The organism is Rothia sp. ZJ932 (assembly GCF_016924835.1).
In the GTDB taxonomy this organism is placed as follows: domain Bacteria; phylum Actinomycetota; class Actinomycetes; order Actinomycetales; family Micrococcaceae; genus Rothia.
Window position 1 is genome coordinate 230686 of the sequence record NZ_CP070480.1, and the last position, 461373, is coordinate 692058.

415 protein-coding genes, 12 tRNA genes, 2 pseudogenes and 3 riboswitches (2 of these 432 cut by a window edge) are annotated in these 461373 nt (G+C 53.6%); of the genes and pseudogenes, 284 read left to right on the forward strand and 145 right to left on the reverse strand.

From position 1 onward, the window contains the following. The 4 genes from JR346_RS01065 to JR346_RS01080 all read left to right on the forward strand — a co-directional run. A protein-coding gene (locus JR346_RS01065; protein WP_205482591.1) for a hypothetical protein crosses the window boundary here: on the forward strand, positions 1 to 166 show its 3' portion. 368 nt of this gene lie to the left of the window's left edge; only the last 166 of its 534 coding nucleotides appear in the window; its start codon lies off the left edge, out of view; the stop codon is at positions 164 to 166. Continuing rightward, positions 163 to 681, forward strand: coding sequence for an amino-acid N-acetyltransferase (locus tag JR346_RS01070; protein ID WP_204877589.1), 519 nt, complete (start codon positions 163 to 165; stop codon positions 679 to 681). Before JR346_RS01065 ends, JR346_RS01070 begins: the two co-directional genes overlap by 4 nt. Positions 682 to 760: 79 nt before the next feature. After that, entirely contained in the window at positions 761 to 1273 is a 513-nt protein-coding gene (locus JR346_RS01075; protein WP_205482592.1) for a hypothetical protein, read from the forward strand. A 10-nt stretch (positions 1274 to 1283) separates the two neighbouring features. Continuing rightward, positions 1284 to 1598, forward strand: a complete 315-nt coding sequence (locus JR346_RS01080) for a hypothetical protein (protein ID WP_204877587.1) — start codon at positions 1284 to 1286, stop codon at positions 1596 to 1598. A gap of 45 nt (positions 1599 to 1643) precedes the next feature. Here JR346_RS01080 and JR346_RS01085 read toward each other — a convergent pair whose 3' ends face one another. Continuing rightward, the gene (locus tag JR346_RS01085) at positions 1644 to 2603 is read right to left on the reverse strand and encodes an A/G-specific adenine glycosylase (protein WP_205482593.1); all 960 of its coding nucleotides are present in this window, start codon (positions 2601 to 2603) and stop codon (positions 1644 to 1646) included. A 90-nt stretch (positions 2604 to 2693) separates the two neighbouring features. On the opposite strand from JR346_RS01085, the gene JR346_RS01090 reads away from it, so the two are divergent. Beyond that, positions 2694 to 3530 (forward strand): hypothetical protein, encoded by an 837-nt coding sequence (locus JR346_RS01090; RefSeq protein ID WP_205482594.1) that lies wholly within the window; start codon positions 2694 to 2696, stop codon positions 3528 to 3530. 102 nt (positions 3531 to 3632) lie between these two features. Here the strand turns inward: JR346_RS01090 and disA are convergent, their stop codons facing one another. The 3 genes from disA to JR346_RS01105 all read right to left on the reverse strand — a co-directional run bounded on the left by disA (position 3633) and on the right by JR346_RS01105 (position 7573). Then, on the reverse strand, positions 3633 to 4703 hold the full coding sequence (gene disA, locus JR346_RS01095; protein ID WP_204877584.1) for a DNA integrity scanning diadenylate cyclase DisA: 1071 nt from the start codon (positions 4701 to 4703) through the stop codon (positions 3633 to 3635). Between the two features lie 35 nt (positions 4704 to 4738). Continuing rightward, positions 4739 to 6145 carry a DNA repair protein RadA gene (gene radA, locus JR346_RS01100; protein WP_204877583.1) on the reverse strand — a complete coding sequence of 469 codons (1407 nt, stop codon included), beginning with the start codon at positions 6143 to 6145 and terminating at the stop codon, positions 4739 to 4741. Between the two features lie 105 nt (positions 6146 to 6250). Further along, the gene (locus tag JR346_RS01105; RefSeq protein ID WP_205482595.1) at positions 6251 to 7573 is read right to left on the reverse strand and encodes an aromatic acid exporter family protein; all 1323 of its coding nucleotides are present in this window, start codon (positions 7571 to 7573) and stop codon (positions 6251 to 6253) included. Between the two features lie 278 nt (positions 7574 to 7851). Between JR346_RS01105 and pstS the strand changes: the two genes are divergently transcribed. The 4 genes from pstS to pstB all read left to right on the forward strand — a co-directional run bounded on the left by pstS (position 7852) and on the right by pstB (position 11986). Next, complete coding sequence (gene pstS / locus JR346_RS01110; protein WP_205482596.1) at positions 7852 to 8961, forward strand: phosphate ABC transporter substrate-binding protein PstS; 1110 nt, start codon at positions 7852 to 7854, stop codon at positions 8959 to 8961. Positions 8962 to 9082: 121 nt separating this feature from the next. Continuing rightward, positions 9083 to 10057, forward strand: coding sequence for a phosphate ABC transporter permease subunit PstC (gene pstC, locus JR346_RS01115; protein WP_205482597.1), 975 nt, complete (start codon positions 9083 to 9085; stop codon positions 10055 to 10057). A gap of 3 nt (positions 10058 to 10060) precedes the next feature. Further along, positions 10061 to 11161, forward strand: a complete 1101-nt coding sequence (pstA, locus tag JR346_RS01120) for a phosphate ABC transporter permease PstA (protein WP_205482598.1) — start codon at positions 10061 to 10063, stop codon at positions 11159 to 11161. 45 nt (positions 11162 to 11206) lie between these two features. After that, positions 11207 to 11986: a phosphate ABC transporter ATP-binding protein PstB gene (pstB, locus tag JR346_RS01125; RefSeq protein ID WP_204877578.1), complete on the forward strand. Its 780-nt coding sequence runs from the start codon at positions 11207 to 11209 to the stop codon at positions 11984 to 11986. Positions 11987 to 12882: 896 nt separating this feature from the next. On the opposite strand, the gene JR346_RS01130 is transcribed toward pstB, so the two are convergent. The 3 genes from JR346_RS01130 to JR346_RS01140 all read right to left on the reverse strand — a co-directional run bounded on the left by JR346_RS01130 (position 12883) and on the right by JR346_RS01140 (position 15656). Next, complete coding sequence (locus JR346_RS01130; RefSeq protein ID WP_204877577.1) at positions 12883 to 13893, reverse strand: inorganic phosphate transporter; 1011 nt, start codon at positions 13891 to 13893, stop codon at positions 12883 to 12885. After that, complete coding sequence (locus tag JR346_RS01135) at positions 13894 to 14511, reverse strand: DUF47 domain-containing protein (protein WP_204877576.1); 618 nt, start codon at positions 14509 to 14511, stop codon at positions 13894 to 13896. It abuts the gene before it with no gap. 428 nt (positions 14512 to 14939) lie between these two features. After that, positions 14940 to 15656, reverse strand: coding sequence for a hypothetical protein (locus JR346_RS01140; RefSeq protein WP_205482599.1), 717 nt, complete (start codon positions 15654 to 15656; stop codon positions 14940 to 14942). 401 nt (positions 15657 to 16057) lie between these two features. On the opposite strand from JR346_RS01140, the gene JR346_RS01145 reads away from it, so the two are divergent. Beyond that, positions 16058 to 16130: transfer RNA gene (locus JR346_RS01145), tRNA-Lys, on the forward strand. A gap of 88 nt (positions 16131 to 16218) precedes the next feature. Here the strand turns inward: JR346_RS01145 and JR346_RS10560 are convergent. Continuing rightward, positions 16219 to 16434: pseudogene (locus JR346_RS10560) on the reverse strand (helix-turn-helix domain-containing protein); the annotation flags it as partial. A gap of 113 nt (positions 16435 to 16547) precedes the next feature. Between JR346_RS10560 and JR346_RS01155 the strand changes: the two are divergent. Continuing rightward, entirely contained in the window at positions 16548 to 16787 is a 240-nt protein-coding gene (locus JR346_RS01155) for a helix-turn-helix transcriptional regulator (protein WP_205482600.1), read from the forward strand. 25 nt (positions 16788 to 16812) lie between these two features. On the opposite strand, the gene JR346_RS01160 is transcribed toward JR346_RS01155, so the two are convergent. Further along, a complete protein-coding gene (locus JR346_RS01160) occupies positions 16813 to 17502 on the reverse strand; it encodes a hypothetical protein (RefSeq protein WP_205482601.1) in 690 nt (229 codons plus the stop codon). A gap of 188 nt (positions 17503 to 17690) precedes the next feature. Between JR346_RS01160 and JR346_RS01165 the strand changes: the two genes are divergently transcribed. From JR346_RS01165 to JR346_RS01235, 15 genes are all read left to right on the forward strand, one after another. Beyond that, the gene (locus JR346_RS01165; RefSeq protein ID WP_205482602.1) at positions 17691 to 18872 is read left to right on the forward strand and encodes a hypothetical protein; all 1182 of its coding nucleotides are present in this window, start codon (positions 17691 to 17693) and stop codon (positions 18870 to 18872) included. Between the two features lie 6 nt (positions 18873 to 18878). Beyond that, positions 18879 to 19196: a hypothetical protein gene (locus tag JR346_RS01170; protein ID WP_205482603.1), complete on the forward strand. Its 318-nt coding sequence runs from the start codon at positions 18879 to 18881 to the stop codon at positions 19194 to 19196. Positions 19197 to 19238: 42 nt separating this feature from the next. Continuing rightward, complete coding sequence (locus JR346_RS01175) at positions 19239 to 20108, forward strand: RNA polymerase sigma factor (protein ID WP_205482604.1); 870 nt, start codon at positions 19239 to 19241, stop codon at positions 20106 to 20108. 402 nt (positions 20109 to 20510) lie between these two features. Further along, complete coding sequence (locus JR346_RS01180) at positions 20511 to 21704, forward strand: peptidoglycan DD-metalloendopeptidase family protein (RefSeq protein ID WP_205482605.1); 1194 nt, start codon at positions 20511 to 20513, stop codon at positions 21702 to 21704. Then, on the forward strand, positions 21701 to 22312 hold the full coding sequence (locus JR346_RS01185) for a hypothetical protein (RefSeq protein WP_205482606.1): 612 nt from the start codon (positions 21701 to 21703) through the stop codon (positions 22310 to 22312). The genes JR346_RS01180 and JR346_RS01185 overlap by 4 nt, the downstream gene beginning before the upstream one ends. A 5-nt stretch (positions 22313 to 22317) precedes the next feature. Then, the gene (locus JR346_RS01190) at positions 22318 to 22857 is read left to right on the forward strand and encodes a hypothetical protein (RefSeq protein ID WP_205482607.1); all 540 of its coding nucleotides are present in this window, start codon (positions 22318 to 22320) and stop codon (positions 22855 to 22857) included. Positions 22858 to 22866: 9 nt separating this feature from the next. Then, positions 22867 to 24381, forward strand: coding sequence for a hypothetical protein (locus tag JR346_RS01195; protein WP_205482608.1), 1515 nt, complete (start codon positions 22867 to 22869; stop codon positions 24379 to 24381). A gap of 19 nt (positions 24382 to 24400) precedes the next feature. Further along, the gene (locus JR346_RS01200) at positions 24401 to 24949 is read left to right on the forward strand and encodes a DUF6668 family protein (protein WP_205482609.1); all 549 of its coding nucleotides are present in this window, start codon (positions 24401 to 24403) and stop codon (positions 24947 to 24949) included. A gap of 119 nt (positions 24950 to 25068) precedes the next feature. Continuing rightward, positions 25069 to 25401: a hypothetical protein gene (locus tag JR346_RS01205; protein ID WP_205482610.1), complete on the forward strand. Its 333-nt coding sequence runs from the start codon at positions 25069 to 25071 to the stop codon at positions 25399 to 25401. Positions 25402 to 25523: 122 nt separating this feature from the next. Continuing rightward, positions 25524 to 26240, forward strand: coding sequence for a hypothetical protein (locus JR346_RS01210; protein WP_205482611.1), 717 nt, complete (start codon positions 25524 to 25526; stop codon positions 26238 to 26240). Then, the gene (locus JR346_RS01215; RefSeq protein ID WP_205482612.1) at positions 26237 to 28234 is read left to right on the forward strand and encodes a hypothetical protein; all 1998 of its coding nucleotides are present in this window, start codon (positions 26237 to 26239) and stop codon (positions 28232 to 28234) included. The genes JR346_RS01210 and JR346_RS01215 overlap by 4 nt, the downstream gene beginning before the upstream one ends. Continuing rightward, positions 28234 to 29778 carry an SCO6880 family protein gene (locus JR346_RS01220; RefSeq protein ID WP_205482613.1) on the forward strand — a complete coding sequence of 515 codons (1545 nt, stop codon included), beginning with the start codon at positions 28234 to 28236 and terminating at the stop codon, positions 29776 to 29778. The genes JR346_RS01215 and JR346_RS01220 overlap by 1 nt, the downstream gene beginning before the upstream one ends. Positions 29779 to 29809: 31 nt before the next feature. Beyond that, a complete protein-coding gene (locus JR346_RS01225; protein ID WP_205482614.1) occupies positions 29810 to 31396 on the forward strand; it encodes a hypothetical protein in 1587 nt (528 codons plus the stop codon). 39 nt (positions 31397 to 31435) lie between these two features. Continuing rightward, entirely contained in the window at positions 31436 to 33190 is a 1755-nt protein-coding gene (locus tag JR346_RS01230; protein WP_205482615.1) for a type IV secretory system conjugative DNA transfer family protein, read from the forward strand. Positions 33191 to 33198: 8 nt separating this feature from the next. Beyond that, positions 33199 to 34038 (forward strand): hypothetical protein, encoded by an 840-nt coding sequence (locus JR346_RS01235; RefSeq protein ID WP_205482616.1) that lies wholly within the window; start codon positions 33199 to 33201, stop codon positions 34036 to 34038. 99 nt (positions 34039 to 34137) lie between these two features. On the opposite strand, the gene mobF is transcribed toward JR346_RS01235, so the two are convergent. Next, positions 34138 to 39264: a MobF family relaxase gene (gene mobF / locus JR346_RS01240; protein ID WP_205482617.1), complete on the reverse strand. Its 5127-nt coding sequence runs from the start codon at positions 39262 to 39264 to the stop codon at positions 34138 to 34140. Between the two features lie 750 nt (positions 39265 to 40014). On the opposite strand from mobF, the gene JR346_RS01245 reads away from it, so the two are divergent. Continuing rightward, complete coding sequence (locus JR346_RS01245; RefSeq protein ID WP_205482618.1) at positions 40015 to 40419, forward strand: hypothetical protein; 405 nt, start codon at positions 40015 to 40017, stop codon at positions 40417 to 40419. Positions 40420 to 40924: 505 nt separating this feature from the next. Here JR346_RS01245 and JR346_RS01250 read toward each other — a convergent pair. From JR346_RS01250 to JR346_RS01265, 4 genes are all read right to left on the reverse strand, one after another. Then, positions 40925 to 41287 (reverse strand): hypothetical protein, encoded by a 363-nt coding sequence (locus tag JR346_RS01250; protein WP_205482619.1) that lies wholly within the window; start codon positions 41285 to 41287, stop codon positions 40925 to 40927. 353 nt (positions 41288 to 41640) lie between these two features. Then, a complete protein-coding gene (locus JR346_RS01255) occupies positions 41641 to 42117 on the reverse strand; it encodes an HNH endonuclease (protein ID WP_205482620.1) in 477 nt (158 codons plus the stop codon). A gap of 94 nt (positions 42118 to 42211) precedes the next feature. Further along, positions 42212 to 42565 (reverse strand): hypothetical protein, encoded by a 354-nt coding sequence (locus JR346_RS01260; protein WP_205482621.1) that lies wholly within the window; start codon positions 42563 to 42565, stop codon positions 42212 to 42214. Positions 42566 to 42567: 2 nt separating this feature from the next. Then, the gene (locus JR346_RS01265) at positions 42568 to 42804 is read right to left on the reverse strand and encodes a hypothetical protein (RefSeq protein ID WP_205482622.1); all 237 of its coding nucleotides are present in this window, start codon (positions 42802 to 42804) and stop codon (positions 42568 to 42570) included. Between the two features lie 169 nt (positions 42805 to 42973). On the opposite strand from JR346_RS01265, the gene JR346_RS01270 reads away from it, so the two are divergent. After that, complete coding sequence (locus JR346_RS01270; protein ID WP_205482623.1) at positions 42974 to 43336, forward strand: hypothetical protein; 363 nt, start codon at positions 42974 to 42976, stop codon at positions 43334 to 43336. A gap of 16 nt (positions 43337 to 43352) precedes the next feature. Further along, a complete protein-coding gene (locus JR346_RS01275; RefSeq protein WP_205482624.1) occupies positions 43353 to 45641 on the forward strand; it encodes a S8 family serine peptidase in 2289 nt (762 codons plus the stop codon). A 179-nt stretch (positions 45642 to 45820) separates the two neighbouring features. Here the strand turns inward: JR346_RS01275 and JR346_RS01280 are convergent, their stop codons facing one another. From JR346_RS01280 to JR346_RS01300, 5 genes are all read right to left on the reverse strand, one after another. Further along, the gene (locus tag JR346_RS01280; RefSeq protein WP_205482625.1) at positions 45821 to 50422 is read right to left on the reverse strand and encodes a helicase-related protein; all 4602 of its coding nucleotides are present in this window, start codon (positions 50420 to 50422) and stop codon (positions 45821 to 45823) included. A 401-nt stretch (positions 50423 to 50823) separates the two neighbouring features. Then, complete coding sequence (locus JR346_RS01285) at positions 50824 to 51273, reverse strand: TnpV protein (RefSeq protein ID WP_205482626.1); 450 nt, start codon at positions 51271 to 51273, stop codon at positions 50824 to 50826. A 420-nt stretch (positions 51274 to 51693) separates the two neighbouring features. Further along, positions 51694 to 52191 carry a single-stranded DNA-binding protein gene (locus tag JR346_RS01290; RefSeq protein ID WP_205482627.1) on the reverse strand — a complete coding sequence of 166 codons (498 nt, stop codon included), beginning with the start codon at positions 52189 to 52191 and terminating at the stop codon, positions 51694 to 51696. A gap of 99 nt (positions 52192 to 52290) precedes the next feature. Then, the gene (locus tag JR346_RS01295; RefSeq protein WP_205482628.1) at positions 52291 to 52665 is read right to left on the reverse strand and encodes a hypothetical protein; all 375 of its coding nucleotides are present in this window, start codon (positions 52663 to 52665) and stop codon (positions 52291 to 52293) included. Next, entirely contained in the window at positions 52658 to 53311 is a 654-nt protein-coding gene (locus JR346_RS01300) for an AAA family ATPase (protein WP_205482629.1), read from the reverse strand. Before JR346_RS01300 ends, JR346_RS01295 begins: the two co-directional genes overlap by 8 nt. A gap of 118 nt (positions 53312 to 53429) precedes the next feature. On the opposite strand from JR346_RS01300, the gene JR346_RS01305 reads away from it, so the two are divergent. From JR346_RS01305 to JR346_RS01325, 5 genes are all read left to right on the forward strand, one after another. Beyond that, positions 53430 to 54158, forward strand: a complete 729-nt coding sequence (locus tag JR346_RS01305) for a hypothetical protein (RefSeq protein ID WP_205482630.1) — start codon at positions 53430 to 53432, stop codon at positions 54156 to 54158. A 216-nt stretch (positions 54159 to 54374) separates the two neighbouring features. Next, positions 54375 to 55178: a class F sortase gene (locus JR346_RS01310; protein WP_205482631.1), complete on the forward strand. Its 804-nt coding sequence runs from the start codon at positions 54375 to 54377 to the stop codon at positions 55176 to 55178. Positions 55179 to 55288: 110 nt separating this feature from the next. Then, positions 55289 to 57064, forward strand: coding sequence for a hypothetical protein (locus tag JR346_RS01315; protein ID WP_205482632.1), 1776 nt, complete (start codon positions 55289 to 55291; stop codon positions 57062 to 57064). Positions 57065 to 57279: 215 nt separating this feature from the next. Then, positions 57280 to 58581: a hypothetical protein gene (locus tag JR346_RS01320; protein ID WP_205482633.1), complete on the forward strand. Its 1302-nt coding sequence runs from the start codon at positions 57280 to 57282 to the stop codon at positions 58579 to 58581. Positions 58582 to 58810: 229 nt separating this feature from the next. Further along, entirely contained in the window at positions 58811 to 59626 is an 816-nt protein-coding gene (locus JR346_RS01325) for a DUF3800 domain-containing protein (protein ID WP_205482634.1), read from the forward strand. Positions 59627 to 59917: 291 nt separating this feature from the next. On the opposite strand, the gene JR346_RS01330 is transcribed toward JR346_RS01325, so the two are convergent. The 11 genes from JR346_RS01330 to JR346_RS01380 all read right to left on the reverse strand — a co-directional run bounded on the left by JR346_RS01330 (position 59918) and on the right by JR346_RS01380 (position 68896). Continuing rightward, the gene (locus JR346_RS01330) at positions 59918 to 60409 is read right to left on the reverse strand and encodes a hypothetical protein (protein ID WP_205482635.1); all 492 of its coding nucleotides are present in this window, start codon (positions 60407 to 60409) and stop codon (positions 59918 to 59920) included. Positions 60410 to 60861: 452 nt separating this feature from the next. Further along, entirely contained in the window at positions 60862 to 61494 is a 633-nt protein-coding gene (locus tag JR346_RS01335; protein ID WP_205482636.1) for a hypothetical protein, read from the reverse strand. Positions 61495 to 61768: 274 nt separating this feature from the next. Then, on the reverse strand, positions 61769 to 61960 hold the full coding sequence (locus JR346_RS01340) for a hypothetical protein (RefSeq protein WP_205482637.1): 192 nt from the start codon (positions 61958 to 61960) through the stop codon (positions 61769 to 61771). A gap of 484 nt (positions 61961 to 62444) precedes the next feature. Continuing rightward, positions 62445 to 63575: a DUF262 domain-containing protein gene (locus tag JR346_RS01345; protein WP_205482638.1), complete on the reverse strand. Its 1131-nt coding sequence runs from the start codon at positions 63573 to 63575 to the stop codon at positions 62445 to 62447. A 4-nt stretch (positions 63576 to 63579) separates the two neighbouring features. After that, positions 63580 to 64302, reverse strand: coding sequence for an adenine-specific methyltransferase EcoRI family protein (locus JR346_RS10565; protein WP_205483795.1), 723 nt, complete (start codon positions 64300 to 64302; stop codon positions 63580 to 63582). After that, positions 64299 to 64625, reverse strand: coding sequence for an adenine-specific methyltransferase EcoRI family protein (locus tag JR346_RS01355; protein WP_205482639.1), 327 nt, complete (start codon positions 64623 to 64625; stop codon positions 64299 to 64301). The genes JR346_RS10565 and JR346_RS01355 overlap by 4 nt, the downstream gene beginning before the upstream one ends. 161 nt (positions 64626 to 64786) lie before the next feature. Then, positions 64787 to 65545: a hypothetical protein gene (locus JR346_RS01360; RefSeq protein ID WP_205482640.1), complete on the reverse strand. Its 759-nt coding sequence runs from the start codon at positions 65543 to 65545 to the stop codon at positions 64787 to 64789. A gap of 92 nt (positions 65546 to 65637) precedes the next feature. After that, on the reverse strand, positions 65638 to 66717 hold the full coding sequence (locus JR346_RS01365) for a hypothetical protein (protein WP_205482641.1): 1080 nt from the start codon (positions 66715 to 66717) through the stop codon (positions 65638 to 65640). Between the two features lie 199 nt (positions 66718 to 66916). Next, a complete protein-coding gene (locus JR346_RS10455) occupies positions 66917 to 67717 on the reverse strand; it encodes a tyrosine-type recombinase/integrase (protein WP_205482642.1) in 801 nt (266 codons plus the stop codon). A gap of 441 nt (positions 67718 to 68158) precedes the next feature. Beyond that, on the reverse strand, positions 68159 to 68416 hold the full coding sequence (locus JR346_RS01375) for a hypothetical protein (RefSeq protein WP_205482643.1): 258 nt from the start codon (positions 68414 to 68416) through the stop codon (positions 68159 to 68161). A 126-nt stretch (positions 68417 to 68542) separates the two neighbouring features. Continuing rightward, the gene (locus JR346_RS01380) at positions 68543 to 68896 is read right to left on the reverse strand and encodes a hypothetical protein (RefSeq protein ID WP_205482644.1); all 354 of its coding nucleotides are present in this window, start codon (positions 68894 to 68896) and stop codon (positions 68543 to 68545) included. 298 nt (positions 68897 to 69194) lie between these two features. On the opposite strand from JR346_RS01380, the gene JR346_RS01385 reads away from it, so the two are divergent. The 3 genes from JR346_RS01385 (at position 69195) to JR346_RS01395 (ending at position 71483) form a co-directional block, all read left to right on the forward strand. Next, complete coding sequence (locus JR346_RS01385) at positions 69195 to 69950, forward strand: MOSC domain-containing protein (RefSeq protein WP_205482645.1); 756 nt, start codon at positions 69195 to 69197, stop codon at positions 69948 to 69950. A gap of 81 nt (positions 69951 to 70031) precedes the next feature. Continuing rightward, positions 70032 to 70541, forward strand: coding sequence for an asparaginase domain-containing protein (locus JR346_RS01390; RefSeq protein WP_205482646.1), 510 nt, complete (start codon positions 70032 to 70034; stop codon positions 70539 to 70541). Positions 70542 to 70607: 66 nt separating this feature from the next. After that, positions 70608 to 71483: a hypothetical protein gene (locus tag JR346_RS01395; protein ID WP_205482647.1), complete on the forward strand. Its 876-nt coding sequence runs from the start codon at positions 70608 to 70610 to the stop codon at positions 71481 to 71483. On the opposite strand, the gene JR346_RS01400 is transcribed toward JR346_RS01395, so the two are convergent. Together JR346_RS01400 and JR346_RS01405 are read right to left on the reverse strand one after the other, a co-directional pair. Beyond that, positions 71480 to 71737 carry a hypothetical protein gene (locus JR346_RS01400; RefSeq protein WP_205482648.1) on the reverse strand — a complete coding sequence of 86 codons (258 nt, stop codon included), beginning with the start codon at positions 71735 to 71737 and terminating at the stop codon, positions 71480 to 71482. The genes JR346_RS01395 and JR346_RS01400 overlap by 4 nt on opposite strands. Before the next feature lie 378 nt (positions 71738 to 72115). Further along, positions 72116 to 73672 (reverse strand): MFS transporter, encoded by a 1557-nt coding sequence (locus JR346_RS01405; RefSeq protein ID WP_205482649.1) that lies wholly within the window; start codon positions 73670 to 73672, stop codon positions 72116 to 72118. A 118-nt stretch (positions 73673 to 73790) separates the two neighbouring features. On the opposite strand from JR346_RS01405, the gene JR346_RS01410 reads away from it, so the two are divergent. The 12 genes from JR346_RS01410 (at position 73791) to JR346_RS01465 (ending at position 86778) form a co-directional block, all read left to right on the forward strand. Beyond that, entirely contained in the window at positions 73791 to 76028 is a 2238-nt protein-coding gene (locus JR346_RS01410) for an ATP-dependent DNA helicase RecQ (RefSeq protein ID WP_205482650.1), read from the forward strand. 4 nt (positions 76029 to 76032) lie between these two features. Beyond that, a complete protein-coding gene (tadA, locus tag JR346_RS01415) occupies positions 76033 to 76563 on the forward strand; it encodes a tRNA adenosine(34) deaminase TadA (RefSeq protein WP_255521903.1) in 531 nt (176 codons plus the stop codon). A 210-nt stretch (positions 76564 to 76773) separates the two neighbouring features. Next, positions 76774 to 77469 carry a TetR/AcrR family transcriptional regulator gene (locus tag JR346_RS01420; RefSeq protein ID WP_240333975.1) on the forward strand — a complete coding sequence of 232 codons (696 nt, stop codon included), beginning with the start codon at positions 76774 to 76776 and terminating at the stop codon, positions 77467 to 77469. A gap of 35 nt (positions 77470 to 77504) precedes the next feature. Further along, positions 77505 to 77595 (forward strand) — tRNA-Ser (locus JR346_RS01425). A 313-nt stretch (positions 77596 to 77908) separates the two neighbouring features. Next, positions 77909 to 78547, forward strand: a complete 639-nt coding sequence (upp, locus tag JR346_RS01430; protein WP_204877569.1) for a uracil phosphoribosyltransferase — start codon at positions 77909 to 77911, stop codon at positions 78545 to 78547. Positions 78548 to 79163: 616 nt separating this feature from the next. Then, positions 79164 to 79940, forward strand: coding sequence for a winged helix-turn-helix domain-containing protein (locus JR346_RS01435; RefSeq protein WP_204877568.1), 777 nt, complete (start codon positions 79164 to 79166; stop codon positions 79938 to 79940). A gap of 57 nt (positions 79941 to 79997) precedes the next feature. Beyond that, complete coding sequence (locus tag JR346_RS01440) at positions 79998 to 80786, forward strand: alpha/beta fold hydrolase (RefSeq protein WP_205482651.1); 789 nt, start codon at positions 79998 to 80000, stop codon at positions 80784 to 80786. Between the two features lie 150 nt (positions 80787 to 80936). Further along, complete coding sequence (locus tag JR346_RS01445) at positions 80937 to 82934, forward strand: BCCT family transporter (RefSeq protein WP_204877566.1); 1998 nt, start codon at positions 80937 to 80939, stop codon at positions 82932 to 82934. 124 nt (positions 82935 to 83058) lie between these two features. Continuing rightward, positions 83059 to 83955 carry a sulfurtransferase gene (locus JR346_RS01450; protein ID WP_204877565.1) on the forward strand — a complete coding sequence of 299 codons (897 nt, stop codon included), beginning with the start codon at positions 83059 to 83061 and terminating at the stop codon, positions 83953 to 83955. Next, positions 83956 to 84384 (forward strand): SufE family protein, encoded by a 429-nt coding sequence (locus JR346_RS01455; protein WP_204877564.1) that lies wholly within the window; start codon positions 83956 to 83958, stop codon positions 84382 to 84384. An 88-nt stretch (positions 84385 to 84472) separates the two neighbouring features. Next, positions 84473 to 84979, forward strand: coding sequence for a histidine phosphatase family protein (locus JR346_RS01460; RefSeq protein WP_204877563.1), 507 nt, complete (start codon positions 84473 to 84475; stop codon positions 84977 to 84979). 398 nt (positions 84980 to 85377) lie between these two features. Beyond that, complete coding sequence (locus JR346_RS01465) at positions 85378 to 86778, forward strand: RbtT/DalT/CsbX family MFS transporter (protein WP_205482652.1); 1401 nt, start codon at positions 85378 to 85380, stop codon at positions 86776 to 86778. A 75-nt stretch (positions 86779 to 86853) separates the two neighbouring features. On the opposite strand, the gene JR346_RS01470 is transcribed toward JR346_RS01465, so the two are convergent. Next, a complete protein-coding gene (locus tag JR346_RS01470) occupies positions 86854 to 87858 on the reverse strand; it encodes a sugar-binding transcriptional regulator (protein ID WP_204877562.1) in 1005 nt (334 codons plus the stop codon). A 114-nt stretch (positions 87859 to 87972) separates the two neighbouring features. Here JR346_RS01470 and JR346_RS01475 point away from each other — a divergent pair, with 114 nt between their 5' ends. The 6 genes from JR346_RS01475 (at position 87973) to JR346_RS01500 (ending at position 95273) form a co-directional block, all read left to right on the forward strand. After that, positions 87973 to 89109, forward strand: coding sequence for a zinc-binding dehydrogenase (locus JR346_RS01475; protein ID WP_204877561.1), 1137 nt, complete (start codon positions 87973 to 87975; stop codon positions 89107 to 89109). 40 nt (positions 89110 to 89149) lie between these two features. Further along, positions 89150 to 90847: a dihydroxyacetone kinase family protein gene (locus JR346_RS01480; RefSeq protein ID WP_204877560.1), complete on the forward strand. Its 1698-nt coding sequence runs from the start codon at positions 89150 to 89152 to the stop codon at positions 90845 to 90847. A gap of 88 nt (positions 90848 to 90935) precedes the next feature. Further along, complete coding sequence (locus JR346_RS01485) at positions 90936 to 91394, forward strand: ribose-5-phosphate isomerase (protein ID WP_204877559.1); 459 nt, start codon at positions 90936 to 90938, stop codon at positions 91392 to 91394. 78 nt (positions 91395 to 91472) lie between these two features. After that, positions 91473 to 92975: a mannitol dehydrogenase family protein gene (locus JR346_RS01490; protein ID WP_370592520.1), complete on the forward strand. Its 1503-nt coding sequence runs from the start codon at positions 91473 to 91475 to the stop codon at positions 92973 to 92975. 99 nt (positions 92976 to 93074) lie between these two features. Next, entirely contained in the window at positions 93075 to 94463 is a 1389-nt protein-coding gene (xylB, locus tag JR346_RS01495) for a xylulokinase (RefSeq protein ID WP_204877557.1), read from the forward strand. A 69-nt stretch (positions 94464 to 94532) separates the two neighbouring features. Continuing rightward, a complete protein-coding gene (locus tag JR346_RS01500; protein WP_204877556.1) occupies positions 94533 to 95273 on the forward strand; it encodes a GolD/DthD family dehydrogenase in 741 nt (246 codons plus the stop codon). An 88-nt stretch (positions 95274 to 95361) separates the two neighbouring features. Here the strand turns inward: JR346_RS01500 and JR346_RS01505 are convergent, their stop codons facing one another. The 3 genes from JR346_RS01505 to JR346_RS01515 all read right to left on the reverse strand — a co-directional run bounded on the left by JR346_RS01505 (position 95362) and on the right by JR346_RS01515 (position 97527). Then, positions 95362 to 96831, reverse strand: coding sequence for an FGGY-family carbohydrate kinase (locus tag JR346_RS01505; RefSeq protein WP_205482653.1), 1470 nt, complete (start codon positions 96829 to 96831; stop codon positions 95362 to 95364). 141 nt (positions 96832 to 96972) lie between these two features. After that, a tRNA-Ser gene (locus JR346_RS01510) sits at positions 96973 to 97064 on the reverse strand. Positions 97065 to 97436: 372 nt separating this feature from the next. Further along, a tRNA-Ser gene (locus JR346_RS01515) sits at positions 97437 to 97527 on the reverse strand. Between the two features lie 119 nt (positions 97528 to 97646). Here JR346_RS01515 and JR346_RS01520 point away from each other — a divergent pair. The 5 genes from JR346_RS01520 (at position 97647) to JR346_RS01540 (ending at position 103224) form a co-directional block, all read left to right on the forward strand. Beyond that, positions 97647 to 98642, forward strand: a complete 996-nt coding sequence (locus tag JR346_RS01520; RefSeq protein WP_205482654.1) for an NAD(P)H-quinone oxidoreductase — start codon at positions 97647 to 97649, stop codon at positions 98640 to 98642. Between the two features lie 97 nt (positions 98643 to 98739). After that, complete coding sequence (locus JR346_RS01525; protein WP_204877553.1) at positions 98740 to 101001, forward strand: carbon starvation CstA family protein; 2262 nt, start codon at positions 98740 to 98742, stop codon at positions 100999 to 101001. Further along, entirely contained in the window at positions 101002 to 101229 is a 228-nt protein-coding gene (locus tag JR346_RS01530) for a YbdD/YjiX family protein (protein ID WP_204877552.1), read from the forward strand. 172 nt (positions 101230 to 101401) lie between these two features. Next, complete coding sequence (locus tag JR346_RS01535) at positions 101402 to 101872, forward strand: dehydrogenase (RefSeq protein WP_204877551.1); 471 nt, start codon at positions 101402 to 101404, stop codon at positions 101870 to 101872. A 173-nt stretch (positions 101873 to 102045) separates the two neighbouring features. Continuing rightward, positions 102046 to 103224, forward strand: coding sequence for an acyltransferase (locus JR346_RS01540; protein WP_205482655.1), 1179 nt, complete (start codon positions 102046 to 102048; stop codon positions 103222 to 103224). 189 nt (positions 103225 to 103413) lie between these two features. Here the strand turns inward: JR346_RS01540 and JR346_RS01545 are convergent, their stop codons facing one another. Further along, a complete protein-coding gene (locus tag JR346_RS01545) occupies positions 103414 to 104049 on the reverse strand; it encodes a response regulator transcription factor (protein ID WP_204877549.1) in 636 nt (211 codons plus the stop codon). Between the two features lie 10 nt (positions 104050 to 104059). Continuing rightward, entirely contained in the window at positions 104060 to 105367 is a 1308-nt protein-coding gene (locus JR346_RS01550; RefSeq protein ID WP_205482656.1) for a sensor histidine kinase, read from the reverse strand. A 197-nt stretch (positions 105368 to 105564) separates the two neighbouring features. On the opposite strand from JR346_RS01550, the gene JR346_RS01555 reads away from it, so the two are divergent. From JR346_RS01555 to JR346_RS01565, 3 genes are all read left to right on the forward strand, one after another. Next, complete coding sequence (locus tag JR346_RS01555; RefSeq protein WP_240333976.1) at positions 105565 to 106635, forward strand: FtsX-like permease family protein; 1071 nt, start codon at positions 105565 to 105567, stop codon at positions 106633 to 106635. A 62-nt stretch (positions 106636 to 106697) separates the two neighbouring features. After that, positions 106698 to 107447: an ABC transporter ATP-binding protein gene (locus JR346_RS01560; RefSeq protein ID WP_204877546.1), complete on the forward strand. Its 750-nt coding sequence runs from the start codon at positions 106698 to 106700 to the stop codon at positions 107445 to 107447. Positions 107448 to 107557: 110 nt separating this feature from the next. Next, a complete protein-coding gene (locus JR346_RS01565; RefSeq protein WP_204877545.1) occupies positions 107558 to 108409 on the forward strand; it encodes a CoA ester lyase in 852 nt (283 codons plus the stop codon). Between the two features lie 109 nt (positions 108410 to 108518). Here JR346_RS01565 and JR346_RS01570 read toward each other — a convergent pair whose 3' ends face one another. Both JR346_RS01570 and JR346_RS01575 read right to left on the reverse strand, forming a co-directional pair. Then, complete coding sequence (locus tag JR346_RS01570) at positions 108519 to 108749, reverse strand: hypothetical protein (RefSeq protein WP_204877544.1); 231 nt, start codon at positions 108747 to 108749, stop codon at positions 108519 to 108521. Between the two features lie 177 nt (positions 108750 to 108926). Beyond that, a tRNA-Thr gene (locus JR346_RS01575) sits at positions 108927 to 109001 on the reverse strand. A gap of 270 nt (positions 109002 to 109271) precedes the next feature. Between JR346_RS01575 and JR346_RS01580 the strand changes: the two genes are divergently transcribed. Continuing rightward, positions 109272 to 109949, forward strand: a complete 678-nt coding sequence (locus JR346_RS01580; RefSeq protein ID WP_205482658.1) for a thioredoxin domain-containing protein — start codon at positions 109272 to 109274, stop codon at positions 109947 to 109949. Between the two features lie 302 nt (positions 109950 to 110251). On the opposite strand, the gene JR346_RS01585 is transcribed toward JR346_RS01580, so the two are convergent. Continuing rightward, on the reverse strand, positions 110252 to 110392 hold the full coding sequence (locus tag JR346_RS01585; RefSeq protein ID WP_204877542.1) for a hypothetical protein: 141 nt from the start codon (positions 110390 to 110392) through the stop codon (positions 110252 to 110254). A 257-nt stretch (positions 110393 to 110649) separates the two neighbouring features. Between JR346_RS01585 and JR346_RS01590 the strand changes: the two genes are divergently transcribed. The 5 genes from JR346_RS01590 to JR346_RS01610 all read left to right on the forward strand — a co-directional run bounded on the left by JR346_RS01590 (position 110650) and on the right by JR346_RS01610 (position 114315). Further along, entirely contained in the window at positions 110650 to 111459 is an 810-nt protein-coding gene (locus JR346_RS01590; RefSeq protein WP_370592519.1) for a carbon-nitrogen hydrolase family protein, read from the forward strand. A gap of 26 nt (positions 111460 to 111485) precedes the next feature. After that, complete coding sequence (locus tag JR346_RS01595; RefSeq protein WP_204877541.1) at positions 111486 to 111806, forward strand: acylphosphatase; 321 nt, start codon at positions 111486 to 111488, stop codon at positions 111804 to 111806. A 63-nt stretch (positions 111807 to 111869) separates the two neighbouring features. After that, a complete protein-coding gene (locus tag JR346_RS01600) occupies positions 111870 to 112664 on the forward strand; it encodes a spermidine synthase (RefSeq protein ID WP_205482659.1) in 795 nt (264 codons plus the stop codon). 50 nt (positions 112665 to 112714) lie between these two features. Further along, positions 112715 to 113425 (forward strand): hypothetical protein, encoded by a 711-nt coding sequence (locus JR346_RS01605; RefSeq protein ID WP_205482660.1) that lies wholly within the window; start codon positions 112715 to 112717, stop codon positions 113423 to 113425. Positions 113426 to 113532: 107 nt separating this feature from the next. Further along, positions 113533 to 114315: a di- and tripeptidase gene (locus tag JR346_RS01610; protein ID WP_239478944.1), complete on the forward strand. Its 783-nt coding sequence runs from the start codon at positions 113533 to 113535 to the stop codon at positions 114313 to 114315. Between the two features lie 471 nt (positions 114316 to 114786). Here the strand turns inward: JR346_RS01610 and JR346_RS10570 are convergent, their stop codons facing one another. The 3 genes from JR346_RS10570 to purB form a co-directional block, all read right to left on the reverse strand. After that, the gene (locus tag JR346_RS10570; RefSeq protein ID WP_205483798.1) at positions 114787 to 115194 is read right to left on the reverse strand and encodes a transposase family protein; all 408 of its coding nucleotides are present in this window, start codon (positions 115192 to 115194) and stop codon (positions 114787 to 114789) included. 509 nt (positions 115195 to 115703) lie between these two features. Beyond that, positions 115704 to 116726 carry a hypothetical protein gene (locus JR346_RS01620; protein ID WP_205482661.1) on the reverse strand — a complete coding sequence of 341 codons (1023 nt, stop codon included), beginning with the start codon at positions 116724 to 116726 and terminating at the stop codon, positions 115704 to 115706. Positions 116727 to 116894: 168 nt separating this feature from the next. Continuing rightward, complete coding sequence (purB, locus tag JR346_RS01625; protein ID WP_204878053.1) at positions 116895 to 118334, reverse strand: adenylosuccinate lyase; 1440 nt, start codon at positions 118332 to 118334, stop codon at positions 116895 to 116897. 241 nt (positions 118335 to 118575) lie between these two features. Here purB and JR346_RS01630 point away from each other — a divergent pair, with 241 nt between their 5' ends. From JR346_RS01630 to JR346_RS01655, 6 genes are all read left to right on the forward strand, one after another. Then, positions 118576 to 119103 (forward strand): hypothetical protein, encoded by a 528-nt coding sequence (locus JR346_RS01630; RefSeq protein ID WP_205482662.1) that lies wholly within the window; start codon positions 118576 to 118578, stop codon positions 119101 to 119103. Between the two features lie 13 nt (positions 119104 to 119116). After that, the gene (locus tag JR346_RS01635) at positions 119117 to 121198 is read left to right on the forward strand and encodes a hypothetical protein (protein WP_205482663.1); all 2082 of its coding nucleotides are present in this window, start codon (positions 119117 to 119119) and stop codon (positions 121196 to 121198) included. 35 nt (positions 121199 to 121233) lie between these two features. Then, the gene (locus tag JR346_RS01640; protein ID WP_205482664.1) at positions 121234 to 122361 is read left to right on the forward strand and encodes a histidinol-phosphate transaminase; all 1128 of its coding nucleotides are present in this window, start codon (positions 121234 to 121236) and stop codon (positions 122359 to 122361) included. Between the two features lie 189 nt (positions 122362 to 122550). Further along, entirely contained in the window at positions 122551 to 123723 is a 1173-nt protein-coding gene (locus JR346_RS01645; protein ID WP_204878049.1) for a thiamine pyrophosphate-dependent dehydrogenase E1 component subunit alpha, read from the forward strand. Positions 123724 to 123728: 5 nt separating this feature from the next. Next, entirely contained in the window at positions 123729 to 124736 is a 1008-nt protein-coding gene (locus JR346_RS01650) for an alpha-ketoacid dehydrogenase subunit beta (protein ID WP_370592590.1), read from the forward strand. 11 nt (positions 124737 to 124747) lie between these two features. Then, entirely contained in the window at positions 124748 to 126211 is a 1464-nt protein-coding gene (locus JR346_RS01655) for a dihydrolipoamide acetyltransferase family protein (protein WP_205482665.1), read from the forward strand. A 450-nt stretch (positions 126212 to 126661) separates the two neighbouring features. Here the strand turns inward: JR346_RS01655 and JR346_RS01660 are convergent, their stop codons facing one another. The 6 genes from JR346_RS01660 to JR346_RS01685 all read right to left on the reverse strand — a co-directional run bounded on the left by JR346_RS01660 (position 126662) and on the right by JR346_RS01685 (position 131626). Next, positions 126662 to 127696: a hypothetical protein gene (locus tag JR346_RS01660; protein ID WP_204878047.1), complete on the reverse strand. Its 1035-nt coding sequence runs from the start codon at positions 127694 to 127696 to the stop codon at positions 126662 to 126664. Next, the gene (locus tag JR346_RS01665; RefSeq protein WP_205482666.1) at positions 127696 to 129018 is read right to left on the reverse strand and encodes a sensor histidine kinase; all 1323 of its coding nucleotides are present in this window, start codon (positions 129016 to 129018) and stop codon (positions 127696 to 127698) included. Before JR346_RS01665 ends, JR346_RS01660 begins: the two co-directional genes overlap by 1 nt. A gap of 48 nt (positions 129019 to 129066) precedes the next feature. Further along, the gene (locus JR346_RS01670; protein WP_204878045.1) at positions 129067 to 129780 is read right to left on the reverse strand and encodes a response regulator transcription factor; all 714 of its coding nucleotides are present in this window, start codon (positions 129778 to 129780) and stop codon (positions 129067 to 129069) included. 239 nt (positions 129781 to 130019) lie between these two features. Continuing rightward, positions 130020 to 130823 (reverse strand): hypothetical protein, encoded by an 804-nt coding sequence (locus tag JR346_RS01675; RefSeq protein WP_205482667.1) that lies wholly within the window; start codon positions 130821 to 130823, stop codon positions 130020 to 130022. Then, positions 130813 to 131475: a sugar O-acetyltransferase gene (locus tag JR346_RS10540; RefSeq protein ID WP_205482668.1), complete on the reverse strand. Its 663-nt coding sequence runs from the start codon at positions 131473 to 131475 to the stop codon at positions 130813 to 130815. The genes JR346_RS01675 and JR346_RS10540 overlap by 11 nt, the downstream gene beginning before the upstream one ends. A gap of 4 nt (positions 131476 to 131479) precedes the next feature. Continuing rightward, positions 131480 to 131626, reverse strand: a complete 147-nt coding sequence (locus tag JR346_RS01685; RefSeq protein WP_205482669.1) for a hypothetical protein — start codon at positions 131624 to 131626, stop codon at positions 131480 to 131482. Positions 131627 to 131743: 117 nt separating this feature from the next. On the opposite strand from JR346_RS01685, the gene JR346_RS01690 reads away from it, so the two are divergent. Continuing rightward, on the forward strand, positions 131744 to 133468 hold the full coding sequence (locus tag JR346_RS01690) for a long-chain-fatty-acid--CoA ligase (RefSeq protein ID WP_204878041.1): 1725 nt from the start codon (positions 131744 to 131746) through the stop codon (positions 133466 to 133468). A 70-nt stretch (positions 133469 to 133538) separates the two neighbouring features. Here JR346_RS01690 and nagA read toward each other — a convergent pair whose 3' ends face one another. Both nagA and JR346_RS01700 read right to left on the reverse strand, forming a co-directional pair. Next, entirely contained in the window at positions 133539 to 134645 is a 1107-nt protein-coding gene (nagA, locus tag JR346_RS01695; RefSeq protein ID WP_204878040.1) for an N-acetylglucosamine-6-phosphate deacetylase, read from the reverse strand. Positions 134646 to 134647: 2 nt separating this feature from the next. Next, positions 134648 to 135373, reverse strand: a complete 726-nt coding sequence (locus JR346_RS01700; protein ID WP_205482670.1) for a GntR family transcriptional regulator — start codon at positions 135371 to 135373, stop codon at positions 134648 to 134650. A gap of 103 nt (positions 135374 to 135476) precedes the next feature. On the opposite strand from JR346_RS01700, the gene nagB reads away from it, so the two are divergent. Continuing rightward, a complete protein-coding gene (gene nagB / locus JR346_RS01705) occupies positions 135477 to 136274 on the forward strand; it encodes a glucosamine-6-phosphate deaminase (protein WP_205482671.1) in 798 nt (265 codons plus the stop codon). Between the two features lie 5 nt (positions 136275 to 136279). Continuing rightward, complete coding sequence (locus tag JR346_RS01710; protein WP_205482672.1) at positions 136280 to 137290, forward strand: alpha/beta hydrolase fold domain-containing protein; 1011 nt, start codon at positions 136280 to 136282, stop codon at positions 137288 to 137290. Between the two features lie 126 nt (positions 137291 to 137416). On the opposite strand, the gene JR346_RS01715 is transcribed toward JR346_RS01710, so the two are convergent. The 8 genes from JR346_RS01715 to JR346_RS01750 form a co-directional block, all read right to left on the reverse strand. Then, positions 137417 to 138322, reverse strand: a complete 906-nt coding sequence (locus tag JR346_RS01715) for a DUF4862 family protein (RefSeq protein ID WP_240333977.1) — start codon at positions 138320 to 138322, stop codon at positions 137417 to 137419. Between the two features lie 86 nt (positions 138323 to 138408). Then, entirely contained in the window at positions 138409 to 139095 is a 687-nt protein-coding gene (locus JR346_RS01720) for an N-acetylmannosamine-6-phosphate 2-epimerase (RefSeq protein ID WP_205482673.1), read from the reverse strand. Positions 139096 to 139100: 5 nt separating this feature from the next. Continuing rightward, positions 139101 to 140033 carry an ROK family protein gene (locus tag JR346_RS01725; RefSeq protein ID WP_205482674.1) on the reverse strand — a complete coding sequence of 311 codons (933 nt, stop codon included), beginning with the start codon at positions 140031 to 140033 and terminating at the stop codon, positions 139101 to 139103. A gap of 96 nt (positions 140034 to 140129) precedes the next feature. Then, entirely contained in the window at positions 140130 to 141050 is a 921-nt protein-coding gene (locus tag JR346_RS01730; RefSeq protein ID WP_204878033.1) for a dihydrodipicolinate synthase family protein, read from the reverse strand. Between the two features lie 109 nt (positions 141051 to 141159). Further along, positions 141160 to 141990: an ATP-binding cassette domain-containing protein gene (locus JR346_RS01735; RefSeq protein ID WP_205483804.1), complete on the reverse strand. Its 831-nt coding sequence runs from the start codon at positions 141988 to 141990 to the stop codon at positions 141160 to 141162. Between the two features lie 58 nt (positions 141991 to 142048). After that, positions 142049 to 144148, reverse strand: a complete 2100-nt coding sequence (locus JR346_RS01740) for a dipeptide/oligopeptide/nickel ABC transporter permease/ATP-binding protein (RefSeq protein ID WP_205482675.1) — start codon at positions 144146 to 144148, stop codon at positions 142049 to 142051. A 6-nt stretch (positions 144149 to 144154) separates the two neighbouring features. Then, complete coding sequence (locus JR346_RS01745) at positions 144155 to 145108, reverse strand: ABC transporter permease (RefSeq protein WP_255521904.1); 954 nt, start codon at positions 145106 to 145108, stop codon at positions 144155 to 144157. A 183-nt stretch (positions 145109 to 145291) separates the two neighbouring features. Then, positions 145292 to 146896: an ABC transporter substrate-binding protein gene (locus JR346_RS01750; RefSeq protein WP_239479086.1), complete on the reverse strand. Its 1605-nt coding sequence runs from the start codon at positions 146894 to 146896 to the stop codon at positions 145292 to 145294. Positions 146897 to 147094: 198 nt separating this feature from the next. On the opposite strand from JR346_RS01750, the gene JR346_RS01755 reads away from it, so the two are divergent. The 4 genes from JR346_RS01755 (at position 147095) to JR346_RS01770 (ending at position 150853) form a co-directional block, all read left to right on the forward strand. Beyond that, positions 147095 to 147883: a FadR/GntR family transcriptional regulator gene (locus JR346_RS01755; protein WP_205482676.1), complete on the forward strand. Its 789-nt coding sequence runs from the start codon at positions 147095 to 147097 to the stop codon at positions 147881 to 147883. A gap of 232 nt (positions 147884 to 148115) precedes the next feature. Then, positions 148116 to 148973, forward strand: coding sequence for a MetQ/NlpA family ABC transporter substrate-binding protein (locus JR346_RS01760; protein WP_205482677.1), 858 nt, complete (start codon positions 148116 to 148118; stop codon positions 148971 to 148973). Between the two features lie 192 nt (positions 148974 to 149165). Beyond that, positions 149166 to 150179 (forward strand): methionine ABC transporter ATP-binding protein, encoded by a 1014-nt coding sequence (locus JR346_RS01765; protein WP_205483808.1) that lies wholly within the window; start codon positions 149166 to 149168, stop codon positions 150177 to 150179. Next, complete coding sequence (locus JR346_RS01770) at positions 150179 to 150853, forward strand: methionine ABC transporter permease (RefSeq protein WP_204878028.1); 675 nt, start codon at positions 150179 to 150181, stop codon at positions 150851 to 150853. Before JR346_RS01765 ends, JR346_RS01770 begins: the two co-directional genes overlap by 1 nt. Positions 150854 to 150949: 96 nt before the next feature. On the opposite strand, the gene JR346_RS01775 is transcribed toward JR346_RS01770, so the two are convergent. Both JR346_RS01775 and JR346_RS01780 read right to left on the reverse strand, forming a co-directional pair. Beyond that, on the reverse strand, positions 150950 to 151651 hold the full coding sequence (locus JR346_RS01775) for a hypothetical protein (protein WP_205482678.1): 702 nt from the start codon (positions 151649 to 151651) through the stop codon (positions 150950 to 150952). Between the two features lie 5 nt (positions 151652 to 151656). After that, entirely contained in the window at positions 151657 to 152370 is a 714-nt protein-coding gene (locus JR346_RS01780) for an HAD family phosphatase (protein ID WP_205482679.1), read from the reverse strand. Positions 152371 to 152410: 40 nt separating this feature from the next. Between JR346_RS01780 and JR346_RS01785 the strand changes: the two genes are divergently transcribed. From JR346_RS01785 to JR346_RS01835, 11 genes are all read left to right on the forward strand, one after another. Then, the gene (locus JR346_RS01785; protein ID WP_205482680.1) at positions 152411 to 152983 is read left to right on the forward strand and encodes a histidine phosphatase family protein; all 573 of its coding nucleotides are present in this window, start codon (positions 152411 to 152413) and stop codon (positions 152981 to 152983) included. A 58-nt stretch (positions 152984 to 153041) separates the two neighbouring features. Continuing rightward, a complete protein-coding gene (locus JR346_RS01790; protein WP_205482681.1) occupies positions 153042 to 153653 on the forward strand; it encodes a histidine phosphatase family protein in 612 nt (203 codons plus the stop codon). Then, positions 153650 to 154096 carry a VanZ family protein gene (locus JR346_RS01795; RefSeq protein ID WP_205482682.1) on the forward strand — a complete coding sequence of 149 codons (447 nt, stop codon included), beginning with the start codon at positions 153650 to 153652 and terminating at the stop codon, positions 154094 to 154096. Before JR346_RS01790 ends, JR346_RS01795 begins: the two co-directional genes overlap by 4 nt. 140 nt (positions 154097 to 154236) lie before the next feature. Continuing rightward, positions 154237 to 155028 (forward strand): DeoR/GlpR family DNA-binding transcription regulator, encoded by a 792-nt coding sequence (locus JR346_RS01800; protein ID WP_204878022.1) that lies wholly within the window; start codon positions 154237 to 154239, stop codon positions 155026 to 155028. Further along, on the forward strand, positions 155025 to 155987 hold the full coding sequence (locus JR346_RS01805; RefSeq protein WP_205482683.1) for a 1-phosphofructokinase family hexose kinase: 963 nt from the start codon (positions 155025 to 155027) through the stop codon (positions 155985 to 155987). Before JR346_RS01800 ends, JR346_RS01805 begins: the two co-directional genes overlap by 4 nt. Before the next feature lie 100 nt (positions 155988 to 156087). Beyond that, positions 156088 to 158148 (forward strand): fructose-specific PTS transporter subunit EIIC, encoded by a 2061-nt coding sequence (locus JR346_RS01810; RefSeq protein WP_205482684.1) that lies wholly within the window; start codon positions 156088 to 156090, stop codon positions 158146 to 158148. A 48-nt stretch (positions 158149 to 158196) separates the two neighbouring features. Beyond that, positions 158197 to 159894 (forward strand): phosphoenolpyruvate--protein phosphotransferase, encoded by a 1698-nt coding sequence (gene ptsP / locus JR346_RS01815; protein WP_204878019.1) that lies wholly within the window; start codon positions 158197 to 158199, stop codon positions 159892 to 159894. A 119-nt stretch (positions 159895 to 160013) separates the two neighbouring features. Continuing rightward, positions 160014 to 160292, forward strand: a complete 279-nt coding sequence (locus JR346_RS01820) for an HPr family phosphocarrier protein (RefSeq protein WP_204878018.1) — start codon at positions 160014 to 160016, stop codon at positions 160290 to 160292. Between the two features lie 245 nt (positions 160293 to 160537). Continuing rightward, the gene (locus JR346_RS01825; protein ID WP_205482685.1) at positions 160538 to 161638 is read left to right on the forward strand and encodes a peptidoglycan bridge formation glycyltransferase FemA/FemB family protein; all 1101 of its coding nucleotides are present in this window, start codon (positions 160538 to 160540) and stop codon (positions 161636 to 161638) included. A 132-nt stretch (positions 161639 to 161770) separates the two neighbouring features. Continuing rightward, positions 161771 to 163903: a threonine/serine exporter ThrE family protein gene (locus tag JR346_RS01830; RefSeq protein WP_205482687.1), complete on the forward strand. Its 2133-nt coding sequence runs from the start codon at positions 161771 to 161773 to the stop codon at positions 163901 to 163903. A 13-nt stretch (positions 163904 to 163916) separates the two neighbouring features. After that, entirely contained in the window at positions 163917 to 165698 is a 1782-nt protein-coding gene (locus JR346_RS01835) for a threonine/serine exporter ThrE family protein (RefSeq protein WP_205482689.1), read from the forward strand. Positions 165699 to 165706: 8 nt separating this feature from the next. On the opposite strand, the gene JR346_RS01840 is transcribed toward JR346_RS01835, so the two are convergent. After that, a complete protein-coding gene (locus tag JR346_RS01840; protein ID WP_205482690.1) occupies positions 165707 to 166393 on the reverse strand; it encodes a uracil-DNA glycosylase in 687 nt (228 codons plus the stop codon). 76 nt (positions 166394 to 166469) lie between these two features. On the opposite strand from JR346_RS01840, the gene JR346_RS01845 reads away from it, so the two are divergent. From JR346_RS01845 to JR346_RS01870, 6 genes are all read left to right on the forward strand, one after another. Then, on the forward strand, positions 166470 to 166805 hold the full coding sequence (locus JR346_RS01845; RefSeq protein WP_205482692.1) for a DUF3263 domain-containing protein: 336 nt from the start codon (positions 166470 to 166472) through the stop codon (positions 166803 to 166805). A gap of 104 nt (positions 166806 to 166909) precedes the next feature. Continuing rightward, the gene (locus JR346_RS01850) at positions 166910 to 167494 is read left to right on the forward strand and encodes a LytR C-terminal domain-containing protein (protein ID WP_205482694.1); all 585 of its coding nucleotides are present in this window, start codon (positions 166910 to 166912) and stop codon (positions 167492 to 167494) included. 330 nt (positions 167495 to 167824) lie between these two features. Further along, a complete protein-coding gene (gene groL, locus JR346_RS01855) occupies positions 167825 to 169453 on the forward strand; it encodes a chaperonin GroEL (RefSeq protein WP_204878011.1) in 1629 nt (542 codons plus the stop codon). A 403-nt stretch (positions 169454 to 169856) separates the two neighbouring features. Then, positions 169857 to 170951, forward strand: a complete 1095-nt coding sequence (locus tag JR346_RS01860; RefSeq protein ID WP_205482696.1) for an SGNH/GDSL hydrolase family protein — start codon at positions 169857 to 169859, stop codon at positions 170949 to 170951. Positions 170952 to 171067: 116 nt separating this feature from the next. Further along, positions 171068 to 172204 (forward strand): 23S rRNA (uracil(747)-C(5))-methyltransferase RlmC, encoded by a 1137-nt coding sequence (gene rlmC, locus JR346_RS01865; RefSeq protein ID WP_205483809.1) that lies wholly within the window; start codon positions 171068 to 171070, stop codon positions 172202 to 172204. 580 nt (positions 172205 to 172784) lie between these two features. Then, positions 172785 to 173861 (forward strand): isochorismate synthase MenF, encoded by a 1077-nt coding sequence (locus tag JR346_RS01870; protein WP_240333978.1) that lies wholly within the window; start codon positions 172785 to 172787, stop codon positions 173859 to 173861. A 16-nt stretch (positions 173862 to 173877) separates the two neighbouring features. Here JR346_RS01870 and JR346_RS01875 read toward each other — a convergent pair whose 3' ends face one another. After that, entirely contained in the window at positions 173878 to 174669 is a 792-nt protein-coding gene (locus tag JR346_RS01875) for a 4'-phosphopantetheinyl transferase superfamily protein (protein WP_205482707.1), read from the reverse strand. A gap of 85 nt (positions 174670 to 174754) precedes the next feature. Between JR346_RS01875 and JR346_RS01880 the strand changes: the two genes are divergently transcribed. Then, positions 174755 to 175750 carry an RNase H family protein gene (locus JR346_RS01880; RefSeq protein WP_205482709.1) on the forward strand — a complete coding sequence of 332 codons (996 nt, stop codon included), beginning with the start codon at positions 174755 to 174757 and terminating at the stop codon, positions 175748 to 175750. Positions 175751 to 175931: 181 nt separating this feature from the next. On the opposite strand, the gene JR346_RS01885 is transcribed toward JR346_RS01880, so the two are convergent. The 4 genes from JR346_RS01885 to JR346_RS01900 form a co-directional block, all read right to left on the reverse strand. Next, positions 175932 to 176222: a WXG100 family type VII secretion target gene (locus JR346_RS01885; protein WP_204878006.1), complete on the reverse strand. Its 291-nt coding sequence runs from the start codon at positions 176220 to 176222 to the stop codon at positions 175932 to 175934. A 283-nt stretch (positions 176223 to 176505) separates the two neighbouring features. Then, entirely contained in the window at positions 176506 to 177960 is a 1455-nt protein-coding gene (locus JR346_RS01890) for a cell wall metabolism sensor histidine kinase WalK (protein ID WP_205482718.1), read from the reverse strand. Between the two features lie 14 nt (positions 177961 to 177974). After that, the gene (locus tag JR346_RS01895) at positions 177975 to 178679 is read right to left on the reverse strand and encodes a response regulator transcription factor (RefSeq protein ID WP_370592542.1); all 705 of its coding nucleotides are present in this window, start codon (positions 178677 to 178679) and stop codon (positions 177975 to 177977) included. A gap of 98 nt (positions 178680 to 178777) precedes the next feature. Beyond that, entirely contained in the window at positions 178778 to 179011 is a 234-nt protein-coding gene (locus JR346_RS01900; RefSeq protein ID WP_205482720.1) for a hypothetical protein, read from the reverse strand. Positions 179012 to 179122: 111 nt separating this feature from the next. Here JR346_RS01900 and JR346_RS01905 point away from each other — a divergent pair, with 111 nt between their 5' ends. Then, entirely contained in the window at positions 179123 to 179653 is a 531-nt protein-coding gene (locus JR346_RS01905) for a DUF3027 domain-containing protein (protein WP_205482722.1), read from the forward strand. 138 nt (positions 179654 to 179791) lie between these two features. Here the strand turns inward: JR346_RS01905 and serC are convergent, their stop codons facing one another. After that, positions 179792 to 180913, reverse strand: coding sequence for a phosphoserine transaminase (gene serC / locus JR346_RS01910; protein ID WP_205482732.1), 1122 nt, complete (start codon positions 180911 to 180913; stop codon positions 179792 to 179794). Between the two features lie 318 nt (positions 180914 to 181231). Here serC and JR346_RS01915 point away from each other — a divergent pair, with 318 nt between their 5' ends. The 3 genes from JR346_RS01915 (at position 181232) to JR346_RS01925 (ending at position 183591) form a co-directional block, all read left to right on the forward strand. Further along, positions 181232 to 181924, forward strand: a complete 693-nt coding sequence (locus tag JR346_RS01915) for a metal-dependent transcriptional regulator (protein WP_204878001.1) — start codon at positions 181232 to 181234, stop codon at positions 181922 to 181924. A gap of 450 nt (positions 181925 to 182374) precedes the next feature. Further along, positions 182375 to 182545, forward strand: a riboswitch (cyclic di-AMP (ydaO/yuaA leader). A 2-nt stretch (positions 182546 to 182547) separates the two neighbouring features. Further along, the gene (locus JR346_RS01920; RefSeq protein WP_204878000.1) at positions 182548 to 183141 is read left to right on the forward strand and encodes a C40 family peptidase; all 594 of its coding nucleotides are present in this window, start codon (positions 182548 to 182550) and stop codon (positions 183139 to 183141) included. 207 nt (positions 183142 to 183348) lie between these two features. Then, the gene (locus tag JR346_RS01925) at positions 183349 to 183591 is read left to right on the forward strand and encodes a hypothetical protein (protein ID WP_204877999.1); all 243 of its coding nucleotides are present in this window, start codon (positions 183349 to 183351) and stop codon (positions 183589 to 183591) included. A 1-nt stretch (position 183592) separates the two neighbouring features. Here the strand turns inward: JR346_RS01925 and JR346_RS01930 are convergent, their stop codons facing one another. Next, on the reverse strand, positions 183593 to 184483 hold the full coding sequence (locus JR346_RS01930) for a DUF4031 domain-containing protein (RefSeq protein ID WP_205482734.1): 891 nt from the start codon (positions 184481 to 184483) through the stop codon (positions 183593 to 183595). Between the two features lie 179 nt (positions 184484 to 184662). Here JR346_RS01930 and JR346_RS01935 point away from each other — a divergent pair. Continuing rightward, positions 184663 to 184735 (forward strand) — tRNA-Arg (locus tag JR346_RS01935). 79 nt (positions 184736 to 184814) lie between these two features. On the opposite strand, the gene JR346_RS01940 is transcribed toward JR346_RS01935, so the two are convergent. Further along, on the reverse strand, positions 184815 to 185489 hold the full coding sequence (locus JR346_RS01940) for a hypothetical protein (RefSeq protein WP_205482736.1): 675 nt from the start codon (positions 185487 to 185489) through the stop codon (positions 184815 to 184817). A gap of 88 nt (positions 185490 to 185577) precedes the next feature. Here JR346_RS01940 and JR346_RS01945 point away from each other — a divergent pair, with 88 nt between their 5' ends. The 5 genes from JR346_RS01945 to JR346_RS01965 all read left to right on the forward strand — a co-directional run bounded on the left by JR346_RS01945 (position 185578) and on the right by JR346_RS01965 (position 194379). Further along, complete coding sequence (locus tag JR346_RS01945; protein WP_240333979.1) at positions 185578 to 188220, forward strand: UvrD-helicase domain-containing protein; 2643 nt, start codon at positions 185578 to 185580, stop codon at positions 188218 to 188220. Positions 188221 to 188307: 87 nt separating this feature from the next. Then, the gene (locus tag JR346_RS01950) at positions 188308 to 188916 is read left to right on the forward strand and encodes a hypothetical protein (protein WP_204877996.1); all 609 of its coding nucleotides are present in this window, start codon (positions 188308 to 188310) and stop codon (positions 188914 to 188916) included. A 205-nt stretch (positions 188917 to 189121) separates the two neighbouring features. Further along, positions 189122 to 190288: an ADP-forming succinate--CoA ligase subunit beta gene (sucC, locus tag JR346_RS01955; RefSeq protein WP_205482738.1), complete on the forward strand. Its 1167-nt coding sequence runs from the start codon at positions 189122 to 189124 to the stop codon at positions 190286 to 190288. Between the two features lie 38 nt (positions 190289 to 190326). Continuing rightward, positions 190327 to 191250 (forward strand): succinate--CoA ligase subunit alpha, encoded by a 924-nt coding sequence (gene sucD / locus JR346_RS01960; protein ID WP_205482740.1) that lies wholly within the window; start codon positions 190327 to 190329, stop codon positions 191248 to 191250. Between the two features lie 1365 nt (positions 191251 to 192615). After that, positions 192616 to 194379 carry a choice-of-anchor M domain-containing protein gene (locus JR346_RS01965; RefSeq protein ID WP_205482742.1) on the forward strand — a complete coding sequence of 588 codons (1764 nt, stop codon included), beginning with the start codon at positions 192616 to 192618 and terminating at the stop codon, positions 194377 to 194379. A gap of 116 nt (positions 194380 to 194495) precedes the next feature. On the opposite strand, the gene JR346_RS01970 is transcribed toward JR346_RS01965, so the two are convergent. The 3 genes from JR346_RS01970 to JR346_RS01980 all read right to left on the reverse strand — a co-directional run bounded on the left by JR346_RS01970 (position 194496) and on the right by JR346_RS01980 (position 197298). Beyond that, positions 194496 to 195617 carry a VIT1/CCC1 transporter family protein gene (locus tag JR346_RS01970; protein ID WP_205482744.1) on the reverse strand — a complete coding sequence of 374 codons (1122 nt, stop codon included), beginning with the start codon at positions 195615 to 195617 and terminating at the stop codon, positions 194496 to 194498. A gap of 402 nt (positions 195618 to 196019) precedes the next feature. Next, positions 196020 to 196526 carry a Dps family protein gene (locus JR346_RS01975; RefSeq protein ID WP_204877990.1) on the reverse strand — a complete coding sequence of 169 codons (507 nt, stop codon included), beginning with the start codon at positions 196524 to 196526 and terminating at the stop codon, positions 196020 to 196022. Positions 196527 to 196638: 112 nt separating this feature from the next. Continuing rightward, positions 196639 to 197298: an HAD family phosphatase gene (locus JR346_RS01980; RefSeq protein ID WP_205482750.1), complete on the reverse strand. Its 660-nt coding sequence runs from the start codon at positions 197296 to 197298 to the stop codon at positions 196639 to 196641. A 48-nt stretch (positions 197299 to 197346) separates the two neighbouring features. Between JR346_RS01980 and JR346_RS01985 the strand changes: the two genes are divergently transcribed. The 4 genes from JR346_RS01985 to JR346_RS02000 all read left to right on the forward strand — a co-directional run bounded on the left by JR346_RS01985 (position 197347) and on the right by JR346_RS02000 (position 202509). Then, complete coding sequence (locus tag JR346_RS01985; RefSeq protein WP_205482752.1) at positions 197347 to 197883, forward strand: hypothetical protein; 537 nt, start codon at positions 197347 to 197349, stop codon at positions 197881 to 197883. 397 nt (positions 197884 to 198280) lie between these two features. Next, positions 198281 to 200875, forward strand: coding sequence for an ATP-dependent chaperone ClpB (gene clpB / locus JR346_RS01990; RefSeq protein WP_205482760.1), 2595 nt, complete (start codon positions 198281 to 198283; stop codon positions 200873 to 200875). A 227-nt stretch (positions 200876 to 201102) separates the two neighbouring features. Next, positions 201103 to 202074: a Sir2 family NAD-dependent protein deacetylase gene (locus tag JR346_RS01995; protein WP_205482762.1), complete on the forward strand. Its 972-nt coding sequence runs from the start codon at positions 201103 to 201105 to the stop codon at positions 202072 to 202074. Between the two features lie 222 nt (positions 202075 to 202296). Further along, positions 202297 to 202509, forward strand: coding sequence for a DUF3073 domain-containing protein (locus JR346_RS02000; protein WP_204877984.1), 213 nt, complete (start codon positions 202297 to 202299; stop codon positions 202507 to 202509). A 175-nt stretch (positions 202510 to 202684) separates the two neighbouring features. Here JR346_RS02000 and JR346_RS02005 read toward each other — a convergent pair whose 3' ends face one another. From JR346_RS02005 to JR346_RS02030, 6 genes are all read right to left on the reverse strand, one after another. Next, complete coding sequence (locus JR346_RS02005; protein WP_205482764.1) at positions 202685 to 203347, reverse strand: ABC transporter ATP-binding protein; 663 nt, start codon at positions 203345 to 203347, stop codon at positions 202685 to 202687. Between the two features lie 12 nt (positions 203348 to 203359). Beyond that, positions 203360 to 204493 carry a hypothetical protein gene (locus tag JR346_RS02010; protein WP_205482766.1) on the reverse strand — a complete coding sequence of 378 codons (1134 nt, stop codon included), beginning with the start codon at positions 204491 to 204493 and terminating at the stop codon, positions 203360 to 203362. Further along, positions 204480 to 205418: a hypothetical protein gene (locus JR346_RS02015; protein ID WP_204877981.1), complete on the reverse strand. Its 939-nt coding sequence runs from the start codon at positions 205416 to 205418 to the stop codon at positions 204480 to 204482. The genes JR346_RS02010 and JR346_RS02015 overlap by 14 nt, the downstream gene beginning before the upstream one ends. Before the next feature lie 1062 nt (positions 205419 to 206480). Next, entirely contained in the window at positions 206481 to 207617 is a 1137-nt protein-coding gene (gene purM / locus JR346_RS02020; RefSeq protein ID WP_205482768.1) for a phosphoribosylformylglycinamidine cyclo-ligase, read from the reverse strand. Positions 207618 to 207650: 33 nt separating this feature from the next. Then, entirely contained in the window at positions 207651 to 209336 is a 1686-nt protein-coding gene (gene purF, locus JR346_RS02025) for an amidophosphoribosyltransferase (protein WP_205482770.1), read from the reverse strand. A 195-nt stretch (positions 209337 to 209531) separates the two neighbouring features. Further along, the gene (locus JR346_RS02030; RefSeq protein WP_204877978.1) at positions 209532 to 209897 is read right to left on the reverse strand and encodes a hypothetical protein; all 366 of its coding nucleotides are present in this window, start codon (positions 209895 to 209897) and stop codon (positions 209532 to 209534) included. 95 nt (positions 209898 to 209992) lie between these two features. Here JR346_RS02030 and JR346_RS02035 point away from each other — a divergent pair, with 95 nt between their 5' ends. Then, positions 209993 to 210256 (forward strand): type II toxin-antitoxin system Phd/YefM family antitoxin, encoded by a 264-nt coding sequence (locus JR346_RS02035; protein ID WP_205482772.1) that lies wholly within the window; start codon positions 209993 to 209995, stop codon positions 210254 to 210256. A gap of 287 nt (positions 210257 to 210543) precedes the next feature. Here JR346_RS02035 and JR346_RS02040 read toward each other — a convergent pair whose 3' ends face one another. The 4 genes from JR346_RS02040 to JR346_RS02055 form a co-directional block, all read right to left on the reverse strand. After that, entirely contained in the window at positions 210544 to 210927 is a 384-nt protein-coding gene (locus JR346_RS02040) for a sterol carrier family protein (RefSeq protein WP_204877976.1), read from the reverse strand. Continuing rightward, the gene (locus JR346_RS02045) at positions 210927 to 211931 is read right to left on the reverse strand and encodes an asparaginase (protein WP_205482780.1); all 1005 of its coding nucleotides are present in this window, start codon (positions 211929 to 211931) and stop codon (positions 210927 to 210929) included. The genes JR346_RS02040 and JR346_RS02045 overlap by 1 nt, the downstream gene beginning before the upstream one ends. Before the next feature lie 103 nt (positions 211932 to 212034). Beyond that, a complete protein-coding gene (locus tag JR346_RS02050) occupies positions 212035 to 215292 on the reverse strand; it encodes an MMPL family transporter (protein ID WP_205482787.1) in 3258 nt (1085 codons plus the stop codon). A gap of 30 nt (positions 215293 to 215322) precedes the next feature. Further along, positions 215323 to 216003 carry a TetR/AcrR family transcriptional regulator gene (locus JR346_RS02055; RefSeq protein ID WP_205482789.1) on the reverse strand — a complete coding sequence of 227 codons (681 nt, stop codon included), beginning with the start codon at positions 216001 to 216003 and terminating at the stop codon, positions 215323 to 215325. A gap of 200 nt (positions 216004 to 216203) precedes the next feature. Between JR346_RS02055 and purD the strand changes: the two genes are divergently transcribed. Continuing rightward, complete coding sequence (gene purD, locus JR346_RS02060; RefSeq protein ID WP_205482797.1) at positions 216204 to 217487, forward strand: phosphoribosylamine--glycine ligase; 1284 nt, start codon at positions 216204 to 216206, stop codon at positions 217485 to 217487. Positions 217488 to 217571: 84 nt separating this feature from the next. Next, positions 217572 to 218504, forward strand: a complete 933-nt coding sequence (locus JR346_RS02065) for a phosphoribosylaminoimidazolesuccinocarboxamide synthase (RefSeq protein WP_204877972.1) — start codon at positions 217572 to 217574, stop codon at positions 218502 to 218504. Positions 218505 to 218586: 82 nt separating this feature from the next. Here the strand turns inward: JR346_RS02065 and JR346_RS02070 are convergent, their stop codons facing one another. Further along, entirely contained in the window at positions 218587 to 219306 is a 720-nt protein-coding gene (locus tag JR346_RS02070) for a FadR/GntR family transcriptional regulator (RefSeq protein WP_240333980.1), read from the reverse strand. A 120-nt stretch (positions 219307 to 219426) separates the two neighbouring features. Next, on the reverse strand, positions 219427 to 221106 hold the full coding sequence (locus JR346_RS02075) for an L-lactate permease (protein ID WP_204877970.1): 1680 nt from the start codon (positions 221104 to 221106) through the stop codon (positions 219427 to 219429). Positions 221107 to 221626: 520 nt separating this feature from the next. On the opposite strand from JR346_RS02075, the gene JR346_RS02080 reads away from it, so the two are divergent. The 3 genes from JR346_RS02080 to JR346_RS02090 are packed head-to-tail and all read left to right on the forward strand — an operon-like array spanning position 221627 to position 224681. Continuing rightward, a complete protein-coding gene (locus tag JR346_RS02080) occupies positions 221627 to 222424 on the forward strand; it encodes a (Fe-S)-binding protein (RefSeq protein ID WP_204877969.1) in 798 nt (265 codons plus the stop codon). Further along, positions 222424 to 224040 (forward strand): lactate utilization protein B, encoded by a 1617-nt coding sequence (locus JR346_RS02085; protein ID WP_205482801.1) that lies wholly within the window; start codon positions 222424 to 222426, stop codon positions 224038 to 224040. Before JR346_RS02080 ends, JR346_RS02085 begins: the two co-directional genes overlap by 1 nt. After that, complete coding sequence (locus JR346_RS02090) at positions 224040 to 224681, forward strand: LUD domain-containing protein (protein WP_204877967.1); 642 nt, start codon at positions 224040 to 224042, stop codon at positions 224679 to 224681. The genes JR346_RS02085 and JR346_RS02090 overlap by 1 nt, the downstream gene beginning before the upstream one ends. A gap of 113 nt (positions 224682 to 224794) precedes the next feature. Here JR346_RS02090 and JR346_RS02095 read toward each other — a convergent pair whose 3' ends face one another. Beyond that, positions 224795 to 224980 carry a hypothetical protein gene (locus JR346_RS02095; RefSeq protein ID WP_205482803.1) on the reverse strand — a complete coding sequence of 62 codons (186 nt, stop codon included), beginning with the start codon at positions 224978 to 224980 and terminating at the stop codon, positions 224795 to 224797. A 312-nt stretch (positions 224981 to 225292) separates the two neighbouring features. On the opposite strand from JR346_RS02095, the gene JR346_RS02100 reads away from it, so the two are divergent. Together JR346_RS02100 and JR346_RS02105 are read left to right on the forward strand one after the other, a co-directional pair. Continuing rightward, entirely contained in the window at positions 225293 to 226300 is a 1008-nt protein-coding gene (locus JR346_RS02100) for a hypothetical protein (RefSeq protein WP_204877965.1), read from the forward strand. Between the two features lie 94 nt (positions 226301 to 226394). Then, the gene (locus JR346_RS02105; RefSeq protein WP_205482805.1) at positions 226395 to 228527 is read left to right on the forward strand and encodes an MMPL family transporter; all 2133 of its coding nucleotides are present in this window, start codon (positions 226395 to 226397) and stop codon (positions 228525 to 228527) included. 87 nt (positions 228528 to 228614) lie between these two features. Here the strand turns inward: JR346_RS02105 and arsB are convergent, their stop codons facing one another. Then, on the reverse strand, positions 228615 to 229691 hold the full coding sequence (gene arsB / locus JR346_RS02110) for an ACR3 family arsenite efflux transporter (RefSeq protein WP_304621685.1): 1077 nt from the start codon (positions 229689 to 229691) through the stop codon (positions 228615 to 228617). A gap of 147 nt (positions 229692 to 229838) precedes the next feature. Between arsB and JR346_RS02115 the strand changes: the two genes are divergently transcribed. Together JR346_RS02115 and JR346_RS02120 are read left to right on the forward strand one after the other, a co-directional pair. Then, positions 229839 to 230141 (forward strand): metalloregulator ArsR/SmtB family transcription factor, encoded by a 303-nt coding sequence (locus JR346_RS02115; protein WP_239479083.1) that lies wholly within the window; start codon positions 229839 to 229841, stop codon positions 230139 to 230141. Continuing rightward, the gene (locus tag JR346_RS02120) at positions 230138 to 230548 is read left to right on the forward strand and encodes a low molecular weight phosphatase family protein (protein ID WP_205482807.1); all 411 of its coding nucleotides are present in this window, start codon (positions 230138 to 230140) and stop codon (positions 230546 to 230548) included. The genes JR346_RS02115 and JR346_RS02120 overlap by 4 nt, the downstream gene beginning before the upstream one ends. Before the next feature lie 84 nt (positions 230549 to 230632). Here the strand turns inward: JR346_RS02120 and JR346_RS02125 are convergent. From JR346_RS02125 to JR346_RS02150, 6 genes are all read right to left on the reverse strand, one after another. Beyond that, positions 230633 to 230709 (reverse strand) — tRNA-Pro (locus JR346_RS02125). A gap of 135 nt (positions 230710 to 230844) precedes the next feature. Further along, entirely contained in the window at positions 230845 to 233751 is a 2907-nt protein-coding gene (locus JR346_RS02130) for an FAD-binding and (Fe-S)-binding domain-containing protein (protein WP_205482815.1), read from the reverse strand. A gap of 89 nt (positions 233752 to 233840) precedes the next feature. Continuing rightward, a complete protein-coding gene (locus tag JR346_RS02135) occupies positions 233841 to 235646 on the reverse strand; it encodes an ABC transporter ATP-binding protein (RefSeq protein ID WP_240333982.1) in 1806 nt (601 codons plus the stop codon). 6 nt (positions 235647 to 235652) lie between these two features. Then, a complete protein-coding gene (locus JR346_RS02140; RefSeq protein WP_205482817.1) occupies positions 235653 to 237491 on the reverse strand; it encodes an ABC transporter ATP-binding protein in 1839 nt (612 codons plus the stop codon). Between the two features lie 189 nt (positions 237492 to 237680). Then, a complete protein-coding gene (locus tag JR346_RS02145) occupies positions 237681 to 238628 on the reverse strand; it encodes a metallophosphoesterase (RefSeq protein ID WP_205482819.1) in 948 nt (315 codons plus the stop codon). A gap of 2 nt (positions 238629 to 238630) precedes the next feature. Continuing rightward, complete coding sequence (locus JR346_RS02150) at positions 238631 to 240754, reverse strand: transglycosylase domain-containing protein (RefSeq protein WP_205482828.1); 2124 nt, start codon at positions 240752 to 240754, stop codon at positions 238631 to 238633. Between the two features lie 172 nt (positions 240755 to 240926). On the opposite strand from JR346_RS02150, the gene JR346_RS02155 reads away from it, so the two are divergent. The 3 genes from JR346_RS02155 to JR346_RS02165 all read left to right on the forward strand — a co-directional run bounded on the left by JR346_RS02155 (position 240927) and on the right by JR346_RS02165 (position 242685). Continuing rightward, on the forward strand, positions 240927 to 241124 hold the full coding sequence (locus JR346_RS02155) for a hypothetical protein (protein ID WP_205482830.1): 198 nt from the start codon (positions 240927 to 240929) through the stop codon (positions 241122 to 241124). Between the two features lie 99 nt (positions 241125 to 241223). Then, a complete protein-coding gene (locus JR346_RS02160; RefSeq protein WP_205482832.1) occupies positions 241224 to 241703 on the forward strand; it encodes a RidA family protein in 480 nt (159 codons plus the stop codon). Beyond that, positions 241696 to 242685, forward strand: a complete 990-nt coding sequence (locus JR346_RS02165) for an NUDIX hydrolase (RefSeq protein ID WP_205482834.1) — start codon at positions 241696 to 241698, stop codon at positions 242683 to 242685. Before JR346_RS02160 ends, JR346_RS02165 begins: the two co-directional genes overlap by 8 nt. 91 nt (positions 242686 to 242776) lie before the next feature. Here the strand turns inward: JR346_RS02165 and JR346_RS02170 are convergent, their stop codons facing one another. Next, on the reverse strand, positions 242777 to 243454 hold the full coding sequence (locus JR346_RS02170) for a Crp/Fnr family transcriptional regulator (protein ID WP_168614842.1): 678 nt from the start codon (positions 243452 to 243454) through the stop codon (positions 242777 to 242779). Between the two features lie 271 nt (positions 243455 to 243725). On the opposite strand from JR346_RS02170, the gene JR346_RS02175 reads away from it, so the two are divergent. Beyond that, a complete protein-coding gene (locus JR346_RS02175; RefSeq protein WP_205482843.1) occupies positions 243726 to 244913 on the forward strand; it encodes a MarP family serine protease in 1188 nt (395 codons plus the stop codon). Positions 244914 to 244950: 37 nt separating this feature from the next. Here the strand turns inward: JR346_RS02175 and aroQ are convergent, their stop codons facing one another. Both aroQ and acs read right to left on the reverse strand, forming a co-directional pair. After that, positions 244951 to 245388 (reverse strand): type II 3-dehydroquinate dehydratase, encoded by a 438-nt coding sequence (gene aroQ / locus JR346_RS02180; RefSeq protein ID WP_204877953.1) that lies wholly within the window; start codon positions 245386 to 245388, stop codon positions 244951 to 244953. A gap of 173 nt (positions 245389 to 245561) precedes the next feature. Next, positions 245562 to 247505 carry an acetate--CoA ligase gene (acs, locus tag JR346_RS02185; protein WP_204877952.1) on the reverse strand — a complete coding sequence of 648 codons (1944 nt, stop codon included), beginning with the start codon at positions 247503 to 247505 and terminating at the stop codon, positions 245562 to 245564. A 156-nt stretch (positions 247506 to 247661) separates the two neighbouring features. On the opposite strand from acs, the gene nth reads away from it, so the two are divergent. Both nth and JR346_RS02195 read left to right on the forward strand, forming a co-directional pair. Beyond that, positions 247662 to 248588, forward strand: a complete 927-nt coding sequence (gene nth / locus JR346_RS02190) for an endonuclease III (protein WP_204877951.1) — start codon at positions 247662 to 247664, stop codon at positions 248586 to 248588. Beyond that, positions 248578 to 249396 (forward strand): CoA pyrophosphatase, encoded by an 819-nt coding sequence (locus JR346_RS02195; protein ID WP_240333983.1) that lies wholly within the window; start codon positions 248578 to 248580, stop codon positions 249394 to 249396. The genes nth and JR346_RS02195 overlap by 11 nt, the downstream gene beginning before the upstream one ends. Before the next feature lie 35 nt (positions 249397 to 249431). On the opposite strand, the gene JR346_RS02200 is transcribed toward JR346_RS02195, so the two are convergent. Next, positions 249432 to 251204 carry a bifunctional 3'-5' exonuclease/DNA polymerase gene (locus JR346_RS02200; RefSeq protein WP_205482845.1) on the reverse strand — a complete coding sequence of 591 codons (1773 nt, stop codon included), beginning with the start codon at positions 251202 to 251204 and terminating at the stop codon, positions 249432 to 249434. Between the two features lie 153 nt (positions 251205 to 251357). Here JR346_RS02200 and JR346_RS02205 point away from each other — a divergent pair, with 153 nt between their 5' ends. The 7 genes from JR346_RS02205 to JR346_RS02235 all read left to right on the forward strand — a co-directional run bounded on the left by JR346_RS02205 (position 251358) and on the right by JR346_RS02235 (position 255804). Then, entirely contained in the window at positions 251358 to 252782 is a 1425-nt protein-coding gene (locus tag JR346_RS02205) for a CpaF family protein (protein WP_205482853.1), read from the forward strand. Beyond that, positions 252776 to 253486: a hypothetical protein gene (locus JR346_RS02210; protein ID WP_205482855.1), complete on the forward strand. Its 711-nt coding sequence runs from the start codon at positions 252776 to 252778 to the stop codon at positions 253484 to 253486. Before JR346_RS02205 ends, JR346_RS02210 begins: the two co-directional genes overlap by 7 nt. Positions 253487 to 253499: 13 nt before the next feature. Beyond that, the gene (locus JR346_RS02215; protein WP_205482862.1) at positions 253500 to 254051 is read left to right on the forward strand and encodes a type II secretion system F family protein; all 552 of its coding nucleotides are present in this window, start codon (positions 253500 to 253502) and stop codon (positions 254049 to 254051) included. A 269-nt stretch (positions 254052 to 254320) separates the two neighbouring features. Beyond that, positions 254321 to 254569, forward strand: a complete 249-nt coding sequence (locus JR346_RS02220; protein ID WP_240333984.1) for a DUF4244 domain-containing protein — start codon at positions 254321 to 254323, stop codon at positions 254567 to 254569. A gap of 107 nt (positions 254570 to 254676) precedes the next feature. Further along, positions 254677 to 255105 carry a TadE family type IV pilus minor pilin gene (locus JR346_RS02225; RefSeq protein WP_240333985.1) on the forward strand — a complete coding sequence of 143 codons (429 nt, stop codon included), beginning with the start codon at positions 254677 to 254679 and terminating at the stop codon, positions 255103 to 255105. A gap of 35 nt (positions 255106 to 255140) precedes the next feature. Beyond that, complete coding sequence (locus JR346_RS02230; RefSeq protein WP_205482864.1) at positions 255141 to 255449, forward strand: hypothetical protein; 309 nt, start codon at positions 255141 to 255143, stop codon at positions 255447 to 255449. Continuing rightward, a complete protein-coding gene (locus JR346_RS02235; RefSeq protein WP_205482865.1) occupies positions 255439 to 255804 on the forward strand; it encodes an Rv3654c family TadE-like protein in 366 nt (121 codons plus the stop codon). Before JR346_RS02230 ends, JR346_RS02235 begins: the two co-directional genes overlap by 11 nt. Before the next feature lie 49 nt (positions 255805 to 255853). On the opposite strand, the gene JR346_RS02240 is transcribed toward JR346_RS02235, so the two are convergent. Continuing rightward, positions 255854 to 258310: a DEAD/DEAH box helicase gene (locus JR346_RS02240; RefSeq protein ID WP_205482867.1), complete on the reverse strand. Its 2457-nt coding sequence runs from the start codon at positions 258308 to 258310 to the stop codon at positions 255854 to 255856. A 137-nt stretch (positions 258311 to 258447) separates the two neighbouring features. Here JR346_RS02240 and JR346_RS02245 point away from each other — a divergent pair, with 137 nt between their 5' ends. From JR346_RS02245 to JR346_RS02255, 3 genes are all read left to right on the forward strand, one after another. Beyond that, on the forward strand, positions 258448 to 258903 hold the full coding sequence (locus JR346_RS02245; protein ID WP_204877943.1) for a pyridoxamine 5'-phosphate oxidase family protein: 456 nt from the start codon (positions 258448 to 258450) through the stop codon (positions 258901 to 258903). A gap of 124 nt (positions 258904 to 259027) precedes the next feature. Then, positions 259028 to 259516 carry a GyrI-like domain-containing protein gene (locus JR346_RS02250; RefSeq protein ID WP_205482876.1) on the forward strand — a complete coding sequence of 163 codons (489 nt, stop codon included), beginning with the start codon at positions 259028 to 259030 and terminating at the stop codon, positions 259514 to 259516. Between the two features lie 202 nt (positions 259517 to 259718). Further along, complete coding sequence (locus JR346_RS02255; RefSeq protein WP_204877941.1) at positions 259719 to 260615, forward strand: rhodanese-related sulfurtransferase; 897 nt, start codon at positions 259719 to 259721, stop codon at positions 260613 to 260615. A gap of 73 nt (positions 260616 to 260688) precedes the next feature. Here JR346_RS02255 and JR346_RS02260 read toward each other — a convergent pair whose 3' ends face one another. After that, a complete protein-coding gene (locus tag JR346_RS02260; RefSeq protein WP_205482878.1) occupies positions 260689 to 260829 on the reverse strand; it encodes a hypothetical protein in 141 nt (46 codons plus the stop codon). 237 nt (positions 260830 to 261066) lie between these two features. Between JR346_RS02260 and JR346_RS02265 the strand changes: the two genes are divergently transcribed. The 5 genes from JR346_RS02265 (at position 261067) to proC (ending at position 267914) form a co-directional block, all read left to right on the forward strand. After that, the gene (locus JR346_RS02265; RefSeq protein ID WP_205482880.1) at positions 261067 to 262731 is read left to right on the forward strand and encodes a methyltransferase; all 1665 of its coding nucleotides are present in this window, start codon (positions 261067 to 261069) and stop codon (positions 262729 to 262731) included. Positions 262732 to 262736: 5 nt separating this feature from the next. Further along, a complete protein-coding gene (locus tag JR346_RS02270; protein ID WP_205482882.1) occupies positions 262737 to 263180 on the forward strand; it encodes a pyridoxamine 5'-phosphate oxidase family protein in 444 nt (147 codons plus the stop codon). Positions 263181 to 263323: 143 nt separating this feature from the next. Next, positions 263324 to 266113 carry a type I DNA topoisomerase gene (topA, locus tag JR346_RS02275; protein ID WP_205482884.1) on the forward strand — a complete coding sequence of 930 codons (2790 nt, stop codon included), beginning with the start codon at positions 263324 to 263326 and terminating at the stop codon, positions 266111 to 266113. A 115-nt stretch (positions 266114 to 266228) separates the two neighbouring features. Next, positions 266229 to 267038 carry a sugar phosphate isomerase/epimerase gene (locus tag JR346_RS02280; RefSeq protein WP_204877936.1) on the forward strand — a complete coding sequence of 270 codons (810 nt, stop codon included), beginning with the start codon at positions 266229 to 266231 and terminating at the stop codon, positions 267036 to 267038. 42 nt (positions 267039 to 267080) lie between these two features. Then, on the forward strand, positions 267081 to 267914 hold the full coding sequence (gene proC / locus JR346_RS02285; RefSeq protein ID WP_204877935.1) for a pyrroline-5-carboxylate reductase: 834 nt from the start codon (positions 267081 to 267083) through the stop codon (positions 267912 to 267914). Between the two features lie 82 nt (positions 267915 to 267996). Here proC and JR346_RS02290 read toward each other — a convergent pair whose 3' ends face one another. Continuing rightward, positions 267997 to 268668, reverse strand: a complete 672-nt coding sequence (locus JR346_RS02290) for a TrkA family potassium uptake protein (protein WP_204877934.1) — start codon at positions 268666 to 268668, stop codon at positions 267997 to 267999. After that, positions 268661 to 270055 carry a TrkH family potassium uptake protein gene (locus JR346_RS02295; protein WP_205482886.1) on the reverse strand — a complete coding sequence of 465 codons (1395 nt, stop codon included), beginning with the start codon at positions 270053 to 270055 and terminating at the stop codon, positions 268661 to 268663. The genes JR346_RS02290 and JR346_RS02295 overlap by 8 nt, the downstream gene beginning before the upstream one ends. 143 nt (positions 270056 to 270198) lie before the next feature. Between JR346_RS02295 and JR346_RS02300 the strand changes: the two genes are divergently transcribed. The 13 genes from JR346_RS02300 (at position 270199) to JR346_RS02360 (ending at position 283237) form a co-directional block, all read left to right on the forward strand. Continuing rightward, positions 270199 to 271392, forward strand: a complete 1194-nt coding sequence (locus tag JR346_RS02300) for an acetoin utilization protein AcuC (RefSeq protein WP_240333986.1) — start codon at positions 270199 to 270201, stop codon at positions 271390 to 271392. Between the two features lie 249 nt (positions 271393 to 271641). After that, positions 271642 to 272943 (forward strand): helix-turn-helix transcriptional regulator, encoded by a 1302-nt coding sequence (locus JR346_RS02305; protein WP_205482894.1) that lies wholly within the window; start codon positions 271642 to 271644, stop codon positions 272941 to 272943. 36 nt (positions 272944 to 272979) lie between these two features. Beyond that, entirely contained in the window at positions 272980 to 274974 is a 1995-nt protein-coding gene (locus JR346_RS02310) for a FadR/GntR family transcriptional regulator (protein WP_205482896.1), read from the forward strand. 403 nt (positions 274975 to 275377) lie between these two features. Continuing rightward, entirely contained in the window at positions 275378 to 275476 is a 99-nt protein-coding gene (locus tag JR346_RS02315; protein ID WP_005504750.1) for a 30S ribosomal protein bS22, read from the forward strand. 126 nt (positions 275477 to 275602) lie between these two features. After that, the gene (locus tag JR346_RS02320; RefSeq protein WP_204877930.1) at positions 275603 to 275869 is read left to right on the forward strand and encodes a glutaredoxin family protein; all 267 of its coding nucleotides are present in this window, start codon (positions 275603 to 275605) and stop codon (positions 275867 to 275869) included. A gap of 20 nt (positions 275870 to 275889) precedes the next feature. Then, the gene (locus tag JR346_RS02325) at positions 275890 to 276561 is read left to right on the forward strand and encodes a histidine phosphatase family protein (protein WP_205482898.1); all 672 of its coding nucleotides are present in this window, start codon (positions 275890 to 275892) and stop codon (positions 276559 to 276561) included. A 60-nt stretch (positions 276562 to 276621) separates the two neighbouring features. Next, the gene (locus JR346_RS02330) at positions 276622 to 277224 is read left to right on the forward strand and encodes a TlpA disulfide reductase family protein (protein WP_204877928.1); all 603 of its coding nucleotides are present in this window, start codon (positions 276622 to 276624) and stop codon (positions 277222 to 277224) included. Further along, positions 277217 to 277963, forward strand: coding sequence for a cytochrome c biogenesis CcdA family protein (locus tag JR346_RS02335; protein ID WP_204877927.1), 747 nt, complete (start codon positions 277217 to 277219; stop codon positions 277961 to 277963). The genes JR346_RS02330 and JR346_RS02335 overlap by 8 nt, the downstream gene beginning before the upstream one ends. A gap of 10 nt (positions 277964 to 277973) precedes the next feature. Next, a complete protein-coding gene (locus JR346_RS02340; RefSeq protein ID WP_205482900.1) occupies positions 277974 to 279584 on the forward strand; it encodes a cytochrome c biogenesis protein ResB in 1611 nt (536 codons plus the stop codon). 23 nt (positions 279585 to 279607) lie between these two features. Beyond that, on the forward strand, positions 279608 to 280657 hold the full coding sequence (ccsB, locus tag JR346_RS02345) for a c-type cytochrome biogenesis protein CcsB (protein WP_239479080.1): 1050 nt from the start codon (positions 279608 to 279610) through the stop codon (positions 280655 to 280657). Between the two features lie 280 nt (positions 280658 to 280937). Then, positions 280938 to 281555: a hypothetical protein gene (locus JR346_RS02350; protein WP_205482902.1), complete on the forward strand. Its 618-nt coding sequence runs from the start codon at positions 280938 to 280940 to the stop codon at positions 281553 to 281555. Between the two features lie 60 nt (positions 281556 to 281615). Next, complete coding sequence (locus tag JR346_RS02355; protein ID WP_205482904.1) at positions 281616 to 282677, forward strand: hypothetical protein; 1062 nt, start codon at positions 281616 to 281618, stop codon at positions 282675 to 282677. 251 nt (positions 282678 to 282928) lie between these two features. Then, the gene (locus JR346_RS02360) at positions 282929 to 283237 is read left to right on the forward strand and encodes a hypothetical protein (RefSeq protein ID WP_205482906.1); all 309 of its coding nucleotides are present in this window, start codon (positions 282929 to 282931) and stop codon (positions 283235 to 283237) included. 99 nt (positions 283238 to 283336) lie between these two features. On the opposite strand, the gene JR346_RS02365 is transcribed toward JR346_RS02360, so the two are convergent. Further along, positions 283337 to 283738: a PLD nuclease N-terminal domain-containing protein gene (locus JR346_RS02365; RefSeq protein WP_205482908.1), complete on the reverse strand. Its 402-nt coding sequence runs from the start codon at positions 283736 to 283738 to the stop codon at positions 283337 to 283339. Positions 283739 to 283808: 70 nt separating this feature from the next. Between JR346_RS02365 and JR346_RS02370 the strand changes: the two genes are divergently transcribed. After that, on the forward strand, positions 283809 to 284090 hold the full coding sequence (locus JR346_RS02370; protein ID WP_204877921.1) for a DUF4229 domain-containing protein: 282 nt from the start codon (positions 283809 to 283811) through the stop codon (positions 284088 to 284090). Positions 284091 to 284200: 110 nt separating this feature from the next. Here JR346_RS02370 and JR346_RS02375 read toward each other — a convergent pair whose 3' ends face one another. The 3 genes from JR346_RS02375 to JR346_RS02385 form a co-directional block, all read right to left on the reverse strand. After that, positions 284201 to 285124, reverse strand: coding sequence for a 1,4-dihydroxy-2-naphthoate polyprenyltransferase (locus JR346_RS02375; RefSeq protein WP_204877920.1), 924 nt, complete (start codon positions 285122 to 285124; stop codon positions 284201 to 284203). A 44-nt stretch (positions 285125 to 285168) separates the two neighbouring features. Beyond that, positions 285169 to 286338 (reverse strand): AMP-binding protein, encoded by a 1170-nt coding sequence (locus tag JR346_RS02380; RefSeq protein WP_205482910.1) that lies wholly within the window; start codon positions 286336 to 286338, stop codon positions 285169 to 285171. 99 nt (positions 286339 to 286437) lie between these two features. Next, positions 286438 to 286839: an iron chaperone gene (locus tag JR346_RS02385; protein WP_240333987.1), complete on the reverse strand. Its 402-nt coding sequence runs from the start codon at positions 286837 to 286839 to the stop codon at positions 286438 to 286440. A gap of 193 nt (positions 286840 to 287032) precedes the next feature. On the opposite strand from JR346_RS02385, the pseudogene JR346_RS10350 reads away from it, so the two are divergent. The 5 genes and pseudogenes from JR346_RS10350 to JR346_RS10470 form a co-directional block, all read left to right on the forward strand. Next, a pseudogene (locus JR346_RS10350) lies at positions 287033 to 288685 on the forward strand (DNA methyltransferase); the annotation flags it as partial. A gap of 64 nt (positions 288686 to 288749) precedes the next feature. After that, a complete protein-coding gene (locus tag JR346_RS02390) occupies positions 288750 to 289952 on the forward strand; it encodes a type IIL restriction-modification enzyme MmeI (protein ID WP_205483820.1) in 1203 nt (400 codons plus the stop codon). After that, a complete protein-coding gene (locus JR346_RS10460; RefSeq protein WP_205482911.1) occupies positions 289946 to 290260 on the forward strand; it encodes an AAA family ATPase in 315 nt (104 codons plus the stop codon). The genes JR346_RS02390 and JR346_RS10460 overlap by 7 nt, the downstream gene beginning before the upstream one ends. Then, positions 290257 to 291258, forward strand: coding sequence for an AAA family ATPase (locus JR346_RS10465; protein ID WP_205482912.1), 1002 nt, complete (start codon positions 290257 to 290259; stop codon positions 291256 to 291258). The genes JR346_RS10460 and JR346_RS10465 overlap by 4 nt, the downstream gene beginning before the upstream one ends. Then, the gene (locus JR346_RS10470; RefSeq protein ID WP_255521941.1) at positions 291222 to 292169 is read left to right on the forward strand and encodes an AAA family ATPase; all 948 of its coding nucleotides are present in this window, start codon (positions 291222 to 291224) and stop codon (positions 292167 to 292169) included. The genes JR346_RS10465 and JR346_RS10470 overlap by 37 nt, the downstream gene beginning before the upstream one ends. Before the next feature lie 318 nt (positions 292170 to 292487). Here the strand turns inward: JR346_RS10470 and JR346_RS10475 are convergent, their stop codons facing one another. From JR346_RS10475 to gluQRS, 6 genes are all read right to left on the reverse strand, one after another. After that, complete coding sequence (locus tag JR346_RS10475; protein ID WP_255521059.1) at positions 292488 to 292616, reverse strand: hypothetical protein; 129 nt, start codon at positions 292614 to 292616, stop codon at positions 292488 to 292490. Between the two features lie 16 nt (positions 292617 to 292632). Continuing rightward, positions 292633 to 293577, reverse strand: coding sequence for an exonuclease domain-containing protein (locus tag JR346_RS02410; protein ID WP_205482914.1), 945 nt, complete (start codon positions 293575 to 293577; stop codon positions 292633 to 292635). 330 nt (positions 293578 to 293907) lie between these two features. After that, a complete protein-coding gene (locus JR346_RS02415) occupies positions 293908 to 294861 on the reverse strand; it encodes a 1,4-dihydroxy-2-naphthoyl-CoA synthase (protein ID WP_205482916.1) in 954 nt (317 codons plus the stop codon). Positions 294862 to 294950: 89 nt separating this feature from the next. Continuing rightward, on the reverse strand, positions 294951 to 296447 hold the full coding sequence (gene putP / locus JR346_RS02420; protein ID WP_205482917.1) for a sodium/proline symporter PutP: 1497 nt from the start codon (positions 296445 to 296447) through the stop codon (positions 294951 to 294953). Between the two features lie 179 nt (positions 296448 to 296626). Continuing rightward, on the reverse strand, positions 296627 to 297625 hold the full coding sequence (locus JR346_RS02425; protein WP_205482919.1) for a DMT family transporter: 999 nt from the start codon (positions 297623 to 297625) through the stop codon (positions 296627 to 296629). After that, positions 297618 to 298568 (reverse strand): tRNA glutamyl-Q(34) synthetase GluQRS, encoded by a 951-nt coding sequence (gluQRS, locus tag JR346_RS02430; RefSeq protein WP_204878062.1) that lies wholly within the window; start codon positions 298566 to 298568, stop codon positions 297618 to 297620. The genes JR346_RS02425 and gluQRS overlap by 8 nt, the downstream gene beginning before the upstream one ends. Before the next feature lie 236 nt (positions 298569 to 298804). Here gluQRS and JR346_RS02435 point away from each other — a divergent pair, with 236 nt between their 5' ends. Then, positions 298805 to 299719, forward strand: a complete 915-nt coding sequence (locus JR346_RS02435) for an MBL fold metallo-hydrolase (RefSeq protein WP_204877910.1) — start codon at positions 298805 to 298807, stop codon at positions 299717 to 299719. A gap of 113 nt (positions 299720 to 299832) precedes the next feature. On the opposite strand, the gene JR346_RS02440 is transcribed toward JR346_RS02435, so the two are convergent. After that, the gene (locus tag JR346_RS02440) at positions 299833 to 300915 is read right to left on the reverse strand and encodes a phosphatase PAP2 family protein (protein WP_205482926.1); all 1083 of its coding nucleotides are present in this window, start codon (positions 300913 to 300915) and stop codon (positions 299833 to 299835) included. 188 nt (positions 300916 to 301103) lie between these two features. On the opposite strand from JR346_RS02440, the gene JR346_RS02445 reads away from it, so the two are divergent. The 5 genes from JR346_RS02445 (at position 301104) to JR346_RS02460 (ending at position 305533) form a co-directional block, all read left to right on the forward strand. Further along, positions 301104 to 302126: an o-succinylbenzoate synthase gene (locus tag JR346_RS02445; RefSeq protein WP_204877908.1), complete on the forward strand. Its 1023-nt coding sequence runs from the start codon at positions 301104 to 301106 to the stop codon at positions 302124 to 302126. Positions 302127 to 302414: 288 nt separating this feature from the next. After that, entirely contained in the window at positions 302415 to 302549 is a 135-nt protein-coding gene (locus JR346_RS10480; protein ID WP_255521058.1) for a hypothetical protein, read from the forward strand. A gap of 239 nt (positions 302550 to 302788) precedes the next feature. Further along, positions 302789 to 303313: a DUF805 domain-containing protein gene (locus JR346_RS02450; protein ID WP_204877907.1), complete on the forward strand. Its 525-nt coding sequence runs from the start codon at positions 302789 to 302791 to the stop codon at positions 303311 to 303313. A gap of 52 nt (positions 303314 to 303365) precedes the next feature. Beyond that, complete coding sequence (menD, locus tag JR346_RS02455; RefSeq protein WP_205482928.1) at positions 303366 to 305042, forward strand: 2-succinyl-5-enolpyruvyl-6-hydroxy-3-cyclohexene-1-carboxylic-acid synthase; 1677 nt, start codon at positions 303366 to 303368, stop codon at positions 305040 to 305042. 110 nt (positions 305043 to 305152) lie between these two features. After that, the gene (locus tag JR346_RS02460) at positions 305153 to 305533 is read left to right on the forward strand and encodes a cupin domain-containing protein (RefSeq protein WP_204877905.1); all 381 of its coding nucleotides are present in this window, start codon (positions 305153 to 305155) and stop codon (positions 305531 to 305533) included. Positions 305534 to 305618: 85 nt separating this feature from the next. Here the strand turns inward: JR346_RS02460 and JR346_RS02465 are convergent, their stop codons facing one another. The 3 genes from JR346_RS02465 to JR346_RS02475 form a co-directional block, all read right to left on the reverse strand. After that, positions 305619 to 306392: an amino acid ABC transporter ATP-binding protein gene (locus JR346_RS02465; RefSeq protein ID WP_205482930.1), complete on the reverse strand. Its 774-nt coding sequence runs from the start codon at positions 306390 to 306392 to the stop codon at positions 305619 to 305621. 51 nt (positions 306393 to 306443) lie between these two features. After that, on the reverse strand, positions 306444 to 307241 hold the full coding sequence (locus JR346_RS02470) for an amino acid ABC transporter permease (protein ID WP_205482936.1): 798 nt from the start codon (positions 307239 to 307241) through the stop codon (positions 306444 to 306446). Positions 307242 to 307312: 71 nt separating this feature from the next. Next, positions 307313 to 308092, reverse strand: a complete 780-nt coding sequence (locus JR346_RS02475) for an ABC transporter substrate-binding protein (RefSeq protein WP_205482938.1) — start codon at positions 308090 to 308092, stop codon at positions 307313 to 307315. A gap of 261 nt (positions 308093 to 308353) precedes the next feature. Here JR346_RS02475 and JR346_RS02480 point away from each other — a divergent pair, with 261 nt between their 5' ends. From JR346_RS02480 to JR346_RS02495, 4 genes are all read left to right on the forward strand, one after another. Beyond that, positions 308354 to 309052 (forward strand): demethylmenaquinone methyltransferase, encoded by a 699-nt coding sequence (locus JR346_RS02480; protein WP_204877901.1) that lies wholly within the window; start codon positions 308354 to 308356, stop codon positions 309050 to 309052. Between the two features lie 42 nt (positions 309053 to 309094). Next, positions 309095 to 310147 (forward strand): polyprenyl synthetase family protein, encoded by a 1053-nt coding sequence (locus JR346_RS02485; RefSeq protein ID WP_240333991.1) that lies wholly within the window; start codon positions 309095 to 309097, stop codon positions 310145 to 310147. A 328-nt stretch (positions 310148 to 310475) separates the two neighbouring features. Further along, positions 310476 to 312056 (forward strand): sodium-dependent transporter, encoded by a 1581-nt coding sequence (locus JR346_RS02490; RefSeq protein ID WP_204877900.1) that lies wholly within the window; start codon positions 310476 to 310478, stop codon positions 312054 to 312056. Positions 312057 to 312058: 2 nt separating this feature from the next. Then, a complete protein-coding gene (locus tag JR346_RS02495; RefSeq protein ID WP_204877899.1) occupies positions 312059 to 312199 on the forward strand; it encodes a methionine/alanine import family NSS transporter small subunit in 141 nt (46 codons plus the stop codon). 143 nt (positions 312200 to 312342) lie between these two features. Here the strand turns inward: JR346_RS02495 and rarD are convergent, their stop codons facing one another. Beyond that, a complete protein-coding gene (gene rarD / locus JR346_RS02500) occupies positions 312343 to 313272 on the reverse strand; it encodes an EamA family transporter RarD (RefSeq protein WP_240333992.1) in 930 nt (309 codons plus the stop codon). A gap of 177 nt (positions 313273 to 313449) precedes the next feature. Next, positions 313450 to 314802, reverse strand: coding sequence for a DUF6882 domain-containing protein (locus JR346_RS02505; RefSeq protein WP_205482940.1), 1353 nt, complete (start codon positions 314800 to 314802; stop codon positions 313450 to 313452). A gap of 202 nt (positions 314803 to 315004) precedes the next feature. On the opposite strand from JR346_RS02505, the gene JR346_RS02510 reads away from it, so the two are divergent. Next, on the forward strand, positions 315005 to 316309 hold the full coding sequence (locus JR346_RS02510; RefSeq protein WP_205482942.1) for an SseB family protein: 1305 nt from the start codon (positions 315005 to 315007) through the stop codon (positions 316307 to 316309). Positions 316310 to 316322: 13 nt separating this feature from the next. Further along, entirely contained in the window at positions 316323 to 318722 is a 2400-nt protein-coding gene (locus JR346_RS02515) for an MMPL family transporter (protein ID WP_205482944.1), read from the forward strand. Between the two features lie 224 nt (positions 318723 to 318946). Here JR346_RS02515 and JR346_RS02520 read toward each other — a convergent pair whose 3' ends face one another. Together JR346_RS02520 and JR346_RS02525 are read right to left on the reverse strand one after the other, a co-directional pair. After that, positions 318947 to 320425, reverse strand: coding sequence for a catalase (locus JR346_RS02520; RefSeq protein ID WP_304621686.1), 1479 nt, complete (start codon positions 320423 to 320425; stop codon positions 318947 to 318949). A gap of 101 nt (positions 320426 to 320526) precedes the next feature. Continuing rightward, a complete protein-coding gene (locus JR346_RS02525; protein WP_205482946.1) occupies positions 320527 to 321015 on the reverse strand; it encodes a Fur family transcriptional regulator in 489 nt (162 codons plus the stop codon). Between the two features lie 315 nt (positions 321016 to 321330). On the opposite strand from JR346_RS02525, the gene JR346_RS02530 reads away from it, so the two are divergent. Next, positions 321331 to 323811, forward strand: a complete 2481-nt coding sequence (locus JR346_RS02530) for a sigma-70 family RNA polymerase sigma factor (protein ID WP_205482948.1) — start codon at positions 321331 to 321333, stop codon at positions 323809 to 323811. A gap of 22 nt (positions 323812 to 323833) precedes the next feature. Continuing rightward, positions 323834 to 324712, forward strand: a complete 879-nt coding sequence (locus JR346_RS02535) for a M48 family metalloprotease (RefSeq protein ID WP_205482955.1) — start codon at positions 323834 to 323836, stop codon at positions 324710 to 324712. A gap of 105 nt (positions 324713 to 324817) precedes the next feature. Here the strand turns inward: JR346_RS02535 and JR346_RS02540 are convergent, their stop codons facing one another. After that, the gene (locus JR346_RS02540; protein WP_205482956.1) at positions 324818 to 325309 is read right to left on the reverse strand and encodes a YajQ family cyclic di-GMP-binding protein; all 492 of its coding nucleotides are present in this window, start codon (positions 325307 to 325309) and stop codon (positions 324818 to 324820) included. Between the two features lie 247 nt (positions 325310 to 325556). Here JR346_RS02540 and JR346_RS02545 point away from each other — a divergent pair. Then, a tRNA-Tyr gene (locus JR346_RS02545) sits at positions 325557 to 325638 on the forward strand. Between the two features lie 275 nt (positions 325639 to 325913). Next, on the forward strand, positions 325914 to 326309 hold the full coding sequence (gene trxA / locus JR346_RS02550) for a thioredoxin (RefSeq protein ID WP_204877890.1): 396 nt from the start codon (positions 325914 to 325916) through the stop codon (positions 326307 to 326309). Between the two features lie 183 nt (positions 326310 to 326492). On the opposite strand, the gene JR346_RS02555 is transcribed toward trxA, so the two are convergent. After that, the gene (locus JR346_RS02555) at positions 326493 to 327488 is read right to left on the reverse strand and encodes a DNA-3-methyladenine glycosylase (RefSeq protein WP_205482958.1); all 996 of its coding nucleotides are present in this window, start codon (positions 327486 to 327488) and stop codon (positions 326493 to 326495) included. A gap of 48 nt (positions 327489 to 327536) precedes the next feature. Between JR346_RS02555 and JR346_RS02560 the strand changes: the two genes are divergently transcribed. The 10 genes from JR346_RS02560 (at position 327537) to JR346_RS02605 (ending at position 336135) form a co-directional block, all read left to right on the forward strand. Continuing rightward, positions 327537 to 329147: a DUF2079 domain-containing protein gene (locus JR346_RS02560; RefSeq protein ID WP_205482959.1), complete on the forward strand. Its 1611-nt coding sequence runs from the start codon at positions 327537 to 327539 to the stop codon at positions 329145 to 329147. Between the two features lie 380 nt (positions 329148 to 329527). Continuing rightward, the gene (locus tag JR346_RS02565; protein ID WP_205482969.1) at positions 329528 to 331399 is read left to right on the forward strand and encodes a DEAD/DEAH box helicase; all 1872 of its coding nucleotides are present in this window, start codon (positions 329528 to 329530) and stop codon (positions 331397 to 331399) included. A gap of 257 nt (positions 331400 to 331656) precedes the next feature. Next, a tRNA-Thr gene (locus JR346_RS02570) sits at positions 331657 to 331728 on the forward strand. A gap of 32 nt (positions 331729 to 331760) precedes the next feature. Next, positions 331761 to 331834 (forward strand) — tRNA-Met (locus tag JR346_RS02575). A 1-nt stretch (position 331835) separates the two neighbouring features. Then, positions 331836 to 331907 (forward strand) — tRNA-Thr (locus tag JR346_RS02580). A gap of 128 nt (positions 331908 to 332035) precedes the next feature. Further along, the gene (locus JR346_RS02585) at positions 332036 to 332500 is read left to right on the forward strand and encodes a MaoC family dehydratase N-terminal domain-containing protein (RefSeq protein ID WP_204877886.1); all 465 of its coding nucleotides are present in this window, start codon (positions 332036 to 332038) and stop codon (positions 332498 to 332500) included. A 5-nt stretch (positions 332501 to 332505) separates the two neighbouring features. Next, complete coding sequence (locus JR346_RS02590; RefSeq protein WP_205482971.1) at positions 332506 to 332964, forward strand: MaoC family dehydratase; 459 nt, start codon at positions 332506 to 332508, stop codon at positions 332962 to 332964. A gap of 309 nt (positions 332965 to 333273) precedes the next feature. Beyond that, positions 333274 to 334485 (forward strand): MFS transporter, encoded by a 1212-nt coding sequence (locus JR346_RS02595; RefSeq protein WP_205482973.1) that lies wholly within the window; start codon positions 333274 to 333276, stop codon positions 334483 to 334485. Between the two features lie 40 nt (positions 334486 to 334525). Beyond that, positions 334526 to 335617 (forward strand): UDP-N-acetylmuramate dehydrogenase, encoded by a 1092-nt coding sequence (locus JR346_RS02600; protein ID WP_204877883.1) that lies wholly within the window; start codon positions 334526 to 334528, stop codon positions 335615 to 335617. A gap of 110 nt (positions 335618 to 335727) precedes the next feature. Beyond that, positions 335728 to 336135 (forward strand): PGPGW domain-containing protein, encoded by a 408-nt coding sequence (locus JR346_RS02605; protein WP_205482975.1) that lies wholly within the window; start codon positions 335728 to 335730, stop codon positions 336133 to 336135. Between the two features lie 70 nt (positions 336136 to 336205). Here the strand turns inward: JR346_RS02605 and asd are convergent, their stop codons facing one another. Continuing rightward, the gene (gene asd, locus JR346_RS02610) at positions 336206 to 337345 is read right to left on the reverse strand and encodes an aspartate-semialdehyde dehydrogenase (RefSeq protein WP_204877881.1); all 1140 of its coding nucleotides are present in this window, start codon (positions 337343 to 337345) and stop codon (positions 336206 to 336208) included. Between the two features lie 205 nt (positions 337346 to 337550). Between asd and JR346_RS02615 the strand changes: the two genes are divergently transcribed. Further along, positions 337551 to 337754 carry a helix-turn-helix domain-containing protein gene (locus tag JR346_RS02615; protein ID WP_205482976.1) on the forward strand — a complete coding sequence of 68 codons (204 nt, stop codon included), beginning with the start codon at positions 337551 to 337553 and terminating at the stop codon, positions 337752 to 337754. Then, positions 337751 to 338209, forward strand: a complete 459-nt coding sequence (locus JR346_RS02620; protein ID WP_204877879.1) for a HipA N-terminal domain-containing protein — start codon at positions 337751 to 337753, stop codon at positions 338207 to 338209. Before JR346_RS02615 ends, JR346_RS02620 begins: the two co-directional genes overlap by 4 nt. A gap of 245 nt (positions 338210 to 338454) precedes the next feature. On the opposite strand, the gene JR346_RS02625 is transcribed toward JR346_RS02620, so the two are convergent. From JR346_RS02625 to JR346_RS02655, 7 genes are all read right to left on the reverse strand, one after another. Next, positions 338455 to 339030, reverse strand: coding sequence for a dihydrofolate reductase (locus JR346_RS02625; protein ID WP_205482978.1), 576 nt, complete (start codon positions 339028 to 339030; stop codon positions 338455 to 338457). Next, positions 339030 to 339851: a thymidylate synthase gene (locus JR346_RS02630; RefSeq protein WP_205482980.1), complete on the reverse strand. Its 822-nt coding sequence runs from the start codon at positions 339849 to 339851 to the stop codon at positions 339030 to 339032. Before JR346_RS02630 ends, JR346_RS02625 begins: the two co-directional genes overlap by 1 nt. A 63-nt stretch (positions 339852 to 339914) precedes the next feature. Beyond that, entirely contained in the window at positions 339915 to 342116 is a 2202-nt protein-coding gene (locus JR346_RS02635) for an acyltransferase family protein (protein ID WP_255521943.1), read from the reverse strand. Between the two features lie 209 nt (positions 342117 to 342325). Then, positions 342326 to 343321, reverse strand: coding sequence for an NUDIX domain-containing protein (locus JR346_RS02640; protein WP_205482984.1), 996 nt, complete (start codon positions 343319 to 343321; stop codon positions 342326 to 342328). Positions 343322 to 343514: 193 nt separating this feature from the next. Continuing rightward, on the reverse strand, positions 343515 to 345722 hold the full coding sequence (locus JR346_RS02645) for an RNA degradosome polyphosphate kinase (RefSeq protein WP_205482985.1): 2208 nt from the start codon (positions 345720 to 345722) through the stop codon (positions 343515 to 343517). A 48-nt stretch (positions 345723 to 345770) separates the two neighbouring features. Continuing rightward, positions 345771 to 346784 (reverse strand): mycothiol synthase, encoded by a 1014-nt coding sequence (gene mshD / locus JR346_RS02650; protein WP_205482987.1) that lies wholly within the window; start codon positions 346782 to 346784, stop codon positions 345771 to 345773. A 99-nt stretch (positions 346785 to 346883) separates the two neighbouring features. Next, entirely contained in the window at positions 346884 to 347567 is a 684-nt protein-coding gene (locus JR346_RS02655; protein WP_240334028.1) for a winged helix-turn-helix domain-containing protein, read from the reverse strand. 151 nt (positions 347568 to 347718) lie between these two features. On the opposite strand from JR346_RS02655, the gene JR346_RS02660 reads away from it, so the two are divergent. From JR346_RS02660 to JR346_RS02670, 3 genes are all read left to right on the forward strand, one after another. Beyond that, positions 347719 to 348477 carry a hypothetical protein gene (locus tag JR346_RS02660; protein WP_205482988.1) on the forward strand — a complete coding sequence of 253 codons (759 nt, stop codon included), beginning with the start codon at positions 347719 to 347721 and terminating at the stop codon, positions 348475 to 348477. A gap of 296 nt (positions 348478 to 348773) precedes the next feature. Then, positions 348774 to 349454 carry an FABP family protein gene (locus JR346_RS02665; protein WP_204877871.1) on the forward strand — a complete coding sequence of 227 codons (681 nt, stop codon included), beginning with the start codon at positions 348774 to 348776 and terminating at the stop codon, positions 349452 to 349454. 2 nt (positions 349455 to 349456) lie between these two features. Continuing rightward, complete coding sequence (locus JR346_RS02670) at positions 349457 to 350593, forward strand: folate-binding protein YgfZ (protein WP_205482990.1); 1137 nt, start codon at positions 349457 to 349459, stop codon at positions 350591 to 350593. Between the two features lie 98 nt (positions 350594 to 350691). Here the strand turns inward: JR346_RS02670 and JR346_RS02675 are convergent, their stop codons facing one another. Further along, positions 350692 to 351723: a 6-phosphofructokinase gene (locus JR346_RS02675; RefSeq protein ID WP_204877869.1), complete on the reverse strand. Its 1032-nt coding sequence runs from the start codon at positions 351721 to 351723 to the stop codon at positions 350692 to 350694. 621 nt (positions 351724 to 352344) lie between these two features. Further along, positions 352345 to 353544: a pyridoxal phosphate-dependent aminotransferase gene (locus JR346_RS02680; RefSeq protein ID WP_205482991.1), complete on the reverse strand. Its 1200-nt coding sequence runs from the start codon at positions 353542 to 353544 to the stop codon at positions 352345 to 352347. A gap of 387 nt (positions 353545 to 353931) precedes the next feature. On the opposite strand from JR346_RS02680, the gene JR346_RS02685 reads away from it, so the two are divergent. The 11 genes from JR346_RS02685 to JR346_RS02735 all read left to right on the forward strand — a co-directional run bounded on the left by JR346_RS02685 (position 353932) and on the right by JR346_RS02735 (position 363334). Continuing rightward, a tRNA-Trp gene (locus tag JR346_RS02685) sits at positions 353932 to 354004 on the forward strand. Positions 354005 to 354075: 71 nt separating this feature from the next. Beyond that, a complete protein-coding gene (gene secE / locus JR346_RS02690; protein WP_205482993.1) occupies positions 354076 to 354333 on the forward strand; it encodes a preprotein translocase subunit SecE in 258 nt (85 codons plus the stop codon). An 82-nt stretch (positions 354334 to 354415) separates the two neighbouring features. Continuing rightward, entirely contained in the window at positions 354416 to 355252 is an 837-nt protein-coding gene (gene nusG / locus JR346_RS02695; RefSeq protein ID WP_205482999.1) for a transcription termination/antitermination protein NusG, read from the forward strand. Positions 355253 to 355559: 307 nt separating this feature from the next. Further along, a complete protein-coding gene (rplK, locus tag JR346_RS02700; protein WP_204877864.1) occupies positions 355560 to 355988 on the forward strand; it encodes a 50S ribosomal protein L11 in 429 nt (142 codons plus the stop codon). Positions 355989 to 356115: 127 nt separating this feature from the next. Beyond that, positions 356116 to 356811, forward strand: a complete 696-nt coding sequence (rplA, locus tag JR346_RS02705; RefSeq protein ID WP_204877863.1) for a 50S ribosomal protein L1 — start codon at positions 356116 to 356118, stop codon at positions 356809 to 356811. A 942-nt stretch (positions 356812 to 357753) separates the two neighbouring features. Next, positions 357754 to 358296, forward strand: a complete 543-nt coding sequence (gene rplJ / locus JR346_RS02710) for a 50S ribosomal protein L10 (protein WP_204877862.1) — start codon at positions 357754 to 357756, stop codon at positions 358294 to 358296. 127 nt (positions 358297 to 358423) lie between these two features. After that, positions 358424 to 358801: a 50S ribosomal protein L7/L12 gene (gene rplL / locus JR346_RS02715; protein ID WP_204877861.1), complete on the forward strand. Its 378-nt coding sequence runs from the start codon at positions 358424 to 358426 to the stop codon at positions 358799 to 358801. 328 nt (positions 358802 to 359129) lie between these two features. Beyond that, a complete protein-coding gene (locus tag JR346_RS02720; RefSeq protein ID WP_205483001.1) occupies positions 359130 to 360623 on the forward strand; it encodes a glycoside hydrolase family 32 protein in 1494 nt (497 codons plus the stop codon). Positions 360624 to 360899: 276 nt separating this feature from the next. Next, positions 360900 to 361460 (forward strand): PTS glucose transporter subunit IIA, encoded by a 561-nt coding sequence (locus tag JR346_RS02725; protein ID WP_240333994.1) that lies wholly within the window; start codon positions 360900 to 360902, stop codon positions 361458 to 361460. 204 nt (positions 361461 to 361664) lie between these two features. Further along, positions 361665 to 362297: a GNAT family N-acetyltransferase gene (locus JR346_RS02730; protein ID WP_205483004.1), complete on the forward strand. Its 633-nt coding sequence runs from the start codon at positions 361665 to 361667 to the stop codon at positions 362295 to 362297. A gap of 50 nt (positions 362298 to 362347) precedes the next feature. Continuing rightward, the gene (locus tag JR346_RS02735) at positions 362348 to 363334 is read left to right on the forward strand and encodes a LacI family DNA-binding transcriptional regulator (RefSeq protein WP_205483013.1); all 987 of its coding nucleotides are present in this window, start codon (positions 362348 to 362350) and stop codon (positions 363332 to 363334) included. Between the two features lie 19 nt (positions 363335 to 363353). Here JR346_RS02735 and JR346_RS02740 read toward each other — a convergent pair whose 3' ends face one another. From JR346_RS02740 to moaA, 4 genes are read right to left on the reverse strand one after another with little or no spacing between them, the layout of a single operon-like run. Then, positions 363354 to 364565 (reverse strand): molybdopterin-binding protein, encoded by a 1212-nt coding sequence (locus JR346_RS02740; RefSeq protein ID WP_205483015.1) that lies wholly within the window; start codon positions 364563 to 364565, stop codon positions 363354 to 363356. Next, positions 364562 to 365155 carry a molybdenum cofactor guanylyltransferase gene (locus JR346_RS02745; RefSeq protein ID WP_205483024.1) on the reverse strand — a complete coding sequence of 198 codons (594 nt, stop codon included), beginning with the start codon at positions 365153 to 365155 and terminating at the stop codon, positions 364562 to 364564. Before JR346_RS02745 ends, JR346_RS02740 begins: the two co-directional genes overlap by 4 nt. Positions 365156 to 365160: 5 nt before the next feature. Further along, positions 365161 to 365427, reverse strand: a complete 267-nt coding sequence (locus JR346_RS02750; RefSeq protein ID WP_204877854.1) for a MoaD/ThiS family protein — start codon at positions 365425 to 365427, stop codon at positions 365161 to 365163. A 5-nt stretch (positions 365428 to 365432) separates the two neighbouring features. After that, entirely contained in the window at positions 365433 to 366539 is a 1107-nt protein-coding gene (moaA, locus tag JR346_RS02755; protein ID WP_205483026.1) for a GTP 3',8-cyclase MoaA, read from the reverse strand. Positions 366540 to 366651: 112 nt separating this feature from the next. Here moaA and modA point away from each other — a divergent pair, with 112 nt between their 5' ends. The 62 genes from modA to JR346_RS03065 all read left to right on the forward strand — a co-directional run bounded on the left by modA (position 366652) and on the right by JR346_RS03065 (position 432033). Beyond that, a complete protein-coding gene (gene modA / locus JR346_RS02760) occupies positions 366652 to 367407 on the forward strand; it encodes a molybdate ABC transporter substrate-binding protein (protein WP_204877852.1) in 756 nt (251 codons plus the stop codon). Then, positions 367408 to 368229 carry an ABC transporter permease gene (locus tag JR346_RS02765; protein ID WP_240333995.1) on the forward strand — a complete coding sequence of 274 codons (822 nt, stop codon included), beginning with the start codon at positions 367408 to 367410 and terminating at the stop codon, positions 368227 to 368229. Positions 368230 to 368232: 3 nt separating this feature from the next. Next, positions 368233 to 369567 (forward strand): molybdopterin molybdotransferase MoeA, encoded by a 1335-nt coding sequence (locus JR346_RS02770; protein ID WP_205483029.1) that lies wholly within the window; start codon positions 368233 to 368235, stop codon positions 369565 to 369567. Positions 369568 to 369647: 80 nt separating this feature from the next. Beyond that, on the forward strand, positions 369648 to 370082 hold the full coding sequence (gene moaC, locus JR346_RS02775) for a cyclic pyranopterin monophosphate synthase MoaC (protein ID WP_240334029.1): 435 nt from the start codon (positions 369648 to 369650) through the stop codon (positions 370080 to 370082). Beyond that, positions 370075 to 370587 carry a MogA/MoaB family molybdenum cofactor biosynthesis protein gene (locus tag JR346_RS02780; protein ID WP_240333997.1) on the forward strand — a complete coding sequence of 171 codons (513 nt, stop codon included), beginning with the start codon at positions 370075 to 370077 and terminating at the stop codon, positions 370585 to 370587. The genes moaC and JR346_RS02780 overlap by 8 nt, the downstream gene beginning before the upstream one ends. Beyond that, positions 370577 to 371062, forward strand: coding sequence for a molybdenum cofactor biosynthesis protein MoaE (locus tag JR346_RS02785; RefSeq protein WP_204877849.1), 486 nt, complete (start codon positions 370577 to 370579; stop codon positions 371060 to 371062). Before JR346_RS02780 ends, JR346_RS02785 begins: the two co-directional genes overlap by 11 nt. Beyond that, positions 371056 to 372240 (forward strand): ThiF family adenylyltransferase, encoded by a 1185-nt coding sequence (locus JR346_RS02790; protein WP_204877848.1) that lies wholly within the window; start codon positions 371056 to 371058, stop codon positions 372238 to 372240. The genes JR346_RS02785 and JR346_RS02790 overlap by 7 nt, the downstream gene beginning before the upstream one ends. A 76-nt stretch (positions 372241 to 372316) precedes the next feature. Next, complete coding sequence (locus JR346_RS02795; RefSeq protein WP_205483038.1) at positions 372317 to 376039, forward strand: nitrate reductase subunit alpha; 3723 nt, start codon at positions 372317 to 372319, stop codon at positions 376037 to 376039. Next, a complete protein-coding gene (gene narH, locus JR346_RS02800; protein WP_205483046.1) occupies positions 376039 to 377673 on the forward strand; it encodes a nitrate reductase subunit beta in 1635 nt (544 codons plus the stop codon). Before JR346_RS02795 ends, narH begins: the two co-directional genes overlap by 1 nt. Before the next feature lie 3 nt (positions 377674 to 377676). Next, positions 377677 to 378477, forward strand: a complete 801-nt coding sequence (gene narJ, locus JR346_RS02805; RefSeq protein ID WP_205483053.1) for a nitrate reductase molybdenum cofactor assembly chaperone — start codon at positions 377677 to 377679, stop codon at positions 378475 to 378477. 4 nt (positions 378478 to 378481) lie between these two features. Then, positions 378482 to 379282, forward strand: coding sequence for a respiratory nitrate reductase subunit gamma (gene narI, locus JR346_RS02810; protein ID WP_205483054.1), 801 nt, complete (start codon positions 378482 to 378484; stop codon positions 379280 to 379282). A gap of 48 nt (positions 379283 to 379330) precedes the next feature. Beyond that, complete coding sequence (locus tag JR346_RS02815) at positions 379331 to 380548, forward strand: nitrate/nitrite transporter (protein WP_205483055.1); 1218 nt, start codon at positions 379331 to 379333, stop codon at positions 380546 to 380548. A 200-nt stretch (positions 380549 to 380748) separates the two neighbouring features. Then, a riboswitch (glycine riboswitch) is annotated at positions 380749 to 380867 on the forward strand. Continuing rightward, positions 380868 to 380975: riboswitch (glycine riboswitch) on the forward strand. Between the two features lie 59 nt (positions 380976 to 381034). Further along, on the forward strand, positions 381035 to 383878 hold the full coding sequence (gcvP, locus tag JR346_RS02820; protein WP_204877842.1) for an aminomethyl-transferring glycine dehydrogenase: 2844 nt from the start codon (positions 381035 to 381037) through the stop codon (positions 383876 to 383878). Positions 383879 to 383928: 50 nt separating this feature from the next. Further along, the gene (gcvT, locus tag JR346_RS02825; RefSeq protein ID WP_205483056.1) at positions 383929 to 385044 is read left to right on the forward strand and encodes a glycine cleavage system aminomethyltransferase GcvT; all 1116 of its coding nucleotides are present in this window, start codon (positions 383929 to 383931) and stop codon (positions 385042 to 385044) included. An 84-nt stretch (positions 385045 to 385128) separates the two neighbouring features. Continuing rightward, positions 385129 to 386610, forward strand: a complete 1482-nt coding sequence (locus JR346_RS02830; protein ID WP_370592535.1) for an L-serine ammonia-lyase — start codon at positions 385129 to 385131, stop codon at positions 386608 to 386610. Between the two features lie 324 nt (positions 386611 to 386934). Further along, on the forward strand, positions 386935 to 390432 hold the full coding sequence (gene rpoB, locus JR346_RS02835) for a DNA-directed RNA polymerase subunit beta (RefSeq protein WP_205483061.1): 3498 nt from the start codon (positions 386935 to 386937) through the stop codon (positions 390430 to 390432). Positions 390433 to 390512: 80 nt separating this feature from the next. Continuing rightward, complete coding sequence (locus JR346_RS02840; RefSeq protein ID WP_204877839.1) at positions 390513 to 394403, forward strand: DNA-directed RNA polymerase subunit beta'; 3891 nt, start codon at positions 390513 to 390515, stop codon at positions 394401 to 394403. 181 nt (positions 394404 to 394584) lie between these two features. Beyond that, positions 394585 to 396645 carry a neutral/alkaline non-lysosomal ceramidase N-terminal domain-containing protein gene (locus JR346_RS02845; protein ID WP_205483070.1) on the forward strand — a complete coding sequence of 687 codons (2061 nt, stop codon included), beginning with the start codon at positions 394585 to 394587 and terminating at the stop codon, positions 396643 to 396645. A 524-nt stretch (positions 396646 to 397169) separates the two neighbouring features. Then, the gene (gene rpsL / locus JR346_RS02850) at positions 397170 to 397544 is read left to right on the forward strand and encodes a 30S ribosomal protein S12 (RefSeq protein ID WP_168614562.1); all 375 of its coding nucleotides are present in this window, start codon (positions 397170 to 397172) and stop codon (positions 397542 to 397544) included. Next, positions 397544 to 398014, forward strand: coding sequence for a 30S ribosomal protein S7 (gene rpsG, locus JR346_RS02855; RefSeq protein WP_204877194.1), 471 nt, complete (start codon positions 397544 to 397546; stop codon positions 398012 to 398014). Before rpsL ends, rpsG begins: the two co-directional genes overlap by 1 nt. A gap of 76 nt (positions 398015 to 398090) precedes the next feature. Continuing rightward, complete coding sequence (fusA, locus tag JR346_RS02860; RefSeq protein WP_205483072.1) at positions 398091 to 400208, forward strand: elongation factor G; 2118 nt, start codon at positions 398091 to 398093, stop codon at positions 400206 to 400208. Positions 400209 to 400411: 203 nt separating this feature from the next. Further along, entirely contained in the window at positions 400412 to 401602 is a 1191-nt protein-coding gene (tuf, locus tag JR346_RS02865; RefSeq protein WP_204877192.1) for an elongation factor Tu, read from the forward strand. A 188-nt stretch (positions 401603 to 401790) separates the two neighbouring features. Beyond that, positions 401791 to 403182, forward strand: a complete 1392-nt coding sequence (brnQ, locus tag JR346_RS02870; RefSeq protein WP_205483075.1) for a branched-chain amino acid transport system II carrier protein — start codon at positions 401791 to 401793, stop codon at positions 403180 to 403182. 198 nt (positions 403183 to 403380) lie between these two features. Further along, on the forward strand, positions 403381 to 404985 hold the full coding sequence (locus tag JR346_RS10360) for a GMC oxidoreductase (protein WP_239478697.1): 1605 nt from the start codon (positions 403381 to 403383) through the stop codon (positions 404983 to 404985). Between the two features lie 10 nt (positions 404986 to 404995). Then, positions 404996 to 405643, forward strand: a complete 648-nt coding sequence (locus JR346_RS02880; protein WP_204877190.1) for a hypothetical protein — start codon at positions 404996 to 404998, stop codon at positions 405641 to 405643. A 407-nt stretch (positions 405644 to 406050) separates the two neighbouring features. After that, positions 406051 to 406359, forward strand: a complete 309-nt coding sequence (gene rpsJ, locus JR346_RS02885) for a 30S ribosomal protein S10 (RefSeq protein WP_168614567.1) — start codon at positions 406051 to 406053, stop codon at positions 406357 to 406359. 16 nt (positions 406360 to 406375) lie between these two features. Next, on the forward strand, positions 406376 to 407032 hold the full coding sequence (rplC, locus tag JR346_RS02890; RefSeq protein ID WP_204877189.1) for a 50S ribosomal protein L3: 657 nt from the start codon (positions 406376 to 406378) through the stop codon (positions 407030 to 407032). Positions 407033 to 407037: 5 nt separating this feature from the next. After that, positions 407038 to 407658, forward strand: a complete 621-nt coding sequence (rplD, locus tag JR346_RS02895) for a 50S ribosomal protein L4 (protein ID WP_204877188.1) — start codon at positions 407038 to 407040, stop codon at positions 407656 to 407658. After that, positions 407658 to 407963, forward strand: coding sequence for a 50S ribosomal protein L23 (gene rplW / locus JR346_RS02900; RefSeq protein WP_204877187.1), 306 nt, complete (start codon positions 407658 to 407660; stop codon positions 407961 to 407963). The genes rplD and rplW overlap by 1 nt, the downstream gene beginning before the upstream one ends. A 41-nt stretch (positions 407964 to 408004) precedes the next feature. Next, entirely contained in the window at positions 408005 to 408841 is an 837-nt protein-coding gene (gene rplB, locus JR346_RS02905) for a 50S ribosomal protein L2 (protein WP_204877186.1), read from the forward strand. 12 nt (positions 408842 to 408853) lie between these two features. Then, entirely contained in the window at positions 408854 to 409135 is a 282-nt protein-coding gene (rpsS, locus tag JR346_RS02910) for a 30S ribosomal protein S19 (RefSeq protein WP_204877185.1), read from the forward strand. A gap of 61 nt (positions 409136 to 409196) precedes the next feature. Then, positions 409197 to 409562 (forward strand): 50S ribosomal protein L22, encoded by a 366-nt coding sequence (gene rplV / locus JR346_RS02915; RefSeq protein ID WP_204877184.1) that lies wholly within the window; start codon positions 409197 to 409199, stop codon positions 409560 to 409562. Continuing rightward, complete coding sequence (rpsC, locus tag JR346_RS02920) at positions 409563 to 410369, forward strand: 30S ribosomal protein S3 (RefSeq protein WP_204877183.1); 807 nt, start codon at positions 409563 to 409565, stop codon at positions 410367 to 410369. It abuts the gene before it with no gap. Then, positions 410370 to 410786 carry a 50S ribosomal protein L16 gene (gene rplP / locus JR346_RS02925; RefSeq protein WP_204877182.1) on the forward strand — a complete coding sequence of 139 codons (417 nt, stop codon included), beginning with the start codon at positions 410370 to 410372 and terminating at the stop codon, positions 410784 to 410786. It begins immediately after the preceding gene. A 3-nt stretch (positions 410787 to 410789) separates the two neighbouring features. Then, on the forward strand, positions 410790 to 411023 hold the full coding sequence (gene rpmC, locus JR346_RS02930) for a 50S ribosomal protein L29 (RefSeq protein ID WP_204877181.1): 234 nt from the start codon (positions 410790 to 410792) through the stop codon (positions 411021 to 411023). Between the two features lie 5 nt (positions 411024 to 411028). Beyond that, a complete protein-coding gene (rpsQ, locus tag JR346_RS02935; protein WP_205483084.1) occupies positions 411029 to 411301 on the forward strand; it encodes a 30S ribosomal protein S17 in 273 nt (90 codons plus the stop codon). 446 nt (positions 411302 to 411747) lie between these two features. After that, on the forward strand, positions 411748 to 412119 hold the full coding sequence (rplN, locus tag JR346_RS02940; protein WP_204877179.1) for a 50S ribosomal protein L14: 372 nt from the start codon (positions 411748 to 411750) through the stop codon (positions 412117 to 412119). Positions 412120 to 412122: 3 nt separating this feature from the next. Continuing rightward, positions 412123 to 412458, forward strand: coding sequence for a 50S ribosomal protein L24 (gene rplX / locus JR346_RS02945; RefSeq protein ID WP_204877178.1), 336 nt, complete (start codon positions 412123 to 412125; stop codon positions 412456 to 412458). After that, entirely contained in the window at positions 412458 to 413018 is a 561-nt protein-coding gene (gene rplE, locus JR346_RS02950) for a 50S ribosomal protein L5 (protein ID WP_204877177.1), read from the forward strand. The genes rplX and rplE overlap by 1 nt, the downstream gene beginning before the upstream one ends. Positions 413019 to 413094: 76 nt before the next feature. Next, entirely contained in the window at positions 413095 to 413493 is a 399-nt protein-coding gene (gene rpsH / locus JR346_RS02955) for a 30S ribosomal protein S8 (RefSeq protein WP_204877176.1), read from the forward strand. 26 nt (positions 413494 to 413519) lie between these two features. Beyond that, positions 413520 to 414056 (forward strand): 50S ribosomal protein L6, encoded by a 537-nt coding sequence (rplF, locus tag JR346_RS02960; protein ID WP_204877175.1) that lies wholly within the window; start codon positions 413520 to 413522, stop codon positions 414054 to 414056. A 2-nt stretch (positions 414057 to 414058) separates the two neighbouring features. Beyond that, entirely contained in the window at positions 414059 to 414418 is a 360-nt protein-coding gene (gene rplR, locus JR346_RS02965; RefSeq protein WP_204877174.1) for a 50S ribosomal protein L18, read from the forward strand. After that, positions 414418 to 415116: a 30S ribosomal protein S5 gene (rpsE, locus tag JR346_RS02970; RefSeq protein ID WP_239478695.1), complete on the forward strand. Its 699-nt coding sequence runs from the start codon at positions 414418 to 414420 to the stop codon at positions 415114 to 415116. Before rplR ends, rpsE begins: the two co-directional genes overlap by 1 nt. Further along, on the forward strand, positions 415116 to 415325 hold the full coding sequence (rpmD, locus tag JR346_RS02975; RefSeq protein WP_204877173.1) for a 50S ribosomal protein L30: 210 nt from the start codon (positions 415116 to 415118) through the stop codon (positions 415323 to 415325). Before rpsE ends, rpmD begins: the two co-directional genes overlap by 1 nt. A gap of 2 nt (positions 415326 to 415327) precedes the next feature. Then, on the forward strand, positions 415328 to 415783 hold the full coding sequence (gene rplO, locus JR346_RS02980; protein ID WP_205483086.1) for a 50S ribosomal protein L15: 456 nt from the start codon (positions 415328 to 415330) through the stop codon (positions 415781 to 415783). Between the two features lie 233 nt (positions 415784 to 416016). Continuing rightward, positions 416017 to 417327 (forward strand): preprotein translocase subunit SecY, encoded by a 1311-nt coding sequence (secY, locus tag JR346_RS02985; RefSeq protein ID WP_204877171.1) that lies wholly within the window; start codon positions 416017 to 416019, stop codon positions 417325 to 417327. Next, the gene (locus tag JR346_RS02990; RefSeq protein ID WP_205483094.1) at positions 417324 to 417887 is read left to right on the forward strand and encodes an adenylate kinase; all 564 of its coding nucleotides are present in this window, start codon (positions 417324 to 417326) and stop codon (positions 417885 to 417887) included. The genes secY and JR346_RS02990 overlap by 4 nt, the downstream gene beginning before the upstream one ends. 125 nt (positions 417888 to 418012) lie before the next feature. Further along, positions 418013 to 418846, forward strand: a complete 834-nt coding sequence (map, locus tag JR346_RS02995; protein WP_205483100.1) for a type I methionyl aminopeptidase — start codon at positions 418013 to 418015, stop codon at positions 418844 to 418846. A gap of 28 nt (positions 418847 to 418874) precedes the next feature. Then, positions 418875 to 420059 (forward strand): 23S rRNA (adenine(2503)-C(2))-methyltransferase RlmN, encoded by a 1185-nt coding sequence (rlmN, locus tag JR346_RS03000; protein WP_205483108.1) that lies wholly within the window; start codon positions 418875 to 418877, stop codon positions 420057 to 420059. A gap of 284 nt (positions 420060 to 420343) precedes the next feature. After that, on the forward strand, positions 420344 to 420565 hold the full coding sequence (infA, locus tag JR346_RS03005; RefSeq protein ID WP_005505018.1) for a translation initiation factor IF-1: 222 nt from the start codon (positions 420344 to 420346) through the stop codon (positions 420563 to 420565). A gap of 129 nt (positions 420566 to 420694) precedes the next feature. Continuing rightward, positions 420695 to 420808 carry a 50S ribosomal protein L36 gene (gene rpmJ / locus JR346_RS03010; RefSeq protein ID WP_168614911.1) on the forward strand — a complete coding sequence of 38 codons (114 nt, stop codon included), beginning with the start codon at positions 420695 to 420697 and terminating at the stop codon, positions 420806 to 420808. Between the two features lie 160 nt (positions 420809 to 420968). Continuing rightward, positions 420969 to 421337, forward strand: a complete 369-nt coding sequence (rpsM, locus tag JR346_RS03015; protein ID WP_204877167.1) for a 30S ribosomal protein S13 — start codon at positions 420969 to 420971, stop codon at positions 421335 to 421337. A 71-nt stretch (positions 421338 to 421408) separates the two neighbouring features. After that, positions 421409 to 421813: a 30S ribosomal protein S11 gene (gene rpsK / locus JR346_RS03020; protein ID WP_204877166.1), complete on the forward strand. Its 405-nt coding sequence runs from the start codon at positions 421409 to 421411 to the stop codon at positions 421811 to 421813. A 147-nt stretch (positions 421814 to 421960) separates the two neighbouring features. Continuing rightward, a complete protein-coding gene (locus tag JR346_RS03025) occupies positions 421961 to 422956 on the forward strand; it encodes a DNA-directed RNA polymerase subunit alpha (protein WP_204877165.1) in 996 nt (331 codons plus the stop codon). A gap of 114 nt (positions 422957 to 423070) precedes the next feature. Then, the gene (gene rplQ, locus JR346_RS03030) at positions 423071 to 423754 is read left to right on the forward strand and encodes a 50S ribosomal protein L17 (RefSeq protein WP_205483109.1); all 684 of its coding nucleotides are present in this window, start codon (positions 423071 to 423073) and stop codon (positions 423752 to 423754) included. An 83-nt stretch (positions 423755 to 423837) separates the two neighbouring features. Further along, entirely contained in the window at positions 423838 to 424764 is a 927-nt protein-coding gene (gene truA / locus JR346_RS03035) for a tRNA pseudouridine(38-40) synthase TruA (protein WP_204877163.1), read from the forward strand. 282 nt (positions 424765 to 425046) lie between these two features. Beyond that, positions 425047 to 425490, forward strand: a complete 444-nt coding sequence (gene rplM / locus JR346_RS03040; RefSeq protein ID WP_204877162.1) for a 50S ribosomal protein L13 — start codon at positions 425047 to 425049, stop codon at positions 425488 to 425490. Between the two features lie 34 nt (positions 425491 to 425524). Continuing rightward, a complete protein-coding gene (gene rpsI, locus JR346_RS03045) occupies positions 425525 to 426022 on the forward strand; it encodes a 30S ribosomal protein S9 (RefSeq protein ID WP_204877161.1) in 498 nt (165 codons plus the stop codon). Between the two features lie 201 nt (positions 426023 to 426223). Next, positions 426224 to 427246, forward strand: a complete 1023-nt coding sequence (ppk2, locus tag JR346_RS03050; RefSeq protein ID WP_205483111.1) for a polyphosphate kinase 2 — start codon at positions 426224 to 426226, stop codon at positions 427244 to 427246. Between the two features lie 22 nt (positions 427247 to 427268). Further along, complete coding sequence (gene glmM / locus JR346_RS03055; RefSeq protein WP_205483113.1) at positions 427269 to 428627, forward strand: phosphoglucosamine mutase; 1359 nt, start codon at positions 427269 to 427271, stop codon at positions 428625 to 428627. Between the two features lie 272 nt (positions 428628 to 428899). Continuing rightward, positions 428900 to 430882, forward strand: a complete 1983-nt coding sequence (locus JR346_RS03060; RefSeq protein ID WP_205483115.1) for a PTS mannitol transporter subunit IICBA — start codon at positions 428900 to 428902, stop codon at positions 430880 to 430882. Then, positions 430882 to 432033 carry a mannitol-1-phosphate 5-dehydrogenase gene (locus tag JR346_RS03065; RefSeq protein ID WP_204877157.1) on the forward strand — a complete coding sequence of 384 codons (1152 nt, stop codon included), beginning with the start codon at positions 430882 to 430884 and terminating at the stop codon, positions 432031 to 432033. The genes JR346_RS03060 and JR346_RS03065 overlap by 1 nt, the downstream gene beginning before the upstream one ends. 171 nt (positions 432034 to 432204) lie before the next feature. Here JR346_RS03065 and mscL read toward each other — a convergent pair whose 3' ends face one another. Together mscL and coaA are read right to left on the reverse strand one after the other, a co-directional pair. Continuing rightward, entirely contained in the window at positions 432205 to 432591 is a 387-nt protein-coding gene (mscL, locus tag JR346_RS03070; RefSeq protein ID WP_204877156.1) for a large conductance mechanosensitive channel protein MscL, read from the reverse strand. Between the two features lie 149 nt (positions 432592 to 432740). Beyond that, on the reverse strand, positions 432741 to 433694 hold the full coding sequence (gene coaA, locus JR346_RS03075) for a type I pantothenate kinase (protein ID WP_205483117.1): 954 nt from the start codon (positions 433692 to 433694) through the stop codon (positions 432741 to 432743). 132 nt (positions 433695 to 433826) lie between these two features. Here coaA and glmS point away from each other — a divergent pair, with 132 nt between their 5' ends. The 3 genes from glmS (at position 433827) to JR346_RS03090 (ending at position 437189) form a co-directional block, all read left to right on the forward strand. Beyond that, positions 433827 to 435710: a glutamine--fructose-6-phosphate transaminase (isomerizing) gene (gene glmS / locus JR346_RS03080; protein WP_205483118.1), complete on the forward strand. Its 1884-nt coding sequence runs from the start codon at positions 433827 to 433829 to the stop codon at positions 435708 to 435710. Between the two features lie 136 nt (positions 435711 to 435846). Continuing rightward, positions 435847 to 436260, forward strand: a complete 414-nt coding sequence (locus JR346_RS03085) for a holo-ACP synthase (protein WP_204877226.1) — start codon at positions 435847 to 435849, stop codon at positions 436258 to 436260. Positions 436261 to 436265: 5 nt separating this feature from the next. Continuing rightward, on the forward strand, positions 436266 to 437189 hold the full coding sequence (locus JR346_RS03090) for an ADP/ATP-dependent (S)-NAD(P)H-hydrate dehydratase (protein WP_204877153.1): 924 nt from the start codon (positions 436266 to 436268) through the stop codon (positions 437187 to 437189). Between the two features lie 109 nt (positions 437190 to 437298). Here the strand turns inward: JR346_RS03090 and JR346_RS03095 are convergent, their stop codons facing one another. The 3 genes from JR346_RS03095 to JR346_RS03105 all read right to left on the reverse strand — a co-directional run bounded on the left by JR346_RS03095 (position 437299) and on the right by JR346_RS03105 (position 440964). Next, positions 437299 to 438777: a sugar transferase gene (locus JR346_RS03095; RefSeq protein WP_204877152.1), complete on the reverse strand. Its 1479-nt coding sequence runs from the start codon at positions 438775 to 438777 to the stop codon at positions 437299 to 437301. Between the two features lie 186 nt (positions 438778 to 438963). Beyond that, complete coding sequence (locus tag JR346_RS03100) at positions 438964 to 439749, reverse strand: phosphatase (protein WP_240333999.1); 786 nt, start codon at positions 439747 to 439749, stop codon at positions 438964 to 438966. Positions 439750 to 439758: 9 nt separating this feature from the next. Continuing rightward, positions 439759 to 440964: a glycosyltransferase gene (locus JR346_RS03105; RefSeq protein ID WP_240334001.1), complete on the reverse strand. Its 1206-nt coding sequence runs from the start codon at positions 440962 to 440964 to the stop codon at positions 439759 to 439761. A 99-nt stretch (positions 440965 to 441063) separates the two neighbouring features. On the opposite strand from JR346_RS03105, the gene alr reads away from it, so the two are divergent. The 5 genes from alr to tsaD are packed head-to-tail and all read left to right on the forward strand — an operon-like array spanning position 441064 to position 445228. Next, a complete protein-coding gene (gene alr, locus JR346_RS03110; protein ID WP_205483122.1) occupies positions 441064 to 442326 on the forward strand; it encodes an alanine racemase in 1263 nt (420 codons plus the stop codon). Continuing rightward, entirely contained in the window at positions 442323 to 442892 is a 570-nt protein-coding gene (gene tsaE, locus JR346_RS03115; protein ID WP_205483129.1) for a tRNA (adenosine(37)-N6)-threonylcarbamoyltransferase complex ATPase subunit type 1 TsaE, read from the forward strand. The genes alr and tsaE overlap by 4 nt, the downstream gene beginning before the upstream one ends. Positions 442893 to 442932: 40 nt before the next feature. Next, positions 442933 to 443622 carry a tRNA (adenosine(37)-N6)-threonylcarbamoyltransferase complex dimerization subunit type 1 TsaB gene (gene tsaB / locus JR346_RS03120; protein WP_205483135.1) on the forward strand — a complete coding sequence of 230 codons (690 nt, stop codon included), beginning with the start codon at positions 442933 to 442935 and terminating at the stop codon, positions 443620 to 443622. Beyond that, positions 443619 to 444134: a ribosomal protein S18-alanine N-acetyltransferase gene (rimI, locus tag JR346_RS03125; protein ID WP_205483137.1), complete on the forward strand. Its 516-nt coding sequence runs from the start codon at positions 443619 to 443621 to the stop codon at positions 444132 to 444134. Before tsaB ends, rimI begins: the two co-directional genes overlap by 4 nt. Continuing rightward, positions 444131 to 445228, forward strand: a complete 1098-nt coding sequence (gene tsaD, locus JR346_RS03130; protein WP_205483143.1) for a tRNA (adenosine(37)-N6)-threonylcarbamoyltransferase complex transferase subunit TsaD — start codon at positions 444131 to 444133, stop codon at positions 445226 to 445228. The genes rimI and tsaD overlap by 4 nt, the downstream gene beginning before the upstream one ends. A gap of 105 nt (positions 445229 to 445333) precedes the next feature. Here tsaD and JR346_RS03135 read toward each other — a convergent pair whose 3' ends face one another. Both JR346_RS03135 and JR346_RS03140 read right to left on the reverse strand, forming a co-directional pair. After that, positions 445334 to 446470, reverse strand: a complete 1137-nt coding sequence (locus JR346_RS03135; protein WP_205483145.1) for a glutamate--cysteine ligase — start codon at positions 446468 to 446470, stop codon at positions 445334 to 445336. An 88-nt stretch (positions 446471 to 446558) separates the two neighbouring features. Next, entirely contained in the window at positions 446559 to 447935 is a 1377-nt protein-coding gene (locus JR346_RS03140) for a class I SAM-dependent methyltransferase (protein ID WP_205483147.1), read from the reverse strand. 181 nt (positions 447936 to 448116) lie between these two features. Between JR346_RS03140 and groES the strand changes: the two genes are divergently transcribed. The 8 genes from groES to guaA all read left to right on the forward strand — a co-directional run bounded on the left by groES (position 448117) and on the right by guaA (position 458496). Beyond that, positions 448117 to 448410: a co-chaperone GroES gene (gene groES / locus JR346_RS03145; RefSeq protein ID WP_204877143.1), complete on the forward strand. Its 294-nt coding sequence runs from the start codon at positions 448117 to 448119 to the stop codon at positions 448408 to 448410. 42 nt (positions 448411 to 448452) lie between these two features. Next, positions 448453 to 450048, forward strand: coding sequence for a chaperonin GroEL (gene groL / locus JR346_RS03150; RefSeq protein ID WP_205483149.1), 1596 nt, complete (start codon positions 448453 to 448455; stop codon positions 450046 to 450048). A 154-nt stretch (positions 450049 to 450202) separates the two neighbouring features. Continuing rightward, entirely contained in the window at positions 450203 to 452245 is a 2043-nt protein-coding gene (locus tag JR346_RS03155) for an acyltransferase family protein (protein WP_205483151.1), read from the forward strand. Positions 452246 to 452384: 139 nt separating this feature from the next. Further along, the gene (guaB, locus tag JR346_RS03160; protein WP_204877140.1) at positions 452385 to 453902 is read left to right on the forward strand and encodes an IMP dehydrogenase; all 1518 of its coding nucleotides are present in this window, start codon (positions 452385 to 452387) and stop codon (positions 453900 to 453902) included. A gap of 89 nt (positions 453903 to 453991) precedes the next feature. Next, positions 453992 to 455119 carry a GuaB3 family IMP dehydrogenase-related protein gene (locus tag JR346_RS03165; protein WP_204877139.1) on the forward strand — a complete coding sequence of 376 codons (1128 nt, stop codon included), beginning with the start codon at positions 453992 to 453994 and terminating at the stop codon, positions 455117 to 455119. 108 nt (positions 455120 to 455227) lie between these two features. Continuing rightward, positions 455228 to 456202, forward strand: coding sequence for an SURF1 family protein (locus JR346_RS03170; protein WP_205483152.1), 975 nt, complete (start codon positions 455228 to 455230; stop codon positions 456200 to 456202). Between the two features lie 23 nt (positions 456203 to 456225). Continuing rightward, positions 456226 to 456780: a DUF3817 domain-containing protein gene (locus tag JR346_RS03175; RefSeq protein WP_204877137.1), complete on the forward strand. Its 555-nt coding sequence runs from the start codon at positions 456226 to 456228 to the stop codon at positions 456778 to 456780. Positions 456781 to 456903: 123 nt separating this feature from the next. Further along, complete coding sequence (gene guaA, locus JR346_RS03180) at positions 456904 to 458496, forward strand: glutamine-hydrolyzing GMP synthase (protein WP_205483154.1); 1593 nt, start codon at positions 456904 to 456906, stop codon at positions 458494 to 458496. 463 nt (positions 458497 to 458959) lie between these two features. On the opposite strand, the gene JR346_RS03185 is transcribed toward guaA, so the two are convergent. Both JR346_RS03185 and JR346_RS03190 read right to left on the reverse strand, forming a co-directional pair. Continuing rightward, on the reverse strand, positions 458960 to 460762 hold the full coding sequence (locus JR346_RS03185) for an alpha-glucosidase (protein ID WP_205483156.1): 1803 nt from the start codon (positions 460760 to 460762) through the stop codon (positions 458960 to 458962). A 27-nt stretch (positions 460763 to 460789) separates the two neighbouring features. Then, positions 460790 to 461373, reverse strand: the 3' end of a protein-coding gene (locus JR346_RS03190; protein ID WP_205483159.1) for an alpha-glucosidase. 1132 nt of this gene lie beyond the right edge of the window; the window shows 584 of its 1716 coding nt (coding positions 1133-1716); its start codon lies off the right edge, out of view — the gene reads right to left on this strand; its stop codon occupies positions 460790 to 460792.

The window sequence follows — 461373 nt, forward strand, 5'->3', positions numbered from 1 at the left end:
TTTTGAGGGCGAAGCAGCTGATAGGTGTCGAGAGATTCTCAGTGATATAGATGCGCGAGAGAACTTTATAGCAATGGCGCTGCGGGAGCAGAGAGACGAAACAGTTATTGCTAATGATAGAAAACTGTGTGAGGCTTTTATTACCGGGCTAGAGTTAGTTTCATGACTGATCTTCTTGTGCGTTCTGCGACTGTTTTTGATGTGCCTGCTATTGAGGGTTTGGTGGCTCCGTTGGCGCAGCAGAAGATTCTGATTGCTAAAGAGACTGTTGCCTATTATGAGGGTATTCAGGAGTTCGTTGTGGTTGAGGTGCGTGAGGCGGACGGCTCAGCTCGGGTGGTTGCGTGCGGTGCTTTACATGTGATGTGGAGGGATATCGCTGAGGTGCGCACGCTGGCGACCAGCGCGTCCTACCGAGGTAAGGGGTTGGGGCGGATGCTTGTTGCCGTTTTGTTGGAACGCGCCCGCGACTTGGGGGTGAAGCAAGTTTTTTGTCTGACCTTTGAGGTTGCTTTCTTTGAGCGTATGGGTTTTCGGGTGATGCCTGAGCAGTCGCAACTAGACCCTGAAATTTTTGCTGAACTGTTGCGCTCCCCAGATGAAGGAGTGGCGGAGTTTCTGGATCTTGCCCGCGTGAAGCCTAATACTTTGGGCAATACCCGTATGATTATCGACCTCTAGCGCGGATTTTTTGTCTGTTAGACTGATAGGAACCATAGTGACCTAAAGCTCATCATAAATGTAAGGATGTGATTGCGCTATGGCTTATGTGGATTTGAAGGGGCAGCCACAAAAACGTGCCCGCCTGGTTACGATTACCCTGGCGGTGATGTGCTTGGTAATTGTTATACCAATGGTTCTTGTCTCTGTACTGACGATGTCTATTATTACCCCGCCGACTTTTGAGATGCGACAAGGCGCGGTCGAGACAACCGCCCGAGGCAAGAGTGAAGACCAGCAGTGCTGGATGGTTGCAGACCACCTGAAAAAAGACAATATCTTTGGCGCTGAAGTTCTCTCGGTGCGCTACGAAACATCGTGGTGCGCTGAGAATGATGAGATCACAAATATTTCAGCAAATTATATTATTGAACGACGCTTCGGCAAGTGGGCGATTGAAGCGCCAGAGGTAAAAGTACTCGAAAAAACCGACCGCTCAGCCCTTGTTCAGCTGACTGCGCCCCTTTCTTTCAACTCAGCCATCTACTCCATGGGTGGCGATATCGGACGCTCCTACGAGCTACATTCAGATGGCACTGCTGAGTATAAGTGAGGTAGAAAAAATGACTCAAACACTACCCTCAGGTAACATCCGCTACCCCAGTGATAAGATGCCTCATCGCGAGGAGCTCACCTTCGCACGTGCGCGCCCTGGGTTCTTCGCTAGCTGCTGGTATCCGTTGCTTTACTTAGCCTCATTCGCCATCGGTGGGCTGGTGCCCATCATCGTGGTTCTGGTGGGGCTCTATAAAAACGGTTACCAGTACCCCAGCCGATATCAGGTTTACTACCCCCTATATTTCTGGGGATCGGTTCTTCTTGCCCTGCTCTACATGATTTATCTGCTTTACAGCCTTCCCATGAGTTTAGGCGGCTAAGACAACCAACAATCGCCTTCACGGGGTGTGCAAGAGACTGTAAAGCTAGAGTGAAACGTGCCCCTCGTATTCGCGGGTAAGACCGTCGTTGAGTAGACCTGCGTAGCAGCGTTCAATTTGTTCAGGTGATGAGTTGAGCGCTGCTAACTTTTTAACCGCTGGCACCAGCTCTTGCGGTATGGCAATGTCCACGCGTCCGCCCGTTTGCAGTAAGGACGCGGGCACCGGCGTAACTGCTGCGCGCAACACCGCCATCATTGCCCCGCGTAGCTGACGGTCGGTGCCCTGCCACGCCTGACCGGTGGGTACATAGTCAGCCTCGGGTTTACCCGCAGCCACCCAAGCGCATAGATCCGCAACCGGGCAAAGCTCGCATTTGGGGGACTTAGCGGTACAGATTAGCGCGCCGAGTTCCATCGTCGCTGCATTCCACAGCACCGAGGTTGCCAAATCAGCGGGCATGAGAGATTCCGCCAGACGGGTTTCAGCGATATTGAGAGACTTATGAGGCAGAGCCTTACCCTCAACTGCTCGGGCAAAAACCCTACGAATATTGGTGTCAATAACTGTGGCACGCTGACCGAAAGCAAACACAGATATAGCTGCTGCGGTATATGTTCCAATACCGGGCAAAGCTAACAACTCATCGTAGCTGTGGGGAACCTCCCCACCGTGCTTCTCAACAATAGCTTGCGCAGCAGCGTGCAACCGCAACGCTCGCCGGGGGTAGCCTAAGCGACCCCACGCGCGCACCGCTTCACCCGACTCAACCGCCGCTAAATCAGCTGGAGTCGGCCAGCGGTCCATCCATGCCTCCCACACCGGCAAAACGCGCACCACCGGGGTCTGCTGCAACATAAACTCGCTTACCATCACCTGCCAATCGGTGCGATCATCAGCACGCCACGGCAAATCACGGGCATTGGCTTCAAACCAAGAATTAATACGTTCGTGCAACTGTTCTACGCGCGCACGGTCAAGAGAAAAGTCCGAAGAAGAGGTCATCACGTCCACACTCTAAACCATCTCAGTAACCTGCTACAAAGTGCGCTGTTTAAATGTCTCATTCAGCATAAAAACCGGTACTCTATATATATGTCTGAACACGATTACGAAGAACTGAACGGATCTCAAGCAGCACCCGTTGGCGAAGAGACTTACCGTAAGCGCCGCATCGCGGCTGCCATTGTTGCTATTCTTGCTATCCTGCTGCTCATCTGGGGCCTTACCTGGCTCTTTGGCAAAATAATGGGTGGCTCCTCTGATGAGAACGCTGCCGGTGCGGCCAGTACTTCGGCGTCTTCAGAACCCTTTGATAGCTTCAGCGCACGTCCGTCTGAATCGGACGAGGCTACCGACAAAGCAACAGATGAGGCTGAGGCAAGCGAGTCAGCTGATGCAGAAGCTACTGCTGAACCCAGCAATTCCGATGAAGCAACTGTTGAGGCTACCGAAACCGCAGAGCCCACTGCTAAGGCAACCGTAGAAGAAACTGTTGAACCCACCGTTGAAGCAACCCCGACTCCCACTGAGACTGTCGCCGTTGCTCAGGCATGTTCAGCAGCTAACATGAACGTGGTTTTGACTCCCAGTCAGACCACCTACACCGCAGGTCAGAACCCCTCTATGGCACTGACCTACACCAACACTTCAGCTAACCCCTGCGAAATTCCTGCGGCGGCTCAGGCAGCGGTTATCAACATTACCTCTGGCCCTGCCCAGGTATATAACACTGCTACCTGCAACCTTTCACCTGCAACCGTAGCTGAGCTTGAAGCCGGTCAGGTCGGTCAGGCAGCTTTCACATGGGATCGCACCCTGAACTCGCTGGGTTGCAACAACCTGCGTAACGTTCAGCCCGGTCACTACTGGGCAACTGCAACCGTGAACGGCGTAACTTCACAGCCCGCTCGCATCATTATTGCTGGCTAAGCGCGTGCAGTAATTTTCACGCATCTTCAAAAGGCTCCCCGAGACACTGTTTCGGAGGAGCCTTTTGAGTTTCTTACAGGTTTATTGAAGTGCGGCGGTGCCTTACTTAAACTGTTCAAGCAGTAAAGTCTCCGCCATTCGTGAGAGAGATTCACGAATGATGCGCGCCCGCTGTTCACCGATACCGTCGACAGTACGCAGCTCATCGATGGAGGCTGACATGAGGGCGGGGATTCCATTAAAACGGTTAACCAAGCGAGCAGCCACAGCACCGGGCATATTCTTAATACCCGAGAGCAGGCGGTAACCGTGAGGGGCGAGCAGAGCATCGAGGTCAGCTGAATCAAAACCACATGCCTTCGCGATGGCTTCAATGCTCACAATGTCTTTGTCTCCTAAACTCACCAACGCCTCTACCGAGCGGGTAATCTGCTCGCGGGTCGTATCGATGGGGGAGTAGTCCTTCAAAATCAGCTTGGCATCAGGCAAGCTGTGATTAATGAGTTCCTCTAACTGCAAAGAGACGAGCCTGCCGTGAGTGCCCAACTCCAGGACGTAGTACCCGGCTTCTAACGAAATGCGGCGTACCATCTCCATCCGTTGAACCGCGAGCACCACATCGCGTACCGTTGCGCTACCTTCAATCTCAAGCGCTGAGAGGTTATCGAGTACCTGCTCTAGGCGGTTGCGGTAGCTTTCAAGGGTCTGAATAGCTTGGTTGGCGCGGCTCATCAGCGACTGAGTATCTTCTACCGTGTACCGCTGCCCGTCAACGTAGACAGAAATCATTTGGGTGGAGGCACTCACCGCTATCACGGGAAACCCCGTTTGCTGGGCAACGCGGTGGGCGGTGCGGTGGCGGGTACCCGACTCATTGGTTTCCAAGGTGGGGTCGGGCATCAGCTGCACTGCGGCATTGAGCAAAATGCGCGCGTCCTTATCGCAGATGATTGCGCCGTCCATTTTTGAAAGCTCACGTAAACCCGTGGGGGTAAAAGCGGTGTTGATTTCAAACCCGCCCGATGAGATTGAGTTAACCGTTTTATCTGAACCGAGAACAATGAGCGCACCGGTATGACCGCGCATGATGCGTTCTAGGCCTTCACGCAGTTCGGTGCCGGGCGCTATGCGGGCGATGGTTTTGAGCAGACGCTCACTATAAACAGTTAGCACCTATTTAGTATACGGGGGTGAACACCGCATGAGCCTTAGCCTGTTTGCGGAAACAGCAGAGCAATAGCTTCTTGCAGGGAGGCAACCTCGCGCACTGCCACTCCGGCGGGTACCTCGCCCACGCCAGAGGGCGAGGCGGGCACAATGACGTGCGTGAAACCTAACCGGGCGACTTCTGCGATGCGTTGGCGAATACCGGGCACTGCACGTACCTCACCGGCAAGACCTACTTCACCGAAGACTGCGAGTTTGCGCGGCAGGGGTTTATCTTGGGCAGCTGATGCTAGCGCCATGACGGCGGCTAGATCAACGGCGGGTTCTGAAATTTTCGCGCCGCCCACCGTTGAGATGTAGCAGTCTAGCTTGCCCACACCAAAACCTGCGCGTTTTTGCAGCACTGCCAATAGCATGGCGATGCGTGATGAGTCTAAGCCCGAGGTTGCGCGGCGTGGTTGAGGGGTAGCTGACTGATCGAGTAGCGCCTGAATCTCAGCCAGCAGCGGGCGGCGTCCCTCCATAGTTACGGTGACGCAGGTGCCAGAGACAGGGTGGGCGGTTCGCGAAACAAACAAACCGGAAGGGTCGGTCACCGGCGCAATACCGTCTTCGTGCATATCAAAACAGCCGACCTCATCGGTGGGGCCGTAGCGGTTTTTGATAGCGCGCAGCATACGAATGGCTGAGTGCTTATCGCCCTCAAACTGGCAGACAACATCGACCAGGTGCTCCAAGAGACGCGGACCAGCGATGGTTCCCTCTTTGGTGACATGGCCAACCAGCAGGGTACACATGTTGCGTTTTTTGGCGGCGGCAATAATGGACGCGGCAACCTCGCGTACTTGCGTCACACCGCCGGCACTGCCCTCAACCTCTGTGGACGCGAGGGTTTGCACGGAATCTACAACCAGTAGGGAGGGATTGACCTCTTCAATGTGAGCAAGGGCAGTACCTAGATCTGTTTCACTAGTCAGGTACAGGGTCTGAGCTACTGCTCCAATGCGGTCAGCGCGCAGTTTCACCTGGGCAGCAGATTCCTCGCCCGTCACGTAGAGAACGTTGTGGGTGCGTCCTTCATGCGGGGTGCGCGCGAAAGTTGCAGCCACATCGAGTAAGAGGGTGGATTTACCAACGCCGGGTTCGCCCGCCATCAAAATAACGGCACCGGGCACCAAACCGCCGCCCAAGACCCTGTCAAATTCGGGATTGCCCGTAGACATGTAACGGGCGATTGTTGAATCAACCTCAGCAATAGGTTTCGCAGGAACCTGCACCTTTGATGCCACGGTTGTTTTTGCGACAACACCGCCGCCAGCTTCTTCTACGGTGCCCCAAGACTGGCACTCACCGCAGCGACCCACCCATTTAGCGGTGGTCCAACCACACTCAGTACATTTGTATGCATTGGCAGAACGGGAACGTTTAGTGGTTGCGCGAGGAGTCATAGAACAACCATAGAATAGGCGACCGACAATTTAGGGCGTTTTCGCTCTGGGAAGTTTTCGTACCCAAGAAAGCCACACAAAGCGCTCTAATCCTAACGACCTTTTCTACCTGCTGTCAGTTGTTGAATCTTTAGAGTTAGCTGCCCGCGTGCGTAAAACCGTGTTAATAGCAGCGGTATCAACCGGTTGCTCCGCCTCTTCCTGCGGTACATCGTGCAGGAGCGACTCAACGCGTACCGCGCTTGTCTGCGGTGCTGCAATGACCGGCAGAATGTTGGTCTTGGGTGCTCGCTCGGTAATTGACTCACCCAGCGGCACTAGTTGATCTACCGCGTCCTCGTGGCTGAGACCCGTGACCTCTAGCAGATCAACCACGAGCGGTCTGGTCATCAGCACCAAAGACTCACCTTCGAGGGTTTCTACCTTCATCTGATGGGGTTCGAGAGTCGCTGCGACGTGTTCAAGTTCGGTACGTGCTTTGTGCATCATGCCGCGTCGAGTTTCGCGTTCTTTCGCACTCATACCCTCACCGAGAGTGTGTACGGCGTTGCCAATATCTACAAAAACTTGGGCGAGAGAATCAACTGCCGTGGAGGAAAGCTGCACGTTTTCTAGGGTTGATGCCATGCGTCGGTTCAACACACGGGTATTGCGAATCGCCAGGTCGGTAGCCGAGAAGCGCTTTGACAGGGTTTTGAGCTCACCCTGTTGAGACTTACCCACGATCGAGAGCTTCGCCAGACCTATAGCGGTCACAACATCAGCTTCGCACTTGTTGAACAGCGGTTGGAGCTGTCGCGCCTCAGAAAGTGCCAACCAGGCAGCCTTACCATCGTATTCCTTCATGGCTTTTGCCGAAGAGTAGAAAACATCAGCAAAGGCATTCATGAGGGCGGACGCGTTACGCCGGGGTTCTTTGCGGGGATCTTTGGGAAAAATGAACATGAGCAAAAAGGCGCATAAGCCACCCACCACGCCATCGAGACTGCGGGCAAAAACCCCGTCAGGGCTGGGCGGTAGCAACACCACCAGCGTTGATTGCAGTCCCATCTGAATGGTGAACAGAATGCCTTTATCGAGAAAACGGGCAATCTGAATAGATATAAACAATACAAAAGTTGCCTGCCACATACCCTGCCCCATGAGCAACATCAGCACATCGCCAATGGCAATACCCAAAATAACGCCCAGCGAAACCTCAAGAATACGGCGCGCGTGGGTGGCGCCCGAAACATAGCCCAAAGAAACAATTGCTGCTGTTGCCGCAAAGATAGGCTCATGGTGACCCAGGAACTGCTCTGCAATGTAGTAGGCACCCACACCCGAAGCCACAATTTGAAGTGACTGAAAGAAATCTTTGCGTACTCGGGCAATACGAGTAGAGAGTTCATCACGCAGGCGGGTCTTAACGGCAGCAGAATCTGGCATACCCCCAGTTTACCGAGGTCATCGCACCGGCACCGGCTGATGAGACGCACAGCGTACAAAGGCGGTGGGGTACCCGCCAGCGAATGCGCGCGTCCCCCCCATACTCCCGCAGAGATGAAGACCTCTTACTCTTAAGTTAACTTCTTGTTTACCCGTTAAAACCCATCAGGTCACCTGGCGCTCCTAGAGTTTATTTCCGATGGTGATACAAAAAACACCGTGATCCTCGCTCGACTCGTTATCGAGACACGCAGTTTTACAGCTAAGGAAAAGATTTCGTGAAAGCTTTGGGAATAGCGCGCTGGGGCGCATTTGCAGCAGTAGGCGCACTGGCGCTCACCGCTTGCGGTAGCGACAACGCAACCGGCGCCGCAACTGATAACTCTAATGCAGGTACCTCATCTGTATCAGGCACCCTTTCAGGCATCGGTGCCTCATCACAGCAGGCAGCAATCACCGCATGGCAGTCAGGTTTCTCCTCAGTAGCTTCAAGCGCAAACATGCAGTACTCGCCCGATGGTTCAGGTGCAGGTCGCAAGGCACTCATCGCTGGTGCAGCTGATTTCGCTGGCTCAGACGCTCACCTCAATGAAGAAGAGTACAACAGCTCCAAAGAGGTCTGCGGCCCCGACGGCGCAATTGACATACCCGTCTACATCTCCCCAATCGCAATCGCCTTCAACCTCCCCGGTATTGACTCACTGAACCTTGACAGCGAAACCATCGCCAAGATCTTCAAGGACGAAATCACCAACTGGAACGACGGCGCAATCGCAGCTCAGAACCAAGGCACCGAACTTCCCGACCTCAAAATTACCGTTGTTCACCGTTCAGATGACTCAGGCACCACCGAGAACTTCACCGACTACCTCGCAGCAGCATCAAACGGCGCCTGGGACAAAGAAGCTGACGGCAACTGGCCCGGTAACTACGCAGCAGAAGCTAACAAGGGCACCAGCGGCGTAGTAGCAACCACCACCTCAACCGAAGGTGCAATCACCTACGCTGACGCATCAGCAATCGGCGATCTGGGCAAGGCAAACATCAAGACCGAAGACGGCTCATACGCAGAGATCTCAGCTGAAACTGCAGCAAAGACTGTAGAAAACTCAGAGCGCATCTCAGGTCTGCACCCCAACGACATGTCAATCGATCTTGACCGCACCCCCGCAACCTCAGACGCATACCCTGTAGTTCTCGTTTCCTACCACATCGTCTGCTCCAGCTACGATTCGCAGGAAAAAGTTGACCTGGTCAAGGAATTCGGCAAGTACGTTGTCAGCAAGCAGGGTCAGCAGGACGCAGCAGAAGCAGCGTCATCAGCGCCCCTCACCAGCGCACTGACTGAAGACGCCAACAAGGTATACGACGCAATCACCGTCAAGTAACAACACACCTGCAGCACCGTCATGCGGTCGCTCTACACTTTCACCAGGTAGGCGGTCTCATTATGCACGAAAATAAACCTTTTGATTATCGGTCACAAACACTAGAGGCGGCAGTCCAAACATGTCTATAACCTCAGAACAGCCGACTGGACCAGGAACAACCCGCACTAAAACGGGTAGCCTCTCCAACTTGAGTGGTCACGGGAACCCAGCAGCAGACAAAATTTTCTCTGGCATCTCACTGGCAGCAGGCGTCCTGATCCTCGTTGTTCTAGCAGCGGTAGCTATCTTCTTGGTCGCTATGGCATCAGATACGTTCGCTGCCGACCCCGCCGATCTCACCGGCGGTAAGGGCTTCGCCAACTACATCTGGCCCCTGGTCACCGGTACCCTCATCGCAGCAACTATCGCGCTGATTCTTGCAACCCCCATCGGCGTGGGCGTAGCGCTGTTTACCTCGCACTACGCACCGCCCAAGTTCGCTAAGACCATCGGCTACATTATCGACCTTCTGGCAGCGATCCCCTCAGTTATCTTCGGCGCTTGGGGCGCATCCGTCCTAGCACCGGCAGTTGTTCCCTTCTACAACTGGCTCGCAAAATACTTCGGCTTCATTCCAATCTTTGAAGGCCCCGCCTCACAGACCGGTAAAACTATCCTCACCGCGAGCGTTGTTTTGGGCATCATGATTCTACCGATTATCACCGCAATGTGCCGCGAAATCTTCTTGCAGACCCCCAAACTTCAAGAAGAAGCAGCCCTCGGCTTAGGCGCAACCCGCTGGGAAATGATCCGCATGACCGTGTTCCCCTTCGCACGCGCCGGCATCATTTCATCCGTCATGCTCGCACTCGGTCGCGCACTGGGCGAAACCATGGCAGTCACCCTAGTACTGGCAGGTGGTCCCTTCAAAGCGTCTCTGATTCAATCAGGTAACCAGACGGTCGCCTCAGAAATCGCCCTGAACTTCCCCGAAGCATACGGTCTGCGCATGTCAGAACTTATCGCAGCCGGCCTGGTGCTCTTCATTATCACCCTGCTGGTCAACGTACTAGCACGCTTCATCGTGAGCCGCTACAACACAGGAAACGAATAAACCATGAGCCTAGTAGCTACCAGTTCCTCACGCCTCACCTCATGCCAGGCACCTAAGTGGCTGGTACCGGTTATCGGCTTGTCAGCCCTGATCTTGGGTGCTGCACTCTCAGCCCTCAACGGATTCAACCTGGGGCTGTGGGCACTGTTCACCTTCCTGATTTTCGTGACTGCAAGTCCGTTTGCAATCGGCGCTATCGAAGGCGCTCGCAAGGGTAAGGACGCGTTCGCCCGCATCTTAGTCTACGGTGCTTTCTTGCTGGCACTAATCCCCCTGATTTCAGTACTGTACGTGGTTATCGCCAAAGGCGTACCCGGTCTTTCATCCAACCTGCTCACCACCTCTATGAATGGCGTGACCGGTGTACACGATAACAGGGCAGCAACCGGTGAAGCTCCGATTCTCGGCGGTATCTACCACGCAATCATCGGTACCCTCGAAACCACCCTGCTCGCTACCCTCATCTCGGTGCCCGTTGGTCTGATGACCGCCATCTACCTAGTGGAATACGCCACCGGCGGTATTTTGGCGCGCTCTATCACCTTCTTCGTAGACGTGATGACCGGTATTCCCTCCATCATTGCGGGTCTGTTCGCGGCATCCTTCTTCACCTGGGCATTCAACGACCCCTCAATGCGCATGGGCTTCGTTGCCGCTCTAGCGCTGTCAGTGCTCATGATTCCCACCGTTGTTCGTAACGCAGAAGAAATGCTGCGCATTGTTCCCAACGAGCTACGCGAAGCGTCCTACGCTTTGGGCGTCCGCAAATGGCGCACCATCACCAAGGTCGTTATTCCTACCGCGATCTCGGGTATCGCATCGGGTGTTACTTTGGCGATTGCCCGCGTGATTGGTGAAACCGCTCCGATTCTGGTGACCGCAGGTTTCGCGACCTCCATCAACTGGAACGCATTCGGCGGCTGGATGGCGACCCTGCCCACCTACATCTACTACCAGATCATGACTCCGACCTCACCGAGTTCGGCAGCAATCTCAGAGACCCGCGCCTGGGCGGCGGCTCTGGTGCTGATTGTGATCGTGATGTTGCTGAACCTGATTGCGCGTCTTGTTGCTAAAATGTTCGCACCCAAGACCGGCCGCTAAAGATCACCTACAATTTCAGGATTTTAGAGAAAAAGGAAAACTACAGTGTCTAAGCGCATCGATATTGAAGATTTGAATGTTTACTACAGCGACTTCTTGGCGGTAGAGGACATCAACATGGTGATTGAGCCGCGTTCTGTGACAGCGTTCATTGGTCCTTCTGGCTGTGGCAAGTCAACTTTCTTGCGTACTTTGAACCGTATGCACGAGGTTCTGCCCGGTGCTCGCGTTGAGGGTAAGGTTTTGCTGGATGGCGAGAACCTGTACGGCAAGGGAGTTGACCCGGTAGCTGTGCGTACCCACATTGGTATGGTGTTTCAGCGTCCTAACCCTTTCCCGAGCATGTCGATTCGTGAGAACGTGCTGGCGGGCGTGAAGCTGAATAATAAGAAGATTTCGCGTACTGATGCGGATGGTTTAGTGGAGAAATCGTTGCGTGGCGCTAACCTGTGGAATGAGGTGAAAGACCGCCTGGATAAGCCGGGTGCTGGTCTTTCAGGTGGTCAGCAGCAGCGTTTATGCATTGCGCGTACGATTGCGGTGAAGCCTGAAGTTATTCTTATGGACGAGCCGTGTTCGGCGCTTGACCCGATTTCTACTTTGGCTGTTGAGGATTTGATTAATGAGCTGAAGGAGGAGTTTACTGTGGTGATTGTGACTCACAATATGCAGCAGGCGGCTCGTGTATCTGATAAGACTGCGTTCTTCAATATCGAGGGTACGGGTAAGCCGGGTAAGTTGATTGAGTATGCGCCGACGCAGGAGATTTTCAATAATCCGCGTGAGAAGGCTACTGAGGATTACGTCTCGGGAAGATTTGGCTAAACACAAATTTTCCGAGTGAGCGAGGAAATAAAAATTTGTGTTTAGGCTCGGAGCATGGCGAAGCGGCAACGAGAGAAGCGCGTGAGCGTAGCCAACTCGTAGCGGGAGCCCCTGCGTGTGGGCTGAACTAGAAAATTCCGAGTGAGCGAGGAAATAAATTTTCTGTTCTAGAGGCTTATTCATAGGGGGGTGTGTCCTAACCCCCTATGAATAAGCCTTCCATTTTTGGAGCAGAGGGAGAATAACATTGAAATTAGCTGCCGCAACACGGGAGATTAGCAGTACTGCACCCCAGCGAGAAAGCTAATAAAGTGGTAAAAGAGATGATATTTTTTTGAAGAACATGGCAACCTCACAGGTTGGTAGGGGTAGAAAACAGGTGGAAATCGACCACGTTATCTAAGGGAGTAAAGTAAAAGGTTCAGAATAAAACTAAGATTCATCTGTTACTTGTATCATGCTTATGGATTTAGTGTTTTCAATGAAATTATTGAATTTTTTATTTGTACTGTTGTTCTTGCGAGACTTATTCATAAGGGTCGAGGCAAGCAGCTGAAGACGGCCGCTCGTCAAGCGCTAACTGGCTTCTAGCCTCGCAAGCTCGTCTGGCTCGGAATCTTCGCGGATTTTATCCCCTTGCCTGGCGTGAATTGCCTCGCTGCATCGCGAAGCGGCGGCTCCGGCAAGAGGGCTGTTGGTGGGTGCGCGTCCGTTGGAGGTCGCCCCTTATGAATAATCCTCTCTACTTCCCGATTTTTGTTTTCTCGCTTGCTTCTGAAAATCGTGAATGAGCGAACTTCTTGCATGAGCCTCCACCTTTGGGTGGAGCTTTTTCCTGTATGCGGTGTGGACTTGACCTGCTAGCCGGGGGGGATCGCGCGTCCTAATGCTGGTGTTTAGACCAAGGGTGAGAGCGCCAGCATGATGATAGCTGAGAGGCAGAAGGTTGCTGGTATGGTGGCTGCCCAGGTGATGAGTACATGACTGATGATAGGTAGGCGTAGGGCGTTGAAGCGTTGGTTGACTCCGGCACCGACTACTGAGGATGCGGCAACGTGGGAGGAAGAGACGGGTGCGTTGAGCGCTAGCCCGCCAAAGAGCATGACGCTTGCTGTAGTTAACTGTGCGATGGCTCCGCGAAAGGGGTCTATGCGGACCATTCGGGTTGAGATAGTGCGTCCGATGCGCCAGCCCCCGAGCACGGTGCCGAAGGCGAGAACGATGCCGGTGATGATGAAGCTCAGTGCCAGTACTGAGGGGGTTAGTTCATAGTTAGCTGCGGTGAACATGAGCAACAGAAGAATGGTTGCTTTTTGTCCGGTTTGAATGCCGTGTCCTAGCGAAATTGCTGAGTTGGAGAGTGAGAGGGCATACCTCGATAGGGAATTGACGGCGCGGGGGTAGGAGCGCCGCGCGATAGCGTAACCGGGAAATACGAGTGCCCAGGAGGCGACGAATACGAGGGCGGGTGCTAGCAGCAGGGGCAGAAAGACGAGCGTCCAGAAGCTCTGGTGGAAGACGTCCTGGTGGTGTAAATTGACTGCGCTGGCTGCCCAAGACGCGCCGAAGAGACCCCCGATAATAGCGTGGGTTGATGATGAGGGCATACGCAAGAACCAGGTGAGCAATCCCCAGAGGATAACGCTGATGAGGGTAGCGATGAGCATTGCTAGACCGGCTGAGGTGGAGGGGACGTTGATCCACCCTTGGCTGTAGTTGGCAAGTACAAAGCCGGCGAGGAGTACTCCTACGAGGTTGAAGAAGGCACTCACGGAGACAGCCCGCATGGTGGTGAGGGCACGTGAGCGCACGGCGACTGCTACGGCGTTGGGTGCGTCGTGAAAACCGGTGATGATGAGGTGGACGGCAAGTAGTAGCACGCCTGAGGTGAGCAGGGTGAGGGTCACTTACGACTCCTGCACGATGATGCGCCCGATGTCGGTGGAAACATCACGCATTGAGTTTGAGGTTGCCACCAGCTGCCTGATGAATTTGGAGGTTTTTTGGTAGCGGTCGTGTTTGTAGGAGTCGATGATTTCGGCGTCGTAGACCTCTGCGGTTCGCGCTGCTTGTTTGGTGATGCGTAGCATGTCGATCCAGTATTCATCGAGACCGTGGAGCTCACCCATGCGGGGAATGATGGCGGCGGTGAGCACCGATTCGCGTTGAATAATGTCGAGCAGGGTTGTTGCGTGCGGGGTGAACCTGTCAATTTTGTGCAGGTTGAGAATGTGCGCTGCGCTGGTGAGGTGCTCGACTGCGCGGTTGAGGTGTAACGCTAGTGAGTACATGTCTTCGCGGGGGATCGGCGTTGCGAAGGAGCTGCGGGTTGTCGTCATTGTTTCGAAGAACTTGTTGGTGGTTTGGGTTTCGTGGTCGAGCATCCGGTCAAAGAGTTCGGAGTACTGATCGGGGGTTGAACCCAGCATTTCAGAGAGTAAAGCTGCTGCGTCTGCGACTTTTTTGGCGAGGTCAGCAAGTGATACGAGGGCTGCATTCTGGTGCGGAAAGATGCGCTGAAGCATGGTGAAAGCCCTTTGCAAAGAACAGGTTAATACGAAACGCCTTCAACGATAACGTATGAAGGTTAATAAGTTGCTGTAGCGGGTAGGGGGAGGACGCGCGTGATGGGGCGTCTGCCCTGTGTAGTTAAATGGGGCGGTAGGGGTGCAGTGAGCAGAGTGTGGTCACACCGGCATGCTACCGCAGAACCCACCGAACCTCTTCATCTGTGACCAGAAATTGACGGTTGCGGATGCATGATGCCCCGCTTCTGCGATAAGAAGCGGGGCATGATACATATGAAAGTTTAGGGGCATCGGACTGGGAGCGCCTCTCGGCGGAAGGCCGCTCGTAGCGGCTAAAAAATGGAGCCCGGGGCTACCTATTAACAGCCCGACACCTGATAACCAGTTTTCTAGTTTTGGGTGTGGGTGTCAAATTATGCGGCAGGTTAGTCTAGAGTTCCTAGGCGCCATTTTGCTGCGGCTGCTTCTAATTCTGCGGCGACGGTGGTGAGCCTGTTGGCTCCTGCGCGTAGGTTGCGTGCTTTACGATCTACTTCTTTGCGTACTTCAAGGGAAGGTTCTAGCGTCGGCGGGTTGTTAGCTGGCTGGGGTGCTTCAGGGGAGCTATTGATAGTCTCCCCAAAATGCAGGTGGTGGGCGACCGCGTCCTGACCCAAAGCTACGACCTTACAGAAAGCCGCGAACCGTTCTAAGGCAACATCGAATTCGCCGGTATACGCGCCGGTGAGAATAGTGTCTACGGTGCTGACGATTTCGCGGTCGGTGGGTGGATCAGCAACGCCGGAGACCACTCGCGAGACTTGGTCTGATTCCATACCCAGGGTGTAATAATGGCTAATCAAACTTGGATTTTTGCGGATGGTGTGCCGCAGCGCGTACATGCGCCAGAGCACACCGGGTGTAGAGACTGCGGCGGCCTGCGACCACATCTCTGCAATGGTTTCTAGCCCGTAGTGATCGGTGAACTCCACGAGACGGGTGATGACAGTGGGATCGGAGTGGGTACGCGCGCGTCCTAGAATAGCGTGGGCTGATTCGTAGGCAGCAGCAGAGATGAGGGCGGGATCGGCTCCGCCTAGTTGGTTGGCGAACTTTTCGGGGCCAAAGACGATGGGTTTGTGGTGTCTGGGGTGGGCGCTCATAGGATTTCTAGTTTAATACTATTGCCTTAGAGGTGGTGCAGGGTTCACTCTGGGCTATCGGTGGGTAATGGGGGGGCTATTCACGATTGCGGTGAAGATAAGCGCGGCTATGGCTCCACCTAGGGTTTGCCCGGCGAGCACCGCTATTTGCAGTTGGGTGGCAAAGACGGGGGACGCGCCACCCTGATGAAGCCCACGAAGGTTCCTGGTAGGGCGACCAGACCTCTTGCTTTTGTCTGATCAAGATAAGGGGGGCAGAACCTCAGCGATTCATTAGAGCACACAGCGATGAACAGCCGGGTGCCAGTCAGATCATGCCCCCAGCATCGTACGCCCGGAGCCTCGTTTGAAAAGTAGTTTTCAAGAGTGTATAGTTGTGTTCGCTGACTTTGTCAGTGGATGCGCCTTTAGCTCAGTTGGTAGAGCATCGGACTTTTAATCCGTGGGTCGTGGGTTCGAGCCCCACAGGGCGCACATTGTCACCCCGTTCCGGCGATGCCGGGGCGGGGTTTTCTGCGTCTGGGCTGAGAAGCGGGATGTGAACTAGGCTCCCAAGTAGGTCAGCTAGGGTGATTCCCAATGCCGCGGCGATGGTGCCGAGATCATTGATGGAAAAGGCATTGATGCCACGAAGCTTCTTAGAAGCGTTCGATGGGGAAATGGAGAGAATTGTGGCTAGGTCTTTACCTGTTAGGCTTCGTCTTCCCATCCACGCTTTGATTTCATCGCGAATGGCAAGCTCGAACTCTGACACGGGGGAAGTCGTTGACTTGGGCATAAGCTTTCTCCTTTGTTCTTCTAGGAAGATTTTACACCTAGAAAGACAAAAAAGGAGTTAAAAGTGCAGTAAATTTCTTGCTCAATGTCTCTTAAGGACATACCATGTAGTTTATGGACATTCGAGAAGAAGTTACACGAGAAACCATCGCCCGCAACGTCCGCCGAGCCATGTTCGAAGCAGAGCTAACCCAAGCAGCCCTCGCAGAACAAATGACCATCACCCGCGAGACTCTGCGCCACCGGCTCAGCGGCAAAAAACCCTTCACCACCGACGAACTAACCCAGATAGCAACCGCTACCGGCGTATCCTTATCTGAACTGGTCCGCGTAAACGAAGCGGTGGCAGCATGATTCATGGCTATAGCACAAAAATAAACTATCTGTCTTCAGGGGCTTTATCCTCAAAAGATTCTCTTCTCAGCAGCTCCCTGAAATCGGCTTCCGTTAAAGAGCGAATCGTTATCTCTCCCGCTGAGGCATCACATGTATGCCCTAAGGTCTCGGTTCTGCGCCAAGAACCATCGTCCTCATTATCTTCAATAGAATTTCTGGTCGCAGTAGGGGAATCATTGGGAGGAACCGCCTGTTGTAAGGCGTTCCTTTTTTGGATTTCTTTCGCCAAAACTTGCTTGATGCCTCCATAGAGGGCACCTATGCCTAGAACCATGCCATAGATGAACCACTCAATGAAATACAAAAGCAGCGACAAGTAGAACACCGCAGAAAGCCCTCGTCTCCATCTAAGGTACTGCTGATATAAAGCCGGTGAAAACTCATCGTGAATTTGATGCGAATAAACGTACAGAGTTGGACGCTTATGATGTGGTCCATAATCTACCTCGGAAGAAACCATGAACACGCTTCCTTGGGGCGGCCACATCCCATGAAACCAAGCATCTTGTCTCAGTAGCTTTCCTTTTTGTTTGACAAAAGCCTTCTCGCCTCTGTGTGCATATTGATAAACGTTTTTAACTTGAATAATTTTCATCTGATGATCTCTTGCATACAGGTGAGCACCGTGCATGTAATCCACGCGAGTTGGGACACGCAATATGGGTTTCTTCATCTTTACTCCTAACAAATAACTAGTTCTTTGTCAGTTTATAGCTGCTGACAAGAAAAGAAAGCATAAAAGTCAATTGCAGGTTATAAACATCAATAATTTTTCGTGTTTTTGTTCGCGCTCTGGCTATCAAACAGCAATGCAGAACATCAACTCAGTCTCCTGAGCTCACTAGCAGGACGTGAACCAATATGACACTTGAACACATCTCCTGGGCCATGAAACAAGACATCAAAGGCGCAGAATACAAAGTACTCCTACAACTAGCCAACCGATGCAACGGCCGCGGAATCTACTCCCAAGGACAAGAAATACTCGTCGCCACCACCGGCTACAAAGAACGAGCAATCCGCGAAGCTATCAAAAGCCTGCGCGACCTAGACCTGCTACACACCGAACGCCAACGCAGCGAATTTGGGATAGGACGCTCTGCCGACCTCATCATCTTGCACCCCTCAAACAACAGGTACACCCTGCCTGACTACATCGAATCACCCGAAGAAATCGAGTACCTCCGACGCTCCCGCGCCGAAAACGAGACCTTCGGTGAATGGGGTATTTGCCCTAGTCAGCCCCTACCGGCAGAAAATGCCGGTAAAGCAAAAGAGCCTGTGGATAACTTCGCCCCAAAAAACGTTTTGCCTAGTCAGCCCCTACCGGCAGAAAATGCCGGTAAGCCTAACCTTACCGGCACTACAGTGCCGGTAGAAAACGCGATTCTGCCGGTAGAGCAAAAAAGCGCCTTAATAGGAACCGCGCGCGCGACGCGCGCGTTAAAAGGAAATCTTTTGACTGATAATCAATCAATCAGTCAATCAGTCACCTCAAGTACAGGCGCGCGAGAAAAAATGACTGACGGACTGACTGAAGCGAACCAAGCTTTGAAGACTTACCCGAGCCAGCCCATCGGCACCATGCCCGCAGAAGTCGCCCAGCTCCAGCTGCGAACCGCAATCAACCGCACCACCCCCGGCCTGCTGGATGCCGTGGACACCGCAACTCTCGATGCCATCATGCGCCTGCTGGTTAGCCGTGAAGAGCGCCGAGGCAAGCAGGTTCAGAATCCTGTCGGCTTTTGCATCCGTGCTATCGCCAACGAGCCTGGCGGTATCGAAGCGCTCACCGCCCTGGCTACCATCGAACGCTACACTGCCCAAGAAACCCAGCCAGCCTACGCCCCTGCACCGCTGCCCTCAGCTCCCGTTGCCTTCTGCCAGATGCACACCCGTGAGTACACCGGCACCTGCCCCCTGTGCCTCAAAGAATCCACCGGTGCCCTGACTATCGTCAGCCCTGAGATCCCAGCAGATCCTGAAGCTGGTAAAGCCTTCCGCGACCAAATCCGCGCCCGCCGAGAGCAGAAAGCAGCCTAAGAAGCCATGACCGAAAAACACCAACCCCCACGCACCATCGAAGAAGCCCTCAACCTTGCAAGCAAAGACCCGAACATCGAAAGCAAAATCAAAAGCTTCGAACACCTGCGTCAGATGCCCCCTTTGAGCTACGGCACTGCTGCATCGGTGCTAGAAGCACGCACTATCCGCTACATCCTCATGAGCAATAACCGCGAAACCATTCTCATGCACACCGCCCGGCAAATAACCCACCCTCAGCTGTGGTACGCCCTCGCAGGAATCCCTGACCCGACCGTAGATTCATCCAACGCCCTCTGGAAACACCGACAGCCTCGACACTAACCCCCACCAAGGCTCTCACACGCATAGTCACGAAAGAAAACCATGCAAACCATCACCAAGCCCACCATCAAGACCCCAGCTCACGCTCAATGGGACGAAGACATGCTCACCAGCTGGCAAGAAACCAAAGGCATCATCGCCTCCATCCTCTACCGCCACAACAAACACTCAGAGACCGAAGACGTCCACCAAGACACTTTCCTTCGTGCCCATGAGAACCTGCATAGCTACAATCCAAGCAAAGGCACCTTCAAAACATGGATCAAAACCATCGCCTACCACCAAGCTCTCGATCACATCACCGCCGCCCGCCGTCAAGCAGCACGCACCGCTACCCTGCCTGAAACTACAGAACTAGCCGGGCACAACACGCTTGAAACAGAAGCCTTCGCCTATGAACAGGCTCTTATCACCTACGCCGAACTCTCTCACATCATCGCCTTGCTCACCCAGGCACTCGGGTCGCCAGTACCGGTGCATCACACAGTCAACCTCCTTCTCACCACCGAAACCCATAACGTAGCAACCATCGCATCAGAGCTGGGCCTCAGCAAGAGCGCGCTCTACAAAACCCAGCAGCGCGTGCTGATGTATGCCCAGACGATTGCTAAGGCGCTAGATATGCACTTCCATCGTCTCGAGCAGAGCATGCGCAACCCCCAGCAGTATCAGCCCATCTACATGCACGAAGTCGTCTCTTGTCTACCTCAAGCACCTGTAAACAGCGCGCCCCATTTTAGTCATGAAGTGACCTTAGCCGTGCTAGAAGCTGGGCATGTAGAGAACCTTGACCTTCAAGCACTTGCTGATGCTCAAGGATGGTCACTGCCTTACACACGCAGGTGCGTTCGTGAGACAACCATGCTTTTTGCTGCGGCTTTGGCAATTATTGAACGCGGTCAGCTTTCATGAGTCATCCGATCGTGGGCTTCGGCTGAGCCCATCATGTGGAACAGTATTGAACAAAACAGTTCTAAACAAAACACCATAAAACATAACAAAACAATATAAAACACAACAGAACACCATTGTTCTAAAATATTTCCACAAAATCAGCGCTTACCAGTACATAGATAGTGACACCTGAAAAAAGTACCCTCACAGGACTCACTAACCTATGACAGAAAAACTATGCTCCCTATGCGTGGGAAAATTACCACCCGAGCCAGAAACTATCTGCCTAGCCGCTGACACCACCTTGACCCTCTGTAGCTGCTGCACTACACGCATCAACACACTCCAAGGATTCACCGGCTCTCGCATCAAAGCTGTTTCTATCCTCATCCACGAAATTCACCACAAACTGGTAGACCAATGATGAAAAAAATCATTGGGCTATTGCTGGCTTTGGTGCTATTTGTCTTCTCCACCTTCTTCGTCCTCATCATTCTTCTTGGCGGTGGAAACAACGCACAACAAGCCTCAGCTTCCACCTGCAAACCAAGTACTAGCACCTCAACCCCTAGCAGTCAGGCATCAGAAGACACCCCTGAGGACTTAGCGGAAAAGACAGAACCAGAACCCGAAGAAGAAAACACTGAATCCTCAGCACAAGCCGAGGAACTTATCAACGTCCCTGAAGAATACAAACAACCCATCAAGGACGCAGCTGCCTACTCCGGTTTACCTGAAACCATTGTTGCTAAACAGATCAAACAAGAATCTGGGTTTGACCGCTTTGCTGGCTCACCAGCTGGCGCTAAAGGCCCTGCCCAATTCATCGACTCAACATGGGCTGCATACGGCAACGGCGGGGACATCTACGATATTAAAGACGCCCTAGCCGCTTACGGACGGTACATGAAGGACTTAGCCCAGCAGATAGAACCTTTGGCTAAGGGGGATAAGACCCTACATCTGCACCTGACCTTAGCAGCCTACAATGCCGGCCCCGGCGCGGTCTTGGAATACGGGGGCATCCCTCCATACCCAGAGACTACTCACTACATCGAGGTCATTACTTCCGGCGCTCAAATTGAAATGTCAAGCGGCTGCTCTAACGCAGGTAGCGCTGGCGCATGGGACGGTGACTTAGGTGATGGGGAGTGGACGAACCCTTGCCCCGGCTGCATTTTTACCTCCGGTTATGGTTTACGTGAAATCTTCCCTCCAGGGGACTGGCGCAATAACCACGTAGGAATTGACCTTGCATCACCAGGTGCCGGTCGTAGCCCAGGAACAGTTATTATCGCCCCCACCGACATGAAAGTTGTTGGTTTTTTGCCCAACGATGGTTGCGTGACTACCAAACAAAATGGTGCTCCGGGCTTCCAATTCAACTTCTGCCACCTTGATTCTTGGAGTGTCTCAGAAGGACAAGAACTCAACCGTGGAGACATTATCGGCATCGAAGGTGGACGCGGCGGCGGTACCCAATGGGCTTATGATACGCATCTTCATTTTGAAATTTACAACCCCGAATCACCGGTTCCAGCTTGGCCATACAACGGTCACAACTTGAACCCTGAACCGATACTCAAAGAGAAAGGCGCATGGGTAGAGTCATGAAAATAGCACCAATGCTCACACTGATAGCAGCAACTACTTTCGCCGTGGTTGGCTGTAGCTCACCGGATAAACCGGAAGAAGAACCCAGCCAAACCCCTGAGCCTATCGTCTCAGCAATCACCTATCAGGGGGCGCCATCATCTCATGCTGCCTCAGAGATAGCAGATGGAACCTGCTTCAGTACAGAAGGCGTAGACAGGACTGATCCTACAGAGGTCGCTCGGGCTTTCACCTTGATTTCTTACTGCTGGGATTCTGTGCACGACCGTACCACTACAGCTGCCACGCTGCGTGCTAAAGACCTGATGAATGAACAATGGGTACAGAATCTCGTAGAGCCCGAACGTAATGCGTATCAAAGCATGTTCAATACCGCTTATCAGCATCAGAGCTACACCAGCGTTCATGCTGAACTTGCTCCTACAGATTTGAACTCATCTGAAGGCGATCGCGTTACACGAGTTTTCCTTGTGGATTTCACGTGGCAAGGACGAGATGGGTCTGTGGGTAGCTCAGTGCGTCTTATCTCCACGGTCTATGTAGAGAAAAACGCTGAAGGTAAGTACGAAGTGACCGGGCAGCAGATGCACGGTTTTGAAGAAAGATAGTTTTGATGATGAAAGAAGACTTGAAACCGCAAGGGCAAGAGATAACACCTGCTGGTCAGCAAAAACTAAAGCTCAACGGCACCTTGATCGTTATTGTTTCAAGCATCGCACTGGTGCTTGTCTTACTAGCTCTGGTGCTGCCTACATTTTCTGGGGGTAAGAGTGAAGAAACAGCTGCACCTAGCGGCACACCAGCAAGTAGCGTATCGCCCTCTCTTCACAGCCTATGGAGCGAAAAATCTCAAGATCAAGCGAAAGTGAAAGCCGCTTTAGTCGTCGAGAAGTTCTATGCCACGTATGAGAACCCTGCCGCCTGGCGCGATGCATTAGCTGGGTACGGGACTGAGGACTTCACCACGAAAATGCAGCGTAGCGATCCGTCTTACTTGCCTGAATTGAATGTTGTGGGGGTCAAAGAATCTTCATACCCTACCGCTCATACCGCCGTGATTATCGTTGACACAACGCATGGAGCGATTGAAGTCAAAATCATCAAAGACACAACTGATGTTTTGGTTTCATCTCTTGCTCCGGCCGAAGGATAAACCGATTCCATGAATACTAAAGAACAGACACCCAAAACACCGTTTTTAGCGCCGTTTCCTGTCATCACTATCTCTTTGACTGACACGAGCATCAGCGTAACAACACAAGGTGCCCTAGAAGATCAGAGTCGTTTTTTCGTTGCTGGTGAGTACACCAATGATGAACTCAACAGCATCGGTGCTGAACTTACCTCCAATCTTCTATCCCAGCTGCTGCTAGATGAAGATGTCCGCGTTGATTTGTACGACCAAAATCAGCAAAAACACCATATGTGGTACAGCGCTGAAAACAAGGCACTTTACCCGCTTGAAACTCCGGGGCTGCTTCCTAAAGGCTCGAAAATTGCACCTTATACGCAAGATAGTAAGGTCGGCAAGATTCCGATTATTGGCCCAAGAATAGCCGCTCTTCCTCGTGAGCAGCGGCTTTTACTGGGAATTATTGCCTCTTTCGCTCTTGCTATCGTTTTAGTATTGGGTGCTAAAAATTTTCTCGGTGCTACAGATTCACAGAAGAGCACTTTACCGCCTGCGGCCCAGCTTCCTGTAACCGCTCCGGCTGGATGGGATACCTACGCTGATTACGCGGTGGATGCTGATAAAGTCTCACCCTTGCTGGTCAATGATGAGATTTTGTACGCGCATAAGGACAACATCATGCGTATCTCCGCAGATACCGGTGAACTGATTTCCCAACACCCTGCCAACAACAAAATTAGTGCTTTGAATGTGGTTTCTGGGCTTGGTGAGAACGTTATCTCTGTAGAAAGCTCCGGCACTAAGGCCTCTATCGGCACTATCGGCGGGGAAATGACGGCTCTTGAAAAGCCTGAAGAAGCAACCAGCATTACTTGGGTTTCTGGTGTGCCAGTCTACCAAGGCGTCGGTTTCGTCTGGGTTCCAGATAAAGACGGGAATTTGAGCAAGTACATTGCCCCGGCAGATAGCAAACCTGCGGTGATTGACGGCAAAAGCATTTGGATGGTTTCAGATAAGGAACCTTTGGCTTGGCACATCACCACAGATGCTCCTGAGCTTCCTGAACCGGTAAATATCCCGGTAGCAGAGGGCTATGACTACCAAGGGCTCATTACTGGTATCAACAACCACATCATTCTCGGCTTTGGTAAAGACCTGAACACGCAGGGGCTGATTGAGATTATTGATGCTACCGGTCCAGGGCTTTTGGAAAACCCCCGCACCCTTGACGCTAAAGCATCTAAGCAGATGCTTGATATCGATGTGCAACGTAATTTGGTGCTTTCACAGGGCACTTTCCTTGATGTGGAAAGCAACGAAGCAATGAAGGTATCTTCTTCTGCTCGTTATGGTGCTGGGTACGCATGGACTACCGGCTTAGAGTCTCAGCGCGTTTCCCCTGATGGTGAAGTTGTTGCTTGGAACGGTAGTACGAACGCTGTAGTGCCTGCTGCTATTGATGCTGCCGGGCGCGCAGTGGTGGTGTACAAGCCTAATACTTCTGAAGCTGGCACCAAACTTTATGTTTTGCAAAAGATTGATTAGTGAAAGGAGACGATAAGTAATGGTCTTGTTTACTCGTAAACCCGTCATGGAGCGCGTAGCCAACCCTCTAGCTTTGACCCCGGTTGTTCAAGAAGCGCCCGAGCAAATGAGCACTGACGAAATTATCGGCTCGGCATCGGCTACTCACTTTACTGGCGAGTTCCCTGCCCCTGAGGGGGTAATGCTGGTGCCGGTTGCTGGGGGAGTGGGCTTATCTACTTTAGTGAAAGCATCAGGCGGGATGCTGCAAGAGCCTGATGATGGGCATATTGCTTCTTCTGCGATTCTTGTTGCTACTACTGCCGCCACTCACCTCGCGCGGGCGGCCTTTGTGCTGCGGCGTGGATATGCCGATAACGGTGCAAATGTTATTGGCGTTGTGTTGGTTCACGACCGCCCGCATCTTTCTAAAGCCACGGTTAAAGAATCCCAGAAAGTTATTCGTATGACGAAGCATGGCTGGGTGATCCCGTGGGTCGCTGATTTACGAGAGCCTGGGGTTTCCTTAGTGAAGTATCCCAAGCGTTATCGAAAAGTTGTGGAAGAGCTCGCGCGTGTTACTCGTTAGGGCGCTTTGAGTATTTTCCGCTTATCAGGTTGTAGCTAGTACGCCTCTAAAACATTTTTTAGGGGATGCTAGCTACATTTATTTATCCCTCAATGTGTATGTGTAAGGAACACAAAATTATGAAGAATCTCGTTGTTCGTATGGTGACTTTGAAGAACTCTGCTGTTGCTGCTTTCGCTGTTTTGTTCTCGGTATTGAACGTGTCGGCGGCTTCGGCTATTGATTTTGCTATGGAGCTGCCCCCTGGTCTGGATCGTATCACCGTTGTGCTGGGGTGGATTATGGCAGGTGTTGGTTTGTTCTTGCTGATTCAGTTCATGCTTGGTATCGGTTCAGCAGGTCGCGCGCGTTCACGCGGTGAAGAGGCAGTGGAGCCTCCTTTGAAGCCGGCTATTGCTGGTGCTTTTCTCTTGGGCGTTCCTACCATCTGGACTCTTCTGACCGGTCTGTAACAGGCCCTTCCCCGACTATGGGGCTTGTGGTGCCTTGGGTTATTGCCCCTGAATCATTTGCGTTGTTCAGGGGCAATAACTGGCTTTTACTTTTTGTTTTTCTCGCTTGAAAGATTCTCTTCATGTCTCATAAATACCTCAGCGCTTTGAGCGCATTAACCCTTTTAGTTTTGAGTGCCTGTGGTAGCTCACCGCAAGCTTCTGATAGTCAGGCTTCTTCACCTGCTGCTAGCGATGGTTCTGGTTTTGCTTATTCTTGTCAGCAGTCTTTGGTTCTGGCTGGAGATGATGCTGTTGAACAGGTTTTTTCTGATGCTCAGTGGGAGATTGGACCTTTAGGTTTCCCTGTTCCTTATTCTTCTACTGCTGGGGGCTGTCAGGTTCTTGACTCTGGTGTCAGGGCTGGTTTTGCGCATACTCAGCAGGGAGCTTTGCTCGCGGCTATTACTGTTGTTGCTGGTTATAATCCCGGCGCTACCCAAGAGCTTTTTGATGATTTTGACGCGAAGATAGCACCGGGTCAGGGGTATGAGAAGTTGCGTGCCCAGGCGCAGGAGAATGTGCAGAAGCAGCCGCGTTTGCTGGGGTCAGATGATGTAAAAGTTATTGGTGCTAAAGTGCTGGGGTTTGATTCTGAGTACGCGAGTTTTGAAATTCTTATCAAAGACAGCAAAAGCCCTGTTGTGTATGCCGTTACCGTTCCTTTGCAGTGGGTCGATGGTGATTGGAAACATCAGGGCTCTACTACTTCTTATTACTACGATTCTCGTCTTATTTCCGGGGCTATCGGTTCGATGGTTTCTTTCCCGGTGATTTCTCCTGAGCAGGTGGAGCAATGATGCCTGAAGTATTAAAACAATTTATTAATGGGGCCTTTGACTCGTGGCTCGGTAAAGCCTTGGGTTGGCTGGTGAACATGATGTACTCCTGGGCATCTGAGATTAATCATTTTTTGATGACTTGGTGGATGGGTCTTAAGCCTTTGGGTTCTGGTCCTGGTTCAACTCTTGAGCATGCCCAACATCTGACGGCTTTTATGATTCCTTTGGTGGGTATCGCGGCGACTTCGGTTGCTTTGGTGAAGGCTGGTAAGGGCGGTCGTGAAGATGTGGAGCAGATTTCTGGTGGTTTGCTGCGGATGCTTTTTGTTTCTGCGGCCTCTATAGGTGGCACTTCCTTACTCATGGCTTTTTCCTCTGAACTGGCTCCGTGGATATTCGAAGGAATGACTGTTGGAGCCGGTGATGATGCCCGCCTGATGGGTGCTTCGGTCGAGTTCTCTATTGAGAGTATGGCTGGTGGCTTTTATTTGCTGATGCTGCCTTTTACTTTGCTTGCCTCTGTTGTTCAGGCGTGTATGGCGGTGGGGACTGATATCGCTGCTGGTGTCTTATCCGCGATGTTGCCTATTACTGCTGCTGCTTCGGTCAATGTTAAGGGGCAGGAAGCGTTTTCTAAGCAGCTGGGTTGGATTTTGGCGTGTGTGAGTTTCAAGCCGGTTGCTGCGCTTTTGTACGGTATCGGCGTTGCTTTGATTGAAGGCGGCACTTTTATTCCTAGTGTGGTCGAGGGCGCTGATGGTGATACTGCTGGGCCTGTGGTGACTGGTGTCATTGGTTTTATGACGATTGTGGCGGCGTGTTTTTCGTTGCCTGCTTTGGTGAAGCTGATTCATCCTTCTCCTAGTGTGTTAGGTTCTGGCGGTTCGCGTTTTATGTCTGCTGTTGGTGGTGTGGCTACTGGGGCGATGATGACGAAGCTGAGTTCTTCAGGTGGATCTGTTACTTCTTCCTCTTCTGGTGGTTCTTCTTCTGGTGGTTCGGCGTCGGGCGCTTCAATGACTGCCGGTTCATCGGGTGCTGGAGCCGGTGCTGCTGGTGCTGGCGGTTCAGCTGCGGCGGGCGCTGCGGGCGGCCCGGTAGGTATGGCTGCTGCTGCGGCGTTGAGTGCTGGCAAAGAAGGCGTAAAGAAGATTGCTGATGGTGCTAAAGCTGTTGGTAAGGCTGTGAAGGATGGTGCTATTGGTAGTCGAGATGCTGGTGCTGGTGGCGCTAAGGAAGCAGTTGAACCTGCGGCTGGTGGTTCTTCTTCTGGTGGTTCTTCTGGTGCTGCTGGTGGTGGTGCTGATGAACCGACCAAGGTCTTACCCGAGCTACCAGCTGAATCAGCCGGTGGCAGTAGCGCTGATAGTGGCTCGGCAAGTACAGCGCCACAAGGGACTGCATCCAGTAGTGCTGGTGGTGCTGATGAACCGACCAAGGTCTTACCCGAGCTACCAGCTGAACCAGCCGGTGGCAGTAGCGCTGATAGTGGCTCGGCAAGTACAGCGCCACAAGGGACTGCATCCAGTAGTGCTGGTGGTGCTGATGAACCGACCAAGGTCTTACCCGAGCTACCAGCTGAACCAGCCGGTGGCAGTAGCGCTGATAGTGGCTCGGCAAGTACAGCGCCACAAGGGACTGCATCCAGTAGTGCTGGTGCTGCTGATGAACCGACCAAGGTCTTACCCGAGCTACCAGCTGAACCAGCCGGTGGCAGTAGCGCTGATAGTGGCTCGGCAAGCACAACACCACAAGGAGCTAACACCTCACCAACCCCAGCAAGCAACAATCCTGCCCCCAAGGGAGCAGGAGCTTCCTGGGGTAAGGAAAACAAACCCTCTAAGCCCACCCCAAACAAAAAAACAAAAACTGCTTCACCTACTGGAGCATCATCCTCACAAGGCTCACGACGAGCCTCACCACAAGAAACAGCTTTTCACGTACAAAACCTTGTACGTGCTCTAGCTGATGAAACAGCAGAGGGCATCAACCCCGAAGGAGCTGACCACTAATGAGCACAACAGCTGATGAACACCGCCCAAAATTCGGCAACATTATCGAACCAGCCTCCGCAGGCTTCTACGGCGTACCCGAAGAAGTCTCAGACTACGGTGTACGACGCGTTGTACTGCTGTTCGTCTTATGGTTCATCTTAAGTTTTGTCCCTGTACCCCTTATCCAACACAACGCTATCTGGATTATCGCCGCCCTAGCTGCGTTCTACGCGGATCAAATCCGCCGCAAACTCAAAAAAGGCAAAGACGGCCGCTACGATTGGGAAGAAAAAATGCTACGAAAAATGTTCGCTAAAGCAAAAGCAAACCGCTGGACTGAATACCGCCCCGGCCCCTCATCAGACCTACCGGACGGCTCATACCGCGCCCCCGGACTATTAGCAGCAACGCAAATGCAACAATACCAAGAATCCTACGGAAACGACTACGCTTTTTTGTGGGATCCGGGCCGGAAAAGCGGAACTGTCTTTTTCTCAGTTTCAGCACCGGGTCTTCAGCTACTTGACCAGTCCTTCATCAATTCCATGGTCGCCCAGTGGGCAGCCTACCATCGAGCAGCTGGCATCCAGTCTTCTATCTTGCAAGTTGCAGCTATTACCGAAAGCACGATGGATACCGGAACTCGCCTCCCGCAGGCCGTTGGCCAGTTCCGCTCCTACGCAGGAGATCACGAAGTCCCTACCGTGGCACGTGAGGTCATTGATGAAGTCATCGATATCGAAAACCAGCAAAAACCGCGTGTAGAACATATTGTGTCCATGACTTTCTCCGCTAAAGCTATCCCCGAATCCGGTCTGCCGGTACGTAACGCGGCGACTTTAGCAGAAGAAATCTCCACCGTAATGCATGGTTTTGCTGAAGGGCTCTCAGCAGCCTCCAGCGGAACCGTTTCTATTATGGACGCTCAATCAGTGATCGATTACTACTTCACCGCCTACAATCCGGCTAAAGATACGGCAATTGATCAAGCCCGCCAAGAAGTAGATGGGACCGGTTTGGTGTGGGAAAATATCGGACCTGATTACCATAACGTGCACGAGGATTACTACGAGCATTCTCATTTTTTCTCAAAGTCCTTCCAGATGTGGCGTCCTCCCATGAGCCTCTTCCAAGAGAACGCTTTGCAGGAGCTCTTAGGCGCAGATAGGAAATTGACGAAGAAGCGTGTCACTATTTTCTTCCGCCCTTTGCCCCCAGATAGCTCGCAGAAACAGGCTCTAGAGGCAGTGAACAACGCGCGGTTCTTTCGTGGGCAAAAAGGCAATAAAGGCGGTTCCAGCGCTGCGGCAGTTACCGAAAAAGCCCAACGTACCGAGAACGAGATGGGCGATGGTGCTTTGCTGGTGCCTTTTTCGTTGATTGCTACCGTCACCACTGATAACCCAGATAAATTTCCCAACCTCAGTGCCGACCTTAAACGTCGTGGCTCTACGGGCATCATGATTCAGCTGCGTGAGGCAACTATGTCTCACGATGCTGCTTTTTCTATGGGTCTTGGGGCTGGTCTGGTTCCCATTGATTTCAAAATGAGCGCCCGCTAACTATAAGAAAGAACCTAAAGATATGTCTTTGATGGATAAACTGATTGATTTCTCGTCTCATCTTTACAAGGTGGGGTCAAGGGACGCTAAAAAAGTTGCCAGCACTGCTGTAGCCGAGAAATATGAGCCACTACCGACGCTGGATACCCGTGGTTTCCGTCGCCCCGGTGGGGGCTACGCATTCGTGACAGAAGCACCAGTGGAATTTTCTGCTTCCTCACAACAGGTCGCCGGGTTCTTCCCCTTCTGCGTAGGGTCATCATCCCCGATGATTGGTGTTCCCCTAGGTCGCAACCTGATCTCTGGCACTACCGTCACTGGTGATCCCATTAGCTACTACCTGCAAAAGCTTATCTCTGCGCCTTCTGCCATGGTCATGGCGCTCAATGGTCGAGGTAAGTCCTCACTCGTGGTGCGTATGGCTTTGGGTATCGCAGATGCAGGTTTTCACTGTATGGCGCTGGGCGACACTAAAGGTGAATACCGCCAAGTCGTCCAAGAGCTAGGGGGACAGATTATTGAAGTGGGCCCAGAACTTGATGCGGTCAACCCTTTGGACGCGGGTCCGCTCTGGGAACGCCTACCAGAAATCCAAGCCATTGATGCTGCTCACGGTACTCGCTACGCCCAACAGTTGATGGCTCAAATCCACACCCGTCGGCTCTTCACCGTCCAATCGCTTTTCAAAGTATCAGGAGACAAAACCGCTAAAGAAGTCGCTAATGACTCTATGCTTCTTTCTCTGGGTATTCACGAAGCAGCTGAGCGGGCTTTTGCTGAGAACCCGCCGCGTCAGCCTTTGTTAGAGGATGTGCGTGCGGTCATTATTGAAGGCACTCCGGCGATGCGCCGTGCATTGCTGACCGAAACGGAAGAAGAATACAAGGTTGCCGCCAAGCCGATGATTATGGCTTTGAACCTCTTTGACGCTGAGGGACCTTTTGGTGACGTCTTCGCCCGCGCAACCACTACCCCCATCCGTGTTGATCGCAGTGTTGATATTGATATTTCAGCGGTGCGCGAGTCCCAAAATCGTAATCTTCTGGCGGCGGTTCAGATGGTGTGCTGGTCTTATGGGCAGGCTGCTATTGCTGCGGCAAAGACCTTATCGAAGGTCGGGCTCATGCGAGAGTCACATTACTTTTTGATTCTTGATGAGCTATGGCAGATCCTTGAAGCTGACCCTCAGCTGGTGCGTTATATCAATGAGTACACCAAACTCAACCGCACTATCGGTTTGGGACAGATTCTGATTACTCACTCACCGAAAGACCTAGTGTTTGAAGATCAGGAGCTGACCTCTATCGCTAAGGGCTTTATTGAACGTTCCCCCATGAAGTTCTACGGAGCTTTGGCTAAGAACGATATGGAATCCTTGCACGATTCAATGCCGATGACGCTGGCTGAGAAAAACCAGCTGGTGGCTTGGTCACCTGAAGGTGTGATGGATCCTGTCACACGTAAGGTTTCACCTCCTATCGGTCGAGGCAAATTCTTGATGAAAGTCGGTCAAGGCCCTGGTGTGCCTTTCCAAGTCACCTTGACCAGCAGCGAACACCGCATCCACGATACAAACGAGGCATGGGCTCAAGCCTTTGAGCACGCCGGAACCTTGTAAGGAACACTTGGCGTACAACAACTGAAGAAATGAAAAAATATGAAGTCACGCTCAACCTTATTCTTAGTGATCTTGTTGGTTGGCTTCGGCGGTATATGGCTTGCGCTTCAAGGCGGGGCTTACCTAGGGGGTACTGTTGCACCGTCTCAGTACCCCCTAGCGGGTCTTCTTGAAGTGCTGACCGGACGCCGCAAAGCTAACACCTACACCTGGGTATTCCTTGCCCTTGTGCTTTTAGCCTGTATTTTCTTGATCTCACAATGGCCTAAGGAAGAAAACAGCGCTAATCAGTTCAAAACAAAGTACAAGGACGTTGCCTCTTCCTTAGGGCACGATGCAGCATTGAAAGCAGCACGCGAGACCTTAATCAATACCTTGCCGCCTTCTGATCCTGACCCGGCACAAGCCCGAAAAGACGCCTGTGAGTTCGTCAACCGACTTCCAGAGAACTACCTGATTTACTCGATGGGCACCCTCACTGGCGAAAAAATCTATGGTGAAGCTAAAGAATCAAAACTGGTTCTTGCTCCTACTCAGGCTGGTAAAACAGCTACTCTTGGCTCTAACTTTGTCTTAGACGCTGCTGGTGCTGTGATAGCTACTAGTACCAAAGCCGATTTATTGATGATTACTGCTATACCAAGGGCTGCAAAAGGTAAGGTGTACGCCTTCGACCTTGATGATATTTCAGGGTGGAAGTGGAAAGTGAAATGGAACCCTGTGATAGGGTGCGAAAACTTTGAGGTTGCTTTACGTCGCGGGCAAGCCTGGGCTGGTGCTAAGCCGATGGGTAATGTCAAAGGCGGGGACTGGTTTTCCTCTAAAGCCGCTGCTGTTCTCGGCCGGTTGCTGCACGTGGCGGCTATTTCTACCAGAGATTTAGGCGATGTCATCCGCTGGTCTAATAATCTACGTAACCCCGAACCGATGGAACTGCTGCGCGCTCATGCTGATAAGGCTGCTCCCGGTGTGCTGGGGTATTTGCAAGCTACAGCAGACTCGCGTGCCGGTGAAACCATTGATTCTATTCAGCAGACCCTGTCGGATTTGTTGGAGCCTTTGAGCCCTCAACGCATTTTGCAACAGCTGGTGTGCCCGGCAGAAGAATCTTTTAGTATCAGGGAGTTCCTCGAAGAAGCTAACACGATCTATCTCATTTCTGACACTGCAACTGGCATTGATACCGGCCCTTTGGTCTCGATGTTCGCTAACGAAGTTGTCAATGAAGCACGAGATCTATCACAAGAGAAATTTGGTGGTCGCTTATGGCCGGCTTTCCGAGCGGTTTTAGATGAAGCGCCTAACCTTGCTGCTTTTCCTAAGATGGACTCTATTATGTCCGATATCAACGGTCGTGGCGTGGAAGTAATCTTGATCGGTCAAGCTGAATCTCAGCTAGAAGATCGGTGGGGTAAAGAAGCTGCACGCACTATTAAGGGCAACTCGGTGGTGAAATACTATCTGCCTGGTTTGGAACTTGAGACGATGAAACCTGTAGCTGAAGCTATGGGAAAGTACGACAAACGCAAGGTCACCACCTCTCATGCCTCTGGTCGTACTGGCACTTCACGTTCTTACACGAGCGAGAGGCGCAATATAGCTGAAGCCTACGAACTGACTCAGCTTCCTCGGTTTACAGCGATGGTTCACTACAAGAACTTCAAACCAATGCATGTGAAACTAACACCCTGGTGGTTACGTGAGGATGCCAAGACTATCAAAGAGGGTTGGGTGAAAGCGCATGAGATCTGCGGTAAAGCGTCGAAGCCTTTTGCTGAGACCGGATTAGATTAGGGGCATACATGATGGATGATGAAGATTATGGGTATGAGCTCGCACCTGAGGGCATTGATCTAGAAACCGGAGAGATTCATGACGGTAAAGAAGACCCGGCAGAAGATTTCTTCAATGCTCTTGATAGTGAGCCTTTCGCCGGTGAGATAGCGCCCCCATCAACCTATGACCAGCACGAAGAGGTTCCTAATGTTCCGGGGCAATCCATTAGCTCTGCGGTCTTAATGATGCAGGTCGAGGAAACTCGCCAAGAAACCGCTGCGGCTTTTGAACGCCTTTCACGGCTCGAAACTGATGTAGAGGTTGCTTTAGAGAGCATTGATGCTCTGGTTAAAAAAATCGGTGATGGTGAGGGCAAGAAAAAACCTCGCGTGTATAACTGGCGGCACCAAGACAACCGGCAGACGCGCACACAGATGTGGCAAGAGCTCAAAGAGTTCGTGGATTGGCTCAATCATGAGTATTTTGCCCACGATATTGTGTATGCCATTCCAGGATGCTGGTACAAGCATAGTGACGCTGTACATGTTTTGAGTGCCTTGTGGGGATCATGGTTGCAGGCGTATCACTCTTCCAAAGAGTTCCCTAACAGTGAGGCTGCTGGTTGGCACATGCAGTTCTTGTGGCCCATGCTGGATAGGCTCAAAGGCTCTTTGCAGCCTTGTATTGAAAATGAGGGGCGGCACGTTGTTCGCTCGCCGATCTACAAGCCTACTGATGAGGGCTTTGAAGAGTACATTACCCAAGAGGGGCACCTACCGGGTTTCTACAAGCCTAGCGAGCTGATTACTCGTTTAGCCGCCGGGAAAAAAGCTACTACTGGCTCTGGACAAAGGAAAGATACCTAGATCCCGTTATGAACAGGGGGCGGGGTAACACATTGATATGTGTTACCCCGCCCCCTGTTTTTCTGTTTAAGGGGCTTGCCCTATGGCGTTGCCTTCTTTTTATAGCTGACGTCCGCGTTGAATACGCGCGGGGTCGGTCACTGGCATGGTCGGGGCAGGTTGCTGAGGTGCCGGACGCTGCCCAGTAACCTGCTGCACTTTATTCTTCAGCTCCTGAGCCCTCGTAGAGGGCACAACCGGTCCAGATGTACTACCAGTAGTAGCTGCGCGACGCGCGGCAGAGGCAGCTGTAGCCTTTTGCACCACACTCACCTGATGTTTGGAATCAGCCCACGCTGCTTTAGAGCGTTCCAGCATTTCATGAGACTGACGGTAGGCAGGATGATTCAGCAACCACTGTTTTTCCACACTAGGCAACTCGTGGGTGTTGTACTTATCGGCATAGTTTTCATACAACACATTGTATTTCTGCTCATGGAACTTGGCAGTAGCCTTGTCCCCGGCTTTCTTTGCTTCAATCATGGCCTCAAACGAGGCGCTCATGATAGCCACATCAGCCTGAGCACTCTTGAGAATCTGCTCGCCGAGGGTTTTGAGATGAGCATCCATTTCTTTCACACAACCGCGCGCTACATTCTCGTCCGTCAAAGCACGCATCAGTACAGTATCACCGTACTTTTTCATGAGCTGCTGCGCCTGAGCCTGCACCTTGCGGCGCTGCTGCTGACGGATACGCTCAAAATCAATATCCATAAGATTCAACGGCTTCAACTCCCTTTCATACTGAACCAACAACTGGGCATCTGAGAGCTTATACTTTTGGGCATAAGCAAACTCAGCCTCAGCGTACTCAAAACGAGAACTTTCCTGAGACTTCCAAGAAGAAGACAAACGAGAGCGCTTGTGAACATTAGCCACAGCATCCGCTAGATACTTCCCACGCTCAGACTCACGGTATTTCTGAGGAACAGCGACCGGCTCACTATCGGCAATCTGGTACTTATGGCGATAAGCCTCAACCTCAGCAGCCACACGATACCAATGCTTCGCATTACGCTTTGACGCTGGCACCTGGCCTAGCGCCTGCGCCCACACAGGACGCGTCACAGAGATTTGACGTCCGCGTAATTCTAAGAGCTCTGCAATCTGACGGCGGTGCTCACCGAGTACCTGACGGTATTCATCCTTGATATAGGGATCACGTTCCCACGAAGAATCCAAGGTATGCACTGATACCCCACCACGCACAGTCACCTGAGACTTGGTAGAAGTAGTATCAAGACGCGGCAACAAAGACTCACGTACTTGCTTCTCCAGCACCAAAGCCTGGTGAATACTCATGTGAGAACCAGAGCGCGGAATTTCACCACGAACAATGCGTTCTACATGCATCTGCTCACCAGAAGACCACCGACGACGGGCGATCTCCATCTGCATTAACTCAACGCGCTCATTAATTTCAGCGTAAAGTTTGGGATTATCCTCGTTGGCACGTAAAGCAGCAGCAGCCCTAGACAAACGCTCACGCAACTCATTTTGAGGGGTCAAAGCAAAGGGACGAGAAGCCCAGTTCGGGTCTTCCAGTACACGCTCACGCAAAGGTTTCGTCAAAAGCGCAGAACGCTCAATCAGCAAATCAAGGTGCTTATCGCTGAGAGCAGCCAAAGAACTACGCGAAGTATTCTCACGCTTTTGTGCATCATCAACACGTATATCCTGCACACGCCAATACATCACAGCAGCATAATCATCAGCATTATCAAAAGCACGAGACTCATAGGCACGCTTGAACAGCTGCTCGGGGTCGATACCTTCCTTATACGCATCAGCAAGCTCGTGAGCTAACGCGCCCCAACCATCAGATGAGATAACAGTTTTCGCTAGATCTTTACCGACCGCATGGTGCGCTACCTTCGCCATAGCGTCCTTCATCGCTTCATCAGTGAGGTCTTGGTAAATATCTAGACGGTGGGCAATATCGCGGTTTTCACTAACAGCACGTGCAACCTCTTCATGGAACGACAAAGAACGATCGTAATTACCAGTAATGTTCTCCAGCACTTCATCGCGCGTGGTGTCTTTATCCGTCAGAACGTAGAGACGGTTGCTCTCGCGCCCGCGAGATAAAGCAACGTAGGCTGCTGAACGTTCAGTGGAATTATCCACCATCGCATGAACAGTGTCCACGGTCGCGCCCTGAGCACGGTTAATGGTCGATGCATAACCAAGCTCCACATACTCACGTACATAAGCATCCGGAACAGTAACCGTACCGTGACCAGCAGCGTTCTTCAGCTGCAAAGAACCGTCTTCATGGACTTGGCTAACAGTCCACAAATCACCGTTTTTCACGAAATCTTTGCCCCGGTTCATGGTGATTTTACGGTTATTGAGGCGGGTCACGACAAGATCCCCTTGGTGGATACGTGAGCCGGTATGAGCAAGCACAAAGTTATCCCCAGAGACCCACCCCATATCAACTGCCCGCGCCTGAGCCCGCTCGTTAAGCTCAGTTACCAGTTCATTCGTGCCAGCAAGCATCACGGAGTTCTTGCCCTGGTCTTTATCCTTGGCCCATGCCGCAAACACGTTATCAACCATGATATCTTTGGCGCCAGTGGTAACGCGCCCATTATCTAGATACCACTTGAAAGGCTTATCTGCACCACGCACAGCAGGCTCACGCAACTGCAAAGAAGCTGCTGCTTCTTCTTGGTTTTTGAAGCGGAAAACATCTTCGAGGTAGACCGCCCCGACCTCACGCTCAATCAAACGAAGCGCACCACCAGAACCAATAGCTGAAAGCTGACGGTAGTCACCAATACCGCGGATAACTGCACCGTTGAGCTCAGCAATCTTGACGAGCTTGGCAAGTTTGGGGGTGGATACCATGCCGATCTCATCGACAAGAAGCACATCTCCGGCTTTGACAGTGGGCATATGGAACAGGAATTTATCGAGGGTGTCTGCTTTGATCCCCAGTTCTTGTCGCATCACAGCCGCAGCCGCTGCGGTAGGTGCAAGACCAATGACTTGATGCCCTGCTGCCTGAGCGGTTGCTACCGTGAGCTTGGAGCTAGTGGTCTTACCAGCACCTGCCGGACCGATACCAATACTCAGAAGTTTCTCGCTGGTGAGAAACTCACGGGCCATTGCTTGCTGAGATTCAGAGAGCTGCGCACCTTCGGCAGTGAGCTTTTTCAGCTGCGATAAGAATAAGTCTTCGGTAGCTACAGGGATAACTTTTGTATGCGCTGCGGCGTTGAGAATTGTCTGTTCTGCTTCAAAAATATTCCGAGAACTAAAGATCTGGTAGTCAGCGCGCAAGTAGACACTGGTGCCGTCAGAACGCTTGCGGTGAGTAGGCAAAGGCATCGTCTGGAAGTTGTTCATCGCGATGCTTTGTTGCTTGACAGCCTCAACCGCGGAGTCGAAAAATTCTTTATCAACACCGGCTCCGCTGGTGACATCACGGAAGTATCGTTGCGCTTCAGCTTCAATGTTAGGTACACGCCAAGTACTGCGGGACTCTTCAAGACGGTCGATAATTACCTTGGCATGTTCCTCTAAAGGAGTTGCAATCGTTTGGGCAATATCAGCAGCAATAACGTCTGCTTGTTCTGCTGATGCCTGTCGCAGATTCTCTAAAAGCTCTTCACCCACTGGTAGTTCTACTGCGTTTTCAAGGGACTTCACCCACTGTTCGTTGAGCTCCTGCAAAGATTTCGCCTCAGATTTAGCAGGACGAGTGGCGATAGTAGCTTGCTGCTGAAGGAGAGTACGCTGCCTAGCATTAGGTGCGTATCCATGCTCTTCAAGGAACTGTTCTTTAAGCTTCTGGAACTCTTTTTTGATGTCTGAGCGACGTGAAGAAAAGTGCTCAATAGCTTCTTCGCTGATGCCTGCAAGCTCATAAATCTTCTTGCCGCGCTGCTCTTTAGCGACAAATTCCAGGCCTAAATCTTGGTGGATGTGCTGGGCGATGCGGGAGTTATAAACCTCGGATGCTGTCACATTGTAGGAGTAGAGCATACGTCCGTCGACGGTGAGCCAACGCTTGTCTTGACCCATGACTTTGTTAGCAATGACTAAGTGATCGTGGAGGTTCGGGTCTCCATGACGGGAGTCGTAATGACGGAATTTGGTAGCGATAATTCCGCCTTGTACTTCTTCTTGAGCTTTGCCGTTGTAGCCTCGGCGGGTGTAGATAACGTTCTCTTCGAGGTAGGCAACAACGTCTTGAATGGCTTTTTCGTGGGCAGCTTCAATACCCTTTCGTAGGGTTTCATCCCCTAGTCCCCAGGCAATAGAAACTGATTTTGAGGGGGTGAATACCATGTCAAAGCCGGTGATAGTTTTTTGCTTAGGGGTGCTCTGCTCCGCCATCCATTTGCGCAGTTCGACTTCGTTTTTGGGTTCGCGTGAGTGCTCTTGACGGAAGGTAGTTGCTGCTGCTTGGAGCTTGATTTCACGTAGTTCTTTGGCTGTAGGTTGGCGGTCTTCTAGGCGGAAGATTCTAGCTTTTTCGGCTTCGACTGCACGTAGGTAGGGGGTGTCTGCTCCCTTGTAGGTGCGTTCGGCGGTGTCGTTTGTTTTGTCTTTTTTGTTCTGTTCTTGGGCTAGTTTTTTGCCGTAGGCCTTGGCTATGCGCCATTGATGATCGTTGAGTCGGTAGCGGTTGATGAACTCTTTTTTGAGTGCTTCTACGGTTTTGGGGTCGGTGATGTCGAGGTCTTTGGGGTACTTGGTGAGGGTGTGCCCTTCTTGACGCAAACGCTCCAAATGCTCGCTAACACTCTGCTGAGTGATGGGATTTTTACGGTCGCCTTGAAGCTGTTTCCCGATCTCCTCTTGCGTCACTCCGCACCTAGCACGGTGTACATACTCCCACTCTTTAAGGGCGAACTCCACCCGCTTTTCTTCCCACCCCTGCACTGCAATACGCCCCTGCTTCGCCCCACGATCAGCGAAAATCTCCATTAGCTTCTCAGTCTGCATAGGCAAGGGATTACCCGAGAATAGGATGCTCATATCCTCTTCAGAGACGGCACCACCAAGACCCAACATGGAGGCACCAGAACCTACAAACTGCCCCGGTGGAAGACCCTCAACGGTGTAGTAATCACCGATTTCGCGACCCTCAGCGCGCAAGGCATCACCACTGGCCACCTCGTGGGTGTAGTAGGTGTAGCCGTCGCCCGCCGACAGCTTATGCAGGGTCATCATAACTACTATTCTACATGTTTTTATTATGAATGACTCATAATACAGGCTCCTGAGTCATTCAATGCATGAGGTGTGACAAAAAAGAGAGGCAAAAGCCTGGGAGCTTGCGAACAGGATCGGTGTAGCTGTCTCTCCTTTTTTCTGTCCGAAACCCTTTTCGCGATTTTGCACGGGAGACCAGCCTGTGTGGGAAAATCTGCGTAAAAATGGGGGAGCTTGCGGAGGAATTTTGAAGTAGATTTTTGCATCAGAGCTGAGGTTCTTGTGGTAAAGCTGTGGACAACTTATGCACGGGGGAGCTTGCGGAGGAGTGTAGTTGTCCATGGCTTTTCCACAAGTAGTGCATGATTCTATGAGAGCCGCCAGTGAGGAACGAACGATTAGCGGCTCTCATAAGAATCATGTGCGTATCCGTGTCGAGGGTGTAAAATCGAAGCCGCGCCGTAAGGCGCTGGTGGTCCCTTGCTGGCTGTGACCGTTGGGTCTATCGGGAGGGACTACCTTATTTTGTGTGGGGACTCAGTTTGTTGCACTCGAAATCTTTATCGTTACCTTGTCGATGTCTACTCCCATGTTTTCGCTGATGATTTCTGCAAAAATCTCGTAGCTGGTTTCTCTGAGGTAGTCGATGATGTCCCCGATGTTCGTGAAGTTGCGATTACCTACTATCCAGTGCGCTATCTCTGTAGTTTCCTCGTAGGTGAACTCTAGGATTTGCTCTAGGTTCTGTTTCAGTCCCTCGGTTGTTTTGTGGGTGATGAAGTACTGCCAGCTCCTACCGGCTGGCAGCTAAACCCACCGACACCTCAACAACCTAGCGTGTTCTGCGCACCGGCAACCACGCCAGCGGCGAAACCGGCTCCGGTGAGGAAGAAAAAGCTCACAGATAAAGAAGGAGCCGCAGCCGCAAAAGCCGAAGGAATCATCTTAGGCAAAGGCGGACGCGACTTTCGTGTAGAGCTTTCTGTACCCCTGCAATGGGAATCTGTAGATGAAATATTTGACGATGAGGATGATTACTACGACGATGATGCGGCTTTGATTTTCGGTGAAGAACCAGAATACGATGAGACAGCGGCAGATGAGGATGAGACTCCACCACCAGCATCTTCGCAGGGGTTTATCGATGAGTTGGAGGATGATGGGTTCTTTTAGGGACGCGTTGTACTGGAAGCTGTAACGCAATGGGAACGAGTCGATTTAGCTGTAGTCGACACTGGCTTTCTCCCCGCCCGTGAGGGCGGGGCTTCCACCCTCAAACATCGGGTGAAAGTTTGAGTGTGAAAAACCATGCCTATAAGATTCGGGAGAAGACCACCTGCGAGTTACCTCAGAACGTTCAACACGGCACGAAGAGGGAAGCTGCCCTTAGACAAGGTGACTCCAGTAGCAGGTGGACTCTGCAAGGGGACTGGGGTGTTGTGTGAGGACAGCTTCATGGGATAGGGAAGTATCAGATACTTGCGGCTGATGCCTTTTGCGCAGCGATGTTGATTTAGCGGAGCTTCAATTTGAGGGCATGAAAAAGCATCTTGCAATGTAATTGCAAGATGCTATCTGTTGGATGTTTCTAACTCTTCAGCAGGTTTTCACTCCAAGGGCGCGCTGCACCTTTCAGACGCTGTGCTTTCTTAAGCGTCGGCTGCCTGTGGGTAATCAGCTATGCGGTTTTAGGCAGGTAGCTATCTAGGGCATCGCGGATGACATCTGAAGGTTTGAGACCCTGGTCTTTGGCGTAGCTGGTGAGGCGCTCTTTGATGTTAGGGGTGACGCGGGCGTTGACGGTAGGGGATTTGCCGTGGACGGCTGTGGATAGAGCAGGACGACCGCGAGTAGCTGCGCGAACAATCTTTTCTGCTTGTTCTACTCCCTCGGGGGTTCGGGGCAGAAACTCTGTCCTGTCGAGTGCTTCGAAGAAGTCGTCAGATTCTGCCCATGCTGAGAGTGCTTTGCCGATTTTTTCATGGTCGGCCAAGGTTAGGTTGCTCATGTCCATATTTTCAAAATCTGAGTAAGTGGTCATGTTGTCTCCTTGGTGTTACTGAAAGGCCTTGGTGTAGGTTTTGCCGCGTAACTTCATGCAGTGAAAAATAACGATGTCGGGTGCGACTTGATAAACCATGACTTCGAGCAGGTCGCCGTTTGGTGCTGGTCCAATGTAGAGATCTGGGTCTGGTAGGGAGCGGATTCGAGATTGGTCAAACTGGGGTTTATGGCGCTGGTAGTTGTGTATAGCGTGGAGAGCGTCAGCCTCTGTGTATCCGTGTTTGCCTGCACTTGGTAAGAAGATAACCTTCATGGGATTAATGTATCACAAATTTATTGCTGTTCTACATTTGGGAGTTTCACCCTAAGCCCAGCTATCTGCTCACTGCTTTAGAAGAGCGTTTGCTGTCCAGCGATTGAACCTTTCATGAGCTGGTCAATAAGATCTTGACTGTACCCCTTGCGCTTGATGTAGTCTCTAATTTCCCGCGCTGCCTGCGCACGCTGCTTTTTACTGCTGCGCTGATTCGATTGCAAATTAGAACGACCACGACGTGCGCGATCCGCCATATTTTCTGCTCGCGTGCCGAGAACCAGATGCGTTGATCCATCCCTACTCGCCCTAACACATAAAGTGTTGTCACATTTGTGCAGCGCCTGCGCCCCTTCTGGCAATTGGGCATCTTGGGATAGAAGTAATAATACATATCGGTGTGCTTTGATGGGGGAATCTTTTCCTGTGACCGGATCTTTACGCCAGAAAATTCCGTACCCGTCATTGCTAATGGCTCCTGTCCAAATCCAGCAGCTGGATAGGTCAGGACCTTTGACGACATGCCTAAAAAAGCGCTCCTTCTCTTTGCTCATTACTCCATCTATCTGCTGCGGTGTATGCCTTAAAAGAAGTCTGACCGGTGTAGCTTCTTTTGGGTAGCTACACCGGTCAGTTTTCAGTTTTTTCTTAGGCTGCCGCCAATCCTTTAAAAAGAAGTTCTCTAGCTACCTCTGAAGTGCTCTCGCCTCGCTGATGAGCCATATCACGGATGGTGGAGTTCAGCTCTTCTGGTAGTCGTAAATGCAGCATTGGTGACGGTTTTTTCTTTGTATCATCAAGTCTGCGGCGTCCGCGAGCCATTTTTGCCAGCTCTGCGGGGTCATCAGTTCCTGCAATTTCTCTAAAAAGTGCCTTTGCTGACTCTGCGGCCTCTTGGTCGTAGAGGTGCTCCCCGTCGGGGTCGATGGTGTAGTCACCGTTCAGTGCTTCATCAGCGCGCTGTTCCCAGTAACTTTCGTCGCGAATAAGTGCCTTTTCCATTTCTACTTCCTCTTCCCTGTATCTATTGCGTGATAAATCAGAAAATCTTTTCCATCAAAGCTGGCGATGACTTCAATCAATCTATCTGTTTGCCCGTGTGGTGGCCCGATAAAAAGCAGTGCCTTATTGCCTCGCCGGTCAATGATTGGCTTTTTCTCAACGGCGTGTGTGGCGGCGTAGAGTGCATCTTCCTCTGATATGCCATGTCGTGCTGCCGAAGTGGTGAAATTGATGACCATACAGTAATTATATCTCATAATTGAGTGACAATAAATATTTTGAAGCAATAGATTTATTACCCCCCTTAGGGGTTCTGGCGCGCTACAAGATTTAATATAGTATCTACATTATAAACATATATCTAAAACTTGATTAAGAGGAGGCTGCCACAACCACGGCAGAACCATCATGAAGAACACCAAAAACAACACCGCTCGCCGCAAAGCAATAGAAGCTGCACAAGCCTTCCAAGAAAAAGAAAACCGACTCCTAGCACTAGCTGAAGACTACTTCAGCATCTACGAAACCAGCGGAGCAGCAGCAATCGACAAGAAAATCGAAGAGCACGAAACAAAAATTCAGCAACTACGCAAAGAACTTGTAACCATCATCCAAGGCACTGAAGCAGAAAAGTCCCACATCGTAGCGCGATTCAAAGAAGAGGGCATCAGCCAACAAGAAATCTCGCAGCGCATCTGCCTAGCACCTTCTGAAGTGCGCCAGCTCCTCAAAGAATCACCAAGCCAAGAGCCCCACGAAATAGCAAACTAAGTCTGGAGAACACTTCATGAAATACCGCGTCAAAAAGCTCCGCCAACCTCTGCTGCTCTCCCTGACAACCCTCAGCCTTCTAGGAGTAATCACCCCAACAGCATCAGCAACACCGACAAAAGACATCCAGCAAGCCGTAGAGCACCTTGCAACAGATAACTCCAGCGTCATAGAGCTCACCGACCGACTCGTTGTCACCTTCAAAGAAAGCACCAGCGACCAAGAAAAAGCTGAAGCTCTTCACGAAGTCTCACGCGAAATCGACACCGTTTCACAAACAACAATCGTCAAAGACAAAGTAGCTGAAGACACTACAACCGTAGTCGTACAGACCGACACGGCTTTAGACCCAGCACAACAGCAAGAAGCCATTACCGCTTTAGAAGAAAACCCGCAAGTAGAGACTGCTGAACCAGACAAAATCGTCAAAGCAGTAGCCTCAGCTGCTCAATCCGAACCAGGTTATTCCTACCTATGGGCCTACGGCGCGAACTACGTGAACCCCGTCCCTGCTTGGAACCGCGGATATACAGGAAAGAATCAAACCATCGGTATTATCGATACTGGCTGGACGTCTCACCCAGATCTATCTGCTCCTGTGGCATCCTACGACTTCGTATCTTCGCCCTACATCTCCCGAGACGGCAACGGGCGCGATCCTGACGCGCGAGATACTGGAAACCTCAACGCTAACGCCAATTGGCACGGTAGCTTTATCCAAGGACAGCTGGCTGCAAAAGTCAATGGCAGCGGCATCGCAGGTATAGCTCATGATGCAGATATCGTGCACGCACGAGCTCTAGGAATCTACGGCACAGGCTACGTTTCAGATATTGCCGACGCAATTATCTGGGCAGCCGGTGGCTCAGTGACAGGAATCCCGAACAACCACCGCCCTGTAAATGTCATCAACGCTTCTTTAGCTTATCCTTCCAACCAGTGCTCATCGACCATGAGCCGAGCAATCAACTTTGCATTGTCAAAAAATATTCCAGTAGTGGTAGCCTCGGGAAACAACGGTGGCAATGCTTCCTACTATGAACCTGCAAATTGCTACCGAGCGATCGTTGTCGGTGCTTCCACCTCATGGGGAGCACTTGCTACATACAGCAATTACGGCTCGATGCTAGACCTCGTGGCACCAGGGGGAACAACTGGCATAGATATCTACTCCACTACTAATACTGGCTGGAGCTTATTGGGTCTTCCTAGCTACGGCAATAAAAATGGCACCTCAATGGCCGCGCCTTACGTCACCGGAACTATTGCTCTAATGAAGCAAGCTAATCCCCATTTGACTGTCGAGCAAATCAGGAAAATCCTTGTGGATACTGGCAAGCCGGTAGCTGGCTACCGACAGGTGAACGCTGCGGCTGCGGTAGACGCCGCGGTCAAAGCTGTCCCGCCTAGCCCCAGTTTCAGGGCAAGCTCTGCCCCTAGCATCAAGCCGGAATCAGGTATTGCATCTGCTTATTACCGCTATGGTGGGCAAGGTCGATTTGGTGCTCCTACTGGTAACGAATTTCCCTCGATCTTAGGGGGAGCTATCCAGCATTTTGAACGCTCGATGTCACTTTACTGGACACCACGCTACGGGGCGCATCCAATGTACTGGGCCGGGGCAATTGGAAATACATACCGATTGGCAGACTACGAACGTGGATATGGATATCCCATCACAGATGAAATAGCTGTCCCAGGTGGTAGCACACAAAAATTTGTTGACAGCAGCGGACGCTTCACCTCTTTGTACTGGGGAGCATCCCACCACCGTGTACATAAAGTATGGGAAGCTGGGGCAATCGGGGCGAAATATACTGCCGAAGGCGCAGCCGCACGTTTTGGTGTACCTCATGAAGATGAAGTAGCAATTCATCATGGTGTACGCCAAACATTCATTCATGGAAGCAAAGAAACACGCTTCTACTGGAGCCCACAAACAGGTGCTCACAGCATTAACGGTCAAGGAGCAATCTTTCATCATTGGGTATCCCAAGGCGGTCTGAATACGGATGGGTTCCCCACGACCGATGAAATCGCTATCCCGGGCGGCTCCTACCAGATCTTCTCCACAGCAAGGGGCACACAAACAGGATACTGGTGGTCTGAATCCACTGGATCCCAACGGCTTAACACTAATGGCGCTATCTACTGGCACTGGCGCAATAACGGCTATACCTCGGTCTTTGGCTATCCAGTCTCTTCAGAAGCACATATCGGCAATGGAGTATATCAGGTGAAATTCTCAGGCGGGCAGGCCATCAACTGGTCTGCTAATGGCGGCACATGGGTAAGCCGCTGGTAAAAAACACAAAATAATAATGCGGTGCGCAAAAAAACACTACTGCGCACCGCATCGTGCAAAAGCACTAACCGTCTCATGATGCTTCGAGGATTAAAGGACGCTCGGTGCTTTTGCTGAGTCTTTATGATTCCTACTGATTGATGGAATGCCCAAGACTTCAAAGCATTCTTGCCTCAATCTTACATCATCTGCTGGCGGGGCTGACTCTGATGAATCTCAGGGGCAATCTTCATCTCTTGCGGGATCGTCTGCGAACCACTACGGCGCGTAATTACTTGATTCACTTTCACTAAAACATCTTGAGCGAAACACGAAACAGACCCACCAGCTTTAGACTTTGAAGACGCTAGATGCGATTTCTGATAGGCTTTGTGCTCCTTTAACACTTTCTGGTACTCGCGACGAACTTCTTCTAATTCTGCGGCTCGGTCAAAAGAAGTACCTACACGAGAACGTAGACTATCTAGCGTCTTACGATCACAGGTGAGCTCTGACTCCAAAACCTCAGCTCGATGAGGAAGACGCTGCACCAGATTCTCCATACGAGTGACCAAACCCAAAGACGGCGAACTAAATTCAGCAAGTGAAGACTCTACTCGTAAATGCTCAGCTCCCACTACGCGAATATCTACCGGCGTTTGAGCCATTTCACTGTAATTACGCTTGCCTAATACTGCCTTGAACTCTAGACCTCCAAGAGATGCGAAAGTACCCAAATCCGTTTCACTCACCATAGAAGGACGCCGGCTGGAAAGTTCCCGTTGTGCCCACTGCCCCATCTGGGCAAGAGCATCAACACGCTTATCGCCCGACCAATCATTCACACGCATCGTGAAAAGATCACCAGCAGTAGAACGTAGCTTCGGAAGAATCCGCTGAATATCCTCCAGAGCTTCTTGCCGGCGCGGAATAGATGAAGCCAAGGAAGAAACCTCGAATTGTAGCTGGTTCTGCTCGACCCTATGACCACTTTCTGAGAGCTCTAGCTCGGTCAATTTACGCCGCAGATCAGCTTTCCTCAGCTCCAGCGGATTACCAGAAACTTCAGCTTTAAACCGCTCGTAATCTTCAGCAGAAGAACCGATATCCTCAATCGTGCGCTCGGTCAACGTGCCAGAAAGCAACTGATTAATGAATTTCTTTTTGCGCTCTACTGTTTGCAGCATCACCACATCTACACTTTTTTCCGTGCATACGTGAGTCAACATGACTTCATCATTTTGGTTGCCCTGGCGCAGGATACGCCCGTTGCGCTGTTCCATATCTGCTGGTCTCCAAGGAACATCCAGATGCACCATATGGACAAGGCGATCTTGGATGTTAGTACCGACCCCCATTTTCTTCGTTGAACCGATCAAAACAGCGACTTCTCCACTGCGGCATTGCTCAAAAAGACGGGCTTTTTGAACGTCATTTGCTGCCTCATGGATAAAGCGGACTTTCTCCTCAGGGATACCCTGCATAACGCACTGGTCTTTGAGCTCCTGATAAACAGAGAATTTGTCCTCTGACGGTGCCCCTAAATCACAGAAGACAATCTGCAAAGCGCCCTTGCGATCATGGATAGATTGCCCATTGCCCGCTAGATACTCTTGGTGCTCATATTTGCGATAGACCTGAGCCAAAAGCTGGGCAGTACGAGTAGCTTTCGTGTCCATATGGGGGACGCTTAAAGCAGGGTCAATCAATCGCGTATCAAGAGCTAGCTTCCTACCATCGGAAAGAATCACCAAAGGATTATCTGCACCCTCAGAAGGACCACCAGAGAGCTGCTTGAGACGGTAATCCAAATGCTTAGAGAAGATTTTCTGCATATCATTTTGAGGTAGAACCAGCACCTCTGGGGCTCGCTCGCCTTTGGAATTAAGAGCAATATCAGGAGTAGGTAAATCCAAATCAGAGGCCAGTTTCACATCTCCAAAAGAGCGGAACATTGCTGAGAGCTCCGGGACATTCTGAAACTGCGCGAAGCGAGTTTTCAGATGGTAAGAATCTCCACCTGCTACCGTCATTTCCATAGCCGACACAGTTTGACCGAAAGTTGCTGCCCAAGAATCAAAATCAACCATATTATTTTGTTCTAGAAGCTGCGGGGCTAAGAACCGTTTCATGACATGCATCTCAGCAATAGAGTTGGCAATCGGTGTGCCGGTAGCTGCGGTAATAACGCGATCCCCATACTCCTGTCGTAAATATTGCACTTTCATGTGCAAATCTGAGGCTTTAGAAGCCCCTTCAATATTCGCATCTGAGATATGCGAAACGGTCTTGAGATTTTTAAATTCGTGCATCTCATCGATACATAAATAATCAATCCCTGATTCCTCGAACGAAATACCATCGATCTTTGGTGCATTCATCAAGGTTTTGCGCTGTTCTTCATCGCGTTGAAGAGTCGCTTCAATCTGCTTGATACGGCGGGAAGCAGCCCGTCGTGCCGCGTCATTGGCACGTTCATTGAATCGCTCAATACCTTCCTTGGTAAGAGCAACTTCTTGGCCAATGTACTGGGCCTTACGTGCGTTAGATACCCCAACACGGGTGAAAGCAGAATGCGTCATAATGACCGCGTCCCAGTTACTGGTAGCAACCTTGGCCACAAAGCTTTTGAGGTTCTTCTTTGTAACTGCTTCGCTAGAGCCAAGAAGTAGCTTGGCTTGGGGGTACATGGTCAACCATTCACGCCCGAATTGTTCCAGCATGTGGTTAGGTACGACAACACAAGGCTTATTAACCAATCCCAAACGCTTCAGCTCCATAGTGCCCATCACCATTACCGCTGTTTTACCTGCTCCCACTTGATGGAAAAGACCTACACTAGGTTCTTGAATCATACGTGCAACAGCAGAGCGTTGATGGTCCCGAGGCGCGAAGGTTTTCACCAGCCCCGGTAAAGAAAGATTCTTACCTGCTTTGCTGTAATCGCGTGGCGCAAGATTATTGAACATACGGTTATATTTTTGCGTCAGATGTGAAGCACGTTCGGGGTCTTCCCATAGCCACGTGCGGAAGCGTTCACGGATTTTCTCAGCCCGTTCTAAAGCTTTTTGGGTAGCTACCTGATTGAGTACTCGCTTGCCTTGCTCATCGAGTGATGAAACAGAGATTTTTCGTTGCTCTGCGATGTATCCCAAAAGTTTGTAGGGTGGGTAATGCTCGGTGCCCCAACCGCCCCGGTTATATTTTGCCCCTTGATAGACCCACTGGGCACCAGAAATGCGTTTCATGATTCCTCGTGTATCTCCTAGGACTTCACGGAGGAACTGCTGGTGGTATTTTTCATCAATCCATACAGCCCCGATTTTCGCATCGATTTGTGATGCCGTTAGATCACGCGGGATGACAGGAATAAGAGCTTGAACATTGCGTTCAAAACGTGGATCTTGCGCTGCGGCGTGTTGGGCTTGTTCCAGTTTCTGCCTGACGTCACCTGAGAGGTATTCTTCGCGAGTGAGGTAGATGGGTTTTTCAGGGTGTTGTGGATCAAGGAAAATACGGTCATCGAGGCGCTGGATGCTTTCTTGCTCGCTAATATTAAGCAGCTTGCTGATGTAAGGTAAATCCAATTGCCCGCGCTGGTCAAGGCATAGCGATAAGGCATCATCGATGTTATCGGCGGTAGTTGCTACCGTGCGCGGTTCTAGGACGCGGTGCAGCATCAAATCCGAAGGTTTAGCACTTTGCGTTGTGTTATCAAAGCCTTCCAAAGCGGTGACGAAAGCTCCGTAAGGATCCTTGGTGAGCAAAGACATCACTGGTGCGCTGCGACGAATGATATTGCCGTTGGCGGTTTGACTCTGGGTGTACCGGTTAATGGGGCCGTAGCGCTGTACGTATTTCTCGTAGGAGTCTTTCAAAGCAGCGCGGGAGGCTGTAATAGCTGGGGTGTCTACACTTTGCCTAGCTTCTTGCTCCAGAAGAGCTCGTCCGTGGTCACGTAAAGAGAGCAAGGCCGATAGTTCTTGACGCTGCGTGGAAGGTACTTTCAGTGGCTGCTGGATACCCTCGCTATAAATAGTGAAGGTTCCATCGCCTTGGTCGGTGATGTGCCCTTCCATGAGTTTTTCGGTGGATGGAAGCAACGGGACGCCGGGGGCAATGGTTGAAGGAGCAGCACTGTAGGTGTACCCGGCTTCTTGCGCTGCGGTGATGTCTTTGTGGATTGCCTGGTGAAGCAAATGGGCTGTTTGGGAAAGATCGCTGCTGATAATGGTTTCTCGAATATTGCCCCACCTATCTAGCCCATAATCGGCAGTGCCTAGAAGTCGGCTGGGGTCATCAAAATAGTCATTGCGGTAGTAGATGTACTCACCATTTTGTTTTTCAGATACCGTTATCCACGTATCGCTGAGTGGCTTTTGGTCTGCGGGGCGCTTGCGGAAGATAAGAACGTCGGTCATCACTGATGTTCCAGCTGAGCGGCTGAAAGCTTTTTCTGGTAGGCGGTAGGCACCAAGTAAATCAGCTGTTTTGTAGATTTCTTGTCGGGCTGCGGGGTTTTTAGTGTCCATTGTGAAGGTGCTGGAGATAACCGCGACGACACCACCGGGTTTGGTTAGTGCTAGGGACTTGATGATGAAGTGATTGTGCATTGAATGCCGGTTGGCATTGTGCTTTGGGTCGTGAAGAATGCTCTGGCTGAAGGGGACGTTGCCAATGGTCGCATCGAAATAGTTTTCAGGGATGAAGGTATCTGCAAAAGACTCTTGGCGGATTTGCGCGTGGGGGTAGATCTTTTGAGAGATTGCCGCGCTGATAGGGTCTAACTCAACACCAGTCATATCAACGGCCTGTGGTGCTAGTCCGATGAAGGTTCCTGCTCCTGATCCCGGTTCCAGGACGCGTCCTTTGTTGAGGCCGAGTTCTTCAAGAGCTTGCCAGATAACGGACGCGTATGCAGGGTCAGTGTAATGAGCGTTGAGTGTTGTGCGGCGGGCTGCTGCGTATTCTTCGGGGGTTAGCGCTTCTTGGAGTTCCGCGCGTTCTGGTTCGAACTCTTGGCGGGCTTCATTGAAGATTTCGGAGAGCCCGACTGCTCCCCAGCCTGACCATTTAGCGAGTGTGGCTTTTTCTTCTAGGGTGGCTGGCCGGTTTTCTTCTTCTAGGGTGTGCAATAGGGATATTGCTTTGAGGTTGGCGTTAAAGCGTGCTTGCACTTGGCTCGGTGCAAGCACGCTTTGTGTTACTGGTTGGAATCGGTGGTGGGCGTCTCCAGTGGTAGTGCTTCCTGCCAGCCCTCGTCCGGGTCGTCGCTCCAGCCTACTTGTCCCGGCATCCAGTATTGGATTCTGTCGCCCAGCATCTTCGTTTCCGGTTCCTGATGCAGCTGCGGTGTTTCCCCGGGCTGTGTCTGTTGCTCGTTGGTTACTTCCTGCGTGGTCGGCATCAGCATTTCGTGGCTCACGATTTCCTGTGCTTGAAGCTTGGACATGTTCAGTCTCCCCAGTTTCTCTAGGAAGGTTTCCTCCGGTAGATCCTGACCAGCTAGTTGCCTGGACAGTTCCACTACTTTCTCGTGTGCTTGTTCGCCTAGGTTGTGGAAGAAGTTCGGGTCCTGATTCAAGATTTCTTTGGTTGCTTGTGGTGCTAAGAGCTCCCAGTTTTTCTGGGCTTGCCTGCCGTACTCGTTCATTGATTTCCTCCTGGTCGGGTGAGAATAAGTATTCGAAGAGGTCTACTTGACCGTCGATGACGTGGGGCTTGCGGCGCGGTGCCATTGGTGTCTCCTTGACCTAGATGTGGGTAGGTAACACCAAGTTAAAACAAAATTAAGATATGAAAATGATTTACTTATCTATTTATTGATTTAGGGGGATGAGTCCGAAGAAGAGGTTAAGGACAAAGGCTGACATGAAGATGATGAGATACCACAGAAATAAGTACCCCATAAGAGTGCGGAAAGCGGGGATCCAGCCTAAAACCGGGATAAGTATCAAAGGAAAGCCGATGATAGACCCAGCCAGTCTCAGCCCCTGATTGAACTCATGCCAGATTGACCCTAAGGACTGCTTCTGGGGAGGTGGCTGGTGATAAGGCCTGTATTCCATGATTGCTAGCTCTCTGGTGTGTATCCACGCAGCGGTGGTTGCTGCTGGCTGGGGAGGTGTCGGGTGGGAAAATTCGCTGCTGGTGCCGCTGGTGCCGCTGGTGCGCTAGGAGACTGTGTGGCTTTATGAGGACGCTTGATCTCGATGTCTGCAAAACGGCTGCTGGGGCCCATCTCATCAACCATCACCACGTTCCAGCGTTTGGTGTCATCACCCTCTGGGCGGCTACGAGTAACCAGCTTGCCGGTGACGATGACGCGGTCTCCACTGCGGTAAATATCTGCCTGACGCTCAATGTAGTCGTTATGTTTGGTTGACCCGGCAGAGCGTAGTTCGATAGGCATGTAAGTGGTTTCCCCGTCAACATAGCCTTGCTCGGCCTTGGAATAGTACTGAGGGGTGGAGGCTACTGTCATTCGTAGTACGGCTGCACCGCTTTGGAGGTACTGAATGGTCGGGGTTTTGGTGATATTTCCGGTGATGGTGATGGGGATATCGTGCATGAGATGCTCCTAGGGTGAAAGGGGGAGGTGTGGTGTTGTGTTTAGAACAAAACAAAACTGTTTAGAACACAACACCACAATATTGTTTAGTTAATGTTCCTATTCCTCGATGAAGGGGACATCCGCTCCAAATTCTTCTTCAAGAGGTGCGAAGAAGTATCGCTCAAGCAATTTTGCTTGGGATATGTCAAGAGCATCGGCGGCGTGAACCATCAACGCCTTTTGAGATTTGGTGGCTTGGATGGTGTAAACACCATTTTTCCTACCTGCTTTAGCTCTGGCTCGTAGTCTCTGCTTGGCATCCTGGGGGAGTGCAGAGGGTGCGGGGGTATCTGCTAACTGCTCGGCAGTGGTCTGAGATGCTACCTCTTCGCTACGTTCGCTAGGTGCTTGCTGGGTTTTCCACGGGGCATCTTTTTCGACACCAGAAAGGAAAGTTTCAGCAAACTCCTCGCGGGATCTTCTTTTAACCATTGAATCTTCCTTGTTCGAGAATTTCGGCTGCCAAAAGCTGCATTTCAGCCTTGGCTTTATTGTCCTTGCTTTCTAGGACAGAAAGTCCTTCTTCAAGGACTGTTTGGTAAGCCTTGCGATGATGAACCACGGTGTTTGCTACACGCATGTATTCAGGGGTGTCCTTGAGATACGCGCGGGCTTCTGAGACATCATCAGATAAAGCATGTGTTGAAGCTTGCGCCACAACTATCAAAGGCTTGAGGTTTTCGTTGAGTACCTGAACCGTTTCAATGAGTGAGACCATGTCAAAAGTAGCGTCAAGGTCGGGCTGTGAGGTGCGAGTGGGTATCAGCATGATATCTGCAACGAGCATTGCTGAACGCAGTTCCTCTGAATCTTTGCCCGCGGTGTCTACAAGTACTACATCGTAAGTGGTCTGGAGCTGTTGCAGGGTTGAAGCAATGCGTCCCTCTTTGCGAATGATGAAGAAGGGCTGGTGTCCTGCTGCTTCTCTATCGTCTCCCCAGCGTGAGACGGTGCGAATGGACGGGTCAGCTTCGACTATGGCAACGCTTTTGCCAAGTTCCTGAAGCGCAACAGCAAGGTTGATGGTCAGTGTGGATTTACCAACTCCACCTTTTTGGTTTGCAATCAGTAGAATCATGCAACCAGTATAACAATAAACAATATAATAGGCAACAATATAGAACACAACAAAACAATATTGTTCTACTTCTTCTTGTTGTTAGCTGGGAAGCTGAGAACGAGCTGCAACCTATAAAATGGCTGGTAAGACTCGTGAGATGACTAGAGAAAAGCTACAGATGAAAATAAGAACAGCCGACTTCATGGCGTGGTGTGACCGCGTATCCCCTGGTTCTAATGGCAGAAAAATTAGCCACATGGTAGGGGTTTCCCCTGCCACGTTCTCAGCCCGGAAACAGGCAGACTCCATGCAGGCTGAGTCGGTAGTGGCAATGTCTAGGCATCTAGGACTGGATCCCGTTCAGCAGCTTGGCTCTTTTAAAGGGTATGAATCCTTGCTTGGTCTTAGCGCCCAAGATATCAGCTTCGCAAGACTTGCCCCTTTGATAGAGGCTAGTGCCGTCTATCAGGAATTGCTGGCTAGAAAAGCTGACCTGAAATCACCGGTGAAAAAAATAGCCGGTTCACAAGATTCACAACGCCGCTGGCTGGATGACATTCACCCAGATTGGCGCACTGTTGAAATAGCGCGTGTCTTAGGCACGCAGCAAAGCTATATCTCTCGCCTTATTAGCAGTAACAAACTCACCATCTCGCACATTCTAGGAATCGCTGGTGAATACGAGGTGTCTCCTCATGTGGGTCTAGTAGCTATTGACTTTCTCAAGCCGGAAGAGCTGAAAGTTGATGGGGTGGGGGTGGATCTTCTTCAACAGCTACATCAGGCACGCAATCAAGAGCTGCTAGTTGTTGCAGAGAACTCGAGCCGATACTTACTTGATGAGCTGCGCAATTTGATGGTGTAGTGCTTCCTGCTGTGGGTACGAATATTTTCTTACAGTAAAAATCAAAATAAAGATATAAAACAGAAAAGTGTGTGTATTATTGGTGTTGTGGGGTTGTAAGAAAACACATGCCCCTTACAACCACACACCGTGGGAAAGCTAACCACCAGCACTGTGAAAGATGCGATTGGGCAGGCAGTCCCTACCATACCCAACAGAACGGAGGTGACCCCCCCCATGACAACGAACAAAAACCGCGTCACTAACGCCCTCATCTCCTGCCTAGCTATCGCCTCCATCGGCACCGGCACCCTCGCGCTAGACCACTGCCTCGATGGGCAACACGACATTCTCCAAAGCATCGCTCTAGCGCCCTCCTACGGCACTAAAGACTTCTACGAATCACCGACCACAGCCACAGATTCCCCAAACCTCACCGTCACAGGTCAAGCAGCTAGCCCCGTAGCAGCAGATAGCCAGGGCATGCCAGCAGATGCCACCACCACCATCACCCTTGAGGGCATATCACCCGGTGGAGGAATAGGCCCAGCAGAACACAACTGGGACGTACTAGCACCCCTAGAACTATCTATCCCAGAAGTCAACCTCGTTATCCCTATCGTTGAATCCCCACTAGTAGAGGGAGCAAATACCAATGAATACGAGATGGTTTTACCGGTTTCTTACCAGGCAGGGTGGCTCAATACCTCAGCGCCCCTAGATGCGACAGAAGGCACAACCACCATTGCAGGGCACGTGAACTGGTCTAACGGCAACTGGGCACCGATGTCGAATCTCTACAAGGTCAAACCCGGAATGATTGTCCGCACCACCTCAGCAGAGGGCACCATCACCAAATGGCGTATCGACGATGAAGAGCCACAAACCGTCAAATGGGAAGACTTCTCCACCCACTACAGCATTGAGGCAACGACCGGCCCGAGAAAACTGGTTCTTGCTACCTGTGACGGGGTAACCAACAGCTATGGCGTCACTGTTTATGACTCAAATTATGTCGTAACCGCTACCGCCATCGAATAGATTTCCTGGGCAGGCTCACCAGCTTGAACAGGGCAAATAATGCACAAGCACAGAGGCACCATGCACTAAAGGGTGCTTGTGCATAGCACTCACTGAAAGGAAATAGAGCATTGGCTACGACCAATATCTACCGTAAGGCTACCGCTATCGGTGGCATGTCACTGGCCTTGGCCGGAGGAATTGCTCCTCTTGCTATGACCGCAGCTCACGCTGCACCTGTTGCGATTGTTGACCAAGTTCAGAACAATCCCGGTGCAATGGATGATTCTGCTTTCTGGAACCGCTTCCAGCTCTCTAATGGGGACTACGCATTCTGTAACGGTGACCCCCAGGATCCGGCAGCATTGAATGCTTTTGGCTACGATGACGATAACTACCGCACTGTCCATGGGGCTTTCACTGCCCTTGGTAATACCGCGTGGAACGATGAGCAGGGTAAGGCTGCTGGCTACCTGCTTTCTAAGTACGGCGCTGACCTTAGCGTAGATCCTGCTGCGGTTCAGTACGCGGTGATGTCTTTGGCTTCTCCCTACTACCCCGGTTCAGCTGTTGGTTTGACTCAGGGGCAGATTGACAAGGGCGAAGAGCTCAAGGCTGAGGCGCTGGCTAACTACGGGGCATACGTAGACTTCAAGCTGGCAGAGCCAACCATTACTATCAATCACGAAGCCCGCACTGCGACCTTGGTAACTAACCTTTCTGGCGGCAACTACTTTGTGACCTATACCCTTACCGGTCTGGGTACTTTTGAAGACGGCACCCAGTCCAAGACTGTTTCTGCTGATACCGCAGAGATTGCCATCTCTATTCCTGCTGATGCTCAGGCTGGTGATGTTGCTGTTAGCGCAGATGTCTCTAATATTCCTAATACTGCTTTTATCATCTTGGAAAGCCCTGATCACCAGGATCTTTTCATTGCTGGTAAGACGATCTCTGCAACTGCTACTGCTGTAGCAGCATTTGCTCCTGTAGTTACTCCTGACCCTCCTGTAGTTACTCCTGCTCCTAAGGCTCCTGAGGTTACTACTGTTGCATCTGATGATGTTCAGCTGACCGACGGCAAGGCCGAAATCTGGGACACTGCTAAGGTTACTGGTGATGTTCCCGAGGGCGCGTACATGAGCGTGAAGCTCTACAAGCTCTCAGATTCCACTAATCAGAAGAAGGTGCTGGCCGATAACCCCCAGTGCACCGATGATTCTCTGGTTGCCGAGACCAAGCGCATTGATGTGACCGGTGCAGGTGACTACACCACCGAGAAGATCACTGTTACTTCTGCTGGTACTTACGGTTTTGTTGAGACTCTTTACGATAAGGACGGCAATATCCTTGACCAGGGTCTGTGTGGTGAGGAATCTGAGACCGTAGTGGTGACTGAGGCTCCGAAGCCTAATGAGCCTACTCCTGCTCCCACCCCTATTGAGGTGAAGGTGGAGAACAACAACTCGAACGAGAACAACAACTCCAACGAGCAGTCCCAAACCCAGAACCAGAGTCAGGAACAGTCCCAGTCCTCTGAGAACACCAACACCAACACCAACACCAACAACGTTACCGTCAATAACGCCGTGAACGTTGCCATGGAACAGGCTCAGAAGGCTAAGGCCAACTCCGATTCTGTTTCCACGACCGAGCAATCCCAGGCTCTAGCCAACAGCGGCGGCAACGGTTCCTCAACCCAGACAGAGGCAACTGCCAAGACCAGCAGCACTAACGCATCAGCTACCTCAGCAGGTGCTTCCGCTGCCTCTGATCGTTCAGTAGCAGCTAAGACCGGTATCGCCTCTGAGACCTCAGCTCTTGGTCTCTTCGGCGGTCTTGCAGCTGTACTGGCAGGGTTTGGTCTGGCATTCCGTAAGCGTATCGCTAGCTTCTTTGCCAAGTAGAAAAATCTTCCGTTACAAGCTATTGCGATGATCATGACAAGTCCCCTTACGGCTTGTAATGTATCAGCTGGTAACGAAAGCACCGAGTAGGTGAGTGATGAATGAAGGGAAGGCCTGAGTATCTAAGCGAAAGGAGCTTTATGCTCAGGCCTTTCTGCACTTTGATTCCTACTCTTAGATACCACTACTTCACCTGAATGGATAAGGAAAATCTGATGAATCTCAAGAAAATCTCTGCTACAGCCCTGAGCGTTGGTGCTCTGTCCCTGATGAGCTTGGGCGCTCTTGCCCCTGCTGCACAAGCTGATACCGTCCCCTCTTCTTCTTTTAACTCCTACACTGCTTCTAATGGTCTTTCTTCCTCCTATCACATCTATGATGCGGGTGTGGATTACTCTAAAAATCCTGGTGTGGTCTTCTATTTTGATGGGGACTACTGGAATACCAGTCAGTCAAAGATTTGGGATCCGAATAATTCTGATTTGATTCGTATGGCTCAGGTAGCGAACGAACGTAATATGGTCTTTGTTCCTGTGATTTCACCGGATCAGAATGCTGGTGGTGATGGTATTACTTGGTGGGAGGATGCTGATGCTAATGGTGATTTTTTCCGTTCCTTGGCTTCTTCGTTGATTGCTGAAAAGGGTTTGAACCGTTCCCAGGTGTGGACGATTGGGTATTCAGGTGGTGCTGAGTTTCAGACGTTTGAGCTGGCTGTAGATCGTCAGGGCAGTTGGCGTACTGGGGGTGGTTCCATCATGGTTGGTGGCGGTGGCTCGAATGGGTTGCAGTCTTTGGCTGCTGCTAGTGATTTGGTGATGCCGATGCATTGGTGGGTTGGTCAGAATGATGGTGAAGGGGTGACGTGGCCTGCTACTTGGAGTGCTTATGGTGCGGCGCATCAGGGTAAGGCTTTTTTTGAGGGGGCTGGGTTTACTCATACGGTTATGCATGTTATTCCCGGTGTGGATCATTATGGGTATGATTTCCCTGAGATTTTGCGGGCTTCTTTGGATGCTGCGGGGGTGGGGGTTGTTGAGCCTGCCCCTGTTGAGACGGTTGTTCCGGTTGAGGCTGGGGCTCCTGTTCCGGTTGAGACTGCACCGGTTGAGCCTGCTCCGGTAGTAACTGGGGCTCCTGCTCCGGTTGAGACTGGGGCTCCTGCTCCGGTTGAGACTGGGGCTCCTGCTCCGGTTGAGACTAAGACCCCTGTGGTCTCAGAGTCTTCTGCACCTACTGACGCTAGCGAGTCGGTATCTTCTGCTCAGACTGCTGAGCAAACTACTGAGAATAATGCAGCTGAGAGTTCCGTCAGCTCAGCCAAGAGTTCTGTAGTTGAAACTGTTACCAGTGAGCAGGGTTCTACTGCTGAGGCACAGAGTGAAACTGCCGCTGGTGCTGAGCGGAGGGTGCTAGCTAAAACTGGCATCAATACCGGTTCTATGCTGGTGGCTCTTGGTGTGTTGCTGGCTAGTGGTGCTGTGGCTGTGTGGGCTTCTCGTGCTCGTCAGGCATAAATCTGGTGAGTTGTCTTCACAGTAGATAGCTTTACCGTGAGGTACCCCTAAAAGGTTCCGTAGTCTCACCCATTAGTGTGAGTCTGCGGAACCTTTTGGATTTGTTTCCTGTAGGTGCGACAGTGGCCTGGAAGTAGTGTTGACTTCCTCTGCCCCGTTCACGGGGCAGATTCCTAACAGCAACCACGCTCTGTAGAATGATGTCATTCGCCTAAGAGATGAGTGAAATTTGCATTATTACTACCTTGCTGAAGAACACAGTTTCAAGAGCTGCGACTGCTCGCTGACTAAAAGATGCAGCACGCGTTCTAGCTCTGATATGGAAGAGATCTTTGCTTTCATTGATGAGTCAGAGCGCGATAAGACCCACTACTTTATGGGCGCAGTAATTGCTTCTGCCTCGCAAGTTCAACAGATAACCGCTGCAATGGATAGCATCATGGAAGAGTTCTCTCAACGCTTCTCGTCTCTGACTCCAAATACCGAGTTTCACGGTAGCGAGATGATGAATGGATATGGCCCATGGAAAAAGGTGGCTATTCGTGCGAAGCTAGCGATGTTTCGGAGAGTATTCACTGCAATCCATGAGGCTGGGGCGAGAGTCTTCGTCGAAGGTATCCACTATGCACAACTTCACCCCGTAGCCAATGCGCACTTGAGTCCTCGCGAACGTGCCTTTAGTCACCTGTTTGAACAGATCAACCACTATGGGACGCCGGATAACTTACTTCAAGTCATTGCTGATGAGCACCATAGCGCTGAGACAAGCCGTAGCAACTTTTCGAGGTATCGGACAGAAGGAACATACGGGTATAAACCGAACCGGCTGGAGGGGATTAACCCTGAGCTTCGCTTTGTGGATTCCCAAAATCACAGACTTCTTCAAGCCTCAGATATGGTCACGTATATCTTCAATAGGCTGCGTACCGTCGTTGAAAGTGATAAGAGAGCAGGCTTGGAGAAGCGTAAACTATGGGATATTTTTGATCATTCCCGATTGATCTATAGTCCTTCAGAAGGTCGTGGGAGGATATGGCCTCGGTGACGCACAAAACCCCCGCTAGAAGCGGGGGTTAGGGCAATGTGGGAGTCCCGTTGCTTTGGGAGTCCTACGCTCCCTATTATTGCATGTACGCTCCCAGAGTTCAATATGATTTTCTGACTGTATCGCTGGCTGGGGGCGAGTTCAGGGGTGCGATCTGCCCGGCGGTTTATACCCCGTCAAGCGCCGCTCCTGCCCCCGGTGTGGGTGAGGGTGTTTACCTGAGCGAAGACTATGCACAATCTTAGAAACGATGCCCCGCGCGACCAAAACGGTTGTGCGGGGCGGTTTTATTTAATAATAAGTCGAAACTAGACCATTCATTCGCTTAAAAGTCAATCTCACATCTTTCATAATGTCGTAGACCACATCAGTTGTTAGAAAATCATCGCGACCGCGGGGAGGGGTTTTCATCTGAGGCGCACCAAGCACCGTTGAGAGGGCAACAGCAAAAGTGCAATCCTTAAAAACTTTGGTCTTGGTACGCTTTCGGGCGGTTAGCCCCTGTACCGCTAGGAGTTCTTCATTACCGGGTTCATTGACCCAGAAGAAAGGCATAACACGCTTGATTTGTTCCAGTAGGAAGTCGCGTGGAGGGTTGGGGAAGTTGGGGTATTCTTCCCGAGCGCGTGCGTATTCATGCACGAGTTTATCTGCCAAATGGTTAGCCACATAGTCCATCTCGGCGTTGAAAGTTTCAGCTTTGAGGAACTTGTCGAAGTAATTTTCGTGGTGTCCCTCAAACATGTAGTAGGTGCCGTAACCGTCCTCGAAACGTAATTCCATGATGATTTCCTTTTCGGTTTGTGCTTGTCCCCTTGCCTTCTTGGCTTTGGGGCTGGTCGGGGTTTTCCTCTCCCTGACACTTATTACTATACATTATATTCAGTAGGTGGTGTAAGCCCAAACCAAAAAACTTTCAAAAATTATTTCCCCCTCACACCAGCCCCCGGAATAGAAGCCCGCCACGCCTCCAAATGCGCCCGCGTCCACGCAGGCTTACCATTGACCACATACCCCTCATCGGGGATAGGATACCGCTCCCGCGCATACTTAAAACTCGACCCGTTAGAATACCCAGCCACCAAAGCAGCTGTCGTGCCCGTAAAAAGCTCCACCATAACCCCTAATCCTCTCTGCTATGCTAGTAAATGTCCTTTTCGGGACGTGCTCCCCGCGTAGACGGGGATAACCGCGTCGCCTGCCATTTTCCTTATTTGCAGGCGGCGCATCTTTTTTCACTCAAAATCAATATCGCGGGTCTTTTGCAAATGCCGCCGCGACTTATGCCACCGCTCAATTCTGGCTACCCACCACACCGGGATAGGCTCCGCCCCTGTCATCACCTCAAAATCAGGCTCAGGCAGCTTATACCCATAGACTGTATCTCGTGAAACCCCGAGCATTTTAGCGATACCCGGCTTGCTTACAAGCCCCACCTTATGAGAATAAGCCCCAGGCGTTGTCGCGCTTGCAATGATTTCCACGAGTCGCGCGGCGTTCTCAGGTGTCCAGCCCTTGACCTGATTGACTCTGATATCTGGTGCTAAACCAAATTTTTTACCCACTTGCTCAGCCCATGACCCGGCATTTTTACGACCGGCTCTCGTCACGATTTCTTTCGCCCCTACGTACAGGGTTGGATCCTGCCCGTCCCATGGTGTGGACCATGAGGTGAGTTTTTTGCGGGTTTGCCAGGCTTGCATGTACCACTCGATTTGCTCTTTGCTGTAGCCTACCCCGTGTTTTTGGCTTCCTGAGATTTTCACTAGCGCCGGTAGGGGGTAGGTGCGTAGGCGGCTGATGAGGGTGGCTGGTTTGATTCCTGCGTGTTGTGCAGCTTGTATTGAGGATAGGTATTGCTCTGTCATGGTGGTTTCCTTTTCGGTGTGGGTTGTCGGGTTTCCCTCTCCCAGACACTTATAAATTTACATGAATGATGGGTTCTTTTAGGGACGCGTTGTACTGGAAGCTGTTCGGGTGATTATGTCCAGTTGTCGTCAATTACTATGCCCGCGAGGGGCGGGGAATCCACTCTCAAACCATTTTGAAGCACATGCTGGAGAGCTGAATCGACACCTTGGCATGGGCGCAAGTTAACACAGTGCCCCGGCAACCGAAGTGGTTGCCGGGGCGGTTTTTCCTTTAGCGCCAGGCGTTGATGTCTTCACCGCACATCAAGTTATTGAGCTGGTCTACAGAGCAAGTTTCGAGAGTCAGTCCATGCTCTACCAATTGTTCAGCCATATACTCAATTGTCTCTTCATCGACGGGAGGTTCTGCCGGTGCTAAGAAGTCGGTGAGTTCCGCAATCGTAGTTTCAATTCGGGTTTCCATGTAGGTTTCCTTTTCGGTTTGTGCTTGTCCCTCACCTTTTGGTGTGGGGCTGGTCGGGGTTTTCCTCTCCCTGACACTTATTACTATATATCATGTTTAGTGGGTGGTGCAAGCCCAAACCAAAAAACTTTCAAAAATAAACCTGCCCACCGCTCCCCCCCCCTCAGGAGCTGTGGGCAGCTTTTTCTTTGCCCAGCCTAATCAAGTAAGCTCGCCGCCACCGCATCCGCATCAGAGGAATAGAAACAACTACAAAAATGACGCTTGAGCACTGTAGGGTCATATGCCACATCTTAGAGTGCTTGCTCTAGGGGCGTAAGCGATAGATAGAGATTATCTTGATACCGGACTTGGAAAAAGTGAACTGTTCCCCATCTGTTGGACTAACAAAATAAACACCGATAGATGGGGAGCAGCTCAGCGACACCGGGGCTGTTTTTGTGCCTAAAGATTTTATGTCTTCACCAGATTCAGATTTACCTTTTTATCTGTTGCCTTTGGTTCGGTTGCAGGTTATACAAAGCATTTGGCAGTTATCAGATGAGGTTTTTCCACCTTCTGACCAAGGCGTTATATGGTCTGCTTCCATCTCTTCAATTTCGAACACATGATTTGACTCCTCAGCGCAGGATATACCGGCATAAGCACAGCAACTATTTTGGCGCTCATATGCTTCGGTTTTTTGCTGTGGTGAAAAAGCCCTGATATTGAGGAATTTTTCATCTCCAGTGAGCACGAAGGGGTAGATACCTGGTTTCTTCGTTACGTCATCATCGATCATTAGTTCTTTCACCCTGGTTTCAAGCTCGTCAGGGTTTAGCTGCTCATCTTTGAACTGGTCGTATAGGACGCCCCAATGGACATTTTTAAGCTCTTTCCGTTTTTTGGGGAATGTTCTTTGCGCCCATTCTATGACTTCTCTGAAATAACTCCAGAGCTCTTGAGCATTCAAGTCGTGCTGATGATCTGACATATATTGTTCAATAGCACCATTTGATTTCCATGCGAGGGCTGTTTCTAAAAGCTGCTGACGTTTAGGGTCTGCCGTGACGTAGTTAGTTGCTAGTAGGTGTGCTGCTTGTTTCGGTCTGGAAAATTTAGCTTTTGCATCTGTGAGCCAGGTTCCAGTGTAGACAGCATTACGCAGCTCTTGGTCGGTGAGCTTTTCCCCTGCAATGTTTATGGTTTTAAACCACTTGAGCTTTTCTGATTCTGTTCCAGTGCATTTGTAGACCATGAGCTTGTAGTTAAGAATCTGCTCTTTTTGGTCCTTGGTAAGGTTATGGAATGCCTTTCGGTAGCCGTCTACGTCAATAGAGAAGTCTCCTGAAATATACTGACAGAAACTGATGGTGCGTTGTTGTCCATCAAGCACTTCGTATGTTTCTTTTCCCGTATCATCCACATTTACGGCCCAGTACATGATGTTTAGGGGGAAGTCTTGCCGGATGGTCTGGATAACGGCTTCGCGCTGTTTGGGGTCATAGACAAACTCGCGTTGGTATTTGGGGCGAATATCGAGTTTTCCGTCCATGGCGTTTACGCCTAGTTCTTGGCTATCGTTGTAGCCTTTCACGATGTCTCGGATGGTGAGTTCTTCATGGGTAATATCCATCGGTCTACCTCTCTAAGTTTTTGTTTCGGATGACAATCCGGAAGTACTTGCTGTGCCCGTTTATTGTGAGATCTTTGCCGTCATTGCCTTTGCGGAATTTAACGATTTCGAACTGTTCGGGGTTGTAGTACTGGAGGTAGGTGAGGGGGACTCCCATGGTTCCGGCGTAACCGTCGGGTATTTCGTTGTATCGAGCTACTTCGATAGCTTCGTCATTATCGTAGGTAGGGTATTCTTCGGGGGTGTAGCGTTTGACGAGGGTGAGTTCTTCGTGGCGTTTTGTGGTGTCGAGATTGGTGAACCAGTAGACACTGCCCATGGAGAGATAGCGTTTGCCATTTTCTACTTTGATGCGGCTTTTGGTTGTGGTGTGGGTGTAGTCATCGGGGACTTGGAACCATTTTGTGCCGCCGTTGTTGTAGCCGAGCCAGAGTTTGTTTGCTTTGATGAGAGGGTAGATTTCCTTGTAGGTGATGGCGTTTTGGTTGCCGAGGACAAGAAATTTTTTCTCGTGGGAGATAAGAGTATGAATGTAGTCTCTGAAGAGCGAAAAGGGTGGGTTGCTGACAACGATGTCAGCTTCTTGCAGTGCTTTGATACATTCAGGGGAGCGGAAATCTCCATTGCCTTGTAGCAGGGTGATGACGTTCTTATCTGAGGTGAGGAGAGCTTCAACGTCTGCTAGGTCTTGGGTGCCGGTTTTGTTGCTGTCGGGGATGTGGGTTATTTCGACTTTGTAGGCTCTAGAAGGTGAGGAGCTCTCTCTCTCTCTCTCTCTCTCTCTCTCTTAAGAAGATCTAGCTGTTGGTAAGCGATAGGGCTATCAGCATAGCTAGTGGCGATAAGTTTCTTGAGTTTCAGGTGCTCAAAGTTCATCGCGAAATATTTGAAGAAGTTACTTTCGTAGGGATCATCGCAGTTGCAAAGAACCGTTTTTCCGGCGAACTCTGATCGGTAGTGCCTAAGCTCTTCTTCAATATCTTCTATCTGGGTATAGAACTCATCTTTTTTCTGTGCGTTTGCACGAGATAAGGACTGTTTTCCTGCCATAGAACACTCTCCTAAGACGTGTGGGGGGTAAACCATCTGATTCTATCTCATATATACGATTCCTAGCCCATTCTTGCTTATAGCTAGTCAGGCAGCCTGACTTTCCTCCCCTCCCTTTATGGGAGAGGTTTTCACACTCGAACTTCGGCTTATCTAAAGGGTTATAGATACGTTGTTTCCACCTGTTCAAAGGGGATAAGAGAAAGATAGAGATTATCTTGATACCGGAATTGGAAAGACCCGCCTACATCAGCTACGGCTGGTCCTGAGCAGGTCAGTAGATAAATGCTGTAGGGGCCTGTTGAGCGAAAAAGTTCTTGTACGGTGCGGTTCTGTTCCTCTAGCTTCTTTTTCGCTTGAGTATCGTGTGGATTGGCCTCTACATAGGCTTCGAGAGCAGGGTCGTACTGCGGTGATACTTTCTTTGTCGCTACAAGATAGGGTTTTACTTTTCCTTCTTGGTCGGAAACGTAGGCAATACTGCAGGGATTGGCTTCGTTGAGGTTTCCCCAGTTGGTGAGTTCTCCTCCTTCTTCGCTGAGTACCCCTGGTGAGTAATCTACGTGACCTGCGATAAGGCTTGCTCCTTGAGTGGAATGTATCTCTTCACTGGGTGCATAAAGTATTCCATCATTGGTATCAGCATCGGCCGGTAGCGTGGAGCTTACGGCGAAGCGTGCCTGGGCGTTTATGGCTGGGATACTCCAAGTGTTGGGTTCAAGCTCGGGCAGGGAACCAATAGACGGGGCTTGGCATTGTACTTTTTCGTATTCGGTATCCGGTTCTGGTGCTGTGGCTACAGTAGGAGTGGACTGCAATGTTGTGGGGGTGGGGATGGGGGCTAGGACTAGCAAAATAATGGAGGTTAAGGCTGCTAGTAAGGAGAGGGCTGATGCTATGTAGAGTTTTTTCTTGCTCATGCTGCGGGCTTGGTTTCTCTGGGATGTGGGGTTAAAGAATAATAGAGCCGGTATGCGCACCTGAGGTGTGCTCATACCGGCTCGGCTAGTTATTAATTTGAGGTGCTGGTCTGGTTTTTGTTTTTGTGTGCTTTGCTGAAATGCAAGAAGATGAATCCGGCAATGGTGGTGGCACAACCTGCGAGGAAGCCTGCCAGTCCGTAGAAGAGACTGGTCTTCATCGTGGTTTGGGGGAGTACCTCAATTTCCTCTGCGGTAATTTTTGCTCCGCCGCCTGCCTTGAATGTTGCAGCGGGTACTTTGCGTTCGGTGGTAGTGGTCTTACCAGTAGCTGCATCTGTTACACGTTCTACAACTTTCGTTTCACCTTTTACGGGGTCGGTGGTGTATTGGGTATTGACGGTATTGCCGGTTGCAGTATCGCGATAGGTTGTGCTCACCTGCTGTGCGCCGGTGGCTTGGTCGATAACTTTATTCTCGGTGACTTCACCGATGGGCGCGATATAGGTCTGTCCGGTGGGGTCGGTTGCTAGTTCCTGCTCGGGGTTAGCAGCAGTTAGTAGCGCCTCGGTGATGGGTGCTGGTTCTGCTGGTTTTTTAGACTTTGCTGGTGTCTCGGGTTCAGTGGGTGTTGTTTTAGCTGGACTGGGAGTAGCAAGAGGCTTGGTATCGGTAGGAGCTGGTCGCGAGCTTTCTTCAGCTTCTGGCGTTTTAGGCTCTGCTGGTGTTTCGGGGTCAGTTGGTGCAGAGGGAGCCGGGTTTAGTGGCTTAACCTCAAGGTGTGTTGGTTTGGAATCGTCTGTATCAGGTTCGGCTGGTGTTTCAGGTTCGGCTGGTGTTTCGGGGTCAGCTGGTGCCGGGTCTAGAGGCTTAACTTCAAGATCAATTGGCTCTGAATCGTCTGTATCAGGTTCAGCTGGTGTTTCGGGCTCTGCTGGTTCTGCTGGTGCCTTTGGTTCGGCTGGTGCCGGGTCTAGAGGCTTAACTTCAAGGTCAACTGGCTGCTCAGCAGATTCCTCAGGCTTCTCGTTATTAGCTTCAGCTGCAATTTCAGTAGTAGCAGTAACGGGAAGATTCTCGGGGGAATCCTCAGCTGCATACGAAGGGGTAAAAGCTGATGCAATAAGGGCTGCTCCAGCTGCCGAAGCCGCCCATGCTTTCTTGGAACTCATCGTCAGTTCTCTTTCTCTCGAATGTTTCGTCTTAGGATGAAGCTGCCGTGATATCTCTTTGAGAGCTCGCGGTGTCATCTACGTTTATCTACTGAGAACTGCTCTTTTTGTGGAACAAGGTAGCCTGTAAACAGAACAACACTGAACAGTATTGTTTTGTATCAAACAATACTGTTCAGTGCTGTGTTATTGTGTTGTTCTATATTGTTGGTAGAAGTTTCACAGCATTTACTAAAGATTGCTCAGAGATACCGATATACAGCTGGGTAGTTACAATGTCTGCGTGCCCTAAGAGGTCTTGCACCGCGCGGATATCCCCTGTAGCGGCGTAAGCCTTTGTTGCAAACCAGTGGCGAAGTTGGTGAGGAGTGTATGCAGGGCCAATCATCTTTTTAATGGTTTTGGCGACGTTGTCGCTGGAACGGTGCCCTTTGAAGCGTCCTGGGAAGTAGTATCCATTGCTTTTGAGTTCTAAAAGAGGTTTGAGAGATCCATGGACTGGGATGACTCTGGTGATGCCACCTTTACCTTTTACTTTAAGCCACCCATCTATGTAGTTGCTGGTGTGCAAAGAAGCTATCTCTGTTCTTCTAAGACCGGCATATGCTGCTAGAAGAATCATGAGTGTTTCTGCTGAGGTTGTGGCTTTGGCTATCGCTTGGGCTACCGTTTCATCTGGTATTGGTCTGGCTTTATAGCGCGGGGTTTTGATTGATAAAAGTAGTTTGGTTGGATTATCTAATCTGCTCCCGGTGATTTCTAGGTAGTGGTAGAAGCGGCGGACGCTGGCTAGTGCTGCTTTGCGTGTGGCTGGTTGCCAGTTTGGGTTTGAAAGCCAGATGCTGAGTTCTTCATGAGTGAGTGTTTCCCAGTCATGATTGGGGTAGCTGTGTTGGAGGACGTTCAGCCAGTAAAGACGGGTTTTGATGGTTGATTCTGTGCGTCCTGCTGCTTGGAGCCAGCGTGTGAAGAGCGAGATTTGTATTTCCCAGTTTTGCATTGCCTTTTTCCCTGTTTTGTCAGATAATGATGATTTGACCGCTGGTGTGGTCTTAGATTGAGAAAAATAAAATTGGCTGGAGCCAACTGGGATATTTCGTATCCTTCGTTAGCTCCAGCCTTTTTGGTTCTTGGCTCGGGTCTGCCTTATCTGTCTTTGAATGTAGGCGCATGCAAAATTATGAGGTTTTCTTGGCTGCTGCGTCTTTGATACTTATGCCGTAGGTGCGTCTGATCCAAGAAGCAGTGTTGCGTGACCATCTTCGGTCGCTCGGGGTTGCTGAGAAGTGTATTGCTGGTTTATCCGGGTGACTTGTGTGAGTTGCTTTGTAGTGACCGCCTTTTGTTCGTCTGACGTCGAATCCGAAGCTGGTGAGGCGGATGACCATTTCATGTCCGGTGTTTGGGTATGAATTTGACATAGTAGTAAGTCTTTTATGCTTTAGATTCTAGTGACGGTAAAGATATTCTTCTGCTTATCTGGTTGGTCAGGGCAGAGTGCATACCCATTTTTTTCAAGTGTAATTTCTAGGATATAGCGGTAGTTATCGTCTGATAAGAAGGCTATATCTGCGAGGTACTTACCAGTTACCGGGTCAGTAATCCTTGCTGTGAAGAGGTCAGGCGCGGTGGAATCTAGCCGTGAGTAGTAGTGCTTGGGGTGACGGGTAAGCGTGAGGGTGTACTTGGTATTAGACATGAGGGCTCTTTCGGTGCTGACGGTGAGGTAAGGAATCTTTGCGGTAGTTGAGATAGAGGAAAAGCAATAGCGCTGCGTTGAGGTTGATTATGATCACTACGCTGATGATGAGGTAATAGACAAACATTATGCGTTTTCGGCGGGTAGTGCTTGGGCTACATCGCTATGGAGTATTTCTTCATAGGGGTGGTTGATGTATTCATGGATTCTTTTGTAGTCTTTGGTGCTGTGGTGGTCGATGTAGAGTTCTATGTCTTTGGCGGTCTGTTCTCTTTGAGTGAGGATTCCCGCGTCGAGTAGTGCTAGGAGCGCGACGTTGACTTTGAAGTCTTCTAGGGTTTTGGGGTATCGGTGCGTGGCTTCTTCGGCGGTGTTTTTTGCGCCTATGAGGTACGCGCGCATTACTTCTACCTCGTGTTCGAGGATGCGAATGATGAGCTCGTTTTTGTTTTTGATTTTTGTGTTGATGTTGCAAGGCATGGTTATTCACCTTGTTTCTTTGTGTGTTCTACGGCGCGTTTAGCAGGTATTTGAAACAGCTCGGAGTATTGTAGTGTGAGTGCTGTTTTGAGTATGGCGATGTATGTTGACATGACGTATCCGTGGGTCGTGGGTTCGAGCCCCACAGGGCGCACAAATAATAACCCCGCGTTTCGCCTAGTCAGGCAAGGACTACGCGGGGTTTTCTTGTGCTCAAAACTGCCCCCGTGAACACACTGTGAACACCTTTGCCAGATACTTTGAAAGGTTCTCCCTGTGGTCGCGTACACTAAAACTCATGACCGAAACACTGCATGTTGTCTCTGCCGGGTTCTCTCATCTGAAGGGTACCAGCCATCAGCCACGTCACCTGGTTGAACTTACCGATAAAGGCGTAATCGGTGACCGCGAATTGTGTCTGGTTGATCCGGTGCAAAAACGGGTGTTGCGTACCGTGCAGAACCCCGCCCTGCTAAAAGTCATCACTGAGGTTGCCGATAACAGGCTAACGGTCTCCTTCCCCGATGGTAAGAGCTATACGACCCCGCTTGTTGAGACCGGTGAGGTTATTGTTTGTGATTATTGGGGTCGTAATGAATCAGTTCATCCCATTGCCGGGCAACTGTCTGAAGTCTTCACTTACTACCTGGGGCGCCCCGTTCTTCTGGCGCGGGCAGAACGCAATATCGTCTACGGGCGTCCTCTCACCATCATTGGAACAGCCTCCCTCAAAGAGTTAGGTCAGCGCTTGGGGGCGGAGAACTTCGAACAGCAGTACGCTCGCTTTCGCGCGTCCTTGGTCGTTGAAACCAGTGAGCCTTTTATAGAAGAAACCTGGCAGGGGTGCTCTTTCGACCTCACTGCAAAGCGCGGGATACTTGCCCAAGACAATTACAGTGTCAACATCGCCAACCCTGTACCTCGCTGCGCAGTCATTGACTACAACCCGGCAACCGGTGAGAAGGACGCGCGCATCCTGAAAACCCTCGCGTCTTTTCGCCTGCTCAACGACAAGGGAGAACCCTGCTTTGGCGTCTTTGCCTCCCTCCGTTGAGATCCTGATTAATCGTCGAGATCCTGTTTTAAAACAGGATTTGAGCAATTAAGTCAGGATCTCGGCGTATAACTAGTAGGTATGACTATCAAAAGCGTAGAAAAAATTACCATACTGACCACCGGTGGAACCATCGACAAGGTGTACTCCGTAGCCGGTGAGCTTGAGATTGGTGATCCTTCGGTTCCGCAGCTGCTGACAGCCGTACTGACCGACGTTGAGTTTGAGCTGATTCCAGTGCTGGCAGTTGACAGCCTTGATATGACTGATACCGACCGTGCGCAGTTAGTCGATGCACTCGAAGGCGTAGCTACCGATCATGTCATCATCACCCACGGCACTGATACCATGCCCGAGACCGCCCGCTACCTGCTAGAGCACGCGCGTCTTGAAGGCAAGATTGTGGTTCTTACCGGTGCGATGCAGCCTGCTTCTATGCGTGTTTCGGACGCGGGGTTTAACCTGGGTGCGGCTGTTGCTGCTCTTAATCTTTTGGACGCAGGCGTGTACGTGAGTATGTCGGGCAAGATTTTTAAGGGTGCCACCGTGGTGAAAGATCGTTCTCGCGGTATTTTTGGCGTCCGCCCTTAGCGTTTGTATTGCCCATCACTTAATGTAGCGGATATGGTTAATAAGTCACAACGAAAGCAGGATTTTATGAGTAGCGCACCGCAGTACCCTCTACCGCCTGAGGGTTTTGAGCAGAATCAGCAGTTTTCGGAGGGCGCGGATGCGTCTGCTCAGGGTCGCTTCGTTGTTCCGCGTACTGTTCGCGCGGCCTTCACAGCTATCTGCGTGTTGGGTGTTCTGTATGGCGCTCAGCAGATTTATGGCGTAATTCTTAGCAGTAATCTACCCTCTACTCGTGAGGCATCTGAAACGTTAGGAAGTGGTTTCACCACAGCAACTAACATTGCAGCTGCTTTGTTCAGCTTGGGTTTTGTGATTCTGTTTTTTGTGGTGGCGTGGTTTGTGAAGGCAGGCGCGCAGTGGGCTCGTATTGTGGCGATTGTGCTCTCAAGCCTCTCCCTCGTATCGGCTGTGGTGGGTTTGCTGCTCATGCCTTTGCTGAACAGTTTGATGGAAAGTGTTGCATCGCAGGTCGATGTACAAGACTTCAGAGAAGTTCAGACACTGATTAGTGATCCGCTCGCTATTGGTATGAGTATCGTGGCAGCAGTCCTTTATGTCTTTGTGATTGTTACTCTCTCACTGCGTCCTTCAAGTCAGTACTATCGGGCGATGCGCGAGCAGAAGATGATGAAGCTACGTTTAGCTCATCAGACGATGTATAACGCGGTTTATAACCCTCCTGCTGGTTCATCCGGTCAGCCGGTGCCGCCCCGCGACTTTGTGCAGGGTTACGCACCCGCCGCAAACCAAGGTTCCACTGCGTCTCAGCAGAGCTGGCAGACCTCACACTCTGAACCTCACTCCTCTCAGGGGGCAGTGCCGCAGGCACCTACGCAGCGCCCTGACCAATCACCCCAAAACCAAGGAAACTACCGCGCACCGGGAGATTCGGCTTTTTAGAGTTCTACTTTTTGACCGGTCTTTTTGTAAGAAAGACTATGTGTCAAACTCTCAATCCTGAAATCGTAGAGAAGAGCGGGATAAGCTAGAGCATGGGCATAGTTTGATGCGAAAGTGTATTCATCTATTTCACCGGTGAGAAGCTCAACAAGGCTACTATTATAGACATCAAAGGGGTAGCCAATGAGCCCGTCTGATTCCCAGAAAACAACCGCTGCCTGCATATGCGTGCTAATTTCGTCGAAGGTTAACATTGACCGAACCACATAGGCAAAAAGCGGCTGCAGGCGGTGCCTGCCGAAGAAAACTCCAGTAAGCTGGGGTGAACCCCACTAGCTCTGTCTCAATGTTTAGACTGAGCTCTTCTTTGATTCCTCGTAGCGCTGTGCAGGTTGGGCTAAAACCAGAATCCGAGCCGATACCGGCAGGCAGAGAAACCTCCGCCACAAAGTGAAGGGCAATTCTTGCGTCGTTGGGGCTGCAATCTGAACCACGAACACTACCTGCGATGAATGTCTTTCCACACCGGGTAAGAACCATCTAGAAGCAAAATAACTAGTAAAAGGTAAAGAATGATGCTTTTGAGATGATCTTTCTATATGTGGTGCGTTGGGGCAAGTCACGGTGCATTTTTAGTGCCCTGAACCTTGGCGTACCGTATTATCACGCGCTTTCGGCAGGCTTTTCAGGAGGGTCAGGGCGCTGATGATACCGGCGCTGCACAGGGCGACCGCCACGATTGATGAGTAGCCTACACCGAGCGAGAAGGCATTTTGGGCGCTGCTGATGAGGGCGCTCGCTGCAGGTTCTGGGTAGCGGGTTGCCGCGTCCATTGCACCGCCGAGGGTTTCTTGGGCGATGTGCTGATCGGTGGTTGAATAGCCTGCGGGTACTTGCACATTGAGTCGGTAGATGGCGGTCAGCGCTGTGCCGAGAATCGCTGCGCCCAGGACGCTGCCGAACTCGTAAGCAGTTTCAGAAACGGCTGAGGCAGCGCCGGCTTTGTTGGCGTCTACTCCGCCGATGATGGCATCGTTAGCCAAGGTTTGCGCCGCACCATTGCCCAGCCCTAAGAGCATGAACCCGAGCACGAAGATGAGAAAGGACGCACCGGTAAAGCCGCCGGCAGCAACAAAAGTGTAACCGGTAACGGCTAGCGTCAGCGCTGCGGCAACGAGGTGGGCAGGTCTAAAAGATTGAGCCAAACGCACCACGAAAAGACCGGAGAAGATAGAGCAGAGAACACCCGGTAGCATGGTGAGACCAGCCTGCATGGGGGTAAGCCCCACAACGAGCTGCACGTATTGGGAGTAGAAAATCATGAAGCCTGTCATGCTAGTCATGGTGATGAGATTGCTCAGCAGCCCCCCGGTGAAGGTCTTTGAGTGAAACAAAGACATATCGAGCATGGGGTTCTCTAGCTTGTTTTGTCGCCTCACGAAAGCCCACGTAGTGACCGCGCCTACGAGGGCTGCGGGGTAGATGCTGAGGTGCTCTAACCCCTCGGTAGCACCCACTTTCAGCGCGTACACCAAACCGAACATTGCTGCCATCACCAACATAATGCTCAGCGGATCAATGGATCCGGGCGCTTCCGAGCGGGAATTAGGCACCAACAGAGGCATAAGAATCAAAGCGGGAATCAGGATCAAAGTAGCAATGAAGAAGATCGAACCCCACCAAAAATGCTCCAGCAAGAACCCGCCCATAACCGGTCCCAAAACTGCCCCGGCGGAAAAGCCAGATGCCCAAATAGCAAGAGCCGCACGACGCTGGTTGGGGTCAAGGAAAATATTGCGTAAGAGCGAAAGGGTAGCGGGCATCAACATCGCGCCAAAGAAGCCTAATGCTCCACGCGCCGCAATCAGCCAAATCGCGTCCGGAGCGAAACTTGCAAAAGCCGAAACCACCGCAAACCCCACACAGCCAACCAAAAGCAGGGTGCGGCGTCCTACCTTATCGCCTAGAGCACCCATCGGTACTAGCAGGGCAGCAAGAACCAGCGGGTAGATATCAACCATCCACAAAAGCTGCGTGCCGGTAGGTGCCATGACCCGTGAAATTTTGGGCAGCGCGAAACTGAGCACTGTATTATCAACTGAAATCAGTAGAACCGGCAGCATCAGTACAGCAAGTGCTAGCCACTGTTTGGTGCCAGCACGCAGGGGAATGGTGGTGGTGATAGGCATATTGCCCAGTCTACTCGCGTGCAGCTGTGACCCCGGCTATGCGTTGAGAGTGCATTTTAAGACATCTTTTGAGCTAAAAACCTGTCTTAAATTGCGCTTTCGGCTACTGTGAATAGTGATGACTACCGTACAAATACCCTCTTCAGATTCTCTTTACCACCGGGCACTTGAGCTCCTTCAACGCCTGACCAATAATCCTGCTGCCCGGTTTCACGCGGGTCAGTATGAAGCGATTGAGTCGCTGGTTCTACACCGCCGTAGGTCATTGGTGATTCAGCGAACGGGGTGGGGTAAATCGGCGGTTTATTTTCTGTCGGCGCTGTTGATGCGTGAGCAAGGTGCTGGGACTACCCTTATTGTTTCTCCTCTCTTAGCGCTAATGCGTGACCAGGTGCAGGCTGCCGCTCGTGCGGGGGTACGCGCCGCGATGGTAAATTCCTCGAACGTCACGGAGTGGGATGCGATTGCCCAGCAGATTTCTCGCGGCGAGATAGATGTTCTGCTGATTAGCCCCGAACGCCTGAATAACCCCGCCTTTTTGAGGGACTGGATGCCTCACCTTCTGCCTTCTTTGGGCATGTTGGTGGTGGACGAAGCTCACTGTATTTCTGACTGGGGGCATGACTTCCGCCCTGACTACCGCCGTATTCGTACCCTGATTGAGCAGCTACCGTCTCATGTGCCGGTGTTAGCGACAACGGCAACTGCTAACGAGCGGGTGGTTCAGGACGTTATTGAGCAGCTTGGCACTCACGCCTTGGCTCCTCAAACTGGGCAGGGTAGCTGGGCGGACTCGTCCGCTATGGTAAATTCCGTCCCGGAAAATACGGTGCCCGGTGACGTTTTTGTACTGCGTGGCCCGCTGACCCGTGATTCTTTGCGGTTGGGGGTGTTGAGTCTTGATCACTCAGAACAGCGCCTTGCCTGGTTGCTAAGCCACCTCAATGAGATGCCCGGTTCAGGCATTATTTATACGCTCACCATCTCGGCAGCAGTTGATACTGCAACCGCCCTGCGCGCTGCGGGCTATGAGGTGTACGCCTACACCGGTCAGACTGATACCGAGGAGCGCGAAGAACTCGAACAGGCGCTGAAAGAGAACCGCCTGAAAGCTCTGGTTGCCACGAGTGCTTTGGGTATGGGGTTCGATAAGCCAGACCTGGGTTTTGTGGTTCATCTGGGCGCACCTTCGTCTGCTGTTGCTTATTATCAGCAGGTTGGTCGCGCAGGTCGCGGTGCTATTAACGCTGATGTGCTTTTACTGCCTGGTTCAGAAGACAAAGAAATTTGGGAGTATTTCGCGGCGGCTTCGATGCCCACCGCCGAGAACACCGGGGCAGTCTTGCAGGTTCTGAACGAGGCACGGTCGCAGGGGCAGGCGCTGAGCGTTCCTGCCCTTGAGGCAAGGGTAGATATCAAACGTTCCTCCCTCGACTTGCTCCTAAAGGTCTTGGCAGTCGAAGGTGCTGTTCAACGCGTAGAAAAGGGCTGGGCTGCCACCGGCGCACCCTGGCATTACGATCGCGAACGGTATGATCGGGTGGCTCAGACGCGAGTTGCAGAGCAAAACGCCATGCTCGACTACATCAGCACCACACAGTGCCGTATGCAGTACCTTGCCTTTCAGCTTGATGATGAGAGCGCAACCCCCTGCGGGCGCTGTGACACCTGCGCTGGCACCTGGTACCCGACGAATATTACAACGGACGCCCAAGAACAAGCCCGCGGCGCACTAACCAGCGAGGGGCTAGAGATCGCTCCGCGCCGTCAATGGCCAAGCGGTCTTAATAACCTGGGCGTATACGAAAACGGCAAGCCCCTGCGCGGCAAAATACCGGCAGAACACCAGGCAGAACCCGGCAGAGCACTTGCCCGACTCACCGATTTAGGGTGGGGCAACCAGCTCCGCGAAATCTTCACCAACGCCGAACAGACCCCCGAAAAAGACGCACCCCTTTCTGATGAACTAGGACGCGCCTGCATCCGCGTACTGGCAGCCTGGGACTGGCAAGCACGCCCCACCGCCGTTGTACACCTGCCCTCACCCGTGCGTCCAACCTTGACGGAATCTCTAGCACAAGGGCTCTCACGAACCGGCAAAATACCCCACCTCGGTGCTCTACATCAGCTCTCAGCAGGGCACTTTGGGGGTAACAGTGTTTTCCGCTGCGCGGCAACAGTACATTCCTACGCCCTCCCCGAGACGCTAGAAAGCTACCTCAACGAATACAACCCCGACATCCTGCTGGTCACCGATCTGATCGATTCACGCTGGTCAATAACCGCAGCTGCCCGCCTCCTCAAAGTGGGCGGCGCTCGCAGCGTCCTTCCCTTCGCCCTTGCAAGTACCCACTAACACCATGACTGAACCCACCACTTCGCAACCGGTGGCTCCCGGTAGCTACCTTGCCGCCCGCCGTGCCCGGCAACCGCACCATGAGCAGTGGATGCGCCAAGCGCTAATGCAGGCTCGTCAGGCTCTAGAACACGCAGATGTTCCCATCGGCGCTATTGTCGTGGACGCTCATGGTGAGGTGATAAGCCGCGGCTATAACCAGCGCGAAGCCCACCAAGACCCCACAGCCCACGCTGAAGTTATAGCTTTGCGTGAAGCTGCTCGCGTCACCGGCTCGTGGCGGCTTGATGGGTGTACCCTCGTCGTTACCCTAGAACCCTGCCTGATGTGTGCGGGCGCGATCTTGCTGGCGCGCGTCCCCACCGTTGTCTTTGGGGCGTGGGAAGAAAAGATGGGTGCTGCTGGTAGCGTCTATGACACTTTGCGCGATGCGAAACTTCCCGTGCGAGCTGAGGTGTACTCAGGTGTTCTTGAGGAAGAGTGCGCTGATCTTCTGACTGATTTTTTTATGGGTAGGCGAGAGCCTAGACCGTAGTTGGCACGCGCTTTGGGCACCGCAGAACCGCAGGAGAGGGCGCCGGGCGCCACAGTCGAAAAAATCTCCCCTAAGTTACTGGCAAGTAACACCGCATCGTTGCCGTCTGGGGGTATAATTTTTGAAAAATAACCCCAGTAATTTCAAATACTGAGGTTTCAGACCACGCACGCTCACTTGAGGTGAGCAACTTTCCCTCAAAGGTGAACCGTGACAGAAACCCCTCTCTACACCCCCGACGAGCCGTACTCACAGCGCTCTCTTTACTCTTCTATCCCGGCGGCAAAACCCCCGAAGACCACTAAAACCCAGCTCAAACTCTTCGAAGCAGCCCTAGAAATTATGCGAGAGAAAGGCTCTGAGGCGACTACCGTTGAAGAGGTTGCTGAGCGCGCCGGAGTTTCAAAAGGCACGGTCTACTACAACTTTGGGTCGAAGAAGACCATTGTTGATCAGCTACTGAAGTACGGCTCGAAGCTGCTTATCAACGAGATCAACAGAGGCAGGAGCGCAGACGATACCCGCGAGGGTCTAGAGATTGCCTGCCGCTCAGCCTTTGAATTTTTGGGGGAGCACCGAGGGTTCGCCCGACTATGGATCTCTGAGGTTTGGCAGAACCCCGAAGAATGGTCGCCCACTATGCGCGAAGCTCGCAATCAGGTAGTGGTTGCTATTCGAAGACTCGTGCAGTTGCTTGCTACCCAGTACACTGTTGATGCCACCCGCAGTCCCGATACCGTGGCGGTTGCTCTCTTTGGTGCGGCTTTCATGCTGAGTATGGACCAAGAAGTTCACAACGCTGATCTTGGTGTCGCTGACGCTACCCAGGCAGCTATGTTGGTGATTGACGGTTACATTACTGGAATCCACCCCACTTTTGTGCACCTCAATAACGCGCGTATTTGAGTATTGTTCGGGTTTTCGGTAAGCTCATAGACGCTGGTGACGTGTCCGAGCGGCCGAAGGTGCAACACTCGAAATGTTGTGTACGGTAACCCCGTACCGAGGGTTCAAATCCCTCCGTCACCGCCAGATAAGACCCCGCGTTTTACCTAGCCAGACTGGGAATCGCGGGGTTTTTGTATGCCCAAAACCACCCCGTGAACGCAAGAGCGCTACTTCACTCGTCCTTGCCGGTGTGACCATGTTCTGTTCAGAGGTGACCAGGTTCTGCCCAGGTGACCACGATAAACCTGCTCACCTGGGCAGAGGGTGGTCACACCGGGTAAATCGTGGTCACTAGTGACAAAAGCTGGTCACACGGGTGAGGTAGGGGGTATAGAAAGCTCGGTGCGGACGCGCTACTCAGTCGGTGGGTGCTACCGGACGGTGGTAGGTTTGTTGTATGCGTATTAAAGTTCTTGACCACCCGCTGGTGGACCACAAAATTACCGTGTTGCGCAGTAAAGATACTGCCTCACCGATTTTCCGTCAGCTCGTTGACGAGCTGGTGACTCTGCTTGCTTACGAGGCTACCCGTGAGATTCGCGTAGAAGACCGTGAAGTGGAGACCCCGGTGGCGAAGACTGTGGGTAAGCACATTTCGTCTCCTCGCCCCCTGGTGGTGCCGATTCTGCGTGCCGGTTTGGGTATGTTGGAGGGTATGACCCGCCTGATTCCTACTGCTGAGGTTGGTTTCTTGGGTATGGCTCGTAACGAGGAAACCCTCGATATCGTGACCTACGCCGAACGTCTGCCTGAGGATCTTACCGGCCGTCAGGTCTACGTTCTTGACCCCATGCTGGCAACCGGTGGAACCTTGATTGAAACCATCAAGTTCCTGCGTAAGCGCGGAGCAGAACACATCACCTGCCTCTGTATTCTGGGTGCGCCTGAGGGCATTGAAGCTCTTGAAAAGGGTGTGGATGGTCTCGAAAATATTGACCTGTTCCTCGCTGCTCAGGACGAGCGCTTGAATGATAAGGCGTACATTGTGCCCGGTCTGGGTGATGCTGGTGATCGTCTCTACGGCGTTGCTGAGTAATTATAATCGGGTAGCCGATCTATAGGTGGCATGCCGGGAAAAGTGGGTCGAGCGGATGCGTCTGCTCGACCCATCTTTTGTTGGTGGGTGGGTGCCTGTGCGGTGGTTATGGCTGAGCATTTCTGTGCGTGTGTTTCGCCGTGAGGTGCGCTTTGTGAGCAAAGTGGCAATCTGATGCTTTCGGTGGAGCGTCGGCTCAAGGCTCTTCTGTCTGAAACGTATCTTCGAGCGGTGCATCTTGTTAACGTGAAGGGGGTAAAAATTATTGTTCACTCTTGACAAGTTAGCTGTGTGTATCTCTCAGCACTGTGTATTCTTGTAGTTGGGTAATATTTCACGTGAGAGGCTGTAACGCTAGAGCAACTCTCGGTATCATGTGAATATGTATGCATTAAATATTCGCTGAAATATTTTGTAACACGAGCAAAAAATGCGCATACAGTTCAGCATGAGAAAAAATGATAATTGTTACTTGATTTATTGGGCTAATCAGAGTTCGATAAAAGAGCAACACACACGCAAAATTATTACGCGGTTAGCGCCCAACTGTACTAAAAGCGCAGCACCCCATTGGTGGGGCTAATGCGTTTTTGAGTCACACGAGAGCAGGAGAAAAATGTCAGGTGCACCTGGATACGTTCATATTTCCCAGCGCGGTCGAACCGGTGCCCATCAGGCTGCACCCGGCGTCGCGCGTTCTGCTAAGTCATACCCGGCTAATCTGCGTCCCATGACTGCCAGCGTGCCGGAGCCTCCTGCGCCCTCCAAACTCGCTGCTGAGTCTGAGGCGCGCGGGTTCGTGCTCTACGTGGGATTGAGCGAAGAAGCTGCTGCCGCCAAAGGAACGTCCTTGGTGCGAATTGTTCAGGATCTTCGTGCTTACACCCATAACTTGGTGTCTGAGGCTGAATCGTACGCTGCGGTTGCTCTTGCGCCTACCAATGCTGAGGGTAGCGACCTTGAGGTGGTTCGCAATGCTTTGGGTGATCCCACTGCCGTTCATCACGCACCTGAACCTGCTGCACCGCGTCAGGGTGGTATTTTCTCTTCTGACTCAAAGCCCACCCACACCACCGGTGTGCTGATTGACCTCTCGCGCCGTGAAGTCTTTTTAGACGGTGAGCTACTGAACCTCACCTTCAAAGAATTTGAGCTATTGAACTACCTGGTTGAAAACGGTGCGCGCACCGTTGCTCGTGAGGAACTACTGCACAGCCTGTGGCACGACGCTGAAGAGGTGCCGAATGAGCGCACCATTGATGTGCATATCCGCCGTCTGCGTTCGAAGCTGGGACGTCTCTCGAATACCGTTCGTACCGTGCGCGGTCAGGGCTACCGGTTCTATGAGCATCCTGAGGTTGTTATCTGGGCAGCTCCTGAATACTCCATCTAAGTCTCAGAAGACTTCCAGCGTGGTAGATTGCTGTGCCTCTTGGGTAGGCTAGAGAGCATGAGTGAAACAGACTTTCAGATTGCATCTTCAACCCTCGGCAGCGGCTTGCAGCGCGTAGCTTTTTTGCACGGGCTTATGGGGCGGGGTAAAAACTTCACCCGTATTGCCCGCGGTCTGGGCGATGATTTCACCGTTTTGCTCATGGATATGCCCAACCATGGTGCTTCGGGGTGGACGCAGGATTTCGACTATGCGCGCATGGCTGACCTGGTAGCTGAGAATCTGCGCAAAGGCTTCGCGCACGAGAGCCCGGTGGATATTGTGGGACACTCGATGGGCGGTAAGATCGCTATGCTGCTGGCACTGCGTCACCCCGAGCTGGTAAACCGTCTGGTGGTCATGGACATCGCGCCCAACGATTCAAAGGGTAGTTTTACGGTGCTCTTGGATTCTTTGTTGAGCTTGAACCTCAAGACCCTCACCTCCCGCAGCGCCGCTGGGGACGAGGTCTCCGACCGGGTGCCTGACGCTGGCGTCCGTGGTTTTCTACTGCAGAACCTTGCCCGCGGTCAAGACGGTTTCTACTGGGAGCCGAACCTGGGGATGCTGCGCGAAAATCTGGACGCGATTATGGGCTGGGATGCCCCCGACGAGGAGCCTTTTGCCGGGCAGGTTCTGTGGGTTGCCGGTGGAAATTCTAACTACATTCAGCCCGAAGATACCCCAACTATGCGTGCTCTTTTTCCGAAGGTTCGCAAGATTACGGTGAAAGGTGCTGGACACTGGGTACACGCCGATAAGCCCGACGCGGTGATTGAGATACTGTCGGTGTTTTTAGGCAAATAAGCACCCATTACACAGCTAAATACGGGTAAAACATCCCGCGAACGCTGGTTTGCGATGTTCTTGATGCGGCGTCATAAACAGTGGGTCTTGAAAGTGCGGGCTATATACTGGGCTACTGGTTCGTGTACTTTCTTCCTCGAGGAGCTCGTTATGGCAGCAGAAAAAACGCCGCCTTCAGTAGCAGATGTAACTACCGGCCCGCCCGGAAAACCAGCAGCAACACGCGCACCGGGCAAACTCAGTAAGCTCGGACAAGTCATGTACCCACACAATATTCACCCGGCGCTTGTACCCGGTGTCTCTATTGAAGATCAGCGGGTCAGCTACAGAATTGACAAGCCCATTCTTATTACCGTGGGGGCGGTCATCATCGCTTTCGTGGTGTGGGGTGTGATTGCACCTCAGAGCGTGCTTGATACATCAACTGTGGCTCTCACCTGGGTAATGCAGAACCTGGGCTGGATCTTTACCAGCATTGCCGCGGGACTCATGGTCTTTTTATTGGCGCTGGCGGCTAGCCGCTACGGAAATATTCCGCTGGGTCTTGACGGCGAAAAACCTGAGTTCTCCACCGCGTCGTGGGCAGCTATGCTCTTTGGCGCGGGCATCGGTATCGGCATCATCTTCTTTGGCCCCTACGAGCCTCTCTCTTACTACCTCAGCCCCCGTCCTGGTGCCTATGATGCAGCAACGGCGGAGGCAATCACAGGGGCAATGGCTCAGGCAGCCCTGCATTGGGGTTTTAACGCTTGGGCTATCTACGCCATTGTGGGGTTGGCAGTTGCTTACGTTTCTTACCGGCGCGGACGTGTGCCACTCATGAGCTCGATTCTCGCCCCACTTTTTCCCAACCACCGCAATGATTCGCTGGGATCGCGCACTATCGATGGGTTGGCTATTATTGCCACCCTTTTTGGTACCGCAGCCTCGCTCGGCATTGGCGCCCTGCAGATTGCTCGCGGTGTTGAAATTGTCTCTGGCTGGTCACCTGCCGGTAACACCATGGCGCTCATTATCATTGTGGTACTGACTATCGGCACCATTATTTCTGCGGTCTCCGGCGTCTCTAAAGGCATTCGCCTGCTCTCGAACGTCAATATGACGCTCGCTATCGGTCTGGCAATTTTCTTCTTCGTTGCAGGTCCCACCGCTTTCTTACTGAACATTATTCCGGCAACCATCATCGAATACGTGGGTACTCTGCCCGATGCTTTGAGCGCCAACATGGCAGAGTCAGAAGAAATGGAAGCATTCCTTTCTGGCTGGACCACCTTCTATTGGGCGTGGTGGGTGAGCTGGGCACCCTTTGTCGGCGTGTTTGTTGCTAAGATTTCGCGCGGACGTACGATCCGCCAGTTCATTCTGGGCGTACTGTTTATTCCCTCCACCATTATCATTCTTGCCTTTACGATTCTGGGTGGCACCACCATCTGGTTACAGCGTGAATCCAATGCTGTTGCACCCGATGGAACCGCGGCGTCCATGCCTGCTCCGCAAGAAATTTTCTTCGTGGTGCTTGAGCAGCTGCCCGGCGCACAGTTCGTTGCTCCGCTGGTGATTTTCATGCTGGCGATCTTCTTCATTACCACTTCAGATTCAGCGTCACTGGTAAACTCGCAGCTTTCGCAGAAGGGCAACCCTAACCCCAATAAACTCGTTACTACTTTTTGGGCACTATGCATGGCAGGTATCGCCGTGGTTATTCTGCTGACCGGTAACCAGAACGCCTTGCAGGGGTTGCAGAACCTAATTACCATTACTGCTCTGCCCTTCTCGGTGATACTTATTCTCATGTGCGTTGCACTGGTTAAAGAATTGCGTAATGACCCGCTGAGCATTCGCCGCGACTACGCGCGTACCGCCGTTGAAAAGGCTGTGGTACACGGTGTGAGCGAGCACGGTGACAACTTCAAAATTGCCATTGAACCCACCGACCCCACCAGCGAATACGCCACTGGCGCTGACTTTGACTCAACGGCAGAGGAAGTGACTGAGTGGTATACACGCACCGATGAAGAGGGCAACCCGGTCAAATTCGACTACACCCACGGTGTGTATCTGAACGAGGACGGTCAGCCCGTCACCAAAGAAAACCAAGTGCTAACCCCCGAAATGTTCGAGGAATACAAGAACAGGCACAAACGTTAAGCCTCTCACCACCGCACCTCCACAAGCGGCGCAACTATTCGTTATGAATATTTGCGTCGCTTGAGTGGGTTATGGTGAAGTTAGATACAAGCACCGCATCACGTCACTGAAAGGATTTTTGCACATGAGTATCGCAGCTGATACCAACGAGAAGTTTGTTCACTATGCCCACGGGGAACGTCTAGTTTCTACCCAGTGGGTCGAAGAAAACATCAGCACCCCCGGCCTGGTAGTACTCGAATCAGACGAGGACGTACTTCTCTACGAAACCGGTCATATTCCCGGCGCCCTCAAAATTGACTGGCACACCGAACTCAACAACCCCGTCACCCGCGACTACGTGGACGCTCAGGGCTTTGCTGATTTGATGAAAGCCAAAGGTATCTCACGCGATGACACTGTGGTCATCTACGGTGACAAGTCGAACTGGTGGGCAGCCTACGCCCTGTGGGTTTTCACTCTCTTCGGTCACCAAGACGTCCGACTCATGGACGGCGGCCGCACCAAGTGGGTTGAAGAAAACCGCGCCCTCACCACCGACAAGCCTGACGTTCCTGCCACTGACTACCCCCTGGTAGAGCGCAACGACGCACCCATCCGCGCCTTCCTACCCGAGGTCAAAGCCAACATCGGCAAGCTACCCCTGATCGATGTTCGCAGCGCGGACGAATACACCGGCGCTCGCACCCACATGCCCGGTTACGCTGAAGAGGGCGCTCTGCGCGGCGGTCACATTCCCACCGCTCACTCGGTACCCTGGGCTAAAGCAGCCAATGAAGATGGAACTTTCAAGAGCTTCGATGAACTCAAAGCCCTGTACATTAAAGAGCTGGGCTTGGCTGACGCCGATGACATCATCGCCTACTGCCGTATTGGTGAGCGCTCATCACACACCTGGTTCGTGCTGAAGTTCCTGCTGGGCATTGACAGTGTGCGTAACTACGACGGTTCCTGGACGGAATGGGGCAACGCTGTTGCCGTACCCATCGTCAAGGGCGAAGCACCCGGTGAGGCTCTATAAATGACCAGCGAACTCACCGGAAAACTGGCAGAAATCGCCGCTGAATTTGCGGAGGTAGCTGCGTCCGACCGCCTGCAACTGCTCTTAGAATTCAGCCAGTCTTTGCCGGTGCTACCCGAGCGCTACGCCGATCACCCCGAGCTACTTGAGGCCGTACCCGAATGTCAGTCACCGATTTTTCTCATTACTGAGGTTAATGACGGGATTGTTAACCTTTTCTTCTCAGCGCCTGCTGAGGCACCGACTACCCGCGGTTTCGCTTCTATCTTGCATGAAGCGCTGGACGGTCAGAGTGTAGAGGACGTACTTGACGTACCTGAGGACACTGCCTTGCGCCTTTCGCTGACCGATCAGGTGAGCCCGCTACGACTGAACGGTATGAGCGGTATGCTGGCGCGTATTCAGCGTCAGGTGCGCGAAAAAATATAAGATCAGTAGCTTTTCTTCTGACTAAGGGCGCACAAAGGGAAATCTCCGAGAAGAGTTTTTGTGCGCTCTTGCCTACCCAAGGAGCACCATGAACGCCACCAAACTGCTGATTATTATGCGCCATGCTGAGGCGGACTGGGGTCTTGACGACTTCAACCGCCCGCTGACCAAGCGCGGGCATGCTCAGGCACCGCAAGTAGGGCGCTGGTTGCTGGAGAAGGAGTACGTGCCCGAGATGATTGTTTCTTCGGCAGCTTTGCGTACCCGTCAGACAACAACATGGGTTTCTGAGGGGCTGGGGGAGAAAGCGCCGACCGCATCCTTGGATAAGAACCTGTATAACGCGCCCGCACGCAAGCTGGTGTCGGCTATCAATAGTGCCCCTGAGACGGTACAGGCGCTGATGCTGGTTGCTCACCTGCCGGGCGTGCAGGACGCCGCCCTGCAGCTGGCGCGCAGCGATTCGGACTACGATGCGCTGATGGACGCCTCCTACGGGTTCGCGCCCTCATCGGTGGCGGTCTTTGAAGTAACTGATGAGTGGGCAGCCCTCGACACAGCCTGCACCAAGATGATTGATTTCAAGACCTTCTAATGGTCTCTGTTCCGTGTGCTGGTAGAGCCTCCAGCATGAACAATCTTTACTGCTGAAAGATGAGCACCTAGAGCGGTTTCAAAAATATACCCCCATACTCCCTTTTGAGGAGTGAAAAAATGAAGCCCCGCAGTTCCCGTGGGAACTGCGGGGCTTTTCTTCGCATACGGTACTTTTCTTTTCGCCACCTGTGTAAAGTTCCCTCTTATTAACCTGCATTGCTAATCAGTTCCTGAAAATATGTTCTGAACACTTGTGCTTTAGAATGTTTTTGTCTAGTGTGAGACTTGCATGGGCATGTGTGGGGCGTCACCGACGAAGGCGATCAACCACTGTGCAATACATAAAGTATGTGAGTCATGCCTGAGTCGTAGGCAAACATAAGAGAAAAGAACGAAATGGCGTCTAAACTGCAAAAACAGAGGGTTGAGGGCCCTTTCCTCGACAGAATTGGCATTCCTGGTGTTCTCAAATGGGGGTTCCTGGGACTTCTTATATTTCAGACTGGTCTCGGTGTAGAAGCCAACTTTATTACTCCGCACCTGGTTGAAGTTCTTGGTAGTAAAGAAGCTACAGCTTCATACATCATTACCGCCTACTCGCTGGCGGCTCTTATAGCCAGTTACCTCTCAGGTGTGCTTTCTGACCTCATGGGTCCTAAGAAAGTCATGATTATTGGTTTCGCTTTGTGGGCTATCTTCCAGGTTTCCTTCCTTTTGTCATTGGGCACAGGAAATTATTGGCTAGTTGCTGTTACCTACTTCTTCCGTGGTCTGGCATACCCGCTGTTCTCCTTCTCCTTCCTTGTGTGGGTGAATATTACTGCGATGAAGTCTATGGCTGGCACTTCTGTGGGCTGGTTTTATGTAATGTTCACAGGTGGTCTTCCCACTATCGGTTCGTTGGTTGCTATTGCATCGATTTCTGTGTTCGGAGGCGGCACAGCAGGTGAGCATGGAGCGATGTGGGTAGCGCTTGCGCTGGCGACTGTTGGTGCTCTTATGGTTTTCTTGGGATGCCGCGCTGAAAACGGTAACAAGCGCATTGCCCCCGCACATGAGTCGACCTCAACCGTTTTACTTTCGGGTATTCGCTTGCTCTTCTCGAACTCAAAGGTTATGCAGGGTTTCTTAATTCGTTTGATTAACACTGCCCCCCAGTTTGGTATGTTCGTCATTCTCCCTGTTGTTATTGCTGATGAACTCGGTTGGGGTCAGTCGCGTTGGCTTTTGATGACCACCTTCATCTTTGCAGGCAATATTCTTTTCAACGCTTTCTTTGGCAATGTTGGAGACCGCATTGGCTGGGTTAACACCGTGCGTTGGTTTGGGGTTTTTGCATCGGCTATCGGTCTGTTGTTGTGGTGGTATGTTCCGCATATGGTCCCCGCTGGTTCCACCTGGGGCTACGTTGTTTCTGTGGTTGCCGGTGTTACCTTTGGTATCTGCTTGGCAGGTTTTGTTCCGATGGGAGCGATTATGCCTGCTAACGCCCCCGAGCACCGTGGTGCAGCAATGGCAATGTATACAACTGCTGCAGGTGGTGCTGCATTCTTGGGTACCTCGGTTGTTTCAATCGTGCTCAGCGTTACCGGTGCTTTGGGGTGGGATCCCTTCATGCAGAAGTCAGCTGTTATCTGGGCGTTTGTTGCCTTGTACGGTTGTGCGTTCATTATGGTAGGTAATCTGCGTACAGAGCAGGACGACCCTGTGAAGCGTCAGCAGATGCGTGATGCAGACACTGCGGCACTTGAGATCCTTGCAGCTAATAAGCAGCGCACCGATATTAGAGAAAGCTAAGAACGCATATTGATAAAAGCCCCTGAGCACCCTATGTGGGCATCTCAGGGGCTTTTCTCTGCACCTGGTGCGGTCTTAGCTATTGAGGTGGGTAAGTATATCTTTTGCGGTTGCTTCGTCTGTAACTAACTTTTTGAAGGTGCCTAGCTTGGTTGCAGCAATGATCGATTGGACTTTTTCTTTCCCTACAGCAATAGCGACGCTGTGAGGAATTGCTTGAAGCTGTTCCAATGGGATGCGAATCGTTCTGTCGCTTCCTGTGTAAGGGAGGTCATTACCTGCTTCATCAAAGAAGTGCAAACAAACATCACCTACTGCATCTGTTAGTTCCCCTTGAGGGATATCAGAGGCAATTGACGTTCGCCGGGTTGTAACAGCTCCGATTCCGACTAGGGCACCCTGTGCGTGTTTCCAGTGAGCGATTGTTTCTTGGAAGGAAGCATCTTCGTGAAGAGCTTTGTACATAAGTGGTGTAGGTATGACGCGGGCGAAAATAGGGAGATGTCGACTGCCGGTTTTCTGTGCCATTGTTCGAACGATTTCATTGGGCTGGTGCCACGGTTCTGGTTCGGATACACCGCCCACGGTGGGTATCAGGGTAACTCCTGTGAGCGGGGGTAGGTTCATGTGGGAGATTCCGTATATTGCTAATCCAGATGCTACGGCTAATGTGCTCCCGTGTGTAAGTTTCATATCTGCGATAGCGGTGAGTACGGCATTTTCCATGCCGGGACCCATGGTGGAGTCTTGAATTCCAGGAGAAAGGTAAACCTTGTGGAGGTTGAGTGCCTCGGCAAGCCGTTCGGCTAAGAGTTCATTAGACTTTGCGTCCGGGTGGATGACGTTGATCTGAACGATTCCCCGTTCCTTTGCCTGAGCTAACATGCGGCTTACTGTTGGGCGCGACACGTTGAGGCGTTGGGAAATCTCTGCCTGGCTGAGGTTCTCGGTGTAGTACATATTTGCAGCTGCAAATAGATGGTCTGAGTTGTAAAAATCTGTAGGGTTGGTGTCCATGGCGGCTCGCAAGGTGGTAGAAGGGTTTATCTTATGGATAATTCTAAGGGTTTTGTCATTCAAGCTCCGCACCGCTAAAAATTCTTAAGAACATTTGTGCTTGACATTTGTTCTCGGGGTGGCAGAATTGGTGTTGTATGCAACACACAGCAATCAAGGCTATAAAGGAGATCAGCGATGACCGCGACCCTACCCGAAACCATGCAAGCAGTTGTAGTGAAAGGTCCCGAGAACTACGTTCTTGAGACAGTGCCCGTACCGACTATTGGCGATACGGATCTGCTCATCAAAATCGACGCTGTCGGTATTTGCGCTTCTGACCTCAAATGCTACCACGGCGCACCCAAGTTCTGGGGTGATGAGAACCGTGCACAATGGGCAGAAAACGACCGCATCGCGGGTCACGAAATCGCCGGTACTATCGTTGCGGGTTCAGCTGAAACCCTGAAGAAGCACACTGACGGCAAACCTTACGAACTGAACATCGGTGACCGCATCGTCATCGAACAGATCGCTCCCTGTGGTGAATGTCGCTACTGTCAGCGTGGCGAGTACTGGATGTGCGGTCCCCACGATATGTTCGGTTTTAAGAACTGGGATGGCGGTATGGCTGAGTATATGCTTGTACCTTCTCTGGCACGCGTCCACAAAATTTCAAAGGACGTAGCACCCCAGCACGCAGCGTTCGCGGAACCTCTGTCCTGCGCCCTACACGCGGTCGAGCGCGCCAACATCAAGTTTGAGGATGTTGTTGTTATTGCAGGTGCCGGTCCTATCGGTCTGTCTGCGCTGATTGGCACCCGCCAGAAGAACCCGCTGAAGATTGTTGTTCTTGATATGGCGGAAGATAAGTTGGCTCTGGCAAAGAAGCTGGGCGCTGATGAGGTCATCAATATTAAAAAAGTTGACGCTGTCCAGAAGATTAAGGATATGACCGATGGCTACGGCGCAGATGTTTACATTGAGTGCACCGGGCATCCCTCAGCTGTTCCGCAGGGTTTGAACCTGCTACGTAAGCTCGGCACTTACGTTGAATACTCGGTCTTTGGCTCGGATGTCACCGTTGACTGGTCCATCATCTCCGATGACAAGGAACTTAACGTCTACGGTGCTCACCTAGGTCCGCACACCTGGCCTACTGCGGTAAAGATTATCGAATCCGGCATCTTGCCACTGGATGAAATCTGCACTCACCAGTTCCCGCTGGAAGAATTCCAAGCTGGCTTGGACACCGTGGGCGACTCACAGGGCGATTCCATCAAATGCACAATCGTTCCTGGACTAACCGAGACTGTCAACCAGCTCAAGAAGTAGTTTACAAGCGAAGAAATAGCATCACCGAGAAAGGCCAACGATGACCAAGCTCTACAACGATCCAGCAGAATTTGCCGACGACCAACTCGAAGGCTTTTTGGATTTGTACTCTGACCGTCTGGTAGGCGTCCCTGGTGGTGTTATCTCTCTTCCTCCCAAAGAACCTCAGGTCGCTGTGATTGTGGGGGGCGGCTCGGGTCACTATCCCGCTTTCGCGGGCCTGGTGGGGCCTGGCTTTGCATCCGGTGCTGTAGTGGGCAATATCTTCACCTCACCGTCAGCCGCTCACGTGTACTCAGTTGCTAAGGCGGCAGACCAAGGCAAGGGGGTCATCCTTACCTTCGGTAACTACCAGGGTGACAACATTAACTTTGGTATCGCCGCTAAGATGCTCAACGCTGAGGGTATCGACACCCGTATTGTGGTGGTCAAGGACGACATCGCGTCCGCACCCGAGTTCGACAAGCGTCGCGGTATCGCGGGTGACTTTACCGTTTTTAAAGCAATGGGCGCAGCGGCCGCTGCCGGTAAGTCTATTGACGAGGTCGAGCGCATCGGCAACCTTGCCAATGAAAACACCCGTACTCTGGGTGTAGCTTTCTCAGGCTGCACTATGCCCGGTGCGGATCAGCCACTTTTTACCGTTGCTGAAGGTCAGATGGGCGTTGGTCTTGGTATCCACGGTGAGCCTGGCATTCGTGATGAAGCTTGTGCCTCTGCAAAAGAGCTAGCAACCATGCTTGTCGATGCCGTTTTGGCGGATGCACCTCAGGGTGCGGGCAAGCGTATTGGTGTGATTGTCAATGGATTGGGCGTTACCAAATACGAAGAACTTTTCTTGCTCTACCGCACGATTGCGCCCCATTTGCGCGCAGTGGGTTACGAGATTATTGACCCCGAAGTTGGTGAACTCGTGACCTCTCTAGACATGGGCGGCGTATCGCTGACCGTCTTCTGGCTTGATGGTGAACTTGAAGAGACCTGGACAGCTCCAGCTTATGCTTGCGCCTACCGCAAGGACGCTAAGCAGCTTGAAAGCATTGAAAAGACTTACACCGCTAAGTCCGCAACCGTCGATGCAGAATCGATCATTGAGGCCTCTCCGGCAGCTGCAGCAATCGCCGCTAAGGTGCGAGAGGCTGCCTTAAGCGTCGCTAATCTGATGAAAGAACAGGAACACTACCTGGGTGAAATTGACGCAGTAGCGGGCGATGGCGACCACGGTCGCGGTATGGTGCGTGGTGCAGAAGCCGCCCTCGAAGCCATTCAGAATGCCCCCGATAGCGCCGGTCCCTCGCAGTTGCTTAAACTCGGCGGACGGGCTTGGGCAATGCTGGCAGGTGGAACCTCAGGTGTTTTGTGGGGAGCGTCCCTTGAAGCAGCGGCTAATACTCTGGCAGACGATGCTGAATCCTTTACTCGGGATCAGGCGGCTGCAGCAGTTCAGGCTTTCGCAGATTCAATGGTGACCCTGGGCGGAGCTCAGATTGGTGATAAGACCCTGCTCGATTCTCTTCTACCTTTCACCGAGGCTTTGCGTGATTCTGAGGCAAACCTTCCTGATGCTTGGGCTGAGGCTGCGAATCTAGCAATTCAGAAAGCAGAAGAAACATCAGCGCTTTCTCCCAAGAAGGGACGCGCTCGCCCGCTAGCCGAAAAATCCATTGGTAACCCAGACCCGGGTGCTATCTCCATGGCAATGATTTTGACTCACGTCGGCACATACTTCCGTTCCTAAAGACTGCCAAGGGTATTCCGGTAGCTCTACCGACCCATCGCTCACGAAATACACGTATGCCACAGGCATAGAAGAAAGGTTGATAAAGATGGCTGAAGACCTTCGACTCATTGTAGGTTGCGACGCCGCCGGTCTGACTTACAAGATCGCGATTAAAGAACAACTCGAAGCTGACTCACGCGTGGCATCCGTACTGGATATTGGAGTGGGCACTGGCGAACACACTCCCTACCCTTCTATAGCTATTGCGGCTGCCGAAAAAATTGCAGCTGGCGAAGCTGACCGCGCAATCCTGATTTGCGGTACCGGTCTTGGCGTAGCGATTTCTGCCAATAAGGTTAAGGGTATTCGCGCTGTTACCGCGCACGATTCTTTCTCCGTTGAACGTTCCATCCTGTCAAATAACGCACAGATTTTGTGCATGGGTGAGCGTGTAATAGGTAAGCATCTTGCCCTGCGTCTGGCTAATGAATGGATTAGCTACACCTTCGATGATTCCAGCGCTTCTGCTGACAAGGTCAAAGTGCTGACCGACTACGAGGGCTAATAAGCCCGAATTTTTCTACGTTTAGATAAACCTCAGATGCATTCACTGTTGTGGGTGCTCGTATATAGGAGATCCACTGTGAAACTGAACCAGTCAAACCTCGAAGCTATTAAAGAAGAAGCTTCCGCCAAGTTATCCGAAGGCTCAACCTTCTCGATTCCCACCTACGACCGTAAGAATCTGAAGCCATCTATCGTTCACTTCGGTGTGGGTGGCTTCCACCGCGCTCATCAGGCAATGTATCTTGATGAGCTGTTGAACAAGGGGGAGACCACCTTTGCTATTGCAGGTATGGGCGTTTTACCGCACGACGTAAAGATGCGCGATGTGCTCAAAGAACAGGACTACCTGTACACCTTGATCGCTCGTGATCCGCAGGGAAATGAGGACATCCGCGTTATTGGTTCAATCGTTGATTACGTGTGGACTCCTGAAGACCCTGCCGGTGCTGTTGAGTACCTAGCTCAGGAAAATATTAAGATCGTTTCGCTGACTGTGACCGAGGGCGGTTACAACTTCAACCAAGTCACTCACGAGTATGATCTGACCACTCCCGCAGTCGCTGAGGACCTCAAAGATCCCGAGAACCCCCGCACTACTTTCGGTTTGGTGGTTCAGGCGTTGAAGCTGCGCCGTGAGCGAGGTATAGCACCCTTTACCGTAATGAGCTGCGATAACATTCAGGCTAATGGTCACTTGGCATCAAAGATGTTTACTGCTCACGCTCGTGCGCTTGACCCCGAATTGGCGTCCTGGATTGAAGAGAACGTTCCTTTCCCCAACTCAATGGTTGACCGTATTACTCCCGCGACCACCGATGATGACCGCGCCTATGTTGCTAAGAAACTCGGCTATGAAGACGGTTGGCCCGTAGTCACCGAAGACTTCATTCAGTGGGTTCTGGAAGAGAACTTTGCAGACGAACGTCCTGCCTACGAGAAGGTGGGCGTGCAGGTAGTTGATGACGTTGAGCCTTATGAGAAGCTAAAACTTCGTATGCTCAACTCATCGCACCAGGGTCTGTGCTACTTTGGTCATTTGGCGGGTTACCACTACGTTGATGACGCGGTCAACAACCCGCTGATCGAGGAACTGCTCCTGCGTTATATGCGCGAAGAAGCAATGCCTACTCTGGATGAGCTGCCTGACACTAACGTCGATCAGTACGCTAAGACTCTGATAGAGCGCTTCACCAACGAGGCTATTAAAGACACCGTTCCCCGTTTGTGCGCTGAGTCCTCTGACCGCATTCCCAAGTGGCTGATGCCCGTTGTCTTCGACAACCTCAAGGACGGCGGCAAGGTTGAACTCTCCGCTGCCATCGTCGCGTCCTGGGCTCGTTATGCCGAGGGCACCGATGAAAAGGGCGAGGCAATCAACATCGTCGATAATGCTGAAAAGAAGGTTCGTGTCGCAGCTCAAGCTCAACTGAGCGATGACGAGCTTGCCTTCCTGTGCGATAAGGACTTCTTCGGTGATGTCGTCAACGACGAACACTTCACCAAGCCCTACCTTGAGACTCTGCGCTCACTACACAGAGTGGGCAGCATCAAGACATTGGAGAAAATCCTCGGCAAGTAATGTCCGTGCCCAGCCTTCTATGGTGTAGCGCATCTTGCTGGGCTCGAACATCCGCTGTCGAGTTCAGCCTTTTCTTTCCCGAGATATAAGGATTTAGTCATGACACAGTACGTTCTAGGGATCGATTCATCTACGCAGTCCTGCAAAGCGCTGCTTGTGAATGCTGAGACCGGTGAGGTCGTGGACGAGCGTCGTGCGTCTCACCCCGTTGGCACCGAAGTAGACCCCCGAGCCTGGGTAGAGGCACTTCATGACGTCACCCAAGACGTGCTGCCCAAAGCTGATGCAATCTCTATTGCCGGTCAGCAACATGGCATGGTCCTACTGGATGAAAACAATGAGGTAGTGCGTGATGCACTGCTATGGAACGATACGCGATCTGCTGGTGAAGCTGAAGAACTCACCGCCTTTTTGGGGGGCCCTCAGCGAGCTGCAGAGAAGGTGGGTAGCGTGCCGCTTGCCGCTTACACCGCAACCAAGTTGTTGTGGGTACGTAAAAACGAACCCGAAAATGCGGCGCGTGCTGCCAAGGTTGCTCTGCCCCACGATTACCTGACTATGCAGCTAAACACCGACAAAAAACTGTATACAGATCACGGTGAAGCATCAGGTACCGCCTACTACAACCCGACTGAGCGACAGTGGGACGCTCCGGTCGCATCCTGGGCTATTGGTCATAAAATCCAGTTGCCCGAGCTAGCAGAACCTGCGCAAGTAATTGGCAAAACCGAAAGTGGCGCGCTAATTGCACCGGGCACTGGCGATAATATGGGCGCGGCACTTGGCTTGGACCTGCAAGATGGAGATGCCGTAGTATCTATGGGCACTAGTGCTGTCGCTATGATGCTTTCAGACGTGCCTGCTGCCGATTACAAATACAATGTTTCTGGTTTTGCCGATGCCACCGGAAAGTATCTACTGCTTGCCTGCACTCTCAACGGCGCACCCGTCATGGACTTCGCCTGTACAACCTTGGGTGTAGACCATGACGAACTTGCTCAGATGGTACTGCATGCTGAATCCGGTGCTAAAGGCGCGGTGTTTATTCCATACATTACCGGTGAACGAACTCCTAACTTGCCAGAGGCACGTGCTCACTTGGGAAACATTGGCCCCGGTCTCGAACGCAAAGATATGGCACGCGCTATGGTTGAAGGCTTAGCGTGCTCTGTGCGCGAAGGATTAGAAAAAATTGTTGCGCAGCGCGGCGCTGAACCTGACCGCATCCTGCTCATTGGCGGCGGCGCAAAATCTAAAGCATTCCGTGAGGTTCTGGCGCAGGTGCTAGGAATTGACATTTATGTACCTGAACCTGCAGAGTTCGTTGCTTTGGGCGCTGCGCGTCAAGCAGCGTGGGCACTATCTGGTAAGCAGGCTCCCCCTACCTGGGGTAAAGCCGAAATGACCAAGATAAGTGCAGAGAAGCGCCCCTCGATTTATCGTAATTATATTTCTTATCGTAACGAGCTCTACCCTCAGGTGGCTTAGAGCCATCCAGCGTCTACTGCTGACCAAAACACCAGAGCTTTCACCCCCATATGTTCAAAGGAGAACTTCATGACTGATTTCTCAGGAAAAATCGCTATCGTCACGGGCGCAGCGTCCGGTATTGGGCTAGCAATCTCTACCTACCTCGCTGAGCGAGGCGCGGTTATCGCGGGAGTCGATCTTTCCAAGAGGGTTCGAGATATAGTGGCTGACCTGACCGGGCAAGGACATCTAGGTATTGTGACTAACCTCGCGAACGAGGGGGCCGCGGCCGCCGCTGTAGAAGAGGTAGAGCAGAAACTCGGTACTCCGCATATTCTGGTCAATTCAGCCGGAGTGGTGTTCTTGGACGCTGCCGAAAAGCTCTCTGCCGAAGACTGGAATAAAACTATTGCAGTCAACCTGACAGCTTCATTCTTCATGGCACAAGCTGCTGGTCAAGCAATGCTTAAAGCCGGTTATGGACGCATCATAAACATGGCATCCCAAGCATCTGTCATCGGACTAGACCAGCACGTTGCCTACTGTGCCTCCAAAGCCGGGGTTGTAGGTATGACGCAGGCACTATCACTGGAGTGGGCGCCCCGCGGAATCACCGTGAACGCTGTATCACCGACTGTCGTTGAGACTCCCTTGGGTAAGAAAGCATGGGCGGGGGAGAAAGGTGAGAAGGCAAAAGCTGCTATTCCAGTGGGTCGGTTTGCCCAGCCAGAGGAAATAGCAGCACTCGTCGGGTACCTAGCCTCAGAAGAAGCGGCGATGATAACCGGTTCGAATATGCTCATTGATGGAGGCTTTACTGCTCAGTAATATGAATTAGCATAGATATACTTTGAAGCCCCGCAGTTTCCACGGGAACTGCGGGGCTTCAAAGTGTTTTTGGCGTAACAGCGAGAACTTACGGTTGCATCGCACGTAGTTGATGTTGAATATCAGCTGTGACAGTGTACAGCTTGCGGTAGTGGGAGTAGAGTTCCTCATAAGCTGTAACGTGAGTTGGTTCGATGATGCGCTCTACTGGGTTCCATTCGTCTAGCGAATGGACAGCGCCTAGGGCTTGAGCCACCATAAAAGCATCACCGTAAGATGCCCCTACGGACTCGCGGCGAAGCTCTTGAGCGCGTCCAGTCACGTCGGAAACAATCTGAGGCCACAGATCAGAGGTGACCCCGCCACCGGCAGCTGCAATGGATTCAATCGATGCCCCGGCTTGTTCCATTACTTCAATATTGTGCCGCACGGCAAAAGCAGTCGCTTCAAGCAAGGAGCGGTAGATGTGACCGCGACCGTGTCTCAGGCTCAGCCCAATCATCACGCCGCGCGCATCGGGGTCTTGAAGAGGGGTGCGCTCACCGGCAAAGTAAGGCAGAGTAAGAAGCCCCTCAGAACCCGCAGGAACTTCTCGTGCAGCATCCACTAATGTGGCGTAATCGCGTTCACCGGAAATATTGCGGAACCAATCAGTTAAAGCCCCTGACGTAGCTAGACCGCCGGCAATGTTGTAAGTACCTTCCCGAGTGCCGGTGGTACCCCACATTGAAGCATGATGAATACGATCAGGTGAATTAGCCACCAAAAACAGGGTGGTACCGTACATCAAAAAGAGCTGGTTATTTTTAATGGCACCCACAGATTCTTGCTCAGCCCAGGCATCCACCGTACCGAATATAACTGGAATACCGGCGGTAAGCTCAGGCACCTCAGGGGTGGTCGTTGTTTCACCGCAGATATCGTGGCTCCACCCTAATCGGGGTAATACAGTACCGGGTGCTACTTTCTCAACCATGTGGCTGTCCCACTCGCGGGTGGCTGGGTCGTACAGTGGAGTACACTGGCTGGCGGAATGGCGGTCAAGCACGTATTCACCAGTGATGCGCTTAATGATCCATGAGGACGGCATGTAAAAGCGGGCGCCGGACGCGAATACATCGGGAAAACGCTGGGCGAACCACCTGAGCTTTGGTCCACCTGCTTGGGTGGTGAGCTGAGAATCGTAATTCTCTAGCAGGTAATCCTGCCCCCAGAGACTGGAGAGTTCCGCTATCTCGTCACGAGCACGGTAATCAATGCCGTAGAGAGCAGCTGGAGCTATCGGAACATCGTTGGCGTCCGTGACAGCGATGCACGGGCCCATGCCCGATACTCCGATGCCTTTTACGGTGACGTCATTGCGGGTAAGTAAAACACTGTAGAGAGCCTTGAATTCATCCCACCAGATATTCATATCCATCTCTACAAGCCCCGCCTTGCCGCGGGTGATGGAGTGTTCTTGAACCTGGGAATCAATGACAGCGCCCTTGCTGTCAACTAATACGGCTTTAGTGCTTGAAGTGCCAACATCTAAACCAAAATATACGGGAGTGCTCATAGTGCAATTCTAGTGATGCGAGCCGGAATACTAAGAGATTTGCTGGCGAATGCTTCCTAAAGGCGGGGTGAACGGCGTTATAAGGAAGCATATGCAAAAGCCCTGTCGCTTCTTTATCAGAAGTAACAGGGCTTTTGTTATTGGCGGAGACGGGGGGATTTGAACCCCCGGCCGAGTTTAACCCCGGCCCTTCATTAGCAGTGAAGTCCATTCGGCCGCTCTGGCACGTCTCCTCGCCGCATTGTTATTGAAAGCTTTCGTCAACTTATTGCTCAACCGCAACACAGCGTTACCCACAATACCGTATGAGGGTGAGTTGGTCAAAGTCGTTAGCTGCCAAGCTCAAAATAGCCCTGAAACACCGTGCTCAGTAGCGCCTGTCGATTACCTTCGATCCAAAAAGTGGAAAGTGAAGTATCGTGACTTATCAGCCGGCGCCGCAGTAGCAGCCCCGCAGGCTCAATTGAAGGTGAAAAGAAAGCACGCAACGCCCTCACGGTGGGCATTATTAGGTACCTTCGTCCGGGGTATTGTTCGTGGCTGCTGTGAATTTAAGAAATTAAACCAAAAGCCCCGCTTTTTGTAGGAAAAGCGGGGCTTTTTTGTGGCGGATGGTAAGGGATTTGAACCCTTGAGACGGGGTTGCCGCCTACTGGTTTTCAAGACCAGCTCCTTCGGCCGCTCGGACAACCATCCAAGTTAGGTGCTGAAAGCACTTGAAATAGTATTGCACAGTTGCTCTAGGGTTTGCAAAACAAACGGGGGTATCGTGGTTAAAGCCACGTTGGGTGTTGAACCTGAAGGAGAAGAGTTCTGTGAAAGCCGTTATCGAGAATGAGCACGGTGCGCCGGGCGTCCTTGAAGTAACTGAAACTGATAAGCCGCAGGTAGGGGCGGGGCAGGTGCTGGTTCGGATTGCTGCCGCAGGGCTTAATCGGGCGGATGTTGTGCAGCGCAAGGGGCATTATCCACCTCCTGCCGGTGAAAGCAAGATATACGGACTTGAAGCTGCCGGCGTCATTGAAGAAGTTGGTGCGGGCGTCCCCGCCAGCCGTGTGGGGCAAAAGGTCATGGTATTGCTAGCTTCGGGTGGTTACGCAGAATATGTGGCGGTGGACGCGCGTTGCGCCATCGATATTCCTGAGGGGCTGAGCTTGGTTGAAGCCGCCTGTCTGCCAGAGGTTGCTGCCACCGTGTATTCCAACCTGGTGATGGTTGCCGGTGTATCTACTGACCCGCGGGATAATGCGGGCAAGAGCGTTCTGATTCACGGTGGTTCTGGTGGCATTGGTGCTCATGCCATTCAGCTGTGCGTAGCCTTGGGACTGCGAGTTTTCTCGACCGCCGGAACGTCTGAAAAATGCGACTATATTGAGAGCCTGGGTGCTGAACCCATCAACTACCGCGAGCAGGACTTCGAGCAGGTGGTTGATGAGAAAACTGAGGGTGCAGGGGTCAACTTCATCTTCGATATGGTGGGTGGCGCTTACCTGTCTCAACACCTGCGCGCGCTGGCACTGGACGGCTCTATGGTGACCATCGCAGTGCAGGGTGGAAAAGTAGGGGAGTTCGACCTGTCACTTGCCATGAAAAAACGCCTTAATATTTACGGGCGCACCTTGCGTGCCCAAAGCCTTGATTATAAGGCGCGCGTCCTTGAAGGAGTAGAACAGTACGTGGTGCCCTTGGTTAAGGAAGGGAAAATCAGCCCGAACCTCCACAAAACATTCCTGTTTGGCGAGGTTGCGGCGGCGCACGAATATTTCGATTCTGGTCAGCACAGGGGCAAAGTTGTCTTGGTGATGGAGTGACCCGAACATAATGAGTCGTCTGCCTGGTTGTTGTCAGCGATACACAGGTTTATTCTTGGGGTAAGTCACATTTATTTTCTCACCCTAAGGAGAACCCGTGAGTCACCACACCCGGGCAGACGTCGTGCTTGACGATCGCCCACCAGCATACGTTGAGCTAGAGATTCTTCATGAAGAAGACAAGAAATGGACCCCCAAGAAAATTGCTCTGTGGGTCATTATTGCGTTAATCGGCGGTATTAGCTGGACCATGCTGGCTATTGTTCGCGGTGAAACCGTGAACGCTATCTGGTTTGTTTTTGCCGCTGTTTCAACCTATTTCATTGGCTACCGTTTTTACTCAAAGTACATTGAGAATAAGCTGACCGAGCCTGATGACCGTCGTGCAACTCCTGCAGAGTATGACGCCGATGGCAAGGACTACGCTGTTACTGACCGCCGTGTGCTCTACGGTCACCACTTTGCGGCAATCGCTGGTGCTGGTCCGCTGGTTGGTCCCGTTCTTGCAGCTCAGATGGGTTACCTGCCCGGCACTATCTGGATCATTGCTGGTGTTATTTTTGCTGGCGCTGTTCAGGACTACTTGGTGCTGTTCTTCTCCATGCGCCGTGGCGGACGTTCGCTGGGTCAGATGGCGAAAGAAGAGCTCGGTCCTATCGGTGGTTACGCAGCGATTCTTGCAACCCTCGCTATCATGATCATCATTACCGCGATTCTCGCGCTGGTGGTTGTGAACGCTATGGGCGAATCCCCCTGGGGTGTTTTCTCTGTCGGTATGACCATCCCGATTGCGCTGTTCATGGGTGTTTACCTGCGTTACATTCGTCCGGGTAAGGTCAACGAAATTTCGATTATCGGCTTTGTACTGCTGATGATTGCGATTATCGGCGGTGGCGTTGTTGCTGACACTGAGTGGGGCGTACAGTACCTCACTTTGGAGCGCACTACCTTGGCTTGGGCTGTTATTATCTACGGTTTCATTGCGGCTGTTCTGCCCGTGTGGTTGCTGCTGGCACCTCGCGATTACCTCTCAACCTTCATGAAGATTGGTACTATCTGCCTGCTTGCTATCGGTATCATCGTGGTTCGTCCCGAGATCACTGTTCCTGCTTTCTCTGAGTACGCTTCTCGTACTGATGGCCCGGTCTGGTCTGGTGGCTTGTTCCCCTTCCTCTTCGTTACCATTGCCTGCGGTGCGCTTTCAGGCTTCCACGCTCTGATTGCTTCGGGTACTACCCCCAAGATGGTTGAGAAGGAACGCCAGACCCGCTTTATTGGTTACGGTGGCATGCTTATGGAGTCCTTCGTAGCTATCATGGCGCTGGTTGCTGCTTTGACCGTTGATCGTGGCATCTACTTCGCCATGAACTCCGCTGCCGGTGTAACCGGTGGCACTGTTGAAACCGCCGCTGTTTTCGTGAACTCTCTCGGTCTGACCGGTGTGAACGTCACCCCCGAGCTACTGCAGACCACAGCTGAGAATGTGGGCGAGCACAGCATCGTCTCGCGTACCGGTGGTGCTCCCACCTTGGCTGTGGGTATGGCAGGTATCTTGCACAACATGATGCCCGCGTGGGATCTGATGAGCTTCTGGTACCACTTCGCGATTATGTTTGAGGCTCTGTTCATTCTGACTGCTGTGGACGCAGGTACCCGCGTTGCTCGCTTCATGTTGCAGGATACTCTGGGCAACTTCTTCCCCAAGTTCCGCGATCACAACTGGCGTGCTGGTGCATGGTTCGCTACCGCGGTGATGGTTGCTGGCTGGGGTGGCATCCTCATTCTGGGTGTTACCGACCCGCTGGGTGGTATTAACACCTTCTACCCGCTCTTCGGTATCGCTAACCAGCTACTGGCTGCTGTTGCTTTGGCTGTTTGCCTGGCAATCGCTGCGAACAAGGGTAAGTTCAAGTACCTCTGGATTATTGCCCTGCCGCTTGCCTTCGACCTGGTTGTGACCGTTGTTGGCTCGTACCAGAAGATCTTTTCTTCTAACCCCTCTGTGGGTTACTGGGCTAACCACTTCCGCTACAAGGAAGCTCTTGCTGCCGGTGAAACCTCGCTCGGTGCCGCTCAGAGCGTTGAGGCTATGGAAGCGGTTGTGCGTAACACTATGGTTCAGGGTATTCTCTCCATCGTGTTCGTAGTGCTGGCGCTGATCGTGGTGATTACCGCGGTGATTGAGGTTCTAAAGGCGAAGAACGGTCACGCCATGAAGTCACACGAGAACCCCTACGTTGAGTCAGAGATTTACGCTCCTGCGGGTATGTTTGTCACCCCCAGCGAGAAGGATCTCGAAGCTCAGTGGCGCGAATACTACAAGAGGCACCCTGAAAAAGAATTAGCGAAGGGGCACTAAATGAGTCAAACGGTAACACCCGGCGGCGATGGCACGGTAGAGAAAATTAAGTCTTTCTTTACCGTTGCTGGTCGTATGTGGAACGGTTTTTCGGGTGCGGATAAGTACCACAAGTATTTAGCGCATCACCGCGCGACTGGCTGTGAGCACGAGCCCATGACGGAGCGTGAGTTCTGGCGGGACTACACTGACCGTCAAGACAAAAATCCTGAGGGGCGTTGCTGCTAGCTGATATCCGTTAGCTATGTAAGAGTGCGGACGTGCGTTGTGGGCTACTGCGGTAGTTGCACGGCGCGCGTCCTTTTGTGTTTTGGAAAGAATCATTGACAGACCGTCACTAAAAATATTAGGCTTGCCTAAGTAAACTAGTGGTGAGTGGATAGTCTTGAAAGGGGGAGCCATGGGGTTCAAAGGTTACCTGCAGAAGCGTCGCGACGATGCTGATCTGGGGCAGGGGCTGTGGCGGCGTAACCACGACAGGTTTGTGCGCGGTCTTGACCGTTTTCATCAGATTCTTGAGCGTATGCCTTCAGAGCAGATGATTGATCTCATGGTGCCCGAAGCTAACGCGCTTGCTGATTTGTTGCCGCGCGTGCGTGCTGTTGCCGAGCAAGCCCACCGGTTAGCACCGAGCGACGGGGCAGATATTCCCTACTCACCCAACGGTACCTACTCAGATCTGAACCGTTCTCTCTCGAAAGCCGGCAATTCCTTGGCTCTGTGTGCAGAGGCACTCGCGATGATGCGTTGCTCCGGTGAGTGTAGCCTTAACTGCGCCGGTAAGATTTCTGTGGCTCGCAGAGTTACCACCGTTGAGGAACACGTAGCTGCTGCCGAGGTGCTGGTTCAGGCGGCGGTCCTCGAAAAGTAATCTGCCTAGAGCTGTACATACTCACCTGCGTGTGAGTTGCGTGAACCCTGAGGCTTTAGTGAGCTGTGCTAGCTTGTAGTAGCACTGTTGCTGAGTTTCGGCTCGGTATAAGAGATGGGGATCTTTTACAACAGCGCACTTAGCTACATTGACCGGTACACCAGGGGGGAAATGTGAACCGTTACGGGCACATTGATGCCATGCGCGCTTTTGCCGTGCTACTCGTTGTTTTCTCGCATGCGGGGCTCAGCTTTGTGCCGGGTGGTTCTGGTGTCACCATATTTTTTGTAATTTCAGGTTTTATTATTACCTACCTGCTGTTGCGCGAACGCGAAAAGACCGGTGGGTTTGGTATCGGCGGTTTTTATATGCGCCGTCTGATTAAGATTGCACCGCCGCTGGTCTTGATTATCGTTATTCCCACCCTGCTGTACATGGCATCTGGCGGTTCAGTAGATATTCTTGATTTCTTAGGGCAGATTTTCTTCTTTCTCAACTGGCGTTACCTTGACTCAAATATCAACGTTTTCCCAGGTACCCACGTCACCTGGAGTCTTTCTATTGAAGAGCAGTTCTACCTGGTTTTCGCACTTATTTGGCTGGTGGCGGTCAAGAGCAAAAACTACCTGAAAATCATTACCCGACTTTCGATTGCTGTGGCACTGTATTCCTTTGCTGCGCGCGTCCTGCTGTACTTGGCAGGTGCATCGAACGACCGTATTTACTTTGGTACCGATACCCGCGTTGAGGCAATAGCCATTGGCACTCTGACCGCTATTTGGTATTTCAAGCACCGTTCAACGGAGTACCTGCGCGGAACTGAATACACAGCCCGCCACGGTTATGAGGTGGTGCCGGGGGAGGCGCGCGAACGCTCTATTCCTGTACTGGGCCAGACCTACATCCCGGTGGTCGCTGTGGCACTGTACTTGGTGTCGCTGGTGATCCGCGATGAGGCTTTCCGTGAAACCCTGCGCTATTCCATGCAGGCGATAGCCGCCGCCCTCGTGATTCTATGGGGGCTCACCGAACGCCGCGGCGCACTAGGACAGAAACTTCACGACGCGCTGCAATGGCGCGTGCTACAAGTTCTGGGACTCTCCTCATACAGTATCTACCTGCTGCACGATGTGGTGAATAAGGCCTTAGAACCCTACTTTGAGCACCTGCCCGTGCCCGTGTCACTGCTGGTTTTGGTGGTGCTGGGAATCGCCGGTGGCGTAGCTATCTGGAAGTTCATTGAACTCCCTGCCCAAGCATTCAAAGACCGCCACTTTGCCTCAGCAAATACAAAAGCTGAGATGGCAGCTACATCAGAGCGCAACCAGCTAGAAACCCGCGAAGCGCCCTAAACCCAGGCTAGGTCAGACTGGGCATCAAGATATAGAAAGCTCGCATCATCTGTTACAAATGGTGCAGTCTTTTTGTGTTGCTGCTTTCTTTAGCTCTTCACTGCCCCGTAAAAATTGTGCAAAATGCCCCCAATTTTCTGTGCGGATCGGGGTTATTTTGCACAAGATGTGAGCGGCAGACGTGAGGCTCTAGAGTAGACCCTCCTCGCGGGCGCGGGCAATGGCGCCGGTGCGGTTATCGACCCCCAGCTTGCTATAAATATGCACCAGATGGGTTTTCACCGTTGCCTCAGAAATAAAGAGCTGACGCGCCAGCTCCTTGTTGGTAGCGCCGGTGGCAAGCAGGGCGAGTAGCTCTTTCTCACGGGCACTAAGCGTAACGTGCGACCGTTGCATGCGGGTCATAAGCGCCGAGGCGATATCGGGTGACAGCGTATTTTTGCCTGCGGCAGTGTTGCGAATAGCCGCGTGTACCTGTTCCGGCGGTGCGTCCTTGAGTAAATAGCCCAGAGCACCTGCCTCAAGGGCTGCAACAATATCTGCTGAGGTATCAAAAGTGGTGAGAATAAGGACGGGCGGACCACCAGCCGCAGCAAAGGCAGCAGTGGCGTCAATACCGTTGAGGGGCTTCATCTGAATATCCATGACGATGATGTCTATAGCGGTGCCAGCTGCGCTTAAGGAATGCGCGGTCGAGAGCGCCTCAGCTCCGTCTGCTGCCTCAGCTACGACTCGAATATCGTCGAAACCTGAGAGTACAGCACGCAGCCCTGCGCGCACGATGGGGTGGTCATCGACAAGCAAAATGTTGAGTGTTTGTTGCATAGTGGTGAGCCTATTTCTGCTGGGTGAGGGGTATGTGGGCGCTGATAACGGTGCCTTCACCTGGGGTGGAGTCTACCGTGAGTGTGCCACCGAGGGCGTGGACGCGGGTGCGTAGTGAGGTGAGCCCGTAGCCGGTGTGCCCGGTAGTATCTGCCAAGGCAGAGGTGTATTCGCTCAGTTCAGCGGGCGTGAATCCCCTGCCGTTATCGAAAATATCGAGGGTGACTTCGTTTGCCCAAATGCCGAGGGTAACGGCGCTGTGGGTGGCGCGGGCGTGCGCCGTGATATTGGCGAGTGACCCCTGGCCGATGCGTAAGAGCGCCTGGCGGGTTTCTGCCGGTAGGTGCTCATCTGAGGTTTCTTCGCCGTGAACTCCATCGACGCGCAGGGTGCAGGTCAGCGGTGTGCCTTTAGCGAGTTCCTGCGCTTGGGTGTCTGTGCAGAGGCGACGCAGGGCTGGAACCAGCGCGGTGTCGAGGGCGGGGGAGGCTAGATCGTGAATGAAGCGTCGAGCCTCCGCGAGGTTTTCGTGCGCTGAGGTTTCAATGAGGTGCAGAGCGTCAGCAACCTCGCCGTTGCGTCCCTGCTCAAATGCTGCTGAGGTGGCGCGTGACATGAGCACGATAGATGACAGCCCTTGGGCTAGAGTGTCGTGAATTTCGCGGGCGAGGCGTTCGCGTTCTTCGAGTCTGCCCGATTCGTGTTCTTGTTGGGCTAGCTGTGCTTGGGCGGCGCGCAGCTGATCGGCGATGCGTGCTTGGCGTAGCGCGTCCTGGTGGAGCGCCCTGTACGCGAAGCTCATAATAACGGCGATAAGCGCACCTAAGACCGGTCCCAGAATAACGCCCGGACTGAGCGTTACATCAAGCGGCGATTCTGTGCGCAGAAAAGGAAAACCCACCGTGAAGACTGTCAGCGCGAGAACAGTGAAAAGAGCTGTACGGGTGGGTAGAACATGTAGCGCTAAGAACATGAGAGGGAACACCAGCCAGGTGAACCCGGCGCTCATGACCATCAGCACCACCCACAATGCCACTACGCATCCCAGCCATGCTGATGCGAAGGGGCGAGGGTTAAAGCTGGTGCGTCCCTGCCTTATGGCTCGCGCGTACCGGTTCTCTAACACGGTACCCACCACATAGAACACACCCAGGGCGACAGCGCCGTGGGTTGCTCCCACTTTGGCAACCGTTGAAAGGTGAGAGTCCTGAAGGGAGATTGTGACCCCCGCGGCAAGAAGCACCGCGAACATGATATGCAAGCTCACCCGCAGGCTCTGCAAAACGGCGGCTCCGGTGGTGGGGATTGAGCTAGACATGGTTCTAACTCTAAAACACAATCTTCGCCCACCGGCACCGTTAAGGTGGCAGAAGTTCTTTATCAACCAAAAGGTTGATAGGTGATTCAACCTTCTTCGCGATGTAAATGCAGCGCAAACCGCGAAGAATAAGAGGGGTAAAGGTTACTAATTTTCAGAGAAGACGGAACAAAATGTTTTTGGGTATCAGAGATATCGTGTTTGCGAAGGGGCGTTTTGCCCTCATTGCCTCTGTGGTGGGGCTGATTACCCTACTGCTGGTGATGCTCACCGGGCTAACCGGTGGGTTGGGCAGCCAGAACACTAAAGTTCTTGAGGATATCAACGCTGATCGGTGGGTTTTTGATACCTCCGGTGGCGCTGAAATTTCTTTTTCAAATTCGAGTATCACCGCTGAACAGGCGGACGCGTGGGCTACAGGTTCCGGCGTTGATGCGGTGACTCCGGTGGGGGTTATACAGGGCAACCTTGAAGCTGAAACATCAATGGGTGTTGCGGTAGTGGGGGTTCCTGCAGATTCTGATCTGGTGACCCAAAAGGTGGGTGCCTCCGGTGGCGCGGTTCTTACCCCTCGCGACGGGGAACTCATCATTTCTTCGCAGATCGCCGCAGACACCTCAGCTGATGTGGGAGATACCGTCACTGTTAGCGGGCAAGAACTTACCGTTGCAGGTATTTCAAACGATACGTTCTACTCCCATACCCCGGTTGCCTGGACCTCCACTGCCACCTGGCAGTCACTGGCACACGTTCCTGCTGACACCGTGGGCACAGTGCTTGCTATCAAGGGCACCGGTGACAGCGCAGACTATGAGCAACTCGCGTCCGCAACGAATACCAGCGCGGTAAGCACCCGTGATGCCTTCGCGGGGCTTTCTGCCTACTCCTCAGAAAATAAATCCCTGGTCACCATGCAGGGCTTTCTCTACGGTATTTCGGCGCTGGTTACGGTTTCCTTTCTGACAGTGTGGACTATTCAGCGCACCCGCGATATCGCCGTTCTGCGAGCGCTGGGCGCATCAGGTAGCTACCTGCTCAAGGACGCCCTCTTCCAAGCCGCAGTGGTTCTTGCCACGGGAGCACTAGCTGGGGCTCTGCTCGGCTGGGCGCTAGGGCTTGTTGCCAGCGGCACCGTACCGTTCCAACTGGACGCGAGCACCGTCCTAGTACCGGCAGTCGGCATCTGGGTTCTCGGCATCGCAGGGGCGCTCATTGCAGTGCGCCGCGTCGCTAAAACTGACCCCCTGCTAGCACTCGGCGGCAACTAACCCCACCACCAACCACACCCCTAACACCACAAGAGAGACCCCAGACACGAAAGAAGAACACCGTGAGCACTCAAGCAGAACCCGCTACTTTCACTTCCAACCACCACACAACCGCTGCCCTCACCCTAGGCAACGTCACCCTCGAATACCCAGACGGCGTAGACGCCCACGGCAACCCCACCAGCGTCCGCGCCCTCGACAACGTCAACTTCACCGCCCACCCCGGCACCTTCACAGCCCTCATCGGCCAGTCTGGCTCCGGCAAATCGTCCCTTCTCTCTGTCGCATCAGCACTCATCACCCCAACCAGCGGGCAAGTACTGGTAGGCAACACAGACATCTCCCACGCCACCGACGCTGAACTCACCACCCTGCGCCGCAAAGAAATCGGTATCATCTTTCAACAACCCAACCTCATCGCCTCCCTCACCGCAGAAGAACAGCTCATCCTCGCCGAACACATCCGCGGGGCACGCGGCAAAGAACTCAAAAATGCTCGCGCTCGCGCTCAAGAACTTCTTGAGCTGGTAGGGCTGAAAAACCAGGGGAGCAGACGTGTTCACCAGCTATCAGGCGGTCAGCGTCAGCGCGTGAACATCGCCCGAGCACTCATGGGCAACCCCACTCTCTTACTCGCTGATGAACCCACCAGCGCCCTCGACCACGAACGTTCCGTTGCCATTGTTGAACTACTGCAAAACGTAACCCGCGAGTTCGGGGTAGCAACCATCATGGTCACCCACGACGTTGAATTCGCAGAAGCCGCTGATACGGTTGCCACCATGAATGACGGCAGGTTAAGCCTTCAATAAGTTTCTGCGTCAACTGCTGCGTTCACTGACATCCAGATGAGAAAAGCCCTCTGTTCTACTATGCTTAAAAGCGGTTTGCACACTTACTGACGAGGTACAGGTTCTTTTCGATGGTCACTTTTCACCGTAATGAGCGCGCAGCGTCACTGCCAGCGCGTCTTTCACGCTCATGGATGTTCGTTTCAGCCGCAGCCGAAAAAGACAAGATCGCTGCGGCACTAGAATCTGAAGCCGATTCTATTTTGATTGACCTCGAGGACGGTTGCCCGCCCGAGAAAAAGGATTCAGCTAGAGAACACGTGATTGACCTGCTCAATGGCGGGGTTGAGGCGTGGGTTCGCATTAACAAGTTCGGAACCGACCACTGGCACAAGGATGTCACCGAGCTACCCAAGGCTAAGGGTCTGCGCGGGGTGATGCTCGCCGAGGTTGAAGAAGCTAGTATGGTGACTCGCACCGCGATGATGATGCCTCCAGGCACCCCTATTATTGCTCTGATTGAGTCTGCTATCGGTATTCTCAACGCCGTTGAAATTGCGCGCGCTCCCGGTGTTTTCCGCCTGGCCTTTGGTATCGGCGACTTCCGCAAAGATACGGGTATCGCAGCTGACCCGCTTTCCTTGGCGTACGTTCGTACCCAACTGGTGCTCGCTTCCCGCGCCGGTGAACTACCCGGTCCGATTGATGGTCCATCAGTGGGTAAGCACGGTGCTGAGCTGGTTAAAGACTGCTCAGTGACCTCTGCCGCCGGTATGACTGGTAAGCTCACCCTCGACCCCGCCCAAGTAGAAACTATCAACGTTTCGCTGGCACCGAGCGAGGACGAGATCCAGTGGGCGCGCGATTTGCTACAGAAGCAGGAGGGCGATTCGATGCCCAAGGATGGTTCTTACCTGCCCCGCCTAGCACGCGCCAAGAAGGTATCGCAGCTGGCAAAGACCTACGGTTTGTGGCGTAGCTAGTCTCTTTTGAATAACCCAAGATCTGAGGACGCGCCCACCAACCCCATATGTACGGGGTGAGTGGGCGCGTCCTTGTGCTTATAAGGTGCTGACCTAGGCGCTTACCGGGTTATTCTCCGGTGTGGGAGTCCTGAGAGTACCCGATGAGGTAGGCGATAATCCAGGAGGTCACCAGGGAGATGCAAATGACGGCGAAAAGGGAGCCGTCGTGGGTGAAGATCCAGCGGAAGAAAAGCCACAGCCCCGTCATGGGAATCAGCACCGTAATAAAGAGGGCAATAAACCACGGCGTAATAGTAGATGGGGTACCGCGACCGATGCCGAAATAATCTTTGAGCATGCTCTCCAGTGTAAAACAGCTCCCTGTGAGAGAGCAGTTAAGTTATCCCCGTGGTTGTTGTTTACGGTTCTCCGTATTTTAAACGCGGGGAACCATAAACAACCATGGGGGATAACTCAGTGCTGGTTGAGTACAAAGACAAACGCCCCCACCGAGTGACGGTGAAGGCGTTGAATATGGAGCCCCCAGTCAGATTCGAACTGACGACCTTTTCTTTACGAGGGAAATGCTCTACCCCTGAGCTATGGAGGCGAACGCTTGCGCGAACGAAGTCACTTTATCAGAAAAGTCTTACCTGCCGCCACCTACCTGGTAGCCCGGACGCGACTACTGGCTCCGCGCGTCCGCGCAACCAACCGGGGGGGGGGGAGGCGACACGGTGATGAGTTCAAGTCATATAAACTCAGATACCTCAGGTTGAAAATGTGCAACGATGAGTAAGAGGCAAAATGCCTACCGGCTGCGTCTGCACAGCACAAAGAAACAGAAGAACCCACGAGAACGAGAAAAGGTAATAGAACCATGAACACTCGCCTAACCCGCAGAACCCTTTTGACAGCTGGCGCAGCAGTGAGCGCCCTTGCCCTAGCTGCCTGCGGTAAGACTGAAAAAATCGCCACCCCTGAGAGCCCGGCAACCCCCACCGGCGAGGGCGTCTACACGCGCAGTGCCGACGGCTTTCACCTGAACTCAAAGGTAGAAGCACCCACCGTGGTTCTCTACAGTGATTTCCAGTGCCCCTACTGCGCTAAAGCTGAACCCACCTATATGGAAGCGGCGCAGGAACTTAACGGGGTTATGAATGTAACCGTCAAGAACTTCCCCCTGCCTATGCACGCTAATGCTGTGCCCGCCGCGCTCGCCGTCGAAGCTGCTGAGGCGCAGGGCAAGCACGTTGAGATGGTGCAGCTGGTATTCGAACACCAGGACGAGTGGAAAGATCAGTCTCTTGAAGAAGCCCGCACAACCTTTAGGGGTTACGCTGAAGAACTTGGTCTAGACCTTGAAAAGTACACCGCGACCTTTGAAGATAACGCAACCTTGAAGCTGGTTGAAAAAGACTTTGAGTCAGGACGCGCCGTAGGAGTTTCTGGCACACCTCAGTGGGTGGTCGGTGGCACCGTGGTCGAGAGTGTTGATTCGAGTACGAGTAAAGATGATATGGTAGCTGCTTTTAAAGAAGCAGCGAATCTGTCATAAAGCCCAATATAAGAATTCACTGTAAAAAGAAGTGTTGGGCTGTGCCACGAATGCAGAGGTAAAAGCCTCTGGTGTTCGCGGCACAGCCCAACGTTTGTGGTTTTGGGTCTAAAGCAGCACTCCGTGACAGCATCAGCATTGCGGTACACAATGCCAGTACCAGTGCTCCTGTCATCAAAATAGGCACCGTATGTGGCTGATATTTTCGTGGGTAATACTCACTGATTGACGCTCGTACCTGCTGGTTGCGGTAGCGAAAACCTAGCCTACAAGCTCAACGATCACTAGGGACGGGACGAGAGCTAGGACGTCAAGCGCAGCTGGACGAGAATGAGCCCGAAAAGCGCCAGGCAGGTGTGTGCCCACGAGATCGAGGTGTGTTCGGGCTGTAAATCGGTGTCTTGGTGTAGGGGATCGCGGGAGGTACGGTTAAGTCGCATCACTGTTCAGAACCTAGAACGAGAGGTAGATAGCGGGCGCTGCGAGAGTGCAGACGATGCGACGAGCAGGGGCGTTTCGGGGGTCTGGTTCTGTGCCGTCTTTGAAGAGGGCGCGGGTGAGTCAGTTGCGTGAGTTGTGGTGCGAATGGGTTCTCTTGGGCGCGTCTTATAGGGCGGGTTTGACGCTTTGTCATTGGGGTGTGACATCAATTATATAGAATAACAAAATACCTTATTTTCTCTTTGAGGAGCCGTTTACTATGTCTTTGCGTGTAGCTCTAGCTCAGATTTCTAGTACTCGCGATGTTAGTCGGAATATTGAGCTGGTGCGGCAGCGGGTTGCTCAGGCTGTTGAGTACGAGGCTGATCTGGTGGTTTTCCCTGAGGCTGCGATGCTGAGTTTTGACGGTGCGCTGCCGGAGCTTACCCAGCAGTGGCACCTGAAGTGGGAGGAGGCGCTGCGCGAGATTGCAAGGGAGTACGGTGTGGCTGTAGCTGCCGGTGGCTTCGCTCCGGCGGGGGAGCGTGTGCGTAATCAATTGTGTTTTGTGACCCCCGAGGGCGAAGAGAGCGTCTACACCAAGATTCACCTCTTTGACGCTTTTGGTTTCGCTGAATCTGACACTGTTGAGGCGGGTGAAGAGTTGGTGACCGGCAACTGTAAGGGTATTACCGTAGGGTTGAGTGTTTGCTATGACGTGCGTTTTCCCAAGCTTTTTGCTGAGTATTCGCGTCAAGGCGCGCAGGTGCAGATTGTCAGCGCGTCCTGGGGTGCAGGAGAAACCAAGGTAGAGCAGTGGCGGGCACTGACTACCGCCCGGGCCCTTGATTCCAATAGCTTTGTGGTGGCAGTGGGGCAGTCACACCCGATCACCGCTGACCAAGAATTTGACCCTGAGAGCAAGGCGCCGTTGGGAGTGGGGCGCTCGCGCGTCATTGATCCTTTTGGACGTGAGCTGGTAGAGCTTGGAGAGTCTCCGGCTTTGCGTTTGGTTGAGCTGGATCTTGATGCGGTAGAGAAAGCCAAAGAAGAGTTACCGGTGCTCGAAAACGCTAAACTCGGTTACTAAGGCTGATTTTTAGGGAGGAGAAGATTGTGGGATTTTTTGATGTATTTTCAGGTAAAGACTCGACCCCACAGAACATTGAGGCGCAGCTGAATGCAACGGTGTCGGGCAAGGTGCAGGGGGTAGGGTTTCGCTGGTGGACTGCTGGTGAAGCGAAGAACCTTAAGCTTGTGGGGTATGCCAAGAACCTTGATAACGGCGATGTGGAGGTGGTTGCTCAGGGTGCGCGTGAATCGTGCCAGCAGCTACTGGATGTTTTGCAATCTGGTGATACTGCCGGTCACGTCGAGTCGGTGACCGCAGATATTTCGCAGCCTACCGGAACCTTTAAGGGTTTTGGTACTTACTAGCTTCGATATAAATTTCAATTGTTTCTCACCGCATCAGCCGCTTTACCCGAAAGAAAACCTGCCATGAGTTCAAAAAATAAAAGCGTTCAACTTTCGGTATCTGGTCTGAGCGCCCAGATTCTGCCCGATGGCATGAGCCCTGACGGTTACGTGCTTGAGATTGGGGGTGCGGAGCAGTCGCACGTTGATTTGGGCGATCCGAGCTTCATTTTCTACGAGTACCTGCGTCGAATTGGTAACGTCATTGACCTGCTGGCAGCCCCCGGTGATCCGTTGCGGGTGGCACATCTAGGTGCAGGTGCGCTGACCCTGGTGCGTTACGTTCAAGTAACCCGCCCCGGTTCACCCCAGATTGCTGTGGATATTGAGCGTGAGCTGCCCTCTCTCGTCCTTGACGCTCTGCCCTTACCCGCCGGTAGTCGCTGCCAGGTATTAGTAGAGGACGCCCGCGCCGCCCTACCGGCACTCACACCCGCGCTCGGTGCGGCACCGCAGGCTATCATCCTCGATATTTTCTCGGGCTGGAGCGCACCCGAACACCTCGCTGATGAGGGATTCTATCGGGAAATGAAAGAGGTTCTCGATGCAGAGGGCGCACTGATTATTAATGTCGGCGATGATGCTGGGCTCAGCTTCTTTACAGCCCAAGCGCGATCGCTACTCAACGTTTTTGAACACCTCTGGTGCCTTGCGCCCACTGTCATGCTCGACGGCAAACATGCGGGCAACCTTGTACTCGTTGCAAGCCACCACGAGCTAACCGCCGACCTTAAAACCGCGCTCATCGGGCAGGGCCCACACCCGGCGTCCGCCCTCGACACCTGGCAGGTTCAAGAACTCATAGATGAGCTCAGCTAACTGAACCCACTACTTTTACACAGAACTACCCACACCGTGAAGGGGTACCCGTGAAAACCTCAATTTCAACCCTGGCACTCATGAGTCTTCTCGTCCTTAGCAGTTGTGGACAAAGCGCTACAGAAGCTGACACCGCAACAGCGTTGGTGAGCCCTTCAAAGACTGCGGCAGCGTCATCAACCCCGAGTACATCACCTAGCGGATCAGCCCAAGAAACAGCGCCGTCATCGGGTGGGGAAGCATCAGCCTCTGCTAGCCGTAAAGCACCCACTATCACCGAGAGAACCCTACCGGCAGGTGCCCCCGCTCAGAATGAGCAGAACGAACAGGGGCAGGGCGACCAGAAAAAGAAGAATGAAACTGAGAACACCGCTGTTCTTCTGCCGGTGTACACTCTGAGCAACGGGCAAAAAATGGCGACGGCGTTGAGTCCCAGCGGTAACATCGCCTGCGAAATTTATGTGGATCGCGCCCAGTGTTCGGTACTGTCGCTGAGTGAATCAGCTCCACATGTGCCCGGTCAGGTGGGGGTTCCGGGGTGGTCGTATGCGGTAAACACCCAGGGTGCAGTTTATGATACCCAGCTTGCCCAGGCACCGCTGGCGACGCTCTCAGATACCCGTGGTCAGGTGTTGCAGTACGGCACCCGCGCAGGGTGGAGCCAGTTTGAACTGTTGAGCGAAGAAACCGGTATGACTCTGCGCGATACCCGCACCGGTCACGGGGCAACCTTCAACAGGGACGGCATCACCACCTTTTAGAGGGTTCACCTCGTGACGAAATTGTCAGTGCAACCGTCTATAGAAGTAAGCTGATAACGTAGAATTCACATCAAGTGATACAACAAACAAAGCGAAGGTGTAACACGATGTTCGGCAAAATGTTTGATGCAAAGAGCGCTTTTGATGAGAACGGCCAGCCCAAGCCTGCTGTCACCAAGGTCATTGATAGCGTGCTGAAGATCCAGCGACCCATGGTGGTTGGCATGGTCAAGAAGCTGCACGAAAAACACCCTAACGAGACTCCCGCTCAGATCGCTGAGCGCCTTGAGAAGTCATACCTGCGTGATATCACCGTCGGTGGTGGCGCGGTGGGGGCGTCAGCATTCGTGCCCGGCATCGGTACCGTAACTTCTGTTGGTTTTTCCGTTGTCGCTGTGGCAGGTTACTTGGAACGCACCGCCATCTACATTCAGGCAATGGCTGAATTGCACGGCGTCCAGGTCAATGACCCCGAAGAGGGTCGCATGATGGTCATGGCGCTCATGCTCGGTGAAGACGGATCAAACCTCATGAGCTCCATTCTTGCTCAAAGCACCAAAGCCGGTGGTGTCTCTAGCAAGTGGGGCATGATGATGGGCAAGAGCAATAACAGCGGTAAGCTCTTCAGCGTTGAAAAGACCATCCGTAACATGTTTATCAAGCGTTTCTTGACCAAGCAGTCCGGCGCTTTGCTAGGTCGTGCACTGCCCTTCGGCATTGGTGCGGTTGTTGGTGGCGGCGCTAACCTGGCGCTGGGCAAGAAAGTAGTGAGCGAGGTCGAGAACGCTTTTGGTACTCCTCCTGCGATTTTCCCCGATGAGATTTCAGGACGCGCACCCCGAGTTGCTGAGCCTAAGCAGAATGAAGCGGCAGGCGAGGTCACTGTCTAGTTTCGCCTGCACAAACTGATATGCAAAAGCCGGTTTGGTGCATCCAAACCGGCTTTTGTACACCGAGGCTTATTCAAAAGTCCTACCACCGGCATAAAACACCCCCCACACCACCGCAAACACCCACCCATACACCCCAAGCAGCCGCCTGAAACCAGAATCCAAAACACGCCACATCTTCACCTACGCACCCACACGCTCCACCACCGACTGCAGCCGATTCAGCACCCTATTATTACGCCTGCACTCAGCACTAAGCCTGACCCCTAGGTAAACGCTTAGCCGAAGTGACCAGCCCCAGACCCACATAACCCTTATCCGCCAAAGTCGTCTCATCCAGATACTTCCCCAGCTCCGTGAGCTTTGAAAGCATAAGCATCATGCCTAGCCCCAGGCACCGGATCAGTGATAGCAAGAAGCTTTCCATCGAGGGTACAGATGATCCGGTGATTGAAGCCAGCTCGTTTGTGTTTACCTGAGAAGTTTATTTTTTCGCAAGGGATACGCCAATTCCAAGCGGGAACGAGTGTTCCGTGGCTTACCAGTGAACCTGGTGCATCTAGTGCTTGTTTCAGTGACTGGATCAGCAGCCTCATGAATCTTCACCAGTGCTTTTTCTCTTCTGTTGATAGTCCTTGAAACTGTTGGCTGAGAGACGTTGAAGAACTCTGCTATGAGTTGATGGTGAGGTCGTTGTCGGTGGTAGATCAGTGTCAGGGTGAGAGCTTGGGTTAGGGTGAGTTTTCTGGGTTTTTGTTGGGTTTTCTCTAGGTGAGGTGGGTGTGGAGTGTATCGAATAGGGTGGTGAATTGCTGGTGGGTTAGGTCTGTTGTGGGGCTTGTGGGGCGATGGTCTTTTCTGGTTTGGCTTTGAGAGTATTTGTGATGGTTTATCCTCATGGTTGCCTTCTGGTGGGGTCGTTGTCTAGTTGGTGGGGGTTTGTGTCCTAACCCCCTTATGAATAAGCCTCAAACAACTTTCCACATGTGCAACACTACAGACCATCGATAAACCCGCCCGCCGCCTTAGCAATCGTCCCCCGCTCACTCGCATAAATCCTCAACTTCTGATGCCGAGCCTCCTCCCAACTTAATCGTCAGCAGCTGCCTCAAGGACTTGACTGTTTCCTGGTGGGGTGTCGATAAAGACGAAGTCGGCGGTGCTTGTTTTGCGGGTGATTTCGCGGTGGTTTACTGAGGTGACAGTAAACGGTAGCAGAGCCCCGTTTTTCTTCGGTGGTGTAGACCCCGTCTGTTGCTGCTCTTTGAGGGTCAGCGTCCCAAAGTTCTACTAAACGGTGGGGCGAGGGTGTGCGCCTACTTTTGAATAAGCCTCGCCTTATTGCGTGTGCAGCAGGCACTTTCGGTGTAGGCGAGAAAGCCGCGTCCCTAGTTCTTCTTAAACCTGCCGGATGCTTTCATAAAGGCTCGGGCGGCAAAACGAGCGCCGGTCGCGTGGGTACCCGTGGCGGTTTTTGGGTCAAATTCCGGGTCTGCAGTAACGGGGGCAGGTGCATCTACCTGCTGAGCATGCACCGGTTCAGGAGCAGCAATCTCTGAGGCTTCATCAGGGGAGTCCGGCTCATGAATCACCGGCGACTTAACCGCAGGCTGTGAAGAGGTGGACGCGTCCGCAGAACCCTCTAGCGGCTCTAAACCTGCGGGGAAGAAAGCGGGCGACTCACCTAAATTGTGCCTGACCTGTTCAATGAGCTGGCCGGTAAATTCTCGGCGTACCCGGGCACTGGTAGCAATAGCAGAACCGGTACGCGCCAGCTGCTCACCGGCTTTCACCAGTAAGAAAGTCTTAGGGTTGCGAGAAGCAATAACGCCAGCAGCCCCAAAAATATTAGTTTTGTTGCTACCGGGAACATTCGCCTGAGCCATCGCCTCATCAAGAGAGGCCAGTAGCTCATGAACATCGCGCCCCAACACCTGAGAGGCAGCTTCATCACTGCTAGAAGGGTTCAAACCGTACAGGAGCGCCACTCCGTGAACGTAGGCTTTGACCGCTTGAGCAGACCCCACCTGAGCTGCCGTACCCACACCTTGCCGTGTTGCCTGATTGACGTTGGCAATCTTCTGACCGGCGGCACCCAGGTGCGAAGCTGCACGAGTAGCAGTAGCTACCTTAGGGTTACGGGTCAGCCGACCCACCGCGTTAGGGGTGAATTCGGTGGCACCAGCCTCAGCCCCGCCCACCAGCGTAAAATCGCGGGTGAACACCTTACCCAAGCGCTCAATCACTTGGGCGGGCGTAGCCTGCGGTGACTGCGCCCGTATCTTACGAATACGACGCACCGCTAGCGGCTCACGCACTTCCTGATCCGACTCACCGGTTGCGGGTGTCTCAGGGACGGGGCGGGGAGTGTCAGCTACAGAATCATCGGGTGAAGTAGGGTGCTCAGTCATGCTCTCTATTTTAGAGCACCCACGATTCTTCACCGCAGATTAGCCCCTCAGCAAGAGCACATGTACACCCCACTAAAAACCGCCGGCACTCTCCCACCCACAAATGGGGGAGTACCGGCGGCTCTATACTGAAAATTTACACGGCAACTGGTGCTGTGAGAGCAGAACCTACTGGGCGTAACGCTCGGTAGCGTATTCCAGTAGCTGCGCTGCAATACCGGTGTAGGTATGCGGGGTCAGCTCGCTCAGTCGCTTCTCGGCGTCTTGAGAAAGACCAAGCTCGCCAACGAATTTTTTGAGTCGTGCCGCGTCAACGCGGTGACCGCGGGTAAGTTCTTTCAAACGCTCGTAGGGGTTTTCCATGCCCTCAACACCGGCAATAGCCTCAGCACGCATCACCATCTGAATAGCCTCAGCCAGAACCTCCCAGTTGGCATCCAAGTCATCAGAGATAACGTCGGTAGCAATATCAAGGCGTTCCAAGCCCTTGACTACATTGGAGATAGCAAGTACCGAGTGACCGAAAGCCACACCAATGTTGCGCTGTGACGAGGAGTCAGTCAAATCGCGCTGCCAGCGGGACTGCACCAGGGTTGCACCCAAGGTGTTCAACAGTGAGTTAGAAATTTCAAGGTTAGCCTCAGCATTTTCAAAACGGATGGGGTTCACCTTGTGCGGCATGGTTGAAGAACCGGTTGCACCGGCCACGGGAATCTGACGGAAGAAACCAATGGAAATGTAGCTCCACACATCGGTGCACAGGTTGTGCAATACCGAGTTGAAGTGAGCAATGGATGAGTAGAGTTCAGCCTGCCAGTCGTGGTTCTCAATCTGAGTGGTCAGCGGGTTCCAATCTAAGCCCAGACCGGTTACGAACTCCTCCGACACTTTCTGCCAGTCGGCACCGGGTACAGCCACAACGTGCGCTGAGTAGGTGCCGGTTGCGCCGTTGATCTTACCCAGGTACTCGGTGCGCTCAACGTTGCGAATCTGACGGTTCAAACGGTAGGCGAAAACAGCCAGTTCCTTACCCAGGGTTGAGGGGGTTGCAGGCTGGCCGTGGGTACGAGAAAGCATGGGTACGTCGCGTGCTTCTTCAGCGAGCTTCATGATCTGATTAACCAGCGAACGAGCCGCGGGTAACCACACCTGAGTCACCGCGTCCTTGACACCCAAGGCGTAGGAGAGGTTGTTGATGTCTTCTGAGGTGCAACCGAAGTGAACCAGCGGCTTCAGATGCGCTAGGTTCAAACCTTCAAGACGGTTGCCGATATAGTACTCAACCGCCTTCACATCGTGAACGGTCACGGCTTCAATCTCAGCCAGTTCCTTGACGGAATCAGCCTTGAAATCGGTCACAATAGCACGCAAACCAGCCTCCTGTTCGCTGGTCAGTGGTTCAAGACCGGGCAGAACCTGGTGGTTGCACAGGTAAATAAACCATTCGACTTCAACGTGAATGCGGTCGCGGTTAAGGGCGGCCTCAGACAGGTAGTCAGTCAGGGGTGCGGTGGCAGATTTGTAACGACCATCGAGAGCGCCCAGTGCGATGTTCGCATCGGCAAGTGAGTGGCGGCCAGAGGGTAAGAAGGTGCTGTTTTCAGACATACTCCTATTTTGGCATGAAGCAGGCCGCATCCTTGAACCTGCCACCTGTGGATAGCGCAAACTTGGTACAAAAATCCTGTGGATAACTTTTGTTGCCCCCTACTTATCCACAGATTGAGGCTTCACCCTTGGCAGGATGCGCGCAATTTCTTACCGTAAAGGTACCACCGGTGAACTGCTGCGCCCGCCAAGTATCACCGAGGAACACAAGAGATCATAAATGAAAGAAAAGAGCCACCTCATGACACTCTTTCAGGACGCACTGGTAGCGACGACTGCTCGCGGTGTGGGCTCGGCAGCTACAGCGCCGGTGGTCCAGCACGTGAGCTCTTTAGCGCAGATGGTGCGCGAGTACGCCACCACGCTAAGCGCAGAAACCGTAGCCCAGCAAGAAGCCCTGTACACCAGCGCGCACCGCATTGCTACCAGCCAGAATATTAGCTGGGAATCACGCACCAGCGACCTTTACAACGATCTGGTTCGGGGGCATTTGCAGCGCAACCAGGACGCGCGTGGCACTCTTGAGACGGCAGCAGAACACATTATGGCAGCCGGTGACGTTATTGCCCATCAGCTAGAAGCCCTGGCAATAGATATCAGGCAAGCAGGTGCTGGCGTGGATGCCGCCATCAGTGCCGCAGCGTCTCACGACTCCGTTGAAGACGTACTGGAGGTGTTTGCCGATGCCACGGTGGGCGCTGCCGAGTCAGCCCTTTACCTTTTACTGAATAACCCGCTGATTGACGCTGCTCAGCAGCTTATCCGTTAGAAGGAGCCATCTGGTGTTCACAAGAATCGCTGTTGATACTGAAAAACTTGCTGAATCGAGCGCCAAAATGTCGCGTTCAGCTGATGAATATGGCAATATTGCCGCTTCGCTCACCGACGTATCGATCAGGCTTGCGCTTCTAGCTGGTCTGGATTCATCGGGTGCTGGCGCTCAGGCACTGAAACTCGTAGGATCATGCGCCGCTGGCATTGCCGCTGAGAATCTGTTGATTCACATGAGGGCTCGTTCTTTAGCTCGGGTTCAGGAGAATTATGAAGCGGCTGAGAATGCGGCGCTGACAATCTTCAACGGGGTGCTGGGGCATGATTTCAACCGTCAGGATGTTCGTGTTGCCGCCGATATTTCTGTGGGGTTGAGTGCCGAATACTTCAAACAGCATGCTGGTCAATTCATGTTCTTGAAGGCTAAGGCACTGTGGGATCTCTCAAATATTGCCGCTACGAGCAAAACCCCTTACGCGGTGGCATTTAGCTCTATCGGCTATCTGACCTCGATCACGCTCTTTGGCGCCTCAACATTCTTAGATATTGTCTATGGCGGTAGAGCCTTTGCCCTGCGTAATCTCTTTGATCGGTTGACCGCGATGGGCTATTTGGTAGACGAGATTGATGACATGTTCTACCGAATCTTTGCAGCCGGTGGGGTGTTTATGCCTTTAAACCATCACAGCACGCAGGTCTTTGCCAGCGGTTCCGGGCGAAAACTCTCCAATGATGTGAACGATATAGGTGTTCTTGTGAGGAACTTGAAAGCTGTAGGTGATGAAGCTGAAAATCTCGATACAGTGACCCAGGACGCCGGTACGCTGGTGGGCTATGGCAGAATCGCCGTGCAGAAAGTGGTAGATGAAAACGGCAATATCTCGGCGGTAGTGTACATACCCGGCACTGATATCGCCGAGCTGGGCAAGGGCGATATTCTCGGGTACGAGGGTGCCTTAGAGATGACGCAGATGGATTACGGCACCACCTACGAAGACTCCACAGCTATTACCCAGCTCATTGATCAAGCACTGACGGACGCGGGGGTAGATTCCAGCATCCCGCTGATGATGGTGGGGCACAGCCAGGGCGGCATGGCTTCTTTCAACAGTGCCGCCAACCCTTATCTACGCAGTAAGTACAACATGAAACAGGTGGTGAGCTTCGGCGCCCCCAACGGTGAGAAGCCCAAGGTACCGGGGGTGCAGTACACTGAGGTGCGCGGTATCGACGATATTGTGCCGGTGTTTCAGGCTAATACAGCCGAGCACACTGATGATGGTGATGACCGTATTTACTACGCGAACACTACCGAGAATCCTTGGTCGATCAATCCTTTTCACGGGCATTATCTCGATGGCTACGTCCACGCCCTCAAAAACCCTGAAAGCTCACTGCTGACAGAGAATTACAGTGCTGATGTAGCCTTTGTGGGCGCTCCCGTGGCTGTTTCATCGACAACCATGACTTCGGGTTCAAGGATGCCTCAGAGCACTACCCCTCTGCGACTAGCCGCCCGCACCGTGTCTCAAACTGCACCCATGATGTACCAAACAAGCATGGAGGTTGCCCAGTCAAAGGGGCTTGATGCGGCGAGTGAGCAGCAAGAATGGATTGTTGATGAAAACCAGAAGCGCCAGTGGCACACCTCGGCTGAAAAGGCTGAGGACAAGGCGAACACTAAGAAAAAACTCCAGAACTCACGTGACATTCTGGAAACCGCCGAAACCTACTACAACTTAGCAACGGGCACTAGCAAAGCCCTAGACGGTGCAGACCCTGAGACCTTGCGCCACTTAGAGCCTGATACCGTGCAAGAAACCGTGAAATATCATGTTCCGCGCATCGCCGCGGACATCGTCAATAACCAGCCCCCTGATCGCGTTCCCGCTGACTGGGTGAGAGAGTTCAACCTAGACGCACGGGGGCAGATAGCCGTGCCTGAGCCGGTTGGCGCGTCCGCACCAGCGACGGGTGCAGTAGCTGAACAAGGGCACTGGGCACACCACTTTGAGCCCCTACACCAGCACCAGTTTGCAGACAGTGAGTTGCACGAGGGGCGCCGCGAACCGGCTGTAATAGGCGCACAGTGAATGATTACACTGCTCACAAACCTATAATCAAAAGTATGACTGAGAACAACATGCGCCCCGCCCCTCGCCCCGTTTTTTCCTCCCTGCCCAAGTACGCAGCCGGCAAACCACCGGCTGAGGTAGAGGGGTTAGAACGATTCAAGCTGTCTTCTAATGAGAACCCGTGGGGAGCCGTGCCCGCTGTGCGAGAGGTACTGGCAGATTTTGACCAGACCCACCGCTACCCCGATCCACTCTCTACCTGTCTGCGTCAGGCGCTCGCTGATGAGCTTGCGGTTGATGCTGACGATATTGTGACCGGTGCCGGTAGCCTGGGTGCTTTACAGCAGATTCTCACGACTTTCGCGGGCAGTAACGAGGACGGTAGCCAGGACGAAGTCATTTATGCGTGGCGTTCCTTTGAGGCGTACCCCATCGTGGTGGGTCTTGCCGGGGCTCGTAGCGTGCAGGTGCCCAATACTGCAGAGGGCGCACATGATCTGGATGCGATGGCGGCAGCTATCACTGAAAAAACCCGCATCATTTTGGTCTGTACCCCTAATAACCCCACCGGTCCGGCGGTGACCGAGTCACAGTTGCGCGGATTTTTAGAAAAAGTGCCCGGCAATATTGTGGTGGTCGTGGACGAAGCGTATTTTGAGTTCTGTCAGGCGACCCCGCTCGATGAGGGCGTTGAAGGCCCGGTCAATGGTCTGGACGTCTACCGTGACTACCCGAACGTGGTGGTACTGCGAACCTTCTCTAAAGCTCAGGGGCTGGCAGGTTTACGGGTGGGGTATTCGGTTTCTCACCCCGAGATCACCCAGCATCTGCGGGTGGGGGCAACTCCTTTTGCTGTCTCAACACTGGCAGAGTCAGCTGCGGTGGCTTCCATCGAGCACAAAGATCAGGTAATGGAGCGGGTAGCGCACCTGGTGGTTGAGCGGACGCGCGTGGTCACTGCCCTGCGTGAGATGGGGTACACCGTTGCTGAGACATTCGCTAATTTTGTGTGGTTACCCCTGGGTGAGCGCACTTCCGCGTTTGCTGCCGCTGCTGAGGCGCAGGCTTTGAGCGTGCGAGTTTTTGGTACTGAGGGGGTGCGGGTGAGCATTGGGGAGGACGCTGCTAATACGCGCTTGCTGCAAGTAGCCGCTGAGTTTTTGTCGGCTGAGCGGGGCTAAAGTCCCGGCGAGTTGCGATCGCTATCTTGCTCGTAGTGGGGGCGCGTCCTGAGTATCTGCTGTGTATTGCGCTACGTGGTGCTTTACAAATCGCTATTTTTGAAAAAATGGTCTAATTTTTTTTAAGAAAGGTCTTGATGGGATGCGCGTAAGACACACCCCACCGAGCTGTAAAATATGGAGGGTTATATGCCAATAACACACGCTCATCAGGACGCAAACCCCTGGGGTATTCCGCCGCTGATTCAACTTTTGACGCCCGAGGCGCAGGTTCAGGAGCATGAGGTTTTCAGCGGCTATGTTGCTGATATAGATCGAGAAACTTTGGAGGGGCTGTACCGTTCGATGGCGCTGACCCGCCGTTTTGATGAAGAGGCTACTGCCTTGCAGCGTCAGGGTCAGTTACTGCTGTGGGTTTCGAGTCGGGGACAAGAGGCAGCGCAGCTGGGTTCGACTTTCGCAACTGCTGAAAGCGACTACATTTTCCCCTCTTACCGTGAACACGGTATTGCTTTGGGCCGCGGGATTAAACCCGGTCAGCTGCTGGCGCTGTTTCGTGGTATTGATACTTGCGGGTGGGATCCCAAGAAGCATAACTTCCACCCTTACACCCTGGTGCTCGCAGCCCAGGTGCTTCACGCTACCGGTTACGCGATGGGTCTGAACTTCGATGCAACCATCGCTGAAGAAACCGGTGAATTGCAGACCGGGCAGGGGCAAGCTACCGAGCCGGTAGCGGGGGAGAAGCCTGCTGTTATCACCTACTTTGGTGATGGCTCTTCCACCGAGGGTGAGATTCACGAGTCGATGGTTTTCGCTGCTTCGTACAACGCCCCGGTTCTTTTCTTCGTGCAGAATAACCGCTGGGCAATCTCAGTTCCCTTCGAAACTCAATCGCGTGTACCTATCGCCACTCGCGCAGCGGGTTACGGCTTCGAGGGAATCCGCGTAGACGGCAACGATATTCTTGCCGTTATTGCAGCCACCCGCTATGCACTGGAGAAAATCCGTGCGGGGGAAGGCCCTGTGCTGATTGAAGCTGAAACCTATCGACTTGGTGCCCACACCACCGCCGATGATCCCACTAAATACCGTACCGATGCCGAGCTCACCGAACGCACTACCGTTGAACCCCTCGTCCGCCTTGAAAAGTACCTGCGAGCCCTGGGCACTACCGATGAGTTCTTTGAAGCGCTCGCTCACGAAATAAAAGAGTACGGCAGCTCGGTGCGCGAAGCCGCTCTGAGTTTGCAGAGCCCCAGTTTTGAAGACTTCTTCGACCGCGTCTACGCACAGTCGCACAGCCAGGTGCAAGAAGAAGCCCAGTGGTACCGCACCTACCAAGACGGTTTTGAGGACTAACCCACATGATGACCGAAGAAATGAACCAAGAACCTGCGGTAGAGACCCTCTCGATGGCTAAAGCTATTAACCGCGCCCTGGTCGATGAGATGAGTAGCAACCGTAAGGTGGTTGTGATGGGTGAGGACGTGGGCGCTTTGGGTGGTGTTTTCCGCGTAACCGAGGGGCTCAGCACCCAGTTCGGCACCCAGCGTGTTATGGATTCCCCGCTGGGCGAGGCAGGAATTGTGGGTACCTCGCTAGGTCTTGCCCTGCGCGGCTACCGCCCGGTTGCTGAGATTCAGTTTGATGGCTTTATCTTTCCTGCTTTCAACCAGATCACCTCGCAACTCTCGAAGATGCACGGACGCACCGGCAAGAACTACGAGGTTCCGGTGACCATCCGCGTTCCTTTCGGCGGCGCTATTGGTTCAATTGAGCACCACTCGGAATCCCCCGAGGCGCTGTTTGCCCATACGCCGGGATTGCGCGTGATTACCCCCTCCTCACCTCACGATGCTTACTGGATGCTGCGTAAGGCAATCACCTGCCCAGACCCGGTGCTGTATTTTGAACCCAAGCGTCGTTACTGGCAAAAGGGCGAGGTGAATTTTGCAGATACCACCTTTGACCCCTTCACTGCTGAGGTACGCAGGGCGGGAACGGATATGACCATTGCAACCTATGGCCCTCTAGTGCCTGTTGCTTTGGCTGCCGCTGAAGCCGCTGCTGAAGACGGTCGTAGCGTTGAAGTGATTGACCTGCGCAGTATCTCCCCGCTGGATGTTGAAACCGTGGCAGCATCAGTGAACAAGACCGGACGCTTGGTTATTACCCACGAGGCACCGACCTTCGGCGGCATTGGCGGTGAGCTATCAGCGCGCATCACCGAGCGGTGCTTCTACTCGCTGGAATCTCCCGTGTTGCGTGTGGGAGGGTTCCATATGCCCTACCCTTCAGCCCGTGTTGAAGAAGAATACGTGCCGGGCATCGACCGTATTCTTGAAGCCATTGAACGTTCGTTCACCTACTAAGGCAAGGCATCATGTCACAAATTTTCACATTGCCCGATGTGGGCGAAGGTCTAACCGAAGCTGACATTCTGTCGTGGAAGGTCGCTGAGGGCGACGCCGTTGCGGTTAATGATGTATTGGTAGAGATCGAAACTGCTAAGTCAGTGGTTGAACTCCCCTCGCCCTATGCCGGGGTTGTCGAGGCTCTCATGGCAACCGAAGGTAGTACGGTGGCGGTGGGTGCCCCCATTATTTCTATTGCCGATAGCGCGACAGACCGCGGTGTACCGGTGGCAACTCCGGCAGAATCCGGCGTAGAAGCGCTGGTCGGATCAGGACCGAAAGCTGACCCCGTCAAGCGTCGTACACGCAAACGTCAGGTGCCTGCTGAGCAAGCGCGCCCTGAGTACGATGGCGCACCCCAGCCGGTAGCTGAGAAAAAGCCGGCAGGGGCAGAAGAAAAACGCGGTCTGTTAGCCGGTATTAGTAGCTGGCAAGATCTGCAAGGACGCGCCAGCAAACTGGTGGAGGACGGCAAAGAAGCACTGCTGCGTCGCCCCTCAGTCCAGTCTGCACCGGCACCAGAAAAAACTACCCAGCCTGTACCTCGCCGCCAGACCTTGGCGAAACCGCCGGTGCGTAAGGCAGCCCAAGACTTGGGCGTAGATTTAGCGCATGTGACACCCACAGGTAATAACGGTCAGGTGACCAAGCAGGATCTGCTCAACTATGTGGCGCACATTGCCGAAGATACATCGACAGCAAGCAATGGCGATTTCTGGTCGGCTCAAACCGTGGGCGATGACCGCATCGAGCGCATTAAGGTACGCGGTGTTCGCAAGGCAACAGCCCGCGCTATGTCGCAGTCAGCATTCACTGCTCCGCACATTTCTATCTTTGTCGATGTCGATGCTACCCGCACGATGGAGTTCGTCAAGCGACTCAAAGCCTCGCCCAAGTACCAGGGCGTGAAGGTGACCCCGCTCTTAATTCTTGCCAAGGCTGTTATATACGCGGCGGCTCGCACCCCGCAGGTGAATGCTACCTGGACTGACTCTGAGATTCTGGTCAAACATTTCATGAACTTAGGTATCGCTGCGGCAACACCGCGCGGTTTGCTGGTGCCCAACATTAAGGACGCCCAAAACCTCTCCTTGCGCGAGTTAGCGGTGGCTCTAAACGATCTGACAGTGACTGCTCGCGAGGGCAAAACCCAACCTGCGGACATGTCGGGGGGAACCTTCACAATCACCAACATCGGCGTGCTTGGCATTGATACGGGTACACCGATTTTGAACCCGGGTGAGGTTGGTATTCTCGCCTTCGGCACCATCAAGCAAAAGCCATGGGTAGTAGATGGTGAGGTTATTCCCCGCTGGGTTACCACCCTCGGTGGTTCCTTTGACCACCGTGCTGTTGATGGGGATCTCTCAGCGCGCTTCATGGCAGACGTTGCAGCAATTCTCGAAGAACCTGCACTGCTTCTGGATATGTAGGCTCCCACACTGCCTAACCCCCGGTTACAAGGTGCTGGTGATAACAGGCAGACGTAATAACGTGCCTCCGCCCGCCGTGCATCTCCTACCGTAGACCGCCGCTGAAAAACGCACTCGATGCGGTGCGTATGAAAAACTTCTGGGCACTAAATGAGGGCCCTCACCACTGGTGAGAGCCCTCAAAAAGAAGATGTGCTACCTCAACCGGCTAAGGGAAACTTCCCCAAGTTTTTCTTAGCCGTTGCGTGGGCTGCCATTAGGGTAACAGCTGCTGATGAAGAGGTGGCGATTATCTTTACTCAGAAAATTGGGTTCTAGCTCAGTCCCCCAACGTCGCTAGAACAACACAAAGAGTCCCCCGACTCGTGTTTTTTCTGAATATATCTATTGTGCCAGATACTGCTAAGGGTACGTGTTGTGCCCATTAGACACACTTATGCTGACAGATCCCTAGAAAATTTCAACAGCGCCGGTTTCGCGGTCAATTTCGTAGGCGATGGCGTTGTCTTCATCGTCACCACCGTCGTAGACCACCATAGCGGCAATCGCGTCATCGGCAGGGAAAGCTCGAATGGTGACGGTACCGCCGTCCGTGTTTTTGAGGACTTCAAGGACGCTCGTGGTGAGCGAATCGGAGATGCGCCGAGGCATGGTTTCTCCGAGTTCGTCGAGAATATCGACGCGGATACCGCGCTGGCGGGCTGCCCACGTTGCATCCAGAATTGCGCGGTTGGCGATGTGCCTACCGCGAATGGTGTCGCGCAACTGGGCCTCAGCGAGTTTGAACTGTTCTGCTTCTTCGAGGCTGATAGGTGAGGGGTCGAAAGCAATGCGACTGAGCATACTCTCGGTGAGCGTACGAACCTCAGCTACACGCTGGGAGGCAACGTTACCCAGACCTTCTTCTTCAGCGTGATTGTGCTCAGCTGAGCGCAACAAGCTGGTGGATTGCTCTGTCTGCTGGGTAGCGGCAGCGGCTAAGGAATTCATGCCTTGAGCAACCGCGAGCAGTAGGGCAGGCACCAAAAAGATGGAAAGAAACTCGGCAAGGGTTCGTTCAAAAGACTGGTACCACTGGGCAACCAGCAGCAGCATGAAAAGAAAAACAATCCACCCTACAAATGATCGCTGACGCAGGATCAGAATAATGCTGATGAGCTGAAAGGGCAGAATAACCAGCAAGACCGTGCCGCGCGGTAGAGAGTGAGGCAGTACCTCAAGTAGCCCCTGTACGCTGTACATGGAGAGCAGGGTAATGATGGGCGAATAGACCTCGGGCAGTCTTGTTTTATCAAGCTCTAAGAAGGTCAGACCGAGAGCTACCGCGAAGGTGATGAACGCAAGGAGCATCTTACCCATCGAGTTGCTGGTGTAGGTGGGGTGGGCAATCTGCCAGACCAACATAGAAAGTCCCACCATGATAATGCAAAAACAAATAGCGTAGTTCAGGTACTGGTTACGCAAAAAACTAAATCGAATTGCCATTATTTCTCACCCGGCCACTGCACGGTTACTTTGGTGCCTTTAGCAGGGGAGGAATCAATGTAGACTTCACCACCGACTTCTCGCATGGAGTGCATCATTGAAACGCGCACGCCCATGCGCCTGATATCGATGTCTTTGAGTGAAAAACCGGTTCCTCGGTCAGAGATAGTACAGATAATAAACGAACGGGATTCTGCTGAGCGGCTGGAACGCAGGGGACGGCGGTATTCCGTGCGAATACTGATTTGGGTGGTACGGCTACCGGAGTGACGGGCGCTGTTTGAGACAGCTTCAGTGACGGCATGGACGAAGGCACGCGCCGCAGGTGCTGGCAGGACAGACTCAGAGTCAGCGGCAGGGTAGTTGTGCGGTGCCTGAGAATCGTTGAAACGCAGACGATTGTTCCACGGTGAGATGCCCTCTGCCACTTGTTCAGTGAGCGTCTGAAAAGTGGTGGGCAGCTCGAATCTGGTTTTTGCGGTTTCCTGATCGAGAACCGACAATGCACGCTGAGCCAGTTTGCGCGTCCGCTCAGCAACTAGGCCTTGCTGACGTGAGGCGTCTAGCAGGGTTGCCATTACGTTATCGTGAACGAGCTTGTCGAACTCCTGCAGCTGCTTAGAAATATCGCGGGTACGGTAGACGCGCAGGTGGGCGCCTAGGGTCTCGGTGTAGAGCGTGTCAGCGTTGTGGGCGGCATCAATTACTGTTCCCACAAAACCTGCGAGTAACGTACACGAACCGGCTACGTAGGCAATGTAGATGAGCACTAAACTCGTGTGCATCTCGGTATTAGTGGCAGAGTGCGCACCTACCAGCGAGGCACCAAAAATAGCCGTAAAGCACACGATGCTGAGAATAATACCGCGTGCCGATAAAAGAATGAGCGGTGTCAGTACACCGTAGAGGGGCAGAGTCCACATCCACGAATAGGGTGAATCACCGGGTTCTAGCGCTAGAGGCCACACTATAAGCCCCAGCAGAGCAATCGCCGCTGCCGGGTAGATGAGCGTAGGAAGATATTCTTTGCGCAAGCTGAAGTAGGTCAGTGCCGAAGAATGGATGACGACCAGCAGACCAATAAGGTTGTACCAGCTACTGTAGGTGCCAGGGTCTGCCACCATCTGCACCACAATAACAACGCCGAGCACAGCATAAAAAAGCTCTAAACGGCAGAACAGGGCGAAAGTAATGGACCCCACGAAGCTCTGCCCGTTACCACCCTGCGAACTCACCGGGCGCGGGCGCGTGAAGGTGTCTCGGGTAGACGTCAGACTCAGAGAGCGGGCAAGATCCTTGGTGACATCGGTATTAGTAGCCAATAATTTACTCTTTGCAGGTGGTTGCGCCCTCCGCGGAGGCTGCGGGTCTTAGAGGTAGCGTTCTGCTGAATTAACGTCTTCCATGCTATCAACGAGTCCGTCTTCAATAGCTCGAATGCGAAGGTCGATTTTGGTCGGCGCGGGGCGCCCCACGCGCGCGTACTTCTCACGGATGCGGTCGATATTGGTCTTAACAGCGGACTGCTTAATGCCCATACGGCGTGCCACCTGAACCTGCGCGAAACCCGATGCGTACAGGCGCAGGGTCTCCTGCTCACGCGGGGAGAGGCTGGCCTTAGAGAACTCGTGGTCAGAGTCGATAGCAGCAGCGAGTTCTTTGGTCACCACAGCTTTACCATCTGCAATGTTGCGTGCTTCTTGCAGGGCGTGGTCGAGAGGCTCCGACTTGCGAACTAGACCGAGGGCACCTTGCTTCAGTGCTTCGCGAATGAGGGTAGGGTTCTCCCCGATGCTGAAAATCAGCACCTTGATGCCTGCCTGCTGCAAGAGCTCAACGTTGTTGCCGGGGCGAGAATTATCTTGCAGTGAAAGATCAAGGAGAACAACATCGCACTCGCGCTTAATCTTGCCGAGGTCAGCATTCGCAGGGTCACGGGGGTTACGACCCAAAGCAATCAGTAAATCAATGACGGTGGGTGCAGCAGCTACAAGCTCTACATCTTCGCGTCCCACCGCAACGGCCCGCAGACCTTCGCGAACAACCTCATGGTCATCAACAATTGCAACTTTGGTAATACTCAAAACATCCCCCTATGAATTTCGTACTCAACCATTGACAGAAAAATACGTACACATTACTTACTTATTAGTTTACGGTGCCATTGAGATACACCGTGTACAAGCGTTGTGTACACTATCGGGTGTTGCTTCGCCACACTATAGATTAATACTACCGTTTGTGGCTTTAGACCGGGCGAATACTGCTGGGGGCAGCCTTTGGACGGTAGCCGCGGGTTACTTTGGTTAGTTACCTCACTTTATTAAAATCCGCGCGTCCGTTCAAAGTTTTTGTGATAGCGCAGACCCGCGCTTGCCCCCAGCAAAGAACCAATGAGGGCTGATGCCGAAAGCGCTAGTATCGCCAGCGCATTGACGGACGCGGTGGAGTCCGCTAATCTTTGCACGGCAAAGGGCATCGGACGCGCAAAGTGCGTACCCGCAACGAAACTCAGAAGGGTTGAAAGAGCGATGGTCAGCACCAGCCAGAGCCATACTGCGAGCCCCTGCTTGAAACGGGAGAAGCGGGTGAGTCGAGCCGCTGTGTAGCCGCCCACGCTGAAACTCAACGCCCACAAGGCAAGGCTGACGCCCCACCATACCCACACTGCCTGATCAGTATTATCGGCTGCTAAGCCGCGTTCAAGGGTGGCTGCTACTCCGGTGTACTGGGTTGAGGCGGTGAGGTGCAGTAACATGTCGTACAGCCAGCGCAACCCCAAGAGTGCGGCGCAACCGGTGAGAAAACCTAAAAAGGCGGGGAACAGCCTAATGCCGCGTTGCGCTCTGGCGGCGGGTGAGGTCTGTTCAGTGAAGAGTTCAGCTTCATCCTCCCTCTGACCGTAGTCTTCTGCCTCGTGAACTACCGGGTAGGAGGCGGTAGCTTCAACTGTCGGTTGAGGGGCAGTGATAGGGCGTGTGGCCGTTGAACTGATGGGCTGAGTGGCAGGTTCTTCATAGTGCAGAACGCGCGTGGGCTCATCATCGGTATCAAGGGTGCCGGTGCGATCATCGTCAAAGACGTCGTCCCACACGTAGGTTTCATCATGGCGTTTGCTATCGCTCATCGTTGTTGGCTCCTGTTTCTGCCAGGGTCAGCGAGTGGACGCTGAACGGGTGGGGGTAATCTGGGCGGTCACTCTCGGTAACGGTCTTGATAAGGCGGGCGGGGTTTCCCACAGCTACCGAGTTCGCCGGTATGTCTTTGGTGACCACACTACCTGCGCCAATGACGCAGTTATCGCCAACGGCGACACCGGGGCAGAAAATAGCGCCACCGCCAGCCCATACGTTGTTGCCGATGGTGATGGGCAAACCTGCCTCCCAGTAGGCTTGACGATCAGCAGGGTTGAGCGGATGCGTGGGTGTAAGAATCTGAACGCCCGGTCCCGCCATAAAATAATCGCCAATGTATACGGGGGCTACATCGAGAATGACCGCACCGTAGTTGAAGAAACAGTGGGATCCCACAAAAGTGTTGATACCGTAGTCAAAATCCATGTGCGGGCGAAAAGTGGTGCCTTCACCGACTGAACCCAAAAGTTCTTCAAGTGTGGTGCTCATGCCTTGCTCATCTCGGGCACGGTAGTACTGGGTGTACTGCTGCACCAGATTCTCGGCGCGCAAGGTGATTGCCGAGCAGTAGTCATCGGGACGGTAGGGTTTACCCGCCACCATATCGCGAAAAGCGGGGGAGGGCATCTGCGGATCAACAATCATCGAGCTACCCCTGCCACCACGTCATTGCTACGGTGACCAGCACACCGAACACAGCAAGTATCAGCGTCGCATAGATAAACCGCCGAATGATTTCCCGCATAAGTTCGCGGAACTCCTGATCAGTAATACCGGTCTGTTTTTTCTGAGCCATACCCCCAGTATGGCAGTGAGCGGCGCAAAATAACACTGCGCCGACCCCGAAAACTAACCGCTCCTTAGTACCTGACACGGCAAGACCCCGCCGGTAAAACATGGCACAATTTACCTCATGCAGTCTCAGCAGAACGATACATCTCAAGATTTTCCCCTCGCATCGCGTCCGTGGATTCAGGGCTATAACCCCGGTGTAACCCGCGATGTTCCCCTCTCCGACACATCCCTCAGTCACCTCATGGAACAGGCAGTGCGCGACGCCCCTGACGCTGTGGCTCTCGACTTTTTCGGTGCAACCACCACCTACCGTCAGCTCGGCGACGATATTCGTCGCGTGGCAGAGGGACTGCGTCGTGCCGGTGTTCAAGCCGGTGACCGCGTCGCTATTATCTTGCCTAACTGTCCCCAACACGTTGTAGCTTTCTACGCTGCCTTCCGTTTGGGCGCCGTCGTTGTTGAACACAACCCCCTCTATACCTCTGCAGAGCTACGCCACATGTTTGAAGACCACGGCGCGAAGGTAGCTATTGTCTGGGACAAAGCACTACAGAACGTGCTGGATCTTCCCGGCGATGTTCGACCCACCACCATCATCTCGGCGAACCTCATTGAGGCAATGCCCACCCTCATGCGCACCGCCCTGAAACTGCCCGTCAAACGCCTGCGCGAATCTCGCGAAAAACTTGAGGGCAGCGTCCACGCTCGCGGGATTATCAGCTGGAAGCAGTTGCTAAAAAATGAGCAGATCGACCCGCATCACCACCGTCCCACCGCCCACGATATTGCGATTTTGCAGTACACCTCGGGCACTACCGGCAAACCCAAGGGGGTTATTCTCACCCACCGCAACCTTGAGTCGAACGCTCGCATGGGTGAAGCCTGGATTCAACCTCAGGGCAATAATGTGATTTACGGGGTGCTGCCGCTTTTTCACGCCTACGGTCTGACCCTGGGTCTAACTATTTCTGTGCTGATTCAGGCGCGTCTGGTGCTCTTTCCCACTGTCGATATCAACCTGATTCTTAAAGCACTGAAAAAGACCACCCCCACCATTTTGCCCGCAGTACCTCCCGTGTACCGTAAACTCCTGGATCAAGCGAAAGCTGAAAACAAGACAGATTTGCTCAACGGCATTAACTACGGTGTTTCAGGCGCGATGAACCTGCCGCCCGAGCTAGTGGAAGAGTGGGAATCGTACACCGGTGGCTTCTTGGTAGAAGGCTACGGTCTAACCGAGTGCAGCCCCATTGTAAGCTGTAATCCCCTAAGCAAAAAACGCCGTGCAGGATCTATCGGTCTGCCCTTCCCCTCCACTGACCTGCGCATTGTTGACCCTGATACTCTCGAAGACTTGCCACTGGGCGTTGCCGGTGAACTGCTAGTCAAGGGGCCGCAGGCTTTTAGAGGATACTGGAAGCTCGAAGAAGAAACCCGTAAGAGCATCACCGCTGATGGCTGGTTGCGTACCGGCGATATTGTGACGATGGACGATGCAGGATTCCTCTACGTTGTAGATCGCATTAAAGAAGTAATTATCACCGGTGGCTTCAACGTCTCACCCACCGAGGTTGAGACAGCCCTCAAGCAGCATGATTCTGTGTCGGACGCGGCTGTAGTGGGTCTACCCGCCCCCGGTGGCGGCGAAGAAGTCGTAGCGGCAATTATTCTCTCTGAGGGCTATGCCCTTGACCCCGAGGAACTCAAAGAGCACATGCGATCGCGCGTCACCCGCTACAAGGTGCCGCGCCGCTTTATTGCCTTTGACGAGGACTTCCCCCGCACCATGCTGGGCAAAACCCAGCGTCGTCTGGTGCGCCAGAAACTCGAAGACAAGAAGTAAAAACGTACAAAGCCGGTAGCCCCTCAAGTTCGGGACTACCGGCTTTTGTATAACGGGGCATTGAAGTGTTCTAGTCCGCGAAAGTTGCTACCAACTTTCCCTGCCGATCGAGAAGGTTACCGCCGGCGGGCTGGTCAAAGCCCAACGCGCGGGCAGGAACAGTAGCAGCTGCCTCAATCGCCTCAGGCAGGGAGATTCCCACAGAAACAGCGGTTTCCACCGCACGCGCCAGAGTTAGCGTGCTGCCTGCAATCGCCCCACCCTCAGAGAGCCTTGCCACCGAATCAACCACATCAACATCGAGCGAACCCAGCATGTAATGACCGTCCTGACAACCGGCAGCCGCCATCGCGTCCGTCACCAGCGCAACGCGTCCGGGTGCCATCGCCCACAGCGCTCGCATGGTCGGTGCATGAACGTGTACGCCGTCGCAAATCAGTTCAAGGGTTACATGCTCAGAATCCAAAGCGGCAGCTACCGGTCCTGGTTCGCGGTGCAAGAGCGGGCGCATAGCGTTGAAAGTATGTGTGAGAATAGACGCGCCAGCTTCGAAAGCAGCCTTCGCCAGGGCGTAGTCAGCGTCGGTGTGCCCCACTGCCACAGCAACCCCGTGCTCCACGAAATACCGAATAGCCGCTAAATCGCTATCTGTTTCAGGGGCAATGGTGATTTGCTTGAGATACCCTCCCCCCGCCTCAATCAGCTGGGCTGCCTGGGCAGGGGTAGGAGAAACCAAAAAATGAGGATTGTGAGCGCCCTTGTGCGCGGGAGAGAGGTAAGGACCCTCCAAATGAATACCCACCAGCTGACGCTCATGACTCTTCTGCCTCTCAATCACCTCGCGCAGAGCACCCACCGTTACAGCGATATCCTGCACCGGGTTAGTCACCAAGGACGCAACCAGCTGACCGGTACCGGCAGCAACATGCACATCGAGGGCAGCACCGATAGCGGGAGCATCCTCAAAAGAAATGCCACCACCACCGTGATTATGAATATCAGTAAAACGCGGCGCCAACGTGAGATCAGAACCGTCAAGGGTAGCAACATCGGCTATCTGTGGGACATCACCCTCACCACGGGCCACCTCAGACCCATCGCGCAGATGAACCCAGCCCCGAGCAACATCTGACCCAGCAGAATGCATCACTACATTAGAATAAAGCTGCTCTGACATGCCTATATGCCTTCTCTTTCAACCTTGACTTCAAAATCATAACGGTCTGCACGGTACAGAGTTGTCGTCGCTTCAACCGGTGTACCCTCACCGGTGAAACCCACCCGATGCACAGCCAACGCAGGAGCGCTCAACGGCTGCTCCAAAACCATAGCTTCAGTAGCACTCAACGAGTGAGCGCTAATACGCTGGGTCGCTGAAACAATACGATACCCTGCGCGAGTCAGCTGCTCATCCAACGAACCGGTAGTGTGCGGAGCCTGCTGCGCAAAAGGAGCCCGCAACAAATAAGCCGTTTCATACGCCATCGGCAGACCATCAGCAGTACGCAAACGCACCACCTTATACACCTGAGCCCCCGGCGGCAGACGCAAATGCCGAGCCACCGCGTCCGGAGCCTCCACCAAACCACATTCCAAAGTTGCCGAAGCTGGCTCATGACCGCGCTCGCACATATCTTCGGTGAAAGACGTCAGCCGGGGAGTCTTGTGGATGTTGAGACGCGCGGCAACGTAACTGCCAGAGCCAGCACGGGTATAAATGTCACCGCGCAGGGTCAGGTAGTTGAGGGCGCGGCGCACCGTATCACGGCTTACCCCGAATTTTTCTTGAAGGGAACGCTCGGTGGGCAGTGGGGCGTGTTCTGCTGCCGTAGAAATATAAGAGGTACGCAGCAATTCAGCGAGTTCTTTATACAGCGGCTGCTTAGGATTCTGAGTAGTATTCATTGGTATGCATAGATCTGTAATTGGTTTCGTTAAATTTAGTAAATCATAGATTTTTGTAAAAATTGGTACGTATTTCTTGTGTGTCGTGACTTATAGTTGAAGTATGGAAATTATCATCATGCCCTCAGACAACGAAGTCGGTCGCTACGCAGCCTCACTCATGGCTAAAGAAATCAGCGCGAAGCCCAATGCAGTACTGGGCGTAGCCACCGGCTCATCTCCCGAAAGCACCTACAAACACCTCGCCCAGCTCACCAGCGAAGGTTTGGATCTCACCAACATCAAAGCATTTGCCCTTGACGAGTACGTAGGTATGGACCTTGACCACCCTGAGTCTTACCACAGCGTAATCCGCCGCGAAGTTGTAGAGCGCGTTGGTCTCTCACCCGACAACGTGCGCGTACCCAACGGCATGGCAGAAGACATCGCCGCCGAATGTGCAGACTACGAACGAGACATCAAGGAATCGGGCGGTGTTGATATTCAGCTGCTCGGTATCGGTTCCAACGGTCACATCGGCTTCAACGAACCCGGTTCATCTTTGGTATCACGCACCCGCATCAAGACTTTGGCTCCCAAGACCGTCAAAGACAACGCTCGTTTTTTCGACGGTGATGAATCCAAGGTGCCCGTTCACTGCCTGACCCAGGGTATCGGCACCATCATGGAGGCACGCAAGGTTTTGCTGGTCGCTATTGGCAAAAACAAGGCGAAGGCAGTTGCCGGTCTGGTAGAAGGTCCCATCGGTACTTTCTGCCCCGCGTCCATCTTGCAGTTGCACCCGAACGCAACCATCGTGGTTGATGAAGAAGCCGCATCAGAGCTGAAGAACACCGAGTACTACAACTACGCGCGCGATAACATGCCTAACTGGCAGCGCCCCGAGACTCTCAAAGCGTAGTGGCAATGAAAGCTCTCGCTGGTATAAGTGCTCTAGCGGTTGGTGGTGCGGCGGTCTATCTCGGTCGGTACGCTTTGATGCGTTCTGCCGATGTAGAGGCAGTTGCACCCTCCTTGCGCCATCCCATTCTCTACCTGCCCAAGCACAATAAACTTTCGCTGTACGTGCAGACCTACAATTGGAAAAAACATTTTCCGTTGACCCGTTACGATGGGCTGCTTGATGTTCACGAGGTCACAACAGGTGCAGAGGGGAGTGCCGGTGAACTCGTCTCATTCTTGAACGTGCCCAGGCAGCGTTCCGGACGCGGTGCCGTGGTGTGGTTTCACGGTGGCGGGCATTTGGCGGGCTCTGCTGAGGCAGATCAGATGTACTGTTCCCGCCTGGCTTTTGAGCTGGGTGTTCCAGTGCTGAATGTGGAGTACCGTCTGGGCGGGGAGTTCGCTTTCCCCGCTGATATTGACGATGGTGTGCAGGCTCTGCGCTGGTTGATAGACCACAGCGAGCACTACGGTATTGATTCCCAGAAGATTGCGCTGGCTGGTGCAAGCGCTGGTGCAGGTATTGCTGCCTCTGTCGTTCAGCGGGCTGTCGATGAAGGTGTGCCTGTTGCTTATCAGGCACTGATTTACCCCATGCTGGATGATCGCACCGGTACCCAGCAGGATCACGAGGGACGGGCGCGTTTTATTTGGTCGCCTGAATCCAATGAGCGTGCGTGGGGCATTTATCTGGGTGGGGCAGCAGGTGCTGCTGAGTTGCCCGAGTATGCTGCACCCGGACGTCGCACTGACCTCACCGGCTTGCCTGCCACTTGGCTGGGCACCGGTACTCTGGATCTCTTCTACCCCGAGGACGTGGCGTATGTGAAGAACCTCCGCGCAAGCGAAGTGGAGGTAGAAACCTGCATCATTGAAGGTATGTACCACGGGGCCGATGGCATGATGCCCCTGGCTGAAGCCTCCACGAAACTGTGGAGGTCGATGATTGAGGGGCTCCGGACGGCGGTGCTCTAGCACTGAGTTCAAGCTGCTGGTCACCGGGCAACACCGGCGAATACCGGTCAAAAGACCCCAGAAGGTAAGATTCCATGGAGCGTGATGTTCTATGTCTTACCTTCTGGGGTCTCTCTGTTTACTTGCTTACTTAAGCAGCTGTGTAATGTTGCTAATCATCGCAATGCGCTGGTCTACGCTGGCGGTTTTCGGCGCCTGAATTTTTGCACCCACGTAGCGCGGTGCGTCCGCAACAATCTCTAGGCAGCGAGCTACTTCGGCGGCATCCATCAAAGACGTCGGCTCATCAGCAGTCAGGGGTAGGTGGGCATCTGCCCATTCCCCACCGTACTGATTTGCCTTGTGCCCGGCACCCGAGAACATGAGCCCCTCAAGCACACCGGTATCAACGAGTGCGCGCAGGTGCTCGCTCGGACGCTCACCGTCTTGAGCCTCCACTGCTGAGCGTCCCCAGTTCACAGTGATACCTAGTCCGGCTTGTTGCGCGGCAGCGATCTCAGCATCCAACGACAAGAAACGCTTCTCGCCGGCAATCTCGGGGGAGTAGGCGTCGCAGTGCTCAATCACTAAACGGGTCGACCAGGGATCTTCACTTAGCAGTTCTTCCAAAGACTTGGCGAAAGCCTGCTTATCAGCCTTCACCGAGGGTGCCGAATGAATATGCAGTGCGCTCACCGACTGCGCACCGGTCGCCTGATTAATCTCCTCAGCGACTTCGCGAGCCTGACGCACAAAATCAAGCCCGGCGGTGCGTCCTCCCTCGTCTGTTGATGCCAAACCAAAGACACCGGTTTCACCCACCCGAGCCATAGTGCCCGGAATCAGCGTGATGATCGACTGCGTGAATCGCCCGCGCATCTGTTGCGCCAGCCAGCCGGTCTCAACGTTCAGACCGGTCTTATGAAAAGGAATCTCCAGGGCAGTTGCCCCAGCAATCTGCGCAAGCTGCGCATAAAATTCTTCTTGCTCAGCAACATCAGTGGGCATGGCAGCGTAAGCTCCCACCACTACAGGAACAGATAGATTCGACAATGAATACACCTTTCTCTTTATCTCAATAGGTCATCAAAGAAAAATAAAAACCGCCCGCAACATCCATGCTGCGGGCGGGGTGAACATTACTTAGACAGAGCGTTCTTAAACCAACCGGTAATAGAAATCGGGTGGGTGATAGCGGTACCAACCACTACCGCGTGGGCACCAGCCTCCAGCGCCTGACGTGCCTGTGCCGGGGTATGAATACGTCCCTCAGCAATCAGTGGAATACCGATTTCGGCGGACGCGATGGCAGAGAGCAAATCAAGGTCCGGGCCGTCGGTCTTGGGGCGGGTATCGGTGTAGCCAGCCAGCGTGGTACCGATGAAATCAGCACCCGCTTCGGCAGCTGCCAAAGCTGCTTCCAACGAATCACAGTCAGCCATGACCAGGGCGTTGGAGTTCTCATGCACTCCGGCAACAACCTCAGCCAAGCTCAACCCGTCCGGACGCTCGCGGGTAGTGCCGTCGAGCGCGACCACGTGAGCACCTGCGTTCGCTACCGCCAGGGCGTGGTGGAGAGTGGGGGTGATGAAAATGCCGTCGTGACCGTCTTTCCACAGACCAATGACGGGCACCTCAACAGCGGTGTGGGTGAACTGAACATCGGCTAGACCCTGCACACGAACAGCGGCAGCACCACCCATAACAGCTGATGCTGCTACCTGACCAGTGGTGCGGGGGTCTCGCATCGGTTCACCGGGGTAAGCCTGGCACGAAACAATGAGCTGCCCGGCTAGTTTTTCAATGAGTTCTGAGCGAGTGAACATGGGTTTTACCTCTCAAGAAAATTAGGAATAAGGGTTGCTGCACCAATAATCGGCGCATCGGAACCAAGCTGTGCAGCTACGAGGGGAGTTTCTTTTGCCTGCCCCAAAGCTGCTGCCCTGAACTCTTTTTCAACGATGGGCAGCCACAAATCTCCCAGATTTACCACACCGCCTGAGAGTACAAGTACGTGCGGGTTCAAGATATTCACCAAGTCTCCCAGGGCAATACCTGCGGCGCGGGCGGCAAACTCAATGGCGTCAATTGCTTTTTGCTCACCGGCTCGGGCGCGGGCGGCAACGTCTTTAGTATCGGGTGAGGACGCGTCGCCACCGGTTGCCAGGTAGCGGCGGTGAATGGCGGGTCCGGCTGCTACGGCTTCAAGGTGACCGGTGCCGCCACAGGGGCAGGGAATATCCAGCGCGAGCGGGGAAGAGAAGTGCCCTACATGGCCAGCGAGAAAGTGGGCGCCTTTGAGCGGCTCACCCTGGCTGATGTAACCTCCACCAACTCCGGTGCCGAAGGCTACGAGCAAGCTACTAGGTGCTTCAGCTGCTGCGCCAGCCCACGATTCACCCAGAGCGTGGGCGTGAACGTCATTGACAGCGTAGGTGGGTAAACCGGTCTCTTCGCTGATAATATGCGCCAGTGGTACACCGCTCCAGTCTGTAATAACATTTGCGGCAGTGATTACTTCGCCCTTAGCGCCAATCACACCGGCAGAACCGATGCCAATACCGGTCACTTCGCCACCGCGCGCTGTTACCTGCTCAATAACAGTCAGAGCACCGCGGGCAGTATTACGAGCCAGTTCTTCACCACCAATATCAGCGATGGTAGGAATCTCGTGTCTCTCGTATACCTGACCGTTAGCGTCCACCACGCCGAAAGCTGTTTTAGTGCCGCCCAAGTCAATGCCCACAGCAAATTGTTGAGTCATTGAAAAACCTTTTCTCTTGAAAATGGCAGTGTCGGTGAGTCTTAGACCGTTAGAGAACGAACAAGACTCACCGACACATGATGTAACCGATGGTATTTAGAGTAGACCTGCTGCCTCAACGATGCCGCGAATACGCTCGCGTTCGCTGTCGCCCAAGGTCTCCATGGGGGTTGACATGGTGTTGGATTCGAGAACACCGATGATCTCAAGAGCGGTTTTGAAAGCACCGAGACCCGCTGCGCCACCTGAGACAGTGGGGGTTTCTACAAAGACGATGTTGAACAGGTCAGCCAGGCGGTCCTGCTCTTTACGCGCTGCGTCCCAGTCACCCGCAACAGCAGCGTCGTACAGACGCTTGTAGCCTGCGGGGTCGACGTTGCCGAGACCCGGAACAATACCGTGAGCGCCGGAGAGCATCGCGCCGTCGCATACAACTTCGTGACCGGTGAATAGCGAGAAGCCTTCGATGTCGCGGGTAGCCTGAGCCAGCAGTCGGAATGAAACATCATCGCCCGATGAATCCTTCACACCCACAATAACGCCCTCGCGAGCCAGTTTGGTCAGCAGGGGAACGCTGAGCTTCTGCTTGGTACGAACGGGTACGTCGTAGACAAAGACAGGTACATCAACAGCTGCAGCTACTTCGCGGAAGTGACGCTCTTCTTCGATGGGGTTATCCAGCGCGTAGTACTGGCTGGTGATAACGATAGCATCGCCGCCAATAGCCAGCAGGCGCTTTGCCTCATCAATGACGCGCGCGGTGGTCTGATCGTTGGTACCTACGATGACGGGCACACGACCCTCGTTAGCCTCAATCACGGTCTTGAGCGCAGTTTCACGCTCTGCGTTGGTCAGGTAGGGAACTTCACCGGAAGAACCGAGAACGAACAGACCGTTGACGCCGCCTTCAATCAGGTGCGCAACTGATTTTTTCAGTGACTCAACATCGAGCTGACCATCAGCGGTACGGGGGGTAAGTACCGGGGGAATAACGCCCGAAAACTTGGGATTTGCCATGGTATAAAAAACTCCTTTATTTTACAAAGATATAAAAAGTGTGGTGAAAGCGGCGCACCCACTGTGGCAGTGGTGAATCAGTGGATGCACCGTCGCATCAAAAGCGGAATTAGACGTGCAAGAGGGTGGGCGCTGCGCCCAAGAGCTTGCGAGTGTAATCCTGGGTGGGGTGATCGAAAACCTGCTCAGCAGAACCCTGCTCAACAATCTTGCCCTTGTTCATCACGCAGATGCGGTCAGAGACGTAGCGAACGGTTTGAATATCGTGAGAAATAAAGACCATACCCAAGAAGAGCTCTTCTTTCAGGTCGCTGAGCAGGTTCAGAACCTGCGCGCGAACTGATACGTCGAGAGCACTGGTGGGCTCATCAGCCACAATAATCTTGGGTTCCAAAGCCAATGCACGAGCAATTGCCACGCGCTGACGCTGACCACCTGAGATCTGTGAGGGCATCGCGTCCGCTGCTGACTGCGGCAAACCAACGAGGTTGAGCAGCTCGCGCACGCGACGGTCGCGTCCTGACTTATCGCCAATACCGTGAACATCTAGGGGATCTTTGAGAATATCCTGAATGGTCATACGCGGGTTAAGCGCGGTTGCCGGATCCTGGAAGATGATTGAAATATCAGAACCAAATTCCTTGCGGAAAGCAGCGTTGCGCTTGAGCGCGTTGCGTCCCTTGAAAGTCATCTGACCGTCGGTTGGCTTCTGCAAACCAACAACAACCGATGCCAAGGTTGACTTACCGCAACCAGATTCACCCACGATACCGATGGTCTCACCGCGGCGAATCGACAGTGATACACCATCAACGGCTTTCACGATGTTCGGCTTGAAGATACCGCCGGTACGTGAACGGTGATAGACCTTGATGTCTTTGAGCTCAATAATGGGCTCTGAAACTCGGGCTACTGCCTCGCGACCCTGGGTGTTGAGCATGTTTTCCCCTGCCTCGCTGCTTGCTGCTACTGAGCCGTTTACTGATTCAGTCATTGCCTTAAGCTCCCTGCTTGGTCGAGGTGGTTTCAAGGTGCGATGCCCAGTAGTGGTCTTCTTCGCCTTCAACCGGCACAAAGACGAGCTGCTGGTTGGGGTCAGCACCCTCGCGCAGTGAGCGCGGAGCGAACCGGTCACCCTTGGCGAAGTCGCCGGGGGAAGGCACGGTGCCGGGAATCTGGTAGAGACGCTTAGAACCTGACTCAATTGAAAGAACTGAGCCCAACAGACCACGGGTGTACTCGTGCTTGGGGTTCATCAGCAACTGGCTGGTAGCGCCAGACTCTACAACCTGACCCGCGTACATCACCGAGATGCGGTGAGCTACCTGAGCCACCAGAGCCAAGTCGTGCGACACGAAGATCATGGCGAAGCCCAACTGCTCGCGCAGCTCGTTCAAGAGAGCAATAACTTCTTTCTGAACGGTCACGTCGAGCGCAGTGGTGGGCTCATCGGCAATCACGAGCTTGGGTGAGCGTGAAAGTGCCATAGCAATCAGCACGCGCTGACGCTGACCACCGGAGAGTTCGTGCGGGTAAGAGTTCAGAGTGCGTTCTGCATCAAGCTTTACCAGGGTGAGCAGTTCCTCGGGAGTCTTGCGTCCACCGCGGCGGGTCAGCTGCAACATCTGATCCTTAATCAGCATGGAGGGGTTGAGCGAGCTCAACGCATCCTGGTAAACCATAGAGATCACAGCACCGCGAAGTTTCTGGTACTGATCCTCTGAGGCACCAACCAGCTCCTGACCCTCGAACATCACCGAACCGGTAATCTTTGCCTTCTTATCGAGCAAACCAATGATTGCCAGTGAAGTAATTGACTTACCTGAACCCGATTCGCCCACAAGACCCATAGTCTGACCCTCATGAACGGTGAAGGAGACGCGGTCAACAACAGGGGTGTCGCCGAAACGTTCGGGGAAGAAAATTGAGAGGTCTTTGACCTCAAGAATGACGCGAGCTTCTGAGTTCGCAATCAGACGGTCGCCACGGCGGCTCTCAGCGTCCTTGAGCTGAGTCAAAACACCTTCGAGGTTCTTTGAAGCCAGACGATCCTGATAGCCCTTTTCGCTGATCAACGCACCGGCTGAGATTTCTTCAGCGGTAATCTTGCGCGGAGTATCTGAAAGAGCATCGGTACCAACAGCTTCACCGTATGACTTATCATCAGCAGCTGAAGGAGCAGCGGTGAGAGCACCTGAGGTACGACCACCGGTGTTGTTCTCTTCATCGATCTTGACCTTGCGACGCAGCTTGGGGTTAACCATGGCGTCGGTCATACCCTCAGAGAGAACATTCAGCGCAAGCACGGTCAGCAGGATGACCAAACCAGCGAAAGTGGTTGCCCACCAGCCACCGGCAAGTACGAGCGCGCGTCCGTCAGCGATGACGTTACCCCATGAGGGGCTCGGCGGGCGAACACCTGCTGAGAGGAATGACAGTGATGCTTCCAAGATAATCGCATCTGCAACCATAACGGTTGCGAACACGAGAACGGGAGCGATGGTGTTACGAACAACGTGCTTGAGCAAAATGTAGGGGCGTGCTGCACCCATGACGCGTTCAGCGCGGACGTAGTCTTCGTCCCATGCCGCTAGCACCTGCGCACGCACAACGCGTGCCAGCTGCGGGGTGTAAACAATAGCGATGGTAACGATGATGGTACCCACGGAGTTACCGAGTGAAGCCAGCAGAACAGCTGCCAGAGCGATACCGGGGAACGCCATGAGGATATCCATCAGGCGCATCACGATTTCGGAGATAACCTTTGAACCGGTTGCCGCAATAGCACCGAGAATACCGCCCAAAGCAAGTGCCAGAGCAACAGCGCCCAAACCAACCTGCAAGGACGCGCGGGCACCAAAGACCAGACGCGAGAGAACGTCACGACCCTGACGGTCAGTACCGAAGAGGTATTCACCATCGGGTGCTGAAATGGGGGCACCGGTTGATGCCAGCGGGTCGTGCGGTGCAACAAACGGTGCAAACGCTGCCATCAGAATAATGAGTGCCAAGAAAGTAAGGGCAATTTTTGAGCCCAGGGGGAGCGCCTTGAACCGGATTCCCGGCTGCGAAAGGCGGTCAGCTAAACCTGATCGCATGGTAGGTTACACCGTCCTAATACGCGGGTTGATGAGCATGTACAGAAGGTCAACGACGATGTTCACCAGAACGAAGGCAACCGCGATGGTAATAACTACGCCCTGAACGAGGTTGATGTCGTTACCGGTAATACCGTTGAAGATGAGGTTACCCATGCCGTTGAGTGAGAAGATCATTTCGATAACGACCGCGCCACCCATGAGGTAACCGATGCGCAGACCCAGAACAGTAACGGGGGTGATGAGAGCGTTTTTGAGAACATTCTTGGTAATAACCTGTTTGCGGGGCACACCGTTACCGATAGCGGTGCGAACGTAGTCCTTATCGAGCTCTTCGACCATTGAGGTACGAACGGTACGAATCAAGGACGCACTCACCGGCACCGCCAACGCAAGAGCAGGAAGGAACATGTGGTTGATCCAGGGACCAAAACCAGCGCCGGGGGCTGAAGAACCACCGGAGGGGAACCATCCCAATTCAAGGGAGAAGTACTGGATCAATAGAATACCCAGCCAGAATGAGGGGGTTGCGATGGATGCCATGGAGAAAACGCGGATGACCTGATCAGGCCAGCGATCGCGGTAGAGCGCCGCGACGACGCCCAGAATAAGAGATGCTACCGCAGCGATGACAACGCCCAAGAAGGTGAGCTGCAAAGTCATGGGGAATGCCATCTTGATCTGGTCGATCACGGGCTGAGCCGGGGGGGTGGTCATGCCCAAATCGAAGCGAACCAAGCGTGCAAGGAAGGCAAAGTACTGAACGACGAGGGGACGGTCATAGCCCATCTCGCGGTTGTAGGCTGCCTTCGCCTCTTCCGAGGCACCTTCGCCAAGAGCGATGGTCGCCGGATCACCGGGGGTAAATTGCAAAATAACGAAGACGAGAATGGTCACGCCCAAGAGCATGACAGGAAGGGCAAGAAGGCGCCTTCCGAGAAGTCGAAGAAAGTTAGACAACGGGGTCTCCCTAGACCTAACGCTAGATAGGGGTGTTGCGGTGAAAAAGAAGGTTGCGGCAGATCAACCGATAAAGGTAACCTGCCGCAACCTTCTGTGCACGATTCACGATGGTTGAGAATCAACAAGTATGTGTGGAATGTAGAGTCTCAAGAACCGAAAAACGCGAACTTGCGCGCAGGATTACGCCTGCGTTGAACCAACGTTCTGGAATGACAGACCGGTGGTGGGTAGTGGCTTGAAACCGTTGAGGGTTGAGCCGTCCCAAGCAGTGGGGAGCTTGCGGTGGAAGAGGGGGTACAAAGGCGCGTTCTCGGCGATGATGTCGATAGCCTTCTTCCAGTCTTCCTTGGGATCTTCAGCCATAACAGCTGAGTTCATGAGCTCCTGAACCTGCTTGTACTCGTCAGTGTTTGACCAGCGGAAGCGCTTCTCGGGCCAGGTTGTACCGCGGTACCACCATGAGAGCAGCAAATCGGCGTCATTACCGAATACTGAGGGGTCACCGGGTGCCAGCACAACGTCGTAGTTGCCTGAGTCAACGAAGTCTGAGTACAGAGCAGCTGATGCCTGATCGGAGATGGTGACGTTCAGACCGAGGTCCTTCAGTGATTCCTGAACCAGCTGTGAGCACTGCTTGACCCAGTCGTGGTCGGTGGTGTGAATGGTGAATGAGATACCTTCAGCACCGGCGTCCTTGAGCAACTGCTGAGCCTTAGCCTTGTCGTAGGTGTAGACAGTGGAAGCCTCAACGTAGTCCTTGTGTTCCTTGTGCAGGAAGGAGGTTGCTGCGGTTGCGTTACCGAGCAGAGCGTTGGTGATGACCTTGTCCATGTCAATGCCGTAGAACAGTGCCTGACGTACTTCCTTCTTATCGAAGGGAGCCTTTTCGCAGTTGAACATGAGGAACAGCAGACCGAAAGACTGTACTGACTCAACGTTGACGCCTGAGTTCTCAAGAACCTTAACGTTGTCGTAGGGTACTGACTCGATAGCCTGAACACGCTTTGACTGCATAGCGGTCACGCGAGCTGCTGCATCTGCAAGGATTGACCAGTTCATGGTCTTTGCAAGAGCAGGACGGGGGCCGTTGTAGTCTTCGAAACGCTCGAACTTGATCTCTGCGCCCTTGGTTGCTGAGACAAACTTGTAGGGGCCTGAACCGATGGGGTTAGCGCCGAAGGCTTCGAGGTTGTCAGCTGCTGATGCGGGGGTAATCTGCACCAGTGAAATGCGGTCAGCAAAGAGGGGGAACGCCTGGTTGAGCTTGAACTCAACGGTCTTCTCATCTACTGCGGTGGTTGAATCCAGGAAGTAGAGGAACTGTGCGAACAGTGACTCGGGAGCTGAGAAGCGATTGAAGGTTGACACAACGTCGTTAGCGGTCACGGGTGAACCGTCATGGAACTTTGCGCCATCGCGCAATACTACGCGGTAGGTGGTGTCATCGACCATCTCGGGGTCGCTTGCTGCCAGAGCGTTGTAACGCTCGCGGGTTGCGGGGTCAAGACCGGTCAAACCTTCAAAGATGTGCAGGTTTGCTGCCATGGGGCCTGCGCCTGATGCAACTGCGGGGTCGAATGAGGTTGATACGTCGTAAGCAATACCTGCGTTGATGACGCCGTCTTTGTTGACTGCGTCTGCGCCTGCTTCAGCGGTTGAACCTGATGATGAGTTGTTGTTGCCACACGCTGAAACGCCTGCTGCGAATGCGAGTGCTGCGCTGGCTGAGCCAGCGACCTTGAAGAAGCCGCGGCGGTTGAATGCCGAGGTGATGGGGGTGTTCATGGAAGTCTCTCCTTTGTGACTCATATGAAAGAAGACCAGGGGCTCGCCCCGGCGGGAGGTAGGATGTCCTACCTGATAAACTTCACGTTAGTAACTTAAATAACAAAGCACAAGTGTGTGGCAGTGTGTCGCTTTATAAAAACTTTGGTGCAAAGCGCCAAGAGCGGTGTGTAAAAATAAGATGGCTTTTCATTCTTAGTGAAAGATTTAGAGGTGATTGCGTTGGTGGCTAAAGGCACCGGTGCTACAAAACCCACAGCCCGTGAACGGCAGAAACTTCTGCAGCAACAGATTGTTGATGCTATTTTGCAGCGCAAACTCACGGCGGGTTCACCTCTGCCCCCCGAACATGAGCTGATGGAAGAACTGGGCGCTGGACGAAACTCTATTCGTGAAGCAATCAAGGCGTTGGACGCGGTGGGTATCGTCGAGGTGCAGCACGGCTTTGGCACCTTCGTGAGTAACGACGCGCTGACTCCTATGGTGCGTGCTCTCACCTTTCGCGGGCGTCTTTCGCTTTTTGATAATGGGCGTGAGGCGCTTGAGCTGGTAGATGTGCGTCAAGCGCTTGAAACGGGTTTGATTCCTTTTGTTGTAGCTACCATTTCAGATGATGAGTTAGAACTCGTGCGGGTTGCTGCTGAGGGTATTGAGGCAGCTAGCCGGGGTGGCAGTTCTATTGCGGTGTGGGATCAGCAGTTTCACGCTGCCCTCTTTGCTCCGCTGGGTAACGAGCTACTTTCGGGTCTGCTCGATGTTTTTTGGCAGGTGTACAACAATATTTCTGTGTCGCTCGACGGGGTTGCTCCCGTTGCCGGTAAAGATTTGTGCGAACTGGCTGATGCGCATACCGCCCTGTTTGAGGCAGTCAAATGCAGGGATGCAGTTGCTGCTGTCAATCTAATGACCGCGCACTTTGATGGTATTCGGGGTCGCGTCGAGAAGTGGGCTCGTCAGTTGGAAAGCCAGGCTGCGGTTGAACCGTAGGCACATTAAATAGGTTCCGCTGACCGCCCGCCCAGTAGAGTTTGTTTTTGACGTCGCTAACGTGAATGAATATTACATACTGTGACAGTATGACTTCATATTGCACCCAACACGTGATTTTCGCCCCCATTTAGGCACGAAAAATCGTGAAGCATTCTGCTGCGTGGTCTAATTGATACAGCACGCCGCAACGGCGTCCCTTGCATTTTATTCAGCAGAAAGATTCATAGCCGTGAAGAAATTTGTTGCCTCTTTGGCTCTTGTTCCCCTCGCATTCGGTCTCGCCGCATGCGGTTCAAACTCATCAGAAGGCGAAACCATCAAAATTGGTGTAACCGGCGCCAGCCAGGAACACGAGGCTTTCACCGAAGCAGCCAAAGAAGAGGGCATCTCCGTTGAGATCATTGACCTGGCTGACTACAACAAGCCCAACCCAGCCCTCAAGAGCGGCGATATCGACCTTAACTGGTTCCAGCACCTTGATTACCTCTCAAAGTACAACGTAGAGAACGATGACAACCTGCAGCTGGTTGGTCCCACCGTGATCTACCCCATGGCTCTGTTCTCATCACAGTACGATTCTGTTGAAGCGATCCCCGAGGGCGGCGAAATTGCTATCCCCAATGATCCTTCAAACAGCGGTCGTGCTCTGCTACTTCTTGAAGCTAACGGTTTGGTTGAGTTCACCTCAGAAACTGATGCTCCCACCGTTGATGATGTTGATACCAAGAAGTCCAAGGTGAAGATTTCTGCTGTCGATGCTACCCAGACCGTGCGTTCCATGGGGTCAGTAGCAGGTTCGGTTGTGAACAACGACTTTATTCTCGATGCGGGTCTTGACCCCAACGAGGCACTGGCAATGGATGATCCTGCTAACCCTTCAGCACGTAAGTACGTCAATGCTTTCGTCTCACGCGATGGGGATCAGGACAACGAAACTTACAAGAAGCTGGTAGAAATCTTCCACAGCCAGAAGGTTCAGGACACTGTTCAGGAAGTTTCCGGTGGCACCGCAGTTGAGGTTACCACCGATGTTGAAGAACTGCGCGCTTCCTTGGCTGAGCTCGAAGAAGATCTGCGTAACTCCTAAGTAATTGTGCGCCAGTAAGCGGTAACAGCGCCCCCATCTCTACCCAGGGAGCGGGGCGCGGGTTACCGCTTCTTGCGTTTTGGCTATTGCCTGAATCAGCAGGTAGGCTTGCGCGGGTGCGCCCGCAATTTTGTATAAAGGCAAGGTAAGAAATTGAGCGAAGTTTCCCACAGCGCCGCTGACGCTACGGCGATGGTTGAGCTGAAGAATGTCTTAAAGGTTTTTAAGAGTGGTAAGACCGAGGTTATCGCTGTCAATGATGTGTCGCTGACTATTAACCGCGGCGAAATTTTTGCGATTATCGGTTATTCCGGTGCCGGTAAGTCTACTCTGGTGCGCTTGATTAACGGGCTGGAAGAAACCACTAGCGGTCACCTGTTTGTTGATGGTTTTGAGATTTCGGGTAAGCGCGAATCACAATTGCGCGATGCCCGCACCAACATCGGCATGATTTTTCAGCAATTCAACCTGATGAATTCTCGTACGGTTGCTGCAAATGTTGAGTTCCCCCTGAAGATCGCGGGTTGGGACAAAGCTAAGCGCACTGCTCGCGTTGCTGAGATGCTTGAGTTTGTTGGTCTTGCTGATAAAGCAAAGAATTACCCCGATCAGCTTTCGGGTGGTCAGAAGCAGCGTGTGGGTATCGCCCGTGCGCTGGCAACATCGCCCTCCTTGCTTCTTGCAGATGAGTCCACATCAGCGCTTGACCCTGAGACTACCCACGAGGTGTTGCAGTTGCTCAAGCGCGTCAATCATGAACTGGGCATTACCATTGTGGTCATTACCCACGAGATGGACGTTGTCTCAACCATTGCCGACCGCGTTGCCGTGATGGAAAAAGGACGCGTGGTTGAAACCGGTAACGTCTATGAGGTGTTCTCGGCTCCGCAGACTGCTACTGCCCAGCGTTTTGTGGGTACCACCGTCAAGACTGCGCCCACCGGTGAAGAAGCTGCTGATCTGAAGCACCGCCACCGTGGTTACCTGGTTAACCTTGAAATCACTGAGGGCAATGAGCGGCTGGGGCAGGTGCTTTCACGTTTGGCGGAGCGCCGCGTCCATTTCAATATTGTGCAGGGCGGCCTAGAAACCCTCCAGGGCAAAACCTACGGCACTCTCACTCTCGAATTGCTAGGCGATATCACGTCAATCGACGCTGTTGTTGCTGAGCTTCAAACCGTAACCCGAGTACAGGTGGTTCGCTAATGTCACTGTCAGATATTAAGTGGGAAACTTTCATTCCCAATAAGCTGATTCCGGGGCTGCTTGATACCCTGTACATGGTTGCGGCGACCATGCTCATTGCCGGTGTCATTGGTCTGATTATGGGTGCTCTGCTGTACACGACTCGTCAGGGCAATATTTTGGCTAACCGCCCCGTCAATATTGTGCTGAACTTTATTGTGAACGTGGTGCGTCCTATTCCCTTCATTATTTTGCTGGCGGCTTTGGGACCGGCGACCTCCGCTATTGTGGGTTCGCGTCTGGGCACTAACGCGGCAATCTTTGCAATGTGTGTGGGTGCGGTTTTCGCTATTGCTCGCATTGTTGAGCAGAATATGGTGTCTATTGACCCGGGCGTTATTGAGGCTGCCCGTGCTATGGGTGCTTCAAAATTGCGGATTCTCTTTACCGTGATGATTCCTGAGGCTTTGGGTCCGCTGATTTTGGGTTACACCTTCTTAGTCATTGGTGTTGTTGATATGTCAGCGATGGCAGGTTACATCGGTGGCGGCGGCTTGGGTCAGGTTGCCCTGGTCGATGGCTACCAGCGTTTCAATGACATGATTACGTGGACGGTTGTTGCCGTGATTATCGTGTTGGTTCAGATGGTGCAGCTGGTGGGTAACCTGCTAGCCCGCAAGGTTATGCGTCGATAAGTGGCTTTCTTACTCTGGTGACTGTGTATGTCACCGGGTAATACCAAAGGGTGCCCTCTCTACAGAGAGGGCACCCTTTGAGTTTTAAGATGGGGTTTAGCGTTTTTTGCCGGTGATCCAGTCAGAATCGTAGAAGTCGTCGCCTTCACTTTTGCGCAGGTCGCGTTCTAAGAGCTGCTCGGCAAAATCAGTGGGCCGCATGATGCGCTCGTCATCATCGTGAGGTGAAAAAGCTGCTAATGCAATTAGACCGTACGCTAGAGCCGCAATGAGTAAGCCAAACATACCCAACTCGGCAAAGAAGATACCCCAGGCGCGTGTCACGAGCGGGTTGGGATCTGCAAAGACGGTGGGCACGAGAGCGAAGCTGGTAATCAGGCTAAACACCGACGCGATAACGAGCAGATGCGGTAGCCAGAACCACCGGGCTTTAGCATTTTTTGCCGGTGGGGGAGCGCCGGGCAACCTCAGGCTTTTGAACAGTCTGCGGCGTACCGCAATGATGAGAAAAAGGCTTAAACCTACGGCAATAGCGGTTGCCCCTGCGGTAAAGAAAAAGCCTGACAGCGCTAGCAGTGCTGTGACCAGTGCGCTCACCATGAGGAGGGTGAAGCTAAGACCCGTTGCCATGCGCACGCGCGCGTTCACCAACCGCTGTTCTTCAACAACAAAGTTGGGGTGGGGAGCAGGCTCCTCCCAAAAGGGGCGAAAGAACTCGCGGTCTTCTGCGCTGAGTTCTTCAAAGCGCAGACCGTACTTACGCGGCGGTTGGGGCGTATGAGGTTGCTGGGAACTCACAGCTATTACGCCTTGCGTGCCGCTTTAACCCAGCGGTTGAGGGTCGCGAGAAAATCTGGGTCTGTGTAGGAATCGAAGCGACCCTGACCGGGCGCGCCGGTGTCGCCGTGACCGGTAAAAATTAGGGTGTTAGCGCCTGATTCCTGGGCTGCGCGGGCACCGGTGACTGAATCTTCAACGGTCAGTGTCTGCTGGGAGTCCCCGCCCAAACGCTTGATCGCTTCGGCGTACATATCGGGGGCAGGTTTGGGGCTGGCAACGTCATCAGCGCCTACCCAGGTGGTGAGATAGGGAGCGAAGCCAAAAGCCTGCATCTTGCGAGTCAGCAGGTCAGCTGAAGAATTAGAGGCAACCGCTACGGGCATCACCTTGCTGAGTTTCTTAATGGTGTCAAGAGCACCAGGTATGCGTTCCATACCGCGCTCAATCATGTTCTCTTCGACCTCAAGAACCACCTCAATAATGTGTTTCTCGTGGGCTGCCGCGTCATCGGCAGAAGCACCATGAGGGGTGGTGTTGGCTGCCAGCACGCGAGCGAAATCGAGGGCAGCTGCACCCATGAGTGCGTCCTCATCAGCCTGAGTAAACGTTGCACCGTAGCGCTCAAACAGTTCTGCTTGGGCTGTGAGCCAGGTAGATTCAGAGTCGAGAAGAACACCGTCGCAGTCAAAGACAGCGCAGGTAGGGTACCAATCAGATGAGAGAGAAGTTTCAAACATACTTCTATGCTCTCACGCCGGGCGTGGGATAATAGAGCCTATGCCCAAAAATTCTGCTTCCACTCTCGTTCTTATTCGCCACGGTCAGACTGACTGGAACATTGACCGCCGCTTTCAGGGGCAGGTTGATATTCCCCTGAACGCTACCGGACGCGAGCAGGCTGCTCTTGCTGCCACGAACCTCAGCGAGTTCGCACTGATGCGTCAGCAAACTCAGCCCGATTTTGCGTGGGACGGAATCATCACTTCACCACTTTCTCGCGCCCACGAAACCGGGCAGATTATTGCCGATGCTCTGGAACTTCCCCTGCTGGAGCAGGTAGATGGGTTAAAAGAAAGATTCTTTGGTGATGCCGAGGGCGAAATTGTTGATCGCGAAAACTGGCTACACTTTGAAACTCTCTTTGCCGGGGTAGAACCTGAAACTGAGTTCATTGACCGGGGTATCGAGGCACTAAACGCAATTACCGGTAAACACGCAGGAAAAAACATTGTGGTAGTCAGCCACGGCATGTGGATTTCTAAAGTTATGGGGCATCTGACCGGTGGAGAACACCCCATTCCCGAAAATGCCAGTGTGCTTGAGTTTAACCTCGCATTACTTGAGCAATAAGACCTCCCTTTTCTCTATACCTGAACCCTTCAACCCCTTCCTCCGAAAGGTGCCACCTGTGCCCAGCGTCCTGCCAGAACAACCCACTTCGCAAGAGCTCAGCGGGTCATTGCTCCTGATCCGTCACGGTCAAACAGACTGGAACAAGACAAAGAAAATGCAGGGGCAGGTTGATATTCCGCTCAATGCCGCAGGTATCGAACAGGCGCATGCAACCGGTCAAAAACTGGCAGATGAAGGGTTCAGCTTTGAGGTGCTGGTGTCATCCCCTTTCTCGCGCGCTGCTGAAACGGCTCGTGTCATTGGCACCTACCTGGGGCTGGAGCTGGAGCGCACCTACCCCCAATTAGTAGAACGTGCCTACGGGGATGCCGAGGGCGTTCAGCTCACCTTTGAACAGAGCCGTACTGTCTACCAAGATTTTGCTGGAGTTGAACCTGAAGAGAATCTTTTCAACCGCACCGTGACGGTCTTGCGTCAGATTGTGCGTGATTATCCGGGGCGCCGCGTCATTGTGGTGTCACACGGTTCTGTTATTCGCCGGGCGCTCAGTGCCGCCCAAGGCTTCGAGTGGGTGGAACCAGTCCCCAACGCTACCCCGCTTGAAATTTCTATCTCGGGATTATTCGCTTGGGCAACCGAGAACGAATCGATGCTGCCGCGCCCATGAAACAATCTCTCTCACCATCGCGTTCGGTGACCCAGCTTGCACCGCGCGCTGTTTTTGTGCTTTATCTACTGGTGTTGGGCTTCATCGTGCTGTGGCCCAGTCACGTTGATGACAATACAGCCGGCGGGTTTGTGGATGCACTGATGCAGCGCGGTCACACCGAAGGCTGGTTGCCGCTGTGGTTCACCTACGCCGTTTTGGAATGGCTTTCAAACGTTGTCATGTTTACACCGTTTGGTTTTTTGTTGGTTTGGCTGGTGCGCCCACAGTTGCGTTCTTGGATTCTTGTGTGGGGTTTTCTGCTAACCTGCGCTATTGAAAGCACACAATTTTTTATGCCCGATCGCACCAGCTCATGGCTAGATATTCTAGCGAATACGCTGGGTGTCGCCCTCGGCCTTTTGCTAGCGGTTTTTATCAAACGCTGCGCAAAGCGTCCGTAAAAACCACATGAAAAGCAAAAAACGCACACGGAAAACCCGCTTAATATGACACTATCGCATTGACGGCACCACAAAAACCCACATAAAATCAACCTACAAGAACCAATCGGTTGAATCTCATGAGCAGAGGTTGCACATAAATGTTTGCAGAAGAACGCCGTGCCGAAATAGCTAAGTTGGTATCATCGGCGCGGCGAGTTAACGGTGCTGACCTAGCACGACGTTACGAAGTCACCATGGAAACGGTTCGCCGTGACCTTGCCGCCCTCGAAGCTGAGGGTAAGCTACGTCGCGTCCACGGTGGTGCGGTCACCGTTGAACAGTCCACCTCCGTCGAATCCTCCATTGCCCTGCGCCAGAGCATGAACACCCCCGAGAAACAGCGTATTGCCCAAAAGGCTTATGATCTTTTGCGTGATTCGGACGTGGGGGCTGTTGTTTTGGACGCCGGTACCACTATTGAAATTTTGGCAGATCGTATTGCCACTGAAAACTTCAGTCTCAAATCTGGCTCTGATCGTCTGATCATTACTCATGCTCTTCACATTGCCGTGAAACTGGCTGAGGCAGATGGCATTGTGCTTGATTTGGTGGGCGGTCAGTTGCGCAGAATGACGTGGGCTGCTGTGGGCGCGCGCGCTGCCGAGCACTTTTCAACGATTCGCCCCGATATCGCGGTCATTGGCGTGAACGGTTTGGATGCCGAGTTTGGGTTGAGCACCCCCGGTCTTAATGAGGCAATCGTCAAAACCGCCATTGTTAAATCGGCGCGCCGCGTCGTGCTTTTGTGCGATTCTGCCAAGTTTGGGCAGGAATCGCTAGTGCGCTTTGCGGCTTTTGACGATATTGACACTCTTATTACAGACAAAGAACCCGAGGGTGAGCTTGCGAGTGCTCTCGAAGAATCCAACGTGGAGGTACTTATCGCATGATCGTTACACTAACCGCTAACCCGAGTATGGATCGCACCGTTGAGCTTTCAGGTGTGCTTGAGCGCGATGCTGTTATTCGCGCTGAGCGTGCTGTTGAAGATCCCGGTGGAAAAGGCGTGAATATTTCTCGTGCGTTACAGTCATCGGGGTTCGATACCGTAGCTGTGCTGCCCGGCGATGATGCAGACCCCGTACTGCACCAGCTGGCGGAGGCGTCGGTGCGGTGCCACAACCTGCCCCTTGGTGAGCCGATCCGTTCCAACATCACGATTGTTGAACCCGATGGTACAACCACCAAGATTAACGCTCCCGGTGCTGCCCTTGATGATGCTCAGCAGCAGCATCTGACCCGCGTCCTGGTAGAAGAGGGCATAGGCGCATCATGGCTGGTGCTGGCAGGTTCTTTGCCTCCCGGCGTTGATGGCGGCTACTACCGCTCGGTCATTCAGACACTGCGCGATGAGTTGGGCGACAAAGCTCCGCGTATTGCTGTTGATACCTCGGGGGATGCCCTGCGCGAAACGCTTGCAGATGCAACTGCCCTGCCCAACCTCATTAAGCCCAATGCCGAGGAACTGGCAGAGTTGGTAGGTCGCCCTGAAGCTGCTGAGGAGCTTGAAGAAAGCCCTGAACTGACCGCTCGCACCGCCCGCGAACTCGTAGAACGCGGTGTTGAGAACGTTTTGGCAACCCTCGGAGGCAAAGGTGCTGTGCTGGTAAATGCTGAAGGCGCTTGGCACGCTCAGCACGCTCCGGTGAAAGTGCGCTCAACTGTGGGTGCCGGAGATTCTTCTCTCTCGGGCTTCCTGATAGCTAGCGAACTGGGCAAAACCGCCAGCGAACGCTTGGTGCAGGCAGTGGCTCACGGCTCCGCCGCAGCGTCCTTGCCTGGTACGCAGATGCCCACCCTAGAATCAACCACTCCCGAAGCTGTCACCCTGCGAGAGATTCAGTTTTAAAAGTTTTCCCGGCTCTAAGCCACCTATCATGTCTTCTGCGCCTTGTATGAAGACACCACTATCAAAAGTAGTAAGAGACATCTTCTACAAGGAGGAACACATGTCTGCACTTATCACTACGGAGCTCGTCACTCTTGACGAGAACCTGGGTGCAACGCGTTTCGACGTGATTGAGCACTTGGTGAAATCCGTTGTGAACGCCGGACGCGCTAGCAGCTTCGATACGCTGTACGCGGACGCCAAAGCTCGTGAATCGAAGACTGACACCGGTATTCCCGGTGGTATCGCGATTCCCCACTGCCGCAGCGAAGCCGTTACCGAACCGACCCTAGCGATGGCGCGTCCTCGTCCCGGTGTTGACTTCGGCGCGAAGGACGGTGCAGCAGACCTGATTTTCTTCATTGCAGCACCCGCCGATGGCGATCAAGCTCACCTAAAGATCCTCTCGAAGATGGCTCGTTCACTGATGAAGAAGTCTTTTACGTCTGCACTGCGTGAAGCGAAGACTGAGCAGGAAATCGTTGATTTGGTCAACGACGCTTTGGACGTAAACCCTGACGGCACTGACCGCACTGCAGAGCAGAAAGCTGCCGCTACTCAGATAGCAGCCCCCGCTACTACCGGTGTAGCATCGGTGGCTACTGGCTCGGCTGCTAACGCCTCAGAGGCTCCTGCTGCCCGTCGCAAGATTGTTGCTATCACCGCTTGCCCCACTGGCATTGCACACACCTACATGGCAGCGGACGGTCTGACCTATGCTGCTGAAGACATGGGTGTTGATTTCAAGGTTGAGCCTCAGGGGTCATCGGGTGGCGAGAAGCTGACTCAGGCTGAGATTGATGCGGCTGATGCTGTGATCTTCGCAGTGGACGTGCCTGTGCGCGGACGCGAACGTTTCGCGGGCAAGCCTTACGTTGAGGTTCCTGTCAAGCGCGGCATCGATGAGCCCACTAAGCTCATTGAGACTGCTTTGTCTGAAGCTGATAACCCCAATGGTCGCTGTGTGACAGCTACCGGTGCCGCGGACGCATCCGAAAACGGCGAAGAAGCAAGTTCATGGGGCAAACGCATTTACAAGGCGCTGATGTCCGGTGTCTCGTACATGATTCCCTTCGTGGCTGCTGGCGGTATTATTCTCGCCATTGGCTTCATGCTTGAAGCGATTACCATGCCCAACCTGGGTGATGTCGATCCCGCGGCGATTCTCGATATCAACGGCGAAAGCGGTCGTACCCTCTTCAACCTTCAGGGCGTTCCCCTGAGCCTTTACTTGGGTGCTGCCCTGCACACCATTGGTGGTGCCGGTCTGGGTCTGATGGTTCCTGCCCTCGCTGCTTACATTGCCTACGGTCTGGCACAGCGTCCCGGTATTGCACCCGGCTTCATCGCCGGTTCAATTGCTGTCACCGTGGGTGGTGGCTTCATCGGCGGTATCGTCGCTGGTCTGCTGGCTGGTCTCACCGCGTACACCCTGCAGCAGCTCAAGCTGCCTCGCTGGTTGGGCGCAATGATGCCCGTTGTAATTATTCCTCTGGTCGCCTCCCTCGTAGCGGGCGGTCTCATGCTCCTGATTCTGGGCGGCCCCATCGCGTGGATTACCACCTCACTGAATGAGTGGCTGACCTCCATGAGCGGTAGCTCAGCGATCCTGCTCGGCATTATCCTTGGCCTCATGATGGGCTTCGACTTGGGCGGACCTGTCAACAAGGCAGCCTACCTCTTTGCTACCGCAGGTCTTGCAGCGAACACCGATGCTTCCCGCGAAATCATGGCAGCGGTTATCATCGCTGGTATGACCCCTCCTCTGGGTATGGCACTGGCTACCACCCTGCGCGGCAAGCTCTTCTCAGCACCCGAACGCGAAAACGGCAAAGCAGCCTGGCTGCTGGGCGCGTCCTTCATCTCTGAGGGCGCCATTCCTTTTGCGACTGCTGACCCCGCACGCGTGATTCCCTCATCGATGGCAGGCTCAGCAGTAGCTGGCGCTATCGCCATGGGTGCAGGCGTTGCGTCCCCGGCACCCCACGGTGGTCTGTGGATTATCGGTCTGGCAACCAACATCCCCATGTTCCTCCTTGCAGTTGTAGCGGGTACTCTCGTTACCGGCTTGGTTTATGTAGCTCTCAAGAGCGTTGGTACAAAGAACAAGGTAGATGCATAATTCTCTAGTAGGATTTAGCACAACCGAAACATTTCTAAGGAATATCGAATGACTATGTACAACGGTGTTGGCGTCTACGCAGGTCGAGTAATCGGTCCCGTCCTTCAGATGCCTGAACCCATTGCTGAGCCCGCCGCTAACCTCAAGCTCGCAGCGGATGAAACCCCCGAGCAGGCGGCAGAGCGCATTAAAGCAGCTGCGGACGCGGTCAAGGCAGATTTGTTGGAACGCGCTGAAAACGCATCTCGCGACGGTAAAGCAGTTCTCAAATCAACCTCTCAGATGGCAACCGACCGAGCACTACTCAAGGGCGCTATCAAGCTGGTTGAGAATCAGGGCGTAGCACCCGAGCGCGCAATCTGGGAATCGGCAACCTCATTTGCTGATCAGATGGCAGCTCTCGGCGGTTATATGGCAGAGCGCGTAACCGATATTTACGACGTTCGCGCTCGCATCGTGGCTCAGCTGACCGGTCAGCAGGCACCTGGCATTCCCACCTCAGATGAGCCTTTCATCCTGGCGGCAATTGACCTTGCACCTGCAGATACCGCAACCTTGAACCCTGAACAGGTTATCGCTCTGATTACCTCAGACGGTGGCCCCCAGGCACACACTGCTATTTTGGCTCGTGGGCTTGGTCTGCCGGCTATTGTGGCAGCCAAGGGCGTTACTGAAATCGCTAACGGCACTGTAGTGTACGTTGACTCCAACGAAGGCACCGTCAATACCGAGCCTTCCGAAGAGCACCGTGTAGCGGCTGAAAAGTACGCTAACCGCAAGCCTCTGGCTGACTTCGACGGTACCGGCGTGATGGCAGATGGCACCCGGATTCCCCTCTATGCTAACGTCGGTGACGGCAAGAGCGCAGAGAAGGCTGCCGGTCTCAAGGCAGAAGGCGTTGGTCTGCTGCGCACCGAGTTTGGTTTCTTGGGGTACGATGCTGAGCCTTCAGTAGATACTCAGGCAGAAACCTACAAGTCAGTTTTTGACGCTTTCCCCGGCAAGCATATTGTTGTTCGCACCCTAGATGCAGGTGCAGATAAGCCCCTGCCCTTCTTGAACACCAAAGAAGAAGAGAACCCCGCACTGGGAGTTCGAGGCTTCCGCACCGACTGGACCGTACCCGGTGTTCTGGCACGCCAGCTCGAAGCGATCAAGAAGGCATCAGAGGGCTCAGACACTGACATCTGGGTTATGGCACCGATGATTTCAACCACCTCAGAGGCCCGCAACTTCGCGAATATGCTCAAAGAAGTTGGTCTTGAAACCCGCGGTGTTATGGTCGAAACCCCCGCAGCAGCTGTTAACGCAGAAGCTATCTTGGGCGAAGTTGACTTCGTTTCGATTGGTACCAACGACCTGACCCAGTACACCATGGCAGCTGACCGTCTGCTCGGCGATTTGGCGCACCTGAACAACCCCTGGCAGCCCGCTGTGCTGAAGATGATTAAGCTGACCGTTGAAGGTGCACGTCGCGCGTCTACCACCGCTGGCACTAAGAAGTACGTATCTGTCTGCGGCGAAGCAGCAGCTGATCCGGCACTCGCTGTAGTTCTGGTCGGTCTGGGCGTTGACACCCTTTCCATGAACGCAGGTGCCATCGCAGCTGTTTCAGCGGTACTCAAGAGCGTCACTAAAGAGAAAGCTCAGCAGATCGCTGTTGAAGCGCTCGCGCAGATCTCATCAGCTGAAGCTAAGGCAGCAGCGCGTAAGATGCTCCCCGTTCTTGACGAGCTGGGTCTGTAAGGTCAAAAATCAAATGTAATCTGAGTCAAAAAGCCGGTTTTTACGCCGAAAAGCTGTGCGACCTGCTTTAGACTCAAAGTGGAAGAACATTTCCGCACATTTTCCTAAGGAGAATCATCATGGCAGAACGTATTGCCACCATTGCAAGCCGCGTTGGTCTGCACGCACGCCCCGCAGCTATCTTCGCAGAAGCAGCAGGCGACTTGCCCGTTGAGGTTACCATCGCAGCTGAAGGTGAACCCGCAGACGAGGCAATGGACGCAGCGTCAATCCTCTCACTCATGTCACTCGGCGCTAAGCACGGCGACAAGGTTGTTCTGCGTGCCGAGGGCGAAGGTGCTGATGAAGCACTCGAAACCCTGGTTAAGATCCTCGAAACCGACCACGACGCTGAGTAAATAGTTGACCCTTCATGGTTTTGGCTCCCCGCTGTTGAAAAACGGCGGGGAGCTTTTTACTGCTCAGAATATGCAATCTGCGGGTTGGTTTTACTCTGAAACAATGGTTTGATGGCATAAGCCGATGACCTTCCGGGTAAGGTCACGTTGGGTAAGCTGTAAAGACGCGCCCAACATCGCTAGACTTGTGAAAGATAATCGTACTGTGCGCATTTCGCGCCTTGAGAGATAAGAGTTGAGGCTCCTTGCGAGAATTTACCGCACGCTTTGCAACCACTGAAGAGATTGCTAACTGGGATGCTCATGTCACCGCTAACCCTAACGGCGGTAACTTATTGCAGTCGGCGTCTTTTGCATCCGTCAAAGCTAAGCACGGCTGGAAGCCCCTGTACTTGGTGTACGAAGGCACTACTGTTCGCGAGGGCGAAACTGCGCCTTTTGCTAGCTACAACTTGGTTCTAGAAAAGAGCGTTCCCAGCGTGGGCAAGCTCTGGTACATGATTAAGGGCCCAGACGTGTACAGCGTTGAGGATATCCCCGCTGTTTTGGATGCTAACAAAGAGTTCATCTCAAAGAATAAGCTGGGTGTCTTTGCGGTTAAGATTGAGCCTGATATCGTGGCCTCTGAAGAGACTAATGCTTTCTTAGCGCGTACTGGCTTGGTGAAGTCTTTCAATATTCAGCCCAACGATTCCACCGCTATCTTGAACACTGACATGTCTGAAGAAGACGTGCTGAAGTCGCTGAGTTCGCGTGGACGCAACGCGGTGCGTCGTTCATTGCGTGAGGGTTGCGAGGTTGAGCGTGTTGAGCTGACCGAAGAGAATATGCGTAAAATGTACGCTTTGATGGATACCGTGGGTCAGGGTAGCGCGAACGTTAACCTGCGTTCTTTTGAGTACTACAAGGATTTCTGGACCACCTTTGAAAAGGCCGGTCAGGGTCGCCTGTACTTCACCTATGAAGACGGCGAGCCTTCGGTGGGCGCCTACGTCATTAATTACGGTAACAAGGGCACCTACAAGGACGGCGGTTCTAAGCCACGTCGCAAGCAGTACGGCGATTCGCACCAGGTACAGTGGACGGCTCTGACGGACCTGATGAAAGACCACGGCATCGTGGAGTACGATTTCTGCGGTACCCCGCCGAGTGACCAGCTCAAGAATAAAGAGCACAACTACTACGGTTTGGGTCTGTTTAAGACTTCCTTTACTAAAACCGTAGTCGATTTTGTGGGCGTTTACGATCAGGTCATTTCACCTGCTAAGTACAAGCTGTGGAACTCATTTGCTGAGAAGGTTATGCGTCAGTTGTGGGTTCGTAAAACTGGTCAGCCTTTCTACTAAAATGCGCCCGTTCACCTCTGTGGTGAGCTCATTAAAGCGGTTGCGTTCTCCATAGAGTAATAAGGGTAAGAACGTAGCCGCTTACTCTTTGTACGGGGTAATCATCAGTATTGGTGAGGGAGGGAAAAACCTATGGCATCTACCGATAAGACTCAGCTACAGCAAAAAGCGTACCCTTCTGCTTTCGAGCAGGTTTCTCTTTCACTGAGTTCTGAGGGTGCTTTTGGTAGCTCTGCTGGGCTACCCCGTGCCCGTGATGTTGCGGCGAAGTCTGCTGCGGTTGTAGATAGCAATTCTGAGTACGTTGCTCATTCTTCGGGAACCTCGGTGGCTGAGGGATCTGCGAAGATCCACGGTGCTGAGAACCTCGGTGAGACTGCTGGTGGGGCAGCCGAGTTGCCCTCTGCGTCCTTAGATGCTTTTGGCAGTTCTTTGCCGGCCATTGACCTATCGCGGGTCAAAGACCCCGGTCTACGCGATTACTTACTGAACCACAAGCCTGATTCTACCGGTGAAAATACACCGGATGCTTTCGGTGCTGCCCACGATATGCCGGTGGCGGCTACTACCGAAGATATAAGCCCGTTTGGTCCTGCTGCCACTCAGCAGTCAGAACCTACCCCGCTTACCACAGCGATACCCCTTGCCACCACCACCTTGCTGGTATCAGGCACAGGTATGCAGCAGGCGTCCTACCCCTCAGTGGCACCTGCTACGGCGGGTATTCCGCAGGTAAAATCTGCGCCCAAATCGCCCTCGAAGGTTCGCTCTACTCTCAAATCTTTTGTTCAGCCCGATAAGTCGCTGACTAAGCCGGTGCGCGGTCTAGAGCGTATTTCTCAGCGTCAGTTTGCGATGTCTTCGCGCAAGCACCGTGAACGTTACGTTCGCGAAAAAGAAGAGGCACGCGAGGTTCTGAACTTCACCCTGCGCTTGTCTGAGACCATGTTCCATTACGGCGCGGACGCGATGGATGTCGATTCCGCGATTGTTGCGGTGTGCGCCGCCTACGGGCTCGACGAGGTTGAAGTTGATATTACCAACCAGTCGGTTATCATCAACTACGTTTCTGATATTGACGGTTTGGTAGATTCTAACGGGCACGCCCGCGGCGACTCATTTGAGCGTTTTAGCCACACGGTGGTGCGCGTGGTGCGTTCCTGGTCTGAGAACTATGCGGCCTTGGCAGATGTGTACAAGCTGATCCACGACATCACCGAAAAAGGGCTGAGTCGCGAGGACGCCGACCGCAAACTCAACCGCATTAACAATGCGAAGAAACTGTATTCGCCGATGACGGTGATGATTGCCAACATTGCGGCAGCGGGTACGCTGACCATCGGCATTGGCGGTAGCTGGCGTGCCGGTCTTGTGTCATCTTTGCTGTTTTTGTGCGTCTACTTTATGGATCAGATGCTCAGTAAACTTAACATGCCCAGCTTCTTTCACATGGCGGCAAGCGCAGGTCTTATTACCTTCGCGGCGATTTACCTCGGTGATAGCGATTCGTTCTTAACGCAGTTAGGCATTCCCGTCTCTGCACCGCACATTGTTGCTGCCGGTCTAATTATGCTGTTGCCAACCTTCAAGCTGGTCTCTGCGGTTCAGGACGCGATCAACGGCTTCCCCCTGACGGCGGCGGGGCGTTTTGTGTCTACTGCTATGTCGTTTTTGGGCTTGGTGGTGGGTCTTGCCAGCGGTGTTGCGGCTCTGTCGTTTATGGGTGCCACGCCTTTGGATATTAGTCAGAGTAAGTTTGATACCCCTGAGATGGTCACCAACATTGTGTTTATGACCTTGGCTTCGCTTTCTATTGCGGTGACAACCCAGACCCGTAAACGTACTCTGGGGTGGATTGTCCTTGTAACGGTCACGTCCATGCTGATCTATCACGGCTTTACCGCTGTATTTGGTGCGGGCAGCGGACGCGGCAACACAGCGATTGCTGCTCTGGTGATTGGCTTGCTCAGTACTTTGTTGGCGCACCGCTTTCATGCTCCGCAGGCTATATTTTCTATTCCCTCGCTGACCTTCTTACTACCCGGTCTTTCAATCTTCCGTGGCTTGTATTCGTTCACGGTTGAGGCAGACTCCGTGATGGGTGTGCCCGGCATGGTGACAGCACTGGCGATTATTCTGTCGATGGCATCAGGTGTGGTCTTGGGCGGCTATATCATGCAGTACCTGATTCAGCGGTTTGCGCCCCAACAAAGTGCGACGACCGACAACCTTACTCAGGCTATCCCGCAGGTCATGGATCGATAGGTAGCGTGCGATAGTGAGCACGCAGAACAACTGGGATCCGTTCGCGCCTTCCCTCAGTGAATCCGCCGAGGTGGCTCCTGAGGTGCCTATAACCATTAATGCTACCTACCCCTCGGCTGACCCTCTCATTAATGCTGATGCGGCTATATATACAGGTCAGGCGGAGATAACCAGACAAGCCGCCATCTTGCCTACCGCAAACGATGACGGTCAGCTGCTACCTGCGTCCTACCCCTCGGCTGAACCGGTATCGACAGCCACGGCGGCGCTACCGGTTGTTATCCCTCAGCAGACCAAGCGTCGTGCGCCAGGCAAGGCGGTGCGTAGGAGCATTTCGCAGTTTATGCGAGCTGATCAGGCTCTCACTGCTCCCTTGCGAGGGGTTGCCCGCGTGGCACAAAAACAGTTCACTCTGCGCGCCCAGCGCCGCGAAGAAAGCTTTGTGCGTGAAAAAGAACAGGCACGCGAAGTCCTGAATTTTACGGTGCGCTTAGCTGAGACGATGTTTCACTACGGTGCAGACGCTATTGACGTGGACTCGGCAATTGTGTCTGTCTGCTCGACCTACGGGCTCAACCAGGTCGAAATCAGTATCACCAACCAGTCAATTATCATCAACTACGTTTCTGATATTGACCGAGGGGTATATTCACCCGTGGGTGGCACTGAGGAGGACTTACGGTTCAGCCACACGGTGGTGCGGGTGGTACGAACCCTCTCAGAAAATTATGCGGCGCTCAACGATATTTACCGGCTGATTCATGAGATCACTGAATCTAACCTGCCCATGAAACAGGCAGCTGCCAGACTGACCTCTATTAACGAAACCCCTAAACTGTACTCGCCGCTGTGGGTGCTGCTCTTTAACCTGCTCATTGCCGGTAGCTTCACTCTGGGGGTGGGCGGTAGCTGGCGCGGTGCGGTGGTTTCAATCGTGTCATTTACTGTGATTCATTTTTTGGGGCAGTGGTTGGCTAAGTTTGGTCTTCCCGGATTCTTCATGATGATTTTCAACGCCGCTGTTCTTGCCACCATTGCTCTTTACATCAGTGATGATACCTCGATTTTCTATCAGCTGGGCTTCGAGGTTTCTGCCCCGCACATTGTGGGTGCTGGTCTTATGCTCTTTATGCCCACTTTCTTTTTGGTGTCGTGTGTGCAGGACGCTCTCCACGGCTTTCCGCTGACCGCTGCGGGAAAACTTGTAAGCACCGCTATTTCTTTCTTGGGTCTGGCAATTGGCATCGCAACGGCGGTAGAGATTTTGACCTATGCAGGCGCTAGCGGAATTGATCTACAAAAAGCGGTGTTTACGCCACCGCCACTGTGGGTGAGCATCGTTGGCATGGCGGTGGGTAGCATGGCGTGCGCCGGGGTCACTCAGGCACGAAAAACTAATCTTGCCCTGATTATTGTGGTGTCTTTGGTGGGGCAGGCTGTGTACTACGGTTTTAGCACGGCGACGGGGTTAGAGGTAACCCGCGTCAATGCTGTTTTGGCGGCGTGTACGGTCGGCGGTTTGAGCACTTATTTGGCGTATAAACTTTACGCACCCCAAGTGATTTTCTCGGTCTGCGGCATTATGTTTTTGCTGCCGGGTTTGACTTTCTTTAGGGGGTTGTATGCCTTTAGTGTGCATAACAACGAATCCTACGGGGCAGATGGCATGATCAACGCAGGCTCAACAGTTCTTGCCCTCGCTGGTGGGGTGGTACTGGGGGGTTACCTGATGGAAAACGCCATTGCCCGCTGGGGTAGCAGCGCCCGCGCCCAGCGTAAGAACTTCAACCGCTAAGAATCTTTTTAGGCAGAGGCGGGTAACTGCCAGTTCACGGGTTGGGCACCCTGCTGTATTAGCAGGTCGTTCGTGTGTGAAAAAGGACGTGAGCCAAAGAAGCCCCTGGAAGCACTCAAAGGTGAAGGGTGAGCCGACTCAACACAGGGGTAGCCGCCCAGCAAGGGCTTGCACTTGCGCGCGTCCGCGCCCCAGAGAATACCCACCAGCGGCGTTCCGCGCTGTGCGAGGGCGGTGATGGCGCAGGTAGTGATGGTTTCCCAGCCCTTATTGCGGTGCGAACCGGCGTCTCCGGCACCTACCGAGAGCACTCTGTTTAACAGCATGACGCCCTGATTACTCCAGGCGCTGAGGTCACCGTGGGCAGGCGGGGTGATTCCTAAATCTGTGTGCAGTTCTTTATAGATATTCTGCAAAGAGCGTGGCACGGGGCGAACATCGGGTTGCACCGAGAACGAAAGCCCCATTGCGTGACCGGGGGTGGGGTAGGGGTCTTGCCCAATAACGAGCACTTTCACCTCACTCATGGGCCGCTCAAAAGCTCTGAAAGTGACGGACGCCGGTGGTAGGGTGGCGCGTCCGGCGGCATGCTCTTCGCGTAGAAAGTTGCCCATTGCACGAATATTCTCTTCGACGGGCGCTAATGCGTGAGCCCAGTCGGCAGCCATAATTTCGTTGAGCGGACGCGCGGGCATAGGCACCCCACCTTTCACGGTTGAAAATTTCGCGGTAGGGTACATACGTTACTAGATAGAAGGTGTGGCGGTCTCTATGGAATCTGAACGAGAACCTACCGGTGAAGTGATAGATGCAATGGAGCAACCGTTATCCGATGAGGACGGTTTTGAGGAAAAAACCGATGAAACACGGGAACCTGAATCTGACACTCCAACCTCAGCGCTGACTGATATTGAAGCTGCCATTATTGGGTTAGAGAAAAGACGCTGGAAGTACCCCGGCGCTAAAGAGCAGGCTATCCGCCAGCAGTTGAGCTTGAGCCCTATCGCCTACTATCAGCTACTTAACACCATGATTGACACCCCGCGTGTGATTGCTGTTGAGCCTGCCCTGACTCGTCGCCTGCGAGAGCACCGCGATAACGGATGAATTGGGGGAACGGTCCCCCCCGGAGGAATGTTGCCGCTGCGAACGTGTAGCCTAGAACCACACCTTTTCTTTTTAGAGCCCTTTGCACCTCAGGAGTAGCCTCAATGCAGCAGTTTCCCCGCGACGAATTCGATGATGTTGATGAGAGTTCAAAACGCCGCGGAGCGTACCGTGCGCAGGACCCTCTCGCCGGTGCTTCAAAAACCCTGCTACCTCTTATTGGCGCGGGTCTAGCTTCTTTGCTTTTGGGCGGATTCATGTACATTTACTCTCCACAGACATCGGCACCGGGGGCAGCCAAAACTACCGAGGCGAGCGCGTCCGCATCAGAAAGCGAAATCCCCACCGCCGAACCTACCCCCGAAGACACAGGGGAGCCCGTTATCCTTGAAATCTATAACTCTGGTGGAATTACCGGCGCCGCCTCAGATGCAATGAATCTGATTATGGCATCGACTCAAAACGTCACCATCACCCAGGTCGGTAACTGGCAGGGCACCCCGGTTAACGGTTCTATCGTCTACTACGCTGCGGGCTACGAGGACGAAGCAAACGAAGCCGCTAACACCCTGGAAATCCCTTACATTCAGGAGGACCCGACTCAGGCGGTGCCGGTCATTGCGGTGCTCGGACCAGATTACGTTCTTTCTTCGTTGCGCGTTGATAGCGATCAGACGTCTGGCGAATAAAACCATCAAACTTTCACGACGCGCTTGGTAAAAACTGCCCTAGTGGCTGCGGTCTTCGTGCGCTGTGGGCGATTAAAGGAACCTAAACCCCTTGCTATGTTTGCGCTAGAGGTGGCTCAGGTGCCAAGATTGGAATTAGCACTTGAAGTGTGTGACTGCTAACCGCTGTGCTAGGTGATAGCAGCTACCACGCGCAAAAGTAAACTTTTGTGTGAACGGTGAGGGGCGCGCGTCCTGACGATACAGAAAAGTCAGGGTGTTAGACGTTCCGTCCGTCGCGGGCACCGAACACGCGAACACCGACACTACGTCCAGGAGGGCGAAACACCAATGGCAAAGTTGATTGCTTTTGATGAAGAAGCACGCCGCGGTCTTGAAAAGGGTTTGAATACCCTTGCAGACGCTGTCAAGGTAACCCTTGGCCCGCGCGGTCGTAACGTTGTATTGGAAAAGGCTTGGGGCGCACCCACCATCACCAATGACGGCGTTTCAATCGCTAAGGAAATCGAGCTTGAGGATCCTTACGAGAAGATCGGCGCGGAACTCGTTAAAGAAGTCGCGAAGAAGACCGACGACATCGCAGGTGACGGCACCACCACCGCAACCGTTTTGGCTCAGGCACTCGTCCGCGAAGGCTTGCGCAACGTTGCTGCTGGCGCTGACCCGCTGAGCCTCAAGCGCGGTATCGAAAAGGCTGTTGAAGCTGTAACCGCTGAGTTGCTTGAGTCAGCTAAAGAAGTTGAAACCGAAGAAGAAATCGCTGCAACCGCATCAATTTCAGCCGGCGACAAAGAAATCGGCAAGCTCATTGCTCAGGCAATGGAGAAGGTCGGTAAAGAAGGTGTTATCACCGTTGAAGAGTCAAACACCTTTGGTCTTGACCTTGAACTGACCGAGGGCATGCGCTTTGATAAGGGCTTCCTCTCAGGCTACTTCGTGACCGACCCCGATCGTCAGGAAGCTGTTCTTGAAGATCCTTACATCTTGATCGTGAACTCCAAGATCTCCAACGTAAAGGATCTTGTTCCCGTTCTTGAGAAGGTCATGCAGGCTGGTAAGCCCCTGTTGATTGTTGCTGAAGATGTTGAGGGTGAAGCTCTTGCGCTTCTGGTTCTGAACAAGATGCGCGGTTCTATCAAGTCTGTTGCTGTGAAGGCTCCCGGTTTCGGCGACCGCCGCAAGGCTCAGATGGCTGATATCGCTATTCTGACCGGTGGTCAGGTTATTACCGAAGAGGTTGGTCTTTCACTGGATCAGGCAACCATTGACCTGCTGGGTTCAGCTCGCAAGGTTGTTGTGACCAAGGACGAGACCACCATCATCGAGGGCGCTGGCGATCAGGCTTCTATCGAGGGTCGTGTTGCTCAGATTCGCGGTGAAATTGCGAACTCGGATTCTGACTACGACCGCGAGAAGTTGCAGGAGCGTTTGGCGAAGCTGGCAGGCGGTGTGGCAGTTCTTAAGGCTGGCGCAGCGACTGAGGTTGAGCTCAAGGAACGCAAGCACCGTATTGAGGACGCCGTTCGCAACGCGAAGGCTGCTGTTGAAGAGGGTATTGTTCCCGGCGGTGGCGTGGCTTTGATTCAGGCTGGCGTGAAGGCATTTGAGAAGTTGCAGCTTGAGGGCGATGAGGCAACTGGCGCGAACATCGTGAAGGTCGCTATCGACGCTCCCTTGAAGCAGATTGCTGCTAACGCAGGTCTGGAACCCGGCGTTGTTGTTGATAAGGTACGTGGTCTGCCCGTAGGTACCGGTCTCAACGCTGCAACCGGCGAGTACGAAGACTTGATGGCTGCCGGCATTAACGACCCCGTTAAGGTAACCCGTTCAGCTCTGCAGAACGCAGCTTCCATCGCAGGTCTGTTCTTGACTACCGAAGCTGTTGTCGCTGACAAGCCTGAGCCTGCTGGTGCGAACCCCGCAGCTGGCATGGATCCGGGCATGGGCGGCATGATGTAAGTTACCGGCTTATAACTCAGGACGTCGCATCCCCACTCTCAATGCAACTTTTAGGTTGATGAGGAGAGTGAGGACGCGGCGTCCTTGCTTTTAAGCTCCGCAGCGAGGGGGCGTTTTGCCCGCTTCTGCGCGGGCTGTGGGCAAAAAATATTCCCGGGGTGCCTTGCGGCGCTGGTGCGGATGCGGTGGGCGCGTCCTTGTCTGTCATGGGGGCCTCGGAAAGTTGTGTGGTAGTGCTAAGTGGGTATAAGTGGGGACAAAGACTGTGCGTAAGATACCCTACACAGACACTGATTAAACCTCTATCTCATTTAGACTGGGAGACGTATTCACTGCGTGCGGGTAGGGGAACGTTCACACGCCGCGCACAATCTTTCACTTTCGCGAATCTAGGGGAAATTCTGTGAAAAAGACTTTTACTCTCTCCTTGAGCGCTGTTGCGCTGATGGCATCGGGTATTGTTCCGGCTCAGGCAGCTGAGGCTCAGGAAGCACCTGCTCAGGTTGCTATTTCTGAAGAAGCTCGTCTCAAGATGAATGCAGAAGCTGCGCGTCACTGGTACGGTCAGCCTGTTGGCGAAGTAATTGTGCTTGGCTCAAAGGCAACTGCCCAGCAGTACCAGCGCGGCTACGTTGTTAACTACGCAGTGCAGGCAGACGGCACCACTTACGAATACCAGACCGCATTGAGCAATGAAGTGTATGCTTTCTGGACTGGCGCTAACGGTGGTGCGACGTTCGAGCAGCAGGTAGTGCGTTATGGCTACCCCATGAACACTGAAATCGCTCAGCACAACTGGCGTTATATGTCTAAGGGCGCGCTGACCCGTTTTTACCGCGAGGGTGCGGACGATAGGTACGGCACCATCTTGGCCTACCACCCCGGTGCGGGCAAGGTAATGGACCGTAGCTGGTGGCAGTACGCTGACGACGCTATTGACTGGAACGAATCAGTAGTTCTGGGTGATAGCAACCTTATTCCTAGCAGGAATAGCGGCTACGTTGCGAAGGGTTTGCAGGCAGCCGGCTACTCAGCCAACGAGTACACCGCAGCCGGTGCTGGTATTTCAGCAGTTGGTGCGGGCGGTCAGTCCATCAAGAACATGGTTGTTGATAACGGTGTTGCACTGGGTATCGGTACTCCCTGGGTTGTTAACATCCAGGCTTCAGCGGCTGACGCTGATGTTGATCCGGCAGTTCTTGAGGCAGATTTGCGTGCTACCATCGCTGAGTTGAAGAAGGTTTACCCCCACGCTCGCGTCCTGGTGAACGATGTTCCCTCAGCTAGCGACGATCAGCGTCTGAACGCTTTGAGCGAGCGTCTTGAAGCAGTTTCGGTCGATGCTGGTGCGCGTTTTGTGGCTACCCGCGGTTGGGTCACCCAGCACGGTATTGAAGCTGAAGTTGATCCCGTAACCGGCTACATTTCAGAAGCTGGTCAGACAAAGATTGCTACTTCTATGAAGTGGGCACTGCACTTTGCAATCAACAAGAAGTAAATAGTTTTTATCGCTTCATAGAGAAAGCTTCATCGCGTTCGCGGTGGGGCTTTCTTGCTGTGCGGGTGCTTTGTGCTCAAACGCTGGGGCTGCTTTGCCGTTAGACTTGTGCCGTGATGCAGTGTGATTATTTTGATGCCGGTGTGTGCTCCTCCTGTAACCAGATGGGGGTGCCTTACGCTACCCAGTTGCTTGCCAAAGAGAACGCTGCGTGTGAGCTTTTTTCTCATTGTGAGGGTCTTGTTTGGTTGCCGAGCGCTGTGAGCGATGAGTCAGCGTTTCGTAATAAAGCGAAGATTGTGGTTGCTGGAACAGTTACTGACCCGACCTTAGGTATTGTGGATGCTCGCACCGGGTGTGGCACTGACCTGTCTGGCTGCGGTCTTTATACTTTTGAAATTACACGAATTATGCCGGTGTTGCGTGAGCTCATTATTCGTGCCGGACTCACTCCCTACGATATTCCGGGGCGCAAAGGTGAGCTGAAGAATATTTTGGTAACCGCCAGTGCGAGCGGTGAGGTTATGCTGCGTTTTGTTCTGCGCTCTAAAAAGCTCCTGGTACCTATCCGCCGAGAATTGGCGCGTTTACACGAGGAGATTCCGTCTCTAGCAGTGGTTTCTATTAATCTTTTGCGTGAGCACGTTGCTTTGGTTGAGGGCGATGAAGAGATTGTGCTGACCCAGCGCACCACCCTACCTATGCAGGTGAATGAGATGACTTTGCACCTGCGTCCGCAGTCTTTCTTTCAAACGAACACGGGTATTGCTGAGGCAATGTATCACCAAGGACGCGCGTGGGTTGCCGATGTGCAACCGAAAAGCGTGTGGGATTTGTACTGCGGTGTGGGCGGGTTCGCTTTACATGCGGCAGCAGCGGCTCCGTCGGCGCAGGTTGAGGGTATAGAGATTAGCGAGGAAGCTATTCTTTCTGCCCAGCGCACCGTGGCTGAACAGAACCTTAAGAACCTGCACTTTGTTGCCGGGGACGCCACTGCTTTTGCTGTGGAGTCTGAGCGTACACCTGAGCTTTTGATTATGAACCCACCGCGTAGGGGCGTGGGGCAAGAACTGAGTCACTGGGTTGAAGAATCGGGAATTGATACGGTGATTTATTCATCGTGTAACGCAAAATCTCTGGCTAAAGACCTCACCTTTATGCCCTCTTACCAGCCCGTGGAGGCGAAGATGCTTGATATGTTCCCGCAGACCAGCCACTATGAAATGATGATGCTGCTCAAACGTAGAAGGTAGTGCCTTTCGAGTAGACCTGTGGTCTGATGCTGGCAAGCATGGGCTGAGCGGATACCTTCTGTGAAAAGTGTAGTGACCGGTGGCACTGATGCCCCTGACACGTTCACAAGCGAGGCAGCTGTTGCTTCTACAGGCACGGTGAACTGAGAAAAGGCGAGCGAAGAGGCACACGAGAAGCAGACTTTACTCATGTGGTTGACCTCGGCGATATTAAACACGTTGAGCTGTCGGCGGAACGTTTCCCCAGCACTAACGAGAGGCGGTTTGCCCGCGGCTGTGACCGTACCCGGTAAACTACTCGTAAAAATATTTTCTGAAGCAACCAGCTAAATTGTAGTAACATCAAGGATTTTTGCGGCTACTCTCCATTTTGATGTTGTCGTTATCGGTTTTGGGCAAGGCAGGCAAACCCCTTGCTCGGACTCTCGCACCGCAGGGCAAAAATGTTGCCCTGATTGAATAGTCCACCAACATGTACGGTGGCACCTGCATCAACATCGGCTAAAATAAAGAGGGGGCATTGAATACTGGTGCTTCCTTTTTCTTTATTGTTAGATGCTAAGCCTAGAGGGTGCCTTCGGTGCGTGATACTACCGGCAGTATGCCGAGTTTTTACATGAGCACGGGGCAGGAATCTATCTATAGCACCGGAACCCTGACTCCCGTGACTGAAGAGAACTGTCTTGAGGTTGCAACAGCCCGCGATTCGGTAGTGATGGGGCTGGTGCCCTTCGACCCCGCCCAACCGGCTCGACTGTGGGTTCCCGAAAGTTTTGAACGCGGCACCCTGCCTGTTACCACTGAGAAACCCATGCCCTCACTGGCATCAGTTTCAGGGCAGGATAATCCCGGCTACCGTGCCGCCGTGGCTACGGCGGTAGAATGCATGGGTAAAGGCGAACTCGATAAGGTGGTACTGGCGCGCACCCTCACCGCAGAATTTGACGCTCACCTTCACGCACCCGATGTACTGGATAACCTTCGCGCCCTCCAGCCGCGTGCCTACACCTTCTCTGTGGCGATACCGGGTACCAAACAGTACCTCATGGGCGCGTCCCCCGAACTCGTTTTCAGCACCCATGACGGCGACTTCGAAACTTTCCCCCTGGCAGGCTCAGCGCCACGTCAGACACCAGGTAGCATCGAAGACATGCAAACCGGTGAAGAACTCATGCGCTCTGCCAAAGATCGCGCTGAGCACGCCACCGTTGTTGATGATATTCGCAGGCGCCTCACCCCCCTAGTGGAGACCCTCGAAATTCCGGCAACCCCCACGCTCGTCACTACCCCGCAGCTATGGCACCTGGGCACCCGTATTCAGGGTAATCTTGCCCCCGGCATCAGTTCTTTGCAGGGCGCTCGCGCTATCCATCCGACCCCCGCAATCTGCGGTACTCCTAGAGAAGAAGCACTGGAAACCATTGCTGAGCTCGAAGACTTTGACCGCGGCTTTTTCGGTGGTTTGGTGGGGTACATGGACGCTAACGGCAACGGATCGTGGGCGCTGGTACTTCGCTGCGCTTTGGTAGGCGAGCACAGCGCTACGCTCTTTGCCGGTGCAGGCATTATCAAGGCGTCCGAGCCTGTAAAAGAGCACGAAGAAACCGCAACCAAATTGGGCACCTTTGCCCAGGCGCTGGGTGTCACAAGCCTCTAAGAGACTTTCGCGGGATTCAGCTGGTTCCTAGAATTTCTCGCACCATTTTGGGTGTGGTGACCGGGTGCAAGCTCACCGTCACCGGGGCTGAGGTAGCAACCGATATGTAGTACTCACCCTGCACAAACCATTGCACCTCAAAGTCGTATCGTTCACCGGCAGGCGTAGTGAAGCGGGCGGACGCGCGGGTATAGGGTAGCGCGTCCTGCCCCTGCTGGGTGTGATGTGGGGTGATGACGACGGCACGCGGGTCTACGGAGAGCCCATGCCCGGTGGCTTTGAGAACAGATTCTTTGGCGCTCCACAGCAGGGTGCGCAGTAAGGCTTGGTGGTTCTCGGGCGCTGTTGCCAGTAAATCTTTTTCGGGGTCGGCAAGTGCCACCCTATCGAGGCTGTTATGCAAAGAGCCACGCAATCGCTCAAGGTCAATGCCCAGCAGGATATCTGTAGCGGGGGTAAAGCCACCTACCGTCATGCCGGTTGTTCTGCTCATGTTCAGGTTCACCCCGTTAATGCGGGGTTTACCGTGTTCGGCATAACTGGTACACAGTCGGCAGGTGCGGTCCACCGGTATCTCGGCTGCAGCGGTTGGTTTTACCCCGAGAACAGAAGCTGCCATACATCGCATGAGGGTCTGCTGGGCAGCGTAGGTCATCGCATCATCGGGGTGGGTGAATTCAGCGGCTCGGCGTTGCTCTGCCATACCCACGTAGGCTAGCCAGCTCACCCCGTAACCGGAGCGCAAAATAGAGGGGGGAAGCAGAAAAAGCCTCACGGGCGGTAGCGCTGCGGTTGGGTTCACACTCATACGAGTCATTCTACCCGCGCCAGTATATGAAGGGGCGACGTTCTCGAATACATAAAACGAGTACTTATTCGCTAATGTTAGGCATATGGGAACTCACACACCAATCATCGCTGCTGCTGACGGGTCGGCCCTCGGCAACCCCGGTCCTGCCGGGTGGGCTTGGTATATTGACGAGAAAACCTGGGCTGCTGGCGGCTGGAAGCACGGCACCAACAATATGGGCGAGCTCAAAGCGGTGCTCGACCTATTTGAGGCAACGGCACACGTCCCTCAGCGCCCTCTGACGGTGATTTGTGATAGTAAGTACGTGATTGATTCCCTCACCAAATGGATGCCCGGCTGGAAGAAAAAGGGCTGGAAGAAGTCGGACGGTAAGCCCGTTCTCAATCAGGATTTGCTGAAGGCGTTGGATAAGGCGATGCAGGGGCGAACCTGCACCTTTGAATGGGTTAAGGGGCACTCGGGGCATCCTTTGAACGAGGCGGCGGACGCGCGTGCCAACGCTGCCGCGACCGCTTTCAGTAAAGGTAAAGAACCTAAGACTGGTCCTGGTTTTTCTAGGGCTGATGTGGTGAGTATCTTTACCGGCAAAATTCAGACCGTTGAACCGCGTTCTAAGAGCGAGCAGGAGTCACGCCGAGCTCACCCCACTGCCTACCTCAACGGTGATGCTCTTGATATTGCTGATCTTCAGGCTGAAGAAGAGCACAGCGCCGAGGTCGCGCAGATGGGACCGGAGCGTCTCGCCAGCCACCAAGAAGAGCTACTGCTACGTGAAGAGAATTTCAGTGATGAGCGTAAACTTGACTCTTTCTTAGCCGACGATTTTGTGTGGATTACCCCGCGCGGGGCTATTGTTTCGCGTCAGGACGTTATCGCCCACCGCCACCGCGCCTTTGTGGTGGAGGGGGAGCCCGAGACGGTGAGCTCCACCATTCTCAATGAAAACACCGCCCTGGTTACCAGCCGGGTTTTTACCAAGCGCGGGCACGTCATTCGCACCAGCCTTTGGACGCGCGAGAACTACCGCAACGAAATCGGTGCATGGGTTCTGCGCCACCGGCAGGAGAGCGCCACCTAAACTGCTGCTACACGGTCTGAAAGACTGTCTTTCGCTGTGCTTTTGGTGCAGCGTGCGCTGTGTTGGTCAGCAACTTTCTTTTTCGCATTTCACACTCCCCACATCGCCCCCCCCCCGAGCCTTAGCGCGCGTAGCATGCAAAAGCTCGGGGATCTTGATGAAACCGATTGAGGGTGCTTAGTTAGCCGATGAACATCGCCGCGTTTGCTGATTCGGTATCGGCGTAGTTGATACCCGCCTTATTCAGTGCTTCGTTGATTTGCGCGATAGCCTCTTCAACCTGGCGCTGGGTAGCTCGCCAGTTGGTCAGCACGCCCTGAAAATTAACCGATGCGGCACCCGTCCACGAATTCTGCAAATCCTGTAGTGAGGCAGTCATACCGTTCACCTCGGTGGTAATGGACTCAACGTAACTACGTGCCTGAGCACTTTTAGCTGCAATGACATCTGAATCGACAACAAACTGTGCCATGGTGGTTACTCCTAAATAGTGGTTTATAAAAAGTGCGGGTTCGTGCGAGATCCCCTTGTGAGGACGCTGCCGCTGGCTCTTGCACCCTCAGCCCGCTCAAGAATTGAGGGGGCAAGAACCTTACGGCTTCGTCTTGGTCTCTACGCTAGAGGTAGGTGAATACCGCGCGCCACTGAAAAGAAAAATCTGTGGATAACCCTGCCTCTTTTGAGGCTAAAAAGGGGTTACCCACAGATTCGTGTGTCCACAGTTGGTGTGTGTCCACAATTTTGGCTGTGGATACTTAGGGGATATGTGCCGGTATCTTCATGACAAAGGTAGCGCCGCCGCCGGCTGTATCTTCAATACTGATAGACCCGTCATGCTGGGCAATAATGGCGGCAACAATAGCCAATCCCAGCCCCGTTCCGCCGGTCTCGCGCGTCCTAGATGTATCTGCCCGATAGAAGCGCTGAAAGACTTTTTCGCGGTCTTCACCGTGGATTCCCGGTCCGTGATCGCGCACCTTGAGCACTGAGAGAAGGTTGCCGCGCGCGTCCTTTTCGGCGCCCACAGCGATTTCAAGGGGCGTCCCCTCGGGAGTGTAGCGAATAGCGTTGGTCATGAGGTTGGCAACCACCTGACGCAGACGGGATTCATCACCCATGACTGGGGCACTCACTGCCTCCTCGTCAGGATCGTGAACGCCCACCACTTCAACATCACGTTCCGGTGCTGTCGCAAAAGCGTCCGCCGCGGCATCCTGGGCCAGCTTGAGCAAATCAACTACGGTGTTCTCGTTGACGCGGCGCTCATCGATGCGTGCCAGCGTCAGCAAATCTTCCACCAGCTGCCCCATACGCTTTGACTCAGATTCAATACGCGCCATGGCCTTGCCGACGTCTTCAGGGTTTTGCAGAGCCCCGTGACGGTACAGCTCAGAATACCCGCGAATACTGACCAGGGGAGTGCGCAACTCGTGGGAGGCGTCCCCCACAAACCGGCGCATCTTCTCTTCGGAGTGCTTACGTGTATCAAAGGCCTCTTCAATATGCGCCAGCATCTGGTTCAGAGAAGTCGAGAGGTGCCCCAACTCCGTGTAGGGGTTGTAGTTTGTAATGCGCTGTGAGAGATCGCCGGACGCGATTTTGGCGGCTGTCTGCTCTACGCGGGCCAGGGGCTCGAAGGCGCGGGTAACCAACACCCAGTTCATAGCAATAGCGGCAAACAGCGTCGCCATACCAAAAGCGATAGTAAGCGTACCCACCAAAGCCAGCGTGGCATTTGACTGAGTGAGCGGGCTGGCGATGAGCACCGAGTATTCTTCAGAGTCAGTAGAAAGCGGCATAATACGCCACTGGGTATGCCCCGATACCGAGGGCACAGTAAAGCCCGTCTCTGTGTATCTCAGTACCGCTTCCCTGTTCCAGCGGCCAATCTCAGGGGCTGAATCTGCTCTGTTAGCCGTGGAAAACTGGTGTACCACGTTGCCCTCAGCGTTCAGCAAATACGCGGTATAAGCAAGCCGCGGAGTCGTATCAATCGTGCGGTCCTCGGTAGGCAAGAGGTTACCTGTAATCACCCGAGAGTTCGAAAGAATCTCATCATCAAGCTGACTCGCCAGCTGACTGCGCATAGCACTAATAGCCACCAGTGCTGTCACACTGATAGCCAGAGCAATCAGTAGCGAGCTTAAAACAACCAACTGGGTTCGCAAAGAGAGCGAACCCAGCCGGGAACGAAGGATGCGGTTCTTCATCAGCGCTGTAATTTCTAGTTTTTAGCGGTGCGTAGCAGGTAGCCGACCCCGCGCTTCGTGTGAATGAGGGGCGTTGCCTCGGGGTCGTTATCAATTTTGCGACGCAGGTACGAAATGTAAGACTCCACAATCGAGGCATCGCCGTTGAAGTCGTACTCCCACACATGATCCAGAATCTGCGCTTTTGAAAGTACCCGGTTGGGGTTGAGCATCAAATAGCGCAGCAGTTTGAACTCGGTGGGGGAGAGATCAATCTCGCGCTCGCCACGGAAGACCTCGTGGGCGTCATCATCGAGTACCAGATCATCAACGCGCAGTCGGGAATCTTCTTCTTCGTGAAGCTGAGTGCGGCGCAAAACAGCGCGAATACGTGCCACTACCTCGTCTAAGCTAAAGGGTTTAGTCACGTAGTCGTCGCCGCCCACCGTCAAGCCGGTTACTTTGGCTTCGGTGTCATCTTTAGCGGTGAGAAAAAGAACAGGGAATAAACGTCCGGACGCGCGGAGTTTGCGGGTGACGGTAAAGCCGTCCATATCGGGCATCATGACATCGAGCACCGCTAAATCGGGTGACTCGGTTTGAGCTTTCTCTAGGGCTTCACGGCCGTTGGAGGCAGTAACAACCTCAAACCCCGCAAAGCGCAGGGAGGTCGCTAGAAGTTCTAGAATGTTCGGTTCATCATCAACAACAAGGAGTTTTGCTTCAGTTTGCTTTTTCACGTTACCTATACTCTCCCTTTTAGCTGTGAATTAGCTGGAATAAAGTCTGAGGGAATCTGGTGGTTTACCGCATGCTGGGTGGGTAAAGACTTGTCACGCTAAACGGTTTTGCGTTGCAAGACCAGAAGAACCATCGCAACCATTAGCAGCACGAAGGCAGCTGGTAAAAGAACGAGTGTAATCATCGTGAGCAGTTCCGAGGGGTTGCCTGTAGACCACGTGAGTAGCAGCATGGCAAGGCCGCTGAGCGTGGCGATGACAGCGCATACAGCCCCTACACTGCCGAGCAGTCTAATGGTCTTTGCGTAGGGTAAATCTTTGTGGTGCATCATGTAATAACCCTAGCAAGGTGCTTACCGGCATTTTGAACTTTTCGTGCTTTACTTCTCACTCTGAGAGAGAAAAGTTAAACCTTTGTGCGGTTTTCAGGCTTTAATAGAACTATGTCAGAAAATGCACAGACCACCACCGAAGCTCTCTCGCCCTTTGATCGGGTGGAGGGTGCCGATGAGCAACCCAGTTTGGGCGAGCAAGTGTACCGCCGTCGCACCACCAAAATCGATGACATCATCGCTCATGCCAAGGATGTGGCTTTGCGTGGCATTCTTGAGATTACGGTCGAGAACACTATTGGGTCGGTGTACCACATGCGCGGTGAAGAGGAGCGTTTGAGCACCCACCTGTTTGAGTGTACGATGCCCGGTTACCGTGGTTGGTTCTGGTTTGCGACCCTTTCGCGTGTGCCGCGTTCTAAGCAGGTAACGGTCTGTGAGGTGGGTTTGTTGCCGGGTGATGATGCTCTGCTGGCACCCCAGTGGTTGCCGTGGTCTGAGCGCGTTTTACCTGAAGACTCGCAGGAACACGAGGACGACTTCTATGCAGAGGTCGAAGATGCAACAGATGATGTAACGGACGCTGAGGACGTCGAAGATGTACTCACAGACTCTCTTGAAAACGCTGATGAAGAGCTTTAAATTCACACCGTAATGCTGGGGTTCGTAGCGGCTTGCGCGAGTGGTTGAATCTACAAGGGGCGCATCCGTGAAGAAAAACTTTTTCTTTACGGACGCGCCCCTTTGTATCTCTGTCGGAGAAGCTAGCGATGTGTGCTTTTAGAGGTTTTCTACCACGTAGTCGATGCAGTTCAGCAGTGCTGATACATCATCTGGGTCGATGGCGCTGAAGGTTGCGATGCGTAGCTGGTTGCGACCCAGCTTGCGGTAGGGCTCGGTGTCTACAAGACCGTTAGTGCGAAGTGTCTTGGCGATAGCGGCGGCATCGACGTCCTTGGTGAAATCGATGGTGGTAATAACGTTGGAACGCTCATCGGGGTTAGTCACGAAGGGGGTTGCAAACGGTGAGCGTTCAGCCCAGGAGTACACGCGTGAAGCAGAGTCAGCGGTGCGGGCTGTCGCGAAGCTCAGACCGCCGTTATCGTTGAGCCACTTAATTTGCTCGTTGAGCATCACCAGCGTTGCCAGGGCAGGGGTGTTGTAGGTCTGATTTTTCAGAGAATTATCAACGGCTGTCGGCAGTGACAGTGAATCGGGAACCCAACGATCCGATGCACCAATCTTTTCAACACGCTCTAGCGCGGCGGGGGAGAATAGACCCAGCCACAGACCACCGTCTGACGCGAAGTTTTTCTGGGGTGAGAAGTAGTAAACATCTGATTCACGAATATCAAGGTCTAAGCCGCCTGCGGCACTGGTTGCATCAATAAGAATCAGCGCCTTGTCGTCAATACCTCCAGGACGCGCCACCGGAGCGAAAACACCGGTTGAGGTTTCGTTGTGGGGCCAGGCATAGACATCCACACCCTCTTCAGCGCGGGCTACCGGGCGGGTGCCGGGCTCAGCGGTAATGATTGAAGATTCCTCCAAAAAAGGGGCATTCTTGGTGGCTGAAGCGAATTTAGAACCGAACTCACCGAAGGAAAGATGCTGAGCCTTGGACTCTACGAGACCGAACGTCGCTGAATCCCAGAAGGATGTCGCACCGCCATTACCCAAAATTACTTCGTAGTCGCTGGGTGCTCCGTAGAAAGTCTTTAAACCTTCACGAATCTCGCTCACCAGATTTTTAACGGGAGCCTGACGATGGGATGTCCCCATTAGCTTGGCACCTGCATCCGCCACAGCCTGCACCTGCGCGGCACGAACTTTCGAAGGGCCCGCGCCGAAGCGTCCATCTGCCGGCAGCAGATCGGCGGGAATAGTTGGGAACTCAGTCACTTTTACTCCATTTCGTTGGTGGCCTACGCACTGGGAACGTCGTGAGGGGGCTGCAAAGACCACATGTACTTCTATTGTGCAGGGCGAGTGGCGATAACAAAGACTTATGAAGCGAACCTGAAGAATTTTTCGATATTTGAGACAGCCCACGGGCCAAAGGAGCCATAAAAGAGGAGCATTTTTTTGTTCTGCCCGCGAAAACAGGGTTTAGGTAGCACTAAATAATGGCACACTATAGATATAACAGGATATTTATTCATCACAGAAGATAACCGGCCTACAGTTCTGGTCGGTGAGGAACCGGGAAAAGGTGAGCGCGTGGCGGACTTAATTGATACAACCGAGATGTATCTACGCACAATTCTTGAGCTTGAAGAAGAAGGCATTACACCCATGCGCGCTCGTATTGCCGAGCGTCTTGAGCACTCTGGACCTACCGTGTCGCAGACTGTTGCTCGCATGGAACGTCACGGATTGGTTGAAGTTGCCGAAAACCGTTCTTTGCAGCTGACGGATGAAGGACGCCGCAAAGCGGTTGAGGTGATGCGTAAACACCGTCTGGCTGAGCGTCTGCTGGCTGATGTGATTGGTCTTGATCTGGAATACATCCATGATGAAGCCTGCCGCTGGGAGCACGTCATGAGCGAACGCGTGGAACGCCGTCTGCTGGAGCTACTAGATAACCCAAAATTCTCACCTTACGGTAACGCGATTCCCGGTTTGGAAGAGCTGGGTGATGTTAGCGAGGTTAACGACTCTCGCACGGTATCTATGGCAATTGCAGCTAAAGACTCCTCTGAATCTGACCTTTTCGTGGTGTCGCGTTTGCCCGAGTTTGTGCAGACCGATATCGATCTTTTGGGCAAGCTGACTGACGCCGGCATTGTCTACGGCGCTAAGGTTTCTGTGGTTTCAACGGGTCAAGGCATCCGCGTTAAAGCGGTAGGTCATGATGATGCTCTGACGCTCAGCCACGAAATAGCAGATGCAATCGTTGTAAAACGTTCCTAAGGACAGTGCCACGGGCGGGACTCGGTGCGGACGTGTGTTCCTGGTACTCAGGGGCACGCGTCCTTTGTTTTGCCCTTAGTAAGTGGCGTTATCAAATCGTTACCTTTGAAGGTTTTTGTGACCTTTGACTGCCCTTAAGGGGCCTCTAGTGAGGTTTGCGGGGTGTTGAAGTAACGATTTTTGGTTACGTGACGAAGCTTTCTTAACCGTACTGATGGGCGGGGAAAAAATTTAGGACGATTGTAAAAAGCCTAGTGAAACGACTTTTATGCGGCTTTAGGTAGATCTCTTTGGGTGGCTCGCCCCTTACCTTGCAAGCGGAAATCTATCAAAACTATATATTTTCGTGACCAAAACGTGACAATTGCTCAGAAGCTGTGTAATGTCTTATCTCGTGCTCATCACTGGTCGGATAGCACCTCCGAGAACTGAACGCCTAGTTCTGCCACAGTTCACACATATCGGAGTTTACTTTTATCACTGCTCGGCAGAAGCGGGGGAACCAAATTTTGGTTCCAACTTTAGGTTGAGAACCTAGGGGTTAAGTCATCTTCACCGATGACCGAGTGACTTCCTACTCGAACCCGACAGCTCACCTCGTTCGGCACTGGAGGAAAACTACAATGGCTTCAAAAACTGTACGCAACGCGTCAATCATCGCAATGGCAACCGCAGCAGTTGCAGGTTCAATCGTTCCCGCAAACGCATTCGCAATTGCAGCACCCGTAGAGGCAGCAACCGCTTTCTCAGCTCCCTCAATCACCAACTACACCTCATACAACAACCAGGAAGTTATTTCGGGTTACACATACACTTACGAGGCACCCGTTGAAGCTCCCGCAGCTGAAATCGCAAACGTTGAAGGCACACGTGCAACAGTCCTTGCGGCAGCTCAGAACGGTCTCGGCGGCTCATACGTATGGGGCGGTAAAACCTTCAAGACTTGGGACTGCTCAGGTTTCGTTTCATGGGTATACGCACAGGCTGGCATCAACCTGACCGCTTACACCTACACCATGGCAACCGAGCTGGTTCCCACCTCAACCCCTCAGCCCGGTGATATCGTCTTCACCAACGGCTACGCACACGTAGGCATCTACGTTGGCAACGGCAAAATGATCTCAGCTCTCAACCCCTCACAGGGCACTCTTGAAACTTCAGTAGACGGTGGCGGCTTCATGCCCGTTGACGGCTACTACACCTACGCAGGTCTCTAAACCATAGACTGAGCACTCATGTGTTTCCTTCAGTGCTGACTGGTCAATAACCAGCATTGATATTGTCTTCATAAAATTTATTCTGCGCCTCAACCGCGTTGGAATTGCTCATCGAAATCATAATCGGTGGATGCGGCCCCATAGAACGACCAGCTACGGGCCGCATTTTTTATGCCCAAAAATTTTTACACCGTTAGACTAGAGGTTATGGCTACGCAATTTGAATCTCCCACCTCAAGTTCAGATGAAGAATTTAAGTACATGGCAATCGGTATGCTCGGCGGCGCGATCCCCGGCATCATCATCGGTTTGCTCATGTCAATTCCGCTGGGGCACGCTGCAATGTGGGTGTCAGTTATCGGTGGCATTGGCGTCGTCATCGGGCTAATTGTTGCGCGAGTGCTCTACAAAAAACGCTCGCAGAGCAAGAGTACCGGCAAAAGTAAATAGTTTAGAGGCTTTCTAGTTCTTCTTGTATGTTCAGGCGCGCAGATTCTTCCCAGAGGTTGCGCGCCTTTTCGGTGCTAAAGAGGCATGGTCGCTCTAACGCCTCTTGCAGGAAAGCACGGCGTTCAGCTCTGAACTCGGTATCACTGTAGGCGCTATATTTAGCGCGAATCCCCGCACAGTACCTGCGGTAGCGAGGGCGAGCGGCGGCAAGAATCGCCATATCTGCATCAAGAAAAGCACCTACTTGCTTATAGGTGAGACTCTCTATCTCATCCAATCGGTGGGTTGCAGTTATCTCAATCAGTTGAGCACAAACATCCCACTGAGTAACACTGAGGACCTTGTTTTTAACCAAAGGAGCCAGCATATCGCGGGCTGCTTCGGCTGAAGCCTGTTTATCAGCACTGGGAGTTGCCGTATAGATGATGTTGTGGAACCACGCCGCCAAAAAAATTTCAAGAGGAACCTCTTCAAGAAGCACCTCAAGGTGGGTAAGCATCTCAAGCAGGTGGGCGCTATTGTGATAGGCACGTTCGGGAGCCTGCCACGCATCAAGGAGGTATTCACCCATATCGACAGACTCGGGCAGTCGTTGCGTCCACATCTTGAGCAGTGTCCCACGAATCTTGTGAGGACGTTCTTTGAATGGCACCCGTAACCCCGAGCGGATGAGCGTACGGGTCAGCTCAGTACCTGTAACCTTACGAGCGCCAGCAGTAATTAGGGTGTCGTACAGTTCAGCGGGAATATCGTAATGGTCCATATCAAAAGCCCGCAATGAGAGATGCTGCCGTTTCGCGAAATTGTGCAACTCATCAAGACTCACATCAGATACTAGATGCGAAAATACAGTGCCGTGCGCGGGCCAAACAGGCGGATCAATGAGAATCATGGGTTAAGTGTAGTTTGGGTGTGTCCGGGGTACCGCATATAATGGAGTAGCTTTATGTTTGTAGCTCAGCTGCACGTCAATTTTCCGAGCGTGCGAGGAGATAAAAATTGGGGTGTAGGGGCGAGCGTAAGCGAGTAATCCCCTGAGCGTTAGTTGTGGGGGATACAATATATAAATATGCCTTTGTAGCTCAGGGGATAGAGCACCGCTCTCCTAAAGCGGGTGTCGCTGGTTCGAATCCAGTCAAGGGCACTTTGTCATAGAACCCACCCGTTGTTGTAGCGGGTGGGTTTTTTAGTTTGGCATTGCGTGCAGAGTCTAAACGTATTTCTTATTGTTGTTCTGGTAGCTCTCCGCGGGTGAAGGCGTCTACTTTGCCGCGTACTAGTCGCAGGCAGAGGTAGGCGAGTTGGGCGAGGAGCAGGATGAAGAGTGCCCAGCGGGCGCTGATGAGTGCGGATGCGATGCCCACCACGGAGCCTGCGGGGTTGGCGAGGGCGGCGTTGAGCGCTAGGTTGCCGGTGCCGTAGATAATTGCGAAGAGTACCGGCAGGGGCAGATGTAGGGAACGTTCGCGCAGTGAAAGGTGAGAAGCGAAGATCATGCCAGTCCAGGTCAATAAGCATACAAAAGGCACGATTAGGGCGGCCGAGAGGTGGTAGGTGGCGTACTGTGCGATGTAATCGGGGTCTGTGCTGCCAGCGAATGCTTCTATCTCGTCACGTCCAAAACTGAAGAGTAGTTCTGGCACAGTGTTGCCTGCGAAGTGTGAGAACTGGGGGAGTACCCATAAATAGTTGTAGGCGATTAGTGAGAAGGAGACGATGAAACCTACCACCAGGTACATGTTTGAGGAGGACTTGGTAGGGTCGGCGTAGAGTTCACCCTGCCGGTATCGAGAATCAGCTGCTGACATCTTAGCTGTGGTGCGGGTAGGTGGTGTGGTTGCTTCGAGCTGAGCTTTATCACCGTAGAGACGCTTTTTCTGACTTTTTGAAAGACCCATAGCATCCATTATGCCGTCTGCTGAAAGTTTGTCCCAAGGTGGAGGTGAGGCGGCATCGAATATATCTTCGGTTTACACTTAAAGCACCATGGATCACTTGTTTGATGATGACTTTATGCCCACTTCCCGCTCCAAGGTGCAGAATACGCCCCTTGATGAACAGTCGCGTCCTCATGCCCCGGTAGTGGAGGAACCTCCTTCCGATCCCTACTATGATGCTGTGCCTGCAGATGATGATTTTATGCCTCCGAGTTATCAGGTGGGTAGGAGCAGTTTTGCTCCCGCTGCACCTGCAAGGCATGAGGTAAGTTCTCCGATGGCAGTGCGTTTGACGGAAGGGCTGAACGAGCAGCAGCATGAGGCAGTGGTTCACGCAGATGCTCCCCTGTTGATTGTGGCGGGCGCTGGATCGGGCAAAACCCGTGTATTGACTCACCGCATTGCTTATTTGTTGGCGACCGGACGCGCCCACCAGGGGCAGATTCTGGCAATCACATTCACTAACAAGGCAGCCATGGAGATGCGCGAGCGTATTGCGCAGCTGATTGGGCCCAGGGCGCAGCACATGTGGATTTCAACCTTCCACTCCTTCTGCGTGCGCGTTTTGCGCCGCGAAGCGAAGACGCTGGGGCTCAAGACTACTTTCTCGATTTACGATTCGGCGGATTCTTTGCGTCTGCTGACGCTGATTGCTAAGCAGCACAATCTTGATCCTAAGAAGTTCGCGCCGCGAGCTATTGCTAACAAGATTTCTGGTCTGAAGAATGAGCTGATTTCAGCTGACCAGTACGCTATGCAGGTGAGCCCTTCAAACCCGTATGGGAGCGCGATTTCAAAGGTTTATAGCGATTACACTGCACGGTTGCGCGCAGCTAATTCCCTTGATTTTGATGATCTCATTGCCCAAACGGTGTACCTATTGCGTGCTTTTCCGCAGGTCGCTGAGTATTATCGCAGGCGTTTTCGCCACATTTTGGTGGATGAGTACCAGGACACCAACCACGCTCAGTATGCCCTGGTCCGTGAACTGGTGGGTGCCCACCGTCGTACTGAGGAGCAGGGACCGTACCCGGATGCTTTGCCCCCTGCTGAGCTGACGGTTGTGGGTGATTCTGACCAGTCAATTTATGCTTTCCGCGGCGCTGATATTCGAAATATCACTGATTTTGAGAGCGACTATAAAAACGCACGTACCATTTTGCTGGAGCAGAACTACCGCTCCACTCAGAACATTTTGAGTGCCGCGAATGCGGTGATTGAGCGCAATACAGACCGTCGCCCCAAGAAGCTGTGGACGGCATCGGGCGATGGCGCCAAAATCACCGGTTACGTTGCCGACTCTGAGCATCTTGAGGCGCGTTTTATCGCCCAAGAAGTAGATCGTCTACGCGATGAAAAAGGCGTGGCACCCGGCGATATTGCGGTTTTCTACCGCACCAATGCCCAATCGCGCACCCTCGAAGAAGCCCTCATGAAAGTTGGCCTGCCCTACCGCGTGGTCGGTGGCACTCGCTTCTACGAGCGCAAAGAAATCAAGGACGCGCTTGCCTACTTGCGTGCTTTAGTGAACCCCGATGACGATATCAACGTGCGTCGTGTTCTTAACGAACCCAAGCGAGGCATCGGAGCTAAATCTGAGTCTGTGGTTGCTGACTTCGCGTCACGAGAGCGCATTTCTTTCATGGCGGCAGCCCGCCGCACCGGCGATATTCAAGACTTAGGCGCGGCAGGCTCCAAAAAAATTGCTGCTTTCGTGCAGCTGATGGATGACCTAGCGCAAATCGCAGAAACCGAGGACGCTGCAACCTGTCTTGAAGCCGTGCTGGAACAAACCGGCTACTTACAGGCACTGCGAGAATCTAACGATATTCAGGACGAGACCCGCGTAGAAAACCTCTCGGAGCTGGTGGATGCCGTCCGCGACTTCCAGAATGACAACGAGGGAGCGTCCTTACCTGACTTTCTGGAGCACGTTGCTCTAGTTGCCGATGCCGATCAGATTCCCCATAAGCCCGGTGCCAACGCTGATGGTCACGAACCCAGCGCCGCCCAGATTGCTCAAGAGGCAGAACAGGCGCGCTCGCAGGGTGTTATCACTTTGATGACCCTGCATACAGCTAAGGGCTTGGAGTTCCCGGTGGTCTTTTTGACCGGCTTGGAACACGGGCTTTTCCCGCACCAGCGGGCACTAACTGATGATAGCGAGATGAGCGAGGAGCGCCGTCTTGCCTACGTGGGTCTTACCCGCGCGATGGAACGTCTTTACATTACGCGCGCTGAGATGCGTTCGATGTGGGGTAAGAGTCAGTATAACCCGCCTTCTCCCTTCATTGAGGAGATTCCGCAGGAACTCATTGACTGGAAACGTCGTGGGGGAGCATCCACTGGCGCGGGGTGGGGCGGTAGTAGCTATAGCGGTTACGGTAGCCCCGTTTACTCTGACCGTTTTAGCAGTGCGACCTCTTACGGGAGTGTTGAACGTGAGAGGTTTGGGCGTTCATCAACAGCCGATGCTGCTGGTTTGAAAGCCGCTGCCAAAAATGTCTCCCGTGTGGAACCTCAAAAAGAGATTCCCCTGCTTGCCGTGGGCGATAAGGTTTCGCACGCGAAATTTGGTGAGGGCAACATTATCGCAGTTGAGGGCTCTGGCGATAAAACGGTGGCTAAGGTGCGTTTTGCGGGCGAGGAGAAGCGTCTCATGCTGCGTTATGCGCCTCTGACCAAGCTGTAAGCGGGTACTTAACGCTTCTCAAAAGTAACCTTATGATAAAGAGTGAGCGCACCCGGCGCTTACAAGTTTTAGTAATGAAAGTAGAAAATGCAAGAGGACGCAGTAGCCTCACCGGCAGAAGAATTTACCGAGGTGATGGATGCGGTGACTGATACCCGGTTTCAGATGACCGATCTTACCGATTTGACCTTATTCCGTATTGAGATTGACCCGGATTCGGCTGCTGCCCAGCGTATGGAGAAGGTCTTGGGCGCTAAGTTCCCCCGGTGGGAGGGCGAAGTTACCGGTGACATGACGGGTAGGGAAGTGCTGTACGGTACCCGTCAGATTGTGGCTAACTTGTTCAACCGTGAGAATGTCTTTTTGATTGTGACGCGAGTTGATCAGATTAAGTTGGGGCGTGCTCTTGAGGCGGCGCTGGCGCACGATGATGGGCTGGTGCTCAATGTGTCGGTGAACCGCGCGGTGATTAACCTCAGCGGCCCCGATGCTGCTCGTATTTTGGCGGATAACGTGCTCTTTGAAAATAAGCCCAAGTATTTCGCGCCGGGTATGGCGTTCCGTGTGATGGTTGAGGACGCAGAGTTGATGCTGTGGAAGATCGCTGAGGAGGAGTACCTGATGATTCCCCGAGCTTCTGATACTGCCCCGTTCGTCATCAATATTCTTGATGCCATTAGCGAACACCGGGCGTAAACAGCCAGTAATTTATGCATTTTTTTGCTCGCTTGTTTCTTGATGCGTTAGGGTGTTTTCGCTCATATCGGTTACAGTTGAAAGTAGCGGGACTCTCTGTTCTTTAGCTCTCTTGCCAGGGCCGTGAGCGCAGATTGTTCTCAAGGTAAGAGCCCGGTGCTTTGAGTGTTACCGGGCTGAGACTTCGAAGAAGAAGGATACCCCTGTGGACCTGTTTGAATACCAGGCACGCGACCTTTTTGAGAAGCACGGCGTTCCCGTGCTTCAGGGCATCGTGGCTACCACCCCTGAAGAAGCTAAAGCTGCTGCTGAGAAGATTGGCGGCGTCACCGTTGTCAAGGCTCAGGTTAAGGTAGGCGGACGCGGTAAGGCTGGCGGCGTGAAAGTCGCTAAGACCGCTGATGAGGCTTTTGAGTACGCACAGCAGATTCTCGGTATGGACATTAAGGGTCACACCGTAGAGCGCGTCATGATCGCCCAGGGCGCTGACATTGCTGAAGAGTACTACTTCTCCATTCTGCTGGACCGCGCTAACCGCACCTACTTGGCGATGTGCTCGGTTGAGGGCGGTATGGATATCGAAACCCTCGCTGCCGAGCGCCCCGAAGCGCTTGCTAAGGTTGAGGTCAACCCCGCTGAAGGGCTGAACGAGGCTAAGGCGAAGGAAATCGTCGAAGCAGCTGGCTTCCCCTCTGAACTCCAGGACGATGTTGCTGCTGTTCTCGTGAAGCTGGGCGAGGTCTACGACAAGGAAGACGCGACCCTCGTTGAGGTTAACCCGCTGGTAAAGACTGGCGATGGTAAGATTCTTGCTCTTGACGGCAAGGTCTCATTGGACGACAACGCTGAGTTCCGCCAGCCAGACCACGAGTCACTGGTTGATAAGTCAGCAGAAAACCCGCTGGAAGCTAAGGCTAAAGAAAACGACCTTAACTACGTGAAGCTCGACGGTGAAGTCGGCATCATCGGTAACGGCGCTGGTCTTGTCATGTCAACCCTGGACGTTGTTGCTTATGCTGGCGAAAACCATGGCAACGTGAAGCCCGCTAACTTCCTCGACATCGGTGGCGGTGCGTCCGCTGAGGTCATGGCAGCAGGTCTTGACATCATTCTCAACGATGAGCAGGTCAAGTCTGTATTCGTCAATGTCTTCGGCGGCATTACCGCGTGTGACGCTGTTGCAAACGGCATCGTAAAGGCCCTTGAAATCCTCGGCGATAAGGCAACTAAGCCCCTCGTTGTTCGCCTTGACGGTAACAACGTTGAAGAAGGTCGCCGCATCCTCAACGAAGCTAACCATCCGCTGGTATACCAGGCAGAGACCATGGATTCAGGTGCTGACAAGGCAGCTGAACTGGCTCATACCGCCTAAATTCGCAGTATAGAAGAATCTTAAAGAAGGTTAAAACTATGTCTATCTTTTTGAACAAAGACTCAAAGGTCATCGTTCAGGGTATTACCGGCGGCGAAGGCTCAAAGCACACCGCGCGTATGCTCGCTTACGGAACCAATATCGTGGGCGGTGTGAACGCCCGTAAAGCTGGCACCACCGTTACCCACACCAACAAGGACGGCGAGCAGGTTGAACTCAACGTATTCGGCTCAGTTGCTGAGGCAGTTGAGAAGACTGGCGCTGACGTCTCCATTGTTTTCGTGCCCCCGGCATTCACCAAGGACGCAGTCATCGAGGCTATCGACGCTGAAGTTCCTCTGGTTGTCGTCATTACCGAGGGTATCCCTGTTCAGGATTCAGCTGAGTTCTGGGCACACGCTAAGTCAAAGGTTGATGCTGATGGCAAGCAGATTACCCGCATTATTGGCCCTAACTGCCCCGGTATCATCACCCCCGGTGAAGCCAACGTAGGCATCACCCCCGGTGACATCACAGGTAAGGGCAAGATCGGTCTGGTTTCAAAGTCGGGTACTCTGACTTACCAGATGATGTTTGAACTGCGCGATATCGGATTCACTACCGCCATTGGTATTGGCGGTGATCCCGTCATCGGTACCACTCACATTGACGCTCTGGAGGCTTTTGAGGCTGACCCCGAGACCGAAGCGATTGTGATGATTGGTGAGATTGGTGGCGACGCTGAGGAACGTGCTGCTGATTTTATCAAGGCGAATGTGACTAAGCCTGTTGTTGGCTACGTCGCAGGCTTTACCGCTCCTGAGGGTAAGACTATGGGGCACGCAGGCGCTATTGTCTCGGGTTCATCAGGTACTGCTCAGGCGAAGAAAGAAGCTCTTGAGGCTGCTGGTGTGAAGGTCGGTAAGACTCCCTCAGAGACCGCCCAGCTGATGCGCGAAATCTTCGCTAACAAAGTAAATTAGTTTGGCCTTAAGCCGCTAGGCTCCTGGGGTCATGTATGCCTCCAGGAGTCTTGGTTTTATCTCAGCTGATACTATGTGTTAAAAATAGGATAGATGAAATCGTCAACAAGGTGGGGGCTGACCAGTTCACTGGTCAGCCCCCACCTGTCTATGCCTTACAGGTTAGATTAGGATGTCGCTGAGGTTGAGTTGGGGTTAAACAGACGCCGAAGGGGGTGTTGCCACCGATAACGAAGTTCTGACTACCAGTACGGTTGCCACCGTTAGCCCATGTGAGGGTAATGGTGTCGATAGGTTTGGGGAATGATAGAGTAACGGTACCTTCTTTAGAGGCAGACCTTAGGCTTGTCCTTGTGGCGCTGAATGAGGTGGTGTCGCCACTCGTGGAAATCTTAGCATCGCCAGTAACCCTAGGGGCAGGAGTCACTTTTCCCATCAGGGAGGACTTGACGGTATAAACGTCCTGCCAGCTACCGCCCTAGTCAATGTCACCGATGATAAAAGAGAAGCCGGTGACTGGGGTTGAGAAGCTCATAGTCATGGTGGATTTCTGGCTGCCTCCGGTGTAACCCCTGGCGTCTTTCGCTAGTGATTGGACGAAGAAGTAGTCTGACAACCCGGAGTATGAGGGGTAAGCAATGCTTTCACTACTCTTCCTGGTCATCAGATTTTGAGTGCCAGAGAGTGAAGGACCAGTTGAAGAGACATGGTTAATGGTGAGAACCACCTGACCATCGTTGGCTACAACGCTACCTGAGTGGCTGGTGCTGCCCTTTGCAGATACAGGCGTGCTACGAACGAAGTTGGTCCAAGTGATGCGGGTGGTATGCCTGATGCAGGTAGTAGGACTAGCAGCGTGGGCAGGAACGGCTGTAGCTGAGATGATTACGGGAGCTGCTCAAGCGGCGCCCTTAGCTAGGGATCGACGTGAAATCTTGTTCATTATTTTCCTTTGAATGATGATAACCGCGCGAATGAGTTTTGAGTTTTATGGAGACACGCCGGATCTTAGATTTTAGAGATGCATTAGATTTATCAAAATCTCAAAAATTCTAAGCTACCCTAGCATGTTTGCGTTGTCGGCTTGAAGATTTGACTGGTGCTCAAGATATGAATTGTGGCACTCCCTTGCGCCTTCCTTGAAGGTGGGGGGTGAAGCTAAAATTTCTTGATGCTCGTGCGCTGGACGGATGGTCTGGGGTTGTTTGTAGGGGTTGTGGGTTTGAGATCGAGCGGATTCTGGTGAATTTACTGGTTTGCTTTATGGGAGGTGTGTGCGAAACTATTAATGATAATGATTATCATTTAAATAATGCTGATAAGCATCTCGTTTATCTAACTATCTACCGTGACAAAGGAATAAGCATGCGCGCACTACGCAGGAGTCTGGTGGCCTTGCTGACATTACTGTTGGCAACCCTTTACCTGCCTTTGACTCAGGCCTCTGAACCCCGAACCGAAATTAGCAAAGGTCATACTGACAGTTTTTACGTAGTTACTGACTCGGGAACTCCAGTGGTTAAGGTTGCCAATGGAATCCGCAACGACCTCTATGACCCCAACTCAGTGTTCTTTCTCATTGATAACTCCACCTACGGAACCGACTATAATTTCAAAAACCTAAGCCGCAGTAGCGCCGAAGGCTACTACACTGCCAGCTTCAATGCCAATGGATATTTCGAGCCGGGCTGGAGTGCTCCCGGATTCGCGGATAATGGGTTTGAATCGATCCGCATCGAGTTTACTTCTGTCACAGGTCCAAGCCCTATCGCTCTGTTTGGGAACGACCCGCTGTCTGAAGATGACGAGTACGCTATCCTCCCCGTCCTTGCCGATGGCAAGTACTATATTGAACCCGGCACTAGCCTACCGATTCTGGGGCATACCCACGCTCACTGGTATTTTGAGCGTGCAGGAACCTATACACTCACCGGCCATGCTGTGGGCGTCACTCAAGACGGGCAAGAGCTACGCTCCGAGCCTTTTACTGAAATATTTAAGGTAGAGAAGAACGCACAGGACGCACGTCAGGACCTCCCCTCGTCTTCCCCTAGTGAAGACCCAGTGCCTAGCCCGTCTACTCCTCATCCAACGGAATCCTCAAGTCCTAGCGACCCACCAAACACGATGGATGATTCCGCGCAACCTCAGCCTCACACCCTTGTTACCGAGCCTCGTGTTATTAGTAACGGTCACATCGATCTTTTCAATGTTACTGCCCGCGGGAGCATACTCGAACTAGCAGTTAAGGACGATACCGGAAGCGGAATTAGCTACCGTACCCCCGAAAGTGTGAAGGTGAAGATCGATAAGTCGGCTCTTACCGAACTCCCTGCCTCACGAGCCCAGCAGCTAGCTTCGAAGGGATACTTTATTAGTGAAAACGGCACCTCGCAGCGAACCCTGCCCTTCATGGGCTGGGATACCTCAGCAGTCGCTCCTGATTACTCAGCAATCGATTTTAAATTCCTCGAGGTCACCGGCCCTGGGCGTATTCTTCTCTTCCAAACATCTCTCTTTAGCGGTCTAACGTCACCATTTACCCACGGGGGCTACGAGATGATGAGTGGTTCTGTGATTCACCAAAACCTACCCAGCCATGTGCATACTAATTGGCTTTTCACCGAGCCTGGGGTATATACGGTCAAAGTTCGTGCTCAGGGTACACCTGTCGGGGGAGGTCCTGCGATTACTTCCAATACCGGCATTTACACCTTTGAAGTGGGTTCAGAAGTTACCAGCGCTACGGCATCAGAAGACCCAGAAGGTACTTCTATGGAGGTGCCTCTGCCTGCAACATCGAGTCCGTCAGTAATCAAACCCGCACCAGCTCAGCCTACCGAATCTGCTGGGGTGAAAGTTGCTCCCCCAGCTGTTGTGAGTTCAACTGTTCCAGTTGCGGATCCGCAGCCTACACCCAAAACCCAGGGGGAGGAGAATGCTGGGATTCGAGGTGCCACAGCTGACTCATCGGCGTCCTCAGCTCACGCTTTTATCTCTTCGAAGGCTCCCTCTCACAGCACTTTGCTGGCTCACACTGGGCCCAACGGCGTCATGCTAATTCTGATTATCGGCCTCTTGCTGAGTCTTGCTGGTTTCCTCCTCGTACGTTACCGCCGCCCCAGGTAAAAACCGAGGAAATATTAGAGAAATCAGCTTATACGGTGTGCCCTGCGTACAGAGAATGTGCCTCGGGCACACCGCATAAAGGTTTCCTTAGTCATAGCAAAGTGGGCGGTTGGGATTTATAGGATGGCGGTATTAAAGATGAAGCCCAAAAAGAAAGTCATTAGAGCTGCACCGTAGCCGATGGCTAGCTGACGACCGCCTCTCTTGAGCGGAGAAGCCCCAGCGAGTAGACCAACTATTCCGCCAGTAATCAACAGAGCAATGCCAACTAGCACCATCGAGACTACCGCGGCTAACATACCGGAGAAACCCAGTAGATAGGGGAGAATCGGAATAAAGGCGCCAGTGGCGAAGAAAGAGAAGCTGGAGGCAGCTGTCCCCACATCGCTCCCAAGTACGCTATGGGAGTTGATTTCATGCTCATTTTCGGTGCCCGGCCGAAACGAAAATGAGGGGTCACAGTCGCATGTAAAGTGCCCCAACCGTTCCATAGCTCGGTGCTCGGCAGCTTCCTCGCTCATACCGCGTGCCTTATAAATAAGTTTCAGCTCGTTTTGCTCGATATCAAGGTGCCGAGCAACATCGAGAGTCACCTGAGTGGGGCGAGAAGCATCGAGAAGCTCACGTTGGGAGCGCACCGAAACAAACTCCCCAGCAGCCATTGAGAAAGCCCCAGCCAACAGACCTGCAATACCCGATAAGAGAATCAAGGAACTGTCGACACCGCTGGCCCCCACACCCATAATAAGAGCTGCATTAGAAACCAAGCCATCATTCGCACCAAAAACCGCTGCGCGGAAGTTGCCGGAGAGTTTTTCTCGCCCCTGAATAGAAAGGGCACGGATAATCTCTTCATGGATGGCTTCATCAGCGGCCATGGCTTCGGTCGCATCAGAATCGTTAGCATAGGGGGAACGCCCTTCAGCGCGTTGGGCTAGAGCCAACACAAAGACCGAACCAAACTTCCTCGCCAGCAGCTCTAAGAAGCGGGCGGAAACTGCTGGGCGAGGCTCCGGGCTAGCATGTACGCCCAGCAGGGTACGCCAATGGTCCTGGTGACGAAATTCGGCCTGGGCTACTTCGCGTAAGATTTCAGCCTCTTTTCCCTCAGCCCGCTCTGCTAAGGTAGCGTAAATACGCGCCTCGGAGATTTCCTCGGCAAGATAACGTCTCCATCTGCGAATCTGCGCCTTGCTAGGGTTAGCTACAGGCTGGCGAATATGCGAACCATCGGTCATGGCAAGCTCCTTGAAAAACTCGCGCCGCCGATCTCAGCTTAAAAATAAAAAGAGACCTCGGCTAAAGAAAATACTTTCTCGCCGAAGGTCTCGCTCGCCCGCATACTTGATGCATAACGGGTGATTTACCGGGTGCTTGCGCGAACCAGTATGTCGATAAACCGCTTAGGCTACGCTACCTGCTAGGCAAGATAACGCTACCGATGGGAGCTACTCCCCTTCGCTCCAAAACACTCTAATACAAGCTGGCTCCAAAATAAAAGAATGAGGAGCACAAAACAGCCTCAACGTGGGGTAATTCTCGCGTTCGATGCCATCAAGGCAATCTTAAACTCAGGGGACGCACCCACTGACTGCGGGTGCGTCCCCTGAGTTCAAACCCCTTGAGGGGTGTTAGAAAACTTAGCTGAGGTTGCCGTTACCGTCTTCGATGTGTGAGCGGATAAACCACTGGAACTTCTCAAGTTCAGCGGTCTGACCAATCAGCAGGTCTTCGGTGATGGGGTCAAGGTCGCCGACCTTTGCGATGACTGCGCGGTTGTCCTCAATGATACCGGTGTAAACGTCGTTGAGTGCGCGCAGGTGATCCAGAGAGTCGCCGCGGTTGACGTCGTACTCGTTCCAGGTGCGCTGTTCAACGAGGGCACCGGGCAGACCGTTGGGTGAAACGCCCATAGTTGCCATGCGCTCAGCGATTTCGTCTGCGTAGCCGCGAACCAAATCAACCTGGGGGTCAAGCATTTCGTGGACGGCAATGAAGTTAGGACCAACGACATTCCAGTGAGCATGCTTGAGGGTGAGATGCAAATCGTTCATCGCGTGCAGGCGAAGCTGCAAAGCGTCTGCAATCTGGTGACCGGTTTCTTCAACGAGACCGGGAACGGTGAAAGCTGCGTTTTTGTTTGACATAAGAATCTCCTGACTCTAGCTTTTCACTCCCTGTCCGGTGGTTTCGACGGAAGTGAAAATGGTTGTTTCCGTGCTTTAAGTGTAGGCGGTTTTCAGCCAAAAATCTAGCTTATTATGAATTATTCAGAATAAGGAGAGCCTTAAAAGTAAGCTCCCCGTGGCTAACGTGTAAGTTACCCTCACCTTCCTTAACAGGCTGCATACCGGGCAAAACAATCACTTTCATCCCAGCTGCTTTGGCACTGGCAACACCACTCGGGGAGTCTTCGAGCGCAATACACTCACTCGGCTCAACACCCAACCGCTGAGCCGCTAAAAGATAAGGCTCAGGATCGGGCTTAGGATTGGTGACATCATCGTTAGTCACAATGGTTCTGAATAGACCCTCCGGTGCCATCGCGGCAGTACGCTCCGCGATGTGGCGGGTAGCGTTAGTAACAATCGCCGCCGGGATACCCGCTTCATGCACATCCTGCAACAGCTTCTCAACACCGGGCAGAAACTCAATCTGTGCATCATCCAGCTGCCCCAGAATACTGCTCACCAAACCGTCGTAAATCTGCTCATCACTCAGCGCAACACCATTAGCCTTCATGATGTCGTAGGTAACCTGCATGGGCTTACCCAGCGCGTCCAAGGTGTCCTGCTCGCTCCACTGCTTACCGTACGCGTGCGCGACATCCTCCTTAGCCCTCGCCCACAGGGGCTCAGTATCAACAAGAGTGCCATCATGATCGAAAAGAATTGCTGCTGGTTTCTGCGAAGTAGTCATACCTTCACCCTACAACAACTGCTCCACAAGGTTCGTAGAATAAATTACGTGAATACTCAACGCGCATCCTCTGCTTTTACCCGTTACCTGCCCCGCCTTGCCTACCCGCTGGCGGTGATTGCGACCCTCTGGATAGTCGCCGGGCGCTCACTGTTTGGCGCTGGAGGCGACCTTGTACCTGTTTTCGCTGTTAGTTTTGGGCCCATGCTGTTAGTGGCGCTGGGTATGGGTGCTGTGATGATGCGTCGTGAAGCTGCTTTGCATGTTACTCGGTCGACAACTTTTACTATTGCCCTGGTGTACGTGATTTCTTTTGTTCTTGCCCTGGTATTTGGTTTCTTAGTGCCAGATCGTATGGGCGGACGCGTGGTGTCGGCGGCATCGCAGGTATTCGGGGAGCGGTTTGTGGGTCTTTCAGCCGGGTTCGGCAATACGGCTGGAATCCTTACCCTCTGCTTCGCACTGGCTACCTATTTTCTAGCTTTGAATGAATCTAAGAAAACCCACCGCACCCTCACCGGCATCGACCCGGAGCAAGAAGAGGAGCGGGAACGCGCGTCCTACACCTATGACTTTCTTGACTAGGGCGTAGGGACGCTGGTGCGCGCCGACACGATGCGCGCGGGTAGAGCTGGTGGGAGAGTCTCTTTACTGCCGCCGTGTGCCTGCCTTCGCGCGGTGTAACCACGAAAAATCGGAGGTGACCGCGAAAAGTAATGCTGACCGCACATGTCATGGTCACCATTACTTTTCGCGGTCACCTTTTACTTTTGGTGGTCACCTCTGGCGCGGTGGTGTCCCCGGGTGTGCCTGAGCTTTGTAGCGGAGTGCCGATGCTTGCCGTAGAACGTAGAAAGCGGGAACACGCTTTACAAAATAAAGTTGAGCGTAGTACACTCAATTTATCTAAAAGGAACGGACGCAGGTAGTCGGCTTGCCAGCCCAAAACCAGCGCTCCTCACCAACGATCACTAGAGGAACAATGAACACCAAATTCACCACCAAATCGCAAGAAGCCATTTCGGCAGCGAATATGAACGCCCAAACAGCGGGCAACCCCAGTATTGAACCGGCACACCTGCTCAAAGCACTCATAGACCAGCGCGAAGGCGTTGCAGTCGCCGTGCTCAAAGCAGCCGGCGCAGATGTGGATGCTATCTCAGTGGCAGCATCCACCGTTATCAAGAAACTACCGAGCGCCCAGGGCTCGTCAACCGCCCAAGCCCAGTTCTCGCGGGCTACCCTGAGCGCCCTGCAAACAGCGCAGACCAAAGCTGAGCAACTCGGCGACGAATACGTTTCAACTGAACTTCTGCTCCTGGGCATCGCCAGCGGTAACGATGACGCCGCCCGCGCGCTCACCGACAACGGTGCGTCTGCCCAGGTGCTTGAATCAACTATTCCGAGTGTAAGAGGAGGTCGCACCGTGAATACCCCAGACCCCGAGGGCACCTTTCAAGCCATCGAAAAGTACGGCACCGATCTCACCGCAGTAGCACGCGAGGGTAAACTCGACCCCGTGATTGGGCGCGATAGCGAAATTCGCCGCGTCATTCAGGTACTCTCACGCCGCACCAAGAACAATCCCGTTCTCATTGGTGAACCCGGCGTCGGTAAAACCGCCGTGGTAGAAGGTCTTGCCCAGCGCATGGTTTCGGGCGATGTGCCTGAATCTCTGCGCGGTAAAACCCTTATTAGCCTTGACCTCGGTGCAATGGTTGCTGGCGCTAAATACCGCGGTGAGTTTGAGGAACGACTCAAGGCTGTTCTCGAAGAGATCAAAAAGTCTGAAGGTCAGATTGTGACCTTCATCGACGAGATCCACACCGTGGTAGGTGCCGGTGCTACCGAAGGTTCCATGGACGCGGGCAATATGCTCAAACCCATGCTTGCCCGCGGTGAACTGCGCCTGATCGGTGCCACCACCTTGGACGAGTACCGCGAAAACATCGAGAAAGACGCTGCCCTCGAACGTCGCTTTCAGCAGGTTTACGTGGGGGAGCCGTCGGTCGATGACACCATCGGTATTCTGCGCGGACTCAAAGAACGCTACGAAGCTCACCACAAGGTATCCATCGCAGACTCAGCCCTGGTGGCAGCTGCGAACCTGTCTAACCGCTACATTCCCTCGCGTCAGCTGCCGGATAAAGCGATTGACCTGATCGATGAGGCAGCATCGCGTCTGCGTATGGAAATTGACTCGGCACCCGAGGAAATCGACCAGCTGCGTCGCGCCGTTGACCGTCTCACCATGGAAGAGCTGGCACTTGCTGACGAAACCGACCCCGCATCGGTAGAGCGTTTGGAGGCTCTGCGTGCCGATATGGCAGATAAAAAAGAGCAGCTGGACGCGCTGAACTCCCGCTGGGAAGCCGAGAAAGCTGGACTCAATAAGGTAGGTGAACTTAAATCTCAGATTGATGAGCTGCGCTCTAAAGCTGAGGTCGCCCAGCGCGAAGGCAACCTAGCAGATGCCTCCCGCATCCTCTACGGTGAAATTCCCGCGCTTGAAGCTCAGCTTGCCGAGGCACACCAGGAGGAAGCCGCAGCGTCCTCAACCGAGACTATGGTTTCTGAAGAGGTGACCGCAGACGATATTGCCGAGGTCATCTCAGCCTGGACGGGTATTCCCGCCGGGCGTATGCTGCAGGGCGAATCTGAGAAGCTGCTACGCATGGAAGAAGAATTGGGCAAGCGCCTGATTGGTCAGCGCAAGGCAGTCACAGCCGTTGCGGACGCGGTTCGCCGTTCACGCGCGGGTATCTCAGACCCTGACCGCCCGATTGGTTCCTTCATGTTCTTGGGCCCCACCGGTGTCGGTAAGACTGAGCTGGCTAAGGCACTGGCTGAGTTCCAGTTTGATGATGAGCGCGCGCTGGTGCGTATCGACATGAGCGAGTATGCCGAGAAGCACGCGGTAGCCCGCTTGGTCGGTGCCCCTCCCGGGTACGTGGGTTACGAAGAAGGTGGTCAGCTGACCGAGGCTGTGCGCCGTCGTCCCTACTCGGTGGTTTTGCTCGACGAGGTCGAAAAGGCTCACCCGGAGGTCTTCGACATTCTCTTGCAGGTACTTGATGATGGACGTCTGACCGACGGCCAGGGGCGCACCGTCGATTTCCGCAACGTGATTTTGATTCTGACCTCAAACATGGGCTCGCAGTTCTTGATTGACCAGAACCTCGATGAGGACGCGCGTACCTCCGCGGTAATGGGAGTGGTCAATGCCTCTTTCAAGCCGGAGTTCCTCAACCGCTTAGATGACATCATCATGTTTGAGCCGCTCAGCGCAGAGGATTTGGGTAAGATTGTTAGCCTACAAATTGATGCTATGGGTAAGCGCCTGGTTGATCGTCGCTTGAGCCTGGACGTTACCGATGCTGCTCTTGAGTGGCTGGGGCTTGCCGGGTACGATCCTAGCTACGGTGCGCGTCCGCTGCGTCGCCTGGTGCAACGCGAAATTGGTGACCGTCTGGCGAAGGGAATCCTCGCCGGTGAGGTTCGCGACGGAGATACCGTGCAGGTGGACGTGAACCCCGACGTTTCGATGGACGGGCTCACTGTCACCGCTAGCCGCTAAAACCTGACTAAGTGAACAACGCTAAAAATAAAAACCGGCCTTCCAGACCTCACAAAAAGGTGTGGAACGCCGGTTTTTCTGCGCTATGCGAGATAACACCTGAAAAATCATCAGAGGCTTCTTTTAGGTCTGAGCTGACGGGCAACAACCGCTGAATCGGGGATGCTGGTGGTCTCTTGTAGCGGGTGTAGCATTGTGAGTCGTCCTCGCCGGGCATAATGGAAAATATGCAAACCTTCGTTTCGTCTTCTGCTGAATATGCCAACGCTGAGTCTTTACAACGCGCTGATATTGCTACCACGCACGCTGCAGCCTTGCGCTCTATCTCAAGGGTTGTGGAGGATGCTGGCGTCCATTCTGATACTGGAGCTGCCGCCGCCGGTATCGCTCAGATGCTAGATATTGGGGGAGTGCTGGTACTTACTGGCGCCGGGGTTTCGACCGACTCGGGAATACCCGACTACCGCGGTCCTAACGGCTCGTTGCGTCGCCACCGCCCCATGACCTACCAAGAGTTTAAGTATGACGCCGGTGCCCGCCACCGCTACTGGGCTCGTTCGTATGTGGGCTGGCGGCAAATGAAAAACGCTCAGCCGAATATAGTTCATTACGCATTAGCTGAATTAGAAGAAGCCGGAAAAGTATTAGCGATTATTACTCAAAATGTTGATGGGCTACATTCAGCAGCGGGCGCTCGGCAGGTTTTACCTTTGCACGGTGATCTTTCAAAGATTGAATGTTTAGATTGCGGTTTTGTTGAACCCCGCACCGCTTTAGACCAGCGCTTAGAAAACGCTAACCCCGGTTATCTCGAACGTTTGGACAATGCTGAATTGCAGGTCAATCCCGATGGCGACGTTGATCTTTCAGATTCTTTTATCGCTGATTTTCAGATGGTGGGATGCTTGAGCTGCGGTTCTGAGAAACTCAAACCCAACGTGGTCTACTTTGGGGAGAGCGTTCCGACACCCCGCAAGGAGCAGGCGAAGCAGCTACTGGAGCAATCTTCATCTCTTCTCATTGTTGGCTCATCGGTTGCGGTCATGAGCGGTTACAAACTGGTACTTGACACTCTGCGGGCCGGAAAACCTGTGGGCATCATCAACGCTGGCCCCACCCGAGCTGACCGTAAAGCAACCTACCTCTGGCGCGCGTCCGCCCGTGACGCTCTCGAAGAACTCATCGACCGGGTGCTATAAATACCCGCTCCGCCCTGAATCTTGTATGCTCTGAACCTCATAAACGCAGGGCAGAGGGCTTTTGACCGTGAAAATGCTGGCAGTTGGGCTTTTTGGCGTAACGCAACGAGCATATACGGCAAAAACCATGTACCCTTAACAGACGAAAGACGTAAACCCGATTTTCGTTGCGTCGTGAACACACGCGTACCGGAACACGATCGATGCAGAGGGGGTCACGCCATGGGGCGCGGCCGTCAAAAGGCTAAAGCAACGCGGCAGGCACGGGAAATGAAATACTTCGTTCCCGATACCGACTACTCAGCTCTTGAACGCGAGCTCAGTACCGCCAAAAATGATGACTACTCATCGTACGCTGATAAGTACAACGATGAGGATGACGATTACTCAGAGTACGTCGATAAGTACAGCGCCGACTACTCTGATAAGAAGTAGTGCCCTAGCTCATTAAGTAGGGTTCTACCTCTTAACTTTTTCACGTTAACGCCTCCGCACTTACCTGTGCGGGGGCGTTAACTGCGCCTTCTTAGCTGTCGATTTACTCAGGCGATTCACGCTTACAACTCACCTATGCTGCTGCGTCCTTACACTGTCTGCTTTTTGAGAAGTCTCAATGCAGCCTAATCACTTCATCGCAAAGATGCATCACTTCTTCGTCATGGGTTGCTAGCACAACGGTTTTACCTGCTTCTGCGAGGGTGCGGAAAAGCTTCATGATCTCTTGTCTCAGCTGAGCATCAAGTGCTGATGTTGGTTCATCAGCAATGATAATTTCAGGGTCGTTGACTAAGGCTCGGGCAATCGTTACGCGCTGCTTTTCACAGCCTGAGAGCATCTTGACCTTGCGGGAGGACTTCAAACTGAAACGGGCGCTTTCAAGTGCCTGCTCCACCCGCTGTTTTCTTTCTGCCCTAGTGAGTTTTTCTGTGCTAGCTAGTAGGGGAAGCTCAACATTTGCGTACACACTTTCAGCTTCAAGGAGGCGAAAATCTTGGAAAATAAAACCGATGTGGTGGCAGCGAAACGAAGTGGCGGCTTTGGCATCTGAATAGTTGAGAGGCTGTCCGAGTATTTCTACGCTACCACTATCTGGTTTCTCCTGGGCAGAGATAACGGAGAGCAGGGTGGATTTTCCTGACCCTGAGGGCCCGCACACCGCATAGACCCTGTGAGGGTAGAAAGTCAGGCTAACTTCGGAAAGCACAGTTTGGGAGGATTCGCTTTCTGTAAAACTTTTCGAGATGCCCTGTGCCAAGATGGATGGATGTTCCATGTGTATTAGTCCTTAGGTGCTCTTTTTACGATAACTGATGTAGAAAAATGCGGTAGCTAGATGCACTAGGAGGCAAAAGAATAAACAGAGCAACAAGGTCAGAGAAAAGTTGCTGCTTTCATTCATGAAGAGTGAATAAAGTATTTCTGTTGCTAAATACCCGCATACCAGAGGGAGGGAGAAAGAAATAAAAACTAGAATCTCTATGCGCAGTACACGAAAAAATGGTGTATGCGCATATATTTCTTCCACCTGAAAAGTATTCACCCTGAGGCTTATCAGCCATAGCAGCGTTTGTGTAGCTAAGACAAAGAAGGATAGTAGGACAAGGTGGGGTAGCGCTGTGAATAGTCTTTCACTCATCATGCCCTGTTGAATGGACTGAGGAAATACCTGTTGCTGGTTTACCGCTTGCAGTGTGTAGCTGATGTTTGCGCCCCTAATGGTTAGAGGGAAAGCCGCTAATTTTTCTTCAGCTTCTTGCACGGCGCAGACGCAGATGAGTCCCCTTTCAATTTCCTCTAAACCAATAGCAGGATTGGAAAGAAAATCATTTTCAAAATCTTCCAGGTGGCTCGGGTGTGCCAGTAGAAAACCACTCTGATCAGCACGGATTTCTTGCTGCTTTCCATCGATCCAGGAATAAGTGCTAGCGCTTTCATCGTGAAGGGTCAGAGGGCTTCCCCTAAAGGTTGTGCCCGTTAGTTCTGGGATGGTGCCATAAAGGTTGTACCCCGCATCAGAGCCTGGGATGGGGACGATGGCGTCCCCCAGCTCCAAATGCTGGGCTGCTGAAAAAATGATGTATCCGCTGGTTAGATGGTGTTCTTCAGAAAAAGTCGCGTCACTATAGTCAGGAGCAGTAATTGCGCTGAGATTTGCTATGAAACGCATTTTGGGGTTCTTGGTCAGCAGTTCTTGTAGGTAGGAGTTTGCTGATGTCTCGTGGCTAGAAGCAGGGGCAGGAAGTGCCTTAAAATAGCTGGTTTCTTGCGGACTCTTCTGGAGCTCAATGGAAGGTGCCGGGGGCATAATGTTGAGTGCGAGAGTAGAGATGCACACAAGTATAAAGGATGCAAGAGCTAGCAAAGAGGTGAAGATTCCGGTTGCCCGGACATCTGCAAGGAGTCTTTTAATATAGAACATGAGATGCGCACCTCCTGATAGCGTAGTAAATGTAGGCAGAGTAAAGAAGAAGCTGATAGCAGTAAATGACTGCCAAACAGGAAAAAGAAATAATGGCGAGGTGCTGCCAGGTAACGAAAGAGTTACCTCCGGTGAGGAAGTAGGTAGCTAGGCTAATGAGAATCGCAGGCAGCAGGAGCTGAATCTGTAGAGCTAAAAGACTGGAGAGTTGGCTTCTCAGCGTGCGGGAACGCGACATTCCTAGAAGAGCGGAAACCAGTATTTTTTCCTTTTGCTGATAGACGATGACATACGTCATGAGCGCCAGGGCTAGAAAGGGAATAGAAGACCAGAGTAATGCCGGTGCGTATGTTGTGTCGCTGGTAGCTGAGGGAAGAGCTCCTGCAGGGATTTCAAAAGCAGTGATTCCTCGGGATTTAAAGGTAGCAAGAATGCGTTCTTCTTCTAGCGGATGCGAGGAGGCAAGCAATAAGTAGGAATAGGCGCCTTCCAGGCAGGATCCCCAGGGGTAGACAATACGTGTGTTTTGATAAGGGGAAACTAGGCTACTGTTTATTTCTGAGGTGGGAAGCCCACAGGTTTCTATGATCTCGGTGTTGATTCCTTCACTAACTAAGACGTGGTTTTGGTTCTGCGGAAATTCTTCATTCAGAAAGCCCTGCTGGGAGTAGATAGATATAACGCTAAAGTTTGCGTCTGTAGAAGCTACTAGGGAAGTGTTGAGCGTATCTGCTATTTCTTTGAGGGTTGCTTGATTAAGGGTGCTGAGAGTATTTTGGTAGAGCTTAATGGTTTGAGTATTTGTATAAGCTCGTGCAGAGGCTGCCTGCGGTGTTTGACCTACAAAGAGGTAGAGACCAAGAACCATGAGGCAAATAAAAGCTAGGAGCGAGGTAAAAAGAAAAGGGAGAGATCTACCGTTCATGATTCCACCTAAGGTATGACGAGGAAGAATCCTCTCAGCGTGTGTTTTATGGGCTTACTAGGTGCTCATTATTCTTGTACTGAAACCAAAGATGGGAGATACGGAAAATATCTCCCATATCGTACGGATGGAGAGGACTATTCAAAATTTCTTTGAACAGTTCCGGAGGTAACAACGACGAACCACTCTCCTTGCTCCAGCAAGAGGGAAAACGGCGTGAGTATTGTGCAAGATTTTTTATCAGGACGAGCTAACTTTCAGGTTTGCTAACGCTCTACTCAAGCAGTCTATGACTCGTCGCTGCAACATCCTTCCGCTGCTGTCTGTCCTTTGAATACCCCTCTGGATAAGCCTGCTATTTAGACGAGGTTACTGGGAACAGTTCGAATGCTGTACCTAAAGATTGTTGGAAGGTCGTTCCAGCCCAGCGAATCGTGAGTCCGCAGTATTGTTTCAGAGCCTGCACTCCATGCTGAACCGTTGCTGCGTGCATTAGAGCAAGACTTTCCAGCAACAGTAGCGCTGTTTCGTGTATACCACATGCAAACCTCAATGATTCGCTCTCCTTGGTATAAGTTAGCGGCACCTTCCTGTGTAGAAGAATTGTACTGTTTCTGTGCTGACTGCGTAGCTGGATCTCCAGGATGCGTTGGGTGTGGTGCCACTTGGGTCATCTCCAAAATATTGACCACCAACTGGAGGGCTATCGTCATCATGAACAAAGCTAAAATCTTCTACTTTGCTTATAGGCTGTTCTTGTATATTATTGGGCAGCGCAACTGACTGCATAGGCATAAAAGTAATACTTAGTAGAGCTATGAGAGCACTCATACGGGTTCGAGAAGACATCATAAACTCCTTAGTTTATAAAGCGGCTAAGAACCCTACCGGTAGGTTGCTTATTAATGTAATGCCCGACACGTTTTTCTGTCAAGGGTTCCTAAAATTTTACCTATCCTCTCTTCCGAATAAGCCTCCTTAAACACACAAAGAGCCCGCCTCCTCATCCTCTGCAGATGAAGAAACGGGCCCTCTATATTAGACCTTTAGAGGGCTAGCTGCTTAGCTAGCGTAGCTATTGAGCAGCACTGCTGCACCGCCGTCCACGCCCTTAGCGCCCTGTACATAGTCGGCATTGCTCTTGTGCTCGCCGTTATCTGCCTCGACGGTGCCCAAGATCCATGAGGGCAGACCGCGCTTGTTCAGACGCTCAACAGCCGCATCAGCAACTGAAGGATCAACCACAGCAATCATGCCAACACCCAGGTTGAGGGTGCGCTCAAGATCAGCCTGAGGAACAGCCCCCAAATCACCGATCAGCTTGAAAATAGCCGGAATTTCCCAAGTAGAACGGTCAACCAGACCAACGGTGCCAACGGGTAGGACGCGCGCCAGGTTAGCTGCCAGACCGCCACCGGTGACGTGTGAGAAACCGCGAATTCCGCTACCGGTGGTGCCGTCTTCACCATTGACGGGGAATGCCTCTATCAAATCAAGGCAGTCAGCGGTATAGATGCGGGTGGGCACCAAGAGCTCTTCACCAATGGTGCGTCCGAAATCTTCAACGTGGCGCTCATAACCCCAGCCAGCCACCTCAAGCACCTTACGCACCAGGGAGTAACCGTTGGAGTGAATACCTGAGGACGCCATAGCAATTAGAACATCGCCCTCACGCACACGGTCTGGACCCAGTAGCTCGTCAGCTTCAACAATGCCGGTAGCCGCGCCAGCAACATCGTACTCATCTTCAGCCAGCAGACCGGGGTGCTCAGCTGTTTCACCACCCACCAGGGCGGTGCCAGCCAGTGAACAGCCCTCAGCCACGCCGCGCACAATATCAGCAATGCGTTCGGGAACTACTTTGCCGGTAGCGATGTAATCAGTCATAAACAGCGGGCGCGCACCGGTAACCACGATGTCATCAACCACCATACCCACCAGGTCTTGACCGATAGTGTGGTGAATATCGAGTTTCTGCGCGATCGCTACCTTGGTGCCCACACCGTCGGTTGAAGTTGCCAGGTAAGGCTTCTTGTACTCTTTGAGTACAGAGAGGTCAAAAAGACCCGCGAAACCGCCAACACCGCCTACAACACCGGCACTGTGGGTTGCCTTCACCGCGTCCTTCATCAGCTCAACAGCGCGGTCGCCGGCTTCTACGTCAACGCCAGCACCGGCGTAGGTTACTTTTTCAGTCATCAATTTAATCCTTTGCAAGAAGTGGGTGGGGTCTTAGCGTTTGTCTTCGGGCAGAACCAGCGACTCAAGGTCAGAATCGGGGCCTGGATCGCAGGAGCCACGCTGGGCTGCGTCTGCTTCTGCCACCTTGTGCTCAAGTGCCTCAGTGCCCGGACGTGTGTCAATAGAAACAGCCTGAGCGTTTTCGGGTTTGTTCGGTACAGGGCGTTTAACAGTCACTTCAGCGACAGCGCCAGAGAACGGACCGCCGGTCTTATCAGCATCAAAGACATTCTTGCCGCGTTCGTGGCTGGGAATCTCTACCGGGTAGTCACCGGTGAAACAAGCCGTACACAGGTTAGCGCGGGGCTGGTTGGTGGCTGCAATCATGCCGTCTTCAGAAATGTAACCCAGCGAATCAGCACCGAGAGACTCACGAATCTCGTCAATTACAAGACCGTTAGCGATCAGCTCTGAGCGGGAGGCAAAGTCGATGCCGTAGAAGCAGGGCCACTTAACGGGTGGTGATGAAATACGAACGTGTACCTCTTTCGCACCCGCTTCGCGCAGCATACGTACCATAGCGCGCTGGGTATTGCCACGCACGATGGAATCGTCAATAACCACCAAGCGCTTACCAGCAATCACTGATTTGAGCGGGTTCAATTTGAGCCGAATACCCAACTGGCGGATGGTTTGAGAGGGCTGAATAAAGGTTCTACCCACGTAAGCATTCTTCACCACACCGTTACCAAAGGGAATGCCGGATTCTTCGGCGTAACCAATAGCGGCGGGAGTACCAGATTCGGGGGTGGGCATGACCAAATCGGCATCAACGCCGTGCTCACGCGCTAACTGGCGACCCATCTCAACGCGCGATTCGTAGACGCTGCGTCCGCTAATGGTGGTATCAGGACGCGCCAGGTAAACGTACTCGAAAACGCAACCTGCGGGCTTAGCATCTGCAAAGCGCTGGGTACGCAAACCGTCTTCATCGATGGTCAAGAACTCGCCGGGCTCAACTTCACGCACGAAAGAAGCACCCACAATATCGAGGGCGGCGGTCTCTGAGGCGACCACCCAGCCGCGTTCGAGACGGCCAAGCACCAGCGGTCGAATACCCTGAGGGTCACGCGCTGCGTAGAGGGTGTTTTCATCCATAAAAGTTAGGCAGAAAGCGCCCCTGAGAGTGGGAAGCAGATCGAGGGCTGCTTCTTCAAGGGAATCGAAGGGGTGATCCTCTAGCAGGGCAGTTACCAAAGCGGTATCGGTGGTGTTACCCTGGGCGATTTCACCGCGCTGGGGTTTAGCGCCGGAGTTTTTTGCCAGCACACGCTCATAGAGCTGCGCTGAGTTAGTGATATTACCGTTGTGCGCCAGCGCCAGCGTACCGTGCGGGGTCGCACCCAAAGTCGGCTGAGCATTCGCCCAGTGTGACGCACCAGTGGTGGAATAACGGCAGTGACCAATAGCCATATGACCGGTGAGAGTCGTCAGCGTAGCTTCATCAAACACCTGCGAGACAAGACCCATATCTTTATAGACCGCGAGGTTCTTGCCATTGCTGGTAGCGATACCAGCTGATTCCTGCCCGCGGTGCTGCAGAGCGTACAGACCGTAATAGGTCAGTTTGGCGACATCCTCGCCGGGAGCCCACACACCGAAAACGCCGCATTCATCTTTAGGGCCGTGGTCGATGGGGTCTAAATCAAGGGTTAGTGTGCCGTCGGGACGAGCCAATTGGAGCCCTCTTTCCGCTGGTGGTTGATTGCGAAACTTTCAGTGCTGCACCTCGCACATTTGCGATGCACAGCACTATTTTTATAGTACCGGGTGGTACCGGCTTTACCCCGTCATCCAGTACCTTGTGGGTGGCATGGTTGGCGGGAAAGCCAAAACAAAACCCCGGCGTGAAAACACACCGGGGGTAAAACTTTAGTCTTCGGGAATAGCGCGGTAGGTTTGTGCGCGCTTCACCGATTTCTTATCAAGAAACAGCGCAACCAATGCGCCGCACGCCGCGCCCAAAGAGCCAAAGAGCACAGCCAAAACACCAAAAACAGCGCCGAGTGTGTACTGCATAGAACCCGGACCCAGAAGAGTGCTGAGGAGCGCTACCAACAAACCCAGCACCAGACCAGCTGCAGTGAACCCCGTCATTGACGGCGCCACACGGTAGGTAACCGCCTGTTCAGACGGGCGTGGGGCGGTAGCCGAGGACGCGCGGTTCGGTTCTGCGGAGGCAGACGCGTCCTGCTGATTCTGCACAGTGGAAGGGGTATTTTCGGGCGAAATGCTCATGCGTATAAGAATAACATCTTGAAGTAATCAGAGTATCTGGCATTAAAATCGCTTGTTTTGTACAAAAACAACAATTTGTAAAACATGATGGTTGCATGAGTGAAATGACTATCAGCGAAGCGCGTTCTAGTCTGGGTGAGGCTGTAGACACCGCGCGCATAGAATGTGAACCGCTCTACCTTACCCGGCACGGAAAGCGGGTTACAGCAAACAACGATGAAGCAATGCTTGAGCACCTGCTAGAGACCGCAGAAGAGCTAGCCGATCTACGCGCAGCACAAGAAACACAAGAACGTATTGCTCAAGGAGACGAGGAACTTATTCCCTGGGAAGACGTCAAGAAAGATTTAGGCCTTTAGAACCTGAGCTATCGGGCAATCATCGCAGGCTCGGTGCATCGACAGCTCAAAAAAAACTAGATAAGTCAGCTTTGCCGCGTATTCAAGCGACTATAGAACTACTTGCCGACACACCACGCCTACCCGGCGTGAAGAAAATTCAGGGAACACACAACGTCTGTGGCGGGTTCCTACAGAAAACTACAGAAGTGTCTACAGCATTGATAACTGCGTGTTAGTTATACACGCAGTTGCTGTAGAGCACCGCAGGGAAATCTGCCAAAAAATATAGTTTCAATAAAAGAAAACTACAGAACCGGCAAATACTCGCTGATATCGCTACGCAGACCTGAGGCTAAGACGGAGGCGCTCGCGTCCTGCCACGACTCAAACCCCAGCGCCAGACAGCACCAGGTGAAAGCGTCCGTCTCAACGACATTCGGGGGAGTACCGCGGGTATGCCGCGGCCCAGCAATACACTGTGTCACCCCGTAGGGCGGCACGCGCACCTCCACCGAATTACCCGGAGCAAGAGTGGCTAACTCCTCCAACAAAAACCGCACAGCAGTAGCCCGCACAGAACGCGACAGCGCAGCAAACTGCTCCCGCGCGTCATCCTGTTTCAAAGCAGAACGCACCGCATGAACCGCGGCAATACCCTCGTCGGTAGAAACCTTGCGCTTAATAGCCATTAGCTAGACTCACCACCGGTAAAAGCCTCCCCGCCACGAATCAATCCCACGGGCTGACCACCACCGGTAATCGGGCGCATGACAAGCCCCAAAATCTCCTCAGCGCGAGCCCCATCAAGCTCCCCAGCCTTCACCAAAGCGCGGACCGCAGCCAGGGCAACTACCCGCGACGACCCATCAAGAACCTTGACTGCTACCGCAACACCGGAACGCAAACCCAACGCCAAAACACCCTCAGCACCATTTTTGACCACCGCATCAAGCTGTTCACTGAGCGCCGTTACCGGCTGACCCTCACCCTGTACGAACTCCGGGTAATCAACCATCGCGGTAGCAACGGTAGCAACCCGCGCGTCCGCCTTAATGTTTTCAACGCTCGCACCCAAAACTGAGTAACCGCGTGCCAACCCTGTTAGTGAAATTGCCGCCGTGGGCGCCCCGCATCCGTCAATCCCGGTACAAGCAATCGGCTCACCCACAAAATGCTCAATGGTTTCAGCAACCAGCTGCTGAAGCGGATGGTCAACCGACAGATAATCCTCAACAGACCACCCAGATTTTACGCATCCCCACAAGAAAGCTGCGTGCTTACCCGAACAGTTGAACGCTAACTTTTGCTTGCCGTGACCAGCCTGCACCAGCGCATGAAAACTCTGCTCATGCTGAGGCCACGCAGCGGGATTCTGCAGAGCATCGGCACTCAAACCAGCCTCTTCAAGAATGCCCTGGGCAACCTTCATATGCTCAAAAGACCCGGTGTGCGACCCAGAAGCCAGAGCAATCTGCGCCCCCTGCAACTCAGCACCGGCATTCATCGAAGCAATCGTTTGAAAAGGTTTAAGCGCTGAACGGGCAAAAATCGGGGAGTCAATATCTCCTGCTGAAAAGAGCACCGCGCCATCTCTATCAAGTACCACTACCGCACCGGCATGGCGAGATTCAACAAAACCGCTGCGCTCAATAACCGCAAGTTCCGCCGCATTTTCAAGGGTAAAAGTCTGCATGCTTCAAGTATTCCATCTTTTGGGTATAAGACGTGGGTGCCGCCGATTCACGCGGTGGTACAAATACCACCTAAACCGACGACACCCACCGATATGTGTAACGCTATGCCCGTTGAGAACCTGAGCCGTCCTCGCGTGAAGCTGGCGTATCGGTTGTCTCGTAGGTTGCGTACTTCATGAGTTCCGCCGCATCGAGCAAACCCACCGGCTTAGCCTCAGGGGCAGGCGCATCCTCGCCCTGCGTCGGCGGTGTCTGCTCAAAACCAATGAGGTTGACCGATGCCGCCAAATCAGTAGAGGACGCAGGCAGAGCCGTTGACGCTGCCGCCACCGAGGGTAGATCAGATGAAGCAGGCGGTGGTATCAGGGTAGGAGCTGGCATCGCTGACTCGCCACTCGATAGCTGATGCCCCGCAGGTTCTTCACCGGTGCGCGGTGCCTGTACGGCGTCACCCTGCACTGAAACCCGAGTTGTCTTCTCATCGGCGCTCTGCTTGTTTGCGCCCTGTTTGTCTAAACTCGGCTTCGCTGTGCTCCGGGCGGCGTCATGAGGAGCTGCCGTCATCTGCTCTTCGAGCTTGGTGCCCTCAACGTCGAGATCGGGCAGTAGCTTATCGAGCCATTCCGGGAACCACCATGCCTTCTCGCCCAGCAGATGCATGAGGGCGGGAATCAACGTCATGCGAACAACGAATGCGTCGAAGAGAACACCGGCTGCCAGCGCGAAACCGATAGACGCGATCATCGCTTCACCCGAGAAGACGAAGCCCACAAAGACGCCAATCATAATCAGCGCTGCTGCCACCACTACCTTAGCGTTGTGGTTGTAACCAACCGTTACAGCCACCGTTGCATCGCGTCCGTGGGCGTACGCTTCGCGCATACCTGATACTAAGAACACTTGGTAGTCCATCGCCAACCCAAAGAGGATACCCACCAACAAGATAGGGAGGAAGCTCAGAATCGGGCCGGGGGTGTGTACACCAAAGAGCGCGCCGCCGAAGCCCCACTGGAAGACGGCGGTGGTAGCACCGAGCGCCGCCAGCAGCGAGAAGAGGAAGCCCACACTGGCAGTGAGCGGAACCAGAATTGAACGGAAGACCAGCACCAGAACCAGTAGGGAAAGTCCCATAACAATGGCGACGTAGACGGGCAGAACACTGAAGAGGTTCTCTGAAATGTCGATTGCCATCGCCGCCTGACCGGTCACACCGAAGCTAATATCACCGTTATTGGTAGGGACGCTTAGCTCGCGCAGGCTGTGTACCAGGTTTTCGGTGGACTCGGCGCTGGGACCCTCCACCGGGGTAATCTGGTAGAGCAACATGGAGTTGTCTTTAGCAATCATTGCCGGAATAACAGCGTCTACGTTTTCTTGCTCGCCGAGGGTCTGACCGATACTGACTTGCAGCTCTTGAGCCTGTTCAGCGGTGGTGCCCTCGGGCAGGTCAGCTGCTGCGATGATGGGACCATTGACGCCCTCACCAAATTCAGCTGCCATAGTGGTGTACGCCCGGTAGGCTGCTGAGTCCTGCTTTTCGCTGGTGGCGTCGGGTAAACCCAAACGCAGGGCAGTCACCGGGGCAGCAATCAGAGCCAAAAGCGCGACGGACGCGGCGATAGTGACCCACGGTGCGCGCAGAATCGTCTTGAGCCAGCCCGTAGCCTTTTCATCGCGTGCATGGGCAGCAGCTTTCGCCTCGACTGCGTCCTGGTCATTGAAACTATTGCGCTGGTTGTTATGACGCTGAATCTCAGCCCACCGCTTACCGCTGACAATACGAGAACCCACCAGCGACAGCACAGCAGGTGCCAGAGTAATAGCTACCGCAACACCCATGAAGACCGCGAAAGCGGCAGCATTGCCCATAGTAGAGAGGAAGGAAATACCCACCACATTCAGCGCAATGAGCGCAATCATCACGGTAATGCCCGCAAAGACAACCGCGCTGCCTGATGTGCCCACAGCCATAGCAATAGAGCGGTGCAGGGGCATGCCCTGAGCTAAGTTATTGCGGTGGCGGTTGAGAATAAAGAGGGTGTAATCAATACCCACAGCCAAGCCCAGCATGGTGCCCAGCATGGGGGTTGTTGAGGTCATATCAATAACGCCAGAGAGCGCCATCGTGCCCAGCACGGACGCGCCCACACCCACCAGAGCCATAAGAATCGGTAACCCAGCTGCCACTAACGAGCCCAACATCAAGACCAAAATAACGAACGCAACAGCGATACCAATGATTTCACCGGCGAGGTTCATCTGCGGCACAACAGAGTTCATGTTCTGGTCATAGGTAACCTTCAACCTTGCATCATCCAAAGAATCAAAGGGAACGCGCGCATCGGTCAGGGTCTGCTCAGACACGGAGCCGACCTCCTGCTCAAAGGTCACCCCCACCACAGCCGTTGAATTATTGTCATTGACCATCACTGCATTGGAGTTCATCTCTAACAGGGCAGTGTTACGTTCAATCTCGGCAGCACCAGCCTCAGCCTCAGCTGCTCCAGCCTCAAGCTGCTCGCGACCGGCTTTCACCTCAGCCTGACCAGCTTCAAGCTCAGCCCACATCTGCTCAGTGGGAGTGAAGTTCTCTAACTGTTCTCTGCCCGCATTGAGCTCAGCTTCACCGGCACGAAACTGCTCCCACCCCGATTCAAGCTGGGCGCGTCCGCCATCAATCTCAGCTTGGCGTGCATCAAGTTCGGCGAAAGCCTCCGGCGGGGCAGCTGACGCTTCAAGCTGGCTTCGCGCCTCATTTACCTGGTTCTGACTTTCGTCAAGTTGACGCTGAGTGTCTTCTAGCTGCTTACGGTTTTCTTCAAGTCGCTGAGCGTTAGCGTTGAACTCGTCCCAGGCTTCTTGCGGTGCCTGGTTCGCCTTAAAACGGGCGCGGGTGTCATCAATCCGTGCCTGCGCAGCGTCGAGTTTCTGCCTGCCCTGCTCTACCTCAGTAGAGCCGGCGTTGAGCTGATTGCGTGCCTCATCAAGCTGTGCCTTGCCCTCTTCAATCTGGGTGAGGGCGGTAAAGGGGTTGAGCACGGAGTCAACGCCCTCAACTTCCTGCGCTGAGGCAGCCGCATCGGCAACTGCTTGACGTTGAGCGTCAGTGAAGGCAGTGCCGTCTTCGGTCTGAACGATGACCTTACCGTTCGCCGCGTTGGCGTTCATGTTGAACACCTCTTGGAGCTGCTCTTGAACGCTTTGTGCCTCAGTACCGGGAATAGAGATTTCGTCGCTCATCTCGCCCTTGAAGGCGGTGTACGCACCGCCAAGACCGGCGAGAATAAGCGCCCAGATAGCGATGACTGCCCAGGCACGGTGCGCTGCGAAATCGCCGATTTTATACAAAAAATGTGCCATTGTATGCGTCTTTATCTTTTCGTTGATGATCTAAAAATTTTGAGGAGCAAGGGAGGGCTTACCCGCACTCACTTGTTCAATTGCCCATTTGAAATAGGGCAAAAGCTGAGAGGTCGTCGGATTAGTAATGCCCTGATGACCGAGCACTTCTACACCCTTGCTGAAACCAATTACCAAGGAATAGGTGAGGTTATTGACATAAAGAGCTACATCAAAACGTTGTTCAAGACTGAGATGGGGGTGCCTCTCGTGAGTGGTATTGATGTTCTGCTGAGCCACCGTAGCTAAGGTTTTGAGCATCTGCTCTGCCAGTAAATCTTCGCTGCGGGTTGCCACGGCAAGGGCGAGGGAGAAAAACTGGTCGAGCGCTTTTTGCACACGGGGCGTCTCTAACGCCTCAATAAAAGTGGCTTCAATGAGATCTGGCAGTTCGCGGACGCTTTCGGGTGGCAGCACGGGGTACGGAGTGTTGGTATCGGGGGATGCAAGGGGGGCTAGGTATTCAGAGATGCGGGTGACCAGAATTTGATCGAGGTTATCAAAGTGATTGAAGATGGTTCGTTCTGATAGCCCTGATTTGGCGACAAGGGTTTTAGTGGTGAAGGCATCGATACCCTTGGCACGCACGATTGACTCAGCAGCGTCCAAGATTGCTTTGCGTGAAGCTGCTGAGCGGGCGCGTCTTTTATCGACGGGTGGTTTCTGCGGCATAAATGTACAGTAACTGCAATAGTTTAGTTTCTGCAAATATTGAGGTGGTGCATTTGCTCACGGATATCTGCCCCCAACCCTTGCAGCCAGCGACAGCGCAAACGCTTGGTAGATTCAACCTTTGCCAAAAAACGCGCCAAATCAGCGATTAACGGGGCGAAAAGTTACCAAAACGTGATGCTACCCGGTAGCCTAAGAGAATGAAGGTTTTGGTACTTGGCCCTGGTGGGCGTGAACACGCAATTATTCGAGCGCTACAGGCAGATGCGACGGTCACCGAAGTACACAGTGCCCCCGGTAATGCGGGTATTGCACAGGACGTTACCGTGCATGCCATTGACGCAAATGACCCTGCTGCCGCAAGGGCTCTTGCTCAGGAACTGAGCGCTGATTTAGTGGTTGTGGGTCCTGAAGCTCCTCTGGTTGCCGGTGTGTCTGATGCCCTACGTGAGGCTGGGTTCGCTGTCTTTGGCCCGTCTAAGGCTGCAGCTGCTCTCGAAGGTTCCAAGGCGTTCGCTAAAGAGGTCATGGCTCAGGCACAGGTGCCCACCGCTATGGCTAAGGTTGCTACCAATGCTCAAGAAGCTGCCGATGCCTTAGACACCTTCGGTGCTCCCTACGTCGTCAAAGATGATGGTCTTGCTGCGGGTAAGGGTGTTGTGGTCACCGAAGACCGCCAAGTAGCCCTTGATCACGCTGAATCATGCTTCACCGCAGGTGGCACCGTGGTTATCGAAGAATACCTCGACGGTCCTGAAGTCTCCCTCTTTGTTCTCTCCGACGGCACCAACGTGGTGCCTCTGTCACCCGCCCAAGACTTCAAACGCATCTTCGATAACGACGAAGGTCCCAATACCGGTGGCATGGGTTCTTACACCCCCTTGCCTTGGCTGCCCGAAGGCTTCGTAGAGGACGTTGTTGAGCGCGTTGCTCGCCCCACCATCACTGAAATGGCACGCCGAGGCGCCCCCTTCGTGGGCGTGCTCTACTGCGGTCTGGCAGTAACTTCCCGCGGCATCCGCGTCATTGAGTTCAACGCTCGTTTCGGAGACCCCGAAACTCAGGCGGTGCTGGCACGTCTGCGTACCGGTTTGGGTCAGCTGCTGCTGGCGGCTGCTCGCGGTGAACTTTCAGAAGATACCGCTCTTGACTGGGATCCTCGTACCGCAGTGGATGTTGTCATGGCAGCAGAAAATTACCCCGATACCCCGCGTAAGGGTGATGCTATTAGCGGGCTTGACGCCGCCAATGCCCTGAACGGTATTCACGTTGCCCATGCCGGCACCGCAGAAAAGAATGGCGACATCGTAACTGCGGGCGGGCGCGTCCTTGCCGTTGTTGCCCTCGGTGATGATTTGGCGGACGCGCGTTCCCGCGCCTACGACGGTGTTGAGCTGATCAGCTGGACTGGTGCTCAGTATCGCTCAGATATCGCTCTTGTCGCAGCAGAAAATCGCATTAAGATTCCGGTGCAAGGCGCATAGGTTTCCCTACGGTGACGGTAGCTTCCCACATATACAAGCTGCTGTCACCGGTTTTTACCCCCACAGATCAGCAGGAGAAAAACCATGGTTTCATCAACTACCCCCCTCAGCATTCCCGGGTGGAAGCATAATTACTCTGGCAAAGTACGCGACTTGTACGTACCCAATGACGAGCGTTTCGAAGCAACAGGCACTGTTGTTAACGATGATGCGGAGCTGCGTGCAGGCTCGGTCATGGTGGTTGCCTCTGATCGCATTAGCGCTTTCGATAAGGTTCTGCCCACGGTTATTCCTGATAAGGGCAAGATTTTGACCCAGATGTCGCTGTGGTGGTTTGACCAGCTCGACGGTGTACCTAACCACGTGCTGTCCACCGATGTGCCCGAAGAGGTCGCTGGGCGCGCGATGATTTGCCGTTCATTGAATATGTTCCCCATTGAGTGCATTGTGCGTGGCTATCTCACAGGGGCGGGTTTGGCAGAGTATAAAAAGACCGGTGAATTGTACGGTCACCAATTGCCTGAAGGTCTGCTGGACGGTTCGCGTCTGGAAACTCCGTTTTTCACCCCCACCGGCAAGGCAGAGGTGGGCGAACATGATGAACCCATCAGCTATGAAGAAATGTACCAGCAGGTGGGTGAGTCGATGGGTGATCGCCTGACCGAGCTAAGCATCTACGTGTACTCCACTGCCGAGAAGATTGCCCGCGAACAGGGTATCATTCTTGCCGATACCAAAGTTGAATTTGGTTTGGATTCTTACCGCGGTGAAATCACCCTGGGCGATGAGGTTTTAACCCCCGATTCCTCCCGTTTCTGGGACGCTTCTACCTGGGAGCCGGGCAAACCCCAGGCGAGCTTTGACAAGCAGTTTATTCGCGACTGGTTGAAGTCAGACGCTTCGGGCTGGGACGGCGTATCAGAACTACCCGAAGCACCCACCGAAATTATCGAAAAAACCCGCGCCCGTTACATTGAGGCTTTCGAGCGCCTGACCGGTAGCGAGTTCAAAGGCTAAAACTAGCTCCGCTTCACCTGCTTGCTGGTAGAACTGCCCGCCCCTAATCTTTATATGAAAGGGGGCGGGCAGTCTTTTATGGCTAAGGTCTAGCGAAGCTGAGCGACTGCCGAGAGAACCACAGGATGTGCTCCTCTAAGCGGGCGCGCGCGTCCTGAGGTCGACGGTCTACAACGGCTGCCAGAATGCCGCGGTGCTGCTCTTGTAGGGTACGTTTAACAGCCTGCCAGTCTTCGAGATGGGGCACAGCCTCTTGCACATAGCTGATGGTGGCAATACGCAGAGAATCGATGATAGTTTTCATCACCAGATTGCTACCGACCGCAGCCAACTCATAGTGAAAACGAGTGTCACAAAAGTGAAAGCGCTCATCGGTGATTTGAGGGTCGTCCATTTCATCGAGGTAACTCCCAGCCCGTTGCAACGCTGCGTCGCGCTCTAAACTGTCGGGTGCCGCCGCTGCCTCAACCATCGCAGGCCCTTCCAAATGCAGACGGGTGCTAATCACATCGGCAACAGGAAGAGAGCTGGTTGCCAGATGCATGCGTAAAGCCCACCCCAAAGCCTCTGACGGCTCAGAAACTACCACCGAACCAGCCTTAGGGCCCGAACCGACCCCAGTGGTAATCAGACCCACCGCGTCGAGCACCCTCAAAGCCTCACGAACGGACGCGCGAGACACCCCGTACGTTTCAGCAAGGGTTCGTTCGCCCGGTAGCCGGTCACCCACCACCAGCTCACCCGAGCGCAACTTACGTTCAAAAACCTCTAAGAGCTGGGTGAAAGACTTTTCTCTATGCAACAGAACCACATCTTTACAACTAACGAACAATAAATACCCGTGGAGACAAAGTTTCGGCGCTTGCACGAAAATTATCGCACAAGCGCCGAACACGAACACTAAAAACAGGAATCTGCAGGTTTACAGTGCAACCATCCAGTGCAGAATGTTGCTCTGCAAGAAGACAAGAACACAGACAGCAGCCAGCAGAATGAAAGACCAGGGCAGAACTGACTTGAAGATCTCTGACTCCTTGCCCTCCATCTGAACGGAGGTAGCAGCAATAGCCAATGACTGGGGTGAGATCATCTTACCAACCACACCACCGGTGGTGTTAGCAGCCAGCATAAGCTCGGGGGAGGCACCCTCGATGCCGTTAGCCTGCAGGTTCTCAGCAGCAGTTACCTGCAGCTTGCCGAACAGAGCGTTCGCTGAAGTGTCAGAACCGGTTACCGCGGTACCAACCCAACCCAGAACAGGTGCCAGCAGGGCGTAAATGGTGCCCAGCGATGCAACATACTCACCAATAGCCACGGTCTGACCTGAGTAGTTCATGACGTAGGCAAGAGCCAAAACACAGGCGATAGTCAGAGCAGTCCAGCGCATACGGTAAGCGGTGGTGAAAATTTCCTTGATAGCATCACCGAAAGTGAAAGCGTAACGACCCTTTTCGTTGAAGATTAGGTAAATCACGGTCACGATCAAACCAGCAATCAGCAGGTAGGTACCGGGGTTGCCCAACCACGCGAAAGAGTAAACGCTCTTGATGGGTTCGCCTGCATCGTTGAGCAAACGATCCTTGAGCAGTGGCATAGGAATCTTGGGGGCAGTGGTCTTGAGCCAAGTCACCAAGGGCTGATAGAGGTTAGCCACACCGAAGATAATCACAACAACTGCGTAGGGCATCAGAGCCATCCAGATACGCATACCGGTCAGCTCGTGATCAGCTGCGGGCAGCTCAGCGGGCAGACCGTAGCGCTCGCGAACACCGGCGATACCCTTGGGCTTCCAGACCTGCAAGAAGGCAACAGCGGCACCGAGAGAAACAATACAAGCCACAACGTCGGTCAGCTGGTAAGCGAAGTAAACTGATGCCCACCACTGAGCTACCGCGAAGGAGAAGCCGATAACAGCAGCCGGTACCCACGCATCCTTAAGGCCGCGTACACCGTCGAGGATCCACAGCAGAATGAAGGGAACAAAGAAAGCCAAGAAGGGAGCCTGATGGCCAACAATAGCGGCGATGTCGACAGCGTCGCGTCCACCAATTTCACCCGCAGTGGTAATCGGGATAGCCACAGCGCCGAAAGCAACGGGGGCGGTGTTAGCAATCAGCACGGTGGTTGCAGCCTTCAAAGGCTTCACACCGAGTGCCAGGATCATGGTTGCGGTAATAGCGACGGGAGCGCCAAAACCGGCGAGTGCTTCAAGCAGGCCACCGAAGCAGAAGGCGATCAGAATTGCCTGGATGCGCAGGTCGCCGCCACCGATGCGATCAAAGGTACGGCGCAGGTCTTCAAAACGACCAGAAACTACGGTGACCTGGTAGAACCAGATTGCCATGAGAATAACCCACACGATGGGGAACAGACCGTAGATGCCACCGCGAACGGCTGACATGAGGCTGAGATCGAGGGGCATCTTGAAACCGAAAACTGCTACGAGGATGGCAACAGCCAGTGAAATGATTGCAGAGGTGTGGGCACGAGCCTTGACACCCAGCAACATAATAAAGAATGCGAGAAGTGGCAATGTTGCCACGAGCGCGCTGAGCGCCAGTGAGCCCCCGACGGCGTCGGTTTGGGCGGTAAAGGTGTTCATCGTAGAAATGTACTCCTGGGTGACGTGTCTCTTGTGCGTAGACCTGTTTGCTGAAGGTCAGGTGCAAACCTAATGCGCCATTGCGTGGGTCTCAAGAGACTAGTGGTGGAGTGGTCTAACTCTGTGGTCTGACCATTAACAACATAGAGTCACCTTACCTGATGTATCTCACAACACAAAGTTTCAGGTTGTGAAAACTTTAACACCTTGTGATAGCGCAGGGAGCGGACGCGCGGTGGCAGTCTTGCGGTGGTGCGCAGGCGGTGCAGGTGGTGAGCGCTGGGGGAATAGAGCGCCATCATCACAGGGGGTTATTTGCCTAAGAAAATATGCGCTAATTCGATAGGTAAAATGCTGGGCGCGTAGTGTTAGATTGAAAATATAAGAAAGCAATTCTGTCGCATTTTAAGCCTGCTGAGGATTGATGATGCCGACCTCGCTGACGAGGTCGAAATCCTGCTGTTGGCAAAGGCTCATTCACAGAGGCAGTATTCACCCGAAACGTACGAAAGAGGCGAACATGCGTATTGCACTATTCTCAACGTGTATCGTCGATGGCATGTATCCAAAAGTTGCTCGGGCAACCGTGGATATTCTGGAGCGCCTGGGACACGAGGTTGTGTACCCGCAGGGTCAGACCTGCTGTTCACAGATGCACGTCAACTCAGGCTACTTCGATGATGCCTACACCATTGTTAAAAACCACGTTGAATCCTTCGAAGAGTGGGATTTCGACGTGGCTGTTGCCCCCTCAGGCTCCTGCGTCGTTGCACTGGATCACCAGCAGGGCATGATTGCTGAACGCAAGGGTGATCACGACCTTGCCCGCCGAGCTAACGCTCTTGCCGCTCGTACCTTTGAGCTCTCAGAACTGCTCATTGACGTTCTGGGCATTACTAACGCTACTGAGGAACTAGGCTCCTACTTTCCCGAGCACGTCACCTACCACAGCTCCTGCCACGGTATGCGCCTGGGTAAACTTGGCACCCGTCAGTCTGACTTGGTACGCACCGTTGAAGGCATCAAATACACCGAACTTGAAGGCCTGGATCAGTGCTGTGGCTTCGGCGGTACCTTCTCATTCAAGAACGCAGATACCTCCGGCGCTATGGTCGAAGACAAGATAGAAAACATCGAAAACACCGGCGCCTCACTGTGTACTGGCGGCGACGCGTCCTGCCTCATGAACATTGGCGGTGCGCTCTCCCGCAAGAGTTCAGCCGTGCAAACCATTCATTTTGCTGAAATTCTCGCGTCCACCAAAGAAAACCCCCTCAAAGTAGAGGGGCTCGTCTCAATCGCCGGAGGTAAGAAGTAATGTCAGTTACTCAGCTCGGTATGCCCCAGGTTCGTCACGGTGTGGGCAACATCTTTGAAACTGAACCCTTCCCGCAGTACGCAAAGCGTGAACTGAAGAACGAACAGCTGCGTGCCAACCTCGGCTTCGCCACCCATAAGATTCGTACCAAGCGTGCGGCAGTCACCGGCGAATTGCCTGACTGGGAAGACCTGCGTACAGCAGGTTCTATGATTAAGCAAAAGGTCATGGCTAACCTGCCCGAGTACCTAGAAGAGTTCGAAAAAAACTTCACCGCTCGTGGCGGTCACGTTCACTGGGCACGCGACGCCCACGAAGCCAACGAAATCGCGCTCAAGCTCATTCGCGCTGAGGGCGTTGATGAGATCATCAAGATCAAGTCAATGGCAACCGCTGAAACCGGTCTCAACGAGTACCTCGAAGAAAACGGCGTCTACGCGATTGAAACCGACCTCGCCGAAGAAATCGTGCAGTTGGGCGATAACGACCGCCCCTCACATATTCTGGTGCCCGCCATCCACCGCAACCGCACCGAAATTCGTGACATCTTCCGTCGCAAGATCGAGGGCGTTGACCCCAACCTGTCAGACAACCCCGCAGAGCTTGCCGAAGCATCACGTTTCCGCCTGCGCGAGAAGTTCCTCTCCACCAAGGTTGCTGTCTCCGGTGTGAACTTCGGTATCGCAGACACCGGCACCATGACCATCGTGGAATCTGAAGGCAACGGCCGTATGTGCCTGACCTTGCCCGAAACCCTCATTACCTTCATGGGCATCGAGAAGATTCTGCCCACCGTTGAAGACTACGAGGTGTTCTTGCAGTTGCTGCCGCGTTCATCCACCGGTGAGCGCATGAACCCCTACACCTCAACCTGGACGGGCGTAACCCCCGGTGACGGCCCGCAGAACCTGCACGTTATCCTCATGGATAACGGTCGTACCGCTGCCCTGGCTGATGAGGTCGGACGCCAGGCTCTGCACTGCATCCGCTGCTCGGCATGTATGAACGTCTGCCCCGTATACGAACGCGCTGGCGGTCACGCATACGGCTCAACCTACCCCGGCCCCATCGGTGCGATTCTCTCACCCCAGCTCGGCGGTATCGAGAACGAGTACAACGGCACCCTACCCTACGCATCCTCACTGTGCGGTGCTTGCTACGACGCTTGCCCCGTGAAAATCAATATTCCCGAGGTACTGGTTCACCTGCGCGGCAAGGATATTGATGCCAAGAAAGCAAAGAAGGGCGCACCCACCCAGATGGACGCCATCATGTTGGGCGCTAAGACCATCTTCTCTTCAGGCAAGGTCATGGCTTTGGCTGAGAAGGGGCTGCCCCTGTCAAAGATTGTAACCGGCAAAGACCACAAGATTTCGTGGTTGCCCGGCCTGGTGGGTGGCTGGACTGACTATCGTGATATTCCTGAGCCGCCTAAGCAGTCTTTCCGTAACTGGTACAAGAAGGAACGCCCGTCAGAGTCTAAGCGAGTCTCGGGTGAACGCGTTGATATTGCAGCGCTGCTTGAAAAGAACAAGGACAAAGCAGCAGAAGCACACGCAGCAGCGGAGGCTGCTGGCGTTGATGTTCCCGCAGCAGTGACCCAGGAGGCTATGTAATGTCTGATGCAAAAGCTGAGATTCTCAAGCGTATTCGCACTTCTTTGGGAGATCACCCTCAGCCTGCTGAGCCGGTGCGTAACTACCGCAAGGTGAGCGATAAGAGTGAAGAAGAAGTTCTTGAGATGCTGATTGACCGTTTGGTTGATTACAAAGCGAACGTTTATCAGGAGACCGAAGAGACCATCGCTGAGCGTGTTAGCGAGCTGCTGGGCAAGTCATCGCGTTACGTGGTGCCTACCGGTCTAAAAAGCGAATGGTTGCCTAAAGATACCGCTGCGCGCACGCGCTTGGTCGATTCAGGAAACGCGAAGAAATCGGGTGCTTTGGGCGTTCGTGAGTTGGACGCGGTGGACGCTGTGGTCACCTCATCGACGGTTTCCTGCGCTGAAACCGGCACCATCTTCTTGACCTCTAACCCTGATGAGGGTCGCCGCGCAATCACCCTGGTACCCGATCACCACATTTGCGTGGTGCCCATCGATACCGTGGTGGAGCTGATTCCTGAGGCTATCAAACGCACTAACTTTGACCAGCCTGTCACCATGATTTCTGGACCGTCAGCTACCTCAGATATTGAGCTCATTCGTGTAGAGGGCGTCCACGGCCCCCGTACCCTTGACGTGATTATTCTGAAGTAAAGACACGTTTGGATAAAAGGCGACCTTCCACCTCTTGCCGGTGGGAAGGTCGTCTTTTATGTGCTTCTGACGGCGATAGCCTGTGAAAACTCGGCTAATGACGAGGAGACTCTCTACTCGGAGGCGGATATGGTTTGGGTCTGATTCTTGACCATATGGGCGCGCTCGGCTTTCTTCTCAGCAATCAGATCACGCGAGGTCTTAGAGGTTTCTTCTGACTCTTCGGAATCGCCATCCGATGCCGAATCACCGTATTCAGCATCAGCCGGCTTGGTCAGCGCAGAGGCTAGGGGCGCCAAAAGCGCAGCGAGCGCGATCCAGAAAACTGAAATGTAGCATTGCCAAGTTCTCTGGAGGCACTCGCCAGGATAATGGGTTCGGTGCTTGTTATTGCTCTTTTTCTGTTGCGATGGGCGTGAGTCTCGTGTGGTGATGCTCGAACTGGCTGGTTGCGAGTTCTATCAACTGTGCCACGGGCTATGCAGAGGTGGTGGGCGAATAATCTTTGCAGGGGTAGAAGCAATAAGTGTCAAGATGAGATAGTTTATCTGGAGTTATTTCTGCCCTGGGGGTGGATGCCGGTGGCGCAGTAAGGGACGTAGGTGGTTGATGTGGCTCAAGGCGCTGGGCGAATTATTGGTGTTGATGTGGCGAGATGCATTGCTCTCTTTGCAATGTTTGCTGCCTACACGATGCCCGAGGTGGGGACAGAGCCGGTAACGGTGTTCTCTGATTATCTGGCAATGCCCCTTTTTGCCCTGCTTCTGGGCGCTTCTGCCTATTTTTCATCGCAGCAGATGAGCGGGACTTTCCTGTTCGCGTCCTCGGTGGTGCGCGGACTCATTTTGATAGTGCTGGGGCTGTGGTTGCTGAATCTCGGTGCCCCCGTTGATGACGTTATTTTGCAGTACTTGGGGTTGCTGAGTGTAGTTGTGGTGCCCTTTGTTTTTCTGCCCTCGTGGGCACTGGCAGGTGTAGCTGCGGTGATCGCTGTAGCTAGCCCTTACGTGTTGCAGTGGGCAGCGCCGATTCATACGCAGCTGGTGGTCGAAGGGTCTTTACTCGCTTACCCTATGGGGTGGATGTTTGCCGGTAGCCACTACAGGGTCTTTACGATGCTGTGCTGGGCGCTGCTCGGTATTCTCATTGCCCGCGGCATGGAACGCTGGGGTATCTGGGGCGATCTTGCTCTTGCTGCGGTCTCAACCCTGCTTGTCGGCGGTATCTTCTGGTACACGCGTCCCGCCGGGTCTTTGTTGGTCTACTCCGGTGATCACCTTGAAATCGTATTCAACGCAGCATTGAGTGCTGCCGTAGTGGGCTGGTGCTGCGTTCTTGCCCGCGTTTTGGGAGCCCGTGAGGTGCTTCTCTTTCCGCTTGTTGCCCCCGGTCGCATGACCTTGAGTCTCTATGTTTTGCACGTTATTCTGCTCGCCTTTTACCTGAAGCAAGCGCCGCGCTGGGGGCTGGCATCCACCGTTGAAACGTGGCCCGTGTTTGCTGTGTGCATGGTGGGGGCTGTACTTTTTGCTGTGGTGTGGACGCGCCTGCTCGGCAACACTGCCCTGCGACGCGGGCCCCTGGAGTCGGTGATGGCTCTATTGACCGGTAGGGGGTAGTTTCAACCCCGCTCGGAGCGTACACTCTGAAGATTCTCATTGCTCTTGCTGTATCTGCTAGTCTCAGATGCTGATAGAAACAAGAGGTAAAAACATGAACTCTACGCGCGGTACACATCAGAAATCGGGTTGGCTGCGGGCCTTACTTCCAGCGATTTTAGTGCTGGTGTGGCTGGCAGTAGCCGGTATCGGCGGGCCTTACTTTGGCAAAATTTCTGAGGTTTCCACCAACTCACAAACTGACTTTCTACCGGCTAGTGCCGAATCAACTCAGGTGGTGGAGCGCCAGAGTGATTTCTTCGCGGGTGATACCGTGCCCGCCATCCTTGTTTTTGAAGCGGATAGCGAACTCAGCGATGAGCACCGCTCCTACCTAGAGTCTTTGCCCTCCCAACTTGTTGAGGATGGCGCCGCTAACGGGCAAACCTCACCGGTGCTTTATTCCGAAGATTCCCGTGCAGCAGAAATCATTGTGCCCCTACCCGCAGATGAAGCACCGGCAGATGGGGTAGAGACTATTGAAAGGACTCTCAGCACCCCGCCAGCAGGGCTTACCTCCTACATCACCGGCCCTGCAGGGTTCGCCGCCTCTTTGGGTGCCGCCTTCGCCGGTATTGACGGGGTACTTCTGCTGGTTACCCTCGCCGTGGTATTCGTGATTCTGCTGGCAGTCTACCGATCACCCATTATCCCCATTATTGCCCTGCTGACATCAATGGTGGCTCTTTCTGGGGCAATCTTTGTAGTGTGGAATATGGCAAATGCCGGCTGGGTCATGATTAACGGTCAGGTACAGGGCATTCTGCTCATTCTGGTAGTGGGTTCTGCGACCGACTACTCCCTGCTCTACGTTGCCCGCTACCGTGAGGCACTCACCTTACATCGCAACCGTTTTGATGCAACCCGTGCTGCCCTACGCGGAAGCTGGGAACCCATCGTTGCCTCCGGTGGAACCGTCATTGCGGGTTTGCTCTGCCTGTTGCTCTCGGCACTTGCCTCCAATAAGGCACTGGGGCCGATCGCCGCTACTGGTATCGTCCTTTCAATGGCAGCTGCACTTACCTTTCTACCGGCTGCCCTCGCGCTGTCAGGTCGCTTCGCCTTCTGGCCCGTACGCCCGCGCTACCAAGAAGAACACCGAGAAAGCCCCGGTGGTCTCTGGGCTAAAGTCGCCGACTTCGTTTCTGCCAAACCCCGAGCCGTTTGGGCAGCGACTGCCGCAGCCCTAGCTGTCTGCGCAGGCTTTGCGCTGACCTTTCAGGCAGAGGGCATTCGCCAGTCCGAGATTATCGTGGGGCAGTCGGAGTCACGCGACGGACAACGGGTACTGGCTGAACATTTTCCCGGTGGCTCAGGATCACCGGCGAACATCATTATCAGTGCCGACGCTCTGGACGCGGCTGCTGAGCGCCTAGACGCTCTAGATTCAGTGGATTCCCTCGCCGTGGTCGCAGCTGACTCACCCTCTGGCACCCTGCCGGTGGGCGCGTCCGCACCTAACCCCCTGCCCCCGGTCTTTGCCCAGGCAAGCCCCACCCAGGTAGAGGGAAACGTACTGCTGCAAGCTACCCTCACCGACCCTGCCGACTCACCTCAGGCGGAACAAGCCGTACTCGATATTCGCGCCGCCACGCAGTCAGTGGACGCCAACGCGCTGGTGGGCGGTGAAACAGCAACCGCGCTGGATAGCAACACCAGCGCAGCCCGCGACTTGAAGGTTATTATTCCTGCCGTCCTGGTAGTGATCACCCTGATTCTCATGCTATTGTTGCGCTCCATTGCCGCCCCGCTGTTACTGGTTGCCGCCACGGTACTCTCATTCCTAGCAGCCCTGGGCGTCTCAGCGATAGTATTCAACCACATACTGGGCTTCCCCGGCGCAGATCCAACAGTACCGCTATACGGGTTCGTCTTTCTCGTAGCCCTGGGCATCGACTACACTATCTTCTTGATGACCCGCGTGCGCGAAGAATCCCTCACCCTCGGCACCCGCGCAGGCATGCGCAAGGGGCTGATCGTGACCGGTGGAGTGATTACCAGTGCCGGTATCGTACTGGCAGCAACCTTCGCGGCGCTCGCTGTGATTCCGCTGGTCTTTATGATTCAGCTGGCATTTATCGTTGCTTTCGGCGTGCTACTGGACGCTACCGTGGTGCGCGCCCTGCTGATACCCGCTCTCATTGAGGATATTGGTCAGAAAGTATGGTGGCCCTCAAAGCTCTCTTGACAGTAGAAGCCTTTTGACCTCACTGGTATAAGTGGTGCCCCTCAGAAATTTGAGGGGCACCACTTGTATATAAGAATCATTGAAGAGTTAGATGCTGCGTGAAGGAGCGAAGAACTGACGCGCCCAGAGGGCAACGTAGACCAGCGCCACCAAAATAGGTACTTCAATGAGAGGCCCTACCACACCGGCAAGGGCCTGACCGCTCTGCGCGCCAAAGGTAGCAATAGCCACCGCAATCGCCAGCTCGAAATTATTACCTGATGCCGTGAATGAGAGAGTTGTGGTCTTTTCATACCCCAGCTTCAGTGCCCAACCAATCACCATGCTTGCCGCAAAAGTCACCAAGAAGTAGAGCACCAGCGGCACCGCAATACGGGCAACGTCTAGCGGGTTAGAGATGACCGCGTCCCCCTGCAAAGCAAAGAGCACCACAATGGTGAAGAGCAGACCGTAAAGAGCCCAGGGGCTAAGAGCCGGAACGAAAGTGTTTTCGTACCAGTTGCGTCCCTTTGTCTTCTCACCCACGGCGCGTGTGAGAAAGCCCAGCAGCAGGGGAATACCCAAGAAAACCAGCACCGAAAGTATAACCGTCGTCAGTGAGAACTCGACGCTGGTGGTCGGTAGCCCCAACCAGGTGGGCAATGCCTGTAGGTAGAACCATCCCAGGGCACCGTAAGCGAGTACCTGAAAGATAGAGTTGATCGCGACCAAAACCGCCGCTGCCTCGCGGTCACCGCAGGCAAGGTCATTCCAAATCAGCACCATCGCAATGCAGCGAGCCAAACCTACAATAATCAGACCGGTACGGTACTCGGGCAAATCAGGCAAGAAAATCCAGGCGAGAGCGAACATGAAGGCCGGTGCCAGTAACCAGTTAATGACCAGCGAGGTCACCATGAGTTTTTTATCGGCAAGCACCTCACCTGTTTCGGTGTAGCGAATCTTAGCCAGCACCGGGTACATCATCACCAACAGCCCCAAGGCAATGGGCAGAGAAACTCCGGCGACCTGAACGGACTCCAGCGCTGTACCCACCTGAGGTAAGAAGCGACCGAGTAGCAAGCCCAGAACCATGGCGGCGAGAATCCACAGGGGTAAAAAGCGGTCGAGCACAGATAACTTGGCGATCACCTGGTCAGTGTCGTTAGCGGGGTGAGCACTCACAGCGCACCTTCTTTCATCGATAAACTTCGATATTTTCTGTGCCAGTATATATTGAAATCTATCGATATATGTGTAATCTTGTTGAAAAGGCAATCTTTGCCGCATCTCACGGGAGGTGAGCGTATGAGAACATCATCGTGTTGCAGTATGGCAACCGAATCTGCGGTGCCAGTTGAGCATATTGCGCGTAAAGCCCAGTTCTACAAGGCTCTCGGCGATGAACGACGGCTGACCCTGGTCTATCTCATTGATTCATCACCTGAAAAAAGTGTCTGCGTTTGTGACCTCACCGAACCGCTGGGGCTCAAACAATCTACCGTCTCGCACCACCTCAAGATTCTGGTAGACGCCGGTATTCTCGCCCGCGAACAGCGCGGCACCTGGGCGCACTACTCGGTGGCAGCATCCGCCCAAGAATGTATTAGTACCCTCTGGAAGGAACACCCATGACCGATCACAAGCCCACTATTTTGTTCGTATGCAATTCCAACAAGGGCAAGTCACAGATGGCTGCTGCCCTGTTAGAAGCTGAAGCGCCGGGTAAGTTCACCGTGGAGTCAGCAGGTACTAAAGCGGCAGTGGGGGAGGCTGTTAACCAGCAGGCTGCGACGTCACTGGCTGAAATTGGTGCTGATATGTTGGCAGGTACTCTTACCCAGCTGACTGAGGAGGCGATGCGTGCTGCCGACCGTGTAGTCGTGGTGGGCGGGGCGAAACTTCCCGAGGTTGACGGTGTTGAGGTTGAGCGCTGGGAAACCGGCGAACCCTCAGAACGCGGCATCGAAGGCGAAGAGCGCATGAACCTGATTCGTGACGAGATCCGTGAGCGTGTGCAGAAACTGGCACAAAGCTACTAACCCAAAGTACTGCTACCTGAAGGTTGAATACGCGAATACAGCAAAAATCCCGCTCACTTTTACAGTGAGCGGGGCTTTTATGCTTGGTCGGGATGACAGGATTTGAACCTGCGACCTCGTCGTCCCGAACGACGCGCGCTACCAAGCTGCGCCACATCCCGATTATTAACTCATGACGCTAAGCGTCAAAGCAACATCAACCAGTATAACCCTGCCACGCGGACGCCGCAAAATCTTCGACGCGGACGCGCGAGCCTACCCGCGCGTCCGCCCAGCTACCCCGGTGAACGGTAGAACTAGCGGGTTGCCTTCTCGACCAGTTGCAGAATGTTCTGGTAGGTGTGCCCGGTAGCCTCGGTCATACCCTGCTCACAGGTGCGGTTGGTCGAAACATAGGCGGAGTAGCTGCGCTCATTGACCTCACGCGCCTCAGCTTTCGTCGCAGAAGCAGTGAGCTCGGGATGCAACATGCCGCGGTCACCGGCATAACCACAGCAACCCCAGTTAGCGGGTACTACTGCGTCCGGCGAAATCGCCTGAGCCAGTGCCACAAATTGCGCCTGAACACCCAGGTGGGTGACTGAGCAGGTGGGGTGTAAAACCACAGAATCCAGCGGACGCGTTACCGTGAGCCCAGGTAGCAGACGCTCAGCGGTGAACTGCACAGCATCAATAAAGCGAATCTTGGCAAAATCAGCCTCTCCTGCGCGCACTCCGTTCTTCAGCTGACTTTCAGCGGCAGCTGTCACCTTGGACTTCATCACTTCAAGCCCCTCAGTACACGAGGACGCATCGCAGACCACGGGCAACTCACCGCCACGGGTTGCCTTCCACAGAGTGCTCAGAACTTTATCGCTCATCAGCAAGTAGCCGTCGGTGTACCCCTTAGACTTCCAGGGAGTACCGCAGCACAGCGATGAGATACCCTCGGGCACTGTGTAGCGCACTCCCGCACGCTCACACAACTGTTCAAAAGCAGCCGTTGCGTTCATCGGCTCAGCCTTGCCGTCACCGTCAACACCACCGAACATGGCGTTGACGCAGGCGGGGAAGAAAACAATCTCGGCACGGACATCAGGGTGCGCTACACGATGTTTACCACCAGCTGACAACGACTTCTTATACTGAGGCACCAGGTCTTCACCCATGACCTTACGCCCGAAATCAGTCACCGCCTTCACCGCGGGGAAGGGTAGCTTCTTAGCGATATCTAAGGCGACACCGGCACCAGCATCCACCGCGCCCCAGTTCTTTGCGGCAATCGTCCACCCCGTAGCCACCAACTTATTCTGGTTCTCACTACGCAGACGCCGCACCAAATCACCTGTATCAATGAGCACGGGGCAACGAGTGAAGCACATACCATCTACCGCGCAGGTCTCGATGCCGTAGTACTCATAATCTTTACGCAAGCGGTTTGCCAGATCTGGATTGTGCTCCTCAGCCGTCTGAACCTCGCGGCGCATGACGATACGCTGGCGCGGGGTCAGCGTCAAATCCTTAGACGGGCATACCGGCTCACAGTAACCGCACTCCACACAGCGATCAACCTCCTGCTCCACAGCGGGCGCAACCTTGAGATTCTCAATGTAGGTGCGGGGATTATCGGTAATAATGACACCGGGGTTGAGCAAGGCTGTGGGGTCAATCAGGCGCTTGACTTCAACCATCACCTCGTAAAGTTCGGTACCAAACTGACGCTCGATATAAGGTGCCATAATGCGACCTGTACCGTGCTCGGCTTTCAGCGACCCCTGGCGTCCTACAATCAGATCCACCATGTCTTCGGTGAAGGCTTCGTAGCGACGCAGCTTATCGGCATCATCAAACTTTTCATTGAGCATGAAGTGAACGTTACCATCCTTAGCATGACCGAAAATCACCGAATCCTCATAGCCGTGGACATCAAAGAGAGTACCCAGCTCCTGGCAGGTTTCACCCAGCACATCCACAGGCACCACCACGTCCTCTAACAGAGCATTAGTACCTGAGGGTCTGTTGCCCGCAACCGTTGTATAAAGCCCGCGGCGAGCCTGCCAGAGCTTGTTGCGCTCGCTCAAATCGGTGGTCATTTCAACGGGCGCCACCACGGGCAGGGACGCGAACATGGGCGCGGCGGCATCCTCTAAAGCCCTGAGCTCCTCAGCAGAGTTGCCCTGGAATTCCACCAGCACTGAGGCGTGGTCTTTCACGTCAATCGCTGCAAGCGCAGCAGCTGCCTGACCGGTGCGCTGGGCAACACGAATAGAGGTAGCATCTAGAAGTTCAGCGGTAGAGAGCTTGTTCTCTACCAGTGTGGGCACCATTTTTGCCGCGGTGATGAGGTCATCAAAAACCAGCAGGCCGGTTGAAACATTGGTGAGAATAGGTAGGGTGCGGTAGGTTGCTGAAGCCACAAAAGCCAGAGTGCCCTCAGAGCCCACCAAGAGGTGCTCCAAAATCTCGACAGGGGTTTCAAAATCGAGAAAAGAGTTAAGCCCGTAACCCATGGTGTTCTTCATCGAGAACTGCTGCTTGATGGTGGCAACGGACGCGGGATTTGCAAGAATACGTCGGCGCAGGCGTAATAAACCCTCGTGAATATCGGGTTCTTGGGCGCGCAACTGGGCATCGGCATCTGCGTCCGCAGTATCAATCACGGTACCCGAGGGCAGCACAAAAACCAGGGATTCGAGGGTGTTATAGGTGTTGAACTCTGTGCCGGATGACATGCCGGAGGAGTTGTTAGCAACCACACCACCGATGGTGCAGGCACTCAAGGACGCGGGGTCAGGACCCAGCCGGTAACCGTAGGGTGCCAGCATATTGTTGACCGCCATGACGGTCGCTCCGGGCTGCACCCGCACCCGTTGACCGCTATCGAGAACCTCTATGTCGCGAAAATTGCGGCGGGTATCGAGCATCAAACCGTCGCTGACTGCCTGCCCTGAAAGCGAGGTGCCGCCGGAACGGAAGGTCAGTGGAACCCCGTGACGCGAAGCAGAAGCGAAAATCGCACCCATATCATCAGCTGAACGAGGACGCAGCACCCCACCGGGAACCAGCAGGTAGTGGGAAGCATCGTGGGCAATAGCCAAACGGTCAATTTCTTTGACCGAGATAGCGTCAGCTCCCAAGAGGGATTGAAGCTCTGAGGCGACACCGCTCAACCCGTGGGCGTGCGGTGAGTCAAGGGAGGTAGCAGAGACAGCAACGGCAGACATAACAAACACCTTTGTTCGTGCGAGTGTGATTGTCTCTATTTTAGAGTTGCTAGTGTTGTTCATCTCTTCATGAAACTCGCGCATCTTCGCTAGATTGCCATTGATTCTTCCCAGGACGTGTGGAGTTGAGCGAAGCGTCCGCCGGACTCAATGAGCTGGGTGGGGGAGCCATCTTCGACGATGGTGCCGTCATCAATCACAAGAATACGGTCCGAGGTCAGCACCGTTGAGAGACGGTGGGCAATCACGAGAGAAGTGCGCCCCGCCAACAGTTTCTCAAGCCCGGCTTGAACTAACCGTTCGGAGGGAATATCAAGGGAGGCGGTCGCTTCATCGAGAATAAGCACCGCCGGGTCTACCAAGAAAGCACGGGCAAACGAGATGAGCTGACGCTGACCGGCTGAGACCGAACCACCGCGCTTTGAAAGGTCGGTGTTGTACCCCTCGGGCATCACCGAGATGAACCCGTGGGCACCCACCGCCCGCGCTGCATCCTCAACTTCTTGGTCGGTTGCTTCGGGTCTGCCCAGCCTAATGTTCTCAGAGATAGTGCCGGTAAAAAGAAAAGCCTCCTGAGTCACCATAACGACTTCACGGCGCAACTGCTCATCGGCAAGATCACTCACAGCAACCCCGTCCAAGGTCAAAGAACCCTCAGTGAGATCGTAGAAACGTGCCACCAATTTAGCGAGGGTAGATTTACCGGCACCGGTTTTACCCACCAGAGCTACCTGCTGACCGGCGGGAATGTCCAGGTTGAAGGGGTGCAAGGCAGGGCGACCGGGCAGGTACTCAAAACTCGTGTCCCTAAACTCAAGGTGACCCGCAGCAGGCTGGGTACGCTGTACCGGACGCGCCGGTTCGGCAACCTGGGGTACTTCGGCGAGAAAGCCCGAGACCTTCTCTAAAGCCGATACGGCAGACTGTAACTGGTTGTAGAACTGCGACATTTGAAAGACCGGTTCAAAGATGCGGTTGGCGTATATAACCAGTGCAAGCAGGGTGCCCACCTGCATGGCTCCCTCAAGCACAGAGTGACCGCCAACCACCAGCACTACCGCCACGAAGACGGTGCCCGCACCCAGCAGAGAGGGCAGGTAGAGACCAAAGATTTTGACGGAATCCATGACGCGCAGACGGTAGTCTTCTGCTTTTTCGCCGTAGACCGAGCGGGCGCGTGCCTCATTGTTGAAGGCTTTGATGGCGCGAATACTGCCGAAAGTCTCTGTGAAGCGTCCAATAAGCTGGGCTGATTCAACACGCTGGGCACGAAAAGCCACCGACGAGCGGCGCTGAAACCAGACGGTCAGCAGAGCCACGGGAACCATCATGACTAGCAGACCGACACCTGCCCGCCACTCCATCACAAAGAGAGCTATCACAGAGAAAACCATGCTCAGGGCGGCAGCGGCGAGCTGAGATAGACCGGAATCGAGAAAAGCCTTGAGTGTTTCAAGGTCTGAAGTCAGGCGCGAGATCACACGTCCGGCAGTATATTTCTCGTGAAAACCCACGCTGAGTTTCTGCGCGTGATCGAACATTTCAAGGCGTAGGGCATAGAGGGCTTTTTGCGAGAGACGGGTGGTCACCACAATATTCAGGTACACAAAGACACCGGCAAGAATCGCGGCAGCCCCAAACACCGCTAGCGAAACCAGCATAGGCTGAGAGTTGCCCTCACGCAGGGGGTTTAAGGCGTTGTTCAACGTGTAGGCAATCAGCCAGGGCGCCAGGGTATTAAGACCCATCGCCGCTACCACGTAGATGATAGAGAGCATGAGCTCTTTACGCAGGGGCTTCAGAACTCGCACCAGCAGAGCCATAGAACGCTGGCGGGTAAATTTCTTCTCTGAAGCATCGAGCTCAATTTTGTCTTCGGCAAGTTGCTGTGACACGGTTCTTTAGCCCTCCTTACTCTCATCAAGGGGTGCCATCAACGCCCGATACTCCGGGTGCGATTGCAAATGAGCAGGAGTGCCCACTGCAATAATTGCGCCCTCTTTCATCACGGCAACCCGGTCGGCAAGGGCAACGGTTGAGGGGCGGTGAGCGGTCAGCAGGGTAGTAGTGTTCACCAGCTGCTTTTTCAGCTGCTGCATCACGAACTCCTCGGTATTAACGTCGAGAGCCGACAGCGGATCATCAAGGAGCATGACGCGCGGCTGGGCTGCAATGGCGCGGGCGAGCGACAGACGCTGACGCTGACCACCCGATAAGTTCATGCCCTCTTCACCAATCACAGAATCAACACCCTCAGGTAGTTTCTCCACAAAATCAGCAGAGGCAACGTCAAGACCCAGACGCAAACGCGCGTCCGCCTCTTGGGCGCTCATCCGCGAACGGTCAACACCCAGCAACACGTTCTCACGCACCGTATCTGAGAACAATACAGGCTCTTCAAAAGCGAAAGAAACTTGTTGGCGCAACTGGTGAATGCTGAGTGATTTAACGTCAACCCCGTCTATGGAGATGGTGCCGGCGGTTGCATCATAGAGACGCGGTACCAGCTGCAAAACTGTTGATTTACCCGAACCTGTGACACCCACCAGGGCAATAATCTCACCTGGTTCAATCTCTAGGCTAAAGTTTGTCAGCACAGCCGGTGCCGCTTCGGAGTAGGCGAAGCGAACGCCCGAAAAACTGAGAGAAGCGGGGGCCTGCGAACTCTGCACCGAATGTTTCATCGGGGCGGACGCGCGTCCGTTCCCCGTCCTTTCGTTGCGGCTAGAGTCGCTGAGCAGGGGTATATCTTCTCCATCGGGGGTATCCACGATAGAGCGGTGGCGGTCTAAGGAGACCTTAGCGCCCAGCCCGATGCCCATGAGTGTACCCGCACGTTCTACCTGGGCATTCAAAATGGCGGTGGTTGCAAAGAAAGCGGTGAGTTCGCCAACGCTGAGCTGGTTGTGGGCAACCTGGTTGATGCCAACCCCCAGGGTAATAAGCGAGGTGACACCGACAATCAAAGAGTTCTGCATCATGAGCTTACCCATGAACCGCGAGCGGGTCACCTCAAGATCCCGCAACCTGGCGGAGTCCTCAGCGAAGCCCGCAAGAGCATGCTGACCGCGTCCGAGGGCTTTGAGCACACGCACACCGTGAACAGACTCCTCAACGGTGGTTGCTAGATCGCCAGCCATCTCTTGAGATTGGCGGGTGAGCTCTCGATACCCTTTAACAAACCGCCAGGTCACAAAAACCATGAGCGGTACACTGCACACGTAGATGAGGGTGAGCAGGGGAGACCCTCGCAGTAGGAGCACCGAGCCAACGACCAGCATCACCGCAACAGAGATGAGCTGAACCAGACCGAAAGTCATCCACTGGCGCAAGGTATTGAGATCACCCATTGAGCGCTGCAGAAGCTGCCCCGAGGGCCAACGGTCGTGAAAAGAAATGGGCTGACGCAGTAGTTTATCCACAATATTCAAACGCATCTGCTGCTCAACAGTGGACGCTGAATCAACCAATAAGAAGCGGCGCAACATCACCAAAGATACTTGGGCTGCGGCGACCCCCAGCACTATTAAACCGCCTAGCCACACCGTTGAGCTGGTGGGTGATCCGCCCACCATCGCATCGACAATAAAGCTGAGCACTTGAGGAATCATCAGCTCCACGATGACTATAATGATGCTGACAGTCAGCCCCGCTATCCACCGTGCGCGGATAGGACGCAGATAAGAAAAAAGGGTGTGCGATTCGCCGGTCTGCCGGGAAAAGGGGGTAGGGGAGGGCACCTCAATACGCTTTGTTTTTAACAAAAAGTTCTGCACGCGCTAGCTACCAGCCTTCTCACCAGGGAATAGAGCCCTCCAGAATACAATTAGGCTCCACCTACAGTTCTACAGGGTTTTACACAAAAATTCGCGCCAGGATTTCTTCAAGCGAAATCATGACGCAAATTTTACGCAGAAAATATTGCCTATCTAGCGTGAGGTGAGGGTCACCACAATTGCCTCAGGCGGGCAGAAGAGCCTCACCTGTGCGTAGCGTGAAGTTCCCAACCCGGCAGAAACGTGTACCGGCACACCATCTTGATAGCTCAAGCCTTTGGCTCGCGCAGGCGGCAAATCGCAGTTAGACACCAGCGCGCGTCCACCCGGCAAACATACCTGACCACCGTGCGTGTGGCCGGCAAAGATCGCTTGGGCACCATCAGCAACAAACCGGTTCAGGGTTCGCAGGTACGGTGCGTGAGCTACACCTAAGCGCACCAACGGCGCAGGTTCGGTATCAAAGGCGGTGGGCGCAAACCCCGGATGCTTGTCATAGCCAATGTGCGGGTCATCAACCCCCGAGAACTCCAAACGCAACCCATCAATGCTCAGAGTTTCATAGCGGTTGATGAGGTCAACCCAGCCCCTGTTATCAAAAGCATCGTGCATTTCTTGGGTGGGAAGGGTAGCGACTTTTTCGCTCTCAGGTTTCTTAGAGGGTCCCACTAAATAGCGGAAAGGGTTCTTTTTGCCCGGTGCGAAATAGCAGTTAGAACCCGGCACGTACACACCCGGAAAATCAAAGAGCGGATCCAACGCATCCATCAGGGCAGGTAACCCGCTCATGTGCGAGAGATTGTCACCGGTGTTGATAACGAGGTTGGGTTCTAACGCCGCCAGCGAATGGATGAAGTCACGTTTGGTGCGTTGCCCCGGAATCATGTGCATATCTGAGATGTGCAGAATCCTAAAGTCTGGGGTGCCCGCAGGTAAAACGGGTAGCGCTTCGTGGCGCACCGTGAAATTGGTGAGTTCGTAATACCGGGCATAGACTGCCGTGGCGGCACCCGCAACAACAGCTGTAGCGAGGGTAGCACCGGCTACCTTGCCCAGCTGTTCAGCAGATACCGCCACAGCAGAAGGTGAAGATGAGATCATACTTAGCCTAGACCCAGCACCTTATTAGAAGGCTGAGCGAACTTATCAGTGTTATAGCGTTTAGCGGTCTCGTTCATGTAACGCTGCCACTGGGTACCTGCGAAGGTTGCGCCATCAACGTAAGCACTGCGCTGACCGTTGATTGACAAACCGTTGAGTGAACGGGAGCCCTCTTGGAGGTTACCCACCCAGGACGCGGTAGAAAGACCCTTGGTGTAGCCCACCATCCAGGTCTGGGTGGAGTTATCGGTCGTACCGGTTTTAGCTGCTGAAGCATCAGGCAAACCGATACCGCGCTGCCAGCCAGAACCATCGACCAGTACCTGCTTGAGTACGTAGTTCACGCCGTTCGCGACGTCCTTTGAAATCTGTTCGGAGCAGGCGGGCTTGTACTCTTTCTTCACGCTACCGTCGCGGTTTTCAACCTTGGTGGTTGCCATGGGCTCGCAGTAGACACCGTCGTTAGCGAAGGTCGCGTAGGCGGATGCCATAGTCAAGGGTGAAACCTCAATGGCACCGATGTTCGATGTCAGAATCTTGGGGTTGTAGGCGGTGTCGCCCGTCCACTGGTGAACGTGCAGTTTATCAGCCATCTCTTGGATATCGCACAAATCAGATTCGAAGACCATGCGGAAGAGGAAGGAGTTAATGGAGTTCTTCATACCGAAAGTAACTGTGCCCCACTGGCGGTAACCACCCTCAGCGTTCTGGAAGGTAAAACCCTCGGGTTTTTCGGTGAACCGGAAAGCTCCACCGTCGAGGCACTTGGCATTCCAGCGGGTGCTGGCGGGGTAGTTCAAAGCGGTGCCATCAATCACCTGATTGACGCTCTTGCCCTTATCTATCCAGTTCGCCAGAACCACGGGCTTGAAAGTTGAACCGGGCTGGAATCCGGTGGTGCCACCGTACTGGGGATCAACATTGTAGCTGTAGAGCGAAGTAGAGTGATCGTCCTTTGCATCAGCATAATCACTGTTCTGCGCCATCGCCTTAATGTAGCCGTTCTTGGGTTCAACAGAGACCAGAGCGGCGTTCACATCGTCGATATTGTTAGTAGAGGGCTGGGTAGCTTCCACTGACTTCTTCGCTGAATCCTGCGCGCGGGTATCAAGAGTTGAAATAATCTTGTAACCGCCACGGTAAATGCTGTTGATGCGGTCCTCTTCGGTAGCACCAAAGGATTCATCGCCGTAGAGCGCTGACATCACGTAGTTGCAGAAGTAGGCGTTTACACCTGCTGCTGAACATCCTGAGTCGGTGGTGTGAATATCGAGATCCAACTCTGAATTCACTGCGTTGTCATACTCTTTTTGAGTGATTTTCTCATCGCGCAACATGGTGCCCAGCACTAAGTTGCGACGTTCTTTGGAGTATTCGGGGTTCTTATTGGGGCGGTACACGTTAGGTGCCTGTACCATACCGGCAAGCGTCGCTGCCTGAGCGGGGTTCAGCTCAGCAGCTGAAATACCCCAGTAGTAGTAAGCAGCAGCCTCAACGCCGTAGTTAGCGCCACCCAAGTTCACAATGTTGAGGTAGCCCTCAAGAATTTCGTCTTTGGATTTGTTTTCTTCCATCGAGATGGCAAGTTTCATCTCGATGATTTTCTCAACATACCCCTTATTAGCGCCCAAAGTTTCGGTGGCATCGCCGCCGGTCTGTTCAGCTGTATCAATGAGCAAGTTGTTCACGTACTGCTGAGTGAGAGTGGAAGCGCCCTGACGGTTGTTAGGACGAAGGATATTATTAACCAGCGCACGTCCAATACCGACGGGTGAAATAGCACCGTGTTCGTAGAACTTACGGTCTTCAACCGCGATAATCGCGTCCTGCATGGGCTGCGAAATTTTATCGAGGGGAACCTCAGTGCGGTTCTGAGCGTAAAAAGTAGCTAGCTCCGTTTTACCGTCGGATGCGTACAGTACCGAGGGCTTCGAGAGCGGGCCGTCAGACATATTGTCGGGCAGTCCCTTGAACCAGTTGATGGATGAGGTAGCAGCCATGCCAGCGGCAGCTGTGGGCGGAACCAACAGACCGGCAGTGATAAAGCCTGCAATGATTGACAGCGCTACGAACTGCAATAAATCACTGGGCTTACGCTTTTTACGTACTTTCTTGGATGAGACCATTGCTCTAGTTTACAAGCCAAACGGAAAAAACACAGTCTTTTATTAGACCGCTCATAGACCGCTGGCTCACACCGGCAGACCTCCTAGTTCGCCCCGCAACAAATACGATGTTTTATCGCCTCTTGCACGGGTGTTTTTCGTAAACGCGTGCCGGTGGGTTTAGGCTAGAGACATGGATAAATGGGAATACGCAACAGTGCCCTTGATGATTCACGCTACCAAGCAGATTTTGGATAGCTGGGGCGAAGACGGCTGGGAACTTGTCACTGTACTACCTGGTGCTGCACCAACCGGTGCCGCACCCGCGGGTAACATGGTCGCTCCGACCCAGGGCAACCCGATCGCTTACTTCAAACGTAAGAAAAGCTAACACTAAAATATAGAACTCAACGGCCGACTCGCGTGTAGCGCGACCGGTCGTTGTTTTCCCTTAACACTTCCTGTACCAGAATCATTGTGAGAAAGCGTTATGACTCAGAACAGCACCGTTGAAAACCGTATTAAAGAACTGGGCTACACACTGCCCCAGGTTGCCGCCCCTGTAGCGTCCTATGTCCCCGCTGTTGTCAGTGGTTCGTACGTCTACACCTCGGGTCAATTGCCTTTTATCGATGGGGCTTTGCCAGAAACTGGCAAGGTTCATACTGAACCCGGTGGTGTGAACCTCGATGACGCTAAAAAGTACGCGGCGATGTGTGCTTTGAACGCTTTGGCTGCCGTGAAATCTGCGATTGGTGATCTTGACCGTGTGACCAAGATTGTTAAAGTAGTGGGTTTTGTATCATCGCACCCTGAGTTTACTGCTCAGCCTGCCGTCATTAACGGGGCTTCTGAGTTGCTGGGTGATATTTTCGGTGAGGTGGGTCAGCACGCCCGCAGCGCTGTTGGTGTGCCGGTGTTGCCCTTAGACTCACCGGTTGAAGTTGAAATTATTGTTGAGTATGTCTAAACCTGCTCTGTATACCGGTGCTCTGACAACGGTGCCCCAGAAGGCTGCGGCGATGAGCACTGATACCGCCCGTATCGAGCGGACTGTGGCATCTGTTGAACGCATATTTGTACTGCCTCGATCGCAGCAAGACGCGGCGCGTACCTGGGTAGCAGAGGGCGGTGAACACGGCCCCTGCACCCTCAAAGCGGCAGGTGCCGTGATATTTGTACGCGACGGTGCCAGCGGCATTGAAACCTTTATGACGTATCGGGTGAAATCTCCCATGGGCAGGCTGGCTTTCCCCGGCGGTCTAGCTACCGCATCTGATATTGCCCATCACCAGTGGATTGGCCCGAGCGAAACGCAGTGGGCTGAAAAAACCGGTGGCGACAATCCGCAGTTGGCACGTGCCGCCGTCACCACCGCCATCCGCGAAGTTTTTGAAGAAACCGGTCTCTTACTCGCTGGGACTAACGAGGTTAGCACCGTTGAGTCACTGAACGCGCACGAGATGATGAGCGTGCGACAGGCTATTTCTCAGCAAGAGAAAGATTTCATCGGCTACCTCGAAAGCCGCAACCTGAAGATGCGTACTGACCTGCTCAAGCCTGTGGGGCACTGGCACTCACCCGATTTCTTCCACAAGCGCTACGATTTGCACTACTTTGCGGCGGCTGTGCCCGTGGGGCAAAGCATTAACCTCTTAGAAGGCAAAGGGATTTGGGGTCGGTGGATTAGCGTCGGTGAGGTTCTCTCTAACACCACCAGCACCGCGCTGGGAGATGAAGTGGGGCAGGACGATACCGTCGGCAAGACCCTTCCTGAGCTGGTGAGTCCGGGAGTGATGTGCGCCCTAGAAGCAATGAACAACAGCTCAAGTGCCATCGCTTTCCTCTCCAAGAAACGCTCGGTTCAGGTGGTTAAACCTGAAACTAAGATGGCAGCCGATGGCACCTGCTATCTCAGCGTCAAGGACGCACCCGCCAAACCCGCGCGGTAGAGACCATTACTGCTTCAAGGAAAAAGAAGAGGGACGGTTCGCGATGAACCGCCCCTCTTTCTTTTAGGGTGCTCTTAGTACGCTATGAGTTTTAGCGTGAACGGTTGCGCAGACGCTGCAGATCAAGAATAACGACCGCGCGTGCTTCGAGGCGAATCCAGCCGCGTGATACGAATTCAGCCAGTGCCTTGTTCACGGTTTCGCGTGAGGCGCCAACGAGCTGAGCCAGCTCTTCCTGGGTGAGTTCGTGGGCAACGAGCACACCGTCGGTTGCGGGGCGACCAAAGCGGTCAGCTAGGTCGAGCAGTGCCTTTGCAACGCGACCGGGAACGTCTGAGAAGACCAGGTCAGCGAGGTTTTCGTTGGTGCGACGCAGACGGCGGGCAAGAGCCTGAAGAACCTGAGCTGAGATGCTGGGGGACTTCTCCATTGCCTTGCGCAGTGACTCGTGCTTGACACCTGCCAGGCGGGTCTCTGACACAGCGGTTGCGCTGGTTGAACGCGGTGAGGGGTCAAACAAAGCCATCTCGCCGAAGATTTCACCGGGGCCGAGAATAGCAACCAGGTTCTCGCGTCCGTCGCTTGCTGTGCGACCGAGCTTGATTTTGCCTGACACTACAAAGTACAGCTGGTCGCCGGGGTCGCCCTCGTAGAACAGAGTGGCACCGCGGGTCAGGTCAACTTCAGTGATGTCTTCGGTAAGGGCAGCGAATGCTTCATCGTCGAGCTGTGCAAACAGTGGGGCGCGGCGTAGAACTTCAATATCCACGTGTTGTTCTCCTATAAAACTACTAATAAACCTTTGTTGTGGTTACGAACCGATTGATAGGTGCTCGTAAGCCTCAAGCCACTCTGGTGAGTGTGACTTTTTCAATTACTATCGAGATTACCGCAAAAACGAGATAGTTACATCACCCTATCCTTAAATCAGCCGTGAGCTAGACTAAAATTTTAGGTTGCTGTGAGCGTTTTCCCCGCTTGCTGCACTACTATCGGGTGAACTGAGAGGGCATCATAGGGTGCCCCCGGCAAGGAGTCTAATGTTACAAGAGTTTACCTGGCTGGACGCGACCATAGCCGTGATCTTTTTGCTCTACTTCTTGGCGGGCATTAGGCGAGGTTTCTTCATCTCTTTAGGCAACCTTGCTGGCTTTATTCTTGGCGCCTTTGCGGCAATGTCAGTCACCGGCTGGGTAGTGCAACAGGTGCCTGATGCATGGCACATTATTGCCGGTATCATCACCATTATTCTTTGCTTGGTGGTTGGTCAATGGCTCGGTTTTTTGTTGGGGCGCTCCCTGCGAGACCTCAGCGATAAAACGCCGCTTCGTTCCCTCGAACGTCTGCTCGGTGGCGTGTTGAATCTAGTGGTGGGTGCGCTGGTGCTGCTCATTATAATCCTTGCACTCAAACCCTTGGGCGTTCCGGCAATCACCACTGCGCTGGGGCAGTCACAAATAGCGGTGGCTCTTGAACGCAACGTACCCCGTGCTGTCCAAGAGAAAATCAGTGAAGTACGCACGGACATCATGGCGAACGCTTCGATTCCTGAAATTACATCACTAATGTACCCGCAGACGCCCCCGCCCACCGAACCGTTAGAAAACGCCAGCCTTGAAGAAGCCAGCCAGTCTGTGGTGCAGGTATTAGGAGCTGCAATCCATTGCGGATACACCTCAGAGGGGTCGGGGTTCGTCATCGCTGACAACACCGTAGCGACCAATGCCCACGTTGTAGCGGGCGTGACCGAACCGCTCGTCCAAGATCGGGGTGGGTTTACTTACCGCGGCGAGGTGGTTTACTACGACAAAACTAACGATGTCGCTTTTATACGGCTCACTGATGAACTGCCACTCGATGCGCTCCCTTTGGGCGGTGATGCGCCTTCAGGCACACCCGCATCCTTCATGGGGTACCCCGGCGGAGGTCCCTTCGACTCGCGTCCGGCAACCGTACAGGGCTTGGGCTACAGTCGTACCGTTGAAGCTAAAACCGGTGAAACCAGCGAATCACGTTTGGTTTATCAGCTAGCAGCTGAGGTGGAACAGGGTAGCTCGGGCGGACCGGTCTTCAATGAGAAAGGTGAGGTAATCGCGCAGATCTTCGCCACATCAACAGAGGGTAAAACCAGCGGTTATGCTATTCCTGCTTCTGTTTTGCAGGATGCGCTGGTGGGCTTGGAAAATTACACACAGCCGGTAGCTACCGGTCAGTGCCAGGTGCGCTAAAAGGCAAGAGCTCCCCCCCCCCCCAAGAAATTTGGGTCTAGGCGAGGTGCTGGGCGAGAAAGTCCACCGCCAGGGTGTAACCATAGGCACCAGCTCCGGCAATCACAGCAGTTGCTTGCGGTGAAATATAAGAGTGGTGGCGGAATGACTCGCGCTTGTGAATGTTACTCAGGTGTACCTCAACAACGGGCAGCTCGGCCGCTTCTAGAGCATCATGCAGGGCAACAGAGGTGTGGGTGTAGGCTGCCGGGTTGATGATAATAGCAACAGCCCTGGTGCGGGCACGCTGAATCTCATCAACCAGGGCGCCCTCGTGATTGGACTGGAAGAATTCAACATCGAAGCCGTGCTCGGTGCAGCGCTGGGTAACCTGCTGTTCGATATCTGCCAGGGTGGTGATGCCGTACACCTCAGGATTGCGGGTGCCTAAAAGGTTGAGGTTGGGGCCGTTGAGAACAAAAAGTGTGGGTGCCATAACCTTTAGTTTTTCATATTAAGAAAGCGGTACCCGGTATCTAGTGCCGATACCGGGTACCTTTTGTTATTCATCGTGCCCCTTGTCGGTGCGGTGAGCTCACCACAAACTCCCGTCAACCGTTCTATCAGCGGTGCAGATGAAGTCTAGATGCGTCTTCGCGCACGTAGCTTTTAGCCCTTGTACTTTTCGACGATGACGTCCATGACAGTGGAATCTGCCAGAGTGGTGACGTCGCCGACGGGGCGGTTTTCTGCAACGTCCTTGAGCAGACGGCGCATAATCTTGCCGGAGCGGGTCTTGGGCAGCTCGGGCACAATCAGAACCTTCTTGGGCTTAGCAATCGGTGAGATTTCAACACCTACGTGAGCACGGATTTCTTCGGAGAGGGCTGCCTCGTCGTAGCCTGCTGCCACTGCTTCATCGGAAAGAATGACGAAGGCGATGACTGCCTGACCGGTAGTCTCGTCGGGCGCACCCACGACCGCTGCTTCTGCCACCTTGGGGTGGGTAATCAGAGCAGATTCAATTTCGGGGGTGGAGAGTCGGTGACCCGAGACGTTCATGACGTCATCGACGCGTCCGAGTACCCACACATCGCCATCGGCATCGCGCTTAGCGCCGTCACCTGCAAAGTACATGGACTCAAAGCGTGACCAGTAGGTGTCAACAAAGCGTTCGTCGTCGCCCCAGATGGTACGAACCATAGAAGGCCAAGGTTCACGGACAACCAAGAAGCCTGACTGCTCATTGCCCAGGGTGTCACCCAAATCATCTACCACATCGACCTTGATACCGGGTACCGGCTGCTGTGCTGAACCGGGCTTAGCAACGGTGACACCGGGCAATTGAGAAATCATGATTGCGCCGGTTTCGGTCTGCCACCAGGTATCAACGATGGGGCACTTGTTGCCGCCAATGACGCGGTGGAACCACGTCCACGCCTCGGGGTTGATAGCCTCGCCCACGGTGCCCAGCACGCGCAGTGATGAGAGGTCGTACTCGCCGGGGATGTCCTCGCCCCACTTCATCATGGTGCGAATAGCGGTGGGGGAGGTGTAGAGAATGGTAACGCCGTACTTCTGCACGATTTCCCAGAAACGACCGCGGTGCGGTGAATCGGGGGTACCCTCGTAGATCACCTGGGTAGCGCCATTGACCAGCGGTGCGTAAGCAACATAGGAGTGGCCGGTGACCCACCCAACGTCTGCGGTACACCAGTACACATCGGTTTCCGGCTTGAGGTCAAAGATGTTCTTGTGAGTGTAGGCGCCCTGGGTGAGGTAACCACCGGTGGTGTGCAAAATACCCTTGGGCTTACCGGTGGTGCCTGAGGTGTAGAGAATGAAGAGGGGGTCTTCTGCGTTCTGGGCGCTGGGGGTGTGCTCGGTGGAGGCAGCATCGAGAGCCTCATGCCACCAGATGTCACGACCCTCAACCCAGTCAATGTCTTCGCCGTTGCGCTTGACGACCACTACGTTTTCAACGGTGGTTTTGCCTGAGAGTGCCTTGTCAACGGCAGGCTTGAGCATGGAGGGCTTGCCACGGCGGAAAGAGCCGTCTGCGGTAACGACCAGCTTCGCCTCGCCGTCCTCAACACGTGAACGCACCGCGTCCGCTGAAAAGCCGCCAAAAATAACGGAGTGAACCGCACCAATACGGGCACACGCCAGCATGGTGATGACAGCTTCAGCAATCATGGGCAGGTATACGGCGACGCGGTCGCCCTTGGTGACGCCGAGCGCCTCAAAAGCGTTAGCTGCGCGGGATACCTCGTCCTTGAGCTGGGCGTAGGTGTAGGTTTTGGTATCACCGGGTTCGCCCTCAAAGTGAATAGCGACGCGGTCACCCAAACCGTTCTCAACGTGGCGGTCTACAGCGTTGTAGCAGGCGTTGAGTTCGCCGTCCTTGAACCACTTGGCAAAGGGAGGGTTAGACCAGTCGAGGGTTTCAGTAAAGGGCTTTGACCAGGTCAGCAGCTCGCGTGCCTGCTCCGCCCAGAACTCGGTGCCTTTTTCTTCGGCATGGGTATAAAGATCGGCAGTAGCGTTCGCCTGTGCAGCGAATTCTTCGCTGGGGGCAAAGGTGGGAGTCTCAGGCATAATGAAACCTTTCATGGTAATAAGTGAGCAACGTCTATGATGGGTGTCACGAAAAATGCGTTGAGTAAACCATAAACTAATATAGTGGTGTGTGTCATATTATGCGCGCGGTGTGTTGAAATTTTTTTGGGACGCACACCCCCACTCAACGCACCGAGTAGGCTTGAAGCTATGGGTAAAACAACAACCACCACGAGCGCAACACCGACCACTTCAGTGGCGTCAACCCCCTCTTTGACCCCGCAAGAACACGCTCTTATAGAAATTCGCACCGTACCAGCTTTCACTGCTGAAGCCGCACGCAAACGCAGACAGCGCTCGCCCGAAACCGAGATCGGGCGCAAACGCAGAGTACGGAAAATCAACACCATTTTGGGGCAAACCTACCCCTACGCCGTTGCCGAACTAGACTTCGAGAACCCCTTTCAGCTGTTGGTTGCCACCGTGCTTTCAGCCCAAACCACCGATGTGCGCGTCAACTCGGTGACCCCCACCCTCTTTACCGCCTACCCTGATGCCGCTGCCCTCGCGTCCGCCCGCGCAGAAGACCTTGAAGACATCATAAAATCTCTGGGGTTCTACCGGGCGAAAACCCGCTCCATCATAGCGCTCGCCCAGCAGCTTGTAACGGAATGCGACGGGCAGGTTCCGGCTACCTTGAAGCAACTGGTTAAACTCGCCGGTGTGGGGCGCAAAACAGCCTTTGTGGTGCTGGGAAACGCCTTTAATCAACCGGGACTAACGGTCGATACCCACTTCGGACGCTTGGCACGCCGCATGGGCATGACCATAGAAAAAGACCCAGTAAAAGTGGAACGCGAGGTTGCTGCACTCTTTGAGAAAAAAGACTGGACGCAGCTTTCCCACCGGCTGGTTTATCACGGCAGACGTATCTGCCATGCCCAGAAACCGGCATGCGGTGTGTGCCCCGTTGCCGATTTGTGCCCTTCCTACGGTGAAGGCGAGACCGATGAAATAAAAGCGCGAAAGCTGATGAAATATGAAATGGCACCGGGAAGAGAAGGCCTGCATCTGAAGTTTCTTAAAGGCTATAGCCGCCGGCAACTACAAGCAGAAGGGTATTCTCTTGGATCTTAACCCCAAAGACTCGGATCGTGTTTCTCAGAACCCAGCCTCCGACCCCAAGGGTGCCGCGCTGGGGCAGGCGCGTGCTGATTTGTTGCGCCTGGTTCAGCACGACGTCACTGACTTCTCAGACTGCGAGCGCTGGAAAGTGGGTGAGGTCGATAGTGCTGTGAGCAGACGCGCTGCTGTACTGATTTTGTTTGGTGCTTTAGATGCTGAACCGGCGCGTACTTGGGTGGCGGGGAACGTAGCGGAGTATCTGGATGTCTTGGTGCTGGTGAGGGCTTCCTCTATGAGGTCTCATGCGGGGCAACCGGCTTTTCCCGGTGGCAAGATTGACCCTGAGGATTACGAGCGTGCTGAACGCGATGGCGTCCCCGTTTCTCACATTGCGGCGGTGCGTGAGGCTGTTGAAGAGACAGGGTTAGACCCGGAGGGTGTTGAGGTTTTGGGCGCAATTCAGGACGTACCGCTGCCTGTCTCTAACTTTCAGGTCAGCCCCATCATTGGATGGTGGTGTAAGCCCAGCCCGGTTGATGTGGTTGATCATCAGGAGTCATCGTTGGTGTTGCGCGTGCCTGTTGCTGATTTGGTGAACCCGGCTAATCGCCTGTACGCAACAATCTCATATCAAGGGCGAACGCACCGATCACCGGCATTTGATGTTGCCCAAGACGGCGAGACGTTTAGAATTTGGGGGTTCACCGGGGTGATCCTTGACAGGGTGCTGGACGCTCTGGGCTGGTCGGTGCCTTGGGACCAGCAGCGCAGTGAACCCGCCCCGATCAAGAACCGCGAGAGGGCACGTGTGCGTCATTGATGAGCTGAACATGACCCACACGTGCCCGCTCGACGCTACTTTGCCTTCGCGTAGTTATCGGTCGCTACCACCGTGACCGGAAAATCCACCGGTATCTGCCCGAAGAGCAGCTTTGCCGCGTCCTCGGCTGACTCCCTGACAATGCGCTCGCAGACCTTCGCCTCACGCTGCGGGCCGTAGAGCATGACTTCATCGTGCAAGAAATACACCAGGCGTGTTGAAAGGGCATGTCCAAAAAGTTTCTCTTCGCGCAAGCGCTTACGCATTTGCCCCATCCAGCACAAAGCCCATTCCGCAGCCGTCCCCTGCACTACGAAATTGCGGGTAAATCGCCCCTGCGACTTCGCCAAAGACTGTGCCTGCCGTTCAGACTCCGCCGTTGACGTATCACGCTGGGTAGCAAACCACGTGCTGGATGGAGCAGGCGAGGTGCGCCCCAAAAAGGTAGTCACCTGCCCACCGTGCTCACCCACAGAGGCAGCAGCCTCGGTAAATTCCATCGCCCGCGGAAAAAGCTTACGAAAGTGCGGCAGCAACCTTCCTGAATCTCCCGAAGTTGCACCGTACATGGCGCCCAACATGACGATCTTTGCCGCGTCACGGCTATCTAACGGCGAACCTGTACGCTCACCAATCTCAGCAATACCCGCGTACAAATCGCGCCCGCGCGCTGCCACCGCCAGCGCTTGATCTCCACTCATTGCCGCCAAAATACGGGGCTCAACCTGAGCAGCATCGGCAACAAGGAGAGTCATTCCCGCTTCAGCCTGTACTGCCTGGCGCACGTCCTTAGGAATCTGCATCGCACCGCCCCCGTGAGCACCCCACCTGCCGGTCACCACCCCGCCCACCTCATAGGACGGATAGAAACGGTTATCATGCACCCACGCATCCAGCCACGCCCAACCGTTAGCAGTGAACAGCCGGTGCAGCTTCTTGTAGCGCAGAATTGGCTCAATCAACTCTTGCCGACGGTAGCGTTCTTCTTGGCCTGTTGCCACATCAACCCACGCCACCAACTGCCATTTGCGGGTAGACTCCACCCGAATACCGGCATTGTGCATTGCTTTGAGCAAACTCGCCGGCGAATCAGGATTCACCTGAGGTGCCGCCAGACGCTGGGCAATGAGCGCCGCGCACTTTTCCATCTCGTAAGGACGCTCGTAGGCACCGGGGCGATTGCCCAGGGTGTGTGTGAGAAGTTGCTCGTGAATCTGCCGGTTCCAGGGCATGCCAAAGAACTTTATCTCCGCAGCAATAAGTGCTCCCTGGGATTCAGCTGCGGCTAAGAGCTTTAGCCGCCCTGCATGGGGCGCTGCTTCTATCGCGGTGAGCTGGGCGTGTAATTCGGCTGCTAACAGCGTAGCGCTGGGACGCGCGTCCGGGGACTTATCCGGTGCTGTGTCGAACAGGGAATCCTGCCCTAGCATCTGGGCAACCGGCGGAAGATGCCCAGAAGGTGCCTGCGGGCGCGGCTCAAGATTGTGGGTGGGTGAGAAGTCGACCTGATTCTGCGGGCGCGTGGCAGCTGTTTCAAGAATGCGCTGCACCAAGAGAAGGTCGTGGCAGCGTGCCACACTCACTCCTGCGGTGAGTAAAAGCGGGTAAATCTCAGTGGTATCAGCCCACGCCCATCGCACTGTTTGCGAGCGGTTGCTTGAGGTGACCAGTCGTATAAAATCGGGTAGCTGCTCGGAGGAAAAAATCCGCCGCGTACCGCTGCCATCGGGCGTATACGTGATAGCCTCCCACATCACGGTGGCAGCGCTCTGATCTGCGGTGTCAGGGGCACCAATCACAATATACATAGTTTTATTATGGCGGTTTATGACGAATGCACAGAACCCCAACATCGCCCACTGTGGACACACGCTCAGAAACTCGGGCGTGTCACCTCACTTATCCACAGGTTCACCACCTATTACTTGTCACCGGCCCGGATCGTAGCGTCAAATATGGGCATGAACCGCTTACCAACCACCCAGCCAACGTACCCCACGGACGCCGCTCCGAAGCCACCTTCCCCACAACCTACGGACGAGGTGCCCCCACACAGCTGGGGATCTTTTACCGAGCACACGGGGTCACCCCTTATACCCCACACCTTTGCCGAACTTGCCACTAAATACCCACCAAAATTCTCAGAACCCGTACCGAAAGAACAGGTTCTCGCAAAGGCACCCGACCCCGACCTTGAGGCACAAGCGCTGGCTGTCATTGAGGGAATACTGGCAAGCAATTGTCCGCTTACACTTGCTGCTGCCCGCGATTACCTAACCGACCACCCGCCTGAGCACCCCGTTCCTGCAATTCTCGACCGGGTTAAAGCCGAAATCAGTGGGCTGGGACTGCTAGAACCCCTGCTTGATATACCCGGAATCACCGACATTTACGTCAATTCACCCAGCGACGTGTGGATCGACGGTAGAAACGGCAAACAAAAAACTGCCGTGCGCTTTGACTCTGAGACTCAGCTACGGACTCTAGCTACCCGGCTAATTACCTCTGCTGGCGCGCGATTGGATGATGCGGTAGCAGCTAACGACGTTTACAATGACCGCGGGCAACGCATCCACGCGGTGCTTCCACCCCTCGCCCCAGACTCAACAGTGCTCTCTATTCGTCTACAACCGGCAACCCGACCCACCCTCGAAACACTACTGGTAGATGCCCCGCCTGCTGTAGGGCAGGTTCTTCGGCACCTCGTAGAAATGCGTGCCAACTTTCTCATCAGTGGCGGTACAGGCAGCGGCAAAACCACCCTGCTTAACGCCATGCTGAGTCTCAGCGGCGCCCACGAGCGCCTTGTCACCCTTGAGGACTCACCGGAGCTTCAGCCACATCACCAGCACGTCGTCAGACTCGTTACCAAGGATGCCAACGCTGAAGGACGCGGCGCGGTAGGCTTGCAAGAGCTCATTCAGCAGGCGCTGCGTATGGGGCCAGACAGGCTTATTCTCGGAGAGTGCCGAGGCGCTGAAATCGCCGATCTTTTGATGGCGATGAACACCGGGCACGCGGGCTCAGGCTCCACCCTTCACGCTAACTCGGCGGCGTCAGTTCCTGCACGTGTGCTTGCCATGGGTTCCCTTGCTGGACTCAGTAGTGAGGCGACCTCCCTCCAAGCAGCTACCGCGCTCGATGTCGTCATTCACTGTGAGAAACGCGGCGGCGCTCGGCGTATCACTGAGATTGCCGCTATAACCCTGAAGCAGGGGCAACTGGTGACAGAACCGTGTTGCACGGTGGACGATAAAAACACTCTGACCTGGTACCCGGCAGGAGCCGATCTTTACCGTGCAGTAACCGATGAACCTGTGCTCACCGCATCAGATCGGAACGCGGTGAACAAACACCTGGGCAAACATGAGGTGTCAGCATGCTAACCCACCTTCTTGAGCGTTGGGGTTCTTACCTGCGGTACCACTGGGCAAAGTTTCGGCTGTCGGCTGAGGCAGATGCCGACGAGATGGAGGTGTGGTCTGAACTGCTGTGGGTGATGAGCTCACTGGTTGCTACCGGCTGTACCCTGCCCACGGTGTGTAAACACCTGTTGAATGATACTGATGCTGAGTATCGAGAGGCACCCGCGCACACTAACAAAAAGACACTAGATGCACCCCTGTCTGTAGTGTACGCCCGTGCTGATCAGGAGCTTTTCTTGCGAGCTGCTCTGACACGGATGAGTGTTGGTTACAGCCTGCTGGGGCTCACTAACACCCTGCCGTTTCAGCGGGCACACTCACGCCTGCGCGCCCAACAAATTCTTGCGTGCTGGCACATGAGCGCCCGCACTGGCGCTCCCTTGCAGGTACTGTGTGAAAACCTCGCCGCCCACTGTGAAAACGATACCGATGCCTTCGAAGCCCGCGTCTCGGCTCTCTCAGGCCCTAAAACAACGGGCTCTATTCTCTCGTGGCTACCGTTGCTGGGCTTGGGGCTGGGAATGCTCATGGGCACCAACCCCCTGGGATTTTTAATGGGCTCGCTACCTGGATTCGTACTGGGTGGTATAGGCTGCGGGCTTGCACTCTACGGCAGGCGGTGGACGCAAAAACTCGTCACCCGCGCCGAGCGCCTAGAACTCTAAAGGAACCCCCGCCATGAATCTTGCACTCATTACTCTGTGCCTACTGTGTCTGTTAGCTGCCCTATCACTGAAAATACGAGAACGGCGCAAAAGACCAACCGATGAACCCACCGATACTGCTGACCAACAGTCCTTTTTTTGCGACGCCGCCCTGCTGCTGGAACTGCTCGCAACCATACAGGAAGCAGGTATTTCACTGCCCGCATCCCTGACATATCTCACCGAACTTGACCCTGCCCTAGAGAACACGATGGCACCGGTTGCCCAACGCCTTAGCGCGGGGCTGACCTGGAATCAGGCATGGCAGGGGGCAGACCATCTACCACCGGAGCTGATAAAACTACGTGACTCTTTAAACGCAGTAAGCGCAGCGGGCGCACCCAGCGCAACAATTTTGAGAGCAGCGGCAGCCCGCGCTCGCCGTAGCGAGTTCCGCCACGCCGAACAGGCAGCAGCGAAACTGGGCGTCAAATTAGTGGTTCCTTTAGGGCTGTGTTCCCTTCCTGCCTTCATCTGTTTGGGCGTTCTGCCGGTATTAGTCACGCTCATACCGGCAAGTTTCTGAGAGTCCACTGTTACCGCTAAAACTGCCGATGCTTTTGAAAAGTTAGCAAGGTGCGTCCTGTGGATACCGGCAAAGTGTTTTCCACAGGCACGATTATCACGGCGTTTAAAGTGGTGCGGAGGGGAGTTATCCACAGATTTTGGGTTTTTCTTCTTTTTCGCTGTGAAGCGGGTCAGGCTAGAACCAAGCGATAACCAATCGCTGCTGGAAGCCAAGAGCTTTCACTCACTGTTGATAACACGAACCAAAGAAAGAAGGAGTGATTCTACGTGGGAATCTTCCAGAACACTGAAATTACTACCGCCGAGCGTTCCCTCGAACCAAGCATGCAGCACTCCCCGGTGATTGAAGGCGATATTGTTCATGACCCGGAGGCAGGGGCAACCACCGCAGAATATGGGATTGTGATGTTAGCCGCTGTAGGTTTTGCCGGTTTGCTGGTGGCGATCTTGAAGTCTCCCGAGGTCAATGAACTGTTGATGGGAATTGTCCGCAACGCTTTGAATACCGGGGCATAAGACCCTGCCACAAAGTCGTGCGGTGGCTGCACACAAGGTACGGGTAGCCACCGCACGGTGAGCATCAGAGCAGATGTAAAAACATCGCGAGCAGAAAGGAAAGCACCGTGCAGACCCCGCGTGCAGCGACTATCACCTGTGACCGGTGCCAAGCAGTTGAACCCACAGGAAAAACTGTGCAGCGAAGTGAGGACGCGCGTGGTTCTACCACCGCAGAGTTCGCGGTCATGCTGCCGGCGGTGGTAGTGATCCTGGCTTTAATTCTGGGTGCATGCGCCGTGGGTGCCCAACATATTGCCCTTGAGGAAGCCGCCCGCATAGGGGCTCGCGCAGCAGCCCGCGGTGAGAACCCTGAAACCATCACTCGTATGGTGCAGGGTATCGATGAAGACTTCACCGTTGAAACCGTCAGCCACGAAAACATCACCATCGTACGCGTAAGTGCCACCGCCCCCGGCATTATCGGGCAGTTCGGCGACCTCCAGCAGAGGGCTGAAGCCTCAGCATCTCTTGAATACTCCACCTCAAAACCTTAGATAACAGTGAACCACCAAAGAAAGCGTATAAACCCATGAGTAGATGGACACCCTGTGACAACCCCTACTATCTCAGTGCTCTGCGCATCATCGCTCACTACGAATACCTGCACCAGCAACTCACCGAGAACCAGCCGGATACCCTAATGCCGCTGACCGCGTCCGCCCTCCCAACCGCTAGTCAAGATCAGCTCAGGCAGTTGCAAGAACTACACCGGCAGGTCAACTGCACCAACGAGTTTTTGAGATTCGCCGAAGCCCAGTTCTTTGAAGCAAGTGACGAAGACCCCGCACAACTGCCCACAGATAACCCTGGGGCAAGAGGAGCAGTCGATGAGCGGTGAGAGAGGTAGCGGCACAGTAACCTCCATTGCGATGATTGCGCTCATGATGGTGTTTTTAGTAGTTATCGGAGGGCTAATCACTGTTGCCAGCGCCAACCAGCGAGCTCTTGCCGCAGCAGATTTGGCTGCTCTCGCCGCAGCAGATACCGCCCGCGGTCTCACTACCGGGGAGCCCTGCACCGTTGCTGCCAGTATCGCTGCCGCCAATCGGGCGACTCTGGTGGGCTGCGCTCAACCGGGTGGACACGCGGGCACAGTAGATGTGCGCGTAACGGTTGATATACCCGGTGCCTATGCTTGGGTGGGTCCGGCGGCAGGCATCGCCCGATCCGGTCCACCACCCGGTAAGAAATAGCAGACGGCTTTGTGCAACAGAATTCAGAAGCCAAGTGCAGAACACGGTGCTAGTTTGCCCCTGCTGGGGCATCCTCATAGGACGACCGAGTGTGTTCTAGCAAAGCCCGCAAAACTTTAGCCGCTGCGTTCTTATCAAGAGGCTCATTACGGTTACCGCATTTGGGGGATTGGACGCAGGAAGGGCAGCCTGTCTCGCACTCACATGCTCCAATGGCGTCCAAGGTTGCTTGCATCCACAACCGAGCCGCTAAGAACCCTCGTTCCGCGCAACCAGAACCACCCTGATACCCGTCATACACGAAAATAGTGGGCATCTCAGTATCAAGGTGTAAGGCAGTAGAAAGACCGCCGATATCCCACCGGTCGCAGGTGGCAATCAGCGGCAGCAAACCAATCATGGCGTGCTCAGCAGCATGAAGGGCACCCGGAAAATCTTTCTTTTCAACACCCACCGCTGTCATCACTGTTGGGTCCAGAGTAATCCACATGGCACTGGTCATCAGGTTCTGCGGGGCAAGGTCAAGCGGTTCCTCGCCCAAAACCTCCTGACCCACCAGTGACTTGCGCTGATAAGAGACCACCTGGTTACGCACCCGCACTTTACCGTAATGCAAGGCTACCTGCCCGTAATCGTCCGTCTCGTCATCAACAAGCACCGTCACCTCAGTAATATCGCGTGCCTGCGTATAAAAATCGGGGTGGGCACGAGTCACTGCAATAAGGCTGTTCTCTTCATCGAGATCCTCTACTAAGAAGGTCACGCCCTGGTGAGTATAAATAGCCCCTGGGTGGGCTTGGGCGTGAGACTGAGCAACTCCCATGGTACCCACCACAGCCCCCGTCTCAACCTCGATAATCTGCAAGGGAGCACCGCCGCCCCCGCGCAAATCAACAAAGTCAGCAGCGCTTTCGGGGCGGGCCCAAAACCATCCCGAAGCGCGCTCCCGCAGATACCCGCGCGCCACCAACCTCTCCAACAAGCCCAACACGCTCTCACCAAAAAGTTCCAGCTCATCCCGGCGCAACGGGCGCTCAGCCGCCGCAGCACACAGATGAGGCGAAAGAATATATGGATTCGTCGGGTCAAAGACAGTTGCCTCCACTCCGTTACTAAAAATAGCGTCGGGGTGATGCACCAAATATGTATCGAGAGGATCCTCACTGGCAATAAATACCGCCAAAGACTGCTGCCCTGCCCTACCGGCGCGTCCAATTTGCTGAAAAAATGAGGCACGCGTACCAGGCCAGCCACCCACCAACACCGCGTCAAAACCGGCAATATCAATACCGAGTTCTAAAGCATTGGTGCTGGCAACGGCAAGTAACTCACCACTGCGCATACCGGCTTCAAGTGCTCTCCTCTCTTCAGGAAGGTAGCCAGAACGGTAAGCCTGCACTCGATGAGATAGACCCACCTCTACCTCATCAAGATAAGAGCCGGTGCGTTGCGCAATAGCTTCGGCGGCACGCCGGGATTTCACGAAAGCAATAGTGCGGGTACGGTCAACCGCCAAGTCAGTAAGCATGGCAGATGCCTGCTCAATGACACTCACACGCACAGGAGCGCCGTTCTCACCGCTTCCCTCAGAGCCTGATGAGGAAGACGCCGTTAGCTTGTCAGTAACTGCCGTGTGTTTGAACGGTGGTTCCCACAGCACGACGTAGGATTCCCCGTGTGGGGCGGTGTCTCTAGTAATGGCGTGTACAGCGGTTTGTTCAACCCCAATAAGGGTGGAGAAAGAATCTTGCGGGTTCGCCGAGGTTGCCGAAGCACCAATGAAAACAGGAAAAGAGCCGTAGAGTGCGCACACTCGCCGCAAACGCCGTACCAAAAGCGCAACGTTTGCGCCAAAGACTCCGCGATAGGTGTGCGCCTCGTCAATAACTACGTAGCGTAGTTTGCGTAAGAAAGAACCCCAGCGCTGGTGGTTGGGCAGAATGCCAAAGTGCAGCATATCGGGGTTGCACAGAATCAAATTGGCGTGCTCACGAATCCATCGGCGCGTTGCTGCATCGGTGTCACCGTCGTAGGTTTCAGCACGTACGGTGTTCAGCCCCAGCGCCCTTATCGACGCCAGCTGATCCGCTGCCAGAGCTTTGGTGGGCGAGAAGTACAGCACCGTTGCTTCATGGCGGTCAAAGCCAATCCCTGGGTCTAGCTCCCCGCGGTGGATCGCGTCCAGCACTGGTATCTGGTAGGCAAGGGATTTACCCGAGGCAGTTCCGGTAGCAATAATCAGATGCTGCTGGTTTGCGGCGTTGTGTGAGGACGCTTGTACGAGATTCGCCGCGTGTACCTGGTGGGCGTAGGGCTTATCAATACCTAAGCCCTGAAAAGTATCAACCACCTGCGGGTGAACCCATTCGGGCCACGGCACGGTCACAGCATCGCGGGCAGGAATCTTGTGAACATGGGTGATTTCAGGAGGTGCCTCGTGGAACCCGAGCCGCTGCAAAAAATCAGCAAGGGTAGGGTCTGTCACTGGCACACCTGAAAAAGTCATAGCTCTATTGTGCACTACCACCCCTGCGCCTTAAAGCTTGCAGGTTTCCTTTGTCATCAGCATCCAGACAATGAAAGATAGGCTTGTATCCTTGGGGAATGGTTTATAAAACCTGTGTGCTGGGGCACAATGGGTATATGAGTATTCCGATAAACATTCAGGGCGAACGAGCCGAAGACTTTGAGAAAACCAAACGACGCGAACCTGCTCAGCCGCTGACCGAGAGCGAAATTTGGGAGCTCGCTGAGCACCTGCGTTTTGCGCGCATCGGTACCAGCGATGAGGGAAGGATTCACATTACGCCGGTCAATGTGGCGATTGCTGACCAAAAGATTTATTTTCGAACCGCACCGGGTTCTAAACTAACGCAGCTGATTTTGAATGACCGAGTGACCTTGCAGTTTGATCGTATCGGTGGCGGTGAGGCATATTCGGTGAATATTTTTGGTACGGCGCGGCTGCTTACTGACAGCGAAGAAATCGCTCGCGCGGAGTCACTCAATATTGTGCCGTGGATTAACACCGCCAAACTAGAGTTTGTAGAAATCACCCCTGATCAGGTAGTGGGACGCAAGTTCCTTTTAGGTAAGTAGTTTTTAAGGCTGTGGCGTTACCCGAGGGTGGCGCCACCTACCCTTTAACCGTGGGTACAGTGAATATGTGGTGCAGCGGTTAGACTGGTTATTTTTGGGTAGCCCTTGCATGAAAGATGAACTGATGGACGCCACTTTAATCGAGTACAAAGACTTTCTGGTAGCCGGTCTGACGATAGAAGCTGATGCAGACAGTGACTTTACCGGTGTGTGGGACGCGTTGAATGAGCAGCTAACCCCTGAGCAGTTGACAGCGACCCAAAAACTGCAGAAAGTGGGTCTCTGTATGCCCACCGAGGATCCGGGAGGTTTTCATTACACTGCAGGTTTTATGGTGCCGAACATTCCCGCTGTTGCGGCGCTGGGGCTCACCGGGGTAATTGTTCCTGCGTCCATGTACGCAACCGCGCACTTGGTGGGACCCGCCGCAGAGGTCATCAAGGGCGGGTTTGAGTATTTGATGACCCAGTACATTCCTTCCCAACCTCTGCAACCTACCGGTGTGGCAATTGAAGTTTACGGGCCTGGTGATGTGACGGCGCAGGACTACCGCATGTATGCCTGGGTGGGTGTTGTCTCAGAAAAAACAGTGGAAGAGCTCGTGGGTCTCTAGCTCGCGTCCTACCCCGGTGCCCACGTTCTGCTCACCTGTGACCGTACTCTGCTCGGGTGACCGTGTTAAACTTGCTCACCTGGGCAGAGGGCGGTCACCGGGTCAGGGGAGAGCCAAATGCGACGGACGCACGAGCCAACTGCCTGCCACATATCACTTAACATCGCATTCGATATACCAGAAACCGACTAGAATAGTGGTTGTGGCTCTAAATCGAATTGTTTTGTATTACCAGTTTGCCCCCATCTCAGACCCCACAGCAGTTATGCTGTGGCAACGCGCTTTGTGCGAGAAGCTGGGTTTGCGCGGGCGCATCATTATCTCTAAGCACGGCATCAACGGTACTGTCGGCGGCGAGATTGACGCCGTCAAGCAGTACACCAAAGAAACCCGCCAGTACCCCGGTTTTAAGGGGATGGAGTTCAAGTGGTCTGAAGGTTGTGCTGAGGACTTCCCGCGTCTTTCTGTTAAGGCTCGCGATGAGATCGTTGCTTTCGGCGCGCCCGATGAGCTTGTGGTCGATGAGAACGGCGTAGTGGGTGGTGGCGTCCATCTGAAGCCTGAAGAAGTTAACCAGCTCGTTGAAGAGCGCGGTGATGAGGTTGTCTTCTTCGACGGTCGCAACGCTTTCGAGGCGAAAATCGGTAAGTTCAAGAACGCTATTGTTCCCGATGTGCGTACTACTCACGACTTCATTAAAGAAATTGAGTCGGGTAAGTATGATGACCTTAAAGACAAGCCTGTCGTTACCTACTGCACCGGTGGAATCCGCTGTGAGATTCTTTCGGCACTTATGAAGAACCGCGGCTTTAAAGAGATTTATCAGATTGATGGCGGCATTGTTCGTTACGGCGAAAAGTACGGCGATAAAGAACTGTGGGAGGGCTCCCTGTACGTTTTTGATAAGCGTATGCACATGGAGTTCACCCCTGACACCGTCACCATCGGTCAGTGTGAGCGTTGCCAGGCACCTTCTAATAAGTTTGAGAACTGCTCTAATGAAAACTGCCGTGAGCTGATTCTGCTGTGCCCTGATTGCGCCACTGATGATGCCAAGCGCATTTGCCCACAAGGTTGTGCAGTAGCTGTTGCCTCGTAAGTAGTAGGTAAAGATGAGGTAAAGCCCCGCTGATAGAAATATTCAGCGGGGCTTTGTATGTTTTATAGGGCGTTTAGCCTTGGAGTTCTTGAAGTTCGGCGTTGAGCTTGGTGAGAATTTCTTCGACAATTGCCGGGTTCATCCCAGAATCGTGCTTTGATTCCCAGTCAGCTATTGATTGCTTGATTTCTTCTATTTTTTCTGAATTAGCCATGTCACAAATTTTACATATTTGTGGGTGTTTATGGTTGCAAATACTAAAAATAATTTGGTGTGAGTCGTGAAGTGTGGCTCTGCGCTTGAGGTGTGTGGGTTTTTCTGGTGGTGTTTTGCCCAAGCAGGTATAAGCGCACCAGGCTGGGGGCGGATGCGTCCCCGCCACCGGCTGCGACGCTTGGAATATACGGCAGTGGATGCCCTTTGCCTGTGTATCTGTAGAATAAGGCGGGTGATGAATCCTGATTTTTCCCGTGTGAATGATGCACCTGTTAGCGACGATTGTGCGGTTCTTGAGGCTCTGCACCGTTCTTTGACGAGTGTTGCCTACACCTATGAGAACGTGGCGGATTTGCTGGGTGCGCGTGCTTTCGACGCGATGGCACGCGATATGGTGGTGCCCGGTGTACACCGCCTACAGCAGGTTCAAGCGGCTGATACTAGCACTGATGCTGAGAAGAATCTCTCGACCGTGGTGGCTTTCTTTTTGCTGGGGCAGAGTGTTGAGGAGGATGCTCTTGAGGCTGCACTGCCTGAGATTGGTGTGCAGGGGCTTATAAATTTGGGGCTTGCCGAACGCCTGGATAAGCAGGTGCTGGCACGCGTTGATTTGCGTCCGCATTCATCTGATGACGGTACCGAGCTGTGGGTGGCAGCTGATTTGGGTGCCCACCAGCGTCCTGGCGTCTTGCGTAAGGATCATGTACTGGGTATTGGCCATGCGTCGCTGACCTTAGCGCAGATTACGGAGCGTACGCCCGTTGACCGTGCCCTTGATCTGGGTACCGGGTGCGGTATTCAGACTTTCTATTTGTTGGGTCACACCCGTCATGTGACGGCAACTGACATTTCGCAGCGTGCCCTGGCGTTTACCCGTTTTAACCTGTTGTTGAACGCGCAGGTGCTGGGCATTGATCCGCAGCACCTTGAAGAGCGGGTGAGTTTGCGGCTGGGGTCTTTGCTGGAGCCTGTTACTGGTGAGACCTTTGATCTGGTGGTATCGAACCCGCCGTTTGTTATTACTCCCCGCACTTCTTTTGAAAGCCCCGAAGATCAGTACACCTACCGCGATGGTGGTCTGGCGGGCGACGGTATTGTCTCTACCCTGGTCAAAACTCTACCCACAGTGTTGACAGAGGGCGGACGCGCGCAGATGCTGGGTAACTGGGAAATTCCCGTGGACGCGGGTTCAGAGGGCTGGTCTGCCCGGTTGCAGCAGTGGGTTGGTGATGAGACTGAGGCGTGGTTTATTCAGCGTGAAGTACTGACTCCTGAGCAGTACGCCGAGACCTGGCTGAAAGATGCCAGTGAGAATAGCGACCGGCAGCTTTTCGAGAGTTCCTATGTGAACTATCTCAAGGATTTTTCTGCCCGCGGGGTAGAGGCGATTGGGTTTGGTATGGTGTGGTTGCGCCGACCCGTAGCTAGCAGTCTGAGGGCGCAAGAACAGAACCCGCAGCAGAATATTTTGGTGCGGCGTTTTGAGGAAATCACCTACCCGATTCAGCAACCTGTGGCAGGCTGGCTGACCGAATCAGTAGCACGTCACGACCAGCTAGCTGCCTGCACAGAGGAAGATTTAGCGGGCTTGCATTTGGTGGTCGCTGACGATGTCACCGAGGAGCGTCACAGCACCCCTGGGGCGGAGCATCCTAGCGTCATTATCTTGCGGCAGGGGGCGGGTTTGCGTCGTACAGTCGTTGAGACCAGCGAAACCAGCGGTTTTGTGGGTGCTTGTGACGGTGAGCTTGCGGTGGGGCAGATTGTTAATGCGCTGGTAAGTATTCTTGAGTGGTCAGAAGCAACTAGCCCCGAGAGTCCTCAGCGTCAGCTCATGGGTCATGTGAGAGAGCTCGTGCGCGATGGATTCCTCATCGTCTGTGAAACGAGCATAGACTAATGCCCATGACCGAACACGACTCACTGCACCCGCTCACCGAGGACGAATGCTGGCAGCTGCTGGGCAACCATCGGGTGGGCAGAGTGGCAGTTGTTAACGGCACTGTCATTGACATCTACCCGGTGTCCTACGCTGTAGCCCACCGTAAAATCTACTTTCGTACCACCGATGGCGAGAAGTTCTCATCGGTGATGGTGACCCGCAACGTCTCCTTTGAAGTTGATGAGACGGCGGAGACCTCTAAACGGTGGGTAACCCTGGCTGGCTATGCCCACTGGCTCAGCGAGGGCAGCGAGACCCTGCGTGCGGATGCTCTCCACCTGGATCTCCTAGCGCCCACCAGCGAATCCCATTGGGTAGAAATTGAGCCGACGGATATGAACGGCACCCACATGTTCATGGCGCCCTACCGCCGTCTAGAAGGTGCCCCGGACGCGTCCGCCCACTAACAACGGGCAAGAACCCAGCGAGCAAAAATCAACATTGAGGTAGCGCGCAAACCGTACTGGTCAATACTCACGGCAATCGGTGCGCTATTGTTGAGGCATATAGTCAAACCACTCTACTATCGACGTACTTTTCAAGGAGCAGCGTGCCAGCAAAGGCTAAGACCACCCATGGTAAATCCCTCTTGATTGTGGAATCCCCGTCAAAGGTGAAAACCATTAGCGGTTATCTCGGTGATGCCTATGAGGTTGAATCTTCTATGGGGCATATCCGTGACCTCCCTCAGCCCTCAGAACTGCCCGAAGAACTGAAGAAGTCTCCGGTGGGTAAGTTCGCGGTTGACCTTGAAAACCAGTTCACCCCCTACTACGTGGTGAACACCGATAAGAAGAAAAAGGTCGCCGAACTCAAGCGTAAACTCAAAGAGGCGGACGCGCTCTACCTGGCAACCGATGGCGATAGGGAGGGTGAGGCTATTGCCTGGCACCTGCTGGAGGTACTTAAACCGAAGGTACCCGTCTACCGTCTGACTTTCCCTGAAATCACTAAGGAAGCTATTGAGCGTGCCTTTGGTGAGCTCCGCGAGATTGACAGTCACATGGTCGATGCGCAGGAGACCCGCCGTGTACTTGACCGCCTCTACGGCTACGAGATTTCTCCGGTGCTCTGGCGCAAGGTATCTCGCGGTTTGTCAGCCGGACGTGTGCAGTCCGTTGCTACCCGCCTGGTCGTTGAGCGAGAGCGTGAGCGCATGGCGTTCCGTTCCGCTAACTACTGGGATCTATCAGGAATCTTTGCAGCGAATAGCGGCGAATCTTTCAGCGCTAAACTGTCAGCCGTTGATGGTGCGCGTGTTGCATCAGGTAAAGATTTTGATGATGATGGCACTCTCAAAGCTGCCTCAAACGGTAAGGTCGCCCACCTGGATGAAGCTGCCGCTACCTCTTTGGCAAGCGGTCTTGAGGGCGCATCCTTCACCGTGCGTTCGGTGGAAACTAAGCCTTACACCCGCCGTCCGGCTGCGCCCTTTACAACCTCAACCTTGCAGCAGGAGGCAGCGCGTAAGCTGCGTTTCTCATCGCGCTCCACTATGCAAGTTGCCCAGCATCTGTATGAAAACGGTTACATCACCTACATGCGTACCGACTCGGTGGCACTGTCAAATCAGGCGGTGAACGCTGCGCGTACCCAGGCGAATGAGCTTTACGGTGCTGAGTATGTGCCCGATAAGCCTCGCGTGTATGCGTCAAAGTCGAAGAACGCGCAGGAGGCGCACGAGGCAATCCGCCCCGCAGGCGACTCCTTCCGTACCCCCGCCCAGGTCAAATCTACTCTGACCGCCGATGAGTTCCGCCTCTACGAGCTGATTTGGAAGCGCACCGTTGCCTCCCAGATGGCTGACGCTAAGGGCTCAACCGCCTCCACTAAGGTGGGCGGTGCTGCAACTGATGGACGCGATGCCGAGTTTAGCGCATCGGGTACCGTAATCACCTTCCGCGGTTTCTTGGCTGCCTACGAAGAGGGCAAGGACGCCTCACGTGGCGAGGACGCGGTGAAGAAGGACGCAAAGAACGAAGAGAAACGCCTGCCTCAGATGAACGAGGGCGACGTGCTCACCGGTAGCGACATTGAAGCTGCCTCTCATCAGACCAGCCCGCCCCCGCGCTACACCGAAGCGTCCCTGGTGAAGGTGCTGGATGAGCTGGGCATCGGTCGCCCCTCCACCTACGCAGCAACGATCTCAACCATCATGGACCGCGGTTACGTCAGCGTCCGCGGCGGTGCCCTAGTGCCCTCGTGGACTGCCTTCTCAGTGGTGCGTCTGCTTGAAGAGCACTTCTCAAAGTACGTGGATTACGAGTTCACCGCAGAGATGGAAGAAGACCTCGACCGTATTGCCCGCGGCGAAGAAGCACGTACCGTATGGCTTAACGACTTCTACTTCGGTGGCGGTGAGAAGCGCGGTCTGAAGCCCATCGTTGATAACCTGGGCGATATCAACGCGCGCGCTATTAACTCCATCGAAATCGCAGACGGCATTAACCTGCGCGTCGGAAAATTCGGCCCCTACCTTGAAACCGGCGGGGGAATCGATACAGAAACCGGTGAAATCACCGACCCCGTTCGCGCGAATGTTCCTGCTGATATGGCACCCGATGAGCTGACCGCTGAGACTGCTACCGAATTGATCGAAAAGGGTAAATCTGACGGTCGCGAGCTGGGTATCGACCCCGAAACCGGCCGCACCATTGTGGCACGTGACGGTCGCTTTGGCCCCTACGTCACCGAAATTATTCCCGAAATGAGTGAGGAAGAAATCCAGGTATGGATGGATGCCCAGCCCACCGAGTACTACAAGAACGGTCGCGCCAAGCCAAAGAAGAAGCCCAAGGCAGTAAAACCGCGCACCGCATCACTCTTCAAGTCAATGGACTTGGCAACAGTGAGCCTCGAAGACGCTCTGAAACTCATGACCTTACCGCGTGTACTGGGTATGGACACCGAAGGCACCGAAATTACCGCGCAGAACGGCCGCTTCGGCCCTTACCTCAAGAAGGGCACTGATTCGCGCTCGCTGGAGAGCGAAGACCAGATTTTCTCGCTGACTCTTGAACAGGCACTGGAGATCTACTCCCAGCCCAAGCAGCGCGGACGCGGAACCGCCAAGCCACCTCTGGCTGAGCTTGGTGTTGATCCGGTTTCTGAGAAGAAGATTGTGGTCAAGGACGGTCGTTTTGGTCCCTACATTACGGACGGGGCTACTAATATTACTGTTCCCCGCAGTGAAACCATTGAGTCGCTGACTCACGAACGCGCTGTGGAACTGCTCGCTGAAAAGCGCGCTAAAGGGCCGGTGAAACGCAAGACCGCGGCAAAGAAGACTACGGCAAAGAAACCTGCCGCTAAAAAGCCAGCAGCTAAGAAGACCTCGTAGCTTTCACGGGTAATCTCTAGCGTTTTGCCCAGTGCCCAGTGCCCAGTGCTCAGGCGTCGAGTGTAGCGGGCAAACGTGGGGATTGAGCGATGACTGAAGATAGGTGGAATACGTGATGAGTAAGGACGCTGTACAGAACAAAATTCCTGTGGGGCTTTCGACCTCCTGCCTGTTCCCGCTGGGCGTGCCTGAAACCTTTCAGGCAGCCGTTGATTTAGGGTACGACAGTGTTGAGGTTATGATTACCGGCAATGCCCTGAGCCAGGAGCCTCAGGATCTGTTGGATCTTGTGCAGAAGCACCAGAAACCTATCTCAGCTATTCACGCACCCACCCTGTTACTGACCCAGCAGGTGTGGGGACGTGCCTGGAACAAAATGCAGATGGCAGCTAGGATGACGCGCGCCGTGGGAGCGGATGTCATTGTTGCCCATCCACCTTTCAGATGGCAAAAAACCTACGCTAAGAATTTTGTAGAGGGCGTGCGGGTAGTCTCTGAGCAAGAGGGCGTGAAGATCGCGGTAGAGAACATGTACCCCTGGTCGTTCAAGGGTAAATCTATAGAGATGTATGCCCCGCACTGGGATCCGACCCGTTTTGATTATCAGTGGATGACCTGGGATTTCTCGCACGCGGCGGCTTCGGGGGCAGATTCGCTTGAGATGGTCAAAAAAATGGGTTCACGCTTGGGGCATGTTCACCTCACGGACGGCTCGGGCGACAAACTCATGGATGAACACCTAGTACCGGGGCACGGTAACCAGAAGGTGGCTGAAACCCTTAACTACTTACGCGATACCAACTGGGACGGCACGGTAGTTGCAGAAGTCTCCACCGGAAAAACCGCTAACCTCGATCGTTGCTATGCAATCCTCACCGAAACCCTAGAATTCGCCCACCGACACCTCGGTAACTCCCAACCGTAAAGAAGCGGAATACAAGAGCTGAACTTGAAAGGAATTATCACTATGTCACCTACCGTAGCTTTTTGCGGCACTGGCTCTATGAACGGCGCGATTCTGCGCGGATTGCTCGCCAGCGGTTTTGACCCCGCGCAGGTGCGTGCCACCACTCGCTCGCAAGAAAGCGCGTCCGCCCTTGCCACTGAACTTGATGGCATTACCGTGCTGGCGGGTGAGAGCGTCGAGGACGCCAACGCCCGGGCGGTTGAGGGCGCGGACGTGGTGCTCTTGGGCGTCAAGCCCTACGGCATTGTAGAGCTTGCCCAGGAAATCTCGCCGCATCTGTCAGCGGATGCCGTGGTAATTTCTGTGGCTGCCGGCATTAATCTAGATGCTATGGAGCGCGCCCTTCCCACCGGTCAGCCGGCGGTTCGCTGTATGCCCAATACTCCCTCACAGGTGGGGCAGGGCGTGCTGGCTGTATCGTACGGTGCAACGGTGACCGATGCCCAAGGCGAACTGGCGGCTGAGATTCTCAGCAGCGTGGGCCGTGTTATCGACGTTGCAGAAGATCAGATGGATGCGGTAGTGGCTGTCTCGGGTTCTGGCCCGGCATATGCCTACCTGCTGGCTGAAACCATGACTGCTGCCGGTGTGAAGCTGGGTCTTGATGAAAAAACCGCTCAGGAACTTGCCGCCGCCACCGTCTCTGGTGCCGGTGCCATGCTCGAGAAAAACCCCGATGCAGAGTCACTGCGTAAGGCGGTGATGAGCCCCAACGGCACCACAGAACGCGCCGTTTCAGCCTTCATCAACGGGGGTCAATTTGAGCTGACCGAAACAGCGATGAATGCCTGTGCTACCCGTTCGGCACAGATGACCGAAGAGTTCAGCAAGTAACACCACCCAATACCCCTGAGATCCTGTTATATAACAGGATCTCGACAAGAAAACAGGATTTCGGCGTTAAAGAAGAGGTGGGCTAGGGTCTCATTGCGAATCGCTCGATCAAATCGACTTGACCCGAGACGATGAGCAGGTCGCGGGAGGTCACCTTAGTATCGGGGGTAGCGTAGGTGAAGTCTTCACCGGGGGACTTCACACCCACCACTGAAACACCGTACTTTGAGCGGACGTTCGACTCGGCAAGGGTGAACCCCTGAGTTTCTTTGGGCGGATGCATTTTGACGATGGCAAAATCGTCGTCGAATTCGATGTAATCCAGCAGGCGTCCGGAGACCAGGTGCGCGGCGCGTTTGCCCGCATCTGCCTCGGGGAATATAACGTGGTGGGCGCCAATGCGCGAAAGAATCTTACCGTGTGAAGGTGTAATAGCTTTTGCCCAGATACGTTCGATACCCAGATCCACCAGATTGGCTGTGATCAGCACTGACGCCTCTACTGAGGTGCCCACACCCACCACCGCTGAGGTGAAGTCAGCGGCACCCAACTGACGCAGCGCATCAATGTCGGTGGCGTCCGCCTCGACAACGTGAGTGAGCAAACCCGCCCACTTCTGCACGAGCACGGGATCTTTTTCAATGGCGAGCACTTCTTTATTCTGGGCGCGTAGCTGGGCGGCGGTGGCGGTGCCAAAGCGTCCTAAACCAATGACAAGTACGGGGGCGTTGTGGTCGATGCGAGTATCAGCCAATGATGGGCCTTTCTTCGGGGTACTTGTAGAGTCGGCGGCGTGAACGCAGGGCGAGACCGGTGGCAACGGTGTTGGTGCCGATGCGTCCAACGAACATGAGCAGGGCGAGGATGTAGGTTCCGGCAGGTGGTAGTTCGGCGGAGAGTCCTACTGAGAGTCCGCAGGTTGCGTAGGCGGAGATTACTTCAAACAGTACCCTGTCAAAGGACTCATCGGTGATATAGACCAGAGCCGCGCACCCTAAGAAGATGAAAAGTGTACTCATCGAGATGACTGAGATGGCGATGCGAAGTACCGAATCGGGGATGGTGCGGGTAAAGGCGATAACGTGCTGGTCGCCGCGTGCTTCGGCGAGGATTGCTAGAAGTACCACGCAGAAGGTGGTGATTTTGACGCCGCCTGCGGTGGATGCGCTACCGCCGCCGATGAACATGAGTACGTCGGTCAGTAGCAGGGTAATGGGGTTTATCTGCGACATATCTACCAGATTGAAACCGCCAGAGCGGGTCATCATTGAGGCGAAGAAGGCGTGCAGAGTTTTGTCCCCGATATTTTCGGCTCCAATGGTGGCGGGGTTATTCCACTCAAAAAAACCCCAGGCGAACATGCCCACAAAGAGTAGGGATGTTGTACCAATCAGAGTGAGTTTGGTGGTGAGGTTCCAGAGCTTGAAATGCCAGAGATTGCGCTGGAGGGTCAGAATAACGGGAAAGCCCAGCGCGCCCACAAACACGCCTAAACAGAGGGGGAGCAGAATCCACAGGTCGTGGCCGTAGGGCACAATGCCGTCGGTGTGCGGGGTAAAGCCGGCGTTATTGAAGGCTGAGACTGCGTAGAAGATTCCGTGCCACACTCCCTCCCAGAAGCTCTCGCCCAGTAACCAAAAACGCGGGGTGAGGATAACGGCGATAGTGGCTTCTAGTGAAATGGAGGTGACCGCTACGGTGCGCAGAATGGAGCCAACTTCTCCCAGGCGTCCGATGTTCATTGCCTCTTGGGCAATCATTTTTGAACGCAGACCCATTTTGCGACCCACTGCTATCGCTAGCAGGGAGGTCATTGTGAGGGTTCCGAGACCACCCACTTGGAAGGCGAGCAGAATCATGAGCTGCCCGAAGAAAGACCATTGTACGCCGGTTGGTACGGTCGTGAGACCGGTGACGGTGACGGCGCTGGTGGCGGTAAAGACCGCGTGGTGAAACTCTATAGACTGCCCGTTGCGGGAAGCGAGGGGGGTGTAGAGCATAAGGGAGAAGAAAATGATGACCAGCAGGAAGGCTGAGATTGCAACGCGGGAGGGGGAAGACCCTACCGTTCTATCAATGAGGGTGCGAATTTTATCGGGCAGGGTAGGGGCAGAGCTGGTCGCAAGGTTCTTGATGCCCATTGCACCTCCTTCACGAAAATATGTAAGGGGTACGTTTTTGTATTGCAGCCCGTCAAGTCATATTAGTGCGATTTACTGGGTAGAAATGCTTTAACGTGGTCTAATTAGGTTGTGACGGTAATTACTTTAGAAGGTGGGGTGCTATGAGCCTGACCCCTGTTCCCACTACGGTGATGTGGGATGCTGCGATGACAGCCTACTACTTTGGCGACTACCACCCCATGAACCCCTCGCGTTTGGACGCTACGGCGCGTCTTGCTCGTGATCTTGGCATCTTCGATTTGCCTCAGGTGGATATCGAAATTCCTGAGGTTGCTAGCGATCGGCAGCTAGAACTGGCGCATTCGCCGTCTTTTATTGACGCGGTGAAAAGGGTCAGTGAAGACCCCACCTTGCACTTGCCCGAATGCGGCCTGGGCACGGAAGACACTCCGGCATACGAGGGCATTCATGACGCGTCCGCTCGTCTTGCTGGGGGCAGCTACCGGGCTGCTGATCTGATTCTTGCGGGAAAGCTTCACATCGTGAACTTTGGTGGCGGTATGCACCATGCCTCACGGGATAAAGCGAGTGGTTTTTGCGTGTATAACGATTGCGCGGTTGCTATTGCCCGCCTGTTAGAGCAGGGCGTCAAACGTGTTGCCTACATTGATGTGGATGCTCACCACGGTGATGGTACCCAGAGTATTTTTTGGGATGATCCTCGGGTGATGACCGTGTCGATGCATGAGACAGGAATGACCCTGTTTCCCGGCACCGGTTTTGCTAATGAGGTGGGCCCTGACGGTCTAGCATCGGGTACCAGCGTGAATGTTGCCCTGCCTGCAGATGCCGGTGACTCGGGTTGGCTGAGAACCTTCAATGCCGCGGTGGAGCCGCTGGTTCGGGAGTTCCGCCCTGAGACCATTGTTAGCCAGCACGGGTGCGATTCGCATTTTCGTGACGATATGTCGCACCTGAAAATTTCAGTGGACGCGCAACGGCAGGTTGCCATGATGGTGTCGGCGCTGGCTCATGAGCTGTGCGAAGACCGTTGGATTGCAACTGGCGGTGGGGGCTATAACCTTTACGATGTGGTGCCCCGTTCGTGGACGCATCTGATGGCGGTGGTTGCCGGTAATCCGTTGCCGGTGGATACTCCGGTTCCTGGGCGCTGGCAACAGTACATGTTGGCTAAGTACGGGACGCAGGTGCCTGCGTTGATGGGCGATGAGGTCGATTTGTGGTGGAGTAACTGGGAGCTGGGTTTCGACCCGGCAGATCCGGTGGATCGCACCATTATGGCAACCCGTAAAGAGGTGTTCCCGCACTGGGGCCTTGACCCCTGGTATGACTAAAAAATTGTGGTAGTGCGCTGCCGGCCTGTTACTCAATAACCGAGATGGGCATATATTGATTAGTCGTTATATGTACTGGTGAGCTTTACATTATGGGGGTCTTATCAAGGCTGATAAGGTCTGCCGTTGTATTGTGCAGATGGGGAGAAAGCCTCTACCGGTTGCAGAGTGTGCATAAGTTTTTCTAATTTAGGTTTATCCTGTGGTGTTGATTTATATACGTGAGCGCATATATGTAAGATTGTGAGCATGATTGATGACGTATTTGCTGTTATCGCTGACCCCACGCGACGACAAATTCTGCGTGTTCTAGCCAGCGGCGAAACCCCCGTCGGCACACTGGTTGAAGAACTCGGAGTCAGCCAACCTACAGTTTCTAAGCACCTGAAAGTGTTGCGTACTGCAGGTTTGGTGACTACCCGCGCACAGGGGCAAAAGCGTCTTTATTCCTTAACCCCCGAACCGCTGTCGAAGGTGACACTGTGGATCGAGACTCTTAATAAAATCGCCGGTCGCACTCCCGGCTCTTTTGCGGGTGCCGAAGCCACTCATGCTGTGGCACCCGGCGTGGTATCGCTGGCAGCCTCTGAAGCTCGGTCCGGGGCAGAAGACGAGAAAACGCAGTCTCCTCAGCCCCAAGAGCAGGCGGAGACCTCCGTTGAAGAAACCGAGCCGATGTTTGAAGACGCTGATGCGAGCGCAGACCAGGACGCCGCAACGGTAGAGCAGGGTAGAGAGGGTGCTGATACTGCTGGTGAAGAAAACCAAGCTGTGCTCGCGCAGACGCAGGTTGAGTCGGCACCTGACCCAGAGATCAGTGTCGAAAAGGGTGAAGCATCAACTGATCCTGCAACTGTACCGCAGGTAGGCGAACTGGACGAGGACGTGATTTCATCGGTTGCGGAGAACATTGCGGAGTCCCTCACAAGCGCTGAACAAATAGAAACCACTGATCAGCCTGTAAGCAAGAGCGTAGAACCGGGGGAGACCGAGCCATCTCAGGGCGCGGTCTATTTCTCACCGCTGACACCTTTTACTCCTGTTCCCGTTAAAGCTGCTGATGATGCACTGGCTGCCGATAGTGGTGAGTGGGTTGAGGAACAAGCTGACATGCCCAGCCCGGAGGAGGCTCCTGCAACGCTTGCTCCGCGTCAGCTAACGCAGGAGGGTGAGACGAAGGCAACCGCACCCCAGTATGACCAGTACCGGGGTAAAACTGTGCAGCACGATTCTACTCTGACCGGTAGTGCGAGGCATGATGCTAGTCAGTCTTCCGATGGCTCACTCGATGATGAATTGGCTTCTGAAGCCGAGGCTGATCTCTACAATGTAGGTGCTCTGCGTCAGTCTATTGCTCCTGCAGATGATTCGCTCACTGTCGTTTCGCGCGATGACGGGGGTGTCGAATCAGTACCTCAGGTGGCAGAAGCGACAGAAAACCCCGAGACCCCTGATGATTTTGTCCCCGACTACGAGGTTATCACGCCCGATGATGAACCTAAGGGATTGTTGAGCGCCTTCAGTCGTCTGCGTCGTCGCCGTTCGCGCTAAATCATTTTCTACTCAATTTTCTAGAAGAAATAAGTTATGACTGCACACAGCATCATTTTGACCTGGCTTGAAAAAGAGCTTTTCGAGGGTAATCTTCGTCTGGGGCAGGATCTTCCCGATGACCGTACTATCGCTACGGCAACTGGGCTTACCCATTCAGCTGCTCGTGAGGGTCTGAAGCACCTTGAAGATATGGGAATTGTTCGCCTGTATGAGGGGCGTAAAAAGACCATCATTTCGCAGTTGGTGGAGGATCCGGTAGCTTCGGCAGCCCCAGCTTTGCGGTTGCATACTGCCCAAGCGAAGTACCCGGTGCGTGATTTAGTGCAGGCACGCATACTGATTGAGGGGTGGGCAGCTGAGAACGCGGACGCGCAGCACCCGGCATTCGCTGAGGCTCATGAGGTGCTTGAGGCTATGCAGGAACCCAATATTGGGTTGGGGGAGTTTTATGAGCTTGAGGTTGCCTTTCATGTGGCGTTAGTGCGCGCTAGCGGTAATGGGTTGATGAGCGGGTTGATGGGCGCTTTGCGTCCGGGGCTTTTTGACTATTTGATGTCGATTGCTGGTACCAGCGGGTTGTGGAGTGCAACTACTGCCCGTTTGCGTTCTGAGCACCGTGCGGCTCTTGACGCTATTGAGTTTGGCGATAATGGTCTGGCTGCTACGTTGGTGCGCGCTCAGATTCGTAGCGAATATGAAGAGGCGGGCATTGATTTGGATGCCCCGCGCATTCCTGAGGTTGAAGAAGATCCGGTGTCTTCTTTGGAGCCGGTAACGGTTGATGACACTGAGCTATTTCCCAAAGATCCGGGGTTCTCGGTTTCACCGGACCTCATTGAAGCCTTGAATTCTATTGAACCCGTTGCTATCCCACTCGGTGATGCAGCGGATGAACCGTCCGAGCCCCTCTCCGAGGGCCAAGACGCACCCGATGGGGCTGAACCTGATGCCGCTTACAGCGCCACTGTTTCTGACCGGGGCGAAACCCAGCAGCTTGGCCCGGGAGTCGTGGCGGAGGCGTCCACCTTGGAATCCGAAGAAAACCGAGAGCTACCTCAGCGCGAAGCTAATGCAGTGGAGTCGCGAAAGATTCCGGGGGAGCTCACCACTAATACTGATGAGCTACTGGTGGTTCGTGCCGACAAACCGGGGCGTCGTCGCAGCGGTACGGTAAGTACTCCGGTTCACGCGACTGTCATTAAACCTGTGGCGCGTAAGAGCCAGCCCACCGGTATAATTGGTGGTCAGGTGGCTCCGGCGTCGCAGCAGTCAAACGGGGCAGATGCGGATAATATTTTGCGCGCGAAACCGCGCCCCAGCGCCCATTTGCCGTCATCGGCGGAACTCATGGAACAGCACAAACAGCGTGAGAACACCGAGCATCAGCGCGGGTTTTTCTCGTGGCGTCGCAAAAACCGCTCGGCTTCGGCTGAGGATGCAGAGAGCACTCCCGAGTCAGAGAAGAATCAGAGGGCTACGGAAAGTTCCCCTGAAATCTTGGGCGCAGCTGCCCAAAAGCCATGTGAAACTGCCCCGGAACCAGCTGTTATGCCCGATGCCCAGCTATCAGCACCGGCTACTCAGGAACAGGAAACCAGCCCCGTAGAACCCTTGCATGAGACGTCTTTGATACAGAGACCGGTGGAGCCTGACAGCACGTCAGAGCACGCTGATACCCAGCCACAAGCGTCCCAGCGAACCTCAAAAATTAAGCGGTTCTTTGGGTGGGGCGTGAACACCGACTCCACAGCTTCGGTAGCTGATGCCTCTGAGGAAAATCAGCACGAGGTAACTGATACAGAAACCTCCGGGGCAGTTACAGCGAGTGAACCCTCATCCGAGGTACAGCAGCAGGTAGCTTCAGTTGAAGATCAACCAAACCACCATGAGCCTGAGCCAAGCTCAGCGGACGAACCTGTATCGGATTCTTCGTCTTCTTCGTCTTCTTCGGCTAAATCGCCGATTGCAGGTAAAGGTGCTACCTTATCGAAAAATAAGGGGAAGAAAAAGAAAAAACGTAAGCGTTAATCTTTGACCCCGGTTAGGTTGCTGACGGCAGTCTCATGGGAGCTTGGCAGCGACCACCGTGACTGCCGATTGCCTGCTACCACAGGCACCCTGGGGCATTTTACTGTCGGACGTCCCTTAGCCCAAGACAAACAGTCCTCACCGAGCTGTCAGGCGGTAAATGTGAGCAATAACCGGGGCGAAAGCGGTCGACGATTACTCAAAAGCAGTCTCTTGCTTGTAATCTATTATGAGAACGTTTAACGGCCGTTGATCTTGCATCTTCACATGCCAAGCTCAACGGTTGTTTGTTTGAGCGTCTATACCGGTATAAACGCACCCGGGTAGCTACCAGAATATCCGCACCGTTGAAAGTGCGTGAGGTTTCTGGCCGGGTATCTATTTAATAAGTGAGGTGAATCCAATGGGTTCAGTTATCAAGAAGCGCCGCAAGCGTATGTCAAAGAAGAAGCACCGCAAGCTGCTTCGCAAGACTCGCCACCAGCGTCGTAACAAGAAGTAAATTTCTTGAGCTTTAGCGGGCTCCGCTCCTTCGTGCATACCAGCACCTGGCGCGGGGCCCGTTTGCTTATGCTCAATAGCCCACCGGCGTTGAGTAGTGGGTGAGTGAACCTCTAGGATTGAGAGTATGAATACTGCCAAAAACATTGAGCTTGAGCTGCTGACTAAGCCGGGGTGTCATTTGTGTGAGGACGCGCGTGCCACCGTGGGTAAGGTTGCGGCTGATTTCGGGCTGACTTTTACCGAGGTGAACATCGAAGATCACCCTGATTTGAGGCAGCAGCACGCGGTAGAAATTCCGGTGCTGAAAATTAACGGTAGAGTTCACGATTTTTGGCAGATTAACCCCAAACGGCTGAGCCGAGCCTTGAGCAAGCTCGCCGGTGGGGCGTAAAGATTTTTGAGGGAGTAAAGATGGCTTTTGTTACTGTTCATCTGATGCGTCACGGTGAGGTACACAACCCCGAGCGGATTGTGTACGGTCGCCTGCCCAACTATCACCTGTCTGAAAAAGGGCAGCAGATGGTGAGGGCTAGCGCCGAGGAGTTTAAGCGCCGGACTGATGCCGGCGCGAACATTGTGTACTTGGCGTGTTCTCCGCTGACTCGCACCCAGGAATCGGCTGCGCCCATCACTGAGCTACTGGGGTTGGAAGCTCACCATGATAAGCGCGTGATTGAGGCGGCTAATTACTTTGAGGGCATGCACGTGAGCCCCTCTGAACTTGCCACCCAGCCTCGCCACTGGCGGCACCTGCTTAACCCCCTGCGTCCGTCATGGGGCGAACCTTACGCTAAGCAGGTAGAGCGCATGGTGGCTGCGGTTCGCGATACCGGGGCGAAAGCCTACGAACTCGGGGGTGAGGGCGCTGAAGCTATTATCGTATCGCACCAGCTACCGATTTGGCTCACCCGCCTTTCAGCCGAAGGCAAAGTCTACCCCCACGACCCGCGCACGCGCCAGTGTAACCTTGCCTCCATTACCAGTTTTACCTTTGATCCGCTGACCGGTTCAACGCCCACCGTGAGCTACACCGAACCCGCAGTAGCTCTGTACTCAGGAGTTATTCAGCTACCGGGTTCATAATGCAAAAGTAACCATTTATTTCTACTATCAAGTATTCCTCTAGCTGTTGAAAGAGAAGCTATGCGTTATTCATCTATTGTTACTCGCAGGCAGGGCTTGTCTTTGTCTGTTGCCGCCGCTGCCTTTGTGCTAGCGGGGTGCTCGAGCAGCAACGATGATTTAGCTGCCCAGGCTAATGCTGGCGACGACAAGGGCTATGTAGCGGGCGACGGTTCGGTCACCGAATGGGCGGTTGCAGACCGCTCTGAACCCGTGAACTTCACCGGTGAACTCTTCGATGGAGGAGAACTCACCGCTGAATCCCTGCGTGGTAAGCCTGCCCTGTTGAACTTCTGGTACGCAGGATGCGCCCCCTGCCGCGCTGAAGCGCCCCACCTCAATGACCTTCACAAAACCTTCGGTGAAGATATCGAGTTCTGGGGGGTGAACGTTCGCGACGAAAAAGGCACCGCTGAGGCTTTTGAACGTAACTTCGAGGTGCCCTACTCCTCCATGAAAGATCTCAATGGCAAGGTTCTGCTAGCACTGAGCAAGACTGTTCCCGCCCAGGCAGTACCCACCACCTTGTTACTTGATGCTGAAGGGAGAGTCGCCGCGCGCGTCCTGGGCGAAATTGACCCTTCCATTATGAAGACCATGATGCAGGATCTGCTGAGTGAATAGTTTCGGAAGCATTATTTTGGACGGCTCTTTGTGGGTCGCCCTTCCGCTGGCAGCGCTCGCGGGGTTGGTTTCTTTTGCCTCCCCGTGCGTGTTGCCTTTGGTGCCCGGCTATCTGGGGTACGTCGCAGGTCTAACCGGTGCCGGGGGACGCAGCCGTACCTGGCGAGTAGTCGCCGGTATTGGTCTGTTTATTCTGGGTTTCTCACTGATTTTTGTGCTTCTTTCCGCCGTTTTAGCGCAGTTGGGCACCGCCGCCTGGTTGCGCGGGCAAGGCTGGGTTAATCTGGTGCTCGGTGGGCTGGTTATGCTGATGGGTCTGGTCTTTATGGGACGCTTTGCCCCCTTTCAGACCGAACGCAAGATTCACCGCAAACCACCGGCAGGTTTATGGGGCGCACCCATCTTGGGCGTGACTTTCGGGCTGGGCTGGGCACCGTGTATTGGCCCAACCTTTGCCGCAGTGCAAACCCTGGTGTACACCACCGGTGCCGGAAACGCTAAAGCTATAGCGCTGACCCTTGCTTACTGCTTGGGACTGGGTATTCCATTTATGGTGGTTGCGCTGGGTCTTAGCCGCGGCGTCAACACGATGGGATGGGCTAAAAAGCACAGGTTAGCGCTCCAACGCGGCGGCGGTATTATGCTTCTTATCATTGGTTTGTTGATTGCCACCGGTGCCTGGACGGCATTCATCTCGTGGACCCAATCCGTACTGCCCGTCTACGAACTGCCCATCTAGTAAGGAACCCATGTCTACCGAAGAAAAACGCTCGGAGCCAGCTGCTCTCGGAGTTAGCGGCATGCTGCGCTGGGCGTGGGCCCAGCTCACTAAAATGAACACCGCCATGTTCTTGCTGCTCATGGTGGCTGTTGCCGCTGTGCCCGGGTCAGTTTTTCCTCAGCGCATTCAGAACCCCGGTGCTGTTAACGACTACATCAAGGCGCACCCCACCTGGGGCCCGATTGCCGATAAAATTCAGCTTTTTGATGTGTTCTCATCGGCGTGGTTCTCGGCTATTTACATTTTGCTGTTTATTTCTTTGGTAGGCTGTGTGCTGCCGCGTGCTGTTCAGCATTATGCGGCGATGAAGCGTCCGCCCGCCCGAACTCCCAAGAATCTTTCGCGCATGCCGCAGTACCGCACGATTGTGCTACCTCAGGGGCACAGCGAGCTGACGGCACACCAAGCAATTCAGGATGCAGTACAGATCCTCAAAAAGCGCGGCTACCGGGTTGAAGAACGCCCCGCCACCGCAGGTGAAAATGCATCTGTGGGCGCTGAACGTGGCTACCTGCGCGAGGTCGGCAACATTCTCTTCCACACCGCGATGATCGGTGTGCTTGTGGGCGTCGCTGTGGGGTCACTCTTTGGCTACTACGGTCAGCGCATCATGGTAGAGGGCGACACTCACGTGAACTCGCTGATTAGCTACGACCTGTTTACCCCCGGCACGAACTACAACCCTGACTGGCTCACTCCCTACTCGATGACTCTCAACGAACTCGATGTCACCTACGACCGCCAGGTTGATAGTGCAACCTACGGTCAGGACTACGACTACTCGGCATCCATGACCATCAACCCCGGCAACGGGGAAGAACCCTACGAGCAGGTGCTGAAGGTCAATGAGCCCGTGCGCTTCAACGGTGCCAGCCACTACCTAATCGGTAACGGGTACGCGCCCATCATCACCGTCAGGGACGGCGACGGCAACATTACCTTTGAAGGACCGGTTGTGGGGTTATTCGGCGGCGACCGTAACTACACCTCGTCCATCGTTCTTAAGGTGCCGGATACGAAGCCAGACCAGCTTGCCTTCATTGGCATGTTCTTGCCCACCGGCGTTCAAGAAGAAGGAGCGCCACCCTACTCAGCCGACCCAGCCCCGGCTAACCCCATGCTGGTCTTGCAGAGCTACTACGGTGATCTAGGGCTGGACGACGGCACCCCACAGAACGTGTACGTAGTAGATACCACCCAGATGAAACCGCTCAACACGATGGCAATGGGCAACGGCATCATTCTGGATTCACAGAATACCCAGGCTACCCTACCCGACGGGCGCGGCACGGTCACCTTCCAAGGCGTCAAACGGTATGTTGGTATGGACATCCACTATGATCCGGGCAAGATGATAGTGCTAGGCTCAGTGATCGTGGTGTTCTTCAGCCTCATCGCGTCACTGTTCATACCCCGCCGCCGCGTGTGGGTACGTGCCCAAGACACCGCCGATGGTCTCACCATTGAATACGGTTTGCTGGCGCGAGGCGAAGACCCGCGTCTTGCCACTGAAGCCGACAAACTGACAGAGCTCTTCGCTGAGACCTGGAACCTAGAATTTGCGGATACCGCTCACTAAGATGTTGATGGAAACGAGTCACAATGGAAATTAACCAGACACTCGCTCAATGGAGCGACATTCTTATGGTGGTCGCGGCATTTGCCTACACCTTAGCTTTTGTTGCTTTTGCCTGGGATCTTGCGGTTAATTCCCGCGGGTCTCAGACAGCAGAGCAGGAGCCGGAGCTTGTAGCTGCCGGTAACGCACCTAAGGTCGCTCGCGTTTCTGGCGTGGAGCAGGGTACTGGCGCTCGCGGCGCTGGCTACCGGGGCAAAGACGCGCAGAAACTCAAGCATCATGTTGCTGATTCTGAGATGCGTTACACCGGTGAACGCCGACCTGCTGCTCGTGTAGCGGTGGCGCTGATGACCCTTGCCGCACTCATTCACGCAGGTGGTGTTCTTTCCCGTGCGTTTGCGGCAAACCGCGTGCCCTGGGGTAATATGTATGAATTCTTGACCACCGGTGCTTTTTTGGTGTCCGTGATTTTCTTGGGCGTTTTGATTTTCCGTGACCTGCGTTTTGTGGGTACTCTCGTGGCTGGTCTGACCACTTTGATGATGACCGTTGCCGCTGTGGTGTACCCGACGCCGGTTGGTCACTTGATTCCTGCCCTGCGCACCTACTGGCTGGTTATTCACGTGTCTATTGCCGTGCTGGCATCAGCTATTTTTACGCTGACTTTTGCGATGGCGATTTTGCAGTTGATTCAGGATCGCCGTGAACGTCAGATTCTTGAAACCGGGCAGACCGGTTGGGCATTTATGCGTCTGGTGCCCAGCGCCCAGGCACTGGAGAACTTCTCGTTTAGGCTCAATGCGGTGGGCTTTGTGATGTGGACCTTCACCGTGGCTGCCGGGGCTATCTGGGCTGAGGTTGCCTGGGGACGCTACTGGGGCTGGGACACTAAAGAGGTGTGGAGCTTCATTATCTGGGTAGTCTATGCCGCCTACTTGCATGCTCGTGGTACGCGCGGGTGGACGGGTAACCCTTCAGCCTGGCTCTCCATTGCTGGTTATCTCTGCGTGATTTTCAACTTCACGATTGTTAACACTTTCTTTGACGGTTTGCATTCCTACTCGGGTCTGTAAAAGTTCTGAGCGGGGTTCTCAAGCTTTAGTTTCTAAAGTCTTGAAAACCCCGCTTTTTTGTTGTCTTTGAAGGCACTCTGTGCCCGCACAAAAAGTGGACAGGTTGCAGACAGGGGGGCGCTTGATAGAATAGTGTGACGCAGAATTCAATGGAGTGGTCTGAAGAGAGGCAGAGATGAGTAGCGTAGTAGAAGCACCGGGGCAGGTCATCCACCGTCTTTTCGAGGATGCAGGCGGCGGAGTTGCCGATCAAGCGTAGGCCGATAGGGTGCTGTGGCTCTTGGCGGTCGATGCCAAAGTGAAACCCCAGCGGGAAGCCCTGGAACTGGTCGATGTGGCTCATGATATTTCCCGTACCCATCAGAGCGCTCAAGAGTTGCACGGCTCTGCTGAAGACTTTGCCGCGCGTAAGGTGCGCGAACTACGAGAAAACGATCTTGGCGCTTTTGCCCCCCCCCCCGCAGAGACCTACAACGCCCGGCACTTTATACAAATGAGCCTGACCATGGGTATTGCCCTGACCCTGTGTTTCGCCCTTTTGGGGTTTCTCGTTGGTGAGGAAGGGTTGCCGACCTCTTTCATCGGTCTACCCTTTATTGCTGGAGCGGTGACCACCGGCGTCATCTCCGCAATGCACCGGGTAGGGCACCGCCACGGTTTTGTCGCAGGAGTAGGCGCGTTCATCGGTATGTTAGCGGTAGGAATCGTCCTTTTCGTGCTGTGGATGAAGCTGTTTCAGCAGATTAACCTTCCCGGTAGCATCCTCGTGTGGAATATCGTACTTGCCGTGACTGCCGCAATCGCCCTTTATCTTTTTTCGAAGAAATACCCCGACACCTCAGAAGCTGACAAGAACCGGCAAATGCTCCAGACAGTAGAAGCCCGGCGCAGTTTCTAACACGCTGCGACCGGCAATCGCCCCGATAGTATTCACCAGAACGTACAGGAAGGATCAAAAATGAAAACCCCTGGTACTGTGTTGATGAACGAGATGAAAGAAGCTGGCGGTGGCACCACCGGGCAGCAGTGGGTTAAAGAAGCCTTCGGGATTTTGAGTGCCTACAATGTTCGCATCTCTGTCGCTCAGTGGTTGTGCCGAGAGGTTATCGATGACGTCCGAGATCGCGGTGGTGTCGTCGTGCAAGAGGCGGGAGACCCCGCGTCCTGGGCACATTATCAGCTCAGTCAAGGTAAGACCAAAGAAAACTACTTACGTGAACGGGCACCAGGATACACCGATAATGTACTGAGTACTCTTTTCTTTTGTACGGCACTGTTATATGTGGGTTTATTCGTCATAGGCTTGATCGATGGTGACGCCGTGTACTTCACAGCTACCTCACCCCTTGTTCTCGCTATCCCTGTGTATATTGCCCTTGCAACTCATGGGGCAGCTACCGTGTATGAGCGGTTGCTGCGCTATATTGCTTACCCACTTGCAGGTCTCGTGGGTTTGGTCTTTGCCTTCATGACTCTAGGGTTACCTCTTGCTCTGCTTCTTTTGAATGCCTCGGTGCAAAAAGTCTTCGCGGGGGACGGTGTTAACCCTCTTCTATGGCTGGGCGTAGGAATACTTGCTCTAGGCTTATCCATCGGTACGCGTCGCGTCCGCCTCAGCATCTTCCACCGCGGCGCCAGTGGGGGAGAACCCGACGATAAGCGCTGGGCAGAAGATTTTACTGCTTACCTTAGCTTCCACCACAAGAAAAGCTTTAAGGACGCCCGTGCCCTCGTCGCGCAGTACACCCAGAATGCGCGCAGTGAGAAGATGACTCTCCACGAACTCATGGGTAGCCCCTACTCTGCTGCTAGAGCAGTGTCCACAGATGCGACGGTCAAACCTTTCCGAAACTTCTGGCAGTTACTGCTTTGCACCGTTGTTTACGGATTTGCAGTATTCTATACCATCAGCAACGGTGAGCCTCGGGTACTGACCATCATCCTCTTTGGATTCTTAGTGATCTGCACAGGCATTTCCTATAGGGCATACCGGAAGGTACGTTCTACCCCACTGACCTAAAAGCGTGTCCCTTTTTCGGTGGTAGAGTGGCAATCACCGCAGTAGGCTGCCGGTGCAAGCGATAAAGTAAGGAGAACATATTAGAATCTTTGTACTTGCGCAGCGAACAGGCGGGGCGCACAGCTCTTTGAGGAAGGAGCGGTAACCGGCGATGCCCGTCTACTTTCAGATACCCTGCAGGCAGCCCTGCACGAGGTAGGTACCGACCGCGAATCACCGCAGTGGTTGCATGAGACGCTTACATTCGCTTGGTGAGCCGCAGCGTCAAAAACTTCAATATCAGCGGTGCCATCAGCCTTAACAGGGAATCTTCCCTACCGCTCAAACGCCAGGCTATTATGCTGGGTGTTCTTGCTCTCTACCTTGGTGCTTACTCCGTGCTGATGTACCAGCAGGTCAGCGACCTCGCCAGCCACCAAGCCTGGACACCGTTTCTGGTGGGCATCTTCTTTTTTGCCGTCCTGCTCAGCTTGACCCATTTACCACGCACTCAACTGGTTCAGGGCACGCAAAGAAAAACGGACGTCACCGACCTCGAAGGCATGGGATACTTCTTCTAAACCCCGTGTACTTTGACCAGATTCTGGCATGCAAAGACCGAGCACCTGCATCTAGCGGGTGCTCGGTCTTTTGAAGAAAATCCATCGTGTGAGAAATCCTTAGCGGGAAGGCTTTTGCCCCTCATCTGAAGGATCTTCACCGTCGAAAGAGTCCTTGGTCACACCGGGGTCAGAGCTACTCTTACCCTGCTCACGTTCGCGCGATTCACGCTCACGCTTAGCCTTAGCATCAAGAAAACGCAGGAACTCATCATCATCATCCGGCGCTTTCTGCGGGGGCGGAGAAAGACGATCATTGCGTAAAGGGTTCAGCAAGCTTGCGTCCTGAGGACGTCCCACAAACAACCATAAGAGAGAACCCACCAGCGGGAAGAGAACAATCACAGCCAACCACACAGGTTTCGGCAGGGCACGCGCCTGCCAGCTTTCTGTTCTCACACAATCAATCAACGCATAAATAATAATGCCCACCAATAAGGCGCCGGCACCAATAATCAACATAGCTCTACCCATACACACCAGTCTGACACACTCACGACAAACGCACAGCTCAGGGGGCTACACTAGAGAGGTGAATCTTCTGAAATATACCCTGCTACGTTTTGGCATTATGGTCGCCGTCTTTATGGGCTGTATCTGGCTCAACATTGCGCTGGTGTTCTCAGCTATTTTTGCGATACTGATTGCGCTCGCCCTGTGCTACCTGCTTTTTCCGACCCTGCACCGCAAAGCCGGTGAAGATCTCGCCCGATTCTTCTCCCGCAAGAAAAAGCGTCCCACCGAAGAAGACCTCAACCGCGATATTGAGGATTCCTACGTTGATAGCCTGCAAGAAAATCAGCGACTGCCCTAGCAGCATCTAGCGTGCGATAAATACAGTGCGTTGTGCTCATTCACTAATGAGCGCAACGCGCTGTTAGTTTTTATGTGGTTTTTGTTGATACGCAGAGGAGAGAAACCGGGTTAGTCGCCGATCGAGTAGGGGGCGATGTCAGCATCAGCAAACATCTCGAAGACATCTAGGTATACCGCGACAAAAGCAAGAATTGCAAAGACGAGGGCAATGATGCCAGCTTGTTTGAGCACCGGAATGAGCGCCGGACCGTTAGACCCAGAAAGCACCACCACGCAGGAGTGCATGACGGGAGCCACCAGAATAAAAAGCAACAGGTACCAGGGGTTGTGCGGCAGTAAGAGTGCCACGAGCAATAGAGCGATGACCATCTCGAGGGCGTACGCGCGACGGGCATTTTTATCACCCAAGCGCACTGCCAGAGTGAACTTGCCGGCGTCAATATCGGTGGGAATATCGCGCACATTATTAGCCATGAGCATGGCGCACGAGATCAACCCTAAACCAATAGCGAGCACCCAACCGGTGAGAGTTAGCTGGGCAGCCTGCGTGTAGAGAGTGCCCAGGGTTGCTACTAAGCCGAAGTAGATAAAGACAAAAATATCGCCTAAGCCCATGTAACCGTACGGACGCTTGCCTCCGGTGTATCCCCAAGCAGCAAAAACACTCGACGCGCCAATAGCTAAGAACCACCACTGGTGTGCCAAAGCAACCAGCCACAAACCGCACAGCATCGCTAAAGCAAAGCAGGCAAAAGCGGCGAACTTTACCGATCGAGGACTCGCAACACCGCTACCCACAAGGCGTAACGGACCAACCCGTACCTCGTCGGTGCCCTTGATGCCATCAGAATAGTCGTTAGCGTAGTTAACGCCGACCTGTAGAAAAAAGGCAACAAGAAAAGCGAGCAAAGCCCTGCCAGCATGGAGCGAATCAACCTCGTAGGCTGCCGCTGAGCCAGCAATAATGGGTGCTACAGCCAGGGGTAGGGTGCGAAGGCGGGCACCTTCAACCCACTGAGAAACTGTTGCCACGGTGGCGCGTCCTTTCGCCGAAATCTTACGCTCATACCAAACTTTTAGCTTACACCTAATCGTTGGAGCGCATCAGCCAGTGCCCGACGGTTAGGTTTGCCAGTGGAAAGTACGGGGAATTGCTGCATGATGAGTAGGTGCTTGGGGGATGCTGCCACCCCCAGCCTGTCAGCGACCAATATTTTGAGCTCGTTCAATTCCGGTGTCTGAGTGTTGGGGGTAACCGTAATAACCGCGCCCACCGCTCTACCCCATTTGGGGTGGGGAACTCCGGCAACAAAAGCCTCACGCACCGCGGGGTGACTCTCGATGGTACGGGCGACCTGCTGCGCCGAAACTTTAATACCGCCGGTGATTATCACATCGTCACTGCGGCCCTGTACCTCTAGGGTATTGTTCTTGAAGCTGCCGAGGTCATCGGTTTTATACCAGGTGGTGCCCGCTTCATCGGTGAAAAAACTGCTGGCTGTTTTAGCAGGTTCGTTGAGGTAGCCACTGGCGAGAGTATGACCGCCTAGCCAGATGCGACCGTCACTGTCAGTTGCCACTCGGACACCGTGAATCGGCGTGCCATTATATACGCAACCGCCTGCGGTTTCGGCGCTGCCGTAGGTGGTGACTGTAGCAATGCCGTCATCTGCACACCGGGTGAGAAGCCTCTGACTGGCAGCGGCACCACCCACCAAGATCGCAGTGAAACTCGCTAACGCCGCGAGCACCTCATCCCCCAGAGCACCGGGGGCTTCTAGCAGCGTATGCAACTGCGCCGGAACCAGCGAAGCCATGGTGGTAGGTGCTGTCAGCGACTGGGCAGTAGCTAGAAAATCCTGCGCGGTGAAACTCTCACCGCGAGAGATAGAACGGGTCATCACCGGTGCCCTCCCCGCAAGGGCTGAGCGGGCAACCACCTGCGCACCGGCAACATAATGCAGCGGCAGCGCCAGCAACCACTGGGCACCGAAAGAGCCGGTTGCCTGCGCGGTAGCGTGAGCCGAGCCCCTCAGCGCCCCGGTGCTAAGTACCGTTTGTTTGGGCTTACCCGTTGAACCACTTGTTGTCACCACCAGCGCCGGACGCGCGTCCTCAGACTCCAAGAGACGCGCAAAGTCCGCGAACATCTGATCAGCTGACGAGCGGACGCGCTCGCCCACCACCACTGTTCCCTCAGGAATGTGGGTGGGAGCGGGCAGGGGAGTGAGCGCTGAGAAATCCATGCCTTCTATTCTAGGCAACCGCGTGCGTGCGCCTTACAGAGGCTTCACCGTTGGGTGCAGAACTAATGCCCAGTCTGCGGATGCACGTGTCTACCCTTTTTAGCGCCAGAAGCTGGTGATCTCTGCCTTATCTTCAATGTTGAAAGCGATAACGCGGCATATGAGTTCATAGGGTGGTTCCTGCGTCCACGGAAGGCGAAAGAGGTTGGGCGTGTAAGAGATACCCTGCTTGTCGAGTTCCTGAGAAATATGGTTGATGCCAGCCTGCTCGGGTGCAACCGAGAGGTGCTTGCTCGCATACGAGAATCCAATGATGTAAGTACCGTGGTGGGTGAACATGGGCTGATTCCAGGCAATCTGCACGCCAAGCTCTGGGAAAGTCTCATGAACCCACAACAGAACCTCAGCCGCGCGGGCGCGGTATTCATCATCAGAAATGCGCCCAAGAATGGGCGCGAAGAAATCAAGGAGCTTCTCATCGGGTGCCATCTTTAGAGTCATGCTTCTCAGTTTTTCATAGGAGACCGCACTATAAAAACGTCGCCATGGTCTTTACTCTGCTAATTAAGTTGCTCAGTTATCATATGGTAATGATTCGCCTCTACAAGTATAGTTCAACCTCGTGCGTGTAGGTGAAACATACTTCTAGAGGTGAATGGTGCCGGTATAGACTGGTCTGTACTGGGGACGTTGAATGACCGAAAGGCTATTTGCTGTGATTACTCATTTATTTAACCGTTCCTACGCTAAGAGTGAGCTACAGAAGTTTGCGAATGCGTGGGTGGCGCGTCTTGATGAGGTTGCTGCTAGTGGGGGCGGTGCTACCGAGAAGCAGTTTACGCAGCAGTTTTGGATTGGTCTGCTCAAGTGCTTTGGCATTTCTGACGAGCGCACTCTTCTTTTTGAGCGTGAAGCAAAGCGTGCATCTACTAATAACCGGGGCTGGGTAGATGCATTTTGGCCTGGCATGTTGTTGGTCGAGCAGAAGTCGGTTAATAAGGATTTGTCGAAGGCTGCTGCCCAAGCCGATGACTATCTTGCCGGTGGCACTATTGCCGATCACGAGTGGCCGAAGTTTATTATTACCTGCAATTTTTGGTCGTTTGTTCTAACCAATTCGGCAACCAATGAGACTTGGGAATTTACCCTTGAAGAGCTTCCTGATTACGTTGATCAGCTGAAATTCATTGCTGGTCAAGAAACTGTTGAGAAGCGCGAAGAAGTTGAGGCTACGATTCAGGCATCGAAGATTATGGCACGTTTGTACCAGTCTTTGGTGGGTGATGATGCAGATAACCCGGTAGGGGATGATGCAGCGCATAATTCTGGTGCTGAGGAAGAATCTGTTGAGCGCGCGTCCATCTTCTTGACTCGTATTCTTTTCTTGCTCTTTGGCGATGACGCTGGGCTGTGGGAGAACGATTTGTTCTACCGCTTTATTGAGGAACGCACACAGCCTGATGGTTCTGATTTGGGCGTGCAGATTTCAGCATTGTTTGATTACCTCAATACGCCGGATGCTGCCCGCGAGCGTATTAGCAAAAATGTTCCTGAAATCGTGCAGATGTTCCCCTACATCAACGGCGGTCTTTTTGCTGAGCGCACTGGTATTGAGTATTTTGATACTGAGATGCGTGCCGCTTTGCTTGATGCATGCCGTTTCAGGTGGACGCGTATTTCAGCGGCAATTTTTGGGTCGATGTTCCAGCTGGTGAAGTCTCGTGAGGCGCGCCGAGCTGCCGGTGAGCATTACACCACCGAAGCTGATATTTTGCGGACTCTTGGACCGCTGTTCTTGGACGATTTGCGTGCTGAGGCTGATCGCCTCATCGGTTCTAAAGTTACTTCACGCAGGGTTTTTGCTGACTTTTTAGACTCACTCACTTCTATGCGTTTCGTCGACCCGGCATGTGGTTCGGGCAATTTTTTGCAGGTAGCGTATGCAAAATTGCGTGAGATCGAGACGGACGTGCTGGTTGAAATGAACCGCCGTGAGGGTGGGGAAAACCAGCTACTGGGAACTTTGGGTACGCGTCTTTCTATAGAGCAGTTCTACGGGTTTGAGATTAACTGGTGGCCCTCTCGTATTGCTGAGGTTGCTATGTTCCTCACGGAGTTTCAGGCTGATCGTTACCTTGAAACCCGTTTGGGTGAGGCTCCTGCTCGTTTACCCATCAAAACTACGGCGAAAATTGTGCACGCGGATGCGCTCGCTCTTGATTGGCGTGCTGAGATTCCTGAGACCACCGGCAAGACCTATATTTTTGGTAACCCGCCCTTTATCGGTCAGTACTCTAAATCTAAGGAGCAGACCGCCTCGATGAAGGCTGTCTGGGGTAAGGATTATGATGGCTACCTGGATTTTGTGACTGCGTGGTTTAAGAAGTCCTCAGATTTCTTTACGGGTCAAAATTCTTCTCTCTCTCTCTCTCTCTCTCTCTCTCTCTCCAAGAGAAGGGGAATTTGCTTTCGTTTCGACGAACTCCATCAGTCAGGGGCAGGCGGTGCCTGCACTTTTCGGACCGCTCTTTCGGGACGGGTGGCGCGTCAAGTTTGCGTACCGGACCTTCCCTTGGAGCTCGGATGCACCAGGTAAAGCAGCCGTGCACTGTGTAATTACGGGCTATACCCGTGAGCAGGATGCGCGTCAGCGATTGTTTGAGTATGACTGGACGACGCATGAGTTTGGCGAGCATAAGGTCAAGACTGGTATCAATGCCTACCTGTTGGATGCCCCGAATGTACTGGTTACAAAGAGATCGAAGCCAATGAGTGTTGAACTTCCAGAAGCTAGGTTTGGCACAAAACCAGCAGATAATGGGAATCTCATCGTAGAGGTCAGCGATATTGAAGAAGTAAGACAAGACCCCATCTCAATTAAGTATCTCCGTGAATATCGCATGGGACGAGAGCTAGTCCGCGGATTGGATCGATGGTGTTTATGGTTAGAGAACGTAGAGCCTGCGGATTTAGAAAACAGTCCTCTATTGAAGAGACGGGTTGAATCTAATCGAGTTTGGAGGAGCCAACAAACTCCTAGCGGCGATGCATATAAATTGCGTGATTTACCGCATTTGATGCGACCAAATAAAAATCGACCATTGGTCGAATATGTTGGTATTCCTCGTGTGGTGTCTGAGAACCGAAAATTCTACACTGTTGATTTATTAAAAGCGGATGTAATCGCAGGCGATAAAGTTTATACAGCTGAGGATCCTGACGGCTTCCTTTTCGCAATTATTAGTTCTTCGATGTTTATGGCTTGGCAACGCGCTATTGGCGGACGATTGAAGTCTGATCTGAGTTTTTCGAACACCATCGTCTGGAACAACTTACCTCTGCCGCCTGTTGAGCAGAGGCTGCGTGAGCAGATCATCGCTGCGGGTAAGGGTGTTCTGGCAGCACGTGAGACTATTGCTGAACGCACGGGTGGTACACGTTCGTTAGCGGATATGTACAACCCGTTGGCGATGGATAAAGGTTTACTAGATGCCCATAAGAAGTTGGACCGTCTAGTAGATAAGGCGTTTGGTGCCCCGAAGCTATGTACGTCGGAGACCCAGCGTTTGGAATTACTTTTTCGTATAGCAGAAAGAATAAATAGCCCATGTTAAAAAACAGCAAGTTGGGGTCATTATCTCCATTTTCAGATGGAGAGAGAATCGAAGATCTTTCTAAAGTTAACTTTTTATATGCCCCAAATGGGTCAGGAAAAACTTCTATTAGCAACCTCTTGAAATCCAATAATAACAATATTGAGTGGGAAAATGATGAAATATTGTCCACACAAATATTTAATCGGGACTACCTAAGGAAGGCATTTACGTCTCCTGAAGGTGAGCCTGGCATATTTCGCTTAGGAGAGGATGTTGAATCTATTGGTGAAGAAATTAAATTATTAGAAAAAATATTTATGGATTGAGAAAATTAATTGATGGAAAAAATAAAGCCATCTCCGATAAAGAAGCAGAAGAGAATCAAGAAAAAACTAACTTTAAAAATTATATTTGGGAGGCTAGTAAAGACGTCCCAAAAATTATTAAAGATAATGTTACAGGGTTTGGAAGAAAAGAACTTTGTCACGATAAGACTGTTGAAGCTTTAGGGAGGCTTAAGCGGGCATCTCAACCGGATGATGTGATTTCTAGAACGGTTGAAAGCATTGATGAATTAGCAAAAAAAGCTGAAGTTATATATTCTGAAGAGGGGGAAGCGCTGAAAATAATTGAAGATGCCCCGACGCTACAAATTAATTTCGATAAAATTACAGAAATGCTGAAGACCCCTCTGATGTCTTCTTCTGGGTCTGAATACTCTCATAAAGTAAAAGAGAAAAATAACTTTGATTGGGTTGTCGACGGTATTCGTTATATCAACGATGATTTAAGCTGCCCATTTTGCTTTCAAGATCTCCCTGAATATTTAAAAAAAGAAATCATTGATTTAATTGATCAAAAGTATCAGGATAGTATCAATTTTCTTGAAGTGTCCAAGTTGGAGATTGAGTCATTCATTAGAGATGTAGAGATTTTCATCGATAAGAAATTGGAAATAATTGAAAAATTTCAACAAGAAGAATTGAAGGTTTGCTTGAGTGCGGTTGTTTCAAAATTTAAGTTGATAGGTGCAAATTTAGAAAATAAAATCAATCAACCTTCAAGTACTATAGAAATAATTTGGCCAAATGAAATCGATAAGGCTCAAGAATTAATAATTCAATTAAATGAACTGATTTCTAATCATAATAGACTAATAGAATCCTCCAGTGATCTGCGTAGAGAATTTTCATCTGACGTTTGGGAGTCATTCGCGAAAAATAGCGTTGAAATTAGGTATGGTGAACATCTGAAAAAATTCAATGTTCAAAATCGGTTATTGATAAAATTCAATCATCGGTACGTAGAGATGAAGAAGAATTAACTGAATGTTCCTCGAGTCTTGAATCTAGAAAAAGATCCCTTTTGAGTTCAGAAGCTGTTGCTGCAAAAATTAACAATTTGTTATTAATGTGTAACTTTCACTCATTTAAAATAAAGGTATCAGAAACTGATTCTGGTGGGTATTTTATTATTAGAAATAACGGAGATAAGGCTGATATTGAAACGCTCAGTGAAGGGGAGAGGAATTTTATTACATTTCTTTATTTTTTGCAGATTTTAGACGACGAAGGGACGAAGGATACTAAGAGTTTTGTGGTAATTGATGATCCTATATCAAGTCTTGATTCCGATGTGATGTTCACTGTTTCTATGCTAATCAGAGACTTGATCGAAAAAGTTTATAAAGGCACACATGAAAATGTTGCCCAAATTCTTATTATGACTCATAATACAAGATTTCATAATGAAGTTTGTTATCGATATAATGGTCGTTATCCTCAGGAATATCATTTTTATAGGATTATTAAAAAATCGCCAGAACCTAATAGTGTTGAATTTTATGGACAAGTAAACTCGATCCGTACTAGTTATCAAGAGTTGTGGGATCAGGTTGCTATTGCATCCCGGGAGGAATTTGCAAATCATCCTTGGCTGGCAAATACTATGAGAAGAATAATAGAATCTTTTTTCTCTACTTTAGGAGGTGAACTTAATCTGTATGAAATAGATTCAAATATGAGTTATGAAGAGAAAATAGTTCATAATTCATTAATTGCGTGGTCTCATAGTGGGTCTCATACTATTATGGATAATGATTCGATAAACCTTCAAAGTCATAATAATGAAAAATGGTTGAGAGCTTTTAGAATTATTTTTGAAAAAACTGGAAATATTTCGCATTATGAGGTTATGATGCGCAATGCAAATCAATTTATTGCTAACATTATTTAATTTTATTAAGGTAAAGTGTATTTTGATAAAATTTGGTGAGGTTTTCTAGGTGCGTGCGTAAATTATTTTAATTTTGTAGTTTCAAATTGAGATAAGATTTATCCATAAGTGCTAGGGGTAAGTAGACGGAGACGGACGCGTAGCAAGTGCCAGCTGGCATGGCGGCTAGACAAGAGGGTCGTTATCTGCTTAATAGCGGTTTGTGGGTGTCTTTGTGCTTGCTCTTATAAAGGTAACGGTTTGTTTACGTTTCCCCGTATTTTATACCCGGGGAAACGTAAACAACCTCGGGGAGAATCTTGGTATTAAACCCTAAATTTAGTAGTAGGGGTACTTTTCCCAGTTGGGGTCCCGATTCTGCAACAAGGCGTCACTTCCTTCTACTGCCTCATTGGTCATGTAGACCACACGTGTTACTTTACTGGCGTAGACCTGCTGGTCTACCATGCCACCATCCGGGATATTAGTTTTCGTTTAGGAGCACTAACAAATCTGGCTCGCCAATAACCGCAATACTTTGTCCTGATTCAATGAGAGCTATTGCCTTCTTCTCCTTGGAGCTATCTCCAAGGAGAGGAGGCATGCTTTCATCTGCTCCAGCTCCGATAACCAGCACCGTAGTTTTCTTCGTGACCGACTTCGTTACAGTACCACCCGCTGCTTCAATAGCAGTCCAGCAATCCTCACGAGCTATAGAAGCCAAAGCGCCCGTTAGCGTGAAAACTTCACCAGCGATTCCCTCCGGCGGAGCAGCAGTTGGAACGACTGATAGTAAATTATTTCTGCGTACTTTGGGAACTGAAGGCACCCTATGTGAACGAATAGGGCCGCTACTTGTAGGTGCCCCCCAAGCGTCCGCGATAGAATCGCGCTGTATTACCTCCAAAAGTTTGAGAGTGACCAAAGCTGCTACCAAAGAGTCCTCACCAGCATCGTGGTGTTTCTTTTGCTCAATCCCAAAGAAATTGGCCAAAGCATCGAGACGGTTACTGTCTAATCCCTGTAGCACGCCAACCTGCGTTAGTTTTCGGGACAAACTCAGCGTACAAAAGAAATCTGGTGCTAAATCGTCAAAACCCTCAACAAGATTTGCATGGTTCCAAACAGAACGGTCAAAGCCAGAATTGTGAGCAACAATTGGCAAATCCCCAACAATCTGGTTCATGCGTTGAACAGTCTCTACCCAGTTTATGCCGTCCTGAGCTACCATCTCAGAGGAGATTCCATGAATGCTGATATTTATGGGGTGGAACTCACTCACAGATTCGTGCGGCTGAATTAGCCAAGAAACCGTCTCAACAACCTCACCCTCAATGACCTTCGTGAGACCCACCGAGCATGCAGAAGCTCGGCTGGCGTTAGCTGTCTCAAAATCAATAGCAACGAAACTTAGCGCTGGATTACTCATAAAATTGCCTAACTACGAGATGGCTGATAGGGCAATTTTATCTACACTAAACTGAATCTGTAGCACAAATGAAACTCTCCTTGCTTTCAAATATGTCTGTCGGTTAGGTATCTATGCGTCCGGAAGGTAACAGGGGACGCGACCGTTGGCTTGCCGCCCGTGCGTTGTGTCTTTTCCCAACGCACGGGCGTAGCGCCAACGCCCAGCATGAGGACGCGCGTTCTCGTTACTCAACCAAAAGTTCTCCCCGTGGCTGTTTACGTTTCCACGGGGGTAAAACAGGGGGAAACGTCAATAACCCCGGGGAGAACCTCGGCGCTAAACCTAAACCTAGAAGTAGTACGGGTACTCTTCCCAGTTGGGGTCGCGCTTTTGCAAGAAGGCGTCGCGTCCTTCTACTGCCTCATCGGTCATGTACGCCATGCGGGTTGCTTCCCCTGCAAAGACCTGCTGACCCACCATGCCGTCGTCGGGCAGGTTGAAAGCGAATTTAAGCATGCGGATAGCCTGAGGTGACTGACGGGCGATGTGCGCGGCGTACTCCAAACCCTTAATTTCTAGCTCTTCGTGCGGCACCACATCGTTCACAGCGCCCATCTCATACATGCGTTGGGCATCATATTCCTTGGCGAGGAAGAAGATTTCGCGGGCGAACTTCTGACCCACCTGGCGAGCCAGCAGAGCCGAGCCGTACCCCGCGTCGAAAGAACCCACGGTGGCGTCTGTCTGCTTGAACTTGCCGTACTCCTGGGACGCGATGGTCAAATCAGCCACCACGTGTAAGGAGTGACCGCCACCTGCCGCCCACCCTGAGACCAGAGCGATAACAACCTTGGGCATGGTGCGAATCAGACGCTGCACCTCAAGAATATGCAGGCGTCCGGCGCGCGCAGGGTCGATGGTTTCAGCTGTCTCGCCGTCGGCGTAGTGGTAGCCATCGCGCCCACGAATGCGCTGATCCCCACCGGAGCAGAACGCCCAGCCGCCGTCTTTGGGGGAGGGCCCGTTGCCGGTGAGCAGAACAGTGCCAACATTTGAGGTCATGCGGGCATGATCGAGCGCCCGGTAGAGCTCATCAACCGTGCCAGGGCGGAAAGCATTGCGTACCTCGGGGCGGTCAAAAGCGATACGCACGGTGGGCAGATCGCGCACGATGGCACCGGTTTCATCGCGTTCCACCTGACGGTGGTAGGTTACATCAACGAAATCTTCGAAGCCCTCAACCACTCGCCAAGAGTTGGGGTCGAAGGTGTCAGATACTTTTTCGGGAAGTTCAATAGTCATGTTTTACATCTTAAACGCCAAGGACGCGCCTGCCTGGCTCATTGAGCGAAGGTGGCGCGTCCGTGGGGTTGCGAAGAAAGAAAATCTTTCTAGCGTTTGGCGTTCGCCGCTGTGACTGCGGCGTCGAACTCAGCCTCAACCTCGGGGTCGTGCTTGTAGGTCACCAGCGAAACGATGACGGCAACAACTATGTTGAGGATGAAGCCGGGCACGATTTCGTACATAAGCGCCTTGAGCTCGGGGTTATAACCCCAGATGAAGACGGTTAGGGTACCAACGATCATACCTGCGATAGCGCCCCAGTTGGTGAGCTTGCGCCAGTAGAGCGAGAGAATCACGATGGGACCGAATGCCGCACCGAAACCTGCCCAGGCGAAGGAAACTAGGGAAAGAATGGAAGAATTGGGGTTCCATGCTAGGAATCCTGCAATCAGTGAGACCACGATAACGCCCGCGCGTCCCATCCACAGGGAGGCTGAGTCTGAGAGCTTGTTATTGGGGCGAGCTGCTGAGTAGAGGTCTTCCATGAGAGACGAGGTGCAGACAACCAACTGTGAGGAAAGGGTCGACATGATAGCCGCCAAGACTGCTGCCAGCACGAAACCTGCCAGGAAGGGGTGCAGCAGAATCTGGGAGAGATCCAGGAATACTGATTCAGCGTTGGTGGTGTCGGTGAGGGTCGCTTCGGGGTGCTTAGCGAAGTAGGCAATACCGATTAGACCCGCGCTCATTGCGCCCACTACGGTGACGAGCATCCAGCCGATGCCGATGTGGCGACCGGCTTTCGCGTCTGCGGGGGAGCGCAGCGCCATAAAGCGCACGATGATGTGGGGCTGACCGAAGTAGCCCAGACCCCAGGCAGCTGCCGAGAGAATGCCCAAGAAAGTGGTGCCCGCAAAGAGTGAGAAAGCGGTGGGGTTGACTTCGGTAATGGTCTCTTCAAGACCGCTGAAACCGCCCACGTAGATGAACGCCATGATGGGCAGAACAACGAGGGCTGCTGCCATGAGCAGACCCTGAACGAGGTCGGTGTAGGACGCACCCAAGAAGCCGCCAAAGAGGGTGTAGAAGACGGTGACACCGGCAACCAGAATCATGCCGGTGTGGTAGTCCTGGTTGAAGGATGACTGGAAGAAGACGCCGCCAGCTACCATGCCGGATGAAACGTAGAAGGTAAAGAAGATGAGGATGACCAGCGCTGAGAAGATACGCAGCAGACGGGTGTTATCGCGCAGGCGGTTGTGGAAGAAGGCGGGTACGGTCACCGAGTTGTTAGCTACTTCGGTGTAGCTACGCAGGCGAGGCGCCACGAACTTCCAGTTGAGCCAAGCGCCGATGGTTAAACCAATGGCAATCCAGGCTTCGGCAAGGCCGGTCAGGTAGAGGGCACCGGGTAGACCCATCAGCAGCCAGCCCGACATATCGGAGGCACCTGCTGAAAGAGCAGCAGTCGTGGGTGAGAGGCTGCGTCCGCCCAGAACGTAGTCATCGAGGTTATTGTTCTTGGACTTCGCCCACAGACCAATACCAATCATTGCGGCAAAGTAGATGCCGAGCGCAATGAGCTGGAAGGTTAAATCGCTCATAAGAATCCTTTAGAAAATGTGTGGTGAGTTCGCTACGCGAGAGGGAACTTTCGTGTGTTAGGTCTCATAATAAGCCCAAGGGGGTGCGAAAATGCAAATAGAGTGCGATAAACCCTAAGTTTGAGTTTTACTCTTTTGCAACAGCAGCGTTGAGGTTTTCTAAAGATGGCAACTGATTGTTAGGCAGTGGGACTATTACCGCGTGAGACAGCTGCGTTATCTGTGGTGGAAGGTACCACCGGCAGCGACTGGGGGAAAGTGCTGATGCTGATGGCAGAGCGATTGGTTTTCCAAACCAACAATGCACCAGAAACCGCAATAAGAACAATTCCAGCGTAAGCCCACAGCGAGAGCACCTGCTGCATCATGAGAATACCCACGATAGCGCCCACCACGGGGTCAAGACTAAAGAGCACACCAATCACTGCTGATGAAGTTAGCCTGCCCGCCAAGTTATCGGCGCTGAAAGCCAGCGCGATGCCGAAGATTCCTGCCACAGCAACACGTGCCCAGCCGCTGGCGTCCAACTGCCCTACATACGGCACCGAAAAAGGTGCCAGCAAGAGAGCAGAGATGCACATAGAGATGGTGACGCCTTTGAGCCCGGCGGTGGCGGCAGAACCTGATCCCATACGCGCCGACAGTAAAGTGTAAGACCCCATGCAGATCGCACCGAGCGCCGCGAAAAGATAACCGCTCCAGTTCGTTGAGGTGAATGTGGGCCCGGCAATCATCGCCACCCCCACAAGCGCTGCAACGGCAAAGATTGAATCTCGAAAGCGTTTGACGCCCAGCAACGAGACCACGAAAGCACCCATGAACTCGATGGTCACCGCAATACCCAGCGGAATGCGCGCCACCGCCAGGTAGAAAAAGGCAGCCATGAGCGTGGTAACCAGGGCATAAATGAGAACCTGTGGCCAGTCACCGCGACGCAGAGCAAAAACATTGGGACGCACCAGCACCGCCAAAAAAACAGCAGCAATCAGCGCACGAAAACCTGCCACCGTTACCGGTGAGAAAACATCAAACAGCGGGGCGGCAACAGCGGTTGAAACCTGAATACCTAAAGATCCCATCAGCACCAACACAAATGCTGCCGTGCCGCGATGTTCACGGGGGATCCTCTCAACAATGGTGGGGGCGGACGCCTTCAATTCAGCAGGGTTCTTAGGCACAGCACACGCTCTCAAAGGCAGGGTCAATAACCACCCAAGGCTGTAAGGAAATCGCGTCCGGGTCAAAAACCTCCAGCATCTGGCTGGCTGTTCTGGGCAAATGGAACCCGCCCTGCCCGCACCAGGATCGCAGCGGAATCGAGCTTGAAATCATATGCATGACCTGATCGGTAGAAATACCGGCAGCACGCAACTGCACCAGAGTTACAGCACCATCGCGCTTGGCAAGACGCTTGCCCTCCACATTGAGCGCCAGAGGAACATGGGCATAAGCGGGTACCGTCAAACCCAGCAAAGAAGCAAGATACGCCTGCCGGGGAGCAGAAGAGAGCAAATCGTCCCCGCGCACCACCTGATCCACTGTGCTAAAAGCATCATCCACCACTGCCGCGAGATTGTAGGCGGGCTTGCCATCGTTACGCACGAGCACAAAATCATCCACCGCACCCGTATACTCGCCAGCATAATAATCCTGCACCGTGAACTCCCGAATATCAGCCGCCAGACGCAGCGCAGGCGGACGCACCGCCCGACGTTCTTCGCGTTCGGAATCAGTAAGATGACGGCAGGTACCGGGGTAAGCACCGGGAGCAGCATGTGGTGCGCTAGCAGCCTGCTGAATCTCTTTGCGCGTACAAAAACACTCATAGACCACACCGCGCTCGCGGAGGTTCTCTACAGCATCCCGGTGGGCTTCAAGACGCTCGGACTGCCAGATGACCTCGCCGTCCCAGTCTATGCCCAACGAGGCTAAATCATCGAGCTGGCGCTGTGCCGCTCCTTCCTGCACCCGGTCAAGATCCTCAACCCGCATCACAAAAGAACGCCCGGTTGATCGAGCAAAAAGCCAGGCGAAAAGTGCAGTACGAAGGTTGCCCAGGTGAAGATCACCTGAGGGGGAGGGAGCGTACCTGCCTGCGCCTGTGGTTGAAGCTGAAGAAATAGTCACCTGTTCATCCTAGTGCTTCTGCCATCCCAGCAAACTTTTCGTTACGGTAGTGAGCCCCGCCCTGCCACTCTGCCTCGTAACCTTGTGCTCGGCACGCCGCGTCATATTTGCCCTAAAATACCTAAAATTCAGACAGACAAGACGTCATACATGTGAGTAATACCGCAACAGAGGGTGAACTCGATGCCAAGAGAGCTTGTTGGGGCGATTCATAGACTATCTTTTACCTCATGGCACGTACTACAGAAATAGCTGACGGCATCTACCTTATTGCCACTGACAACTACCGTTTGAATACGGGTCTTATTGTTGGCACCGATGAGGCAATGGTGGTTGATACCGGCGCAGGCCCCCGTCAGGGCGCCGAGGTTTTGCGAGCAATCCGCCGCATCACCGACCTCCCTCTGGTGGTCGTGAACACCCACACCCACTTTGACCGTTTCATGGGAAATGCGGTTTTTGAGGCGGATGGCGTCACCGACTTCTGGGCACATTCTCGTGCGGCTAAAGCTATTGAGACCTACGGTGACCGCCAGCGTAGCTACGTTGAGGTTCTTGAACCCGAAATGGCGCATGCTAAAGGTCCTAATACACAGCTGGTTGTTCCAACCCGCCTGTTGCCGGGCGACGGTACCCGCGCGTCCTTCACCCGTGTGGATTTGGGTGAGCGCGCTGTGACCCTCTTCTATCTGGGCTTGGCTCACACTGACAATGATGTTTTGGTGGGTGTTGATGATGTGCTCTTTGCAGGTGACATTGTTGAGCAGGGCTCTGATCCTGCTTTTGATGATGCGTACCCTGATCAGTGGGTGAGTACCCTAAAGCAGGTGGCGGCTCTTGACCGCTACCGTATTTTTGTGCCCGGTCACGGTATTCCTGTGGAATCGAGCTTTGTTGAGCGTATGGCTGAGACGATGGAGGACGCGATTCACCGCATTCGCGAGTCGAAGGTAGCTAAGGGGGCTAGCACCACCGCAGCTATGTATAAGTTGCCCTATACTCCCGGTGCTACCCGTATTTTGTTGGATCGTTTGACCTGGTTGGAGCAGAAAGAAGAAGCCGGGGTTAACCTGAACGATGTTGAGTTTGGTGCTGATATTCGTACTGATCTGGCCGGGCCTATTACGTTGGGCGAGGGTCAGTAAAGTCACATATTTTAAAACGCCCAAGGGCGTTATCTCACTGCACTAGTGGTGAGGTAACGCCCTTTGCGATGCTTCGGGGTTTTAGAGTGTCTGCCCCGGTTGTTGAAAAATGCTTAGTAGGTCCAGACCTTGGTGTATGCCTTGCGTTGTTTGTTTTGTGAGCGAAGCAAACCAATGAGGGCTGCGGTGCTGAAAGAAGCGATGCAGGCTATAAGACAGGTTGCCCCCATGAGCGCTGAACCTGACATTGTTTGGGCGTAGGCAAGAATGTAGAGGGCTACGGTGCAGAAGCCTAAGAAGCAACCGGCGATAACGAGTAAGGGAATCATAATGAGCCCCGAGCGTTGGGTGTTGCCGAGATCTAGTTCTTCTGAGCGCAGAAAGCGTAGGGTGCCGAGGCCTAGAACAGTCCAGCTAGTGGTTACTAGAATTGCTGCGACGACGTCTGCGGGGCGGTGCCAGCCATTGATGATGGTGGAGTAGCCAGCTGCCAGCGTAAAGAGCATTCCAATCACGGCGATTGCTGGACGCAGTCGCTTGGGTGAGGCGAGAAAGAGCATCGATACGGCGGCGGCAGCGAAGGTAGTGTGACCCGAGGGCGCGGAGTTGAGTGGCGCCATGTGAATATCGTAGTCAGGTTTTTGAATAATGACGTTCTTGAGAATTTGTGTGGTTGCGTTGGCGGCAAGCGCTACAGCTAAACCTACGAGGGCCGGTACAAAACGGTGTTTCCAGAGCAGTACAAAAATTAGACCGACGACAGCGAATACCCCTGCTGCTGTGGGAATCTGATCAAGAACCTGTAAAGACTGCGGTTGAACGGTGAGGAACTGATAGGCGTACTCATTGAAAGCCAGCTCATCGAGTGTTTGTCCCAGGGGAGTCATAACGAAGAACCAGATGGTCGTTGCCAACGCACCCAGGGTGAGCGCAAGAGCTAAAAGATGCTGTAAGACGGTCCAGGTGCTGGGGCGGGTTTGCCGCAGGTTTGAGGGTCGGATGGCTGCCATGCGTCCTGAGGGCGCTGGAGCATCCACCGGGGTGTGCTGGGTCGTGGCAGGCTGACCAAGTTGACTGCTGGGTTGAGCTGCGCGCGGCTGATGGGTGAGAATGACCTCGGTGGGTTCAGTATCTACAGAAAGTTTTTGGGTGCGCGGTTGTGAAGGCTCTGAGTGTGTGAAGTTGCGGTGACCCATGCACTAGTTGCTTTCGTTCATCGACGGTAAGGGCAGGTGAAGATCTTTTCGTCAAAAGATGCCTTTTCTACTATGCACTCTTAACCTTTGTCTTAGCTGTGAATGCTGCCCGGTGTGATTCCACTAGGAGTAGTGAGAGAGACGGTGCCTGCTAGTCACTGCGGGGTGTGGGCAGGTACGGTAAAGGTATGGAACATTCTTTGGTCGCACCGCTGCCAGCTCTTACGGACGTGCTGGAGCAGGTTCATGTAGTGAGTTTGCCTCTGCGGGTGAAGTTTCGCGGAGTGTTAGAACGCGAAACTCTACTGCTCAAAGGCGCAGCTGGCTGGGGAGAGTTCGCGCCCTTTCTTGAATATGAGGACGCTGAAGCGTCGGCATGGCTTGCCAGTGCTTTAGAAAGTGCGTGGCAGGGATACCCTAAGCCGTTGCGTTCCAGCATTGCTCTCAACGCGACTGTGCCCGCTGTATCTGCTGACCAGGTAGAGAGCGTCCTTGCGCGTTATGAGGGTGAGGTGCGCGAGGTCAAAATTAAGGTTGCTGAACCCTTGCAAACCCTAGCTGATGACCTTGCGCGGGTTGCCGCCGTGCGCGAGTTGCTACCACAGGCGGGTATTAAGATTGACGCGAATATGGGCTGGAGCCACTCTCAAGCTATAGAAGCACTTACCCGGTTAGAGCCTTTTGACCTGCTCTATGCTGAGCAGCCGGTAGCCAGTATCGAGGGTCTTGCGAGGGTACGTCAAGAACTGAACGATAAGGGGCATAAGGTGCTGATTGCAGCCGATGAGTCAGTGCGTAAAGCGCAAGACCCCTTGCTGGTTGCTCAGGCGGGGGCAGCTGATGTGCTTATTATCAAGGCAGCACCCTTGGGTGGGGTGCGCAGAGCGCTGAGTATTGTTGAGGCTTCTGGTCTGCCCTGTGTAGTCTCATCAGCTTTAGAAAGTTCCGTGGGCATTGCAACCGGTGCTGCTTTGGCTGCGGCGTTGCCCGAGTTGCCCTTTGGGTGCGGTCTTGGAACGGTGTCATTGATGGGCGCTGACGTTACCTCAGAACCCTTGGTGGCAAAAAACGGTGAGCTGCCAGTGCGCGCCGTAGAGCCTGAAACCGATTTATTGCGGCGGCACGCGGTTTCCCCTGAGCGCCGCCACTGGTGGATTGAGCGTCTTCGCAGGTGTTACGAGTATTTAGAAGAAGCTCACCCAACGTCTTAATTCATTGTTCTTGCGCTCTGAATGCTCGTGATGTGACGGCTGCACCAACGCGAGGTTAACGGGGGTTGTCCTCTATATAGATGGAGATGGGGGACAAATGAGAAAGCGCCATATTTTGCCTAGAATCCTTGAAATATAGAGGTAAATTACATGAAGGTGCAAATATATTTTTAAATCTTTCCCCCAAACAGCCCACAACTATGTTAGGGTTTTAACTGCAACGCAGAGCATCGATCCCCGCCCGGCAGTGTTGTGTAGTAAGACTTCGTAAGAGTAAAAGGATTCCCCATGTTTTTACTGATGTCCCCCACATCGCAGAAAGCTCAGAAACTCGCTAAGAACGTTCGTCAGGCACTTGCCCTGTCACCTCGACTTACCGAAGAAGAGCGCTGGAGCCTCTACTACGAATACCCCAAGGCATAAGCCTAAGATTTACGCTCATCTGTGAGCGAAGAGGGCTTCTTGCAATATTTCCCCTAGTGCAAGAACCCCTCACCTTCAACGGGATTTCCCCTATTTTTCCGTTGAACCTGAAAAATCCCGCGTCCTACCCCAAGGCGTGGGATTTTTTGCGCACAAGGTGGCTATGGTAGCCGCGATGGGTATGGTGCTGGTAGCGGTCTATGCCATAAACTGGTGGGAACTATCCGAGGGAGGATTCCATGTTTTCACGTTTTCTAACATCCTGCGCTATTGGCTCATCGAAACCACTCACCGGTGCGAACCCCGCCCAAGCGTTGGTGCGCAGCCTCGCCCATTCTTTTAAGTTTTCAGGACGCGCCTCCCGCAGCGAATACTGGTGGACGAGCGCAGTTTTGTTAGCCGTATCGGCACCCCTTGAAGTATGCGCCGCCAAGCAACGTAGGCGCCGTGCGAAAGAGCTCGGTAAAGAATATGCCCAGCCCGAACTCACCGCCGAGGGCATACCTGCGCCCGGTGAAATACAGCGGGTTATTCGCCACGACCTCAAACTTGATAGGGAGCTGGCGACCCCCTTGAGTCGGGCTCTGACTATTTCATACGTCATCACTGTGGTGCCCACACTGAGCCTGTCGGTACGCAGATTGCACGATACCAACCGCAGCGGCCATTGGATGTGGATCAACCTGGTGCCGGTGGCAGGAAGCATCGTGAGCCTTGTACAGTCTTCACAAAAACCTGTGACAGCCGGTAAGCGCTTCGACTAGGATCAAAAATTTTACAAGGAAACTGATGCCCGAAGCGTAGAATGGGAAGGTGATGTCTACACCTTCTGCTCTGATAACCGCGGTTTCTGTTCTTGACTCTTTAGTGCGCGCTGGCATGAAACACGTGGTGGTTTCACCCGGTTCGCGCTCGGCACCCCTTGCCTACGCCTTAGCTGCCCTAGCGGAAGCGGGGGTTGTGACTTCACACGTGCGTGTTGATGAACGCAGTGCGGGGTTTACAGCCTTGGGTCTGGCACTGGCGCATGGCAGTCCGGTGGGAATCATCGTGACTAGTGGAACGGCGGTAGGCAATCTGCTACCCGCTGTGATGGAGGCATACCACAGCGGGGCTCCGCTCGTGGTACTCAGCGCTGACCGTCCGCTACACCTGCGCGGTTCTGGTGCCAACCAAACCACCCACCAGGCGGGTATTCTCGCGAGCCACTGTCGCGCGTCCGTGGATCTCATTGGCTATCCCGAAGAACCTGCGGGGAAACAGACCGCTGCGTTCAATGAGTGCTTATCAGCGGTTACGGGTAGAAGCCGCACCCACTGGAACGAACCCTCAGACCATCCCCTCGGACCGGTACATATTAACTGCGCCTTTGATGTGCCGCTTGTTCCCGATGACGAGATTGCTCAGGTGCTACCGAGGTGGGCTGAAACCCTAGTGGACCTTACGCCCAGCCCGCTGCCGGTGCGAGAGACTGCCGGTGGCTGGGTGGTAGGGGAGAAGCTACCCCCGCAGAGCTATAAAACCGTGGTGATAGCCGGTGCTAACGCCGGTGATATCGCCCAGAAATTTGCCCAAAAACTGGGTCTGCCGCTGCTGGCAGAACCGTCGTCGGGCGCACGTTTTTCGCCCAACGCTGTACGCGCCTACCCGCAGGTGGTCGCCGGGCACCTGGGAGCGCAGATAGAAAAAGTAGTGCTCTTTGGGCACCCCACACTCACCCGCCCCATTACCGCTCTGCTGGCTAACTCTGCGGTTGAAGTTGCCCGCTACGAGGCTCAGCCAGCTAGCTGGCACGAGGGCAACCGTCGCGAACGTGTCGTGGCAGATTTCGCATCACTGGCAGAGTTTGCGGGTAACGGTCATCAGGTAGCAACATCAAGCGGTGAACCCTGGCTTAATGCTTGGGTGAGCGCAGGATCTGACGCTGCAAGGGTAGCACTAGGTGAAGTTGAGATCTACCGTGCGACCGGTGAGCCGAGCGGACGCGCCCAAGCACACGCCGTGGTATTGGATGCCTGGAACAACGCGGTAGAACAGGGCGAGGTTCTGGTAGTGGGTTCTTCGAATCTGATTCGCGACCTTGATTTTATTGCTCCTGCCCTCGTGGTGAGCCCCACCGTTTACGCGAACCGCGGGTTAGCGGGCATTGATGGCACCATCGCTACCGCTACCGGTATTTCTCTGGCACCGCTTGCAGAGGGCAAACCCGCCCAGCCTGTTCACCTGATACTCGGCGACATTACCTTTTTGCACGATGCGTCCTCACTGAACATCGGCATGCTAGAGCACAAACCCAAGCTGCGTATTACCGTGTTCAATGATCACGGTGGCGGCATTTTTAGTACCCTCGAACACGGCGCTCTTGCCCAGAAACCGCAGTTCACTCGTGCGGTTGAGCGCTATTTCACCACCCCTGTTGATGTTGATCTTAAACAGTTAGCGCGGGCGTATAGAAGCTCAGGTATTGAGGTGACGGTAGTGGATGCCGCCTAGCGCGAGTATTTTGTGCGATAAAACCCTGTACGGTGTGAGGCTCGCGGGTGTAGCGTAAAAGTAAGACCGGTGTTTCACCGAAATTTTTACCTACCTGAAAGGTTGATACTATGGCAGGCACCCACGAAGGAACAGTGATTAGTTTTCCGCAGCTCACTACTGCGTTTGAGGCGTTTGAGACTAAACCGCACGCCCAGAAAGTTCTCGATGCCGATGGTGGCAACCTAGTGGTTTTGCAGTTCGCTGCCGGTCAGCTCTGGCGCGAGCACCACAGCGTTCACCCCATTATTGTGCAGGTACTTGCTGGCAAAGTGCTGTTTAGGGTGCGCGGTGAAGAACTCGAACTGGTGCCGGGCAAGCCCCTGCATCTGAGCGCTACGTTACTCCACGAGGTTGAGGCGGTTGAAGACTCTACCGTTATGGTGACCATGCTGACCGGTGAAACGCACGAGCCAGCAATTATTAACTGCCCTGAGTCGCGTACTTTCTAAGACCGCGCGGCAAAACAAAACCCGGCTGCTCTACCTGAAAAAAAGGGGAGCCGCCGGGTTTTCGTCTGCGGTGCGGTCAGAAACCTTAGCCGTTGATTTGCGCGCTGGTGGGGTTGAGCACGCGTGAGAGGAAGAGCTGGGTACGCTGGTGCTGCGGGTTTTCGATGACCTGCTGGGCTGTGCCTTCTTCAACTACTACGCCGCCGTCCATGAAGACGACGCGGTCAGCGACATCGCGGGCAAAAGCCATTTCGTGGGTTACCACAATCATGGTCATACCCTCCTGTGCCAGCTCGCGCATAATACCCAGTACGTCGCCCACGGTTTCGGGGTCGAGGGCGCTGGTGGGCTCATCGAAGAGCATGAGCTGTGGATTCATGGCGAGAGCACGGGCGATGGCAACACGCTGTTGCTGACCGCCCGAGAGCTGGTCGGGGTAACGCTCTGCCTTATCAGCCAACCCCACTTTTTCGAGGTTTTTCAGGGCAATATCGCGTGCGGTAGCTTTATCACGCTTGAGTACCTTAATCTGCGCGACGGTGCAGTTTTCAAGTACTGTCAGGTGTGCGAAAAGATTGAACTGCTGAAAAACCATGCCTACGCTCTGGCGCATGGTGTTCACATCAACGTTGGGGTTGGTTACTTCGTGCCCGGCAACGGTGATGGTGCCCTGCTGGGGAGTTTCTAACAGATTGACACAGCGCAACAGGGTTGATTTACCGGAGCCTGAAGGACCAATGAGGCAGACGACCTCGCCGGGGGCTACATCGAGATTGATGCCTTTGAGAACTTCTACCGGGCCGTAGGATTTGTGGAGATTGTTGATGGTGACTGAAGCCTGGGGTGCGTGGGTGCTCATAGCTATATTCTTTCGTACCTATGGAGTCTGTGGAGGTGAAGTGCCGTGGGGTTAGGACGCGCGTGAGCGGCTGTTGGTGCGCTTTTCGAAGGTGCGTGCTAGCTGACCCAGGGGTACGGTGATGATGAGATAGCAGAAGCCAGCTACGACCAGGGGGGTGAGACCTGCGCCGGAGGCTGAAATGCCCTCGCGACCGAACTTAGCGAGTTCGTACTGGGTGACGGACATGCCCAGTAGGTAGACCAGGGAGGAGTCTTTGGTGAGCAGGATAACTTCGTTGGTGAGCGGGGGCAGAACGATGCGGAAAGCCTGGGGAATCACAATGGTGACCATGGCTCGTGAATGTGACATACCTAAGGATCGGGCTGCTTCTAGCTGACCTTTGGGAACAGCCTGAATACCGGCGCGTAGCACTTCACTGATGTAGGCTGCTGCGACCAGTCCGAGGGCGAGCATAACGGTGACGTAGCTGTTGAAACGCACCCCGAAGGCAAGGGGGATGCCGTAGCCAAAGGCGAGAAAGACAACCAGGGCGGGCAGACCGCGGAACAGCTCAATGTAGAGGGTTGCCAGCCAGCGGTAGGGGGCAATAGATGAGAGTTTCATCAGTGCCAGAATGATGCCACCGGTAAGACCCACGATAAAGCCCAGCAGGGTGTAAATCAGGGTGTTTTTCAGCGCGACAGTAATAACCTGCGGAAACTGCTGCGCGATAATCTCGGGGTTGAACACCGCCCGCGAGAGCGTCTGCCAGTCAGCAACCAGTATCAAAACCAGCGCAAGTACTGCCAAGAGTGCGTACTGGGCGTAGCGCCCGGCAGCTTGCTTCTGGCGAAGGGTCATAGCCATGAAAAGATCCTTAGAAGATAGCAGTTGATGCGATAAGAGCAGACGCTCAGCGCGCGGGAAGCACCTATAAATTACTGAGCGTTGTTTTCAAAGCCCAGCCATTGCTGCTGCAGTTCAGTGAGCTTACCTTCATCTTCGAGGCGCTGCAGGGTTTTGTTTGCCGAGTCCAGCAGGGCGGTGTTTTCGGTGGCTACTGCCGCAGCGATCTTCTCGTCGGTTATGATTTCAGCAGCGAGCTTGAGTGAACTATCGTTGCTCAATGCTTCAGAGATGATGGAAACGTTAGCAACCACTGCATCTACCTGACCGGTCTGGAGCGCCTGAACCATCAGACCTGCGTCCTCAAACTGAATGATTTCAGCGCCGGCTTCTTCGGCAAATTTTTGACCGGAGGTTGCCTGCTGCACGGCAACTTTGATGCCCTTGATATCAGTTTCAGAAGCGATGGGGGAACCGCCGGTGGTCATGATGCCCATGTTGTCGTCGAGGTAGGGTTCGGTGAACGCCATGACGGATTTGCGCTCTTCGGTGACGGTGATGCCTGAGAAAGCAATGTCGCACTGCTTGGAGGAGAGGGACGCGCCTGATTCGATGCCTTCAAAACCGCTGGCGAGGGGCTCAAGTTCGAGACCGAGATCTTTTGCAACCTCAGCGGCGATGTCCATGTCGTAACCAACGATCTTGCCGTTTTCTTCAAATTCGAAGGGAGCGTAGGGAGGGTTGGTGCAGACGGTGAGCTTACCTTCGGTAATGGGAGCGAAGCTGCCATCGGCTGCGGTGCCGCCGGTAGCGGTGCAAGCGGTCAGGGTGAAAGCGCCCAGTGCCAGGGTTGAGAGTGCGAGTTTTTTCATGGCTATCTCCTATGCATAAATACTTATATATGTGAATATATATAAGAGAATAGCATAGATATGTGCTATTGGGTATAAATATTCATGTGTGCCGATGTGGTATGCACCTCTTTTTGGTGAGCGTCATGCTCACTTGTCTGCTCCTGTGAGGTCCTCTTTATAGCACCCAGCCTGCCCACAAAAAGCGCCTATCTTTCAAAAACTTGCGTCTACACGTCCACCGGTTAGCGCCAGCGCGCGAGAACGTGGGACAATATCAAAGTGAATCGAGCAGACCTCAACAAAAAAACAATCGACATCGCCTCCATGTTTGATGCGGTGGCGCCCCGCTACGACCTCATGAACGGCATTGCCTCTGGCGGTATGCACCTTTACTGGCGCCGTCAAACCGTTGCAGCGGTTGATGCTCACCCCGGGCAAAAAGTTCTAGACGTAGCAGCTGGCACCGGTACCTCAGCAGAGCCATTTGCTGATGCCGGTGTTGATGTCATTGCCGCTGATCTTTCTGAAGGCATGCTGGCGGTGGGTCGCAAGCGTCGCCCCGACATGACTTTTGTGCAAGCTGACGTCACTCAGCTGCCCTTTGGTGACAACGAGTTCGACGCGGTCACAATGTCATACGGTCTGCGTAACGTCGCTGACTACCCCAAAGCACTGCGCGAGCTCTACCGCGTGACTAAGCCCGGCGGGCGCATTGTGGTCCTGGAATTCTCCACCCCCACCGTCGCCCCCTTCGCCGCTATCTATAAGCGTTACATCATGAAAGCGATTCCTCCGGTCGCCCGATTCCTCTCATCGAATCCCGAATCCTACGAGTACCTGGCTGAATCCATCATTGACTGGCCTGCCCAGGACGCTCTTGCCGCCGCTTTTACTGATGCAGGCTGGCAAAACGTCAAGTACCGCAATCTCACCGGCGGTATCGTTGCCCTCCACCGAGGCTTCAAACCAGCGTCCTAACCATCTGCTTCACTGATAACTCCAAGAGAAAACAGTAAACCCGTGACACATACACCCTCATCGTTCGATTCCTTCTCTATCGCTGATATTAACCTGCCCAAGGGCTTTGAGCTGATTGCTAACGACCCGAAACTGGGACCACAGATTATCGAGTCGTTGGCAGAAATTGAGCTGCGCTTGGGTAAAGCAATCGAGCAGACCAATCAGCTCGCTGACGTTGCCTCCCGCCACTTGCTCTTAGCCGGTGGTAAGCGAGTGCGCCCTTTGCTGACCCTGCTTGCAGCAGCTGCCGGTGGGGAAATCAACGATAAGGTGCTTGACGCTGCGGTTGCTGTGGAACTTACTCACCTAGCTACCCTCTACCACGATGACGTCATGGACGATGCACCCAAGCGTCGCGGGGTAGATACAGCCCAGACCATCTGGGGTAACTCGGTTGCTATTTTGACGGGGGATCTCATTTTTGCTCGTGCCTCCCTGATTGTTTCTGAACTGGGCGCCCGTTCTTTGGCTGTTCAGGCGCGCACTTTTGAGCGTCTGGTGTTGGGCCAGCTCTTTGAGACGGTCGGCCCGCAGAACGGTGACGACCTCTACAACCATTACATCAAGGTCATTGAGGGTAAGACCGGTTCTCTGATTGCTGCTGCCGGTGAGTTCGGTACTTCTTTGGCTGGTGCTCCCGAGTCTGCGGTGCAGATGCTTATTCGTTATGGTGAACTGGTGGGTGTCGCTTTTCAGCTGGCTGATGATGTTATTGATATTGCCGCCGCCGGTACCGTATCGGGTAAGACTCCCGGTACTGATTTGCGTGAGGGTGTGCCCACCCTTCCCACAATTTTGCTGGCGCAGGATGCTGAGAAGGGCGATGAAGAGGCAGCGCGTATTCTCACGATGATTCAGGGCGATCTCAGTTCTGACGAGGTTTTGCATGAGGCGGTCTCAGCTTTGGCTGTCCACCCCGCCACCGCCCGCGCTTGGGATGTTGCCTATCAGTGGGCAGACGATGCGATTGCAGCTATTGAGCCGCTACCCGACTCCACCGCTAAAGAAGCGCTGAAGTCTTTCGCCCACGCTGTGGTACATCGCGAGGCTTAAAGCATTTCGGTTGGGCCCACTATTTTTCTCACAAGCTCCCCGTACTCTCGCTGAGGGTACGGGGAGTTTCTGTATGCTGTGCCCTTAAGGGTGTCTATTATATGAGACAAACCGGCAGGGGTAGATGAACCTCGCTAAACTCTAACTCAATAAACTCGCGCACCTGAGCGGTACCACCTTAGCCGTTCACTGCGCACCCGCAGATACGGTTTCACCTGATAATCCCTCACACTGACACCGGTCTTCGAACCCCAACATTTTCGCAGTAGACAACCAGGAATACTCTTATATACCGGTTGTCTTTATTCATTCGTAAGGATTTTCTTCGATGGGAAATTCATCGGTTGCAGCACCTCAGAAGCGTGAGAGCTTCTCGAGTCGCCGCGTCTTTATCTTTGCCGCCATTGGCTCAGCCGTCGGCTTGGGCAACATCTGGCGTTTTCCGTATATCGCCTATGACAACGGTGGCGGTGCTTTCATGGTGCCCTACCTCGTTGCACTGCTCACCGCAGGTCTGCCCTTCCTCTTCTTCGACTACGCCGTAGGTCACCGCGGACGCGCGTCCTCACCCCTAGCTTTCCGCCGCCTGAACCGCAACACCGAGTTCATCGGCTGGTGGCACATGGGCATCAACGCCATTATCGCTATCTACTATGCGGCAATTATTGCCTGGGCGCTGCGCTATATGCTGTTCTCCTTCAACCACGCGTGGGGCGATGCTCCCGGTGATTTCTTCGCGGGTGACTTCTTGCAGGCTTCTGACCCGGCTGCCGGTATTACCTTTGATTTTGTGCCGGGCATTTTGATTCCCGTAGTACTCGTGTGGGTTGCCCTGCTGGCGATTATGTCATTGGGTGTGCAGAAGGGTGTGGGTGCTGCCAACATCATCTTCATCCCCGTACTGATCGTAATGTTCTTGGTGCTGGTCGGTTACTCACTGACCCTCGAAGGCGCTATGGCTGGTTTGGATGCTCTCTTTACCCCCAACTGGGCTGCTCTGCTGGATGCTAAGGTATGGGTTGCTGCCTACGGTCAGATTTTCTTCTCCCTTTCCATCGGCTTCGGCATCATGATTACGTACTCTTCGTACCTGAAGAGGAAGACCGACCTTACCGGTACCGGCGCTGTGGTTGGCTTTGCGAACTCCAGCTTTGAACTGCTGGCAGGTATCGGCGTTTTCGCTGCTCTTGGCTTCATGGCAACTGCCGCCGGTACTGAAGTTTCTGAGGTAGCAACCTCAGGCATTGGTCTTGCCTTCATCGCTTTCCCCACCATTATTTCTGAAGCGCCCGGCGGCGTTTTGATCGGCGTTCTGTTCTTTGGTTCTCTGCTTTTTGCCGGTATTACTTCGTTGATCTCTATTGTTGAGGTTATTGTTGCTGGTATTCAGGATAAGTTTGGCGCTTCACGTGTGAAATCAACTGCCGCTGTCATTGTTCCCCTGACCTTGATCTCCACCCTGTTGATGCCCACCACCTCCGGCCTGTACGTTCTGGACATCATGGATAACTTCGTCAACCAATTCGGTATTCTAGCTGCTGGCTTGGTTTCTATTTTCTTGGTTGCTTATGTGGTGCGTGCGCTGCCCGCCCTACGCGATCACTTGAACACTACCGGTTCGCTCAAGGTTGGTCCCCTCTGGATGGTGCTGCTTGCCGGCGTTACCCCCATCATCTTGGGTTACTCACTGATTAATACTTTTATCGGTCTGCTCAATGAGCCCTACGAGGGTTATCCCGCTCAGCTGATTAATATCTTTGGTTGGGGCATGGTTGTACTGCTACTGATTGTAGCCGTCATCATTTCAATGCTGCCCTGGTCTAACCGCTCGCAGGCTGCTCAGCAAGCACCGGCACCTCCCGTTGTCGGCGGTAAAGTTCAGCACGATACCTACTCACAGGAGGGCTAACCATGAGCTCTATTGCACTGATGATGCTGATAGTTTCCATCGTAATGATCTGGGGCGGTTTGGCTCTTGCCATCGTGAACCTGGTTCGCCACCCCGAAGATCCTGTGGTTTACTCCAGCGCAGACGAACCTGATCACCTCTAACGAGAAGGACAACGCGCTTTCTTCTCTGCTAGTTGGTTAAAAACCTCGGTAGCCTTCCCCTGAGGGGGAGCTACCGAGGTTTTTTCGTAGGATACTGCAATGTGCGTGCCTTGGGGCTGGTCTTTAACCGTGTGCTGGGTTACCTAGCTTGCCCTTTTGATGTTGCCACTGCGGACGCGCGTACGCATCACCGCGTCTGCGAGGAAGAGGGCGACTGCCACCCAGACCAGGCTGAAGCCAATCCAGCGTGCTGGGCTCATTTCTTCACCAAAAATGAACAGTGCAATGAAGAACTGAATGGTAGGGGTGGCGTACTGAATAATGCCGATCAGCGAGAGCGGGAGATTGGCTGCAGCCACCGCGAAGCAGAGAAGGGGAATAGCGGTCACGATGCCAGAGAGAGCCAGAATAAAAGCGTGGGTGGTGCCGTTACTGGTGAAAGAGAGCGAACTTTGGATGCCGATAAATCCTAAGACGGTTAGGGCGAGGGGACTGAGCACTAGCGTCTCTGCGGTCAGCGAGTTGATGGCGCTCACTCCGTGCCCCAGCTGAGATTTAACCAGCCCGTAGAGACCAAAGCTAAAGGCAAGACCCAATGCAATCCAGGGTACCTGACCGTAGAGTAGCGCCATCGTGGTAACAGCGACTGCGGCAACCACCACCGCAATCCATTGCAACGGACGCAACCGTTCGCCCAGAACCATCACTCCCAAAAGCACTGCAACCAGCGGGTTAATGAAGTAACCGAGTGACGCTTCGAGGGTGTTACCGCTGGTGACGGCGATAACGTAGAAAAGCCAGTTGGAGCCAATGAGCAAACCGGCTATTAGCATACGAACCATCATCGACCCGCGGCGCACTAAAGCAAAGAGGCTACGGTAACTGCCAGCCACCGTCAGAATGAGAGCGCAGAACACCAGGGAGAAAATGATGCGCCAGGCTACAACTTCGAGGGCACTTGCTGGTTGAGTCAGTACAAAGTAGAGGGGGAAGAGTCCCCATAAACCGTAGGCACCGGCAATAGCTATCAGCCCTTTACGGGTATCACGTTGATGCTCAACGAACCTGCTCATGCTTTTGACTCTTTCATCAAAGACCTATTTTTCTTTTAGAACAGCTACAGATATACGTTTTAGTCTCTCACGGATTCTTTCACCCCACGGGGTGTGTTCTTCTCATGATAAAAACCCCCGGCACCCGCACTGAGGCAGTGCAGATACCGGGGGTAATAACCCTGTGGGAGGTGTTTTTTACAGTCCGAAGAAGCGTGAGAAGAAGCCCTTCTTCTCTTTCTTCTGCTCTGCTTCGGGCTCAACATCTTCGCGTTCTTTGCGCTCAGCAGCCAAATCGGGTGCATCTCCTGCAACGCGGAAGGCTGCGGGCTTGTAACCGCGGCGCTTCTCCTCGGAGTCAACGACTTCGTAGTCGTTTGATTCGACGGTCTCAGTTTCAAGAACCTCGGTATCGTCGATCTGCTCATCGCTACGATCGTTAGCTGCGGGTTCTTCAACCTGTTCTGCCGGTAGCGAGTTGGTGGTGACGCGTCCGGGCTGAATATCTTCGCTGGGTGCCTGGTTGTAGGGTTCTTCCACTTCGGTGTAGACACGGTCGGTGGTGGTAGTGCCCTCAACGTTTTCAGCTTCGCGTGCAGCGGCAAGTTCAGCTTCTCGTTCTGCCTTTTCGCGTTCAGCGCGGGCGGCTTCTTCGCGTGCTTCAGCTTCTTTCTGACGCTGTGCTGCTTCACGTTCGGCAGTTGCCTGAGCATCATCCTGCTCACGTTCTGCCTTCTCGCGTGCCTCCTGCTCGGCGCGCGCTGAGGTTTGTGCTGAGGCTTCGGCGGCTGCAATGTTCTCAACTTCTGAACGCTCGCTACGCAACTGCTCACGTAAGGACGCGGCGTGGGCGGCGCAACGGTTAAGTTCTGAGGCATCGACGGTGGGTTCTGCTGCTTCAATGCCAGAAATCTTACCCTCGTCGAACCACAGGCGGAGGGCACCGTCAGAGGCGGTGATCACTGCGGTTGCTTCGGTGTCCCACGCGATGTGAGCGCCACGCAGGCGTGCGTAGGAGTCTACTGCCTTAAGGTGGTTGACCGCGGTGCCGGTCTGCAGCGCCTGAGCCATGACCCGTCCCATGCGGTTAACGGTGGGTGCCTCAAGCTCTAGCAGATCGCCATCAAGCAGAATCCATGCGCGGACGCCGGGGCCTACCTGGACGGGGTAGTGGGCGTAAACGCCGGTGAGAGTTTTAGCTGCTAGTGCTAGACGGCGGGCAAGACCATCTTTGAGGGTGAGTTCGTCGGTGGTGAGCTCATCAATAGAGTGCTGAGCACCGCCCTCACGGGTCTGGATTGCCGGTGCTACAACAGCGTCGGGGAAGTAACCCAGTTCTTTCCATGACCAGATCCAGGTACCGCGTGATTCAGACTCGGTGCCTAAAAGGTAGGGGTTAAGGGTTACGGAATTATCAGCTTCCAGGGTGAAAGACGGAGCTGAGAAGTCCACTGACCAGTCTGAGTCGCCGGTCAGCTCAGCCAGGCGCGCCTGGTATTCGGTGGAGATAAAGATTGATTCGTCAATCAAATCCTGCAAAGTTTTCATCATGTGCTTAAGGCTACCAATCTTTTAAGGCAGTTTAGAAATAAGTACAGGGCTTAGGGCTAAGAATGAACAGATTTCATTCTTTGGTGTAGGTGCTCTGGAATGTCATTTGAAGGGTGTCATTGCCGCAACCCGTTTGAAGGGGGGTATACATATAGAATTAAAGATACTTAAATGCCCGCCTACTGAAAGCTATTGAGTACTGATGAATCCTCGTTTTGCTGTTTCTGAAAGAGAGCGCCATTTGCAAGACTCGCTGAATGCTGTGGGTAGCTGGATGCTGGCGAACTGCGCAGAGACCGAGTGGAACAAACTGGTTCTTGAGGTCAAACCTGCAGGGGAGAGCTTTTTTACGCGCTTGACCCGCAGTTTTGAAGACCGTGATATTCCCGGTCAGCCGCAGCTACTGGATGAAGAAGATTTTATTACTGAGGAGCTTCATCGACTGCAGCATGCTGCTTACGATGAGCACGAGGGGAGCTGGTTCTCAGCAACTATTATTGTTGCGGCAAAGGGCTGGCCCAGCCCCAGCTTTCAAGTAGGGGCAGCCTACAACCGCGCGGGCGAACCCAGTAACTGGGAGGGCGAGGGCGGTATCAGCAACCGCGACATCCGTGTTCATCTTGAGAAGTTCCCCCGTACCTCTCCTCACCCCGCCTGGGTCGATCTTCGTTTGAAGAAGAGTCGCAGCGTTCCCATTGCTGATCTTGATGAGCAGAAGGTACCCAACTCTTATCTGGTAGAGGCTTTGAGAGAGTTCGGTGCTGAGCGTACTGAGCGTGCCCTGGTAAATGTGGCGCGTCAGATGCTTAGCGGTGATGTCTTTTTGGATGCGACTGACTCTGAGTTCGTGCCTGAGGGAGATAACCCGTGGGGTCCCGAGACCAGGGTGGTGTACTCTGTCATTCGCTTGGCTGATTACCGAGCGCTGTGCGTCTTCTCCTCAGCAGATACGGCACTTGCTTCTCACCGTGAAAAGGGTAGGGAGGGCACCCCCGTACTGACTCGCGAAGCCAGCATGAAAGTGTTCTTGGATGTGCTCAGCCGTGAGGATCTCAACATGCTGGTGATTGATCCGGGAACCGCCCACATGTGCATTATCGAAGAACCGCAGATTCAATGGCTCTTGCAGGTGCCCTCTAACGCCGCAGCTAAAAACGCGCTGATGAAGCAGAACATGCAGGCGCTCCTGTCTGCCCTCGCCGCGCCCAGCGCTTTCTTGCTCACCGCTGTGGCACCAGACAACCTTGAAGGTACCCCGCTGATGGTGGAAGAAGAAGACGGACGCGCTCTGCTGACCTTTACTTCGGCGGCCGAGGCGTCAGCTCTTGACCCCACCCTTGAGGTGCGCTCGGCTCAAGCAACGGATATCTTAGAGTTCGCCGTAGCGAGCGGGGCTGATTACGTCAAAGTCAATGCGCTCAACCCCACCGCAACCCTGCCCATTGCTCAGGTGCGCGATCTTATTGACCTGATTCAAGCAGCACGTATTACTGATTCCCAAAAGTAAGAGAGAAAACCTCGTGGAACATCTTCTAGCGCGAATAGGTAGTGCTTCGGCGCGCCGGGCTAAAACAGTGCTGGCTGTCTGGCTTGTGGTGTTGGCGGTGGCAGGTGTTCTTGCCCTGACAATTGCCCGCGGTGCCACCAGCAACTACACCATTCCAGGAGCTGATTTTCAGCGGGTCACCGACCAGCTGCACGCTGCTCTGCCAGAAACGGGGGAGAGCTCTGGTTTAGTTGCCCTCCGTACAGAGGGAGCAGTCTTCACCGAGCAGCAGAAGCAGGGTTTCGCTGCGGTCCGGTCAGAGATTGAAGCATTAGAAACTGTCGCCTCGGTTTCTGACCCCTTTGTCACCCAAGCACAGCTTGATGAGCAACGAGCCCAAGTTGAGGGTGCCCCTGCCCAAATCTCTGATGCCCAGCGTCAAATCGACGAGGGGCGTATCGCTGTGGATCAGGCGCGTGAAGATTTGCCCGATGTGCCCGATGCGGTACTAGATACCATAGCTCCCGGCGCTCTTGATGAGATCAATGATAGGTCTGCTGAACTCGACACTGCCCAGTCGCAGGTCGATGGGCAGCGTGCGTCCTTGGAGCCTGCTCAGCGTGCTCTGGAACTTGCCGGAGACACTCGCACCGTCAGTGAAGATAACACTGTTGCGTTGGTCAATGTAACACTGAGCGAAGATATCTACTCGATGAATGCTGATGATCGAGAGCAGATTCTTGAGGCATTTGAAGCCTTAGAAACATCGCAGCTTGAGGTTAACTTCTCGAACGAACTGGTGCAGGATGTTTCAGAAGTGTTTGGCGCTTCTGAGGCTATCGGCCTTATGGTAGCGATGGTTGTTTTGTTGGTGACCCTGGCATCAGTGGTGGCAGCGGGTCTGCCGCTGGTGGTTGCTTTGATTGGTTGCGGCATTGGCGTGGGTCTGGTGTACGCTAGCACCTCGTTTGTGTCGATGACCGCCACCGACCCTGTGCTGGCGCTAATGTTGGGTCTGGGCGTTGGTATTGACTACGCGCTTTTGATTCTGCACCGATTCCGCGAAGCTCGCGTTGAAGGACGCGCGAAGGTTGAGGCGATTGCTGAAGCCAACGCTACTGCCGGGCACGCAGTGCTTTTCGCGGGCATGACCAATATTATTGCTCTGGGCGCTTTGAGCGTAACCGGTGTTCCCTTCTTAGCGGTCATGGGCTTTGCTGGCTCCTTTGCCGTTGCGGTGGTGATTGCAGTGGCGTTGACGCTCACCCCCGCATTGCTCTCTTTGCTTGATACCAAACTGCTTTCTGCTCAACAGAGGCAGATGCTTGCTTCGGGGCGCACCGCTGAAGAATCCCGCTCTCTCAAACTTGAACGAGCCAACCGCGGTTGGGGTGCCTTCGTCACCCGCCATCCTTGGCTGATGACTTTTGCTTCTCTGAGTGTTCTAGCGCTGGCGATTATTCCCGCAGGTTCTTTGCGCCTGGGTCTGCCCGATGGATCATATCAGCAAGCTGATTCTACCGCTTTCAAAACCTATGACGCGGTAAAAGAACACTTCGGTGAAGGTCGCAACGGTACCATCGCGGCGGTAGTACACGATGATTCAGCAACCGATAGCGAAGCGATGCGGGCTGTTGCTACTGACGTGGCAGAGAACCTGAAAATCGAAGGAATTACCTCCGCCTCTGTGAGCGCTATTAGCGAAGATTCCCATACTGCGCTTGTCACCCTGATCCCCACCGAAGGTCCCAACTCAGAATCAACGGTGAACACCGTACACAAACTGAGCGAACACGCTGAGAAACTCGAAACCGAGCGTGACCTACAGGTTGGTCTGACCGGTCAAACGGTTGCGAATATTGAAATTTCTGAGCGCATCATGGCAGCAATTCCGGTGTACTTATCGGTGGTTGTGGCGCTGTCGCTCTTGCTTATGGGCTTCGTGTTCCGTTCTGTTCTGATTCCGCTCATGGCAACCGTCGGCTTTCTCATGTCTACCCTGGCTAGCTTCGGCGCCGTGGTGGCTGTCTACCAGTGGGGGTGGGGAGCCGACATCTTCGGTGTTGCACAGCCCGGTCCGATCCTTGCCTTCCTGCCTATTCTGCTGGTCGGTATTCTCTTCGGTCTGTCGGTGGACTACCAAATCTTCATCGTTTCAGGTATGCAGGACGCCCGCCGCGCAGGCTTTACGGCTCGTGAAGCGGTGCGCGTGGGCTATCGAACAGGTGGCGCTGTGGTCACCGCCTGTGGCGTCATCATGATCTCGGTATTCGCGGGCTTCGTATTCTCGCACCTCACCGTTGTGCGTCCCATCGGTTTCGCCCTCGCCTTGGGCGTAGCCATGGATGCCTTCTTGGTACGCACCACCTTCATACCGGCAACCATGCATCTGCTGGGCGAAAAGGCGTGGTGGCTGCCGAGGCGTAAGAAGTAGCAAAAAGCTGACTGGTCCACCGCACGCATCCTGCCTGTGCAGTGAGCTAGTAGCTGCCGCCTGAACCTGAAACACCCGCACAACAAAAACCGCCCGGTGCCTCCTTGAATTTGTATCAAGGACGCACCGGGCGGTTTATTGCTGAGGAATAGCTAGGCTATCATCATCTCAGGTAACCCGCAGATCGCTTCTTAGGGGGTCTGGGGAGCAGATTCATCTGCTTTCTAGTTGTTGTTCTTCCACGCTTCACGTACGCGAGCACCCAGCTCTTCGTGTACTGAATCCCAGTACTTGAAAGCGCGTTCACGGATCTCGTCTGAAACAACAGCACCTACGTGACCGGCGATATTATCAACCAGACGTGCCTGAGCAGCATTGTCCAGAACCTCAGCGTAGAGGGCACGTGCCTGACCGAAGTCATCGTCCTCAGCATGCAAGCTAGCAGCTGAGCGTACCAGTTCACCGTCGAAGTCCCAGCCAACGTTCTCTTCATGAGCCTTCACAGGATCAGCGTGCGGGCCATCGAATGAGTTGGGTGCGTACACCGGAATTGAAGGATCATTGAAGGTGTAGCGCATAGCGCCTTCCTTCGAGTAAGTATTCAGCTGCGCGTTCTTGGGGAAGTTCACGGGCAGGTCAGCGAAGTTGGTGCCTACACGGTAACGGTGCGCATCGGGGTAGGAGAAGATACGACCGAGCAGCATCTTATCGGGGGACGCCGCAATGCCGGGAACAAAGTTGCTCGGTGAGAAAGCAGCCTGCTCAATCTGAGCGAAGAAGTTCTGCGGGTTCTGGTTCAGGGTCATCTTACCGACCTTGATCAGCGGGTAATCACCGTGAGGCCATACCTTAGTCAAGTCGAAGGGGTTGAAGCGGTAGGTCTTCGCATCCTCGAAAGGCATTACCTGAACGTAGAGGGTCCATGAGGGGAACTCGCCGCGCTCAATCGCCTCGTACAAATCCTGACGGTGGTAGTCAGCATTCGCACCTGCCAGACGCTCAGCTTCATTACCGGTGAGGAAGTCGTTGCCCTGGTCAGTCTTGAAGTGGTACTTAACCCAGAAACGCTCGCCCTCAGCATTGATCCACTGGTAAGTGTGTGAACCAAAACCGTCCATGTGACGCAGGGTTGCGGGAATACCGCGGTCACCCATCAACCAGGTTACCTGGTGAGCTGATTCGGGGCGCAGGCTCCAAAAATCCCACTGCATATCGTTGTTACGCAGACCGTTACCGGGCAGGCGCTTCTGCGAACGAATGAAGTCGGGGAACTTGATAGCATCACGGATGAAGAAGATCGGGGTGTTGTTACCCACGAGGTCATAGTTGCCCTCGGTGGTGTAGAACTTGATTGCAAAACCGCGGGGGTCACGCCAAGTATCGGGTGAACCCTGCTCACCAGCAACAGTTGAGAAGCGAATCAGCATCTCAGTTGAAACACCGGGCTGGAACAGTGCAGCCTTGGTGTACTTTGAAACGTCTTCGGTGGTCTCAAAAACACCGAATGCGCCAGTACCCTTAGCGTGAACTACACGCTCGGGCACACGCTCGCGGTTGAACTGTGCGAGCTTCTCAACGGTGTATACGTCGTGCAGTACAACGGGGCCGTCGTTACCAACGGTCAGCGAGTCGTTGTCTGAGGCAACGGGGGCACCTGAGTTGGTGGTAGTGAATGAACCGGGCTTGATGGGATTCTCGGTCATCGTCATCTCCTTATTAGTGTGATGATGCATTGAGTTCTCAATGCGTTTTACCGCATCCGGTGCTTGCAATAAGTACCGGTGACGCAGATAAATCTGTGACGCTACTGTGAGGTAGCGAGTTGGTTCTGGCAGTTGGCACAAATTCCGCGGTAAATGACGTCCGCGCTGAGCAGCTGCATGCCGTGGCTCTGTTCAGGGGTGAGGCAGGGAGCATGACCTACTGTGCATTCAACGTCTTCTACCGTGAGGCATTTGATGCACAGAGCATGGTGGTGGTTATCGCCCGTGCGTGTCTCGTAGAGGGCGGGGGTACCGGGAGGCTGGAACTTTCGCAGCATCTCGATGTCGACAAGATCAGCCAGCACTACATAAACAGATTGCACGGTGATGCTGGGCAATTCTTGGCGCACGGCATCGACAATAGCTTCTGCCGTTGAATGCGGTGAACGGTGTACAGCATCAAGTACGGCAAGGCGCTGTTTAGTAACGCGCCTGCCCTGGGTACGCAACCCGGCAGTCCACCCTAAACGAACCTCGTCCGTGACGGGGGAGTTGTGGGTAGTACTGAGTGTCGCTGTTAATGAAGGCATACCCCCAGCATACTTATTCTGAGTAGTTCACAATAAATGCGACACGGAAAGTTACAACCTTTCGCACTATTTTCTCCGCACACTTCAACGTGCTCACCCCCGATAACCGCGGTATCACTGCACTAGAAAAACGAAGGAGCCCCCCGCCCCCTCCCCACATATGCGGTAGAGAATAAAACGTAAATTTCTAGGAATACCCTGTCAATACTGATAAATTTAAGAACCCCCCATACCCCTGCACAAAAATCCATACCCTTGCAATGCTGGTGCAATCAATAACCCAGAACCACCATTGATGCTACGACGAACGCATACATGGATTACCGCGAACGAGGTTACGTCATCACTGAATCGCTGCCACCCCTAGACCCCTCAGCAGAACTCTCCGATGAGACTCTGCTCAAAGCAGTGCGCGCAGGGGATCAGAACTCCTACGGATTACTGTACGAACGCTACCGTTCAATGGCGACGGCTATTGCGTACAAACACACCAGCGATCCCGGGCAAGTAGATGACATCGTCGCTGAGGCTTTCGCGCGCGTCCTACAGGCGCTACGTAACGGCAACGGCCCCACCTCATTCATGGGCGGTTACCTGTCAACCACCATTGCCCACCTCGCCGGTGAGTTCGGTTTAATCCGCGGACGCGAGGTGCCCGCCGACAGTACCGCGTTAGAGCATCTGGAGACCTTGGACGAGGCCGTTCTGCACCTCAATGAATCAGATGAACTCATCGCTGCTTTCACCGCCATGCCCGAACGCTGGCAGTCTGTCTTGTGGCTTACCGAGGTCGAAAAACGCAAACCGCGCGATATCGCCAACGCCCTTGACATCTCGCCGAACGCAGTGTCAGCACTTACCCTGCGTGCCCGAGAGAGCCTGCGCGAGGGCTTTTTGCGCGCCCACCAAAATGCACCGGTGACCGTTGCCTGCCAAAAGCACTATGACCGTTTGCCCGCCCTGGTAAGAGGCTCACTCAGCGATAAACGTGCTGAAAACCTGCGTTTGCACCTTGAAGAGTGTACTTATTGCACCTCTGAATACCTGTCACTGATGGGCATTAACAAATCAATGCGCGTCTGGGTATTTCCCGTGCTTGCTGGGCTGGTCCCCTGGGTCAATGACGGCACCACCATTATCGGTTTTCTGGGCAAGGCTGCTACTGTTGCTGCCAGCAACCCCTTTGCCGGTGCAGCCTCAACGGGGCAAGCCGCACCCTCCATCCCCGCATCAGACCTGCTCACACCTGCCGGTGAAGCGGTCGGGTCTGTAGCAGCGCACACTACTGGAACGGCTACCCCCAGCCCCGCTCAGACGTTCTTGCGCAATGCGGCACACCACGGAACCTCACCACTTGCCCTTGCTGGTGGTGGTTTGCTGGCAGTTGCAGCTGTTGTGGCAGGTATTGTCATCGGCGGTGGTCTTTTAGAGGACGACCCTGAGCCTGTACGATTCTCTGAGGAAGCACACGAAGCGCGCGGTGACTCTAGCTCAGCTGCAAGCGGTGCCCCGCAAGAAAGCCAAGAACTTTCAGAGCCTGCTGAAAAGAGCGCGAACGACGCTGTGCAGGGGGATGGCGCTGAGAATCCCTCAGGAGCGGCACCCTCAGCAGCTGCTAATGCCCCGAGCAACACTAACACTCAGGGCAACGATAACAAGGACGCAAGTCAGCTCAACGAAACAGCAGGTGGCGCGCTCGCTAGTAGCGCTCTTGCATCGGCATTGGAGACACCAGCCTCTGGTGCGGTAGTACCCGCAGCTGTTGCGCCAGCTCTGCATGCTCAGCCCCTTGTGGCATCGCCGGCTCCGTCACAGTCTGCACCTTTTACAGCGCTCCCTCCCCTAAACCAACCTGGCACAGTGCCTTCAATACCTGATGGTGGCGCTCCTACCCCCGGCGTTCCCGCAGCGCCCGGTGAGCAGGCTCCCCCTCACGTCCAACCGCCCCTTGCCCCCTCCGCCCCAGACGCGGGCACCCCGACTAGCCTCATTCAGCCTGAGGTTCCGACTGATTCTGTAGAATCTGCTGACCCTGTTGTGCCTGACGCCCCTGAGGAACCAGTTGCTCCTGAGGTTCCGACTGACCCGGTAGCGCCAACTGACCCAGTTGACCCTGCTCAGCCAGATGTTCCGGTTGATCCTGAGACTCCTAAGGTTCCGACTGACCCGGTTGATTCTATTCAGCCGGTCGATCCTGAAGATCCGACGGAGCCAGTAGCTCCTAGTGGTCCTGCGGATCCTCTTGATCCAGAGTCGCCGGTGGAGTCAAATAACCCTGATAATCTCCCGCCCTTACTTGATGGGGACTTTGAGCTCATTGAACTCGAACCGGCTGACCCCGCAAGACCGGACCCCGATAACGCTGAGGCTGATCCTTCTCCGGATAACCGCGATGCACCTATTTACCCTCCGCGGGAGGCACCTGAGTTGCCGAACCTACCCTCTCCCTGTGACGGAGCCCCGGTGGGGCTGTACCCACCCCACTTTGACTACTGGACTATCGTTAACCGTCCGATACCTGACACTGTGGATGACCCCGAGTACTTCGGGTACTGGTTCTTCTCAGTACCCTGGCAGGACTGGACGGTCGCTGACCCCACCGTCAGCAAGTACGTCATGTTTCAGTTTGAGGTAGATGGCACAAAGTCTATTCACGGTGACTGGATTCCCCATGCAGTGGTTGAGAGCCGCTACTTGGTGCCTGCTCTTGCCTACCTCTACGGTGCTGACAGTAATAATTTTGTGCATGTATATGATGAGCCGCCGAAGACTCCTGTATCGTCTAGTGATACGTAAAAGTAATGAAAGGTAGCAAGAGATGCGCGGACACTATAACGGTCTAAAAACCGCTTTGCTTCTTGGCACGCTGATGGGCTTTTTGGTGCTCATCGGAGTCTTCCTGGCGTATTACACGAATAACGGAATATTTATTCTCCTGTTCGGTCTCATCGGTCTAGGAACTATCGCCTACAGCTACTGGAACTCCGATAAAATCGCGATTCGCCAGATGAACGCTTACCCGGTGACTCGTGAGCAGGTGCCCGGTCTGTACGCAATTGTTGAAGAACTTTCGGCGAAAGCACAAAAACCGATGCCGCGTTTGTTCGTTGCACCGTCCATGACTCCGAACGCTTTTGCAACGGGGCGCAACCCCGAAAATGCTGCGGTGTGCTGCACAGAAGGTATTTTGCAGTTGCTGGACGAGCGTGAGATGCGAGGTGTTCTCGGGCACGAGCTGATGCATGTATACAACCGCGACATCCTCACCGGTTCTATTGCTGCGGCGATGGTCGGTTTGATTTCTTCTATTGGTCAGTACCTGTCCTTCGGTATGCTGATGGGCAATAACCGCGATAACCGCACGGGGGCTTTGGGGTCTTTGCTGATTGCTTTCCTTGCACCTCTTGCTGCTGGCATTATTCAAATGGCGCTGAGTCGCACCCGCGAGTACGACGCGGATGAGGATGGCGCAGAGCTCACCGGCGACCCCCTAGCGTTGGCGTCAGCGCTCAATAAGTTGCATCACGGCATCGCCCGTGAACCGATGAACCCCCGAAACCGCAAGGCGGAGGGCGTGGCTTCCATGATGATTGCTAATCCTTTTGGTGGTTTGAAGAACGCTATGAGCACACACCCGCCAATGCAACAGCGCATTGAGCGACTTGAGAACCAAGCCCGTCAGATGGGTCAGTTCTAAAGACTAAAAACACAAAGGACGCGTCGCACCAAAATTTCTTGGTGCGGCGCATCCTTAAGTTTTAAAGCCTCGGCGCTGCTGGATTTTGCCGGCAGCGGGGAGGGCTTAGCGGTAGTTGGTGAACTGCAGGTCTACTTCGAGGTCTTTGCCCTTGAGTAGTGCAATGACGTCTTGTAGGTCATCGCGTGACTTTGAGGATACGCGCAGTTCATCACCCTGAATAGTTGCTTTGACACCCTTGGCTGCCTCATCGCGAATAATTTTTGAGATTTTCTTTGCCTGATCCTGGGCGATGCCCTCCTTGATGGAGGATTCGATGCGGTATTCCTTGCCTGAGGCGTAGGGTTCACCGGAGTCAAGGGATTTCAGTGAGATACCGCGCTTGACCAATTTGGACTGGAATACATCGAGTACAGCCAGGGCACGTTCTTCTGAGTTTGCTTTGACGAGGATCTTCTCACCTGAGAAGTCGATTTCTGCGCCTACGCCGCGAAAGTCGTAACGCTGCGCTACTTCTTTCTGTGCCTGGTTGAGGGCGTTGGAGATTTCTTGTTTGTCGACTTTTGAGACGATGTCGAATGATGATTCGCTTGCCATAATCTACCTTCTGTTGACGGGCGGGTGTGGTTCTCTTACTACTACTTAAAGGTACAGGTTTTAGCGGGTGGGTAACAGTTGGTGTGGACGCTTGTGGGCAAGAAATTGGGTGCGGGTTGCGTGCCTCTGAGAAACAGCCTTTGTGCGTGCTTAGTCACAAAGGCGGATTTGAGTTTTTGATTTATGGAAAGTTCGGGTAGAGTATTTCTTGTTCGCGCAACGAGCAGTAATGTTTGTTGAGTGGCTTGGCAGATTACCCGAGCGGCCAAAGGGGGCTGACTGTAAATCAGCTGGCATTGCCTACGGGGGTTCAAATCCCTCATCTGCCACCGAATAACCCGGTTCACGAAAGTGGATCGGGTTTTTTCATGTCTCAGTTATTCTGCTCTCGTGTAATAAGAGGTGGGCAGTTCTTTCCGTTAGGTTAAGCGGTAAGAAAACGCATCCGGCATTTTCCTGAATCAGAAGGATGAAGCTACCAAGGTGGAACGTATGCATAGCGCTGTCGTTAGAATTGGTTTCCCAGATGCGTTAGAGTAAAATCAGACTTCATCTAGAGTGAATTTTCTTTCTTTTTTCTGCTGGAACCTGTAGCGTGAAGAGCATGACAACGATTGAAGTAACTCAAGAGAATCTGACCGACCTCGTCCAGAACAATGACATCCTGTTGTTGGATTTCTGGGCTGACTGGTGTGGTCCCTGTAAGCAGTTCGCTCCCGTTTTTGAGGCAGCAGCTGAAAAGCACACTGACATTGCTTTCGGTAAGGTCGATACTGAAGACCAGCAGCAGTTGGCGGCAGCCGCTGGAATCAACTCGATTCCCACCCTGATGGCATTCCGCGAGGGCGTCCTGGTATTCTCACAACCCGGTGCACTGAACGCCTCACAGCTCGATCAGGTTCTTGAAGCAGTCAAAGGCCTGGATATGGAAGATGTACACAAGCAGGTAGCCGAAGCAGAGAAAGCTGAGGCAGAAAAAGCTGAAGCCGAGCAGGCATAATCTTTAGATAAACCTCTTTATACCCCGTCTCGTGTAGAAACTTTTTTGCACGGGGCGGGGTCTTTACATACCCGGTAATCTCTAACCGCTGCGTCCTCCCCTATATCCGCAACTCTTATTCCGCTTCAAAGTGCCGTAAGGGGGCATATTTGACCCCTGGTATGGCACTTTCAGGCGGAGCTATTAGATAAAGCGGTGGTCTTCTGGGGCTAGACGCGGTGCGCGGCGGGGCTCTAAAACTCCGCTGGCTTTGATGAGAGCGACCACCCGTGCTCGGTGCCCAGCCCAGGGTTTGAGCAGGTGCAGCATACCCGCGTCATCGGTTCGCCTGCCCGTGAGGGCATAACCCACCAGATGCGCGAGGTGAAAATCTCCCACACTAATGGCATCGGGGTGCCCGTGGCTACGTTGAAGGGCTTCTGAGATAGTCCACGGTCCGATTCCAGGCAGGGTGTTGAGTGCGGACGCGAGCTGTTCCACCGGTGCGGTGTGCGCTAGATGTTCAAGGCTGGTAGCCCTGTCAGTGTAGGCAAGAATGGCTTTGGAGCGGGCGCTGTCGAAACCGAATCTGTGCCACTTCCACGACGGCAGACGGCGAATGGCTCGCGCGTCCGGAAAGAAGAACATGCCTGTAGGTTGGTGGGGGTTACCGGTTGCCGGCACCGGTGAACCCAACTCGCGAATGATCGCGCGCATCCCGCCCATGGCTTCAATGCCGGTGACTTTTTGTTCGGCAATGGCGGTGACCATGTGACGGGTCAGCTGACCGGTGGCGCTGAGCCTGATGCCGGGGTTATTGCGCTGGGTTTCACGAAGAACTAGCGGTAAGTCTCGGTAGGTGCTGAGGGTCAGAAAGGCATCCCAGACATCGTGAAAGCCGAGCCAGTAGGGGAGATTCGCAGCTGCTTGTTCGAGGGCGGATGCGTCACTGTGGCACCAAAGCCTCACAGTAATAGGATGCATGAGCCGCTGTGCGAGATCTTTCACGGTGCTGTGTTCTCGTGAAAAGCAGAGCAGAACTCCCTCGTTCCTGTAGGTAGAGCTTACCCAGTACTGCTCCTGATCGCGCGTGTGAACGGAGCGAAAGAGCGGATCTTCGTGCCCGCGTGCAAGAGTGCCGAGTGTCTGCCCCAGGTGAATGGGGTGCGGAGGTTGTAAAATGACGGTGGCACGAAGCATTCCTCTATTTTTCCATCTACTTGCCCCGTACGAAAGATCTTGTTCACCATGACGAAGCTGAAAACAATGACGCTTGCCCGTAGTGTGGGAGCGGTATTGAGTATTGTTGTCGCCGTGGTTTACACCCATTTTTCGTGGGTTCAGTGGTCTAACTGGGTGACTCCGTCCTGGGACTTAGGTATTTTCACCCAGCTCGCGAAAGCCTACGCTGCTTTTGAGCAACCGATTGTGAGCATTAAGGGGCACGAGTTCAACCTGTGGGGCGATCATTTTCACCCCATACTTCTAGTGCTTGGCCCCGTCTATAAGGTGTTTCCTTCGCCTTTTACCCTGCTGGTTGTACAGAATCTTTTGGTTGCCCTTTCAGCGTATCTTCTCGTGGTATTAGCGGCTCGTTTTATGCACGTTGTCTTCGCGCTACTGTTGGGGGTTGTCTATGCCTTTAGCTTTGGTATTCAAGAGGCTGTTGCGGTGCAGTTTCACGAGGTTGCTTTTGCCCTGCCCCTGTTGGTTGTGTCTTTGGGGTATCTGGTGCGTGCCAGAGCTGAAAGGAACGATGCGCTTTTGGCGCGTGCTGCCCTGTGGGCTGTTCCTCTCGCTCTGGTGAAAGAGGATATGGGGCTCACCGTCGCGGCAATTGCTGTGGTGGGGCTGGGCAGAAGCGGTTGGTATCACAGGGCTTTTGACCTGCTTTTCCCCGCACAGAGCTCGACTGTTGCCCGACGCAGTTTCTTCTTCCGAGTTTCGGACGCGCTGAGTCTGCTGACTCAAAAGAGAGGGATACGAACCTGTGCTGCTGTGCTGTTATGGGGACTCGTTGCAACCTTCTTATCGGTCACTGTCATCTTGCCTTTCTTCAATGTGGGGGGCGTTTTCGACTACACAGACAGCCTTGATGTTGCCGGGGCTATCTCAGATCCCCTGCAAGGTCTGCTGCTGATGGTCTACCCCTGGCAAAAAGCTGTGACCCTTGCAACCCTGCTGCTCACCGGCGCTATTCTTTGGGTAGTCAGCCCTCTGGCTGTGATCGCGCTTCCCACACTTATCTGGCGATTCTTAGCCACCAACGAGGGGTACTACGGCACCGACTGGCACTACTCAATGGTGCTTATGCCCATTGTTTTCTGCGCTTTGATTGATGTTCTTGCCCGCTTTGCGCCCGAAACTGCCGAAGACCCCAGTGTCAAAAAGTTGCCTGCCCACCTTCTGCAGGCACGCGCGTCCGCACGAGGTCTAGCAGATAAAACCTACCGCACAGCTATTGCTCTACTGTCGGTAGCTTTACCGACCTTCGCTCTCATTGTGGCGCTTGCCCATATGCCTCAGCTGCCCTTGGCAACCCAGCTAACTCATGATTACTCCAGCGCCTCTTGGCAGGAGAATCTTGCCCAGAAAAAACAGGCGCTGGCGAGCATTCCGCAGGGCACCAGCGTCGCCTCAGACCTATCGCTGCTGACCCACCTCACCGTCAATCACGAGGCATATTGGATTGGCAACACCAGCGACCCCGCCCCGGACTACGTGGTAATTGACCAAGAAAACTCGGCATGGGGCAATAACCCTATTGAGAATCCTCCGCAGTTCGCTGCTGATACCTACCAAGCGCCTTACACTCTGCACACTCAGCAGGGCAGTATCTACGTGATGAAGCGCATGTAGCTACCGCAAGGTACCCTCCATCACGTCTTACACCTATTTACGGGTGCATAAGGTAGTGTTGAATCTTGTAATTGATGGTAAACCCCGTCCAAGAATGTTCTTTGTAAGAGATACCGAGTATCTTCTGCTCACCGTTTGTCTGTGAGGGCAAAGAACCGCTCCAAGTACTTTATAAGTTCGTAAGCGCTAACTTTCTAAAAACCTGTTTCTAAGGTAAATCGTCTCTACCCACCGTTTAGTGTTCGGGTAGAAGTGTGTGAAGGTGGCGCAGTAGTCACATCAGAGACTGCCACCGAAGTTGTTTCGACGAGCTTTTTAATTCAGGGGTCAACCTTCGCAACTCAAAGCAGTTGCGCCACCTGAGCTCGAAAAGAGAAAAATTGACTGAAAATAATACCGCAACCGCTGCTGAGTTCGTAGAACCCAACCTTGACGCTGTTGCTCCCGCAGCTGCTGAAGAAGAAGGCGTTCGCTTTACCGATCTCGGCTTGGACAGGCGTGTTCAAACTGCTGTTGATGCCGCTGGCTATGAGAAGCCCTCACCTATCCAGGCAGAAACTATTCCCCTTCTTCTTGAAGGACGCGACGTTGTAGGTTTGGCGCAGACCGGTACCGGTAAAACCGCTGCTTTCGCGCTACCCGTTCTTTCACGTCTTGCAGAACTTGCAGATGTTAACGGTGTTTCTAAAGACACCCAGGTGCTGGTTTTGGCACCTACCCGCGAACTTGCTTTGCAGGTCGCTGAAGCATTCAGCTCCTACGCTACCCAGATGGAGAACTTCACCGTTCTTCCCGTCTACGGTGGCTCACCCTACGGCCCCCAGCTCGCTGGTCTCAAGCGCGGCGCTCAGGTTGTAGTTGGTACCCCCGGTCGTGTGATCGACCACCTGAAGAAGGGGTCACTGGACCTTTCAAATCTGCAGTACCTCGTTCTCGATGAGGCTGATGAGATGCTGCGTATGGGTTTCGCAGAGGATGTTGAGCAGATCCTTGCTGACACCCCCGAAACCAAGCAGGTTGCACTGTTCTCAGCAACCATGCCCACCAGCATCCGCAAAATCGCATCACAGTACCTGAACGATCCTGTTGAAGTTCGCGTGAAGTCAAAGACCACCACGAGCGCGAATATCAAGCAGCGTTACATGCAGGTTATGCACTCACACAAACTTGAGGCAATGACCCGCGTGCTTGAGGTTGAAGATTACGACGGCATTATCGTGTTCGTTCGTACCAAGAAAGAAACCGAAGAGCTTGCCGATAAGCTGAAGGCTCGCGGCTACCAGGCAGCAGCTATTAATGGTGATATTCCGCAGAACCTGCGTGAGCGTACCGTTGATTCACTGCGCGATGGTCGCATCGACATTCTGGTTGCAACCGATGTTGCTGCTCGCGGTCTTGACGTAGAGCGCATCTCACTGGTTGTAAACTTCGATATTCCTCACGACACTGAGTCATACGTTCACCGCATTGGTCGTACCGGCCGTGCAGGTCGCGAAGGCGCAGCGATTCTCTTTATGACCCCGCGTGAAAAGTACATGCTGCGTCAGATTGAGAAGGCTACCCGTCAGCAGGTTGAGCAGATGCACATGCCTTCAGTGGATGACGTGAACTCAAACCGCAAGACCCGTTTTGCGCAGCAGATTACTGACACCATCGAAACCGAAGACCTGTCACTGTTCCGCGAAATCGTTGATGCATACGTGAACGAGCACGATGTTGAACCCGAAGAAATTGCAGCAGCTTTGGCTGTTATTGCTCAGCAGGGTCGCCCCTTCTTCGTTGAAGAAATTCCTGAGCCCCGTGGCGGTCGTGATCGCGGTGACCGCCGTGAACGCGGCGATCGTGAAGAGCGCGGTGGCCGTGGTGGGCGTCGCCACAACGATGAGGGCATGGTGAGCTACAAGCTCAATGTTGGCCGTTCATCGGGCGCTAACCCCGGTGGCATCGTGGGTGCTCTCGCGAATGAAGGCGGCATCGACGGTTCACAGGTTGGTTCCATCGACATTCGCCAGCACTTCACCATCGTTGATTTGCCCGAGGATCTTCCTCGTGACTTCTTCGATCGTTTGGAAGACACCAAGGTTGCAGGTCAGTTCATTAACATCCAGCGCGATAACGGTCCCAAGGGTGGTGGCTCACGCGGTGGTGGTGAGCGTCGCGGCGGTTTCCGCAAGGATCGCGGTGGTTTCCGTGATGACCGCGGTGGTCGTGGTGGCTCACGCGGTGGCTTCAAAGGTCGCAAAAAATACTAAGAGTATGCTTTCCCCTCGGGGGAACACCTTAAAAGCTGGTAACTGATTTCTTGGTCAGATACCGCTGGTGCAGGACGCGCGTTCTTTCTCTTCTGTAAAGAGGGGAGGGGGCGCGCGTCCTTATCTTTAAACGCAGGGTGAGTACCTGGTGGGTAAGTTGCTGCGCAGATGCATCTTTAGCGTGGTGTAGAACACCAGTAGGTGAGTCCTTTTCAATTTGCCAAGTACTGCGAAAATGCCGTAAGGTATTACCTGTTGCCCCGATAGCTCAGTGGTAGAGCGCCATCTTGGTAAGATGGAGGTCCCGGGATCGATTCCCGGTCGGGGCTCTGTATGAGCCTTGTAATAGAGGTAAATACTTGGCGGTGTAGCTCAGCTGGTTAGAGCGCACGACTCATAATCGTGAGGTCGCGGGATCGAGTCCCGCCACCGCTACGCCCCGATAGCTCAGTGGTAGAGCGCCATCTTGGTAAGATGGAGGTCCCGGGATCGATTCCCGGTCGGGGCTCTTTTCAAGAGATTAAATCATCCGTTCAGTCTTTGACTGGGCGGATTTTTTCTTGTTCTTTTGACTGAGTGTGTTGGGGCAGTGACTCTTGAGGCGTAGAGGGCGCGGTGCGTGCCATACTGGTGTGTATGGCTGACAACAATGCTAAAACAATTAATCCCGATATCGTGGGTAGGGCGTACCCACCGGCAACCAGCTACACTGTGGGCCGAGAGAAAATTCGTGAGTTCGCGCGTGCGGTGAAGGCAACTTCACCGCTTCATTTTGATGTGGAGGCTGCACGAGAAGCTGGCTATACTGACCTGATTGCACCGCCGACTTTCGCAATCATTCTGGCGCAGGCGGCTGACGCTGCGCTTATTCAGGACGAGAGTGCTGGCATCGACTTTTCCCGTGTGGTTCATGCTGATCAGCGTTTTACTCACCACCGTTCTATCGTGGCGGGGGACGAGTTGCTGACAGCAGTTCATGTTGATAGTGTGCGCGTGATGGGCGCAGGGGCTATGCTGACCACCCGTGAGGAAATCACCACTATTGAGGGGGATAAAGTCGCTACCTGCGTTTCTTCCCTGCTGGTAAGGGCAGGAGAGTAAGAACCATGACTCTACGTTTTGAAGACCTTGAAAAGGACCAGTCTATTGGCGAACGTGAGATCAGCGTGACCCGTGCTGACCTGGTGAGCTATGCTGGTGCGTCCGGAGATTTCAACCCGATTCACTGGAACGAGCGATTTGCAACGGCTGTTGGTTTGCCGGGAGTTATTGCCCACGGCATGTTTACCATGGGCGCAGCGGTGCAGCTGGTGACTGATTGGGCAGGCGACCCCGGCGCTATTGTTGATTACCAGACACGTTTCACCAAGCCGGTGCCGGTACCCGATGCGCAGGACGCTGACTCCCCGGCAAACGGTGGCACAACGATTTCAGTGAGCGGCAAGGTCGCTTCGCTTGACGATGAGGCGAGCACCGCTCGTGTTGATCTCACCGTGTCAGCCCCAGATACTGAGGGTAACCTGCAGAAAGTGTTAGTTAAAGCGCAGGCTGTTGTGAAATTCTAAGAACTCGTGAAAACCTCAAATACCCGGTCAGATTCATTCCTCTGACCGGGTATTTTGCCCCCTGGATCTAAAATTCAGCTGCTGGCAGCGTCCGCTGTATCACCCCTGCCGTTCCCGCGTGCTCCCTCAGCTCTGAACTAAAGTCGTAGAAGTAGTTTGCGAGGGGAACTCGCCCCGCGGTGAGACTGTGCATGTGCCCAGAAATAATTTGTGCTCTTTGAGAGTTACGAGAGGGGCACCCTTGCGTGTTTTCTGTGATGGGTAATCCTGTTGATAAGAAAAGCTGAGAGAGAATTTGTGAAAACGGTAGTGACTGATCAGCAGATTCAGGGCTGGTACCGGGCTGTTTTGATTTTATTTTTTGCGTCGGGGCTTTTGACATCATCCTGGCTGGCGCGCTTGCACGATGTAGCGCACGGGCTGAACCTCACGGCGGGTCCCATGGGCGTACTACTGCTTGCTCAGACTGTTGGTTCATTTTCGGCGGTTTCTCTTTCGGGCGTTTTAGTGTCTCGTTTTGGTGCCCAGCGCTGCATCCTTTTTGCCTACCTGCTTTCTGTTGTGGGGATGTGTGGGCTGGGGCTGGGGGTGGCTTTGTCTCAGGTGTGGATTGTTGCTCTTTCGCTCACCGGCATGGGCTTGGGTACTGCTGTGTCGAATGTTGCTTCTAACGTGCAGGGGGTTGCCGTTGAGCGTGCTTTGGGGCGCTTCGTGACTCCGATCATGCACGGCTTCTTCTCGATTGGCACAGTGGTTGGTGCCGGTATCGGTGCCCTCGATACCTACCTAGGGGTGCCCTTTAGCATCCACATGTGGTACATGGCAGCTTTGATTCTCACCCTGGTGCTTTACGCTTTGCGTCTGTGCTTTTCTGAGAACTACGGTCAAGACAACACCGCCATGATGGCGCAGGTCAGCGCCTACCGAGTTAAGGACGCTTGGCGCGACAAACACACTATTTTCATTGGTTTCTTCGTGCTGGGTATGGCCTTAGCTGAAGGTTCGGCAAATGACTGGATTGCCCTGGCTCTCACTCAGGAGTACGGAACTACCGCCACAATTGGTTCGCTGGGTTATTTCACTTTCGTCGCTGCAATGACCACCGGACGCCTAACGGGCACCCGTCTGCTCAACACCTACGGTCGCATTCCGGTCTTGAGAGTCACCTGTACTCTCGCCATGATTGGTTTGATTATTTTCATTTTCGCTCCCAACGCACCCACCGGTTTCGTGGGACTCGTTATTTGGGGTCTGGGCGCGTCCTTAGGGTTTCCCACGGGCATGAGCGCAGCCTCTGATGACCCCATCAAATCAGCGGTACGTGTATCGGTGGTATCAACCATCGGCTACGCGGCCTTCCTTGGCGGCCCTCCGATCCTGGGTTTGTTGGGCGAGATCTTCGGCATCCGCCACGGTTTGTTGGGCGTGCTCATCTTCGTCGCGGTCTCTTTCGCTATGACCCGCTATCTTGAAATTTATAAGAAACAAGAACCAATCCATGTTGAGATTCTTGACCGGTAGTCACTGCCTGCTGCACCCAACAAGACGGTACACTGGGGGAGTGAGTGAAATGTTATTGAGTGAGCTAACCACTGTCAACGTTGGTGGTTCTGCCAAAAAGTATGTTCGAGCAACATCTGAAGCTGAGATTATCGAGGCTGTGAAAGCCGCTGACGCAGCGGGGGAGAACTTGCTGGTTGTCGGTGGCGGATCTAACCTCATCGTCGGTGATGAAGGTTTTGACGGCACCGTCGTACACATTGCCTCCAAAGGCATCGAGCGCGATGATACTCCCAGCTGCGGTGGGGCTATTGTGCGCGTCCAAGCTGGTCATAGCTGGGATGATCTGGTGGCATACACCGTCGATAAAGAGTACTCAGGTCTAGAAGCCCTCTCAGGCATCCCCGGCACTGTGGGCGCAACACCGGTGCAGAACGTCGGAGCTTACGGTTCAGAGGTTGCACACACTATTTTCCGTGTGCGTACCTGGGACCGCAAAACGGGCAACCTCAAGACCTTTGCACCCGCTGATTTGAAATTCGCCTACCGTCATTCTCTGCTCAAAGAGACTACGGTGAATGGCAGTCCCCGCTATGTGGTGCTGACTGTTGATTTCCAGTTGGCTTTCGGTAGCCGTTCTGCCCCTATTCGCTATGCTGAGCTTGCCTACACCCTGGGCGTTGAAGTGGGCGAACGGGCGGACGCGCCTACCGTGCGTGAGACAGTGCTGAAACTTCGTGCGGGTAAGGGCATGGTTCTAGATGCCAGCGACCGTGATACCTACTCCACCGGTTCTTTCTTCACTAACCCCATTGTGGATGAATCAGCGCGTAAAAATCTGCCCGAAGACGCCCCCGCTTATCCCGCGACTGACGCTCGTGGGCAGGTGCTTGACGGGAAAATTAAACTGTCAGCTGCTTGGCTTATTCAGCACGCAGGCTTTGAAAAGGGCTTTGGGCTTGAGGGCGAAGCTGCCGAGCTCACCGGAGCACGCGCGTCCCTTTCCACCAAGCATACTCTGGCAATTACCAACCGTGGCGGGGCAACTGCCGAGGATTTGATGAGTATCGCTCGCGCTGTGCGCGACGGGGTTTTCAGCTCCTTCGGCATTGAGCTGGTGCCCGAGCCCGTTATTGTGGGTACACACATCTAATCTGTTACGCAGAAAATTACTGGGTGCGTTACGTGCGCTGGTCTATTAACCCGCGCGTAGCGTCCTACCCGGTAAGGTATCGGTGATCGGTCAAGGGTAGAGGGGGGGCTATGGGGCTCGATCGAGAGATTGCTCAGAGTGAAGGACGCGTGCATCGGGCGATGCACCGTCTGCGTGGATTTTTGCACCATCATCCGGTGTTGCTGTGGTGTTATCGCATTATTGTGAGTGTGGTGGGTGCTGTGCTCATTTTGATGGGTTTGGTGATGCTCATTACTCCGGGGCCCGGCTGGCTCTTCATTTTCATGGGGCTGGGCTTGTGGGGCACAGAGTTCCACTGGGCCCACCGCTTGAACCTGTGGAGCAAATCGAAGGTCTTGGGCATCTGGCATCGAGCGCAGGAAAAGCGTTATGACGCGCATCGCCGCAAGCAGGCGCGTATCTGGGCTGACCGCGATAACCAACAGCACTATTGCCCCAGCGGCTGTCATATATCTCAGCCTGTGCGTCCCGAATAAAACATAGAAAAACCGGCTACCTGAAAAGTTCAGGTAGCCGATTTTTTGCTCTCTACACTGCTTAGGGTTTTTAGAGGGTGCCGGTGGCAATTTTGAGCATACGGCGAATGGGCTCAGCCGCTCCCCAAAGCAGCTGGTCACCTACGGTGAAAGCTGAAATGTACTGGGGACCCATATTCAATTTGCGAATACGACCGACGGGAATATCCAGAGTACCCGAGGCAGCGACGGGGGTCAGACCTTCCACAGTTGCTTCTTTCTCATTGGGGATTACCTTTGACCACTGGTTGTCTTCATCGATAATTTTTTCGATTTCTTCAACGCTGAGATCTTCGGTGAGTTTGAGGGTCAGTGCCTGGGAGTGTGAGCGCATGGTGGCAATACGGACGCACAACCCGTCAAGGACTACGCGGTCATCGCCTTCAAGACCAAGGATCTTGTTGGATTCTGCTTCTGCTTTCCATTCTTCTTTGGACTGACCGTTGCCGAGGTCGGAGTCGATCCAGGGAATTAGCGAGCCTGCTAGCGGCACGCCGAACTGGCTAGTGTCGAGTTCACCGGAGCGCTGCTTGGCAAGTACCTTGCGGTCAATCTCGAGAATAGCGGACGCGGGGTCGGTAAGTTCACTTGCAACGGTGCCGTTGAGTTCACCAAACTGGGTGAGAACTTCACGCATGTGGCGGGCACCGCCGCCGGAAGCTGCCTGGTAGGTCATGGAGGTTCCCCACTCCACTAGACCCTGCTTCCACAAACCGCCTAAGCCCATGAGCAAGCAGGAGACGGTGCAATTGCCACCCACGAAGTCTTTGATGCCTGATTCGAGACCGCGGTCAATGACGTCGCGGTTAACGGGGTCAAGAACAATCACTGAGTCGTCGTTCATGCGCAGGGTGGAGGCTGCGTCAATCCACAGGCCGTCCCAGTCGCGATCGTTTAGCTTATTGCGGACGGCGGTGGTGTAGTCGCCACCCTGAGTGGTCACGATAATAGGTAGCTTTGCCAGCTCGTCGATATCGTATGCGTCCTTCAAGGTGCTTTCTTCGAGTGCACCGTCAAAGGTGGGGGCGGGTTTGCCCGCACTTGAAGTGGAGAAGAAGACGGGAGTAATGCCCGCGAAGTCGCCCTCTTCGAGCATGCGCTTCATGAGCACAGAACCCACCATACCGCGGTAGCCTACAAAACCTACTGAATCACCGGATATAAAAGTCATAGTTTTAGTCTAACCGGGGGTGCAAGTTACGCGCGCTAAGCGTTCAGAAGGTGAAATGACACTCCGTTTGAAAACCTGTAACCGAGCGGTGACTTTATAAAAAGTCACCGCTCGGTTACTTTTAGGGAAGTTCCCGTTCGGTTACGCTAAGAGGGTGTATCAAAGAAAAAGTAATAAAGTCCGAACGCTTGAGACAACCTCCCAAGTGGGAGATTTTTTTAGGCTACGCCGTGAAGGGCTGGGGCTGACCCAAAAAGAAGTGGCGGCAAAGATAGGCGTATCACGTAAGTGGTATGTTGAGATGGAACAGGGTAAACCCACTGTTGAGCTTTATAAAGTGCTCGATGTTTTCTGGGCGCTAGAACTTGAACTTGAGGCAAGAGCTAAAGAGGCAAAGGGCAAAGAATGAGCGAACTGAACGCCTATCTTGATGGTGAACTGTGCGGAACTTTCACCGAGAAAAACGGTCAAATTACTTTTTCCTATAGCGAAGAGTATGAGGGACAGGTCCATCTCTTCCTCTCAATGCTTGAACGGAATAAGGTTCACAAAAACAAAGTGGCTCTTCCTTTCCTCAAAGGACTCTTGCCCGATAATACCCAAGCTATCTCTAATATGGCGCGAGAAGCTGGAATATCTGCAGGATCAGTCTTTAGCCTCTTAGGCCACTATGGGCAGGATGTCGCGGGAGCTCTTCAACTACTCCCACCTGGTACACCCAGTAGCGACGCAAACCGTCAGAAAATAAGTTCTCAGCATCTTCTGGACGAGGCTAGCTTTGAAAATCTGCTGCACGAAAGTCGAAACTTTTACCGGCAGAACACACGCGTCCTCTCCGATGAAGGATCTGCTGGTAGAGGGTAAGAGACTCGGCATTGAAGCTACTAGAGCTGAAGGAATTGTAGAAGAAGTCCTGTCATCGCTTCCCTCAGTCTTTGAAAAAGTTGGAACAAAGTTTGGGTTCGAAGATTCTGCGCAAAAAATTTTGGATGGCTTAGAGTCACTCTCGGCCGCGCGATTTGTTTCAACCTACTGGAAATAATAAGGCAATGCCTATAAAACTGCGATGGTAACTGCCAGATAGTTTTCACCTGTGCAGAATGCTTGCCCTACCGTCTCCAGCTCTCAAACCGGTAGGTGAGTTCGGTGCGTTCGCCGTCTTTGCCCAGTAGGTAGCCCTTCTCTGAGGTTCTGCTGTCGGTGGCTGACGCGCGCTCCCATTCATTGCCCAAGAGTGGGGCGTAGGCGTCCCCACTGACTTTTCCCTCAAAGACGGTGCGTTCAACGCGGCTGAGCCTGCCACCAAGAATACCGGGGACTTCAGTGAGGGCTAATGCCTGTTCGTAGATGCTGGCTCCGCCCATCACCCAGAGGGTGCTCGCGTGCCCGCCACGGGAGACTCCCTCAGCAATGGCGTTAGGCAGATTAGGCACCCACAGCGCCCCGTCCTTCTGCTGGACGCTAGCTACAGAGCGCGAGACAAGGATGTTTAACCGGCCGGGCAGGGGGCGAAACCGCGGGGGGATAGACTCCCATGTCACCCTGCCCATGAGAACAGGGGATGCCCCGGTGATTTTCTTAAAGTGCGCGAGGTCTTCGGGCGCGTACCAGGGCATATCTCCGTCGCGTCCGATGACACCGTTTTCTGTCTGCGCCCAAATAGCCGCTAGTTCAGGAAGATTCATTAGATGGCGATCGGGGCTTTGATGGTCGGATGGTGGCGGTAATCAACCAGCTCGAAATCTTCAAATTCGTAGTCGAAGATGGACGCTTTCTTGTTTTTTACGCGTAGCTGAGGGTAGGGGTAGGGCTCACGCGAGAGCTGCTCACGTACCTGCTCGAAGTGGTTGGAGTAGATATGGCAGTCCCCGCCCGTCCACACGAACTCACCGGGTACCATGCCTACCTCTTCAGCAATGAGCTGGGTTAGCAGGGCGTAAGAAGCAATATTGAAAGGTACGCCCAAGAACATATCTGCCGAACGCTGGTAGAGCTGGCAAGACAGCTCTCGGGTGCCGTCCTGACCTGTACGAACGTAGAACTGAAAGAGGGCATGACAGGGTGGTAAAGCCATTTCATCAACTTCGGCAGGGTTCCACGCAGAAACAATATGACGGCGAGAATCAGGGTTAGTTTTTAGTGACTCAATGACCTTGGCAATCTGGTCAATGGTCTCACCGTGACCGGCAGGCCAGGAGCGCCACTGTACGCCGTAAACCGGGCCAAGCTCGCCGTCCTCATCAGCCCACTCGTCCCAGATACTTACACCGCGCTCTTGTAACCAACGCACGTTGGAATCCCCGCGCAAAAACCACAGCAGTTCAACCGCAATAGATTTGAAATGAACCCGCTTGGTAGTAATCAGCGGAAAAGACTCACGCAAATCAAAACGCATCTGACGACCGAAAACGCTGCGGGTGCCGGTACCGGTACGGTCAGATTTCTCGTCCCCGGTTTCCATAATCTCTGCGAGAAGATCCTCGTAGGGGGTGAGCAAGATAGACATAGCGGAAGACTCTCTGTACAGGTTTTTCTCACCGGCTATTCTAACAACAAAACTATAGCCACCCTATTCATAGACTGGCGGAGCGAAGTCCTGATCAAGCGCTTTTCCCAGCTCGTATCTCAAAGCAGGAGCCAAAGACTTAGCGTAGCTTCGGGAAATATGGTTGGAGTCGTAATAGACAGGAACTTCACCGGTGACGCCGGAACAGGTATCGTCAACGCAGAAATAGGGAAGCATATTTAGGCTGTGCAGGTTGTGGTGCTTAGTCGAAAGATCGGACGCCGCATCTGCCAGATAATCGCGCCATTCCAGCTTATCGAGGGGAGCCGTACCCCCTGACTCAATGGAACCAGAAACCTGAATGCACGCCGGGCCGATAAAATTGCCAGCGTGGGGTGTATCTCTAAGTACCACAATCTCAGTATCTTCAGATATAGCTTTAACCTGAGCTTCAAGTTTCTTGGTATTTTCGGTCAGCATCGGTAGGCCCTGCGGAGCATCAATAAGACTGCTGGCATTAGATGAGTAAAAGACAAGATCAGGTTGCACTTGCTGAAGCTTTGCCAAAGTCTGTGGATACCATGTGAGGCATTCCTGCACAAAAGGTTCAGTGAAGTGCCGGGTGCTTAGCGGAGTATTAATTGCTGGGCAACTTGATTGCATATCTAAGGTTAGTTTCCAATTGTTTGCGTTCGCGATAGGAATCAGCGCATGCATCCAATGTTCAGCATGTGAATTTCCAATCAACCAAACTTCTTGGGAGGGCTGTTGATGTACGGAAAAATCACATTCGAGGATTCGTTTAAATCCGACTGCGATGTTGGGTAGATTTTCGTTGACAAGGTATTGGCAATGAGCAGGGTATCCTCCCCACGGTGCTTCATCAGCAGTTGCTACCGACAAAACAGCAGGAGCAAAAGCTGGCTTGGGACAACCACTGCTGATCTCCATCAGCCGGTTAGCGCCGTAGCAACTCACTGGTGCTGTCTTCTCTGCAGACTCATCATCCGCTGGGTCTTGTTCAGCAGACTGAGCTGCGGCTTCCTCAGTAGAAGTAAATAATTTTTTGGATTCTGCTGCTAGATTTTGCTGTGTTTGGGCGGAATGGATGTTGAGCAGTGACGTTGCTCCAGCCATAATTATCACTGATGCCAACGCAGTAGCTAACGTTACGTGGGGTTTGAAAGCCGTGAAGAGATGCCTGCGGCTCGGATCTTCAACAGCGACCTTACTGAGCCACGCTAGAAGAATTGATCCCCCAAGAATTCCTAGCTTCGACCAGAAATCCAACTGATTCTGCAAAATATAGGGTAGCAAGATCATCAGCGACCAGTGCCAAAGATAGAGGGAGTAAGAGATATCGCCGATGAACTGAACCGGCTTGAAAGAGATGGCAGTCCGTAGTGCTGGCGCGTAGGTTATGGGACCTGTAGCAAGAATAAGAAGTGTTGCTAGAACAGGTGGTAGTGCCATCACACCGGGGAAGCTCGTGTTCTCTGAGTAGAAGAAACCAAAGGTGAACAGAGCTACCCAAGAGCCTACTTGAAGAATCGAGAGTGCTGCTTGAAAAGCTAAAGGTCTGTTTATCTGGGCCTTGTGGCTACCTAACTGTATGCCGAGCGCAACCACACCACCTGATAGGAACTCCCAGGCACGTCCAAAAGTATTGAAATAGGCACCAGCGGGGTTGGTCTGTAGCTCTTGAGTGGAGAAGATAAGAGACGCCAGAATAAGCAGCAGTGTAATGCCCAGCAAAATGGTCGGGAGCGCACGGGGAGCACCGAAGAAGAGTGCGGTTTTTCTGCTGAGGTGCCAGAAGACTAGAAACAAGACCGGCCACAGAAGATAGAACTGCTCTTCCACTGAAAGAGACCAGTAATGCTGGAAGGGGCTAGATTGGTTAGCCTGAGCAAAGTAGTCGGTGGCTGATGAATAAAGCGCCCAGTTCTGAAAGTAAGCGGTGGCAGCAAAACCTTCAAAGAGGATTTTACCCCAGTTTTGGGCGGGTACGTAGATAACAGTCAGTACCAGAGTTGTCACGGTCACCAGTAGAGCGGCAGGTAGAAGCCTTCGAGCGCGTCTAGCGTAGAAGCGCGGCAACATGACCTTGCTGGTGCTGCTAATCTCTTTGAGCAGGTGGCTGGTGATGAGGTAACCAGAAATGACAAAGAAAATATCAACGCCAATGTAGCCACCGGTAAAGCCATCAGCCCAAAGATGGTTGATAACGACGAAGAGCACTGCAAGTGCTCGCAGAGCCTGGATATCGGTGCGAAGACCTGCTGGTTTCTATGCTACTTGCGGATGCTTTAACCGTGAATTAAACCCTCGGGGGGGGGGATGCGACGTGAGAAGATATGTGGGGTGACAAGCTACTTTCAGTAAGGTTCCAGCGTTATGGGGAAATTTTACCTGTGTGTAGTCTTATTTATAGATTTTTTGCTGGGTAGATTCATTCTGCACGCATTGTGTGATTAGTCACTGAAAGGTTTGATCTGTTCCAAAGAAACAATCTCTGCCTGGGCGCCCACACTCACCTGCATCACCAGCATCTCGCCGGGAGTCAGATAGGGGTCGGCGGCGGGCAGATTTTTTGCCAGTCCAGCGTCCATAACACCCGCTAAAACTTCCAAAACTGTAGGCAAAACCGGGCGGTGGGTACACAGCATGACCGAATCATCTTTATCAAAAAGCCCCTGAATAATCTTGGCGACCTTCTTCGGGTGCGCCTTGTAGGCCGCCTCGGTGAGCGCTGATTTTTGTTTAATAACAAGACCCGTCGCTTTGGAGTACGGTGCCACCGTCTGCATACAGCGCGTCCAGGGTGAAGAAATAATACGAGTGGGAGCCCAAACCTGCAAAAGCTCACCCACCGCTAACGCCTGACGCTTGCCGGTTGCCACAAGGGTACGCTCGCCCTCGGCACCTGCCCAAGATGAACGGGGCTTTGCCTTGGCATGGCGCACAATAATGACGGGACGCGTGTGCAGATGACCGCGTTCATGCAGGGCAATAAGGGCATCTAGGGGCTCTTGGTCGGTGTCGTTGCTGAGGAGCTTTCGCGCCTCAGCGGGGCTAACCCAGCGCAATTCATCGACCTCACTCAAATCAGCTTGGGCGTGATCGCTTGATGAGGCACGAGCTGCCCAGTAGAAAACTTCTTTTTTACTGTGCTTGATGGAGTAACGGGTCACTGCCAGCGGCGCACCCAACGTGACGGTGAGACCGACCTCTTCACGTACCTCGCGCACCGCGGTCTCTGCAACGGTTTCCCCGTGATCCTGTTTGCCCTTGGGCCATGACCAATCGTCATAGTGGGGGCGGTGGATAATCAGCACTTCGATTTTGTCTTTTTTCTGACGCCAGATGATGCAACCTGCGGCAACAACCGGCGGCATATTATGGGTTGTTTTAGTGACGTTAAGCTGGTGGTCTGAGCGCGCAGCGCTGTACAACTGGTGGGGAGACATGTGTGTACTGTTGACTTTCTTGAAAAACCATAACAAAGGTTACGGTAGCCGGGGTGGGGCTATCGTAAACATCTTACTATTTTTGTAAGCCGCTAAAGGGGTAGTGAGTACTCAGCGAGCGTGAAAGAATCCAGACGAGATAAGCTGACCTGCCCCGTATGCGGGGGGGGGCAGGTCAGCCATCCATGAGTTTTTATTTTTTACGGCGAGATTCTAGGTACATTGCCTGCACATCGCGCAGGGGGTTGCCCTTCTCATCAAGGTGGTGGCGCACCCAGTTACCGTCTGATTCGAGAATCCAGTTGCTGGTTTTCTCTGAGGTGTAGTGCTTGAACATGTCAAAGAGGTATTTGATGTGTTCTGCTTGCTTGACGTGTACCAGGGCTTCAACACGGCGGTCAAGGTTGCGGTGCATCATATCGGCTGAACCGATGTAGGCAACAGGGTCGCCGGCGTTCGCGAAGGTGAAAACGCGCGAGTGCTCCAAGAACCTGCCCAGAATAGAGCGAACCTTAATGTTTTCGCTCAAACCGGGTACGCCGGGGCGCAGCGCGCAGATTCCGCGTACCACAACATTGACTTCAACCCCTGCCTGGGAGGCGCGGTAGAGCGAGTCGATAATCGCTTCGTCCACCATGGAGTTGCACTTGATTTGAATCTGGGCTTGACGGCCAGCTAGCTTGTGCTCGATTTCCTTATTGATGCGGTCTATGAGACCTGAGCGTAGCGAACGCGGCGCCACCAAGAGTTCTTTGTAAGTGGTTTTGGGCGCGTAGCCTGAGAGCTGATTGAACAGACGTGACACGTCTTCGGTAATCTGAGGGTCGCAGGTGAGCAAACCGAGATCTTCGTAGAAACGCGCTGTGGAGGGGTGGTAGTTACCGGTGCCGATGTGAGCGTAACGACGCAGACCGTCTGTTTCTTTACGCACCACCAGTGAGAGCTTGCAGTGGGTCTTCAAACCAACGATGCCGTACACTACATGCACGCCCGCGCGTTCTAGCTTTCGCGCCCACTTAATGTTCGCTTCTTCGTCAAAGCGCGCCTTGATCTCAACCAGTGCCAGTACCTGTTTGCCGGCTTCTGCAGCTTCAATGAGCGCGTCCACGATGGGCGAATCACCTGAGGTGCGGTAGAGAGTCTGCTTGATAGCCTCGACTTTGGGGTCTGCAGCAGCCTGCTCCAAGAATGCCTGCACAGAGGTGGCAAAGGAGTCGTAGGGGTGGTGTAGCAGCACGTCATGGTCACGGGTTGCCCCGAACACGTCCGCAGCCTTGGCGGTTTCTGCCGAGTTGAGCCAGCGCGAGGTATGAGCCACATGTTTGGGGTAGTGCAGGGCGGGGCGCTTAGCCTTGACGATGGCACTGACACCGCGCATATCTAGCGGCGCGGGTAGCTTGTACACTTCGCCCTGGCTCACGCGCAGCTCAGAAATGAGCAGGTCAAGAATGTTGGGGTTGATAGTGTCTTCTACTTCAAGACGCACGGGAGGGCCAAAGCGGCGGCGCAGCAGCTCCTTCTCTAAAGCCTTGAGCAGGTTCTCGGCGTCGTCTTCTTCGACTTCAAGGTCTTCATTACGGGTGACGCGGAAGGCGTGGTGCTCAACGACTTCCATACCGGGAAAGAGCATATCGAGGTGCTCCGCGATAATTGCCTCTAGCGGAATAAACAGGGCTTCTTTACCGGGGGTATTAACGTCGCGTTCCGTTGAAACGGCGACCATTCTGCCCAGGTTTTCGGGTACTTTGAGACGGGCAAAGAGTTCTTTGCCAGTCTGCGGGTTACGCACGATAACCGCGAGATTCAGTGAGAGCCCTGAGATGTAGGGGAAGGGGTGGGCAGGGTCGACAGCCAGGGGGGTGAGTAGGGGGAAGATTTCCTGGCGGAACATCGTGCCCAGACGTGACTTTGCCTCCTCATCAATTTCTTTCCAAGAGACAATGCGAATGCCTTCCTCTGCCAGCTCGGGCATGACCTGTTCGTGGAAGACTCGTGCCTGACGCTTCTGCAGATCGTGGGCAGCGGTTGAAATTTGTTCCATCTGCTCATCAGGAGTGAGTCCCGCAGCTGATGACACCGCGATGCCCGTGGCAATACGGCGCTTGAGACCGGCAACGCGCACCATGAAGAACTCATCGAGGTTGCTGGTAACAATCGAGAGAAAATTGAGGCGCTCTAGCAGGTGAAGGTTGGGGTCTTCTGCTAGTTCAAGCACGCGGGTATTGAACTGCAACCAGCTGATTTCGCGGTCTAGAAAGCGGTCGCCACCAAAATCACCGGCGAGATTGGGGAGCTTAATTTTTTCTTCGAGACCAATACGATCCCCGCGAGTATCAGCACGTTCAATTTTTGTGATGTCGTTGCTGATGTGCTGGGTACCGGTGTTAACAGGTGTACTCATAATCTCCTCTTACAAGAGCGTGCGGGTTGAAAGGAATGAATAGTGGTCTTAGGGCGACTTGGGGCGCTCGTACATGCGGTCTACGCTCAGATCGGTGAAACCTAGTGAGCGGTAGAGACCCATTGCTGGCAGGTTTTCTGCATCAACGTAGAGCACAATGCGGCTGAGCTTTTCGCCGGTGGGCGCGGACGCGCGAGTCAGGTAATCAATGCCTGCGAGAGTGAGCGCTTTACCGAGTTTTTTACCCTGCCAGGCGGGGGAGACCCCCACCGCGTAGACCTCTCCTTCGGGAGACTCCGCGGCAGGAACCGGAATTTTCGTCCAGTGGTAGCCTGCTAGACCGTTGGGTGCTTCTGCGATAAAGAAACCTTCTGCTTGGTACCAGTTGCTGTTGATGCGCTCTGTAAGATCATCGCGGGTGAGTTTGCCCTGCTCTGGGTGATCAGCAAAAGCTGCTGCGTTGAGGGTGAGCCAGGCGAGCTCCTCCGAATCACCTGCGAAAGTTCGTAGGGTAACACCTGGCGGTAGCTGCGTATTTTCGTGGGCTACGCGAATTGTGTGTACGGAGTCATCGGTCAATTCCAGCGCCATCTTGTGCAGTTCTCTGACCGGGGCCAGCCCGTGTTTTTTGGTGAGGTAGGCAGCAATATCCTGAAGGGAGCCGTCATCGTCCTTTTGTACCTGGTGAACCCACGCTGTGTACTGCGCTAGATCGTTCTGCGTCAGAACCTTAGTAAAGATGAAATCGGTAATCTGCGAAGCGATACCGCAGCCGCGCTGAGCGGGGTGGGCTGCGCCTTCAATAATGCCCGGTGATTCTTGGGTGGGGGTGACAACAACCCACGCCCCTAGTATCTGCCCACAATCGTCTGTGACAGTGAACAGGCGAGCCACCCCCGTATCGTCTTGAGCACAGCGGCGAAGGATTACTAGGGTTTGCTCCGAAAAGGGGCTGGTACCGTCATGCGCGGTCACATCAGCAACGAATGTCTCGAACTTCTTGAGTTGTTCGGGTGTTAGGGCGCTCTCACATGGAGCACGTGTCTGATCATATACCTGCATAAACGTACGACCTTTTCAACAGATGGTTAGTACATAAACAACTGTACTTGCTGTTACCGCCATCTCACACGCTTTTGATGCTTCTTTCGGACTCTCAGCTTAAGACTCACCGCGGACACTGCTGAAACTATAGCCCACATTACGCACAGTTGAAATCAGGTTCTCATGATCAGAACCGAGTTTGGAACGCAAACGACGAACGTGAACGTCCACCGTGCGAGTACCACCGTAATAGTCGTAGCCCCAGACCTCAGAAAGAAGCTGCGCACGGGTGAACACACGCCCCGGGTGCTGCGCTAAAAACTTCAGAAGTTCGAATTCCTTATAGGTGAGGTTGAGCGGTTCACCAGCTAAACGCGCTGTGTACGACGCCTCATCGACAGTGATCTCACCGCTGCGAATGAGATGTTCACCGTCGGTAACGTCTGTACTGAGTTGCGCGGTAGCTAGGCGCAATCGCGCCTCCACCTCAGCGGGACCAGCAGTATTGAGCAAAATATCATCAATCAACCAGGTGCTTGAGACCGCAGCTAAACCACCCTCCGTGAGCACCATCAGCAGCGGGGAAACCAACCCGGATGATTTGAGTATTTGCGCGGTATTACGCGCCTGAACCAACGACTCGCGGGCATCAATTATCACCACTGCCTCCGCCTCGCGGTTCAGCACATCAGCAGGAGTCTGCAACGAAAGTACCTGCGTCTTATGTCCCAGCAAATCAAGGGCAGGAAGAACATCACTACTCGAATTTGCCGTATCAGACAGCAACACCAGCTGGTTCACCATCACACCCCGATTCTTCACCCACAGACCCAAATACTGCACTTTCAAAAATTAATACTACAAAACACAACCGTTAACCTTTAGAAAAGCTGTTTCACAGTACAAGATGGTTTAATAAGTATTCCGCTAGCGACAAGGGGAAACTCCGCCCGTGCCACCTTACGAGCAAGACGCACACACTACCAAGCTGCGCACCTTCGTCCCCGAGCTCAGGCAGCTCCGAGATAAACAAAAGCGTAAAATGTATGAAGGACGCTTGGGTCGGGTAGGGGTATCACAACGTTCTCGGTACACCCTCGTTGCAGCAGCCGCAGGCATATCACTGGTAGCAGTTATCGTTGCTTCCATGCTCACACCGGTTGTTTCAGCAGTTGTATGTCTAGTGGCTGTAGCCCTGGTAGCAGGCGGATGGCCCGCAGCAACAGGTATTGCCGAATTACGCGAAACCCACCGTATTTACTCGCACTCCACCATTATTCTGCTGGCGGGCATTACCTCCGTCCTCTTTGCCCTCATCACCCCTAACGACGACCGCCTGGCAACGGTGCCGGTCGTAGCTGCCGTAGGCGTAGTCGGTAGTTTTTTATTAGAACTACTGCGCGGTGAGGGCGCTCGCGGACGTTTGGAATCGGTGATCTCGTGTGTGACCGGTGTGCTGGCTTCGGTCTCTGCTGCTGGCTGGGTGGCGCTCTCCCGTATGTACAACGACGGCAACAGCGATACCTGGACCATGATGCTGATTGGTCTTGTGTTTGCGCTGGTGGTCGGACTGCTGGGTACGCGCATCATTGCGGCCGGTCCGCAGGAGGGACCACGGCGCGGTGCCATTACCCTCGGAGTGACACCCGTAGCTTTTATCGGGGTTCTAAGCTATACAAGTGCGATATTCCTCACCTATGTGTTAGGGTAAGAACCATGATTGAAGCTCTAGAAATTTTCTTCCTTTTCTTGCTCGGTGGTGCTTTCCTGTGCATCGGAGGCGCAGCGTACGCTGTAATTGCTGGCTTGTTCAAGGGACAGAAATAAAAAGTAACTCCGGTAAGTATCTGCCGTTGAGTAAAAACGGGGGTGTTGGCTGTGGCGCTAACGCCCCCCTTTTTTCTGTGTCTTGAGCCTGTGAATATTCAGGGTACTGGTGGAACGGATGCGTTCGCCCGCTAGCGAAGAGGCTTTAGGCTATAGCTGGGTGAGCCCTAGAATGGGGGTATGGCTATTGAAATTCCCACCAATCTTTCTCCTGAACTTGTACCCCTTTCATGGTTGCTCGGCACCTGGGAAGGCACCGGCTCGCTGTGGTATGAGGGTTCTGAACAGACTCCTTTCGGTCAGATTATTACCTTCACTCAAGACGGGTTGCCCTTTGTGGAGTACCGTGCTGAGTCGTTCTTGCTTGATGACAGCGGTAATAAACTGCGTACTATCTCGGTTGAAACCGGTTTTTGGCAGATTGATCGTGAGCAAAAGGACGGCGACGTTGGCCCGGGCTTAGTGCCTGCCGATATTGTGCCCGAGTACTCTGATGCTGAATCCGTTGAAAAGCTGCGTAACGCAGACGATGCTTTCAATATCATGGCAACCATTGCCCACCCCGGCGGTATCAGCGAAAACTACGTGGGCATGGTGAAAGGCCCCGTAGTGCGTATGCAAACAGGTAACCTGATGCGCGATGAAATTTCGAAAGAATACGCTGGTTCAGTGCGCCTGTGGGGGCTGGTCAACGGCAATCTGATGTGGGACTGGGAAACCGCAAACCCCACCACCAAGAAACTTGAAAAGCACGCCTCAGCTGAACTCCGCAAGACCTCATCGATGACAGGCGATTCTTTGGGTACCTCCATGTTTGGTTCCTTTGACGATGAATCTAATGCTTCAGAAAGCGGCGAATAAAGGTGGAGGCATACACCAGCCCCCTGCTCGCTACTCACGGTACTTTCCCCGCGACGGGGGCGGATGCCGGGGTCGCAGCCCACTACGGCGACCCGGCTCGTGAACAGCGTCAGCTGGCGCGCGCATCTGCCCGCGTTATTGTGGATTACTCACAGTTGGGCGTCGTGACGGTAACAGGTGAAGACCGCGCCAGTTGGCTGACCACCCTCTCATCTCAGGTAGTGACAGGCCCGCTGGTGGCTCGCGGTGCTGATCTGTTGCTGCTATCAGCCCAGGGGCGCATTGATTTCTATATGCATGCTCTCGAAAATGACGGCACTATGTGGCTCATCACCGAGGGTTCTCACGCTCAGGCACTCACTGACTACCTCAACAGCATGAAGTTTATGCTGCGTGTTGAGATTGCCAACCGTACCGACGATTACGCTGTGGTGGGTTCTACTCGGGACTTCCGCGCAGATACTGATGCTCCTGCTATTTTGCAGAACGCTCGGGTGTGGCAAGATCCCTGGCCCGGCATCGTGCCCGGCGGGTACAGCTACGCCCAGAGTGTGGAGCATCCGGGGGAGGGCTACCGCTGGTTCCTCTCTATTATCAACCGTGTAGATCTTCCTGCTCTGGCTGAATCTTGCGAGCTTGCCGGAAGCTGGGCTGCCGATGCCCTGCGTATTGAAGCATGGCGTCCACGCTTTGGCTACGAGGTTGACCATAAGAGTATTCCGCACGAGCTTGATTTGATGCGTACCGCTGTTCACCTGAGTAAGGGCTGCTATAAAGGTCAAGAAACGGTAGCTCGCGTACACAATCTCGGTCACCCGCCGCGCCGCCTGACCTTCCTTGATCTCGATGGCACAGAGCACACCCAGCCGCCGGTAGGCGCTTCAGTGTATTCGGGTACTAAAAAAGTGGGTACTTTAACCTCTGTGGCTCAGCACTTTGAGGCTGGTCCCATCGGTTTAGCAGTGCTCAAACGCAATGTTGACCCGGCAGCTACGTTAATGGTGCGCGAGGAAATCGCAGGTGAAGAGGGCTCAGCGCCTACTGCCACCGATTACGCAGCGGCTCAGACCATTATTGTGACACCCGACGCTGGTCAGGTTGCTGGACGCCGCACCATGGGAGATTTCTTCCGAGGCTAGGCTATGTATGAGCTAAAGGTATAAAAAGCTCTGGCGCTTCCCCCCCCCTAGGGGTAAGCGCCAGAGCTTTTTAAGAACGAGCGAGAGGCTACACCGGTTTAGCGACCGAAGAGAACCTTCGCTTCATCCCAACGGTGCTGGGGAACGGTCTTGAGTCCGTCGAGTGCTTCAGCAAAATCAACGCGCTTAATATCGGTGCCCTGCAGAGCAACCATCTTGCCCCAGTCCTTATCGTGAATCATGTCAACGGCGCCCATGCCCAAACGGGTGGCAAGTACACGGTCAAAGCCGGTGGGTGCGCCACCGCGCTGGATATGACCGAGGGTAGTGTTACGGGTTTCGATGCCGGTGATGCGCTCGATTTCGTGGGTGACGTACTCGCCGATACCACCGAGGCGGGGGCGACCGTCCTTCTCCTGACCCTTACCTGCAAGAACGTCATCGAAGCCCTCGGGGATGAAGCCCTCAGCAACAACAACCAAGGGGGAACGGCCGCGGTCATGAACTTCCTTGACCCACTGTGAAACCTGCTCCATGGAGACCTTCTGCTCGGGAATCAGAACAGCGTGGGCACCTGCTGACATGCCTGAATGCAGAGCGATCCAGCCGACGTGGCGACCCATAACCTCAGCTACCATGCAGCGGTGGTGTGATTCGCCGGTGGTACGGATGCGGTCCATCGCGTCGGTTGCGATGGAGACAGCAGTGTCAAAGCCGAAAGTGTAGTCGGTCGCTTGCAGATCGTTATCAATGGTCTTAGGAACACCAACAACGGGTAGACCTGCATCTGCCAGGCGCTTAGCGCCAGCCAGAGTGCCTTCGCCACCGATGGCGATGATAGCGTCGATGCCGTTCTTCTCTAGCATGATCTCGATATTTTCGGAGCCACCGTGAGGGCCATCGAAGGGGTTGGTGCGTGAGGTGCCCAAGATAGTGCCACCCTGGCGTGCTAGACCGCGTACCTTGGTGCGGGGAAGATCCATGTAATCGCCCTCTACAACACCGCGCCAACCGTCGCGGAAACCAACAAACTCGTAGTCGTAAGTTTTGATGCCGTTGAGTACAGCACCGCGGATTACAGCGTTGAGGCCGGGGCAGTCGCCGCCTGAAGTGAGCAGACCGATCTTCATGGAGGATCTCCTAAGTTTTTTTTCCTAGTGGAAAGGTTGATGGGGCTTTTCAGCGGGTAGATAAAACAAATGTGCTAACCCACAGAAAAGCTGTTGGTTCTATTCTAGTAAACCTGTGCTTGTGTGGGTAACTGTGGGAGTTGAAGTCCCTATGAATTTTCCCTCCCTCTATGACTTCAGCTACTTCATAAGCCCTGACTGGCCCCATCTAAAAAGTGGCGCTGGTGATCGATGCCGAGAACCCGCGCCGTGCCGTACTTTTTTATACCTGCGAGACGAAATGGGAGCATCACCGCTGCGTATTAACGAAATGTTTGCCTTGCTGTACGACAACAGGGGAACACACGAGGAGATGCTTGCTACCAACATCGCCAGTAACGAACTGTTCCCGAAATAGCCCATACCCGGTGCGCTCGAATGAAACTGTTGCGTTAGATGCCGGTCTCGAGTTCTTTGCGGTGACCACTGGTCTTTATGGGGCTGAGGCGTTTAGCGGTCGGAGGACCGTGTTAGACAATATAAGCCGGTTTCTCAGCGTCCTATAGGTTGTGCAAGGGATAGAAAAATCGGTGCCTGCTCAGTCAAAGAACAGGCACCGATATATAATTCAGCGAAGCAACTTTAGCGGGCAGTCGCCAGCAGCTTCTGGATGCGTGCTAGGCCTTCTGCAAGGTCATCGTCGCCGAGTGCGTACGAAAGACGCAGGTAACCTGAAGGGCCAAATGCCTCGCCGGGCACCACAGCAACCTCGGCTTCAGTCAGAATGATTTCTGCCAGTTCAGCCGAAGTCTGCGGGGTCTTACCGGCGATTTCTTTGCCGAGCAGCTCACGGACGTCCGCGTAGACATAAAAGGCGCCCTTGGGGGTGGGGCAGTGTACGCCATCAATCGCATTCAAGCCCCCAACAATTGTTGCGCGACGGCGGTCAAAGGCGGTGTGCATCTCGTTGACGGCATCAAGTGAACCGGACACCGCGGTCAGAGCTGCAATCTGGGCAACGTTATTGACGTTAGAGCTCAGGTGTGATTGCAGGTTGGTTGCTGCCTTTACAACATCTGCCGGGCCAATGAGCCAACCGACGCGCCAACCTGTCATAGCGTAGGTCTTGGCAACGCCGTTGAGAATAACGGTGTTTTTAGCAAGTTCGGGAACAGCCTTGAGAATAGAGGTGAAAGGCACCTCATCGTAGGTGAGGTGCTCGTAGATTTCGTCGGTGAGCACGAAGATGCCTTTAGCAAGTGCCCACTCGCCGATTGCTTTGGTTTCTTCGGGAGTGTAGACCGCGCCGGTGGGGTTTGATGGCGAAACGAAAATCAGTGCCTTGGTGTTCTCTGTGTATGCATCTTCGAGCATCTCGGGCGTGACCTTGTATTCAAGGTCAGAGCCTGCGAAAACTTCAATGGGGTTACCGCCGGCAAGGCGAATTGCCTCGGGGTAGGTAGTCCAGTAGGGCGCGGGCAAAAGTATGTCATCGCCTTTATCAATTACGGTGGCGAAGGCTTCATACACTGCCTGCTTGCCGCCGTTGGTAACGATCACCTGTGAGGGATCAACCTTTACGCCTGAATCACGCAGGGTCTTTTCTGCAATCGCTTCTTTGAGTTCAGGCAAACCGGCAGCTGCGGTGTAACGGTGATTTTTGGGGTCACGCACCGCTTTTTCTGCTGCTTCAACGATGTAATCGGGTGTTGGGAAGTCGGGCTCACCGGCGCCGAAACCAATAACGGGGCGACCTTCTGCTTTCAAAGCCTTAGCTTTGGAATCAACGGCGAGGGTGGCGCTGGGTGCGATAGCGGCGATGCGCTGGGCGATGCGTGCCATGGGTGCTCTCTTTCAAAAAGTACAGCGAAGTGTAAAGACTAATCCCCACTGTGTGGTGCTTCGTGGGTTTAAGCATATTTTAGGTCTGCCTTACTGTGAACCATTTCGCACCGGGTCTGCAGAAGTGAGATGAAATCAACGCCAGTTCTTGAGATGGGGAGGGGGCGACTCTGTATGTAGCAGGGGTGAGAGGGGGCTGTAGAGGGGCGGACGCGTCCGCCAGCTTTGTTGTTGCGGAGGCGAGAAAACGATGTAAGCGCTGAAACAAACCCCCAAGAGGCAAAATTGCAAAATCTTTTTCTATGCCCTAAAGTTGTACCTGTTGTTCGCAACCGAACAACATTTTTGCTTGTTATCAAGTGAAACCTTGCGAAACCTATGTTTCAAAGGGCGGTGGCTCAATTGGTAGAGCAGCGGTCTCCAAAACCGCAGGTTGCAGGTTCGAGTCCTGTCCGCCCTGCTTTTACAAAGCCTCATTAGAAAAATTTTTGACGTTTCGGCGTTGATCATCACGAAAGGGGCTTAGTGCTCATGGCTAAGTCTGTTGCAGCCGCTCACGATTCAGATACGCAAAAACGCGGTTTCTTTGGTGGAATTTTGCAGTTCATTCGCGAAGTCATCGCAGAACTCAAAAAAGTAACCACCCCCACCGGTAAAGAACTCACCAATTACGTGGTTGTTGTCCTCGCGTTTGTGGGGTTCATGTTGCTTCTGATTTTCGGTCTTGACTGGTTGTTCGGTCAGGCTGCTTTCTGGATTTTCGGCAATGGTGACGTACCCGGTGTCTAAATGGTTTAGCACCTCCGGCAAAAATAAATTAGACTGTAGCTAAAGACCTTTTAAAACAAAGAACCTTCGTCAAGTGCTCTTGATGGGAGGTTCTTTCAGTATCACGAGAAAGCAGGCTGCCGTGTCGGATCAGGAATTTTCGCCCGAGCTTGATGAAGCTATCGAAGCATCAGAAACCACCGAGATTGAGAACGCAGAAGCTGAAGACTCAGAGAACATACCCGTTGCGGAGCCTGTAGAAGCTGAAGAGCCTGCAGAAGCTATTGAAGTTGCTGCAGCTCAGGTTGCTGAGGAAACCGCGGGAGAAGAAGCACCCGCTGTTGATCCCATGGAGGAGTTCAAAGCCAAGTTGCGCCGCCAAGAAGGCGACTGGTTCGTCGTTCATACTTACGCAGGCTACGAAAACCGCGTGAAGACTAACCTTGAGACCCGTGCTCAGACCTTCAATGCTGAAGAAGACATTTTTGAGATCCAGGTACCTATGGAAGAGGTCATGGAGGTCAAAAACGCTTCAAAGAAGATGGTTCGTCGTGTGCGCATTCCCGGTTACGTGCTGGTTCGCATGAACCTGACCGATGAGACCTGGGGCGTGGTGCGCCACACCCCCGGCGTTACCGGCTTCGTCGGTCAGGATGCCTACAACCCCGTACCCCTGCGTCTGAACGAAGTCATTGATATGTTGGCTCCCGTCTTTGAAGCAGAGCTGGCAGAAGCTGGCGAGGTTCCCGCAGCTGCTCCCCAGTACGAAACCGGCTGGGAGGTTGGTGAGGCTGTCACTGTCAACGAGGGTCCTTTTGAGGGTATGCCCGCAACCATTTCAGAGATTAAGCCCGAATCGTCATCGATGGTTGTGCTCATTTCTGTCTTTGAGCGCGAAACCCCCGTGACCCTCAACTTCGGTCAGGTCACCAAGATGTAATCAGTCCGTTCGTGGCTGTTTCCGACCCGCCTGCGCGCGTCCGCAAACCCCTAGAGAGGGTGTATGACGCGCACAGGTGGGTTTTTATATGCCCGTCGCATGCTTGCTCTGGAGGGTATGTGAAGAAGCAGACATACGCAGAAAAAGCGCGCCAGTGGTTTTAAGGACGCAGAGACACTAAGATGGTGTGTTGCATGTGTTTACCTAACGCTTGGTAAAGATATGCCCGGCAACCGCGCCACGGTTGCCACCAGCCAGCGTCACGCTCCTGTGCGTTGGTTCAACAGCTAAGAAAAGGATGCTTACATTGGCTCCCAAGAAGAAGGTCACAGGCCTCATCAAGCTGCAGATTCAGGCAGGCGCTGCTAACCCCGCTCCTCCTGTTGGCCCCGCACTGGGTCAGCACGGCGTGAACATCATGGAGTTCACTAAGGCGTACAACGCTGCAACTGAACACATGCGCGGCAACATCGTTCCGGTTGAAATCACCGTTTACGAAGACCGTTCATTCACCTTCATCACCAAGACCCCTCCCGCATCAGGTCTCATTAAGAAGGCTGCTGGCGTTGCTAAGGGTTCAGGCGTTCCCCACACCCAGAAAGTCGGCTCAATCACAGAAGCTCAGGTTCGTGAAATCGCTGAGACCAAGATGCAGGACCTCAATGCAAACGACATCGACGCAGCAGCGAAGATCATTGCAGGTACCGCACGCTCAATGGGTATTGAGGTTAAGTAACACCTCCCCGTAGCTTTTAGCTACACACAACAATTTTTAGGCGCTAGCGACTAGGCATCTAGTAGCTGGCATGTGGGAAGAGCCCGCGCGGTTCATATTCACCACAACTGCATAAGGAGATAAGCAGATGGCAAAGCGCAGCAAAGCGTACCAGGCAGCTGTAGCCAAGATTGAAGAGGGTAAGTTCTACACCCCCGCCGAGGCTATTGCTCTTGCAAAAGAAACCTCATCAACCAAGACCGATGCAACCGTTGAGGTTGCACTGCGTCTTTCAGTTGACCCCCGTAAGGCTGACCAGATGGTGCGCGGCACCGTTAACCTGCCCAACGGCACCGGTAAAACTGCACGCGTTGTAGTTATTGCTGAAGGTGATAAGGCAGCAGAAGCTGAAGCAGCTGGCGCAGATTTCGTTGGTTCAGACGAACTGATCGCTAAGATTGCTGGCGGCTGGGTTGACTTCGACGCAGCAGTTGCTACTCCCAACCTCATGGGCAAGGTAGGTCGCTTGGGTAAGGTTCTTGGTCCTCGTAACCTGATGCCGAACCCCAAGACCGGTACCGTCACCATGGATGTCACCAAGGCTGTTAACGACATCAAGGGCGGTAAGATTGACTTCCGCGTTGACCGTAACTCAAACCTTCACTTCATCATCGGTAAGGCTTCATTCTCAGAAGCTCAGCTGGTTGAGAACTTTGAGACAGCTCTTGAGGAAATCAACCGCCTCAAGCCCTCATCATCAAAGGGTCGCTACATCTCAAAGGCTACCGTTGCTACCACCTTCGGCCCCGGCGTTCCCGTGGATCCCTCAGAGGTTGCAGCATAATCTAGCTTTTTAGGTTTATAGCTTTTATAAGAATCCGGCACCTGCTTGCAAGAGTCAGTGCCGGATTTTTGTATATCTGCATCAACATGATTTGTTGAAATCATTGCCGGTCGCCAATATAGGTTTCTATGGTTATGGCAAGCTGTTGCACATTTACCGTTGCAATAGGGAGCAACATGAGACCGGTGAGAAAAATCTGGTTGTTATGCGTAATCTTGTTTTCGTTGGGGAACAACAATCATCGTAGTAACAACGATTTACGGCGGTATTCAATACCGGATTGCTGAAGATGCTGGAGAGGCAGACTTAACCGCTCCCCAAGAGCTTATGTATGCGTATTCAGTAGGATCTTGGGTTCTTTGCGGGGGTTCTGGCTACGAGACCTTGGTGGGCTTGATCTTTCACCTGAGACCATACTTTTTGTGGTGAAAAGTCCAAAGAGCTAGTCACGATGAAGCTGGTGTGTGGTGAGCATCCTTGACCTTGTTTATCTGAAAACTGTTTTCATTACCGTACACCCAGCTTCGTGTACGGCGGGTACAGCCGGTGTATGGCAAGTTGCCAGACGCTGCGAGCGGTGGCTTGCGCGTCCTCTCGCAATGGCATCCCTATGAGCTTGAACTGTCAGCCTTTAAGTGATTAAGCCCGCTTAATCCCGGAATTTACAGCTTTAACTTGTTCATCGTAGCCTCGGTGTGGTTAGATGGAAGAACCAAAGACCGCCGGTCACTGGATATTTCTGTGCTTGTTAGCTCTCAAGGCAAGCAAACGCTGAAATGCCCATCGAAGAACTCGTATGAGTCGCCTGCGTAGGTGAAGAACTTGACACACCAAGCTTGAATTTTTAGCTTGCGTATTTCATGCCTCGACGCCTTCGCTTCGAGGCTTTTTTTATGGGTTCAAAACTGGCCGGTGTGTTTAGAAAAGATCGGAAGGAATACCATGGCAACAGCAGAAAAGGCAGCTGTAGTTGTAGAGCTGAAGGAACGTTTCTCAAGCTCCAACGCAGTTGTACTCACTGAGTATCGTGGTCTCTCAGTTGCGAAGCTCAAAGAGCTTCGCCGCGCTCTCGGCGCAGAGACCGAATACGCCGTGGTGAAGAACACCCTAGCAGGTATCGCTGCTAAGGAAGCTGGCATCGACGCGTTCGAGGGGCAGCTTGCAGGTCCTAGCGCAATTGCATTCATCAACGGTGAATTCATTGACGCTGCAAAGGCACTGCGTGACTTCGCCAAGGAAAACCCCCAGCTTATCGTCAAGGGCGGCTTCTACGAAGGTGAAGCTCTTGATGAGGCCGGTGTCAACCGCTTCGCAAACCTCGAATCACGCGAGGTTCTGCTGGCAAAGGTTGCAGGCGGCGCGAAGGGTGCGCTCTCCAAGATTGCACGCACCGTGGATGCCCTGCGTATCAAGCTCGAAGAATCAGAAGGTGCAGCACCTGCGGCAGAAGCAGCAGAAGAAGCACCCGCAGAGGACGCAGAGTAATACTTTTCCTCACGGAAGGTGTCACCACCTCACCTGATACTTCAGGTAGCCCGCACCTGCGGGCGGTAGATTACAAGATTTTTCAAAGGTAGGGAAAACCCTACACTGATAAAGAAGGAGCCTCACAATGGCTAAGCTTTCAATCGAAGAACTCATTGCAGCATTCAAGGAACTCTCACTCGTAGAGGTTTCAGAATTCGTTAAGGCATTCGAAGAAGAATTCGACGTAACCGCAGCAGCTCCCGTCGCAGTTGCAGGCGTAGCAGGCGGCGACGCTGGTGCAGCTGAAGAGCAGACCGAATTCGACGTAGTTCTCGAATCAGCTGGCGATAAGAAGATCGCAGTTATCAAGGAAGTACGTGCGCTGACCTCACTGGGTCTGAAGGAAGCTAAGGATCTCGTTGACTCAGCTCCCAAGGCTATCCTCGAAGGCGCTTCAAAGGAAGACGCAGAGAAGGCAAAGGAAGCTCTCGAAGGCGCTGGCGCAACCATCACCCTCAAGTAATTCTTTTACTTTTTGCTCCTACAGAATGGCAACGTTCTGCAGTGAGAATCGACAAGGCGGTACTCGTTACGAGTGCCGCCTTGCGGCTTTAACGGGGGTGGATGCGTCCGCCTGCTTGGAGAGCATACGTTCCTAGGAGTTTTTCGGGGCTGGGTAGGGAAGGGGAGTAGCCGTACGGGTGGCACCTGCACGGGGTAGGATGATGAGATGCTCACCGGAACCTTGTGACTTGCCCCGACATACTGCGGTGTTGATAGCGCTAACGAATTGTGCAATGCCTAGAATGTAGTAGGCAAACGTTTGACATAACGGAAGGTACCCGTCACCTGTGGATATTTACGCCCCGCGCACCGATGCTACTGAACTGCTTGAAGCTGCCGAGACAGCCTACCTACAGCACGCCCAGACTGTGCAGGAAGACCCGGAGTACCCCAAACTGCACCTAGCCCCACCGGTGGGTAGGCTCAATGACCCCAACGGCTTGCTCTACGACAACGGCGTGTACCATGCTTTTTACCAGTACTCACCGCTCCACCCCACTCGCGCAGTTTTTTGGCGTCACGCCACCAGCACCGATTTGACACGCTGGGAGGACGACCAGACCGCTATTGCCCCGGTGACCTGGTACGACAAATCCGGTTGCTACTCGGGCTCAGGGTTTATTGCCCCCGACGGTACTTACGAATTTTTCTACACCGGCAATATCAAAGACGATAATGATGTACGTAGCGTCTACCAAGCCATGTTCGTATCAAAGGATCAGGGCAGGACCTTCGAGCGTTTAGAATCAAACCCCCTCATCGCCGATCAGCCCGCAGGCTACACCGCCCACTTTCGTGACCCCCACCTTGTAGAGCGTCATGGCGCGTACGCCGCGGTGCTCGGTGCTCAACGTGAAGATCTGACCGGTGCAATTGCTTTATACACTTCGGAGGATCGCCGCAACTGGAACTTTGAGGGCGAAATCGAGTTCTCTGATCCTGCGTTGCACGCCATGGGCTACATGTTGGAATGTCCAATTCTTTTTTTGATGGTTGATGAGGCAACTGGCGAAGAGAAAGATGTGATGATGTTCTGCCCGCAGGGCATGGAGGCTGAGGGTGAGAAATACAACAACATTTATCAGTGCGGGTATGTGGTGGGAAAACTGACCGGCACATCATTTGCTGTGGAGCAGGCATTTACCGAGATTGACGCTGGTTTCGAGTTCTACGCCCCACAGACCGTTCACAAGGCTGAAGACACCCACGGTGCTCCTGTGCTGATGGCGTGGATGGGCAACGCCGAGCAAGACGATCAGCCCAGCTGGGATAAGAACTGGGTGCATATGCTCACCTACCCGCGTGAACTTTCCTTGCGTGGCGGCAAAATCTACCAGCGTCCTGTCTCGCAACTGGAACGAGTGTTACCGCTTGAGCCTGTAACTGTTGGTGCTGATGGTGTTATCGCTCAGTTGGGCGGACGCCGCCAGTTTAGGCTAGCGGGCACCGCTAACCTCAGTCAGGGCGACGTTCGAATTGTACTTACTGATGGTGCAAGCGACGCTGTTATTCTTACCCTTACGCAAGACTGTGCTGTGCTGGATCGCAGCGGAACCCGCTATCAGGTAGGCGGAGCCACCCGTCGTCGCATCCTGCCGCTCAGCGATACTAAGGATTTCGAAATGCTCTTTGACGGTTCTGCCGTGGAAGTCTTTGTCGACGGCGGTAGAGAAGTCTTTACCAGCCGCGTCTTTTTGCATGAAGAACCGGGGGAGTTGCGCGTTCGCGCCACTGCACAAGGAGTTCTCAGTAACGTTCGTGTAGGCGTTATGGACCGTTAGCGAAAGCATGAAGAAAAACCACCTACTTTCTCACCGAGTGTAGGTGGTTTTTCAACTCTCATTGCCAAACCTCGCGGTGGTGATGCATTTCAGCGGATGCTGTTCTGGGGCGAAGAAATCATGGCTTTCAAGCGGTAAACCTACCAAGTTTTGGTACTGACCCAGCCATACAAAATATGCGAGCCCGATAACAAGCAATGATAGGATTACACTGTATCTAAACTCAACGGTGAGCGCTGACATATGATCTCACCGGTAAGCAAGGAGGGTCTTCGCATGGCAGGCTTTTTCTCAAAAATTTTTGGTGGATCAAGTAACGAGCAACAGGCGCCGGTGGCTCCGGTAGCTGCGGCAACCGGTGGTAACCAGCTAGTACTGGGCGCTCACATGAACGGTACCGTTCACGAACTTTCTCAGGTTTCTGACCCCACTTTCTCCACCGGTGCGCTAGGACCCGGTGCAGCTATCGAGCCCACCGAAGGCGTCCTGTACGCTCCTGCTGACGGCGAACTCACCGTAGCTTTCCCCACCGGTCACGCCGTCGGCATTCGCACCCCCGAAGGTGTAGAGCTGCTCATCCACATCGGCTTCGACACAGTAGAACTCGATGGTAAGCACTTTGATATTCAGGTTAAGAAGGGCGACAAGGTCAAGCGCGGCGACGTACTGGTGAAGTTTGACCTTGAAGCAGTCAAGGCAGCGGGTTACGACATCACAACCCCCCTTGTGGCAACCAACCACAAGCGAATCGTTGCCTCAACATCTCTGCACCAGAGCACCGCTGGTTCAGCGCCCATTACCGCAGGTGATGACTTCTTGGTCTACAGCTTGAACTAGTAAAACTTCTCAGTGCTACGGCATTGTTGTAACAGCAACCGCTCCACGACGGAGCGGTTGCTTTTTATATCATGACGAGGTTCTACACCCACATTCGCCGAAACTCGCACCGCACTAGGGCAGACGCATGGTACTTTAGAATTCAATAGACCGGACCACGCAGAAAAGAAGCAGTCCCGGTTTCCTCCTGTGGAAGGTGCTTTCATGAAGATTACCGTGCGCGAAGCGACGGCTGCTGATATCCCCGGTGCCATTCACGCCCTCGTCGATGGATTCAGCAAAGACCCCGTCATGAGTGGGGCGCTCGGTGGCTCCATGAAAATAGAACGCATTCGTGCCCTCTTTGAACTCCAGATTCGCACCCAGTATTCCCACGCCGACCAAGGCAGAGTAGACGTCGCCGTCGATACCTCAGGTAAAGTTCTTGGGGCTGCGCTCTGGGCAACCCCTCACAAATCAACTAGCTTTGTGGACGAGCTCAAACAAGTAGGTGAATACGTTCAGGTTCTGCGAGGCTCCCTTATCAGCGCCGCTCTAACCGAGTACAAGCTGCTCAAAGCGCGTCCAGTCTTCAAACACTGGTATCTGTACACCATTGGCGTACATAAGGACGCGCGCGGTCACGGGGTTGGTAGCGCCCTCCTTGACTTCCGCCGCGAACAGCTGGGTGAATATCCCGCCTACCTAGAAGCCTCTACATATAACAGCGCAGCCCTCTACAAACGTCACGGTTTCGTAGAGCTTGGCGGTTACGGCAAACTCTCCAAAGCAGCCATCGGCATGTGGCACCCGGCACCGATCTCATCCATCGACAAAAACCACGCGACCGCCAGATAAGACGCCCCAGCCCACTTCACACTAACTCATCCAGACGAAAGAACCTTCACGTGGCACACCCCAAACTGCACGACGTTGCTGCGCTCGCCTGTGTTTCTGTAACGACTGTATCGCGAGTGCTCAATAACCGCGGCTACCTGAGCGAGGCAACCAAAAATAAGGTTTTTGCTGCGATTGAAGAACTTGATTACCGACCGAACGCTATCGCCCGCTCCTTGCAAAACCAGCGGACCAATCTTATAGCCCTTATCTTTCCCACCATGGTTAATCCTTTTTATGGGGAGATTGCCACACACCTTGAACGGACTTTGTCGGCGCGTAATTACAGGGTGGTGCTGTGTAATAGCCAGGGGCACCCGGCACGTGAAGAACGCTACCTTGAGATGCTACGTGCCCGACAGGTCGATGGCATTATTACAGGCGCTCACTCAGAGGTGATTGCTACCTACCCTAAACTTGACGCGCCATTGGTGACCATTGACCGTGAACAAACCGATAAGTACCCCAATATTCGTTGCGATAACTACGGGGCTGCGCAGCAGGTGACCAAAATGCTGATTGAAAGTGGGGCGCAGTCGATAGTGCATATTGCCTCAACTATCTCTGCTACGAACGAGCGTCAGCGCGGTTATACCGAGCAGATACTTGCCGCAGGATATGAGCCACAGATTCTTGAAGTCGGTTTCACCACCGAATCCGAGCGCAAACGTCACCTGATTGAAGAGTATCTCAACGAGCATCCTGACGTAGATGCTGTGTTTGCTTCTAACGATGTGTACGCGGCGCACACTTTATCATGGGCACAGAAAAACGGTGTGAAGGTTCCTGAGGATCTTCAGATTATTGGTTTTGACGGTACCGAGGCGTTACGCACCCTTTTTCCGCACCTTGCAACCGTGGTTCAGCCGTTAGAGGCTATTGCCCAGCGGGCAGCAGACCACCTGATTGCCGCTATCGAGAATCAGCCCCTTGATACTGATGCTTCTTTAGATGTTCTCAAAGCTGATATCTTGATGGGGAAAACCCTCCGCAAGTAGTTCCTTTACAGTGCTGGGGTTAGGGCAGGGGAAGATAGCCTACCTGCTCACCGGTAGCTGCCCCCTGTGCGGGTACAACCGCCAGTACATCAGCTCGGGCAAACCCCCCCAGCATGTGAGACTGCGAGCGCTTGAGGACGTGCAGGGCACCTGCTTGCCACCGGGCAGGTTGAAGGGCAATACTCTGTTTGCCGGTGCCTGGGTGAGCGGCGGCAATTGGGGCAGTAGCAAGGGTCGATAGCGGACGCGAGTACGCGGCATCGAGTGCTACGGGCACATAGGAGCACAGGGCTGTGTAGGCAGCGAAGGGGTTGCCGGGTAGACCGAGTAAGATGCGTCCATCTGGTAACAGCGCGGCGAGGGCGGGGTGACCGGGGCGTACTGCCACGGATTCGAAAATATAGGTTGCCTGCAGCCGTGCCAGGGTGGAACGTACCATGTCTACGCCGGAGGTGCTGGAGCCGCCGGTGACCATGAGGATCTGGGCGTCGGTGGAGCTGATCCAGGTATCGAAGGCGCCCGGAGTGTCTGCTAGACGTTCGGTGCGTGCAACCTGCGCGCCGTAAGCCTCAAGGAGGGGTTCGGCAAAAGAGGAGAATGCATCACGTACCTGACCGGGGCCGGGTACACCGCTGGTAATTACTTCGTTGCCGCTAAAAGCGACGGCGACGGTGACGGGGTTGAAAACATCTACGGTGTCGATGCCGCCCATAGCCAGGGATGCGCCCAATCTGGGGGTCAGCGTGGTGCCTGCGGTGGCGAGGGTAGCTCCGGCTGCGCGTTCTTCACCTGTGCGGCGCATATCTGCTCCCTCACGGGGAGCTTCGCCGAGGGGTTCTATGTAGCTGTGACCGTCACGGATGAAACTGCGTGAATGCTCACTGCGCAGAATACTGGTGGCACCTGCCGGGAGTAGACCGCCCGTGAAGATGGGGGTTGCGGTGCCGGGGGTGAGGTCAACGGTGATGCGGTGAACGTTGGCGGTGGGGTCTTGAGGGTAATCCGGGTAGATGAGTTGCCAGGGCGGAGCACCTGCGGTGGCGTAACCGTCCATTGCCGATGAGTCGTAGTGGGGTACGGCAAGGACTGTGGTGACATCTGATGCTAGGGTGCGACCGATTACCTGGGAGAGGGGAAGCTGCTCTCTAGCAATTGAGAGGTGTTGAGTAACAGTGCGGTGGAGGTTTTCGCGAGCCCGGTACCAGCTGATCGACGGCAGATGGTGGCTCATCGGTCGCCGCCAGCGGTGGGCTGATCGAAACCACTGGTACGTGCCTGCTCCCAGGTGTCTACATCATCAATGGAGCGAGCGGGTAGCTCAATAGTCTCGGGGTTTAGAGTTCGCAGGGCTGAGCGCACGGACTTATTGTCCATTTCGCCTTTGAGCGCCTCCACCAGCTGATGTGTTCGGTAGATTCCGGCAAGAGGTTGCAGTACTCCTCCAGCTTGGCCCATAAAACCCACCTGATGGTTGGCTTGAGCTGCTGCAGTCAACAGCGCCGGTATAGCTTCTGCGATGTGGGGCATATCGACGCTGAAAATAGCCGTCCAGGGGGCGTAATCGCCAGTGGACTTAAGGACGCGCGCACCGGCTGCAAGCGCAGCGGCGGGACCCGAGAATACGGGTTGTTCGCGGGTGAGGTGAACTTCCGGGGGCACAGGCAAATTTTCAGGACCTACAACCACCTTATATTTAGCGCTTGAAACAGCTAACAGGGTTGAATCCAGAAGGGTCACTGCACCGTTACTCAAAAGTGCTTTCGGGGTGCCACCTAGACGCGAAGAACGTCCGCCCGCCACAATGATTGCGTTGTAATCCATGGGTTTTAGCCTCCGGCAAAGGGAGGCAACACATCGACGCGGGTAGCCCCTGCAAGCGAGGCAGTAGCGGGGGAGGACTCGCCATCAATCAGGAAGGAGCACTGTGCAAGTACCTGCCCCAGACTCATGCCTGCGGCAGTGGTACCGGTGAAACGGGTAGGCAGGTAATTGAGCAAGGCAGCTAGGGTAGGCTCCTTCAAATCCTCAAGGGAAACTTCTGCTGAGCTGGTACCTGCAGCGGCACGCGCTGCCGCAAAAAAGTGAACATTCACAAAAATTAACCTCCGATAGCGCTCATGGAGCGTTCTGGTTGCACAAAGTCTTCAGCTTCAAAACCGGCACTGTTTTTGCCGTGTGCCGCAGGCTTACTCCACATAGCACCGCGCCAGATATCGGCGACTTCTTCATCGCTGGCACCGCTGCGCAGGGCACCCATAAGGTCAGTTTCGGTCAGCGAGAAGAGGCAGCTGCGTACCTTACCATCAGAAGTGATACGGGTGCGTGAGCACGCTGAGCAGAAAGGCTCGGTAACTGAGGCGATGATGCCGATTTGACCCAGGACGCGCGTCGTCCCTTTTTCCATGACGTCCCACAGCATTGCCGGTGAGCTTTTGCGGGGTACCGGGTGCGGGGTTAAATCGTAGGTGCGCTCTACCATCTCGCGCATCTGGTGGGCGGTAATCATATTGTCACGGTCCCAGTTGTGGTCTGCATCCAGCGGCATTTGTTCAATGAAACGTAGTTGGTAGCCGCGCTCTAACGCCCAATCTACGATTTCAGGGGCTTCGTGGTCATTCACGCCGGGCATGAGTACAGCGTTAATTTTGATGGGGCTGATACCCCGAGAGGCAGCGTAGTCGATACCGCGGATGACATCGTCCAAGCGGTCACGGCGGGTGAGCTTGGCGAAAGTTTCGCGGCAGATAGTGTCCATTGAAACGTTCAGGCGGGTAAGACCTGCATCAATCAACTCGTCGATCTTCTTTTCAAGACCGATACCGTTGGTGGTGACAGAGAGGGGAACCTCGGGGAACTCCGCGCGAATTTGACGCAAGATTTCGGGAAAGTCAGCGCGCACTAAGGGCTCACCGCCGGTAAAACGGATTTCTTCAACCCCCAAATCACGCACGCCAATACGGGCAAGGCGCACTACTTCATCAAGAGAAAGCAGATTATCTTTGTGCAACCACTGCAACCCTTCAGCTGGCATGCAGTAAACACAGCGTAGATTACACTTATCAATGAGTGAGATACGCAAATCGGTAGCCGTGCGCCCCCACTGGTCAAGCAGTTTGCGACCACCAAGCGGGGGAGTAGAACCGGGTACGGTATTGCCGTTGGCGCCTCGTACAGAGATAGCGCCTAACGGTTGGGCGGTAGACATGAAAGCAACCTTCAGTAAATTTGCATATTTCAGGTAATAATTAGATTAGCCCACATTGGGCAGTCATACCATCTTGCTATGATACGTAGGGTTATTACAAGGGGGAATAGATATGCCGGGCAGAGCACAGGTGCTGTTTGCTACCCTTGGTCTTACCTTGCTGAGCGCTTGTACACCAAGCAGTGATCCCACCGCTAACGCCGCTGATTCCTTGGTTATTTTCGCGCCAGCGTCCCTCGCAGATGCCGGTGCAGAACTCGAAAAAAGTTTCGAAGCCAGCCACCATGTTGAGATAGAAATCAACTATGCAGGCACGCCCACGCTGATTCGCCAGCTGACAGACGGTGCTAGAACTCATATTCTGATGACAGCAGATGACGCGGCGATGGAATCAGCGCAGGCGCAACTACCGGAACTCAGCACCCCCGCCCAGAAATTCGCGGGCAATCGCCTTGTACTCGCTACCGCACCGGGCAACCCCGCTGGTATTTCGGCTGTGACCGACCTGAGCCAAGAGGGCGTACTCACCGGGATTTGCGCGTCCGATGTTCCCTGCGGCAGATTAGCCACCACCTTTTTAGAATCTCAGCAGCTAGAGCTAAGTCAGCCGGTTGAAGAAACCTCCGTGGCAAAGGTCGCCACAAAAGTTGCAACTGCCGAGATTGACGCAGGTTTTATCTACACCACCGACGCACAACACCTGTCAGATTCAACGGTGATCACTCTTGAGGGTCTTCCTTCCAACACCTACTCTCTTGCCTTGATGACGAATGAGAGCGTGCATCCGGCAGCCGATGACTTTGCCCAGTGGATCACTGGGGACGTCGCGCAAGACATTTTGAGTGCCTACGGATTCGAGAGAGCATAAATGCCACGCGCTGCCCTTGACCGTACCCTGATGCCCCGCTGGTTTTTTATTCCGGTGGCGGTAGCCCTTGTTCTGACTACGGGCCCCTTACTGGGGCTAATGCTTCAGGTACCCTGGAGCAACCTCGGGGAGCTGCTCACCGCCCCCGGTATCGCGCAGGCAACGACGCTTTCAGTGACTACAGCACTGGTGTCTACGGCAGTGTGTATTGCACTCGGCGTTCCGCTGTCACTGTGGATCGCTCGGGTGCTTCCTCGCAGCCGTCACTCATCGCTAGCTCATATTCTCCACGCAGTGGTATACGCTCCGGTGGTGCTTTCTCCAGTGGTGTCGGGTCTTGCACTGGTATATTTCTGGGGCAGACGCGGTTTGCTCGGTAGCGTATTAGCGCAGTGGGGAATAAACATCGCTTTCACCCCGCTAGCAGTAGTGCTCGCCCAAGTTTTTGTTGCCCTACCTTTTTTCGTGGCGACCTACATGAACGTTTTGCGTACCGTGCCGGTTGAATACGAAGAAATAGCACTCACAGAAGGTGCTAGCCCGTGGCACATCATTATCAAGGTGCTGTTGCCGCTGACCTTACCCGGTCTGGCAACAGCCGCCCTCCTGTCTTTTGCAAGGGCTTTGGGGGAGTTCGGCGCGACCCTCATGTTCGCCGGTAATTTGGAGGGCAAAACCCGCACCCTACCGCTCAATATTGAGCTAATGCTTTCATCAGCAGATACCGGCGCTGCACTCGGTAGTGCCCTAGTGATGATTGCTCTCTACCTGCTACTTGGTGCTCTTTTTGCCCTGGGCAAAGTGATGCGCAGAAAGGCATAAGCTGTGGTTTCTTTTTTCACCTCTGCACACAACCTGAGCCCGAACAGCTACGTCGATGCTCTGGCTGCCTTGCTGGGGGGCTATCTTCCCAGCGCTACACAGAGTGTGCCGCTGGCACAGGCCGTCGGCAGGGTCTTGGCATCCGATGTACTTGCCGCCCACAGCTCACCCACCTTCGACAACTCTCAGATGGATGGTTACGCGCTAACAGCCGTCTCTGCCCGCCGCGAGAACCGGGTCTTCACCGTCGGGCACGATATACCGGCAGGTTTTAGCGGCAATGTAGTGTGTGATGACGATATCGCCTACCCCATTATGACCGGCGCTCCGGTGCCCGCTGGCTACGGTGCCATCGTGCCGGTTGAACGTTCACGGGTGGTTAGCGCAGATGCGGACGCGCAGGGTTTCGCAGCTGAGGGGCAGCAGGTTGAGCTTGAACAAGTAGCACCGGGCACCTTCATCCGCACCGTGGGCGAAGATATTCAAAAGGGGGAGCTTCTCGTACCAGCTAGCACCCTACTCACCGCTGTTCACGTGGGTGTTCTCGCCGCCCAGGGAATCGCTGAGATCATCGTACAATCAAGCCCGCGCGTCCTGCTCTATACCGGTGGCGAAGAAGTCACCACCGGGCAGCTCACTGCCGGGAAAATCTATGACGCCAACGCCCCTATGCTGCGCGGACTGCTTGTCGCAGACGGCATAGATGATGTGTATACCCGGCAGATCAATGATGACCCGCAGTCTCTGATTAAGGCTCTAGAACACGACTGTGCGCAGCTCAACCCCGATCTGATTCTCACCTGCGGGGGCATCAGCGCCGGCCGCTATGAAGTGGTGCGTAACGCACTCACCTCCCTGAACACCTCACAGAAACAAACCAACAGCGGTATGAATGCTCTCTCTTGGTTTGGTCACGTCAGCCAGCAACCCGGAGGCCCTCAGGGAGTGAGCCTCCTGAACACCGGTCAACGGCAGGTCCCTTTTGTTTCGCTCCCCGGCAACCCCGTCAGCACCCTGGTGACCTACACTGCGCTGCTCCGCCCCTCCCTCGTAGCCAGCAGGCACCTAGCCCCAGCGCGTGTACTGGTCGCTCAAGCATCACTCACAGCCGAACAACCAGTTTCTGGTCTAGAACACAAAACTCAGTTCTGCAGAGGTATCGTTCGCCTGAACCCGGCAAACGGCGCCCTTACCTGCCACCTTCACGGTGAGACCGGCTCACACCTTTTACACGCCGCCTCAGAAGCAAACGCCCTCATAGAATTCGAGCCCAGTAACAGCTACGTACCGGGTGATAGCGTAAAAGTACACCTGCTCCCGGGCGCACTTTTTCACTGACCCAAGAAAAACCAAAAGAAAGATTTTTCGTGAACATACCCCACCACCTCACCCACGTCCGCGCTGATGGCAGCGCCCACATGGTCGATGTAACAGAGAAATCAGAAACCACCCGCACCGCCGTTGCAGAGGGTTTCGTGCGTACCCGATCAGACGTCATCGAGCAGATTTTTGACGCAGATTTGCCTAAAGGGGACGCTCTGCCGGTAGCTCGCGTCGCGGCTATCTTGGGTGCCAAGAAAACCCCCGACATCATTCCCCTGTGCCACCCCCTACCCCTGGGTAAAATTACGGTAGATTTCGATCGCCTTGCCGAGGCTGTGCGCATCGAAGTCTCCGTCAAAACCCGCGGCGTCACAGGGGTCGAGATGGAGGCACTCACCGCCGTCTCATCCGCCGCTCTCACCGTGTTCGACATGATTAAAGCCGTCGATAAACACGCAGTCATCGACGGTATTCGAGTGCTGAGTAAATCCGGTGGAAAATCCGGGGATTGGTCAGTGAACAATGACTAAAAAAGAACCGCTGATGATGGAGGGAAAACCCGCCCGCGCGCTGGTCATCGTCTCATCAACTCGCGCCTCCAAAGGCATCTACCCCGATAAATCAGGCCCTATCGCCGTGGAATGGTTGCGCTCGCAGGGCTTTGAGACCCCGGACGCCACCGTGGTGGCAGATGCTGATATGCCCGCCTATTTCGCATCCGTCATTGAGGCAGGCAACCTACCCACCGTCATTCTGACCTCCGGTGGCACCGGCTTGAACACCGATGACCAAACTGTTGAAGCGGTGCGCCCCCACCTCGATAAAGAAGTGCCGGGCATTATGCACGCCTTTTGGACGCTGGGACTCACCAACACCCCCGCCGCCGTCCTCTCCCGCGGAGTTGCCGGCACCATCGGTACCACTTTCATTATGACTTTGCCTGGTTCGGTGGGGGGTGTGACTGATGGCGTCACCACTCTTGAAAAACTCCTCCCACACATCATTCGTCAGCTACAGGATTACCATGATCACTAACGAGCACCTCGCCCAGTACCCCGCCACGGAACCAGCCACCTCAGCGGTGGTTCACACCGACATCATCGAAGATCGTCTCGAAGACTACTACCAGCAGTGGCGCGAAGCCGTCATGATCCCTGGCATGGGAGCCCTCGTTATTTTCGACGGTATTGTGCGCGATCATGACCACGGTGAATCGGTCGCTGGCCTCTCTTATTCGGCACACCCCCTCGCCACCGAAAAAATCGCCGAGGTTGTAGCAGCAGTCGTCGAGGCAACCCCCGGCGTGCGAGCGCTAGCGGTGCATCGAGTCGCCGATATTCCCATTGGTGAATCAGCCCTCACCGTTATGGCTGCTGCAGCTCACCGCGGTCTAGCTTTTGATATCTGCGAAAAAATCGCGGACGATATTAAGGCGATGGTTCCCATCTGGAAGGAACAGACCCTTACCGATGGCAAAGTTGAATGGGTAGGAATCGAATCCTCATGCTAGAGAACTTCAGCTCCATCGAACTACAGCTTTACCGCAGGCAGATGATTCTGCCGGAGTGGGGAGCCGCCGCCCAAAATACCCTCAAGGACGCGCACCTTGTTGTTGTCGGCGCTGGTGGGCTGGGATCTCCTGCACTGCTTTACCTCGCTGCTGCGGGAATTGGTACGCTCACTGTTATCGACGATGATCAGGTGGAGCTTTCTAACCTTCACCGCCAGATTATTCATACTTTTGCTGCCGCGGGTAACTCTAAGACCGAATCGGCAGCTTACGCCATGCGATCGCTTAATCCCACTATTACGGTGCGCACGGTGCAAGAGCGCTTGAGTAACAAGAACGCTCACTCTCTGTTTGCTGATGCTGATGCAGTGCTCGATGGTAGCGACAATTTTGAGACTCGGTACCTGGTCTCGCGGGCCTGCGCTGAGGCTGGCATACCGCATATTTGGGGTGCCATTCTTGGCTTTGACGCGCAGATGAGCGTTTTCTGGCAGGGGAGGGGGCCAGTGTATGAGGATCTTTACCCGGTGATGCCTGCTCCCGGTTCAGTGCCTAACTGCGCGACCGCTGGCGTCCTTGGACCACTGGCGGGTGTTGTGGGCACCTCCATGGCGCTAGAAACTTTAAAACTGCTGACCGGTGTGGGCATACCGATGATTGGTACGGTGGGGTACTACTCGGGGCTTGATGGGCGCTGGGACTACATTCCTCTCAAGGCATCTGAGCGCCGTGAAAATACTTCTGAGCTTCCCTTTATACAGAGTTCTGAAAATTCGCAAGGTTCAGATGAACCTAGCGTAACAATTGGTCATAAAAATTTTATTGACGTGTCATCGCTTTCTTTTGAATCACCGCAAGAGGTGGAGGTTGAACAGATTGAGGGGCTCTTGGGTGAGGGTGAGATCAACCTCATCGATGTTCGCGAAAAACACGAGTTTGATGCTTTAGCTATTCCTGGTGCTATTCACCTGCCTCTGTCGCGCCTGGAGCAGCTGCAGAATGAGGGTGGCGATTTCGCTGAAATTTCAGAGCTTTTGATGGTAGATGATAAGCCGGTGATTCTATACTGCGCGGCAGGGGTGCGCTCGCTGCGTGCTCAAAGCATCTTGGCGGACGCAGGTGTGGGGGCTTTTGCTTCCCTAGCAGGGGGTATCAATGCCTGGCTTGAGAACGCTTGACGTGGAAAATAAATTTGAATTAGCGAACATTTTTATTTGGTATTTTTAATACCTATTTTTTTGTAGGCTTGGGTGTATGACTCAGACATCGTATGTACCCGGCCCGGACGGCCCGGTCTCTGACCGCCTCATTAAGTTTGGAAAGTTCTTCTCTAAATGGGAAGAATCAGAAGATAACCGCACCGTCTACCGTCAGGGTGGGCGCAAAGGCGATGTCTTCTATCGCGACCGCTGGAGCTACGACAAGGTTGTACGCTCCACCCACGGTGTTAACTGTACCGGCTCATGCTCCTGGCAGGTATACGTCAAAGACGGCGTGATTACCTGGGAAGCTCAGGCAACCGATTACCCCACCATTGGCCCCGACCGTCCCGAGTACGAACCCCGCGGCTGCCCCCGCGGTGCTGCGTTCTCGTGGTACACCTACTCACCTACCCGCGTAAAGTACCCCTACATTCGCGGTCCCCTGCTTGAAATGTACCGCGAGGAAAAGGCACGCATCGGTGACCCCGTTGAAGCCTGGACCGCTATCGTCTCAGACCCCGCAAAGCGCAACCGCTACGTGACTGCCCGCGGTAAGGGCGGTTTGGTGCGTGCTACCTGGACTGAGGCATTGGAAATCGTCGCTGCCGCCCAGATTCACACCATTCGTACTTACGGTCCTGACCGTAACATCGGCTTCTCACCCATTCCTGCTAAGTCAATGGGTTCACACGCCTCCGGCGCTCGTTACATCGAGCTCATGGGTGGCGTTATGACCTCCTTCTACGACTGGTACGCTGACCTGCCCGTGGCATCACCCCAGGTTTTCGGTGACCAGACAGACGTCCGCGAATCGGGTGACTGGTGGGACGCCACCTACCTCATGATGTGGGGTTCAAACATTCCCGTGACCCGTACCCCTGATGCTCACTGGATGGCTGAGGTTCGCTACCGCGGTACCAAAGTTGTCACCGTGTCACCGGACTACGCTGATAATACCAAGTTCGCCGATGAGTGGTTGCCCGCTCAGCCCGGTACGGACGCAGCGTTGGCTATGGCAATGGGGCACGTGATTCTCAAGGAAAACTTTGTGGATCAGCGCGTAGAGTTCTTTGAAGACTACGTCACCACCTACACCGACTTCCCCTTCTTGGTTCGCCTCGAAACCCGTGAAGACGGCACCAAGGTTCCCCATAAGTTTGTGAAGGCTTCAGACCTTTCCATTGGAGAGGGTCAGGCTGATGCTGACTTCAAGACCGCTCTTATTAACCGTGACAACGGTGAGGTCTTTATTCCTAACGGCACCTTGGGTCACCGTTACAACGAAGAAGACATGGGCAAGTGGAACCTTGATTTGAACGGCGTTAAACCCGCCCTTTCCATCAACGATGTTGCCGGTGGTGCTACCGGCGTTGCCGAAATTAAGCTGCCGGCCTTCGATACTCCTGACGGTGCCGGTCACGTGGTCTCACGCGGTGTTCCCACCCTCATGGTGGAGGGTATGGAAGTCACCACCGTCTTTGACTTGATGCTGGCACAGTACGGTATCGGTCGTCCCGGTTTGCCCGGTAACTGGGCAAAGGGTCTTGACGATGTGACCACCGAGTACACCCCCGCATGGCAGGAAGAAATCACTTCGGTACCCGCCGAGGCCGTTATTCGTGTGGCACGTGAATTTGCACAGAACTCCATTGATTCAAAGGGTCGCACTATGATTATTCTTGGTGCGGGTATCTGTCAGTGGTACCACGGTGATGCTACCTACCGCGCTATCTTGGCGCTGCTGATGATGTGTGGCTGTGAAGGCCGCAACGGCGGCGGCTGGGCTCACTACGTGGGTCAGGAAAAGGCTCGCCCGATCACCGGTTGGGCGCATATGGCGAACGCTCTTGACTGGGTTCGCCCTCCACGCACCCAGGCAGGTACCTCCTTCTGGTACATGCACACCGACCAGTGGCGTCTTGATGGTTACTCCGCTGACTCCCTGCAATCTCCCCTTGCCAAGGGTGAACTCAAGGGCGTTCACACCGCCGATATTCTGGCGCGCTCTGCCCGCATGGGGTGGATGCCTTTCTACCCGCAGTTCCCCGAGAATTCACTGGATTTGGCCGATAAGGCAGCGGTAGCTGTCGAATCAGGCGCCGCTGAGAACCCTGCTGCTTACGTTGCAGGACGCTTGAACTCAGGAGACCTTGAATTCTCGGTTGAAGACGTGGATAACCCCGTCAACTGGCCGCGCACTTTGATGCTCTGGCGTAACAACTTGCTGGGTTCGTCCGCTAAGGGTGAAGAGTACTTCCTCAAGCACTTACTCGGTACCCACAACAACGTCATGGGTGCCGGTGACTCAGATGTGCATCCGCGTGAAATCAAGTGGCACGAGAACGCTCCCGAGGGCAAACTTGACCTGTTGGTGACTGCGGACTTCCGTATGACCTCATCTACCCTGTCATCGGATATCGTGTTCCCGACCGCTACCTGGTACGAGAAGTTCGATATTTCATCGACCGACATGCACCCTTACATTCACGCCTTCACCCCGGCTATTGACCCGCCGTGGGAGGCTAAGACTGACTACCAGACCTTCAAGGAACTGGCGTACGTCTTCTCCAAGTTGGCTGCTAAGCACCTGGGCACTCGTAAAGATGTTGTCTCTGTGCCTTTGCAGCATGACACTCCCGGTCAGATTGCCCAGCCCGGCGGTCATGCCCCGGACTGGAAGAACCAGGGCGTCAAGGGTATTCCCGGCAAGAACATGCCGATTTTCACGGTGGTCGAGCGTGACTACCCGGCTCTGTACGATATGTACACCTCGGTGGGTCCGCTGCTCTCGAAGCTCGGTACTACCACCAAGGCAATCACTGTTGATGTTAATCCGCAGCTGGCGAAGCTGGCGGAGGAGCACGGTGTGATGAACTCCGGTAAGGGCGAGGGGCTACCCGCACTCGATACTATCGAGAAGCTGGTTGATACCATCTTGGCGCTCTCGGGTACCTCAAACGGTCCGGTAGCTATTGCTGGCTTCAAACAGCTCGAAAAGCGAGTGGGCAAGAAGTTCGTTCACTTGGCTGAGGGCAACGAAGAAAAGCGTATTACGTTCCGTGATACCCAAGATCGCCCCTGCCCGGTCTTTACCTCACCCGAGTGGTCAGGTTCAGAAACCGGCGGCCGCCGCTACGCTCCCTTCACACTGAACATCGAGCAGCTCAAGCCCTTCCACACGCTCACCGGCCGTATGCACTTCTTCTTGGATCACGACTGGATGAACGAGATGGGCGAGCAGATGCCGACCTACCGTCCACCGCTGGATATGCATAAGCTCTTCAACCAGCCGATTCTGGGTACACAGCAGGACGAGGTCACCATTGCGGTGCGTTACATGACCCCGCACAACAAGTGGGCTATCCACTCGTCCTACCACGACAACCTTTACATGCTGGCGCTTTCTCGCGGTGGCTCCCACGCATGGATTTCCCCGCAGGACGCCGAGCGTATTGGTGTCAAGGACAACGACTGGATCGAGTGCATCAACGACGGCGGTGTCTTCGTTGGACGCGCGGTGGTCTCACACCGTCTGCCACAGGGAGTTGTCTATGTTCACCACGCCCAGGAACGTCTGGTCGATACTCCCAAGTCGGAGGCAACCGGCAAGCGCGGCGGTATTCACAACTCGGTGACCCGAATTCTTGTGAAGCCCACCCACCTTATCGGTGGTTACGCGCACCAGGCATACGCCTTCAACTACCTGGGACCGACCGGTAACCAGCGAGATATTGTTTCCGTTATTCGCCGCCGCAAGCAGGAGGTAACCTACTAATGCGCGTTATGGCTCAAGTTTCAATGATTATGGCACTGGATAAGTGCCTGGGTTGCCACACCTGTTCGGTAACCTGTAAGCAGGCGTGGACTAACCGTACCGGTACTGAGTATGTGTGGTTCAATAACGTCGAAACCCGCCCCGGTTTGGGTTACCCCAAGCGTTACGAGGATCAGGAGAAGTGGAAGGGCGGCTGGCAGCTGAACAAGCGCGGACGTCTGGAACTCAAAGGCGGTAACCGCTTCAAGAAGCTCTTTACCCTCTTTGCATCTCCTGTTCAGCCCGAGATGAGTGACTACTACGAGCCGTGGACCTACGATTACGAGAACCTCACTAACGCTCCTTTGGGCGATGACTTTCCCGTTGCTGCACCGAAGTCTTTGATTACCGGTGAAGACACCGCTATTGACTGGTCAGCGAACTGGGACGATGACCTCGGCGGTACTTTTGTGACCGGTAACGAGGATCCCATCGTGCAGAAGATCCGTCAGGAATCAGAAGAGAAGATCAAGTTCGAATTCGAAAAGACCTTCATGTTCTACCTGCCGCGCATCTGCGAGCACTGCCTGAATCCCTCCTGCATGGCGTCCTGCCCCTCAGGTGCTATCTACAAGCGTGAAGAAGATGGCATTGTACTGGTTGATCAGGATCAGTGCCGCGGTTGGCGTCAGTGCATCACCGGTTGCCCCTACAAGAAGATTTACTTCAACCACGCATCGGGTAAGGCAGAAAAGTGTACTTTCTGCTACCCCCGTATCGAGCACGGTATTCCTACCGTTTGCGCGGAAACCTGTGTGGGTCGTATGCGCTACATCGGTATCTTCCTCTACGACGCTGATCGTGTGACCGAGGCTGCGTCAGTACCCGATGAGAAGGATCTGTACGAGGCACAGCTTGATTTGATGCTTGACCCCTTCGATCCCCAGGTCATTTCTGAGGCGAAAAAGAGCAATATTCCCTCAGCATGGATTGAAGCTGCACAGAAGTCACCGGTCTACAAGCTGGCGAAGGAATGGAAGATTGCTCTTCCGCTTCACCCCGAATACCGCACCATGCCCATGGTCTGGTATGTGCCGCCGCTGTCACCGATTATCGACTTGCTCAAGGAACAGGGGCACGACGCTGAATCCAAGGACAACCTCTTTGGTGCCATCGACTCCCTGCGTATTCCCGTCGAGTACCTGGCAGAGCTCTTCACCGCTGGCGATAAAACCATCATCGTTGACGTGCTGAAGAAGCTGGCAGCAATGCGCTCCTACATGCGTGATATCACCCTCGGCAACGTGGGTAACGAAGAAATCGCTAACGCTGTGGGTATGACCGGTGCTCAGATGTACGAAATGTACCGCCTCATGGCTATCTCAAAGTACGACGAGCGCTACGTAATTCCCGCAGCTCACATGGAAGATGCCCACAACCTCGAAGAGATGGGCTGCTCGCTGGAAGGCGAGGGTGGTCCCGGCATGCTCTACGACGATGCCTTCTCGGGCATGGGCGACCGCCCTGTTCCGGTCTCAGCCGGTTCTTATGCCAACGCCCAGCGAGCTGACGGTAAGGTCAACATTTTCATGTGGGACGGCAACGGTCGCCCCGATGCCCTGTTCCCCGATACCACCAGTTCTAAGAAGGCGTAGGCAGTGGCGGGATTTTTCTCTAAACTCATGGGCAAGGCGGGTTCGGCAACCGAACCCACCCCCGGCGCGTCCGCGCCTTCTTTCGACACGGTAGTGCCCGGTAGCACTGACCCTTTCGATGCTGACCTCGGTCAGGCAACTGAGGGTCAGCAGGTCATCTATCAGGTGGCATCTGTGCTCATGCTCTACCCCGATACTGAAATTCAGGCGTTGATTCCCGAACTGCGTCAGCTAGCCCAAGAAGTGGGGGAGACCCCGCTCGTTGAGGCGATTGATGACGTTGCACACTGGTACGAATCAGCACCCATGGAGGACGTTGCCGCCTCCTACGTGCAGGAATACGACCTTTCGCGGCGTCATTCCTTTCATCTTTCGTACTGGACTGAAGGAGATACCCGCCGACGCGGCGAAGCCCTTACCCGGTTTAAAAAGATGTACCGCGACTCGGGTATGGTGACTAACCTTCATGGTGAACTGCCCGATTACCTGCCACTCGTGCTTGAATTTACCGCCCTGGTAGATTCACGTGCTGGACGCGCATCCTTGCAGGCATACCGCCCTTCCCTAGAGCTGTTGCGTCTTGCTTTGCGCGATGACAATCTTGCTTTCCACAAACTGGTGGAGTGCATCTGCGATAGCTTGCCGGGAGAATCCCCGCAAACAGCCCAGGAAATTCAGAAGCTCGCACGGGCAACCCCGCCCGCTGAGTCAGTGGGGCTTGATCCCACAGACCCGCGTCTTCTGCCCCTGTTGCAACCTGCACCCGTGCCCTCATCCCTGACTGAAGTTTCTACCAGGAGTTAAACCGATGAACCTTCTAGATCTGTTCCTCTGGGGCATTTTGCCCTATATGTCCATCGTGATTCTCATCGGTGGTACCCTCTGGCGCTACAAGTACGATCAGTTTGGTTGGACTACCCGCTCATCTCAGGTCTATGAATCTAAGATGTTGCGTATCGCCTCCCCGCTGTTCCACTACGGTCTGGTGGGCGTTCTTGCCGGTCACATCGCGGGTCTGCTGATTCCTGCAAGCTGGACCGCGGCACTGGGCATTTCAGATGATGTGTACCACATGATGGCTTTGGTCCTTGGTCTGCCCTTTGGTATTGCGGTTACTGTTGGTTTGGTAATGATGGTTTACCGTCGCCGCACCACCGCCACCGTGTTCCGCGCAACCACTGTGAATGACAAGATCATGTACATCTTCTTGATGGGCGCTATTGTTCTGGGCATTGGCGTCACTATTCTTAGTGCTTTCCAGGGGCATCACGGTCACAACTACCGCGGAGATATTTCACCGTGGTTCCGCTCTGTGCTGATTTTCCAGCCTGATATTGAGCTGATGCACAATGTGCCTTTCACCTTCAAAGCGCACATCATTGTTGCTTTCTTGCTTTTTGCTCTGTGGCCTTTTACCCGCCTAGTTCACGCTTTTACCGCGCCTTTGCATTACCTGTTCCGTCCTTACATTGTTTACCGTGGACGCGGCAGCGAGGGTCGCGGCGCACGTTCACCGCGTCGTGGCTGGGAGCCTTTGGCGACCGCAGCCAAGCTGTCTGATAAGAGCGCTCGTGAACAGCGTAAAAACCGTGAACGCGCGTCTCGCTAATCAAGAATTTTTTACTATTTCTTTCACACAGTATTGAATGAGGAATTCATGAGTACTACAACACTCGAGCGTGACCCTAAACTGCAGGGTGGGCTCAAATACACCATCATGGCGGCGTGTGCCTCAATGATTGGTTTCTGGAGCTGGACTATGATTGGTCCGCTCGCCAAGTACTACACCGAAACCTACGGTCTGACTGAGGGGCAGCGTTCTTTGCTGATCGCGACCCCCGTTATCGTCGGTTCACTGGCGCGTATTCCGGTGGGCGCACTCACTGACCGTTACGGTGGTCGCATCATGTTCACCATTATGCTGACCTTCACCGGTTTAATGGTTCTGGTTACCGGCTTGGTGGGTCAGATGGGTAGCTTCCCCTTGCTGCTGCTAGTTGCCTTCTTCCTGGGCGTCGGCGGTTCAATCTTCGCGGTGGGCATCCCCTTCGCTTCAGCATGGTTTGAACCCCACCGTAAGGGTCTTGCTACCGGTATTTTCGGTATGGGTATGGTCGGTACCGCGTGTGCTGCTTTCTTCAACCCCCGTATGCTTCAGGCTTTCGGTTATTTCCCTACCCACCTGATTATGACCTGCGTGGCTCTGATCTACGCCTGCGTTGTCTGGTTCTTCTTGAAGGATTCACCGGTGATGAAGGCTGCTAAACCTGAGCCTGTCATGCCTAAGATTCTTCGCGTATCTAAGGTTCTGGTGACCTGGCAACTGTGCTTTATCTATGCAGTTGTCTTCGGTGCTTTCGTTGCCTTCTCGAACTTCCTCTCCACCTATATGCAGAACATCTATGGTTACGAGGCTGTTGCTGGCGGTACTTTCGCCGCAATGTTCGCTGCCTGCGCCGTGCTTGCTCGCCCCTTCGGTGGTGTTGCGGCAGATAAGTTCGGTGGAAAGCTGACTACCCTGGTTGTTTTTGTTGCGGTGGCAGTACTGGTTGTGCTGATTGCTTTCGAGCCCGCATCCACCGGTTTGAACGCTCTCTTGCACGTTGTGACGGCATTCTTCGTTGGCTTCGGCACCGGTACCATTTACGGCTGGTTGGGCAAGGTTGTTCGCCCGCAAGATATCGGTACCGTATCGGGTCTGGTATCAGCAGCCGGTGGTCTGGGCGGTTATTTCCCGCCTCTGATCATGGGTGCAGCCTACACCGCGAACGAAAGCTACGCATGGGGTCTGTACGCCCTAGCGATCATCTGCATTGTTTCGCTTCTTGTCTCACTGTGGATGAAATCAGATAAGAACGCGGTACGTCCCTCATAAACACATATACGGTTGGGGTAGAGAGAACCCCGGCAATCTTTGAAATGCTAGGTATCTTCAAAGACTGTCGGTGAACTTACCTCATCTACTGGGCATTAGCCTTGAATAAAAGCACCACTTTCCCGTTCTTTAGGAGTAGGGGGAGTGGTGCTTTTATGTTGGCTGTGGCACACTTGAGAAGACAAATTAAATAGTGCCGTTTACAGCTAGGCGGGAGAGACTGCGCGAAAGCGCCGGGTGAATAACCGGTTGATAGCGTAGCGCCGAAGGAGCAAACCCTCCCCGGGAAACTCTCAGGCAAAAGTACCGCTAGCTCAGGCAACTCTGGAGAGGGGCGTGACACCTCCACCGAAGGGGCAAGCGAAAACCTATCGCGCGAGTGTAAGGTTTTGGTGAAAACTCTCAGGTTTATAACAGAGTGGGGAGGGCACTAACCGTCACTGCGGCGGCTAGTCTTTGCGCCTTTTCACCAGGAGAGTTTTTTCCATGACCTTCATTGACCGTCACCTTGGCTCTAACGCTACTGACACCGAGCATATGCTGGGCACCCTCGGTTATGATTCTTTGGCATCGTTGGTTGATGCTGTTGTTCCTTCCCGGATTCGTGTGGAGGGGGAACTGGACCTTCCTGAGCCGTTGAGTGAGCTCGAGGCGCAGACCAAGATTGCCCAGTACGCCGCTGAGAACAGCGTACACGCCCAGATGATTGGTGCCGGTTACTATGACGCCATTACTCCGGCTGTCATTCGCCGCAATATTTTGGAGAACCCCGGCTGGTACACCTCCTACACCCCCTATCAGCCCGAGATTTCCCAGGGCCGCCTTGAGGCTTTGCTGAACTTCCAGAACACTGTCATGGAGCTGACCGGCTTACCGGTTGCTAATGCGTCCTTGCTCGATGAATCAACCGCTGTGGCTGAGGCTGCTGTGATGATGCACCGCGCCAACAAGAAGGTGAAGAACGGCTTCTTTGCTATCGACGCCGGTGTTCTGCCGCAGACTCTTTCTGTGGTTAAGGGCCGTGCGGACGCGCTGGGTATTGACTTTGTGGTGACTGACTTTGCAGACGGTCTGCCCGAGGGCGATCTGTACGGTCTTATCCTTGCCTACCCCACCCACGACGGTCAGGTGCGCGATTTGCGTGAGATTGTTGCCGCAGCTAAAGAACGTAACGCTCTGGTGACCGTTAACGCTGACCTTCTGGCGCTGACCCTGCTGACCTCACCTGCTGAGCTGGGCGCTGATATTGCTGTAGGTTCCACCCAGCGCTTTGGTTTGCCCTTCTGGTACGGGGGACCTCACGCAGCTTACTTGGCTGTGTCAAAGGGCATGGAGCGTACCCTGCCCGGTCGTTTGGTAGGTGTCTCACAGGATTCTGCGGGTAAGCCCGCCTACCGTTTGGCGTTGCAGACTCGTGAGCAGCATATTCGCCGAGAGAAGGCGACCTCGAATATCTGTACCGCTCAGGCACTGCTGGCGATTGCGGCTGGCGCTTACGCGGTTTACCACGGCCCCGCTGGTTTGAAGACTATTGCACAGCGTCTGCACACGAATGCCGCACGCCTTGCTCAGAGCCTGGTCTCAGCCGGTCTGACCCTGGTGCATGAGAGCTTCTTTGACACCGTGAGCTTCAAAACGGGCGGACGCGCTGACGAGCTGGTCGCCCAGGCTGAAAAGGCTGGTATCAACATCCGCCGTATTGACGCTGACCGCATTTCGATCTCAGTGGGTGAATCACACACCGAGGCAGTTCTTACAGTTCTTGCTGAAGCCCTAGGTGCAACTCTGCCCGCATCCACCGACCAGTACGAGCTCTCCTCAGAGCTGCTGCGTACCGATGAGTACATGCAGCATCCTGTCTTCCACAGCCATCAGTCTGAAACCGCAATGATGCGTTACCTACGTCGTCTTTCTGATAAAGACCTGGCACTGGATCGCACTATGATTCCCTTGGGGTCATGCACCATGAAGCTCAACGCTGCCGCCGAGATGGAACCCATCTCATGGCCTGAGTTCGCGAACATTCACCCGCTGGTTCCTGCTGAGCAGGCAAAAGGCTGGAAGAAATTGATTGATGAGCTAAGCGATTGGTTGCTCGCGGTAACCGGTTATGATGCTATTTCGCTGCAACCCAACTCCGGCGCGTCCGGTGAGTATGCGGGGCTGCGCGCTATTCGTGCCTACCACGAAGACCGTGGGGATACTCAGCGCAATATCGTGCTCATTCCCCAATCAGCGCACGGCACCAACGCCGCATCAGCAGCTTTGGCGGGTCTCAAAGTCGCCCCTGTCGCTACCGCCCCTGACGGCTCGGTAGATGTTGAAGACCTCAAAGCAAAGATTGAGAAGCACAGCGATACTGTTGCTGCCATTATGATTACCTACCCCTCAACCCACGGCGTTTTCGAGGAGCAGGTTGTCGAGGTCTGCGAACTGGTACACGCAGCCGGTGGGCAGGTATACATCGACGGCGCTAACCTCAATGCGCAGATGGGGCTGGCACAGCCTGGCAAGTTCGGTGGCGACGTGTCGCACCTGAACCTGCACAAGACTTTCGCCATCCCGCACGGTGGTGGCGGTCCCGGCGTGGGCCCCGTTGCGGTGGGCGCGCATCTTGAAAAGTATCTGCCCGGCAACGGCTACCTCGCGGATGCCACCGGTAACCTGACCGACAGAGCGCCCCTTCCCATCTCTCAGGCAATGTTCGGTTCAGCCGGCGTCCTTCCTATTTCTTGGATGTACATGGCGATGACCGGAGCTACCGGTCTGCGCGCATCCAGCGAATACGCAATTCTAGGCGCTAACTACATTGCTCAGAAGCTCAAAGACAAGTACCCGGTGCTTTACACCTCAGACAACGGACTGGTAGCTCACGAGTGCATCCTTGATTTGCGCGAACTTACCGCGGCCTCAAAGATTACCGCCGAGGACGTCTGCAAGCGCCTGATGGACTACGGCTTCCATGCACCCACCCTTGCCTTCCCCGTACCGGGCACCCTCATGGTCGAGCCTACCGAGTCTGAGAACCTAGAAGAACTGGATCGCTTTATTGAAGCAATGGAGTCAATCCACGCTGAAATTCAAGAGGTTATTGACGGAAAAGTAAGCGTTGAAGAGTCAGTGCTGCGCAATGCACCGCACACCGCGGATGTACTCACCGCTGACACCTGGAACCGTCCCTACAGCCGTACCCAGGCAGCCTACCCCGTTGCGTCCTTGCGCGCCGCCAAGTACTTCACCTCCGTGGGTCGCATCGACGGAGCCGGTGGAGACCGCAACTTCGTGTGTGACTGCCCTCCGCTCGAAGCCTTCGACATCGAGTACAACTAAGCGCACGCCGGTAGCAACTTCACGGTTCCAAGAGCAGAAAAGAAAAAGATATGACCCCCAAGAAAACCTCCCTCTACGACGCCCACGCTGAGCTGGGCGCGTCCTTCACCGATTTCGGTGGCTGGGACATGCCCCTGAAATATGCCAACGACGTCACCGAGCACCATGCCGTTCGTCAGTCGGTAGGTCTTTTTGACCTGTCCCACATGGGCGAGTTCCGCGTCAAAGGTAAAGACGCCGCAGCCTTCCTCGATTACGCGTTGGTCTCTAACATGTCAGTGCTCAAGGTCGGCAAAGCAAAGTACTCCATTCTCGTCAACGAGGATGGCGGAGTCATCGATGATCTCATCACCTACCGCCTAGCAGAAGATGAGTTCTTGGTAGTACCCAACGCCGCTAACGTCGCGGTTGATTTTGAGGCAATGAGCGCTCGCCGGGGCGACTTCGACGTGGAGTTCACCAACGAGTCAGAAGAAACCTCACTGGTGGCAGTACAGGGCCCCGCCTCCGAAAAAACTATGCTCGCTATGGGAATGACCGATGAGGACGCCCTCACCGGTCTCGGCTACTACGCGGCAGTACCCGCCAACATCGCGGGTATCGACGTCCTTCTGGCGCGTACCGGCTACACGGGTGAAGACGGGTTCGAAATCTACGTACCCAACGCTTCAGCACTGACTATCTGGAACGCCGCTCTCGAAGCGGGCAAAGCCTTTGAGATTCTTCCCGCAGGCCTCGCCGCCCGCGACTCACTGCGCCTTGAGGCAGGCATGCCTCTCTACGGTCACGAACTGGGTCTTGAGATTACACCTTTCGAATCAGGTCTTGGCAAACTGGTAGAAATTGCTCTCACCAAAAAGTCTGCAGACTTTGTCGGACGAGCCGCCCTCGAAAAGATGGCTGAACAGGCACCAGCTCGCTCGCTGGTGGGGTTGAAAGCTCAGGGCAAGCGTCCTGCCCGCGCTGGTTCAACCCTGGTAGATGGTGAGAAAACTATTGGTGAGATTACCTCCGGTATTCCTTCCCCCACTTTGGGCTACCCGGTGGCGATGGCTCTGATCGATACCGACTACGCTCGTGAGGGCGATACCGTCAACGTTGATATTCGTGGCAAGCAAGCCCCGTTCGACATTGTCGTTTTGCCTTTCTATACACGTCAGAAGTAGGCTTATAATAAAGACCCGCCGGTGCCACAAGCGCGGGCGGGCCTTTAGCATTTCCACCCTCTTATCCCACAAGGAGCTATCACCGTGGAGACCAGTTCAGAACTCAAGCAAGCAGAAGCCCTCGAATATGACATCAGCGTATTTGATCTTTTTAGTATCGGTGTTGGTCCTTCGTCCTCCCATACTGTGGGGCCTATGCGCGCGACCAATCGTTTTATTGCTGAGCTAATTGATGCTAAACAACTGGGTGAGGTAACGCGCATCCACATTGACTTGTACGGGTCTTTGGCAGCAACCGGCGCAGGTCACGGCACGATGAGCGCGGCTCTTAAGGGATTGTGTGGCTTTGTTCCAGAGACTATCGACATCGCTGCATCTGAGCGAATGATGGAGCGCAACCAAGTTGATGGAACCCTGCCCCTGGCAGGGTTTTCAGGGGAGGACTTTGCCTCCGGCACGTTAGATCCCGTCAATAAGTTGGTGTACGGGCCGGTAATTTCCTACAAGGAATCCCAGATGACCCTGCGTCCGCTGACCGTTTTGCCCCGTCACACCAACGGTATTAAGGTGGCAGCTTTTGCGGGAGAGACCCTCTTGCTAGAACGCACCTATTTTTCAATCGGCGGTGGGTTCATCGTTGAGGAGGACGAGGAGTCATCAAATAGCGGTGTGCTTGATAAGGCACCCTACCCCTTTGGCTCGGGGGATGAACTGCTAGATATGGCTAATAGTGCAGGTCTTTCTATTGCCGCCCTCAAACTTGAAAATGAAAAGTCAGCGCGCAGTGAAGAAGAGATTCGCGCCGGTATCTTGGGTATTCGTCAGGTGATGCGCGAGTGCATTGGTTCGTCGTTAGGGCGTATGGGGTACCTGCCCGGCGAGTTGAAGGTGCGATGCCGTGCGGGGGATTGGCATCGCAAACTCATGGAAGAGGACGCCCAAAAAGCCCCCGAGATGGCGTGGGATTGGGTCAACCTGATCGCTTTGGCAGTGAATGAAGAGAATGCTTTTGGTGGGCGCGTGGTGACAGCCCCGACGAATGGCGCGGCGGGTATCATTCCGGCGGTGTTGCACTATGCCCTGAACTACGTGCCTGAGGTGCGTAATCGCGGTACGAAGGTGCAGGAGGACGCGATTGTAGACTTCTTCTTAGCGGCATCGGCTATTGGCTCGCTGTATAAGAAGCGTGCTTCAATTTCGGGCGCTGAAGTGGGCTGTCAGGGTGAGGTTGGTACAGCCTCATCGATGGCTGCAGCAGGTCTTGCGCAGGTAATGGGCGGCACTAACGAGCAGGTCGAAAACGCCGCTGAGATTGCGATGGAGCACAATCTGGGGCTGACCTGCGACCCGGTGGGCGGTCTGGTGCAGATTCCCTGTATTGAGCGCAACGCGATGGCTGCTACCAAGGCAATCAACGCCGTCCGTATTGCCCTGCGTGGGGACGGTCAGCACAGGGTATCTTTGGATCAGGTGATTGAAACCATGCGCCAAACCGGTGAAGATATGAGCAACCGTTACAAAGAAACCTCCATGGGCGGTCTCGCCGTCAATGTGGTTGCCTGCTAAAAGAAGACTGAAAGAGAACTTGCAAAAACTACGGTGACAAGGTATGGACTAATGGATTTCCATAGTGTAGTGTTGGTATTTACGCTAGCCCTAACTTTCTGTGCCTTCATATAGCGGTGGGCATGGTTAAACCAAGCACATGCGTCCGACGCATTTTCTTCCAGCAACCAACAAACCAGCGAACACAGCTAAAGCTTTAGGGCATACAGCATCATATGTGATTGCCAAGTTGGAAAAGCCTGAAGAAGATGACTGTCGGTGCGCCTTTGCGCAGAGCTAGGTTCTAGCGTCGCAAATCTGACAGGTCTGTGGAAGGATCCAATCTTGGTCGCCTCGAGCACCTCACATAACCAAACCGCTAGCGGCGGAGCATCCAGCCGCGTTTCTTTTGCAAAAATCTCTGAGCCCCTTCAGGTTCCTAACCTTTTGGCGTTGCAGACCGATAGCTTCGACCGCCTCATAGGCAACGAACGCTGGGAAGCTCGCCGCGCAGCAGCTACTGAAACTGGTGACACCTCTGTTGCACAGATTTCAGGTCTCGCTGAAATTTTTGAAGAAATCTCACCCATCGAAGACTTCCAGGGCACTATGTCCCTGTCATTCTCCGACCCTGAATTCGCTGACCCCAAGTACACCATGGAAGAAGCTAAGGATCGCGACGCGACCTACTCAGCTCCTTTGTACGTCAAGGCCGAGTTCATGAACAACAACACCGGCGAAATCAAGCAGCAGACCGTGTTTATGGGCGACTTCCCGCTCATGACCGCCTCTGGCACCTTCGTCATTAACGGTACTGAGCGTGTTGTTGTTTCCCAGCTGGTACGTTCACCCGGTGCTTACTTTGAAAAGACCGCTGACCGCACCTCCGATAAAGACATCTACACCGCAAAGGTTATTCCTTCACGCGGTGCTTGGTTCGAGCTTGAAATTGACAAGCGCGACCAGGTAGGTGTTCGTCTGGATCGCAAGCGTAAGCAGTCAGTCACTGTACTGTTGAAGGCGCTGGGCTGGTCAGAAGCAAAGATTCTTGCCGAATTCGGTGAATTCGACTCAATCCGCGCAACCCTTGAAAAAGACTCAGTAGAGACCCGCGAAGAGGCTCTGCTTGATATCTACCGCAAACTGCGTCCGGGTGAACCCCCCACAGTTGATGCTGCCCAGAACTTGCTGGACAACATGTACTTCACCCCCAAACGCTACGACCTCGCGAAGGTTGGCCGCTACAAGGTGAACCGCAAGCTCGGCGTTGAGATGCCTTTGAGCGATCCCAAGGCCATGGTACTGACCGAAGACGATATCGCAGCAATGATTCGTTACCTGGTTACCCTGCACGCTGGTGGTTCATCTATCAAGGGTATGCGTGATGGCGAAGAGATTGACATCCGTGTTGATACTGACGACATCGACCATTTTGGTAACCGCCGCATCCGTGCGGTAGGTGAGCTGATTGAGAACCAGATCCGCACCGGTCTTTCCCGTATGGAGCGCGTAGTCCGCGAGCGTATGACTACTCAGGACGCCGAGGCTATCACCCCTCAGTCGCTGATTAACATCCGTCCCGTGGTTGCTTCCATCAAGGAGTTCTTCGGTACCTCACAGCTGTCACAGTTTATGGATCAGAACAACCCCTTGGCTGGGCTGACCCACAAGCGCCGTCTGTCTGCTCTGGGTCCCGGTGGTCTTTCCCGTGATCGCGCGGGCATGGAAGTTCGAGACGTTCACCCCTCTCACTACGGCCGCATGTGCCCCATTGAAACCCCTGAAGGCCCGAACATTGGTCTGATTGGTTCATTGGCAACCTACGGTCGCATCAACCCCTTCGGTTTCATTGAGACCCCCTACCGCATTGTGCGTGATGGCAAGGTCACCGATGAGGTTAAGTACCTCACTGCTGATGATGAGAAGGGCGCGATTATTGCGCAGGCTAATGCACCTTTGAACGATGACATGTTCTTTGCTGAAGACCAGGTTCTGTGTCGTGCAGGCGATGGCTCCGGTGAAGCTGTTCTGGTTGCCGGTGGCGAAGTTCAGTTCATGGACGTTTCCCCTCGCCAGATGGTGTCGGTTGCTACTGCGTTGATTCCTTATCTGGAACACGATGACGCGAACCGAGCACTGATGGGTGCTAACATGCAGCGTCAGGCTGTGCCGCTGTTGCAGTCTGAGGCTCCTTTGGTGGGTACCGGTATGGAGCAGTACGCTGCTCTCGACTCAGGCGATTCAGTTCTGGCTGTCAAAGCTGGTGTTGTTTCTGAGGTTTCGGCTAACCTAGTTGTTGTTCGCAACGACGATGGCACCACCTCGTCCTACCAGATTAAGAAGTTCTCACGTTCGAACCCCGGTAACTGCTACAACAACCGTGTTGTTGTGCGTGAGGGTGACCGCGTTGAGGCTCGTGGTCTGATTGCTGATGGTCCCTCAACCGATAACGGTGAATTGGCTCTGGGCAAGAACCTGCTCGTGGCATACATGTCATGGGAAGGCTTCAACTTTGAGGACGGCATTATCCTGTCCCAGCGCATGGTCTCTGATGACGTGCTGACTTCAATTCACATTGAAGAGCACGAAATTGATGCCCGCGACACTAAGCTCGGTGCTGAGGAAATCACCCGCGATATCCCCAACGTATCTGAGGAAGTTCTCTCAGCCTTGGATGAGCGCGGTATTATCCACATCGGTGCTGAGGTAGAAGCTGGCGACATTCTGGTGGGTAAGGTTACCCCCAAGGGCGAAACCGAGCTGACCCCCGAGGAACGCCTGCTGCGCGCTATCTTCGGTGAGAAGTCACGCGAAGTTCGTGATACTTCGCTGAAGGTTCCCCACGGTGAGTCAGGCACAGTCATTGGCGTTCGCGTCCTTGACCGTAAAGATAACGATGAAGACCTAGCTGCTGGCGTTAACCAGCTGGTTCGTGTCTACGTTGCGCAAAAGCGCAAGATTACTGATGGTGACAAACTTGCAGGTCGCCACGGTAACAAGGGTGTTATCTCTAAGATTCTGCCCATCGAAGACATGCCTTTCATGGAAGACGGCACCCCCGTTGACATTATCTTGAACCCCATGGGTGTTCCCGGTCGTATGAACATCGGTCAGGTTCTTGAGGTTCACACCGGTTGGTTGGCAAAGCAGGGTTGGAAGATTGAAGGCAACCCCGCGTGGCTCGATCGTATGCCGAACTTTCCCAAGGAATCAGGTCCCACCAACGTCGCAACCCCTGTGTTCGACGGTGCCTACGAGGACGAGCTATTTGACCTGCTCGATCACACGAATCCCAACCGTGACGGTGAGCGTTTGATCAACCGTACCGGTAAGGCGCGTTTGATTGATGGTCGTTCCGGTGAGCCTTTCCCCGAGCCCATTTCTGTGGGTTACCAGTACATCTTGAAGTTGCACCACTTGGTGGATGATAAGATTCACGCTCGCTCAACCGGTCCTTACTCCATGATTACCCAGCAGCCCCTGGGCGGTAAAGCTCAGTTCGGTGGTCAGCGCTTTGGTGAGATGGAAGTGTGGGCGCTTGAGGCTTACGGTGCCGCTTATACCCTGCAGGAAATCCTGACCATCAAGTCTGATGACGTTCACGGTCGCGTGAAGGTATACGAGGCAATCGTTAAGGGCGAGAATATCCCCGAACCCGGTGTGCCTGAATCTTTCAAGGTTCTCATCAAGGAAATGCAGTCACTGTGCCTGAACGTTGAGGTTCTTTCAACTGACGGTCAGACCATTGAAATGCGCGATGTTGATGATGAAGGCTACCGTTCCGCTGATGCTTTGGGTATCGACCTCTCACACGTAGAGCCGAGCTCAGTTGAGGAAGTCTAAGCCTTTTAGAGGTTTAGTGCTTTCACAGCATCGAGAAAATTTATAGTCTTCAAATTTTACGGAAAAGAGATAAGGACCAAATGTCCAACGAATCTTCACTTGGTTTGATGCGAATTGGCCTGGCTACCGCCGACGATATCCGCGGCTGGTCATATGGCGAGGTCAAGAAGCCCGAGACCATCAACTACCGAACCCTGAAGCCCGAGAAAGAGGGCTTGTTCGACGAGCGTATCTTCGGCCCCACTCGCGACTGGGAATGCTACTGCGGTAAGTACAAGCGTGTACGCTTCAAAGGCATTATCTGTGAGCGCTGTGGTGTTGAGGTAACTCGCGCTAAGGTGCGCCGTGAGCGTATGGGCCACATTGAGCTGGCTGCTCCTGTGACTCATATCTGGTACTTCAAGGGTGTTCCTTCACGCTTGGGTTACCTGCTTGATTTGGCTCCCAAGGATCTTGAAAAGATCATCTACTTCGCTGCATACATGATTACCAGCGTTGATGAGGACGCGCGTCATGAGGACCTGCCCAACCTGCAGGCTGCTCACGACCGCGACAAGAAGGTTCTTCAGGATCAGCTGAACGCTGATATTAACCTGATTGCTCGCGAGACCGAGGAGGAACTTGCCAAGCTTGAAGCTGAGGGCGGCAAGAAGTCTCAGATCGATAAGCTCCGTTCACAGGCAGAGCGCCAGATGGCTTCTGTTCGTAAGAACCACGAGCGCGAGATTGAATTCCTCGATAAGGTATGGGATCGCTTTAAGAATCTCAAGGTCGCTGACCTTGAAGGTGATGAAGCGCTGTACCGCTCAATGGTCGATAAGTACGGCATGTACTTCGAGGGCTCAATGGGTGCTGAATCCATCAAGAAGCGTCTTGAGAACTTCGACATGGAAGCTGAAGCTGAGACCCTCAAGGACATCATTCAGAACGGTAAGGGTCAGAAGAAGACCCGCGCTCTGAAGCGTCTGAAGGTTGTCAACTCCTTCTTGACTACCGATAACTCACCGCTGGGTATGGTTCTTGACGTTGTGCCTGTGATTCCGCCCGAGTTGCGTCCTATGGTTCAGCTTGACGGTGGTCGCTTTGCAACCTCAGACTTGAACGACCTCTACCGCCGTGTGATTAACCGCAACAACCGCTTGAAGCGTCTGCTTGATTTGGGCGCGCCCGAAATCATCGTGAACAACGAAAAGCGTATGCTGCAGGAAGCTGTTGACTCACTGTTCGACAACGGCCGTCGTGGTCGTCCTGTGACTGGCCCTGGCAACCGTCCGCTGAAGTCACTGTCTGACATGCTCAAGGGTAAGCAGGGTCGCTTCCGCCAGAACCTTCTGGGTAAGCGCGTTGACTACTCAGGCCGTTCGGTTATCGTCGGTGGCCCCCAGCTGCAGATGCACCAGTGTGGTCTGCCGAAGCAGATGGCGCTTGAGCTCTTCAAGCCCTTCGTGATGAAGCGTCTGGTTGATCTCAACCACGCTCAGAACATCAAGTCTGCAAAGCGCATGGTTGAGCGTTTCCGCCCTCAGGTGTGGGACGTTCTTGAAGAAATCATTACCGAGCACCCTGTCTTGCTGAACCGTGCACCTACCCTGCACCGTTTGGGTATTCAGGCGTTTGAGCCCCAGCTGGTTGAGGGTAAAGCTATTCAGTTGCACCCGCTCGTGTGTTCAGCGTTCAACGCTGACTTCGATGGCGACCAGATGGCAGTTCACTTGCCCCTATCTCCCGAGGCTCAGGCTGAGGCACGCATCCTCATGCTGTCCTCAAACAACATTCTGAAGCCTTCAGACGGCCGTCCTGTTGCGGTTCCTGACCAGGATATGATTATCGGTCTGTACCACCTGACTACTCCTCGTGATGGTGAGAAGAACGAGGGTCGCGCATTCAGCTCGTTGGCTGAAGCAATCATGGCAATGGATCTGCACGAGATCGAGCTGTACACCAAGGTTAAGATTGAACTTGATGACTTCGTACCCCCTGCTGGTTACGACCTTCCCGAGGGCTACCAGGCAGGCGACCGTCTGCTGGTAGATTGCTCCGTTGGTCAGGTTCTGTTCAACCAGACCCTGCCTGAGGACTACCCCTGGTACGACGGTGTTGCCGATAAGAAGGGTCTTGGCGCCCTGATTAACGACTTGGCTGAAAAATACCACATGGACGTCGTCGCACGCACCCTGGATAACCTGAAGAACACCGGTTTCTACTGGGCGTCACGCTCAGGCGTTACCGTTGCTGTTTCAGATATCGCAGCGCCTCCCACCAAGCCCGCCATTATGGAGGGGTACGAGAAGCAGGCAGCTGATATTCAGAACCAGTTTGATTTGGGTCTGATTGATGACGAAGAGCGCCGTACTGAGCTTATCGACATCTGGACCCAGGCAACTGATGAAGTTGCTGCTGCGATGAAGGACAACCTTTCAGGCTTGAACACCATTAACCGTATGGTGACCTCAGGTGCTCGTGGTAACTGGATGCAGGTTCGTCAGATCGCGGGTATCCGTGGTCTGGTGGCAAACCCCAAGGGCGAAATTATGCCCCGCCCGATTAAGTCTTCTTACCGTGAAGGTCTGTCGGTGTTGGAGTACTTTATTGCAACCCACGGTGCGCGTAAGGGTCTTGCTGATACCGCGCTGCGTACCGCGAACTCCGGTTACTTGACCCGTCGTCTGGTTGACGTTTCACAGGATGTCATTGTTCGCGAAGACAACTGTGGCACCAAGCGTGGTTTGACTCTGCCTTTGATTCAGGTAGAAGAAGAGACCGGTGCAATTTCCTTGCACGATGAGGTTGAGAGCTCAATCCACGGACGCGCTTTGGCTGTCGATGTTGTTGCTGAGGACGGCACCGTTCTGGCAGCAGCTGGTGAAGATGTTTCAGATCCCATGATCGAAAAGCTCTTTGCGGCAGGTATCAAGGACGTCAAGGTTCGTTCAGTTCTGACCTGTGAGTCAGCTGTTGGTGTTTGTGCACTGTGCTACGGCCGTTCAATGGCATCAGGCAACTTGGTTGATATTGGTGAAGCTGTGGGTATTATCGCGGCTCAGTCAATTGGTGAGCCCGGTACCCAGCTGACCATGCGTACCTTCCACACTGGTGGTGTCGCATCGGCAGACGATATTACCCAGGGTCTGCCCCGTATTCAGGAGCTCTTTGAAGCTCGTACTCCCAAGGGCGTTGCACCGATTTCTGAGGTAACCGGTCGTGTGTCTATTGAAGATACCGATAAATCCTTCAAGATTATTGTGACTCCCGATAACGGTGACGAGCCTATCGCTTACCCCGTTCTGCGCCGTGCGCGTTTGAACGTGGCTGAGGGAGATCACGTGACCGTTGGCGACCAGCTGGTTGTCGGTGCTGTTGATCCCAAGGAAGTTCTGCGTATTCGCGGTCCTCGTGAGGCTCAGAAGCACCTGGTGGACGAGGTGCAGGGCGTGTACCGTTCACAGGGCGTGGGCATTCACGATAAGCACGTTGAGGTTATCGTTCGTCAGATGCTGCGTCGTGTGACTGTCATCGAATCAGGCGACACTTCACTGCTGCCCGGTGAGTTGGTTGAAAACACCGCTTTCCAGGCTGCTAACCGTGCCGCTGTTGCTGAGGGTAAGCGTCCTGCTGCTGCTCGTCCCGAGATGATGGGTATTACCAAGGCATCGCTGGCTACCGAGTCATGGCTCTCAGCTGCATCCTTCCAGGAGACTACCCGAGTTCTGACTCAGGCTGCTATGGAAGGTAAGTCTGATCCGCTGGTCGGTCTGAAGGAGAACGTCATCATCGGTAAGCTGATTCCGGCTGGTACCGGTCTTGCTCGCTACAACGATGTTGAGGTCGAACCGACTGATGAGGCTCGTGAGGCTATGTACTCGGTGACTCCTAACATGTTCTCAGACTTCAGCTACGCTGCTGAGAACGAGGGTTCAGTCGCTCCTGAGTTCCAGGCTATTCCGCTTGATGATTACAATTACGGTCAGTAATCTCTAGCTGATTCTTAGCTCACGACGGACGCGTCGTTACCGAAAAAATCGGTGACGGCGCGTCCGTTTTTTATTATAGTCTTCGGGTACTTGCGCTGCGGGTAGATGGGGATCGCCCCCCTGGCGCTAGGCAGCTTTTAGATTTTTATGGTCTATGGCATTCACATATCAAGGGGAAAATATGAAATCATCATCGTCGATGGCGCAGCGAAGTAAGAAAATCGCTACCGGTTTAGTGTTGGCGCTTGGTTGCACACTGGGGGTTGCGCCGGCTATCACTGATGTGATGAGTTCTTCGGCAGCTGACGCTGATGCGTCACAGCTGAACCCTCTTATGGTGGGTGCTGGTGCTGCTGATATGACGGGTGAAGTCGCAGAGGTAGGCTTCATGGGCTACGGTAGCCTGGAGCAAAAGGGGGAGGGGCTGCATATGCGTCAGTACGCTCGGGCGTTCGTTATTGAAAACCCTCATACTGCTCAGCGAAATCTGATCATTGTATTGGATGCTTTGAGTGCTTATGACAGCGTGCGCCAAGAGCTCTTGCGACGACTTACCGCTGAGTACGGTGCTGTGTACGGCGAATCTAATGTCATGGTGACGGCGACTCACACGCACGCTACTCCCGGTGGGGTTACCAAACACTCTCTGTACAACGTGACAACTGCGGGTTGGCACCCCGATACCTTTAACGCGACGATTGACGGGGCTATGGATGCTGTGCATCAAGCGCATGCTGATATGGCACCCGGTAACCTGACGGTATCTATCTCAGAGTTAGAGGCAGGTGTTAACCGTTCGTTGGAAGCCTTCTCCCTTAACCCTGAGAGTCTTCAATCAAAACTTAACCAGGGCGTAGACACTACTAACACCACCTTTAGGCTGGAGCGTAACGGTGTTACTGAAGCTCTGATTAACTGGTACGCGATCCATCCCACAAACCTGATGAATACCAATAAGCTGGTATCTGGCGATAACAAAGGGTATGCCCAGTATCTGCTGGAGACCGTGGATCACGGGGTTGATTGGCACATGGGTAAGGGAGGTGGATTCGTTGCCGCTTTTGCGAACTCTGATACTGGTGATGTTTCTCCCAATACTTTTTTGCAACCGGGGCAGGGACCTACTGGTGACCATTTCACGAATATGAAGATTCAGGGGCAGCGTCAGGCAGATGCAGTGCGAGCCCAACTGACTCAGGAAGGTGAATCTGCTGGTACCGATATTGATTCACGGATTACCTATGTGGATTTTGAGCAGCAGGTAGTGAGCCGGCTGTATACAGGTACGGGAAAGATTGAGCGAACCTGCGATGCGAGTTTGGGGCAGTCTTTTGCCGCAGGTGCGGTGGAGGATGGCCCTGGTCCCTCAATTTTCGGTGAGGGGTTGGGCGCTAATGCTTTCTTCGCCGGTGTGAACAGGGCTGTTTACAATATTTCACCGCGGCTCGCTGCCTGTCAGGCGCCTAAAGAAAACTTGCTGGCTGTATCGGTGGGCAACACCGTGCAGACTCATCTTCCGGTACAGATTATGCAATTTGGTGATTACTACTTGCTAGGTTTGCCGGGGGAGTGGACCGGCGCAGCGGGCGTAACTATCAAGCAGGACGCGGCTGAGTTGTTTGGGGTGCCTGAGGAGAAGATTATTCTTCAGGGGTACACTAACGCCTACAGCCACTACGTCACTACACCCGAGGAGTACGATTCCCAGCAGTATGAGGGCGGTGCGACTCTCTTCGGCAGATACACTCTGCCTGCCTTCCGACAAACAGTGCAAAATGTGGGTGCTGCCCTCAAACACAAGGTCGAGATGCCTCTGGGCGATAAGCCTTCTGAGCCTCACGCACCGGTGAGTGGGCAAGGCAAGGTGCTTTATGACGTTTCGGGCTTTCGTCGTTTTGGCGATGTACTGTCGCAACCCCGCAACGTGCGTCCGGGCGAGACCGTTTCTGCGGTATTCCAAGGAGCGCACCCTAACAATAGTGTGGGGCGCTCCACCAGCTTCCTCGAGATACAAAAATATGACGGTCAGCAGTGGCAGTACGTCACTAATGACAATGACCCCAACACAAAATTCATCTGGAAACGTTATCTTGCTGCTCAGTCGAAGATTACCCTTGAGTGGCAGATACCTACTGAGGCTGAAGCTGGAACATACCGTTTGGTCTATCGCGGGCACGCTAAGACTTACGGCACCATCAAAGAAATCACCGGTGTTTCACAGCTCTTTACCGTAAGTTGGTAGGTAGCGGATGCTGGTTAGGCGGGCATGCGCTGCTGTTAGAGCACAGACGCGTGCTCGCCCTACTGAGGGTAAAATACGTATCGGTTTTATCCTGGTAGGTGATTATGAAACAGGGTTCTTTTCTCGGAGCGAAAGACTTACATGTTTGTGATTTAAGGGGCTTTAAGTGTGTCAAATCATGCTGTTTTGGGGCTTAACAGCTGTATCTGCTCTCGAACGGGCTAGATTAAGAAGCTTTAACCGGCTATAGTTTTATACGAAGAACTTAGTCTTTGTGCATCATCTTCTAGTATTCAAGAGAAAAGTCCTTGCAATACGCAAGGGTTGCACGGCTATCTGGCTTCGAATCAATGGCAGTATGGATACAGTCCTTTGGTATTGGTCTTTTTGACCTGGTACCTAAATGCCATTTTTACGCGTGCCCAGATACTTTTGCTCTATCGCTGAGTAGAAAAGACTAGGCAACCCCAAGGTTCACTGGAAAAGATCGGTGAACTTTCACAACAAGCCAAGGAACACGAATAGTGCCTACAATTCAGCAGTTGGTCCGTAAGGGCCGTACTCCTAAGGTCGTAAAGACCAAGGCGCCCGCTCTGAAGGGCAGCCCCATGAAGCGTGGCGTGTGTACCCGTGTGTACACCACCACCCCTAAGAAGCCCAACTCGGCGCTCCGTAAGGTAGCTCGTGTAAAGCTCAACGGTGGCGTTGAAGTTACCGCTTACATCCCCGGTGAAGGTCACAACCTTCAGGAACACTCCATCGTGCTTGTTCGCGGTGGTCGTGTGAAGGACCTCCCCGGTGTTCGCTACAAGATTGTTCGTGGCGCTTTGGATACCCAGGGTGTTAAGGGCCGTGGTCAGGCTCGCTCACGCTACGGCGCTAAGAAGGAGAAGAAGTAATGCCTCGTAAAGGTCCCGCTCCCAAGCGTCCTCTCGTTAACGATCCCGTATACGGTTCACCTCTGGTAACCCAGCTCATCAATAAGGTTCTGCTTGACGGTAAGAAGTCAACCGCAGAGCGCATCGTTTACGGTGCACTTGAGGGTGTTGCACAGAAGACTGGCGCAGACCCCGTAGTAACCTTGAAGAAGGCTATGGACAACGTCAAGCCTTCACTGGAAGTTCGCTCACGCCGTGTTGGTGGCGCAACTTACCAGGTTCCGGTTGAGGTTCGTGCAGGTCGCGCAACCGCGCTTGCGCTTCGTTGGCTCGTAGGCTTTTCAAAGCAGCGTCGCGAAAAGACTATGACCGAGCGTCTGATGAACGAGATTCTGGATGCGTCCAACGGTCTCGGTGCCGCTGTGAAGCGTCGCGAAGACGTACACAAGATGGCTGAGTCAAACAAGGCCTTCGCACACTACCGCTGGTAATTCTTCGAATTAGCCTGTCAGATTTCTACTTCGAAGCTGGCAGGCTTTCGAAGTATCTTCACAAAGGGAGACTCAAGTGGCACAAGACGTGCTTACAGACCTCAATAAGGTCCGCAACATTGGTATTATGGCGCACATTGACGCCGGTAAAACCACCACCACCGAACGTATTTTGTTCTACACTGGTATCAATCACAAGATCGGTGAGACCCACGACGGTGCATCAACCATGGACTGGATGGCTCAGGAGCAGGAACGTGGTATTACCATTACCTCTGCTGCAACCACCTGTTTCTGGAAAGACAACCAGATCAACATCATCGACACCCCCGGTCACGTTGACTTCACCGTTGAGGTTGAGCGTTCACTGCGCGTCCTTGACGGCGCAGTAGCTGTATTCGACGGTAAAGAGGGCGTTGAGCCCCAGTCTGAGACCGTTTGGCGCCAGGCTGATAAGTACAGCGTTCCCCGCATTTGCTTCGTCAACAAGATGGACAAGCTGGGCGCTGACTTCTACTTCACCGTAGACACCATCGTGAAGCGCCTCGGTGCTAAGCCTCTCGTTATGCAGCTGCCTATCGGTGCTGAGAACGACTTCGTTGGTATCGTTGATTTGATGAGCATGAAGGCATTTGTATGGCCTGGTGACTCAAAGGGTGACGTTACCATGGGTGCCTCATACGAGACCCAGGAAATCCCCGCTGACCTGCGGGAAAAGGCAGAGCAGTACCGCGCTGAGCTCATCGAAAACGTTGCTGAAGCTTCAGAAGAACTCATGGAGAAGTACCTCGAAGGTACCGAACTTACCAATGAGGAAATCAAAGCTGGCATCCGTCGTCTCACCGTGAACAACGAAGCATACCCGGTATTCTGTGGTTCAGCATTCAAGAACCGCGGCGTACAGCCCATGCTCGATGCAGTAATTGATTACCTGCCTTCGCCCCTGGACACCGACGACATGGTTGGTCACGATCCCAAGGATGAAGAGAAGGAACTCACTCGTAAGCCTTCATCATCAGAGCCTTTCTCAGCACTCGCGTTCAAGGTTGCAGCTCACCCCTTCTATGGTCAGCTCACCTACATCCGCGTGTACTCAGGTAAGGCTGCACAGGGCCAGCAGGTTCTTAACTCAACCAAGGGTAAGAAAGAGCGCATTGGTAAGCTCTTCCAGATGCACTCCAACAAGGAGAACCCGGTTGAAGAGATCCAGGCAGGTCACATCTACGCAGCGATTGGTCTGAAGGACACCACTACCGGCGACACTCTGTGTGATGCTTCAAGCCCCATCGTTCTCGAGTCGATGACTTTCCCTGCGCCCGTGATTTCCGTGGCAATTGAGCCCAAGACCAAGGGCGACCAGGAGAAGATGTCAACCGCGATCCAGAAGCTTTCAGCAGAGGATCCCACCTTTACCGTGAACCTCAACGAAGAAACCGGTCAGACCGAAATTGGTGGTATGGGCGAGCTTCACCTCGACATCATCGTTGACCGCATGAAGCGCGAATTCAAGGTTGAGGCAAACGTTGGTAAGCCCCAGGTTGCTTACCGCGAAACCATCAAGAAGGCTGTTGACAAGGTCGATTACACCCACAAGAAGCAGACCGGTGGCTCAGGTCAGTTCGCAAAGGTTCAGGTCGCGTTCGAACCGATTCCTTTGGATTCAGAAGAACTGTACGAGTTCTCCAACTCCGTCACCGGTGGTCGTGTTCCCCGCGAATACATCCCCTCAGTTGACGCTGGTATCCAGGACGCAATGCAGCTCGGTATACTCGCTGGTTACCCCGTTGTTGGCGTCAAGGCAACCCTGCTCGATGGCGCTTACCACGATGTTGACTCGTCAGAAATGGCGTTCAAGATTGCTGGCTCAATGGTCTTCAAGGAAGGCGCAAAGCGCGCTAACCCCGTTCTGCTTGAACCCCTGATGGCTGTTGAAGTTCGTACTCCGGAAGAGTACATGGGCGACGTTATTGGCGACCTGAACTCACGCCGTGGTCAGATTCAGTCAATGGAAGATGCATCAGGTGTGAAGATTGTTCACGCACTTGTGCCCTTGTCAGAAATGTTCGGTTACATTGGTGACCTGCGTTCAAAGACTCAGGGTCGTGCAGTTTACTCCATGACTTTTGATAGCTACTCTGAGGTTCCGAAGGCTGTTGCTGACGAAATCGTCCAGAAGGCTCGTGGCGGAGAGTAATTCTCTTTGCCCGTGACTTAGGAAACTTAAAAGTCCAAAGTCGCACTTATTTTTCAAAAAATGATACTTTGAGTACTGCTTAGGGTTTCAAGTTACCGGCGTAATCCGCTATTGTTGTGGCTAGACCGTTTCATACGGGTTGCGCCGGTTTCAAAGATATGAAACCGCAGCAAGTATTCAAATCTGTTCTAGGAGGAACACTCTTGGCTAAGGCTAAGTTCGAGCGCTCAAAGCCTCACGTAAACGTTGGTACCATTGGTCACGTTGACCATGGTAAGACCACCCTCACCGCCGCAATCTCAAAGGTTCTGGCTGACAAGTACCCGGATCTGAACGAGCAGCGCGACTTCGGTATGATCGACTCCGCTCCTGAAGAGCGCCAGCGCGGTATTACGATTAACATTGCTCACATCGAGTACCAGACCGAGAAGCGCCACTACGCACACGTTGACGCTCCCGGTCACGCTGACTACGTTAAGAACATGATCACCGGTGCGGCTCAGATGGACGGCGCAATCCTCGTGGTTGCTGCTACCGACGGCCCGATGGCACAGACCCGCGAGCACGTTCTGCTGGCTCGCCAGGTTGGTGTTCCCACCCTGCTCGTTGCTCTGAACAAGTCAGACATGGTTGAGGACGAGGAACTTCTCGACCTCGTTGAGATGGAAGTTCGCGACCTTCTCTCCTCACAGGAATTCGACGGTGACGAGGCTCCCGTTATCCGCGTTTCAGCTCTCAAGGCTCTTGAAGGCGACGCTGAGTGGGTTGCTAAGGTTGAAGAACTCATGGACGCTGTTGATGAGTACATCCCGGATCCCGTTCGTGAGAAGGACAAGCCCTTCCTCATGCCCATCGAGGACGTTTTCACCATCACCGGTCGCGGTACCGTTGTAACCGGTCGTGCAGAGCGCGGTACCCTCAAGATCAACTCTGAGGTTGAGATTGTTGGTATCCGTCCCCTGCAGAAGACCACCGTTACCGGTATCGAGATGTTCCACAAGCAGCTCGATGAAGCATGGGCTGGCGAGAACTGTGGTCTGCTTCTTCGCGGTCTGAAGCGCGACGACGTAGAGCGTGGTCAGGTTGTTGTTGAGCCCGGCTCAATCACCCCCCACACCCATTTTGAGGCTAACGTCTACATTCTTTCAAAGGATGAGGGCGGTCGTCACAACCCCTTCTACTCAAACTACCGTCCTCAGTTCTACTTCCGTACCACTGACGTAACCGGCGTTATCACTCTTCCCGAGGGTACTGAAATGGTTATGCCTGGCGACAACACCGAGATGACCGTTGAGCTCATCCAGGAAATCGCTATGGAAGACGGTCTCGGCTTCGCTATCCGTGAGGGTGGTCGCACCGTTGGTTCAGGTCGCGTTACCAAAATCCTCAAGTAATTGAGTTTCTTGTCTAACGGGTTCTGAATAAACTTGAAGTAATTTAAAAAGTGGTTTCCCAGCATAACGCTGGGGAACCACTTTTTTATTTAATGTAGAGCTTTTTGGTAAGACAGGGATTAGGCGCATTCGTTCACTCATACTAGGGTGGAAAAGTATCTTTTTTGCAACTTATCTAAGAGCGGATTATGTCTAACTCTTCTACTACTTCTGTGCGGGGGCACGAAGGAAGTATCTTGGTCGCTTCCATGATGCTTTTTTCGATGTTTTTTGGTGCAGGTAATCTTATTTTTCCCGCGATGCTGGGATCCCAAGCCGGAACGAATTTTTGGCCCGCTGTACTTGGCTTTGTCAGCACCGGTGTTATTCTGCCTGCATTGGCAGTTATAGCTATTGCCATCACTGGTAAAGACATGCGCGCACTCACCCTTCGCGGCGGCAGAGTTTTTGGTGTGTTATTTCCTGTACTGGTATATCTTTCCATTGGCGCATTTTTTGCTCTTCCGCGTACAGCAAGCGTTACGTATTCTACGGTGGTCACTGCTAATTTTGAATCTGATAGCTTTTTATCAAGGGCGGTATTCTCAGCCGTATTCTTCGTAGTTGCTGTTGCGCTTTCGATTGATCCGCGAGGTATTGTAGATCGCTTGGGTAAATACATTACCCCTTTGCTTTTGGTATTGCTAGTAGCAATGATTGTTCTGAGCTTCTTCAAACTGGGGGAGGGGGAAGTCATTCCTTCTGAGACTTATGCGGAGAATCCATTTGCTACGGGGTTCGTAGAAGGCTATCTAACAATGGACTCCCTTGCCGGTCTTGCCTTCGGCATTATTGTATTGAGCGCCTTTAAACACAAGGGTCTTAAAAGCGGGCCTGCCCTGGTTAAGGGCGTTAGCATAGCCGCTGTCTTGGCCTGTGTTTTGCTGGGTTTGGTATACGTCGGTTTGGGCGCTATCGGTCACCGGGTTGAGGGTGGGCAAGACTACTCGGACGGTGCTGTTCTGCTGGCACAGTCAGCTCAGCTCATTATGGGGCCGGCTGGAATCTTCGTTTTCGGTCTGATTATGTTCCTGGCGTGTATGGGTACTGCTGTGGGTCTATTGGGATCAGCGGCTGAGTTTTTCAACGCCCTGCTTCCTGGCGTTTCTTATCGGGCGTGGGTTATTCTCTTCTCTCTGATCGGTTTCGCTGTTTCAACCATGAGCCTAGAACAGGTTCTGGCTGTTACCGGTCCTTTGATTGGTGCCTTGTACCCGTCAGCGATTACCCTTATCTTCCTGACCTTTATTGAACCGATGCTGCGGAGGAAACTGCACTACACATTCACCATCGCGTTGGCGGTGTCTATGCTGTGGGCGGTATTGATGCTTCTGGCTCAGCTTATGCCCGCAGACAATATTTTTGAACACTCTATTTCGTGGTCGCCGTTGCATGCCGAGCAGATGGGCTGGATCGTCCCCACCCTCGTGGCAGCTCTTATCGGTTATATCTTGGATCTCACCACCAGAAGAAAGCGTGCTGTGCCACTGGGCGGAGAAACTCAGAAAGAAGCCCAAGCCCGTATGCTAGATTTAGCGTAACCACCTTGCGAATCAGGGAAATATAAATGGTAGAAGTGCATACGAGAACAGCGTCTCGTATGCACTTTTGCGTTTAAGCCTCGAGAGCCTGTGTCTGAGCTAGTGTTGACTTTCACCCGCAAGATGACCGGAGATTGGTTCTTTTCTCAGTACACTAAAAACAGTAGATTCATAATCCCCCACGTGTTTCGGAGAAAAATGTCCCTCACACTTACCCGCCGTAGTCTTCTTCAGGCATCAGCGGTAACAGCCGCAGCAACTACTTTTTCGCAGACCTCAGTAGCGACCTCTCATGCAGTGCAGAATAAACGCATCGCCATCATCGGTTCGGGGTACGGCGGTGCTGTTGCTGCTCGTACACTTACCTCGATGGGCTACACCGTCGACATGATTGAGATGGGTGCTGACTGGGAGAATATGACCCCCAGAAACGGCAAAGTCTTTACCAAGATGACCGCTCCTTCGGCTCGTTCAATGTGGTTCAAAGACCGTACAGATTTGCCGTTCAGTACGATATTTGGTCTTGATGTCGTCAACCAGCGAATCCCTCGTGGCGCTGGTGTTCTTGATGTTGAGCATTTCGATGCAATGAAGGTCTATGTAGGACGCGGCGTTGGCGGTGGTTCACTTGTCAATGGCGGTATGGCAGTTACCCCTTCGGAGTCCTTCTTTAAGAAGGTGATGCCGCAGGTTGATTCTACCGAGATGTTCGGTACGTACTTCCCCCGTGCTAACGCAGCTCTCCAGACTGCTCTGCCTCCTACCGATATTATCGGTACTTCAAAGTACTATCAGTTCACTCGCGTTGGTGCTGCACAAGGTAGACGAGCAGGCATCAAGCACCAGATGGTTCCCAACGTTTATGACTGGAACTACATGCGCAAAGAAAATTTCGGACGGGTACCGAAATCTGCACTTGATGGTCAGGTCATTTTTGGTAATGACTACGGTAAGCGCTCACTGCCCAAGACCATCCTCAAAGAAGCTTTTGATACTCAGCGTGTCAATCTCATTTCGATGACTGAGGTTGAGAACATTACGCAGGAATCTAACGGGTCGTTCTCACTCGCTCTTAAAACTATTGACTTCGATGGAAATATTGTTCAGCAGCGAGTCGCTGAGTATGACCGTGTGGTTATGGCAGCAGGATCTGTTGGTACTTCTCGACTGCTGATGAAAGCTAAAGCTCAGGGAACCATTCGTAACCTGCCCAATTCAACGGGTAAGTCGTGGGGGCCTAACGGTAATATCATGGCGGCGCGCAACATTTCACAAGCAACGGGCACTTACCAGTCGGGTATTCCTTCAATGGGTTTGACTAACTGGGATGATTCTCAGAATTCTGTCTTTGCTGAGCTTGCTCCGCTGCCGATTCCTGTGCTCGAAATGCGCACTAGTCTCTACCTGGCAATCACCAATAACCCGAATCTTGGTTCATTTACCTGGAACGCTGCAAAGAACTCACTTGGTTTGAACTGGACGGAAAGTATGTCTGCCCCTTCAGTGCTGGCAGCGAAAAACTTCCTTGATAAAATTAACGCTGCCAACCCCGGTTCTAGCTACCGTAATGATTTGTTTGATAATAGAAAGATTTTTGCTGATTATTTCTCCTACCATCCGCTGGGCGGCATGGTTTTGGGAGAAGCAACTGATCTTAACGGTGAGGTGAAGGGGGTTCCTGGGCTCTTCGTAATGGATGGTTCGTTGATTCCCGGTAAAATCGGCGTTAACCCGTTCGTAACTATTACAGCTCTAGCTGAGCGAAACATGGATCGTCTCGTTTCGGCTTCTCGCTTCAACTAAGAGTGAAAGAATGAAATTGGAAAATAAAGTCACAGCCAAGAGAAGAACCCTTCTGAAGGGTGCTGCTTGGGCTGCACCAGCAATTGTTGCTACCAGCGCTATCCCTGCCTACGCGCTTTCTTCTTCTTTCGAACCGCTGCTAACGAATTTGGCTATCGAACTAGCTGACCCTCCCTTTAACTGGGATACTTTTGAACCCGATTATGTTATTCCTATCTACGACAGTGCTACAAGCCGGAATGTGTTGGAACGTGCTTCTTTCCCCCCGAGCTTTACTGTCCGTAACGTAGGCAAGGTAGATGCAGTTAATCCCACCGGCACGCTACTGACTCAGATGAGAGATATTGGAACTGACGTACCTTCCGCTGGCGGTGCCAATGGAACTAAAATTGCTTCTACAAACCCTTTAATTGGTATAACGAGAACTGGTTCTGACAAGTTCAATGCCGCTACCTTCACGTGGGCTTATGCTGGCGTATTGAAGCCAGGGGAAGAGTTTACTTTTGAGTTCAAGTATCACGTCAACTACCCGTTCTGGAATGTTGACTACGAGCTGTTTGTAGCAGCTACGGTCAACGATCAGACTGAGGGAGATTACGATGATAACTCGGAACGTATGGGCACTGTTCCTCATTTCCTCGATCCTTGGCCTTGGTAAACTAGGAGCTTGAAGTAAGGGGTGGCAGCCGTAGGCTGTCGCCCCTTACTTGTGTCTCTGAGCACTTATGCTAAAAAACCTTGCATACATAGGGTAACTCTGGCAAGATAATAGATGTTGTTCAAGTGCTTATCGTTATGGAGCTAATGGTCATTCATCGACCGAAGCCAGATAAGCCCAAATATGACCCGATTCTAAAAAGCGTTAATCGTGTTGTTTGTAATAATAGCGACACGCCCGAGCGCGGGGGTCGGTGCTTCGGCGGGGTGAGGAACCCGAAACTATTTCGGATTCAGTCTGTTAGAAGCGGCGCGAAAGAACTTCTAGTAGTTCTTTTCCTCAAGCGCCACCATAAGGAGCACAAAGCTCCGTTACAGGGAAGTACTTCAAGAAAGAGAGTCCGACAGATGGCGGGACAGAAAATCCGCATCCGTCTGAAGTCATATGACCACGAGGTCATTGACTCATCAGCACGGAAAATCGTTGAGACGGTTACGCGCGCAGGCGCTACTGTAGTTGGCCCTGTGCCGCTGCCGACCGAGAAGAACGTTTACGTAGTTATCCGTTCACCGCACAAGTACAAAGACAGCCGCGAGCATTTTGAAATGCGTACGCACAAGCGTCTGATCGACGTCGTTGATCCGACCCCCAAGGCTGTTGATGCACTCATGCGTCTTGACCTTCCGGCAGACGTGAACATCGAAATCAAGCTGTAAGAGGATCGTCTCAAAAATGACTAACAAATTCGAACGCCAGGTGAAGGGCCTGCTCGGCACCAAGCTCGGCATGACCCAGGTCTGGGACGAAAACGGCAAGTTCGTGCCGGTTACTGTCGTCAAGGCCGATTCAAACGTAGTGACCCAGCTGCGCGACGCTAAGACTGACGGCTACGAAGCAATCCAGATTGGCTACGGCGCTATTGAAGCTCGCAAGGTCACCAAGCCTTTGGCTGGTCACTTTGAAAAGGCTGGCGTCACACCCCGCCGTCACCTCGTTGAACTCCGCACTTCAGATGCTGCAGAGTACTCCCTCGGTCAAGAACTGACCGTAGAGCTCTTCGAAGCAGGTCAGAAAGTTGACGTAGTCGGTAAGACTAAGGGCAAGGGCTTTGCAGGCGTCATGAAGCGTCACGGCTTCGCTGGCGTAGGCGCATCACACGGTGCTCACAAGAACCACCGTAAGCCCGGTTCAATCGGTGGCGCATCATACCCCGCACGCGTGTTCAAGGGTATGCGTATGGCTGGCCGTATGGGTGCAGCACGTCACACTACCATGAACCTGACTATTCAGGGTGTAGACGCAGAAAACAACGTACTGCTGATCAAGGGTGCTATCCCCGGTCCTAAGGGCGGCGTTGTTCTGGTTCGCACTGCTGTGAAGGGAGCCTAATTACAATGGCTGTTAAGACCCTTAACGTAGATTTGCCCGCAGACCTGTTTGACGCGAAGGCATCAGTTCCTTTGCTTCACCAGGTGGTTGTTGCACAGCTCGCAGCAGCACGCCAGGGCACTCACAAGACTAAGAACCGTGGTGAAGTTTCCGGTGCAGGTCGCAAGCCCTTCAAGCAGAAGGGTACTGGTCGCGCACGTCAGGGATCAATCCGCGCTCCCCACATGACTGGTGGTGGCGTTGTACACGGTCCTACTCCGCGTAACTACGCTCAGCGTACTCCTAAGAAGATGATTGCAGCAGCTCTTCGTGGTGCTCTTTCTGATCGTGCTCGTCACGGTCGTATCCACGTTGTTGAGTCACTGGTTGAAGGCACCAAGCCCTCTACCAAGGCAGCAAAGGCAGCACTCGCTTCAATCTCAGATCGTAAGAACGCTCTCGTTGTTATCGATCGTAAGGATGACGTTGTTGCACTGTCAGCTCGCAACCTTCAGAACGTACACGTTATCTACGCAGATCAGCTGAATACCTATGATGTTCTGATCTCCGATGATGTTGTCTTTACCAAGGACGCATTCGACGTTTTCGTTGCAGTTGCTTCTAAGGCTAAGAAGGAGGCCAAGTAATGAGCGTCCTTACTTTCAAGGATCCCCGCGACGTTATCATTGCACCTGTCGTGTCGGAAAAGAGCTACTCACAGCTCGATGAAGGCAAGTACACCTTCCTGGTTGATCCCCGCTCAAACAAGCTGGAAATCAAGCAGGCTATTGAAATGATTTTCGATGTCAAGGTTGCTGCTGTAAACACCGCTAACCGCGCAGGTAAGCGTAAGCGCACCCGCTTCGGCTGGGGCGCACGTAAGAACACCAAGCGTGCGATTGTGACCCTCAAAGAAGGCACTATCGACATCTTCGGCGGTCCGCAGGCATAAGGTCTGCGGAGACCACTTTAGCGAAGGAAAGAAATATCTAAATGGGTATTCGTAAGCACAAGCCGACGACCCCGGGTCGCCGTGGCTCGAGCGTAGCTGATTTCGCGGAAATCACTCGTTCAACCCCGGAAAAGTCCCTGGTTCGTCCGCTTCCCAAAAAAGGCGGCCGTAACAACACCGGTCGTATCACTACTCGTCATAAGGGCGGTGGTCACAAGCGCCAGTACCGTCTGATTGACTTCCGTCGTCACGACAAAGACGGTGTAGATGCACGCGTAGCACACATCGAGTACGATCCTAACCGTACCGCTCGCATCGCGCTTCTGCACTATGTTGATGGCACCAAGCGTTACATCGTTGCTCCTAACAAACTGAAGCAGGGCGATGTTGTTGAGTCAGGTCCCAGCGCGGATATCAAGCCCGGCAACAACCTGCCCTTGCGTAACATCCCCGTGGGTACTGTTATTCACGCGGTAGAGCTTCGCCCCGGTGGTGGCGCTAAGATGGCTCGCTCAGCAGGCGCATCAATCCAGTTGGTTGCTAAGGAAGGCAAGTACGCTCAGTTGCGTCTGCCTTCAGGCGAAATCCGCAACGTGGATGTTCGCTGCCGAGCAACTGTTGGTGAAGTTGGCAACGCAGAGCAGTCCAACATCAACTGGGGTAAAGCAGGACGTAACCGCTGGAAGGGCATCCGCCCGACCGTTCGTGGTGTCGTTATGAACCCCGTTGATCACCCGCACGGTGGTGGTGAAGGTAAGACTTCCGGTGGTCGTCACCCTGTTAACCCCAACGGTAAACCTGAGGGTCGCACCCGTCGCCCCAACAAGGAAAGCGACAAGCTCATTGTTCGTCGCCGTCGTACTGGCAAGAAGCGCTAAGGAGCCTGAAACATGCCTCGTAGTTTGAAAAAGGGCCCTTTCGTAGATCAGCACCTTTATGTAAAGGTTGCAGCTCAGAACGAGAAGGGTACCAAGAATGTTATTAAGACTTGGTCCCGCCGCTCGATGATTGTTCCCGACATGCTCGGTCACACCATCGCAGTGCATGATGGACGCAAGCACGTCCCGGTGTTCATCACTGAGTCCATGGTTGGACACAAGCTCGGTGAATTTGCTCCGACCCGCACTTTCCGCGGCCATGTGAAGGACGACCGTAAGGGTAAGCGTCGCTAGGTCGGTTTTTCCGATTTAGTGTCGTATAACCCTTTCGGCTAAGACGAAAGAGAGATAGGCAATGGAAGCCAAGGCATCAGCGCGCTATGTACGCGTTACGCCTATGAAGGCACGCCGAGTCGTCAACCTGATCCGTGGTAAGCAGGCGGAAGAGGCAATGGCGATTTTGAAGTTCGCTCCCCAGAGCGCTTCAGAACCGGTTTACAAGATCGTTGCATCAGCTGTTGCAAACGCTCGTCAGAAAGCTGACCGCGAAGGTGTAGCTTTCAAGGAAGACGAACTGTTCATCAGTGAAGCATTCGTGGACGAAGGTCCGACCATGAAGCGATTCCAGCCCCGTGCACAGGGTCGCGCGTTCCGCATCAACAAGCGCACCAGCCACATTACTGTGGTTGTTGCGACCCCGTCAGAGGAGGAGGGCCGCTAAATGGGTCAGAAAATTAACCCGAACGGTTTCCGACTTGGTATTACCACCGAACACGTTTCAAAGTGGTTCGCAGACTCAAACAAGCCTGGTGAACGTTACGCTGACTTCGTGAAGGAAGACGTTCAGATTCGCAAGCTTCTGTCAGAAGGCATGGAGCGCGCAGGCATCGCTAAGGTAGAAATCGAGCGCACCCGTGACCGTGTTCGTGTGGATATCCACACTGCACGCCCCGGTATTGTTATCGGTCGTCGCGGCGCAGAAGCTGATCGTATCCGTGGTGAGCTGGAAAAACTCACCGGTAAGCAGATTCAGCTGAACATCCTCGAAGTCGCTCAGCCTGACCTGTCAGCACAGCTTGTTGCACAGGGCATCGCGGAGCAGCTGGCTTCACGTGTGGCATTCCGCCGCGCGATGAAGAAGGCAATTCAGTCAGCACAGCGTGCGGGCGCTAAGGGTATTCGTATCCAGTGCTCCGGACGTCTGGGTGGCGCTGAAATGTCACGTTCAGAGTTCTACCGCGAAGGTCGTGTGCCCCTGCACACCCTGCGTGCAAACATCGACTACGGCTTCTTTGAAGCTAAGACCACTTTCGGTCGTATCGGTGTCAAGGTATGGATTTACAAGGGCGATATGACCGATAAGGAACTGGCTGCACAGCAGGCTGCTGGTAACCGTCGTGGCGGTCGTGGTGGCCGTGACGGTGGCGACCGCCGTCGTGGCGGCAACCGTGGTCCTCGTCGTGAACGTCGTAACGATAATGCTTCAGCTAACGCAGAAGCTAAGACTGCAGAAAACGGTGAGGCATAAATGCTTATTCCCCGTCGAGTAAAATATCGCAAGCAGCACCACCCCAAGCGTACCGGTATGGCCAAAGGCGGTACCGAGGTAACCTTCGGTGAGTGGGGCATTCAGGCACTGACTCCTGCATACGTGACCAACCGCCAGATTGAGGCAGCACGTATTGCAATGACTCGTCACATCAAGCGTGGCGGTAAGGTTTGGATTAACATCTACCCCGACCGTCCCTTGACCAAGAAGCCCGCTGAAACCCGTATGGGTTCCGGTAAGGGCTCACCCGAGTGGTGGGTCGCAAATGTTAAGCCCGGTCGAGTCATGTTTGAACTCTCCGGTGTTTCCGAAGAAGTGGCTCGCGAAGCTATGCGCCTCGCGATCCACAAGCTCCCGATGAAGGCACGTGTTGTGCGTCGCGAAGGTGGTGAATAAGAAATGGCAGTTGGATCAAAGGATCTGAACCTCGACAAGCTCGCTGAGCTCTCCAACGAGAACCTAGCTGACGAGCTGCGCAAGTCGAAGGAGGAACTGTTCAACCTCCGTTTCCAGGCAGCCACCGGTCAGCTTGAGAACCCGGGTCGTATCCGTACCGTCAAGCGCGATATCGCACGCATCTACACTGTACTGCGTGAACGTGAGCTCGGTATCCGTCCCTCAACCGAAGGTTAAGTCAAGTGAGTGAAGTAAAGACTGAAGAGCGCGGCTACCGTAAGATTCGCCGCGGCTACGTAGTGTCCGACAAGATGGACAAGACTGTAGTCGTAGAGGTCGAGGACCACGTGAAGCACGCACTGTACGGCAAGGTTATGCGCCGTAGCTCAAAGATCAAGGCGCACGACGAGCAGAACACTGCTGGTATTGGTGACTTGGTTCTGCTGGCGGAAACCCGCCCGCTGTCAGCCTCAAAGCGCTGGCGTGTTGTAGAGATCGTAGAGAAGGCGAAGTAATTCTCCTGGTCTAGCTCTCTACTGCATGAGCTAAAGAAGCCCCTCTTCCCGGTATTACTGGGGAGAGGGGCTTTTTATGTCTAAAGGCTCAGGTAAGTAAATGCGTCTAGAAATAGTGCGGGGCATATCACCATTGCTATGTGAGGAATGCTCCTTTTAGAGATCAGCAGGTTGTGATAATATTTTTATTCTGTGTGGTTATCTATACCCACACAGCCACGGATTTCTCCGTGCCAAAGCATAATGCCGCTATAACCGCGGGTGGTTTCGCCCGTTTTTAGATGATGCGGGACCAGATGTTCCTGGCATGGCCAAATCCCAGACGTTTCCGCTAACCCAGATGATTTATCTGATGGGACCGGTGCGTCACCTTCCCGTAAAAATGTTCCGCAAGGCTGGCCCACAAAATACCGTGCGGTCGGAACCGGCGAGACGACAGGAGAAATATGATTCAGCAGGAGTCACGACTGAAGGTCGCTGACAACACTGGTGCTAAGGAAATCCTTACCATTCGTGTTCTCGGTGGCTCTGCACGTCGTTACGCAGGCATTGGCGACGTTATCGTTGCTACCGTCAAGGACGCGATCCCTGGCGGCACCGTAAAGAAGGGCGACGTTGTTAAGGCAGTCGTCGTTCGCACTAAGAAGGAAACCCGTCGTCCTGACGGTTCCTACATCAAGTTTGATGAGAACTCAGCAGTTATCATCAAGAACACTGAGGGTGATCCCCGCGGTACCCGTATTTTCGGACCCGTCGGTCGCGAGCTTCGCGATAAGAAGTTCATGAAGATTATCTCGCTCGCTCCGGAGGTGCTCTAACCCATGGCTAAAATCAAGTCAGGTGACCTCGTTCAGGTTATCGCTGGTGCAGACCGCGGTAAGCAGGGCAAGGTCCTCAAGGTATTCCCCAAGACCGAACGTGTACTGGTTGAAGGCGTAAAGATCGTCAGCAAGCACACCAAGGCTAACCCGATGACCGGCGCTGCCGGTGGCATCGAAAAGGTTGAGGCTTCGATTCACGTATCAAACGTTGCAATCGTTGATCCCGAGACCAAGAAGCCGACTCGCGTTGGCTACCGCCTCGAGACTGAAGAGCGCAATGGCAAGACTCGCACCAAGCGTGTTCGTGTTGCCAAGAGCTCGGGTAAGGACATCTAATGACCGAAACCAAGATCACCCCTCGCCTCAAGACCAAGTTCAACGACGAGGTCACCAAGGCTCTGCAGGAAGAGTTCGACTACAAGAACGTCATGCAGACCCCCAAGATTGTTAAAGTCGTTGTTAACATGGGTGTCGGTGAAGCAGCTAAGGACGCGAAGCTCATGGATGGAGCTATCCGCGACCTGACCGCAATCACCGGTCAGAAGCCTATGATTACCCGTGCTAAGAAGTCAATCGCTCAGTTCAAACTGCGCGAAGGTCAGCCCATTGGCGCACACGTTACTTTGCGTGGCGACCGTATGTGGGAATTCCTGGACCGTCTGATCACCTTGGCGCTGCCCCGTATTCGCGACTTCCGTGGTCTCTCAGACCGCCAGTTCGACGGTAATGGTAACTACACCTTCGGTTTGACTGAGCAGTCGATGTTCCACGAAATCGACCAGGACGCGATTGATCGTGTACGTGGTATGGACATCACTATCGTCACCACCGCTAAGACCGATGATGAAGGCCGCGCGCTTATCAAAGCACTCGGTTTCCCGTTCAAAACCCAGTAATAACGACTACGTTGTAGGTCCCGCTCAAATCTTTTGAGGTCGCGGAAACCCCAGCGAGGAAGGGCTAAAGCCCACTATGACTATGACAGATCCTGTCGCAGATATGCTGACCCGTTTGCGCAACGCAAACGCTGCATACCACGACTCCGTATCTATGCCCCACTCAAAGCTTAAGGTTCGCATTGCCGAAATCCTAAAGGCTGAGGGCTACATTGCTGACTTCAAGGTAGAAGACGCTAAGGTCGGTCAGACCTTGACTCTCGAACTGAAGTTCGGTCCCTCACGCGAGCGTTCCATTGTTGGCGTTCGTCGTATCTCCAAGCCCGGTCTGCGCGTTTACGCGAAGTCAACCAACCTTCCCTTGGTTCACGGTGGACTCGGTATCGCAATTCTGTCAACCTCTTCAGGTCTGCTGACTAACAAGCAGGCTTCGAAGAAGGGTGTTGGCGGCGAAGTCGTCGCTTACATCTGGTAGTCGGTAAGAAGAGAAAGGAAGAGTAAATGTCACGTATTGGACGTCTCCCCATCTCGGTTCCTGCCGGCGTTGAGGTTAAGATTGATGGCAACTTGGTTGCTGTAAAGGGTCCCAAGGGCGAACTGTCCCGCAAGATCTCAGCTCCCATTACTGTTGCACAGAACGACGGCGAAATTGTTGTTTCCCGTCCGAACGATGAGCGTGAATCACGCTCACTGCACGGTCTTTCACGCACCCTGATTCAGAACATGATCATCGGTGTTACTGAAGGCTACTCAAAGAAGCTCGAAATCGTTGGTACCGGTTACCGCGTGATGGCAAAGGGCTCCGATCTGGAGTTCGCGCTAGGCTACTCACACCCCGTTACTGTAAAGGCACCCGAGGGTATCACCTTTGCTGTTGAGGGCAACAACAAGCTGACTGTATCAGGTATTGATAAGCAGATTGTTGGTCAGGTTGCAGCTAACATCCGCGGTCTGCGTAAGCCCGATCCCTACAAGGGTAAGGGCGTTCGCTACGAGGGCGAGCAGATCCGCCGCAAGGTCGGAAAGGCTGGTAAGTAATAATGGCTATCAAGACAAAGTCCGCTGCACGCGCACGTCGTCATGCACGCGTCCGCAAGTACGTTTCAGGTACTGCTGCACGTCCGCGTCTGAGCGTTACCCGCTCATCACGCCACATGTTCGTTCAGGTCATCGACGATACCAAGGGTCACACCTTGGCTTACGCATCAACTCTCGAAGCTGATTTGCGTAACGCTGATCTCGATAAGACCGCTAAAGCAAAGCGCGTTGGTGAGCTCGTTGCCGAGCGCGCCAAGGCTGCAGGCGTTGAAGCAGTTGTCTTCGACCGCGGTGGTAACAAGTACCACGGTCGTGTAGCAGCAGTAGCTGAAGGCGCACGCGAAGGAGGCCTGTCACTCTAATGAGCGAGCAGACTGTAAACGAAAAGGAAACTCAGGTGACTGAAGCAACTGCAGAAGCTGTTGAAACCACCGAGAACTCCAAGCGCGAAGATCGCCGCGGTAACCGTGGTGAGCGCGGCGGTCGTGGTGGCCGTGGCGAGCGCGGCGGCCGCAACAACCGTGGTCGCGAAGAGGAGAAGGACAAGTTCATCGAGCGCGTTGTCACCATCAACCGCGTCTCCAAGGTTGTCAAGGGTGGTCGTCGCTTTAGCTTCACCGCGCTGGTAGTCGTTGGTGACGGTAACGGTATGGTTGGCGTTGGCTACGGCAAAGCTAAGGAAGTTCCTGCAGCTATTGCTAAGGGCGTTGAGGAAGCAAAGAAGAGCTTCTTCCGCGTTCCCCGCATTGAAGGCCGCACCATTCCTCACCGCGTTCAGGGCGAGCGTGCAGCTGGCGTAGTTATGCTGCGTCCTGCAACCGCTGGTACCGGTGTTATCGCTGGTGGTCCCGTTCGCGCAGTGCTTGAAGCAGCAGGTATTCACGACGTGCTGTCGAAGTCACTGGGTTCATCAAACCAGATTAACATCGTTCACGCGACTGTTGAAGCTCTCAAGCAGCTTGAAGAGCCCGCCGCTGTTGCAGCCCGCCGTGGTCTGCCCAACGACGAGGTTATCCCTGCTTACTTGCTCAACACCAAGAACGAGAAGGCAGGTGCGTAATGATGGGTAAGCGTATTAAGCCCAGTGACGCTAAGCTGGAAATCACCCAGGTCAAGTCCTATGTTGGTGAGAAGCAGAACATGCGCGACACCCTGCGTTCACTGGGGCTCAAGCGTCCCGGTAACGTAGTTGTTCGCACTGCAGACCCCGTCACCTGTGGCATGGTTAACACCGTTGCTCACCTGGTGAAGGTTGAGGAGGTCAAGTAAAGATGGCTGAACAGAACGACGCTATCAAGATTCACGATTTGCGCCCCGCTAAGGGTGCCCACAAAGCAAAGACCCGCGTAGGCCGCGGTGAAGGCTCAAAGGGTAAGACTGCAGGTCGCGGTACTAAGGGTCAGAAGGCTCGTTACCAGGTAAAGGCTGGTTTCGAGGGTGGTCAGCTTCCGCTGCACATGCGCCTTCCGAAGCTTCGCGGCTTCAAGAACCCCTTCCGCACCGAGTATCAGGTTGTCAACCTGGACCGTATCTCAGAGCTGTTCCCCGAGGGTGGCGATGTCACCGTTGAGGCACTGGTCGAGAAGGGCGCTGTTCGCAAGAACGAGCTCGTTAAGGTTCTCGGTAACGGCGATATCACCGTTAAGGTAAATATCACTGTTGACAAGGCTTCAGCTAGCGCAATCGAAAAGATTGAAGCTGCTGGCGGTTCAGTAACCGTAAAGTAAGCTAGTTAGCATGTGAGGGCTGTACTTTCCTAGGGAAGTACAGCCCTTCTTTTTTATCTTCTGTTCTGTTGCCGCGGACGCCGGGTATAGATTGTGTGGAGGGAGTGAAGGGTTATTTTCACCACTTCATATTTTTTCTGTATTGGCGTTCAAAAAGCGTTAGACTAATCAGAAGTTTGTTTTCAGCTTGCTGTGTGGGTGAGCTGAATGATTATCAATATTCAGGAGGACATGTGCTGAGCGCTTTAGGCAGGGCTTTTAAGACCCCTGACCTGCGAAATAAGCTGTTGTTTACCCTGGGCATTATCGTGATTTATCGTTTGGGCGTCTTTATCCCTGCGCCGGGTGTTTCTTTCGGGAACGTCCAGCAGTGTATGGCAACTGCCTCCGCTAGCGGTGGGCTCTTCGATATGGTGAATCTTTTCAGCGGTGGCGCCTTGCTGCAGCTGTCGGTTTTTGCACTGGGTGTTATGCCATACATTACGGCGAGCATTATTGTTCAGCTCTTGCGTGTGGTTATTCCGCGTTTTCAGGAGTTGCACGAAGAAGGTGCACAGGGTCAAACTAAGCTGACTCAGTACACCCGTTACCTCACCATTGCTTTGGCGTTTTTGAACGCTACTACCATTGTGTCCCTAGCCCGATCTGGTGCTCTATTGCCTGGCTGCAACCTACCGATTATTCCGGAGGATACCCTGATCAGTGTTGTACTGATTATTTTGGCTTTGGTGGCTGGCACCGGTATTGTGATGTGGCTGGGTGAACAGATTACTGAAAAAGGTGTGGGCAACGGTATGTCCCTGCTGATTTTCACTTCTATTGCTTCAAGCTTCCCCTCTGCACTTGGGTCGATTCAGCGTACCCTGGGTTGGGGTATTTTTGCGGGTGTCATTGCTATTGGTTTGCTGACTATCGTTGCTGTGGTGTTTGTTGAACAGTCGCAACGTCGAATCCCCGTTCAGTACGCCAAGCGTATGATTGGTCGTCGCACGATTGGTGGTACCACCACCTACATCCCGCTGAAGGTCAACATGGCGGGTGTTATTCCTGTTATCTTTGCGTCCTCGCTGCTGATGCTTCCCGCGATGCTGGCACAGTTCAACACCCCCACAGACGGCAGTGCCCCTGCTGGTTGGGTAACGTGGATCAGCACCTATTTGGTCAGTGGCGATCACCCGATCTATATGGCTCTGTACTTCTTCTTGATCGTTGGATTCGCCTACTTCTACGTTTCCATCACCTTCAACCCCGAAGAGGTTGCCGGGAACATGAAAAAATACGGTGGATTCATCCCCGGCTACCGCGCGGGCCGTCCCACCGAGCGCTACCTGAGCTACGTACTGAACCGCATTACCTTACCCGGTGCGCTTTACCTGGGCATTGTGGCGATGATTCCGCTCATTGCTCTGGTTCTCTTTGGCGCTAACCAGAACTTCCCGTTCGGCGGTACCTCGCTGCTGATCGTGGTCGGTGTCGGTCTTGATACTGTGAAGCAGATCGACGCTCAACTTCAACAACGACACTATGAAGGACTGCTACGATGAATCGTTTGCTCATTATTGGCCCTCCCGGTGCAGGTAAAGGTACCCAGGCCGTCCGTATCGCTGAAAAACTGAATATTCCCGCTATCTCAACCGGTGATATCTTCCGCAAAAATATCAAGGAAGAAACCGACCTCGGTAAAGAAGCTAAGAGCTACATTGACTCCGGCAACCTGGTTCCCGATTCAGTAACCAACAAGATGGTGCGTACCCGTTTGGCTGAAGATGACGCTGCAAGCGGCTTCTTGCTTGACGGTTACCCCCGCAACGTAGCTCAGGTGCAGGAGCTCGACAGCATCCTCTCTGACATGGGTGTTGAAATCGGACGTGTGCTCTTGCTTGTTGCCGATAACGATGAACTGGTCCAGCGCCTGCTCAACCGTGCTGCTGAGCAGGGGCGTTCGGATGATAACGAAGAAGTCATTCGCCACCGCCTTAAGGTTTACGAAGAAGAAACCGCTCCTTTGGTAGCTCTCTACACCGAACGCGGTATTGTCAAGCAAATTGATGGTCTTGGCGATATTGATGAGGTTACCGAACGCATCATGGATGCGCTCAAGTAAGTCTGCCTCTCAAGTAATTTCAGGTCTGTGCCCCCGGTCATTGCGGGGGCACATCTTTTTAACAGATGATTGATATTTGTGCCTTCTTGAGTGAGAGGGAGCAGGTTCACCGAAGGAGAAAAATCGTGCGCCGTATTGAATATAAAACTGATGCCCAGCTTGCCTCGATGGCAGCAGCAGGTGTCATTACTTCCCGAGCTCTTGACGCCGCAGTAGATGCTGCGCGAGCGGGAGTAAGCACCCTCGACCTGGATCAAGCCTTCCGGCAGGTACTTGATGAGCATCAGGCAGCGTCAAACTTCTTGGGCTATTACGATTACCCCGCTACTATCTGCGCGTCGGTCAATGAGGAAGTAGTCCACGGTATCCCCGGTGAGCGAGTCCTTCAGGACGGCGACATGATTTCTATTGATGGCGGTGCCATCGTGACTGATGCCTACGGCAAAAAATGGCACGGCGACTCAGCCCGTACCGCTTTGATCGGCAATGTTTCAGATGCGCGTCGTGAACTTTCCGAAATCACCCGTGCTGCCCTGTGGCATGGTATTGCCGCCGCCGCGTCCGCCCGTAAAGTGGGCGAAATTGGTCTTGCCGTTGAAGAATTTGTACGCGCTGAAACCGGTGACAAATACGGAATTATCGAGGATTTTGTGGGTCACGGTATCGGCTCACAAATGCACATGGCACCCGATGTTCTCAACTACGCGGCCCGAGACCTAGGCCCACGTTTGAAAAAGGGCATGGCGCTTGCCATCGAACCCATGATTGTTGCCGGTTCCATCGAAACCACAACCCTCGATGACGGGTGGACAGTGGTAACAGACGACGGCAAAGATGCCTGTCAGTGGGAACACTCCGTAGCTTTCCACTCCGAAGGAATTTGGGTGCTCACAGCTGAAGACGGTGGAGCCTCAGAACTCTCCAAACTTGGCGTGACCGTCAAACCTATTCCCTCCTAAACTACCCATCACCAGCGAAAAGAACACCATGACTGAAACCAGCACCAAGACACCGGTTGAAATCTCGGCTGTGCGCCCAGAACCCGGCAAAATCGCCCTCAAAGCACCTCGCCGGGAACAGCCACCGAAGCACATCGCAGACTTTGATATGGCAGGACGCCGTACCTTCCTCGAAGAACTCGGCTACAAGCCATTCCGCGCCTCCCAGCTCTCAAAGCACTACTTTGAACGACTGGTTAACGACCCAGATGAAATGACCGATCTGCCCGCCGCTGAGCGCGACGAGATGGTAGCCCGAGCCATGCCTCAGCTGCTGACCCCCGTTCGCACCCTGGAAGCAGATGGGGGAGACACCCTCAAAGTTGTTCACCGACTCTTCGATGGCGCCCTCATCGAATCCGTCATCATGCGTTACGAAAACCGCGTCACACTCTGCATCTCCTCCCAAGCCGGCTGCGGCATGAACTGCCCCTTCTGCGCTACCGGTCAGCAAGGTCTGACCCGAAACCTCTCCACCGCAGAAATCGTAGAGCAGGTAGTGGCAGCCGCCCGCTACCTCAAAAACATGAAGGGCCTTGAACAAGCAGAAGGCGGAGCAGAAGACACCCGCCCCCTACGCGTTTCCAACATCGTCTTCATGGGCATGGGAGAGGCACTCGCCAACTACAAACGCACCCTGGGCGCAGTACACCGCCTTATCGACCCCGCACCCGAAGGGCTCGGCATCTCAGCCCGAGGCCTCACCATGTCAACCGTCGGACTCGTCCCCGGCATCCGCAAATTCGAAATGGAAGGTCTGCCACTCACCCTCGCGCTCTCCCTCCACGCCCCTGACGACGAACTCCGCGACGAACTCATCCCCATCAACACCCACTGGAAAGTCGATGAAACCCTCGACGCAGCATACTCTTACTACCGCGCAACAGGACGCCGCATCTCCATCGAATACGCCCTCATCCGCGACATCAACGACCAAGGCTGGCGCGCAGACCTCCTCGGCAAAAAACTAGCATCACGCGGACGCGGCTGGGTACACGTCAACCCCATCCCTCTCAACCCCACCCCGGGCTCCAAATGGACAGCATCCCGCAAAGGCGTCGAACAAAACTTCGTCGAACGCCTCCGCGCACACGGAATACCGGTGACCGTTCGTGATACTCGCGGCTCCGATATTGACGGTGCGTGCGGTCAGCTAGCTGCTCAGGAGGACTAACCGCGAGTATCACTGACTCGCTGGCGCTCGTTGCCTGCGCCTCGAAAGCTAGCTGCTCAAGAAAAGGATGCGTTGCAGGGGGATGAAGAAGGTACCCAGCTGTTGATGTTAAGCTCACATCAAAAATACTGACAAGCTATTAACAACCCTCCCCAAATGCCGTAGACTATTTATTTGGTTGTCTGTGCCATGCGATCGTCGCATCCGTACCCTGTACGGAAATCACAGATGAAATACAAACTGCCCCTGCAGTAGCAGAAGGGCACCGAACGTTAGCGGAGGATATGGCCAAGAAAGACGGCGTCATTGAGATCGAAGGTTCTGTGGTAGAAGCTCTGCCCAACGCGATGTTTCGTGTTGAGCTAGACAACGGTCACAAGGTACTTGCACATATCTCAGGCAAGATGCGTCAGCACTACATTCGAATCCTACCTGAGGACCGTGTAGTAGTTGAGCTCAGCCCTTACGACCTCTCACGCGGTCGTATCGTCTACCGCTACAAATAAAAACACACCAAACGTCGCACCCGGTGCGACGTTTACCGTGTGTTACCGGGGGTAATAGTTCAGCGTTAGTCGAACCTCTTATCCCGCAATTGTCAATGCAAATAATTGCAATCAACGCAAAGGAATGCGATGAAGGTCAAGCCGAGCGTTAAGCCGATCTGCGATAAGTGCAAAGTGATCCGCCGCAACAGCGTGGTCATGGTGATCTGCGAAAACCCGCGTCACAAGCAGCGTCAGGGCTAATAACCTACCTGCTTCACAACAGTCGCACATCAGTGTGGCGTAAATGATAAGGCACCGCTCCTAAAAATTTTAGGGTACCTCCGGATTCAGAGGCCGGGGACCGACACAACCGTCGGGCAGTGATGCCGAAGACCTCTGGTAAAAACAAGGAGAAAGCCATATGGCACGTCTCGCCGGAGTAGATATTCCCCGCGAAAAGCGCGTGGAAGTAGCTCTTACTTACATCTACGGCGTGGGTAAAACCCGTGCAAAGGAAGCTCTTGCTGCAACCGGTGTCTCACCCGACATCCGCGTCAAGGATCTTGAAGATCAGCAGCTCGTAGCACTTCGTGACTTCATCGAAGGTAACTACAAGGTTGAAGGTGACCTTCGCCGTGAGGTTGCTGCAGATATCCGCCGCAAGGTAGAAATCGGTAGCTACCAGGGTCTGCGTCACCGTCGCGGCCTGCCGGTACACGGTCAGCGCACCAAGACCAACGCACGTACCCGTAAGGGCCCGAAGCGTACCGTTGCAGGTAAGAAGAAATAATAAGCGTTGAATCAGCCAAGTAATTCTTACCTGGCCAACGCTCACCAACCAACTTTGTAGGAGAATCAATAATGCCTCCCAAGACTCGCGCAGCGGCTGCTCGTAAGCCCCGCCGCAAGGTTAATAAGAACATTGTTGCAGGTCAGGCTCATATCAAGTCAACCTTCAACAACACCATCATCTCAATCACTGACCCTTCAGGCGCAGTTATCTCCTGGTCATCAGCAGGCGAAATCGGCTTCAAAGGTTCACGTAAGTCAACTCCTTACGCAGCTCAGATGGCTGCTGAGACCGCTGCAAAGCGCGCTCAGGAACACGGCGTACGCAAGGTAGACGTTTTCGTTAAGGGGCCCGGTCCCGGCCGTGAAACCGCAATCCGCTCACTTCAGGCATCAGGCCTCGAAGTTGGCTCAATTCAGGACGTCACCCCCGTTGCACACAACGGTTGCCGTCCCCCGAAGCGCCGCCACGTCTAATCGCTGGTTCGTCCCAGAGAAAATATTTTCTGTGGGCAATCACGATCAGTTCGTGATTACAGACGGATCAATACGTCTGCTTCCTTATCCCTTGTTTTCCCGTTACCTGTGAGCTCATATAGCGGATGCTCACTGAAAGGAAACACAGTGCTAATTGCACAGCGCCCCACTCTGAGTGAAGAAGTTGTTGCGGAAAACCGCTCACGCTTCACCATCGAGCCCCTGGAGCCCGGTTTCGGCTACACCTTGGGTAACTCACTTCGTCGTACCCTGCTTTCATCAATCCCCGGTGCCGCTGTAACCAGCGTCCGCATCGAGGGCGTGCTGCACGAATTCAGCACCGTTGAAGGCGTCACTGAAGACGTTACCGAGATCATCTTGAACATCAAGAAGCTCTCAGTATCATCTGAAAACGACGAGCCCGTGACTGCATACCTGCGCAAGCAGGGTTCCGGTGAACTCACCGCAGCAGACATCGAGGTACCCGCCGGTGTAGAGATTCACAACCCGGAACTTCACATCGCAACCCTCAACGCTAATGCTAGCTTTGACGCTGAACTGACCATCGAACGTGGACGCGGCTACGTATCTGCAGCTCAGAACAAGTCAGGTGACAACGAGATCGGTCGTATTCCGGTTGACTCCATCTACTCACCCGTCTTGAAGGTCACCTTCCGCGTCTCAGCGACCCGTGTTGAGCAGCGCACTGACTTTGATCGTCTGACTCTAGACGTTGAAACCAAGGAAGCTATTGCTCCTCGCGACGCAGTTGCATCAGCAGGTAGCACCCTGGTAGAGCTCTTCGGTCTTGCACGCGAACTCAATACCGCAGCTGAAGGTATTGAAGTTGGTCCGTCACCTGCTGACGAATCAATGGCTGCTGACCTTGCTCTTCCCATTGAAGACCTTGAAATGTCTGTACGTTCCTACAACTGCCTCAAGCGTGAAGGCATCCACACCGTGGGTGAACTCGTAACTCGCTCAGAAGCAGATCTCATGGATATCCGTAACTTTGGTGCTAAGTCCATCGACGAGGTCAAGGCAAAGCTCACCGAGCTCGGTCTGGCTCTCAAGGATTCACCTCCCGGTTTCGACCTCGCTTCACGTGCATACGATGAAGACGGTTACGGTAACGAGTTCTAAGACTTAAACGGTCTGCATTCATCGAGTGACTCATGAATGCTTCAACGTCAAAACTTAGGTTCCTTGATTTTTGAGAGTAAAAAATCAAAGAACGTAACCTTTGGAGAATAAACTATGCCTACTCCCACTAAGGGTCCCCGCCTCGGCGGTAGCCCGACCCACGAGCGTTTGATGCTCAACAACCTGTCACAGCAGCTGTTCGAGCACAAGCGCATCACCACCACCGTTACCAAGGCAAAGCGTATGCGCCCCGTTGCTGAGCGCCTCATTACCTTTGCTAAGAAAGGTGACCTGGCGGCACGCCGTCGCGTTCTGCGTTCACTGACCGACAAGTCAGTTGTACACGAACTATTCACCGTTATCGCTCCTGCAATGGCAGAGCGTCCCGGTGGTTACACCCGCATCACCAAGATCGGTAACCGTAAGGGCGATAACGCTCCTATGGCAGTTATCGAACTGGTCATGGAGCCCGTAGCTTCAAAGGGTGCAGTTGCTGAAGCAACCCAGGTTGCAGCAGCATCAGCTCCCGTAGCTGAAGAAGCGCCCGTTGCTGAAGCACCTGCTGCTGAGGCTACTACATCAGACCTGCCCGCAGGTGCACACGGTGCAACCGAAACCGGTAAAGCTCCCGAGGGCTTCGCTATCAAGGGTAACTCTGACTCCATGAAGTACCACGTACCTGGCTCACGCTGGTACGCAAACACCCAGGCTGAGATTTGGTTCGACACCAAGGAATCAGCTGAAGCAGCTGGCTACGCACCTGCAGGTGGCGCAGCAGCTCAGACTATCTCTGAGTAATTAGCGTCAGGTCATAGCCTTGAGAACTCCGCCACTCACACTAGTGAGTGGCGGAGTTTTTTTATTTCTTACAGGAGAAGTTCATGGAAAGCTTCCATCATGCTGGGGGAGCCCAACACCAACGTATCAGAATCGATCTTGCCTACGATGGAGCACCCTTTTCTGGGTGGGCTAAACAGCCCGGTAGGGTGACGATTCAGGGATGTCTTGAGGAGGCTCTCGCGCTGATTCTTCGTGAGCCGGTGCAGGTGACTGTTGCCGGCCGTACTGATGCGGGGGTACACGCGTCTGCCCAGACAGTTCACTGCGATATACCTCGGCACCTGTGGGAGAAAGTTCCCGGACGCAGCAATAGGCTGCCAGCTCAAGCCTTGGAGCCCCGCCTGCGCGGAGCGCTCAGCCGAATACTTGCTGATGCGGAGCAGGAGCTTCATGTGCCTGTTCAACTCAAAGGTCTCATGCAGGGGAGCATCGCAATCCACGCAGTTAGTGAAGTCAGCGCAGACTTTGATGCTCGCTTTTCAGCATTGGGCAGGCGCTACCAGTACCTTATTGCTGATGATGCGTTAGGGGTAGCGGTACCAACCGATCGACACTCCATGTGGCAGGTTGAAACGCTACTCGACGTAGAAGTGATGAACGAGGGAGCTCAAAGAGTATTAGGGCTCAATGACTTTCTTTCTTTCTGTAAGCCTAGAGTAGGTGCAACAACAATCCGCGAGCTTCGTGATTTCACCTTTATCCGTCGTAATGATCACGTGATTGAAACCCGTATTGAGGCTGATGCTTTCTGCCACAATATGGTGCGTTCGCTGGTGGGATCTTTGGTTCTGGTGGGCGCGGGGGAACGCAGTTTGGAATGGATCGAGCATAAGATGAAGGCCCCTGCTCGGGACGCGCGGGTCAAGCTAGCGCCTGCTTGCGGGTTGAGTCTCGCTGAGATCTATTACCCGGAACTGGAGCTTTTTGGAGCTCAGGCAGAACTTACGCGCGCCGTACGAGAGATTTAAAATCACATCAGTGGGATTTAAGGGCTTTAAGTGCTCTTAATCCCTAAAAATACGTAGATTTAGTGTGAACACTAGGGTATAGTTTCATACGTTGTGCGTGTTCCCTCCTGATTCACGTGTGCCAAAGAACAGTCCAGTTGCAGGACGACACTTTCTTTAGGCGCCCAGGAGTTGCGAACGAGCAGTTGTTTCTGGTCCTCACCCAGTACCTGCTATCGCACGTGGTAAGAGGCGCGATACCCAACTAGCGCCTACATGAACATACGAGACAAAGGCGAAATTTTGCGCACTTACACTCCAAAACCCGGCGAAGTAGAGCGCCAGTGGCACGTTATTGACGCTACTGACGTTGTTCTGGGTCGTCTTGCAAGCCAGACCGCTATTCTTTTGCGCGGCAAGCACAAGCCCACTTTTGCACCTCACGTTGATACCGGTGACTCAGTTATCATCATCAACGCTGAAAAGGTTGCACTGACCGGCGCTAAGCTCGAGCAGAAGCGTGCATACCGTCACTCAGGTTACCCCGGTGGTCTGAAGTCAGTGAACTATGCAGAGCTCTTGGAATCAAACCCCACCCGTGCAGTTGAAAAGGCTGTCAAGGGTATGCTCCCCAAGAACAAGCTTGCAGCACAGCAGCTGAAGAACCTCAAGGTCTACGCAGGTGCAGAGCACCCGCACGCTGCACAGCAGCCCAAGACCTACGAATTTACCCAGGTCGCCCAGTAATTCGGGCCTACGAAGACAACTTTAAGGAGAAATCGTGGCTCAGAACGAAGAGCAGATTGTCAACGAGGAAGAGCTGACCAGCTACACCTCAGAATCCTCAGCTCCTGTAGCAGAGGCAGCCAAGGCTAACCGTCCTGCCCTTACCGTTTCAGGTCAGGCAGTAGGTCGCCGTAAAGAAGCAGTCGCACGCGTGCGCGTTATCCCAGGCTCAGGTCAGTGGACCGTTAATGGTCGCACCCTGGAAAACTACTTCCCCAATAAGCTGCACCAGCAGGAAGTAAACGATCCTTTCAAGCTTCTTGAGCTTGAAGGCGCTTACGATGTAATTGCTCGCATTTCAGGTGGCGGTCCTTCAGGTCAGGCAGGCGCACTGCGTCTGGGCGTTTCACGCGCACTGAACGAAATCGATACCGAGAACAACCGCCCGACCCTGAAGAAGGCAGGCTTCCTTACCCGTGACGCACGCGTCATCGAACGTAAGAAGGCTGGCCTTAAGAAGGCACGTAAGGCTTCACAGTTCTCAAAGCGTTAATTACGCTTTACCGGTTGCTTTTCAACCGCAGAACTTTTTCGAAGGCTCTTCCCAGATTCGTTGGGAGGAGCCTTCGGGCTTTTAAGGTTCTTACTTCAGCTGCGGTCTGCGGTGCGTAATAGCCACGACTAGATACAGCGACCGGCTTACAATATAGCTAAGATGTTTATTCGCCCCACGAGACAAGGAGGTCTCTCTTTCATGACTTCTCAGAACAAGTCCGCAGAAGTAACGACTCCTGACGCCGCCAGCCCCACAGAGACTGAGAAAGCAGCTATCAAGGACGCCTTGAAGAAAGAGGTGCGTCGACGTTCAGTAGTGGAAGACTACGCGGCTGAACTTGATGAAATTGCATCGCTGACTCACCGTCTCATGGGCGAAGATGATACCTCTGATGCTTGGAAGAAGGGGTACCCCTACGATACGAAGATGAGCCGTAAGGAGTACGAAAAAACCAAGCGTGCCCTGCAAATTGAGCTTTTGAAACTGCAACTGTGGGTTAAAGAAACTGGTCAGAAAGTGCTCATTATCTTTGAGGGACGCGATGCTGCCGGTAAGGGGGGCGCAATCAAACGTTTCACTGAGCACCTCAACCCCCGTGGTTCTCGCGTAGTGGCACTGGAGAAGCCTACCGAAGTGGAGCAGACACAGTGGTACTTCCAGCGTTATATCGCTCATCTGCCTTCCGGCGGTGAAATCGTGATGATGGATCGTTCTTGGTACAACCGTGCGGGTGTGGAGCGAGTCATGGGCTACTGTACTTCTCAGCAGTACTATGAGTTCATGCGAGAGGTCCCCGATTTGGAGCGGATGTTAGTGAATTCGGGCGTCAAGCTTATTAAATTCTGGTTCTCGGTGACGCGCGCAGAACAACTGGCGCGTTTTAACGCCCGCCGTACTGACCCGGTACGTCAGTGGAAACTCTCTCCCACTGACCTCGCTTCCTTGGATAAGTGGGACGACTACACAGAAGCCAAAGAGGCAATGTTCTTCTACACTAATACCGGGGATGCTCCGTGGACTGTGGTGAAATCAAATGACAAGAAACGCGCCCGTCTGGAAGCTATGCGTCACGTGTTGAGCCAGTTCGACTACCCCAATAAAGACCATTCTGTTGTGGGCACCACCGACCCTCTCATTGTGGGATCCGCATCTGAAACTTTTGAGGATGATGAGAGAGAAAACCCGGAAGGGTTCCCCGTGCTAAAAGATGACAGAAGCTAAAGACAACGTAGAATAGAACGTGATGGCACAGAGATTATTTGGGACCGACGGTGTACGCGGTCTAGCAAACGAGAAAATTACTGCTGAGTTGGCTTTGAAGCTGGCACAGGCAGCTTCGGTAGTACTTGGTCATTCGCAGGCAGCTGAGGGTACGCGTCCTAAAGCCGTTATTGCACATGATTCACGTATCAGCGGTGAGTTCATTGGCGCTGCAATGATGGCTGGCTTCGCGAGTTCCGGTATTGATGTTTTGGATGCCGGGTTGGTACCGACCCCCGCCGCCGCCTACCTAGTCGCCTCGACTGAGGCTGATTTTGGCGTCATGATTTCAGCGTCGCACAACCCTGCTGAAGATAACGGTATTAAGTTCCTTGCCCGTGGCGGTAAGAAACTTGATGATGCTATCGAAGACGAGATCGAGCGCCTATATCGTGCCGAAGAGTTCCGCTTTCCCACACACGGAGACGTGGGACGAATCCAGGTGCTGGCTGACGGCGAAGACCGTTACGTTACCCACTTGATTTCAACCATGCCGGATCACCGTGGCCTTTCTGGTCTGACCGTTGTGCTTGACTGTGCTAATGGTGCTGCCTCAGGTGTTTCACCCGATGCTTTCCGCGCCCTGGGCGCTAAGGTTCACGTTATCGGCGCAGAACCCAACGGCACTAATATCAACGATGGAGTGGGATCCACCCACCCTGAATTGTTGCAAGAAGCCGTTCGTTTTATTCAGGCTGATTTTGGTATCGCTCACGACGGCGACGCGGACCGTTGTATGGCAGTTGATGAACAGGGCAACCTGGTAGACGGTGATCAAATCATGTCTATTTTGGCGGTTGCGATGAAAGAAGCGGGCAAGCTAAAGGATGACACCCTAGTAGCTACCGTTATGTCGTCACTGGGGCTTGAGCTTTACCTCAAGGAACAGGGCATTAGGCTAGAGCGCACTGCTGTGGGCGACCGCTACGTGCTGGAAGCTATGCGCGATACCGGTTACAACTTGGGCGGTGAACAGTCGGGTCACGTCATCATGAGTGACTACGCAACTACCGGCGACGGCGTTTTGACCGGTCTGCATCTAGCTGCTGAAATCGTCCGTACTGGTCTGCCTCTTTCTGAGCTGGCTAACCGTATGCAGGCTACTCCGCAGAAGCTCATTAACGTCAAGGGCGTCAACCGCGCTGGTGTCTCAACCTCTGATGCTCTGCAGGCTGAAATTAAGGCTGTAGAGACTGAGCTGGGGGAGACCGGACGCGTGTTGCTGCGCCCATCGGGTACCGAACCTTTGGTGCGCGTCATGGTCGAAGCTGCGAGCCAAGATGAGGCTGGTTCCTACGCACAACGACTAGCGGATGTTGTTGCTAAAGAACTGGCTCTGTAAAGATTTTCAATAACTGCTCACACGTCAGCGCGCTCTAACCTGTCATGGGGTGGGGCGCGCTTTTGTGTGCTTTTCTTTCTGACAGTAGAAGATATAGAGAGCTTCTTGAGGGAAAAGTGTTAAAACTTTTCTTCTATTATACGAGTGCTATATTTCTTTTTTTGAGTGTTGAGGTGTACCTTAGTTACACGATGAGCAATGCTGTCTAGACAGGTTTTGCTGTCCGCTTGCTCTGACTTTCCATTCACTTTTTCTTTTCTTTTGAGGGATTCATGTCTACGACAACTCCTGCCAAGCCCAGCATGCGCGTGCGTGTGCAGCGCTTTGGAACCTTCCTCTCATCAATGATTATGCCCAACATTGGTGCGCTCATTGCCTGGGGTATTATCACCGCTCTCTTTATTCCTGCCGGTCTCGTACCCAAATACATTCCCGCTCTCACTGACTTCAGCGCAATGGTCGCCACCATGGTTGGCCCCATGGTTACCTACCTGTTGCCCATTTTGATCGCTTACACCGGCGGTAAATTGGTGTACGAACACCGTGGTGGCGTTGTAGGCGCAACCGCAACTATGGGCGTTATCTTGGGTACTTCTTCGGAGCTCTTTGTAGGCGAAGAAGGTGGCTCACCCATGTTCCTTGGCGCTATGATCATGGGGCCGCTGGCTGCATGGTGCATGAAGAAGCTCGACGGTCTGTGGGACGGTAAGATTAAGCCCGGCTTTGAAATGCTGGTCAATAACTTCTCTGCCGGTATCTTCGCTGCAATTGCTGCTATTGCCTCGATGTTCCTGCTGACCCCCGTCATGAAGGGTATCTCAGCGGGCGCTGGTGCCGCCGTTGACTGGCTGGTCTCAACAGGTCTGTTGCCTTTGACTGCGCTCTTGATTGAGCCTGCGAAGGTGCTCTTCCTCAACAACGCTATTAACCACGGCATCATCACTCCTTTGGGCACCGAGCAGGCACTGGAGCAGGGTAAGTCAATTCTTTACCTGCTGGAAGCTAACCCCGGCCCCGGTCTGGGCATCCTCCTTGCCTACATGGTATTTGGTCGCGGCGCTGCAAAGGCTTCATCCTCAGGTGCGGCTCTAATCCACTTCTTCGGCGGTATCCACGAAATTTACTTCCCCTACGTTTTGATGCGTCCCCAGCTGATTGCGGCTGCCGTTGCCGGTGGTATGGCAGGTACTTTCACCTTCTTGGCATTGGGCGTAGGTCTCACATCAGCCTCAGCTCCTGGATCAATCATCGCAATTACCGCTGTGGCTGCTCCCGGCGACCTGCTGAAAATTTACCTGGGCGTTTTTGCTGCTACCGCTGTTTCATTCCTCGTTGCTTCAGCAATTCTTAAGTTCTCTAAGCAGGGCGAAGACGACTTGGCTGCTGCTGCTGAGAAAATGCAGTCGATGAAGGGCAAGAAATCATCTGTTGCTGGTGCTTTCACCACTGCTGACGCTGGTAATAAGAAAATCGAGAAGATTGTTTTTGCGTGCGACGCGGGTATGGGATCCTCAGCGATGGGCGCTTCGGTACTGCGCAACAAGATCAAGGACGCGGGTCTGGGCGATAAAGTCACCGTTGTTAACTCTGCCATCAATAACCTCAAGGATGAATTTGATCTGCTGGTTTCACACCAGGATCTAGCAGACCGTGCAGCTGCTCCTACCCCCTCCGCCGTTCACGTTGCTGTTGATAACTTCATGGGTTCACCTCGCTATGATGAAATTGTTGAGATGCTCAAAGAGCAGTACTCAGATGCGCCTAAATCCAGCCCCAACGTGGTAGCAAACAAGGCTGGTGCTGTGCCTGCCGTCCAGGGTGCGTCCCAGGTGCTCTCCAAGCGATCCATCGTAATGGACGGGGTTGCATCTTCACGTGACCAGGCGATCGATCAAGCAGGTGCTCTACTTGTTGACACCGGTTCCGTTGACCAGTCCTACATTGCTGCAATGCACGAGCGCGAAGCCTCTGTTTCTACTTTCATGGGTAATGGTCTGGCTATTCCCCACGGCACTAACGAAGCAAAGAGCGCAATCTACGACTCGGCTATGTCATTCACTCGTTATACAGAGCCTATTGACTGGAACGGTAAACCCGTCAAATTCGTTATCGGTATTGCAGGGGCTGACGGCGAGCACCTTGAACTGCTGCAGAAGATTGCAAAAATCTTCTCGTCTAAGGACTCTGTAGCTCAGCTGGAGCAGGCACAAACCGCCGAGGACGTGCTGGAGATTTTCGGAAAGGTCAATGACTAATGAAGAAAGCTGTACATTTCGGTGCAGGAAACATCGGACGCGGTTTTGTGGGCGTTTTGCTGCACGAGGCTGGGTACGAGCTTGTTTTCTCAGATGTTGCTGCCCCCGTTATTGACAAGCTCAACTCGTTGGAGTCCTACACAGTTCATGAGGTGGGACATACTCCCCGAGATCTTGAAATCACCGGTTTTCGGGGGATTAACTCCGCTGAAACCCCTGAGGTTCTGGCTCAGGAAATTGCAACCGCTGATGTCGTGACCACCGCTGTGGGCCCAAAAATTCTCAAGTTTGTTGCGAAGAATATTGCTGAAGGTCTTGAGCTACGCGCCGCTGCAGGAACCGAAGGTAAGGTCGCGGTGATGGCGTGTGAGAATGCCATTAATGCCACCGATATGTTGGCTGCTGCTGTGCGCGAGCACTACCCGGCTGCTGATTCGGTTGCGACTTTTGCTAACACAGCAGTGGATCGCATTGTTCCGGCACAGGATCCCGGTGACGGTCTGGATGTTACAGTTGAGAACTACTACGAGTGGGCTATTGAGTCCGCGCCTTTCAACGGTACTCCTCCTGAGATTCCCGGAGCTACCTGGGTAGATGACCTTGCGCCCTACATCACGCGCAAGCTCTTCACCGTGAACACCGGTCACGCAACCGCGGCCTACTTTGGTCGCGCAGCTGGTATCTCAAAAATTTCTGATGTTTTGGAAAACGCTGAGATCCGCGCGAAGGTGGAGGCAACTCTTGCCGAAACCAAGGATCTGATTGTTCGCAGGTTCGGTTTTGAGCCCGACGTGCAACAGGCTTACATCGAAAAAATCATTGCTCGATTTGAAAACCCGCACCTGCCCGACACCGTTGAGCGCGTAGGACGCGGACCGTTGCGTAAGATTTCTCGGTATGAGCGTTTTACCGGTCCGGCAGCAGACCTTGCCGAGCTGGGACGTCCCACCGATGCTCTTCTCGCCACTATATCGGCGTTGCTGGACTTTAACGTTGTCGATGACGAAGAGTCTCAGGAACTCCAGCGTAAGCTCTCAGAACTCTCAGCCGGTACTATTACCGCTGAAGCGCTGACAGAGGAACTCACCGGTCTAGATACACAGCACCCGCTCTTCACAGACCTCGTTGCTGTTATAGCTGCTAAGGTCTAAGCGATACCCAACCGTTAGGTGTACGCATCACACCATAGACGCCCACTTTCTCGAGAAAGAAGTGGGCGTCTTTGCATTTTCCAGCTTCGTATTAAAAGAAAAGGGCTGGTTGTCTCAGTATAGAGACAACCAGCCCTTTATAAGAGTGATTGTATAAAACCAGTTAGATGATTAGATCTGCTTACGAGTAACGAGTGAGTCGCGGATTTCCTTCAGCAGAGCTACCTGAGGATTTTCTTCCTCAACCTCTTCTTCAACAGCCAGTTTAGCCGCGCGACGCTCATTCACCTTATTGACGGGCAGAACGATACAGAAGTAGAGAGCAGCGGCAACCATGAGGAAGTTAACAACTGCGGTGAGCAGAACACCAATTTTAATGTCGCCAAAAGCAAGCCAGTTATCGAAGTTAGGTTCGTTGAAAACCATTGCAATAGCGGGCATCAGAACGTTCTCAACGAGAGCGTTCACAACGGTAGTAAAAGCGCCGCCGACAATGAGACCAACCGCGAGATCGATAACGTTGCCGCGGGTAATAAATTCTTTAAATCCTTGAAGCATGAGATAAAGAATAAGCCGAATACAGTTGCAAACGAAAATAATTCTCGCCCTTTTGTGGGTGATATTGCATACGCTTGGGTACCATGCGTTCTGAACTGTACATATCGCAGCGCCGCCCCTGGGCAAACGGTACGTTGCTTGACCAACCCCTAGTTTTTACGCAAAAGAACCTTGCGCGCTGAATGATCACTTGACTTGGTGATAATGAGCTTCGCCCTGCCTCTGGTGGGCAGAACGTTCTCTATGAGGTTGGGTTCATTAATAGTTTTCCAGATGTGGGTGGCGCGCTCGCGTGCCTGCTCCTCCGTCAAATCGGCATAAACCTTGAAATATGAATCTGGGTTTTGAAAAGCTGATTGCTGAAGCGAGAGAAAACGGTTAACGTACCATCGCTCAAGATCGGTGGTACGCGCGTCCACATAAATAGAAAAATCAAAAAAGTCACTAATAGATAGTGCCGGTTTGCCAGGTTCGCTCTTGGGCGGAGCCAGGACATTGAGCCCTTCAATAATGAGCACGTCAGGGGAGGTTACTTGTATTTTTTCGTCAGGAATAATGTCGTAATAAAGGTGAGAATATTTGGGCGCTTCTACTAACGGAGCTCCCGACTTTACCTCAGAAACAAACCTCAATAAGGAGCGTCGATCATATGATTCAGGGAAACCTTTGCGGTGCATGATACCGCGGCGTTGCAATTCTGCGTTGGGGTAAAGAAAACCGTCAGTGGTAATCAGTTGCACATTGGGTGTAGAGGGCCACCGACGCAGAAGCGCCTGCAAAATACGGGCAGTCGTTGATTTTCCCACTGCCACAGAACCTGCCACCCCAATGATAAAAGGGACGCGGCGTTGAGAAACACCCAAAAAATCGTTGGTCATGTGGTTCACGGAGCTTGCGGCGTTGACGTACAAATTTAGTAGACGTGACAGCGGAAGATAGACCTCTTGAACCTCTTCAACGTTGAGAATTTCACCGAACCCTCGAAGATTGAGAATTTCCTCCTCAGCCAGTGGCACCGAAATTTCGCGAGCCAACCGTGACCAAGTGGCGCGGTCTAGTTCGGTGAAAGGGGAGTGCTTAGCGAAAACTGAAGAGGACGTCATTAGAACTATTCTAGAGAGTTAGCGGGGCTCACGCATTTTTGCGAGGATAACGTCAAACAGCACCTACTTTGGTATGCAAAGGCACAGACCCAAAACAGCCTTTTATGTGTTGCGTGGGGTAAACTTGAGCTTATGTGTGGAATCGTAGGATATGTAGCTCTGGGTACTACCCCGGACAATAAGAAATTTGACCATACCGCTTATGACGTACTTCTTGAGGGTCTTCGCCGTCAGGAATATCGCGGTTACGACTCAGCCGGTGTAGCTGTTATTGGCGATAACGGTATTGAGTTCCGTAAAAAAGCAGGCAAGTTAGTTAACCTCGCTGAGTCTGTAGCAGAAACCCCCCTGTCTGAGTCATCAATCGGTATCGGGCACACACGCTGGGCAACTCACGGTGGTCCCACCGACGCCAACGCGCACCCTCATGTTGTTGATAACGGCAAACTGGCTGTAGTACACAACGGCATCATCGAGAACTTTGCTGAATTACGCGCAGAACTGCTCGAACAGGGCGTTGAGTTCCTTTCAGAGACTGATACTGAAGTTGCGGCTAACCTGATCGCTAGCATCTACAATTCACTGGAGTCGAAAGACCTCACCGAGGCTATCCGCCTGGCTTCGAACCGCCTTGAAGGTGCTTTCACTATCTTGGCTATTCACCAGGATCACCCCAACCGCGTAGTAGCAACTCGTCGCAACTCACCGCTAGTGATTGGTGTGGGCGAGAACGAGTACTTCCTAGGCTCAGACGTTTCAGGGTTTATCGACTACACCAAGAATGCAGTCGAGATGGGTCAGGACCAGATCGTGACCATCACAGGTGAAGGCTACGATATCATCGATTTTGAGGGCAATCCCACCGACGGCAAGCCTTTCCACATCGAGTGGGACGCAACCGCAGCTGAAAAGGGCGGCTTCGACTCCTTCATGGAGAAGGAAATCCACGAGCAGCCTGCTGCTGTGCGCGACACCCTGATGGGTCGCATGGACGAAAACGGCAACCTTACTCTGGACGAGTTAAAGATTGACGATGCCATCCTGCGCTCAATCGACAAGATTATTGTTGTAGCGTGTGGTACCGCAGCTTACGCGGGTCAGGTTGCCCGCTACGCCATTGAGCACTGGTGCCGCATCCCCACCGAGGTGGAGCTCGCTCATGAGTTCCGGTACCGTGATCCCATCGTGAACGAGAAGACCCTGGTTGTATCACTCTCACAGTCCGGTGAAACCATGGATACCCTCATGGCTGTGCGTCACGCACAGGAACAGGGGGCTAAGGTTGTCTCCATTTGCAACACCAACGGTTCAACCCTGCCCCGTGAATCTGACGCTGTCATTTACACTCACGCAGGTCCTGAGATTGCAGTTGCTTCTACTAAGGCATTCCTTTCACAGATTACTGCTGCATATCTGCTCGGTCTTTACCTTGCCCAGCTGCGCGGCAACATGTTCAAGGACGAGTTGAAGAAAATTCTCTCAGACCTACAGGAGATGCCCGAGAAAATTCAGCAGCTAATCGATAACGAACAGCAGGTCAAAGACCTCGGTGTCTCTATGAAGGACGCCGGTTCGGTGCTCTTCTTGGGTCGTCACGTTGGCTACCCCGTGGCTCTCGAAGGCGCTCTGAAGCTCAAAGAAATCGCTTACATCCACGCTGAGGGATTCGCAGCTGGCGAGCTCAAGCACGGACCGATTGCTCTGATTGAAGAGGGGCAGCCCGTATTCATTGTGGTGCCCTCGCCGAACGGTCGCGACTCCCTACATTCCAAGGTTGTTTCAAACATCCAAGAAGTACGCGCTCGCGGCGCTGTAACCATTGTGATTGCCGAAGAGGGTGATGAAGCGGTTAAGGCTTACTCAGATCACCTGATCGCTATTCCTGCTTCGCCCACTCTGTTGCAGCCCCTGCTGGCGACTGTACCTTTGCAGATTTTTGCTTGCGCACTTGCTGCGGCAAAGGGCTACGACGTCGATCAGCCTCGTAATCTGGCAAAGTCAGTTACCGTCGAATAAGACAGCGGTATAACCGGTTTTTAACCACAGTATGGCACCGTCTCACCTGTACCGGGTGGGGCGGTGTTTTTATGTCAGGAGAGGTTCGCCGTAGAATTTTGAACTGGAAGACTTTAAAAGAAATACTCGGGTGAAGATGATTATTGCTACCGGCATTGATGTGGTCAATATTGACCGCTTCGCGCAGATTATAGAAAAAAATCCTGCTATGGTGGAGCGACTGTTTGTGCCCCATGAACGCGAAAAGACGGTGCGCTCCCTTGCTGCCCGTTTTGCCGCCAAAGAAGCTGTTGCCAAAGCGCTTAAAGCACCTGCTGGTATGGTGTGGCAGCACTGCTGGGTTGAAAATACAGCTGATGGAGCGCCTCATATTATGGTGGAGGGTACCGTTGCCCAAGCAGCTGCGTCCTTAGGTATTAACCGCTGGCACCTCACCATGACCCATGATGATCCTGTTGCTATCGCATCGGTAGTTGCGGAACACCTGAGCCAGGAAGAGCTGGCACTACTGGCAGCCCTTGACGCAGCTCCCTTGGGGCTGGTGATCTAAAGACCATGACGGAATTTCGCGCTGAGCCAATACGCTCGTTTGATGATCTACTGCCCATTCCCACTGCTACCGATCATAAGTATACCCGAGGCGTCTGCGGGTTGGTAACCGGTAGCGACCAGTACCCTGGGGTTGCTCTTCTGAGTACTGCGGGGGCACTCAACACCGGCGTGGGAATGGTGCGATTTGCAGCGACGGGAGCCGTGAGTACTCTGGTAACTCTGCAACATCCTGAAGTCGTGTGCTTCACTGCTGACGTCACAGAGGCACACGTACAAAGCTGGGTGATTGGCTCTGGCGCCACCGGTGAGTACCGGGCACAGCAAATACAGGCAGTTCTTGCACTCGATACTCCGATGGTGGTGGACGCCGCAGCCCTCACTCCTGCCGCCCAGCGGGTTGCAGATGGCGGTATTTTGGGTGCTCACACCATTTTGACGCCCCACTCAGGAGAACTAGCAGACTTTCTCACCTGGATACAGGCGCTGGCACCTCACCTCTTGCTAGGGGAGAGCGCCCCACCTACCCGAGAAAACATCGAAGAGAATCCACAGCACTGGGCGGAGCTCGCTGCCCGTCTTTCTGGCGCGACGGTGCTGCTTAAAGGTGCTCGCAACGTCATTTCTAGCCCAGAGGGACATACCATAACCCACGAAAGCGCCGCCCACTATCTTGCCAGTGCCGGAAGCGGAGATGTATTGGCCGGAATCCTCGGTGGTGTACTGGCGCAGGCAGTAGCCAACTATCCCGAAAAACTCAAGAAAGATGATAGCCTCTACGCTCACTTGGCTGCCCTCGCCTGCTCCATTCATACCCGCGCCGCTTTGAGCCTGCATCAGGGGTACGGACCGACCCGCGCGTCCGCCGTTGCTCATGCCGTAACCGCGGTCATCGCTGAAATACACCGGGAACGGGGCAACCGCCTCTAAGAGCCAGTAATGCCTAAAAATCTAATCAAATAGTATAAAAACTACGATGGTGAGTACATATTGTGTGTACTCACCATCGTAGCTTTATATTGCCATCCAACACGTGGTTTTAATAAGCACCGTCTTTAGCAAAGACTGCTCTGAAGGTACGGAAGAGAATAATGAAGTCACCGATGACCGACCAGTTCTCGACATAGTAAAGATCCAGACGAATCGATTCTTCCCACGAAAGGTCGGAACGACCCGATACCTGCCACAGACCTGTAATGCCGGGCTTGACGAGCAGACGGCGGTAAGCGTCTTCTTCATACTGCTCTACCTCGCTCAGCAGAGGAGGACGGGGCCCTACCAGCGACATATCACCAATGAATACGTTCCACAGCTGGGGTAGTTCATCAATGGAGTATTTGCGGATAAAACGTCCGATGGGGGTGATGCGGGGGTCATTTGCCATCTTGAAGAGGACGCCGTTGCCCTCGTTCTGTGCCATGAGATCCTTCTTCAGCTCCTCAGCGTTGGTCACCATGGAACGGAACTTAACCATATGGAAGCTACCGCCTCGGTAACCCACACGCTCTTGGAAGAAGAAGATGGGACCGCCGTCTTTTTTGACCAGAAGGGCAATAACCAGAAGGAGAGGCGAAAGCAGAATTAGACCAAAACCCGATGCCAAAATATCGATGGTTCGCTTGAGGAAACCGGGGAACCCCTCCATACGGGGGGTAGAGACGTGAATGAGCGGAACACCATTTAGCGGCTGAGTATTGATGCGCGGACCGGCAATGTCCGTCATTGCCGGTGCCAGAATCAAAGAAATATGCCAGGCGGCGAGTTCCCATCCCAAACGACGCAGTTCCTGCGGGGTCAAACCATGACCGGAGCCAAGAGCAACAGCGTGAATGTTCGCCTCACGGGCAGCGGCAATAATATCTGATGCCTCGTGGGAGTACCCCAAAATCGGCAGGTCGTGATCCTTCTCGATATCAGCTCCCGGTGCGCTACCGGAGAAGTAGAAAGCGGCCGGACTCAGACCTGACTGCTGAGCGCCCTTCAACGTCGTGTAGAGGTGTTCACCGCTGGAGGCGTCGGAGATAATCATGACGCGGGTAAGCGCGCGTCCGCGCAGACGGAACGATACTAGCCAGCGCCGCAGTGACCAGCGGGCACCTAACAGCAACAGCAGACCCAGCGGGTAAGCAATGATGATGTAGGAACGCGCAAAGTCAATTTGCGTTAGATACGAGAAGATTGCAATGAGGCAGAAAAAGTAGGTGGTTGCCTTGGTAACCAGACGGTATTCGTCGTTGCCCTGGCCCAGGTGGCGTACGTTGCGTGAACCCGAAATCTGCAGGGCGACGAACCAGAACAGACCAATAACCGGACCAACCACAAAATAGTTCCAGCTGATATCAACACGACCGAGAACCAAAGCGTCCTTGAGTCCGAAACTCGCCAGGTGAGCAAAAATAAGGGTCGCAATGATAGCAATCGCATCGATGGTGTAGAGAACCGCTAAAATTTTTGGGTGCCAAGATTTTCTGATGCGAGTACCTGACCAGCGTTCTTCTAAATCAACACCGTTGAGCATGTGGGTTACCCCCGTTTAAACGTCTAAGTGAGTATCAATATTTCCCCAAGTGATACCCGTTATGCAAAGTCTATAGGTAAAAAGAGATTTTGTGACAATTCCTGACGGTTATCTCCATCTCTTATTTGCTTTACCTATCAAAGAAAATACCGCCTGTAATCTGGGCTTTCCCTAGAATTTAAGAGTCTAGAACAGACCTGCCTGGGTGAGAATAAACGATGTTACCGGTGAGTAAAGATGAGGGGTGACATTATCGTCCATGGGCACCGCCACTAAAATATCTCCCTGCTCAGCTGAGATAAACAAACCGGGATCGTTGCAGTCTGCGATACCGAGAGTGTTGATACCGCGAGATGCCGCATAACCTGCCATACCGTGGTCAGCGACAATGAGATCTGGCATCTCATCGCGTTGAGCAAGCTGGTCTAATGCTAGCTGCATGGGACCGGGGAAGTGCGTGTGCTGCAGGTTGCCGTATTGCTCAAACATTACGACCCCCAAAATTTGGCGGATATCTCCATCCAAGAAGAGGTCGCCTTCTTGAATCTCAAGGACGCGCGCACCTGCTGCCTGCGCGGCACGGGCTAGCTCAAAGTAGATGGGGAAGAGACCTGCGGGATGACCGGTGGCGAAAAGAATTTTTTTGCGCGCTTTCACAGCTTCACCGAAAATGCGGCTGTACTCTTTGAGCGCCTCGATGCATTTTTCAGCGCTGATAGTATCTTGACCCTCGGTGTGGTTGCGGTCAGCGCTAGTACCTACACGCTGCGCCATGAGCTCAAAAACCGCATTGAAATCCCATTCGCGTTTGAGCTTTACCCCAAACTCAAGGTGCTCATTGCCGTTGACGAAACCGTGCATATGGGCGATATTGACTTCACGGGAGGTCGCTACTTCGCCAGTGATGCGCGATGCGTTGAGGTAGTCAGCAAATTCTTGCTCTGTCATAGTGAAGGGGGCTGGGGATTTCATACAGAATCCTTAGTCGTTAAGGGGGCGTGAAGTGAGAAGGTCATTGTACAGTTTTACCGTTTTATCAGCTGCTGCTGACCAACTCATGCTGACGCTACGATTGGCGCCGGCACGTCCGAGTCTTTGACGCTTCTTGGGGTCTTGAACCAGCTGTTCAATAGCTTGTGCCCAGGCTGCTGGGCTGCGATCGGCAACTAATACCCCGGTTTCTTCATCTTTGACGGCGTCTGTAAGACCGTCAACGTCGGTGGCGATAACGGGGGTGCCCGTTGCCTGCGCTTCGAGGGCTACCAAACCAAAGGTTTCAGAGGACGAGGGGCAAAGCACGATGTCAGCTTGACGCATGGTCTGTGCTAAGTCGCTGGCGACCATTGCGGGCAGAACGGTTACCTGATTTTCGATACCGAGTTGATGGGCACGGTCAATGAGTTGTTGTTCATAGTTACTGTGTGATTTGCCCACCATAGTGAGGGTAACGGCTAGAGACTCAGGTAAAAGGGCGAGCGCCTCAATAATGATGTGCGGACCTTTGAGGGGTTGGGGTCTGCCTGCAAAAAGCAGCTGCGCCTGCGTGGGCGAGTGGTTGGTCTTAGGCTCGGGGTAGAAAATATCGGTATCGACTCCCGGACGGATAACGTGCAACTTCTGGTGGGCAGCCCCGTAGTGCTCAACCATCTGCTGGGCTTCTAGGGGGGTATTGACGACTAGGGCCGAGCAATCGTTGATAATACGTTGTTCACCGTTGAAGCGTTCTTGAGATTCTAGGGGTTCGCCTGCACCTGCGTGGGCATTTTTAACGGCGGCGGTGGTGTGCATGGTGTGTATCCACGGAACATCTGGGGCGTACTGACGTACCGCCATACCTGAAAGCCAATAGTGGGAGTGAACTACGTCAGCGGGAGCTAAAGCACGTGCCTTAATTTCAGCCGCGAAAGCTGCGATGTACGCGGGCAACTCTTCTTTGCGGGCGCCCCTCGCCTGATCAAGTGAGAGAACGTGGACGGTGCATCGTGGACCGTCGTCAATTCGGCGGTAACCGGGGGAGTCTTTGGCGGTGTCAAGCGTAAAGACTTCAAGAGTTAGTTCGCTGTAGCGGGCGAGCACCGCTTTCATAGAGCTCGCTATATAAACATTCATACCCCCGGCGTCACCGTCACCGGGCTGTGACAGTGGGGAGGTGTGCATCGATATCAGATGCAGGTTTCTTGAAATCACCCTCCCTACTTTACCAACAGCTGCTGAGGAGCTGTCTTTCGTGAAAAAAGAGGACGTGAAGGTGAGAGAATATAGCCGATACATTGAAAGGAGAAAGTCGTGGCAACCAGTACACCGGAATTTCTGCCCGAGGTTATTGCTGCTTTAAGGCAGGGCCCTGAACGGTGGGTGAACATCAACCTTGATGCACTGACCCACAATGTAAAGCGCCTTCGCGAACTCATCGGGAGAAACCGCACTCTGATTGCTGTGGTGAAAGCGGATGCCTACGGTCACGGGGCAGTGCCGGTGGGGCGGGCTGCCTTGGCAGCAGGTGCCGATATCTTAGGAGTCGTGCATATCGCTGAGGCTTGTGCTCTTCGAAACGCAGGTATAGAGGCACCCCTTATGGCGTGGTTGCACACTCCCGCTACCGACTTTGGAGAGGCACTACGCCAGAACATCATTTTGGGCGCATCGGGCTGGGACCTGGACGCTATTGCCTACACCGCGTCACGAACAGGTCTTCGCGCTCGCGTCCATCTGAAGGTGGACACAGGGCTGGGGCGCAACGGCGCAACCCTGGAACAGTGGCCAGAACTGGTGCAACGAGCTGCTGCCTTTGAACGAGCCGGTTATATCAGCGTCGAAGGTATTTTTACCCACCTTGCCGTGGCAGACGAGCCTGCGCGTCCTGAAACGGATGCGCAGCTTGCAGCTTTTGAACAACTAGTGCAGCAAGCGAAGGACGCAGGGCTAACCCCCGAGCTTATTCACGCGGCAAACACTCCGGGCACATTGACGGCGCACGATAAGGTTGAGTCAGCGCAGATGCTAGGTAATGCTGTGCGGGTGGGATTGGGGCTGTACGGGCTTTCCCCACTGGCTGATAAAACATCAAAAGATCTAGGGTTGCGCCCGGTGATGACTTTTGAAACCCGCGTGAGCACTGTGAAAGAGGTGCCTGCCGGTCAGGGGGTTTCCTACGGACTGCGCTACATGACTGAGAAGGCAACGACGCTTGCGCTGATTCCTGTAGGGTATGCCGATGGGGTGCCTCGCATCGCTACCGGAGCGCCGGTACGTATCTACCCTGGTGGCGGTGCCCTCGCACGTACCTACCCGGTGGTCGGGCGCATCGCTATGGACCAGATAGTGGTAGACCTGGGACAACCCGGTCTGACCGACCCTAAACACGGCTACTTGGGCGCACGCACTGTACTCTTTGGCGAGGGCGATAACCCGCCCGTGGAGCAGTGGGCACAGGCAGCATCCACCATTAACTACGAAATCATTACCCGCATTTCGCCCCGTGTCGCCAGGTACTACACCACAGATTCTTCAGCTAAAACACCCGAGAGCAAGAGAAAGAGCAACTCATGACCGCAGTCCTTAATCTTGACATTACAGATCCGCAACACACCGCCCGCGTCGCCCACGCTTTGGCTGATCTATTGGTCGCTGGCGACCTACTGATTCTCACCGGTGAATTGGGCGCTGGCAAAACCACCTTCACCCGCAGCCTAGGCGAAGGTCTGGGCGTGCGCGAAGGAGTTATCTCACCCACCTTTGTTCTCTCCCGCGTCCACCCCAACCTGCCCGACGGCAAACGTCCCGGCGGCCCTGACCTCGTGCACGTAGACGCCTACCGTCTCACCAGCCCCGACGAAATCGACGATCTTGACCTAGAATACTCCCAAGATACTTCTGTCACCGTCGTTGAATGGGGGCAGGGCAAAGTCGAGCACCTCAGCGATAGCTACCTCAATCTCGAACTCACCCGACCCACCGGGGATCTCACCGATGTGAGTTCACCGGATGCTTTTGCCGACCTCGACGAGGAAGAACCAGCAGAAGCCCGCCAACTGAGAATCAGCGCCACCGGTACCCGGTGGGAAGGCGTCACATGGGACGTACTGGTACAGGCAGTAAAAGCCACCGTTCACTAGCAACTAGCCCGGGCACCGCTAGCACCGCTACTATGGGGGAGTGCTCCTTTTAGCAATTGATTCTTCAGCAACAGCCTCTGTGACCCTTGCCCGCCTTGAACCTTGCGCAGGCGCGTCCGCGACTATTCTCGCCCACCGCGAGACAGCTGACACGCGCTCGCACGCCGAAGTCATGGCGCAGTTTGTGCGTGAAGTACTGAATGAAGCCGGGATCACCGGTTCAGAACTTGATGCCGTGCTGACCGGTACCGGTCCCGGTCCGTTTACCGGTCTGAGAGTTGGCATCGTCACCGCCAGAACCCTTGGGTTCACTTGGAACGTACCGGTGTACGGTCTCATGAGTCTTTACTCCATAGCCGAAAACACCTGGGAACATGCCGCCGCCCAATCCGCCCACACGTTCATGGTCGCTGCGGACGCGCGTCGTCGGGAAATCTACAGCGCGATTTTTGCTCTCGGCGACGGGTCATATGAACTGGTGGAGGGGCCTTCCGTGGGATCTGCCGCGGAGGCTCCGGCGCTACCAGCCTACGGATTTGGTGCGGGGCTTTACTCCGAGCAACTTCAGACCGTCGAAGGGTACGAACGGTTGCACGCCAACTCCCGCGATCTTGTTCATGCTGCAGCCCGTTTGGGTATCAAAAATCTTTCTACCGATACCGCCGCACTGTATCTGCGCGAATCGGATGCTAAAGTGCCTGCTGCCCGCAAGAAAGCAACCCGCGCATGAGTGTCGCTGAGCTTCCTCAGCCGCTGGGACCTGTGAGCTTTCGCCGAATGACGCTCCACGATCTTGAGCAGGTTCACACCTTAGAAAGGTACCTGTTTCCCGCAGACGCCTGGCCCATTGATATGTTCCTGGCAGAAATCCAGCACGAAACCCGTAGCTATCTTGTTGTCGAAGATACCGCTGTGCGCCCTACCAGCATCATCGGGTACGCCGGTGTGATGAGCGTAGCCGATACCGCCGATGTGCAAACCATCGCTGTTGCCCCGCAACACGAAGGCAAGGGGATAGGTAGAGCCTTGCTCGACTACCTCCACCGTGAAGCTGCTGCCAGAGGGGCACAAACAATCTTGCTTGAGGTGCGCGCTGACAATCCTCGCGCCCAAGACCTCTACACACGTAACGGTTACAGCCATATCCACACCCGCCCCCGCTACTACAACGACGGGGTAGACGCGCTCATCATGCAAGCGTCCCTGACCGACCCCACTAACTCCAAGGAGACCCCACGGTGACTCAGCCACTGATCCTCGGCATTGAATCCTCCTGCGATGAAACAGGCATCGGAATCGTGCGTGGACGCACCTTGCTCACTAATACCGTCTCGTCCTCTATGGAAGAGCACGTACGCTTTGGCGGGGTAATCCCTGAGATCGCATCCCGCGCCCATCTGGATGCGATGATTCCAGCTTTGCAAAAGGCGTTGGACGAAGCTGATGTTACCCTCGAAGATATGGACGCCATCGCTGTAACCGCCGGTCCGGGGCTGGCAGGTGCGCTCATGGTGGGAGTATCTGCAGCTAAAGCGCTGGCGGTGGCAACTGGTAAACCCCTCTACGGCATTAACCACCTGGTGGCACACGTTGGCGTAGGGCTACTGGAGGACTGCGGAATTGAAGGGTTCTCCGCTGATTTTATGGATCAGCTACCGGCTGAAGGGCTCGGCGCGCTGCTGGTATCTGGTGGGCATACCGAGATTCTTGCGGTTCGCGATATTACCGCTGACGTTGAATTGCTGGGCGCAACCCTTGATGACGCTGCCGGTGAAGCCTACGATAAGGTGGCGCGTCTGCTGGGGCTCAACTATCCCGGTGGTCCAGCCATTGACTGGGCTGCGCGTGAGGGCGATTCAAAAGCCTTTGCTTTTCCGCGCGGACTCACTGCCCGCAAGTATATGGGCACGGCCGAAGAACCAGGGCCACACCGCTATGACTTTTCCTTCTCCGGTCTAAAAACCGCTGTTGCCCGCGTCGTTGAAGGCTTTGAGGCTCGCGGTGAAGAAGTGCCTGTTGCCGATATTGCCGCGTCCTTCCAAGAAGCCGTGGTTGATGTGATTACTCGCAAAGCCATGCTGGCATGTACTGAGAAAGGCATTAAAACCCTTCTTCTCGGTGGAGGTGTAGCAGCTAACAGCCGCTTGCGTGAACTCACCGCCGCCCGATGCTCCGAGCACGGTATTCAACTGGTAATTCCCAAATTATCGCTGTGTACCGATAACGGTGCGATGGTTGCAGCACTTGGCGCTCGCTTGGTGGGTGAGGGGCGGGCGCCGTCCGGTGTGAACTTCACCGCTGATTCGTCGTTACCGGTCACGACCGTGCAACTGTAGAGGGGGATAATCCCACAGCAGAAAAGTACCGCCTTCGTACAATAGTTGAACGGAGGCGGTACTTTTTGATGCAGTGTTTTTTGATGATGTTAATGTGGTCGCTAACTAGGAACGTCCCAGTGCGATGAGATCATCTACTACTGCTCGTAGATCTCCCTGATTCTTCTCAGCTACACGACGCTGACGCTGGTAGCCGGGGCCTTGATCGATGATGCGTTCAATATCAGCAAGCTCCGTTGAGCACCCGAGATCAGCAGCGATGGGTTCGAGGACGTTCAGGATTTCGCGGAGGTGATCGGTGACCAGAGGTTCTGAACAATCATTGTCGGTGATGATGATAGCGTCGGTGCCGTAGCGGGCAGCACGCCATTTGTTTTCTTGCATGTGCCACGGATGCAGGGGCTCGATGCAGCGCCCCGCTTCAACTTCCCGCGAGAAATGCTCTGCTAGGCACTGGGTAAAAGCGGTAATCGCGGCGACATCGTTGGTGGAGGCAAGCCCATCGCATACGCGCATTTCAACGGTTCCGAAGTGGGCTACCGGGCGTAGATCCCAACGGTTTTCACTGGGGTCGTCGATGACGCCGGTTTTAATGAGGTCATCAATATAAGCCTCGTAGTCCTCCCAACGCTCAAAAGTGAAAGGTAAGCCTGCGGTGGGTAGCTGCTGGAACATCTGCGATCGGTGCGATGCGAACCCTGTGTCTGTGCCCTCCCAATAGGGTGAGGATGCGGAGAGCGCCAGAAGATGCGGGTAGTAGTTGCTCAGCCCGTTGAGAACGGGCAGAACTTTCGAGCGGGAATCCACCCCTACATGTACGTGTACGCCGTAGATGATCATCTGCCGCCCCCAGTACTGGGTGCGTTCGATAATTTTTTGGTAGCGGTCTTTATTGGCTACAGGCTGTTCGCTCCACTGCGAGAAAGGATGGGTACCCGCAGAGAAATAGGCTAGATCCAGTGGCTCTAAGACTTTCTCGAGGTCATCGGCGGCAGCACGTAGTTGGTCTTTTGTTTCTTCGGCAGTCCGGCAGACTCCGGTGACCAGCTCTACGGTATTATCCAAAAACTCACCGGTGATGTGCGCCCCGCTGTCTGTGCTGAGTAGGTGCGGCGCGTCCTGCTCAAGAGCGGTAAAAACCTCTTGGGCGCGAGAAGCCAACTCGCGGGTCTCACGATCAACCAGGGCAAGTTCCCACTCAACACCGATGGTTGATTGGGCTGAATCAGAGAAGGGGATCATATACATTCACCTTTGACGTTGGGTTCTCTGGTTTCATCGTAGTTTACTGGTGCTGGTGAACGAAAAAAATCGTGGCATTGAGGGTCTGCTATTTTGCTTTGTGTGACGGTGCGGCAGTAAATGGTAGCGGCTCAACGTAGAGGGCAAAGCGCTGTGAGTTGTTGCCGGTGCCGATGCGGGTGGCTATCAGGGTTGCGGCTTTTACTGCACCTTTCTTTTTCTTGACCCCGGCGAGAAGTTTGCTGCGCAGGGTTTCTGGCACAATATCGACCCCTCGTTTTTTGATGGTGAGGGTGGTGATGCCTTCTTCCTTGACCCATTTTTTGAGGTGTTTTTCGTGCAGGGGCAGTGTTCTTCGCACCCGGTAGCCGGTAACTAGAGGGGATTCCACCTCGTGATGTGTGGTCAGGTAGGCAATATTCGGGTCGATGAGGTGCGCGCCGAGTGCTTTAGCTAGTGGAGCCACCAGACCGGCGCGAATAACCGCCGCATCTGGTTCGTAGATAAAATCGCCCACCGGTGCAAGTGGTACCTCGTCGGCAGGTGCTTCATCGTGGTGGGCAATAATTTCACCCAGGACGCGCGGGGTTACCGGATTATCGGAGAGCGCCGTTGCCGCGCGACCTACCTCGGGGCGTGCAAGAGCGTTGAACCAAAGAATGACTTCGACCAGTGAACCTGCGTGCGTCACCCACTGAGCCTCGCACTCTGCGGGAATCTGATCGTGTGGAATACCCGGTCCCATCTTGACGCCCATGGGTATACCGCGGGCAGCTAGTTGCCGAACAAAGGAGAGTGGGGGAGAAAAGGCTTCTGCATCCCAGACTCGTTTAGAAGTGGTTCCACCCTCTACCTCGCGTCGTGCCGGGTCTAACCACAGCCCCTGAACAGCGCGTCCTTGGGTATCAGTCAGTGATTCAACATTGAGGGCTGTGATATCAGCCTGTATCACCTGGGCTGTGGGGTAGCCGCTGAGGTTGTGGGCGGTAATTTTTGCGGTTTCGGCATCAAGCTCAACAGCTGTCACCGCCAAGCCCTCACGCGCGAAAGCAAGAGAATCAGCACCTATGCCGCAGCCCAAATCGGCAACCGATTCAATACCGGCTTCAGCAAAACGACGTGCGTGAGCAGCGGCAACGGCGGCTCTGGTTGCCTGCTCTAAACCGGCGTCAGTGAGGAGTAAGTGATGGGCTAAATCACCAAACTTTGCCTGAGCTTTAGTGCGTAGCTTTGCCTGAGAGAGCAGGAAAGCTGATGTTTCGGCGTCTATCCCAGCTTTTCGTAGAGAGGTTACTGCGTGCAACGTCTGATCGGCATTGTAGGGCACCAAAGAAGCTATGAGGTCTTGGTGCTCACCTGATAGTTCGATGGCATCGGCAGATATGATGGGTAAATGATGGGGTAAAGCGCTCACACCAATAATCGTACGGTACAGGGTAGCGAATACAGTTATGCCCACAGCCATAAAGAACTGCTCCCGTCTTGACCCTGGTGCGTGGACGGTTCTAAAGTTTAGTTAGCACTTGACTGCCTACAGTGCTAATGATGGGCTGTTTCTGGCACCGCGACGACAGGCATGGTCTATCGAGCATACAGATGTGGGCAGTGCCCAAACTGTTCGTACATTTTCACCAAGGAGTAATCCCATGGCAAGCATTAAGCCTTTGGAAGACCGCATTGTTGTTCAGATCAAAGAAGCTGAGCAGACCACTGCCTCAGGTCTGGTGATCCCCGACACCGCAAAAGAGAAGCCGCAGGAAGCAACCGTTATCGCTGTTGGCCCCGGTCGCGTTGACGATAAGGGCAACCGTATTCCCGTTGACGTTGCAGAAGGCGACGTTGTCATCTTCTCAAAGTACGGTGGCACCGAAGTTAAGTACGGCGCTGAAGAGTACCTGATTCTCTCAGCACGTGACGTACTGGCTGTAGTTACCAAGTAAAGCCTTTGACCTATTTCCTTCGTGAAGGAGGCATAAGAATTCATGGCAAAGCAGCTGGAATTCAATGATGACGCCCGCAAGCATCTGCAGGCAGGCGTCGATAAGCTCGCCAATGCTGTCAAGGTAACCCTCGGCCCCCGCGGTCGTAACGTGGTTCTTGATAAGCAGTGGGGCGCTCCCATTATTACCAATGACGGTGTTTCTATCGCCCGCGAAATTGAGTTGGAGAACCCTTACGAGAATCTGGGTGCTCAGCTGGCTAAAGAGGTAGCAACCCGCACCAACGATGTCGCCGGTGATGGCACCACCACCGCAACTGTGCTGGCACAGGCGCTGGTGACTGAGGGGCTGCGTAACGTGACCTCAGGTGCCGCACCCGGTGAAATCAAGCGCGGCATTGAAACTGCTGTGAAGGCTGTATCTGCGCGTCTGCTCGAGAACGCTCGTGCGGTAGAGGGCGACGAAGTTGCCCACGTAGCGGCGATTTCTGCCCAATCACCCGAAATCGGTGAGTTGCTGGCAGAGGCCTTCTCAAAGGTTGGTCAGGACGGTGTTATCACCATCGAAGACGGCTCAACCACTGAGATCGCTCTTGAGGTCACCGAGGGTATGCAGTTCGATAAGGGCTACCTGTCACCCTCATTCGTCACTGACCCTGAGCGTGCAGAAGCTGTGCTTGAAGATAGCGCTGTTTTGATTTACCAGGGCAAAATCTCAACCGTTGCAGAGATGATGCCCGTTCTTGAGAAGGTCGTTCAGGCTAAGAAGCCTTTGACCATCATCGCTGAAGATGTTGAGGGCGAAGCTCTGTCAACCTTGGTGGTTAACAAGCTGCGCGGCAACATCAACGTGGTTGCTCTCAAAGCCCCCGGCTTTGGTGACCGCCGCAAGGCAATCATGCAGGATCTGGCGATTCTCACCGGTGCTACCGTCATTACCGGCGAACTCGGTATCTCCCTGGACGCAGTGACTATGGAACAGCTGGGCTCAGCGCGCCGTATCACTGTCACCAAGAACAACACCACCATCGTTGAAGGCGGCGGATCCTCTGAAGACGTTGCCGAGCGCGTAGACCAGCTCCGTGCTGAAATAGAACGCGTAGATTCTGAGTGGGACCGGGAGAAGCTCAAAGAGCGTCTGGCAAAGCTCGCCGGTGGCGTCGGCGTCATTAAGGTGGGCGCTGCAACCGAGGTCGAAGCTAAGGAACGAAAGCACCGCATCGAAGACGCAGTGTCATCCACCCGTGCAGCTCTTGAAGAGGGCATCGTAGCAGGTGGCGGTACCGCGCTGGTTCACGCCCTCCAAGCACTGGACGGTCTTGAGCTTTCCTCCAAGGACGCACAGACCGGCGTGGACATCGTACGTCGAGCCCTCGTGCAGCCTCTGCGCTGGATCGCTGAAAACGCAGGTCATGACGGCTACGTTGTCACCTCGAAGGTCGCTGAGATGCCACTGGGGTCAGGCTTCAACGCCAAGACCGGCGAATACGGCGACCTCATCGCAGCCGGTGTGATTGACCCCGTGAAAGTCACCCGCTCAGCTCTTGAGAACGCATCCTCTATCGCCGCGCTGGTTCTCACCACCGAAACACTGGTCGTTGAGAAACCCGCTGAAACAGAAGAGAACACTTCAAAGTAGGCTTCTACTGTTTCACCAGCGATAAGAATCCCGCCCCTTGTGTTTAGTCACAAAGGGCGGGTTTTCTATTGTCGTAGCCCACGCACTCCAGATACAGGGAGTAACCTAACACCTGTTGCTTTTTGTTCACCCACAGTTCGCGATACTCAGGTAGATGACATCACCGACCACACCTAAACCCACTGAAACAGTTTTTCGCCCCGAAATTCAAGGTCTCAGGGCGCTCGCACTGACTCTGGTTGCCGCCTACCATTTTTGGTTTGGCAAGGTTTCTGGGGGTGTGGATGTTTTCCTGCTGATTTCGGCTTTTTTGATGACGGGTTCTTTTGCTCGTAAGTTGGAGCGCGGTGAGCCTGTTTTTGTGTCTGCTATCTTGTCTTACTGGGTGCGTACCTTTACTCGTATTGTGCCGTTGGCGGCAGTGACTGTGATGCTGGTGCTGGCAGGAACCTGGATATTCTTGCCGCAGCCCCGTTGGAACGGCATTATGGATGAAGCAGTTGCTACTATTTTCTACCGCAATAACTGGTGGAATATTCAGAACCTAACGGACTATTACGCAGCTGACTCTTCTGAAGCCTCGCCGTTGCGTCATTTCTGGTCGCTATCGATGCAGGGGCAAATTTTTATTCTCTGGCCCCTGGCGTTCGCAGGATGCTGGGTGCTGGTGCGCTATCTGCGGTTGCCGGTGCGTCCTTTACTTCTCACAGTTTTCGGTATTATCTTTGCTGTTTCTCTGGCTTATTCCGTTGGACTCACCGGTTCAGATCAGCAAGCTGCTTATTTCACAACTTACGCGCGCTTGTGGGAGTTTGCTCTAGGTTCGCTTGTTGCGGTTGCCCTTCCTTTCATTTCGGCACCGCGATGGTTACGTCTGGTGATGGGCTGGGTTGGGGTTGTAGCCATCATCAGTTGCGCGCTGGTGCTTGATGTTGAGGGCAGGTTTCCCGGATTTTATGCCCTGTGGCCCACTCTTGCCGCAGCCTTCGTGATGGTTGGTGGCAACACCCACAGCGTCTTTGGCGCTGATCGTTTTCTCTCTCACCCCGCCCTTTTGTGGTTGGCTCACTATTCGTACGGGCTTTACCTGGTGCATTGGCCTCTGCTGGTGTTCTACCTCTACACCGCTAACTTAGAAAAAGCTGGTTTTCGGGCGGGCATTGCTCTCTTTGCGGTATCGCTGGGCGTCTCGTACCTGCTCACACGGCTTATTGAAACCCCTATACGGGAGTGGAGGTGGCTGAACGCTACTGCTTACCGCGGGGTGGCTTTTGTTGCTTTGGTAAGTTGCGTTGTCACCGGTGTTGTGGGCGCTTGGTCGCAGCACAACCATCGAGTAAGCGAGCAGCTACTGGCGCGAGCTGAGTTAGATAACCCGGGCGCTCAAATTTTTGACGTTACATACACCTACCGGGGAGCAGAAAACCCCGGTAACCTGCCCCTCTCCGTTCAGCGTTTTGACGACCGTCCGCTGATTGATACTCGCTGCGATATTGCCGTGAGCGAAAGCTATGGGCTTGATTCCAATAACTGCCACCAGATATACACCCCCGAGGAAGAAGCTACCCAAACTGTGATTGCCGTGGGTAATTCCCACATGGAGCAGTGGATAGATAACCTGCACGCTCTTGCCCAGCAATACCACTGGAACCTGCGTTTTTTGCAGTACAACGACTGCTACATGTTTGAACCCTCGGCTAATACCGGCGACCCTGGCTGCAACGAGTGGATTGGGCCAGCCAAGGCTTTTATTGATGGTGAGGCACCGGATGCGGTGGTGACAGTGGGCACTGTGTCAGTGCGCGAGAACGCGGGGGAGTACCTGCCGAGCGAGCTTGAGGGGTACATTCAGCATGTGCAGGCTCAGGGTATTGAGCTGGTTGCTTTGCGCGATAATCCTAGGTTCTGGGTACCTCACGCAGATTGCGAAACTCGAACAGATAGCTTGTGTGAGTATGATTCTGAGCTTGCTGCCAGCGAGAACCCTCTGCAACCGTTAGCTGAACAGTACGATAATTTCTCTACTGTTGATATGACAGATGTTATTTGCCCCGAGCAGAAATGCCCATCCACCGTGGGCAACGTGTACACCTACAGAGACGATTCGCATCTGACCAAGACTTTTACCGACTCGGCACACAGCATCTTTTCTACTAGATTGCTTGCCGCGCTGGGCATGGGGGCTTCTCACCTCTAGCGTCGTCGGTGGCAGATAGTTCAACACACCCGCTGAAGCTCAAGACAGTGCAGCTAAGGTCATGCCCCGGTATGATGAGACTAAGACTGTAATCGTGCCGGTTTTCCTGCGCGTGCCCCTTTGAAAGGTACAAGGTTCAATGACCACCCCCACAGCTCTCGCTGACGATCCCTTCGGTTTTACCGGTCTCACCTATGACGATGTTCTGTTGCTTCCTGGCAACACCGACGTGATTCCTTCTGACGCTGATACCACCACTAAGCTGTCAAAGCGCATTACCCTGAATTCTCCGATTATTTCGGCGGCGATGGACACCGTGACTGACTCAGAAATGGCGATTGCTATCGCGCGTTTGGGCGGCATGGGTGTTATCCACCGCAACCTTTCTATTGAAGATCAGGCGATGCACGTTGACCGCGTTAAGCGCAGCGAATCGGGCATGATTACCAACCCCGTGACTATCGGCCCCGATGCCACTATTGAGGAGTTTGATCAGCTGTGTGGTCACTTCCGTATCTCGGGTCTGCCTGTTGTTGATGACAAGGGCGTGCTCGTGGGTATCATTACCAACCGCGATATTCGCTACTTGACCGAAACTGATTACGAAACCACCCTCGTCCGTGACATTATGACGCGCGAAGGTCTGATTACCGGTCGTGAGGGCATGCCCAAAGAAGACGCTTTCAAGCTCTTGGCAGATAACAAGATTGAGAAACTGCCCCTGATTGATGATGAGGGTAAGCTGACCGGTCTGATTACCGTCAAAGATTTCATCAAAACTGAGCAGTACCCCCGTGCCACTAAGGACGATGAGGGGCGTCTACGTGCCGGTGCAGCGATCGGCTTCTTCGGTGATGGCTATGAGCGCGCGATGACCTTGATTGACGCTGGTGTAGATGCCTTGTTTGTGGATACCGCTAACGGCCATTCCCAGGGCGTGCTCGATATGATTGCTCACCTTAAGAAAGATCCAGCTGCTGCGCACGTTGATGTGATTGGTGGTCAGGCAGCTACCCGTGCCAGTGCCCAGGCGATTATCGACGCTGGCGCAGATGCGGTGAAGGTTGGCGTAGGTCCTGGCTCAATTTGCACCACCCGTATCATCGCAGGTGTGGGGGTGCCTCAGATTACTGCTATCAATGAGTCCGCGAAGGCAGCTATTCCCGCGGGCGTTCCCTTGATTGCGGACGGCGGTATGCAGCACTCGGGCGAAATCGGCAAGGCTTTGGTAGCCGGTGCTGATGTTGTCATGCTCGGTTCCTTGTTGGCTGGCACCGCAGAGTCACCCGGCGATTTGATTTTTGTTGATGGTAAGCAGTTTAAGGCTTATCGTGGAATGGGTTCTTTGGGTGCGATGCAGACCCGCGGTCGCAACAAATCCTTCTCGAAGGATCGCTATTTTCAAGCTGACGTTTCAAGCGAAGAAAAGCTGATTCCTGAGGGTATCGAAGGTCAGGTGCCCTATCGCGGTCCGCTGTCAGCAGTGTTGCACCAGCTAGAGGGTGGTCTGCGTCAGACCATGTTCTACGTGGGGTCACGCAATATTGAAGAACTTAAGTACAAGGGTAAGTTCGTTCGTATTACCCCTGCGGGTCTGAAAGAATCACACCCGCACGATATCATGATGACCGTCGAAGCTCCCAACTACCGCCGTTAAGGCAGTAGCCCTCACTTTGTGCGCCCGCCCGCTGCTCGTATAGGCGTGGCGGTGAGCGGGGCAGTATTGAGGTCAGAAAGGAAAACCGCGTGAGCGATATTCAAATTGGCATGTCAAAACGTGCCCGCCGCACTTACTCACTGGACGATATTGCTCTGGTGCCTAGCCGTCGTACCCGTGATGCGTCAGATGTCGATACCTCTTGGCAGATTGATGCTTTCAAATTCGACACCCCGATTTTGGGTGCTCCTATGGACTCGGTGATGTCACCGGCAACCGCTATAGCTCTGGGTGAGCTTGGCGGTTTGGGAGTGTTGAACCTGGAGGGTCTGTGGACTCGCTACGAAGACCCCCAGCCTCTGCTGGATGAGATTACAGCTATCTCCTCTGAAGATTCCACGGTGGCGACCTCTCGGATGCAGCAGATTTACGATGAGCCCATAAAGCCTGAGCTTATTAGCGCTCGTTTAGAAGAGATGCGTGATGCTGGCGTGATTGTTGCCGGTTCGCTGACCCCGCAGAACATTCAGGAACACTACGAGACCGTGCTCAAAGCCGGCGTCGATATCTTTGTTATTCGTGGCACTACCGTTTCTGCTCAGCACGTGTCGAAGAACCGCGAACCGCTAGATCTCAAGAAGTTCATTTACGAGCTCGATGTGCCGGTGATCGTTGGTGGCGTTGCGGGCTACACTCCGGCGATGCACCTGATGCGTACTGGCGCTGCGGGCGTCCTGGTTGGTTTTGGCGGCGGTTCTGCTATAACTACCCGCCGCGGCCTGGGCATTCACGCGGCGATGGCAACTGCTATTTCTGATGTTGCTGCTGCGCGTTCAGACTACTTGGATGAATCAGGCGGACGCTATGTTCATGTGATTGCTGATGGCGGTTTGGGTCGCTCAGGCGATATGGTCAAGGCTTTGGCTCTTGGCGCTGACGCTGTGATGATTGGTGCTCCCCTGGCGCGTGCTGAAGAGGCACCGGGCAAGGGCTTGTACTGGGGCAATGAGGCACACAGCCCCGAGTACCCTCGCGGCATCCGTACTCCTTTGGGCACTGTTGGTCCCCTACAAGAAGTTCTCTACGGTCCTTCTCACCACGTCGATGGTACTTCGAACATCGTGGGCGGGCTTAAGCGTGCTATGGCAACCTGCGGCTACACTGACCTGAAATCATTCCAGCGTTCAGAGGTTACGCTGACCCCGTACACCGCTTAGGGAACCTGGCTGTAAATACCCCGTTTGAAGAAAATTCCCCGCTTACTATAGTTGAGCTCTCAACAGTAGGCGGGGATTTTTTCCTTAAAAAAGCGATAGGGTAGAAAGGTGATAAAACAGGCTCTTACCCCGCGCTGGCTCGGTTTCTTGGCGTTAGTTCTTGCGCTCGTGACCGCGTTCGTCATGCTTTCTGCTTGGCAGCTCAACGCATCGATTTCTAACCGTGTGTACGCTGACCCTGATAAAGATAGGGTGCGCGCTTACACGGAGGTGATGAAAGCGAATGCTCCGTTGATTGCGCGAGAATCAGATACCGTGGTGAAGGCAACAGGTAGCTACGTGCCAGGGTCTTCGTATTTAGTAGCCAATCATTATGACGGGGATCAGCGCGGGTATTGGGTGGTGAGCCAGTTTGTGCCCGAGGACGGTCAGCAAGTTGAGCTGGCTACCTCCAGCGCTACGCGTAGCATTGCTGTTGCCCGTGCCTGGGTTGCGACGGCGGATGATGTACCTGCTGAGCCTGTAGGAAAGATTACTGTGGCAGGGCGCGTAGTACCCAATGAAGCCCCCGTACGTTCAAATTCTCTGGAGGGTGAGGGGGAGCGCGTCCTGGGGTCTGTAGCGACTGCCTACCTTAGTAATTTGTGGCAGGTGCCCCTTTACTCTTCTATTCTTACCGCTGCCACTGAGGTGCCGCAGGGCGAAGAACTTCTACTGACCGATGAGGGAACTATCGTAGCGGACGCCACGATTATAGGTGCTCACGAGAATGTCCGCCCTGTTAAACCGCACCAGGTTGAAGATGCCAGCTTCAATTGGCTCAATATCTTTTACTCTCTGGAGTGGATAGTTTTTGCAGGCTTTGCTCTTTATCTATGGTGGCGTATGCTCAAAGATTCCGTAGAGAAACAGGAAGATCCCGCCCAATATTTTGAGTACGACGGCGAATATTTCAAAGATGAAGAGAGCGGTCGCTACTATTACTGGGACCCCGCGGATCAAAAATATTATTTCTTTGATGAGGTACCAGGTGTAACAACCTCAACGTCTTTGGGTGTTTCTAACCCGCATTATCGAGCATAAAACTAGCAGAAAGTGAGCCATAGGTGGTAGCAGATCATCAAAAACCGGTTGGTCCCGTTGAACGTACCGACGGTAAAAAAGTAACTCTTGGCGAAGGCGGAGTCAGTAACGGACGCGGCGGTTTTACGGTGCGAAAGAAGTTTGGCGGTACCGAGTCGCAGATTAGGTCGGCGCTGACTTTCTATAAGTGGTGCGCTTGGATTTCGGGCACTTTCTTGTTGCTTCTGGTAGCTGAGATGATTTCTCGTTACGTTTTCGGTTATGACCTGGTAGCAGGTGCTACGGATGCTGCCACTGGCGAGACTGTCGCCTTGGGTTGGCTGAACCTTGAGACCGGTAACTTGACGGGCGGTCTGAACATCTCAACGTGGATTCTGATTATTCATGGTTGGTTCTACGTGATTTATCTGTTGTCGTGCCTGCGTCTGTGGTTGCTGATGCGCTGGGGTATTGCTCAGCTGATTGTGATGGCTCTGGGCGGTGTGGTGCCCTTCCTCTCTTTCATCGTGGAGAAAAAGATTCACCAGGAAACTCTTGCCTTAGTGGAAGCTAATCCGCAGGCGCTTAAACGCTACTAGGAGCCTCGACTCCTGGTAGCTTGCGGTTACTGCATCTTGTGGTGTTGTAGCTTAGAATTGTTTTATCCATGTTTGAGCGGTTGTAACGCTTGAACGCAACTCATTGACACTAAGGCAAAACAAGTGACCAACGCAGAAAATACCGTTGAGCTCAAAGAGCGCCCGGTACTTGTTGTTGACTACGGTGCACAGTACGCGCAGCTGATTGCTCGCCGCGTCCGTGAAGCCGGAGTTTACTCCGAAATCGTTCCTCACACCATGTCTACCGAGAAGATGCTGGCTAAAAACCCGGCTGCTGTGATTCTCTCGGGTGGCCCCTCATCGGTTTATGCTGAGGGCGCTCCTTCTGGTGATATTGCTCTGTTTGAGGCAGGTATTCCTGTCTTCGGCATTTGCTACGGGTTTCAGGTGATGGCTCATACTTTGGGCGGCACCGTTGCACAGACTGGTTTGAGTGAGTTTGGCGCAACTGATGCGACTTTGTGCGCTGCCGATTCGTCGTTCTTGACGGGTACCCCGCAGACTCAGAACGTGTGGATGTCACACGGTGACTCTGTAACTGAGGCACCTGAAGGCTTCACCGTGTTGGCACAGACCCCCGGTGCTCAGGTTGCGGCGTTCGTTAATACCGAGCGTAAGTTCGGTGGCGTGCAGTGGCACCCTGAGGTGAAGCACTCTGATTACGGTCAGGTTGCTTTAGAGAACTTCTTGTTCAACGTGGCTGGTTTGGAGAAGTCCTGGTCAACGGGCAACATCATTGAGGAACAGGTCGCGAAGATTCGCGAGCAGGTTGGTAGTGACCGCGTTATTTGTGCTCTTTCGGGCGGCGTTGATTCTTCTGTTGCTGCTGCGCTGGTTCATAAGGCTGTGGGTGATCAGCTGACCTGCTTCTTCATTGATCATGGTTTGTTGCGTGAGGGTGAACGTGAGCAGGTTGAGAATGATTACGCATCGACTATGGGCATTAAGATTGTGACCATTGATGAGTCGGAGCGTTTCTTGGACGCTTTGGCTGGCACCACTGATCCTGAGACTAAGCGTAAGGCGATTGGTCGCGAGTTTATTCGTTCTTTTGAGTCTGCTCAACGCAAGCTGATTGAGGAGGCTTCAGAGGACGGCGGCGATATTAAGTTCTTGGTTCAGGGTACTTTGTACCCGGATGTTGTTGAGTCGGGTGGCGGTGAGGGCGCCGCTAATATCAAGTCTCACCACAATGTGGGTGGTTTGCCTGAGGATATGACTTTTGAGCTGGTGGAGCCGTTGCGTACCCTTTTCAAGGATGAGGTGCGTGCGATTGGTCGTGAGCTTGGTGTGCCTGAGAAGATTGTGGCGCGTCAGCCGTTCCCTGGCCCCGGTTTGGGTATTCGCATTATTGGTGAGGTGACTCGTGAGCGCCTTGATATTTTGCGTGCGGCGGATGCGGTTGCTCGTGAGGAGCTGACTGCTGCTGGCTTGGATGAAGAGATTTGGCAGTGCCCTGTGGTGTTGTTGGCTGATGTTCGTTCGGTGGGTGTGCAGGGTGATGGTCGTACGTATGGTCATCCGATTGTGTTGCGTCCGGTGTCGTCTGAGGATGCGATGACGGCGGACTGGACGCGTATGCCGTACGATGTGCTGGCGAAGATTTCGAATCGTATTACGAATGAGGTTCGTGAAGTTAACCGTGTGGTTTTGGATGTGACGTCGAAGCCGCCGGGAACGATTGAATGGGAATAAAAGCAATTTTCGGCCAGTGGCCGAAACAAAAATTGCTTTTATTGATGCCGAGCACAGCGAAGCGGCGAGGCTAGAAGGGGGTCGGCGTGAGCCGACTCCTTTTGTTTTGTTCAGTTTTTCTGATTCTGTCGGTCTAGTTATCTATTGGTGACCGCCAAAAGTAATGCTGACCGCTAGATGTACGGTCAGCATTACTTTTGGCGGTCACCCCCTACTTCTGATGGTCACTTCTGAGTAGGGGAAAACCGTAAGGCCTCGCTCCTAGTGAAGGGGCGAGGCCTTTGGCATCCTTTTTATGAGTGTCTTCTCATACATTCACACCGGATGGTTGCTTTACGGTAGTCATGGGGATTTCACCGTAAAGCTGCTCGTGGTACGAGTTAGGGAAGTCCCCTACTACGAGTCATCTTATTTTAGGTGGTTTTTGCGGGTTTACCAAGGTTTTTGCGCGTAATGGTGGTTGTTAGTTGCTAAGGACTTTATAAACCTTCGCCTCATAGGGGCGCAGCGTTTGGTGGGCATCATCTGAGTAGTTGCTGATGACCAGCTGGGGGTTGTGCGCTGCGAGCTCGTAGGTTCGCTCTTGTTCCTGGTCGGTGAAGTTAGCGATAATAAGTAGCTTTTCGCCGTTGTCCGCGTGACGTTCGTAGGCGTAGACATCGGCGTCCTCTGTATCGAGGGGGACGAAGGTGCCGTAGACCATATGCTCTTTGAGTTCACCGCGGCGGAGCTTGATGAGCTGCTGATAGTAAGCAAAGACCGAGTTTTCGCGGTCTTGGGCATCGGCTGCGTTGACAGTGGGGTAGTTATCGTTAAGACCGATCCAGGGCTCAATGGTGGAAAATCCTGCGTATTCTGTTGAATCCCACTGAACAGGTGTGCGTGCGTTATCGCGTCCCTTGGCGTAGATAAGTTCCATGGCTTGCTCGTGAGTGAGAGTGCCCTGCTCGGTCACCATGTCGTGGTAGAAGTTGATAGAATCAAGGTCTTTGTAGTCCTCGATGCTATCGAACTGTACATTGGTCATGCCGATTTCTTCGCCCTGGTAAATGTAGGGGGTGCCCTGCATGAAGTGAAGGACGGTGGCAAGCATCTTGGCGGAGAGCTCACGGTATTCTTCGGCATCGTTGCCGAAGCGGGAAACAACGCGGGGCTGGTCATGATTGTTCCAGTAGAGCGAACCCCACGCTTTGCCTGCGAGCTCAGTTTGCCATGAATTGAGAATTTCTTTGAGCTCGCGCAGATCGAATTTTTGTAGGGACCATTTGCCCATGCCAGCTTCGGGGTCTGAGTCTACGCCCATGTGCTCGAAGTGGAAGATCATGTGCAGCTCATCAGATTCGAAACCTGCGTACTGGATGGCTTCGGCGGGTGGGGTTGCACTCATCTCGCCAACAGTCATGCAGTCATAGTGCGAGAAGGCTTCGCGGTTCATTTCGTGCATCCATTCGTGTACCCTGGTACCGTTTTCGATCACAAAGGGAATGGACGAGCTGTGCTTGGCGGGGTCTACGGAGGGGTCATCGGGTAGACCCTCGGGCTTGGAGATGATGTTGATGGCGTCCAGGCGGAATCCGTCGATGCCCTTATCTAACCACCAGCGGGTCATCTCGTAGATAGCTTCGCGTACCTTTGGGTTCTCCCAGTTGAGGTCTGGCTGCTTTTTGGAGAACATGTGCAGGTACCACTGGTCGGTGGTTTCATCGTATTCCCAGGCTCGTCCGCCGAATTCTGAGCCCCAGTTATTGGGAGGCAGCGGATTACCGTTCTCATCGGTGCCTGAAGAATCGCGCCAGTAGTAGAAATCGCGGTAGGGGTTGTCTTTGGATGAACGGGACTGCACAAACCATTCGTGTTCGTCTGAGGTGTGGTTGGCAACCATGTCCATGAGGATCTTAATGCCGTTGTCATGAGCGGTGGTGAGCAAGCGATCGAAGTCGTTCATGGTGCCGAATTCGGTCATGATGGCGTGGTAGTCGCTGATATCGTAGCCCATATCGTCGTTCGGTGAGCCGAAAACGGGGGAGAGCCAAATGACGTTGATGCCGAGTTCCGCGAGGTAAGGAATGCGGGAGGTGATGCCGGGGATATCACCGATGCCATCGCCATTTGAATCCTGGAATGAGCGGGGCCAGATTTGGTAGACGACTGCTTCTTTCCACCACTGTTTACCTGCGTTTGAAGTGTGAGCCACGGGGTCTTCCTTTCGAAGAAGAGAGTAAGAGCTAAAAGCAGAAAATAAGAAGTCTCCGGGGCAGGGTCTCATACACTGCCCCGGAGATGAAGGTAGGGTTTATGCCTTGAACGCGAACACTACGGATTCGTAGGGACGCAAGGTGTTGCCGGCGGGAGCGTCCTCGTAGTTGCTGATCAGTAGTTGGGTCTCGGTGAGGTCGTAACCGTAGTCGCGTTCGAGTTCTGCATCGGTAAAGTTGCTGATAACGAGCAGTACCTGCCCCTCAGATTCACCCTGACCGTAACGAAGGTAGGCGTAAACCTGGTTGTCATCAGCATCAAGTAGCTTGTAAGTGCCATTGACCACGATGGGGTGCGCGTGGCGCAGCTCGATGAGTTTCTTGTAGTGGTAGAACACCGAGTTCTCATCTGCCAACGCTTCTTTGGCGTTGATTTCGGTGTAGCGCGGATTGAGCTTGAGCCAGGGGCTGCCAGTGGTGAACCCGGCGTTCTCGGTGGTATCCCACTGCATGGGAGTACGGGCATTATCTCGCCCTGATGCCGAGATATAACGCATCATATCGTCGTGGCTAACAGCGCCCGACCCCACGAGTTTTTCGTAGGAGTCGTGGATTTCAAGGTCGTTGTAGTCCTTGATGTCATCAAAGAAAACATTGGTCATGCCCAGCTCTTCACCCTGGT

Bases quoted from the DNA above. Each gene is read 5' to 3' on its own strand.
- JR346_RS01070 (WP_204877589.1), top strand. From the start codon at position 163: ATGACTGATCTTCTTGTGCGTTCTGCGACTGTTTTTGATGTGCCTGCT.
- JR346_RS01075 (WP_205482592.1), top strand. From the start codon at position 761: ATGGCTTATGTGGATTTGAAGGGGCAGCCACAAAAACGTGCCCGCCTG.
- JR346_RS01080 (WP_204877587.1), top strand. From the start codon at position 1,284: ATGACTCAAACACTACCCTCAGGTAACATCCGCTACCCCAGTGATAAG.
- JR346_RS01085 (WP_205482593.1), bottom strand. From the start codon at position 2,603: ATGACCTCTTCTTCGGACTTTTCTCTTGACCGTGCGCGCGTAGAACAG.
- JR346_RS01090 (WP_205482594.1), top strand. From the start codon at position 2,694: ATGTCTGAACACGATTACGAAGAACTGAACGGATCTCAAGCAGCACCC.
- radA (WP_204877583.1), bottom strand. From the start codon at position 6,145: ATGACTCCTCGCGCAACCACTAAACGTTCCCGTTCTGCCAATGCATAC.
- JR346_RS01105 (WP_205482595.1), bottom strand. From the start codon at position 7,573: ATGCCAGATTCTGCTGCCGTTAAGACCCGCCTGCGTGATGAACTCTCT.
- pstC (WP_205482597.1), top strand. From the start codon at position 9,083: ATGTCTATAACCTCAGAACAGCCGACTGGACCAGGAACAACCCGCACT.
- pstA (WP_205482598.1), top strand. From the start codon at position 10,061: ATGAGCCTAGTAGCTACCAGTTCCTCACGCCTCACCTCATGCCAGGCA.
- JR346_RS01135 (WP_204877576.1), bottom strand. From the start codon at position 14,511: ATGCTTCAGCGCATCTTTCCGCACCAGAATGCAGCCCTCGTATCACTT.
- JR346_RS01140 (WP_205482599.1), bottom strand. From the start codon at position 15,656: ATGAGCGCCCACCCCAGACACCACAAACCCATCGTCTTTGGCCCCGAA.
- JR346_RS01155 (WP_205482600.1), top strand. From the start codon at position 16,548: ATGGACATTCGAGAAGAAGTTACACGAGAAACCATCGCCCGCAACGTC.
- JR346_RS01160 (WP_205482601.1), bottom strand. From the start codon at position 17,502: ATGAAGAAACCCATATTGCGTGTCCCAACTCGCGTGGATTACATGCAC.
- JR346_RS01165 (WP_205482602.1), top strand. From the start codon at position 17,691: ATGACACTTGAACACATCTCCTGGGCCATGAAACAAGACATCAAAGGC.
- JR346_RS01170 (WP_205482603.1), top strand. From the start codon at position 18,879: ATGACCGAAAAACACCAACCCCCACGCACCATCGAAGAAGCCCTCAAC.
- JR346_RS01175 (WP_205482604.1), top strand. From the start codon at position 19,239: ATGCAAACCATCACCAAGCCCACCATCAAGACCCCAGCTCACGCTCAA.
- JR346_RS01180 (WP_205482605.1), top strand. From the start codon at position 20,511: ATGATGAAAAAAATCATTGGGCTATTGCTGGCTTTGGTGCTATTTGTC.
- JR346_RS01185 (WP_205482606.1), top strand. From the start codon at position 21,701: ATGAAAATAGCACCAATGCTCACACTGATAGCAGCAACTACTTTCGCC.
- JR346_RS01190 (WP_205482607.1), top strand. From the start codon at position 22,318: ATGATGAAAGAAGACTTGAAACCGCAAGGGCAAGAGATAACACCTGCT.
- JR346_RS01195 (WP_205482608.1), top strand. From the start codon at position 22,867: ATGAATACTAAAGAACAGACACCCAAAACACCGTTTTTAGCGCCGTTT.
- JR346_RS01200 (WP_205482609.1), top strand. From the start codon at position 24,401: ATGGTCTTGTTTACTCGTAAACCCGTCATGGAGCGCGTAGCCAACCCT.
- JR346_RS01205 (WP_205482610.1), top strand. From the start codon at position 25,069: ATGAAGAATCTCGTTGTTCGTATGGTGACTTTGAAGAACTCTGCTGTT.
- JR346_RS01210 (WP_205482611.1), top strand. From the start codon at position 25,524: ATGTCTCATAAATACCTCAGCGCTTTGAGCGCATTAACCCTTTTAGTT.
- JR346_RS01215 (WP_205482612.1), top strand. From the start codon at position 26,237: ATGATGCCTGAAGTATTAAAACAATTTATTAATGGGGCCTTTGACTCG.
- JR346_RS01220 (WP_205482613.1), top strand. From the start codon at position 28,234: ATGAGCACAACAGCTGATGAACACCGCCCAAAATTCGGCAACATTATC.
- JR346_RS01225 (WP_205482614.1), top strand. From the start codon at position 29,810: ATGGATAAACTGATTGATTTCTCGTCTCATCTTTACAAGGTGGGGTCA.
- JR346_RS01230 (WP_205482615.1), top strand. From the start codon at position 31,436: ATGAAGTCACGCTCAACCTTATTCTTAGTGATCTTGTTGGTTGGCTTC.
- JR346_RS01235 (WP_205482616.1), top strand. From the start codon at position 33,199: ATGATGGATGATGAAGATTATGGGTATGAGCTCGCACCTGAGGGCATT.
- mobF (WP_205482617.1), bottom strand. From the start codon at position 39,264: ATGATGACCCTGCATAAGCTGTCGGCGGGCGACGGCTACACCTACTAC.
- JR346_RS01250 (WP_205482619.1), bottom strand. From the start codon at position 41,287: ATGACCACTTACTCAGATTTTGAAAATATGGACATGAGCAACCTAACC.
- JR346_RS01255 (WP_205482620.1), bottom strand. From the start codon at position 42,117: ATGAGCAAAGAGAAGGAGCGCTTTTTTAGGCATGTCGTCAAAGGTCCT.
- JR346_RS01260 (WP_205482621.1), bottom strand. From the start codon at position 42,565: ATGGAAAAGGCACTTATTCGCGACGAAAGTTACTGGGAACAGCGCGCT.
- JR346_RS01265 (WP_205482622.1), bottom strand. From the start codon at position 42,804: ATGGTCATCAATTTCACCACTTCGGCAGCACGACATGGCATATCAGAG.
- JR346_RS01270 (WP_205482623.1), top strand. From the start codon at position 42,974: ATGAAGAACACCAAAAACAACACCGCTCGCCGCAAAGCAATAGAAGCT.
- JR346_RS01275 (WP_205482624.1), top strand. From the start codon at position 43,353: ATGAAATACCGCGTCAAAAAGCTCCGCCAACCTCTGCTGCTCTCCCTG.
- JR346_RS01280 (WP_205482625.1), bottom strand. From the start codon at position 50,422: ATGACTGGTGTTGAGTTAGACCCTATCAGCGCGGCAATCTCTCAAAAG.
- JR346_RS01285 (WP_205482626.1), bottom strand. From the start codon at position 51,273: ATGAACGAGTACGGCAGGCAAGCCCAGAAAAACTGGGAGCTCTTAGCA.
- JR346_RS01290 (WP_205482627.1), bottom strand. From the start codon at position 52,191: ATGCACGATATCCCCATCACCATCACCGGAAATATCACCAAAACCCCG.
- JR346_RS01295 (WP_205482628.1), bottom strand. From the start codon at position 52,665: ATGGTTAAAAGAAGATCCCGCGAGGAGTTTGCTGAAACTTTCCTTTCT.
- JR346_RS01300 (WP_205482629.1), bottom strand. From the start codon at position 53,311: ATGATTCTACTGATTGCAAACCAAAAAGGTGGAGTTGGTAAATCCACA.
- JR346_RS01305 (WP_205482630.1), top strand. From the start codon at position 53,430: ATGGCTGGTAAGACTCGTGAGATGACTAGAGAAAAGCTACAGATGAAA.
- JR346_RS01310 (WP_205482631.1), top strand. From the start codon at position 54,375: ATGACAACGAACAAAAACCGCGTCACTAACGCCCTCATCTCCTGCCTA.
- JR346_RS01320 (WP_205482633.1), top strand. From the start codon at position 57,280: ATGAATCTCAAGAAAATCTCTGCTACAGCCCTGAGCGTTGGTGCTCTG.
- JR346_RS01330 (WP_205482635.1), bottom strand. From the start codon at position 60,409: ATGGAATTACGTTTCGAGGACGGTTACGGCACCTACTACATGTTTGAG.
- JR346_RS01335 (WP_205482636.1), bottom strand. From the start codon at position 61,494: ATGACAGAGCAATACCTATCCTCAATACAAGCTGCACAACACGCAGGA.
- JR346_RS01340 (WP_205482637.1), bottom strand. From the start codon at position 61,960: ATGGAAACCCGAATTGAAACTACGATTGCGGAACTCACCGACTTCTTA.
- JR346_RS01345 (WP_205482638.1), bottom strand. From the start codon at position 63,575: ATGGATATTACCCATGAAGAACTCACCATCCGAGACATCGTGAAAGGC.
- JR346_RS01355 (WP_205482639.1), bottom strand. From the start codon at position 64,625: ATGGCAGGAAAACAGTCCTTATCTCGTGCAAACGCACAGAAAAAAGAT.
- JR346_RS01360 (WP_205482640.1), bottom strand. From the start codon at position 65,545: ATGAGCAAGAAAAAACTCTACATAGCATCAGCCCTCTCCTTACTAGCA.
- JR346_RS01365 (WP_205482641.1), bottom strand. From the start codon at position 66,717: ATGAGTTCCAAGAAAGCATGGGCGGCTTCGGCAGCTGGAGCAGCCCTT.
- JR346_RS10455 (WP_205482642.1), bottom strand. From the start codon at position 67,717: ATGCAAAACTGGGAAATACAAATCTCGCTCTTCACACGCTGGCTCCAA.
- JR346_RS01375 (WP_205482643.1), bottom strand. From the start codon at position 68,416: ATGTCTAATACCAAGTACACCCTCACGCTTACCCGTCACCCCAAGCAC.
- JR346_RS01380 (WP_205482644.1), bottom strand. From the start codon at position 68,896: ATGCCTTGCAACATCAACACAAAAATCAAAAACAAAAACGAGCTCATC.
- JR346_RS01385 (WP_205482645.1), top strand. From the start codon at position 69,195: ATGACCGAAACACTGCATGTTGTCTCTGCCGGGTTCTCTCATCTGAAG.
- JR346_RS01390 (WP_205482646.1), top strand. From the start codon at position 70,032: ATGACTATCAAAAGCGTAGAAAAAATTACCATACTGACCACCGGTGGA.
- JR346_RS01395 (WP_205482647.1), top strand. From the start codon at position 70,608: ATGAGTAGCGCACCGCAGTACCCTCTACCGCCTGAGGGTTTTGAGCAG.
- JR346_RS01400 (WP_205482648.1), bottom strand. From the start codon at position 71,737: ATGTTAACCTTCGACGAAATTAGCACGCATATGCAGGCAGCGGTTGTT.
- JR346_RS01405 (WP_205482649.1), bottom strand. From the start codon at position 73,672: ATGCCTATCACCACCACCATTCCCCTGCGTGCTGGCACCAAACAGTGG.
- JR346_RS01410 (WP_205482650.1), top strand. From the start codon at position 73,791: ATGACTACCGTACAAATACCCTCTTCAGATTCTCTTTACCACCGGGCA.
- tadA (WP_255521903.1), top strand. From the start codon at position 76,033: ATGACTGAACCCACCACTTCGCAACCGGTGGCTCCCGGTAGCTACCTT.
- upp (WP_204877569.1), top strand. From the start codon at position 77,909: ATGCGTATTAAAGTTCTTGACCACCCGCTGGTGGACCACAAAATTACC.
- JR346_RS01435 (WP_204877568.1), top strand. From the start codon at position 79,164: ATGTCAGGTGCACCTGGATACGTTCATATTTCCCAGCGCGGTCGAACC.
- JR346_RS01440 (WP_205482651.1), top strand. From the start codon at position 79,998: ATGAGTGAAACAGACTTTCAGATTGCATCTTCAACCCTCGGCAGCGGC.
- JR346_RS01445 (WP_204877566.1), top strand. From the start codon at position 80,937: ATGGCAGCAGAAAAAACGCCGCCTTCAGTAGCAGATGTAACTACCGGC.
- JR346_RS01450 (WP_204877565.1), top strand. From the start codon at position 83,059: ATGAGTATCGCAGCTGATACCAACGAGAAGTTTGTTCACTATGCCCAC.
- JR346_RS01455 (WP_204877564.1), top strand. From the start codon at position 83,956: ATGACCAGCGAACTCACCGGAAAACTGGCAGAAATCGCCGCTGAATTT.
- JR346_RS01460 (WP_204877563.1), top strand. From the start codon at position 84,473: ATGAACGCCACCAAACTGCTGATTATTATGCGCCATGCTGAGGCGGAC.
- JR346_RS01465 (WP_205482652.1), top strand. From the start codon at position 85,378: ATGGCGTCTAAACTGCAAAAACAGAGGGTTGAGGGCCCTTTCCTCGAC.
- JR346_RS01475 (WP_204877561.1), top strand. From the start codon at position 87,973: ATGACCGCGACCCTACCCGAAACCATGCAAGCAGTTGTAGTGAAAGGT.
- JR346_RS01480 (WP_204877560.1), top strand. From the start codon at position 89,150: ATGACCAAGCTCTACAACGATCCAGCAGAATTTGCCGACGACCAACTC.
- JR346_RS01485 (WP_204877559.1), top strand. From the start codon at position 90,936: ATGGCTGAAGACCTTCGACTCATTGTAGGTTGCGACGCCGCCGGTCTG.
- xylB (WP_204877557.1), top strand. From the start codon at position 93,075: ATGACACAGTACGTTCTAGGGATCGATTCATCTACGCAGTCCTGCAAA.
- JR346_RS01500 (WP_204877556.1), top strand. From the start codon at position 94,533: ATGACTGATTTCTCAGGAAAAATCGCTATCGTCACGGGCGCAGCGTCC.
- JR346_RS01505 (WP_205482653.1), bottom strand. From the start codon at position 96,831: ATGAGCACTCCCGTATATTTTGGTTTAGATGTTGGCACTTCAAGCACT.
- JR346_RS01530 (WP_204877552.1), top strand. From the start codon at position 101,002: ATGAGTCAAACGGTAACACCCGGCGGCGATGGCACGGTAGAGAAAATT.
- JR346_RS01535 (WP_204877551.1), top strand. From the start codon at position 101,402: ATGGGGTTCAAAGGTTACCTGCAGAAGCGTCGCGACGATGCTGATCTG.
- JR346_RS01545 (WP_204877549.1), bottom strand. From the start codon at position 104,049: ATGCAACAAACACTCAACATTTTGCTTGTCGATGACCACCCCATCGTG.
- JR346_RS01550 (WP_205482656.1), bottom strand. From the start codon at position 105,367: ATGTCTAGCTCAATCCCCACCACCGGAGCCGCCGTTTTGCAGAGCCTG.
- JR346_RS01565 (WP_204877545.1), top strand. From the start codon at position 107,558: ATGGTCACTTTTCACCGTAATGAGCGCGCAGCGTCACTGCCAGCGCGT.
- JR346_RS01570 (WP_204877544.1), bottom strand. From the start codon at position 108,749: ATGCTCAAAGATTATTTCGGCATCGGTCGCGGTACCCCATCTACTATT.
- JR346_RS01580 (WP_205482658.1), top strand. From the start codon at position 109,272: ATGAACACTCGCCTAACCCGCAGAACCCTTTTGACAGCTGGCGCAGCA.
- JR346_RS01590 (WP_370592519.1), top strand. From the start codon at position 110,650: ATGTCTTTGCGTGTAGCTCTAGCTCAGATTTCTAGTACTCGCGATGTT.
- JR346_RS01600 (WP_205482659.1), top strand. From the start codon at position 111,870: ATGAGTTCAAAAAATAAAAGCGTTCAACTTTCGGTATCTGGTCTGAGC.
- JR346_RS01610 (WP_239478944.1), top strand. From the start codon at position 113,533: ATGTTCGGCAAAATGTTTGATGCAAAGAGCGCTTTTGATGAGAACGGC.
- JR346_RS01620 (WP_205482661.1), bottom strand. From the start codon at position 116,726: ATGACTGAGCACCCTACTTCACCCGATGATTCTGTAGCTGACACTCCC.
- purB (WP_204878053.1), bottom strand. From the start codon at position 118,334: ATGTCTGAAAACAGCACCTTCTTACCCTCTGGCCGCCACTCACTTGCC.
- JR346_RS01630 (WP_205482662.1), top strand. From the start codon at position 118,576: ATGACACTCTTTCAGGACGCACTGGTAGCGACGACTGCTCGCGGTGTG.
- JR346_RS01640 (WP_205482664.1), top strand. From the start codon at position 121,234: ATGACTGAGAACAACATGCGCCCCGCCCCTCGCCCCGTTTTTTCCTCC.
- JR346_RS01645 (WP_204878049.1), top strand. From the start codon at position 122,551: ATGCCAATAACACACGCTCATCAGGACGCAAACCCCTGGGGTATTCCG.
- JR346_RS01650 (WP_370592590.1), top strand. From the start codon at position 123,729: ATGATGACCGAAGAAATGAACCAAGAACCTGCGGTAGAGACCCTCTCG.
- JR346_RS01655 (WP_205482665.1), top strand. From the start codon at position 124,748: ATGTCACAAATTTTCACATTGCCCGATGTGGGCGAAGGTCTAACCGAA.
- JR346_RS01660 (WP_204878047.1), bottom strand. From the start codon at position 127,696: ATGGCAATTCGATTTAGTTTTTTGCGTAACCAGTACCTGAACTACGCT.
- JR346_RS01675 (WP_205482667.1), bottom strand. From the start codon at position 130,823: ATGAGCGATAGCAAACGCCATGATGAAACCTACGTGTGGGACGACGTC.
- JR346_RS10540 (WP_205482668.1), bottom strand. From the start codon at position 131,475: ATGATTGTTGATCCGCAGATGCCCTCCCCCGCTTTTCGCGATATGGTG.
- JR346_RS01685 (WP_205482669.1), bottom strand. From the start codon at position 131,626: ATGGCTCAGAAAAAACAGACCGGTATTACTGATCAGGAGTTCCGCGAA.
- JR346_RS01690 (WP_204878041.1), top strand. From the start codon at position 131,744: ATGCAGTCTCAGCAGAACGATACATCTCAAGATTTTCCCCTCGCATCG.
- nagA (WP_204878040.1), bottom strand. From the start codon at position 134,645: ATGTCAGAGCAGCTTTATTCTAATGTAGTGATGCATTCTGCTGGGTCA.
- JR346_RS01700 (WP_205482670.1), bottom strand. From the start codon at position 135,373: ATGAATACTACTCAGAATCCTAAGCAGCCGCTGTATAAAGAACTCGCT.
- nagB (WP_205482671.1), top strand. From the start codon at position 135,477: ATGGAAATTATCATCATGCCCTCAGACAACGAAGTCGGTCGCTACGCA.
- JR346_RS01710 (WP_205482672.1), top strand. From the start codon at position 136,280: ATGAAAGCTCTCGCTGGTATAAGTGCTCTAGCGGTTGGTGGTGCGGCG.
- JR346_RS01720 (WP_205482673.1), bottom strand. From the start codon at position 139,095: ATGTTCACTCGCTCAGAACTCATTGAAAAACTAGCCGGGCAGCTCATT.
- JR346_RS01725 (WP_205482674.1), bottom strand. From the start codon at position 140,033: ATGACTCAACAATTTGCTGTGGGCATTGACTTGGGCGGCACTAAAACA.
- JR346_RS01730 (WP_204878033.1), bottom strand. From the start codon at position 141,050: ATGGCAAATCCCAAGTTTTCGGGCGTTATTCCCCCGGTACTTACCCCC.
- JR346_RS01735 (WP_205483804.1), bottom strand. From the start codon at position 141,990: ATGCTCAACACCCAGGGTCGCGAGGCAGTAGCCCGAGTTTCAGAGCCC.
- JR346_RS01740 (WP_205482675.1), bottom strand. From the start codon at position 144,148: ATGCGATCAGGTTTAGCTGACCGCCTTTCGCAGCCGGGAATCCGGTTC.
- JR346_RS01750 (WP_239479086.1), bottom strand. From the start codon at position 146,896: ATGAACACCCCCATCACCTCGGCATTCAACCGCCGCGGCTTCTTCAAG.
- JR346_RS01765 (WP_205483808.1), top strand. From the start codon at position 149,166: ATGGTTGAGCTGAAGAATGTCTTAAAGGTTTTTAAGAGTGGTAAGACC.
- JR346_RS01770 (WP_204878028.1), top strand. From the start codon at position 150,179: ATGTCACTGTCAGATATTAAGTGGGAAACTTTCATTCCCAATAAGCTG.
- JR346_RS01780 (WP_205482679.1), bottom strand. From the start codon at position 152,370: ATGTTTGAAACTTCTCTCTCATCTGATTGGTACCCTACCTGCGCTGTC.
- JR346_RS01785 (WP_205482680.1), top strand. From the start codon at position 152,411: ATGCCCAAAAATTCTGCTTCCACTCTCGTTCTTATTCGCCACGGTCAG.
- JR346_RS01795 (WP_205482682.1), top strand. From the start codon at position 153,650: ATGAAACAATCTCTCTCACCATCGCGTTCGGTGACCCAGCTTGCACCG.
- JR346_RS01800 (WP_204878022.1), top strand. From the start codon at position 154,237: ATGTTTGCAGAAGAACGCCGTGCCGAAATAGCTAAGTTGGTATCATCG.
- JR346_RS01805 (WP_205482683.1), top strand. From the start codon at position 155,025: ATGATCGTTACACTAACCGCTAACCCGAGTATGGATCGCACCGTTGAG.
- JR346_RS01810 (WP_205482684.1), top strand. From the start codon at position 156,088: ATGTCTGCACTTATCACTACGGAGCTCGTCACTCTTGACGAGAACCTG.
- ptsP (WP_204878019.1), top strand. From the start codon at position 158,197: ATGACTATGTACAACGGTGTTGGCGTCTACGCAGGTCGAGTAATCGGT.
- JR346_RS01820 (WP_204878018.1), top strand. From the start codon at position 160,014: ATGGCAGAACGTATTGCCACCATTGCAAGCCGCGTTGGTCTGCACGCA.
- JR346_RS01830 (WP_205482687.1), top strand. From the start codon at position 161,771: ATGGCATCTACCGATAAGACTCAGCTACAGCAAAAAGCGTACCCTTCT.
- JR346_RS01840 (WP_205482690.1), bottom strand. From the start codon at position 166,393: ATGCCCGCGCGTCCGCTCAACGAAATTATGGCTGCCGACTGGGCTCAC.
- JR346_RS01845 (WP_205482692.1), top strand. From the start codon at position 166,470: ATGGAATCTGAACGAGAACCTACCGGTGAAGTGATAGATGCAATGGAG.
- JR346_RS01850 (WP_205482694.1), top strand. From the start codon at position 166,910: ATGCAGCAGTTTCCCCGCGACGAATTCGATGATGTTGATGAGAGTTCA.
- groL (WP_204878011.1), top strand. From the start codon at position 167,825: ATGGCAAAGTTGATTGCTTTTGATGAAGAAGCACGCCGCGGTCTTGAA.
- rlmC (WP_205483809.1), top strand. From the start codon at position 171,068: ATGCAGTGTGATTATTTTGATGCCGGTGTGTGCTCCTCCTGTAACCAG.
- JR346_RS01875 (WP_205482707.1), bottom strand. From the start codon at position 174,669: ATGAGTGTGAACCCAACCGCAGCGCTACCGCCCGTGAGGCTTTTTCTG.
- JR346_RS01880 (WP_205482709.1), top strand. From the start codon at position 174,755: ATGGGAACTCACACACCAATCATCGCTGCTGCTGACGGGTCGGCCCTC.
- JR346_RS01885 (WP_204878006.1), bottom strand. From the start codon at position 176,222: ATGGCACAGTTTGTTGTCGATTCAGATGTCATTGCAGCTAAAAGTGCT.
- JR346_RS01890 (WP_205482718.1), bottom strand. From the start codon at position 177,960: ATGAAGAACCGCATCCTTCGTTCCCGGCTGGGTTCGCTCTCTTTGCGA.
- JR346_RS01900 (WP_205482720.1), bottom strand. From the start codon at position 179,011: ATGATGCACCACAAAGATTTACCCTACGCAAAGACCATTAGACTGCTC.
- JR346_RS01905 (WP_205482722.1), top strand. From the start codon at position 179,123: ATGTCAGAAAATGCACAGACCACCACCGAAGCTCTCTCGCCCTTTGAT.
- JR346_RS01920 (WP_204878000.1), top strand. From the start codon at position 182,548: ATGGCTTCAAAAACTGTACGCAACGCGTCAATCATCGCAATGGCAACC.
- JR346_RS01925 (WP_204877999.1), top strand. From the start codon at position 183,349: ATGGCTACGCAATTTGAATCTCCCACCTCAAGTTCAGATGAAGAATTT.
- JR346_RS01930 (WP_205482734.1), bottom strand. From the start codon at position 184,483: ATGATTCTCATTGATCCGCCTGTTTGGCCCGCGCACGGCACTGTATTT.
- JR346_RS01940 (WP_205482736.1), bottom strand. From the start codon at position 185,489: ATGGGTCTTTCAAAAAGTCAGAAAAAGCGTCTCTACGGTGATAAAGCT.
- JR346_RS01945 (WP_240333979.1), top strand. From the start codon at position 185,578: ATGGATCACTTGTTTGATGATGACTTTATGCCCACTTCCCGCTCCAAG.
- JR346_RS01950 (WP_204877996.1), top strand. From the start codon at position 188,308: ATGCAAGAGGACGCAGTAGCCTCACCGGCAGAAGAATTTACCGAGGTG.
- sucD (WP_205482740.1), top strand. From the start codon at position 190,327: ATGTCTATCTTTTTGAACAAAGACTCAAAGGTCATCGTTCAGGGTATT.
- JR346_RS01965 (WP_205482742.1), top strand. From the start codon at position 192,616: ATGCGCGCACTACGCAGGAGTCTGGTGGCCTTGCTGACATTACTGTTG.
- JR346_RS01970 (WP_205482744.1), bottom strand. From the start codon at position 195,617: ATGACCGATGGTTCGCATATTCGCCAGCCTGTAGCTAACCCTAGCAAG.
- JR346_RS01975 (WP_204877990.1), bottom strand. From the start codon at position 196,526: ATGTCAAACAAAAACGCAGCTTTCACCGTTCCCGGTCTCGTTGAAGAA.
- JR346_RS01980 (WP_205482750.1), bottom strand. From the start codon at position 197,298: ATGACTACTTCGCAGAAACCAGCAGCAATTCTTTTCGATCATGATGGC.
- clpB (WP_205482760.1), top strand. From the start codon at position 198,281: ATGAACACCAAATTCACCACCAAATCGCAAGAAGCCATTTCGGCAGCG.
- JR346_RS01995 (WP_205482762.1), top strand. From the start codon at position 201,103: ATGCAAACCTTCGTTTCGTCTTCTGCTGAATATGCCAACGCTGAGTCT.
- JR346_RS02000 (WP_204877984.1), top strand. From the start codon at position 202,297: ATGGGGCGCGGCCGTCAAAAGGCTAAAGCAACGCGGCAGGCACGGGAA.
- JR346_RS02005 (WP_205482764.1), bottom strand. From the start codon at position 203,347: ATGGAACATCCATCCATCTTGGCACAGGGCATCTCGAAAAGTTTTACA.
- JR346_RS02010 (WP_205482766.1), bottom strand. From the start codon at position 204,493: ATGTTCTATATTAAAAGACTCCTTGCAGATGTCCGGGCAACCGGAATC.
- JR346_RS02015 (WP_204877981.1), bottom strand. From the start codon at position 205,418: ATGAACGGTAGATCTCTCCCTTTTCTTTTTACCTCGCTCCTAGCTTTT.
- purM (WP_205482768.1), bottom strand. From the start codon at position 207,617: ATGACTGAAAAAGTAACCTACGCCGGTGCTGGCGTTGACGTAGAAGCC.
- JR346_RS02030 (WP_204877978.1), bottom strand. From the start codon at position 209,897: ATGAGCATTTCGCCCGAAAATACCCCTTCCACTGTGCAGAATCAGCAG.
- JR346_RS02035 (WP_205482772.1), top strand. From the start codon at position 209,993: ATGAGTGAAATGACTATCAGCGAAGCGCGTTCTAGTCTGGGTGAGGCT.
- JR346_RS02040 (WP_204877976.1), bottom strand. From the start codon at position 210,927: ATGGCTATTAAGCGCAAGGTTTCTACCGACGAGGGTATTGCCGCGGTT.
- JR346_RS02045 (WP_205482780.1), bottom strand. From the start codon at position 211,931: ATGCAGACTTTTACCCTTGAAAATGCGGCGGAACTTGCGGTTATTGAG.
- JR346_RS02050 (WP_205482787.1), bottom strand. From the start codon at position 215,292: ATGGCACATTTTTTGTATAAAATCGGCGATTTCGCAGCGCACCGTGCC.
- JR346_RS02055 (WP_205482789.1), bottom strand. From the start codon at position 216,003: ATGCCGCAGAAACCACCCGTCGATAAAAGACGCGCCCGCTCAGCAGCT.
- purD (WP_205482797.1), top strand. From the start codon at position 216,204: ATGAAGGTTTTGGTACTTGGCCCTGGTGGGCGTGAACACGCAATTATT.
- JR346_RS02065 (WP_204877972.1), top strand. From the start codon at position 217,572: ATGGTTTCATCAACTACCCCCCTCAGCATTCCCGGGTGGAAGCATAAT.
- JR346_RS02075 (WP_204877970.1), bottom strand. From the start codon at position 221,106: ATGAACACCTTTACCGCCCAAACCGACGCCGTCGGGGGCTCACTGGCG.
- JR346_RS02080 (WP_204877969.1), top strand. From the start codon at position 221,627: ATGCGTATTGCACTATTCTCAACGTGTATCGTCGATGGCATGTATCCA.
- JR346_RS02085 (WP_205482801.1), top strand. From the start codon at position 222,424: ATGTCAGTTACTCAGCTCGGTATGCCCCAGGTTCGTCACGGTGTGGGC.
- JR346_RS02090 (WP_204877967.1), top strand. From the start codon at position 224,040: ATGTCTGATGCAAAAGCTGAGATTCTCAAGCGTATTCGCACTTCTTTG.
- JR346_RS02105 (WP_205482805.1), top strand. From the start codon at position 226,395: ATGAACTCTACGCGCGGTACACATCAGAAATCGGGTTGGCTGCGGGCC.
- JR346_RS02115 (WP_239479083.1), top strand. From the start codon at position 229,839: ATGGCAACCGAATCTGCGGTGCCAGTTGAGCATATTGCGCGTAAAGCC.
- JR346_RS02120 (WP_205482807.1), top strand. From the start codon at position 230,138: ATGACCGATCACAAGCCCACTATTTTGTTCGTATGCAATTCCAACAAG.
- JR346_RS02130 (WP_205482815.1), bottom strand. From the start codon at position 233,751: ATGTCTGCCGTTGCTGTCTCTGCTACCTCCCTTGACTCACCGCACGCC.
- JR346_RS02145 (WP_205482819.1), bottom strand. From the start codon at position 238,628: ATGATCTCATCTTCACCTTCTGCTGTGGCGGTATCTGCTGAACAGCTG.
- JR346_RS02150 (WP_205482828.1), bottom strand. From the start codon at position 240,754: ATGGTCTCATCCAAGAAAGTACGTAAAAAGCGTAAGCCCAGTGATTTA.
- JR346_RS02155 (WP_205482830.1), top strand. From the start codon at position 240,927: ATGGATAAATGGGAATACGCAACAGTGCCCTTGATGATTCACGCTACC.
- JR346_RS02160 (WP_205482832.1), top strand. From the start codon at position 241,224: ATGACTCAGAACAGCACCGTTGAAAACCGTATTAAAGAACTGGGCTAC.
- JR346_RS02165 (WP_205482834.1), top strand. From the start codon at position 241,696: ATGTCTAAACCTGCTCTGTATACCGGTGCTCTGACAACGGTGCCCCAG.
- JR346_RS02175 (WP_205482843.1), top strand. From the start codon at position 243,726: ATGTTACAAGAGTTTACCTGGCTGGACGCGACCATAGCCGTGATCTTT.
- aroQ (WP_204877953.1), bottom strand. From the start codon at position 245,388: ATGGCACCCACACTTTTTGTTCTCAACGGCCCCAACCTCAACCTTTTA.
- acs (WP_204877952.1), bottom strand. From the start codon at position 247,505: ATGAAAGGTTTCATTATGCCTGAGACTCCCACCTTTGCCCCCAGCGAA.
- nth (WP_204877951.1), top strand. From the start codon at position 247,662: ATGGGTAAAACAACAACCACCACGAGCGCAACACCGACCACTTCAGTG.
- JR346_RS02200 (WP_205482845.1), bottom strand. From the start codon at position 251,204: ATGTATATTGTGATTGGTGCCCCTGACACCGCAGATCAGAGCGCTGCC.
- JR346_RS02205 (WP_205482853.1), top strand. From the start codon at position 251,358: ATGAACCGCTTACCAACCACCCAGCCAACGTACCCCACGGACGCCGCT.
- JR346_RS02210 (WP_205482855.1), top strand. From the start codon at position 252,776: ATGCTAACCCACCTTCTTGAGCGTTGGGGTTCTTACCTGCGGTACCAC.
- JR346_RS02215 (WP_205482862.1), top strand. From the start codon at position 253,500: ATGAATCTTGCACTCATTACTCTGTGCCTACTGTGTCTGTTAGCTGCC.
- JR346_RS02230 (WP_205482864.1), top strand. From the start codon at position 255,141: ATGAGTAGATGGACACCCTGTGACAACCCCTACTATCTCAGTGCTCTG.
- JR346_RS02235 (WP_205482865.1), top strand. From the start codon at position 255,439: ATGAGCGGTGAGAGAGGTAGCGGCACAGTAACCTCCATTGCGATGATT.
- JR346_RS02240 (WP_205482867.1), bottom strand. From the start codon at position 258,310: ATGACTTTTTCAGGTGTGCCAGTGACAGACCCTACCCTTGCTGATTTT.
- JR346_RS02245 (WP_204877943.1), top strand. From the start codon at position 258,448: ATGAGTATTCCGATAAACATTCAGGGCGAACGAGCCGAAGACTTTGAG.
- JR346_RS02250 (WP_205482876.1), top strand. From the start codon at position 259,028: ATGGACGCCACTTTAATCGAGTACAAAGACTTTCTGGTAGCCGGTCTG.
- JR346_RS02260 (WP_205482878.1), bottom strand. From the start codon at position 260,829: ATGGCTAATTCAGAAAAAATAGAAGAAATCAAGCAATCAATAGCTGAC.
- JR346_RS02265 (WP_205482880.1), top strand. From the start codon at position 261,067: ATGAATCCTGATTTTTCCCGTGTGAATGATGCACCTGTTAGCGACGAT.
- JR346_RS02270 (WP_205482882.1), top strand. From the start codon at position 262,737: ATGACCGAACACGACTCACTGCACCCGCTCACCGAGGACGAATGCTGG.
- JR346_RS02280 (WP_204877936.1), top strand. From the start codon at position 266,229: ATGAGTAAGGACGCTGTACAGAACAAAATTCCTGTGGGGCTTTCGACC.
- proC (WP_204877935.1), top strand. From the start codon at position 267,081: ATGTCACCTACCGTAGCTTTTTGCGGCACTGGCTCTATGAACGGCGCG.
- JR346_RS02295 (WP_205482886.1), bottom strand. From the start codon at position 270,055: ATGGGCATCAAGAACCTTGCGACCAGCTCTGCCCCTACCCTGCCCGAT.
- JR346_RS02300 (WP_240333986.1), top strand. From the start codon at position 270,199: ATGAGCCTGACCCCTGTTCCCACTACGGTGATGTGGGATGCTGCGATG.
- JR346_RS02305 (WP_205482894.1), top strand. From the start codon at position 271,642: ATGATTGATGACGTATTTGCTGTTATCGCTGACCCCACGCGACGACAA.
- JR346_RS02310 (WP_205482896.1), top strand. From the start codon at position 272,980: ATGACTGCACACAGCATCATTTTGACCTGGCTTGAAAAAGAGCTTTTC.
- JR346_RS02315 (WP_005504750.1), top strand. From the start codon at position 275,378: ATGGGTTCAGTTATCAAGAAGCGCCGCAAGCGTATGTCAAAGAAGAAG.
- JR346_RS02320 (WP_204877930.1), top strand. From the start codon at position 275,603: ATGAATACTGCCAAAAACATTGAGCTTGAGCTGCTGACTAAGCCGGGG.
- JR346_RS02325 (WP_205482898.1), top strand. From the start codon at position 275,890: ATGGCTTTTGTTACTGTTCATCTGATGCGTCACGGTGAGGTACACAAC.
- JR346_RS02330 (WP_204877928.1), top strand. From the start codon at position 276,622: ATGCGTTATTCATCTATTGTTACTCGCAGGCAGGGCTTGTCTTTGTCT.
- JR346_RS02340 (WP_205482900.1), top strand. From the start codon at position 277,974: ATGTCTACCGAAGAAAAACGCTCGGAGCCAGCTGCTCTCGGAGTTAGC.
- ccsB (WP_239479080.1), top strand. From the start codon at position 279,608: ATGGAAATTAACCAGACACTCGCTCAATGGAGCGACATTCTTATGGTG.
- JR346_RS02355 (WP_205482904.1), top strand. From the start codon at position 281,616: ATGAAAACCCCTGGTACTGTGTTGATGAACGAGATGAAAGAAGCTGGC.
- JR346_RS02365 (WP_205482908.1), bottom strand. From the start codon at position 283,738: ATGTTGATTATTGGTGCCGGCGCCTTATTGGTGGGCATTATTATTTAT.
- JR346_RS02380 (WP_205482910.1), bottom strand. From the start codon at position 286,338: ATGGATTTCTCAGCGCTCACTCCCCTGCCCGCTCCCACCCACATTCCT.
- JR346_RS02385 (WP_240333987.1), bottom strand. From the start codon at position 286,839: ATGACTCTAAAGATGGCACCCGATGAGAAGCTCCTTGATTTCTTCGCG.
- JR346_RS10460 (WP_205482911.1), top strand. From the start codon at position 289,946: ATGTTAAAAAACAGCAAGTTGGGGTCATTATCTCCATTTTCAGATGGA.
- JR346_RS10475 (WP_255521059.1), bottom strand. From the start codon at position 292,616: ATGGTAGACCAGCAGGTCTACGCCAGTAAAGTAACACGTGTGGTCTAC.
- JR346_RS02410 (WP_205482914.1), bottom strand. From the start codon at position 293,577: ATGAGTAATCCAGCGCTAAGTTTCGTTGCTATTGATTTTGAGACAGCT.
- JR346_RS02415 (WP_205482916.1), bottom strand. From the start codon at position 294,861: ATGACTATTGAACTTCCCGAAAAAGTATCTGACACCTTCGACCCCAAC.
- putP (WP_205482917.1), bottom strand. From the start codon at position 296,447: ATGAGCGATTTAACCTTCCAGCTCATTGCGCTCGGCATCTACTTTGCC.
- JR346_RS02435 (WP_204877910.1), top strand. From the start codon at position 298,805: ATGGCACGTACTACAGAAATAGCTGACGGCATCTACCTTATTGCCACT.
- JR346_RS02440 (WP_205482926.1), bottom strand. From the start codon at position 300,915: ATGGGTCACCGCAACTTCACACACTCAGAGCCTTCACAACCGCGCACC.
- JR346_RS02445 (WP_204877908.1), top strand. From the start codon at position 301,104: ATGGAACATTCTTTGGTCGCACCGCTGCCAGCTCTTACGGACGTGCTG.
- JR346_RS10480 (WP_255521058.1), top strand. From the start codon at position 302,415: ATGTTTTTACTGATGTCCCCCACATCGCAGAAAGCTCAGAAACTCGCT.
- JR346_RS02450 (WP_204877907.1), top strand. From the start codon at position 302,789: ATGTTTTCACGTTTTCTAACATCCTGCGCTATTGGCTCATCGAAACCA.
- menD (WP_205482928.1), top strand. From the start codon at position 303,366: ATGTCTACACCTTCTGCTCTGATAACCGCGGTTTCTGTTCTTGACTCT.
- JR346_RS02460 (WP_204877905.1), top strand. From the start codon at position 305,153: ATGGCAGGCACCCACGAAGGAACAGTGATTAGTTTTCCGCAGCTCACT.
- JR346_RS02465 (WP_205482930.1), bottom strand. From the start codon at position 306,392: ATGAGCACCCACGCACCCCAGGCTTCAGTCACCATCAACAATCTCCAC.
- JR346_RS02470 (WP_205482936.1), bottom strand. From the start codon at position 307,241: ATGGCTATGACCCTTCGCCAGAAGCAAGCTGCCGGGCGCTACGCCCAG.
- JR346_RS02475 (WP_205482938.1), bottom strand. From the start codon at position 308,092: ATGAAAAAACTCGCACTCTCAACCCTGGCACTGGGCGCTTTCACCCTG.
- JR346_RS02490 (WP_204877900.1), top strand. From the start codon at position 310,476: ATGGGAAATTCATCGGTTGCAGCACCTCAGAAGCGTGAGAGCTTCTCG.
- JR346_RS02495 (WP_204877899.1), top strand. From the start codon at position 312,059: ATGAGCTCTATTGCACTGATGATGCTGATAGTTTCCATCGTAATGATC.
- rarD (WP_240333992.1), bottom strand. From the start codon at position 313,272: ATGAGCAGGTTCGTTGAGCATCAACGTGATACCCGTAAAGGGCTGATA.
- JR346_RS02505 (WP_205482940.1), bottom strand. From the start codon at position 314,802: ATGATGAAAACTTTGCAGGATTTGATTGACGAATCAATCTTTATCTCC.
- JR346_RS02510 (WP_205482942.1), top strand. From the start codon at position 315,005: ATGAATCCTCGTTTTGCTGTTTCTGAAAGAGAGCGCCATTTGCAAGAC.
- JR346_RS02520 (WP_304621686.1), bottom strand. From the start codon at position 320,425: ATGACCGAGAATCCCATCAAGCCCGGTTCATTCACTACCACCAACTCA.
- JR346_RS02525 (WP_205482946.1), bottom strand. From the start codon at position 321,015: ATGCCTTCATTAACAGCGACACTCAGTACTACCCACAACTCCCCCGTC.
- JR346_RS02530 (WP_205482948.1), top strand. From the start codon at position 321,331: ATGGATTACCGCGAACGAGGTTACGTCATCACTGAATCGCTGCCACCC.
- JR346_RS02535 (WP_205482955.1), top strand. From the start codon at position 323,834: ATGCGCGGACACTATAACGGTCTAAAAACCGCTTTGCTTCTTGGCACG.
- JR346_RS02540 (WP_205482956.1), bottom strand. From the start codon at position 325,309: ATGGCAAGCGAATCATCATTCGACATCGTCTCAAAAGTCGACAAACAA.
- trxA (WP_204877890.1), top strand. From the start codon at position 325,914: ATGACAACGATTGAAGTAACTCAAGAGAATCTGACCGACCTCGTCCAG.
- JR346_RS02555 (WP_205482958.1), bottom strand. From the start codon at position 327,488: ATGCTTCGTGCCACCGTCATTTTACAACCTCCGCACCCCATTCACCTG.
- JR346_RS02560 (WP_205482959.1), top strand. From the start codon at position 327,537: ATGACGAAGCTGAAAACAATGACGCTTGCCCGTAGTGTGGGAGCGGTA.
- JR346_RS02585 (WP_204877886.1), top strand. From the start codon at position 332,036: ATGGCTGACAACAATGCTAAAACAATTAATCCCGATATCGTGGGTAGG.
- JR346_RS02590 (WP_205482971.1), top strand. From the start codon at position 332,506: ATGACTCTACGTTTTGAAGACCTTGAAAAGGACCAGTCTATTGGCGAA.
- JR346_RS02605 (WP_205482975.1), top strand. From the start codon at position 335,728: ATGGGGCTCGATCGAGAGATTGCTCAGAGTGAAGGACGCGTGCATCGG.
- asd (WP_204877881.1), bottom strand. From the start codon at position 337,345: ATGACTTTTATATCCGGTGATTCAGTAGGTTTTGTAGGCTACCGCGGT.
- JR346_RS02620 (WP_204877879.1), top strand. From the start codon at position 337,751: ATGAGCGAACTGAACGCCTATCTTGATGGTGAACTGTGCGGAACTTTC.
- JR346_RS02625 (WP_205482978.1), bottom strand. From the start codon at position 339,030: ATGAATCTTCCTGAACTAGCGGCTATTTGGGCGCAGACAGAAAACGGT.
- JR346_RS02630 (WP_205482980.1), bottom strand. From the start codon at position 339,851: ATGTCTATCTTGCTCACCCCCTACGAGGATCTTCTCGCAGAGATTATG.
- JR346_RS02640 (WP_205482984.1), bottom strand. From the start codon at position 343,321: ATGTCTCCCCACCAGTTGTACAGCGCTGCGCGCTCAGACCACCAGCTT.
- JR346_RS02645 (WP_205482985.1), bottom strand. From the start codon at position 345,722: ATGAGTACACCTGTTAACACCGGTACCCAGCACATCAGCAACGACATC.
- mshD (WP_205482987.1), bottom strand. From the start codon at position 346,784: ATGCAGGTATATGATCAGACACGTGCTCCATGTGAGAGCGCCCTAACA.
- JR346_RS02665 (WP_204877871.1), top strand. From the start codon at position 348,774: ATGGCTATTGAAATTCCCACCAATCTTTCTCCTGAACTTGTACCCCTT.
- JR346_RS02675 (WP_204877869.1), bottom strand. From the start codon at position 351,723: ATGAAGATCGGTCTGCTCACTTCAGGCGGCGACTGCCCCGGCCTCAAC.
- JR346_RS02680 (WP_205482991.1), bottom strand. From the start codon at position 353,544: ATGGCACGCATCGCCCAGCGCATCGCCGCTATCGCACCCAGCGCCACC.
- secE (WP_205482993.1), top strand. From the start codon at position 354,076: ATGGCTAAGTCTGTTGCAGCCGCTCACGATTCAGATACGCAAAAACGC.
- nusG (WP_205482999.1), top strand. From the start codon at position 354,416: ATGGGAGGTTCTTTCAGTATCACGAGAAAGCAGGCTGCCGTGTCGGAT.
- rplA (WP_204877863.1), top strand. From the start codon at position 356,116: ATGGCAAAGCGCAGCAAAGCGTACCAGGCAGCTGTAGCCAAGATTGAA.
- rplJ (WP_204877862.1), top strand. From the start codon at position 357,754: ATGGCAACAGCAGAAAAGGCAGCTGTAGTTGTAGAGCTGAAGGAACGT.
- rplL (WP_204877861.1), top strand. From the start codon at position 358,424: ATGGCTAAGCTTTCAATCGAAGAACTCATTGCAGCATTCAAGGAACTC.
- JR346_RS02725 (WP_240333994.1), top strand. From the start codon at position 360,900: ATGGCAGGCTTTTTCTCAAAAATTTTTGGTGGATCAAGTAACGAGCAA.
- JR346_RS02730 (WP_205483004.1), top strand. From the start codon at position 361,665: ATGAAGATTACCGTGCGCGAAGCGACGGCTGCTGATATCCCCGGTGCC.
- JR346_RS02740 (WP_205483015.1), bottom strand. From the start codon at position 364,565: ATGAGCCACCATCTGCCGTCGATCAGCTGGTACCGGGCTCGCGAAAAC.
- JR346_RS02745 (WP_205483024.1), bottom strand. From the start codon at position 365,155: ATGGATTACAACGCAATCATTGTGGCGGGCGGACGTTCTTCGCGTCTA.
- moaA (WP_205483026.1), bottom strand. From the start codon at position 366,539: ATGTCTACCGCCCAACCGTTAGGCGCTATCTCTGTACGAGGCGCCAAC.
- modA (WP_204877852.1), top strand. From the start codon at position 366,652: ATGCCGGGCAGAGCACAGGTGCTGTTTGCTACCCTTGGTCTTACCTTG.
- JR346_RS02765 (WP_240333995.1), top strand. From the start codon at position 367,408: ATGCCACGCGCTGCCCTTGACCGTACCCTGATGCCCCGCTGGTTTTTT.
- moaC (WP_240334029.1), top strand. From the start codon at position 369,648: ATGGTCGATGTAACAGAGAAATCAGAAACCACCCGCACCGCCGTTGCA.
- JR346_RS02780 (WP_240333997.1), top strand. From the start codon at position 370,075: ATGACTAAAAAAGAACCGCTGATGATGGAGGGAAAACCCGCCCGCGCG.
- JR346_RS02785 (WP_204877849.1), top strand. From the start codon at position 370,577: ATGATCACTAACGAGCACCTCGCCCAGTACCCCGCCACGGAACCAGCC.
- JR346_RS02790 (WP_204877848.1), top strand. From the start codon at position 371,056: ATGCTAGAGAACTTCAGCTCCATCGAACTACAGCTTTACCGCAGGCAG.
- JR346_RS02795 (WP_205483038.1), top strand. From the start codon at position 372,317: ATGACTCAGACATCGTATGTACCCGGCCCGGACGGCCCGGTCTCTGAC.
- narH (WP_205483046.1), top strand. From the start codon at position 376,039: ATGCGCGTTATGGCTCAAGTTTCAATGATTATGGCACTGGATAAGTGC.
- narI (WP_205483054.1), top strand. From the start codon at position 378,482: ATGAACCTTCTAGATCTGTTCCTCTGGGGCATTTTGCCCTATATGTCC.
- JR346_RS02815 (WP_205483055.1), top strand. From the start codon at position 379,331: ATGAGTACTACAACACTCGAGCGTGACCCTAAACTGCAGGGTGGGCTC.
- gcvP (WP_204877842.1), top strand. From the start codon at position 381,035: ATGACCTTCATTGACCGTCACCTTGGCTCTAACGCTACTGACACCGAG.
- gcvT (WP_205483056.1), top strand. From the start codon at position 383,929: ATGACCCCCAAGAAAACCTCCCTCTACGACGCCCACGCTGAGCTGGGC.
- JR346_RS02840 (WP_204877839.1), top strand. From the start codon at position 390,513: ATGTCCAACGAATCTTCACTTGGTTTGATGCGAATTGGCCTGGCTACC.
- JR346_RS02845 (WP_205483070.1), top strand. From the start codon at position 394,585: ATGAAATCATCATCGTCGATGGCGCAGCGAAGTAAGAAAATCGCTACC.
- rpsG (WP_204877194.1), top strand. From the start codon at position 397,544: ATGCCTCGTAAAGGTCCCGCTCCCAAGCGTCCTCTCGTTAACGATCCC.
- brnQ (WP_205483075.1), top strand. From the start codon at position 401,791: ATGTCTAACTCTTCTACTACTTCTGTGCGGGGGCACGAAGGAAGTATC.
- JR346_RS10360 (WP_239478697.1), top strand. From the start codon at position 403,381: ATGTCCCTCACACTTACCCGCCGTAGTCTTCTTCAGGCATCAGCGGTA.
- JR346_RS02880 (WP_204877190.1), top strand. From the start codon at position 404,996: ATGAAATTGGAAAATAAAGTCACAGCCAAGAGAAGAACCCTTCTGAAG.
- rpsJ (WP_168614567.1), top strand. From the start codon at position 406,051: ATGGCGGGACAGAAAATCCGCATCCGTCTGAAGTCATATGACCACGAG.
- rplC (WP_204877189.1), top strand. From the start codon at position 406,376: ATGACTAACAAATTCGAACGCCAGGTGAAGGGCCTGCTCGGCACCAAG.
- rplD (WP_204877188.1), top strand. From the start codon at position 407,038: ATGGCTGTTAAGACCCTTAACGTAGATTTGCCCGCAGACCTGTTTGAC.
- rplW (WP_204877187.1), top strand. From the start codon at position 407,658: ATGAGCGTCCTTACTTTCAAGGATCCCCGCGACGTTATCATTGCACCT.
- rplB (WP_204877186.1), top strand. From the start codon at position 408,005: ATGGGTATTCGTAAGCACAAGCCGACGACCCCGGGTCGCCGTGGCTCG.
- rpsS (WP_204877185.1), top strand. From the start codon at position 408,854: ATGCCTCGTAGTTTGAAAAAGGGCCCTTTCGTAGATCAGCACCTTTAT.
- rplV (WP_204877184.1), top strand. From the start codon at position 409,197: ATGGAAGCCAAGGCATCAGCGCGCTATGTACGCGTTACGCCTATGAAG.
- rpsC (WP_204877183.1), top strand. From the start codon at position 409,563: ATGGGTCAGAAAATTAACCCGAACGGTTTCCGACTTGGTATTACCACC.
- rplP (WP_204877182.1), top strand. From the start codon at position 410,370: ATGCTTATTCCCCGTCGAGTAAAATATCGCAAGCAGCACCACCCCAAG.
- rpmC (WP_204877181.1), top strand. From the start codon at position 410,790: ATGGCAGTTGGATCAAAGGATCTGAACCTCGACAAGCTCGCTGAGCTC.
- rplN (WP_204877179.1), top strand. From the start codon at position 411,748: ATGATTCAGCAGGAGTCACGACTGAAGGTCGCTGACAACACTGGTGCT.
- rplX (WP_204877178.1), top strand. From the start codon at position 412,123: ATGGCTAAAATCAAGTCAGGTGACCTCGTTCAGGTTATCGCTGGTGCA.
- rplE (WP_204877177.1), top strand. From the start codon at position 412,458: ATGACCGAAACCAAGATCACCCCTCGCCTCAAGACCAAGTTCAACGAC.
- rpsH (WP_204877176.1), top strand. From the start codon at position 413,095: ATGACTATGACAGATCCTGTCGCAGATATGCTGACCCGTTTGCGCAAC.
- rplF (WP_204877175.1), top strand. From the start codon at position 413,520: ATGTCACGTATTGGACGTCTCCCCATCTCGGTTCCTGCCGGCGTTGAG.
- rplR (WP_204877174.1), top strand. From the start codon at position 414,059: ATGGCTATCAAGACAAAGTCCGCTGCACGCGCACGTCGTCATGCACGC.
- rpsE (WP_239478695.1), top strand. From the start codon at position 414,418: ATGAGCGAGCAGACTGTAAACGAAAAGGAAACTCAGGTGACTGAAGCA.
- rpmD (WP_204877173.1), top strand. From the start codon at position 415,116: ATGATGGGTAAGCGTATTAAGCCCAGTGACGCTAAGCTGGAAATCACC.
- rplO (WP_205483086.1), top strand. From the start codon at position 415,328: ATGGCTGAACAGAACGACGCTATCAAGATTCACGATTTGCGCCCCGCT.
- JR346_RS02990 (WP_205483094.1), top strand. From the start codon at position 417,324: ATGAATCGTTTGCTCATTATTGGCCCTCCCGGTGCAGGTAAAGGTACC.
- rlmN (WP_205483108.1), top strand. From the start codon at position 418,875: ATGACTGAAACCAGCACCAAGACACCGGTTGAAATCTCGGCTGTGCGC.
- infA (WP_005505018.1), top strand. From the start codon at position 420,344: ATGGCCAAGAAAGACGGCGTCATTGAGATCGAAGGTTCTGTGGTAGAA.
- rpmJ (WP_168614911.1), top strand. From the start codon at position 420,695: ATGAAGGTCAAGCCGAGCGTTAAGCCGATCTGCGATAAGTGCAAAGTG.
- rpsM (WP_204877167.1), top strand. From the start codon at position 420,969: ATGGCACGTCTCGCCGGAGTAGATATTCCCCGCGAAAAGCGCGTGGAA.
- rpsK (WP_204877166.1), top strand. From the start codon at position 421,409: ATGCCTCCCAAGACTCGCGCAGCGGCTGCTCGTAAGCCCCGCCGCAAG.
- rplQ (WP_205483109.1), top strand. From the start codon at position 423,071: ATGCCTACTCCCACTAAGGGTCCCCGCCTCGGCGGTAGCCCGACCCAC.
- truA (WP_204877163.1), top strand. From the start codon at position 423,838: ATGGAAAGCTTCCATCATGCTGGGGGAGCCCAACACCAACGTATCAGA.
- ppk2 (WP_205483111.1), top strand. From the start codon at position 426,224: ATGACTTCTCAGAACAAGTCCGCAGAAGTAACGACTCCTGACGCCGCC.
- glmM (WP_205483113.1), top strand. From the start codon at position 427,269: ATGGCACAGAGATTATTTGGGACCGACGGTGTACGCGGTCTAGCAAAC.
- JR346_RS03060 (WP_205483115.1), top strand. From the start codon at position 428,900: ATGTCTACGACAACTCCTGCCAAGCCCAGCATGCGCGTGCGTGTGCAG.
- JR346_RS03065 (WP_204877157.1), top strand. From the start codon at position 430,882: ATGAAGAAAGCTGTACATTTCGGTGCAGGAAACATCGGACGCGGTTTT.
- mscL (WP_204877156.1), bottom strand. From the start codon at position 432,591: ATGCTTCAAGGATTTAAAGAATTTATTACCCGCGGCAACGTTATCGAT.
- coaA (WP_205483117.1), bottom strand. From the start codon at position 433,694: ATGACGTCCTCTTCAGTTTTCGCTAAGCACTCCCCTTTCACCGAACTA.
- glmS (WP_205483118.1), top strand. From the start codon at position 433,827: ATGTGTGGAATCGTAGGATATGTAGCTCTGGGTACTACCCCGGACAAT.
- JR346_RS03085 (WP_204877226.1), top strand. From the start codon at position 435,847: ATGATTATTGCTACCGGCATTGATGTGGTCAATATTGACCGCTTCGCG.
- JR346_RS03090 (WP_204877153.1), top strand. From the start codon at position 436,266: ATGACGGAATTTCGCGCTGAGCCAATACGCTCGTTTGATGATCTACTG.
- JR346_RS03095 (WP_204877152.1), bottom strand. From the start codon at position 438,777: ATGCTCAACGGTGTTGATTTAGAAGAACGCTGGTCAGGTACTCGCATC.
- JR346_RS03100 (WP_240333999.1), bottom strand. From the start codon at position 439,749: ATGAAATCCCCAGCCCCCTTCACTATGACAGAGCAAGAATTTGCTGAC.
- tsaE (WP_205483129.1), top strand. From the start codon at position 442,323: ATGACCGCAGTCCTTAATCTTGACATTACAGATCCGCAACACACCGCC.
- rimI (WP_205483137.1), top strand. From the start codon at position 443,619: ATGAGTGTCGCTGAGCTTCCTCAGCCGCTGGGACCTGTGAGCTTTCGC.
- JR346_RS03135 (WP_205483145.1), bottom strand. From the start codon at position 446,470: ATGATCCCCTTCTCTGATTCAGCCCAATCAACCATCGGTGTTGAGTGG.
- JR346_RS03140 (WP_205483147.1), bottom strand. From the start codon at position 447,935: ATGGCTGTGGGCATAACTGTATTCGCTACCCTGTACCGTACGATTATT.
- groES (WP_204877143.1), top strand. From the start codon at position 448,117: ATGGCAAGCATTAAGCCTTTGGAAGACCGCATTGTTGTTCAGATCAAA.
- groL (WP_205483149.1), top strand. From the start codon at position 448,453: ATGGCAAAGCAGCTGGAATTCAATGATGACGCCCGCAAGCATCTGCAG.
- JR346_RS03155 (WP_205483151.1), top strand. From the start codon at position 450,203: ATGACATCACCGACCACACCTAAACCCACTGAAACAGTTTTTCGCCCC.
- guaB (WP_204877140.1), top strand. From the start codon at position 452,385: ATGACCACCCCCACAGCTCTCGCTGACGATCCCTTCGGTTTTACCGGT.
- JR346_RS03185 (WP_205483156.1), bottom strand. From the start codon at position 460,762: ATGAGACCCTGCCCCGGAGACTTCTTATTTTCTGCTTTTAGCTCTTAC.